This is a genomic window from Geobacter sp. DSM 9736 (assembly GCF_900187405.1).
GTDB lineage: Bacteria > Desulfobacterota > Desulfuromonadia > Geobacterales > Geobacteraceae > DSM-9736.
On record NZ_LT896716.1, the window covers coordinates 2,163,216 to 2,624,588 of the forward strand.

Annotated in this window: 419 protein-coding genes, 1 tRNA gene, 2 pseudogenes and 1 riboswitch (2 of these 423 running past the window's edge); of the genes and pseudogenes, 187 read left to right on the forward strand and 235 right to left on the reverse strand. The window is 57.7% G+C overall.

Annotated elements, in window-relative coordinates:
• Positions 1-91: the 5' portion of a YbaN family protein gene (locus CFB04_RS09810; RefSeq protein ID WP_088535101.1), read on the reverse strand. It extends 320 nt beyond the left edge of the window; 91 of the gene's 411 nt are visible here — the first part of the coding sequence; it begins with the start codon at positions 89-91; its stop codon lies beyond the left edge, outside the window.
• Positions 92-245: 154 nt separating this feature from the next.
• Positions 246-1,871 carry a fumarate hydratase gene (locus CFB04_RS09815; protein ID WP_088535102.1) on the reverse strand — a complete coding sequence of 542 codons (1,626 nt, stop codon included), beginning with the start codon at positions 1,869-1,871 and terminating at the stop codon, positions 246-248.
• Between the two features lie 252 nt (positions 1,872-2,123).
• On the opposite strand from CFB04_RS09815, the gene CFB04_RS09820 reads away from it, so the two are divergent.
• The 4 genes from CFB04_RS09820 (at position 2,124) to CFB04_RS09835 (ending at position 9,889) form a co-directional block, all read left to right on the forward strand.
• Positions 2,124-2,459, forward strand: a complete 336-nt coding sequence (locus tag CFB04_RS09820; RefSeq protein ID WP_172825475.1) for a DUF2845 domain-containing protein — start codon at positions 2,124-2,126, stop codon at positions 2,457-2,459.
• Between the two features lie 5 nt (positions 2,460-2,464).
• A complete protein-coding gene (locus CFB04_RS09825) occupies positions 2,465-6,934 on the forward strand; it encodes a DEAD/DEAH box helicase (RefSeq protein ID WP_088535103.1) in 4,470 nt (1,489 codons plus the stop codon).
• Between the two features lie 364 nt (positions 6,935-7,298).
• Positions 7,299-8,600, forward strand: a complete 1,302-nt coding sequence (locus tag CFB04_RS09830) for an OFA family MFS transporter (RefSeq protein WP_088535104.1) — start codon at positions 7,299-7,301, stop codon at positions 8,598-8,600.
• 143 nt (positions 8,601-8,743) lie between these two features.
• Entirely contained in the window at positions 8,744-9,889 is a 1,146-nt protein-coding gene (locus CFB04_RS09835) for a pilus assembly protein TadG-related protein (RefSeq protein ID WP_088535105.1), read from the forward strand.
• A 113-nt stretch (positions 9,890-10,002) separates the two neighbouring features.
• Here the strand turns inward: CFB04_RS09835 and CFB04_RS09840 are convergent, their stop codons facing one another.
• The 7 genes from CFB04_RS09840 to CFB04_RS09870 form a co-directional block, all read right to left on the reverse strand.
• Positions 10,003-10,194: a hypothetical protein gene (locus CFB04_RS09840; RefSeq protein ID WP_088535106.1), complete on the reverse strand. Its 192-nt coding sequence runs from the start codon at positions 10,192-10,194 to the stop codon at positions 10,003-10,005.
• Between the two features lie 439 nt (positions 10,195-10,633).
• The gene (locus CFB04_RS18235) at positions 10,634-11,053 is read right to left on the reverse strand and encodes a fibronectin type III domain-containing protein (RefSeq protein ID WP_088535107.1); all 420 of its coding nucleotides are present in this window, start codon (positions 11,051-11,053) and stop codon (positions 10,634-10,636) included.
• Positions 11,054-11,186: 133 nt separating this feature from the next.
• Entirely contained in the window at positions 11,187-11,510 is a 324-nt protein-coding gene (locus tag CFB04_RS09850) for a DUF4124 domain-containing protein (protein ID WP_157698770.1), read from the reverse strand.
• A 134-nt stretch (positions 11,511-11,644) separates the two neighbouring features.
• Complete coding sequence (locus CFB04_RS09855; protein WP_088535109.1) at positions 11,645-12,022, reverse strand: response regulator; 378 nt, start codon at positions 12,020-12,022, stop codon at positions 11,645-11,647.
• A 141-nt stretch (positions 12,023-12,163) separates the two neighbouring features.
• Positions 12,164-12,376 carry a hypothetical protein gene (locus tag CFB04_RS09860; protein WP_088535110.1) on the reverse strand — a complete coding sequence of 71 codons (213 nt, stop codon included), beginning with the start codon at positions 12,374-12,376 and terminating at the stop codon, positions 12,164-12,166.
• 106 nt (positions 12,377-12,482) lie between these two features.
• The gene (locus tag CFB04_RS09865) at positions 12,483-12,938 is read right to left on the reverse strand and encodes a redoxin domain-containing protein (protein ID WP_088535111.1); all 456 of its coding nucleotides are present in this window, start codon (positions 12,936-12,938) and stop codon (positions 12,483-12,485) included.
• Between the two features lie 57 nt (positions 12,939-12,995).
• Positions 12,996-13,820: a rhomboid family intramembrane serine protease gene (locus tag CFB04_RS09870; RefSeq protein ID WP_088535112.1), complete on the reverse strand. Its 825-nt coding sequence runs from the start codon at positions 13,818-13,820 to the stop codon at positions 12,996-12,998.
• 240 nt (positions 13,821-14,060) lie between these two features.
• On the opposite strand from CFB04_RS09870, the gene CFB04_RS09875 reads away from it, so the two are divergent.
• Positions 14,061-14,819 (forward strand): PilZ domain-containing protein, encoded by a 759-nt coding sequence (locus CFB04_RS09875; protein ID WP_088535113.1) that lies wholly within the window; start codon positions 14,061-14,063, stop codon positions 14,817-14,819.
• A 27-nt stretch (positions 14,820-14,846) separates the two neighbouring features.
• Here the strand turns inward: CFB04_RS09875 and CFB04_RS09880 are convergent, their stop codons facing one another.
• On the reverse strand, positions 14,847-16,418 hold the full coding sequence (locus CFB04_RS09880; RefSeq protein WP_088535114.1) for a class I adenylate-forming enzyme family protein: 1,572 nt from the start codon (positions 16,416-16,418) through the stop codon (positions 14,847-14,849).
• A 193-nt stretch (positions 16,419-16,611) separates the two neighbouring features.
• On the opposite strand from CFB04_RS09880, the gene CFB04_RS09885 reads away from it, so the two are divergent.
• Positions 16,612-17,481, forward strand: coding sequence for a DMT family transporter (locus tag CFB04_RS09885; protein WP_088535115.1), 870 nt, complete (start codon positions 16,612-16,614; stop codon positions 17,479-17,481).
• A gap of 34 nt (positions 17,482-17,515) precedes the next feature.
• Here the strand turns inward: CFB04_RS09885 and CFB04_RS09890 are convergent, their stop codons facing one another.
• The 4 genes from CFB04_RS09890 to CFB04_RS09905 form a co-directional block, all read right to left on the reverse strand.
• Positions 17,516-17,917: a response regulator gene (locus CFB04_RS09890; protein ID WP_088535116.1), complete on the reverse strand. Its 402-nt coding sequence runs from the start codon at positions 17,915-17,917 to the stop codon at positions 17,516-17,518.
• Positions 17,918-18,000: 83 nt separating this feature from the next.
• Positions 18,001-18,447, reverse strand: a complete 447-nt coding sequence (locus CFB04_RS09895; RefSeq protein ID WP_088535117.1) for a response regulator — start codon at positions 18,445-18,447, stop codon at positions 18,001-18,003.
• Positions 18,448-18,456: 9 nt separating this feature from the next.
• Entirely contained in the window at positions 18,457-18,903 is a 447-nt protein-coding gene (locus CFB04_RS09900; RefSeq protein WP_088535118.1) for a response regulator, read from the reverse strand.
• A 62-nt stretch (positions 18,904-18,965) separates the two neighbouring features.
• Positions 18,966-19,733 (reverse strand): ATP-binding protein, encoded by a 768-nt coding sequence (locus tag CFB04_RS09905; RefSeq protein WP_172825476.1) that lies wholly within the window; start codon positions 19,731-19,733, stop codon positions 18,966-18,968.
• Between the two features lie 110 nt (positions 19,734-19,843).
• Between CFB04_RS09905 and CFB04_RS09910 the strand changes: the two genes are divergently transcribed.
• Positions 19,844-20,212: a hypothetical protein gene (locus CFB04_RS09910; RefSeq protein WP_088535120.1), complete on the forward strand. Its 369-nt coding sequence runs from the start codon at positions 19,844-19,846 to the stop codon at positions 20,210-20,212.
• On the opposite strand, the gene CFB04_RS09915 is transcribed toward CFB04_RS09910, so the two are convergent.
• Positions 20,196-21,596: a response regulator gene (locus CFB04_RS09915; protein WP_088535121.1), complete on the reverse strand. Its 1,401-nt coding sequence runs from the start codon at positions 21,594-21,596 to the stop codon at positions 20,196-20,198. The genes CFB04_RS09910 and CFB04_RS09915 overlap by 17 nt on opposite strands.
• Before the next feature lie 157 nt (positions 21,597-21,753).
• Here CFB04_RS09915 and CFB04_RS09920 point away from each other — a divergent pair, with 157 nt between their 5' ends.
• Positions 21,754-22,170: an FKBP-type peptidyl-prolyl cis-trans isomerase gene (locus CFB04_RS09920; protein ID WP_088535122.1), complete on the forward strand. Its 417-nt coding sequence runs from the start codon at positions 21,754-21,756 to the stop codon at positions 22,168-22,170.
• Between the two features lie 104 nt (positions 22,171-22,274).
• Here CFB04_RS09920 and CFB04_RS09925 read toward each other — a convergent pair whose 3' ends face one another.
• From CFB04_RS09925 to CFB04_RS09945, 5 genes are all read right to left on the reverse strand, one after another.
• On the reverse strand, positions 22,275-23,483 hold the full coding sequence (locus CFB04_RS09925; protein ID WP_088535123.1) for a hypothetical protein: 1,209 nt from the start codon (positions 23,481-23,483) through the stop codon (positions 22,275-22,277).
• Positions 23,484-23,624: 141 nt separating this feature from the next.
• Complete coding sequence (locus CFB04_RS09930; RefSeq protein WP_088535124.1) at positions 23,625-24,071, reverse strand: ferritin family protein; 447 nt, start codon at positions 24,069-24,071, stop codon at positions 23,625-23,627.
• A gap of 37 nt (positions 24,072-24,108) precedes the next feature.
• Entirely contained in the window at positions 24,109-24,222 is a 114-nt protein-coding gene (locus CFB04_RS09935) for a rubredoxin-like domain-containing protein (protein ID WP_088535125.1), read from the reverse strand.
• A 120-nt stretch (positions 24,223-24,342) separates the two neighbouring features.
• Entirely contained in the window at positions 24,343-25,602 is a 1,260-nt protein-coding gene (locus CFB04_RS09940) for an Nramp family divalent metal transporter (RefSeq protein ID WP_088535126.1), read from the reverse strand.
• A gap of 119 nt (positions 25,603-25,721) precedes the next feature.
• Positions 25,722-27,521 (reverse strand): methyl-accepting chemotaxis protein, encoded by a 1,800-nt coding sequence (locus tag CFB04_RS09945; RefSeq protein ID WP_088535127.1) that lies wholly within the window; start codon positions 27,519-27,521, stop codon positions 25,722-25,724.
• A 229-nt stretch (positions 27,522-27,750) separates the two neighbouring features.
• On the opposite strand from CFB04_RS09945, the gene CFB04_RS09950 reads away from it, so the two are divergent.
• A complete protein-coding gene (locus tag CFB04_RS09950; RefSeq protein WP_088535128.1) occupies positions 27,751-28,242 on the forward strand; it encodes a zinc ribbon domain-containing protein in 492 nt (163 codons plus the stop codon).
• 77 nt (positions 28,243-28,319) lie between these two features.
• Here the strand turns inward: CFB04_RS09950 and CFB04_RS09955 are convergent, their stop codons facing one another.
• Complete coding sequence (locus CFB04_RS09955) at positions 28,320-28,934, reverse strand: carbonic anhydrase (RefSeq protein ID WP_088536771.1); 615 nt, start codon at positions 28,932-28,934, stop codon at positions 28,320-28,322.
• 206 nt (positions 28,935-29,140) lie between these two features.
• Between CFB04_RS09955 and CFB04_RS09960 the strand changes: the two genes are divergently transcribed.
• The 3 genes from CFB04_RS09960 to CFB04_RS09970 all read left to right on the forward strand — a co-directional run bounded on the left by CFB04_RS09960 (position 29,141) and on the right by CFB04_RS09970 (position 31,814).
• Positions 29,141-29,623, forward strand: a complete 483-nt coding sequence (locus CFB04_RS09960) for a chemotaxis protein CheX (RefSeq protein WP_088535129.1) — start codon at positions 29,141-29,143, stop codon at positions 29,621-29,623.
• Positions 29,624-29,794: 171 nt separating this feature from the next.
• Positions 29,795-31,330: a R3H domain-containing nucleic acid-binding protein gene (locus CFB04_RS09965; protein ID WP_088535130.1), complete on the forward strand. Its 1,536-nt coding sequence runs from the start codon at positions 29,795-29,797 to the stop codon at positions 31,328-31,330.
• Positions 31,331-31,367: 37 nt separating this feature from the next.
• Positions 31,368-31,814 carry an HIT family protein gene (locus CFB04_RS09970; protein ID WP_088535131.1) on the forward strand — a complete coding sequence of 149 codons (447 nt, stop codon included), beginning with the start codon at positions 31,368-31,370 and terminating at the stop codon, positions 31,812-31,814.
• A gap of 126 nt (positions 31,815-31,940) precedes the next feature.
• On the opposite strand, the gene CFB04_RS09975 is transcribed toward CFB04_RS09970, so the two are convergent.
• On the reverse strand, positions 31,941-32,219 hold the full coding sequence (locus tag CFB04_RS09975; protein ID WP_088535132.1) for a hypothetical protein: 279 nt from the start codon (positions 32,217-32,219) through the stop codon (positions 31,941-31,943).
• A 387-nt stretch (positions 32,220-32,606) separates the two neighbouring features.
• Entirely contained in the window at positions 32,607-33,992 is a 1,386-nt protein-coding gene (gene asnS, locus CFB04_RS09980) for an asparagine--tRNA ligase (RefSeq protein WP_088535133.1), read from the reverse strand.
• Positions 33,993-34,080: 88 nt separating this feature from the next.
• Here asnS and CFB04_RS09985 point away from each other — a divergent pair, with 88 nt between their 5' ends.
• Together CFB04_RS09985 and CFB04_RS09990 are read left to right on the forward strand one after the other, a co-directional pair.
• Positions 34,081-34,503, forward strand: coding sequence for a S41 family peptidase (locus CFB04_RS09985; protein ID WP_231934148.1), 423 nt, complete (start codon positions 34,081-34,083; stop codon positions 34,501-34,503).
• 8 nt (positions 34,504-34,511) lie between these two features.
• Positions 34,512-34,883, forward strand: coding sequence for a glutaredoxin domain-containing protein (locus CFB04_RS09990; protein WP_088535134.1), 372 nt, complete (start codon positions 34,512-34,514; stop codon positions 34,881-34,883).
• Between the two features lie 51 nt (positions 34,884-34,934).
• Here CFB04_RS09990 and CFB04_RS09995 read toward each other — a convergent pair whose 3' ends face one another.
• From CFB04_RS09995 to CFB04_RS10015, 5 genes are all read right to left on the reverse strand, one after another.
• Complete coding sequence (locus tag CFB04_RS09995) at positions 34,935-35,309, reverse strand: hypothetical protein (RefSeq protein ID WP_088535135.1); 375 nt, start codon at positions 35,307-35,309, stop codon at positions 34,935-34,937.
• Between the two features lie 288 nt (positions 35,310-35,597).
• Positions 35,598-35,978 (reverse strand): EamA family transporter, encoded by a 381-nt coding sequence (locus tag CFB04_RS10000; RefSeq protein WP_088535136.1) that lies wholly within the window; start codon positions 35,976-35,978, stop codon positions 35,598-35,600.
• Positions 35,971-36,837, reverse strand: a complete 867-nt coding sequence (gene hpnK, locus CFB04_RS10005) for a hopanoid biosynthesis-associated protein HpnK (RefSeq protein ID WP_088535137.1) — start codon at positions 36,835-36,837, stop codon at positions 35,971-35,973. Before hpnK ends, CFB04_RS10000 begins: the two co-directional genes overlap by 8 nt.
• Before the next feature lie 169 nt (positions 36,838-37,006).
• Positions 37,007-38,431 (reverse strand): hopanoid biosynthesis associated radical SAM protein HpnJ, encoded by a 1,425-nt coding sequence (gene hpnJ, locus CFB04_RS10010; RefSeq protein WP_088535138.1) that lies wholly within the window; start codon positions 38,429-38,431, stop codon positions 37,007-37,009.
• A gap of 118 nt (positions 38,432-38,549) precedes the next feature.
• Positions 38,550-38,807: a DUF3343 domain-containing protein gene (locus tag CFB04_RS10015; protein WP_088535139.1), complete on the reverse strand. Its 258-nt coding sequence runs from the start codon at positions 38,805-38,807 to the stop codon at positions 38,550-38,552.
• A gap of 110 nt (positions 38,808-38,917) precedes the next feature.
• Here CFB04_RS10015 and CFB04_RS10020 point away from each other — a divergent pair, with 110 nt between their 5' ends.
• Together CFB04_RS10020 and CFB04_RS10025 are read left to right on the forward strand one after the other, a co-directional pair.
• The gene (locus tag CFB04_RS10020) at positions 38,918-39,175 is read left to right on the forward strand and encodes a hypothetical protein (RefSeq protein ID WP_088536773.1); all 258 of its coding nucleotides are present in this window, start codon (positions 38,918-38,920) and stop codon (positions 39,173-39,175) included.
• Positions 39,176-39,188: 13 nt separating this feature from the next.
• Positions 39,189-39,653 carry a DUF721 domain-containing protein gene (locus CFB04_RS10025; RefSeq protein WP_231934149.1) on the forward strand — a complete coding sequence of 155 codons (465 nt, stop codon included), beginning with the start codon at positions 39,189-39,191 and terminating at the stop codon, positions 39,651-39,653.
• Here the strand turns inward: CFB04_RS10025 and CFB04_RS10030 are convergent.
• The 61 genes from CFB04_RS10030 to alr all read right to left on the reverse strand — a co-directional run bounded on the left by CFB04_RS10030 (position 39,613) and on the right by alr (position 113,159).
• Positions 39,613-40,377: a tRNA1(Val) (adenine(37)-N6)-methyltransferase gene (locus CFB04_RS10030; RefSeq protein ID WP_088535141.1), complete on the reverse strand. Its 765-nt coding sequence runs from the start codon at positions 40,375-40,377 to the stop codon at positions 39,613-39,615. The genes CFB04_RS10025 and CFB04_RS10030 overlap by 41 nt on opposite strands.
• A gap of 92 nt (positions 40,378-40,469) precedes the next feature.
• A complete protein-coding gene (locus CFB04_RS10035) occupies positions 40,470-42,104 on the reverse strand; it encodes a hypothetical protein (protein WP_088535142.1) in 1,635 nt (544 codons plus the stop codon).
• 63 nt (positions 42,105-42,167) lie between these two features.
• A complete protein-coding gene (locus CFB04_RS10040; protein WP_088535143.1) occupies positions 42,168-42,857 on the reverse strand; it encodes a bifunctional 2-polyprenyl-6-hydroxyphenol methylase/3-demethylubiquinol 3-O-methyltransferase UbiG in 690 nt (229 codons plus the stop codon).
• A gap of 85 nt (positions 42,858-42,942) precedes the next feature.
• Complete coding sequence (locus CFB04_RS10045) at positions 42,943-43,881, reverse strand: glycosyltransferase family 2 protein (protein WP_088535144.1); 939 nt, start codon at positions 43,879-43,881, stop codon at positions 42,943-42,945.
• 33 nt (positions 43,882-43,914) lie between these two features.
• Positions 43,915-46,335 carry a YfhO family protein gene (locus CFB04_RS10050; RefSeq protein ID WP_088535145.1) on the reverse strand — a complete coding sequence of 807 codons (2,421 nt, stop codon included), beginning with the start codon at positions 46,333-46,335 and terminating at the stop codon, positions 43,915-43,917.
• A gap of 61 nt (positions 46,336-46,396) precedes the next feature.
• On the reverse strand, positions 46,397-47,524 hold the full coding sequence (locus tag CFB04_RS10055; protein ID WP_088535146.1) for a glycosyltransferase family 1 protein: 1,128 nt from the start codon (positions 47,522-47,524) through the stop codon (positions 46,397-46,399).
• Positions 47,524-48,339 carry a glycosyltransferase family 2 protein gene (locus CFB04_RS10060; protein ID WP_157698771.1) on the reverse strand — a complete coding sequence of 272 codons (816 nt, stop codon included), beginning with the start codon at positions 48,337-48,339 and terminating at the stop codon, positions 47,524-47,526. Before CFB04_RS10060 ends, CFB04_RS10055 begins: the two co-directional genes overlap by 1 nt.
• Position 48,340: 1 nt before the next feature.
• Positions 48,341-49,489, reverse strand: a complete 1,149-nt coding sequence (locus CFB04_RS10065) for a glycosyltransferase family 1 protein (protein WP_088535148.1) — start codon at positions 49,487-49,489, stop codon at positions 48,341-48,343.
• Positions 49,486-50,484 (reverse strand): GDP-mannose 4,6-dehydratase, encoded by a 999-nt coding sequence (locus CFB04_RS10070; protein ID WP_088535149.1) that lies wholly within the window; start codon positions 50,482-50,484, stop codon positions 49,486-49,488. The genes CFB04_RS10065 and CFB04_RS10070 overlap by 4 nt, the downstream gene beginning before the upstream one ends.
• Positions 50,481-51,281 (reverse strand): class I SAM-dependent methyltransferase, encoded by an 801-nt coding sequence (locus tag CFB04_RS10075; RefSeq protein WP_088535150.1) that lies wholly within the window; start codon positions 51,279-51,281, stop codon positions 50,481-50,483. The genes CFB04_RS10070 and CFB04_RS10075 overlap by 4 nt, the downstream gene beginning before the upstream one ends.
• Positions 51,278-52,447 (reverse strand): glycosyltransferase, encoded by a 1,170-nt coding sequence (locus tag CFB04_RS10080; RefSeq protein ID WP_088535151.1) that lies wholly within the window; start codon positions 52,445-52,447, stop codon positions 51,278-51,280. Before CFB04_RS10080 ends, CFB04_RS10075 begins: the two co-directional genes overlap by 4 nt.
• 18 nt (positions 52,448-52,465) lie before the next feature.
• Positions 52,466-53,080, reverse strand: a complete 615-nt coding sequence (locus CFB04_RS10085) for a class I SAM-dependent methyltransferase (RefSeq protein WP_157698772.1) — start codon at positions 53,078-53,080, stop codon at positions 52,466-52,468.
• A 14-nt stretch (positions 53,081-53,094) separates the two neighbouring features.
• Complete coding sequence (locus CFB04_RS10090; RefSeq protein ID WP_088535153.1) at positions 53,095-53,940, reverse strand: glycosyltransferase family A protein; 846 nt, start codon at positions 53,938-53,940, stop codon at positions 53,095-53,097.
• Positions 53,941-53,980: 40 nt separating this feature from the next.
• On the reverse strand, positions 53,981-55,315 hold the full coding sequence (locus CFB04_RS10095) for a flippase (protein WP_088535154.1): 1,335 nt from the start codon (positions 55,313-55,315) through the stop codon (positions 53,981-53,983).
• Complete coding sequence (locus CFB04_RS10100; protein ID WP_088535155.1) at positions 55,312-55,917, reverse strand: winged helix-turn-helix transcriptional regulator; 606 nt, start codon at positions 55,915-55,917, stop codon at positions 55,312-55,314. Before CFB04_RS10100 ends, CFB04_RS10095 begins: the two co-directional genes overlap by 4 nt.
• A 123-nt stretch (positions 55,918-56,040) precedes the next feature.
• Positions 56,041-57,150: a DUF2304 family protein gene (locus CFB04_RS10105; RefSeq protein ID WP_088535156.1), complete on the reverse strand. Its 1,110-nt coding sequence runs from the start codon at positions 57,148-57,150 to the stop codon at positions 56,041-56,043.
• A gap of 119 nt (positions 57,151-57,269) precedes the next feature.
• Positions 57,270-58,052, reverse strand: coding sequence for a glycosyltransferase family 2 protein (locus CFB04_RS10110; protein WP_231934150.1), 783 nt, complete (start codon positions 58,050-58,052; stop codon positions 57,270-57,272).
• A 21-nt stretch (positions 58,053-58,073) separates the two neighbouring features.
• The gene (locus CFB04_RS10115) at positions 58,074-59,219 is read right to left on the reverse strand and encodes a glycosyltransferase family 2 protein (RefSeq protein WP_088535158.1); all 1,146 of its coding nucleotides are present in this window, start codon (positions 59,217-59,219) and stop codon (positions 58,074-58,076) included.
• The gene (locus tag CFB04_RS10120; protein ID WP_088535159.1) at positions 59,216-60,466 is read right to left on the reverse strand and encodes a glycosyltransferase family 4 protein; all 1,251 of its coding nucleotides are present in this window, start codon (positions 60,464-60,466) and stop codon (positions 59,216-59,218) included. Before CFB04_RS10120 ends, CFB04_RS10115 begins: the two co-directional genes overlap by 4 nt.
• Positions 60,441-61,646: a glycosyltransferase gene (locus CFB04_RS10125; RefSeq protein WP_088535160.1), complete on the reverse strand. Its 1,206-nt coding sequence runs from the start codon at positions 61,644-61,646 to the stop codon at positions 60,441-60,443. The genes CFB04_RS10120 and CFB04_RS10125 overlap by 26 nt, the downstream gene beginning before the upstream one ends.
• Positions 61,643-62,557, reverse strand: coding sequence for a glycosyltransferase (locus tag CFB04_RS10130; protein ID WP_088535161.1), 915 nt, complete (start codon positions 62,555-62,557; stop codon positions 61,643-61,645). Before CFB04_RS10130 ends, CFB04_RS10125 begins: the two co-directional genes overlap by 4 nt.
• Before the next feature lie 7 nt (positions 62,558-62,564).
• Complete coding sequence (locus tag CFB04_RS10135) at positions 62,565-63,983, reverse strand: glycoside hydrolase family 99-like domain-containing protein (protein ID WP_088535162.1); 1,419 nt, start codon at positions 63,981-63,983, stop codon at positions 62,565-62,567.
• Positions 63,984-63,994: 11 nt separating this feature from the next.
• A complete protein-coding gene (locus CFB04_RS10140; protein WP_088535163.1) occupies positions 63,995-65,527 on the reverse strand; it encodes a glycosyltransferase family 9 protein in 1,533 nt (510 codons plus the stop codon).
• Positions 65,524-66,663 carry a glycosyltransferase family 4 protein gene (locus CFB04_RS10145; protein ID WP_088535164.1) on the reverse strand — a complete coding sequence of 380 codons (1,140 nt, stop codon included), beginning with the start codon at positions 66,661-66,663 and terminating at the stop codon, positions 65,524-65,526. The genes CFB04_RS10140 and CFB04_RS10145 overlap by 4 nt, the downstream gene beginning before the upstream one ends.
• On the reverse strand, positions 66,653-67,789 hold the full coding sequence (locus CFB04_RS10150) for a glycoside hydrolase family 99-like domain-containing protein (protein WP_088535165.1): 1,137 nt from the start codon (positions 67,787-67,789) through the stop codon (positions 66,653-66,655). The genes CFB04_RS10145 and CFB04_RS10150 overlap by 11 nt, the downstream gene beginning before the upstream one ends.
• A gap of 10 nt (positions 67,790-67,799) precedes the next feature.
• Positions 67,800-68,711 (reverse strand): glycosyltransferase family 2 protein, encoded by a 912-nt coding sequence (locus CFB04_RS10155; RefSeq protein ID WP_157698773.1) that lies wholly within the window; start codon positions 68,709-68,711, stop codon positions 67,800-67,802.
• Between the two features lie 8 nt (positions 68,712-68,719).
• Entirely contained in the window at positions 68,720-69,523 is an 804-nt protein-coding gene (locus CFB04_RS10160; protein ID WP_231934151.1) for an ABC transporter permease, read from the reverse strand.
• A 177-nt stretch (positions 69,524-69,700) separates the two neighbouring features.
• Positions 69,701-71,503, reverse strand: coding sequence for an ABC transporter ATP-binding protein (locus CFB04_RS10165; protein WP_088535168.1), 1,803 nt, complete (start codon positions 71,501-71,503; stop codon positions 69,701-69,703).
• Positions 71,504-71,527: 24 nt separating this feature from the next.
• Positions 71,528-72,838: a glycosyltransferase family A protein gene (locus tag CFB04_RS10170; RefSeq protein WP_088535169.1), complete on the reverse strand. Its 1,311-nt coding sequence runs from the start codon at positions 72,836-72,838 to the stop codon at positions 71,528-71,530.
• A complete protein-coding gene (locus tag CFB04_RS10175; protein WP_157698774.1) occupies positions 72,835-73,698 on the reverse strand; it encodes a class I SAM-dependent methyltransferase in 864 nt (287 codons plus the stop codon). Before CFB04_RS10175 ends, CFB04_RS10170 begins: the two co-directional genes overlap by 4 nt.
• Positions 73,699-73,757: 59 nt before the next feature.
• The gene (locus tag CFB04_RS10180) at positions 73,758-75,830 is read right to left on the reverse strand and encodes a glycosyltransferase (protein ID WP_088535171.1); all 2,073 of its coding nucleotides are present in this window, start codon (positions 75,828-75,830) and stop codon (positions 73,758-73,760) included.
• 44 nt (positions 75,831-75,874) lie between these two features.
• The gene (locus tag CFB04_RS10185; protein WP_157698775.1) at positions 75,875-76,726 is read right to left on the reverse strand and encodes a glycosyltransferase family A protein; all 852 of its coding nucleotides are present in this window, start codon (positions 76,724-76,726) and stop codon (positions 75,875-75,877) included.
• Between the two features lie 221 nt (positions 76,727-76,947).
• The gene (locus CFB04_RS10190) at positions 76,948-77,331 is read right to left on the reverse strand and encodes an SxtJ family membrane protein (RefSeq protein WP_088535173.1); all 384 of its coding nucleotides are present in this window, start codon (positions 77,329-77,331) and stop codon (positions 76,948-76,950) included.
• A gap of 17 nt (positions 77,332-77,348) precedes the next feature.
• Entirely contained in the window at positions 77,349-77,498 is a 150-nt protein-coding gene (locus CFB04_RS18535; protein ID WP_231934152.1) for a DUF5989 family protein, read from the reverse strand.
• 25 nt (positions 77,499-77,523) lie between these two features.
• Positions 77,524-78,540, reverse strand: coding sequence for a hypothetical protein (locus tag CFB04_RS10195; RefSeq protein ID WP_088535174.1), 1,017 nt, complete (start codon positions 78,538-78,540; stop codon positions 77,524-77,526).
• Positions 78,541-78,674: 134 nt separating this feature from the next.
• Entirely contained in the window at positions 78,675-80,561 is a 1,887-nt protein-coding gene (locus CFB04_RS10200; RefSeq protein ID WP_088535175.1) for a carbamoyltransferase, read from the reverse strand.
• A gap of 174 nt (positions 80,562-80,735) precedes the next feature.
• Positions 80,736-81,479: a methyltransferase domain-containing protein gene (locus tag CFB04_RS10205; RefSeq protein WP_197692508.1), complete on the reverse strand. Its 744-nt coding sequence runs from the start codon at positions 81,477-81,479 to the stop codon at positions 80,736-80,738.
• Positions 81,480-81,530: 51 nt separating this feature from the next.
• Positions 81,531-82,886 (reverse strand): hypothetical protein, encoded by a 1,356-nt coding sequence (locus CFB04_RS10210; RefSeq protein WP_088535176.1) that lies wholly within the window; start codon positions 82,884-82,886, stop codon positions 81,531-81,533.
• Positions 82,876-84,162, reverse strand: coding sequence for an ABC transporter ATP-binding protein (locus tag CFB04_RS10215; RefSeq protein ID WP_088535177.1), 1,287 nt, complete (start codon positions 84,160-84,162; stop codon positions 82,876-82,878). Before CFB04_RS10215 ends, CFB04_RS10210 begins: the two co-directional genes overlap by 11 nt.
• Positions 84,163-84,266: 104 nt before the next feature.
• Positions 84,267-85,241, reverse strand: a complete 975-nt coding sequence (gene galE / locus CFB04_RS10220; protein WP_088535178.1) for a UDP-glucose 4-epimerase GalE — start codon at positions 85,239-85,241, stop codon at positions 84,267-84,269.
• A gap of 102 nt (positions 85,242-85,343) precedes the next feature.
• On the reverse strand, positions 85,344-86,081 hold the full coding sequence (locus tag CFB04_RS10225; RefSeq protein WP_088535179.1) for a hypothetical protein: 738 nt from the start codon (positions 86,079-86,081) through the stop codon (positions 85,344-85,346).
• 46 nt (positions 86,082-86,127) lie between these two features.
• Positions 86,128-87,900, reverse strand: a complete 1,773-nt coding sequence (locus CFB04_RS10230) for a YncE family protein (RefSeq protein ID WP_088535180.1) — start codon at positions 87,898-87,900, stop codon at positions 86,128-86,130.
• Between the two features lie 224 nt (positions 87,901-88,124).
• A complete protein-coding gene (locus CFB04_RS10235; RefSeq protein WP_088535181.1) occupies positions 88,125-89,768 on the reverse strand; it encodes a tetratricopeptide repeat protein in 1,644 nt (547 codons plus the stop codon).
• 105 nt (positions 89,769-89,873) lie between these two features.
• Complete coding sequence (locus tag CFB04_RS10240) at positions 89,874-91,067, reverse strand: glycosyltransferase family 4 protein (RefSeq protein ID WP_231934153.1); 1,194 nt, start codon at positions 91,065-91,067, stop codon at positions 89,874-89,876.
• Positions 91,057-92,004 carry a glycosyltransferase family 2 protein gene (locus CFB04_RS10245; RefSeq protein WP_088535182.1) on the reverse strand — a complete coding sequence of 316 codons (948 nt, stop codon included), beginning with the start codon at positions 92,002-92,004 and terminating at the stop codon, positions 91,057-91,059. Before CFB04_RS10245 ends, CFB04_RS10240 begins: the two co-directional genes overlap by 11 nt.
• Positions 92,005-92,049: 45 nt before the next feature.
• Positions 92,050-93,000, reverse strand: a complete 951-nt coding sequence (locus CFB04_RS10250) for a glycosyltransferase (protein WP_088535183.1) — start codon at positions 92,998-93,000, stop codon at positions 92,050-92,052.
• A 19-nt stretch (positions 93,001-93,019) separates the two neighbouring features.
• Positions 93,020-94,930: a tetratricopeptide repeat protein gene (locus CFB04_RS10255; protein ID WP_088535184.1), complete on the reverse strand. Its 1,911-nt coding sequence runs from the start codon at positions 94,928-94,930 to the stop codon at positions 93,020-93,022.
• A gap of 8 nt (positions 94,931-94,938) precedes the next feature.
• Positions 94,939-97,143, reverse strand: a complete 2,205-nt coding sequence (locus CFB04_RS10260; RefSeq protein WP_088535185.1) for a hypothetical protein — start codon at positions 97,141-97,143, stop codon at positions 94,939-94,941.
• Between the two features lie 394 nt (positions 97,144-97,537).
• Positions 97,538-98,206: a cytochrome c3 family protein gene (locus CFB04_RS10265; protein WP_088535186.1), complete on the reverse strand. Its 669-nt coding sequence runs from the start codon at positions 98,204-98,206 to the stop codon at positions 97,538-97,540.
• Positions 98,207-98,591: 385 nt separating this feature from the next.
• Positions 98,592-99,668: a 6-bladed beta-propeller gene (locus CFB04_RS10270; protein WP_088535187.1), complete on the reverse strand. Its 1,077-nt coding sequence runs from the start codon at positions 99,666-99,668 to the stop codon at positions 98,592-98,594.
• Positions 99,669-99,692: 24 nt separating this feature from the next.
• Positions 99,693-100,697 carry a cytochrome c3 family protein gene (locus tag CFB04_RS10275; RefSeq protein ID WP_231934154.1) on the reverse strand — a complete coding sequence of 335 codons (1,005 nt, stop codon included), beginning with the start codon at positions 100,695-100,697 and terminating at the stop codon, positions 99,693-99,695.
• A gap of 6 nt (positions 100,698-100,703) precedes the next feature.
• Positions 100,704-101,702 carry a cytochrome c3 family protein gene (locus CFB04_RS10280; protein WP_088535188.1) on the reverse strand — a complete coding sequence of 333 codons (999 nt, stop codon included), beginning with the start codon at positions 101,700-101,702 and terminating at the stop codon, positions 100,704-100,706.
• Between the two features lie 55 nt (positions 101,703-101,757).
• Positions 101,758-102,612: a c-type cytochrome biogenesis protein CcsB gene (gene ccsB, locus CFB04_RS10285; RefSeq protein ID WP_088535189.1), complete on the reverse strand. Its 855-nt coding sequence runs from the start codon at positions 102,610-102,612 to the stop codon at positions 101,758-101,760.
• A gap of 66 nt (positions 102,613-102,678) precedes the next feature.
• Positions 102,679-104,040, reverse strand: coding sequence for a cytochrome c biogenesis protein ResB (locus CFB04_RS10290; protein ID WP_088535190.1), 1,362 nt, complete (start codon positions 104,038-104,040; stop codon positions 102,679-102,681).
• Between the two features lie 188 nt (positions 104,041-104,228).
• Entirely contained in the window at positions 104,229-105,500 is a 1,272-nt protein-coding gene (gene purD, locus CFB04_RS10295) for a phosphoribosylamine--glycine ligase (RefSeq protein WP_088536777.1), read from the reverse strand.
• Positions 105,501-105,540: 40 nt separating this feature from the next.
• Positions 105,541-106,284 carry a glycosyltransferase family 2 protein gene (locus tag CFB04_RS10300; protein ID WP_088535191.1) on the reverse strand — a complete coding sequence of 248 codons (744 nt, stop codon included), beginning with the start codon at positions 106,282-106,284 and terminating at the stop codon, positions 105,541-105,543.
• A 28-nt stretch (positions 106,285-106,312) separates the two neighbouring features.
• A complete protein-coding gene (locus CFB04_RS10305; RefSeq protein ID WP_088535192.1) occupies positions 106,313-107,944 on the reverse strand; it encodes a tetratricopeptide repeat protein in 1,632 nt (543 codons plus the stop codon).
• A 26-nt stretch (positions 107,945-107,970) separates the two neighbouring features.
• Positions 107,971-109,536, reverse strand: a complete 1,566-nt coding sequence (gene purH / locus CFB04_RS10310; protein WP_088535193.1) for a bifunctional phosphoribosylaminoimidazolecarboxamide formyltransferase/IMP cyclohydrolase — start codon at positions 109,534-109,536, stop codon at positions 107,971-107,973.
• Between the two features lie 204 nt (positions 109,537-109,740).
• Positions 109,741-110,994: an ASKHA domain-containing protein gene (locus CFB04_RS10315; protein ID WP_231934155.1), complete on the reverse strand. Its 1,254-nt coding sequence runs from the start codon at positions 110,992-110,994 to the stop codon at positions 109,741-109,743.
• Entirely contained in the window at positions 110,976-112,013 is a 1,038-nt protein-coding gene (gene selD / locus CFB04_RS10320) for a selenide, water dikinase SelD (protein WP_088535194.1), read from the reverse strand. The genes CFB04_RS10315 and selD overlap by 19 nt, the downstream gene beginning before the upstream one ends.
• Positions 112,014-112,028: 15 nt before the next feature.
• Complete coding sequence (alr, locus tag CFB04_RS10325) at positions 112,029-113,159, reverse strand: alanine racemase (protein WP_088536779.1); 1,131 nt, start codon at positions 113,157-113,159, stop codon at positions 112,029-112,031.
• Positions 113,160-113,342: 183 nt separating this feature from the next.
• On the opposite strand from alr, the gene CFB04_RS10330 reads away from it, so the two are divergent.
• The 8 genes from CFB04_RS10330 (at position 113,343) to thiC (ending at position 122,170) form a co-directional block, all read left to right on the forward strand.
• Complete coding sequence (locus CFB04_RS10330; protein WP_088535195.1) at positions 113,343-114,887, forward strand: hypothetical protein; 1,545 nt, start codon at positions 113,343-113,345, stop codon at positions 114,885-114,887.
• A 9-nt stretch (positions 114,888-114,896) separates the two neighbouring features.
• Positions 114,897-115,838, forward strand: a complete 942-nt coding sequence (locus tag CFB04_RS10335) for a glycosyltransferase family 2 protein (RefSeq protein ID WP_088535196.1) — start codon at positions 114,897-114,899, stop codon at positions 115,836-115,838.
• Positions 115,838-116,566, forward strand: a complete 729-nt coding sequence (locus tag CFB04_RS10340) for a GNAT family N-acetyltransferase (protein WP_088535197.1) — start codon at positions 115,838-115,840, stop codon at positions 116,564-116,566. Before CFB04_RS10335 ends, CFB04_RS10340 begins: the two co-directional genes overlap by 1 nt.
• Complete coding sequence (locus CFB04_RS10345; RefSeq protein WP_088535198.1) at positions 116,563-116,745, forward strand: hypothetical protein; 183 nt, start codon at positions 116,563-116,565, stop codon at positions 116,743-116,745. Before CFB04_RS10340 ends, CFB04_RS10345 begins: the two co-directional genes overlap by 4 nt.
• Positions 116,742-117,923 (forward strand): hypothetical protein, encoded by a 1,182-nt coding sequence (locus CFB04_RS10350; protein ID WP_088535199.1) that lies wholly within the window; start codon positions 116,742-116,744, stop codon positions 117,921-117,923. The genes CFB04_RS10345 and CFB04_RS10350 overlap by 4 nt, the downstream gene beginning before the upstream one ends.
• A 23-nt stretch (positions 117,924-117,946) precedes the next feature.
• Entirely contained in the window at positions 117,947-119,077 is a 1,131-nt protein-coding gene (rffA, locus tag CFB04_RS10355; RefSeq protein ID WP_088535200.1) for a dTDP-4-amino-4,6-dideoxygalactose transaminase, read from the forward strand.
• A 122-nt stretch (positions 119,078-119,199) separates the two neighbouring features.
• A riboswitch (TPP riboswitch) is annotated at positions 119,200-119,303 on the forward strand.
• 66 nt (positions 119,304-119,369) lie between these two features.
• Positions 119,370-120,869 carry a bifunctional hydroxymethylpyrimidine kinase/phosphomethylpyrimidine kinase gene (gene thiD, locus CFB04_RS10360; RefSeq protein ID WP_088535201.1) on the forward strand — a complete coding sequence of 500 codons (1,500 nt, stop codon included), beginning with the start codon at positions 119,370-119,372 and terminating at the stop codon, positions 120,867-120,869.
• Positions 120,866-122,170, forward strand: a complete 1,305-nt coding sequence (gene thiC / locus CFB04_RS10365; protein ID WP_088535202.1) for a phosphomethylpyrimidine synthase ThiC — start codon at positions 120,866-120,868, stop codon at positions 122,168-122,170. Before thiD ends, thiC begins: the two co-directional genes overlap by 4 nt.
• A 214-nt stretch (positions 122,171-122,384) precedes the next feature.
• Here thiC and CFB04_RS10370 read toward each other — a convergent pair whose 3' ends face one another.
• Positions 122,385-123,452 carry a chemotaxis response regulator protein-glutamate methylesterase gene (locus CFB04_RS10370; RefSeq protein ID WP_088535203.1) on the reverse strand — a complete coding sequence of 356 codons (1,068 nt, stop codon included), beginning with the start codon at positions 123,450-123,452 and terminating at the stop codon, positions 122,385-122,387.
• Positions 123,453-123,948: 496 nt separating this feature from the next.
• Between CFB04_RS10370 and CFB04_RS10375 the strand changes: the two genes are divergently transcribed.
• The 5 genes from CFB04_RS10375 (at position 123,949) to secF (ending at position 130,580) form a co-directional block, all read left to right on the forward strand.
• A tRNA-Thr gene (locus tag CFB04_RS10375) sits at positions 123,949-124,024 on the forward strand.
• 1,105 nt (positions 124,025-125,129) lie between these two features.
• Positions 125,130-126,890, forward strand: a complete 1,761-nt coding sequence (locus CFB04_RS10380) for a cation:proton antiporter (RefSeq protein ID WP_088535204.1) — start codon at positions 125,130-125,132, stop codon at positions 126,888-126,890.
• Positions 126,891-126,919: 29 nt separating this feature from the next.
• A complete protein-coding gene (locus CFB04_RS10385) occupies positions 126,920-127,390 on the forward strand; it encodes a universal stress protein (protein ID WP_088535205.1) in 471 nt (156 codons plus the stop codon).
• A gap of 673 nt (positions 127,391-128,063) precedes the next feature.
• A complete protein-coding gene (secD, locus tag CFB04_RS10390; protein WP_088535206.1) occupies positions 128,064-129,662 on the forward strand; it encodes a protein translocase subunit SecD in 1,599 nt (532 codons plus the stop codon).
• Between the two features lie 9 nt (positions 129,663-129,671).
• Positions 129,672-130,580: a protein translocase subunit SecF gene (gene secF, locus CFB04_RS10395; protein WP_088535207.1), complete on the forward strand. Its 909-nt coding sequence runs from the start codon at positions 129,672-129,674 to the stop codon at positions 130,578-130,580.
• 93 nt (positions 130,581-130,673) lie between these two features.
• Here the strand turns inward: secF and CFB04_RS10400 are convergent, their stop codons facing one another.
• A complete protein-coding gene (locus CFB04_RS10400) occupies positions 130,674-130,979 on the reverse strand; it encodes a hypothetical protein (RefSeq protein WP_088535208.1) in 306 nt (101 codons plus the stop codon).
• A gap of 478 nt (positions 130,980-131,457) precedes the next feature.
• On the opposite strand from CFB04_RS10400, the gene CFB04_RS10405 reads away from it, so the two are divergent.
• Complete coding sequence (locus tag CFB04_RS10405; protein WP_088535209.1) at positions 131,458-131,988, forward strand: YkgJ family cysteine cluster protein; 531 nt, start codon at positions 131,458-131,460, stop codon at positions 131,986-131,988.
• 410 nt (positions 131,989-132,398) lie between these two features.
• On the opposite strand, the gene CFB04_RS10410 is transcribed toward CFB04_RS10405, so the two are convergent.
• Both CFB04_RS10410 and CFB04_RS17915 read right to left on the reverse strand, forming a co-directional pair.
• On the reverse strand, positions 132,399-132,608 hold the full coding sequence (locus CFB04_RS10410) for a GSU3473 family protein (protein ID WP_231934478.1): 210 nt from the start codon (positions 132,606-132,608) through the stop codon (positions 132,399-132,401).
• Positions 132,609-132,648: 40 nt separating this feature from the next.
• On the reverse strand, positions 132,649-132,825 hold the full coding sequence (locus tag CFB04_RS17915) for a hypothetical protein (RefSeq protein ID WP_157698776.1): 177 nt from the start codon (positions 132,823-132,825) through the stop codon (positions 132,649-132,651).
• 213 nt (positions 132,826-133,038) lie between these two features.
• Here CFB04_RS17915 and CFB04_RS10415 point away from each other — a divergent pair, with 213 nt between their 5' ends.
• Positions 133,039-133,857: an alpha/beta fold hydrolase gene (locus tag CFB04_RS10415; protein WP_088535210.1), complete on the forward strand. Its 819-nt coding sequence runs from the start codon at positions 133,039-133,041 to the stop codon at positions 133,855-133,857.
• On the opposite strand, the gene scpB is transcribed toward CFB04_RS10415, so the two are convergent.
• The 3 genes from scpB to CFB04_RS10430 all read right to left on the reverse strand — a co-directional run bounded on the left by scpB (position 133,854) and on the right by CFB04_RS10430 (position 136,404).
• Entirely contained in the window at positions 133,854-134,633 is a 780-nt protein-coding gene (gene scpB / locus CFB04_RS10420) for a methylmalonyl-CoA decarboxylase (protein ID WP_088535211.1), read from the reverse strand. The genes CFB04_RS10415 and scpB overlap by 4 nt on opposite strands.
• Positions 134,634-134,787: 154 nt before the next feature.
• Positions 134,788-135,522: a Smr/MutS family protein gene (locus CFB04_RS10425; RefSeq protein ID WP_088535212.1), complete on the reverse strand. Its 735-nt coding sequence runs from the start codon at positions 135,520-135,522 to the stop codon at positions 134,788-134,790.
• A 21-nt stretch (positions 135,523-135,543) separates the two neighbouring features.
• The gene (locus CFB04_RS10430; RefSeq protein WP_088535213.1) at positions 135,544-136,404 is read right to left on the reverse strand and encodes an OmpA family protein; all 861 of its coding nucleotides are present in this window, start codon (positions 136,402-136,404) and stop codon (positions 135,544-135,546) included.
• 168 nt (positions 136,405-136,572) lie between these two features.
• On the opposite strand from CFB04_RS10430, the gene fusA reads away from it, so the two are divergent.
• A complete protein-coding gene (gene fusA, locus CFB04_RS10435; protein WP_088535214.1) occupies positions 136,573-138,639 on the forward strand; it encodes an elongation factor G in 2,067 nt (688 codons plus the stop codon).
• 145 nt (positions 138,640-138,784) lie between these two features.
• On the opposite strand, the gene CFB04_RS10440 is transcribed toward fusA, so the two are convergent.
• From CFB04_RS10440 to CFB04_RS10450, 3 genes are all read right to left on the reverse strand, one after another.
• Entirely contained in the window at positions 138,785-140,755 is a 1,971-nt protein-coding gene (locus CFB04_RS10440) for a cation acetate symporter (RefSeq protein WP_088535215.1), read from the reverse strand.
• Between the two features lie 18 nt (positions 140,756-140,773).
• Positions 140,774-141,082: a DUF485 domain-containing protein gene (locus CFB04_RS10445; protein WP_088535216.1), complete on the reverse strand. Its 309-nt coding sequence runs from the start codon at positions 141,080-141,082 to the stop codon at positions 140,774-140,776.
• Positions 141,083-141,377: 295 nt separating this feature from the next.
• Positions 141,378-141,707: a hypothetical protein gene (locus CFB04_RS10450; RefSeq protein WP_088535217.1), complete on the reverse strand. Its 330-nt coding sequence runs from the start codon at positions 141,705-141,707 to the stop codon at positions 141,378-141,380.
• Between the two features lie 277 nt (positions 141,708-141,984).
• Here CFB04_RS10450 and CFB04_RS10455 point away from each other — a divergent pair, with 277 nt between their 5' ends.
• A complete protein-coding gene (locus tag CFB04_RS10455) occupies positions 141,985-142,707 on the forward strand; it encodes a sulfite exporter TauE/SafE family protein (protein ID WP_088535218.1) in 723 nt (240 codons plus the stop codon).
• Positions 142,708-143,003: 296 nt separating this feature from the next.
• Positions 143,004-144,722: pseudogene (locus CFB04_RS10460) on the forward strand (heavy metal translocating P-type ATPase); the annotation flags it as partial.
• A gap of 78 nt (positions 144,723-144,800) precedes the next feature.
• Here the strand turns inward: CFB04_RS10460 and CFB04_RS10465 are convergent.
• From CFB04_RS10465 to CFB04_RS10510, 10 genes are all read right to left on the reverse strand, one after another.
• On the reverse strand, positions 144,801-145,301 hold the full coding sequence (locus CFB04_RS10465) for a cytochrome C (protein WP_088535219.1): 501 nt from the start codon (positions 145,299-145,301) through the stop codon (positions 144,801-144,803).
• Complete coding sequence (locus tag CFB04_RS10470) at positions 145,298-145,603, reverse strand: hypothetical protein (RefSeq protein WP_088535220.1); 306 nt, start codon at positions 145,601-145,603, stop codon at positions 145,298-145,300. The genes CFB04_RS10465 and CFB04_RS10470 overlap by 4 nt, the downstream gene beginning before the upstream one ends.
• Positions 145,604-145,610: 7 nt before the next feature.
• Positions 145,611-145,895: a hypothetical protein gene (locus CFB04_RS10475; protein WP_088535221.1), complete on the reverse strand. Its 285-nt coding sequence runs from the start codon at positions 145,893-145,895 to the stop codon at positions 145,611-145,613.
• A gap of 69 nt (positions 145,896-145,964) precedes the next feature.
• Positions 145,965-146,198, reverse strand: a complete 234-nt coding sequence (gene ccoS, locus CFB04_RS10480) for a cbb3-type cytochrome oxidase assembly protein CcoS (protein ID WP_088535222.1) — start codon at positions 146,196-146,198, stop codon at positions 145,965-145,967.
• A gap of 1 nt (position 146,199) precedes the next feature.
• Positions 146,200-147,186, reverse strand: a complete 987-nt coding sequence (locus CFB04_RS10485; protein WP_088535223.1) for a cbb3-type cytochrome c oxidase subunit II — start codon at positions 147,184-147,186, stop codon at positions 146,200-146,202.
• A complete protein-coding gene (locus CFB04_RS10490; protein ID WP_088535224.1) occupies positions 147,183-148,565 on the reverse strand; it encodes a cbb3-type cytochrome c oxidase subunit I in 1,383 nt (460 codons plus the stop codon). Before CFB04_RS10490 ends, CFB04_RS10485 begins: the two co-directional genes overlap by 4 nt.
• 411 nt (positions 148,566-148,976) lie before the next feature.
• Positions 148,977-149,528, reverse strand: a complete 552-nt coding sequence (locus CFB04_RS10495) for a cytochrome c3 family protein (protein WP_088535225.1) — start codon at positions 149,526-149,528, stop codon at positions 148,977-148,979.
• Complete coding sequence (locus CFB04_RS10500) at positions 149,525-150,598, reverse strand: hypothetical protein (protein ID WP_088535226.1); 1,074 nt, start codon at positions 150,596-150,598, stop codon at positions 149,525-149,527. The genes CFB04_RS10495 and CFB04_RS10500 overlap by 4 nt, the downstream gene beginning before the upstream one ends.
• Positions 150,585-152,459, reverse strand: a complete 1,875-nt coding sequence (locus tag CFB04_RS10505) for a quinol:electron acceptor oxidoreductase subunit ActD (RefSeq protein WP_088535227.1) — start codon at positions 152,457-152,459, stop codon at positions 150,585-150,587. Before CFB04_RS10505 ends, CFB04_RS10500 begins: the two co-directional genes overlap by 14 nt.
• 290 nt (positions 152,460-152,749) lie before the next feature.
• The gene (locus CFB04_RS10510; RefSeq protein ID WP_088535228.1) at positions 152,750-155,677 is read right to left on the reverse strand and encodes a 4Fe-4S dicluster domain-containing protein; all 2,928 of its coding nucleotides are present in this window, start codon (positions 155,675-155,677) and stop codon (positions 152,750-152,752) included.
• A 151-nt stretch (positions 155,678-155,828) separates the two neighbouring features.
• Between CFB04_RS10510 and CFB04_RS10515 the strand changes: the two genes are divergently transcribed.
• From CFB04_RS10515 to CFB04_RS10535, 5 genes are all read left to right on the forward strand, one after another.
• On the forward strand, positions 155,829-157,622 hold the full coding sequence (locus CFB04_RS10515; protein ID WP_088535229.1) for a thiamine pyrophosphate-requiring protein: 1,794 nt from the start codon (positions 155,829-155,831) through the stop codon (positions 157,620-157,622).
• Between the two features lie 33 nt (positions 157,623-157,655).
• Entirely contained in the window at positions 157,656-158,102 is a 447-nt protein-coding gene (locus CFB04_RS10520) for a DUF2231 domain-containing protein (RefSeq protein ID WP_088535230.1), read from the forward strand.
• A 143-nt stretch (positions 158,103-158,245) separates the two neighbouring features.
• Positions 158,246-159,187, forward strand: a complete 942-nt coding sequence (locus tag CFB04_RS10525) for an NADP-dependent oxidoreductase (protein WP_088535231.1) — start codon at positions 158,246-158,248, stop codon at positions 159,185-159,187.
• A gap of 21 nt (positions 159,188-159,208) precedes the next feature.
• On the forward strand, positions 159,209-159,517 hold the full coding sequence (locus tag CFB04_RS10530; RefSeq protein WP_088535232.1) for a hypothetical protein: 309 nt from the start codon (positions 159,209-159,211) through the stop codon (positions 159,515-159,517).
• Positions 159,518-159,624: 107 nt separating this feature from the next.
• On the forward strand, positions 159,625-160,080 hold the full coding sequence (locus CFB04_RS10535) for a hypothetical protein (RefSeq protein WP_088535233.1): 456 nt from the start codon (positions 159,625-159,627) through the stop codon (positions 160,078-160,080).
• Between the two features lie 187 nt (positions 160,081-160,267).
• On the opposite strand, the gene CFB04_RS10545 is transcribed toward CFB04_RS10535, so the two are convergent.
• The 5 genes from CFB04_RS10545 to CFB04_RS10565 all read right to left on the reverse strand — a co-directional run bounded on the left by CFB04_RS10545 (position 160,268) and on the right by CFB04_RS10565 (position 167,348).
• Positions 160,268-161,983 carry a methyl-accepting chemotaxis protein gene (locus CFB04_RS10545; RefSeq protein ID WP_088535235.1) on the reverse strand — a complete coding sequence of 572 codons (1,716 nt, stop codon included), beginning with the start codon at positions 161,981-161,983 and terminating at the stop codon, positions 160,268-160,270.
• Between the two features lie 215 nt (positions 161,984-162,198).
• Positions 162,199-162,927: a tetratricopeptide repeat protein gene (locus CFB04_RS10550; RefSeq protein ID WP_088535236.1), complete on the reverse strand. Its 729-nt coding sequence runs from the start codon at positions 162,925-162,927 to the stop codon at positions 162,199-162,201.
• Positions 162,928-163,000: 73 nt separating this feature from the next.
• Positions 163,001-164,464 carry a lytic transglycosylase domain-containing protein gene (locus tag CFB04_RS10555; RefSeq protein ID WP_088535237.1) on the reverse strand — a complete coding sequence of 488 codons (1,464 nt, stop codon included), beginning with the start codon at positions 164,462-164,464 and terminating at the stop codon, positions 163,001-163,003.
• A gap of 116 nt (positions 164,465-164,580) precedes the next feature.
• The gene (hflX, locus tag CFB04_RS10560) at positions 164,581-166,155 is read right to left on the reverse strand and encodes a GTPase HflX (RefSeq protein ID WP_088535238.1); all 1,575 of its coding nucleotides are present in this window, start codon (positions 166,153-166,155) and stop codon (positions 164,581-164,583) included.
• Between the two features lie 422 nt (positions 166,156-166,577).
• The gene (locus tag CFB04_RS10565) at positions 166,578-167,348 is read right to left on the reverse strand and encodes an enoyl-ACP reductase (protein WP_088535239.1); all 771 of its coding nucleotides are present in this window, start codon (positions 167,346-167,348) and stop codon (positions 166,578-166,580) included.
• A gap of 155 nt (positions 167,349-167,503) precedes the next feature.
• Between CFB04_RS10565 and CFB04_RS10570 the strand changes: the two genes are divergently transcribed.
• Positions 167,504-169,111, forward strand: coding sequence for an HD domain-containing phosphohydrolase (locus CFB04_RS10570; protein ID WP_088535240.1), 1,608 nt, complete (start codon positions 167,504-167,506; stop codon positions 169,109-169,111).
• Positions 169,112-169,135: 24 nt separating this feature from the next.
• Here CFB04_RS10570 and CFB04_RS10575 read toward each other — a convergent pair whose 3' ends face one another.
• Positions 169,136-169,366, reverse strand: a complete 231-nt coding sequence (locus tag CFB04_RS10575; RefSeq protein WP_088535241.1) for a hypothetical protein — start codon at positions 169,364-169,366, stop codon at positions 169,136-169,138.
• Positions 169,367-169,376: 10 nt separating this feature from the next.
• A complete protein-coding gene (locus tag CFB04_RS10580) occupies positions 169,377-169,616 on the reverse strand; it encodes a TIGR03905 family TSCPD domain-containing protein (RefSeq protein WP_088536781.1) in 240 nt (79 codons plus the stop codon).
• Positions 169,617-169,760: 144 nt separating this feature from the next.
• Between CFB04_RS10580 and dusB the strand changes: the two genes are divergently transcribed.
• The 5 genes from dusB to CFB04_RS10605 all read left to right on the forward strand — a co-directional run bounded on the left by dusB (position 169,761) and on the right by CFB04_RS10605 (position 175,581).
• Complete coding sequence (gene dusB, locus CFB04_RS10585; protein ID WP_088535242.1) at positions 169,761-170,732, forward strand: tRNA dihydrouridine synthase DusB; 972 nt, start codon at positions 169,761-169,763, stop codon at positions 170,730-170,732.
• Positions 170,729-171,826 (forward strand): nitrogen regulation protein NR(II), encoded by a 1,098-nt coding sequence (locus CFB04_RS10590; RefSeq protein ID WP_088535243.1) that lies wholly within the window; start codon positions 170,729-170,731, stop codon positions 171,824-171,826. The genes dusB and CFB04_RS10590 overlap by 4 nt, the downstream gene beginning before the upstream one ends.
• Positions 171,827-171,921: 95 nt before the next feature.
• A complete protein-coding gene (locus tag CFB04_RS10595) occupies positions 171,922-173,364 on the forward strand; it encodes a sigma-54 dependent transcriptional regulator (protein ID WP_088535244.1) in 1,443 nt (480 codons plus the stop codon).
• Between the two features lie 67 nt (positions 173,365-173,431).
• On the forward strand, positions 173,432-173,995 hold the full coding sequence (locus CFB04_RS10600) for an isochorismatase family protein (RefSeq protein WP_088536782.1): 564 nt from the start codon (positions 173,432-173,434) through the stop codon (positions 173,993-173,995).
• A gap of 272 nt (positions 173,996-174,267) precedes the next feature.
• Positions 174,268-175,581 carry a hypothetical protein gene (locus tag CFB04_RS10605; RefSeq protein ID WP_088535245.1) on the forward strand — a complete coding sequence of 438 codons (1,314 nt, stop codon included), beginning with the start codon at positions 174,268-174,270 and terminating at the stop codon, positions 175,579-175,581.
• Here CFB04_RS10605 and CFB04_RS10610 read toward each other — a convergent pair.
• Positions 175,514-177,148: an ATP-binding protein gene (locus CFB04_RS10610; RefSeq protein WP_088535246.1), complete on the reverse strand. Its 1,635-nt coding sequence runs from the start codon at positions 177,146-177,148 to the stop codon at positions 175,514-175,516. The genes CFB04_RS10605 and CFB04_RS10610 overlap by 68 nt on opposite strands.
• Positions 177,149-177,322: 174 nt before the next feature.
• On the opposite strand from CFB04_RS10610, the gene CFB04_RS10615 reads away from it, so the two are divergent.
• Complete coding sequence (locus CFB04_RS10615) at positions 177,323-177,742, forward strand: fibronectin type III domain-containing protein (protein ID WP_088535247.1); 420 nt, start codon at positions 177,323-177,325, stop codon at positions 177,740-177,742.
• A gap of 85 nt (positions 177,743-177,827) precedes the next feature.
• Here the strand turns inward: CFB04_RS10615 and CFB04_RS10620 are convergent, their stop codons facing one another.
• The 3 genes from CFB04_RS10620 to recO form a co-directional block, all read right to left on the reverse strand.
• Positions 177,828-179,138 (reverse strand): hypothetical protein, encoded by a 1,311-nt coding sequence (locus CFB04_RS10620; protein WP_088535248.1) that lies wholly within the window; start codon positions 179,136-179,138, stop codon positions 177,828-177,830.
• A gap of 203 nt (positions 179,139-179,341) precedes the next feature.
• Entirely contained in the window at positions 179,342-180,688 is a 1,347-nt protein-coding gene (gene dnaB, locus CFB04_RS10625) for a replicative DNA helicase (RefSeq protein WP_088535249.1), read from the reverse strand.
• 86 nt (positions 180,689-180,774) lie between these two features.
• On the reverse strand, positions 180,775-181,503 hold the full coding sequence (recO, locus tag CFB04_RS10630; protein ID WP_088535250.1) for a DNA repair protein RecO: 729 nt from the start codon (positions 181,501-181,503) through the stop codon (positions 180,775-180,777).
• 239 nt (positions 181,504-181,742) lie between these two features.
• Here recO and CFB04_RS10635 point away from each other — a divergent pair, with 239 nt between their 5' ends.
• Positions 181,743-182,960 (forward strand): porin, encoded by a 1,218-nt coding sequence (locus tag CFB04_RS10635; protein ID WP_088535251.1) that lies wholly within the window; start codon positions 181,743-181,745, stop codon positions 182,958-182,960.
• 93 nt (positions 182,961-183,053) lie between these two features.
• Here CFB04_RS10635 and CFB04_RS10640 read toward each other — a convergent pair whose 3' ends face one another.
• Complete coding sequence (locus CFB04_RS10640) at positions 183,054-183,521, reverse strand: tetratricopeptide repeat protein (protein WP_088535252.1); 468 nt, start codon at positions 183,519-183,521, stop codon at positions 183,054-183,056.
• A 307-nt stretch (positions 183,522-183,828) separates the two neighbouring features.
• Between CFB04_RS10640 and CFB04_RS10645 the strand changes: the two genes are divergently transcribed.
• Positions 183,829-184,233 carry an alanine-zipper protein gene (locus CFB04_RS10645; RefSeq protein ID WP_088535253.1) on the forward strand — a complete coding sequence of 135 codons (405 nt, stop codon included), beginning with the start codon at positions 183,829-183,831 and terminating at the stop codon, positions 184,231-184,233.
• 91 nt (positions 184,234-184,324) lie between these two features.
• Here CFB04_RS10645 and CFB04_RS10650 read toward each other — a convergent pair whose 3' ends face one another.
• From CFB04_RS10650 to CFB04_RS10695, 10 genes are all read right to left on the reverse strand, one after another.
• Positions 184,325-185,200 (reverse strand): L,D-transpeptidase family protein, encoded by an 876-nt coding sequence (locus tag CFB04_RS10650; protein WP_088535254.1) that lies wholly within the window; start codon positions 185,198-185,200, stop codon positions 184,325-184,327.
• The gene (locus tag CFB04_RS10655) at positions 185,197-185,685 is read right to left on the reverse strand and encodes a dihydrofolate reductase (protein WP_088536783.1); all 489 of its coding nucleotides are present in this window, start codon (positions 185,683-185,685) and stop codon (positions 185,197-185,199) included. Before CFB04_RS10655 ends, CFB04_RS10650 begins: the two co-directional genes overlap by 4 nt.
• Before the next feature lie 40 nt (positions 185,686-185,725).
• Complete coding sequence (locus CFB04_RS10660; RefSeq protein ID WP_088535255.1) at positions 185,726-188,080, reverse strand: endonuclease MutS2; 2,355 nt, start codon at positions 188,078-188,080, stop codon at positions 185,726-185,728.
• Positions 188,081-188,101: 21 nt separating this feature from the next.
• On the reverse strand, positions 188,102-188,464 hold the full coding sequence (locus CFB04_RS10665) for a peptide chain release factor-like protein (RefSeq protein WP_172825478.1): 363 nt from the start codon (positions 188,462-188,464) through the stop codon (positions 188,102-188,104).
• Positions 188,465-188,536: 72 nt separating this feature from the next.
• The gene (locus tag CFB04_RS10670) at positions 188,537-189,529 is read right to left on the reverse strand and encodes a zinc-dependent alcohol dehydrogenase family protein (protein WP_088536785.1); all 993 of its coding nucleotides are present in this window, start codon (positions 189,527-189,529) and stop codon (positions 188,537-188,539) included.
• Between the two features lie 14 nt (positions 189,530-189,543).
• Positions 189,544-190,092 carry a 2'-5' RNA ligase family protein gene (locus tag CFB04_RS10675; RefSeq protein ID WP_088535256.1) on the reverse strand — a complete coding sequence of 183 codons (549 nt, stop codon included), beginning with the start codon at positions 190,090-190,092 and terminating at the stop codon, positions 189,544-189,546.
• A gap of 46 nt (positions 190,093-190,138) precedes the next feature.
• On the reverse strand, positions 190,139-191,035 hold the full coding sequence (locus CFB04_RS10680) for an ROK family protein (RefSeq protein ID WP_231934157.1): 897 nt from the start codon (positions 191,033-191,035) through the stop codon (positions 190,139-190,141).
• The gene (locus tag CFB04_RS10685; RefSeq protein WP_088535257.1) at positions 191,032-192,207 is read right to left on the reverse strand and encodes a sensor histidine kinase KdpD; all 1,176 of its coding nucleotides are present in this window, start codon (positions 192,205-192,207) and stop codon (positions 191,032-191,034) included. Before CFB04_RS10685 ends, CFB04_RS10680 begins: the two co-directional genes overlap by 4 nt.
• 179 nt (positions 192,208-192,386) lie before the next feature.
• Positions 192,387-193,673: a putative sensor domain DACNV-containing protein gene (locus tag CFB04_RS10690; protein ID WP_088535258.1), complete on the reverse strand. Its 1,287-nt coding sequence runs from the start codon at positions 193,671-193,673 to the stop codon at positions 192,387-192,389.
• 179 nt (positions 193,674-193,852) lie between these two features.
• Positions 193,853-195,313, reverse strand: coding sequence for a multiheme c-type cytochrome (locus CFB04_RS10695; protein ID WP_088535259.1), 1,461 nt, complete (start codon positions 195,311-195,313; stop codon positions 193,853-193,855).
• A gap of 197 nt (positions 195,314-195,510) precedes the next feature.
• Here CFB04_RS10695 and CFB04_RS10700 point away from each other — a divergent pair, with 197 nt between their 5' ends.
• From CFB04_RS10700 to CFB04_RS10710, 3 genes are all read left to right on the forward strand, one after another.
• Entirely contained in the window at positions 195,511-195,711 is a 201-nt protein-coding gene (locus tag CFB04_RS10700; RefSeq protein WP_088535260.1) for a cold-shock protein, read from the forward strand.
• A 269-nt stretch (positions 195,712-195,980) separates the two neighbouring features.
• Positions 195,981-199,343 carry a hypothetical protein gene (locus CFB04_RS10705; RefSeq protein ID WP_088535261.1) on the forward strand — a complete coding sequence of 1,121 codons (3,363 nt, stop codon included), beginning with the start codon at positions 195,981-195,983 and terminating at the stop codon, positions 199,341-199,343.
• A gap of 36 nt (positions 199,344-199,379) precedes the next feature.
• Positions 199,380-201,038, forward strand: coding sequence for a hypothetical protein (locus CFB04_RS10710; protein ID WP_088535262.1), 1,659 nt, complete (start codon positions 199,380-199,382; stop codon positions 201,036-201,038).
• A 20-nt stretch (positions 201,039-201,058) separates the two neighbouring features.
• On the opposite strand, the gene hgcB is transcribed toward CFB04_RS10710, so the two are convergent.
• From hgcB to CFB04_RS10730, 4 genes are all read right to left on the reverse strand, one after another.
• Positions 201,059-201,349, reverse strand: coding sequence for a mercury methylation ferredoxin HgcB (gene hgcB / locus CFB04_RS10715; RefSeq protein WP_088535263.1), 291 nt, complete (start codon positions 201,347-201,349; stop codon positions 201,059-201,061).
• Positions 201,350-201,539: 190 nt separating this feature from the next.
• On the reverse strand, positions 201,540-202,697 hold the full coding sequence (hgcA, locus tag CFB04_RS10720; protein WP_255396936.1) for a mercury methylation corrinoid protein HgcA: 1,158 nt from the start codon (positions 202,695-202,697) through the stop codon (positions 201,540-201,542).
• A 19-nt stretch (positions 202,698-202,716) separates the two neighbouring features.
• Entirely contained in the window at positions 202,717-203,172 is a 456-nt protein-coding gene (locus CFB04_RS10725) for a MarR family transcriptional regulator (RefSeq protein ID WP_088536788.1), read from the reverse strand.
• 135 nt (positions 203,173-203,307) lie between these two features.
• On the reverse strand, positions 203,308-203,919 hold the full coding sequence (locus CFB04_RS10730; RefSeq protein WP_088535264.1) for a GyrI-like domain-containing protein: 612 nt from the start codon (positions 203,917-203,919) through the stop codon (positions 203,308-203,310).
• Between the two features lie 402 nt (positions 203,920-204,321).
• Here CFB04_RS10730 and CFB04_RS10735 point away from each other — a divergent pair, with 402 nt between their 5' ends.
• From CFB04_RS10735 to CFB04_RS10750, 4 genes are all read left to right on the forward strand, one after another.
• Positions 204,322-206,157 carry an ATP-binding protein gene (locus tag CFB04_RS10735; RefSeq protein WP_088535265.1) on the forward strand — a complete coding sequence of 612 codons (1,836 nt, stop codon included), beginning with the start codon at positions 204,322-204,324 and terminating at the stop codon, positions 206,155-206,157.
• On the forward strand, positions 206,154-206,816 hold the full coding sequence (locus CFB04_RS10740; protein WP_157698777.1) for a hypothetical protein: 663 nt from the start codon (positions 206,154-206,156) through the stop codon (positions 206,814-206,816). Before CFB04_RS10735 ends, CFB04_RS10740 begins: the two co-directional genes overlap by 4 nt.
• A 77-nt stretch (positions 206,817-206,893) precedes the next feature.
• Positions 206,894-207,298: a thioesterase family protein gene (locus CFB04_RS10745; protein ID WP_088535267.1), complete on the forward strand. Its 405-nt coding sequence runs from the start codon at positions 206,894-206,896 to the stop codon at positions 207,296-207,298.
• Positions 207,299-207,343: 45 nt separating this feature from the next.
• A complete protein-coding gene (locus CFB04_RS10750) occupies positions 207,344-207,796 on the forward strand; it encodes a YhcH/YjgK/YiaL family protein (protein WP_088535268.1) in 453 nt (150 codons plus the stop codon).
• A 96-nt stretch (positions 207,797-207,892) separates the two neighbouring features.
• Here CFB04_RS10750 and CFB04_RS10755 read toward each other — a convergent pair whose 3' ends face one another.
• The 13 genes from CFB04_RS10755 to CFB04_RS10815 all read right to left on the reverse strand — a co-directional run bounded on the left by CFB04_RS10755 (position 207,893) and on the right by CFB04_RS10815 (position 218,313).
• On the reverse strand, positions 207,893-208,804 hold the full coding sequence (locus CFB04_RS10755) for an MBL fold metallo-hydrolase (RefSeq protein ID WP_088535269.1): 912 nt from the start codon (positions 208,802-208,804) through the stop codon (positions 207,893-207,895).
• 76 nt (positions 208,805-208,880) lie between these two features.
• Entirely contained in the window at positions 208,881-209,468 is a 588-nt protein-coding gene (locus CFB04_RS10760; RefSeq protein WP_088535270.1) for a cyclopropane-fatty-acyl-phospholipid synthase family protein, read from the reverse strand.
• Positions 209,469-209,470: 2 nt separating this feature from the next.
• On the reverse strand, positions 209,471-209,755 hold the full coding sequence (locus tag CFB04_RS10765; RefSeq protein WP_088535271.1) for a hypothetical protein: 285 nt from the start codon (positions 209,753-209,755) through the stop codon (positions 209,471-209,473).
• A gap of 96 nt (positions 209,756-209,851) precedes the next feature.
• Positions 209,852-210,706: a 4Fe-4S binding protein gene (locus tag CFB04_RS10770; RefSeq protein WP_088535272.1), complete on the reverse strand. Its 855-nt coding sequence runs from the start codon at positions 210,704-210,706 to the stop codon at positions 209,852-209,854.
• A 93-nt stretch (positions 210,707-210,799) separates the two neighbouring features.
• On the reverse strand, positions 210,800-211,117 hold the full coding sequence (locus tag CFB04_RS10775) for a n-acetylglutamate synthase (RefSeq protein ID WP_088536789.1): 318 nt from the start codon (positions 211,115-211,117) through the stop codon (positions 210,800-210,802).
• A gap of 115 nt (positions 211,118-211,232) precedes the next feature.
• Complete coding sequence (locus CFB04_RS10780; RefSeq protein ID WP_088535273.1) at positions 211,233-211,769, reverse strand: MerR family transcriptional regulator; 537 nt, start codon at positions 211,767-211,769, stop codon at positions 211,233-211,235.
• 62 nt (positions 211,770-211,831) lie between these two features.
• The gene (locus CFB04_RS10785) at positions 211,832-212,011 is read right to left on the reverse strand and encodes a hypothetical protein (protein WP_088535274.1); all 180 of its coding nucleotides are present in this window, start codon (positions 212,009-212,011) and stop codon (positions 211,832-211,834) included.
• A 116-nt stretch (positions 212,012-212,127) separates the two neighbouring features.
• The gene (locus tag CFB04_RS10790) at positions 212,128-212,391 is read right to left on the reverse strand and encodes an Ada metal-binding domain-containing protein (protein ID WP_088535275.1); all 264 of its coding nucleotides are present in this window, start codon (positions 212,389-212,391) and stop codon (positions 212,128-212,130) included.
• Between the two features lie 658 nt (positions 212,392-213,049).
• Positions 213,050-214,408 (reverse strand): radical SAM protein, encoded by a 1,359-nt coding sequence (locus tag CFB04_RS10795; protein ID WP_088535276.1) that lies wholly within the window; start codon positions 214,406-214,408, stop codon positions 213,050-213,052.
• Positions 214,405-215,868 carry an AarF/ABC1/UbiB kinase family protein gene (locus CFB04_RS10800; protein WP_088535277.1) on the reverse strand — a complete coding sequence of 488 codons (1,464 nt, stop codon included), beginning with the start codon at positions 215,866-215,868 and terminating at the stop codon, positions 214,405-214,407. Before CFB04_RS10800 ends, CFB04_RS10795 begins: the two co-directional genes overlap by 4 nt.
• Positions 215,858-216,481 carry a TetR/AcrR family transcriptional regulator gene (locus tag CFB04_RS10805; RefSeq protein ID WP_088535278.1) on the reverse strand — a complete coding sequence of 208 codons (624 nt, stop codon included), beginning with the start codon at positions 216,479-216,481 and terminating at the stop codon, positions 215,858-215,860. The genes CFB04_RS10800 and CFB04_RS10805 overlap by 11 nt, the downstream gene beginning before the upstream one ends.
• A gap of 254 nt (positions 216,482-216,735) precedes the next feature.
• Complete coding sequence (locus CFB04_RS10810; protein WP_088535279.1) at positions 216,736-217,335, reverse strand: carbonic anhydrase; 600 nt, start codon at positions 217,333-217,335, stop codon at positions 216,736-216,738.
• A gap of 291 nt (positions 217,336-217,626) precedes the next feature.
• Entirely contained in the window at positions 217,627-218,313 is a 687-nt protein-coding gene (locus CFB04_RS10815) for a haloacid dehalogenase type II (RefSeq protein ID WP_088535280.1), read from the reverse strand.
• A 144-nt stretch (positions 218,314-218,457) separates the two neighbouring features.
• Here CFB04_RS10815 and CFB04_RS10820 point away from each other — a divergent pair, with 144 nt between their 5' ends.
• A complete protein-coding gene (locus tag CFB04_RS10820; protein WP_088535281.1) occupies positions 218,458-219,087 on the forward strand; it encodes an O-methyltransferase in 630 nt (209 codons plus the stop codon).
• A 10-nt stretch (positions 219,088-219,097) separates the two neighbouring features.
• Here CFB04_RS10820 and CFB04_RS10825 read toward each other — a convergent pair whose 3' ends face one another.
• Positions 219,098-219,280: a MerR family transcriptional regulator gene (locus CFB04_RS10825; protein WP_088535282.1), complete on the reverse strand. Its 183-nt coding sequence runs from the start codon at positions 219,278-219,280 to the stop codon at positions 219,098-219,100.
• Positions 219,281-219,464: 184 nt separating this feature from the next.
• Here CFB04_RS10825 and CFB04_RS10830 point away from each other — a divergent pair, with 184 nt between their 5' ends.
• Entirely contained in the window at positions 219,465-219,956 is a 492-nt protein-coding gene (locus CFB04_RS10830; RefSeq protein WP_088535283.1) for a Slp family lipoprotein, read from the forward strand.
• A 43-nt stretch (positions 219,957-219,999) separates the two neighbouring features.
• Here CFB04_RS10830 and polA read toward each other — a convergent pair whose 3' ends face one another.
• A complete protein-coding gene (polA, locus tag CFB04_RS10835) occupies positions 220,000-222,672 on the reverse strand; it encodes a DNA polymerase I (RefSeq protein WP_088535284.1) in 2,673 nt (890 codons plus the stop codon).
• Positions 222,672-222,851 (reverse strand): DUF4177 domain-containing protein, encoded by a 180-nt coding sequence (locus CFB04_RS10840; protein WP_369833132.1) that lies wholly within the window; start codon positions 222,849-222,851, stop codon positions 222,672-222,674. Before CFB04_RS10840 ends, polA begins: the two co-directional genes overlap by 1 nt.
• A gap of 212 nt (positions 222,852-223,063) precedes the next feature.
• Here CFB04_RS10840 and CFB04_RS18090 point away from each other — a divergent pair, with 212 nt between their 5' ends.
• Positions 223,064-223,234, forward strand: coding sequence for a hypothetical protein (locus tag CFB04_RS18090; protein ID WP_088535285.1), 171 nt, complete (start codon positions 223,064-223,066; stop codon positions 223,232-223,234).
• 191 nt (positions 223,235-223,425) lie between these two features.
• The gene (locus CFB04_RS10850) at positions 223,426-223,869 is read left to right on the forward strand and encodes an Hsp20/alpha crystallin family protein (protein ID WP_088535286.1); all 444 of its coding nucleotides are present in this window, start codon (positions 223,426-223,428) and stop codon (positions 223,867-223,869) included.
• A 328-nt stretch (positions 223,870-224,197) separates the two neighbouring features.
• Here the strand turns inward: CFB04_RS10850 and larE are convergent, their stop codons facing one another.
• From larE to CFB04_RS10870, 4 genes are all read right to left on the reverse strand, one after another.
• Complete coding sequence (gene larE / locus CFB04_RS10855) at positions 224,198-225,001, reverse strand: ATP-dependent sacrificial sulfur transferase LarE (protein ID WP_088535287.1); 804 nt, start codon at positions 224,999-225,001, stop codon at positions 224,198-224,200.
• A gap of 70 nt (positions 225,002-225,071) precedes the next feature.
• Positions 225,072-225,995 (reverse strand): cysteine synthase A, encoded by a 924-nt coding sequence (gene cysK / locus CFB04_RS10860; RefSeq protein ID WP_088535288.1) that lies wholly within the window; start codon positions 225,993-225,995, stop codon positions 225,072-225,074.
• A gap of 78 nt (positions 225,996-226,073) precedes the next feature.
• Entirely contained in the window at positions 226,074-226,541 is a 468-nt protein-coding gene (locus tag CFB04_RS10865) for an Rrf2 family transcriptional regulator (RefSeq protein ID WP_088535289.1), read from the reverse strand.
• 117 nt (positions 226,542-226,658) lie between these two features.
• Complete coding sequence (locus CFB04_RS10870; protein WP_088535290.1) at positions 226,659-226,868, reverse strand: hypothetical protein; 210 nt, start codon at positions 226,866-226,868, stop codon at positions 226,659-226,661.
• A gap of 152 nt (positions 226,869-227,020) precedes the next feature.
• Between CFB04_RS10870 and dapF the strand changes: the two genes are divergently transcribed.
• The 4 genes from dapF to dtd are packed head-to-tail and all read left to right on the forward strand — an operon-like array spanning position 227,021 to position 229,744.
• On the forward strand, positions 227,021-227,857 hold the full coding sequence (gene dapF / locus CFB04_RS10875; RefSeq protein ID WP_088535291.1) for a diaminopimelate epimerase: 837 nt from the start codon (positions 227,021-227,023) through the stop codon (positions 227,855-227,857).
• A gap of 27 nt (positions 227,858-227,884) precedes the next feature.
• Positions 227,885-228,733 (forward strand): deoxyribonuclease IV, encoded by an 849-nt coding sequence (locus CFB04_RS10880; protein ID WP_088535292.1) that lies wholly within the window; start codon positions 227,885-227,887, stop codon positions 228,731-228,733.
• A gap of 37 nt (positions 228,734-228,770) precedes the next feature.
• Positions 228,771-229,289 (forward strand): O-acetyl-ADP-ribose deacetylase, encoded by a 519-nt coding sequence (locus CFB04_RS10885; RefSeq protein WP_088535293.1) that lies wholly within the window; start codon positions 228,771-228,773, stop codon positions 229,287-229,289.
• Positions 229,286-229,744: a D-aminoacyl-tRNA deacylase gene (gene dtd, locus CFB04_RS10890; RefSeq protein ID WP_088535294.1), complete on the forward strand. Its 459-nt coding sequence runs from the start codon at positions 229,286-229,288 to the stop codon at positions 229,742-229,744. The genes CFB04_RS10885 and dtd overlap by 4 nt, the downstream gene beginning before the upstream one ends.
• Positions 229,745-229,803: 59 nt before the next feature.
• On the opposite strand, the gene CFB04_RS10895 is transcribed toward dtd, so the two are convergent.
• Entirely contained in the window at positions 229,804-230,175 is a 372-nt protein-coding gene (locus CFB04_RS10895; protein WP_088535295.1) for a pyridoxamine 5'-phosphate oxidase family protein, read from the reverse strand.
• A gap of 91 nt (positions 230,176-230,266) precedes the next feature.
• On the opposite strand from CFB04_RS10895, the gene CFB04_RS10900 reads away from it, so the two are divergent.
• The 7 genes from CFB04_RS10900 (at position 230,267) to CFB04_RS10930 (ending at position 241,007) form a co-directional block, all read left to right on the forward strand.
• Positions 230,267-231,124, forward strand: a complete 858-nt coding sequence (locus CFB04_RS10900) for a TIGR02757 family protein (RefSeq protein ID WP_088535296.1) — start codon at positions 230,267-230,269, stop codon at positions 231,122-231,124.
• The gene (gene pabB / locus CFB04_RS10905; protein ID WP_088536791.1) at positions 231,121-232,896 is read left to right on the forward strand and encodes an aminodeoxychorismate synthase component I; all 1,776 of its coding nucleotides are present in this window, start codon (positions 231,121-231,123) and stop codon (positions 232,894-232,896) included. Before CFB04_RS10900 ends, pabB begins: the two co-directional genes overlap by 4 nt.
• 48 nt (positions 232,897-232,944) lie before the next feature.
• Positions 232,945-233,808 carry an NAD(P)-dependent oxidoreductase gene (locus tag CFB04_RS10910; protein ID WP_088535297.1) on the forward strand — a complete coding sequence of 288 codons (864 nt, stop codon included), beginning with the start codon at positions 232,945-232,947 and terminating at the stop codon, positions 233,806-233,808.
• 145 nt (positions 233,809-233,953) lie between these two features.
• A complete protein-coding gene (gene typA / locus CFB04_RS10915) occupies positions 233,954-235,756 on the forward strand; it encodes a translational GTPase TypA (RefSeq protein WP_088535298.1) in 1,803 nt (600 codons plus the stop codon).
• 675 nt (positions 235,757-236,431) lie between these two features.
• The gene (locus CFB04_RS10920; protein ID WP_088535299.1) at positions 236,432-239,596 is read left to right on the forward strand and encodes a hypothetical protein; all 3,165 of its coding nucleotides are present in this window, start codon (positions 236,432-236,434) and stop codon (positions 239,594-239,596) included.
• Between the two features lie 19 nt (positions 239,597-239,615).
• Positions 239,616-240,140, forward strand: a complete 525-nt coding sequence (locus CFB04_RS10925; protein ID WP_088535300.1) for a hypothetical protein — start codon at positions 239,616-239,618, stop codon at positions 240,138-240,140.
• A gap of 129 nt (positions 240,141-240,269) precedes the next feature.
• Positions 240,270-241,007 carry an outer membrane protein assembly factor BamD gene (locus CFB04_RS10930; protein WP_088535301.1) on the forward strand — a complete coding sequence of 246 codons (738 nt, stop codon included), beginning with the start codon at positions 240,270-240,272 and terminating at the stop codon, positions 241,005-241,007.
• Positions 241,008-241,025: 18 nt separating this feature from the next.
• Here CFB04_RS10930 and CFB04_RS10935 read toward each other — a convergent pair whose 3' ends face one another.
• Together CFB04_RS10935 and CFB04_RS10940 are read right to left on the reverse strand one after the other, a co-directional pair.
• Positions 241,026-242,633: a PAS domain S-box protein gene (locus CFB04_RS10935; protein ID WP_088535302.1), complete on the reverse strand. Its 1,608-nt coding sequence runs from the start codon at positions 242,631-242,633 to the stop codon at positions 241,026-241,028.
• Between the two features lie 141 nt (positions 242,634-242,774).
• Positions 242,775-244,376 (reverse strand): ammonia-forming cytochrome c nitrite reductase subunit c552, encoded by a 1,602-nt coding sequence (locus CFB04_RS10940; protein ID WP_088535303.1) that lies wholly within the window; start codon positions 244,374-244,376, stop codon positions 242,775-242,777.
• A gap of 225 nt (positions 244,377-244,601) precedes the next feature.
• Between CFB04_RS10940 and CFB04_RS10945 the strand changes: the two genes are divergently transcribed.
• The 4 genes from CFB04_RS10945 (at position 244,602) to CFB04_RS10960 (ending at position 247,358) form a co-directional block, all read left to right on the forward strand.
• Positions 244,602-245,261, forward strand: a complete 660-nt coding sequence (locus CFB04_RS10945; RefSeq protein WP_088535304.1) for a DUF922 domain-containing Zn-dependent protease — start codon at positions 244,602-244,604, stop codon at positions 245,259-245,261.
• A gap of 143 nt (positions 245,262-245,404) precedes the next feature.
• The gene (locus CFB04_RS10950) at positions 245,405-245,713 is read left to right on the forward strand and encodes a cytochrome c (protein WP_231934159.1); all 309 of its coding nucleotides are present in this window, start codon (positions 245,405-245,407) and stop codon (positions 245,711-245,713) included.
• 47 nt (positions 245,714-245,760) lie between these two features.
• The gene (locus tag CFB04_RS10955) at positions 245,761-247,134 is read left to right on the forward strand and encodes a sorbosone dehydrogenase family protein (RefSeq protein WP_231934160.1); all 1,374 of its coding nucleotides are present in this window, start codon (positions 245,761-245,763) and stop codon (positions 247,132-247,134) included.
• A gap of 20 nt (positions 247,135-247,154) precedes the next feature.
• The gene (locus CFB04_RS10960) at positions 247,155-247,358 is read left to right on the forward strand and encodes an alpha helical protein (RefSeq protein ID WP_088535306.1); all 204 of its coding nucleotides are present in this window, start codon (positions 247,155-247,157) and stop codon (positions 247,356-247,358) included.
• 74 nt (positions 247,359-247,432) lie between these two features.
• Here CFB04_RS10960 and CFB04_RS10965 read toward each other — a convergent pair whose 3' ends face one another.
• Both CFB04_RS10965 and lpxC read right to left on the reverse strand, forming a co-directional pair.
• A complete protein-coding gene (locus CFB04_RS10965) occupies positions 247,433-248,290 on the reverse strand; it encodes an SDR family oxidoreductase (RefSeq protein ID WP_088535307.1) in 858 nt (285 codons plus the stop codon).
• Between the two features lie 40 nt (positions 248,291-248,330).
• Positions 248,331-249,245, reverse strand: coding sequence for a UDP-3-O-acyl-N-acetylglucosamine deacetylase (gene lpxC / locus CFB04_RS10970; protein ID WP_088535308.1), 915 nt, complete (start codon positions 249,243-249,245; stop codon positions 248,331-248,333).
• A 170-nt stretch (positions 249,246-249,415) separates the two neighbouring features.
• On the opposite strand from lpxC, the gene CFB04_RS10975 reads away from it, so the two are divergent.
• The 3 genes from CFB04_RS10975 to CFB04_RS10985 are packed head-to-tail and all read left to right on the forward strand — an operon-like array spanning position 249,416 to position 251,068.
• A complete protein-coding gene (locus CFB04_RS10975) occupies positions 249,416-249,805 on the forward strand; it encodes a phage holin family protein (RefSeq protein WP_088536793.1) in 390 nt (129 codons plus the stop codon).
• Positions 249,784-250,347, forward strand: coding sequence for a DUF3618 domain-containing protein (locus CFB04_RS10980; RefSeq protein WP_088535309.1), 564 nt, complete (start codon positions 249,784-249,786; stop codon positions 250,345-250,347). Before CFB04_RS10975 ends, CFB04_RS10980 begins: the two co-directional genes overlap by 22 nt.
• 46 nt (positions 250,348-250,393) lie before the next feature.
• Entirely contained in the window at positions 250,394-251,068 is a 675-nt protein-coding gene (locus CFB04_RS10985) for a DUF4136 domain-containing protein (RefSeq protein WP_088535310.1), read from the forward strand.
• 22 nt (positions 251,069-251,090) lie between these two features.
• Here CFB04_RS10985 and CFB04_RS10990 read toward each other — a convergent pair whose 3' ends face one another.
• The 7 genes from CFB04_RS10990 to CFB04_RS11020 all read right to left on the reverse strand — a co-directional run bounded on the left by CFB04_RS10990 (position 251,091) and on the right by CFB04_RS11020 (position 258,185).
• Positions 251,091-251,711 (reverse strand): DNA-3-methyladenine glycosylase, encoded by a 621-nt coding sequence (locus tag CFB04_RS10990; protein ID WP_088535311.1) that lies wholly within the window; start codon positions 251,709-251,711, stop codon positions 251,091-251,093.
• Positions 251,712-251,813: 102 nt separating this feature from the next.
• Positions 251,814-252,605, reverse strand: a complete 792-nt coding sequence (locus CFB04_RS10995; RefSeq protein WP_088535312.1) for a carboxypeptidase-like regulatory domain-containing protein — start codon at positions 252,603-252,605, stop codon at positions 251,814-251,816.
• A gap of 91 nt (positions 252,606-252,696) precedes the next feature.
• Positions 252,697-254,676 carry a right-handed parallel beta-helix repeat-containing protein gene (locus CFB04_RS11000; RefSeq protein ID WP_157698778.1) on the reverse strand — a complete coding sequence of 660 codons (1,980 nt, stop codon included), beginning with the start codon at positions 254,674-254,676 and terminating at the stop codon, positions 252,697-252,699.
• Between the two features lie 66 nt (positions 254,677-254,742).
• Positions 254,743-255,552, reverse strand: a complete 810-nt coding sequence (locus tag CFB04_RS11005; protein WP_157698779.1) for an FRG domain-containing protein — start codon at positions 255,550-255,552, stop codon at positions 254,743-254,745.
• A gap of 16 nt (positions 255,553-255,568) precedes the next feature.
• On the reverse strand, positions 255,569-256,633 hold the full coding sequence (locus tag CFB04_RS11010; protein WP_088535315.1) for an NADH:flavin oxidoreductase/NADH oxidase: 1,065 nt from the start codon (positions 256,631-256,633) through the stop codon (positions 255,569-255,571).
• A gap of 18 nt (positions 256,634-256,651) precedes the next feature.
• Positions 256,652-257,434 (reverse strand): sugar phosphate isomerase/epimerase, encoded by a 783-nt coding sequence (locus CFB04_RS11015; RefSeq protein ID WP_088535316.1) that lies wholly within the window; start codon positions 257,432-257,434, stop codon positions 256,652-256,654.
• 1 nt (position 257,435) lies between these two features.
• A complete protein-coding gene (locus tag CFB04_RS11020) occupies positions 257,436-258,185 on the reverse strand; it encodes a nucleotidyltransferase (protein WP_088535317.1) in 750 nt (249 codons plus the stop codon).
• Positions 258,186-258,504: 319 nt separating this feature from the next.
• On the opposite strand from CFB04_RS11020, the gene CFB04_RS11025 reads away from it, so the two are divergent.
• The 19 genes from CFB04_RS11025 (at position 258,505) to CFB04_RS11115 (ending at position 294,425) form a co-directional block, all read left to right on the forward strand.
• On the forward strand, positions 258,505-260,307 hold the full coding sequence (locus CFB04_RS11025) for an autotransporter assembly complex family protein (protein WP_088535318.1): 1,803 nt from the start codon (positions 258,505-258,507) through the stop codon (positions 260,305-260,307).
• Positions 260,304-264,281 (forward strand): translocation/assembly module TamB domain-containing protein, encoded by a 3,978-nt coding sequence (locus tag CFB04_RS11030; protein ID WP_088535319.1) that lies wholly within the window; start codon positions 260,304-260,306, stop codon positions 264,279-264,281. Before CFB04_RS11025 ends, CFB04_RS11030 begins: the two co-directional genes overlap by 4 nt.
• Positions 264,282-264,372: 91 nt before the next feature.
• A complete protein-coding gene (locus tag CFB04_RS11035) occupies positions 264,373-265,995 on the forward strand; it encodes a DUF748 domain-containing protein (protein WP_088535320.1) in 1,623 nt (540 codons plus the stop codon).
• A gap of 647 nt (positions 265,996-266,642) precedes the next feature.
• Positions 266,643-267,266 carry a hypothetical protein gene (locus CFB04_RS11040; RefSeq protein ID WP_088535321.1) on the forward strand — a complete coding sequence of 208 codons (624 nt, stop codon included), beginning with the start codon at positions 266,643-266,645 and terminating at the stop codon, positions 267,264-267,266.
• 133 nt (positions 267,267-267,399) lie between these two features.
• Entirely contained in the window at positions 267,400-268,446 is a 1,047-nt protein-coding gene (locus CFB04_RS11045; RefSeq protein WP_088535322.1) for a sensor domain-containing diguanylate cyclase, read from the forward strand.
• 280 nt (positions 268,447-268,726) lie between these two features.
• A complete protein-coding gene (locus CFB04_RS11050; protein WP_088535323.1) occupies positions 268,727-270,277 on the forward strand; it encodes a PfaD family polyunsaturated fatty acid/polyketide biosynthesis protein in 1,551 nt (516 codons plus the stop codon).
• Entirely contained in the window at positions 270,264-277,028 is a 6,765-nt protein-coding gene (locus CFB04_RS11055) for a type I polyketide synthase (protein WP_255396937.1), read from the forward strand. The genes CFB04_RS11050 and CFB04_RS11055 overlap by 14 nt, the downstream gene beginning before the upstream one ends.
• A 2-nt stretch (positions 277,029-277,030) precedes the next feature.
• The gene (locus tag CFB04_RS11060; protein ID WP_231934161.1) at positions 277,031-283,819 is read left to right on the forward strand and encodes a beta-ketoacyl synthase N-terminal-like domain-containing protein; all 6,789 of its coding nucleotides are present in this window, start codon (positions 277,031-277,033) and stop codon (positions 283,817-283,819) included.
• 141 nt (positions 283,820-283,960) lie between these two features.
• A complete protein-coding gene (locus tag CFB04_RS11065) occupies positions 283,961-285,001 on the forward strand; it encodes a 3-oxoacyl-ACP synthase III (RefSeq protein WP_088535324.1) in 1,041 nt (346 codons plus the stop codon).
• Positions 284,995-285,876 carry an alpha/beta fold hydrolase gene (locus tag CFB04_RS11070; protein WP_088535325.1) on the forward strand — a complete coding sequence of 294 codons (882 nt, stop codon included), beginning with the start codon at positions 284,995-284,997 and terminating at the stop codon, positions 285,874-285,876. Before CFB04_RS11065 ends, CFB04_RS11070 begins: the two co-directional genes overlap by 7 nt.
• A gap of 169 nt (positions 285,877-286,045) precedes the next feature.
• Positions 286,046-288,529 carry an InlB B-repeat-containing protein gene (locus CFB04_RS11075; RefSeq protein ID WP_088535326.1) on the forward strand — a complete coding sequence of 828 codons (2,484 nt, stop codon included), beginning with the start codon at positions 286,046-286,048 and terminating at the stop codon, positions 288,527-288,529.
• Positions 288,530-288,680: 151 nt separating this feature from the next.
• Complete coding sequence (locus tag CFB04_RS11080) at positions 288,681-290,345, forward strand: fatty acid CoA ligase family protein (RefSeq protein WP_088535327.1); 1,665 nt, start codon at positions 288,681-288,683, stop codon at positions 290,343-290,345.
• A complete protein-coding gene (locus CFB04_RS11085; RefSeq protein WP_088535328.1) occupies positions 290,342-291,340 on the forward strand; it encodes an NAD-dependent epimerase/dehydratase family protein in 999 nt (332 codons plus the stop codon). Before CFB04_RS11080 ends, CFB04_RS11085 begins: the two co-directional genes overlap by 4 nt.
• A gap of 48 nt (positions 291,341-291,388) precedes the next feature.
• Positions 291,389-291,742, forward strand: coding sequence for a transcriptional regulator (locus CFB04_RS11090; RefSeq protein WP_088536796.1), 354 nt, complete (start codon positions 291,389-291,391; stop codon positions 291,740-291,742).
• On the forward strand, positions 291,732-292,493 hold the full coding sequence (locus tag CFB04_RS11095) for a DUF3108 domain-containing protein (RefSeq protein ID WP_088535329.1): 762 nt from the start codon (positions 291,732-291,734) through the stop codon (positions 292,491-292,493). Before CFB04_RS11090 ends, CFB04_RS11095 begins: the two co-directional genes overlap by 11 nt.
• Before the next feature lie 73 nt (positions 292,494-292,566).
• The gene (locus tag CFB04_RS11100) at positions 292,567-292,959 is read left to right on the forward strand and encodes a TraR/DksA C4-type zinc finger protein (protein ID WP_088535330.1); all 393 of its coding nucleotides are present in this window, start codon (positions 292,567-292,569) and stop codon (positions 292,957-292,959) included.
• 196 nt (positions 292,960-293,155) lie between these two features.
• Positions 293,156-293,380: a hypothetical protein gene (locus CFB04_RS11105; RefSeq protein ID WP_088535331.1), complete on the forward strand. Its 225-nt coding sequence runs from the start codon at positions 293,156-293,158 to the stop codon at positions 293,378-293,380.
• Between the two features lie 18 nt (positions 293,381-293,398).
• Positions 293,399-293,854, forward strand: a complete 456-nt coding sequence (locus CFB04_RS11110) for an iron-sulfur cluster-binding oxidoreductase (protein ID WP_088535332.1) — start codon at positions 293,399-293,401, stop codon at positions 293,852-293,854.
• 1 nt (position 293,855) lies between these two features.
• Positions 293,856-294,425 carry a hemerythrin domain-containing protein gene (locus CFB04_RS11115; RefSeq protein WP_088535333.1) on the forward strand — a complete coding sequence of 190 codons (570 nt, stop codon included), beginning with the start codon at positions 293,856-293,858 and terminating at the stop codon, positions 294,423-294,425.
• A 567-nt stretch (positions 294,426-294,992) separates the two neighbouring features.
• On the opposite strand, the gene CFB04_RS11125 is transcribed toward CFB04_RS11115, so the two are convergent.
• Together CFB04_RS11125 and CFB04_RS11130 are read right to left on the reverse strand one after the other, a co-directional pair.
• The gene (locus tag CFB04_RS11125; RefSeq protein ID WP_088535335.1) at positions 294,993-295,325 is read right to left on the reverse strand and encodes a cupin domain-containing protein; all 333 of its coding nucleotides are present in this window, start codon (positions 295,323-295,325) and stop codon (positions 294,993-294,995) included.
• 131 nt (positions 295,326-295,456) lie between these two features.
• Positions 295,457-295,711, reverse strand: coding sequence for a hypothetical protein (locus tag CFB04_RS11130; RefSeq protein ID WP_088535336.1), 255 nt, complete (start codon positions 295,709-295,711; stop codon positions 295,457-295,459).
• 168 nt (positions 295,712-295,879) lie between these two features.
• Between CFB04_RS11130 and CFB04_RS11135 the strand changes: the two genes are divergently transcribed.
• The 3 genes from CFB04_RS11135 (at position 295,880) to CFB04_RS11145 (ending at position 299,548) form a co-directional block, all read left to right on the forward strand.
• Positions 295,880-297,046, forward strand: a complete 1,167-nt coding sequence (locus CFB04_RS11135) for an aminotransferase (protein ID WP_088535337.1) — start codon at positions 295,880-295,882, stop codon at positions 297,044-297,046.
• Positions 297,047-297,053: 7 nt separating this feature from the next.
• A complete protein-coding gene (locus CFB04_RS11140) occupies positions 297,054-297,794 on the forward strand; it encodes a 4'-phosphopantetheinyl transferase superfamily protein (protein WP_088535338.1) in 741 nt (246 codons plus the stop codon).
• A 158-nt stretch (positions 297,795-297,952) separates the two neighbouring features.
• Positions 297,953-299,548, forward strand: a complete 1,596-nt coding sequence (locus CFB04_RS11145) for an acetyl-CoA hydrolase/transferase C-terminal domain-containing protein (RefSeq protein WP_088535339.1) — start codon at positions 297,953-297,955, stop codon at positions 299,546-299,548.
• Between the two features lie 75 nt (positions 299,549-299,623).
• Here CFB04_RS11145 and CFB04_RS11150 read toward each other — a convergent pair whose 3' ends face one another.
• Entirely contained in the window at positions 299,624-300,370 is a 747-nt protein-coding gene (locus CFB04_RS11150; protein WP_157698780.1) for a bifunctional 2-polyprenyl-6-hydroxyphenol methylase/3-demethylubiquinol 3-O-methyltransferase UbiG, read from the reverse strand.
• A gap of 155 nt (positions 300,371-300,525) precedes the next feature.
• Here CFB04_RS11150 and CFB04_RS11155 point away from each other — a divergent pair, with 155 nt between their 5' ends.
• Positions 300,526-300,960, forward strand: coding sequence for a bacteriohemerythrin (locus CFB04_RS11155; RefSeq protein ID WP_088535341.1), 435 nt, complete (start codon positions 300,526-300,528; stop codon positions 300,958-300,960).
• On the opposite strand, the gene msrB is transcribed toward CFB04_RS11155, so the two are convergent.
• On the reverse strand, positions 300,941-301,411 hold the full coding sequence (msrB, locus tag CFB04_RS11160; RefSeq protein WP_369833291.1) for a peptide-methionine (R)-S-oxide reductase MsrB: 471 nt from the start codon (positions 301,409-301,411) through the stop codon (positions 300,941-300,943). The genes CFB04_RS11155 and msrB overlap by 20 nt on opposite strands.
• A gap of 59 nt (positions 301,412-301,470) precedes the next feature.
• The gene (locus CFB04_RS11165) at positions 301,471-302,328 is read right to left on the reverse strand and encodes an MBL fold metallo-hydrolase (RefSeq protein WP_088535343.1); all 858 of its coding nucleotides are present in this window, start codon (positions 302,326-302,328) and stop codon (positions 301,471-301,473) included.
• Positions 302,329-302,508: 180 nt separating this feature from the next.
• Between CFB04_RS11165 and CFB04_RS11170 the strand changes: the two genes are divergently transcribed.
• Positions 302,509-302,751 (forward strand): hypothetical protein, encoded by a 243-nt coding sequence (locus tag CFB04_RS11170; protein WP_088535344.1) that lies wholly within the window; start codon positions 302,509-302,511, stop codon positions 302,749-302,751.
• 53 nt (positions 302,752-302,804) lie between these two features.
• Here CFB04_RS11170 and CFB04_RS11175 read toward each other — a convergent pair whose 3' ends face one another.
• The 7 genes from CFB04_RS11175 to CFB04_RS11205 all read right to left on the reverse strand — a co-directional run bounded on the left by CFB04_RS11175 (position 302,805) and on the right by CFB04_RS11205 (position 310,731).
• Positions 302,805-304,436, reverse strand: a complete 1,632-nt coding sequence (locus CFB04_RS11175) for a methyl-accepting chemotaxis protein (RefSeq protein ID WP_088535345.1) — start codon at positions 304,434-304,436, stop codon at positions 302,805-302,807.
• A gap of 176 nt (positions 304,437-304,612) precedes the next feature.
• A complete protein-coding gene (locus CFB04_RS11180; RefSeq protein WP_088535346.1) occupies positions 304,613-306,166 on the reverse strand; it encodes a 4Fe-4S binding protein in 1,554 nt (517 codons plus the stop codon).
• On the reverse strand, positions 306,167-307,048 hold the full coding sequence (locus CFB04_RS11185) for a DUF362 domain-containing protein (protein WP_088535347.1): 882 nt from the start codon (positions 307,046-307,048) through the stop codon (positions 306,167-306,169).
• 185 nt (positions 307,049-307,233) lie between these two features.
• Positions 307,234-307,938 carry an ABC transporter ATP-binding protein gene (locus CFB04_RS11190; protein WP_088535348.1) on the reverse strand — a complete coding sequence of 235 codons (705 nt, stop codon included), beginning with the start codon at positions 307,936-307,938 and terminating at the stop codon, positions 307,234-307,236.
• Positions 307,922-308,707: an ABC transporter ATP-binding protein gene (locus CFB04_RS11195; protein WP_088535349.1), complete on the reverse strand. Its 786-nt coding sequence runs from the start codon at positions 308,705-308,707 to the stop codon at positions 307,922-307,924. The genes CFB04_RS11190 and CFB04_RS11195 overlap by 17 nt, the downstream gene beginning before the upstream one ends.
• Entirely contained in the window at positions 308,694-309,833 is a 1,140-nt protein-coding gene (locus CFB04_RS11200; protein ID WP_088535350.1) for a branched-chain amino acid ABC transporter permease, read from the reverse strand. Before CFB04_RS11200 ends, CFB04_RS11195 begins: the two co-directional genes overlap by 14 nt.
• The gene (locus tag CFB04_RS11205) at positions 309,826-310,731 is read right to left on the reverse strand and encodes a branched-chain amino acid ABC transporter permease (protein WP_088535351.1); all 906 of its coding nucleotides are present in this window, start codon (positions 310,729-310,731) and stop codon (positions 309,826-309,828) included. The genes CFB04_RS11200 and CFB04_RS11205 overlap by 8 nt, the downstream gene beginning before the upstream one ends.
• 506 nt (positions 310,732-311,237) lie before the next feature.
• On the opposite strand from CFB04_RS11205, the gene CFB04_RS11210 reads away from it, so the two are divergent.
• From CFB04_RS11210 to corA, 10 genes are all read left to right on the forward strand, one after another.
• The gene (locus CFB04_RS11210) at positions 311,238-312,002 is read left to right on the forward strand and encodes a substrate-binding domain-containing protein (protein ID WP_088535352.1); all 765 of its coding nucleotides are present in this window, start codon (positions 311,238-311,240) and stop codon (positions 312,000-312,002) included.
• 232 nt (positions 312,003-312,234) lie between these two features.
• Positions 312,235-312,765, forward strand: a complete 531-nt coding sequence (locus CFB04_RS11215; protein ID WP_088535353.1) for a DUF3332 family protein — start codon at positions 312,235-312,237, stop codon at positions 312,763-312,765.
• Positions 312,766-312,769: 4 nt separating this feature from the next.
• Positions 312,770-313,231 carry an EVE domain-containing protein gene (locus tag CFB04_RS11220; protein WP_088535354.1) on the forward strand — a complete coding sequence of 154 codons (462 nt, stop codon included), beginning with the start codon at positions 312,770-312,772 and terminating at the stop codon, positions 313,229-313,231.
• Positions 313,232-313,233: 2 nt separating this feature from the next.
• A complete protein-coding gene (locus tag CFB04_RS11225) occupies positions 313,234-313,839 on the forward strand; it encodes a DNA-3-methyladenine glycosylase I (protein ID WP_088536797.1) in 606 nt (201 codons plus the stop codon).
• On the forward strand, positions 313,836-314,030 hold the full coding sequence (locus tag CFB04_RS11230; protein ID WP_088535355.1) for a hypothetical protein: 195 nt from the start codon (positions 313,836-313,838) through the stop codon (positions 314,028-314,030). The genes CFB04_RS11225 and CFB04_RS11230 overlap by 4 nt, the downstream gene beginning before the upstream one ends.
• A 248-nt stretch (positions 314,031-314,278) precedes the next feature.
• Positions 314,279-315,040 carry an ABC transporter substrate-binding protein gene (locus CFB04_RS11235; protein ID WP_231934162.1) on the forward strand — a complete coding sequence of 254 codons (762 nt, stop codon included), beginning with the start codon at positions 314,279-314,281 and terminating at the stop codon, positions 315,038-315,040.
• 13 nt (positions 315,041-315,053) lie between these two features.
• Complete coding sequence (locus CFB04_RS11240; RefSeq protein WP_088535356.1) at positions 315,054-317,291, forward strand: ATP-binding protein; 2,238 nt, start codon at positions 315,054-315,056, stop codon at positions 317,289-317,291.
• A 332-nt stretch (positions 317,292-317,623) separates the two neighbouring features.
• Positions 317,624-318,904 (forward strand): O-acetylhomoserine aminocarboxypropyltransferase/cysteine synthase family protein, encoded by a 1,281-nt coding sequence (locus CFB04_RS11245; RefSeq protein ID WP_088535357.1) that lies wholly within the window; start codon positions 317,624-317,626, stop codon positions 318,902-318,904.
• A 19-nt stretch (positions 318,905-318,923) separates the two neighbouring features.
• Complete coding sequence (locus CFB04_RS11250; RefSeq protein WP_088535358.1) at positions 318,924-320,483, forward strand: permease; 1,560 nt, start codon at positions 318,924-318,926, stop codon at positions 320,481-320,483.
• Positions 320,484-320,503: 20 nt separating this feature from the next.
• Positions 320,504-321,589 carry a magnesium/cobalt transporter CorA gene (gene corA, locus CFB04_RS11255; protein ID WP_088535359.1) on the forward strand — a complete coding sequence of 362 codons (1,086 nt, stop codon included), beginning with the start codon at positions 320,504-320,506 and terminating at the stop codon, positions 321,587-321,589.
• A gap of 110 nt (positions 321,590-321,699) precedes the next feature.
• Here corA and CFB04_RS11260 read toward each other — a convergent pair whose 3' ends face one another.
• Together CFB04_RS11260 and xerC are read right to left on the reverse strand one after the other, a co-directional pair.
• Positions 321,700-322,803, reverse strand: coding sequence for a branched-chain amino acid ABC transporter substrate-binding protein (locus CFB04_RS11260; protein ID WP_088535360.1), 1,104 nt, complete (start codon positions 322,801-322,803; stop codon positions 321,700-321,702).
• A 564-nt stretch (positions 322,804-323,367) separates the two neighbouring features.
• On the reverse strand, positions 323,368-324,243 hold the full coding sequence (xerC, locus tag CFB04_RS11265; RefSeq protein ID WP_088535361.1) for a tyrosine recombinase XerC: 876 nt from the start codon (positions 324,241-324,243) through the stop codon (positions 323,368-323,370).
• Between the two features lie 126 nt (positions 324,244-324,369).
• Between xerC and CFB04_RS11270 the strand changes: the two genes are divergently transcribed.
• The 4 genes from CFB04_RS11270 to CFB04_RS11285 all read left to right on the forward strand — a co-directional run bounded on the left by CFB04_RS11270 (position 324,370) and on the right by CFB04_RS11285 (position 329,246).
• Positions 324,370-325,521 (forward strand): DUF362 domain-containing protein, encoded by a 1,152-nt coding sequence (locus tag CFB04_RS11270; protein WP_088536799.1) that lies wholly within the window; start codon positions 324,370-324,372, stop codon positions 325,519-325,521.
• Positions 325,522-325,858: 337 nt separating this feature from the next.
• A complete protein-coding gene (locus CFB04_RS11275) occupies positions 325,859-327,115 on the forward strand; it encodes an efflux RND transporter periplasmic adaptor subunit (RefSeq protein ID WP_088535362.1) in 1,257 nt (418 codons plus the stop codon).
• Positions 327,116-327,288: 173 nt separating this feature from the next.
• The gene (locus CFB04_RS11280; RefSeq protein WP_088535363.1) at positions 327,289-328,020 is read left to right on the forward strand and encodes an ABC transporter ATP-binding protein; all 732 of its coding nucleotides are present in this window, start codon (positions 327,289-327,291) and stop codon (positions 328,018-328,020) included.
• Complete coding sequence (locus CFB04_RS11285; protein ID WP_088535364.1) at positions 328,017-329,246, forward strand: ABC transporter permease; 1,230 nt, start codon at positions 328,017-328,019, stop codon at positions 329,244-329,246. The genes CFB04_RS11280 and CFB04_RS11285 overlap by 4 nt, the downstream gene beginning before the upstream one ends.
• A 391-nt stretch (positions 329,247-329,637) precedes the next feature.
• On the opposite strand, the gene CFB04_RS11290 is transcribed toward CFB04_RS11285, so the two are convergent.
• From CFB04_RS11290 to CFB04_RS11310, 6 genes are all read right to left on the reverse strand, one after another.
• Complete coding sequence (locus CFB04_RS11290; RefSeq protein WP_088535365.1) at positions 329,638-330,825, reverse strand: phosphatidylserine/phosphatidylglycerophosphate/cardiolipin synthase family protein; 1,188 nt, start codon at positions 330,823-330,825, stop codon at positions 329,638-329,640.
• A 128-nt stretch (positions 330,826-330,953) separates the two neighbouring features.
• Positions 330,954-331,178 carry a NifU family protein gene (locus CFB04_RS11295; RefSeq protein ID WP_088535366.1) on the reverse strand — a complete coding sequence of 75 codons (225 nt, stop codon included), beginning with the start codon at positions 331,176-331,178 and terminating at the stop codon, positions 330,954-330,956.
• Positions 331,179-331,238: 60 nt separating this feature from the next.
• Positions 331,239-332,639 carry an aspartate ammonia-lyase gene (locus tag CFB04_RS11300; protein WP_088535367.1) on the reverse strand — a complete coding sequence of 467 codons (1,401 nt, stop codon included), beginning with the start codon at positions 332,637-332,639 and terminating at the stop codon, positions 331,239-331,241.
• A 280-nt stretch (positions 332,640-332,919) separates the two neighbouring features.
• Positions 332,920-333,375: a ferritin family protein gene (locus CFB04_RS18100; RefSeq protein ID WP_172825481.1), complete on the reverse strand. Its 456-nt coding sequence runs from the start codon at positions 333,373-333,375 to the stop codon at positions 332,920-332,922.
• Positions 333,372-334,010, reverse strand: coding sequence for an HAD family hydrolase (locus CFB04_RS18105; RefSeq protein ID WP_172825482.1), 639 nt, complete (start codon positions 334,008-334,010; stop codon positions 333,372-333,374). Before CFB04_RS18105 ends, CFB04_RS18100 begins: the two co-directional genes overlap by 4 nt.
• A gap of 51 nt (positions 334,011-334,061) precedes the next feature.
• Positions 334,062-335,243: a class I SAM-dependent methyltransferase gene (locus CFB04_RS11310; protein WP_172825483.1), complete on the reverse strand. Its 1,182-nt coding sequence runs from the start codon at positions 335,241-335,243 to the stop codon at positions 334,062-334,064.
• A 178-nt stretch (positions 335,244-335,421) separates the two neighbouring features.
• On the opposite strand from CFB04_RS11310, the gene CFB04_RS11315 reads away from it, so the two are divergent.
• From CFB04_RS11315 to CFB04_RS11325, 3 genes are all read left to right on the forward strand, one after another.
• On the forward strand, positions 335,422-336,183 hold the full coding sequence (locus tag CFB04_RS11315) for a substrate-binding domain-containing protein (RefSeq protein ID WP_088535369.1): 762 nt from the start codon (positions 335,422-335,424) through the stop codon (positions 336,181-336,183).
• 22 nt (positions 336,184-336,205) lie between these two features.
• A complete protein-coding gene (locus CFB04_RS11320; RefSeq protein ID WP_088535370.1) occupies positions 336,206-336,958 on the forward strand; it encodes a substrate-binding domain-containing protein in 753 nt (250 codons plus the stop codon).
• 69 nt (positions 336,959-337,027) lie between these two features.
• A complete protein-coding gene (locus CFB04_RS11325; protein WP_088535371.1) occupies positions 337,028-339,475 on the forward strand; it encodes a methyl-accepting chemotaxis protein in 2,448 nt (815 codons plus the stop codon).
• Between the two features lie 95 nt (positions 339,476-339,570).
• Here CFB04_RS11325 and CFB04_RS11330 read toward each other — a convergent pair whose 3' ends face one another.
• Complete coding sequence (locus CFB04_RS11330; RefSeq protein ID WP_088535372.1) at positions 339,571-340,578, reverse strand: YafY family protein; 1,008 nt, start codon at positions 340,576-340,578, stop codon at positions 339,571-339,573.
• Positions 340,579-340,765: 187 nt separating this feature from the next.
• Positions 340,766-341,215 (reverse strand): YbhB/YbcL family Raf kinase inhibitor-like protein, encoded by a 450-nt coding sequence (locus CFB04_RS11335; RefSeq protein WP_088535373.1) that lies wholly within the window; start codon positions 341,213-341,215, stop codon positions 340,766-340,768.
• A gap of 202 nt (positions 341,216-341,417) precedes the next feature.
• Between CFB04_RS11335 and CFB04_RS11340 the strand changes: the two genes are divergently transcribed.
• On the forward strand, positions 341,418-342,341 hold the full coding sequence (locus CFB04_RS11340) for a PLP-dependent cysteine synthase family protein (RefSeq protein ID WP_088535374.1): 924 nt from the start codon (positions 341,418-341,420) through the stop codon (positions 342,339-342,341).
• A 334-nt stretch (positions 342,342-342,675) separates the two neighbouring features.
• Here CFB04_RS11340 and ychF read toward each other — a convergent pair whose 3' ends face one another.
• Positions 342,676-343,770: a redox-regulated ATPase YchF gene (ychF, locus tag CFB04_RS11345; RefSeq protein ID WP_088535375.1), complete on the reverse strand. Its 1,095-nt coding sequence runs from the start codon at positions 343,768-343,770 to the stop codon at positions 342,676-342,678.
• 218 nt (positions 343,771-343,988) lie between these two features.
• On the opposite strand from ychF, the gene CFB04_RS11350 reads away from it, so the two are divergent.
• Positions 343,989-344,705, forward strand: a complete 717-nt coding sequence (locus CFB04_RS11350) for an SDR family NAD(P)-dependent oxidoreductase (RefSeq protein ID WP_088535376.1) — start codon at positions 343,989-343,991, stop codon at positions 344,703-344,705.
• A gap of 62 nt (positions 344,706-344,767) precedes the next feature.
• On the opposite strand, the gene CFB04_RS11355 is transcribed toward CFB04_RS11350, so the two are convergent.
• On the reverse strand, positions 344,768-345,004 hold the full coding sequence (locus CFB04_RS11355) for a hypothetical protein (protein ID WP_088535377.1): 237 nt from the start codon (positions 345,002-345,004) through the stop codon (positions 344,768-344,770).
• Between the two features lie 265 nt (positions 345,005-345,269).
• On the opposite strand from CFB04_RS11355, the gene CFB04_RS11360 reads away from it, so the two are divergent.
• Complete coding sequence (locus tag CFB04_RS11360) at positions 345,270-345,569, forward strand: PilZ domain-containing protein (protein WP_088535378.1); 300 nt, start codon at positions 345,270-345,272, stop codon at positions 345,567-345,569.
• A gap of 21 nt (positions 345,570-345,590) precedes the next feature.
• Here CFB04_RS11360 and CFB04_RS11365 read toward each other — a convergent pair whose 3' ends face one another.
• Positions 345,591-346,295, reverse strand: a complete 705-nt coding sequence (locus CFB04_RS11365) for a Crp/Fnr family transcriptional regulator (protein ID WP_088535379.1) — start codon at positions 346,293-346,295, stop codon at positions 345,591-345,593.
• Positions 346,296-346,431: 136 nt separating this feature from the next.
• Between CFB04_RS11365 and merA the strand changes: the two genes are divergently transcribed.
• Positions 346,432-347,838 (forward strand): mercury(II) reductase, encoded by a 1,407-nt coding sequence (gene merA, locus CFB04_RS11370; protein WP_088535380.1) that lies wholly within the window; start codon positions 346,432-346,434, stop codon positions 347,836-347,838.
• A 287-nt stretch (positions 347,839-348,125) separates the two neighbouring features.
• On the opposite strand, the gene CFB04_RS11375 is transcribed toward merA, so the two are convergent.
• The 8 genes from CFB04_RS11375 to def form a co-directional block, all read right to left on the reverse strand.
• Positions 348,126-350,162: an amylo-alpha-1,6-glucosidase gene (locus CFB04_RS11375; protein ID WP_088535381.1), complete on the reverse strand. Its 2,037-nt coding sequence runs from the start codon at positions 350,160-350,162 to the stop codon at positions 348,126-348,128.
• On the reverse strand, positions 350,155-352,047 hold the full coding sequence (treZ, locus tag CFB04_RS11380; protein ID WP_088535382.1) for a malto-oligosyltrehalose trehalohydrolase: 1,893 nt from the start codon (positions 352,045-352,047) through the stop codon (positions 350,155-350,157). The genes CFB04_RS11375 and treZ overlap by 8 nt, the downstream gene beginning before the upstream one ends.
• A 187-nt stretch (positions 352,048-352,234) precedes the next feature.
• Positions 352,235-353,134 (reverse strand): C40 family peptidase, encoded by a 900-nt coding sequence (locus tag CFB04_RS11385; protein ID WP_088535383.1) that lies wholly within the window; start codon positions 353,132-353,134, stop codon positions 352,235-352,237.
• A gap of 17 nt (positions 353,135-353,151) precedes the next feature.
• The gene (locus CFB04_RS11390; protein ID WP_088535384.1) at positions 353,152-353,484 is read right to left on the reverse strand and encodes a DUF3147 family protein; all 333 of its coding nucleotides are present in this window, start codon (positions 353,482-353,484) and stop codon (positions 353,152-353,154) included.
• 42 nt (positions 353,485-353,526) lie between these two features.
• Positions 353,527-353,628: a DUF1992 domain-containing protein gene (locus tag CFB04_RS18335; RefSeq protein ID WP_231934163.1), complete on the reverse strand. Its 102-nt coding sequence runs from the start codon at positions 353,626-353,628 to the stop codon at positions 353,527-353,529.
• Positions 353,628-354,341, reverse strand: coding sequence for a DUF116 domain-containing protein (locus CFB04_RS11395; RefSeq protein ID WP_088536800.1), 714 nt, complete (start codon positions 354,339-354,341; stop codon positions 353,628-353,630). The genes CFB04_RS18335 and CFB04_RS11395 overlap by 1 nt, the downstream gene beginning before the upstream one ends.
• A gap of 49 nt (positions 354,342-354,390) precedes the next feature.
• Positions 354,391-355,341, reverse strand: a complete 951-nt coding sequence (fmt, locus tag CFB04_RS11400; RefSeq protein WP_088535385.1) for a methionyl-tRNA formyltransferase — start codon at positions 355,339-355,341, stop codon at positions 354,391-354,393.
• Positions 355,341-355,853 carry a peptide deformylase gene (def, locus tag CFB04_RS11405; RefSeq protein WP_088535386.1) on the reverse strand — a complete coding sequence of 171 codons (513 nt, stop codon included), beginning with the start codon at positions 355,851-355,853 and terminating at the stop codon, positions 355,341-355,343. The genes fmt and def overlap by 1 nt, the downstream gene beginning before the upstream one ends.
• 204 nt (positions 355,854-356,057) lie before the next feature.
• On the opposite strand from def, the gene CFB04_RS11410 reads away from it, so the two are divergent.
• The 5 genes from CFB04_RS11410 to CFB04_RS11430 all read left to right on the forward strand — a co-directional run bounded on the left by CFB04_RS11410 (position 356,058) and on the right by CFB04_RS11430 (position 362,963).
• Positions 356,058-356,663, forward strand: a complete 606-nt coding sequence (locus tag CFB04_RS11410; RefSeq protein WP_088535387.1) for a TetR/AcrR family transcriptional regulator — start codon at positions 356,058-356,060, stop codon at positions 356,661-356,663.
• The gene (locus CFB04_RS11415; protein WP_088535388.1) at positions 356,660-357,805 is read left to right on the forward strand and encodes an efflux RND transporter periplasmic adaptor subunit; all 1,146 of its coding nucleotides are present in this window, start codon (positions 356,660-356,662) and stop codon (positions 357,803-357,805) included. The genes CFB04_RS11410 and CFB04_RS11415 overlap by 4 nt, the downstream gene beginning before the upstream one ends.
• Before the next feature lies 1 nt (position 357,806).
• Complete coding sequence (gene sugE, locus CFB04_RS11420) at positions 357,807-358,118, forward strand: quaternary ammonium compound efflux SMR transporter SugE (protein WP_088535389.1); 312 nt, start codon at positions 357,807-357,809, stop codon at positions 358,116-358,118.
• A gap of 299 nt (positions 358,119-358,417) precedes the next feature.
• Positions 358,418-361,561: an efflux RND transporter permease subunit gene (locus CFB04_RS11425; RefSeq protein WP_088535390.1), complete on the forward strand. Its 3,144-nt coding sequence runs from the start codon at positions 358,418-358,420 to the stop codon at positions 361,559-361,561.
• A complete protein-coding gene (locus CFB04_RS11430; RefSeq protein ID WP_231934164.1) occupies positions 361,554-362,963 on the forward strand; it encodes a TolC family protein in 1,410 nt (469 codons plus the stop codon). Before CFB04_RS11425 ends, CFB04_RS11430 begins: the two co-directional genes overlap by 8 nt.
• Positions 362,964-363,285: 322 nt before the next feature.
• Here the strand turns inward: CFB04_RS11430 and CFB04_RS11435 are convergent, their stop codons facing one another.
• Complete coding sequence (locus CFB04_RS11435; protein ID WP_088535391.1) at positions 363,286-365,268, reverse strand: monovalent cation:proton antiporter family protein; 1,983 nt, start codon at positions 365,266-365,268, stop codon at positions 363,286-363,288.
• A gap of 392 nt (positions 365,269-365,660) precedes the next feature.
• Entirely contained in the window at positions 365,661-367,151 is a 1,491-nt protein-coding gene (locus CFB04_RS11440; protein ID WP_088535392.1) for a potassium/proton antiporter, read from the reverse strand.
• Positions 367,152-367,234: 83 nt separating this feature from the next.
• Between CFB04_RS11440 and CFB04_RS11445 the strand changes: the two genes are divergently transcribed.
• On the forward strand, positions 367,235-368,389 hold the full coding sequence (locus tag CFB04_RS11445) for an alpha/beta hydrolase (RefSeq protein ID WP_231934165.1): 1,155 nt from the start codon (positions 367,235-367,237) through the stop codon (positions 368,387-368,389).
• A 15-nt stretch (positions 368,390-368,404) separates the two neighbouring features.
• Here CFB04_RS11445 and CFB04_RS11450 read toward each other — a convergent pair whose 3' ends face one another.
• The 3 genes from CFB04_RS11450 to CFB04_RS11460 are packed head-to-tail and all read right to left on the reverse strand — an operon-like array spanning position 368,405 to position 375,152.
• Positions 368,405-370,801: a glycoside hydrolase family 65 protein gene (locus tag CFB04_RS11450; protein WP_088535393.1), complete on the reverse strand. Its 2,397-nt coding sequence runs from the start codon at positions 370,799-370,801 to the stop codon at positions 368,405-368,407.
• Entirely contained in the window at positions 370,801-372,369 is a 1,569-nt protein-coding gene (gene otsB / locus CFB04_RS11455) for a trehalose-phosphatase (protein WP_088535394.1), read from the reverse strand. Before otsB ends, CFB04_RS11450 begins: the two co-directional genes overlap by 1 nt.
• 35 nt (positions 372,370-372,404) lie before the next feature.
• Positions 372,405-375,152 (reverse strand): HAD-IC family P-type ATPase, encoded by a 2,748-nt coding sequence (locus CFB04_RS11460; RefSeq protein ID WP_231934166.1) that lies wholly within the window; start codon positions 375,150-375,152, stop codon positions 372,405-372,407.
• 305 nt (positions 375,153-375,457) lie between these two features.
• On the opposite strand from CFB04_RS11460, the gene CFB04_RS11465 reads away from it, so the two are divergent.
• From CFB04_RS11465 to pal (CFB04_RS11480), 4 genes are all read left to right on the forward strand, one after another.
• A complete protein-coding gene (locus CFB04_RS11465) occupies positions 375,458-375,814 on the forward strand; it encodes a hypothetical protein (protein ID WP_088535396.1) in 357 nt (118 codons plus the stop codon).
• Between the two features lie 151 nt (positions 375,815-375,965).
• Positions 375,966-377,114, forward strand: a complete 1,149-nt coding sequence (locus CFB04_RS11470; protein ID WP_088535397.1) for a Na+/H+ antiporter NhaA — start codon at positions 375,966-375,968, stop codon at positions 377,112-377,114.
• A 65-nt stretch (positions 377,115-377,179) separates the two neighbouring features.
• Entirely contained in the window at positions 377,180-377,530 is a 351-nt protein-coding gene (locus CFB04_RS11475) for a hypothetical protein (protein ID WP_088535398.1), read from the forward strand.
• A 71-nt stretch (positions 377,531-377,601) separates the two neighbouring features.
• Complete coding sequence (pal, locus tag CFB04_RS11480; protein ID WP_231934167.1) at positions 377,602-378,174, forward strand: peptidoglycan-associated lipoprotein Pal; 573 nt, start codon at positions 377,602-377,604, stop codon at positions 378,172-378,174.
• A gap of 41 nt (positions 378,175-378,215) precedes the next feature.
• Here pal (CFB04_RS11480) and CFB04_RS11485 read toward each other — a convergent pair whose 3' ends face one another.
• Complete coding sequence (locus tag CFB04_RS11485; protein WP_172825485.1) at positions 378,216-379,466, reverse strand: DUF3365 domain-containing protein; 1,251 nt, start codon at positions 379,464-379,466, stop codon at positions 378,216-378,218.
• Positions 379,467-379,545: 79 nt separating this feature from the next.
• Here CFB04_RS11485 and CFB04_RS11490 point away from each other — a divergent pair, with 79 nt between their 5' ends.
• The 8 genes from CFB04_RS11490 to CFB04_RS11525 all read left to right on the forward strand — a co-directional run bounded on the left by CFB04_RS11490 (position 379,546) and on the right by CFB04_RS11525 (position 385,747).
• Positions 379,546-381,834 carry a putative monovalent cation/H+ antiporter subunit A gene (locus CFB04_RS11490; RefSeq protein WP_088535400.1) on the forward strand — a complete coding sequence of 763 codons (2,289 nt, stop codon included), beginning with the start codon at positions 379,546-379,548 and terminating at the stop codon, positions 381,832-381,834.
• A 1-nt stretch (position 381,835) separates the two neighbouring features.
• Positions 381,836-382,243 carry a Na+/H+ antiporter subunit B gene (locus CFB04_RS11495; protein ID WP_088535401.1) on the forward strand — a complete coding sequence of 136 codons (408 nt, stop codon included), beginning with the start codon at positions 381,836-381,838 and terminating at the stop codon, positions 382,241-382,243.
• Positions 382,243-382,590: a Na+/H+ antiporter subunit C gene (locus CFB04_RS11500; RefSeq protein ID WP_088535402.1), complete on the forward strand. Its 348-nt coding sequence runs from the start codon at positions 382,243-382,245 to the stop codon at positions 382,588-382,590. The genes CFB04_RS11495 and CFB04_RS11500 overlap by 1 nt, the downstream gene beginning before the upstream one ends.
• Positions 382,591-382,603: 13 nt before the next feature.
• On the forward strand, positions 382,604-384,109 hold the full coding sequence (locus tag CFB04_RS11505; protein WP_088535403.1) for a Na+/H+ antiporter subunit D: 1,506 nt from the start codon (positions 382,604-382,606) through the stop codon (positions 384,107-384,109).
• Positions 384,106-384,573, forward strand: coding sequence for a Na+/H+ antiporter subunit E (locus tag CFB04_RS11510; protein ID WP_088535404.1), 468 nt, complete (start codon positions 384,106-384,108; stop codon positions 384,571-384,573). The genes CFB04_RS11505 and CFB04_RS11510 overlap by 4 nt, the downstream gene beginning before the upstream one ends.
• Entirely contained in the window at positions 384,570-384,854 is a 285-nt protein-coding gene (locus tag CFB04_RS11515; protein WP_088535405.1) for a cation:proton antiporter, read from the forward strand. Before CFB04_RS11510 ends, CFB04_RS11515 begins: the two co-directional genes overlap by 4 nt.
• Positions 384,835-385,203, forward strand: coding sequence for a monovalent cation/H(+) antiporter subunit G (gene mnhG / locus CFB04_RS11520; protein ID WP_157698781.1), 369 nt, complete (start codon positions 384,835-384,837; stop codon positions 385,201-385,203). The genes CFB04_RS11515 and mnhG overlap by 20 nt, the downstream gene beginning before the upstream one ends.
• Before the next feature lie 109 nt (positions 385,204-385,312).
• A complete protein-coding gene (locus CFB04_RS11525) occupies positions 385,313-385,747 on the forward strand; it encodes a Spy/CpxP family protein refolding chaperone (protein WP_088535406.1) in 435 nt (144 codons plus the stop codon).
• 8 nt (positions 385,748-385,755) lie between these two features.
• Here CFB04_RS11525 and CFB04_RS11530 read toward each other — a convergent pair whose 3' ends face one another.
• From CFB04_RS11530 to CFB04_RS11550, 5 genes are all read right to left on the reverse strand, one after another.
• Entirely contained in the window at positions 385,756-387,027 is a 1,272-nt protein-coding gene (locus CFB04_RS11530) for a hypothetical protein (RefSeq protein WP_369833293.1), read from the reverse strand.
• A 56-nt stretch (positions 387,028-387,083) separates the two neighbouring features.
• Positions 387,084-388,091: an AI-2E family transporter gene (locus CFB04_RS11535; RefSeq protein ID WP_088535408.1), complete on the reverse strand. Its 1,008-nt coding sequence runs from the start codon at positions 388,089-388,091 to the stop codon at positions 387,084-387,086.
• Positions 388,092-388,421: 330 nt separating this feature from the next.
• On the reverse strand, positions 388,422-389,825 hold the full coding sequence (locus CFB04_RS11540) for a DUF2254 domain-containing protein (RefSeq protein WP_088535409.1): 1,404 nt from the start codon (positions 389,823-389,825) through the stop codon (positions 388,422-388,424).
• Positions 389,822-390,058 carry a hypothetical protein gene (locus CFB04_RS11545; protein WP_088535410.1) on the reverse strand — a complete coding sequence of 79 codons (237 nt, stop codon included), beginning with the start codon at positions 390,056-390,058 and terminating at the stop codon, positions 389,822-389,824. The genes CFB04_RS11540 and CFB04_RS11545 overlap by 4 nt, the downstream gene beginning before the upstream one ends.
• A 28-nt stretch (positions 390,059-390,086) precedes the next feature.
• Positions 390,087-390,773 carry a Spy/CpxP family protein refolding chaperone gene (locus CFB04_RS11550; protein WP_088535411.1) on the reverse strand — a complete coding sequence of 229 codons (687 nt, stop codon included), beginning with the start codon at positions 390,771-390,773 and terminating at the stop codon, positions 390,087-390,089.
• A gap of 205 nt (positions 390,774-390,978) precedes the next feature.
• Here CFB04_RS11550 and CFB04_RS11555 point away from each other — a divergent pair, with 205 nt between their 5' ends.
• Together CFB04_RS11555 and CFB04_RS11560 are read left to right on the forward strand one after the other, a co-directional pair.
• Entirely contained in the window at positions 390,979-391,407 is a 429-nt protein-coding gene (locus CFB04_RS11555; protein ID WP_088535412.1) for a DUF1622 domain-containing protein, read from the forward strand.
• 47 nt (positions 391,408-391,454) lie between these two features.
• Positions 391,455-391,883, forward strand: coding sequence for a four-helix bundle copper-binding protein (locus tag CFB04_RS11560; RefSeq protein ID WP_088535413.1), 429 nt, complete (start codon positions 391,455-391,457; stop codon positions 391,881-391,883).
• A gap of 63 nt (positions 391,884-391,946) precedes the next feature.
• Here CFB04_RS11560 and CFB04_RS11565 read toward each other — a convergent pair whose 3' ends face one another.
• On the reverse strand, positions 391,947-392,243 hold the full coding sequence (locus CFB04_RS11565; protein ID WP_157698782.1) for a hypothetical protein: 297 nt from the start codon (positions 392,241-392,243) through the stop codon (positions 391,947-391,949).
• A 344-nt stretch (positions 392,244-392,587) separates the two neighbouring features.
• Between CFB04_RS11565 and CFB04_RS11570 the strand changes: the two genes are divergently transcribed.
• The 9 genes from CFB04_RS11570 to CFB04_RS11615 all read left to right on the forward strand — a co-directional run bounded on the left by CFB04_RS11570 (position 392,588) and on the right by CFB04_RS11615 (position 402,827).
• Positions 392,588-393,349 carry a potassium channel family protein gene (locus CFB04_RS11570; protein WP_088535415.1) on the forward strand — a complete coding sequence of 254 codons (762 nt, stop codon included), beginning with the start codon at positions 392,588-392,590 and terminating at the stop codon, positions 393,347-393,349.
• Between the two features lie 312 nt (positions 393,350-393,661).
• Positions 393,662-394,201 carry a hypothetical protein gene (locus CFB04_RS11575; RefSeq protein ID WP_088535416.1) on the forward strand — a complete coding sequence of 180 codons (540 nt, stop codon included), beginning with the start codon at positions 393,662-393,664 and terminating at the stop codon, positions 394,199-394,201.
• A gap of 80 nt (positions 394,202-394,281) precedes the next feature.
• Positions 394,282-394,830, forward strand: coding sequence for a YeeE/YedE thiosulfate transporter family protein (locus CFB04_RS11580; RefSeq protein ID WP_088535417.1), 549 nt, complete (start codon positions 394,282-394,284; stop codon positions 394,828-394,830).
• On the forward strand, positions 394,820-395,377 hold the full coding sequence (locus CFB04_RS11585) for a YeeE/YedE thiosulfate transporter family protein (protein ID WP_088535418.1): 558 nt from the start codon (positions 394,820-394,822) through the stop codon (positions 395,375-395,377). The genes CFB04_RS11580 and CFB04_RS11585 overlap by 11 nt, the downstream gene beginning before the upstream one ends.
• Positions 395,378-395,548: 171 nt before the next feature.
• On the forward strand, positions 395,549-396,091 hold the full coding sequence (locus tag CFB04_RS11590; protein ID WP_088535419.1) for a DUF1440 domain-containing protein: 543 nt from the start codon (positions 395,549-395,551) through the stop codon (positions 396,089-396,091).
• 73 nt (positions 396,092-396,164) lie between these two features.
• On the forward strand, positions 396,165-397,169 hold the full coding sequence (locus tag CFB04_RS11595; RefSeq protein ID WP_088535420.1) for a sterol desaturase family protein: 1,005 nt from the start codon (positions 396,165-396,167) through the stop codon (positions 397,167-397,169).
• Between the two features lie 56 nt (positions 397,170-397,225).
• A complete protein-coding gene (locus tag CFB04_RS11600) occupies positions 397,226-399,658 on the forward strand; it encodes a heavy metal translocating P-type ATPase (RefSeq protein ID WP_255396939.1) in 2,433 nt (810 codons plus the stop codon).
• A gap of 560 nt (positions 399,659-400,218) precedes the next feature.
• On the forward strand, positions 400,219-400,800 hold the full coding sequence (gene pal, locus CFB04_RS11610; protein WP_088535423.1) for a peptidoglycan-associated lipoprotein Pal: 582 nt from the start codon (positions 400,219-400,221) through the stop codon (positions 400,798-400,800).
• A gap of 152 nt (positions 400,801-400,952) precedes the next feature.
• Complete coding sequence (locus CFB04_RS11615; protein WP_172825487.1) at positions 400,953-402,827, forward strand: tetratricopeptide repeat protein; 1,875 nt, start codon at positions 400,953-400,955, stop codon at positions 402,825-402,827.
• Between the two features lie 110 nt (positions 402,828-402,937).
• Here the strand turns inward: CFB04_RS11615 and CFB04_RS11620 are convergent, their stop codons facing one another.
• Positions 402,938-404,872 (reverse strand): sensor histidine kinase, encoded by a 1,935-nt coding sequence (locus CFB04_RS11620; RefSeq protein WP_197692510.1) that lies wholly within the window; start codon positions 404,870-404,872, stop codon positions 402,938-402,940.
• Between the two features lie 259 nt (positions 404,873-405,131).
• Between CFB04_RS11620 and CFB04_RS11625 the strand changes: the two genes are divergently transcribed.
• From CFB04_RS11625 to CFB04_RS11650, 6 genes are all read left to right on the forward strand, one after another.
• Positions 405,132-405,875 (forward strand): ComF family protein, encoded by a 744-nt coding sequence (locus tag CFB04_RS11625; protein WP_172825488.1) that lies wholly within the window; start codon positions 405,132-405,134, stop codon positions 405,873-405,875.
• A gap of 88 nt (positions 405,876-405,963) precedes the next feature.
• A complete protein-coding gene (locus tag CFB04_RS11630; RefSeq protein WP_088535426.1) occupies positions 405,964-406,236 on the forward strand; it encodes a cytochrome c3 family protein in 273 nt (90 codons plus the stop codon).
• Between the two features lie 168 nt (positions 406,237-406,404).
• Positions 406,405-406,872, forward strand: coding sequence for a hypothetical protein (locus CFB04_RS11635; RefSeq protein ID WP_088535427.1), 468 nt, complete (start codon positions 406,405-406,407; stop codon positions 406,870-406,872).
• A 73-nt stretch (positions 406,873-406,945) separates the two neighbouring features.
• Positions 406,946-407,299, forward strand: a complete 354-nt coding sequence (locus tag CFB04_RS11640) for a hypothetical protein (RefSeq protein ID WP_088535428.1) — start codon at positions 406,946-406,948, stop codon at positions 407,297-407,299.
• Positions 407,300-407,421: 122 nt separating this feature from the next.
• Positions 407,422-407,955: a 5-(carboxyamino)imidazole ribonucleotide mutase gene (gene purE / locus CFB04_RS11645; protein ID WP_088535429.1), complete on the forward strand. Its 534-nt coding sequence runs from the start codon at positions 407,422-407,424 to the stop codon at positions 407,953-407,955.
• A 24-nt stretch (positions 407,956-407,979) separates the two neighbouring features.
• On the forward strand, positions 407,980-408,609 hold the full coding sequence (locus CFB04_RS11650; RefSeq protein ID WP_088535430.1) for a carbonic anhydrase: 630 nt from the start codon (positions 407,980-407,982) through the stop codon (positions 408,607-408,609).
• Between the two features lie 103 nt (positions 408,610-408,712).
• On the opposite strand, the gene CFB04_RS11655 is transcribed toward CFB04_RS11650, so the two are convergent.
• From CFB04_RS11655 to CFB04_RS11670, 4 genes are all read right to left on the reverse strand, one after another.
• On the reverse strand, positions 408,713-411,214 hold the full coding sequence (locus tag CFB04_RS11655; protein WP_088535431.1) for a helicase C-terminal domain-containing protein: 2,502 nt from the start codon (positions 411,212-411,214) through the stop codon (positions 408,713-408,715).
• Positions 411,215-411,283: 69 nt separating this feature from the next.
• On the reverse strand, positions 411,284-411,565 hold the full coding sequence (locus tag CFB04_RS11660) for a cytochrome c3 family protein (RefSeq protein ID WP_088535432.1): 282 nt from the start codon (positions 411,563-411,565) through the stop codon (positions 411,284-411,286).
• A gap of 131 nt (positions 411,566-411,696) precedes the next feature.
• Positions 411,697-411,978 (reverse strand): cytochrome c7, encoded by a 282-nt coding sequence (locus CFB04_RS11665; RefSeq protein WP_088535433.1) that lies wholly within the window; start codon positions 411,976-411,978, stop codon positions 411,697-411,699.
• Positions 411,979-412,156: 178 nt separating this feature from the next.
• Positions 412,157-414,013 (reverse strand): phosphoenolpyruvate carboxykinase (GTP), encoded by a 1,857-nt coding sequence (locus CFB04_RS11670; RefSeq protein ID WP_088535434.1) that lies wholly within the window; start codon positions 414,011-414,013, stop codon positions 412,157-412,159.
• Positions 414,014-414,352: 339 nt separating this feature from the next.
• Between CFB04_RS11670 and rd the strand changes: the two genes are divergently transcribed.
• Positions 414,353-414,511: a rubredoxin gene (rd, locus tag CFB04_RS11675; protein ID WP_088535435.1), complete on the forward strand. Its 159-nt coding sequence runs from the start codon at positions 414,353-414,355 to the stop codon at positions 414,509-414,511.
• A gap of 52 nt (positions 414,512-414,563) precedes the next feature.
• On the opposite strand, the gene CFB04_RS18110 is transcribed toward rd, so the two are convergent.
• The gene (locus tag CFB04_RS18110; RefSeq protein WP_088535436.1) at positions 414,564-414,740 is read right to left on the reverse strand and encodes a hypothetical protein; all 177 of its coding nucleotides are present in this window, start codon (positions 414,738-414,740) and stop codon (positions 414,564-414,566) included.
• A 31-nt stretch (positions 414,741-414,771) separates the two neighbouring features.
• The gene (locus CFB04_RS11685; RefSeq protein ID WP_088535437.1) at positions 414,772-415,842 is read right to left on the reverse strand and encodes an alanine--glyoxylate aminotransferase family protein; all 1,071 of its coding nucleotides are present in this window, start codon (positions 415,840-415,842) and stop codon (positions 414,772-414,774) included.
• Positions 415,843-415,999: 157 nt separating this feature from the next.
• Here CFB04_RS11685 and rpsA point away from each other — a divergent pair, with 157 nt between their 5' ends.
• From rpsA to CFB04_RS11790, 21 genes are all read left to right on the forward strand, one after another.
• On the forward strand, positions 416,000-417,211 hold the full coding sequence (rpsA, locus tag CFB04_RS11690; RefSeq protein WP_088535438.1) for a 30S ribosomal protein S1: 1,212 nt from the start codon (positions 416,000-416,002) through the stop codon (positions 417,209-417,211).
• 1 nt (position 417,212) lies between these two features.
• A complete protein-coding gene (locus tag CFB04_RS11695; protein ID WP_088535439.1) occupies positions 417,213-418,424 on the forward strand; it encodes an HAF repeat-containing protein in 1,212 nt (403 codons plus the stop codon).
• A gap of 73 nt (positions 418,425-418,497) precedes the next feature.
• Positions 418,498-419,031, forward strand: a complete 534-nt coding sequence (locus CFB04_RS11700) for a surface-adhesin E family protein (RefSeq protein WP_088535440.1) — start codon at positions 418,498-418,500, stop codon at positions 419,029-419,031.
• Between the two features lie 85 nt (positions 419,032-419,116).
• The gene (locus CFB04_RS11705) at positions 419,117-419,587 is read left to right on the forward strand and encodes a peroxiredoxin (RefSeq protein WP_088535441.1); all 471 of its coding nucleotides are present in this window, start codon (positions 419,117-419,119) and stop codon (positions 419,585-419,587) included.
• A gap of 10 nt (positions 419,588-419,597) precedes the next feature.
• A complete protein-coding gene (locus CFB04_RS11710) occupies positions 419,598-420,044 on the forward strand; it encodes a thioredoxin domain-containing protein (RefSeq protein ID WP_088535442.1) in 447 nt (148 codons plus the stop codon).
• A gap of 17 nt (positions 420,045-420,061) precedes the next feature.
• Positions 420,062-420,478 (forward strand): NADH-quinone oxidoreductase subunit A, encoded by a 417-nt coding sequence (ndhC, locus tag CFB04_RS11715; RefSeq protein WP_088535443.1) that lies wholly within the window; start codon positions 420,062-420,064, stop codon positions 420,476-420,478.
• Between the two features lie 189 nt (positions 420,479-420,667).
• On the forward strand, positions 420,668-423,049 hold the full coding sequence (locus CFB04_RS11720) for an NADH-quinone oxidoreductase subunit B/C/D (RefSeq protein WP_088535444.1): 2,382 nt from the start codon (positions 420,668-420,670) through the stop codon (positions 423,047-423,049).
• A gap of 55 nt (positions 423,050-423,104) precedes the next feature.
• Positions 423,105-423,575, forward strand: coding sequence for an NADH-quinone oxidoreductase subunit NuoE (nuoE, locus tag CFB04_RS11725; protein WP_088535445.1), 471 nt, complete (start codon positions 423,105-423,107; stop codon positions 423,573-423,575).
• A gap of 177 nt (positions 423,576-423,752) precedes the next feature.
• Positions 423,753-424,082 carry a c-type cytochrome gene (locus CFB04_RS11730; RefSeq protein WP_088535446.1) on the forward strand — a complete coding sequence of 110 codons (330 nt, stop codon included), beginning with the start codon at positions 423,753-423,755 and terminating at the stop codon, positions 424,080-424,082.
• A 35-nt stretch (positions 424,083-424,117) separates the two neighbouring features.
• Positions 424,118-424,489, forward strand: coding sequence for a DUF488 domain-containing protein (locus CFB04_RS11735; protein WP_088535447.1), 372 nt, complete (start codon positions 424,118-424,120; stop codon positions 424,487-424,489).
• A gap of 122 nt (positions 424,490-424,611) precedes the next feature.
• Positions 424,612-425,877: an NADH-quinone oxidoreductase subunit NuoF gene (gene nuoF / locus CFB04_RS11740; RefSeq protein ID WP_088535448.1), complete on the forward strand. Its 1,266-nt coding sequence runs from the start codon at positions 424,612-424,614 to the stop codon at positions 425,875-425,877.
• A gap of 37 nt (positions 425,878-425,914) precedes the next feature.
• Positions 425,915-426,277: a GxxExxY protein gene (locus tag CFB04_RS11745; protein WP_088535449.1), complete on the forward strand. Its 363-nt coding sequence runs from the start codon at positions 425,915-425,917 to the stop codon at positions 426,275-426,277.
• Between the two features lie 32 nt (positions 426,278-426,309).
• Positions 426,310-428,214, forward strand: a complete 1,905-nt coding sequence (locus tag CFB04_RS11750; protein ID WP_088535450.1) for a molybdopterin-dependent oxidoreductase — start codon at positions 426,310-426,312, stop codon at positions 428,212-428,214.
• The gene (nuoH, locus tag CFB04_RS11755; protein WP_088535451.1) at positions 428,211-429,200 is read left to right on the forward strand and encodes an NADH-quinone oxidoreductase subunit NuoH; all 990 of its coding nucleotides are present in this window, start codon (positions 428,211-428,213) and stop codon (positions 429,198-429,200) included. Before CFB04_RS11750 ends, nuoH begins: the two co-directional genes overlap by 4 nt.
• Before the next feature lie 131 nt (positions 429,201-429,331).
• Positions 429,332-429,754: an ankyrin repeat domain-containing protein gene (locus tag CFB04_RS11760; protein WP_088536805.1), complete on the forward strand. Its 423-nt coding sequence runs from the start codon at positions 429,332-429,334 to the stop codon at positions 429,752-429,754.
• Positions 429,755-429,852: 98 nt separating this feature from the next.
• Positions 429,853-430,392 (forward strand): NADH-quinone oxidoreductase subunit NuoI, encoded by a 540-nt coding sequence (gene nuoI / locus CFB04_RS11765; protein ID WP_088535452.1) that lies wholly within the window; start codon positions 429,853-429,855, stop codon positions 430,390-430,392.
• 229 nt (positions 430,393-430,621) lie between these two features.
• Positions 430,622-431,164: an NADH-quinone oxidoreductase subunit J gene (locus CFB04_RS11770; protein WP_088535453.1), complete on the forward strand. Its 543-nt coding sequence runs from the start codon at positions 430,622-430,624 to the stop codon at positions 431,162-431,164.
• Positions 431,161-431,469 (forward strand): NADH-quinone oxidoreductase subunit NuoK, encoded by a 309-nt coding sequence (nuoK, locus tag CFB04_RS11775; RefSeq protein WP_088535454.1) that lies wholly within the window; start codon positions 431,161-431,163, stop codon positions 431,467-431,469. Before CFB04_RS11770 ends, nuoK begins: the two co-directional genes overlap by 4 nt.
• Positions 431,470-431,518: 49 nt before the next feature.
• Positions 431,519-433,396: an NADH-quinone oxidoreductase subunit L gene (gene nuoL, locus CFB04_RS11780; protein WP_088535455.1), complete on the forward strand. Its 1,878-nt coding sequence runs from the start codon at positions 431,519-431,521 to the stop codon at positions 433,394-433,396.
• Entirely contained in the window at positions 433,381-434,889 is a 1,509-nt protein-coding gene (locus CFB04_RS11785; protein ID WP_088535456.1) for a NuoM family protein, read from the forward strand. The genes nuoL and CFB04_RS11785 overlap by 16 nt, the downstream gene beginning before the upstream one ends.
• Complete coding sequence (locus tag CFB04_RS11790) at positions 434,886-436,280, forward strand: NADH-quinone oxidoreductase subunit N (RefSeq protein ID WP_088535457.1); 1,395 nt, start codon at positions 434,886-434,888, stop codon at positions 436,278-436,280. Before CFB04_RS11785 ends, CFB04_RS11790 begins: the two co-directional genes overlap by 4 nt.
• A gap of 75 nt (positions 436,281-436,355) precedes the next feature.
• Here the strand turns inward: CFB04_RS11790 and CFB04_RS11795 are convergent, their stop codons facing one another.
• From CFB04_RS11795 to CFB04_RS11805, 3 genes are all read right to left on the reverse strand, one after another.
• Positions 436,356-437,012, reverse strand: a complete 657-nt coding sequence (locus CFB04_RS11795) for an OmpA family protein (protein ID WP_088535458.1) — start codon at positions 437,010-437,012, stop codon at positions 436,356-436,358.
• Between the two features lie 153 nt (positions 437,013-437,165).
• Entirely contained in the window at positions 437,166-437,579 is a 414-nt protein-coding gene (locus tag CFB04_RS11800; protein ID WP_157698784.1) for an SPOR domain-containing protein, read from the reverse strand.
• Positions 437,580-437,700: 121 nt separating this feature from the next.
• Positions 437,701-439,347 carry a putative manganese-dependent inorganic diphosphatase gene (locus CFB04_RS11805; RefSeq protein WP_088535460.1) on the reverse strand — a complete coding sequence of 549 codons (1,647 nt, stop codon included), beginning with the start codon at positions 439,345-439,347 and terminating at the stop codon, positions 437,701-437,703.
• Between the two features lie 162 nt (positions 439,348-439,509).
• On the opposite strand from CFB04_RS11805, the gene CFB04_RS11810 reads away from it, so the two are divergent.
• Positions 439,510-439,707 (forward strand): type II toxin-antitoxin system VapB family antitoxin, encoded by a 198-nt coding sequence (locus CFB04_RS11810; RefSeq protein ID WP_088535461.1) that lies wholly within the window; start codon positions 439,510-439,512, stop codon positions 439,705-439,707.
• Positions 439,707-440,117, forward strand: a complete 411-nt coding sequence (locus CFB04_RS11815; RefSeq protein WP_088535462.1) for a PIN domain-containing protein — start codon at positions 439,707-439,709, stop codon at positions 440,115-440,117. Before CFB04_RS11810 ends, CFB04_RS11815 begins: the two co-directional genes overlap by 1 nt.
• On the opposite strand, the gene CFB04_RS11820 is transcribed toward CFB04_RS11815, so the two are convergent.
• Both CFB04_RS11820 and CFB04_RS11825 read right to left on the reverse strand, forming a co-directional pair.
• Positions 440,112-440,513, reverse strand: a complete 402-nt coding sequence (locus CFB04_RS11820) for a hypothetical protein (protein WP_157698785.1) — start codon at positions 440,511-440,513, stop codon at positions 440,112-440,114. The genes CFB04_RS11815 and CFB04_RS11820 overlap by 6 nt on opposite strands.
• A 99-nt stretch (positions 440,514-440,612) precedes the next feature.
• On the reverse strand, positions 440,613-441,590 hold the full coding sequence (locus CFB04_RS11825; RefSeq protein ID WP_088535464.1) for a transposase: 978 nt from the start codon (positions 441,588-441,590) through the stop codon (positions 440,613-440,615).
• Between the two features lie 76 nt (positions 441,591-441,666).
• Here CFB04_RS11825 and istB point away from each other — a divergent pair.
• Positions 441,667-442,257 (forward strand): annotated as a pseudogene (istB, locus tag CFB04_RS11830) (IS21-like element helper ATPase IstB); the annotation flags it as partial.
• A 341-nt stretch (positions 442,258-442,598) separates the two neighbouring features.
• Here the strand turns inward: istB and CFB04_RS11840 are convergent.
• The 8 genes from CFB04_RS11840 to CFB04_RS11875 all read right to left on the reverse strand — a co-directional run bounded on the left by CFB04_RS11840 (position 442,599) and on the right by CFB04_RS11875 (position 451,344).
• Positions 442,599-443,213 (reverse strand): hypothetical protein, encoded by a 615-nt coding sequence (locus tag CFB04_RS11840; RefSeq protein ID WP_088535466.1) that lies wholly within the window; start codon positions 443,211-443,213, stop codon positions 442,599-442,601.
• 88 nt (positions 443,214-443,301) lie between these two features.
• Positions 443,302-444,252, reverse strand: coding sequence for a hypothetical protein (locus CFB04_RS11845; protein ID WP_088535467.1), 951 nt, complete (start codon positions 444,250-444,252; stop codon positions 443,302-443,304).
• A gap of 195 nt (positions 444,253-444,447) precedes the next feature.
• The gene (locus CFB04_RS11850; protein WP_088535468.1) at positions 444,448-445,326 is read right to left on the reverse strand and encodes a hypothetical protein; all 879 of its coding nucleotides are present in this window, start codon (positions 445,324-445,326) and stop codon (positions 444,448-444,450) included.
• A gap of 212 nt (positions 445,327-445,538) precedes the next feature.
• The gene (locus CFB04_RS11855) at positions 445,539-447,686 is read right to left on the reverse strand and encodes a PAS domain S-box protein (protein WP_172825490.1); all 2,148 of its coding nucleotides are present in this window, start codon (positions 447,684-447,686) and stop codon (positions 445,539-445,541) included.
• 175 nt (positions 447,687-447,861) lie between these two features.
• Positions 447,862-448,683, reverse strand: coding sequence for a metal ABC transporter permease (locus tag CFB04_RS11860; RefSeq protein WP_088535470.1), 822 nt, complete (start codon positions 448,681-448,683; stop codon positions 447,862-447,864).
• A 518-nt stretch (positions 448,684-449,201) separates the two neighbouring features.
• The gene (locus CFB04_RS11865) at positions 449,202-449,954 is read right to left on the reverse strand and encodes a metal ABC transporter ATP-binding protein (RefSeq protein ID WP_088535471.1); all 753 of its coding nucleotides are present in this window, start codon (positions 449,952-449,954) and stop codon (positions 449,202-449,204) included.
• Positions 449,945-450,895 (reverse strand): metal ABC transporter solute-binding protein, Zn/Mn family, encoded by a 951-nt coding sequence (locus CFB04_RS11870; RefSeq protein WP_088535472.1) that lies wholly within the window; start codon positions 450,893-450,895, stop codon positions 449,945-449,947. Before CFB04_RS11870 ends, CFB04_RS11865 begins: the two co-directional genes overlap by 10 nt.
• Positions 450,892-451,344 (reverse strand): Fur family transcriptional regulator, encoded by a 453-nt coding sequence (locus CFB04_RS11875; protein ID WP_088535473.1) that lies wholly within the window; start codon positions 451,342-451,344, stop codon positions 450,892-450,894. The genes CFB04_RS11870 and CFB04_RS11875 overlap by 4 nt, the downstream gene beginning before the upstream one ends.
• Positions 451,345-451,499: 155 nt before the next feature.
• Between CFB04_RS11875 and CFB04_RS11880 the strand changes: the two genes are divergently transcribed.
• Together CFB04_RS11880 and CFB04_RS11885 are read left to right on the forward strand one after the other, a co-directional pair.
• Complete coding sequence (locus CFB04_RS11880) at positions 451,500-452,306, forward strand: AraC family transcriptional regulator (protein WP_088535474.1); 807 nt, start codon at positions 451,500-451,502, stop codon at positions 452,304-452,306.
• Between the two features lie 113 nt (positions 452,307-452,419).
• Entirely contained in the window at positions 452,420-452,632 is a 213-nt protein-coding gene (locus tag CFB04_RS11885; RefSeq protein WP_088535475.1) for a hypothetical protein, read from the forward strand.
• A gap of 603 nt (positions 452,633-453,235) precedes the next feature.
• Here CFB04_RS11885 and CFB04_RS11890 read toward each other — a convergent pair.
• From CFB04_RS11890 to CFB04_RS11900, 3 genes are all read right to left on the reverse strand, one after another.
• Positions 453,236-455,455 (reverse strand): aldehyde ferredoxin oxidoreductase C-terminal domain-containing protein, encoded by a 2,220-nt coding sequence (locus CFB04_RS11890; RefSeq protein ID WP_088535476.1) that lies wholly within the window; start codon positions 455,453-455,455, stop codon positions 453,236-453,238.
• 474 nt (positions 455,456-455,929) lie between these two features.
• Positions 455,930-456,661, reverse strand: a complete 732-nt coding sequence (locus tag CFB04_RS11895; RefSeq protein ID WP_157698787.1) for a YqjF family protein — start codon at positions 456,659-456,661, stop codon at positions 455,930-455,932.
• Positions 456,662-456,710: 49 nt separating this feature from the next.
• Positions 456,711-457,298, reverse strand: a complete 588-nt coding sequence (locus CFB04_RS11900) for a DsbA family protein (protein WP_088535478.1) — start codon at positions 457,296-457,298, stop codon at positions 456,711-456,713.
• 186 nt (positions 457,299-457,484) lie between these two features.
• Between CFB04_RS11900 and glpK the strand changes: the two genes are divergently transcribed.
• From glpK to CFB04_RS11915, 3 genes are all read left to right on the forward strand, one after another.
• Positions 457,485-458,972 carry a glycerol kinase GlpK gene (glpK, locus tag CFB04_RS11905; protein WP_088535479.1) on the forward strand — a complete coding sequence of 496 codons (1,488 nt, stop codon included), beginning with the start codon at positions 457,485-457,487 and terminating at the stop codon, positions 458,970-458,972.
• A 224-nt stretch (positions 458,973-459,196) separates the two neighbouring features.
• The gene (locus tag CFB04_RS11910; protein ID WP_088536806.1) at positions 459,197-460,753 is read left to right on the forward strand and encodes a glycerol-3-phosphate dehydrogenase/oxidase; all 1,557 of its coding nucleotides are present in this window, start codon (positions 459,197-459,199) and stop codon (positions 460,751-460,753) included.
• Between the two features lie 60 nt (positions 460,754-460,813).
• Positions 460,814-461,373, forward strand: the 5' portion of a protein-coding gene (locus CFB04_RS11915; RefSeq protein ID WP_172825491.1) for an EamA family transporter. 319 nt of this gene lie beyond the right edge of the window; 560 of the gene's 879 nt are visible here — the first part of the coding sequence; its start codon is at positions 460,814-460,816; its stop codon lies off the right edge, out of view.

The following is a 461,373-nucleotide window of genomic DNA, read 5'->3' on the forward strand; positions in this document are numbered from 1 at the left end:
CTCCTGCTGCAACGGAGCACCACCCCGCCACCATCAATACAATACGAAGGACGCCGCTCTTCACCTGCCGCGGATTCGTTGGTTCAGCCATCTCACTACCATTCTTGCGGAAGGCCACTTCCGCGCGCGAATGAACTTCAGACGACATATGATAGTAGCTATTGTGCCGGGAGTGTCAAGGCTGGAATATGAAAGCCCCGCCGGCTAATGCCGGCGGGGCTTTCCTGTCTGAGACGGATCAAGAGCTACAGCCCGAGCTGCTTGAAGAAATCGTTACCCTTGTCGTCAACCAGTATGAATGCCGGGAAGTTCTCCACCTCTATCTTCCACACCGCTTCCATCCCCAGTTCCGGGAAATCGATGCACTCGACCTTCTTGATGTTCTCCTCGGCAAGGACGGCTGCGGGGCCGCCGATGGAGCCGAGGTAGAAACCGCCGTACTTCTTGCACGCGTCGGTGACCTGCTGGCTGCGGTTCCCCTTGGCTATCATGATCATGCTCGCGCCCTTGGACTGGAGGAGATCGACGTAGCTGTCCATCCGGCCTGCGGTGGTGGGCCCGAAGGAGCCGGAAGCCTTCCCTGCCGGGGTCTTGGCCGGTCCGGCATAGTAGATCGGATGATTGAGGAGATACTCCGGAACCGGCTTCCCGGCGTCGATGATCTCCTTGAACTTGGCATGTGCGATGTCGCGACCGACCACGATGGTGCCATTGAGAAGAAGGGGGGTTGCGACAGGATATTTGCTGAGTTCTGCGAGGATATCCTTCATCGGCTTGTTAAGGTCGACCTTCACGCCGTGCTCATGCTTGCCGCGGAACTGCTCGGGGATGAAACGCCCGGGGTTGCGGTCGAGCTCCTCTACGAAAAGGCCCTCACGGGTTATCTTCGCCTTGACGTTTCGGTCGGCGGAGCAGGAAACAGCCATACCGACCGGGCAGGAAGCCCCGTGGCGCGGCAGACGGATGACCCGGATGTCGTGGGCGAAATATTTCCCGCCGAATTGTGCCCCGATTCCCAGCTTGTACGCTGCCTGGAGAAGTTTCTCCTCCAGCTCGACATCGCGGAAGGCCTGACCGTACTCGTTCCCCTTGGTGGGCAGCTCGTCGTAATATTTCGCGGAGGCAAGCTTGACGGCTTTCATGCAGGCGTCGGCCGACGTGCCGCCGACTACGACGGCAATGTGGTAAGGAGGACATGCGGCGGTGCCGAGATATTTCATCTTGTCCACGATGAACTTTTCGAGTTTTTCCGGGGTGAGAAGCGCCTTGGTTTCCTGGAAAAGCGAGGTCTTGTTTGCCGAGCCGCCCCCCTTGGCCATGAACAGGAACTTGTAGGCATCGCCGTCTACGGCCTGGATGTCGATCTGCGCAGGGAGGTTGGTGCCGGTATTGATCTCCTCGTACATGTCCAGGGCCACCGTCTGCGAGTAGCGGAGGTTCTCTTCGGTATAGGTCTTGTGGATACCTTTGGAGAGGAATTCCTCGTCCTTCCCGCCGGTCCAGACCTGCTGCCCTTTCTTTGCAATCACGGTTGCGGTGCCGGTGTCCTGGCAGACGGGAAGCTCGAACTTTGCGGAGATCTCGGCATTACGCAGGAATGCGAGTGCCACACCCTTGTCGTTCTGGGAGGCCTCCGGGTCGCGGAGTATCTTGGCGACGGATTCATTGTGCTCGGGGCGGAGCAGGAAGGAGACGTCCCGCATTGCCTCGTTGGCCAGGACGGCAAGCGCCTCGGGGCATACCCGCAGCACATCCTGACCCGCGAACTGCTCGACCGTCACGTACTGCTCCGATCCTTCGATCTTGCGGTACTTGGTGGAATCCTTGCCCAGGGGGAAGGGCTCCTGGTAGACAAACGGTTTCGTAGCCATTCTGCTGTTCTCCTTTCGTAGTGAATTGCATAAGAACGGCAGGGGACAAAGACGCCCCCTGCTGGGGCCAAACAAAATGTATACAGTATGCACAAATATATTGGAAAAGTCTCAATTTGTCGAGAGGGAACTTTCGGGCTTTTCCGGAGCGCGTCCGCAGGAATCGGAAGGGCAACGGCCAACGGGTTAGCTGTGGCCGTCGGCGCGGCTCTCTGATAACATGCATGTATCATCTTTCAGAAGGAGGGAGTTATGGTGAGGATACTTGCTGCCGTCACCTGTCTTTTTATCGCTGCTCCGGCACTTGCCACCGACATGGAAACGATGATCTGCAAGAACGGCATCGTCTCCAAGGGAGATCTCGCCATAGAGGTTGTGGCGAAGTGCGGCGAGCCGGCTCAGAAAGCACAGCGGGAAGAAAAGCGCGGCGGTCTGGTCCGTGACATCCACGGCAGGGAACGCACGGTCTTCAGTCTCGTCACGATAGATGACTGGACTTTCAATTTCGGTCCACATGAATTCATGCAGCGCCTGCTCTTCGAAAACGGCAGGGTCGTCGGAATCGAGAGTCTCGGCTACGGATTCTGACCCAAGTGCCACCGGACATCCTCAATAGATTCCACCCGCTCATCCGGCAGTGGTTCCTGGAGCGTTTCGGCTCCCCGACCGATGTACAGGTGCGCACATGGGCCGAGGCGGTCGAAGGGAGGCATCTGCTTGTTACGGCACCAACAGGGAGCGGGAAGACACTGGCCGCCTTTCTCTGGGCGATAAACCAGCTTGTCGCAGGTGTATGGCCAAGGGGGGAAACCAGGCTCCTATACATCTCGCCCCTCAAGGCTCTCAACAATGACGTACGCCGTAACCTCATCACCCCGCTCCAGCAGATCGAGGCTCTATTCCGCGCCGCAGAAATCCCCTTTCCCGGCATCAACGTTCTGACCAGAAGCGGCGACACTCCGGGAGGCGAAAGGCAGCGGATGCTGCGAAAGCCCCCGGAGATCCTCATCACCACCCCCGAAAGCCTGAATATCCTTCTCACGTCACGATCCGGCCGGCACGCCCTCACCGGTGTCGCCACCGTCATACTCGATGAAATTCATGCAGTGGCAGGGAGCAAACGGGGAACGCACCTCATAACCGGCATAGACCGGCTCGTACTCCTGAGCGGAGAATTCCAGCGTATCGCTCTTTCGGCTACGGTAAAGCCTCTGAAAACCATTGCCGAGTTCATCGGCGGATCGCGTAGAAACAGGAGCGGGTTCGTCGGGAAGCGCGAAGTTGTGACCATCCAGGCCGACCAGACAAAGGAGTTCCGGGTCGAAGTGAGAGCTCCCGAAGCTCCCACGGAAGGCAATGACGACGATTTCTGGCCGCGACTGGCGGCGGAATGCAGGAAGATCATCTCCCAGCACCGATCTACCCTCTTCTTCGCCAACAGCCGACGGACAACGGAGCGGCTCACGCGGCTCATAAACGAGAAGGAGGCACAGGAAGTCGCGTATCCACACCATGGGTCCCTGTCCAGAGAGATCCGCCTCGCAGTGGAAGACCGGCTCAAACGGGGGGAACTGAAGGCGATCGTGGCCACCAACTCTCTGGAACTGGGCATCGACATCGGACATCTCGACAGCGTAGTTCTCATAGAGTCCCCCCGCTCCATCTCCTCCGCTATCCAGCGGATCGGCCGCTCGGGACATGGCGTCGGCGAGGTGAGCCGGGGCATTCTCTTCCCTTCCCACGGGATGGACTATGTCGAAGCCGCAGTGATCGCCAGGGCCGTCACCGAAAGGGACCTTGAACCGGTGCGCCCCGTGGAATCCGCCCTCGACATCCTGGCCCAGATCATTCTCTCGATGGCACTGGGGGAAGAATGGGATCTGGATGAACTCTACGCCTTCCTCACGTTGAGCTGGCCCTACCGGAATCTGCCCCGCGACCGCTTCGACCTGGTGGTGGGAATGCTCGAAGGAAGGTACGCCGATTCCCGGATACCGGAACTGCGGCCGCGCGTCAGCGTCGACAGGGTCACCAACACCATCGGCACGAAAGAGAATGCCGCCCTTGCAATATATAGGGAAGGTGGAACCATACCCGACCGAGGCTATTTCGAACTCAGAATGAAGGAGACGGGAGCAAAAATAGGGGAACTGGATGAAGAATTCGTCTGGGAGCGCCGGGTCGGGGAGACCTTTGCGTTCGGAGCGCAGGTATGGCAGATCCGGGACATCACCCACAATGCGGTGGAGGTTTCTCCCGCCAGGAGGTCGCTTCAGATCATCCCTTTCTGGAGGGGAGAGGAACTTGACAGGGACTTTCACTTCTCGGAGAAGATCTCCCGGTTTCTGGAAGGATGGAACGATCGGACAGGAGAAGAATCCTTCGTCGGCACAATTTCAGATTCTTACCCGCTAGACGAGCCGGCGGCGGAAGCTCTCGCCTCATTTTTGCGCCGGCAGCGGGAAGCTACCGGCACCGACCTCCCACACAGGCACCACCTGCTGATCGAGCGGTGCGATGCACCCGTGGAGGGGAGCGATGACGAGCAGGTAATACTCCACACCCTCTGGGGAAACGGGATCAACAGGCCTTTCGCCTTCACTCTCGCCGCTGCGTGGGAAGCACGCCACGGCTCCCCCCTCCCCTGTTTCTACAACAATGACGGCATCGCACTTCTGGTTCCACGGGGCACCGACCTCCACCGCATCTTCTCCCTCATCACCGCGGCCGACCTGGACGACCTCCTGGCTCGCACGCTCGAAGGCACCGGCTACTTCGGCGCACGGTTCAGAGAAAACGCAGGGAGGGCGCTTCTTCTCTCCAGATCCGGATTCAACAGGCGGATGCCGTTGTGGCTCACCCGGCTCCGGTCGAAAAAGCTCCTCAGCGCTGCAGCCCATTACCGGGACTTCCCGATTCGGATAGAAACCTGGCGCTCGTGCCTCCATGACGATTTCGAACTGCCGGCCCTCAGGCGCCTGCTCTCCGAGATAGAGACGGGGGAGATCCGGCTAGGCGAGACTCGGACCAACGTACCCTCGCCATTTGCCGAAGGGCTGATCTGGCAGCAGACGAACAGGTACATGTACGAGGACGATACGCCCGAGAATCAACATACCGTTTCCGGGCGCAACTTCATCGAGGAACTGGCTCTTTCCCCCCACCTTCGACCCCGGATCCCGGCCAAGCTGATCGATCTTTTCGAGTCGAAGCGCCAGAGGCGCGCCGCCGGATATGCCCCCGATTCGGGACGGGAGCTGATCGACTGGGTAAAGGAACGGCTTCTTATCCCCATGGACGAATGGCATCTGCTTCTCGACGCGATGAGACGCGACTACGGTCACCCGCCGCAAGAGGTACTCGCCGGGATTGCGGAACGGGTGGTGAAGATCACCGTACCCCCCCTGCAACCACTTGCATGCGCGGTGGAAATGCTGCCGGAAGTGGCGCACGCACTGGGAAGGGAGCTTGAGGAGATAACCATTGCACCCCTCGCAGGAGGAGCGGAGCTGCGTGAAACGGTGCAGCAATCAGTAGAGTTCCTTTACGCCCGGTACCGTTCCCATTCCGGAGTCAGTGCTGACGGCGAAGATTCCCCTTCCTCCCGGCTACTCGGCCGGTGGCTGTCATTCTACGGACCTGTGGAAGTTGGGCTGGCATCCCGCACGCTTCCATTCAGACACAATCTTTTCGAAGAGGCGCTCAAGGCAATTGAGGAGACGGGACAGGTCATAATCGACAACATCTCCGAAGAGAGCGCTCTCCCCGAAATCTGCGATGCATCCAACCTGGAATCCCTCCTCCGCAGCCTGAGACGCGCACGGCAGCCCGCCTTCGAGGCACTGGATATCAGTTATCTGCCGCTGTTCCTCGCGACCTTCCAAGGCCTTACAAGACCCGGATCCTCCATTGAGGATGTCAGGGAAAGGCTTGAACAGCTCTTTGGCCTCCCCCTTGCCGCAGGCGCCTGGGAAGAAGAAATCCTTCCGGCGCGCGCTTCGTCCTACAGCACTTCCTGGCTCGACAGCCTGATGCACACGAGCGGACTTTCCTGGTTCGGGTGCGGCCTGAGGAGGCTTTCTTTCGCTTTCCCCGAAGATATCCCGCTCTTCATGGAAAGGGACCTCAGCTCCGAAAACACCTCACAGGCAGCTGCCCGGCTCATACCTGACCGGAAAGGACGCTACGGATTCCAGGCGCTACGGGCTCACTCAGGCCTTCCGGCCGATATCGTCTCGAAACAGCTGTGGAACCTAGCCTGGAATGGTATCCTCAGCAACGACTCCTTCGCCACGGTGCGAAAAGGTATAGTGAGAGGATTTGAAGAACAGGCGGGGCTGGCGCAGGCATCACAGAAGCGCACCACAAGCCGCTGGAAAACAGGCGAGGGCACCGCAGGCAGCTGGTTCCTGCTGGAAACGACAGGACCTCCCCCCGACGATCCCATCGCAGCGGAAGAACTCAACAAAGAACGGGTACGGGTGCTCATGGCGCGGTACGGAATCCTCTTCCGCGAGCTTCTGTCCCGTGAGCTCCCCCCCCTGCAATGGCAGAAGATATTCCGCACCCTCAGAATAATGGAACTCTCCGGTGAAATCCTCTCCGGCAGTTTCTTTACCGGAATTCCCGGGCTGCAGTTCATCTCTACCGAAGCGTTCGGCATTCTCCGCCGGGAACTCCCGGAAGATGCGGTTTACTGGCTGAATGCGACGGACCCCGCCTCACTGTGCGGAATCGGTCTCGAAGAAACTAAAGGCGTTCTTCCCCCCCGCGTTCCCGGAACGCATCTCGTTTATCACGGCACTCGTCTTGTTCTCGTCTCCCGACGTTTAGGAAAGGAGCTGCTTATCAAGGTCCCACACGATGATCCACGACTACGGGAGTACGTCTCTTATTTCAAGGTCCCGCTTTACCGGGAGTTCAATCCCCGCCCCCACATCCTCGTGGAAAGGATCAACGGCAGGCCCGCCCTGGAATCGCCGTACAGGGCTCTACTGGTGGAGGCTGGTTTCCAGGAATCCTACAAGGGTCTCGAACTGTGGAAGAGGTACGCTGGCAGCTGAGAGCCGGACTGCCGCCAGGCGGTTCTCCGGCAGCCTGTCCACCGAAAATTGCCCATTATCAATTATGCGAATGACGCAACCCTATTTGCATTTCTGCAAAAACTGAAACTCCTTCCATCTTTCATCGTGAAACAGCTTGAAATTCTGCGGTAATTACTCGTCTGATGCGCCTAGTTTCCCCTCAAACATTTTTGCATTACTACAAAATCTCAAGGTGGATAATAATTAGAGCCGGGAACACCCATGTCGCAAGTACTTGAAAACTAGGGATTTTATTTGTTATACAGAATTTTAGAACATTGGTACGCATGTTGCTGAACAGGGAGTCATACCACGCATTCACTACATACGGAGGTGAGACGACATGTCAGAAACAATTAAGAACAGGGGATGGCAGGTAGCCATGGCCGGCCTCGGCATCAACCTGGCGCTCGGGGTGCTCTACGCATGGAGCATATTCAAGGGGGCTATCAAGACCTCTATTGAACAGGGGGGGCCTGACGCATTTCAGTGGAGTCTCTCCTCCATTAACGACCCTTACGCTCTCAGCTGCCTTATGTTTGCCTTTGCGATGATCCTCGCAGGGAAATGCCAGGACAAGATAGGTCCGGCCCGCACCGCGCTGATAGGCGGACTTCTCGTGGGAGCCGGCTTCACGCTTATGTCCCTCTCCAACAGCTACGCAGCCTGGGTAACCGGCTTCGGCGTTCTGGCAGGCGCTGGTTTCGGCTTCGGTTACGCTGCTGCTACGCCGCCGGCCCTTAAATGGTTCTCTTCCTCCAAGACCGGGGTGATCGCCGGCACCGTCGTCGCCGGGTTCGGGCTTGCACCTGTCTATATAGCCCCTCTCTCCAGCTGGCTTCTCGGGGTTTACGGCATTCAGAAATCGATGCTTTTCCTCGGCATCGGCTTCACCGCTCTGGTGTGCGGCCTTTCGTTTCTCCTCGTGAACCCCCCCCAGGGATTCGTGCCGGCCGAGCCTGCAAAAAAAGATGACGCCCCCGCCAAGCCCAAGGCAGCCGTTTACAACGCAAACGTGAGCGAGATGATCCGCTCTCCGAAATTCTACATTCTCTGGCTGAATTTCTTCATCGGCGCCGGCGCCGGCCTCATGGTCATCGGCAGCGTCGCCGGACTGGCAAAGAAGAGCATGGGACCCATGGCTTTTGTTGCCGTTGCGATCATGGCAGTAGGTAACGCCGGCGGGCGCGTCGTCGCCGGCATACTCTCCGACAAGATCGGCCGCAAAGCGACTCTGACCATCATGCTTGCATTCCAGGCACTCCTCATGTTCGCCGCCATTCCTGTGGTCGGTTCCGGAAGTGCAGTAGCCCTCGTACTCCTCGCCACCTTCATCGGCTTCAACTACGGCTCCAACCTTGCCCTCTTCCCCTCCTTCGCGAAGGATTACTGGGGCTTCAAGAACTACGGCCTCAACTACGGCACCCTCTTCACTGCCTGGGGCGTCGGCGGATTCGTCATGGGCCGGGTTTCCGAAATGCTCAACGCCCAGCCAGGCGGCCTGAACAAGTCCTTTATTCTCGCCGGCACCCTGCTGGCAACCGGTACCGTTCTCACATTCTTCCTCCGTCAGCAGAAGCCGGTCGAAGTCAAGGCTCCGGTCGTCGTTGGCGAAGCTGTCCCGGTCATGGAAGAGAGCCGCTAGATCTATCCGCTCCACATGCCTTATTACAGGCAGAGCCAGCAGTAGAAAAATTAAGGGTCATGCTACCGCATGACCCTTAATTTATTTGAAAAACGGCCAATTCTACGTATAATCCCGGCAATTCATGAGGTGAAGGAGCCAGAATGGATACCACTTACATAAATACCCTCCTCGTTGTCTTTCTCGTAGTGGCAGCTCTGGCCATCGATGTGGGGTATCTGTACGTGAGCGAGGAAGATCTTCATAATGCCGCAGAGACAGCGGCGCTTACCGGCACCCAGGTAATCAAGCAGCGGATTCAGGAACAGATCCACGCCGATCCCTCGAAAATCAGGAATGTTACAAACGATACCGTTCAGACCTCGGCGAGGACAGCGGCTATAGACACCGTGTCGGGCAAGCACCGTGCAGTAGCTCTCATGGATATCGTCAACAACAACAGCAACCAGCTGACCACCTCAAACGATATCACCGTCGGCTTCTGGAATATCAGCACACACACCTACACCCCCGGCGCCTCGCCGGTCAACGCGATGCAGGTCCGGACCAGACGGACGGCCGAAAGCGATACCGTCGGCTTCGGCTCGGTTGGTGCCTTCATCGCCAGGATATCCGGAGTTGAGAAATTCCACTACACCCCCGAAGCGGTAGCCGCCTTCCCCCCGCGGGCAAATGCAAATTTTGCACTCTGCATGGAGGCATGTGAAAGCTCCTGTACGTATCCCAATGTCTGCTCGATACCGGAAAGGAAGATGGTTCGAGATCCGTCGGACCAGCGAAAGGAGCAGTCGGCCGGAAACCTTTATGCGTATACCTCGCTCCTCTATCCGCCAACCGGCTCGACCAACCTCTCCGACCTCATCTGCATGGAGCTCCCTCCCCAGGAGGTATGCGGAAAGCAGATCTTCACGTCCGGAAGCGCAGACAACGGCTGGCTCCGGGACATGGAGTCGATGATGTACAACCCGAACGCTGACAAGTCGAACAAGGAGATGGACGGCAACGGTGATGTCCGTGGCTGGTGGGTGATCGCACCTGTCACAAAATGTTCACAGGGGCGGCAGGAGGGGGCATTCGAAGGTCGGGCCGTCTCCGCGTATGCACTGGTCCGCATCAGCAAGATCTGTGCAAGCGGCGCTACGGGCTGCAAGCAGAATTATACGGCCTTCGACGGACCCGGTTCATGCGGAAACGACAACAGCCTCTATATTGACCGGATCTCCTGCATCAGTTGCAGCAGCGAGAAGCTGCTCCAGTTCCCCGGCCTGCATCCGGTTGTAGTGAAATAATCCCGCCCATTCCATCTACGGAACAAAAAAAGGGCAGCCGTTTCAGGCTGCCCGTCATCACATGAAGGAGCGTAAAAATTTCTCTGGGACTCGAATTCTCTTGTCCCGCCTGTTCAGCACCTCACCAGGTTTCCCTGCTCGGCAGGGAAGCGATCGGCCAACTCCTGGTACTTGAGGCATTCCTTATAGCGACAGCTACAGTACCTGATGATCAGATTCACGTCGTAAGGAGAGATATACCCGCATCCGACGTCGCAGTAGTCATCGCTCTTTCCGTAAAAGGGGCAGATCGTTTCGGCCGGCATCGGAGCCTCGTATGTTAAACCCGCAAGGGTTTTCAGACGTGCACGGGGAAAGAAGCCATTCCGCTATCAGGTCGTCACCGGATTGCCAGACTTCCGCCCATGCAACTAAAGGAGTAACTCAGGCTGTTATAGCAACACCCATACCACAATTCGCCTCCTCCGCCAGACACTGCAAATCGCCGTAATACTTACTGTTTTACAACGATGACCTAATTGTAGGCCGAAATCCATCGCATTGTTGCAAATGAACTGGAACCCGTACCGGCCGCACCGGCGATACTGCGGCATGTGACTGCACCAGATTACCGTTGAAATTTTAGCCAGTTACTGCTCCAGAAGAGATTATTCGCACACATGCAACCATACATTCTCGTTTTTGCATGCATGCAAATGTCCGTTGTGGCGGCAGCTCCAGACACTGTGAACAGTGGGGTAAGCTCTACCTGATGGTCTTGCTGACCTCGTTGGAATACCCGCTTTCGGTGCCTGAAGAGTCATAAGCGGAAACGGCAAAGTAGTATGTGCCCTGCGCCAGATCCCTTATTGAGCAGCTCGTCGAGTTTCCCACGTCGATGGTCTTGGCGTAGGCACCCGAAGAGGGTCCGTAACTTACTTTGTACCCGGCGACAGCTGAATTACCGCCGCTCGATGCATCCCATGCCAGATTGGCGACTCCCACCGTAACCGCCCCTCCACCATTGTTATCGGTCCCTGCAGAAGGATTCCCTTCCGGCGCCGGTGCCGGCCCGGGAGCCTGGGCCTCCGCCGAAGCAGACGCGCCTCCGCCTCCGCCCCCGCCACAGCCGGTCACGCCTCCTAAAAGGCTCATACAGAGAATTACTGCACTGAGATATCGCATTGTATCCCCCTTCCGAAAAGTCAGCCGGCTTAAAGCGCCGGCTCTGTTTCATGAGGGGAATACTACCTGTAACTGAAGATAATTAACGTGACGGGTGTCACTCCAGGTAACGAATTTAGGGGGGGCCCCGCAGTCACTCGTCCCGGGGTATACGGCGCGACCTTGTAGTTTCCGGCTTTGCCCGACTATCTCCCGGAACATTTGGGCTTGCAGAAGGTGGAGGCAGCGGCAATGGGATTGACGGAGAAGCCCCCTGCTGTCCCAAAGACGCCGGCTGGTCCTTTTTCTGCTCCCCCGGCATATTGGGAAGGACTTTGGCGGTGTTACGGTATTTTTGCGGTATGGTGTCGGGAAGATTTGTATAGTGGACCGTGCCGCCGGAGTCCTTCCATCGGTAAATTTCCGCCGAAGCCGTGCCGGCAATCAGGACCAGCAATGCGATTACGATTGGTTTCATTATCTCTCCACCGGCAAAAGCATAAACGGGTATGGTTAACAGCCCCCAGGCGGCCGACAGTACGGGGCGAGACGGAAGCGGACGATGAAACAAAAAGGGGAAGAGACACGGCCTCTTCCCCCTTTGGAACCGGTTCATAAACCGAGCAGTGTCTCCCGCACCTTGTCGACCATCAGCTGATGCCCGAAAGGCTTGCGAATGTAGCCTTCGGAGCCCGACGCTATGGAAAGGCGACGCAGTTCCTGGTCAGGCTTGGAGGACAGAAGAAGAATCGGGATCTTTTTCGTCTGCCCATTATCCTTGAGCATCCTGGCTTTCTTGTCCCCATCAAGCGTGGGAAGCATGACATCCATTACAATCAGGTCAGGCGGGTTGTTACTGAAAATGGTAGAATCGGCCTCCTTGGCACTCAAGGCGGTGACGACCTCGAAGCCCCCCCCTTCCAAGGCTTCCCGTGCCATGGCAAGAACGATTTCGCTATCGTCCACTACCAGGATTCTCTTTTTATCCATACCCCCTCCTGAGCAGAACGAAAATTTGAAACGATTGTTCTATATCATATTTCAAGAATGCCCTAACACCTTTTTTTCAGCTCTTGAGGGCTTAGAACATTTTTTGTAAGGCTGCAAAGTTTGCTATCCGGCCGGTCCCGATTAATGCGTCCCGACGGAAAAATCCACCTCGCGGCATTCTTCCCGTGTCCAGGAATCGAGTCCCCCATCATTCAAACGCACCTGCACCGTTCCCCCCTCATAGGTACACCCGAAAGAGTATCCAACTTCACCGCTCCTCAGGTTTCTAAGTGCTACCGACTCCTCACGCTGCTCAGTAATGTAACATATACGGTCATAGTCACGTTCTCTCATGCAGATCGCCTCCTTTCCTGAATTCATTATAGCAAGAAAAGGAGAGATTTGAAAATGACATTCAGAAAGCTTGCGGCGCATCCTACGCCGGCCAGTGGGACACCCCTCATTCAGGGCACTGGCGCTCAATGAAGGCGAGCCTCTGCAGAACACTGGAGGCATCGGGCGCCTGTTCCGGGCCATGTAGCGCTAGAAAGACTTCACGAAACCTGTCGGTGACATAGACCGAAATGTCGCCTGGGCAGAACCGGTTGACTATTTCTCCCCCTGTATCGGCGAGTACCGGGAATGGAATTCCCAGTTCAACCTTCAACTGTCCTGCCTCCGGCTTGCTTTTCAAAACCACGACGACAACCGCGGCCTCGGACTCCTCAAGCTCCCCGAGGTTGGCAGCAAGAGATGCAAGAAACGAGGCTGCGGCTGCGGGCTTTTTGACGAAGCAGAGGACGAGGTTGCGGTGCTGGCGAAACCCCGCAATATCGAGGGTATTCCCCATGTGGTCGGGAAGCGCGAAAGAGGGGAACATCTCCTGTTCTGCAGGTAGAGAAGGATCGTTTACCATAGCAGCACCTCCTCTTCCCAGTGTAGCAGAGGCTCGGGTGCTGGCAACGGGCTCGTATCAGCGGTCGAGCCGGAAAAGGAGCGATGTGACCGAGGCCCAACCGAGGACTGCAACGGTTGCGCAAAGACATACGATGGCAAGAAGTCGGTGGAGACTGGTTTCGGGGACACGCTCCCCATAGCCGAGAAGCTTTCCGAGTAGCATGCCTCCCAGTATGCCCCCTCCATGTGCCCAGTTATTGATGTTCGGGATCAGCAGACCGAACAGCACGAGCCCCACTACCCAGCCGGTGACTTCACGATATACTGCGGAGCCGTACGCCCCTCCACGGCTCCTGCCAAAGTAGAGGAGGGAGCCTATCAGACCGCAAAGGGCAGCAGACGCTCCGATGGTAAAGGGAATGCCTGCCAGCCAGGAAAGCAAGAAGCCGCTCACCCCCCCAAGGGTGTAGATGATGAACATCCGGCTGGGGCCGTATTCCTGGGTGACCCAGGGAGCGATCTGACGAAGTGCCGCAAGGTTGAAAAAGATGTGGAGCAGCCCTCCGTGCAGGTAGTTTGCCGACAGGAGGGTCCAGAAGCGGCCGAAACGTTCCAGGGGCACCGTTCCGGTGGCGCCGAGGAGCATGAGACTCGCCTGGTCGGGGGTGAACACGCCGAACGGACCGCCTCCGCGGCGGCTGCCCAACAGAAGCGAAAGCATGTAGAAGACAATATTGGCAGTCAATATGGCCCTAACGAGCCAGTCGCCATCGAGGGCACCCCGTTTCCAGGCGGAGCTGTACCACGCTGATGCACGGGATGCACCACACCAGGAACAGATTACCTCATCGCTGCCGATAAGACGCCGGCATCGGGGGCACAGCATGGCCCGCTGCTTCATGTTCCTTCCTCCTCTTGTGACCGCTGCCTGTCAAGTAAACCTGCCGAAATGCCGATACCTTCACTCATGCCGGGCAAGGGTTTACGTGAGGAACTATAGTCACGGCCCCTCCCTCTGTCAACCGTATAGCCCCGTAACCGTGAGATTATTTTACTGATTTTTATCTGGAAATCGTCCATCCGTATGCCATAATGCAGGGAACGGTTCCGTGCCGAGCTCTTCTCCAAAGAATAGAACCAGATGAGTTATTCGAAATACTTCAAGTCAGGACAGGAAATTCTGCTGCTCAGCCTGGCCGGGGACGAACCGGAAAGAACGGATGTCATAACATCCCACCTTGTCAGATGCGGCGACGACTTCTTCGACCTCGCACTTCCCTACAACATCTCCGACAGCAAAGAAATCCCTTTAGAACAGGGTGCTGCCTTCTGCCTTCTCTCAGATGCCCTCGGGCTGGGCATCCAGCTGACGTGCCATCTGCATGAGATTGTCGGCCGCTCCACCATCCGGGTAATGCCGCACAACGACATGGAGGTCTTCGGAAGGCGGAAATTTCTACGCTGCGACGTGCAGGTCGGCATCTATTGCAAAAGGGGGCCTGGAACCCTTCGCAGTTACCGCAGCCAGTGGAACTCGGCTATAAAGTCCCTCGCTGCAGGCACCGCCTTCCCCCCTGGCTTCTCTCCGGCGCGGATCAATGTCAACATCAGCGCAGGCGGTCTGGCCATACAACTTTCACCAGCCGCAACAGTTTCGGAGCTATGCCTGGTACTGATCGACCTGGGTGATGGAAAGCCACCGGTAATAGCTCTCGGTGAGGTTGTATGGACGGAGACGTCGGAACTGGGAAAACAGACGGCAGGGCTACGCTATATGGAAATCATGAAATCCGATCAGGAGCGGATCAACAACTTCGTCATCGAACAGCTCAAAAAACAGGGGCACGATGCCCAGTGGCAGAACTACCGGACGGAGCTTCTCGACAAGATGCGCTTCTGACACCTGCCGCTCCCCCTGCCGCAGTCTTCAGTAGTTTCCCGCCTGAAGCAGACAATCCTGCGCCAGTTCCATGCACCTGCGGGTATCAACCTTCCCATGATGATTCTTGGGGAGCGCCCCCACAAGTTTCACTGCAGTCGGCATCTTATGCTTCGGGAGCTTTCCGAGGCAGCAGCGCATTATGTCATTCTCGCAGCAGCCGGGCATCTTCGGTGCCGCAACGGCTACCAGCCGTTTTTCCAGCATTTCGTCCGTGACTCCCAGAACCGCCACCTCTAAAAGAAGGCCGGTCTCCATGAGAACGTCCTCCACCTCTTTCGGGTTTATGCGGTGCCCCCCGATCTTCAGCAGGTTGTCCTTTCGTCCCACAACATAGAAATAGCCCTCTTCATCACGATATCCCAGATCTCCGGTATGGTAGCCGTGCGTACTGAGAACCCTGGCTGTCGTATCCGGATCTTTCCAGTACCCCTTCATGATGTTGGGTCCGGCAGCCACGATCTCTCCCACTTCACCGACCCCCAACTCACGTCCGGCCGCATCCCTGACGGAAAGCGTCACTCCGGGGATGGGTTTTCCGATGGCGTCGAGCTTTGCGGTAAGGCGCTCAGGCTCAACATACGCCAGACGGGCAGCAGCCTCGGTTGCTCCATACATGACATACAGCTTCACCCTCTCCGGCAGAACCCTCAGCAGCTCCTCCTTCGTCTGCTTCGGCAAGTGCCCGCCGGCCTGGGTACAATAACGGAGAGAACTCAGGCGGTCACGGCAACCCGCAAGGGAGGAGCGGTGCAACAGATAGCTGTAGGTTGAAGGTACGCCTGCGAATCCTGTAACCTGCTCCGAAATCATCTGCTCGATCAGTTGCGCAGAAAAGGCGAACCGGTTATTGAGCACCACCGTGCCCCCAACCGAAAAATGGGTATTGAGCAGCGACTTCCCCATCACGTAGTAGAAGGGGAGCACGACCATCTGTACGTCCCGCTCGTCAAGCTCGAGGTATTGAACGATCGAACGGGTGTTGGCGACGATGTTCCGATGGGAGAGCATCACCCCCTTCGGCTCTCCGGTGGAGCCGGACGTGAAAATGATGCTACCGAGCGCCTCTTCACCCAGAGGTGTTTCCGGATTTCCTGCATCGCTTTCGGCAAACACATCTTCCCAGGCGATGAAGCAGCCCGAATGGTGAGGGACCCTGTTACCGGCTATCACCAGGGGAGGATCGGGGATAAAGCTTTCCAGCCCTGCCAGCAGCCGTTCCTGTTTTCCAGCAGCAATCACGCCCCTGGGCTCCAGGCTCTGCAGCATCCGGTGAAGCCCCTCTTTTGTGATTTCCGCACAAAGCGGCACCGCCACCCCACCCGCCTTGAGGGCCCCATAATACCCCACCACATACTCAAGCGAGTTATCGAGGAGAAGTATGACCCGGTCGCCGGGGGAGAGCCCGCCGTCAATGAGCCTCTTTGCGGTAGCGTTTGCCCATCCGTTTATCTGGCCGTAAGTGGCGCGCCTCTGGTCTTGAACGACCGCCACTTTATCCGGGCGCAATAGAGCGTTCGATTCAAGGAAGTGGTGTATCAACAGAGCCGGAGAGATCATGGTTCTCCTTATAATTATTAATATTTAATAGAAGAGTATAGCAGATCCCTTGGCCAATGAAACCGCCCTCTCTCTTTTACATGGAGGGGCCGGGGTCCCGTGTCGTCAGTTCAGGTTTGGGGTGAAACGAAGTTTTACAAAAAATCAAATTTTTTAGTTTCACTAAAATTGATGTTTTTCTATAATGCGCCCCATGTCTTCCTTAGCTTTCATGCTTGTAGTGTTTTCGGGGTTGATGCACGCCCTGTATAACCTGCTCATCAAGCGCAGCCAGAACAAGACCGTCTTCATCTGGTGGCTTTTCCTGGTATCCTCCGGGCTCCTGCTCGCCATTCTCCCCCTGCTTCCGGGCGTGCCGCGCTTCGAACCGCAAGCTCTAGTATTGGCGGGAGCCGGGGCGGCCTGCTTCGTGCTCTATCACCTCTGCACCGGCCACGCGTACCGCCGGGGCGATCTTTCTGTGACCTACCCCCTCACGCAGACTTCGATGCTCTACGTGCCGCTATGGGGTGTATGTTTCCTGGGGGAACGCCCCGCCCCGTTCGGAATAATCGGTATCATTCTGGTAGCCCTGGGCGCATACCTGACCCAGATGAGGAGGCTTCGCCGGGCTGAACTCCTGCGCCCGTTCCGCAACCTGGCAGACCATTCGATACTCGCGGCAATTCTCGCAGGATTTATCTATTCAGTGGGTGCAATCATCGACAAGAAAGGGGTCGAAAACTACTCCCCTCTCTCCTTTACATCACTACTCATCTTCACGATGCTGGGGTTCATGACGGCCAACCTGCTGCGTCCCTGCCACCGCCCCCAGATATTCGCGGAATGGCGGCAAAACCGCTGGTATATCCTGGCAGGAGGTCCGCTGATGGCGGGATCGTTTCTCACTTTCAGATACGGCCTCTCACTGGCTCCGCTGGCATATGCGGTACCGGTACGCCAAGTGAGCGTGATCGCCGGAGTACTCATAGGAGTTCTGTTCCTGGGGGAACCGTGCGGGCGTATCCGCCTTCTTGCAGCCGCGTTGATCGTAACGGGAGTATGCCTGATCCGTCTCGGCTAGCAGCGCGCTTCCAGGCGGGAAACCTGTGCCTGCTCTACCCTCCCTCTTCATTCCCATTGCAATCGTTATTGATGGCGCACTCTACCGCCCTCAGCAGAAGAGTCGGCTCTATCCTCCCCTTTACCAGCATCGTCCGTGCCCCCTCACGCGCTGTCTCTTCCGCCAGCCCTTCCTGTGAGGACCCGGACAGCACGACTACCGGCAGGTCAGGCTTGAATTCACGTATCCTGCGAAGGGTCTCGATGCCGTTGCTGTCGGGAAGACCGAGATCCATGAGTACCAGGTCGAACGGTTCATCGGCCAGCGCAGTCAGTGCGGTGGATACTCGTGCCACCCGCTGCACGGTCCAGTCGACCCCCAGCTCTTCCAATTGCTCCGAGAGCAGTTGGGCATCGCCGCTGTTATCCTCGATAAGCAGTATTCTGATCCCCGTCACCTACCCCTCCTTTTGCCCGAACGATCCCTCAGGATGGCTGCCAGGACAGCCGCAGCCTCAAGGCTCGCTCTCCCCCCGGTTGATCACCGCTTTCCGGGCAGCTTTACAATGGTGAACCAGAAATCCTCGATGGATTGAACGACATGAAGGAACTGTTCAAGGTCCACGGGCTTAGTGATGTAGCAGTTAGCGTACTGATCGTAGCTTCTGAGAACGTCCTCTTCCTCACGGGATGTCGTCAGCACAACCACCGGGATTTTCTTAAGCGCAGGGTCTGTCTTGATCTCCTGCAATACTTCTTTCCCATGCATCCTGGGCAGGTTCAGGTCGAGGAGTATCAGGTCCGGCAAATGTCTGTCAGAGTATTCCCCCTCTCCTCTCAGGTACCTGAGAGCCTGTAACCCGTCGTAGGCCACATGCAGCTCGTTTCGCAGTTTTCCCTCGTTCAATGCTTCGCGGACCAGTTCCACATCCCCCGGATTGTCCTCGACAAGCAGAATATCTATCATTGCGGGTCTGTCACTATGCATCGCACGCCCTCAATGCCTGTATGGCAGTTTTACCACGGCCAGCCAGAACTCTTCTATCGACTTCACCACACTCATGAACTGATCGAAATCGACCGGTTTTGTAACATAGCAATTTGCATGAAGGCTGTAGGATCTGAGAATGTCATCGTCGGACTTCGAGCTGGTCAGAACGATGACGGGAATGAACTGAAGGTCCGGGTCCGACTTCATTTCACGGAGGACATCAATCCCGCTCTTGCGTGGGAGATTGAGGTCCAGGAGTATAAGATCGGGGCGCTGAGACTGACTGAATTCCCCTTCCCGTCGCAGGTACTGCATTGCCAGGACGCCGTCCGCTGCGACGTGCAGCTCACTCCGCACGGTGCTGTCGGCAAGAGCTTCCCGCACCAGCTCGACGTCCCCCGGGTTGTCCTCTACGAGGAGGATATTCAGCTTTCCTCCCATTTCTCTTTTCATCTCCCCCCCTGAAGCAAAGTGGCGTCTGCCGCCCCTCTGCCCAACCCCGGCCCTGTCTGGGCTCACACCGGCTGATCCAGCTCCGGAGCCAGTGTGAAACAGAACGCCGCTCCCTTTCCTTCCTCCCCTTCGCCCGTCACAGTGCCGCCATGTCGCACCACGATCTTCTTCACCACGGCAAGCCCGATTCCCGTGCCCGGGAATTCCGATTCCAGGTGAAGGCGCTGAAACGGGTTGAACAGGCGGTGAGCCTGCCCGGGTGTGAACCCTGCACCATTGTCAATGACGCAGAACTGCCTTTGCTCACCGGTCGTTCTGGTGCCGAAGGTGATATGCGCAGAAGGCTTTCCTCCCGTGAACTTCCAGGCATTCCCCAGCAGATGATGAAGAAGGGCGCGGAGCAGCACCGGGTCCCCCGACACGACCAGCCCCGGTTCCACCGATACTTCAACCACACGTCCAGGTTCGGATTTCCTCAGATCCTCCAGAAGGGCATGCGCAAGGGCGGAAAGATCGACCCGCTCCCGTTGCATTTCCCGTGTCCCCGTACGGGAAAGTTCGAGGAGATCCGCGATCAGTTTCTCCATGCGCTGAATACCGGACCCGATACGTTCCAGGTACTCTATGGCCTGCCCCTCAAGCCGCTCACGGTACTTTCTTTCCAGAAGCTGCACGAACCCGTATACGGTACGAAGCGGCGCCCGAAGATCATGAGAGATGGCATATGTCAGGGCATCAAGCTCCCCCCGGGCCTCCGCAAGCCGCTCCGCCAGTTCCGCCACCCGTGCATCGGTTTCGGGCAATGTTCCTCTCGCTTCCGTTTCACTCATAATTCCCCCGCTTGCCGTTCTTGTCGCACCTGTTTTAGGCACTGCCTTCGAAGAACTTTGTTCCGGAGACGCTATACTTTCACTATGAAATGCCATCTCCGGAGGAGCTAATGAAATGGCACGCCCTGCTTCTCGTCCTGCCGATGCTCACAGCCGGATGTCAGCGCAACAGCCTCATGGAGACAAGAAAAAAGTATGATGAGGCCATTGAGACGGTAAAGGAATCGGAGAGCAACCTGCCGGGGGTCGACACCGCCACCGTGCTCGACGTTGTCTTCTCCTCCCTCGCCGCAGAGGGGCATGCCATCCTCCCGCAAGGGTGGACCTGCACCTACCGCGACAACCGCTACTTCATATGGTACAGCCTTAGGATCAACGACCGGCTCGTCAAGTTCCACTGGATCGTCGCAGGCAAAGACATAATTGTCCCGGCAAACGATCTGACACGTACCGTAACGAAGGTCAGCCGGCAATGGTAAAGTAGAACGTGGCCCCCCGTCCCGGCTCGCCTACGCCCCAGACGGTCCCTCCATGACGGCAGATGGCTGTCCTTACGATGGCGAGCCCGATCCCGTTACCGGGAAAGTCCCTTGCTTCCGGCAGCCTCTCGAACGCCGTGAAAAGTTGCTCCCCCTGCTTCACGCTGAATCCGATGCCGTTGTCCCTGACATAGAATACCCGTTTCTGATCCACTTGCATCACGTCGAACTCTATATGCGCCACCGGCATGTTTCTGGTAAATTTCCAGGAATTGTCCAGCAGGTTTTCGAGAGCAAGCCGCAGCAGTTTGCGGTCAGCCGAAACCTGCAGCCCATCCCGTATCATGATCTCGGAACGTCGTTCAGGGGATGCTTTCCGCAGTTCCTCCACGAGGGCTCGGGCCATCATGCTCAAATCCACCTGCTGACGGTTCACCTCCGATTTGGCCACCGTCGTTAACTTAACCAGGTCCTCCACGAGCGCCCCGAACTGCCGCAAATGCTGCTGCAACTCGTCGATCCGCTCCTCTGCCCAGGCGGGGAGCGCGGGATAGTCCTGCTTCAACACCTCGACAAGCATCTGGATACGGCGCATGGGGGCATACAGCTCGCTGCGCGGGATGATAATGTACTCCTGCAGGTCGCTCACCAGCTGGCGCAATCTTCTCATGGACGCGCAGAGCTGATCTATGAGCGTCACGGCTCCGCTATCTTCCAGATCATCCTTCCTGGCGGCCATCTCCTCGCAGATCGCGTCTATCTTCACTACCGGGTCGTAGATCTTCTCCGAGACCGAAAAAGGACACTGCACCGGCGCGAGCGGCACGACGGGGGCAGCAAGTCCGGCGTCTCCCTGCTGACGCATCCGCTTAAGCCTGAGCAGTTCCTCCTCGTCCCGGCGGTGCTCGGCCGCCTCCCGCTGGAGTTCCAGCGCCTTTTCGAGCAGCTTTTCCGAAAGCAGCACGTTGTGCTTGCGCAGGAACTCCTCCTCCGACTGTATGGGGCCGTCGTGGGCAAGGCTGCCCTTGTTCATTATCACGCTTAGTGCAGCAGCGATATCCACTGGATCGAGCGGCTTTACGATGTAGGCATCCGCCCCCAGCGACATCGCGAAGTCGCGATGCTCCTCCTTCTCGTAGGTGGAAGTATAGAACACAAAGATAAGATCCCGGAAGGGTGAGCCCCGAAGCGCACGCAGCAACTGGAAGCCGTCCATGTGGGGCATCATCACATCAGAAAGCACCACATCCGGCATCTCCTCCCGAAGCAGATTGAAAGCAGCCGCGCCATCGGGAGCTTCGACCGTCAGCCACCCCTTATCCTGGAAGATATGGCTGAGCAGCAGCCGGTAGTCGGCGTTGTCGTCGACGATCAGGATCTTCATGCTCGCTCCTCCGTCGCATCATTCGATAGGCAGGCCGGGCTTGCTCCGGATAAAATTTCCTAACCAATGATACCAGACTCTCCCGGCTTTGCAGGCACGGCCTTGACTGCGGGAGGGGATTGACTATGCTTCTATAAAACCGGACAGGAGGCCCGACATGCAGGCTGATGAAGGAAAAAGAGTGACCCTGACGTTCATCTGCAGGCTGGAGGACGGTACGATCTACGACTTTACGGAGCGTGATCTCCTCGAATTCGTGTTGGGGGAGGGGAATACCCTTCCGTCGCTGGAGATGGGGGTCATCGGGATGAAACAGGGAGAGCAGCGAACCATCAGAGTTCCGGTATCGGAGCTCGACGAATTCCCGTTCGAACCGGAAGAGGCTCCGGTAGAACCGGGATTTCCCGCAGGAGCCGCCGGAGCCGGATATGAGTTCGTCCCCGGAGAGGAAGGTGACGTACTCAACGAACCCCCTCCCCGGACGACCGGGGCAAGAAGCCTCCCCCCAGCAGGGGGATATGTTTATTTCGAAGTCGAGCTCGTCAAGGTCAGAGACGCGGAAACCGAGCTATGATCCTGTGGCCGGCCCCCTCTTTGCTTCATCCGGGTCGACCAGAAAACTGAAAATAAAAGGGCGGCCCTGGGATCGGGACCGCCCTTATGTTCGCTCGGGTACTGTTATTTTTTCTGCCGCAACTCCTTCACCGGGTGCTCTCCTGACAACTCCTGCCTGTAGTCCCGTTTGTTCTTGGAGATGTTCTGCTCGATAACCTGCTCGCTCGGTGCCCCCTGCGCGTTCAGCATCTGCTGGCACTGCTGGTAGCGTTTGTTCTCCGGGAGTTTCTCCGGCGGACCTATTTCCGTTTCGTATGCGTTCCAGTCGGTCTGGGTAGCAAGAATCTGCCGCACATAGTCGATCTGCGACCTGAACTGAAGCGGCTCCGGCAGGGTCTGCGGCACGCACTGCTCCGGCTCTATCCCCATTTTCCTCGCGATCTCCGCCACCGTCTGCAGGTGCGTGAGTTCCATGTTCAGGTGCAGCTCCCATATCTGCTTCACTTTCTGGTCCCGCTCCTGCTCCATGAACGACCAGTAGAGCCAGCACTCGTTGTACTCGTGAAGCAGGGCGTTCTCGATCCAGGGAGTATTTGGATCCAGGAGCGACTCGTACTGCGTGACATGCTGCTCTTCGATCATTCCTATCTCCTGGTACAGCCCCCTTCCGACCTGATCGTTGAAGGTGTTACCCAGGTTCATGTAGAAGTTCATCGTCTGCTGCTCCCCGGCCAGCAGCGTCAGTACATAGAGCTTTGTGAGCGGGGCCGCGGCTTTTCGCTCCATTGGCTTGCGGACGTCGTCGAACGGGTGGCGGTGCTCCTTGATCGTCGGACGGCCCGGGGTGATTTCGGTGAACTTGCCCACCAGGCGCTCCGCCTTAACCCCCTGGGTCATCTCAAGGAGGTTCGCATAACGGTACAGGTGGTCGAAGTCTTCGAGCAGGCCGAAATCGAATACCTGCTTCACGTAAGGGTCGGGAACGTTCGCTGCGAGGAAGGCGGTCAGGTCCACCGCAACCTGCTCATATCCGATGGTAGTCTCCAGCGGCGTCTCGTTCCCGGGCGACAGCCAGTTTATTGCCTTCTGCTGCTGCTGCTCGACCCTGCGGGTCTCGGCGAGAAGCTTCTTCAGCTCCTGATCTGCCAGGTTCCGCGCGAACTGATGAGAAAAGATGGCTCCCTCAACTTCGATGCCGTTCATCAAAATTATCCGTGCGCGAGTGTACGGATGGACTTCATCTTTATCGTACGGTTTGACGTTCAGCTCCGACCAGGGCCTGAGCTGCTTCTCGGCGGGGATTCCGCGCTCCTTGAACGGGTTGAAGCTCATGGTCTACCCCCTTCTTAAGTATTTCCTTAAGTATAGAGGCCTCTCCTGCCCAGTCAACAGCGCCGCCAGAGAGTCTGGCCAAGCCTAAATAAAAAAAAGGCCGGCAATTATGCCGGCCCTTGGTTGGCTGCGCTGATGCACCTACATCTCGGTCAGCACCCGTTCGTCATAAACTTCCTCCAGCTTCTTTTTGTGCCCCAGCTCAACTTGCGCGAACGACTCCAGGATCTTTCTGAGCTTCGGATCGTCGGTCATATCGGCAGCAGCAAGGTAAAGCCTGTAGGCGCTCTCCTCCGTCTTGATCCCGTAGCGGAGAATCTCGTCGTAGGTCATGTCCGGCTTCAGTGGAATCTCGGCCAGGTACTCGGCGAGCTTCATGTCGGGTTGTCGGGCCGACATTTTTCCCACAGCCTCCGCGACCTCCACCCTGCTGAAAACCTCCTTATGCCCCGCCTCCTCTGCAGCCATTTCCTCGAACATCTTGCGGGCAGCAATGCTGGTGCTTTTCTCCGCCGCGCTCTTGTAAAGACGGTAGGCAGCCTCTTCCCGCTGCACTGCAAACCTGATGATTTCTTCCAGAGTGGTCATCGTTCATCCTCCTGTGCGTTTTCCAGCAACATCGTTTTCAGGCATGGACCTCTTCGAAACTCTCCCGTCCCGCCCCGCACTCGGGGCAGCTCTCCGGCGGTTCATCCCCCTCGTGAATATAATCACACACTACACAGCGCCATTTTCTCATGCAGCCTCCTTTCAGAACATCGGTGCTCCAACCAATAGCGGATCCAACTTTAAAGCAAGACCTGGAACACTGTCAATGAAAAAGATCTTTTTTGTCCTCTACTACAAATACCACGCTACTTCATCCGCGAAGGGTCTCCAGCAGCAGCATCACGTTAAGTATTATGACTATTGCCGCAGTCACCCCAAGGCTCAAGACTGTCAGCGGCGGATTGGCGTGTTTTCCCATTACCCGTGAGGAAGAGGTCAGGTATATCTGAAGGAGGATGGTCCATGGCAGCTGGATGCTGAGAAACACCTGGGACAGAATCAGTCCACGGAATGGATTTTCAATGGTCCATATCAGCGCCGCACCAGCCGCAAGCGTGCCGGCGACCCCCAGGCGGGTGTGCGGGTCAGTGCTGCTGTATGGTTCGCCGTACATTCCCGCGACAATCGAACCGCCCGCCATGCCCGCCGTGATACTTGAAGCGATTCCCGCGAGAAGAAGAGCCACCGCGAAAACCAGGGCCGCAAATTCACCAAGGAGGGGACGCAGCATGCTTTCCGCCTGGGCGAGGTCCGTCACCTCGATTCCTCGAAGATAAAATGTAGCGGCCGCCATGATGATCATTGCGCTGTTGATCCCCCAACCGACGATCATGGAAAAAAGGGTGTCGAAGAATTCATAGCGGAGCCGGCTTACCACTACCTCCTCACCCTGGAGATGCCACTGCCGGCTCTGAATGATCTCGGAATGAAGGAACAGGTTGTGCGGCATTACTACGGCCCCCAGAACGCCCATCACCACCGGAAGCGCTCCTGGAGGAATGGAAGGGCTTACCCAGCCTGCCGCGGAGCTTCGCCAGTCGACAGAAACGAGAAGGAGTTCGAATACGAAGGAAAGGCCAATGAGCGAAACAAACCCGATGATGAGTCGTTCGATCCTGTTGTACGACTTGCTGAGGATCAGCCAGATGGCGAGAAGAAGCGAGGCGAAAGCACCAAGGCGGATCGGAAGCCCTGTCAGCATCTGAAGAGCTATGGCAGCGCCCAGAAGTTCTGCGAGCGCCGTGGCGACCGAGGCCAGCCAGCCGGAAAATAGCAGGGTGCGTGACACCGGGCGGGGAAGAAAGAGGGTGGCCGCCTCGGAGAGGCAATAACCCGTGACGATTCCGAGATGGGCGGCGTTGTGCTGCAGCAGGATGAGCATCAGCGTCCCGAGACTCACCATCCACAGGAGGGAATAGCCGAAACCGGAGCCTGCCGCCACGTTGGCAGCCCAGTTTCCGGGATCGATGAAGCCGACGGTGACGAGGAGTCCCGGGCCGATGTAGCGGAAGATATCGGAAGCGACCGCCCGGACATGCCGGGGGAGCCGGAAAAGCCGGCTGATCTGCATGCGGTTCACCTGAGGGGTACGAATACCTGCCCATTAAAGGTAGCAGGAGACGCGGATAATGCAACCGCCCCGGGAAATGTAACTGCCGGAATAAGAACCCGGTGCCCCCCCAGCCCCTGTCAGTCCTTGAGCAGAAGGTTCGGGTCCAGGCCGATGATAAAGGCCCCCCAGTGCCTGCCGTCGATCATGATCGGCAGGGAGAGGTCGTTGAGCAGTTCTCCAGTGTCCCGGAGATTGGTCTGGAGGAGATACGGTTCCGTGTTCTTCGCTCGCTTCACTTCCATGTCGTTGGCGTTGAACATGCGGCGGTTCCGGCTGAATTTGAGATCGGTCTCATAGTCTCCGGTAGGAGGGCGTGAGAAGCTGCTATGGTGGGTGGCAAGGTAACCGTTCACGTCCAGACCAAGTGCGTAGATTGCTCCCATATCGTCCCTGGCGCGGTCGTAGATCGCCTGCAGCTCCCGGTCGAACTGCTCGGCGTAGGCTGTCCTGTACTTCTGGGGATTCGTGTTGGGAACCGCCTGGTAATTTCGGTCGAATACGTTTATCCCCGTTTTTTGAAGGCCGGCAATTTTCTCCTGGACCGTATCCCTGTATGTCCTCGCCTTGCAGAGGATATCCTCGTAACCGCCGGTACCGGTCCGGAAAAGGGAGACAAGCCCCATCATCTCCTCGGTAACAGCCGACAGGCCTCGGGAGGCGCGGACAGATTCCTGCATCTGCCGCACCATTTCGCCGCTCAGCTGGTTTATCTCGGCTACCTCCGCATGGATTTCGCTGTTGGTGGAGGCAAGCTCGTCCATTGCGCAGTTGATGCGCGAAAGCTGCGCGCTCGTCCCCTCGAACTCCTCGACCATCTTCCGGAACTCCTCTGAAGTCCGCTGCACCACATCCCGGTTCTGTACAGTGTAGCTGTTGAGCACCTCAGTATCCCGTAGCGTCTCCTTCACTTTCAGGTTGATGCCGGTGATGTTCCGGGCGATATCGACCGCGGCGGCATTGGTACGCTGGGCGAGATTGCGGACCTCGTCGGCGACGATGGCGAATCCCCTTCCCGCTTCGCCTGCCCGGGCCGCCTCGATGGCGGCATTGAGGGCCAGCAGGTTCGTCTGGTCCGAGATGTCCTGAATCAGTTCGACTATTTCCTTGATGCTCTCCGAGCTCCTGTTCAACTCCTCCACGGTAATGTTGAAAGCAGACAGCTTCTCACTCGTCTGGCCGATCTTTTCCGCAACCTCCAGCAGATCGTTGTAAGATTCCCGGGCAGTCTCCAGGTTCGTGGCCGTAGAGGAGGAGATTTCCCGCACGCTCTCCGAGACGTTCCGGACGTTATCGGTAATCCGGCTGCTGTACTCGAAAATGACGTGAGCCTTCTCCCCCTGCTTCTCGCAGCTCGCCTGCGAGTCCATAAGCCGCTTGAGGACGAGGGCGGACTGTGATGCGGTATTGACACCGATCTTCCTCAGCCGGCCGATCACCTCCCGCAATTTCCCTAGGAAGTTGTTGTAGCTCTCGCCGAAGTCCCTGATCTCGTCATAGGTATTGATGGGCATGTCGCTGGAGAGGTCACCATGGTCCTTGCCGCTCTGCACGAAGCTTCTCTGCATCTCCCTGAAGGGCTTCACCAGAAGATAACGCAGGAATACAATGGCAACTACGGCAGCAACGACGGAAACCATCGTAAGGGAAGCCAGCTCGAAAAAGCCGCGGCTCAGCTCTTCACCTACCTTGGCGATGGGAGCTGCCCCCAGCTTTTCCCGTGAGAGAACGGATAGGACAGATGCTCTGACGCGCTGGTAGACGAGAAGGGAGAAGAGAAGCAGCACCACCGGCACCGCAATATTCCCCACCAGCTTTCTGGTGAGGGTGTTGAAAAACTTCCGTTCCAGCATCGAGTACATCGATTTGAACATTTCCATGGTATCTCCTCAGCAACCCACATCTACTTGCGCTGCAATCATTTTAGAACGGTCTGAAATCCAGGTGGATGATGAGCTGCATATCGGCGATAAGGATTAAAACTTAAACGGACGTTTTGAGCGCTACTCCCGCACGCCGTGCATTGCTGCAGACAACACCCGTGTGATAGAATTATGTTTGGAAAAATAATGAGCAGCCAAAGCTATTCGATATGAAGGAGGAGTTAGCATGCCGGTTTATGAATTCTATTGCAGCGACTGCCACACGATCTACAACTTCCTTTCCCGCCGCATCGCAGGTGACAGGCAGCCGGTATGTCCGCGGTGCGGCAAGGAGGAGCTGGAGCGGCAGGTTTCAAGGTTTGCGTTATCGCAGGGGCGGAAGGAAGAACCGGAAGAGGGGATGCCGGATGTGGACGAGTCGCGCCTGGAGAAGGCGATAATGTCGCTGGCGGGGGAACTGGATGGAATGGATGAGGGGAACCCGCGCCAGGTGGCGCGGTTCATGCGGCGGCTCTCCCATGCTGCCGGGGTGAACTTCGGAAGCGGCATAGAGGAAGTGATCGCCCGCCTGGAAGCCGGTGAAGATCCGCAGAAGATAGAGGATGAGATGGGAACACTGCTGGAAGAGGAAAATCCCTTCTCACGGGAAGGCATCAAAGGGCTGAGGCGAAGGTACACCCCTCCCGCCCACGATGACACCCTCTACCCTTTCGAGTGACCGGAGCGGTAAAAAGAAGACGGGCCGCATCAATGGGCTCACTGGAGCTCCAGATGCCGGTTCGCTCTGGGGTGAGCTTATCCGGTAATATCCGCAGCCCCTGACACTATTCGCTCTCCTGCATTATGTCCTGTGGAATCTTCCCCCTGAGCGTAACCGCGGACCAGTTCCATGAGGTAGCCGTTATCCGGGCAGAAGAGCAACCCGTGGATCGGCACGTCCTTAGGGATGAGCGGGCTGTTGCGTATCAGTGAAACCACCTGCTCCACATTTTTCTCCGGACACTGGAAGGCCCCAAGCCACTGGGGAAGACCAGGCTCCAGTGAATCGATCGCCTGCGGATCGATGCCCCGCTCTACCATCCGCGCCCGGAGGTCTTCGGCGTCCACGGTCCCCATACCGCAATCGCGGTGCCCGATCACGAAAACCTCCTCGACTCCCAGCAGGAATATTGCCGCAACCAGGCTTCTTATCACGCCCCCGTTGCTGTCGATGACCGTATTGCCTGCATTCTTGATTACCTTGGCCTCTCCCCGCCTGATCCCCATAGCCGGTTCGAGGAAATCGACGAGCCGGGTGTCCATGCAGGTGAATATCGCCAGTTGCTTCTGGGGAGACTTGGGAAGCGGCGGAAACGCACCCGGGTGTGTAAATTTTCTATTGGCAGAGAGAATGGAATCGAGCAATGTCACGAATGGACCCCCTACGCGGAATTCCGGAAAAATACCGGTGACAGCACCGTTTGTCAATACTGCCGGTCCCATCCCTGCGGAATAAAAGGGGCCCAGCGGCGGAACAAGACGGTCAGACGGCAATGTCTCCTGGTTTTTCTGCACCAGGTTAAAGTTGCCCCTACATCGGGGCGATAGGTTCTAAAAAACCTTTCAAGGGAGGAAGGATGTCCCAGATTTCTTTCGAAGAAATAATGTTCACCATCATGGCGGCAACCCAGGATACCTTCAAGACCTATCTCGGGCTGGAAATATACGCCGGCAAGGTAGAGAAGAAGGTCGATCCGGTCGATTCGGATATCGTCGGCATAGTCGGCGTGGCCGGTGACCGGGTGGGGTACATCATCCTCGGAGCGGCGGGGAAAGTGGCCTTCGACATAGCCAAGTCGCTCCTGATGATGGATGAGCCCGATGAAGAGGCGATCCGCGACGCCATAGGCGAGTTGACGAACAACATCGCGGGCGTGTTCAAGACGAGGTATCATGAAGAGTTCGGGAATGTCGCCCTTGGACTGCCGCTCATAGTTTCAGGGAAGATCCGCCCGATCCAGGAAGAAAGATCGAGCATGAACGTGCAGTGCAAAGGAGTCACCATCCCGTTTAAATCGCTGGACGGAGTGATTGCCCTGCGCGTCATGGTTTACATGTGACCGCCCTGCCATGACGGACCTCTTGAGGGGGCGGGACTTCCCGCCCCTTTTCCTTTTCCCCCCTTTCACCGCAGCTTTTCTTCCTCTCGCTGCCTGCATTAGCCACTACGCCTCAATTTGCAATACGACCTCGCTCTTTTACAATTTCAGAAAGGGAAAGGTGGGGGAGCCATGAAAGATTCCGCAAAGAAATCCATTGTTCAAGGGGACGACGTCCATCTGCTTCTTGCCGCGCTGCCGGCGGAAATCCAGACGGCCCTCCGAAAGCTTGCGGTGGAGCAGCTTGTGGAGGTCGTAATGGACCTGGGGCGTCCCCCCCTCGCCCGACTCGCCGAGGAAACGGTCAAGTTGGGAGACCAGCCCGTGGACAGCGACCAGCTGGCCCATGTGCTGGCACTCGTGGGGGAATTCAGCGACGACAACCGAGCGGGGATTGAGCGCACCCTCCACCGCATCTCGGGCATCCGAAACCGCAAGGGGCAGATCATCGGGCTCACTCTGCGTGTGGGACGCGCGGTTTTCGGTGGGATCGAGCTTCTGCGCGACCTGATCGAGACCGGACAAAGCATCCTCATCCTTGGCCGCCCAGGTGTCGGAAAAACCACGAAATTGCGGGAGATGGCTCGGGTGCTGGCAGATGACGTCCACAAACGCGTGATCGTCATCGACACGTCCAATGAAATCGCCGGCGACGGCGACATTCCTCACCCCGGAATAGGGAGCGCGCGGAGAATGCAGGTGCCCCGCCCCGACCGCCAGCACGCTGTGATGATCGAGGCTGTGGAGAATCACATGCCGGAAGTGATAATCGTGGATGAAATCGGCACGGAGGCCGAAGCCGCGGCAGCCCGCACCATCGCCGAGCGCGGAGTGCAGCTGATCGGAACCGCCCATGGGAATTCCCTGGAGAACCTGATAATCAACCCGACCCTCTCCGACCTGGTAGGAGGAGTGCAGACCGTCACCCTCAGCGACGAAGAAGCCCGCAGGCGCAGGACAACTAAGACCGTCAGCGAAAGGCGGTCTCCTCCTACCTTCGATATTGTCGTCGAAATGGAAGACCGGGACGAACTTATCATCCATCGTGACACGGGCGCAGCCGTCGATGCAATACTGCGGGGATTCGCTCCCCAGAGCCAGCGGCGGGAGCAGTCAGCCAACGGAGCCATTACCGTGGCGGAGCACAGGCGCGAGCCCTCCGGACCGCCCCCAGCGCAGCAGCTTGCCCGGCGGGAAGGCCCGCTCCGGATCTATCCCTATGCGCTGAGCCGGGATCTTCTTGAGAGGGTGATAAGGAGCCTGGGGATCGACGCCAGAACAGTAGGGACTCCGGAGCAGGCAGACCTAGTGCTGGCGCTGCGCTCCCGCAGCGAAGACTTCCGGCTGAAACGGGCCATGGAGGAAGGTGACGCGTCCCTTCACCTCCTCAAGCGAAATACCGCTAACGAGATGCGGCGGATGCTCCAGCAGGCCTTCAACATAATCGAAGGGATCGAGGACGATGAAGTCCAGGAGGTGGTTACGGAAACGGAAGCCGCCATCGACAGGGTACTGCACGAGCGAAAGGAAGTGGCTCTTACGCCACGCCGGCCTGCCCTGCGAAAGATGCAGCACCGGATCATAGCAGGCAGCCGACTCACGGCTCTCAGCTGCGGACGGGAGCCGGAACGCCACCTTGTCATCTACCCGCTGGAGGAACAGGCATGAAACTGACTAACTGCCTTCAGTCGACTCGGGAGGAGAGTTGCCGGAATCATCACCCTGCCAGTTCTGCCTGATCGCCCGAAAAGAAGTCGGTGCGTGGACCGTGTTCGAGGATGACCTGTGCATTGCATTCCTGGACCGCCGCCCCCTCTTTCCCGGGCATCTTCTGCTCATCCCGCGACTGCATGTAGTGACCCTTGTCGAACTCCCGAACCCCCTTGTAGCGCCCTTGTTTACTGCTGCACGAATGCTGGCTGCGGCAGTGGAGGATGCAACCGGCGCGGAAGGCATCTTCGTGGCAATCAACAACCGGGTAAGCCAGAGCGTCCCGCACCTGCACATCCACATAGTGCCGCGACGGCGCAAGGACGGCCTTCGCGGGTTCTTCTGGCCTCGCACAACATATGGCGAAGAAACGGAAGCTCTCGACATGCAGAAAAGGATACAGGCAGCAGTCGATCGCCTGAAAGAGGAGGATGTAGTTTGAAAATGCAGGTTGTTCAAAAGTAGTCGGATCGCCGCAACCGCAGTAAGTCGCTACGGTGGCACAGCACGCTACGCCCCACGCAGAGACTTTCAAATAGGCGCGCCATACCTGTTTTTCAACAACCGCCTAAATGTCCTCTGCCGGCTGGCTGGCGTTGCAATACTTGCAGACCGGGTCGCGCCACTTCAGCCACTCCGAGCAGGAACGGCACCTTTTGAATTTGCCGGGAACTTCTCGAAGCGGCTTGTTGTAGTAAATCACGAGGAGAAAGACCGGGAAGAGCGCACATAGGATGCACCAGCCGATAAAATTTCGCCCCCGGTTGTAGGCGAGCCATCCTCCGGCTGCGCCTGGGACGGACATCACCAACAAAAGAAGAAGCTCGGGTTGTACATAACCTTCCATCAGGTCCCCCTAAACGATGACTGCAGCAGCGTCAGATTGTAATGATCCCCAAGAGGAAAAGCAGGCGTTAATGGCGAAGTGCCCCCCCACGAGCAACGCCGCGAGCGCTCGAATATGGCGCTGCGCTATCCTATCGGGCAGCGTCAGATTCGAGATGATCACCAGACAGCGAGGAGGAGGGGCCGCAGGCGTACTGGAGGTACGCCGAGGTCACACCGCACGAGCAACACCGCGAGCGCTCGAATATGGTGCTGCGCTATCTATCGGGCAGCGTCAGATTCGAAATGATCACAAGACAGCGAGGAGGAGGGGCCGCAGGCGTACTGGAGGTACGCCGAGGTCACACCGCACGAGCAACGCCGTGAGCGCTTCGAATATGGCGCTGCGCTAAAACTCGGCATGTCGCGGGGTCCTTGGAAAGGGAATTACATCCCGTATATTCTCCATCCCCGTGAGGTACATGATAAGCCGCTCGAAACCGAGACCGAAGCCGGCATGGGGGCAACTGCCCCATCTGCGGGAGTCGGCATACCACCAGAGATCCTGTGGATCTATCCCCACTTCCGCCATCCGTCCCAGAAGAAGATCGAGCCTCTCCTCCCGCTGGCTGCCGCCGATAATCTCCCCGACTTTCGGCACGAGGAGGTCCATCGCCGCCACCGTCCGCCCGTCGTCGTTGAGCCGCATGTAGAACGCCTTGATACCCCGCGGGTAGTTCACAATGAATACCGGTCCACCCACCACCTGCTCCGTCAGATACCGCTCGTGCTCGGTCTGCAGGTCTAGCCCCCATTCCACCGGATACTCGAACCTCACCGGTGCCGCTTTCAGCCGGTCGATGGCTTCGGTATAGTCCATCACTGCGAAGGAAGCGTCGGCGACCTTCCGTATCCGCTCAATGAGCCCCTTGTCGATCTGCTCGTTGAAGAATTCCAGATCCGAACTACAATTTTCGAGCACGTGACGGCAGAGGTACCGGAGGAAATCCTCGGCGAGTTGCGCGTCAGCCATCAGGTCGGCGAAGGCCATCTCGGGCTCTATCATCCAGAATTCGGCAGCGTGACGTGGAGTGTTGGAGTTCTCGGCACGGAAGGTCGGCCCGAAGGTATAGATGTCGGAAAAGGCCAGGGCGAAGAGCTCTCCTTCAAGCTGTCCGCTGACCGTAAGACCGGTGGCCTGGCCGAAGAAATCGGCGGAGTAGTCGACACTCCCCTCCACCAAGGGGGGGGCCGTCATCGGCAGGGTCGTAACCCGGAACATCTCCCCCGCCCCTTCGCAGTCGTTGGCGGTGATGATGGGAGTGTGGACATAGAGGAAGCCGCGATCCGCGAAAAAACGGTGCACGGCATGGGAAAGCGAAGAACGCATCCTGAACACTGCCCCGAAGGTATTGGTGCGGGGACGCAGGTGGGCTATCGTACGAAGGAACTCGAAGCTGTGACGTTTCTTCTGCAGCGGGTAGCTCTCGTCGGCAGTCCCGACAACCTCCACGGAAGCTGCCCTGAGTTCCACCCGCTGCCCGGCGCCCGGTGATTCGACGACGACTCCCCCTATCGCGACAGCACTCCCCGTGCCCGCACCTGCAAGTGCAGACTCCCCTGAGGTTCCGGCATCCACCACAACCTGCAGGCTCGCCAGGCACGACCCGTCGTTGAGGGCGATGAAGGTGATTTCCTTCCCTGTCCGAATGGTCCGCACCCATCCCTTTACGAGAACCTCCACACCGGGTGCCGCTTCCGTCAGAACGTGACTTACGCTCACTCTTCGTTCCATGGCTTATCTCCGTGCTGAAATGCAGCTAATGTACTTCATTTTATCACACCGGGCAATCGATCTTGCCGAAGGGGCGGAGATTTGCTCAGTGAGTGGGCGTATGACCTTTCTTTTGACCTGCAGCACCCGCTGCGATATAGTTTGCGGTATGAAAACCCCACTCCGTCTTCTGGCATTCGCCGCAACGCTAGTGATTGCTGCATCATCTTATGCAAATACAAGCACCGATTTCGGCGGCATCGGGATCGACGGCGTACCACGCAAGGACGGACGTATCGAAGTGCGGCAGCTCGTTGCCGGCGGCCCCGCCCACAAAGCAGGCATCAGGATCGGTGATCTCATAACCCATGTGGACAGCAAGCCTACCCGAGGCAGCGACTTCCAGCAGATCGTAAATTTCAGGCTGCGCGGCCGGAGCGGCACGAAGGTATCGCTCACGGTTCAGCGGCTGGGCCGGGAGAAACCGCTTGCATTCACGCTGGTAAGACGTCAGCTGGTAGTCCGGAAATAGGAGGAAAAATGCGCCGAATCGCCACAGCTCTGCCCCTGCTCCTCAGTCTCATGATCATCGATCATGCTGCCGCGGAACCTCAGCAGACCCCCGTAACACCATCACAGAGCCGGAAGCAGAACTACCCGAAGATCGTTCTATACTCGGTATCCTGGTGCCCCCACTGCAAGGAAGCCAAGGAATACTTCACGAGTCGAAGCATTCCCTTCATCAACAAGGATGTAGAGGCCGACGAGACCTTCATGGAAGAGCTTTCGACCCGCTACAAGAGCCAGTCGGTTCCGGTGATCGTCATAGGTGACGACAAGGTGGTGCTGCGTGGTTTCAGTCCTGAGAGGTTCGAAAAGGCGGTAGAGGATTCGCGGAAAGACAAGAAATGAGTGAAAAAAAAGGAGCCGAAGCTCCTTTTTTCTGCTGATATTGCGGCATCTTCAGCCCATTTCCGACGATCGTTTCCCATCCTGCGCCACTGCCAGTGCAGCAGAAACTTTATGTGCGAAGAGGGATTCGATCAGAGCCAGGACCAGTGAGATCCCTGCGTAAACTTTTGTAATATGTGCCAAACGATGTGCCGCAGCATCCGGCGCTCCGCTATCCAGCAGCACGGCCATGGCGATGGCCGCAGCTGCGCACCAGAAATGGCGCTGCACCCAGAGGTTTTCCGCCGCCATCACCCTGCGCGCCTGCTCCAGATCGCCTTCCCGCATATGTGCCTGCCATGAAATCCAGTCCCCATACAGTCTCGGAACCGTAACACTTAGAAACAGGGCGATAATTACGAGCATCAGGGCGGACAACGATTCCATACCTTCCTCCTCGCTGCTGTCGGACTGACTTCTTCCGCCTCACAATGCAAGTGTTTCGCCTAGTTACACAATTCATTAAAATTATAATTTTTCAACTCCTCCCGCAGCTTTTAATTTTAATGAGTTATACTGACACTATGTACGCGTGCTAATCCCGGCTTATCCCTGTATGTATTCAGCACTTCGGGTAAACGGAAAATGGCACCGTCATTTAGCTGGTAGCGATCAGGAGGGAGCGCTCAGAAACAGGGGGTGAAGGACTCGGGGGAACAGGAACTTCCTTTAGGATCAGGCGCCGCTGCTCCTGGTGATCAATAAAACGCCGATGCAGACGAGGATGGTGCCGGCCCACCGCGTGGGAGAAACCACCTCGCCGAGGAAGTACTGGGATAGAAATGCAACGAGCACATAGTTGAGCGCCTGCATCGGCAGCGCCACTGACAGGTCCTCCCAGGAGAGGACCGCCAGCCACAGGAAAAAGAATATCGCCAGCATCATCGTTCCGATGATGAGCTTCGGGCTGGTCAACGCCTGAAAAGCCACCTGCAGGATTCCGCGCAGGTTCATGGCTGACAGGTCTCCAAGCTCCTTCATCCCCTTGGCGAGCAGCAGATCCCCAACGGTTCCCGCTGAGACAGCGAGGAGCATTATGATGAGCGTCTTAAGCATACGTTTTTTCCTCTCCTCGATAATTTCTCAGCCTGACTCCGAGTTCGGACATCTTCTGCTTCACCCGTGGACTCGTGAGCGCCGCCAGCTCCTCCTCATGCCGATAGTCAGGCATCCAGCGCGCAATTTCCGGGCAGGGGCGGGACCCGGGGTGAAAGTAAATTTCTGTGAGCCCCTCTCCCAGGCCATCAAGTGCTGCCAGAAGGTACTCTTCGGTCATTCCTCCCGAACTGAGGAGCCCCTTCACCTCGTCCGCATAGGAGATCCCGACCTGGTCGAGCCATGGGCGACTCCGTTGCGACAACTGGGAGAAGATGAAGGCGTCCGCGGCCTTTCCAAAAATACGCCCCCGGTCGATGGCAAGATTGGGCCGGAGCCGCTCGCGGGTGAGACGAAAACTGCGGATGCCGTACTCGGGCATGAGCTCCCGGAGGATATGGAAGACGGTTGGATGGAGGTGTATGTTCAGATGTCCGTCAATGTGGGAGAGGCGCAGACCGGTGGCTGCAAAAGCCTTCAACTGCCCCTCGATCTCCCGGCGAAGCTGCTTGCGGAGTTGTTTTATGAAGAAGAACCTCATCCCCGAAAGAACCGGATCGGTGCTGAAGCTGCCGTCATGGGCGGCAATGGTGGGGAATCCGGAATGAGATTCCACCGCCCGTCCCTGCACCAGGGTCAGGTGCAGACCGACCTGTAGCCCCGGGTTCTCTTGGGCAAGCTGAACGGCTTCGGCACACGCCGCGCCTCCCATCATGAGGGACGCGCTCGTCAGTATCCCTTCTCGCCACCCCTTGAGGACCGCATCGTTCACGCTGCTGCAGAGGCCGAAGTCGTCGGCATTTATGATGAGCTCTTTCATGCCTTTTACTGCGGTTGCTGAAAAGCAACCATCTCGCCGCCGTCCTCGAAAGCCCCGTGTGCGGCGTAGCGCTGCTACGCCTCCGTGGGGCTTTCTGCGAGTGCGACGATCTGACTGCTTTTGAGCAACCTGGGGTTGTCAGTGATCCGCTAAATCAGTGGGCCTAGCCTCAGCAGGCTCCTGCCTGCTTGCGCTTCCTCATATACTCCAGATACTGCCGCCCTTCTTTAAGGAGCTTCTTCCGCTCCTCGGCGTTCACGATCATCCTGCCGATGCTGCGCATTATGTACTTGGGGCGGAAGTAGAACTTGTTGTAGAAAAGCTCCACCGCGTCGAAGATTTCCTTGTTCGACAGGTGAGGGTATCCGATTACGCAGGTCTGGTGCCCGGTGTCGTCGAGGAAGGACTCGGAGGCTATCCACCCCTCCTTCTTGCACAGCTCGTAGAACTCGGTCCCAGGATAGGGAGAGGCAAGCGAAGCCTGTATCGAGTTGAGGTCCATGCATTTTGCAAACTCGATCGTCTCCTGTATCGTCTCACGGCTTTCCCCCGGAAGGCCCATGATGAACGCCCCGTGCACCGAAAGCCCTAGCTTTTTGCAGTTGCGGGTGAACTCTATCGCCTGCTGCTTGGTAACACCTTTTTTCACATTCTTCAGGATCTGATCATTCCCCGATTCGAAGCCCACCACCACGTGCCGCAGCCCCGCTTCCCGCATTACCTTGAGTGTATCGAAATCACAGTTGGCTCGGGCGTTGATGGTCCAGGAGATGCCCAGCGGCTTCAACCTGGCAGCCACCTCGCGGGCATGCCTTCGATCGGCGGTGAATGTGTCGTCGTCGAAGGAGATCTCACGGACGCCGGGAATGTTATTGACGATCCATTTCACCTCTTCAAAGACGTTCTCGGCAGAGCGGGTCCGCATGGTACGGCCGGAGAAGGTTTGCGGCCAAAGACAGTAGATGCACTTGGAGGGACAGCCGCGGCTCGAGTAGATGGATACATACGGGTGAAGGAAATGGGGGATGACGTATTCATTTATGGGAAGATCGCGTGCGTAAACCTGGCTAGCGAAAGGAAGCGCATCCAGATCGGCAATCGGGGCCCGGTCCGGCGTGTGCACCACCTTACCATCCCGCACGAAACTGATGCCGTCGACCCGCTCCCACTCGCGCCCCTCGCAGAGCTCCATGGTGGAGTAGTCGAACTCCCCGCGGCATACGATGTCCACCGCTCCCTTGGCGAAAAGAAGCGACTCCTCCGGAAGCACCGTTACGTGGGGGCCGGTGAGAACCGTCACCGTCCGGGGATTCTGCTCCTTAATCCGGCGGGCGGTCTCAACGTCTATGTGAAGCGTCGGCGTAGACGTGTACATGACGACCATGTCGTAATCCCGCGCAATCCGCAGACACTCGTCAAGATCGAAACGCTGCACCGGGGCGTCCACTACGCGGCTTCCCGGGATCATGCCGGCGGGAAAACAGAGCCAGGTTGGGTACCAGAAGGAGGTTACCTCCCGCGAAGCCTGATAGCGCGCGCCGGCTCCGCCGTCGAAATCCTCGAATGTCGGTGGGTTCAAAAACAATGGCTTCATCACCTACTCCTGTCCGTACTCATGAACGTCTGCCGAAAAACAAACGGCTACAATAGACGCTGCCCCTGTGGTTGTCAAGGTATAACAGGGTGACGTCACGGGGTCCATGGCCTTGAATCTACCCTGAAACCCTCACATACGCCTCCCCCTGCTTCACATACGTCTCCTCCGGCAGAAGATCGGCCTCCGCAAGCGCCCCCTCCACCGCTCCCCTTTCCGCCTCAGCGTATCTGATCGCAAGGCCGCAGTCTGAGGTAAGCGCCCGGGGCGCAGGTATGAGGAGCATTGGAAACCTCTTCTCCTTGAGGAGCTTCTCAGCCTTCATCACGCGATGGATCGAGTTGAATATCGCTACGTATTCCCCATCCTTTACCATTCATGCCTCCTGTTCCGGAAACCGCTGACGCTGCGGCCATAATTCTCACGCCGGAAGCGGCCTCACCATCTGCAATTGACAAAGCACCGGCAAATTCATACCATGCAGCAATGCACCCCGCCCTCTCCCTCCTGATACTTGTAGCCGTGGCCGTTGCCGTCAACCTGCCGCTCGGCTACCTGCGCCAGAACTACGAGAAGTTCACCTTCGGGTGGTACTTCTACGTTCACATCTCCATTCCCCTGATCATATACATGCGGATAAAGTCCGGCTTCGGCTGGAAGATCATTCCCCTCACCCTGGGCGGTGCGGTGGTCGGGCAGATCCTGGGGGGGATTATCCACAAAAGGCGCAACAGCAATGGGTAGGGAGCGGGAGCGGATGCGTCGTCCCAGCCCCGTCGGGGACCTGCTTGCAGCAGTCTTCCGTGGCACCCCCACCGAAAAGCGCCTTCAGGAAGGGGCAATCTGGCAGATCTGGGATACGGCGGTGGGGCCGCGGATCGCTGAACGGGCCAGGCCGGTGGCGATCCGCGACGGAATTCTCACGGTCACCGTATCAAGTGCTCCATGGATGCAGCAACTTACCTTCCTGAAGAAGGGGATCATCGACAAGCTTAACGGCATGCTGCGGCAGGAACTTGTTAGGGATATCAATCTGAAGGCGGGCCGCCTCGAACCGGCGGCGGATGCGCCGAAACCTCCTCAACCCACTGCACGGTCATTGAATGCAGCCGAGCGCAAACAGGTGGCCGACGATACGGCCGAGATAGCGGACGAGGAGCTTCGGGAAGCTTTCTCCCGTCTCATGACGCGCCATCTTCAGGACCGGATGAAGAAAAAGTAGTCTCACCTTCCCGGTACATCCGCTTCACCTCTTCGCTGTAATCGCCATCCGCCCCACGGACCACCAGCGGGGGTAGAACTTTCAGGTCCCCTTTCCGCCCCTTCGCCAGCTCCACAAGAAACATCCTCGCCTCCGCTTCGCTCGTTCCATGGACCATCCTCAACCGCAATGGCGCCAGCTTCAGCTCGCATGAGAGCTTGAACAGCTCGGCAAGGCGCACGGGGTGGGAGATCAGACAGATGCTCCCTCCGGGGCGAACCAGGAACTTTGCTGTTTCGAGGAAATCAGCCAGGGTGGCAGTCGATTCGTGCCGCGCCAGATCGCGCCCTGCCCGCGGGCTCACTTTCCCCGTCCCCAGCCTTCGGTAGGGAGGATTCGCAAGGACGAGATCGAAGGAAGAGACATCGAAGAGCTTCCGTAGCCGCAGGACATCCTCGTGAAGTATCCGCACCCGCCCATCGAGACCGTTCTCCCGGATATTCCGCAGCGCAAGCTCGGCCATGTACTCCTGATGATCGACCCCGGTCAGCTCCGCGGATGGCGCAAGACGCGCCATTACGAGAGGTATGATCCCGCATCCGGTACCCAGGTCCATCACACTCCCCCCGTCCGGCTTCGGCGCAAACTCGCAAAGAAGCAGCGGATCGAGGGAGAAACGGTATCCGTGCCGGGGCTGGGTTATCTGCAGCCCGTAAGTCTTAAGCGTATCAACCGTCTGTTCCATGCAAAGATCTCCGGCCCAGATGCTCGACTCATGGGAGCGTAGTTCCGCTCAAGGCGCAGGATGAGCCAGCGCCTCGGCCCTCATGAACGCCCTCAATCCCCCCCCGGCATGATCGTCATCAGACTGGTACATCCTCTGGAGTCGGGCCCGGCACCTGAAAACTCTACCTTGTAACATGCGTGGGAATCGTTTTTCCCAGGCGCAGAGAACGCCAGAGCATCCCTGCTCCCATTATTCTGGATATTGATCATATTCAGTATCATCTTAGCCCCGATTTCGGAGCGGGCATTCGTCATGTTCTGGGGGGACCTCATGTTCACGACAGCATGTATGGGATTCTTCACCTTGTTCGCCCGCAGAAATGTTGCGACAGAAGTTATAGGCTCGGTATCGACCACGACATTCGAACTCATGAGGAACAGGCTGGACTGCGGGTCACCATGGAGAGTTTGGGAGAGAGAAGACACAAAGGCTGTTATTGCTTGTGTATTCTGGGACCGGGCCTGCGCCGCTTCCCTCAGCTTCGGAATGTCGCTGCTGTAGACTAGAACAAAGCCCAGGACAGAAAGCGCCACCCGTGACCACTTCTCGGTGCCTATCCCCGGGAACACAGTGGCGATTGCTTTAAGTGAAAAATGGAAGGCGATGAGCAGGAAGAACGGATACACCAGCAAGCCGGGAAAGTTATACCTGCCGAAGTTTTCGCTCGGCCAGTCGCCATTGTAGAACAGGAACTGGGTTACGTACAACATCATCAACAGCGCTGACAGAGTGAAAAAATTCAGACCCTGCTTCAATAACGGCTTCAATGTCCCCTTGCGGGCGAGCAGCAGGTGAACCGACAACGAAAAAAGCACCGCAAGATAGAGAGCCAGGCAGATCAACACCTGATTATTGATGGCTCTTTCCACCCCGGAAGCCAGCAGTTCGATTCGCCCCCCAACACCGGTATCGTTGGCATAAATATCCTTCCCGGACCTGGTCATGGCCATTGTAACGGCAGTCGCTACAAACACTCCATATCCAGCCATAAGGGCTGAGGCTATGGAAGCGGTCGCCGAGAGCACATTCTTTTTCCACAGCAGGCCGGGCAAAATGAGGATCGGGACCATCAGGAACAGCATGTTCTCCTTGGCACCGAGAACTATGAACGAGCCGACAAGCATGATCAGCCAGTTCGAAAGTGCATTTACCCTTAAGCGATCACCCTCCCTCCAGGCTTCTCCCACTCTGGCAAAACCAAGAACATATAAGGCGCAACCGAACACGGCATACGTTTCGGCAGGGCCGAGGCGGGTCCATATGTCGGTCCAGAAGGGCAAACTGAAGATATATGCGGTAAAGAGCAGGGACGCCAGGAACCCCAGGTACCTGTCAAGCAGCCACCATACTATTGCCACTGAGAGGGCGAACAGGACTATCCTGCAGGCGTACCACAAGAAAGGGGAATCGCCCCAGAGAAAGGTCTCCATGATTCTCAGAAGCCAGTAGGATGGCCGGTACCTGGGAGATGTTCCGGGATTCGCCAACTCGGTTGCGGAAAGCAGTGCGGGAAGCCCGGTTATGCTGACATTTCCTGACGGACCGAGGAACCGTATTATCTCGTGGTCATCCAGAAAACCCCATTTTGCCTTGAGGTTGCTGCCCCAAAGGAAAAGGGAAAAAAGAGTCGAACCGGCCAGGATAAACCATGACTTAAACTTCGTTAACGCCTGCAGGGTTAGCACATCTACATCTCCTCGAACAGGAATTGGTGAGTCACAAATCCGCGACGACATCCGCCGTCTGTATCATTTTTTACTCGCCTTCAGGCATATGTTGAGCATGAGCGGTCCAAGGGACTGGCCGTAACGGTCGAACCATCGCAAAACAGGATTGAGCTGGGGAACAACGAACGGAAAAAGATGAATCCCTTTCATCGAAATCACGGAGCAGCCGGAAGCTTCTACCCATGCCTTCAACTGCGGCCACCCAACCCAGTTCTCATACCCTTCATACGGCCTCAGCTTGAGAACATTTGCGATAGCTATGGCAGGGTGCCATACCCTGTTAGGCACAGTTATAACCAAGGTGCCACCGCTCTTCACGACCCGGCTCAGTTCCATGACCGCTCTTTTCGGATCAGGGGTATGCTCAATGACCTCAGTCGAGATTACATAGTCGAAATGCCCGCTTTTGAAGGGAATGTCGAGCACGCTACCCACAACTTTATGCGAGTCGCATTTCGCGGCGACCTTCGAAAGAATATTTTCACCGACGTCCAATGAAACTACGGCTGCTCCCCTCACAGAGGCTTCCCTGCTGAACCAGCCTGTACCGCTCCCGCCGTCCAGCAGCAGCTTGCCCTGCAGATCCTCTGGAATGAGCTCCCTGAAAATCACGTCCAGCCGGCGATCCGTGTCGTACATGTTCATCACGGAGTCGAAGTCGTCCGCGAACCGGTCGTAAAAGAACATCTTGTCGTCTTTGTCTTTTAACATTTCAACCCTTTGAGACGATCACTATTCCTGTAAGAATTATCATCATTCCGAAGATTATTGTCGCGGACATGCTTTCCTTAAGGACTCATTCATCTTCACCATAGATATTGCGCACTATGTACATGGGCCTCGACTTGGATTCCGTATAGATCCTGTCAATATATTCACCGATGATACCGAGGCTCATAAGCTGGATTCCGCCGAGAAACAGTACGGATACGAGCACCGACGCCCAGCCCGCAATAGTATAGTCCGAAAATAGCTTCATAATTATGGCATAGGCGGCATAGGCAAAACTGAACAGGGAAACCACCATCCCCATTATGGTAGACAGCTGCAACGGAAACGCTGAAAAGGATGTTATTCCGTCTATAGCGAATCTCAACATTTTGAGAAATGTATATTTTGTCGAGCCTGCATTGCGCAGAGACGCCTCATACGTAACTCCGCACCTCCTGAACCCTATCCAGTTGACCAGTCCGCGCAAGAACTTCGTCTTCTCCGGTAGCGACAAGAGATGATAGGCAGCCTTTCTGTCGAGAAGCCTGAAGTCGGCGCTGTTGTAGGGAATGTCTATCTTTGCGAGCAGGTTGACCAGTCGGTAAAAGAGGCGGGCCGTGATTTTTTTGAGAAAGGGTGTCCCCGCGGGATCATTCCTTACCGTGTAGACAACCTCGAAGCCCTCCTTCCATTTCATGACGAGCTGGGCTATAACTTCCGGGGGATGCTGAAGGTCGGCATCCATCATTATAACCGCATCCCCCTTGGCAGTGTCCAAACCTGCACAGATTGCGGCTTGATGCCCGAAGTTCCTGGAAAGCTCCACTACTCTGACATTACGGTGTGCGTCCTGCAGGCCTTTAAGCACGTGCAGCGTCCTGTCGGTGCTTCCATCATCAACAAAAATTACCTCATACTCAAGGCCTATAGCCGACATAGTGGACATGATTCTGCTCAGCAGAATCCCGACATTACTCTCTTCATTATGACAGGGCACCACAATGGAAATGCGCTTTTCACTCATCTCGGTCACCGATCACGACAGGAACACACCAAATCATGCTGCAGCACGAAATCGCTTCCTCCACAGCTCCCATACGAGCATGCAGGCAAAGAGAAGGAAAGAGCTGAAGGTCAGGTATTTCCCGATCTTGTAAGGTTGCGGGTCGAACCGGAAAACGACTTGATGCTCTCCGGGAGGGAGGTAGACCCCTCGCAGAATATGATTCACCGGATAAATTTCCAGGTCCTTGCCGTCCGCGCTGGCCTTCCAGCCCCTGTAGTATTTTTCTCCCAGCACAAGAAGCGTGTTCTGCAGCGCCTTGACAGTGAGATCGATTCGGATGTCCTCATACCGTGTCACCTTGACCTCCCCGGGCGGGATGGCCTGAAGCGCTTCGGGAGAAGCCATCGGCAGGGGAGGAGGAGACTCGACGAGAGCCATCCTTCGGGGATCGAACTCGGGATGCTGCATAAGGCCTAGAGTCTGCCGGTCATCCCCCGGCAAAAGCACCGACGATACGAGCCACGCCTTAGGAAGGACCGCCCGGTTCTCCAGAACCACCTCGGAACCGTCGGGGGACCGGAAAACGGGTACGAACTTCTCCCCCATGTGCTGTTTTTCCTGTTCGTACTGCCTCCCCTCATACACAAGATACTTCACGTTGAGCATGTCGGGAATTGCAGAGGAAAAACTGAAGCTGTCGAGGATATCCTGCCACCTCTTCTGCTGCACCGGCATCGGGATGAACATTACCGGAATTTTCTTGCTGGAGAATGGCCCGGGGCCGCTGCTTACCGGAAGGACCCGGTACATATCCGACTGTTGTGACAAAAACTCTATGGCAGGGGTAGTGTAATTCTTCGTCTCCTTCGGAACGTCCACGAGGAACATGAACTTGTAATTCACCCTCCCTGTATCTGCAAGGTAAAGGGCAACAAGCACGAGAGGAGCAGCCACAGCGGGAATCCATCTTCTGGAGATGGCAAAAATCGCGGCTCCATATAGGGCTGCAACGGCAGCTGCGGCACCCGTCTCATAGATGATGTTGCCCCATCGCTGCATGACGAGGGCAGGGCCCTGCTCGTAACGGGTCGGCTGGGCAAGCATCTCTATGAACGATTCTATCCAACGCTCCCTTCCCGCCATACCTATGCCCATGACGCCAAGAAGAAGCAGGGGGAGGACCGTGACGCCGCACAGGTACTTTCTGAACGCGCCGGTTTTTCTCGCGTCGGGGTCGAGAATCAGGTCGATTCCGCGGGCTGACAGAACCGCAAGGCCGAACACCGGAAGGAACATGATCATCTTCGGCACCCTGAACCTGTTCACTCCGGGGAAATAATCGAAAAGGAAGTTGTAGATGAGGGAGTATTTCCCCATTGAGAAGATGATCCCTCCCGCCACCGCAGCCAGCGCCAGCCACGTGTAGCGGTCCCGGCGGAAGATTAGAGGCAGCGGCAACAGAAGCCAGGGCAGCAGACCCATGTAGTCCGTCGTCTGGGTGAAGTTCATCCTCCCCCAGTAGTAGGACCTGATCCCGGGTGGATTCTCCCCGGCTTCCTGACGCGAGAAGCCGAAGAAGCCGGGGATGACGAAGGATGCCAGTTCCTCCGGTGGAAGGGACCAGGACATGGCCTCCTCCCGGTCCAGCCCCCCCTTCCCCTGATTGGCGCCGCTCTCGGCGCCGCGATTGGTGGAGACGGACCAATTGGCAAGGGGCATCAGGTCAATGGCGACCGTAGAGAGGAAGAAAAACATGGTGACCAGATTTAGAAGAACGAGCTTCGCCACCCCCCTGGCCGAACGCTCCCTCCCGGCGACAATGATGCCGATTGACCGGCAGATGCCGTACACACCGATGCCGAGGCAGGTGTAGTAGGCGATCTGCCAGTGGCTGTACCAGAACTGAAACGCAAGCACGACGCCTGTCGTCATGAACAGGAGCGCCCGGCGTGACTGGAACCCCTTCTCGAAGAAGTAGAAGGCCCACGGGGCGACGCTGATGGTGGCGATCTTGAGGACGTGCCCCGCGTTTATCAGGGATGCATTCTCCGGTGCGATTGCGAAGATGAGGCCGCCGAGGAAGGAGCCCAGCGCCCCTACCCCGATAAGTCTGCAGCAGAGGTAGGTACCACATGCACCGAAAAAGAGGTGAAGAACGATAAACCACGCAACGCTCACCGGAGGCTGAAGAAAGTAATATATGAGGTTCGGCAGGAACAGGAACTGCCCTCCGGTTCCTCCCCCCTCAAGGGTATTGCCGCTGTTGTTGTAGATGTCCCAGTCGGCGGTGAAATCGAACCTGAAGAAGTCGACGAAGCTCCGCTTCGAGAGATCGAGCACCGCCCAGTAATACTCGTTTATGATGTCCGGCGCCCGGATTATCTTGTCAGTAAAGAGGATTTCGTGGAAGTAGACGACCAGGACCGCCAGCAGGATCGTCAAAGCCGCGAGATCTTTTTTCCGTTCCGTCATGAATGCTCCGTTAATCGCACAAAGGCGACATAAATAACTGCAGATTGTCGAAACCTGAACACTACTTACCCCGTAGCTTCGCATCCTCCGCCACCTGCCGGTACAGAGAGAGGGTCCGCTGTGCCGCAGCGTCCCATGAAAACAGACGCGCCCGCTCCACCCCCCGCTCCCGCATCCGGGATGCCGTGCCCGCGTCGGTCAGCACTCTGCGGATAGCCAACGCCACCCCTTCCACATCAGTCGGAGGCAGCGCGATTCCCGCATCCCCGACAACTTCCGGTAGGGAAGTAGTGTCGGAAGTGATCACCGGCACTCCGCACGCCATGGCTTCGAGAGGAGGAAGACCGAAGCCCTCGAAGAGGGAGATGTAGACGAAGACGTTCGCACCACGGTAAATGTGGGGCAGGTCCTCGTCGGGTATGAACCCGGTGAAGACAATCTCCTCCTCCAGGCCAAGTTCGGTGATTCTGGCAAAGAGACGATCGTAGAGCCACCCCTTGCGCCCGACGATAACGAGCTTTTCCCTGACCTCCCCTTCCTTCCGGAGGCGAGCGAATGCTTCGATGAGCGTATCCAGGTTCTTGCGCGGCTGGATCGTCCCCACGTAAAGGATATACTTATCGGGCAGGTGGTAACGTTGCCGCACTGCAGCGCCATCCTCCGCAGCACCACCGTCCATGGCGGGGTCGAAGCCGAGCATTACCGCCTCGATCTTCCCGGCCGGGACCCCGAAATCCTCCATGATCTCCCGACGGGCGTGTTCCGAGTCGGTGATGATGAAGTCGCTCCGCCTGGCTGCAATCGGGATCTGCAACCGCCAGTAAACCCGGGCGGCGAACTTCTCCGTCTCCGGATGTTTGAGAGGGATCAGGTCGTGGAGCGTCACCACCACCGGGCAGGGGGAGAAAAGCGGAATCGCGCTCTTTGGGCAGTGGAGAATGTCGACCCGATGGCGGCGACAAGCAAGGGGGAGCAGAACGTGCTCCCGGAAAAGACGCGATAGCGGTTTCTTTCCGGGCAGGACCTCCTCGATAGCACCACTGAAGCGGCCGAGGTGCGCCGGGTCGTTGTAGAATACGACGTACTCGTTCTCCCTATCGAGGCGCAGGAGCGCATCAAGAAGTCCGAGAACGTAGGTTCGCGGCCCCCCCTGGGTGGAAATCGTGGAAGCGTCGATGGCAATGCGCACTACTGCTCCTTATGGCTCCCCTGCTTCCGGACCTTGTTGAACCGGGGATGGAGACGTATGAGGGAGTGGATTCCGAGCTTTCTCAGCATGTTTTTGGTGCCGACCATGACAGCGCGGTACATGAACCAGAAAGCGGCCTGTGCCCTGGGATAGCCGTACCGCCTCGTTACCCGGTAAAACTCCCGCAGGACCTGCCAAGTCCGAGCGTCGCTTTCGCCGCCGTAGCGCATGGCGGCAAGAGGCAGCTCGACATAATAGAACCTGCAGCCTTCGATGTAAAGCCGCAGGATGAGGTCGTAGTCCATGGTGACCCGCAGATCCGTGTCGAAGAGGCCAGCGGTTTCGTATCCCCTGCGGGTCACGAAAGTGGCCGGATGGTTCACCGGCATCTCCCTCCATATGTTCGGGCCTACGGGCGTAGGCTTCAGGAGGAAGAGCGGTACGTCATTCTCCATCCTTATCATGTCCCCGTGGAAGACATCGCACTCCGGATGCGCCTCCCGAGCCAGGGCCACGGCCTTAAAGGCGCCCGGGCAGTAGGTGTCGTCGGAGTTGATGATCCCGATGATCTCGCCGCAGGCCATGCGGATCCCCTTGTTGAAGGCGTCCGAAATCCCATCGTCGGCTTCCGAGATCCAGCGAATCCGCCCATCCCGTGCGGCGTTTTCCGCAATGATACTGAGGGTGCCGTCCGTCGATCCCCCATCGACGATTATATACTCGAAAGAAGGGAAGTCCTGCCCGAGGACGCTGTCGATGGTCTCCTGCAGGTAGCGGCTGCTGTTCCAGGTCACTGTGATGATGGAGAACTTCATTTCACCCCACCGCCTCACGATAGACCTGGAGGGTCTTTTGTGCAGTTTCTTCCCACGTGAAGAGCTTCGCCCGCTGTAGCCCCAGGGCGGCCATATCCCGGCGCAGGCCGTCATCTGCCCAGACGCGGCCTACCTTCTCCGCAATGTCCTCCACCGAATAGGGATCGAACAGAACGCCCGCCTCCCCCGCCACTTCGGGGAGGGAGGTGGCACGGGCACAAACGACGGGACAGCCGCAAGCCATGGCTTCCACAAGAGGAATTCCGAACCCCTCGAAGAGTGAGGGGAAGACGAGCGCCCGGGCCAGGTTGTAAAGTAGGGGGAGGTCCACGGCGGGAACGTAGCCGAGGAGCTGAATCTCCCCGGCCAGACCCTGGCGATCGATCTCCCGCAGGACCTCTCCGTGGGACTGCATCGCAATTCCCGTCAGAAGGAGCCTTCCGTCGAAACCCTGCTCCTTCAGCAGGCGCAGTGCGGCAAGTAGCCTTCCGTGGTTCTTGTGAGGCCATGTGGCTGCCGGATAAAAGAGGAAGGGGCGATCCAGTCCATACCGCCGCCGCACCTCCTCCAGCGCCGGCTCATCCTCTATCACCCGATACACCGGTCCGTAGCCGGTATGGATGACGTGGATTTTCCCCTCCTCGATCCCGTACCGCTCCACGAGGCAGTCTTTGGTAAACGAGGCACTGACGATGATGCGTGTTGCTTCGCGGGCGGACGCAGGATATATTCTGCGCCGCTTGCGCAGTTCCACCTGATTGAAAAATTCGGGGAAAAACTCGTGCTGCATGTCCCAGAAGGTGAGAACGGAAGGGGTGCGGATGCCGGGAGGGGTTAACACGGTAAAGGGATGATGAATCACATCCAGATCAAGCGACTTCATCTCCCTAACAAGGATGTCCACGTTGACCGTGTTCCGCAAAAGCCCCCGCAGAAACCAGTTGAGAGAGGGTTTGCCGTAGTTGATCGCCCTGGTTCCCCACCTGTCGTTGTGGAGCGGGATCTCCCCGGCGACCCGCCGGTCGCACAGGATGGTGTAATCGTTCTCGCAATCGATCTGCTGGAGACGGTCGAGCAGGTTGCGGAGATATGTCTCCATCCCCCCCATCGCACCGGGAGCGAACGTAATTGCGCTAAGACCTATCTTCACCCGGCGGCTCCGGCAGACTTCTCGCGGTCGCGGTAGAGTGCGAGTTCGGCCTCCACCATTGTTTTGAGCAGCGTCTGGAAATCGATGGTGCGGGACCAACCGAGCCGCTGGATGATCCTTGACGGGTTGCCGCACAGGGGAACCTTCTCCGCCGGGCGAAAGAGCTTCGGATCCGTATGCACGTACTGGCGGTAGTCGAGCCCGAGAAAGGAGAAGACGTGGGAAACGAATTCCCGGACCGTGTGTGTCTTCCCGGTGGCAACAACGTAATCGTCGGGTGATTCCCCCTGAAGCATGAGCCACATGGCGTTCACGTAGTCGGGGGCATATCCCCAGTCGCGGGAGGCGTCGAGATTGCCGAGGGTTAGGGATTCCAGAAGCCCGAGCTTGATCTTTACCGCCGAGGAGACGATCTTCCTGGTGACGAATTCGTAGCCGCGGCGGGGGGACTCGTGGTTGTAGAGGATCCCGGAGCAGGCGAACATCCCGTACTGCTCACGGTAGTTCTTCACCAGGTGGTAACTGGCCACTTTTGATATCCCGTAGATGGAGCGGGGATTGAAGGGAGTGCTTTCATCCTGGGGCGCCGAGGAGACTGTGCCGAACATCTCGCTCGTCCCGGCAAAGTAGACGCGGCATTCAGGAGCAAACTCCTTGATGGCCGCAAGGAGATAGTGAGTGCTGTCAACGTTGTTGTTGATTATGGAAATCTCGTCCTCGAAGGAATAGCTTACGAAGCTGGAAGCTGCCAGGTGGTAGCACTCGTCCGGAACAAGATCCTTTATCACCTTTATCATGGAAAGGACGTTGTCCAGGGATGCCACATGGAGGTGGACCTTGTCCAGGATGTGGCGCAGGTTTTTCAGCTTGTGCTCGGTGTCCTCTATGGCGATCCGGCGCACGATGCCGTGGACTTCGTACCCCTTGGCGAGGAGGAGATCGGCGAGGTACGAACCGTCCTGCCCTGCAATGCCGGTAATAAGCGCTTTTTTCATAGGTTCGTTCCTTTCTGGGAATGCCCCGTAACCCGCAGGTAGTCGTCCGGCACCAGGCAGGTCCGGCGGAAGAAGGGTGCCAGGAAGATAGCCGACTTGTACGTGGTGGCGAGCCGGAAGAGAATCGGGGAGATCTTCCGCTCAGTCAGAAGGTGCCGCCGCTTTCCGTCTGAGTAGAGGCGCAGGCCAAGCCGGCGCGCCAGGGCAGTCAACGACTGTTTCGTATAGAACGACACATGCTGCCCGTGATCGAGGCCGTAGTACCACCAGTCGCCGGGAGCCGGCGGAGGGTCCGGGACCAGTTCGGTCGTAAAGAAGATCGAGCGGGAGAAACGGAGCATCTGTTCGACCTCCGCGACCGGGTCCACGAGGTGCTCAAACAGCTCCATGGCGGTCACCAGCTCGAAACCGCCGCTGTCTCCGTTGGCTTCAAAGCCTTCGGCGAACAGGTTCTCGCAGTGGCGGTCGTAGCGGTAGAAGTCGAAACCCCGGTCCCGCATCATCCGCACGAAGAGTCCGTACCCTCCCCCGTAGTCCACGAACCGGCCATCCCCCCGGAAGGAGGTACCGATAAGCGCCTGGATAATTGGAATGCGTCGCATGTTGCGCTGCACGAGCCCCACGTCAGCCTTGGTGATGGCCTGACTGTAGGCTTCATCGAGCCAGTAGGGTTTCTCGGTGCTGATGAACCCGCAGGCCCCGCAGCGATTGAAGGCGACGTTGTGCTTCCCGAGAATGGTGGCCCGGAAAATCTCCGCGACAGTCCCTCCGCCACAGATTGTACATCCTGCGCTCATGCCCCTGCCCCTCGTACCAGCGCCGCCAAGGCATCTTCCAGAGTGCGCGAGTAACCCTCGCGGGTAAATGATCCGGCCGCGAAGGCACCGGTCGCCTCCATCATCTCTCTCCTGTCGCCGTCGGAAAGCGCAGCCATCGAAAGCACCGCCTCCTCGATTTCCTCCACCGAACAGGTATCCAGTACACGTCCCACACCGGCCGGCAGCGTGATGCCGCAGTTCGCGCTGAGGATCGGGATCATGCCGTGCTGCATGCATGTGATGGCGGAGGTGGACATTCCCTCGCTGCAGGAAGGGCTGATAAAGAAACCGGTCCGGGCAGCGATCTGCCTGAACTTCTTTCCCGCAGGGTAGAGAAAGCCGTGGCTGCGGATATTCGGAAGCTCCGTCAGTTCCCTCCGGTACGAGCTGACGAAATCATCCTCTTTCAGGTACGGACCCACTACGTGGAGGGTAAGATCCCGATGCCGTGCGAAGACCTCCAGGACGAGATCCAGTCCCTTGTGCACGGCTCCCTGGCCGTTGAACCAGAGAAATTCCCGTCCATTGCCCCGCAGGTCCGGTGCGGAGAGAGAGGGCAGATAGGAGCCGGTGGCGCAGATGCACCGCATCTTTCTCCGGATATGCTCGGGGAAAGTTCCCGCAGTCGTCTCGTTCCCCACCAGCAGGATCAGGTCCGCACGCTCCAGGTTTGCGTTGAATGTCCGGATTTCTTCCTCGCCTATCTTTCGCCGGGGCTTAAGGGATGCCCCCCGCCGCCTCGCCACGGCGTCAAGCCGCTCCTGCTCGGCGCGATTTGAAAAAGAGGGATTGCTCCCGGTAACGTAGAATACAGCACTGCTTCGGGGCGCGGAATAGCGGGAAAGGTTCCCGTGAATGTCGAACACGATGTCGTAGACAGCCGGTGGAACGAAGGAAGCGTCGCGCCAGTTGAGCAGGTCAACCCGGTAACCGAGCCGGTTGAAGGTGGCCACCACCTCTGCGCTCTCCCAGACGTTGGAGTGCCCCTTGAAGAAAGCCGGGTCTCCCACCAGCGGCAGCGGCATGTAGCTGACGAGGGCCGAGCCCCGTGAAGGAGCGCACTTGTTCCGGTAAAGGCCCATGACCCGTCGGGGGCGGAACCGGTCCGCCATCACTTGCAGCTTGTAAATCATCTCTATGACCATAAAAGCCGTGTCTTCGCCTCAGCGGATGCTTAGCTTGAAAATGAACTGGACCGCCAGCAGGCCACACATGAGCGGCCCGCACAACCGCGGGAATCGGGAGATGTACCTGCGCTCCTCGATGACGAACCCGCAACGATCTATCATCTCCCGGGCGCTCGCATCGGTAAAGAAACGAAGGTGGGTCCGGTCCATGATCCCGGTGTCCCGGTACTCGAACCTCCCGAAGAGAAGCCGTAATCGGAGGCTGTAATTCGCTATGTTCGGCAAGGACAGTATCACCTTTCCCGAAGGAGCCAGCAGATCTCTCGACTGCGAAAGGAGACGGTATGGGTTTTTGAGATGTTCGAGAACATCCCCGAAGATGATCAGGTCGTACCGCTCCGGCCCGTGAGGGAGCGGCTCGTTGTCCAGGTCCATGCATCGGAACCAGTCAAGTCTGTCGGCTGCAAGCTTTCCTGCCTCCGGTGAAGCGTCCACTCCATGAACGACCGCTTTCGGATTTATTTTTCGGATGGCAGCCCCGAGGGCTCCGGCTCCGCAACCGATATCGAGGACCCGCTCCTCTCCCTCGTAAAGTTCGAGGATTTTGGGATTGGCATTCTCATATACCTTGAGTCCTTCAAAATCTTGCACGGCTCCATTCTCCATCAGCTGTTCCGCCTCGCATCCACACTGCTGTCGCTCCGCCAGAAGGAAAAGGGAACCTGCAGGCTCATCCCAACAGGGAAGAGCGCATTTATCCGCAGCTGAAAGTCACGGTCACTGAAGGGCACCAACCGCCTCCTCCTGTCAGGCTCATATCCACCAGCCGCCTGCCAGGCTGATTTCAGAAACGTGCTGCCGGAATGAGTCATGTTAAGGTCGTTGTAACGCCGATAAGAAAGAACCTCTTCCGGGTTCTTGACTATAAGTTCCATGCGGGCAGGATCCTGATATTCAGATATGAGCAGCCGGTCTCCAACGGCAGCGAAATCGGTAAAATGGATACTGTGCCCACCAATGAGAAAGACATCCTGATAACGGCCAAACAGCTTGAACATGACCTCCACAGCGTCGAGCATAAGATAGTCATCGTCATTAAGAATCATTATTACTTCGGATGAAGCCGCTTCTATTCCCAGATTGAGGGATTCGGCCTGTCCGCGGTTGTGCGGATTGCGTAGTATCGTGCACGCAATGCCGTTTGCTGCAAACGCTGGCGCCAACGCTGCGAGGATTTCCCCTGTAGCGTCGGGAGAATGGTCCTCGACAAATACAACCTCGTCCGGGGGCCGGGTCTGCTTCAGCAGGCTTTCCGCAGCCTGTTCCAGATACTGCGCATGCCCGTAACAGGGAACGACGACGGCAAGGGATTTGACATCACCCTTTCCCCGCTGCGGCAACCCTCGCCCCTGCATCGCATCGAGGTAGTTACGAATTTTCTTTTCCGGAATATCCGCACTGCGGATGAAGCTCCTGAGCAGGCGGTACAGAAAAAGCTTGAGCGAATACATTGAAAATACCTTGAGTTAATAGCTGCATCAGCAGCGCAGGTCATATCTCTCTCAGTGCCTTTAAGAAAAAGAGCCCCTTCACCTGAAGATAAAATATCTCTCTGGTCCGGGGGTGAATCAGGTTCAGAATCACTGAAGAGAAAGCCTGCGAAATCACCGTGGCTACCGCCGCACCCATGACGCCGTATGCCGGAATGAGGATTATGTTCAGGGCGACGTTGATAATGGCGCCGAAAGCCATCCTGAAAAGCGCAAGCCGCGTCAGGTTCTCCGCAAGATCCCACGGACTCTGGGCAACGCCGTAAAAGACAAAGAGAGAAGCCCAGATATGTACGGCCAGGACCGGTCCGGCGGCAGCATATTGCTCCCCGAACAGCGGAACCACGACCAATGAGGCGAGAAAGGTCATCGGCACCGCAATGGAGAAAGAAAGAGCAGCCATGAAGCTGAACAGGCGCTGCATCCGTCTATAGTAGAGGCTCTCATCCTTTTCCCTCGCACGAATCACTGAGGGGAAAATGGAGGAAACGATCGCCATCGGAATGAAATACCATACCTCGGACATTTTCGTGGCTGCGGAGTAAATGCCGACTGCCTGGTCCCCCGCCATCTTGCCGAGCATCACCAGGTCGATCTTCATGTACACAGCGATCGAGAGGCCGCTGAGGATCAGTGGCCAGCTGTCGGCCAGGAGTGATCTGCATCGGGCGCCCCTTACCAGCCATTCGCGGATTCTCCCTCCATTTCTCCGGTAGAAGAATACAAGCCCCGCCGCCGCCAGTACGAGCTCCAGAAGTGCGGCCCAAGCGAAAAAGATGAGGGGCGCGCCCCTGAGAATCAGGATTGCCTTCAGAAACGCCGCGATGATGAACGCCCCGTTTTTCGCCATAACGGTGTACTTCGACAACACCCGGGACTGGAACCAGAAATCTATCACATCGAGCGTCTGAAACAGCGTACCGATGGAGATGATCATCACCATCAGCCGGGGAAGCTCTTCCCCTTGCCGCAGCAGCGAAATGATTCCTGCCGCGGAAACGATCGTGACAAGGCTTCCCGCGAGCCGCAGGAAGATTGCGGAACCGAGTATTTCCCGCCTATCGTCCGGATGGCGGACCAGCTCGCGCACCACTATCCCGTCAAGCCCGAGGGTTGAAAATGCCGCAAAAAGGGCGACAAACGCGGTGGCGAAATTCAGAAGCCCAAATTGCGACGGCCCCAGGTAGCGCGCCACCCACACACTTACCAGCAGCCCTATCCCCATCCGGATGATACGGTCGGCAAAAAGCCAGCCGGTATTGGCAATTATCCCCTGCAGGGCCTGCCGACCCTCAAGCTTCCTGCGGATGAACTCCGGAAGCGGCCACCTGTTCATGCAGCCCCGATGGAGTGCAGTGCGTCATCGGACACCCCCAGATCCAGGAGCCGTTTTCTGAGCATCTCACCCTTCTTTACCGATGTAATGACGATCCGGTAGTGCCCGGCAAGAAGCCCTTTGGCGACAGTGACAACAGGCCGACCGAAGAAATTATCCCCGGCCCGTTCGTCATCCATCGCGAACAGAAGCTCTATCCCCGTCCCTTGCAGCGACAGATATGCTATCTCCGCCACCTCATCCACTCCGCAAAACACAATCTTTTCGACTCCTTTAGCCTGAAGCGAGCGGAAAAGCTTCACGTAGTCCTGCCGCGCAGTCGTGTAGAGGTTGGTGAAATAGCTCAGGTGCTGGTACGCCAGCCGGCTTTTCTCCGTCACCCCTTGTGGAGTGAGCAGGTAGCCGTAACGATTCTTAGGGAAATTCTTCACCCGGATGTAGCCCTTGGCGACAAGGTTTTTTATATAGGAATTGACGAGGCCGAGGGCGATACCGAGCCGCCGCGAAAGCTCCCGTTGGGAAAGGGGCTCCTCCTTGGCGATCTCCGCCAGAAGTAGGAACGAGCGGTAAGTATCCAGGATTTTTTCGTCGTTGCTGTTCATGCGGTGAACAATACAGCAAGATTGGGGGAGAGGCAAATGTTTTTCGGAGTTACCGGATGCGGGGGTAGGTGAAGCAGTCGGGACAAAACTTCACCCTGCACACTTCAAAAGGAAGCACCCTCTTCAAATCTGCCCCGGGCTGCCCGCGGAACGCAGGGGCCTGCGGAGAGAAGTCATGAAGATGGCAAGAATCACCTTCATCATGTAGTAGAGGCCGGTGATGCCGGCGATGGAGGAGTCGCCGCCGGTTCGCTCGCGCATTATGGTAGACGCCTCGGCTATGCGGAAGCCGTTCTTGCCTAGAAGTATAACGGCTTCAGGCTCCGGGTAGTCCACCGGGTAATATCGCGCAAGGAACTCTATGGTTTCGCGGTCGTAGGCACGAAAGCCTGACGTGTTGTCGGTTATGCGCTGGCCTATGAGCAGGGAGTTCAAGACCTGGAAGAGCCGAATGCCGATGCGGCGCACGAAGGTGGAGCGAAACCCCTCCCTCCCCCCGAGGAAGCGGGAACCGATAGCCATGCTGGCTCCCCCGTCGATGAGGAGGTCGAGGAGCTTGCGGATTTCCTCCGCCCGGTGCTGCCCATCACCGTCAAATTGAATTGCGATCTGATACGCATTTCGAAGTGCATACTTGAAGCCGGTCTGGACAGCGCCCCCGATCCCGAGGTTCGTCGGAAGATCCACAACGAGGGCCTCTCCGGTAGAGCGTGCAGCCTCCCCAGTGTTGTCCGCTGAACCGTCATTGATCACGAGGATGTCGAGGTCGGTGCTGATGCTTTTCAGATCATGAATCACCCGGACAATGTTCACTTCCTCGTTATATGCCGGGACTATTACAAGGATGTCGGCCTTTTTTTTCGAAGCCGCATACGGATCGCCCGCGAGCTCGGCCTGCAGACGTCCGAGCCCCAGTTCCTGGATCAGCTCCGCATTCTGCTCCGAAAGCCGGGTGATGACGACGGTGATGTGAATGAGGACCAGGAAGACGAAAGCCGTTATGATGAGCATGAGGATGCTCGGCTTATAGGCAATGCCGAAAAGGCCTCCAAGCCGGTCGATTGCGAAACGGTCGAGAGAAAGGTAGAGGAAGAAAAGGCTCATCATGAACCAGACGATGGAGTATTCTTCCTTCATGCGCCGATGCTTCACGAGCTCGAATATGAACGCGAAGATGCCGAGACTGAAGATGATGGCTACTACCTGGATTTTGTCTATGCCCGCAAAGGCCATACTCGCTCCGGAAGAAACTATCCGCAGGCTTCTGCCTGTGATCGATACATTAAGTCAATTCGGCAGAAAAACAAAAGGATTTATAAAGGAATGCGGTAAAGACAGAAACTCAGGTAGGGTTACGGCTTCATCCAGAGGTAGAGGAGCCGCGTCCGCCAGCTGAAGAGCAGGTGGATGAGGACTGCAAGCCTTCCCAGCATGCCCAATCCGACCGCATAATGCCGCGCTGTTGCATAGGCCGCCGCGAGCTGCTCCCCGGTTCGCCTGCTCCCCTTCGCCTCGCCGTGAACACGAAAGTCCGCCAGGTATTCCGTGAGTACCACAGGGTCGGCGACTCGGGCGAAACGGAACCAGAGGTCGTAGTCCATGTCCAGGTCCTTCGACAGATCGAGTTCTCCGGCGTGTTCCCACATTGAACGGTTCCAGAACACACCCATCTGCGGAATGAAGTCCTCGGTCAGGAGTTTAAGGTAAGAAAAATGGCGGCTGCGCCAGTTCTTGTAGCTGACGATCAGGCTCGACATCGCTCTTCCCCGCTCGTCGATCATCCCAGCCCGGCCATACAGCCACCGGGCTTCCTCATGGTCCAGCAGACGGAACACCCGCGCAAGCGCCCCGGGATGGAGCCGGTCGTCGGAATTGAGCCATCCGAGGACATTACCTCGGGCAAGCGACATACCCCGGTTTACCGCGTCGGATTGACCGCGGTCAGGCTCGAAATGAAGGCGCAGCCGCTCTCCGTATTGCTCCTGCAGTTCCAGCAGCAGCTCCCGGGAGCCGTCGGTGGAACCCGGATCCATCACGAGCAGTTCCACCTCGACATAGCGCTGGTCGAGCACCGAACGTACGGCTTCCTCCACAAAGGGGGCCTGGTTGTATGAGGGCATAACTATGGATATCACTCGGTTCCTTCTTCGGCTTAGTTAGGACTTCACGAGTCGGGTTCCAACAAGAAATGATGAACGCCTTCTCCACACAACACCGTGGCCGAAAGTAGCACGAAAATGCAGCTCGACCTCCGTGGGGTGTTCAAGAAGCCTGTTGTACGGTATGGATACGGTGGCGGCTCCGGCAGGCAGGTCACAAGAGAAAAGCCGTATGCGGTTGGAGTAACACGTCACTGCCTGCATCCCGGCCTCGCGAGGAGTCTCCAGATCGAGCTGTACAAGATCAGCATCCACCCCCAACGGGAACATGAGCTTTGCCCGCTTCCCCAGTGCCCCGTCATCATAAAGGCCCTGGTTATCGAACAGCAACCGCAAAGATTTTTTCGTCATCGAATCCGGCTGACAAAGGCTTTTCCCCTGTTTAAGAAAACGGAGAAACAGAGTAGTGCGCACATGGCCAAACGTAATTCTCGACATAGCAAGAAGATACTTCCTGTTGCCGAAACGGCTTAGAACTCGCTTGATCTCTCTCAGCCGTGCGATGCCACCGTTGCTGGTCTTGGTCTGGCGGTGAAGCCGCGCAGAGGCAAAGGGTTGTGGTATGTACCGGACGGGGAAGCGGCTTCCGAGCCTGATCCACAGGTCCCAGTCCATGCACCAGTTGTAGCTTTCGTCCAGGTAGCCAATTTCTTCCAGGGCACATTTTCGAAAAAAGGTCGTTGGCTGCAAGATGAATGACTCAATCCTCATCAGTTTCCAGAGGTCAAAGGGACGTGCATAGGGAAATCTTGAAAGGAATGTTCCCGCCTCGTCAATGAGATGACCGTCTCCATAAACGAGCATACAGTCCGGGTTCTCGCTGAAAGATGCAACGGCAGTTGATATAGCACCTGGGAGGAGAAGGTCGTCGGCATTGACCCAGCAGACGATTTCGCCACGGGCGAGACGGAAGCCCTTGTTGAGGGCCTCCGTCTGCCCGCGATCCGGCTTGGAAATCAGATGCAGCCGCCCTTCGTACCGTTCGAGGATTGCCAGTGTCTTATCGGTCGAAGCACCATCGACAACTATGTATTCGATACGAGGATAGTCCTGAGCAAGGATGCTTTTTATTGTCTCTTCAATGTACTTACCCTGGTTGAAGGAGGGAGTGATTACGGAAACGAGAGGAAGTTCTTGTGTCATTGGTTGTGAGTCTCAGTGTCTTTCTTAAACGATTGCTCGTAACTTTGACCATGCCCGGACAGGGACAAGATGCTGTCTAGGACTGGCTGGAAACTGTAATTCCAAGAAAAGCGCCGGCTCAGCTCCGGGACAGGACCTAAATACGCCGGCTGGTCCTCAAGTAGTTGAAGGAAACCTTCTATAATCTCGGCCCATTCTGTCTCATCCAAAGAAGGAATCAGCCTGCCGCAGGTGTCATCTACGAATTCAGAGGGCCCTCCACTTTTATGTGCGACTACGGGGGTTCCGCAGGCAATAGCCTCCAGCGGCGCCAGCCCGAAGGGTTCATCTACAGCGCCGTGAAGAAAAAGTCTGGAGCGGCGATACAATGCAGGGAGCATCTCATCAGAAACTCTTCCGTAAAAAATTACATTTTCGGTTATCCCCAGCTTCTCTGCCAGTTGCTCCAGCCGCCCCGCCTCATCCCCGTGCCCGACGATGTGATAGACCATATCAGGCCGCTGCTGAACAAGACGAGCGAAAACCCGCAGCAAAAAATCGACGTTCTTGAATCGCGACAGCGCCGCCACGGTAATAAGGGCATTTTCCCGCTTCGTATTATCAGAGAAATATTGAGAAGCGTCGATACCCGGATATGCAATGCCGGCTACGGCACGGTGATATGTATGCTCGACGCTTCGTGCCGTGAACCTGCTGTTGGCGATGATCGCATCAGAATACCGGCCCAGGCCGATGTCAATGCGGCGAAATATTGGGCGCAAGGATAGCGCCAGCAGCCGCTTCCACCAAGGCTTCAGGGCATCAATCCATTGCCGGGAGTGGATGAAGGCACTTGGCTCGTGACAGATCCAAATAAGTGGCACCTTGCAGCTCCGGCGATAGAGCCACCCCCACCAGTTGCTGGGGAATACCTGCGGAATGAGCAGGTCCGGTTTCCAGTCGTGTATGAGACGTTGGATCTTCTTCTGCCACAACAGGAACGCGCACCAATAGACAAGGCTCGAAGTAAGAGGGCCTTCAGCGGATATTATTTCGACTCCGGATGGTACGGAAATCGCTACCGGGTCCCACCGAAGTGTCACTATCCCCACCGTCGCTCCCCTGGAGATCAGATACTCGGCAAGCCGCAGCGTGTAGTTGAGTGCGCCCCCGGGGAAGACCATGTGGGGGAAGAGTATGAGAAGACGCCGGCCTCCCAGGGGCGTGTCAGGCCCTCCAAGCTCAGGCATCTCGTGCACCTTTGCCATCCACCGTCATGCTGTGCACGAGCCGAAGGACCTCCTCACGATTCATGTCGCTGTCCATGGTAACCAAACGAGGCGTGTAAGCGCCTCCCTGCAGATCCGACAGCGCGCGCAGAACGCATTGTCGAAGCGACTCCTCATCCCCCGCCTGAAAACGCCGGTCCGACGGCAAGTACTCATCGAACGGAGGAATATCCGAAGCCAGCACCATTTTCCCAAAAAGCAGGGCCTCCAAAAGAACCAGCGGCACCCCTTCCAAGTTGCTCGGCATCAGAATGATGTCTGTTGCGGAATAAACCACGGACGGGTTTTCCACCCAGTCTATAAGGACGACACTGCCGTCGGAAACGTGTGGAGCAGCAAGCTGCATCAGCTGCTCGCGGTCGGGTCCCTCACCGACCACAAGCAGCCGTAGGTCTTTACCAAGCAGGCCCGATAGTGCTCTAACCGCCACGTCCTGCCCCTTCCCCTTAAAGTGCAATCTGCCTAGCACTGTGATAATGACCCCCGATGGAGGAAGCCCAAGCTTTTCGCGCGCATCCGTCTTTGGATATTCTGTCAACTGGTCGCCATCTACAAGGTTTCTGAGGACAAAGAGCCTCGTACTGCAAAGGCACTGATCCTCGATCAAGGTCTTCCGATGGGCATCGGCAATAACGACGTGTCCCTGAGGGAGCTTGTAGAGAAGTTTGTTGCACAGGTCGCGCAGTCCGGCAAGAGGAAGATCGGGTATATCGCTGAAAGGGCCCACATACGGAAGGTAGCTCACGGCAGGAATGCCAGCAACTCTCGCAGCGACGAGCCCTTTTATCGAAAGCTCTACATTCCCTTGGACGATAATTGCGAAAGCGGGAGCAAGGCTTTTGAACAGGCGGACGAGAGCCACAAGCTGAGGCAGCTGCCAGAACATCTCCAGGGTTGGCATTCTGCCGGAGGCATACCTGGTCGGGACAAGCGAAAGCCGGTCGGGGTATTTTTCCTGGAGCAGCTTTAACTCCTGCGCCAGCCTTCTGTTCTTTTTGGCAAAGACGAAAACGGCGCTGTACCCGGTGAAGCGGAAAAGCTGTTCGAGCAGGCTCAGGGCCATTTTCTCGTGCCCGCCGAAGACGGTCACGTCGTCATAGAACAGTACCCTGCGTGCTCCAGCACCGTCCCTTGTAGACAGTGTTGCAGGTCCCGTCATAGAAGCGGTCCCCTCACCTTATACTCGCTTAGCATCAGCCTGTACCAGTCAGTATCATCGAGAATAAAATTCAAAGTATTATTGCTGTTATGAATCCGCAGAATCGTCAACACTTTCGAGACAGTGTGAAACCTGTACCCATAGTAAGCCGCCCGCAGCCACAACTCGTGATCCTCGCGGAACCTCATATGTGGCTTATACATGCCGATATCCCCGAAGACAACTTTCCGCATCATGACCGAGCCGTGACATATGCGGTTGTTCCGGAACAGGTCTTTTATGCTGAAGGGTCGGGGGAGAAAGACCTCTGCATCGTAGGCTTCAACACCCTGCCGTGGCACCTCTACCCTGGCCCGCCATCCTCCGTACACTATATCCGCCTGTGTTTCCTGAAGTGCCGATACCGATTCTGCAAGACGTCCCGGCTCTGCGATATCGTCACTATCCTGGAAGGCGACAAACTCACCTCTGGCCTCGCAAATCCCGACATTACGCCCACGTACCGCCGTCCCTGAGTTATCAGAAAAATGAAAGATGCGAACCTGCGGGTGACCTGCGTACTGTTCGACAACGTGCAGTGTCTCAGGGGGGGAGCCGTCGGTGATCAAAAGCAGCTCGAAATAACGGTAGGTTTGTGACAGCACCGAATCAACGGATTCCCGCAATTCAGAAACACGATCGTAAACCGGGATTATCACCGTAACGAGTCCCGGAGTTCCGTGAATCCCCGGGTCAGGCCGTAGCTGCTCTCTGTTTCCCCATGAAGAAAGCTCTTTCCGGATGAGGGGGCGTCTGGGGTCAAAGAGGAAATAGAGGGCTCGCTTGACGACGGCTCCCAATCCGCCATGACGGTACTGATCGATGCAGTCCCGGGTGAGTGTCCTGAGGCTTTGCGCAAGGCTCCTGGTCATTGAGTGATTATCTCTTCTCCAGGGAGCGATCTTTAACCTTGAGGTATGCAAGGTAAAGCTTTTCGATCACTTTTCTCGCCGGTGCCGTGAGCTTCCAGGTAAGCGAACCTTGCAGCTGCGCGATTAACTCATCCCGTTTCCTGACCTGATCATAAATTGAACCTTCAGCCTGAAGATCACCAATCCCCATATTAACCGACTGCACAAAATTCGCGAATGCCCGCAGGTGGAGTGTCGGTTGCTCTACTTGGCCCAAAAGATCAGGCATGGCAGCTTGCAGGTCCTTGTACCACTCCTCATAATCGAAACCAGGTTTTTTTGCTAGCGAACGCAGTTCCGCATACAGCTCTCCCTGCTGCAATGCAAGCTTGGTGGCTTCCAGATACTGAAGTCCGTACTTCTCATCCGGCTCTAAATGGCACCCCTCGCCCCACTCGTTCCAGGCATTGATAAAGACAAGTCGCTCATCCCCCTCATATCGCTCTATCGTGTGTCGCAGCGCCTGGGAAAGCCAATAAGCATATTTAACGGGTGAACTGTTGACGAAGACCGTAGACCTCGTTTTTCGTCTGGCAGTGTTGTCCCAGCATGGAAATACGCCGCGAAACAGCTTGTAGGGAGGAAGAGGCTTCGCCATCATGTTGTTCATGCAAGTCTCGTAATCGTAGACTGACAGATCATCCGGCAGAAGCACGTCCGGTCCGTCGGCTTCCCGTAGATTCCGGATAGGCTGGCCGCGGGATATCCAGTAAGGAGCAAATTCAACCGCTGCATCAAATCCGATTTCGGCGGGCTCGGGTTCGGGACGATCAATAAAATTCTCCACCCGGACAAGGTAAAGGTCCCCAATTCCTGCCCTGTAAGCAGCATCACGCCAGATTTCTGTTGCCGCCTTCGGATCCGGGAGCAGGCCGGTCCGGTAAATCAAGAGCAGAGGCTTTCCCTTGACCCGAATGTACCTAGGATCTCGAAATGCCGGGAAGAGTGCTTCTATAAATCTGAGGCAGTCCTGTTCGCTGTACTTTTGCGCAATCAGAACGTCGTGCTCGAACCCATCCCACCTCCGGGTCCAGTTCTCGTTGGCCCAGCAAAGACAAAATGGAAAATCCGGGTGCCCCGATCGCAACACCTCATCAAAAGGCCTCTCCAGGAGCCTTTTGCCGTTAAACCAATAGTGATAGTAGCAGAACCCGTAGACCCCGTACTGGCGCGCAAGTTCAGCCTGAGCTTCTCGTGCGGCAGGATCGGTGAGATCGTAGTAGTTAGCCTCCAATGGAGAATGAGGCTGGTAATGTCCCGAAAAACGAGGACGAGCAGCCCGAACATTTGTCCATTCGGTAAACCCTTCCCCCCACCACTTGTCATTCTCCGGAATGCGGTGGTATTGGGGGAGGTAAAATGCAATGCTGCGAATATTCGAGGTCATATATTAACGGTCTATGCACAGCACGAGCGCTTCTCTAGCACAGACATCATCTCCTGTAATGCATCAACAACTTTTTCGGGGGAAGCAAACGATTTACAGGTTTTCGTCTTGAAAAGTGGACACACATCAAACCCAAAACACCCCTCGCATCCAAGGTTGTTATTTAGATATTGATATTGATGTGATACTGGTGCATGGGAGTTGGAAGGCTTTGTACTGGAGAAAAGACATAGTGCCGGCACTCCAGCCACATAGGCTGCATAATGTACAGGAAAGGAATCCATACCGACCATGACATGTTGTTCAGATAGAACATACTTGTAACGGGCCAGGCTGGTGTATGGCTCCGTACGAACCTGTTCCCCATAGGTACTTCGCCCTGTCAGCACCGTTACTTGATAACCTTTATGCATTAAACGCTGAATCAACTCCTTTTGGTACTCATCAGGATACACCTTTAACGGCCATCCTCCCTCGAAATGGAGCAAAACGCGTTTAGGGGCATCTGGGCTCTTTGGCTCAAAATGGTTTGTTACCGGGCGGTTTGCGAGTAGCTCGCTATTATTGATTGGACTAGCTCCCAAAGCAAAAGCGAACTGGTCTATGAGATGAAAGTCGCAAATGCGATACTCTCTGGAAGGCCTTAAATAATGGAAGAAATGGCTTACAATGTCCTCTTCGGGTAATAAAGGCAGAACATCGAAGAAGTACTCGTCATCGGGCTTGTTTACGCCGTCCCTAAGCATTGGTGTAGCTGTAAATGAGATTACCTTCCGGTCAGGCGCCAACTCTTCGAAGATATCGCTGTAACAGCTATTTACTACAACGCCCTGCACCGGGCTTTCTGTGTAACCCATTGCTTTGGACAAAAACAGAACATCTCCTGCATGATGCGGCATAAAAACAGCATAAGGCACCTTATCAATTGCGTCATTCCCTTGTTTCCGTACTGTCAGAATAGCACGTTCTGTAATCCATCTGTAAATTTGATGTAGATGCTCTGTAATATTAAAGCCATTATTGCTGCACAGGTTGTTGAACGATAAAGAGGCAATAGTACCTACACTCACTTTAGAACCGCATGCCTTGAGAAATTCAGCATCAAGATGTGCATCCACGCAGGAAAGTAGAGACAACAAACGCGCGGAAGCCAGCGGCGATGCCTCAGGAATACAATAAGCAAGTGGAGTTTTATCTTTATCAGCAGCAATTATGATATTGTTCTTATAATCAAGGCCCAACACGAATTTCTTTACATTCATAATTGTATCGGTGTCAAACATGAAAATGGGGTTGAATAACAAAAGTGGAGCCGGCTCTTCAGCTATCGAAGAGGTCCGCGTATACAACTCTAAAAGGTAGCGGGAAGGAGTAGCAAAGGCTGAATGTGGTATATGTAAAAATGAAAGGTCTTTAGAAGATATGGTAAAACTTGTAACGTCAGCTAGTGATGTGACGTATTTACGCCGAAACAGGCTGAACAACCTGTTAAAGATGTTTGTCGACCTCGGTCCTGCATCGTTATTAAGGATGGAAACCTTCACCTATTTCTCCTGAGTACAGAACTAAGCTCAGCATACACCTGCTGTGAGGAAAAATTTTGACTGGCGTAAGAATAGGCTGCAGCTTCGTATGCCCGTCTCTTCTCAGGGTTACTGACTAAATCCACTACCGCCTCAGCAAATTTATTCCAGTCGTCCTCAATGCGACAGGGAGGCGCTTCCAGACCTTCAACGCTGTTTGATGTTGCCACCACGGCTTTGCCTTTGCATAGTGCTTCTACCGTCTTTATCTTTAGTCCCGTTCCATAAAAAGTAGGGTTTATGACAACGGCAGCCCGTGCATATTCCTCATCAAGGCTCTCTACCCATCCGTAAAGTTTTACTCGGTCATCGGCACAACTGAAGTTGTTGCCGATCTTTCCTATAACTCTGAGTTGTGCAGAGGGGCATAGGGCACGTATACGTGACCAGGCAAAACTGAAAAAGTGATGGAACCCATCGATGTTCGCATTGTTGTCCGATCCGACAAGGAGTATAGACCCGGACTCTACTTCTGAGCTTCTTCTTGTCTCCACGTCATAATCAATGCCCGCAGTTATAACTGTTCTTTCGGGGACCAGACGCGCAAACTCAGCGGCTTCATCCCGTTGAATGGCAATAACGATATCTGCAAGAAGCAGCAGTTCTCGCTCCAACTCCGGTTGGCAGTAATACGGATCTCCCGGGGCTCTCCGTGAATACATGTCGTGAGTGTCTATCAATTTCAAAAAATCGCCTGGAACCGCTGCAAGGCACGGAGCTGCAAAAATATATTCACTTATCACAGCCGCAGGCTTAACGTTATTGACAACTTTTGCGGTTGATTGCATCAGGGATGGTGGTGATAGACGATTTACTATCTGGTGTTTCCATACATTGGATTTTCCGCAAAATCTATCACTTAAAATATCAACAAAAGAACTAGAGGGAAGAGAGTGAACAGCGTCTACAACCTCATGAAGCTTCTGTCGAGCGGCGTATGGAATGTCGACAAGATTAAGAAGGAGTTCGACACGATATCCTTCGCCTCTCAACCACCTGATGAGATTGAACAACCGTCGCTCATTACCGGCTGTGGGGTTTGCGGGATTAATGTGCGAGATTATCAGAACTGTTTCTCGCGAAACATCAGCATCCATTTAAACAAACAACCTCTCTGCACACCTCAAGATACCTTCTGCCGAAACGGAGATCTGGTTCCAGGTAATTTCCCTCAGCCCATTCGTTCCAGGACTTTAGAAAGATCACCTTTTTGTCATAATCCCTACCCTCAAGTTGCCGAACGGCATCGCCCAGATGCCGCTTGAAAAGCTCCGGTGAGGAACCCTCCAGCACATATCCCTTTACGCCACACCTCGGCGTGTTATCCCAGTTTGGCACAACACAGGGAAATGAATCCAGGGCTTGCGGCAACTCCGGAAGAGCCTTACGGATGTATTGTTCATAAGGCATAGCATCTACCCGGGGGAAAAAATGCCGGGTGAGCTCTTTCACCGTTTTACCGGTAAAACGATGAAAAAGTTTGTCAGCAAAAGTCGGAGGGGAATTGAAATAGTAGTGGGTCGTTATCCCCGGGTTGTGGGGCACAAGAGCATCGAACCCCGCTTCCTTTGCCGGCCATTGCATCGAGTTGACGTTGGCGACGAAATAGATACCTTTCAAGCCGGCTTTGATTGCCAGCTTCTGCCAATGATCAATGAATCGCTTCGATTCGGGTAGTCGGTACGGCTTATAGATCAACAACAGCGGCCTTCCATCAACGGTGATGTACCTGGGGTCCGTGAATGCCGGAAGCAGAGCGTTGAAGTGGTCTTCCTCGTCGCGTGGCCCTGGATATGTCTGCTCCATCAGCACCCGGTCAGGGCAGCCGTGCCAGATTCCGGTCCAGCTGTCATTGGCCCATCCGAGACAGAAGGGAAAGTGCGGCTCGCCAGACTTCAGGACCTCGTCCAGAGGACGCTCCAAAAGCCGCTTTCCGTTAAACCAGTAATGCCAGTAGCAGAACCCCTCGATTCCGTAACCCCGGGCCATTTCTGCCTGTGCGATTCTTGCCTCCGGCAGGCGGAGGTCGTAAAAGCCGAGATCCGCGGGAACGTTCGGTTGGCAATGGCCCCTAAAGAGAGGTCTTGCATTAGCTACGTTGGTCCACTCTGTAAATCCCTTGCCCCACCATTCATCGTTTTCAGGAATTGGGTGGAACTGGGGGAGATAGAAAGCTATCAGTCGCGCATTCGCAGTTGCAGCATCAGCAGATCTGTCTATCATATCTCAGGGATTACCTTATCAGTTTCAGGAGCACGTCACAGCATAGCCGCAGCGGCTGAGTGATTTTCCAGCTGAGAGAGCCATGGATTGCAGTAATTTGCTTCCGGAGCTCCTCTCTTTCTTGTTCTCTGGATTTTATCGAGTGATACAGTTCATTCTGGAGATGAATTGTCTCTCTCCTTTTTACTAACAGCTCTGACAGAAATTCTACAAGACAAGCCCTGGCCTCAGATTCACCGCCGTTCCTATGCATAACGAAGATGCTGTCCGCGTAAGACTCTGCTGCCATAGCGGTAGTCTTCGCAGATGCATGGACACGACTCACGGAAAGGTTGTTCCGTATCGTGGTGAAAGAGTATTTTTTGGCAATTCGAAGCCAGAGATCAAAATCCATGGCAAGATGCAGTGCCTCGTCCAAAGGTCCGCAATCACGCCAGGCAGCTTGTGCGAAAAAGCAGGAGGGTTGCATTATATGCTTATGAATGGCTTGAAAAAGCGACTTGAGCGTAAGAGGGTAGGGCTCGAAAAGCATTGAGGTGCCGGTTTCTTCAAAATACATTTCCCCCGCGCCGACTATCGCCCCAGCATCGGGTTGTGCCGCAAAGGACTCTGCCACAGCATTGAGTGCTCCAGGAAGATACCAGTCATCTGAATTTAGCCAGCCGAAGATCTCCCCAGTGGCCCTTTCGAAGCCTTTGTTTAAGGCATGGCTCTGCCCTCTGTCCGGCTCGCTTACCCAATATGCAAGGTGCTTCTCGTATCTTCTGATGATATCTACACTGCCGTCGGTACTCCCGCCATCGATGATGATGTATTCAAGATTGGGATAACCCTGATCCAGAACGGAGAGGATTGTCTTCTCCAGGAATTTTCCCTGGTTGTACGAAGGCGTTACTATGGTAATTTTAGGTAAGCCTGTCACATGATCCTCTATAGCACATCGGCAAAGTGCGGCCGCAAGCGACGGAAGACCACCGCCCCGATCAGAAGAAAAAACATTGCTACAGACCAGAAATACAGCGTCTGAGCCCAGTGCTCCCAAAACCAGACTTTATTGATCAGACTGTCGCGATACCCTTCTATGATGTACACAACCGGGTTGAGTTTGAAGTATGGCTGAAGACCTGGCGGCAGCAGATTGATCGACCAGAAAATCGGGGTACCCCAGAAGAGGAACTGCAGTGCCATGGAAACCAGTTGGCCAATGTCGCGAAGAAAAATGATCACAGAAGAACAGAACCAGCCAAGACCCAGAAGGAGGACTATCGATGCACCCAGGTAATAAAGCACCTGCACGCTATGGATCGGGATCGGCAGTCCGTTCGCAAGGAACATCAGAAAGATCAGGAGTATGAAAAACAGATGGATTATCAGCGTGGAAATCAGCTTTACCAGAGGAAGTATCCCGATGCTGAATGCCATTTTCTTTACAAGGAAACTGTTTTCAAGGATGGAAACGGTAGCAGAGGAAAGCGCATCACTGAAGAAAAACCAGGGAATGATACCTGTCGCCAGCCAGAGCACATACGGAACGTTGTTTACCGGCTGGCTCTTGAACACGAAGCTGAACACAAACCAGAGAATGGCAATGTACACCGTTGGATGCACGAAAGCCCAAAGCATGCCCAGGTAGGACCCCAAGTACTTTTGCCTGAAATCACGCTTCGCCATCTCAACGATGATCTGGCGGCGCGAGACTAGCTCGGTTACAAAGGCTATGAACATTTTTAGCATAAGCACTGCCTACCAATACCTGCTCATGAAGCTTGTCCTGTCAATTCCATGCGCCGGCTTCCTCCCGGCAACATGCGAGCCTTACGGTACTCCTATGGCAACAGAAATACAATAGCCGATACTGTGGCAGCAACCATCGGCAACCAACCTACCTTTATGCATCAGCAGCGTAAGCAGCTAGGAATGCCCAGCCGCCAGTTGAAACCATCTTGATGATTTCGTCAGCTCTTCATAGGTCCCGTGGCTGACAATGCGACCATTCTGCAGCATGTAAATGATGTCGCAGCCTTTGACGGTGGTGAGACGATGAGCGATCATAATTACCGTTTTTTTCCCGGACACTTCACGCAGCGCGTCCATAACTGCCGCCTCTGTTACGCCATCCAGCGCGTTAGTAGCTTCATCCATTATCAACAGAGAAGGATTACGATAGAGCGCACGGGCAATGGCAATGCGCTGACGTTGGCCGCCACTCAGTCTTACGCCACGCTCCCCAATTATCGTTTCATATCCTTCGGGAAGTCTGTTTTCAATGAAGGAATGCAGATTGGCAACACGGGCTGCGCGGATAACTGCGGCCATATCGATGATAGAATCAGGAACCCCAAATGCGATATTCCTGGCAATGGAATCATCACTAAGAAAGATCTGCTGATGGACATAGCCTATATTGCGCCGCCAGTACGGGATCTGCTCATCCCTGATCCGGATGCCGTCAACCAGCACCTCTCCGGAAGTGGGGACAAGCAATCCGAGAATGATATCCACCAGGGTTGTCTTCCCCGAGCCCGTAGCGCCGACCAAACCCACAGAGGTGTTCTTCAGGATTGTCAGCGTTACGCCATCCAAGGTGGGCCCACTGGCACCTGTGTAACGGAACCCAACATTGTCTAGGCGGAGCTCGCGGTCAAAAGGTAACGGTAGGACGGCTTCATTTACAACACTAATATTTCCCTGCGATTCCTGAGGCTCCTTTACCAGATCCCCATGTAACAGTTCCAGACCGGCGGCGTTAAGGCGGATGGTGCCAATGCCAGAGAAGATCTGCTGGAGGGCCGGGAGAATCCGGTAACCTGCAAACGCGTAAACAGCCAGAAGCGGTATGATCTGGTCGGCAGATCCCCCGTTCCCAATCAAGTAGAAAACTATAAGCAAAATGCCGCCGAATGCCATCACTTCCAGCGCAAGCCGCGGAAGTAGCCCCACTGTTCCAGCCGCAATACAGTTTCTGGAATAGTGCTCGGCATGAACTGAAAATCTCTCGATGAAAAACCGCTCCCGCCCCAGCACCTTTATTTCCTTGACCCCGTTCAATGCCTCATTTGCAGCCTTGTGCTTGAGCGATACCGCGTGAACCTGCTCCTTCCCGATCCGGGACAACCTGTTGCGGGTAAATAAAAAAACCGCTCCATAACTTCCCCCGAGAGAAATAGCAATGGCAACCGCGACCAGAGGTTCAAAAAGCACCAGCAGGCTCATTATCAGCAAACTCATCAGCACACTGGAAACAACCTGAAGAGCGGCAGCAAAGCAGCTGATGACATTTCTTGCCTCGAACAGGATGTTTTTGCCCATATCAGAGGTATGACGGTTCAGAAAAAAGGAATATTCCTTCGACAGGTAATTTGCTAGAAGCCGCCGGCCCAGAACCTGATTGACGTTGTTTTCAAATATGATGCTCAACCTGACTATAAGAGCTTTCAGCAGACTGCTGACAACAAGCAACCCAAAGAGAGCAATACCAAGCGGCAAAACTAAATCCGAGGCACTTTGAAAACCAATAAAATCTAAAGCATCATGAACCAAATGAGGCATATCTGCCGGAGACGGGTTGGATATGGCTCTCATAAAAGGCATGATCGACGCAATGCCTAGGGTTTCAATAAATGACATAGCGAATATGACTGCAAACAGAAGAAACAAGTACTTTTTTTCTCCGTTTGGTATAAGGTCCCACATTACCTTTACTGCCTTAATCATACAATTGATCCTGACGGCACTGGGCTAACTTCTTTCATTATCTTTATGCGGATGGAACTTTTTAAGCAGTGCCAGTGATTTTCTAAAAGGTGCTGTAACTCGCCATGATAAAGAATCGTATATCTCCCCTATCAAACGGGAACTTTCTCGCAAAGATGCTTCAAGCAGTTGACCTTCCTGATACAACTCGTTGATTCTCCGTTCTGCACGGTGTAGCAAAGAGTAATGGTAGGTGTCGGTTCCGAAATAATATTGTTGATATTGTATATTGGTCGCTCTCTCCAAAATATAATTATGTATGTTGCCATACCCTTTTATCTCATCTACATTCGCCAGAAAAATATCGTTTCCCGGCACATCACAGGCAACATTAAGCTCTATTGGGAGCAGGTTCCTGCCAAAAGATTTTAAGTAGGAATGGCAGCTTTTAGAGGTAAAGACAAACTCTCCCGACAAGGATTCTCTGGTTTTGGTGCCGTGCAAGTCCACCGAGAATTTTATGTCGAATCTGTTGCCGCATAAATTATTCAGACACTCCGGCATCAGCTCGCAACAGGCATCATATTTTAGAAAGGAATCCTTGAAGGGTTTGAAATAATGATCAATGTTCGTCATCATTAGGGGGACCTGATAAACACGTGACCCCTGGTGGTGAGTGCCCCTGTCGCCAAAGTTGGTGGTATATGAATTGACTGGATAGACAAAGAACTTGTTAGTCTCGACCATATACTTCGCAAAGTATTTCTTCCATGAGCTTTCGGGCCATTTGGTGATGTTGACCGGCAGAGAGAGATCATCACTGTAATCCAGGTTGCAATGATCAATATACCAATCATCGAACTGCTGCCAGTGCTCTTTCAGCCATGCCTGTCCCCACGAACAGGGCAGCTGCATGAAAAAAACATGAGAATCATCGTCAAGGGGAACAAACGGGAGAAGGGAAGTCTCATTGAAACGGTATGAGTAGAGGGAAACTCCGCATATGACCTCAGTGTCTTTATATGAATCAAGAGCTGCTAAGGTATAGTGATAGAACCAGGGTGATACATAGAGATCATCCTCAAGAAGAACGATCCCATCGTAATCTTTTGTGATGCGTCCACATTTTAAGATATGTTGGCGGAGGCCGAGATTCTCAGCGTGCTCAATAACTTCTTTTTCTCCATGCTCCCACACAAAACTGGCCGCAGTTGATCTGACCTCATCACTACCCCCTCCATCGATACTTATGATCAGCTTGACGGGAAATGGATAATGCGCTTTTGCCAAGGATGATAGCAGTCGGCTAAGGGTATGCTCTCTGTTATATGCAGCTATGACTATAGGGATGTTCATGGTTGTATTAGTCTAGCTCTGATGTACATGTCTGTCTTGGACCAAAGCTTTTGATTCAGATAACTTCTAAATATTCCCGTAAATTTTGTATCCCGATGTGGAAGAACAGCTTTCATCAATTCTTTAACGAAAATACAGCGGCTTTGAAACCGCTGAGAATTTGGGTATGGATACTTATTGATGCTAATGATTTTGAACCCTAAGCGTACCAGAATGTCAGTCACGATCTTTTCTGAAGCAAAACTCAAGTGATCAGGCAGATAGAACGGCCTGTAGTGATGTTTTGCTTGCAGATCAGCGGTGTCACCTGTTTCAATGATGATCTCGCCGTCTTTGTTGAGGCATCTCTTCAGGCTTTCTATAAATTTCAGGGGGTTCGGGAGGTGAGAATATACATTAAGCAATGATATTACATCGTAGGTACCTGTATGCGTTTCTATATCGAAATAACTAACATCAAGCCCTCTTTTTCGTGCTGATTGTTGCTTCTGAACATTGGGTTCTGATCCGGTTACAATAATTGTACCCGTTGCGTAGTGTTGCAATGCGGTCATAAACTCGCCATGGCCACAACCAATATCGAGCCATTTCACATTATTGCGAAAGTCATATTGATATATATCTTTTAATACCTTCAGATAATTTGGAACTTTGCTGTCAGTAAACTGTCCCGTCACATCCAGCTCGACAAGTCCGGAATGTTTTCCTTGTTTATGCGCCTGGGAGATTTCAGTATCATCAGGACGTTCTTTGAGGTATAGAAGCCCACATTTTCCACACTTTACTAGGGAATGCCCATTTTCCTCAGCATAAAAAGAGCGGTTCTTCGAAAAACAGTTATAGCAAGTCGTTATTTGCATTGGGAACATGACCTTTAACAGGGCCTCTGGCAGTGGATATGATTATGTTGAGCATCACGTCAAGCCAGAAACCGTTTAATGAGGTTTTTTATTTTCAGCAGATTAGCATATAAAACAGTCAGCAAATTAATTGAGGTATCTTGGCTTGCATTGCCTGATGCGGCTCGGTTGTGATGAACAATAATAGATGTGAATATATTTTTCAGCTTCTCTGCTTCATTCAGAATGTTGAAGTTCTCTGACACAATATTGTGCCCGGCAGTCCCCATTTTCTCCCGCAACTCTGGAGATAAAGCAAGAGATTGCATTGCTTCAGCAAACCCTGCCGAATCCTTTTCTGCAACGAGAAACCCACTTTCGCCTTCAACAATTAATTCAGGTATACCAGCATGCCGCGTAGAGACAACAGGCAGGCCTGTTACACAAGCCTCCATAATTGAAACAGGCATTCCCTCCCTGTTACCGTCCTCTCCGGTCAGAGAATGCAAAACAAAGACATCAGCACGCTTCATTTCTTCCAGAACTACGCTACTGGAGACTGCTCCAACAAAAGTTACCTTGTCAGCTATCCCCAACTCATCAGCTAATGCCACGAGGCTCTGACGCAGAGGCCCCTCTCCTACAATCCTTAGGTGTACCTTGCAGCTCTCGGCTACTTGCTGGAATGCCCTCAGGAGATACTCATGTCCTTTCTTCTCGACTAACCGGCCGACCGATAGAAAAATCACGGTACCACTAGGTCGTCGCTCAATTTTGTTAAACCTGCTCAGGTCCATCCCATAGTGAATGATCTCAAGTTTATCCGCTATAGCGCCGTTTGTTAGCGCCATAAAGTGGGCTTTATTGTATTCAGAAACAGTTATAAATTTGGCAGCATGTTCAACAATGAGCTTTAGACGACGGTCAGGGTTAAATTCTCCAGCTACATCAACTTTAAAAATATCATAAGCATGAGCGGTACAACTGTAGGTAATACCAGTCAACTTCGAGACCAGCAATGCAACCAAAGCAGCTTCTGAGGCAAAGTGTGAATGAATATGTTGGATTGAATGAGTAATTACATATTCTGCTGCCAATGCAGCTTGTACTGCCAAGGCTGGGAGAATATCATACTTACTTACCAGCCGCAGCGCTGCAAAATACAAAGAATTTATCTCACTTTTTGAGTCTGCACTTTTGTCAGAGAGATTATATACTGGTTGTTTAAAATGTGCCATCAAGTCTTCATGACATTGTTGAGATGGGCCCAGTGAAACGGTATGAACATCAACTCCTACTTCCTGCAGTGCGAGAATCTCAGTGATAATAAAAGTTTCAGAGGGCACCGGTATGTGCAATAGAATGTAGCATATGCGCAGAGGCTTGCTGGCGGTGCCCTGAACCCCCGTAATCATCTGTCCCTCCATGAACTCATCTGGCTTCTCATCACTTTCAACAAGCTTTACGTAAAAAGGAAATAATTCCTGAGATACTTTTTCTCTTTCCTCGTCTGACATAGGTTTTCTTCTCGCCCAAAGCCCAATCATCTGCGCCAAACTTGCATTCCACCCACCTAGTGCTTTCAAGGAAATATTATAAAAACCAGAAGTTCTGAGATGCCTCTCAAGCGCAAATGGGGTGTACCTATATTCATCATTGGGCAGGTCGTGAAGTGGCCACAAAAATGGAACTGTGAAAAAAAGTTGTCCCCCAGGTTTCAAAACTCTGAATATTTCCCTCATTGTATTTTCAGGAATAGGTATATGTTCAAACAGTTCTGTTGCTATTGCACAGTCAACCGAACAGTCTTCAAGAGGCATTGTTCTCCCATCCCAGTAAAGGTCCGGTTTAGCATCTGCTTGATATCTTGGGTTCTCTATATCAAGCCCAATATAAACGTACTTATCAGGATGTTGAAGAACCAATTGCTTATAAGGCATTTTTCCACATCCAACGTCTAGGATCGTGCCTTGATATCTTCTTAAAAACTTACTTAATGCTTCAAGAATACTTGATCTTATGAGATAAAGATCCATGTTTTCTGCTGTGAAGGAGGGCAGGAGATAGGTTCCCATTTCTGCCAACTCGGACCTAGAATGGCAGTTTTCTTCTACGTCACCGGTTTTGCCAGGTGTAGATAAATGTATAGGCATGATTACTACCTTTGCTAATTAGTCATGGTTTGCCTAATAGATTGTTACCCTCGACGAAAGAAAACAAGCTTGTCCTTCACAATTTTCAGCTTTTTCAGAAAGGTATTCGCTTTATTTCTCGCAGAAAGTTCCAAGAGTCTGTCTTCATACATTTTTATTCTGGCGTCAAAGTAACCTAAGCCTTTAACCATGATTTCTTCATAGTTGGCCCTATAGAACTGTTCATGGTTTTTTATGATTTCTCTAAAAAGAACCAGTCTTTTCTCATTTGCCTTACCTAGCATAGAACCAGCTGTTTTCCTGTAATATATAAGCGGTTCTTTTAACGTAACCCATTTATATCCAAGTGCAGCTATAGTTACCCAGAAATCCCAATCTTCATAGCCACATGTTGTCATACGTTCACTATACCCCCCGCCCGCCTCCCAACACTCCTTCCGAAAAGGCGCAGCAGGATGCATTCCGTTTCGCATCCCCAACAAATAGGGATCATATTCTGAAGTTTCCCATACAAAATTCATATCACCAAAGAGCTGGACCCATGTCATTACAAACCCATACCGATGTTCATAGTCTTCATCAAGAATAGGTATTGTTTTTTGCAGAAATTCGGGGTGTAGTTTGTCGTCAGCATCTAAACAGACAATATATTCACCTGTAGAAAGTCTAATTCCACTATTTCTAGCACCTCCCAAACCTTTATTTTCCTGATTGAGAATAGTAGTCTTAGGCTTAACGTAGCTTGAAAGCAACTTATTGGTGAAATCGTCAGTAGATCCGTCGTTCACAACAATAATTTCAAAATCTTGAAAGCTTTGGCGAAGAACAGAATTAACTGCCTCATCGAGGTAATGGCCATGGTTATAACAGGGTATAATTATACTTACTTTAGGCATATGCTCCCTTAAAACAGTTAGGAATTTCAGCGTGTGCAGGGCTGCGCTGTTACTTGCGCGCAAGGGCAAGCTCTATCCTTATTTCCATTACTAGAAGCTGTGGTTGTATCGGCTGGCCAGGATGACAGTGGCGTCCTAGCGCTGCAGAGGTATTAAACAGTGCTTTTAAGTGCTTGCACAAATTTGATGACTAACAACAATGTATGCATTAGCAGTCGTAATTACCAGAGCTTCTCAAAGTCCTTAGAGATATAAGACTTATTCCTGGAAATAAGATAAGTGTCGATATAAGTGTTGTTTTTTAGTTGCAAGAGGTCCCGATGCACTAGTCGATAGGCAAAAGCAAGCGGAGTTAAGACTAGATAGAAAACAATGGTCAGCAAAACGGTATTATTAATAGCACCAATAGCATGAGCCGCTGCAAGCCAAAATCTACCAACCCATTCTGTCGCTCTTGTTGAAATGAGCCCTCCCCCCATCAATATCATAGGAAGAACAAGCAGCAAGGTATACCCTGTAATCAAATGTAAAATAAGAAAAAACAATGAAGCTGCAAGAAGTGCTTCAAGGCATTTACCATAGCTAAAAGGAGACTTTCTTGACATTATAAACCCCTTCTTTGTTAGAATATTGTATAAATAAAGGGGGCAATTGCTGACCCAGCGGAAAGCAGGATAAGTGCTCCTACCATCAGTAGGATAAGAATTATCGGCAGAAGCCACCATTTTTTTCGCTCTTTAAGAAAACCCCATAAGTCTTTAAAAATATCCATAGAACTTCCTCTCTCACAGCACGTTTTAGATTGCGTTAAGAATCTTAAGGCCATTTATTAGTTTAATAGCGTATTGTTGATTTGCTTTATAACTTGGGTGCCAGTCATGTGGTTGATTTGTATTTGCCTTGATAGACATGTCAACTGAGATGTCAATTACTGGAATTTCTTGTTGTTTGATCCTGTCGATCAAGTTCGCATTGATCCCCGTATTGCTAATTATGGCTACAACAAATTTTATGTTATTATCCTTACATATTTTATTGAATTCAGTAATAATACCCATGGTGGCTAGGCTACTTTTAAGGAAATACTTATCCTGAACAATATTTATACGGTCATCGATATAGTTTAAAAAACTAGATCTGGTCAACAATTCCAAACCCCAATATCCAATTCTTCCGTATTTAATTTCTGTTATCCCGCCATCTGTAGCTCTTACGAAAGGAATATTCCTTTCTCCTAGATATTTTCTTGACGATAGTGATTTTCTCCATGACCTAGCAAAGGTGTTTCTTGTGTCATGAAACGGCGCATACGCAAGAACAACTATTTTTGGAATTTCTTTTTTCTGGATTGCAAGCTTTAACTGGATCAGCGATTGTAATGTGCTATATCCAGTCACTCCAAAGTTTTGCACATCATAGTTGCTAAGGTGATTTTGTACAATCCAAGGATACGTTTCATCATCATTTAGTGAATATCCATATGTATAGCTACAACCGAAAATCCATAATTTATCTCTATTGGCAGGAACAGCGGCCTGATGCGTCCGAGTGGCCCTAAAGGAACTATGCAAATTTGTTGTCTCCACTGTGTACCCATCTGGGAATGTTACATGGAAACTCCCTGGTAAATGTGTGTAACCGAGGTATTCATGTTTTTTGAATAGCGTACCGCCGGGTGTTACATTTAATTTTCCATATGGAACATATGGTTTGATACCAAAACCACGGAATACAAGTTCTAGAAACAAGAAAATGGTGAGCACAGCTAGAGCAAGCAACACAATGTTATTTAATAATTTCCTAGACTCTATCATCTCTTCCTTCTACAGTATGTGTAAATGCCGCTTCACTATAAAGGATCGACTTACGGGGATCTCTTTCAAAACTGCTGTGGGATTGTTTAGAAGGCGATGAATAAACATGCGCATGAACTGAATGCCATCAAGTGTCAATCGAGGCCATATTGTTCTCGCCAGTCACCTTGCTCTTCCCAGACTGGTTGCCGCTCTTTTGCCATAAGAAAGTTCCCGAGCACCAGATAGTCCATTTCCGTACGCATGAAACAGATGTAGGCATCTTTGGGAGTACAGACAATGGGCTCACCGCGAACGTTAAAGCTTGTGTTTACAATAACTCCATACCCTGTTTTCTGCTTAAATCTTTTTATCAAGCTATGATACCGAGGGTTCGTTTCATGATGCACAGTCTGCACCCTAGCCGAGAAATCGAGATGCGTGATAGAAGGGATATCGGAACGTAGGAAATAGAGCTTTTCTTTCAGAGGTAGTTGATGATAACCATTTGGTAGGGTATTGCGTCTGTCCTCTCTCACATAATCAATAAGGAGCATGTACGGAGAGAAATCACCTCTCTCAAAGTACAGAGCAGCATCTTCTGCGAGTACTGACGGAGCAAACGGACGAAATCCTTCTCGATACTTGATTTTTAGATTCAGCTTTTTCTGCATCTGAGGGCTTCGGGCATCAGCAAGAATACTCCTATTGCCCAGCGCACGTGGCCCCCATTCCATTCGTCCTTGGAACCATCCGACCACGTTCCCTGAAGCAATCAGATCAGCAACCCGATCATAAAGCGCTTCATCATCAAGTTTTTCCGCAATCGCACCGAATGACCGAATTGTCATCCCAACATCGAGTTCATCATATTCGGGTCCCAAGTAAGCACCATTCATATGATCCATGCAGTTAGGGGGCGTTCTCTCTGCCTCAAAATAACCGTGATATGCAGCAAGCGCAGCGCCCAAAGCCCCCCCGGCGTCGCCTGCTGCAGGCTGTATCCAAAGGTCATCGATTATCCCGGCCCGCAGCAGCTTACCATTGGCTACACAATTTAGAGCTACCCCCCCGGCCATACAGAGGTTATTGCTACCAGTTAGCCTTGTTGCCTCCTTTGCCATTCGCAGAACAGCATCCTCTATAATTTGCTGGATTGCATATGCTAGGTCGCAGCACTCTTGCGTAAGCTCTGACTCCGGCTCGCGCCTGGGAAAACCAAAAAGCTTTTCCCATTTTTCGTCATTGACCATGCTAAGCCCGACGGCATAGTTGAAATAGTCCTGGTTCAGCCATACGGAACCATCTGCCTTCATGTCAATGATATTGCCATAGATTGCATCAATGTAGCGTCGTGTACGGTCAGAAGTTGGGTCGCCATAAGGGGCAAGCCCCATCAGTTTATATTCACCGGAATTTACCTTAAACCCTGTGAAGTAGGTAAATGCAGAATATAGAAGCCCGACCGAATGGGGAAAATGTTGTTCTTTAAGCATGGTAATTTCCCGGCCTTTACCGTGGGCAATTGTTGCTGTCGCCCATTCGCCTACACCATCAATTGTAACTATAGCGGCCTCCCGAAAGGGAGATGGATAAAATGCGCTCGCAGCGTGGGATAGATGGTGCTCGGAAAACAGAAGCTTGACATCCTTCACAACACCTGGCTCAATTTTGGCTAAACCATCGTAGATCATTTTTTTGATGAATAGCTTTTCTTTTGCCCAAACAGGCATGGCAGCCAGGAACTGTTTGAGGCCTCTGGGGGCAAAGGCGTAATAAGTCTCTAGAATCCTTTCGAATTTCAAAAGGGGCTTATCATAGAAAACTATAGCGTCAAAATCACTTAGGAAAACCCTACGCCCCTTTTCCTGGCTCAGGAAGTCAAGGCTGGCTTTAATGGATTGCAAAGGAAAAGACGAGTCCTGTTTCTTCCGAGTTAATCGCTCTTCGTGCACAGCATAAGCTATTCGACCATCTTCTATTACTGCAGCAGCCGAGTCATGATAATATGCCGAGATGCCTAAAATAAGTTTGTTTTTCATTGTTATATGATACTCCTATAACCAACAACGGTTAAAGCTTTGTTAGGCCTCTGCAGCAGTATAGTTAGCAATTCCAAAATCATACGATCCTATAATAATTTTATCAGTGGCATAGCACAACACTAAACTTCTTCTGATCTTTATGATCAGCATAACGAAACCCTACGCATAACCTTATACGTAGCACACCGGAACAATATCAATGTGCTTCTCTTTGTTACTGTGTGACGAATGCCACTTACGTCTATCTTCATAGATGAAGAGCTGGAATTTCTCTGGAAGACTATCAGATGTGAACTGGACGACTCTGGAAAAAAAATGTGCATACCGTTCGAAATAGTCGAGCCCCGGCGCTCGCATATGGTAATGCTCATCGGGATTTGGCTCTTGATACTCTACAGTTTCAGTAGAAATTACTGGAACTGGCAGTATAGCTAGCCCATTCGGTTTAAGGATTCTGCGTATCTCGCGGATAGCTTTTAAATCGTCGGGTACATGTTCCAACACATGAGAGGCAAACACAAAATCATACGAACCATCGGCAAACGGGAGGGCCTCAAGATCAACCTTATGATCCACACCATCCATGCACAAATCTGCCGTCTCATATCTATAAAAGATCTTAGCAAAGAAATTTTTAAGAACCCCTTCAGGAGCAAAATGCAACATTTGCATTTGTGAAACAGGCAAATCGGCCAAAACAGAGCGAACAACCAAGTATTGCAGCCTGTGTCGCTCTAATGATCCACAGCTTGGGCATCTGGCATGCTTACGAATACCAGTATCAGGCCCTATATCCTCAAAAGGCCCCTGGTAAGAACAAATAGGACACTCGAATCTATCTTTAGACATGTTATCAAGTTTAATTATATACGACCAAATTTTACCTTTTGCAGAATAAAAAAAACTGAACGACACGTTAGCCCTCTATAGCCATATCTTTGTGATTGTTTGCATGAGTTTAGTGATTTACTTCACACTAAGCACCTGTCGTAGCCTCGATGCAACTGAACTAAATATTGTGGGCTTACTAGCCTCCGCAATTTTAACACTATTGTATTCTTTATACCTGAACGATTCTGGCACGTACGCGGCAAGATCATAATCAAAAGAGATATGCTTTCCCGTACTTCTTCTGTCTACATTCCGGAAGAACATATCGAGTTTCTTCAACCAATCATCCCTTTGATCCATGAGTGATCCAAAGGACAGAGCCGAAGGATCACTCAAGAACTGCTCTAATGTCCTAGCCTCACCAAGACCTTCTCTCTTCTGGTTATAATAATCATTCTCCGATATCATGTAACACGGAGTTTTTAGCATGTTGCAAAAAACAGCGGTGTGATAGGAGGAAGAAAAAGCAACCCCTCTACCAAAACCGACTAAATCGCTATCTGCATCCTTACACATCGGATCGTGTAAAAGAGCAAGATGGGCAATATCAATAACCCTGTAATTATTGAAAGGGAAAGAATCCTCTAGGCTAACTATCGATGACAGACTGTCTTTAACTGAGGCGCGGTATTCGCTATATGCATTCAGAACAACTGGCTCATGCTGGGCAAAAGTCTCAGACAGGGTCTTTAGAACCTGTTTGAGCCTATCTAGTTCTTTTTTATTTTCCTCGGTACTATTACAGGTGTATTTAGATGTATTTAGATGAATAAAAATCGGTTGCTGAGGGCCGGCAGTTTGATCATGCGGCTTACGTAATCCCCAAGCGTCTATAATGTTTGATGCATCATCAAAAGAAAACTCGCACTTAAAGCCACATGAATTGATGATAGCTTGCGATTCGTAATCTCTTGCTCCTATAAGACAGGGTTTGCATTTTTGGAAATGACTTGCCAGTCTAGATTTAAGCGCAGCGTCTACCTGTTGACCACTAATAACATAGTTATCCACTTTAAAATTTTGAATTAAACCCTCTACAAGTTTAAGAAAGTACTCACCCCAATATCTATTAAGAAATCCTCCTCCATACAAGTGCATATTTTTTATTGGAAATGATTTCTCGACAAGGCACAGGTTCAGCATTTCCAAATTATTCATGGGATGGTCATGAACGAAGATAAACGCTGCTGCATTAAACCAGTTACGCAAGCGATGCTGAAAATAGTCGTCCGGTATTGAGTTAATATGGCATATAACAACCGGTGTCAGCTTCGTGACGCTTTCGTGAAACTTAATGGCCTCTTTGAGTTGAAGAATATCACCAAAATTATTGTAGCCCAAATATCCGCCGAACAAGATCACCTTAGGTACATCTGTTTGAAGAATATCAGCAGTGTGTTGGTCACCGTACATAAAAATTTTATTCGACATCTATATGCACCCCGAATTCCTGATAGAATTTGAACCATAGAGGCCTATCCATATCTGCGATTACTTTGAAAGCAGCTGCGGCATCATCCCTATACAGCAGAATGTTGTCGCCTCTGTCCCATCTGGATACACTATTCAAGCTTAATGCTATGGTGTAGGTTTGTCCGCCGCTCAGCAGCATCTTGCTCCGGAAAGACACCGTAGCTACTTGGCCATACTCGAGTGCAATCCCTTTGCGGAACTTGTTAAAGTTACTTTCACCAGTTAAATCAATTCCCAATCTGTCTTTTATCAAGATGCCGACACTTAAACTGGGAATGTAGATACCGGAAGAAAGTTGAACTTCTATTTCGAAATCCTCACCATGGCATAATTCATCGACTAATTCACCACTATTGTTAATCACATTCACATGATGAATATGGATACTCTCAGACGTAGTTATATTCTTCGAGGCTTTTTCAACAATAGCAGCATCTAATTTTTGCATGTTACAACTGCTATCTTTGTGTAAGTATTGACCTGATTTGAGACGGTTATTCTCGAGAAATATTTCGTGCTGGTATGCGTTGGACACTTTGACAGCTTCTTTTATAATTTTGATACAACCGCCTTCAAGCCAGATGGCAGTGTCACATAAGGCGCGAATCACGTCTGGAGTGTGGCTGACAAAGAGCAGTGTCAGTCCGGATTCCCGCATAGCTCGGATTCTTGCAATGCATCGCTGCTGAAACAGGGCGTCACCTACTGATAATGCTTCATCAATGATTAGTATGTCTGGATCAACATTGACTGCAACCGCGAACGCCAAGCGAACAAACATTCCACTGGAATAGGTTTTTACCGGCTGCAGTACAAATTCGGAAATATCGGCGAACGCCAGGATATCATCCAGCCGCTCGTCCATTTCCTCCCGGGTGTAGCCCATAAGCATGCCGTTGAAGTAGATGTTTTCGATGCCAGATAATTCAGGGTTGAAGCCAGCGCCGAGTTCCAGAAGAGCAGAGATCTTTCCGCCGACTGAAACCTTGCCGGATGTGGGGGTGAGCACCCCGGTGAGTATCTTGAGGAGCGTTGATTTGCCCGAACCATTCTTGCCAATTATGCCAATCGACTCTCCTTTTTTTACGTCGAAAGTGACATTTTTAAGGGCATAAAAATCATGATGATATTTGCGCCGGATTGGGTCAAGAGACTCCTTGAACCGTGCGACCGGTGAATCATACAGCTTGTAGATTTTTGTCAGGTTTTCAACCTGTATAATAGCGTCTTGCATTACGTCCTGTTAACAGATCTGCACGACAATGGCAGCCTTGGATGTTTTCTTTAGTGCGTCAATTCCCATCCCATCGATATGAGATGAGTGCTAAGGGTCAGGCATTACTTGGTGCTTGCTGTTTTATGCCATTGCCAGGCTGTATCGAGTATATCTTCGAGATCAGGATATTGCGGCGTCCAGCCCAAAACCGCCTTGGCCTTCTCGGCTGAACCGACTAGTATGGGCGGGTCACCTTCTCTTCTACCTGCTATTTCAACCTTTATCTTCTCTCCTGTTATCATGACGGCCTTTTCTATTACGGCATTAACTGAAAAACCATTCCCGTTGCCTAGGTTGAAGGCACCGCTTCTTCCCCCATTTCGCAAGTATTCTAGCGCTAATAGATGAGCATTTGCAAGATCAGTTACGTGTATATAATCCCTTATACAAGTGCCGTCAGGAGTGTCGTAATCAATGCCGAATATTGTCACACTACTGCATTTATTTAAAATGGTATTCAGCACCAATGGGATCAGGTGAGTCTCAGGGTTATGCTGTTCCCCAATATCCCCATCAGGGTCCGCCCCCGCAGCATTGAAATACCGCAGGGAAACATATTTCAATCCATAAGCACGACTATAATCGTCCAGTACATGCTCTACCATCAACTTGCTTCGTCCGTAGGGATTGATCGGTGCCTGTGGATGGGACTCATCAATGGGAATCTTTATGGGGATTCCGTATGTTGCGCATGTTGAGGAGAATACTAGGTGCTTGACATCGGCCTCTGCCATGACTTGCAGCAGATTCAGGGTATTTCTCAAATTGTTCAGGTAATACTTTTGAGGATCCAAAACTGATTCTCCGACATATGCATATGCAGCGAAATGCATTACCGCCTCAATATTGTACCTCTTAAAGACCAAGCGCAGACTGTCAATATCAGCCAAATCAGCAAGAGTAAAAGTACCCCATTTTACAAATTCTCTGTGCCCGTAAACCAGATTATCGAGAACTACTGTTTCATGGCCATGGGCAGAGAGGGCCTTGTTTACGTGAGAACCAATGTATCCAGCTCCACCTACAACAAGAATCATTGACCTGTCTCCTATAGTGCATATTCAATAACGGAAAAAAAAAGCGGCTCACCCGAAGGTGGCCGCTTTATCATATAATACTCCCTATGTACTTCGATACTATTAATAGGCAGCAAAGCTTGTTCTTTTCCAGGAGTTAGTTCCCGTGCAGAGATAAAGGAAGCCATTCGGTGCATCGAGAATCATATCACCCGTGGTGCAAGCCGCATTGTTAGCAGGTGCAGCAGGCTGATTCGAGAGGCGGATACGACCGTCGCCAGCTATCCTGAGACGCTCCAAACGCGAAACGCTCCCGTTGGCAGTAGTAGCAAACTCGATGTATGTGGGAAGTGATGTCGAGCTGATTGTACCTGCATCTACAAGGGCGTTTATTGCCGCAGTATGTCTCATTGCACCACCTGCCATGCCCCCGAATGTAAGGAAACCGAGTCTGTCACCATTCGCAACGTTGGAAGGCGAAGACTTTGTGCCTTTCGAGAACCTAAACAACATGCCAGAGCCAACTAAACTCCCTCCATTAGCTGCTGCATAGTTATCAGCGGTCAGAGATACAGCGCCGCTATTATCTAACTCTCTTTCCAAGAGAAATGGTGCAGAAGCTGTTTTGTAATTGACATGGAAGGCAGCAGTAGGAGTATCGATTCCTATGCCTAAAAAGTTACTAGTATTATTGAACTTAAATGAACCAGGCACCTGAAAATCACCGGTATCCTCGACTACGAACACATCATTTGCCGGTGTAAGATTATCCTTAACTACCAGTTTAGGCGCCGCCATTGCCTGTGAAGCCATCACCAGCGCCGACAGCGCTGCAGCTGTTACCAGAACTCGCTTGATCATTGTTTTGCCTCCTTTTTCTCTTTTGATATGTGGTCTTACTTAGCTCTTACAGAATGGTAAATGCCCCACTCCCACTGATTGTAATGCTTCCAGAGCTTACAGTGAACGTCCTGGGAGTTGTAGTTGAAAGAAAGGTCGTGCCGGAAGCAGCCGTCTGGAGTGTTACATTTACCGACCGGTTCGCATTGAATGACCCAGCAGGCTCATTGGCATAGCTGGCTGCGCAGGTGATCGTGCTTCCTGAAGCAGCAAGATTATACGCCGCCTGCAAAGAATTGACCGGCGCCTGTGGGATCTCCACGAACACCGCTTTGACATCGTACGTGCCCGCATCGGCATCATTGCCGTTCATTACAAACGAGCAAGTAGGCCCTGTAGTCCCGCACCCACTTGCAATACTGTACATCAAGCCCTGCCACTCAATGAAATAAACCTTAGAGGCATCATACTCCGCCCTGAGGGTGACGGTATCACCCATCCTGTAGGATGCACTGGCCGAAGTACAGCCTGCACCGCAGTCCAGCACAGGAGAAGCCGGCGTACTGACGTATACCCTGCTGTAGCTCCCCGCATTCCCATTGGCCTGCTTCGTTACATTCAGACTATAATGTGTCCTCTCGAATGTCGCTGCGATGGAGTTCGGACCTGAGACCGTAGGGAACGTATTGGTCTGAGGGAAGGGAGGCGCTAACGGCGTGGAGTTCACCGTCAGGGTCTTCACAGCGAAGTTCGGGTCCGGCGTTATGTTCAGAACCAGGTCCTGTCCCTTTGGCGCAAGGAGCACGCCCGTCGAAGGATTGGTGCTGATTGGGGTCTGGGGCGTGATCTTTCCGTCACTTCCCGCGCTAATGGTTATCGGGAAGAGTTCAGGACCGGCAAAATTACCGAGGCTCGACGGCTTTAAGCCGGTACTTGGAGTTGCCAGTTGTGCCTTCGTACCAGGGTCAATAATTGATGCATTATCTTCCAAATGTATCGCAGCAATTACTTTACTGCCATCCGGAGTGATAGCGATTCCCCTCGGGGAACTGAAAAGTGCAATTTTATCGGCCTCTACGCTGTTGTTGTTCGTATCGATAACCGCAATCCTATCTTCCCCCTGGTTCGAAACGTACACTTTCGGAACATCCAGAGTAGTTGCAACTCCGAAGGGCATACTTCCGACCGCAACCGTAGCCACGACCGTATTGTTGGCAGTGTCGATGACGCTTACGGAACCGCCAAAGCTATTGGCAACATACGCCCGGGTGCCGCGAACAGCAATACCTATGGGAGTAGACCCAACAGTGATGGGCGATCCCGTCACCTCCGTCAGGGTATTGTCGAAGACGGATACGGTATTACTGCCGCTGTTTGCGACATATACGCGTGAACCATCTGCATTTACGGCAACACCTTCGGGGTTGTTACCGGTAGCCACGGAACCGAGTTCAGCTCCGGTCAGGGCATCGAACACCGAGAGTGACCCGTTTTCAAAATTGGAGACGTAGAGCCGTGTTCCCGCGGGATCGACCGCCAAACCGCGGGGCTTGTAGGTGGTCGGAAAAGTGGTCACGCTGTCGTTCATCGTGTCGATCACCGTGATATTATTGCCGGCAGAATTCGAGACATAGACGCGGCTACCAAACCTGTTAACGGCGACGCCGTAAGGCTTTTCGGTCGCCGGCAGCGTTATATCCTTGATTTTGCTGTTTGTAGCAAGATCAAGAACTGAAACGCTGTGCCCATCTTGGTTTGCCACGTAGGCAAACGGTGATGCATCCGCCAGACTTGCGCATCCCAAAATGCACAGGGCTCCCAACATTAGCCGTAAGTACATACCTTCCTCCTCGAGCGTAACCTGAAATTACGGGGGTGTTATTGCAAATTCGAAACCAAACATCCTGGCCCGACATTAAAGTACTCCAAACTTCAATTCTTCAGCCTTGCATTCTGCGGCATATTTCCGCACCCTTCCCGTGCTACTGAGGCATCCCTCGATGAGGCATCATACTCCACAGGGGCAGAATTATTAGAAAGCCTCCTGCAGCGGCAACAGCCGAGTTATCCTCCTACCGCCGGAGCACCCAGCAGTTTTTCCAGCTCGCCAGCAAGGGGTGAATTGAGCGCCTTAAGCCTGTCGGATGCATCCCGGGCTCTCGTCTGGTCACCGAGCTGAATCAGGACAACCCCCATGTTATAAAGGGCGTTAGGGTATTCAGGGGTTAGCGACAGTGCCATCCTGTAGTAAAAGAGCGCTTCCCGCAGCCGCCCCTGCTGAACAAGGGCTGACCCCAGATTTTCATACGGTACATGGTGATCGGGTCGAACCTTTATGGCAGCCCGAAGCGTGTTTTCTGCCTCAGTCCACCGACCGCGATCTGCATATGCAGTAGCGAGGGTAAGATAGTTCCGCTGATTGGCGGGCGCCTTCTGCACGTTATCCCTTGCAAATGCTATGGTGTCGGACCATAGGGCATTACGCTGCCAGGTAAGTCCGGAATAGACGATAATGCCGGCAGTCACGGCAGCAACGAGAAGCCGCCGGGGAAGGTTTTTCAGCAGGTCAAGCACTATGACGGCAAAACCGAAGACCGCCATGTAGAGGCGGTGCTCGACGGCAGCATCAAGAGGAATGAATGTGGATTCGACCAGGAGGGAAAGGAAAAACCAGGCTATGCCGAAGGAGATGAGTGGCCGCCGGGCCCGGAGGTACCAGGCAAAAGCAGCAAGCGCAACGAGACCCAAAAAGGCAACTGCATTCTGAGGTGTCAGCACAGCCTGCGCCAGGGGATATCCGTAATCGAAAATCTGCCCGTACGGGAGAACGAGAAGCCGCATATAGAGCCATAGCACTGAAAATTCAGTCACCAGATAAAGCATCCGAAGGTTCTCCGGCGGCTTTACCAGCTTGACCCCATCCGATGAAGGTGCAACAGCCGAAGTTTCCTTGGCTTTTGCCCAGTACTCAGCCCTGGCGGCATGGTTGAAAAGGATTTTCTCATCGGTCCCCACCTGAAGGTAGGTGTTCCACACGGTCACTAGTATGAAGGGGAGCAGATAGAGAAGCTGCCGCCGCCACCCCTTCTTCGCGTCATTCAGGAAAAACCGCTCGATCAGCAGGAGAGCAAGGGGCAGCACTACCGCATTCTGTTTTGTCCAGAGAGCGACGACACAGGCTGCCAGAGAAACAAGATACCAGGATAGATGCTCTCCGGAAACGAAAGGCTTCCCTTTGCCCACGGCCTCTTTTGCCCGGATAAAGCCATACACCGAGAGGAACAGGAAGAGTCCGCACATGCTCGCCATGCGTTGAACGATGTAATTGACCGCCTGGGTCTGTATGGGATGGGCAAGAAATATCAGGGCCGTGGCAAGCGGCAAAAGGAAGGACCCGCGGAAGACGCGGCGCGCAATGAGGAATACCAGCCACGAGGCTGTTATATGAATTCCTATATTGACGACGTGGTAGCCGGCAACATCAAGTTCACCGAACCGGTAGTTGAGGGCAAAGGATAAAAAAGCAACACCTCTCGGCTTTATCACGTTCGAGAAGGCGAGGCCGAGATCACGGATAGTATGGTTATCGACGATGTTCTGCATGTCGTCGAAAATCCAGGGTATGTGGAGTGTCTTGAGGTAAAGGGCGCTTCCTGCCAGGGTAATCAGCAGGAGGCTCAGTAGATTCTGCCGGGTGATCGTGGACATCAAACCCTCTAACAGGCTGTTGAAGAATTCAGGATATTTCAAAAAAGTGAGAAACGCACCCGCAGAAAGTCCCAGGGACCTGCTTAACGGACTCTTCCCGCTGGGTCAGGCTCGCTCATTATTCAACATCCGGCGATAAATTTCCAGCAGAAGAATTCCGCGTGCGACCCAGGAGTGCTCACGCTCCGACTTCTCACGCACACATGTACCCAGTCTCGCCATGCGGTCTCCATCTCCGGCAAGTTCCCGAACCTGCCGGGCAAAGTCACCTGCGTCCCCATATTTCGCATAGACACCCGTATCACCCAGGATCTCCCGGTTAACCGGAGTGTCGAATGCCACGGTGGGAAGAGCGCAAGCCATGTAGTTGAACAGCTTGCCGTTCGCTTCCGTGCGCGAAATTTTCGGAGAGAGGGCGAGGTCGGCCGCCGAGAGGAAAAAAGGGACGTCCATGTAATCGACCCGGCCGGTAAAAGTGATGCAATCGGAGAGACCTGCCCTTTCCGCTTTTTCCCGGTATTCCTCCACCGGGAAGCCCATTATCAGATAGTGAAGCGGGCTGCCTGCCGAACGCGACAGGGAGATGGATTCCAGCAGCAGATCGACCCCCTGGTAACGGTTCAGAACACCGAGAAAGGCGGCGACGGGCCGATCAAGAGGAAGTTGCAGCTTCCGGCGTGCATCTAGACGCCGGGAAGGAAGCGGCCGAAAGGCATCCGTGTTCACCCCGTCGATGATCGCCTGCACCCGCCGCGGGTCCACCCCCCAGTTCTCCGTAAGATCCTTCTCCCCCTCTCCGGAACTTGTAACGATGAAGTCTGACCCCCTGTTCACCAGTCGTTCGACGGAGCCGAAGAGCCGGTACAGTATCCCCTCCTTTTCTATGAAGGAGTGATCCACCATTTCCGACGTCAGGCTCCCCTGGCAGTCGAACAGCAGCGGACAACGGAAGAGCTTTTTCAGAAGCAGGCCGATAAAGGCCCCCTCGTGGAGATGCGCATGGATTATGTGCGGACGGAACTCGCGAGCAGTCTTTACAGCCTTAGCAAGGAGAAGAAGGTCAAGGTAGGGCTTGTGCCACGAAGGCCCGGCAGCCAACTTCCGGTACCAGGGAATTGTGGGAATCCGGCAGGTAGGGATGCCGGGCATGTCCCGGCCGAGATGATAGGTAGCGATGCAAACCTGGTGGCCGAGGGCGATGAGAGTCCGCGCTTCTTCGTATATCCTCACATGACAGCCGCGGTCAGCGAAGTATGGAGTCGGCGCCAGCATGAGAATTCTCAGGCTGTTATCGTTCAAGGTTCACTGTTTCCCTGACTGTGTAGATCGGCTTCCCCTGCGCTTCATAGTATGTTCGGGCGTTCACCTCTCCAAGGAGGCCGAGAACGATAAACTGTACCCCCATGAAGAGGAGGAATGCAGTCAGGATCAGCAGGGGGTTGCGATTCATGCTGACCTGCTCGAAAAACTTCATGTAGAGCATGAGCGACCCGGTGAACGATCCTGCAAAAAGAGTATAAATCCCCATTTTGCCGAAAAGCTGGATAGGCTTGGTCGAGTAGGTAAGAAGAAATTTCACCGTCATCAGATCAAGGACCACCCGCATCGTCCTCGAGATGCCGTACTTGCTCTTGCCGTGACGCCTTGGATGGTGCCTGACCGGCAACTCCGTTACACGCGCCCCCACCTGGGACGCCAGGGCAGGAACAAACCGATGCATCTCCCCATACAGGTTTACACCCTCCAGGACCTCACGTCTGTATGCCTTCAGCGTGCATCCGTAGTCGTGCAGATGAACTCCGGTCATTCTGGATATCAGGGCGTTGGCGAGCAGAGATGGGAGCTTGCGGTTGATGAAGGTGTCGCGGCGGTCTTTACGCCAGCCCGAAACCACGTCATATCCCTCGTCAAGCTTCTTCAGAAGAAGAGGTATGTCCGCGGGATCGTTCTGCAGGTCGCCATCCATCGGCACGATCACTCTACCGGAGGCCGCGGCGAAGCCGGCGGCCATGGCTGCAGTCTGGCCGAAATTGCGCCGCAGCCGGATGATTCTGTACCTGGGATCCTTCCTCGCCTGCTCCTTCAGCCGGTCGAACGAACTGTCAATGGATCCGTCATCAGCGAAGATGACTTCATAGGAAAGACCGCTCTCCGTCAGCGCATCCCGGATTGTGTCGCACAGAAGCGGTATGTTCTCTTCCTCATTGAATATGGGAACTACAATAGTAAGATCCACGGATGCTCCGATCGGGCGAGTGTCTCTATTGGAATGCTGGCGTATTCAGGCATCTGTAATACGTGAAATGACCACTTGGCCGACTATCCCATTGGGCCTTCTGAAACGCGGGCTCAGGAGCCCCCATATCAGTCCTGTTCCGTAGGAAAGATGGAGTGCCGGGAAAACGGCCAGTAGGAGAGGCATGATCATGCCACGCTTTACACGCACTGCATCTGCCGCCGCAAAGCATACAACAGCAAATGCATAGCATGCAAGGGGTAGTGTATAGGCAGCATTTGCAACAACAGGGAGGGAAAGCATGTAGAGGAGGAACAGAGACGGAATTGCAGCGGAAACAGGGAGCTTGCCGCTTATGCGGGCCTGCTCGCCACGCCCCCTGCCATAAGTAAGCAATTGGCGGACGAACGCCCGGAATGTCGCGCGTTGGCTGCGGTAGACAGCAATATCGGGATCGTGAACAGAGCGAAACCCGGCCTTGAGGAGGCGATCCAGCAATTCGTTCTCCTCATTCGGGTAAAGGCGTTCATCAAAACCGTTAAACTGGAGGAATACCTCCCGGCGGATGGCAAGGTTACAGAGAATCAACTCCCGCTCCCCGGCAAACCTTGCTCTCCCATGCTTCCTGTACCTGTTACGCACGCCTCCCCCACCCAGAATGGAAGAGAACGCTGCACCGAAGGCCTGCTGCCAGGGCCCATCTTCGGGTGGGGTCAGAGAAGGCCCCCCCACGACGCCAACCTGCGGATCGGTGAAGTGATGTGAGATCCTCTCCAGGGAACCGGCGGCAATAATCGAATCGTCATCAAGAAAATAGAGAAAGCGTCCGCGCGCTTGAGCTGCGGCCATGTTGCGCTGCCTGCTGGGCTGGGTTCCCTCCGCGATCAGGAGCTCGACGCGTTCGGCAGGAAAGCTGGAGCGCTTCAGGGCTTCGAGGGCCTTGACTTCTCCACCAGGTTTAACAGGAATTATGATTGAAAACTCTATTTCTGACATTCGTGATTTTGTTGCCGGGCTATCTGGAACCACCGCCGGTCAGCCGCCGATAGTTGGCTTGCAGATCAGCATCATGCGGTTTTATCGAAAGTGCCTGCCGAAGATACGTGATTGCAAGGTCGGTTTTGCCGCGCCGGTACGCGAGAAAAGCCAGTTCATTAAGCGCTGCAGTATCCTGGTCGTCCTGCTTCAGGAGCGCCAAGTATGCCTGCTCAGACTCGAAAAGTCTACCAGTTGAAGCATAGAGCCCCCCCATTCCGTGAAGCGCGCGTTTTTCCCCGGGATCCAGAAATAGTGTCCGCCTGTAGGACCGGATCGCCTCCTCTGTTGCTCCCGTAGCTGCGAAAAAGGATGCCAGCATAAGGGATTGCTCGGGGCGCATCGGCTGCGGGAGAGCCTTGGCGAGGTGCGCCGGATCTACTGCAGGTGGAAGCTTCGGCTGATCTGCTCTCATCCAGAAGGACACTGCAAGATCAGCATATACTAGCCGCCACCTGTCGTCGTTACGCAGCCGCGGAAGCAGGTTGTTCGCCTCCTCGGAATCATGGAGAAGCAAAACACCGGTTAAAGCATGGCGACTGACGATCTGCTCCCACAACCTTTGATCCCCGGGCGCCGAGAATATCTGCTCCAGATGCTCTGAGTCGTATACTTCCCAGCGGCCGTCCGTCAAAGGACGAATCCCATGATACAGACAATATCCGCCCAGGTAATTCGAATTGTAAAGCTGCCCGCTAAACCCCGAAGCAGCCATGAAACGCGGAAAATCGGCAGAAAAGAGGATGGGTGAAGCTTGCAGGCCTGCTCGTATCGGGTAATTGAGCATCCTGTAGTACCGCCCGGAAAGGGGAAACCAGCAGCTGAACAGGATCAGGGCAGCCGCAGCCACCGCCACCGCTCGTGGCAAATGTCCCCGTAGATACCCTGAAAGGTGCTCGGCAATGAAAGGCCCCGCTGCAACCGCAAAAAGTGGGATGTTGCGGCGGCCGGTGCAGGCAGCCGCAGCAAGCCCTGCTATCAGCAGAAGGCGGGAAAGAGAGAAACGCCTCGCTCTCAGTGCTTCAAATGCAGCAACGGCGGCAAGAAGGAGCAGGATGAGAAAGAACCAGAAATCCGGTGCCGAACGGCTGATGTTGCCGAAGGTAGGGGTAAGTTCCGCAATCGTCTTGAAAAAGGTGGGGGCTGCAGGACCCGCCTCCGTTGCCAGCAGCAGCGCATAACGCCACCCGTCGACACCAAAGGGAGAAACAATGCTTGCTGCTGCCACTGCCAGAAAGAGTAATAGCGGCCACTTCAGGTCGGCCTCTCCACTCCTGATGGAGGAGATTGCTGCTCCTGCCAGGACACACCCCGCCATGAAAGGCCCGATAACGAACAGGCCATGGGAGTTTGTCCAGATAACCTGGAGAAAAGCGAATAGAAGGAGCTGCCAGCTGCTTCGGTAGCGCTCCTCCTGAAGGCGCAGGTAAAAGAGGACAACCATCAGAATAGTTATAAGGTCGGGACGAGGGGTAAACCGGTCGCTGCAGGCCAGTGCGACACAGAAGAGAAGCAGGGATGCATTATCAGCGGGTATCCACCGGCACATGGCGCGGTAGCAGAAAAACAGTATGACACCCCAGAGGGTGATCATCACGAGGTTAACCCCCACCATCCCTGCCAGCCGGTCCGCAGACGCCAAAAGAACCTGGAACAGCCAATGAGAATCATGATAGGGACGACCGAATCCCGCAGCACTGAAGCGGTCGGTTCCGGGAATTTCCCAGCGGGCGAGAATGTCGCGACCAATTCCGACCTGCCACCAGGTGTCGGCGTCGACCACCTCTCTTACCAGAAACGCAGCAACAGCCAAACTCACCACAAGGGGGAGCAGCCTGAAAAAAATAAACCGGGGAATTCCCGGTTGGGTATCTGAGGCGACAATCGGCATGTGTGGCTTCAGAACTGCTTCCTGAGGTTCGCGGCAAAGCGCTTCTCGGTCCGGTTATCGGTTTTCCCGTCCCGCTTCCCGTAGGTATATTCCATAGTGGCTTGCAGCTTGTCGAAATTGAAGGCTACGCCGCCACTGCCGAGAATTTCCTTCTTGTCATCCGGATCGAGGAGGGAATAGCGAATTGTGGCGGAAAGAATCACGTTGCGAGTGAGGAAATAATCGGTCCCCAGGGTTAGCCTCTTCTTCGAATCGAGCACCTCTGCAAACCCTGGAGTAATGTAGCGTCGCTTGCTCCAGCTCAGTTCTTCAACGATGTCGAAAAGCTTCCTGCCGTAGCCTGCTCCCGAAAAGATAGTGTGCCGGTACCTCTGGAACAGCTCAAGGTTCGTGGTGCTAGTCCCGTCCTCATCACTCTGGGCAAGCATGAGGCGCATCTCCGAAGACTTTGTCTTGTCGGGAGCGTACCTGGCATAGCCACTTGCACCAACGTCGGTCTTACCCTGATCTCCGACAAACCTTTTGCTCACCGACAGAGAGGAGCCTACTACAAAGGTGGGGAGCGTATAATCTACGGTATTGGTGACAGTCGCCGTTGTGTCCATCGGCAGATCCTGCTGCTTCAGGACGTCCCCTGTCACCACGAAGCCGACACGCAGTCGGGCCACAGGCACCCATGACGCCGAAAACTTGGTTGTGCTTCTGTAATGCCTGCTGAGGGTCTCCTGACCGGCTCCCCCTATAGTGGAGATGCCTCCTCCGGCGGTTATACTCGAAGAGGAGGTCGCTTCGGCAAGAGTCTCCCCGGTGCTCGCAGTGAACTGCTCTTCCAGCTCCAGCTTAAGGTTGTCGGTTGCCTTGTACAGCCCCCTGCCCACAAGGGTATGCCGCACGCTGTCAGAGGACGACTGCCCCTCCTGGTCGGACTTTGTAACTTCGATCCCGTACCTGCCGAATAGAGCATAGCGATCGGAGAACCTCCGGGTGCTGTTTGTTTCTACTCCGGCTCCGAGCTTCAGGCTTTCGGTGGCGGAATCCAGTACGCGCGCCACATGCACCGACGGGGTAAGGGTAAACATCTCGCGGCGAAACATGTTGACCCTGAGGGATGCAATCTGGTCGGATTGGGAGTCTTCGATGCCGGAAGCGAAGGTGGTCGTTGTAGAATCGGTTGACTGTAGACGCAGCTGCCAGTCTGTGTCCCTGTTCCAGGTCCCCTTGACGAAGAGCGGGAGATTCATCTGCTCGCTCCGGGAGTTCCGGTCCGTCTGCCGGTTGAAGTTGTTAAAGGTCGTCATTTCCCATCGATCTCGGGAGGCCATAGCGAACAGGTTCAGGTCGTATTCGGTGGAGGCATCCTCAAGCGAACCCTGAGGAATGCGCCGGGTGTGGGAAATGTCGGCAGACACCTTGATCCAGTTGGTAAGATCTACCCACTTCCGCCCTTCCTGATAACTGACGTTGCCAATGGTATACTTCTGCTCGTTGTAGGTAGAGGGGTTGACTTTATCCTTGAAATCCGTACGCCAGTAACTGAAGGCCGCATCACCTTTCATCAGCGACACAACCAGGAACGAAAGCCGCGAATCAACCGGGCTTGTAGCCTTCATATCCCGGTCGTAGCTGTCGGTATAATCTACCAGCAGCCTGGGCATATCCTTGTAAATGGGACGGCGGGTCTCCTCCTTCACCCCCAACCCGAGGACAAGCCCGTTACGAATGTGGGTGCCGTTGTATAGTGTGCCGGCGATACCGGGAGCGATGATGGCATCCGTCACCTGGGCCTGGTAGTCATCGAAAAAAGCAGTCCTGCTTAAATCGCGGCTGTACGCCTTCAGCGTAAGGGGAATCGTGGGAGGCCTCATCCTGATCTCCCCCTGGTACAGAAGGTGACCTGCGCCCCTGGAACTGTCGGTCTGCCCATCGGGAGAGCTGACCTTGGAACTGAAGGAAGCCCACTCATAGCCGAGGCTGTACCTGTACCTGCCGACGCGACCTCGCCCGATCAGTCCATTGTCGCTGTAGAGAAGCGAGTAGCGTTGCCGGAAGCTGTCTGCATCAACCTTCGCACCATTGACGTCAGCGGCATAGCTGGTGTAGCCGAGCTCGGCCTCAGCGTTAACAGCTGCATGGAGGGTAGCCGGCACGGCAGCGCACAAGGCCGCAGCCACGAAGACAATGTAGATCTTTATTTTGTTCGGGCTACCGATCATGTTCTTCCTTACCGCTTCCGGGTCAAGTGGAGCAAAGACGCCGCGCGGCTGCACATCAAGGGGACTGCAAGGATAGTACCCCTAAATCCGTGAAGGGATAAAAACCTGCCGACGCAGAATATGTAAGCCTTCAGAAGGATGTTTGGACGGAGCGACAAGAATCCCGTAACGCCGCGGCCATTTTAATTAGCCATATAGCAACAACATCTTGGCCATATAGCTGAAGCAGCGCAGGGCGCGACTTAAGAAGGTCGAACAGGTGCAGGAAAAAGAAAATAATTTGTAATCGCTAATCCTGTTTCCTGCAATTCTTTCAACGAGGAGCCCGCTGAGCGGAGACAAAAAAGGGGGGAGGAATCGCTTCCCCCCCCATGGTGCTTCGATTTACAGAAGATTACTTGTTGTGGCAAGCAAGGCAGAGAGCAGACTTGGTGTTCTCGATGCGGAGGAAGTTGCCGCTGGTGCCCGGATCGTGAACCCTGTGGCAGCTGGCGCACTCGAACATGCTGTTGTTGGAGCCGTAGAGGAACTCCTGTACCGCGGTTGCATCGGGAGCCTTGCCGGACTCGAAGCGAGCCTTGATCTGGGCGTCGGTGCGGAGACCGTTATCCTCGCTCTGAGCTTCGAAGAAGTTGAAGCCGATCGGGTGAGTGTTCCTCAGGTCGGTACCGAGATTGGTGTTCTGAAGCGGATCGATAGCTTCGATCGGTCCACGGAGGGTGTTGGATGCAGCCCTGTTTACTACGACGTTGCCGAGACCGGTCTGGCCGTCATGGCAGCTCATGCAGAAGAGGGAGATGCTGTTTGCATCAAGAGCGCTCTTCTTGGCGGAGCTGCTGAGGGTGGAGCTGTTGTAGAGCTTGAAGTTGGTGGCAGACGGATTGTTCCTGTTCCAGAGGGGAACGGCAATGGCCGCGTTGTGCGGGGTGTGGCAGTATACGCAGAGCTCGGACTTGGCGTCGCCGGTGGTGAGGTCGTGGTCGCTGCCTACGATGCTTTTTGCCATAGCTGCGTTAGCGGTAACGAGAAGGCCTGCTGCTGCAATCAATACGATCTTTTTCATTCTTTTGTCCCTTCCTTTTCATTTTAGTTGGATACGAACTGCCATAGCTGGTGCTTCTTCACTGATTCCGTTTCCCGAATAACACCCCCTTTTCCTGTCTATCTCTTAAGATACCGCTGCTGATGTAGTCGATATCGTGCTGGTGTTGTCACGTATAGAGCAATCCATGTGCCAAAGGGTCAAGCTTGGCAATATCCGAGTTATTTCGGATCCTTATGAGGATGTAATACAAACATAGGAAAATTGTGTCGGTGTTTTTTAGCGTTACGAGGTCGTGAAATGGCTTTTTTCAGATCTCTCAAATTGCACAGATATGGCAGTGGAAGAAAAAAAAGCCCTCCTTTGGGGAGGGCCTTGTAAAATCTTCACCAACTGCAGAGAAGGGTTATTTCGCCTCTGCGGTAACAGGGTGCTCCTGCAGGTAGCGCTCGGTGAGGTACTGGAACATCTGGAATCTGGAATTCATGGAGTCTACAATATAGATAGTGTCGTTCTGGTCGATATATATCCCTTGCGGCAGGAGAAATCCACCGGGAGTAACCGAAAGACCCGGCTGGAGTGAGAATGGGCCGCCGATGGAAAGCAACACTTCTCCCTGCTCGTTATAGATCCCCAGGTTATGGGACTTGCCGTCGGTGACGTAGATATGCCCCTCCGAGTCGACACTCACACCTTTGATGATATTGAACTCTCCGGGGCCGTCACCTCTTTTTCCAAAAGTGTTTATAAGCTTCAACTCATGGGTGAACCTCTGTATCCTCGCATTCATAGCATCACAAACCAGTATGTTACCCTGCCTGTCAACAGCGACCGAACTTGGATAGTTGAAGTCCCCTTCCTGAGTCCCCCGCTTTCCGACACCTCGGATGTAGTTCCCGTTGAGGTCGAACATCACTACCTTGTGCTCCCAGATGTCGGGCACTATCAGGACCTTCCGGGCCTTGTCGATTGCAAAGGAGCCTATGTTCTTGAGCCTGGCTGACAGGTCCATTGTTCGCGATATCTCGCCGTTCTGGCCGAACACCACTATCCGCCTTTCCTGGGCATCGCCTACATAGACATTCCCTTCACCGTCGAGAGCAATCCCGCTCGGCCTTTTCAACAGTTCGAGGCTCTCCACCCCACCAAGGATCTTTACTTGCTTTTTAGGAAGATCGAAGAAAACAACTCCATTTTTCTGGTCGACGACATATATCTTTCCCTGACCGTTGGAGGCAATATGGACCGGCTTGTCAAGACCAATGGACTCCCCTGATCCGAGAATCTTGGCAAACGGCCCCGGAGGCTCTACGTCATCCTGCCCGGTGTACGCCGCAAGCCACTCTATCCGGGGCGTATCGGGAAGCGGGGGCCAGAAATAGCGCTGCTTGTCGACTACCGGCGCCGTACTCGCACATCCCGTGATCTGAAGGAAAGCTGCCGCGATAGCTGCACGTTTCGCTAACATCACTAGTCTTTTCATCTCTTCTCCTTGCTGCTGTAGTTACTAGTAGTTGTGACAGAGCCGACAAAGGCCCATCTTCTCTTCCAGGTTACTTTGGTAATAGTAACGGACGTCTCCCGCATGGGGCTTGTGACAGGAAACGCAGGAAAACTCCTTCCCCTTCCTGAGTGGAGACGTATCCTCTTTTGCGCTCAGAGGATGACCAGTGCCTCGTGGTGTCCTGACTGCATGAAGCTCGGTAGCGATTTTCGCATGACAGGAAAGACAAAGGTCCTTGGCCGCCATTCGCAGTTGGGACGGGTACGCGCTTCCATGCGGATCATGGCAAACCTCACAAAGCCCGGCATCTATGGGGCCATGGAGATACTTTCGCTTCTTGAACTCCTCTGTCTTGTCGGAATGGCATTCCATGCACAGAGCGGCATCTCGTCGCGTCACGGCAAACTTCGGGTCACCCTCGATGGTATGGCAGTATGTGCAGGAATATGTTCCTGCAGGTCCATGAACGAACTTCACGTCCATCATTGATTTATGGCAGGTGAAACAGGGATGCTCTTTGCCTGGTGCGCTGTTGAGTTGTGCAGAGGTGGGCTTCATGTTATGGCAGGAAGCACACAGTTTTTCGTTCGCCGCCGTATGGAGGATATTCGGCCGATACTCCCCCGGGACCGCTTTAAGATCAAAGGATGGGTTGAAGAATATGTCGGTGGCTGCAGAATCGACTTTCTTTCCTGCATTGTAGCCGTCAATGACCACAGCGTTCTTGCCTTTGTCCCACAATGGCCGAACAATGAGAAAATCATCGAAAGCCTTTCTGTACTCAGGTGCTCCGACATTAAGGAGATCGCTTTCAACACCGTTTATTGTGATCTTTGCACCGGTAATCTCAGGGTTGTTGAACTTGACGATAAGGTAGTCCGCGCGTTTCACCCAGCTTTTTTCAGCCGGATAAATAAACGTTACGGCCGCGCCTGCCCATGCGGGAAGAAGCGACAGGAGTAGAAAAACAACCGGAATGCGGAATAGGAGTTTTTTAGAAGCGCTCACGATACTTTACCAGTAGGAAACCGGCGACGTTCGATCATATGCCTTAGGCTTATGACAGCCGACTACGCAGGTCCCGCCGACAGGGGTTGGGCTGAAGAACATCGGTATGCTCCAGGAGCCGAAACCTGGAACGCTTTCCTTGATGAGCTTATGCTGGGTAGCTGCGTGCGCATCATGGCATGCCTTGCAGGAACGCCCATGGTCCGCCTTGTTGACGTGAAGGTAGTGCAGATTTGTGGTTCCGTTACGGAAATCGGTGACATCCGTCGTAGGGTTCTCGACGAGTTCTCTGCTGTGGCAGAGGAAGCAAAGCGCGTAATTGGAAGCCTGATAGGAGAGGTAGAACTCATCGGAGAAGTCCGCATTGAGTATCTTCCTGTAAGAGGAGCCATGAATGCTGTGACAACCGACACAATCACCGTAACCTACGGGCTCATGCACGAAATTCCCCTTCGCAAGTTCCCGGTCGTGACATTCGAAACAGAGAAATGAACCGAACTTCTTTAACAGCTTCCGGTTTTCCGAGCTGTGCGGATCGTGGCAGAAAAGACAATTTCCACCCGCTACCGGCCCGTGTTGATACTTTTGCCTGAGCTTCCCCTCTTCATGGCACATGTGGCAGAGAGCTGCTCCCTTTTTCTTTAGCAGAAAGCTTGAGGGCGCCCGATGAGGAACATGGCAGGATGTGCATTCTCCCGCCGCAACGGGCGCATGGATGTATCTGGCTTTCTCCTCTTCGTGGCAGCGCAGACATAGCGCACCGGAATTCGATGAGGGCCGGGTCACAGCCTCTTTGTCGTGCGGATGCCGCAGACTCTCTTTAAGTTGGTGGCAAGATTTGCAGTCGTCGGAAGCCTCCGCCATATGCACAGTCCGCCCTGCTTTGTCGACCACCTTGTCGGCATGGCAGGTCAGGCAGGGATGTTCGCCGGCTGAACAGACAACGGAACAGGCCAGTGACATACCCAGCACCAGCACTTTCAGCAGCATGCGATGAAACCACATTCCTCATCCTTTGCCCTCCTTCTGCAGGAAAGCCTCTGGCGTAGGGCAGGCCGCGTTAGCTGCCGCCGCCATAGCTGTGCAGACCGGACAGGAGCAAGTTCACGCCGAGGTAGCAGAAAATAGTTGCGGCGAAGCCTATAATCGAAAGGATGGCGGCCCTTCTGCCAACCCACCCGCGAGTAATCCGCGCATGGAGAAATGCAGCGTAGATGAACCAGACAATAAGGGACCATGTTTCTTTCGGGTCCCAGCTCCAGTATGTTCCCCACGCATAGTTGGCCCAAGCGGCGCCCGTGACGATACCCAGCGTCAGGAGAGGGAAGCCGATCATGATCGCCTTGTAGTTCAGGTCGTCGAGCACTCTGATGGAGGGGAACATGGAGAGGATTCCTCCTGCCGCCACATCTCCCGAAGAAGATTCATGTTTTTCCTTGATAAGGTACATGAATGATATGCCGCAGGCCACCGCAAAGGCTGCGTATCCGAGAAAGCATGTGATGACGTGATAGAGCAGCCAGTTGCTCTGCAGTGCCGGAACAAGGGGCTCTATACCGCTATTCAGGCCCAGCTGGGCCCATGCCATGCCGAGGAGCGCAAAGGGGACTACAAAAGCGCCTATTACCCGGTATTTGTATTTCATCTCGATGAGGCCGTAGATAAGGATGATGGTCCAGGAGAAGAAGACCACGGACTCGTACAGGTTGGAAAGCGGCGCATGGCCGTGCCCCATGTCGTAAGACTCCTTCCACCGCAGGCCTATGGCGATGGTCTGGATCACGAACCCCAGGTAGGCGATGTAGCTCGCACCAGCTCCGACATTCTTGTTCCTCGTTGCGAGAAAGGCGAAGAAAGCCAGCATCGAGATCATATAGGAGAAGGTGGTGATGTTGAACAGCATGGAACTGGACATGTTGTATGTTTCCTCCGCGCTTTTACGTTAGGTACAATCTGCTGCGGCGATTCCGTCTACCGGTCATCACCCTTTCTTCAACTTGTCCACAAGGTTTTCGAAGGTGCCCTGGAAGGCAGCGGGATTTTTGCTGGCAGTTCCGCCGACCACCACGCGCCCCTGTGCAATCCTGATCCAGATACGCTTGTGAGACATGAAAAATGCCATCATTATCCCGATGACCATAAGAATGCAGCCGAGCCAGACTACCCAGACCCCCGGGTCCTTGGCGACCTGCAATCCGGTATAGAATTTCTCGTCCGACCCGGTGTAGTTAAAGATCAGGTCATCCCCCCGTTGGGCATCGAAGTCCGGGTAGTTGCGGAACACGATGAAGGACTGCGGAGCACCGCCTCCTGCCGGACGCACCTCTATCTTTACAGCCGGACCCGAAAATTCGGGAATGAAGCTCCGTACCTCTTGAGTCGACTCCACCACCTGAACGGTGCCGCCGCCGGGAAGAGCTACAGACTCCCCCTGACGTGCGATCAGCTTCACGGGAGCGCCACCTTTGCGGCTTTGAACAGTGAGGTGAAAGACCGCGCTGTCACCGGCAGGTCCGTAGCTGGACTGATAGAAAGTAATACCTTTGTAGGTGAGCGGGTGGTTTACGACAATCGGGATATTTTGATATCCCTGGACCGGCTGCCCATTCTCAAGAACCGTCAGTACGCTCTTGAATTCCTTTGGCGCCCCGGTGTCGTAGAAGGAAACGGAGAATTTTTCGCATTTGACTGCAAAACCAAGTTCAATCGGTTTTTCGGTCCGCGTATAAACCGTGGAAGTGCTTGTTCCCTCGACGATGTTCACGAAGGCCTTGTAACCGAAGAAGGACCCGATCAGTGCGCCGATGAAGATTATGATGATGCTGAGGTGAACAACGTAGACACCCAGCCGGGAGTATGGGCTTTTCTGGGCGAAAAGATGATACTCGCCATTATGCTCGGTAACCACCGGCGCGGCGAATTCCGCCTTGAGAAACTCCGTAAGCTTCTGGCGCTGCGAAGCCAGGTCTCCCGACAGTTTCATCTCGTGAGTGAGCGAAAGGGACTTCTCGACCCCCTCGTCCATGACGAGAGTGGGCTCCGAAATCATCTTCCATACCCGCGGGAGCCGCTTGATCGAACATGCCACCAGGTTCACAGTCAGCAGATAGAGCAGGAGAATGAACCACCAGGAGTGGTACATGTCGAAGAAGCCAAGCTTCTCGTACACCTGCAATTTGGTCTGGCTGATGGAGTGTAGATACTCGGGAGGAGGAGTCCCCTGAGGGATGACCGTGCCGATGATCGACGTTGCGGCAAGACCGATGAGCAGAAAGATGGAGAGCTTGAGTGAACAGAAGAAATCCCACAGCGCCTGCAGAAAACCACCTTTGTTAGTTGTCAAACGTCTTCTCCTGAATGGAATGGGTGTGCCGCCAATGCAATTCTTCGGGATTATATATGACTTGCCCGAAAAAAAGAAATCGAAATTTAGCGAGGCGTGAAGCACCGGCTACTTTTGCCTCTACCGCCATCAGCTTTTCCTGCGAACATTGCTGAACGTCGGCCACAGACACCAGGCCGGCTCCGAAACTACCGACCGATGGCTTTCCGGCCGATATCCCTGCGATAGTGGGCACCGTCCCACTCGATAGCGACAACCCCCTGATAGGCTTTGTCGATGGCATCCTTTACCGTAGCTCCCCGCGCAGTGACCCCAAGCACCCGGCCGCCGTTGGTAAAGTACCGTCCACCCTTCTCGGTGGTTCCAGCGTGGAAAACCACAAGATCATCCATTGCCCCACCCCCGTCGAGTCCCCGGATTTCGTCACCTTTCCGGTATTCTCCGGGATATCCTCCGGCAGCCATCACGACACATACCGACGCTTCATCGTGCCATTCGAGCCGGACGTTGGAAATATCGCCTTCTGCCACCGCCAGGAGTACGGGGACGATGTCCGACTTTAGGCGCATGAGAAGCGGCTGACACTCCGGGTCTCCGAACCGGGCGTTGAATTCAAGAGTTTTTACGGATTCTCCGTCGATCATCAGACCCGCGTAAAGCACACCACGATAGGGCCGGCCTTCGGCGGCCATTCCGTCCACCGTTCGGCGCATCACTTCTGCCATCGCCTTTTCATGTATTGCAGGCGTCACCACCGGGGCCGGGGAGTAGGCCCCCATCCCACCTGTGTTGGGCCCCTGATCACCGTCGAAAACAGCTTTGTGATCCTGGGCGCTTGCCAGGGGAATGATATTCTTGCCATCGGTGAAGGCCAGAAAGGACGCCTCCTCGCCGCGAAGGAATTCCTCGATGACAACTTTTGCTCCGGCATCCCCGAACGCCGAACCGGACAGCATATCGGTAACAGCCTGCACCGCCTCGTCCCGGTCCTGCGCAATCACTACTCCCTTGCCGGCAGCAAGGCCGTCCGCCTTGATGACGATGGGAGTTCCGATTCGGTCGATAAAGGCCACGGCCGGGTCGACCTCCGTAAAGACCTCGTAGGCCGCAGTGGGCACCTGATATTTCTTCATCAGCTCTTTAGCGAAGGCCTTGCTCGCCTCTATGAACGCAGCGTTGCGCCTTGCTCCGAAAATCTTGAGGCCGTACTCTTCGAAAAGGTCCACAACACCCAGGGAAAGCGGGAGTTCCGGCCCCACAACCGTCAGGTCGATCTTCTGCCGCCGGGCAAAGTCGAGGAGTCCGGGCAGGTCGTCCACCCGAATGTCGACGTTTTCCCCGAGCCGGGCAGTACCCGGATTTCCCGGGGCGCAATATACTTTTTCGACGAGGGGGGACTGCGCGATTTTCCAGACAAGAGCATGCTCGCGTCCCCCGCTGCCGATAACCAAGACGTTCATCTTCATGTGCTCCCTCCTGCCGTTACCACGGCATGATCTATCATTGATCCTGAAATATTGGAGACTTCATAATTCCCAAACGGTTCAAGCGAAACTGAAACGCCGTCCGAAGGACGCCGAGGCCGTATATGACGCTGCGCTTGAAATTGATGGAAGAGGCATCCTCGAAATACTTTGTCGGACAACTCACCTCGCCGATGCGGTAGCCGAACCAGACAACCTGGGCTAGCATCTGGTTGTCGAAGACGAAATCGTCGGAGTTCCTGTCCAGCGGGAGCTTTTCGAGAATCTCCCGCGAGAAGGCGCGGTACCCAGTATGATATTCCGACAGCTTGTGTCCGAGCAGCAGATTCTCGACCAGTGTAAGAAAGCGGTTCGCCACATACTTGTATAGGGGCATGCCCCCTTCCAGGGCGCCTACACCGAGAATCCTGGACGCGAGAACCACGTCGAATTCTCCGTATGCGATCATGGCCGCCATGGCCGTAATCAGGCGGGGGGTATACTGGTAATCCGGATGGAGCATGATGACGATGTCGGCACCCGCATCCAGGGCGGCCCGATAGCAGGTCTTCTGGTTTCCGCCGTAACCCTTGTTACGCTCGTGGACGATAGTGGCGATACCGAGCCGGCGGGATACCCGGCTCGTATCGTCCCGGCTCGCATCATCCACAAGCAGCACATGGTCGACCACCTCGAAGGGGATTTCGTTATACGTCATTTCGAGGGTTTTGGCGGCGTTATAAGCGGGAAGCACCACCACTACTTTTTTGTCATTCAGCATAAACCACCTTCTTCGTCACCGCCGGATTCTAGTCCGCCTGCCGCAACTCGCCTTCCATCATGTCCAGTCTCTTCAGATTGTCGAGAGCATTGGCATCTTCCGGGTTCACCTGTAACGCTGCAAGAAATGCCTGCCTCGCCTCTTTGAACAGACGCTGTTCGGCGTATACCGCACCCAGGTTTGTCAGTATCTGCCAGTTCCGAGGCTCCAGCCTGAGCGCAGCACGCAGATCACCGGCTGCACTGTTGAGATCCCCGAGCTGGATGTGAACCAGTGCCCTGCTGCTGAAGGCTTCGGTTAGCTCCGGATTGAGATGCAGTGCGCGATTGAATGCAACAAGCGATTCCGCGAGTTGTCCCTGCTCAAGCAGTTTCTGCGCCCTGAAGTACTCACCGAAATACCCCCCCGGCGCATCGCGGATGACAGCATCACGGAAAGCGGCCTGGTCCTTCCAGTTGCCGGTTCTGACAAATGTCGCGCCAGCCGCTAAAAGCAGAATTAAGGCCGCCGCCCATTGCAAATACCGTCTGTTCCGTTCACCCAGCTCACTCACTCCTGCAGTCACGGCAAAAGCAATGCCTGCCATAGGGAGGTAGAGGTAGCGGTCAGCCATCGGTGCCGGCTGAATGATGGCAATCAGGCCGGAAACCGGCAGCAGTACCAGCAGAAACCAGACAAGTCCAAAGGCAGCCCGGGGCCGGCGATGCCAGGCGAAGCCTACTGCTGCAACGGCAGCAGCGACCACCGCCATCGGAACAAGGACAGACATGCTGCCCGCAATTTTCTGAACCGGCAAGTCGTAAAAGACCCGCAGATCGAATGGCAACAGCACATTGGCCATGTACCGCGCAACAAGCCCGGCACTGGTATAAACCCGCCATGCCGGCGGCACCGCCCCTGAGGATAGTTCCGTCAGAAACGAAAATCTCAGGGCCATGTAGATACCCACTGGCAGAACGTAGAGCAACAGGGGCAGAAGTCGCCCTCCACGCTCCTTTAGGACGAAAAACGCATACAGGAAAACAAGCAGGGGAAGGGTGATCCCCATCTCCTTGGTCAGGAGGGCCGCAAAGCACAGAAGGAGCGAGCCCCCCAGCGCGATGGTACTCCGCTTCTCCGCATATGCGAGGTATGCCCGGAAAGCACCAAGCATGAACATGGCACAGATGATGTCGCCGCGTGCAGTGATCCAGGAAACAGCCTCGGCCTGGACAGGATGCACTCCGAAAAGAAGCGCCCCTAACGTTGCCGCCCCTGTGTTTTGCCAGAGCCGGCGGGCAATGAAGAAGACGATGAGGGTCGCGCCAAGGTGAAGCAGGACGTTCACAAGGTGGAACCCTGCAGGATTGACTCCCCACAGGCGATGATCCAGCGCCAGCGAAAGAGTCAGCAGCGGCCGGTAGTAAGGGGTCGCATTCCCCAACAGGGTGGCCCCTGCAGATCCGAAGGCAACCTTGAAGACATCATCGTTCCATAGAGAGGATCGCTCCTTCAGGAGTTCAATGTCGTCGTAGACGAAATCCATCCATATGGTACGTGAAAACACGAGAAGGCATCCGAGTATGATGACGAACAGGGCAAGCGGAACCCCCCGCGGCTCCGCTCGTACCGCCGAGGGGGCTGTCCGGCCATTCCCCCCTTCAATGCATCCCTCGATCATCGTGCTCGGTACCGGACTCAACGTTCTCAGTGCCGGAAATGGCGCATGCCGGTAAAGACCATCGCAATGCCGTGCTCGTCGGCGGCGGCAATCACCTCTTCATCGCGCATGCTCCCACCCGGCTGGATGACTGCGGTTATACCCACGGAAGCGGCATTATCCAGCCCATCCCTGAAGGGGAAAAAAGCATCCGAAGCCATTACGGCACCGGCGACGGAAAGCCCCGCATGCTCAGCCTTGATGGCGGCGATGCGCGCCGAATTCACCCGGCTCATCTGCCCGGCGCCGACACCGATGGTCATTCCGTCCTTTCCGTAGACAATAGCATTCGACTTCACGTACTTGGATACCCGCCACGTGAAAAGGAGGTCCTCCAGTTCCTTGTCGGTGGGCGCCCGCTTCGTCACCACCTTGAGCGTGTCGAAGATCGCCAGGTCCGCATCCTGAACGAGAAGCCCCCCATTCACCCGCTTCAGGTCAAGGCGTGCTCCCGGCTCGGCCGGCCACTCGCCGCACTCAAGTAGACGTACGTTCTTTTTTGCCGCGACTATTTCCTGGGCCGACGGCGTCACCTTCGGAGCGATGATGACCTCGACGAACTGCCGGTCGACTATTGCCCGCGCCGTCTCCTCGTCAAGCTCGCGATTGAAGGCGATTATGCCGCCGAAAGCCGACTCGGGATCGGTGCTGTAGGCACGATTGTAAGCCTCGGTAAGATTTGCGCCGAGGGCTACGCCGCAGGGATTCGCGTGCTTCACGATGACGCAGGCAGGGCCTTCCCCGAACTGCTTGATGCACTCTAGAGCAGCATCGGTATCGGCGATGTTGTTGTAAGAAAGCTCCTTTCCCTGCAGTTGGCGCGCCGTAGCCACCGAAGCCTCTGTGACATTCTTCTCAACGTAAAATGCCGCGCTCTGGTGAGGGTTCTCCCCGTAGCGCATCTCCTGAGCCTTCCTGTACTGGAACGTCAGCGTTTCCGGATAGAGGGTGGAACCCTGACCGACCCTGGCGCCCAGCCAGTTGGAAATGGCTCCGTCGTAGGCGGCTGTGTGCTGGTAGACCTTCACTGCCAGAGCAAAGTTGGTCTCTTTCGAAACCGAACCGCCGCTAGCTTTCATCTCATCGAGAACCTTCCGGTAGTCGGTGTGATCAACGATTACGGTTACGTCGGCGTTGTTCTTTGCGGCTGAACGGAGCATCGTCGGACCGCCTATGTCTATGTTCTCGATGGCGTCCTCCAGGGTGCAATCCGGCTTCGCCACCGTCGCTTCGAACGGATAGAGGTTAACCACAACCATGTCTATGGGTTCGATGCCGTGCGCCTTCATGGTCGAAATATGTTCGGGATTGCTCCGCATGCCAAGGAGCCCCCCATGCACCTTCGGATGCAGGGTCTTCACTCTCCCGTCGAGCATTTCTGGAAACCCCGTGAAGTCCGAAACATCCTTGACCGTCAAGCCCGCGTCCCGCAATAGCTTTGCAGTCCCGCCGGTGGAAAGTATTTCGACCCCGTATCCTGCGAGTTCCCGGGCGAAGTCGACCAGACCCGTTTTGTCGGAAACGCTGATAAGCGCTCGTGTGATTTTAGCCATGTCTCGTTGCTCCTTGTTGTTATTGAATTCGCGACCGCCGGTGGCGGCAAGTATGAAAAGTGTGGAAACAACTTCGGACGACCTTTTTACCGGAAGAGGCTGCTTCCGTCAATTCCCCTTTTAGACAGCTTGTACCTCATGGCTGCAGAAAGATGCTGCATCGCGGTTGAATACCCGGTCGCGGCGGAGGGGTTGATGCAGATGCTAAGGAAAGTCCATCCGGGAAAGAAATTGCCGCTCGAACATCGGGTTCCCGGAGAGGGGGACAACGCGACAGGCGGCGGCAAGCCTCTCCAGCCGGTCCACCCCGAAAGGGTCGCAAAGTACCCGCTCCACGCCCGCAAGTGCCCCATCATCAAAAAAACGGGCGCGGCCGGCCATGCCTCGGCTGAAAATGCCGATCTCCTCAAGATGCTCCGGGAGCAGGTGAGAACCGAAAGAGCCGGTGACGACAACCTCTCCGACATCCTCAAGGGATATCCCCCCTTTTTCAGCCAGGACCTCCATCCCTGCCCTGACCGCAGACTTTGCAAGCTGCACTTGGCGAATATCTTCCTGCGTAAGGTAAATCAACCGTTCGGCATCATGATGGAGAATGAAAGCCCGCTCCCCATCGACCTCCCTTACCCGGACAGCCAGGTTGGAGGATATTTCCGACGGAGAAAGGAGCCGCCCGGTTGCGTCGATCACCCCCCATCGCCGCAGGCCCGCTACAGCCTCGATCACCGCCGATCCGCATACACCCTCCGGAGGCCCACCGCCGATGGTCTCGACGGAGACGCGATCTGCCGAGACGACAGCGCGTGAAATGGCTCCTCGCACCGCCGCCATGCCGCATTTGATGTTCCCCCCCTCGAACGCAGGGCCGGCGGCAACAGATGTGGCTGATATGCAGCCTTCCGTCGATAGAGCTATTTCACCGTTTGTACCAAGATCGAGGTATAGCCTGGGACACGTATTATCGACCCCCGCAGCGACAATGAACGCCAGAAGGTCTCCCCCGACGAACCCCCCGGGTAGCGGGAAGGCGAGTGCCTCGGCAGCAAGATTCCACCCGATCTCCTTCGTGCCGAAGTTACGCACCCGGGAAAAAAGGGGCCGGTACGGGATGCGCGCGAGCGAGTCCACCGGAAGCCCGAGAAGGAGGTGCTCCATTGCAGGATTGCCTGCAAAGGCAACTTTGCCGACAGCTCCACCTGGAGGGGTTTTACGGAGAAGATCATTCGCCAGACGCTCAAGTTCCCCGTTCACGAGCAGGGACAGATGCGCCACCATTTCGGGTGCTGAGCAGGCAGCCTCCAGACGGGTGACGATGTCACTGCCGAAGGTCCGTTGCGGGTTGAGGGCGCCGGCCGAAGAGATCCGCTCCCCGCTGCGCAGGTCCACCAGGGACGCGGCAAGGGTCGTGGTACCGATATCGAAGGCAAGACCGAACACGTTCAGAGAATTTCCACGCACCCTGCTCCCGCCTTGACGACTTCTCCGACGAGAGCGGCACTGCAGCCGCGTTCGGGAGCACAGGCCAGAAAAAGCTCGGCTCCTTTCGGCGGAAGCGCGATGAGAAGCCCCCCTGAGGTCTGGGGATCGAAGAAGGGAAGAAGTCGGTCCGGGTCCACCAGCGTTCTGGTGGAGGCCAGGTAATAGTCGCGGTTGCGGTAGCAGCCTGCCGGAACAAGCCCACTATCCACCAACTCAGGGACCCCCGGAATTAGTGGTATGTCGTTGGCAACGAGCCTTACGCCGACTCCTGCCCCTCTGGCCATTTCACATGCATGACCGATGAGACCGAACCCGGTGACGTCCGTAGCAGCGGAGACTGAACACTCCAGCATCAGCTCTGCCGCCGCGGCATTGAGTGCGGCCATTTCTGCCACCGCCCGCTCCACCGCGAAAGCGGGAGCCATGTCGGCCTTTATTGCCGTGCTGATGATGCCGGTGCCGACAGGCTTGGTAAGGACTAGAAGGTCGCCGGGACGGGCTGTCGAATTGCGAACAATCCTTTCGGGATCGACAAGCCCGGTTACCGCAAGGCCGTACTTCAACTCGTCATCTTCCACCGTATGCCCGCCGACGAGACAGACCCCGGCCTCACGCAAGGTAGCGAGCCCACCGGCAAGGAGATCGGCCAGCACGTCGGCACCTAATCGGCAGGCCGGAAAAAAAGCAAGGTTGGTAGCCGTGACGGGACGCCCACCCATGGCATAGACATCGGACAGGGCGTTGGCCGCCGCAATCCTGCCGAACAGGAAAGGGTCATCCACCACAGGAGTGATGATGTCCGCCGTCTCGACCAGGGCAAGGTTGGCGGAGATCCGATACACTCCGGCATCGTCGGACGTCTCCGGCCCCACAAGTAGCGCCGGGTCAGTCTGCCCTAACAGTCCGCGCATGGCTTCTTCCAGGCCCGCCGGGCCCAGCTTGGCCGCTCAGCCGGCCGCCTTCACCATGCCGGTTAGCTTTACCTTCTGTTTTGTCACGGTTTCCTCTCCCGACTACAGCAGGTACACCCGCGGGACGCGTTTGCTTATGCCGCAGAATATTTCATAGGGGATAGTGCCGGCCCAACCCGCAAGCTCTTCAGCCCGAATGCAGCTTCCCTCCCGGTCGCAGCCGAGAAGCGTCACCTCATCCCCTACCGCCACGCCCGGGATTTCCGTCACATCCAGCATGATCCAGTCCATGCAGACCGTCCCCGTCACCCTCGCCCGCTCTCCTCTCACAAGCGCTTCCCCTTTGTTGGTCAGAGCGCGGCTGTACCCATCTGCATATCCGACGGGAACACTGGCGATGAGCCGCCGCTCCCGGGCCACATAGCGGCGCGCGTAGCTTATGCTGGCTCCCGGCTCGACCCATTTCAGCATCGCAACTTCACTCTTGAGGCGCATCACCGGCTTCAATTCCATCTTTCCGTGGAAATCTCCGGAAGGGAGGGCTCCGTAAAGGGTGATGCCGGGGCGCACCAGGTTGCAGAAAGGAAGTTCTTGTGCAAAGACCGCAGCGCTATTGGCTATATGAATGTAAGAAGGCGAGAACCCCTCTCTTCTTGCCGCTTCCACGACCTCTGCAAACGCGGCGACCTGGCGTCCGGTATAACCTGCCCCCGCTTCGTCGAGCTCGTCGGCTGAAGCGAAGTGGGACATCACGCCTTCCAGCTCGATATTGGAAAGCTTGCTCATCTCTCTGAAGAAACCGGCTGCCTCATTATGGCGGATACCAAGACGCCCCATCCCGGTGTCGATCTTGACATGTATCCTCGCCTTCCGGTAAAGCCTCGCCGCCGTGGCATCCAGCCGACGCGCCTGGTCAAGATCGAAGACGACGGTGGAAAGGTTGAATCCGACGCATTTCCTTTCCTGCCCCGGATATACCCCTCCCAGAATCAGGATGGGACGGTCTATCCCGCTTTTTCTCAACTGGATTCCTTCCGCCAGAAACGCAACGCCGAAAGCGGTTACGCCGAGCCCTTCAAGTTCCGTTGCTATGTCCATGAAGCCGTGGCCGTAAGCATCGGCCTTAACTACTGCGAGGATGCCGCATGAAGAAGGTACGGTACGTCTGATGACGGAGAAGTTGTAACGAAGTGAAGCAAGGTCGATTTCGGCAATGGTGGGTCTGCTGTCCATATGTGGAACACTCATATCCAGGAAGGAGTGGCTATCGGAGGTCACGCATTTCTATCATTTTCATCACGCTCCTGTAAAGGAAAAGGGGGGAGGAATCACCGAGCCAACTTTTACTTGCACGTTAAAAGTTTCTGGTTTACAAGAAAATTCCTGCGGACATGGCCGCGGAAGGGGGAAGGACCGATGGCGACCATCGAAAATATTCAGGGACGATGGTTTGCAGCATTCCTGCTGCTGGGAGTCTTTGCGGTCCTGTTCACCTTTCCCATTGGAGACGGAGACTTCTTCTGGCATGTAAAGACGGGGCAGTGGATATGGGAGAACAAGGCTCTTCCCTCCGCCGACCCGTTCTCCTACACGGTTAAGGACGTCAATCCGTTCCGCCCCGACTCCAACCGCATTCCATTCCTGCTAAAACAGTACTGGCTCGGCCAGCTGGCCCTCGCCGGGATCTGGAACATGGGTGGTGAAGCGGGCATGGTGGCTTTTCGCGCCGCCATCTACACCGGCATCCTCGCATTTCTCTTCTGGTGGGGATGCCGATTGAAGAGGGGAATCTGGCCGCTGATCATTCTCTTCCTGGCCGGCAACGTGCTTCGCAATTATCCCAACGAGCGGCCCCAGATTTTCGCCTTCGTCTTCATGCCTCTGATGCTCTGGCTGCTGGAGCGGCTGCGCACCGGCACGGAACACCGATTGAAGGTTGCGATCCTTCTCCCTGCCGTCATGCTGCTCTGGAGCAACTGCCACGGCTCGTTCATCCTGGGACAGGTGGTTCTGGTTCTGTACGCCGCCGGAATGCTGGGAGACACCGCCCTGGGAAAGGCCTCCTCCTTCGAGAAATTCCCCTTGGTGCCGCTACTCGCGGCGCTCATCGCTCCCCTTCTCAACCCCAACGGCCTCAGAGCCTTCACTGAATTCTTCAACCTCTCCACAGCCTACAAGAGCCAGGTCACGGAATACGTCTCCCCCCTTGCCCTTGCCTGGCGCAGCCATCTGTTCGATTACTGGTTCTGGGCTCTCCTGCTTCTAGCTCTCGGCACCGTGATTCTCAACGTCAGGCGCATGGCACTTCCGCACCTCCTCGTCATCATCGCTCTGCTGGGGATCTCAATGAGCGGTGTGAGGTACATTCCATTCTTCGTCCTCGCAGCACCACTCCTCATCCCCTACCTCCCGGACTGGCAGCCGCAGAGGAGGCTTGCACTGATCCCGCTAGCCGTAGCAGCAATCTGGGCCGCGACCGCCGACTACCGGAATGTCTTCAAGTTTCGAGCAGAGCGATCCTTTCCGGCCCAGGCGGTGAAATTTCTCGAAGAGGCGAAGCCTGCAGGAAGAATCTTCAACTACATCGCCTGGGGCGGCTATCTCATGTGCCATTCCGGCTATCCTGTCTTTGTGGACGGGCGTGCATTGGCCGAGGAGTTCGTAACCCTTCACGATCGTGTCCTCTTCGGAGTCGGTTGGCAGAAGGTCCTGGATGACTACAACATCAACCTGATGCTGCTGCCGGGCACGCAGCCCATCGACGGCAGTGCTTATCCTCTGCTCCTGCAGTTGCTGGACGCACCGGAATGGGCATTGATCCATGCAGACGACACGGCCCTCGCCTTCGCCCGACAGGTCCCTGAGAACAAGGCAATCATCGACAGGTACGCTGTCAGCAAGGGGCGCATCTCCCAGCACATAAAGGACCGCTGGGGATGGCAGTTCACTTACGACCTCTGAGGACAAATCATGGATCGCCCGACAATTTCCGTTGTCATTCCCGTTTATAACAGTGCCGAGATTCTCCCTGCCCTCATTGAGCAGCTCCTGCCCGTGCTGCATGAATTGGCCGCTGCATCGGAAGTGATACTCGTAAACGATGGAAGTCGCGACGGCAGCTGGAGCGTGATAGGTGACCTCGCCGCGCGGCACCCTGATGTTCGCGGCATCGAGATGATGAGGAATTACGGGCAGCACAACGCTCTCCTGTGCGGAATCCGCGCGGCACGTTTCAGCCTCATCGTCACCATGGACGACGATCTGCAACACCCTCCGGAAGAAATTCCGAAACTCCTGACCAAGCTCTCCGAAGGGTATGACGTTGTCTATGGAACTCCCATCAAGGAAGAACACGGCCTCTGGCGCGACCTGGCGTCACGGATGACGAAACTCGCCCTGCAGAACTCCATGGGCGCGGAAACTGCGCGAAAGATCAGCGCCTTCAGAGTCTTCAGGACGGATCTCAGAAATGCCTTCGCCGACTACCGCAGCCCATTTGCCTCAATCGATGTCCTGCTCACCTGGGGAACAACCCGTTTCACGGCACTGCCGGTGCGTCACGAGCCACGTCGGGCCGGGGTGTCCAACTACACCTTCATGAAGCTCCTGACCCACGCTTTCAACATGATGACAGGCTTCAGCGTTCTGCCTCTGCAGGTTGCGAGCTTCCTCGGTTTCGCCTGCGCGTGTTTCGGTCTATTGATCCTCGTGTACGTCATAGGCCGCTATGTAATTCAGGGAGGTAGTGTCCCGGGATTTCCGTTCCTCGCGTCGATCATCGCAATCTTTTCCGGTGCACAGCTTCTAGCCCTGGGAGTCATCGGGGAATACCTGGCCCGCATGCACTTCCGCATGATGGAGCGGCCGACCTATGCAGTACGATCGACAACCTCCCCGGAGGAAAAAGTCTGATGGAGAGCAAGCACCACATCGAGTTTCTGCCCTGGGACTCCGGCTTCTTCGGTCGTCGGATCGCGCGGCTCGAAGGCGGGCGTCTCACCGAAAAACTGGCAGATGAGGCACTCGCTGAATGCAGAAAGGACGGGATAGAGTGCCTGTATTTCCTTGCAGACGCCGACGATGACGAGACGGTCCTGGCAGCAGAGAAACAGGAATTCCATCAGACCGACATCCGTGTCACCCTGGAACAGCACCTGTCGCATCTCCCGCAGAAACTGCAGGAGAAGGTGGCAGTCCGTTCCGCGGTGGAAGCAGACATTAAACCGCTGGCAGCGATTGCACGCATCAATCACCGTGACACCCGCTTCTACTATGACAAGCGCTTCCCCACCGAGCGATGCGACGACCTCTACGGCACCTGGATTGAAAACAGCTGCCGCGGCTATGCCGACGCGGTGCTTACAGCCGGGGAGGAAGGCACCCCCGCCGGTTACATTACATGCCACCTTAGAGAGGGAAAGACCGGACAGATCGGGCTTCTGGGAGTGGGTGCCGCTTTCCAGGGAAAGGGCTACGGCCCGGCTCTCGTACGGGGAGCGCTTCAGTGGTTTGCCGCACAAGGGATGGAGCGGGTAACGGTAGTGACCCAGGGACGAAACTGCAATGCACAACGTCTTTATCAGAAATGCGGCTTCACGACGTCGTTGCTCCAGTTGTGGTACCACAGGTGGCTATTATGATACAGGAGCGCTGCCAACGAACACTCAGAGAGTCGCTACGTTTCTCCCTCCGCTACAGTCTCGCCGCCGCCAGTCCCGTCATAGCAACAATTATCCTCGTGAACGGCCCGCTGGGCGTTCTCTCCCTCAGTCTCGACTGCAAAGCAACCAAGTTCCGGGCAAGCATGGGTGACCAGTGAACACTGCAATCTCTCGAAGGGAACTGACGACAGGCGCCCTGCTGGTTGCAACTGCCGCCGCAATTTTGTTTGCTCCGGTCCTGTCGCGAATGGTGGGGCACGCCTACGACTACATCGTACACACCGAGCTTGCGGCCGTGATGCTGACGAAGCGGGAAGTGATCACGCCACACTTCCTTTTCCAGGCACTGGCACTGGCCGTACATCTGGTTTTTCCCGCACCGCTCGACTGGACCGCCTTCTTTGTGGTGCTGGCCTCCACCTCCGCAACTGCAGCGATCATCTTCATCTCTCTGCGACATGAGGGAGCCGCTCCCGTCATGGCGGGGGTGATCAGTGCCACTCTTCTCCTCTCGGCACCCGTAACGCTGCTGGCCCTTCTCGATGGACATCTGTATTTAGGCTACATCGCGACCAACGTCTTTCACAACCCGACAATCCTCCTGCTCAAACCACTCGCGCTCCTATCATTCATGTTCATGACTCGCGCTTTTGATGGGGTCGAAAGGGCTAGGCTTTCATCAATTCTCCTCTGTGCCGGCATCACGGTTGCCTGCGTCCTCTCCAAACCGAGCTTCACTATCTGCATATTGCCTGCTGCGGTCCTGATGATGGGGCTCAGCCGGCTCAATAACCGAACCTTCGATTCGCGACTCATCTGGTTCGGGATTCTACTCCCTGCGGCAGTCCTGCTGATTGCCCAGTACTGGTTTACGTATAGCCAGGATCAGATTTCGGGCGTGTATGAAGGAAAGAGCACCATTGTTCTCGCCCCGTTTGCAGTCATGTCCGTCTACTCCTCATGGCTCCTGCCTAAGTTCATCCTCTCCCTGCTGTTCCCCCTGGCGGTGCTGCTTCTTCATCTCAAAGAAGCAGTCAGCGACAGACGGCTGCTCCTGGCGTGGCTCGCTTTCGCTTTCGGCGGCGGATTCACATATCTGCTTGCGGAATCGGGCCCCAGGATGTATCAAGGTAACTTTGTCTGGAGCGGTCAAATAACCCTGTTCGTGCTGTTCATCTGCTCGGCTCTCTTTCTGCTTCGGCACTACGGAGGAAGTGCCCGTGAACAGGAAAGGCGCTGGCGTCTACTGGTATGTCAGGCGCTTCTGCTCCTTCATGCAGCCAGCGGCATCATTTTCTATATCTCCGAGTACATCCAGACCGAGCGCTTCTGGTAGCACAAAAACAGGAACGGATCATCATGAATATCCCATTCAACAAACCGTACATGGTCGGCAGCGAACTCGGATACATAGCCGCCGCCATTTCCGACGGCCACGTTTCCGGGGACGGCGGGTACACGAAAAAGTGTCACTCACTTCTTGCCGAGGAACTCTCCGCCCCACGGGTACTTCTAACCACATCCTGCACGCATGCGCTGGAAATGGCGGCACTGCTCCTCGACATCCAGCCGGGGGACGAAGTGATCGTGCCATCCTTCACCTTCGTGTCCACCGTCAACGCCTTCGTCCTGCGAGGGGCACGCCCGGTATTCTGCGACATCCGCCCCGACACACTCAACATGGACGAAGCCAGGCTGGAAACGCTGATCACCGGACGGACACGGGCCATCGTGCCGGTTCATTACGCCGGAGTCGGCTGCGAAATGGATTCAATCCTCGCCATCGCCGAAAGTAAAGGCATTGCTGTAGTTGAAGACAATGCGCATGGTCTTTTTGGCCGCTACCGTGGTAAGCCCCTTGGGACCTTCGGCTGCCTTGCTACCCAAAGCTTCCATGAAACCAAGAACTTCCACTGCGGAGAAGGGGGCGCCCTCATCATCAACGATGAACGGTTCATCGAGCGAGCCGAGATAATCCGGGAGAAGGGTACCGACAGGAGCAGGTTCTTTCGCGGACTCGTAGACAAGTACACCTGGGTCGATATCGGATCCAGCTATCTCCCCTCGGACATTCTCGCTGCATTCCTGTATGCGCAACTGGAGGTCCGGGAGCGGATTCAGGGGATGCGCCGAAAGATCTGGGAGCGCTACTCGACCTGCCTCGAAGACTGGGCTTGCGCCCTCGGAATTCGCCTCCCCGTCGTCCCGACGCACTGCGACCAGCCGTATCACATGTTCTATCTCCTCATGCCGTCTCTGGCCGTCCGGCAGGCTCTCATGGCGCATCTGAAGGCACGGGGCATCCTCGCCGTGTTCCATTACCTCCCCCTTCACATCTCGGAAATGGGCCGCAGATCGGGCAGCGCAGCAGGCGATTGCCCGGTAACAGAGGATATAAGCGACCGCCTCCTCCGCCTTCCCTTTTATACCGGCATGAGCGAGCAGGAGCAGGAGTATGTGATCCGCTGCATACTCGACTTCAAAGGCTGACGCCGGGTAAGGAGAGTACGCTTCTCCCCTTGAACAGTGGCCTGCTCCCCCGAGAAAAAGCATGGATAAGCCGCAGCAATAACCCTTGACTCGTTGCGGCTTTTGCTTTAGCTTTATCACGTTTCGCCAGCTGGGGGAGTTCATTCGAACTGAGATGAGCCGGGTGCTCAAACCCTTTGAACCTGATCCGGTTAATGCCGGCGTAGGGAAGCGGCGCCTCTTCCAATCATCAACGATTGCGAAGCCGCGGCTCCATGTCGCGGCTTTTTGTTTTTCAGCGACAGGAATGGTCATGAACAAGCAGTCCAAGGACTTCCTTCGTCTCGTCATCGACCATGACGAGAGCACGCCCCGAATCGAAGGTCTTTATCTAGTGACGGACGAAGGGGAGCGGCTTGTGGAGAGGGTGCGCTCTGCGCTTTCGGGAGGCGTGGCTGTACTCCAGTACCGCTGCAAGAAGAATAGCCCCGAGGAGAAAGTGGCGCTGGGAAGGGAGCTGCGAGCACTCTGCGTCGATGCCGGCATACCGTTCATCGTGAATGACGACCCGCACCTCGCCCTGGAGCTCGACGCGGACGGTGTGCACCTGGGACAGGAGGATACCTCCCCCTTCGCCGCACGGCAGATCCTCGGGCCCAAGAAGATCGTAGGCGTTTCGACGCATACCGTGCGGGAAGCCCGGCAGGCGGAGGCGGACGGCGCAGATTATATCGGCTTCGGAGCGATGTATCCGACGGGAAGCAAGACAGTCACCCATCTACCGGGGCCTGCGGCCCTCCGTGAAGTGAAGGGCTCAGTCGGCATACCGGTGGTAGCCATAGGCGGCATCAAGCGGGACAACGCTCTTTCCGTTATGGACGGGGGCGCCGATGCGGTGGCTGTCATATCTTCGGTGCTGGGCGACCCGAATCCGGCCGTGGCGGCAGCTGAACTGGCACTTCTTTTCAACCGGCGACTCCCCCCGCCCCGCGGAACAGTCCTCACCGTCGCCGGCAGCGATTCCGGTGGAGGCGCGGGAATCCAGGCGGACCTGAAAACGGTGACTCTTCTCGGCGCGTACGGAGCGTCGGCCATTACCGCTCTCACTGCACAAAACACGCGGGGAGTTACCGGCATCTGCCCTGTTCCTCCTTCGTTCGTGGAAGAGCAGATAACAGCGGTTCTAAGCGACATCCCGGTTGACGTCGTAAAGACGGGAATGCTCCATTCGGCAGACATAGCTGCGACGGTCGCCGAAGTGCTTGAGCGCTTCGGCAAACGCATCCTGGTCATCGATCCGGTAATGCTGGCGAAGGGGGGTGCGCGGCTCGTCGACCGGCCTGCGGTAACTGCGATCCGGGAGCATCTCTTCCCCCTGACCTATCTCCTCACCCCGAACATACCGGAAGCAGAGCAGCTGACGGGGGTTACTATCCATGACGAAGCAGGAATGGAGGAAGCGGCACGCGCCCTACATGCCCAAGGGGTCCGGAACGTGCTCCTCAAGGGAGGGCACCTTACGGAGGGTGCCGCGGTGGACCTGCTTTTCGACGGCACCGGCTTCATGCGCTTCCCTACCCGGCGCATCATGACCAAAAACACCCACGGTACCGGCTGTACACTGGCATCGGCCATCGCCGCATTCCTTGCCCGGGGAGAACCGCTTCCCGCCGCGGTAGGACGCGCAAAGGAATTCATTACCACAGCCATCCGGCTGGCCCATCCGCTAGGCAGGGGTCACGGACCGGTCAATCATTACCTGGCGGCACAAGAACAGCTTGAACACGAAAAGAAGCTTGAGGAGCAACCATGACCCAGCTCGACCAGGCCCGCAAGGGCATCATAACCGAAGAGATGAAGGAAGCCGCCAGAAACGAAGCGGTAACTCCGGAAATGATCCGGGACGGCATCCTAGACGGCACCCGCATCATCTGCTGCAACGTAACCCACAAGAACGGACGCCCTCTAGCGGTGGGCAAGGGGCTGCGGACCAAGGTCAACGCCAACATCGGAACCTCGGCCGACGACCTCGACATCAGCAAGGAGCTTGAGAAGGCCCGGGTGGCGGTGGCGTGCGGTGCCGACGCGATCATGGACCTTTCCACGGGTGGCCCTGTGGATGAGATCCGTCGGGCCATCATCGCCGAGACCAACGCCTGCATCGGCTCCGTTCCTCTCTACCAGGCCGCCCTCGATGCGGTGCGGACCAGGAAAAAGGCTATCGTGGACATGACAGTGGACGACATGTTCGCAGGGATCGTCAAGCATGCGGAGGACGGGGTCGATTTCATCACCGTCCACTGCGGTGTGACGCGAAGCACCGTAGAGCGCATGAGGAACGAAGGACGGGTGATGGACGTCGTTTCGCGCGGCGGCGCTTTCACCATTGAATGGATGAGTTACAACAACAAGGAGAACCCGCTTTATGAGCACTTCGACAAGCTTCTGGAGATAACGCGGGAATATGACATGGTGCTGTCACTGGGTGACGGTTTCCGCCCCGGCTGCCTGGCCGACGCAACCGACCGCGCACAGATCCACGAGCTGATCATTCTTGGAGAATTGACGCAGAGAGCACGCGAAGCAGGAGTGCAGGTGATGATCGAAGGGCCCGGACACATGCCCCTCAATCAGATCGAGGCAAACATCCTGCTCCAGAAGCGTCTCTGCCACGGAGCCCCTTTCTATGTGCTGGGGCCGCTCGTCACCGACATCGCCCCCGGCTACGACCATATTACCTGCGCCATCGGAGGCGCCATCGCCGCCGCGGCTGGTGCCGACTTCCTCTGTTACGTCACGCCCAGCGAGCATCTGCGCCTTCCAACCGTCGAGGACGTCAGGGAAGGTGTCATCGCCTCCCGGATTGCCGCTCATGCTGCGGACATTTCAAAAGGGATCCCGGGAGCCATGGCTCGCGACATCCAGATGGCCCGCTGCCGGAAGAAGCTTGACTGGGAGGGGCAGTTCTCCCTGGCCCTGGACCCGGAGAAGGCACGGAGGCTCCGTTCCGAATCGGGTGTCGCCGATCACGGCGCCTGTACCATGTGCGGCGAATTCTGCGCTTACAAAGTAATGGACGATGCTATGGGGAAGGAAGCGGCGGCTGCCGGTTAATATTTCTACGCGCATCCCGAAAACAAAAAAAGCGGTGACGATTTCAAGTTCGTCACCGCTTTTCTTTACAACTTTCCGGTTAGCCCTGGGCCAATTGCGGAAAACTCAGGTTGTTCAAAAGCAGAAGACCGTCCCACCGGGATAAAGCCACATGGAGACCTAAGGCGCTACGCCGCACGCTGCTGCTTTCGGGGATGGTGGCGAGATGGCTTTCCTAGACCTTATCAAGAACCTTTCGCGCGATATCGTCAAGTGGAAGCACCACATCGACCCCGCCATGCTTGATAGCTTCGTTCGGCATCCCGAACACCGCACATGTAGCTTCGTCCTGAGCTACGTTGAATGCTCCCGCCTCCTTCATCTCCCGCATTCCCACCGCGCCGTCGTCACCCATTCCGGTCATTATGACTCCGATTGCATTGGCTCCGGCGTAACGGGCAGCCGATTTGAAGAGCACGTCCACCGACGGACGGTGGCGCGAAACGAGAGGTCCCGTCCTCACTTCCGCAAAATATCCCCCCACGCCGCGCTTGAGCAGCATGTGCTGGTTCCCCGGAGCAATAAGGGCGAGCCCTGGCTCTACCCTGTCGCTATTTTCTGCCTCCTTGACGTGCACGGCACATAGTCCGTCGAGCCGTTCTGCGAATCCGCGGGTGAAGTTTTCCGGCATGTGCTGCACCACTAGAATTCCCGGTGCATCGGGCGGCATCTGCCGAAGGAATACTTTAAGCGCATCGGTCCCTCCGGTGGACGCACCGACGACTATTACCTTCTCCCCCGGAGTGCTGCAAACAGGTAACTCCGGCCTTGCCCTTACGATCGGAGGCGATGGACGCTCTACATCCACCTGGCGGTGCGGCGGAGTGCAGCCGATCACCCTCAGCTTTGCCCGTGCCGCCGCTTTCACCGTGTCGCAGATCATAATCCTGCTTTCTTCGAAAAAGGTTCGGACACTGACCTGGGGCTTTGCGATTATATCTACAGCGCCGTATTCCAGAGCAAGCACGCTGTTGGTCGCCCGGGAAACCTGGCTTGAACAGATGACGACGGGAATCGGCTTCAGGGTCATGATCATATGGAGAAAGGTGAGTCCATCCATATGGGGCATTTCGATGTCCAGGGTGATGACATCAGGAGTCTGCTCCTTGATGCGGTCCGCCGCAGTCATGGCATCCCCGGCTGTGGCCACCACTTGGATTTCGGGATCCGATGCAAGAATTTCGCTCAGTGCCTGGCGGACCGTCAGGGAATCATCTACGATCAGCACCTTCACTCTACTCATTCACGCTCTCTCCTTTTCCTGCTGCTGGAATACCTGATTCACACATCGGCACCAAATGAAGCGCCTTATGCGCGACAAGCCGGAACCTGGAATCGCTCCCGGAGATATGCATCAACTTTTTTGCAGGGCGTTGTGAATCATTCACGTATATGCTGATCGGTTCAGCGACGCACAACTTGAAGCTGTTTCTAATCTTTCAGGTATTTAGAAGGAAATATCAATGGAACGCCAGCGACCCTTTTCCATAAGAGGATTGACACATGGATTTTATTACGATAAATAAGAATGGCTTCAAGGCAGTTGCTTCGCCGTCTCTATTCGCAGGCAGTGCGCTGACATAGCTCAGTTGGTAGAGCATGATTCGTAATCAGCAGGCCGTGGCTGGTCACCAAAACAAACCTTGCATATACAGGGACTTAAGACAGAGGTCTGGAGCCCCGTATTTTCTTGTGTAAGATCTGAGTAAGAGAAACTTTTTTACCGAAGAATTTATTTTGCCGGTGTAACTCAGTTGGTAGAGTAGCTGATTCGTAATCAGCAAGTCGGCGGTTCGAGTCCGCCCATCGGCTCCAAAATCAAAGGGTTAGGCAGATTTGCCTAACCCTTTTCATCTTTTTGGGCATGGAAAGTTCATCGTTTGTACTATCAGGGTGTCGCAGTTTATTTGCGATGGTTGCCATCAATCACGTTGTAACGGTCAGGGGAAATCTGTGCGACAATGACCGGTTTGGTGACATCAATGGAGAAGCTTAAAACTCCGGCTCTTCGGATACAGGATAGGAGACAAGATCTCCCGGAATGCCTGCGGGGTAATCTATTAGAAAAGAAGTCCTCTGCCAACCGGAAGCCGCTGGTGATTTTAATCTAATATTCTTTATACAGCCGCTAGTTTGCAGGCAGAAAGTCCTTTTTCTTGCAAATCGCAACCTGTTTAGGTAAGTTGACGACATGATTTTGTTGAGAAAACTAAACGGCTCTAAAATTTGTTTTCCATTTATCCTGACGATACTGTTGCTGTTCGTCTTTAATGGAATTAATGTTTCTAGAGTTTCGAACCTTAACAATGGCAAAATCGGCACGTATATAGGTGTCAACACCACGTTGAATGTCTCTCAAGCAGGTGTTGCAAAGGTTGGTCATTTAGTTGATTCAATCTGCTGTTTTTTTGTTTTCACGAATAGATTCGTCTTTCAAATTACCTCTTTCTACCACGAATCCCTCACAGCAATCTCTACCTTAAATTCAGCCATCCCCCCCAGGGCTCCACCCGTTTAACATCCCCATTTGCTTAGAATTTGATTTACAGGCTTTTTTTCATCGTTGTGAGAGAACTGCTGCATTGTCATATCAGGTTTTCTGTTGGTTAAAGAAAAATATCCACGACTTGAGCATGGATTGTTTTTCTACAAAACTTGTGGCGCAGAGCTGCTTTTTCTGTCCTGTTCGTCGGTATACAAGACGCAGGTTCCCGCTGCTATTTTATAAGATGGTTGCAGGAAATGAGAGGTATGTCATGATGCCGATACGAAGGAAACAGGCCATATATACGGCACTCCCGAAGTATTTTAAAGGGGCAAACTGCCTGAACCGTGGCACCCTTCAATCTTCTGCAATAGCAGAATATCCTTTCCTTCAATTTTCGCAGGTGATTGAAGATATTTAATACAACGAGGTAATATGCACGATCTTGGTCTCATAATGACGATAACTTGTGGCTTTACGGCGGCGCTGATTTTTGGCTATTTGACCCATCGCCTCGGCATGTCACCAATTGTGGGTTATCTTTTGGCAGGTATTGCCATTGGAACGCACACTCCCGGCTTTGTCGCCGACCGGGCGCTTGCAGAGCAGTTTGCAGAAATCGGCGTAATCCTCCTCATGTTCGGCGTTGGTCTTCAGTTTCATATCAAGGAACTTTTGGAAGTGCGGCGCGTAGCTATCCCCGGAGCCGTGTGTCAGAGCGCCGTAGCTACCTTGTTGAGCTGCTTGGTGGCACGTTGGCTGGGATGGAGTTGGGCAGCAGGAATAGTCTTTGGTTTTGCCGTTTCGGTGGCCAGCACTGTAGTGCTCCTAAGAGTGCTGGTAGACAACAATGAACTACATACGCCCACCGGACACATAGCCGTGGGTTGGCTTGTTGTCGAAGATATTTTCACCGTTTTCCTGCTAGTGCTTCTTCCCATATTATTTGGACCAGAGATGGCAGAGACTACAAGTCTCCCCTCGGCCATGGGCCTCTCATTTACAAAGATAGCCATCCTTGTCGCATTGACCTTCTTCTTCGGTGGTCGCCTCATCCCCTGGCTCCTTGAGCACGTTGCAGCCACTCATTCTCGTGAGCTCTTCACCCTTACCGTCCTTGTTCTTGCCTTGGGAATTGCGGTGAGTTCTGCCAAAATATTTGGTGTTTCCATGGCATTGGGGGCATTTCTGGCGGGGATGGTAGTAAGGCAATCTGACTTCAGCTTCCGTGCGGCCTCCGAGGCGCTGCCGATGCGGGATGCCTTTGCTGTTCTCTTCTTTGTCTCTGTAGGAATGCTCTTTAATCCTGCGCACTTGTTGGAGGCGCCAGGGCTTGTGCTCGCTACACTTGTTATCATATTGCTGGGCAAACCACTGGCGGCGCTGGTAATCGTACTTGCCCTTGGGTATGCGCCGCGAGTTGCCCTCTCCGTTGCTGTGGCTCTGGCACAGATCGGAGAGTTCTCATTCATCATAGCCACCGCGGGCAGAGACCTTGGTGTTCTAAGCGAAAGCGGTGCCAACGCACTAGTCGCTGCCTCGATCATATCGATAAGTCTTAATCCTCTTTTGTATCGCGTTATCGGTCCGATTGAGAATCGGCTTAGGCACACCCGTCTATGGCAGATGCTAGAAAAACGGTCAAAGCCGCGTCTATCCAAAGGAGACGAAAATATGCCCGGCTATGCGTCTATTTCCCGTGACCGGGCGGTAATAGTAGGGTACGGACCCACGGGGAAAACGCTGGCGCGCCTGCTTGGCGAAAATGAAATCGAGCCGATTGTGATAGAGATGAATCTCCAAACTGTCCGCAACCTCCAGGCTGAAGGAATTGCGTCCATTTATGGGGATGCCTCGCTTCACGAAACCCTAAAGGCTGCCGGCGTAGAGACTGCTGTTGCACTTGTACTTACGTCCGCAGGGATGCAGGGGAGTGAGGAAGTCATCCGGATGGCGCGCAGCCTCAATCCAAGGCTTCGTATCATTGCCCGAGCGGCATATCTCCGAGACATCTCGATATTGCGTCGGGCCGGAGCCGACGCAATCTTTTCAGGTGAAGGGGAAGTTGCACTAAATATGACCGAACATATGCTGCGTAAGCTTGGTGCCACCGTTGAACAGATTGACCGTGAACGGGAACGGGTCAGACGTGAGCTTTCCGGCGAGCTTCTGGCCGTGAAGCCATTTGGAACGTAAAATACTTTAAGAAAGGAAAGGATATCGGAATGAGAATTCTTTTGGCAATTGATGGATCTCCATCTAGCGATGCCGCAGTTGATGAGGTTTGCCGACGGCCATGGCCCGAGGGGACAGAAGTTCTCCTTTTAACCGTGCGTTCACCTCTAGAGATTATGACATTACACAAATCTTCACCTCTTCCGATTGACAGCAAAGACATTTTCGAACATCCGGACTTGGAAGACATGAAATTCTTGGATATCGCCGCCACTGAACTTGAACAACGTGCGCCTGAATTGAGAGTTAAGACCATGCTTCTGGAAGGACGGCCAAAAGATGTCATCCTGGACGAAGCAGAGTTATGGGGTGCAGAACTAATCGTGCTTGGTGCGAACGGTTACGGTGCTATCAGAAGATTCATGCTCGGATCAGTTTCTTTTGCCGTCGCTCTCAATGCGCCCTGCTCAGTGGAGATAGTGCGCCGCCTGCCCGAGCACCGGATAAACATCGATAAATGAACCCGCCTCTTATGATTTAATCTTGCAACATGTGATCGACTTTCTATAACGCGCTGGGTAATGTTCATGATGAAGCGATTGCATAACCGCCAACACCTTATTCCTCTCGTCCTGACGGTAACGGTTCTTTTTGCCTGTCACGGGATCATCCTCCCAGGTGTCTCGTCTTTTCAAAAGGCAAAACAATGTGCCTCGGTAAGCGTAAAATGTCATGACTATGCCTCACACTCCAGTTTTGCGAAAACCGGTTTTGTAGCAGACATTATTAATTTTGATGACATCCTAAAAAGAACAACCTTTCAAATTATTTCGATTAATTTGGAATCCCGCACGGCAGTATCTGTCCTAGACTCTGCCATCACCCCCAGGGCTCCACCTGCTTTAACCTTCTCATAATTACATTACTTTCAGGTATCTTTGGCGTCACTGTTTTCAAAGGCGTTAAAGTTCCCCATCCATTGGATCTTCTGTCGGGAGTGAGGCTCAAGTTCGTGAATCAGGCATGAGCTTTCCCTTGATACGCCCGTGCTTAAACATGCTCGCGGCACAAGGGTAAGTCTGGTTTTGCTCGTCTCACAATTCAGTCCATGCTGCGCGTCTCTCATTCCACTGGCATTGAGAGGGCAACCGCTCCAGTTGAAGATCCCTCAGCACAATTTGAAGGAGCTTAACCATGAATAAGACTCTTGCATGGCGCGCAAGTCTAATATTGCTTTTCGCGCTCCTATCGTTTCTTTATCTAACGCCTACGCTTATTCCAACATTGCCTCAATGGTGGAAGGGCATCCTCCCCAAAGAAAAAATCAACCTTGGTCTCGATCTCCAGGGTGGCACCCACCTCGTAATGGAGGTGGATACGGAAAAAGCTATCGAAGGCGCTCTGGATCTTATAGCCACTGATCTCGGGGACTCGCTCGACGCTCAAAGACTTCGCTTTCTGAGCGTTGGCAGGGTCGGTGAAGGGTTTGTGCAAGTAAGGCTGTACGATCAGCAGACTGCCAACACCGTCAAGCAACAAATCAAGAAGAAATATCCGGAGATGGACGTTGTTGAACATACCGATTCAGAGGGTTTCGTAAATCTGCAACTGAGTATGGACAAAAAGGTGCTATTCGAACGTAAAGACAAGGCGGTAGCACAGGCGCTGGAAACCATTCGTAACCGGATTGACCAGTTCGGAGTTACGGAGCCGATCATCCAACGTGAAGGGAGCAATCATATTGTGGTTCAACTCCCCGGTGTTAAAGACCCTAAACGTGCCATTGAACTGATCGGTAAGACAGCTCGTCTTGAATTCAAGCTGGTAAACGAGAGCATTGATCCGAGCGCCACACCAGGGACAGCTCCTGAAGAGGACGAGATACTATTTGAGAAAAAAGTCGATCCTCGAACCGGTGCGGTGTCGGAGGTCCCTCTTGTTGTAAAAAAAAGAGCAATGATTACCGGAGACCTGCTGACCGATGCTCAGGTGAATTTCGATTCTCAATTTAACCAACCATATGTTGCCATTGAGTTCAATTCCACAGGCGCGAGACTTTTTGATCAGGTGACCGCCGCCAATGTAGGAAAGCGGTTCGCGATCGTGCTCGATAATACCATTTATTCAGCCCCTGTTATCAGGGAGAGGATTTCAGGAGGAAGTGCGCAAATCTCCGGAGCTTTTACTGAAAAAGAGGCAGGGGATCTGGCCATTGTATTGCGTGCCGGCTCTCTTCCCGCTCCGGTCAAGATCGTTCAGAACGTAACTGTTGGGCCTTCCATAGGTCAGGATTCGATTCACAAGGGACTGATTGCCGGTGCTGTTGGGGTGGTTTTGGTAGTGGTATTCATGGTGGTCTATTATAAATGGGCTGGAGTAGTTGCCAATATAGGCATGGTGTTGAACATCCTGTACCTGATGGGGATGCTTGCTGCCCTTGGAGCAACCCTGACTCTTCCCGGTATTGCAGCGATTGTTCTGCTGGTCGGGATGTCGGTAGATTCCAACGTTCTGATCTTTGAGAGGATCAGAGAGGAAACCAGGATGGGGCGAACACCACAAATGAGCCTTGATGCCGGGTATGACAAGGCTTTCCTGACAGTTATGGACTCACATGTAACGACCCTCATCACTGCTGCGGTGCTTTTTCAGTTTGGTACCGGTCCTGTCAAGGGCTTCGCAGTTTCCTTAAGCCTCGGGATCATAATCAACCTTTTTATATCGCTGGTGGCGACGAGAGTCATCTTTGACAGCTACCTTCGTAGTCATGATGTCAAGAAGCTCAGCATATAGGAGGTAATAATGCAACTCATCAAAAAAACCAATATCGACTTCATCGGCAAACGAAAGATCTCCTTTGTCATCTCAGGAATAATCGCAATAGTTGGGATAATTGGCATTATTCAGATTGCCAGGAATGCTGCAAATATGGGTATAGACTTTTCCGGTGGAACCGCGGTACAGCTAAGTTTTTCGAATCCCGTCTCAACGGAAAAGGCCCGCGATATTCTGGCTCAACACAATCTCAAAGAGGCCCATTTGCAAGAAATAAAGGAAGGGAACAAACTTCTGATAAAAGTGGGAAAGGCCAATCAATCTTCAGGAAACGTCGCCGATACAATCAAACGAATATTTGCAACCAATTTCCCCGACAATAGTTTCGTCGTCGAGAGTTCTACCGAAGTTGGCCCCTCAATTGGGGACAAGTTGAAGAAAGATACGCTTGTAGCCGTGGCGATATCCATGTTGGGCATCATTATTTACATCGCATGGCGTTTCGATTTCAAGTTCGGTATCGGAGCCACTATCGCTACTCTTCATGATGTCCTGGCCATGATTGCCGTCTTCTATTTAATGAACAAGGAGATCGACCTCCTGTTCGTCACTGCCGTCCTGACCATTGCCGGCTATTCCCTTACAGATACAGTCGTGGTTTTCGACAGGATCAGGGAAAACATGAACAAGAGCTTTGCCGGGTCGCTTCCGGATTTGTTCAATAAGAGCATCAATGAAGTCCTCTCAAGAACCGTAATAACCTCTGTGACCACCTTTCTGGCTGCGTTTTCTTTGTACCTGTTCGGAGGAGAGGTGATTAACAATTTTGCCTTTGCCTTGGTGGTTGGCGTTGTAGTGGCGACTTATTCTTCGATCTTCATTGCAAGTCCAATTGTTGTGGAAATGGAAAAAACGCCAGTACGGCATCAAGAATAAGGCAGATTTTTCAAAAAAAGGTAGGGGCAGTAAAAATCCACATGATTAGCCAGTCTAGTGCAGTTTAATCAAGGCAGAAAGGGATGTCGACAATCAGGTAATAAAGGGAGTGCTTGATAAGCGGTTGTACCAGATCGTCAGGCGTATAGCGGGAGCCAGTGGCGGCACGTTTATTACCACGGGCAAACCTTCTGCTCCCGGCTCCCGCTCGAACGTCTCAGCGGACTGAGCCCGGGTCTCTTCAAGCTTCTTTTCGAGCTTCGCCCAAGCCTTCTTTTTCCAGTCCTCTGAAGCCTTGGCAAGCTGCTCGTACTTGATGAACAAGACCTTGCCATCCTTGACCGAAACGAACCGCACTCTTTCAGCAATTCGCACATGCCCGGAGATCAAAAAGAACATATTTGCGGATCAGCGACACCAAGATTCAGTGCAAGGTATGACTTGTGATGGCGACAGCTTTTAAGTGAACGTTGCACCTGTTCCCCAACAAAGCACTTTCTCTTTGAACTGGATCTTCCACCAGCGGCGGCGGATATTTTGATGGAAGACATGTTCTCGGGTGAATACGATGGCCGTTAAAGTAGTCAGCCTCTCTGACTTTCGGTAACCATTGCACTAAATCAGTAGACGGGATACTCTTGCAACTATCGGAAAGGGAAAGGTCAGCTATGATAACTTAGACTGTCCGACTGACTGACATAGCCTTTAATAAAAGATGCCCCAATAACACCGGATACTTGTGGCATTTCCGCAATACGATTAGTAATCAGCAGATCAGCGGTTCGAGTCCGCTTATCGGCTCCAGCATATGAAGCCCCGGTTCCATGGAAACCGGGGCTTCAGCTTTTTCCGGAAACAGGCCCCGGAGGATATGTAAGTGAAGCATCTCGAAAACTACCGCGTCCTCATTGCTAAAATCGATGACTTCTGCAACCGCGTCACGGAAGACCTTGCTGAGCACATAGCCTGCCGCCCCGGCTGCGACGGGTGCTGCCGCCACCTTACCCTCTTCCCCGTGGAGGCGGCGGCTCTCATTTCGGCATTGGCCAAAGCACCACCTGAGCTCGCAGAACAGATCACAGAACGTGCCAGACAGGCAACTCCCGATGGAGATTGCCCTCTTCTCATCAATGGCAGGTGTGCCTTGTACGAGAGTCGCCCGGTGATCTGCCGCACACATGGACTGCCCCTCCTCATAAGAGAGGATGCAGCCTCTAGGCTTGACCACTGCCCACTCAACTTCAAGACGCTCGAATCCATTCCCGGCCATCTGATCCTCGATATCACGCCCCTCAATGCAATGCTTGTCTCGGTGAACGCTCTCTTCACGGCAGAGCGTCCCGCCACCTTCCCTGAACGGGAGCGCATCAGTATCTCGGAGGCGCTTCTGATCCGCCAGAGGGGGTAGCGGTCACCTCGCAGGCACCGAACGTGCTTTTCCCGGCAGAGCTTTTCAGGCCTTCCCTGCTTTGTGTACGCGTGATGTTGACCCAACCATGGGGAGAAGAGAATCCTAACAATTTCCCAGCTCCGATCAGGCCGTCCAGCTCGTCATGAATTACAGCGTCGTACATCTCATCAAGGTACTGGACAACAATCAGCATCGAACCTCCGATATTGATGGTGAATTTCCAGTATCGGCACCGCCGGCAAATACCTTAGGGATTTATTAATGTGCCTGATGCAATGTGGAGGGCGGGGAAGTTCGCCGCCAAGGCAAATGAACCGTAATGTTCATTCGCCTTAACGCGTAGTAGCCGGGGAAGCGAGGACGGCCACTCTAGGAAGTGGAACAGACGGAGGGCAAAGGGAAGGGTGTTATGCTTCGCCTGAATCACCGGTAACTACACTGAAGGGTTTTCGCCGTTCAGGGCCGTCGTAGACACCGCCACTGCCCCTGACACGGTCGCATCCTATGGTCACCCACTCATCAGAGCGGGCAAACTCGGCAATTTTACCGGTTGCAATCAGATAGTCTAGACAGTAATCTTCGACTATCCCATACTCATCATCCATATAACGGACCATCACAAGCATCATGCTCCTCCTGCGTGTTGCTTCATAATATTTACTTCTTCAATACGGTCTGCACATTCAGAGGGGGGAGAGGAATGAATTCTTCCATGACCACCTTCTCCCAATCGCACGAATTGTCATACCCGGCGATCCTTCCATCTTCAGTATCAAATGTGAAATCAGCGACGACGTCGTAGGTGAAATCGTCATAACACACAAGAATGCCCATGGTTTCCTCCTTGCAAAGGGTATCGGCATAGGATAAGAAAAGGTTTAGTCGGAAAATACCTGAGGAAGCGATCGGTCCTACGGGCGCGCCCACTATGTCAAAACTGGTCGGAAATTGCAGATTGGCTTAATTACCTCGAAGGCCTGCCTTTTCTAGTTCAGCACGGCAGAACTGGCGCCATTCAAAAGAATTGCTGTTAGGAAGGAGGGAAGGATGCGTGCATCGGTAAATGGCATAACGATGGAATTTGAAATGGGGGGAAGCGGAACACCGGTACTTCTTGTGCACGGGTTCCCTCTCAACAGACAGATGTGGCAGCCACAGATGAAAGCCCTCATAGCCGCGGGCTACCGCGTCATCTGCCCAGACTTGCGCGGCTTCGGCGGCAGCGAAGCTTCCGGAGGGGAAACCGGCATTTCTCAGTTCGCCGATGACCTGGTCGGGCTCCTGGACCACCTGCAAATCGAACGGGCAGTGATCGGAGGCATGTCGATGGGGGGGTATGTATTGCTCGACCTGCTTGAACGTCATCCTTCACGGTGCAGCGCTGCCTGCTTCATAGTCACAAGAAGCGGCGCAGACGACGACGCAGGAAAAGCACGAAGGCTCGCTCTCGCCCAGGAAGCAGACAAGTTCGGCCCTCAGGTTGTGGCCAACGCCTTTGCGGGGATACTGTTTGCACCCGGGGCCGAGGATAGGCACCCGGAGCTGACCGCTGAAGTATACTCCTGGATGGTCGCCACCAGCACTTCGGGACTGACGGGTGGCCTCCTCGCCATGCGTGAACGGAAAGACTATACGCCCCTTGTCCCAATGCTCCGCATTCCCTGTCTGGTTATCGGGGCTGAACAGGACCGGGCCATTCCTCCGGAGAACTCACGTCAACTGGCTTCAAAGATTCCGGACTGTACCAGCTGCATCATTCCCGAGGCGGGGCACCTTGCAAACCTGGAGCAGCCGGATGCGTTCAATGCCTGCCTGCTGGGATTCCTCGACAGACTGAATGGAAAATTTCCCGGCAATAGAAGTTAAACACCGGTGAAAACGGGGGACCGCTTCTCAAGGAAAGCCTGAATCCCTTCAGTGTAGTCGGTGCTGTCGTAGACCAGGCGGCGGAGCCCCTGGATGCGCTCGAAGGTAAGGGGATTGAGCGGATAGGCGCTCGACAGGAGCCTGATCTGCTCCTTGATGACCGAAATGCTCAGAGGACTGTGCCGTGAAATGTTACGCGCCATTTCATAAGTGAACTCCTCAAGCCCATCTACCGGGACAAGATGGTTCAGAATTCCCACCCGCTCGGCACGCTCCGCCGAAAGGGGCTTGGCAGTGAAGAACATTTCCTTCACGATATTGGCCCCCATGATATTCATGAAGTGGAGGATTCCCGAAGCGTTGTACGGAACCCCGATCTTCGCCGGAGTCATGCAGAAACTTGTGGTGGGGCACCCGATGAGAATATCGCAGCTGAGGGCAAGATCGCACGCTCCTCCCCATACGCTCCCCTCGATCATTGCAATTACCGGCATGGGAGTATTCTGCACCCCTCGCAGAACTGTAATTAGGGGATCGTTGTAAGCAAGCGGGTCTCGGCCAGGCAGCGGCAATTCCCGCACGTCGTGCCCCGCCGACCAGACCTTTGCTCCCGAATGGGCCCTCAGGACGAGAACCCGCGTCTTGCTCTTCTGGAACCATTCCATGGCATGCATTACCTCGTCGACCAGTGCTTTGCTCAGTACATTGCGCCGATGGGGGTCGTCCAGAACTATGGTGCCGATGTGGTCCTGGAGCTGGGAAATGATGAGCGACATTCGGATGCCTCCTTCCGACATTTAAAACAAACTCTAATTCACCAAATTTTAATATCGGTAGAAAGGCGGGAATAGTTAGGGCCATCTTCTGCACGAAACAATAAAAAAGGCAGCCGCTTTGGCTGCCTTAAAAACCTGATCATGTGCAAGAGAGTCAGCCGGTCTGGTTCCGGACACCCACCGGCAGCTTCTTGTCCTTGTCCCGGAGAAATACCACAAAGGCCCCCGAGCCACCCATCTGCCTGGGGGCAGGCGAGAATTCAGCGACCATGCCCCGACCTTTGTCCCGTAGCCATCCTGCCACCGCGCGCTGCAGCACCGGCTCTCCCGGCGAGTTGTTACCCTTGCCTGTTATCACGAGCACTGCCTGCTGCCGCCGGGTCCATGCTCCGGCAACGAAACTGGCAAGGCACTGCAGAGCCTCGTCACGCACCATCCCGTGGAGATCGAGTTCATAGTCAATCCTGATCTCTCCCCGTTTGAGCTGCCTGGTCCGGCTCGCTGAGAGCGGACGCAGGGTATCGTCGTCACTTTCCTCCCTCTCTTCCTCACGGAACCGGACGTCAAGCTGAAGGTTCGCCAGCGCATCCAGAAATACGTTCCGCTCCTCCTGAGTGATGGGGGATGGCGCAGAGGCGGGTTTAACCGCGGATACCTCCTTGAAGGGCATCTTCCCGGAAAAAGGGCGAACGCCTTCCATAGCACGCAGAAAAATGTCCCTTTCCCTCGCCGAATCCACTTTCTCCTGCTCAGGCTGGACCTGCCGCTCCTGCTTCACCTGAAGGGGGTCTGGCCCTTCTTCGGCAGGTTTATACCCTTTCAGTGAAGAGAACTGAGCCGCCTTGAAAGCAGCCGGTTGCGGCTCCTGTTTTTTCTTCTTTTTCGCCATTGGTTATCACATTTCCCTAAGCTAGTCCCGAGGTACCAGAATGATCTCTATCCGCCTGTTTTTAGCCCTCCCTGCATCGGAAGCGTTATCCGACACAGGCCTGTGCTCGGCATAGGCAACCGCCGCCAGATTGGCAGGATCGACTCCCTGGTCCTGCAGGTACCGCGTTACGTTGATTGCACGGGCAGCAGAAAGCTCCCAGTTGGTGGAAAACCTCCGCGCCAGCGCCCCCACTATCTGCACGTTGTCGGTATGCCCCTCGATCCTGATCGATTTATCACGCACCGTCTTCAGAATCTCGACCACCTTCTGAAGTACCGCCACCCCTTCCGGCTTTACCTCCGCTTTTCCCGAATCGAACAGAATGGCATCCACCATATTGACGGTCAGCTTTCCTTTCAGTTCAGAGATCGTCACCTGGCCTTGGGCTATCTCATTCTTCATTTTATCCAGCAGGTCCTCATAGGTTTTGCTAGTCTTCTGCACTTCCTCTTCCTTAGCTTTCTGGAGAGAAAGGACTTCTTTCGCGAGGCGTGCGTTCTCGTTCTCCAGATCGGCGATCTTCTGCCGAAGCTGGGTGATGGTAGTGGAAAGCGTGTCAGACTTCGCTTTCAGAACCTTTTCCAGCTCCCTGTTATCGACGGCCAGCTTCTCTTTATCTCGAAGCAGGTCAGCCCTCTCCCCTGACAGCTTCTCCACCTGCTCCCTGAGGGTGCTGTTATCCGCTGCCAGCTCACGATGCTTTTCCTGGAGTGCCGCCAGGTCCTTCATCAGGGCAGCGGTTTCGTCCACCTTTTTTAAGTAGGTGCTCTCCTTCACGAGGCACCCCCCGAGCGGCAGCGAAAAGGTCACCGCAAGCACGAGCAACAGTATTCTCTTCATCTTCAGCCTCCTCCCGCGGGTCTTGCAACTCCGGCCCCGCGTCACGTTTGGCATAGTAACAACCGACCGGAGCAAAGTCAACGCAGGGGCTTTATTATCAAGATCCCTTCCTTGTGCTGTCAGGTTGTTTCGGTATAATGAGACAGCCTGAACAGTTTCGAGGTGAACATGTCCGGAGCATCTCCCGAACAGATTCGCAACATCGGCATCATTTCCCATATCGACGCCGGCAAGACCACCGTTTCCGAGCGTATCCTCTTCTACAGCGGGGAAACGCACAAAATCGGCGAAGTGGACGAGGGGCTGGCGGTAATGGACTGGATGCCCCAGGAGCAGGAACGGGGCATCACCATCACGGCCACAAGCACCACCTGCCGATGGCGGGCATGGCAGATCAACCTCATAGACACACCCGGCCACATCGACTTCACCATCGAAGTCGAGCGGAGCATGCGGGTTCTGGACGGTGCTGTCGCCATCTTCAGTGCAGTTGAAGGTGTCCAGCCCCAAAGCGAATCGGTCTGGCGGCAAGCCGAGCGATACCGGGTGCCGCGTATCTGCTTCATAAACAAGATGGACCGGGTCGGCGCGGATTATTCTGGTGTGCTCGCTCAGATGAAGGAGCAGCTCGATGCGAAGCCTCTACTCATGCAGCTTCCGATAGGCACCGAGGGGAACTTCACGGGGGTTGTCGATCTGATTGCCCAGGAAGCCCTCTATTTTCCTGAAAATGAAAGAGGAAAAGAGGTAGAGCGGCGGCCGGTGCCCTCCGAGATGATAGACGAGGTCTGCCGTCAACGGGAGAAGCTTATGGAATCGCTGGCGGAGCAGGATGATGCTGTTTGCTCCCTGTTTCTCGCCGGAGACGCGATCCCCGCCGAAGCGGTTCATCAGGCAATACGCCGAGGGACCCTCGAATGCTCCATCTTTCCGGTATTCCTCGGTGCGGCTCTGCGCAACAAAGGGATTCAGCCCGTGCTCGACGCCGTAGGCCTTTTTCTCCCCTCGCCTCTCGACATACCGCCGGTAGCCGCACAAGAACCGGAGACAGGAGCGGAAGCGGCTGTAGGCTGCGGCACCTCCGGCCATTTCTGCGCCCTCGCCTTCAAGGTTCTCTCCGACGAAGGAAGAAAGCTCACCTACCTGCGCATCTACCAGGGGACGCTCCGCGTCAACGACACTCTCCTCAACGCATCCCGCGGTTGCCTGGAAAAAGTATCCCGGATCTTTCGCATGCACGCCCACAAGCGCGAACGCCTCGACGAAATCGGATGCGGCGAAATCGCTGCCGCTCTGGGCCTGAAGGAGACCCTCACCGGGGACACCCTCTGCCATCCCGATCAGCCTCTAATCCTGCCGGGAATCTCCGCCCCGGAACCTGTGGTCTCCCTCGCTGTGGAGCCGGTCGGGGCAGAGGACAGGGAGGCCCTTCCCGCTGCGCTCGAAAAGCTGCGCTGGGAGGATCCGACGTTTCGGGTCCGGGAGGACGAAGAGACCGGCCAGACAATACTTACGGGGATGGGGGAGTTGCACCTGGAAATAGTTGTGGACAGACTGGCCCGTGACTTCGGGGTAAAGGTGAAAACCGGATCGCCACGGGTGGTATACCGCGAAACGATCACGAAGGCCATCGACCACCGGGAAGTCTTCAGGCGCGAAGCGGAAGGAAAGATACAGGGAGGAGAGGTGCTTCTTCGGCTTACCCCCCTACCCCGCGGGTCGGGGCCGGCCATAGTTCTCTCTCCCTTGGAACACACCACGCTCCCCGCCGAACTGCGTGCAGCTCTAGACGACAGCCTGCGCCAGTCCTGCTCCGGCGGGCCTGCTACCGGCTATCCCCTCACAGATGTCGAAATTACGGTGCTGGAGGCGCCCCTCACTCCCGGAGTTACCACCGAACACGGAATTCGCGCTGCTGCACAGCGGGGCCTAATGATGGCGGTCCGCAGTGGAGCCCCGACCCTCCTAGAACCGGTCATTTCGCTGGAACTGCTGACGCCGGCCGAATTCGCAGGCAGAGTCCTTGGGTCGCTTCAGCAGAAGGGGGGACGGGTGGAAAATGTTGTCACCGGAGACTCGGTGCATACCATCCGAGCATTGGTCCCTCTTTCCGGCATGTTCGGCTACATGACCGAACTGCGCAGCGCCACCAAGGGACGAGGCACCTTCAGCATGGAATTCTCTCATTTCGATCAGGCATCCCCGGAAGTATTGCGGCGTTTCGGTCTTGGTTGAGCCGCTGGGCCCGGATAACCCTCTCCCTCCGCTCCCCGTCATATAGTTTTTCTACCCTACTCTCACATAAAAAAAGGGGGAAGCTGACGCTTCCCCCCCACTACATTGCAGTCGCCAATCAAGGCGTGATGAACCGAATCGGTTCCTAGTGATCGATGGCCTTGGCCATGCCGATGCCGGTGTTCTGGCGGACGTAGATCTCGTCGAACATCTCCTCCGAGCGGCGGCTCGGGAAGGCAAGTGCGGCGAAGATCGCAGCGAGGAACCCGATGGGGATCGAGATGATGCCCGGGTTCTTGAGGGTGATGAGCGGCTTGTCGAGACCAAGGATCGATTTTCCGTCCTTGTTCTTCTCGAAGTCGGTCTTCGCCTTGTCGTAAGCCTTGATCTCCTTCTCGGTCAGCACGGCACCCGGAGCGAGGGCTGCCATTTTCTTCTCGGTCGACTCGATAACCTTCTTGGCGTCGGCTGCGACTATCTTCGGGTAGGTCATGTTCGGGGAGACCATAACGAGCCCGATGGAAACCAGCGTTCCCACCAGAAGCCCGGCAATGGTACCGGCGGTGTTGAACTTCCTCCAGAAGAGGGAGAGCACTACGACCGGCAGGTTGCCGGAGGAGGCGACGGCGAATGCCAGTGCCACGAGATGGGCAACGTTCTGCTTCTCGGCGGCGATACCGATGATGATACCGCAGGTACCGACCACGAGGGAGGTGATGCGGGCAGCCATGACCTGCTCGTGCTGGTCGGCATGACCGTCTTTGATGACGTTTACGTAGATGTCGTGGCTGATCGCAGCGGAAGCAGCGAGAACGAGGCCCGAAACAACCGCCAGGATGGTTGCGAAGGCAACCGCACAGAGGAAGGCGAGTAGGAGGTCGCCGAGGAACGGAGAGATGTCGCCGCCGAGCTTCTGGGCGAGCATCATCGCCGCCATGTTGCCACCCTTGTCAACACCCATGATGCCCTGCGGGGTCAGGTGGATTGCAGCACCGAAACCGAGGAGGGTGGTGAGGATGTAGAAGGAGCCGATGATGAACATCGCCACGATGACGGACTTGCGTGCGGCCTGGGCGGTCGGAACCGTGAAGAAGCGCATGAGGATGTGAGGCATCCCTGCAGTACCAAGAACAAGGGCCATCCCGAGGGAGATCTGGTCGAGCGGGTTCTTGAGGAAGAGGCCCGGCTCAAGGAAGCGCTGCCCGTAGTCCAATCCTGCCTGAACCTCCGTATGCTTGAGGAGGGTCTTCTGCACGTGCTCGATGATCATCGGGTTAGTGGAGATGTCGGTGAAGAACTGGAGCGGGTTCATGCCGGACTTGATCCCTACGAGGATCGACAGGAGGCCTGCGCCGGTCATGAGAAGACCCGCCTTGATGATCTGGACCCAGGTGGTTGCGGTCATGCCGCCGAAGACGACGTAGCCGACCATCAGGATGCCGACGCCGACTACGGCGCCTTTGTAGGGAATCCCAAGAAGTAGCTGCATGAGCTTTCCGGCGCCGACCATCTGCGCGGTTAGGTAGAAGGTGGAGACGGCGACGACGGAGATGGCGGCAACTGCGCGAACCGGCTTCGGCTCCGTCCTGAAGGAGAGGATGTCCCCCAGGGTGTACTTGCCGGCGTTTCTGCACGGCTCCGCCACGATGAGGAGCACCGTGATGTACGCCACGAGCCACCCTACCGAGTACATGAACCCGTCATACCCGTAGAGCGAAATCATCCCGGAAATACCCAGGAAGGAGGCCGCGGACATGTAGTCGCCGGCGATGGCCCAGCCGTTCTGGGTACCGGTTATGCCGCCGCCTGCGGTGTAGAAGTCGGCAGCCGACTTGGTCTTCCTTGCAGACCATATGACGACGCCGAGGGTGGCGCCGATGATGATGAGGAAGATCGGGATGGTGACCTTGGGGTTGGCCTTAAGCTTTGCCGGCTCGGCAGGCTTGGCGGCAGGAGTCGCAGCCGGAGCGGCCTGGACGGCGGCCGGAGCAGCAGCGGCGGCAGCAGGAGCAGTGACGGCGGCAGCGCCGGGTGCGGAAGCCTTGGCCGGGTCCTCGGCGTGGGCAAATGTTCCCAGCGAGAGAGACAGTGTTATGGCGACGAGTAATTTCTTCATGGTAGCGTTACTCCTCCTTTAGGTGAGTTCCTCGACGAGCTCGCGGGTGAGCCTGTCGAAGTCCTTGTTGGCCACGTGGGCGTAGTACATCGCAAGTGCCCAGGAAACAAAGAACTGGGAAAGCGCGAAGAGGTAGCCGAAATTGATCGCTCCAAGAATCTTGATCTTGAACAATCCCGGCGTATACGCCGCTCCGATGGGAAGGAGGAAATAGTACACGGTGGAGAAAATCCACCAGCCGAACAGAAACACCGTCTTCTTGTGGTGCAGTTCGATGAACTTCGGGTGCTTGGCAATTTTTGCCCAGTCATACTGCTTTTCAGACATGTGAGTTACTCCTTTAGGTAAAGTTTCCACCAAAACGATTCATGCAGTTCTTCCTGTCACGTTAACATTCCAAGCTGCACTACGGGTAAAAGGTCACCTCCTTTTCTCATGGTTTTTTTGATAGATAGAGACAGCGCCGAGACCCGTTGTACCGGGGGCCGGACAGCAGCCCCTGCCGGCGCAATGATGTCCTCGGGGACTGCATGCGGTTCATCGGGTGCGCGAAGATCGAACCGTCCGGCCCTGAGGAGAAGCGGGCGCCGGATCGCAGAGGACGCATTATCTCTTGACTCTTTCAGCAGAAGGATTGTTCTCCGGGAGGAGATGCTCTGGCAGGAAAATGCGGGTTGCTGCCGGCAGTGACGGCGGAAACCGGGAACGCAGAAACCGCCTGTTCGAAAAACATGGGGGGTTCCGGCAGGAGCGAATCGACCGCAGCAACCTCGTCAGCGGGCTTTACGACTACGGCACTCAATCTCTCCTTGGAAGCAGGATGCACGACAGGAAGGGGGGAGCCCTTCAGCTCGCACCCATCCTGCCACGACAGGACCGGCAGTCCCACCCCCAAACCGGTGACGAAAAGAGCGACCGTTATGACAAGTGCATGATAAGCTTTCTGAATCACAGTTGTTTACCTAATACCTGAACGGTCATTTAATAATACAGTGTTCCGAAAATTCAACAAAACTGAACCCCACCAAACACCCGCGTCTTAACCGAATAAATTCAGGGATTTATACAACTACGAATAAATATAACAGCTTTATAAATCATTCGCAAGTTAAATATTTGAAAAAAAAATAAAACTTCTACACCCTTTATGGAGGCACAACCGGCTGCCACCCGCTTGCATCTTCCTCCCACTCGATTATTCTTATTAAAAATCAGCGGGAGGTCTACCCGTGACGAGTCTCTTCACCATCGGCTGCATAGGAGGGCTGTTCGCCTGCGGCCACTGCCTCGGCATGTGCGGAGGATTTGTCCTCCATCTTGCCAGGGAAGACAACGGCCGCAGGATGCTGATCGATCAAACCCTGTGGCAGGCCGGAAGAATCACCATGTACATGTTCCTTGGCGCGCTGGCCGGGTACATGGGATCATCATTCGAAAAGCTTCTACCTTCGTGGCTGCAAACGGGAATCGGCGTTACCACAGGGGCAGCCATGCTGCTGGCGGGTCTCTCCCTTCTGGGACTCCTGCCGCTGCGGGGGAAAAAATCTTCCGCGAATGGACTCGCAGGCCCTCTTCTCGCCCCTCTTTTCGCAACCCCCAACCCGGGAAGCGCGCTCCTCCTGGGATTTACCACCGGAGTTCTCCCCTGCCCCGTAGTGCTCGGATTTCTAGCCTACGCACTTAACTCCGGTTCCGTCGCAGACGGGATTGCTGTCATGGCCGGCCTCGGCATCGGCACACTCCTTCCGCTCCTCGCCCTCGGCACCGCCGGACGCCTTGCTGGGCTCCATTTCAGAAGGTGGGCCTCGGTGGCCAGTGGAGTAATCCTCGTTCTCCTCGGTACGGGCACAATGCTTCGCGGTACACCGCTCTACCACCAGCTCCTGGGCTGCTCGAACCAGGCTGCCGCCCCGACACCCGCCGCCAAACCGCACTGCTGTTCCGGAGAATAGTAATGGGGTTCACTAAAGGTGGTCTCCGCACCTGCTGCGCTCACTGCGGACTACCATTAGCCGCCAGTGGAGCCGTTGACAAACCGCTCTACTGTTGCCATGCCTGCCGGCTGGTGGCCGGCATCGTCGGCAGCGGCAATGATGGGGAGCGGGCGTGGCATACCCTGAGGCTGGGGATAGGTGCGCTCCTCGCAATGAATATCATGATGATTTCCCTTCTACTCTATACGGATTGGGTCGAAGCGGGAGCCGTCGATATCTTCAGGCACGTGCTCCTCGCCCTCTCCCTCCCCGCGATGGGCATCCTCCTGTACCCTTTCGTCAGCGGCGCATTCCAGGAACTACGGGAAGGACGGACAAGCCTCGACACCCTCGTCGCAGGAGGATCTCTTGCAGCCTTTGCCGTCAGCGCCGTCAACACCCTGTCCCGAACGGGCCATATCTACTTCGATACGGCAACGATGCTTCCCGTCCTGGTGACGGTAGGCAGACTGATCGAGTCGAGCGCAAGGACGAAGGCGGCGCACCTGCTGCAGGCTGTCGACCTCCTTCTCCCGGCGACGGCCCTCCTAGTGGATGGAGAGGGGACGCGGGAGGTCCCGGTGGGGGATCTCCGTCCGGGAGATATGGTCCGGATCAGGCCCGGAGAGCGGATAGCCGTGGACGGCCGGATAAGGGAAGGATGCACGGTCATAGAGGAGACGGCTTTCACCGGTGAGGCCGGCACGGCATTTCGTGGTTGCGGCGACCGCGTTCTCGCCGGCACGATCAACGGCCACGGCAGCCTTTTGGTCGTCGCCGAAGAGGTTGGAGCGGAAGTCCTTCTCCAACGGATAGTGGCCCTCACCGAGGCGGCTCTCCGCAATCCTGCCAGGATCGAACGCCTTGCGGAAAAGCTCGCACGCGGGTTCGTCCCACTGGTGCTCCTGATCAGCGTTGCCGCCGCTGCCTACTGGTCCATGAGCGGCGATCCGGTCCGGGGTGGGCTCAGCGCACTCGCCATACTCGTGGTAGCCTGTCCCTGCACTCTGGGGATAGCCACGCCCCTTGCAACCTCTCTGGCTATAGCCTGTGCCGCACGGGCCGGGGTCGCCGTGCGGGGAGGAGACGTGATGGAGCGGATCGGCGAAATCGGCGTCGTCTTCTTCGACAAGAGCGGTACCGTCACGGAAAGCGATTTCCATCTCCAACGCATAGAAATACTAGATCCGGAAACACCGGAGACGGAACTACTCGGAAAGCTTGCGGCGCTGGAGTCCGGAAGCGAACATGTTATCGCCGGGGCGATCGTGGCGGCCGCCCGATCGCGCGGGATACCAGTAGGGACTGCAAGCGGGATCGTCGTCACCCCCGGAAAGGGCATCAGCGGCACGGTGATATGGGAGGGGAAAGAATGTACGGTCAACGCGGAAACAGCGCGCAGCACAGAAGCGGATATGGCGGAAGAATGGGGATCGCTGACGGTTGTAACCGTCTCCTGGGGAGGAACGGCACGGGGGAGGTTGTCTCTTTCCGCTCCTCTTCGCGCAGACGCAGCAGCTTGCGTTTCAGCTCTGCATCAGCAGGGGATCGCAACCGTACTCCTCTCGGGAGACCGCTACGAAGCGGCAGCGGCCGTTGCGCAAAAGACGGGAATCGAAAAGGTGGAAGCACCGAGGACGCCCGAAGAGAAGCAGGCGGTGATCCGGAATGCCATGGGGGGGAGCGGTGTGGTCGCCATGGTGGGTGACGGCATAAACGACGCCCCTGCCCTGGCCCTGGCGCCTGTCGGCTTCGCCCTCGGCCCCATAGACCTGGCGCGGCACTCTGCCAATGTAGCGCTTCTCTCGGGCCGCCTCACCCTCATCCCCTGGGTTATCGGTCTCAGCAGGAGTTCGAGGAGAATCGTCCGGCAGAATTTCGCCTGGAGCTTCGGCTACAACGCCATTGCTATCTGCGCGGCGGCAGCGGGAATTCTCCACCCCCTCATTGCAGCCGGCGCCATGGTCGCCTCCAGTATTTCGGTCATATGCAATTCCCTGAGGATCAGTAACTACACTTCCGGGCGAGCGCTGCGTCCGGAAGCCCACCAGAGCAGGATGCCGAACGAAGGCTCACGGAGCTGCCGCGAGGGAGCGGACGTAGAGGACGATATGCCAGCGGTGCCTGGGAGACACTACCCGTTCGAGCACGGGACCGTGCCCCGCTCCGGTCAGCATCCGTCGCAGCAGCTGCCCGTCCCGATAACCGCGGACCCTGGCGGAACGGAGATCGGCGGGGACAGGTGAGTAGCTTTCACCTACCGGGCCGTTCCCCCTCCCCTCCTCACCATGACAGAATATGCAGTAGTAGCCGTAGTAGACCTTTCCCCTTTCAATATTGAGATCCGTCGCCTCCAGAGGGTTCGTCGCGAGCGCCGCCTGAGCGGAAGAGGGAATACCTTCCGGCACGTGAACGGCGACGGTCCCTTCCGGTGGAAGCGGAGCCACCGTTTGGTAGGCGCGTATGTGGGGCTGCTCTTTCATCCGAGGGCCCGTGTAGAGAACGTACCCGAAGAGTGATGCGAGGATGAGCGCAGGAACGGCGACGGCGACGACGATTATCGCTTTCCTCATCGCGCCCCTCCCCTTTCACGCAACTGTTCGTTGCGTGGCTTCGGCGGCAGCCCCTTTTTCGCTTCCGGAAGCCTTTGCAGCTGCCGTTGCGGAGCCCGGCTCTCCCACGGCTGCTCCGTGGAATAGATGGATTCGGCCGGAGTGTCGGGAAGCTGCCCCACATCCCAGTAGCGCGGCCCTTCCGGCACGATCCGGTAAACGAACCATCCGAAAGCGGCAATCGCGATGCTGAACAGGGTGATTATCACCCACTCCCACGGGGAAGGGATCTCCCGGTCTTCGTCGTACTTTCTCATCGCCATCCTCGCCTCACCAGTTGGGAACGGTCGTTGCGGCCAAGTAGAGGTGGGTTATGGTATAGAGGGTCGTGCCGATTATCACCAGCACCAGAACCCACGGCATGAAAGTCAGCACCCACCTGAAGAAGCTCCCCGGCCCCCTGATCTCTATCCTGGGTTCCCGGACGCTCTCATGCCGCCGGGGCCGCCACATGGCCCAGTAGGTAAGCCACAGCATGATCGTCAGGATTATTCCCGCCAGCAGCGAGACGACGATCCACTGGTTCTGCTGGACATAGAGGCTGAAATACATCATGTCGCCAAACCTCCATTGATTCTGCAACTCCGCCACAGAGACCCAGAGACGCGGAGGGAAGACTGCAAGTCAGACTTCCTGCCTCGCAACCTGCCTGTTTTCCCTGTGCCCCTGTGTCTCACTGGCAGATTGGAGAAGGTCTCGGTTTTCGTCATCCAGCGGCAGATAGCGCGCCCGCTCCTGGTCGCTGAACTGCCTCGTCCTGACTCCCCACAGAAAGATGAGTCCGATGCAGACGATCATCAAAGCGGTGAAGCCGATCCAGATGAAGAGGAACGCGCTGCTGTGAGTGATCTCCGCCATCTTACTCACCTCTATTCGCCGGCGTTTCGTGGGTATTCTCCCAGGTGTTCTCGTAAGAAGCATCGATTCCCCGGGGCTCGATGCCTGCGTCGGTATAACCCAAAAAATAGACCGCCAGATAGTTGGAGACGTCCCAGATCTTTTCCGATTCAAGGTGCTTCTTGAAGTACGGCATGGCCGTACCCGTGATTCCGTTCATGACCTGGTAATAGAAGAGGCCGCCGATGTACTTCCCGTCCACCAGGTGGCGGCGAAGCGTGGTGAAGTTGAGCGGCGGCGGGTAGACATGTTTCGCTGCCAGCCCCATGCCGTCACCGATGGGACCGTGGCAGTTGATGCAGAAATCCTGGTAGATCCGCTTCCCGCGTGCCAGGGCCACCTCCGTCGCCGGATAGGGATTGGGCATCCGTCGCCACACGTCCGGCACCTGGGCATGCAGCCATTCGACGTTGCGGTCGGGTCCTGACTCGTAGGCAGCTATGGCCGGGGCCTTCCACCTGTTCTGCCGGGCGACCCTCTCGTCCGCCATCTTCCCGCCAAGCGCCTGCATGAAGGAGGTCAGCTGGCGGATCTCCTCATCCCCCAGAAATTCCCACGACGGCATGAGAGATATCGGACTCGTATGTCGCGGGTTCTTGAAATGGGCTATGTGCCAGTCATCGGGATGCTCCCCACCTTCCTGGGAGAGGTCCGGCCCCGTCCTCTCGGTGCCGAGAATTATCGGCTCCATTCCTACATAGTCCCCCGCGGCCGCTATCCGCTCGGCGCCGATGTCCCAGTCATTGATCCGGATGTAGAGGGAGTGGCAGTAGCCGCAGCCATTGCGGTTGTAGAGCCGGTGGCCGGCAGCCTCGGCCGGGGTCCATTCCCGCCATATTTCGGAAGGGGTCTCTTTCATCGTCATTGATGGAATTCCGACAATGATGAAGGAGGAAGCCCAGAAAACCATGAGTGCCCCGATGATGAGGAGGGCCGGCGACATCTTCATAGCGGCTCCTCCGCCTGTCTCAGTTCGTCAGCATCGACGGCCCCGGACCGGAACATGCTCATCATTATGTTCAGTAGCCCGACCAGCGCCCCGGTGAGGATGAATATGCCGAGAGCGGCCCGTGACACCATGTAGGGGCGCAGTTGCGGCAGTGTGCGGTAGACCGTCTCACCACTGTTCCAGGCATTCCCCTGGTTCACGCCGGCTGCGGTCAGGACGAGAAAGAAGCCGACGAGCCCGAAGGTGATGAGCCCGAACTGGAGGTTTACCAGCTTCGTGGACCAGAGCTTCCTCCCCGTGATCTGGGGGAGGATGTGCCAGGCTGCCCCCAGCGCAATGTAGCCGGCGAACCCCAACATGGCGATGTGGGAATGGCCGACAGTCCAGTTGTTGAAATGGGTGACCCTCTGCAGGTAGGGAAGCGACTGCACCGGCCCCTGAATGCAAGTTATCAGGTACCAGACGATTCCCGCCATCACAAGCCTTCCCCCAGGATCGTGCCAGACCTGGGCCCCCCGCTGCCTCGCAGTGAGCCACAGGTTCATCACGACGATTCCGACCGGAATCACCATCGCCACGGAATCTACGATGGAAACCGCCTTCAGCCAGTTCGGTATCGGGGACTGGAGTATGTGGTGCCCCCCGATGTGGGTGTACATCGCCACCAGCAGCCAGAACCCGAGAAGCGAGAGGGTGTGGGAATTGAGCGGCGTTTTCGTGACGCGGGGAATTATGTAATAGGCAGCGCCGGTGGCAAGCGGCGTGATGAAGAGTCCCGGGAGGTTGTGCCCCCAGTACCAGAGGAAGATGGAATCGATGAGGCCCGGCATCGCCCCGGTTTCCGGATGCCACATCACGTTGCCGATGGGGTAGTTGCCGGCGGTCCAGAGAAAGGTAGCCATGAAATACCAGACCGAGACGTAGAGCTGCTGCTCCGTGCGGTTGACGATGGTCATCACCATGTTCACGATGAGCAGCGTCACCGCTAGCATGAGGAGGACATCCGCCCACCAGACATACTCACTGTACTCCCGCCCCTGCGTATATCCGAAGGAGAAGCAGATCGGGCCGCTCAGGATGACGGTGTTCCAGAGGAAAAAGCTCCCCCATGCAAGGGGCTCGGACCAGAGCTTTGTCCGGAGAAGCCTTGGAACGTAATAGAGGCCGCAGCCGATGAGGGTAGTACCCACGAAGCCGTAAAGCATCGTTTGCACGTGGATCGGCCGCTCCCGGCCGAACACGAGCCATGGGATGTTGGTAAAAAACTCCGGCGACACCAGGTGAATGGCCGACACCATCCCATAGAGAGCGCCCACCACGAACCATACGGCGCCCGCTACCATGAAGGCGAGGGCTGTGGAGTTGGGTTTGTTGAACATGCCTTTTCCTTTAGGTTCCTAGCTGCGTTTGCCACGGAGACACAGAGACACAGAGGACGTATTTGGCCATAGGCCTTGTCCGTACAGGATCCCTCACCAGCGAATTACACAGAACAACGATTCCTCCGTGTCTCTGTGCCTCTGTGGCAGGGCCGGCCCTTCGAGGTTGTTCAAAAACAGTCAGATCGTCGCACCGCAAAAGCCCACGAAGCAGAGCTACGCAGACTAGCTGAGACTAGCGGCGTCAGATTCGCGAAGATTCCGTCGTCGGCTACGACCGATGGCCCGCAGGCGTAGCAGCGCTACGTCGAGGAGCCTGAGGAGAAGCCGGCGGCGGAAGGGCGCGAATATGACGTCGCCTCAGAAGAGGACGGCGGCGAGATGGCTGTTTTTCAACAACCCCCCAGATCCTCACCGGTGGCAGGTGAAGCAGTCATGGGTCGCATGACTGTCCCGGTGACACTGGATGCAGAAACCCATCTGAAACTCATGCGCCGCCACCACCCGGTCCATCATGGCCACGTTGCCGTGGCACCTGCCGCAGTCGATACCCCGCTGCACGTGAACCGAGTGGTTGAAGTAAACGAATTCAGGCACCCAGTTCACCCGTTCCCAGACAATCGGCTTACCCTGATCGTAGTGGCGCCGCAGATCCTGAATGTACGGAAAAGTCCGGATGATCCGGTCGTGGCAGAGGATACAGGTCTGCAGGGGAGGTATCCCTGCCCGGGCCGAGTCCGTCACCTGGGTATGGCACATCAGGCAGCTGATCTTCTTGACGTGCACGTGCACCCGGTGGCTGAAGGGAATCGGCTGGCGCGGCCCGAGACCGTGCGGATAGAGCCGGTCAAAGAGGATGAGGACGATGAGCGCCAGAAGCAGGAGTACGGCCACCACTGCTATGGCCGGCCTATTCTCGAACTTTTTGGCAAGTTCCTGCTCGTTGTCCACGCGCTCCGTCACGGTTTCTCCTCACCCACGGCGGTCCGCGGCACGTACCGCTCGAACAGCTCCATTCCAAGCCCGAGGAACCCCGCGAAAGCCGCCGCTGTGGCCAATTCCTCCGCTCCAAGCATCAGTTCCTTTTCGAAGGTGGGCACCACAAGCCACCACCGCTCCACCCACATCCCGGCAAGAATCAGGAAAGAAACGCCGCCGAGCCACCAGCGGCTGCGCTTCGCCCGCTCCATCAACAGGAGGACGAGAGGCCCCAAGTAGACAACGGCAAGCAGCGCCATGCTCACCGACTTCCAGGGCTGGAAGTTCATGCGCGGCGCCACGAAGCGGACCTCGTGAGGAAGGGCTTCGTACCAGATGGGGAGCAGGTGGGCATACATGAAGTACGTCGTCATGAGACTGAAAGCGACCACCAGCCGCCCTAGGTCGTGCAGGTGTCCCGGCTGCGCCTCCGGCCGCCACACTGCCATGAACGTCCAGCAGGTGATGGCAATGTAGAGGCCGGAGATGAAGAAGTAGCCCCCCGCGAGGGTACTGAACCAGTGAGGATCCAGCGCCATCACCAAATCCATGCCGAGGAGGGAGAAGACCAGCGCATACAGGGCGATCAGTATTCCCCCTGCCACCATGCCGTTCCCTTTTCTTCTCGCGGTATAATGCACCGCCGCCCCCCAGAACAGGAGCAGAGCCAGCCCGTCCCTGGCGAAGATGAACGAGTTGTCGAGCCAGATCCCCTGGTGGAACCTGGAGATGTACCAGGGAGACCAGTGCGGGCTTCCTATCCAGAGGACGAGAAGGGCCAGGAGCGACGGGACGGAAAATCCGATCCCCGCGGCCGCCAACCGCTCGATCCCTGTATGCCACGACCCGTTGCAGGCCCTGACGATGGCAGGCCATACCGCCAGTCCGCCGGCAAGGGAGGTAAAGAAGATGAAGTTTACCAGCAGGGCACGCCACGCCCGGGGGCTATCATCCCCCACCGCAAACTTCAGCCAGATGAGCCAGCCGCCGACGGCGAGCAGTGCCCAGAGGAGGGTTCGTAGGGAGACACCGTGATAACGGTTACCGGTGGACATGCATCTCCTCCGGCGAAGCCGCAGCAAGCAGCTGTTGCAGTCGTTCCGTCTCCCCCCCCTTGCATGAGACGAGAAGCCCGAACATGTCGCGGCTGAAGCGCGTGTCGTAGTACGGCTCGGTCTTCATGCGGAAGAGCCGGGTGTGGAAGAGCAGGCCGAGGAAGTTCCCCAGGCTTCCCAGAAGGATGGTTCCCTCGAAGCCGACGACACAGTAGGGGATTATGGATACAGCGGGTTTGCCGCCGACGATGAGTGAATTGACGAGACCCGTGCCGATAGCGAGCCAGAATCCTCCCACCAGGCCGCACAATGCCCCGCCGAGGGTCCAGAACCGTACCGGGCTTTTCGGCAGCGTCATCACCTTCTCGGCCTCATCCACCTTGACGGGCGAGAAGGTCTCCATGGTGCCGAAACCGCCGTCGCACGCAGCCTTCAGCGCCTGCACCATCCGCCCGGCATTGGAAAACAGGGCGAGGACCGCCGGCTGTCCCGGCTCGATCTTAGTCTTCACGCAGCAGGCGCATGGGGCGGTGGGTTCGATTTCCTCGTCGGCTATCCTCATCTTCAGATCGCTGAGGGGCACCGTGGGAAGGAGCTTGCTGAACCCGAAGAACCAGAAGAAAAAGAAGGCGAAGGAGCCGGTGGTTATGACGACTTCGACCCATGTCGGAAAGTAGGTCCCCCAGTTGTGGGGGAGGAAATCGTGGGCAAGAGAGGTGACCACGAGGAAAACCCGCTCAAGCCACATCCCGATGTTGATGATGAGTGAGATCACGAAGAGAGCCACCATATTGGTCCGCACCCGCTTGAAGACGAACAGGAGCGGGATCAGCACATTAAAGGGGATCAGCAGCCAGAAGATCAGGGCCGCATCCCCCGTCATCCGCCATTTGTAGAGCTGCCACTCGAATACGTCCCCCGAGTACCACGCGATGAAGACCTCCATGGCATAGGCATAACCTACTATCGAGGCCGTAAGTATGATGGTTTTTGCGATAGCCTCGAAATGCAGCGGGGTTATCAGCCGCTCCAGTTTCAGCAGCTTTCGCATCGGAATAAGGAGCGTCAGCACCATTGCAAGGCCGGAATGGATCGCGCCGGCGACGAAGTAGGGAGGAAAGATGGTGCTGTGCCACCCCGGCAGGTTGCTAATGGCGAAGTCCCACGAAACTACGGAGTGGACGGAGATCACCAGCGGTGTCGCCAGGGCTGCAAAGAAAAGGTACGAACGGCCGTAGTGGTGCCACTGCCTCCCTGTACCAGACCAGCCGAGAGCCATTAATCGATAGAGCCGGCTGCGGAAGGCGTCGCGGCCGAGTTCCGCCTCGTACCGGTCCCGGGCCGCCGCCATGTCGGGAATCAGGCCGACAAACCAGAAGATTAGGCTTACGGTGAAATAGGTGGTCACGGCACAGACATCCCAGATGAGGGGGCTCATGAAAGTAGGCCAGATCTGCCGCTGCGACGGGTACGGTATTATGTAGTAGAAGACCCAGGTGCGGCCGAGATGGATTATCGGAAATAGTCCCGCCGTCATCACGGCAAATATCGTCATCGCCTCGGACGAGCGGGAGACCGCATCGCGCCAGTTGGCGCGCAACAGGTAGAGAATGGCGGAGATGAGGGTGCCGGAGTGTGCGATTCCGACCCAGAAAACAAAGTTTCCTATATAAGTGGCCCAGCCCACAGGATTGTTCAGGCCGGTAACCCCCATCCCCATCCGCATCTGGTACAGCCAGGCGAGGGCAGCAAGGCCTATGACGGCGGCAAGTGCACTGATGGCCAACAGGTAAGGCAGATGGGGCTTTCGCATGGCCACGAGGACGTCATCATTGATCTGGCCGTAGTTCAGTTCAGGCACGGCTCCTCCGACAGATAATGCCTAACTTTCCGGTCCAATGTTTAACAGGATGGACAGGATAGGCAGGAGAACTTCAAAAAACCTAGCCGCTGCAAATGTCGCGAGTTCAAATCGGTCTCTAAAGCATTCAGGAAGCTGCTTAAAACCCCAGGGATGTTCAAAAATAGCCGGATCGTCGCACCCGCAGAAAGTCCCATGGAGGCGTAGTACCCTCTAGGGCATAAACAGCGCTACGCCGCACACGGCGGCATTCGAGGAGGGCGGCGAGATGGCTGTTTTTCAACAGCCCCCTATGCACTAACATCCACATCGTTCTCCACACGCCGCAGGTAAACCACCGCCGGCTTCGTGTTAAGTTCCTTGAGTACCTGATAGCGCCGCGGGTCCGTGCGGATCAGCCTGGACACCTGCGATTGCGGATCAAGCAGATCTCCGAAGGTGAAGACCTTTGTCGGGCATGTCTGTGCACAGGCCGGAACGACCTCGCCGTCTCGGACGTCACGGTTTTCCACCATCGCCCGGTACTCCGCCTGCCGGATACGCTGAACGCAGAAAGTGCACTTCTCCATGACCCCCCGCGACCGTACCGTCACTTCGGGGTTGAGCTGCATGTCGAGGGGCTTCTCCCACTTCGTGTCGAGCCAGTTGAAACGCCGGACCTTGTACGGACAGTTGTTGGAGCAGTAGCGGGTGCCGATGCAGCGGTTGTATACCTGCGCATTGAGCCCTTCCTCATTGTGCACCGACGCGTACACCGGGCACACCGGTTCACACGGTGCGGTATCGCAGTGCTGGCAGAGCATCGGAAGCCAGGCAAGCCGCAGCCCTGGTCCCGGTTCTTTCCGGTAGGGAACTACCCGAAGCCATGCCATCTCCAGTTGCCGCGCCACCTGCTTCTTTCCCATCACCGGAATATTGTTTTCGGCATAGCAGGCAACCGTGCAGGCCCCGCAGCCGATACATCGGTGGAGATCGATAACCATCGCCCACCGGTGCCGGAGATACTCCCGCTTGGGGTAGAAATCCCGTTCCTTTCTGTACCCCTCCGGGAGAGGAAGAAAGAGCTCCTCACCCTCCCCCGGCTTCATCATGCGCAGAAGAGACTGGGAAACCCATTGTACGATACGACGCCCGTGCTGCTCTCGGGTAGGTACGGTATAGGTCGGATCGTTTTCCCGCCGCTCTCCAGTCCGGCGTATGCGGCAGGAGGGGAATATCCGCCCCGACTCCGGCGCCCCGAGCAGCAGAAATGCGTTGGCGCCGGTCTTGCGGGCATTCCGCCCCATTGCCTGATGTCCCTGTCCGAACGCAATCGCCGCAACATTTTCAGCGACCTCGTCGGTAATCCGTACCGGCGCCCTCAGCGTGCCTGCCGCAGTTGTCAGCTCTGCCACCTCTCCGTTTGCAAGTTTCAGGGCAGATGCCCTCCTGGGATGGATATCGATCCAGTTCCCCCAGGCAATGGAGGTAACCGGATCAGGAGTTTCCTGAATCCATCCGCGGTTGGCGGTCCTTCCGTCGTAGAGCATGACCGAGGCCCATGGCCAAAGCTCTACGGTCTCCGGGTCCGTTGACTGACGAGGGACTCCCGTAAGCATACCGGCGGCACCGGCATTGAACCTCACCTCTGCTGCAGGGACAGATTCCTGCCAGTATCCACCGCCACGCAATGCATCAGTCCAGAATCCGTCTCTGGAGCGGCCGGGGGCAGCCGCCCGCCGCACCTCATCCCACCGCGCCGCGAGCCATCCACGAAATCCCGACTCCTGGCTGAAGCCGGGGCGGGACAGGGGACGCCCCGCCCGCCGGGCAAGAGAAAGAAATATGTCACCCGCCGACATGCTGTCGGTGATTCGCGCCATCCCCGGCTGCAGAAGGCCGTTAACCCCGGGGTAAGGCGCGTATTCGCCCCACGCCTCCAGTGGGGAGTCTATGGGGAGCACCCAATCCGCGGCTTCGGCGGTTTCATCAGGCATCGTGCCGAGGAAGACTACGAGCCCCGCACGGCGTATCAGATCCAGTGTGCCGGGACGGGTATAAACAGGGTTGGTGTCGTGGATGAAGAGGATGTCGCTGGGGCCGAGAGTGCCGAAAAAACGCTGCAGCTCTTCCTCCGTAGCGGCATTCGAAAGCGCATGAGGACGCGAGAAATCCACGGTTTCGCCGATACGGCCGGCGGCGTAGTTGAGAAGGGCGCAGGCGACCGCCGTCTCCAGAGCCTGCGGAGCGGAACTTCCCACCGGGCCGGCGAGGGCCACACTTCCTTCCGCCTCCACGAACAGACGGGCAAATTGTGTAACGGTCTCACCGGAAACACCGGGAATAGCGCCAGTGTCCTGAAGCACCCGGTCGATTGCCGGACGAACAGCCGACAGGTCCCGCCGCGACCAGCCTCGGTCGATGATTACCTTGAGCATCGCCACCGCCACCGCGCGCTCGTACCCCGGTGGCACCTGCAGGAAATCGTCGGCATTGGCAGCAGTCATCGAAAAGCGTGGGCCGACGTACGCCATCCTGCTTGCCCTGCCCTGCGTCTGGGCACCACGGAACTCCCCGAATCGTGAAGCATATGCCACGGGTGAAATCCAGCTCTCGAGGAAATCGGCGGCAAAGCTGATGACGAACCGGCACCGGTCGATCCGGTAGTCGGGGACCAGCGGCAAGCCGAAGAGAGCGCCGTGAGCCTTTTTCAGCGTTTCGTAGTGAAACGGCTCGTACAGAAGGAACCTTTTGGAGCCGAATGTCGCCGTGAATCGGCGCATGACCTCCGAGAGCGAACCGGTCTGCAGGCTGGAAAGCACGGCAACACTGCGCCCGGGCAAACTTCCAGCTATCTCCCTTAGCGCCTCCTCCCAGCTCCGCTCCCTCTTCCTCCCGCCCCTTGGGCGGTGCCAGACGCCTTTGATCCTGTCGGGATCGTAGAGACCCTGGACCGACGACTGCCCCCTGGGGCAGAGGGCCCCGGCGTTCACCGGGTGAGCAGGATTCCCCTCCGCCTTTGTCACCCTTCCGTCGCGGTGCCACAGCATCATGCCGCACCCTGCGGGACACTCGCGGCAGGTTGTGGCGAAATGGCTCCATTCTCCGGGGCGGGTCTGTTCAGGTGGATTGACGTAGGGGACGAGCTTGTTGACGAGCTTGCGTCCGGGCTCGGCGGCAAGAGCCGCTCCGGCTCCGCCGGAAAGCCACATGAAGGTGCGTCTCGTCATTTTCGGCATCGCTGCTCCTGCAAGGTGTCTGTCATTCAAACCTTTAATAAGTTTCGTCCATTTCTTAATCTTGTCAAGGCTCCCAGCCGTGACCTTTCCGGACAACCTGCTAGACTTTAGAAAGAATCGTGCAGACTGCCGCCGTCGAGAGGAGAGAATCATGGCAACTACGACCAGCGACTTTCTCGTCCATCGCCTTCACGAATGGGGGATTCGCCGGGTGTACGGCTATCCGGGTGATGGAATAAACGGCGTCATGGGAGCCTTGAACCGCTCAAGGGAGCGGATCGAGTTCATTCAGACCAGGCACGAGGAGGATGCGGCACTGATGGCTTGTGCCCATGCCAAATTCACTGGAGAGGTGGGAATTTGCATCGCGACATCGGGCCCCGGCGCCATACACCTGCTGAACGGCCTTTACGACGCTAAGCTGGACCACCAGCCGGTGGTGGCGATCGTCGGTCAGCAGGCAACCTCCGCCCTGGGGTCCGATTACCAGCAGGAGGTCGACCTAATCTCCCTCTTCAAAGACGTGGCGGGGCACTATGTCCACATGGCGAGCACCCCCTCCCAGATCCGCCACCTGGTAGATCGCGCCATACGCATCGCGCTCGCCGAACGCACCGTGACCTGCATCATTCTCCCCAACGACATTCAGGAGATGGATGCAGTCGCCTTCCCGGAAAGGAAGCACGGGACGACCTTCACGGGCACCGGCTTCAGCCATCCTGAAGTAGTGCCGGCACGAGAAGACCTGCGTCGGGCAGCCGAGGTTCTCAACGCCGGAAACAGAGTGGCTGTTCTCGTAGGGGCAGGGGCAAGCGGCGCGGCCTATGAAGTCATGGAGGTTGCCGAACGGCTCGGAGCCGGTGTCGCCAAGGCACTGCTGGGCAAAACCGTCCTTCCCGATGAACTCCCCTATGTCACCGGCTCCATCGGCCTCCTCGGCACAAAGCCGAGCTGGGACATGATGATGAACTGCGACACCCTCTTCATGATCGGCAGCGGCTTTCCGTATGCGGAGTTTCTGCCCAGGGAAGGCCAGGCTCGCGGAGTCCAGATCGACATCAGCGCAAGGATGCTCGGGCTGCGATACCCCATGGAGGTGAACCTGCAGGGGGACAGCGCCCTCACGCTGCGGGCGCTCATCCCGCTCCTGGAGAAGAAGACCGATGGCAGATGGAGGGAGCAGATCGAGGAGGGTGTGAAAGAGTGGTGGGACGTTATGCATGCAAGGGCGATGCTTGATGCAAACCCTGTCAACCCGCAGCGGCTTTTCTGGGAGCTCTCACCCAAACTCCCCAACAACTGCATCCTCACCTGCGACTCCGGTTCCGCCGCCAACTGGTATGCCCGTGATATCAGGGTACGCCACGGCATGATGGCATCCCTTTCCGGCAATCTCGCCACCATGTGTCCGGCGGTCCCCTACGCGCTGGCCGCCAAGATGAATCACCCGAAGCGGCCTGTGATCGCCATGGTCGGCGACGGAGCCATGCAGATGCTCGGCATCAACGGACTCATCACAGTATCCAAGTACTGGAAGAGGTGGGGAGACCCGCGCCTTATCTTCCTGGTCCTCGACAACCTCGACCTCAACCAGGTGACCTGGGAGCAGCGGGTGATGAACGCGGACCCGAAGTTCTCGGCCAGCCAGGACCTTCCACCCTTTCCCTACGCCAAATATGCCGAAATGATAGGCCTGCGCGGCATCGAGGTCCGCAGCCCGGAGCAGATCAGCAGGGCGTGGGACATGGCCCTCAACTGCGACCGCCCCGCAGTGATAGACGCGCACTGCGACCCCGACGTCCCCCCCCTGCCCCCGCATATCACTTTAGAGCAGGCAAAAGGATACATGTTCTCCATCTTCAAGGGGGACCCGAACCTCGGCGGAATGGTTAAGCAGTCAGCCAGGCAGATGATGGCGACATGGCTGTCGCGGAATGAGAAATAACCGGCACCGCCACTATGGACAGCGGAGGTACCAATGATCAGCATGGCCAGTATCGCGAAACACCCGGTCCATCCTATGCTCATCCCGCTCCCCATCGGGCTCTGGATATTTTCCCTCGTGTGCGACATCATAATGCTCTCTACCGGGAACCCCCTCTGGAGCATTCTCTCCCTCTACACCATGGCGGGGGGGATCATCGGCGCCCTGTTCGCCGCACTGCCGGGATTGGTGGACTTGTTCACCCTGAACCCCTCATTCGTGAAACGGCTGGGCATCTGGCACATGGGCGTCAACCTCATCATTGTCCTTCTCTATGTGATCAACTTTCTGTGGCGCCGAGAAATCCTCACCGAAAGCGCCGGGCCTTTCATACTCTCCCTCATATCCGTCATGCTGCTCGGAATTTCGGGGTGGCTCGGGGGTGAGCTTGTGTACGTGCACGGAGTGGCGGTGGAACCGGTAGGAAGGCAGCGCCTCTGAGCGGCGGAATCTCCTCACCTCCAGCCCGTGGCACCTGCCCCGGAACCGGAGGCCGGCCATAATTTGTTTACCCCACTGTTGTAACCCGGCGGCCAATTGTTAGAATGTTTACATTTAATTGCGAATGAAATGCAGGAGGTTCCATGAAGGCGATGGTGATCGACCGGTACGGAGGGGCCGACGAGCTGCGCCTCCGTGACGTGCCTGTTCCGGAGATGGGGGAAACGGACGTGCTGATCGAGGTTCGTGCCGCTTCAGTGAACCCCGTGGACTGGAAGATCCGGGAAGGCTACCTCAAGGAAATGATACCGCACCGATTCCCGCTCATTCTCGGATGGGATGCCGCCGGAGTGGTCGCCGCCGCAGGTCCGCGTGCGGGCCGGTTTACCGTTGGAGACCATGTCTTCGCCTGCACGGATATCCGCCGCAACGGCTGCTACGCAGAGTATGTTTCCGTCGACGAAAACCTCGTCTCGATGAAGCCGCACAACCTTAGTTTCGAGGAGGCGGCATCGGTGCCGCTGGCAGGCCAGACTGCGTGGCAGGCCCTTATGGAGCATGCCGCAGTCGCAGAAGGCCAGCGGGTGCTCATCCATGCCGGGTCGGGGGGCGTCGGCAGCCTGGCGATCCAGATTGCGAAAAGTCGCGGCGCATACGTAGTCGCAACCTGCAGCACCCTCCACCTGAGCTTTGTACGTGAGCTCGGCGCCGATCAGGTAATCGATTACACCAGATCCGATTTCACGGAAACCTTGAGCGATTTCGACGTAGTCCTCGATTCGGTAGGAGGAGAGACCCACCGCAAAAGCTTTCAGGTACTCAAACCGAAGGGGGTGCTCGTCTCTATCGTGGAGCATCCCGATGATGAACTGGCCCAGAAGACAGGGGTAAGGGCCGAATACATGTTCATGCAGCCGGAGGGAAAGCGGCTGGCAAGGTTAGGTCAGATGTTGTCGGACCGGGTGATTCGTCCCATGGTGACCAAGACCTACCCCCTCAACGAAGTTAGGAAGGCGCATGAGCTCAGCTCATCCCGGCATGCGGAGGGAAAGCTCGTTTTGCAGATAAGGAATCATGTGACCTGACGGAGAAAGGAGGAGAGCCTGGTGGTATATGTCGACCTTTTATTTTCCATCGCAATCGCATTCGGGCTCACCGTCGTACAGGGTGCCGTTTTCCTAAACCTGGGGCTTCGTTTCCCCGCAGTTTCCCTTTTCGCCATACTGGTCGGTGGCACATGGGGAGGGGGGCAGCTCATGGTGCCGATGGGACCGCCACTCTGGGGAGTAACATGGCTATCGCTTTTCGTTGCCGGCTTCCTCTGCGCCGTTGTGAGCGGTGCAATCCTTCTCCTGCCGCACGCTGGAAGCGTACGCAGCATGAACAGGACCGGACGCCATCACAGGGCCGCCTGACCCGGCAGGACTCGGGAACAGGAACCATTCGCACCTGGCGGATCGCCAGAAACATACGAACTCAACCCCCACCCCCTCTGTTCAGGGGGATGAAACCAGGAGGGAACATGTACGTAAATACGCTTCGTACTACAGTCCATTCTCAGATGGATACCATGCGCCGGCTCCTCCTAGATTCCATCGATCATCCTCAGAAATACCAGAAGAAGGTTCAGGACGCCCGGGTTGTTGAATTCATGACCGACGGCGTCATCAGGGAGGTGAGAAAGGATGGATCGACCATTCGTGAGGGGATATCTGTGGCGGAACGCAAGAACGAGTTCCTACTTACCAACGAGCTCCTGGAACACCCGCTCTACTCCGGGAGGATACTCACCCGCATCGTCCCCACTTCGGTGCAGAATCCGATGAGTCCCATCTCTCTCGAAGTTACCCTGGAACTGGAGCGGAAAGATTTCAAGGTGGAGGGGATGCTGCCGGGGGAGGAAGCGATCGTGAAGGAGGTGGAGGAGGAACTGGAAGTCTTCAGGAAGAAGGCCGAGGAGATGGAAGTGCATGCCTGACAGGTCACCGCCGCCAAAGGGAGAAAAGTGTCCCGCGGGAATCTGCACGCCGGAGGCCGGAAACGGGTGCCCCCACTGCGGCGGCCGGGAGGAAAAGGTCTACTGGTGTGACGTCTGCAGGGAGTTCTTTGAAACCAAGCGATGCCCACAATGCGGGCTGAAACTGAAACGGGCGGGGTGAGGAGTCTTAACCCGGTGCGTCTAATTCTGGCACCTCCCCCTTCGCCAGCCTGAAACCAGCCATTTCCTTTTGCAGCAGATCGATCTGGCGCGCAAGGCCGGAGACGGCCCCGTTCATGACACGGGTCACATCCTGGCTGGTCTCCGTCGTTCCCCGGAAATCCTCAACCGCCTTCACGATCCGCTGGCTGCTCTCCATCTGCTGCTCGCACGCCTGTCCGATATTGCCGATCATCATGGTTATGTCTTCGGTGGCGTGGACGATGGAAGTGCCGGCGGCACTCTGTTCCTGGGTGGACCGCCGGACCTGGCTCGTGAGCTCTTTCATCCTCTCGGCGGCACTCATGATCAGCTCCCCCCCGCGCTCCTGTTCACGTGTCGAACGAGCGATCTGCTTTACCATCTCCGCAACCCGCTCCATGGCCAGGTGCATCTCCTGACTCCCCTTCGTCTGCTCGACAGTGGTTGCCGCAATTTCGGTGACCTGCGTGGTTGCCTGCACCACCCCGCTCACGATCTTGGCAAGCGCTTCCCCCGACCGCTGGGAAAGCTTCTCACCTTCGGCAATCCGTTTCTCCGACTGTGCAATGGCCTCGACCGCCCGCTGGGTCTCCTCCTGCACCCCCTTGATTATCCCGGTGATCTCACGGGTCGAGTTGGTTGTACGCTTGGCGAGCCCCTTGATCTCGTCGGCCACCACCGCGAAACCCTTGCCGTGCTCTCCAGCCTGGGCTGCAATGATGGAGGCGTTGAGGGCGAGGAGATTGGTCTGCTCGGCCAGCTCATCGATGACGAGGAGTATCTTCCCGATGTTTGAGACGCGTCCCGAAAGGTTGTCGATGGCGTCGAAAGTGATGCGTGAGGAACGGCCGATCTCGCTCATACCGAAGATGGTCTCCATCACCGTCTCCTGTCCGCTCTCCGCATCGGTACGCACTGTCTGGGTGATGTCGGCCGCAGCCATGGCGTTCTTGCCTACCTGCATTATGGAGGCGTCCATCTGGGCCACCCTGGCGGCCGTGGAGGTCGCTTCCTCCATAAGGCTGTTGACGTTGCGGCCGATCTCCTTTTCCGCTTCCGCCATCTCGATGATCGAGGCGCTCACTTCCTCCACAGCGGCAGAGAGTGTCTCGACGTGAACGATCACCTCCTCGATGCTCGCCGACATCTGCAGGATTGAGGACGCATTCTCCCCGGCGGAGCGCGAAAGTCCGTCCACCGCCTGAGCCACCTCGTTCACCGACTGGTTGATCTCCTGCACCGCTGTGAAAGTCTGTTGAACCCCTTCCGATTGAAGTTGTGAGGCGTTGACTCCCCGGCGGGAAACCTCGCGAATGTTTCCCGCGATCTGGCGCAACTCTCCGATGGAGCCGTTCACCCGGGCCGCCATTCCCAGGAGGCGCTCCATCATCGTGTTGAAGTTGTCGTTGAGCATCCCCAGCTCATCATGGGAGGTTGATAAGACCTTAACCGTCAGATCCCCCTCAGCCCCCCTGTCCATGGCGGCTGCCAGCTCCTTGACCCGGTGTACGAGCCGACGCCTGGTGTGGAGCCAGAGTACCAGCCCGATCGCACAGATGTCTATTACCAGCGCCGCCAGGACCGCGGGCGGGACGTCGGGTCCGGACATCAGTGATAGTCCGGTGCCGAACAGGGCGCTTACGAGGCCGACGAGAAGGGAAGAACGGATGATTGTGGAGCCGAGCCGCAGGTTTCTAGCCATACATACCTCTGACGTTGAGGTCATCGTTGGTCGGGTATCCCGGTCTGTTCTGCAGGAAAGGGGATTTTCTTGTTATCGGATTGCACCTGTGAAAGTGAAGGAAAAGCTGCACGTGCCGGCGAAGGTTCAGAACTGCAGGATGAGTATTTTGCAGGGGGGCAGCCGGATGGTCCGGGCGGCTCCCCCCGCGGCAGGAGGTACAGTGGAAGGAATGCCTATCTGCGGATGATCCGCCTTTTCATTCCACCCATGGCTGCTGCCTGCTGTTTCATGACGGCGCTCGGCTTTTCAAGATGGAACTGGAGCCACATCTCCCCGTAGTTCTTCATCTTCATCCGTTTGCCTTCGCGAAGGGCTTCCAGATTGTGCTGGAGCCGCTCTTCCCCCGGCATCTTCTTGAGCCCCTTTTCGAGGACATCCTTCGCCTTCCCGATATCGCCGATTTCGACGAGGCAGTAAGCATAGAGGTTCCATAGGAGGGATTCTTTGGGCGAACCCTGGAGGGCCTTTTCGAATGTTTCCTTCATCTTCTCCGGCTTGCTGCGCTTCATGTAGGTTATGGCGAGCATCCCCATGGCGGGCCAGTTCTTAAAGAAGGCCTTTTCCAGATAGGGAAAGGCTGCGGCGAAATCCCGCTTCATGTAATAGATCATACCTATCTGGGCGTTCAGCTGGCCGGTTACGTAAATCTGCCACTTCCCGTACTTGAACGCTTTCTGAAGCTCCCGTATTCCCTTCTCGACCCGCTGGCCCTGGAGATCCTTGGTAACCGTTTCCATCACCTCGGTAATCTTCTTCATGACGATACGGGATATGAGGTAGAACACCCCCACGAATACCAGCATGGCAATGAAGAGCGACATGAGCCAGTGGAGATCGAGGGCGAACTTGAGGGGTATGAACACCGCGACGGCTGCGGCGAGGGAAATGAGCAGGTTGTACATCGATGGTCCTTTCGTTGGATTGATGCTTTGAAAAGTATAATACAAGAGAGCCGAAGGTCAGGCTCGAAACGGATTAACCGTCCACTGCGGCGAGGGTGCCCTTTTTCTCCATGTACTTGGCCACGATAAGCCGTTTTCCGGGACGCAGGGCGACCCGTTGTTTCAGGTTGTTCCACGACGTGAGGAGCTTGGTTGAGACGTTGAACTTCTTTGCGAGAGCGGAGAGAGTGTCACCCTTCTTAACCGTGTAGTACTTGTTGAACTCCTTTGGCGCCGCCTTCCGTGATGCCACAACTTGCCGTTTATCTGATGGTTCGTCCGTGGCCGGCACAGGAACAAGAAGCACCTTTCCCCGAAGTTTTTTGGTGCTTTTGAGGTGGTTGAGCTCCGTGAGGGCCTCGGCTGTGGTGCCGTAACGCCGGGCCACCGCAGCCAGTGTGTCCTTCTTCTTCATCCGGTACCGGGCGTAGACAATCTTCTCGGTGAACCGCTTATCCTCGGGCACCTTAGCATATTCCGTCTCGAAAAGAGCCTTTTTACCCTTCGGAATCTTTAGCTGGTAGTCCTGGTAATCGGGAGGCGTGCACCAGCGGCGCAGCTCCGGGTTAAGGTCACGCAAGGTCTGGTAGGGAATTTCGATGAGCCGCGCAACCAGTTCCAGATCGGTACGTGACGGAATGGCAACCGTATCGAACTCGATGGGTGGGAGATAGGCTACATCTGCAAATCCGTACTTGGCCGGCTCCTTGGCGATGATCGCAGCAGCCAGGAGCTTCGGCACGTAGTCCTTTGTCTCCGGCTTCAGGTACGATCCCTTGGTCAGCTGCCAGAAGTCCCGGCTGTCGTACATGTTGATGGCGCGCATGATCTTGTTCTCGCCGGCGTTATAGCCGGCCGCCGCCAGGTACCAGTCCTTGTTGAAGAGATCGTATAGCTCTTTCAGGTAGAGGGCGGCCGCCACCGTCGACTTCAGAGGGTCGCGGCGCTCGTCGATCCAGGAGTCGATCCGGAGGGAATAGCGTTTCCCGGTGCCGGACATGAACTGCCACGGCCCAACGGCACTCGCCACCGAGTATGCATGGGGAGAGAAGCCGCTCTCTATCATTGCAAGATAGACAAGATCCTCCGGAAGCCCCTCCCTGCGCAGCACTTCCCGCATCATGGGAATGTAGCGCTCGGATCGGGAAAGCCACCGGGCGAAGGTGTTCCTGGCCTTCGTCTGGAAGTAATTGACGAAGTAATCAACCTTGCTGTTGAGGGTGAGGGGAATGTCGGATTCGGGGAGGACGTCTTCAGGCAGAAGCAGCTCGAAGTCCCCGTCATCCTGGCTTTCATCGACAACGAAGAAATCGGATGCAGCCAGGTCGAGTCCTTCGATAAGCAGAGCCTCCCTCGCCGATGCGATCTGGGTCCGCCCCGCCTCTTCCACGGCTGCGGGAAGGGAGGGAGATGGCTCCTGCGGCAGTGAGGGCTCCTCTGCGAAAGCCGCTGCGGCCCAAAACAGCCCTGCTATAGAGAGCAGCTTATGCTTTATCATTATTCCGCCGTCTGCATTAGGATAGATTTGGAGGGAAGTTCCGTCCCGATTGGGGACGGGCCAGTATAGAAAACTACAGCCGCCTTGTCAATTATCACGGGACCTGGAGCAGCGTCTCATTTGCCCGCCGCGTCCCAGAGACGGTTCTCCATCTCGACCAGGAGCGGCTCGAGGCTGCTCTTGTCCCGGGCGGACACGAAGATCGCCCCTAGACGGCGGGCCAGGTGACGTGCCTTCATGGAAGCCAGCGGATCCTGCTGCTTCATGTCCGGGAGCAGGTCACTCTTGTTGAACACGAGGAGCCGCGGCGTGTCGGCGAGACCGAGATCTGCGAGTATCTGCTCCACCTGACCGATCTGCTCTTCGAATCGGGGGTTGGAGCAGTCCACCAGATGAATGAGAAGGTCTGCGTCCTGCAACTCCTCCAGCGTCGCCTTGAATGCGCCCATGAGCGAAGCAGGAAGCGACCTGATGAAACCTACCGTGTCGGTGATTATGACTTCCCTCTCGCGCGGAAACCGCAGCCGACGGGTGGCGGTGTCGAGGGTGGCGAAAAGGAGGTTTTCCGTAAAGACTTCACTTTTGGTAAGGGTGTTGAGGAGCGTGGACTTCCCGGCATTCGTATAGCCTACGATGGAAACAATGGGGAGCCCCGCCTTGACCCGTCTCTGGCGCCGCTGATAACGCCCGCCCGACAGCTCGTCCAGCTCCCGTTCGAGTTTGGCTATCCGGTCCCGGATGCGCCTGCGGTCCATCTCCAGCTTGGTTTCGCCGGGGCCGCGCCCGCCGATTCCACCCATGAGCCGCGACATCTGGACACCCCGCCCGGTAAGGCGCGGCAGCAGGTATTTCAGCTGTGCCAGTTCCACCTGCACCTTTCCGTCCAGGCTTTTGGCCCGCCTGGCAAAGATGTCGAGGATCAGTTGGCTCCTGTCGATAACTTTCAACTCCGTCATTTCGGAGATCGACCGGATCTGGGTAGGGGAAAGCTCCTGGTCGAAGACGAGGAGCGATGCCCCCAGCTGAAGCGCCCGTATCACCACTTCCCGCATTTTCCCCTCACCCATAAGGTACCGGGGACTGAACTGGCGCGGATGCTGGATTATGGTCGAAAGAACCTCCACCCCTGCAGTGCGGGCAAGCTCCTTCAGCTCCTCTATTGAATCTTCGGCTTCAGCACGTGACTTCTGGGTGACGGAGATAAGAATGCCCCGCTCCTCGGAAGTCTTGACCTCCGCGGTTCCGCGGGCTGCTTTCTCAAGAGACTGCTCCAGGGTGGCGACGAATTCCGCAAAGTCGAGGTGGAAACGGCCGACCGGCTGTGGCGGATCCGTGCGGTACGGTGTTTTTCCCGCTCCCGCAGGAACAAGTTGGCCGATCTGCACTGATGGCTCGGGGGTATCGAGGAGCAGGGCAGCAATGAGGTCGAGGCGCAGGAGGGAAAGGTCGGTCAGGTCATCGTCATTAAGCGGCTCCCCCTTGAGGTGAGTGTGGACGAGCCGCAAGCCACGCAGCATACGCTTCCCGAGCGGGTAGTCGAAGAGTTCGGGAATGAGAAGGGCTTTTTCGTCCCCAACCAGGACGTATTCCAGTTCACCGAACCTGTTGAGTAACACTCCCACCTGGCGCCTGATCTCACGCGATAGAGCGGCCATCTCCCGCACTAGATCCAAGGTGAAGGCTTCGGCCATAGGCACACGGCGCCTGTAGAGCTTCTCCAGCGCCCGGAGCTGGCTCGGTTTCAGACCGGTAAGGTTGCCGTGCAGCTGTTTTATGGATACCTCACTTCGCCGGTCGCTGAAAAACGGTATCTCGCCGCCGTCCTCGAAAGCCTCCTTGTACGGCGTAGCGCTGCTACGCCTCCGCGGGGCTTTCTACGGTGCGACGATCTAACCGTTTTTGAGCAACCTGTTTTGAATGAATCTTCAAAGTCGTGTTAGCAACCCGAGAACCCTTGCAAGCGGCACCAGATTCGCGATGATTCCGTTGAAGGCGACGACCGATGGCCCGCAGGCGTAGTACCCTCTGGGGCATAAACAGCGCTACGTCGAGGAGCCTGAGGAGGAGCCGGCGGCGGAAGCGCGCGAATATGGCGTCGCCTAGAGAAAGTGTATCACAGACCGATGACGTTGTACCCGCTATCAACAAAGTGTATTTCGCCGGTTACGCCGCGGGCGAGGGAGCTGCAAAGGTAGACGGCCGACCCCGCGACCTCTTCCTGGGTGATGTTGCGACGAAGAGGGGCCTTTTCCTCCACGTGTCCAGCGATCTGATTGAAACCGCCGACCCCCGCGGCAGCCAGCGTCTTTATCGGCCCGGCTGAGATGGCGTTGACCCGGATCCCCTCAGGCCCCACCGCTTCGGCCAGGTACCGCACGCTCATTTCAAGGGCCGCTTTGGCAACCCCCATCACATTGTAGTTAGGGAACACTTTCTGGCCCCCGTAGTAGCTCATGGTGAGAACGCTCGCCTCGCGCCCCTTCATCAGGGGTGCCGCTCCCCTCGTAAGGCCGATGAGTGAGTACGCACTGATGTCCAGCGCGGTGGCGAATCCCTCTCTCGTCGTGTTGAGAAACGATCCTTTCAGCTCCTCCTTGTTGGCGAAGGCAACGGAATGGACGAGAATGTCGAGCCCCCCCCAGGCGCTGCCGACCTGATCGAAAGCAGTCTTTATATCCTCATCGCTGCGAACGTCGCACGGCAGCACGAGCTTCGCTCCCACGCTCTCCGCAAGCGGCATTACCCTTTTGGCCACCGTCTCGTTGGCATACGTCAGAATCAGCTCCGCACCTTCCCGTCGAAATGCCTCGGCAATGGCCCAGGCGATACTCTTATCGTTGGCGACACCGAAAATGACCGCTTTCTTACCCTTCAGCAAGCCCATCAAAAATCCTCCTTGTTCCTTTCTTACGGCAGCCGTCCATTGCTGCTCCTCGCCGTCGGCAACCAGAGCCGTCCCGGGCGGCGGGGATTCGTGATACTAATAAAAAAAGGCACGATTCGCAAGAAATATGGCTTTTTTTGTGATAAAGAAAGGGCATGGAACCTTTCAGCCCGAAAATCAAGGGAGCAGCACACCTGGCAAGCCTGGCCGATGTGGACGAGGTGGTGAAGAACCTTACCCGGCTTCTGCACAAATCGGTAAGAAGCGGCTGGGTGGCCGCATATCTGCTGGATCGCGAACGAAGAGCCTTCGGGACATGCCTGAAGTGCGAGCTGCCGGAACGGTATGCCCCGCTGCTCGACACAATGCCTCTCCCTCTCGACAAGGTCCGGCGCCTCTTCCGGAAAAACCGGCACCTGTTCCTGGACGATCAGTCGGTCCGTAATCTCCTTCCCGAAACCTTCGACAAGATGTTGCAGAGACTGCGACTGCTGCTCGTACCCATGATGGTGAGGAACCAGGTAATGGGGGTACTTCTCATAGCCCGCAGCCGCCGGCTCCCCTCCTTCAGCGCCGACGAACTCGGGTTCGTACGTGATATGGTTTCGCACGCCGCGCTTGTCGTCAGCCACATGAGGCTGTTCGACGAATCCCTCGATATGGCCGTTGAGATGGCCAAGGGTATCGACATCATCCTGACCATCGACGAGATCAACAAAGCCATATCCTCGTCGCTGAGCCGCGACAAGATCATCGAGACAGCCATGCAAAGCATAGAGCGGATCGTCAGGTGCGAAGTGGCGGCGCTATTCCAAGAGGACAGGAAGGGACTCCACGTGATCTCCTCTCATGCCTACGGCCCGGAGATACCTCCGGAACTCATGGCAGGGGCGCGACCGGGCAATGGGAGCTCCGCCGTCTGCACTGCCTTCCGCAGCGGCAAGAGCCACTACATTCCCTCCACCAGCCAAACCAGGCACATGGGGATTCTTGACAGAGCCCTGTCGCAAGCGGGGATGCAGTCGCTTCTGGCAATCCCGCTCATCGGCCGGGGAGAGTCGAAAGGAGTACTGCTCCTGGCGCACCGAAAGAGCGAGCAGTTCGGCGGAGAAGCCACATTCGCCATCGAAAAGGTCGCTGCGCAGATGGCGGTGGCACTGGAAAACGCGAAACTCTACGAAGACATGCGGAGCCTCTTCATCAGCACGATTTCCAGCCTTACTAATGTCATAGACGCAAAATCGCCATGGACCAAGGGGCACTCGGAGCGGGTCATGCACATCGCCAGCTCCATCGCGAAGGAAATGGGGCTTCCGGAAGCGGTGGTCGAGCGGGTCAGACTGGGGGGTCTGCTTCACGATATCGGCAAAATAGGCATAATGGAAGCCTTGCTGGAAAAGCCGGAGGTCCTGTCGGAAGACGAGTTCCCCCCGCTTCGCCTCCACCCTGAAAAGGGAGTTGCGATCCTAGCGCCCATCGAGCAGCTCCAGGACGTTCTCTCCGCGATCCTCTACCACCATGAGCGGTACGACGGGACCGGCTACCCGAAAGGGCTCAAGGGAGAGGACATCCCTCTGGAGGCCCGCATAGTGACCGTTGCGGACTCCTTCGACGCGATGGTCGAGGACCGTCCGTACCACAAGGCGCTGACGGTCCAGGAAGCTCTGGAAGAATTAGGAAAAAACGCTGGCACGCAGTTCGACCCGGTGGTGGTCGAGCGTTTCACCACCTACGTCAGGCGGAAGCTCACCGGCGCATCGTGAACCGGGACCGGTGAATGAAGATGATCAGTGTAAAGTGTCGTGATCAGAGGAATCCACCACCGAACCCGAAGGCGGAAGTCTATCGTTGTTCCGCTCCAGGAGGGCCAGGCGGCGGTCGATCTCCTCGACGATGAGATGGGTCCTGTCGAGCTTTATCTTCATCCCGATGATCACGAACGGCAGAACCAGCCAAACCATGGCCAGCAGAAACCCGAGGATGCCCATCATAACCATCAAACCGCTGAAAAGTTCCATGAACGCTCCCCTACTCCGCTGCCTGCAGCGCCCTCGCCAGCTGATCCGGGCATGAGGTATCCCCCTGGCACGCGATGCCCTTCAGCCGCCGCACCGCCTCCGACACCTGCATACCCTGCACCAGCGCGGCCACTGCCCTTGTATTGCCCGGGCAGCCGTCAACGAATTCCGTGCTGAGGATTACACCGTCGATGATCTCTATTTCAATGCGCCGGGCGCACGACCCTTCCGTAACGTAGCTGATTCGCATTTTTTCTCCCCCCAGAACTTCCGGTGTATATCCCCGTGCAGGAAAAGTCAACGTCATCTTTACCGCAATTCCGGGCAAAATAGGCTTTCGCTTTTAGGGAAGGGTGTGCTAGTATGCCTAAAAAATAGGCAGACCCGACTTACCATGACATCAAAACTTCGTATAGGCGCGCTTACGCTCGCCAACAATCTGATACTCGCGCCGATGGCAGGAATAACCAATCTGCCGGCGCGCCTCCTGGCCCGCCGGTACGGGGCTTCCCTCTGCTTCACCGAAATGGTCAGTGTGAACGGCCTGGTGCGGGAAGGACGAAAAACCTTCGACCTTTTGCGCAGTTCCCCCGACGATCGCCCCCTCGGTGTTCAACTCTTCGGCGACGAGCCCGGCATTCTTGCCGAAGCAGCCCGCCTGGTAGAGGGGTACGCCGACCTTGTCGACATCAATATGGGATGCCCCGTGAAAAAGGTTGTCGGCACCGGAGCCGGTAGCGCACTGCTGCGCGAGCCCAAAAAGGTTGCAGACATTCTCAGGGCTGTCCGCAGAGCTACTAAGCTCCCACTGACCATCAAGATCCGCACCGGGTGGCAGGCTGGCCAGCATACCTTCCACGAGATCGGGCGGATCGCTGCCGAAGAGGGGTGCGACGCGCTTACCCTCCACCCCCGGACGAGGGCGCAGATGTTCGAAGGCCACGCGGATTGGGAGCTGATACGGGAACTCAAGGACGCCATTTCCATTCCGATCATCGGCAGCGGTGACATCTTTTCGCCTCACGATGTAGTTGCGATGCTTGAGCGTACCGGTTGCGACGGCGTCATGATCGCCCGCGGGGGGCTCGGCAATCCTTGGATTTTCAAACAGGCCCAGGCACTGCTTGAGGGCAGGGAGGCACATCCGCCCGACGCTCGTGAACGGCTTGCGGTGGCGCAGCTCCACCTCGACCTCTTCACGGAGCTGGCTGGAGAGCCGGTGGCGGTACGGGAAATGCGAAAACACCTGGCATGGTACGTGAAAGGTCTGCCCGGGGCTGCCCCCTTCCGGGCAGCGGCGAATACTATCCAGACGAAGGATGAAATGCTGGCTGCAATGAACAGCTTCTTCGGTCGCGCCTCGTGACAGAGAAAACAGGTACACTGCTGCAGGATTATTATGCGAACGTCATCGACAGCGTAGGCGACGGGGTCGTAGTCCTTGATCGGGACGGACTGGTGACGCTCATCAATCCTGCAGCAGAGGAACTTCTCGGTGTCTCCGGACGGCAGGGACGTGGTGTCCACTTCTCGCTTCTTTTTCGAGGAGAGGAACTGCTGCTGGAAATGGTGGCCAAAACCGCCGCTACGAGGATGATCATCTCCGACCACGAGAACATCATCCTAAAGCGCGGCTCCCAACCCAAGCCTGTGAGCGCAACCACATCACCGCTCCTGCTCGCCAGCGGCGAAACCATCGGGACCATCGTCGTGCTGCGCGACCTGACTAACGTGCGTGAGCTGGAGGAAGCGGTAAGGCAGGCAGACAGGCTCTCCACCATAGGGACCCTGGCAGCGGGCCTTGCGCACGAGATCAAGAATCCCCTCGGGGGGATAAAGGGCGCCGCCCAGCTTCTCGAACAGGAGCTTCCAGAAGGAAGCGAGCTGCGGGAATACACTGACGTCGTCATTCGGGAAGTGCAGCGGGTGAACCGGATCGTCGAGGAGCTCCTCGAGCTGGCCGCGCCGCGGAAGCTGCAGTTTTCTCCGGTCAACCTGCACCGGATCATAGGCGACATAATCATCCTCCAGAAGCGGTCCGCTGCAGACCGGAACGTGCGTTTCCAGCAGCAGTTCGATCCCAGCATTCCTGCGATACTCGCAGACGAGCCGCTCCTTATCCAGCTCTTCCTCAACCTCATTAAAAATGCGGTGGAAGCAGTCGGAGATAGTGGGCTGATCAGGGTTACGACCCGCGTCTGGTCCGACTACAGCATGACGCATAAGGGAGAGGGGCGCTCGCGCATGCTGGCCGTGGAAATCCATGACGACGGACCAGGCATTCAGAAGGAACAGATGGAGCAGCTTTTCACTCCCTTCTTCACGACCAAGACCAAAGGGACAGGCCTCGGCCTCCCCATCTGCCACAAGATAGTCTCCGAGCATCGGGGCATGATCAAAGCAGAGTCCGAACCTGGACGCGGGACCACCTTCACGGTCATGCTTCCGCTCATGCAATGAAAAACAGGTAAAGGTACAGGTAAAGGTAAAGAAAAAGCTTTTCGATTCTTCTCTCTACCTTTACCTCCACATCTACCTGAGTCTAGAGGTTTCCCATGTCACTGAACAGAATACTTGTCGCCGATGACGAAGAAAGCATGCGCTGGGTCCTTTCGAAGGCTCTTCGGAAAAAAGGGTTCACCGTAGATCTGGCGAGGGACGGCAATGAGGCGCTGCGCCTCATTCAGGCAGGCCCATACGATATGGCCATCCTTGACATAAAAATGCCGGGACTGTCTGGGCTGGACCTCCTCGACCGGGTCAAGGAGCTGAAGCAGGACCTGCTGGTCGTCATCATGACAGCCGAAGCCAGCATGAAAAACGCTGTCGAGGCAATGAAGCGGGGCGCCTACGATTATCTGACAAAGCCCTTCGACCTTGACGTCATCGATGCCATCATCGAAAAGGTTCTCCGCGCGCGGGAGATGACGCGGCAGGTAAGCCTGCTCAAGGAGGAGCTGAAGGACCGGTACCAGCTTGAAAAAACGATCATCGGAAACTCCCATGCCATGAGGGACGTCTACAAGACCATCGGCAAGGTCGCACCGAGCGACGTAACCGTTCTCATCCAGGGGGAATCGGGAACGGGAAAAGAGCTGATCGCACGGGCCATACACTTCAACTCCAGACGGCTCGGCAAGCCGTTCATCGCCCTGAACTGCGCAGCAATACCGAAGGAGCTCCTCGAAAGCGAGCTGTTCGGTTTCGAAAAGGGGGCTTTTACCGGGGCTGTGGAGCGCAAGCTCGGCAAGTTCGAGCAGGCCAACGGCGGGACTATATTCCTTGACGAAATCGGGGACATGCCTGTCGACCTGCAGGCAAAGATTCTCAGGGTGCTTCAGGAAAAAGAGGTTACGCGCACCGGAGGAAGCCAGAACATTGCGGTCGATGTGCGCATTGTGGCTGCCACCAACCAGGATCTTGAGGATAAGGTTCGGCAAAAGGCATTCCGCGAAGACCTCTTCTACCGGCTCAATGTGGTGCCTATCCAGCTTGTCCCCCTTCGGGAGCGGAAGGAGGACATACCGCTACTCGTTGATTATTTTCTTGAAAAGATCTGTTCCGAGCTTGAGGTTCCTATTCGCCGGTGCTCCGCCGACGCCCAGAAACTACTTTCCGCCTGGAGCTGGCCCGGCAACGTACGGGAGCTGGAAAACACATTGAAACGCGCAGTAATACTTTCGTCCGACCAGCTACTCACCTCCGCCGACTTCCCTGGGCAGGTCAACCAGAAGGGCAGTGAGCGCCACCTGAGCGAAGAGCTCTCCCTGGAAGGAATAGTCGACATCAAGCTACGTAACAGCTTCGCCAACATGGACAAGATGGAGCGTGGAGATGTCTACACCATGGTACTGGAACAGGTGGAACGCCCTCTGATCAGGTTCGTTCTGGAGAAGACCCGGGGAAACCAGGTGCGCGCCGCGGACATACTGGGTATCAACCGCAACACTCTCCGCAAAAAGATCAACGATCTCGGAGTCGAGATAAAAAAGGATTGAGCAGCAAGACATGGGGTTGAACAACCTCCCGTGTATCCTCGATCCGATTCTAATGGAGGTATTCCGTATGGGAGTAATGGACAAGTTTTTTCTTGAGCGGGACAAAGCGGTGCTGGTGGTGATCGATGTCCAGGAAAAGCTGTGCAGGGCCATGGACGAGAAAGTCCTCGAAAAGCTGACGGCCAACGTCTCAGTACTGATGGAGGCTGCAACTGAGCTGGCAATCCCCATTGTGGCAACCGAGCAATACGTAAAGGGACTGGGTGAAACCCTCCTCCCGTTGCGGGAGAAGCTATGCTCTCCCGCACTGGAGAAGATGACGTTCAGCTGCTGCGGCGACAGCCTCTTCCTCGACCGGCTCAACGAACTGAAGCGCCCGCAGATCATTATCGCCGGCATGGAAACCCACGTGTGCGTTCTTCAGACCGTACTGGAACTTCTGGCGAAAGGGTACGTCGTCCACCTTGTCAAGGATGCAGTAATGAGCAGAAAAAAAGATAACTGGCAGGTAGGGATAGATGCCGCCGCTGCAGCAGGAGCGGTCGTTACTTCCACGGAAGCAGCCCTCTTTCAGTTGCTTCGAACCGCGGGAACAGAGGAATTCAGGAAGCTGTCGAAACTGGTACGCTGATGACAAAAAAGGGCGCCACGGATCTCGTGGCGCCAAATAACGGATGAAGGAGGTCCACCCGCAAAAGTACTGACCAGCCTTAATATCCTTTAATTATTATTCACTATATCCCAACTCCTACCTGTGTCAACTGATTCCCTAAAAATAATCCAGCGATTGCCGATACTACCTTTAAGCGAGTCTTCTTCCCAAAATCCTGCTTGATATTTCCTAGATTAATTGAGATTATATTCTACACTGCACAGCTTGATTTTCTTTAATGGAAGGTCCGTATGCACCGTTCAACCACTACGCAGTCGGTCCCCGCGAATCCAGTAGCATCAGCAACAGAGGGGGGGGTCAAGCTTTGCTTCCCATCATTCAATCCTCGCCGGTGGAAGAAGGTTGCTGTCTTCGGGGCGATTGCAGTCGCGGTCAGCGTCCTCCTATTAAGCACCGTACGCATCAATTTGAAGGGACACTTTGACGGCCTTTTTCTTCTTCGAGGAGAGAATGGATGGCTGTACGAAATATCTGACGATCTGTATGCCGGGGACGGAGAAAGGCTGATCCACGGTTTCGATTTCGAAGATCCCCAATACCGCCTCTCGCTTATGCTTCACGGGGAACCGAAGCGCCCATCCCTCTATTACGAGTGGGATACGGAAACGGGGGCAGGATACATCAGGAATTTTCTTCCTGACGGAGGAGTACTTTTCACCTCGTTCGCACGCTACAAGGATGATGACAAAAAAGAAGTCAATGGCCTCTTCGTCGGAGGCACCCTTCCCGCCAACGTCATCAGCAACGACAACGTCTTCATGAATGAAAGCGGCATGGCCTACAATGACGGCTCCAGGTGGTACCATATCTGGTGCAACGTCAACGAAGGCATCATTTCCCCCTTCACGAGGAAAACCAGCACCCCCTCTTCATGGGAATTCCTCGGAAGCAAGATCATCGATGCCGACAGTCACACACTCGCCCTATCGAGCGCTCATCGCACGGAGATTGATGGTGTTCCTCTGCGGGTCGACAGGTATGCATACTTTCATGCAGGCGACCCGTATTTCATCCTCACCGTGAAGGTCACCAACATCGGCACAAGCCTCGCGCACTACTATTATGTCTATGGAGATGAACCGTGGACCGGCAACTACGGGACTTCAAGAGGTAACGTGGGGTGGGTGGAAGACCGACTGGTCGAGCACGAAACTAATATCGACAGCAGAAAATACTCGTATGCCGGCATGTTTGATTATGGCAACAGCGCCATCGGAGAAGGACGCAATTTCACCGGCGCCGCCAACTTCATCGAATGGCTGGGGAATGACAAGCCGGATGTCTACTTCGCCAACGACGGCAACGGGGTTTCGGGAGCGAAAGAACCTCTCCCGCTCAGCAGCAACACCCGGTTCATAGGCCTTCAGTGGGGCCCGAAACAGCTGGCTCCCGGCAGATCAGCTTCGTATCAGATGGCAATAGGAATGGCAGGGCACGATCCCAGGACGGGACTTCCCGTTAAACCGGTTATCCGGCTCAAGCCAGAGGAGCTCTACCATCACTCGCAGGGGCTCCCCCTTCTGAGAAAGAAAGATTTGGGATAGTAAAGAATATGGTGGCACCCTGGTCGATAGCGCCCTCGGCCCAGACTTCCCCACCATGACGCTGTATGATTCGTTCCACCGAAGCGAGGCCGATGCCGAAGCCGCGGAACTCATGAGCTCCATGAAGCCGCTGGAACGGCACGAATAGAAGGGAGGCGGCTTCCGGTTCGAAACCGGCACCATTATCCCGTACATAGCAAAAACGCCTTCCCTCAGCCTCGCCTGCGCCGAACTCTATGACCGCACGGTCCTTTCCTGCGGTAAACTTCCAGGCATTCCCCATCAGGTTCTCCAGCACGGCGCGCAGCAGGCCGGGGTCACCTTCCCCCCGGACGTCTTCCTGTATGCGGAACTCCACCTCTCTCTCCATGTCGTTCATTCTAAGGCTCCCCGCAATGCTGCGGGCGATGAGGCTGAGGTCGGCCAGTTCCCGCTTCAGTTCGCATTTTCCGAGACGTGAAAAGTCCAGCATCTGGGAAATGAACTGATTCATTCGCGTGCAGGTCTTGAATATCTCCCCGATGTAGTCCCTGCACTCCGTGTCGATCCGACTGGAGCAAGGCCCCAGCAGCAACTGGCAATAGCCGCTTATGCCGGTAAGAGGAGAACGGAGATCGTGGGACACGGTGTAGTTGAACGCTTCCAGTTCCTGGTTCGCCTGCTCAAGCTGAAAAGCACGGTCAGCCAAGTGAGTGTTCAGTGCCTCGATCTCCCCCTCGAGTTCCTTCAGATGGGAGACATCGTTGAGGATCACGACCGTCCCCTGGTATTTTCCGCTTACATCAAGCATCCGCTGCATCAGGATGATACATTGCGCTTTCCTGCCTGCAGCCGTTATCTCCTTTTCAAAACCTGTCGTAATATCCGCCGCTACGGCAAACGCAGCAATTTCCGCCGCCAGCGAAGGTGGTGGGGAAGGCCTTGCTTCTTCACCGTAGTAATGTAGCTCCGAAGCGTCCTGGCCGTAGAAAAGGCGGGCGGCCGCACGGTTCAGGTTGACGACCTTCCCTTCACCATCAACGAACAGCACCGGGTTTGGAAGACTCTCGAAAATCGTCAGGAACTTGTTCTTTTCGTTTGTGATGCGCAGGTTGGCCTGCTGCAAATCACGGATCTGCTCGACCTGATCAACACGCATCCATTCCGCAGAAAATCCGACTTCGATCCGGTCGAAGAAGTTGTCCAGGCGCTCCCGGAAGTCCTGCGTATCGGCAAGGGAGAAACCGCCCTTCATGAGAAGATCGATGTACCCCTTGCGGTAGTGCTTCATTAGACCGAGGAACAGGGGAAGGGATACACCGCGTTTCCGGTGCTTTCCCGCTTCCTTCACTCCGAACAGCGCCACGGGATCGGAGACATAATCGACATCCGCCGTGATGGGCCTGAGACATTCTTCAGACTCGAGAGCCTCGATAATGGGAGCCGAAAGTCCGGCAATGGACGCGCGCCACGCTTCCACCAGCGTGGACGTATAGGCAGTATAGCCATGCAGCTTTGCATACCCCAGCACACGCTGCATAAGCCACTGCTCGTTCGTCGTAATCAGATTTCGTAACGCTTCCATCATCCCCCCCGGCCGGATGCCGCACTAGAAAGAGCAGGAACTGAGTCAAGAAAGATATGCACGTTGCGGCTTTCACTGTCAATACAAAACGGTTTTTGCGAGCTGTTGCAGAGTCGGGATTGCTGATTATAATATGTTAATTGATTGGTGGGCATTCGAGCACTGTCGGAGGAACACATGAAGACAAAAATATTGCTTGCTGCCGCAACCATCACTGCCACCCTGGCTGGTGTACCGGCGATCGCAGCACCACCCGCTCCGCCAGGGGAGGTCCGTGTGAGAGAGCTTTATGGTGGGGTCGTCGTGAGCTGGCTGAAGTCGCCAGACGATCCCCTCAACGTCTCGGGCTACGAGGTCGTCCGATCAGTGTTCACAAACGGCCCGTACCAGCCGGTCTGCGTCACACTCAAGGGTGCTGTCAGTTGCTGTGACAGGAAGATCAAACCTGACCAGACATATTACTACAGAGTTCGCGCCCTGGGGATCGGAGGGGATGCCGCTTCCGAGATGACCCGCCACGCGTCCATAGAGGTCCCTGCACCTGCGCCACCGCCGGTATATGAGCCCAACCCTCCACGACCGGCGCTGTCGCAATAGTATCCTGCAGCGGTCTCGACGGCAGTTACACAAAAAGGGCGCCCGTAACGGCGCCCTTTTTGTGTAACTGCTAAAAAAGAAAGAACTATCGAGTCAAGAGCCGCTTCGCTATGACATCATGACTTACCCAGTAGACAGGTTCGGAAGAGCTCCACATGGTGTCGAGCATCAGCCAGCCCACCCCGGTGAAAACCGCCCGCGACAGTGCCGCGCAGACAATCTCTTTAGGGTTCCGGCTCATTTCCATGAGCCGCGCCGAGCTGTTGAGCATCAGCTCCATCTGCTCCCGCGTATTGTGGTGCGGCCAGGTGGCGTACTCACGAAACGGCGCGTGAAGGGGCGAAGAGAGGTACGCGTTGGCTTCGGCGAGCAGGGTCTCCAGCGAAACATCGTCGCGAAGGAGCTGTCGACATTCCTCTTTTATCGATTCCGCCACAGGACCTCCACCCTCCCGGTCGAGGGCTGCGAGGAGCGGATAGAGCGACAGCTCGACCCCGAGAAACAGGGCGCTTGAATTCGTCTGGATCTCGGGGGAATTGAATACCGCAGCGGTTATACCCTCTGCGCACGCAGCCGCGGCATGCTGTTCCAGGAGGATCTTCGCCCAGCCGGTGAGGTAGGGTGTATAAGACTGCCATATATAGTCGCCGTCGACGAGAACCTCGCAGCCATGGTAGCCGTAGGCTGCGTAAGCGACTCTTCCTCCGGCGCCGGAGACGCGCTGCCGCACGCCTTCCGTCTCCTTAACGAGATGCCGGAAGGTCTCGGCAGTTACCTCGGCAAAGTTATCGCGGCATAACACGCCCAGGTCGGATTGCCAGAATGCTTCGGAGGAGATGAAACGATCCCCCTGCCCCTTGAAGACACGGTTCAGGAGCGGCATGTAAACCCGTGCCCTCGGAACGCCTCCCGCCATGGCATGAACAAACAGGACGTTTGCCCCTGGCGGAATCATTGCGTCGAGCTCGCGTGCGAAGCGGCCCATATTGGCTGTGAAGCGTTCAACCCCCTTCTGCCGGGATTCCGCTAGAAGCGCTCCATCGAGGCGGAAGGAATCCCAGTCGTCGGGCTTCACTCCTTTAAGGCGATCAGCCGGCGTAAGGCCGTCAGCTGCCTGCTCCAGATCGAAACCCGCCTCAAGAGCGACGTTCACGATTTTAGCCCCAAGAAGTGACTCTGCCGCTGCCAGTTCTTCCGGGTTCAATGGTCGCAGACTGCCGTCGGAGTCGCGCCGGCCGACGCTTGAACCGATGATGGTCATCCCCCTGTTCCGGGCCTCTTCGACGATGCCGTTGGCATACCCGCGCCCGAACAGCTCCCCCACGAGGACTAGCACGTCCCCTTTCCCGTATCCAGCCCTTTCCGGCAGCTGCCGCAGCGGATTGTATGGCGTCATATCCATCTCCTTTACAAGCTCAATTAAACAGGCATTAGAAGAACAAAAACTCCTGCGGTATCACAGATTGTTCAAAAGCAGTCAGATCGTCGCACCCGCAGAAAGCACCGCGGAGACGTAGTACCCTCTGGGGCATAAACAGCGATACGCCGCACACGGGTCTTTCGAGGAGAGTGGCGAGATGACTGGCTTTCGGCAATCTGTTATGCATCCCGATGGCTCGCGTTCTCGAACCGGGTAAATTCCCCGCGGAATACGAGATCGACTTTACCGATGGGACCGTTACGCTGCTTACCGATGATGATCTCGGCCTTGCCCTTGAGATCTTCGCTCTCCTTGTCATAGACCTCGCCACGGTAGACGAACATGATTACGTCGGCATCCTGTTCGATGGCTCCAGATTCACGGAGGTCGCTCATCATCGGTCGTTTGTCGGTTCGGCTCTCAAGACCCCGGTTAAGCTGGGAGAGGGCGACAACCGGAACATTGAGCTCCTTGGCCAGCGCCTTGAGCGACCGGGATATCTCAGATATCTCCTGCTGTCGCGACTCAGGGTTGGTTCCTCCCCGCATCAACTGGAGGTAGTCTACGACGATCATTCCGATATCGTGTTCGGCCTTCATTCTGCGGCATTTGGCGCGCATTTCGAGAACCGTGATCGCAGGGGTGTCGTCGATATATATCTTCGACTCATGGAGCTTTCCAGCGCCCTTCATAAGCCGTCCCCAATCGGCGTCCGCAAAATGGCCCGTGCGCAGACGCCCTGCATCCACCCTGGCTTCTGAGCAAAGAAGCCTCGTGACCAGCTGCTCCTTCCCCATCTCAAGAGAGAATACAGCCACCGGCGTAGCAGGCTCCGCATGTATTGCCGCATGCTGGGCGATGTTGAGTGCAAAAGCCGTCTTTCCCATGGAAGGGCGCCCGGCGATGATGATGAGATCCCCCGGCTGAAACCCTGCCGTCATCTCATCGAGATCGATGAATCCGGTAGGCACTCCGGTGACGTGCTCCTTCCTCTCGTAGAGGAGTTCGATATTGCGGATGGTGTCTTTCAGAATCGAACTGACGGGATAAAAAGCCGGTTTCAGCTTGTTTTCCGATATCTCGAAGATCACCTTCTGGGCCGAATCGAGGAGTTCCTCGACCGCTATCTGTTCATCGAAGCCCTGGGTGACGATTTCAGTCGCGGCGGTGATAAGCTTGCGGGTTATCGCCTTCTCCCGCACGATACGGCAATAGTAGGCAATATTGGCGGCAGTGGGAACGTAATCAACGAGAGTGACTAGATAGGCTCCTCCCCCCACCTCTTCCAGCTCGCCTTTGCTTCTCAGGATGTTATTGAGAGTGATGAGGTCGCACGGCTCGTTCCGCTCCGAGAGTTCGATCATGGAGCGGAAGATTTTCCGGTGGTTCTCCCGGTACATATCGTCAGGAACAATAATTTCCAGGGCGCGGTTGATTGCTTCATTATCGAGGAGGACCCCCCCCAGAATGGACATCTCGGCTTCGATGCTTTGCGGAGGGAGCTTTCTCATATCTACTGCGGGCATTATTCACCTTTACTTACAAACACTTAACCGCCTGAAGGGGCGAAGGGAGGGTACTATAACGCGGGAGGTGCGCAGCGGTCAACAGTTTACTCTCCCAACTCGCGGAGAAACGCGAGGGAACGAAGTGGCCTGCCGAGATGAGCTGCAATAGCCGCATCCAGAAGCCTGCCTGCTTCTTCGAGGGATGAAGGGCTGAATGCTACAACACCGAATCTGCCTGTCCGTAATGCTCGGCCAAGGAGGGTGAGCGTCTCGGAGGAAAGCAGTCTTCCGCCGGTACTGCACCGGCCACAGAGAATCGCTCCATTCCCCCCCAACCTGGCAGCGGAAGCCACCAGATCCGTTCCGCATCCGGAGCAGTTGTCGAGTGCCGGCCGGTATCCAAGGATGTTGAGGAGGTTGATCTCGAAGAAGCGCCTGTCGGTGCCGTCAGCCTCTGCTATTTCGAGACGCTCCAGGTAAGCGATCAACAGACGGTAGAGACGGGGATTCGGAAGCCCCTCTGGCAACAGGGCATCGACCAGTTCGCATGCGTAACCGGCACAGCCGATCTTAGGCAGGTCATCCCTGATTTGGGGGTAAACCGTCAGCGCATCCGCCTCCCGCACGGAACTGAGACCCTCCCGCAGGACCAGCTGAACATTGATCCTGGCAAAGAGCTCCAGAGTTCCTCCGAAACGGCGGGCGCTTCTCTTCGCTCCGCGGGCAATGCCCCGGATTTTTCCATGTTCCCGGCAGAACAGGGTGACGAGCTTATCGCTTTCCCGATAATCGGAGAGGCGCAAGACAACGGCTTCGCTGGTTACGACTTCCATGCCCCTCACCCTATCACCCACGCGTTCACGAGTCAAATGCAGACAAAATGACAGAAAAATAATTTAAAACCTGTTGACCTCCAGAACGCTACGGTGATATTGAAATCTAAATTCATCGCAGCGGGGGCACTGTTTGACCCCCGCATTTTTATCTGAGTTTACTGAAAATGGTATTCATCTCCAATTTATTGCATTTCAGCCTGACCAGTGCAGGCGCAACAACACCACAGGAGGGAAAGATGAAACGCGTTGCAACAATGTTCGCGATGGCTACGATGCTGTCCATCCCGGCAGTCGAAGGCCGTGCAGCAACAGTGGAGGAACTGGAAAGAAAAGTGCTCGACCTTAGCAGGGAAGTGGACCAGCTGAAAGGAGAAGGCGATGCACCTGCCGTAAAGACCGGCAGTGGAAACTTCAGAAGGATTCTCGACAGGACCTCGATCGGAGGATACGGGGAGCTGGACTTCATATCACGAAGCAATAACGGCAACGGCAAAGGCGCCAGCGTCTTCGACCCGCACCGGATAGTGCTTTACGTCAATTCCGACCTCTCAGACTGGGTGAACTTTTACACCGAGCTCGAATGGGAGCACGGAGGCGACGGCAAGAACGGGAAGATCCCCGTGGAGCAGGCGTTTCTCAACTTCAAGCTCGACCCCTCCTTCAATGTGAGGGCTGGGGTACTCCTCGCTCCGCTGGGGGCAGTAAATCTCTACCATGAGCCAAATAACTTCAACTCGACCGAGCGGCCGGACCTGGACCGGATACTTATTCCGAGCACCTGGCGCGAGATGGGGGCCGGTATTTACGGCGCACTCGGCGAAAGGGTGAATTATGAACTCTACGTTCTCAACGGGCTGGATGGCTCTAAATTCTCAGCCGAGAGCGGGATCCGCGGCGGAAGGCAGGACCTGGACGCCGACATGAACAGGGGCAAGGCGGTGGCGGGGCGCCTTGAAGTCCGCCCCATCACCAACCTCTATACCAACTTCTCCTTCTATACCGGCAACTCCGCCAAAGTCGGAACGGCCTATACGACCATAGGAGCTTTCGACGGCAAATACCGCATGGGCGATCTTGAAGTGGCGGGCGAGTACGTTCATGTCTATCAGGATGATCCCGGTTCACTCGGGATGGATCCGGCCAAGGGAGCTATCGGCAACACCATGTCGGGCTATTGGTTGGAAGGCGCATACCACGTCATGCCCTCGGCCCTGAAGAAAGGGAAGCTTGCGGAAGCCGACGCAATCGCATTTGCCCGATACTCCGAGATCGACACCCAGCAGGGAATTTCCGACAGGAGCTACAACCGCTCGTATACAACCGTGGGCCTCTCCTTCAAGCCGATCCCGACCGTAGCAGTAAAAGCAGATTATCAATGGTACGATGACGGGCGCCCCTATGGGAAAACCCTCGATAACGACAAGTTCCAGATAACTCTCGGGTTCGTCTTCTGACGCTAGAACAGCAATTCGCCTTAACCTACAACCCAATTAAAGAAAAATGCCCGGATTTCCGGGCATTTTTTGTAGAATCTTCTGGAAGTTTTCTCAGCTCTCGGTGGAGCCGGCATTCGGGCTCAAGCCAAGGCAGGCGAGGAGTTTGCCCAGGAGTTTGTTCACAGGATGTTCTCTTGCGAGCCATCGGATCACAGGCTTCCTGCGCGTTCCGAGGATTTCCAGCTCCTGCAGTATCTCCGGATTCCTGTCCAGCCTAGCTCCAGTACGGAAAGCATCGATAGCCTCCTCCCTTTGCCCGGCAGCAACGAAAATCCTCCCCAGATTCAGGTAGTGAAGGGAGTTTGCCGGCTCGGCGCGAAGTGCCTCCTGCGCCAGCGTGAGTGCTCCATCGAAATCACCCCGTGACTTGGCGAGCGCTACGGCGAGATAGGAGCAATAGGCCGGCTTGCGTTCTTCATTCACTGCATTCTCAAGGCAGACCCGTGCCAGATAGGTATGGTCGTGATACAGTGCATCCCTTCCCTTATTAAAAAATTCCACTGCCGCTTTCGATGACATGAGTGCCTGTCCTTTGGGGCGGAGAACCTTTAGCAATCTCCGGAGCGAGTAACTGTTGGTTCCTATGCACGCGGAATAGCCAAGACAGCCGCCATTCCACTTAGGGAAACTCAGATTTAGAAGCAGGCCCCTCTTCCGTGGGGCACTCGCAGCTCGCAACCTCCCGCTCCCGCTTCTACTGCAAAACCGATACCTTCCTAATACGCACTCCTCACCACGGCCGCGCTTCACAGTATGTGCACCCCCATGTTGCATTTTGGAAAATTGGATGTATAAAAAATAATTAACAAAACAGAAGGAGGCGTCAATGCGACGTTCAGCCATGGTGGGTCTTCTTTGTCTGGTAGGATTGTGGTCTGCCGGCTGCTCAACCAAGAGTTACGTGCTGGAGCAGGTCGATCCGCTCTCGGAACGGCTTGGGAAGATTGAATCGCGGGTTACCGGAATAGAAACGAGGCTGGGTGACATCCAGAAGCAGAACGAGACGGGGCAGGAGGCAGTCAGAAAGGACCTTGGCGACATCAGGAACCAGCTGCAACAGTCGTCAGGAGCCCAGAGCGCCGCCAGTCGTGCAGAAACGGCAGCCACAAGGGCCGAAGCGGCTTCAGGCAAAGCGGAAGCGGCTGCTACCCGTGCCGAGAATGCCGCGACCCGGGCCGACAGCTCTGCACAGAAATCCTCGAAAGCATTTGAACTCGGGCAACGAAAGTAGCTTCCTCCCGATAAAGCGACGACGTCGCTGAGGGTTAGTTGCGAAGCACTTTCGATTTCGCCTCAGTTGATTCATGCCGGGCCGGAGGGGGTTATTCGGTAACGTCCACGGGAACACCCCGTTTTTCCGCCAGCGCCCGGAACAGTTTCTCCAGGCTCACCTTTTCGGTCAATTCCTTTTTCGCCAGCAGATGAACAAGGTGATTGAGGTAATCTTCCTCTGCCGGGTCATCGTGAACCTCCACGAAGACCCGGCCCTTCAGCTCCCCCACTTTCACCGGCTGGCGGACGATTATCACTCCGTCCTCGATGCGCACTTTGTCATACAAACGGGGTATATCCTCAGGGTAAAGCCGCAGGCACCCGTGGCTGGCCCTTCTTCCGACCCCCCACGGTCTGTTGGTGCCGTGAATAAGTATCGACATCCGGGACAGGCGCAGTGCATGAGTACCGAGAGGGTTTTCGGGACCGGGGGGAACGACTTCAGGCAACTCCGGCTGCTCCTCACGTATCGATGGAGGAACCCGCCAGCTTGGCGCTTCCTTCTTCTCCTTCACACGATAAAAACCTAGAGGCGTGTCGTTCCCCTCGCTGCCGATTCCTACGGGGAAGGTCACAACCCGGCGCTTCCCAGCGGAATCGAAGAAGAAATAGTAGAGCCTGAGTTCCGAAACGTTGATCAGAAGGTCCACCGTAGGCTCAGCATCGGGAACGACCCAGGAGGTGGGAATGACAAGCATGGTGCCTGGGACCGGAACGAAGGGATCGATCCCCGGATTCGCGTCCGCAAGCTCGTTGAAACCCAGTCCGAAGATGCGTGCTATCTCCACCAGCGAATCACCCGGCTTCACCAGGTAGGTGCCGCTGTCTCCGATAACCTTTGCTGCGGAGTCAAACGTCCGCCCGCTTACCGGCGCAACAAGCAGTGCCATCTCCAGCGCCAGAAACAGGAGCAAAACGCCCTTCACCTCGCCTGTCTCCGTTCGTATGTGATATACGAGTGACGCGGCGGCCCCTCGTGCTCCACCCGCTCCGCCTCGACGAAGTCGGAGGGGATCACTGGAAAGGACACATCACCATCGTACTTCCGGTGGACAACGGTAAGGTAGATACGGTCCGCCACCGCAAGGAAAGCCTCGTACACTTCCCTTCCTCCTCCGACGAACACCTCTTCCGCATCACCAGCCAGCTGCAGCGCCTCATCGACGTTGTGCGCCAGAAGGCACCCCTGCACCCGGCGCGACTGCTGCCGGGAGAGCACTATCATCCTACGCCCCGGCAGGGGACGGCCTATCGATTCGAATGTGCGCCGGCCGACGATGAGGGGGTGCCCCATGGTGAGCGACTTGAATCGAGCCAGATCGGCCGGCAGATGCCAGGGAATCCCTCCCCTGCACCCGATCACCCCATTTTCCGATACTGCGGCAATGATGGAAATGACAGGAGCATTCATGCGGCGCATCCTAACCTTGACGAGACTGCGGCGACTCTCCTCATCTCAGCGTCACCACTGTCACTCCGCTCCCACCTTCCGCCTGCTCGCCGGAGCGCAGCTCCCGCACGAGGGGATGAGAGTCCAGATACTCCCTGACAGCTCTCATCAGAGCTCCTGTGCCGACTCCGTGAATGACAGTGACCTCGCTCATCCCCGCAAGGGACGCGTGGTTCAGGAAGGGCTCTATCCGGGATATGGCGTCGTCCACCCGCAAACCGACGAGGTTGAGCCGTGACTCTGCCTCAGGCTCCTCTACCTGTTGTTTCCCCCTGCGCGGGGCCGGGCGAGCAGCCTTCCCCCTGCGCGGCGCCACTCCTGCCATGGGCACATCGATCTCCAGCGCTCCCGCTTTTACCCGAACCCGCTCATGACGCTGATCTACCGCCAGCACCTGTGCATCATACCCGAGGGACGTAACGAAGACGGTGTCACCTACTCCGATCTCGCCGGCGGGTAGAGCCTCCTCAGGATGTATGGCCCGCAGCTGCCCGTTAATCCTGCGCTCCCGCTCGTCCAGCACCTTCAAAGCCTCGCGCCGCTTTTCCCGTTTTACCTCGTCGAGCACCCCGCGTGCTTCGCGCCGTGCATCCTGCACGACCTGCCGGGCCTCTTGCAGAGCCTTCTCCAGGGCATTCCGCCGTTCCTGTTCCGCCGCCGCCCGCCGATCCGCCGCCCGCCGCGCCTCTTCGGCGAGCTGCCGCCTGATCTTCTCGGCATCCTCCAGGGCTTCGTGCTGAAGACGCCGTTGCTCCTGCAGCTCAGCCAGCAGTTCGTGGAACTCCGTATCCATTCGTCCCAACATTCCTGTGGCAAATTCGATGATCCGTTCGGGGAGACCATACCTGCGTGCGATTTCTATGGCGTGGGATTGACCGGGGAGTCCTGTCCGCAGACGGTAGAGAGGGGTGAGCCGCTCTCTGTCGAAGTCCATGGAGGCGTTGACCATACCCGTAGATTTGTGAACGAAGCCGACAATCTCCGTCAGGTGCGTCGTGGCAATCACGAGAGACCCCTGATCCCGAAGATCATTGAGAATGGCGCAGGCAAGGGCGGCACCCTGAAGGGGTTCGGTGCCGGTGCCGAGTTCGTCCAGGAGCACGAGAGTGCGCCTTCCTGCCCTCCGGAGAAAACGGCTGATGGTGGAAATGTGCCCGGAAAAAGTGGAAAGGCTGCTGTCGATGGACTGCTCGTCGCCAATATCCACGAGGAGATCGTCCACCAGGGGAAAGGTCGAGGTGGAAGCGGCACTCACCGGAATGCCGGACAGCGCCATGAGAAGCAGAAGCCCCGTTGTTTTAAGGGCGATGGTCTTGCCGCCGGCATTGGGGCCAGTTATCACCATAGTTGTCGACTCATCCCGCTCCGTTCCCAGCGTCAAATCGAGAGGGACCACTTCCTCCCCCTTCTCTTTCCTCAGGAGGAGCAGAAGGGGGTGGCGAGCCTGCACGAGACGGATTGCGGCTGCTTCTCCGATTGAGGGTATTTCGGCGCCGAGCCGTTCGGCAAAAACGGAAATGGCATACAGGCAGTCGAGCTTGACGAGGGCTTCGAACTCCCGCTCGATACCGTCGGCCTCTTCCCTGATCCAGCGGGAGATCTCGCGCACAATGCGGATCTCCTCGACCTTGACCTCGGCGATCAGGTTTTCCAGCTCGTTGGCAAGGCTGATTATCTCTATCGGCTCCATGAACGCTGTTTCGCCGGAGCCGGAAACGTCATGGACCACCCCCTGCACCATCCCCTTGGAGTCCATGCGGACCGGGATGACCCACCGGCCGTTGCGCTGCGTGATGAAGTCGTCCTGAAGAAATATCGCCACCTGCTTCTCCCGGACGATCTCCTCGAGCCTCTTTCTGATACGCGCGGTAAGGTTCCGTTTCCGGGTGCGAAGCTCGAAGAGGAGCTTCGAAGCGGTGTCGAGAATGTGCCCTTCACGATCGATGGAATGCGACAGGGTTTCCAGTATTTCGGGAAACCCGGTGACGAATCCCCCCACTTCCTGGAGCAGGGGTATGTCGGTCCTGTAGGCGAACTGCCTCGACAGCACGGTAAGAACTTCCAGGACCGGGATCAATACCACCAGGTCCCGCGGGTCGAGCACCGCCCCTTCCGGCCTCACGTGGGCCAGAAGGGGAGCGATGTCCTCAAAAGCGGCGATCCGGAGCGGAACGCCGATTTGATGAAGCCTGCGGATCTCCTCCACCTGCCCGAATCGCTCCTCAATCTGCGCTCTGGCAGGAAGCGGAGCAATCTCACGGATAACCCGGGCCGATGGCTCACTGTGGGTAAACGCCGCAATGGTCTGGAGGATGCGGTTGAATTCAAGTGCGCGCAAGGCGTCGTTGTCTATCATCTTAGGAAACCCTTCTCTGATTCAGCTCTGCTTGCCGTACTTAAGCGCGGTCTTCCGCTTTCGCCGCGCCTTCTGCTTCCTGATCCGCTCCTGCTCGAAATCGGTGGCGGTCTTTCCACCATCGAGGGCAGCCAGCCGCTCCAGAAGCTCGCGTCTCGCCAGGAATCGGTTGACCGACTGGCTCCGGTCCTTCATGCACTTCACTTCCAGCCCGGTTGGTTTGTGGCGGAGATGGACGCAGGTAGAGGTCTTGTTGACATGCTGGCCGCCGGCGCCGGAAGAACGGATGAAGCTCTCCTCTATCTCCTCCTCGCGCAGGCCGAGCTCAGCCATCTTTTCCTTCAGCCAACGGTTCTTTTCTTCACTCACTGCAAAGGTAGGCACGACAGCAACTCCACCGAAGAAAAAATTACATTTATGAGACTATCACAAGACGGGAGAAAGCGAAAGGCAGGCTCAGGATTCGGCGACGACGATGACCGCCGCTCCGCAGAGCCGGCCGCTGCGCAGGTCTTCGAGGGCGTTATTGGCTGCTTCGAGGGGGTAGGGGGTAACTTCGGTCCTCACCGGCACCTGGGGTGCGAGCCGCAGGAACTCTTCCCCGTCCCGGCGGGTCAGGTTCGCAACGGACCTGACCGTACGCTCCCCCCAGAGAAGACTGTAGGGAAAAGAAGGGATGTCGCTCATGTGGATGCCGCCACAGACGACGGTACCGCCGGGGGCGACCGCGCGGAGGGCTGCCGGGACCAATTCCCCGGCCGGTGCAAAGATAATGGCCGCGTCCAGCATTTCAGGAGGAAGCGCATCGGCGTCGCCGGCCCATTCCGCGCCCATCTCCAGTGCGAACCGCCGCGCCTCCAGATCTCCCGGGCGGGAGAAGGCGAATATCCGGCGCCCCTGGAAACGTGCTACCTGCGCGACGATGTGGGCGGCGGCACCGAATCCGTAGAGTCCAATTACCCCGGCATCTCCAGCCATGCATAGGGAACGGTAGCCGATAAGGCCGGCACAGAGGAGGGGCGCAGCCTGCAGGTCGGGATATCCTTCGGGAATCGGAAAACAGAAGCGGTGGTCGGCAACGGCATAGTCGGCGAAGCCGCCGTCGAACTGGTAACCCGTGAAGCGGGCCCGCTCGCAGAGGTTCTCCCGGCCGCTCCGGCAGTAGGAACATTCACTGCAAGTGGAGCCGAGCCACGGCACACCGACCCTCATTCCCGGACCGAATGCTCCCGCATTGCTTCCGACTGCAGCAATCCGTCCCACGATCTGGTGGCCCGGAACCAGAGGAAGCTTTGGCTCGGTGAGTTCACCATCGACGATATGGAGGTCGGTCCTGCACAGACCGCATGCATGAACCCGGATGAGGATCTCCCCCTCCCGCGGCTGCGGAACCGGCAGCTCCATCAGGCGAAGAGGCTCACCCGCCCGTTCAAGAACCATTGCCCGCATAACCGTACCGGCCGTCACAGCTCCCCCCCCTTCCCCAGCACCACTTCATGTATTGTTCGCCAGTCGCCGGTATCGCGCCAACCTTCCCGGATGTTCCCCGGCGTCGCCACCTTTATGCGGTCGAACAGAAGTTCTTCCCGGTCCAGCCGCACCTGCCGCGCCAGTTCCCGCTTCTCCTCCAGCGGCATATCACGGTAGAGGAGGCTCAGGTGTGGAAACAGCCGATAGCCTGAATCGTTGCCCATACGCGATTTGATTCCGTCATGAATCTTTCGCAGCGTCACGCTCTCGTCTAACTCGATGAAGAGGGTCTTGAAATATTCTTCCATCGCCCCCACCCGCCGGCAATGCAGCGAAAACGGGTCCACCCCCCGTACCGCCTCAGTCACCGCCCGCTTCAACTCCTCTGGGTCCGTGAGTAGGACCGAGTAGACGGTGACATGGGGCTCGAAGGGAGTCATGCCGAAGCGCGCGCACCACGCCCGTACCAGTGCCTCCGTGTAGGCCAGGTCATCCCCTGCAGGGGCAAGGAAAACGGAATATTTACGTTCGTCTGTCTGCATATCAGTAAACTGTGTCGTTATTCCGGGTACACCTGATTGCTAATCGTCATTCTCCGATCCATGCGGCTCCGAGGACGCCGGCGGAATCGCCGAGACTGTTTTTTAGGATGGGGGTGCGGAGATCGCCATGAAATACATATTTGCGGACCCGATCCACTCCCTCGGTGTATAATTCATCGATATTGGAAAGGCCACCGCCGAGAACAACGGCATCGGGATCGAGCACTGAGATGAGTCCGCCGAGAGAGCGCCCGAAATCGTCAAGGAACCGGTCGAAAATGGCGACGCAACGCGGCTCGCGGCTACGCCACCCCTCGGTTATCAACTCCATCGAGAGCTCCTCGCCATAAGCCGCCCGAAAGGCCGCTTCAACTCCGGACCCGCTGATCTTAGTTTCCACGCACCCACGATTTCCGCAATAACAGGAAGCACCGGCAGGGTCCACCGAGAAATGCCCCCATTCCCCCGCGATCCGGTGAGGCCCCGGCCTCACCTGCCCTTCAATGAAGAGCCCGCCGCCGCAACCGGTCCCCATGATCACGCCGAACACCAGGTCGTACCCCCGGCCGCTACCCAGCACTGCTTCGGCGAGAACGAAGCAGTTGGCGTCGTTATCGATGGCTACACGACGGCCGATACGCGCCTCGATGTCCCGTTGGAGGGGCTGGCCGATCAGACAGGTCGAGTTGGCGTTCTGGACGAGACCGGTCCTGCCGTTGATGGACCCGGGAATGCCGATGCCGATGGTGAAGGAAGCTCCGGAGGGAATTCCGTCTCGGACCGTTTCAAAAAGGTGCACGATCGAATCGAGCATCGCTCCGTAGCCACTGCGTGAGGGGGAAGCAACGCGGCGGCGCGTGATCTCGCCCCCCTCCGGCGCAAGAAGGACCGCTTCGATCTTGCTCCCGCCGACGTCGATCCCGACCCTGTAAGGCTCCATCATAGGTCGGCTGCTGCCAGAGCTATCTTGGGGAGGGTAAAGGTGAAGGTGGTACCGGCAGGCTCGTTGCTTTCAAACTCTATCTTCCCGTTAAGGTAGCGTTCTCCGAAGAGTTTCACGCTGTATGTGCCGATGCCGCGCCCGGTCTGCTCCTTGGTGCTGAAGGAGCGCTGAAAAAGCTGCAGCTGCACCTCCCTCGGCATCTCGCCGGGATTGTGGATCGTGAAGCCTACGTGCTCCTCCAGGTCCTTCCCGGAAATGGTCACTGTGCCCCCGCGGGGTGTTGCCTCCAGGGCGTTCTTAAGCAGGTTGCCGAGGATCCTGCGCAGTATGGCGGAGTCGCTGATTATCTTGCAGTCCGGCACCTCCCCGAGAAGGAGGCTGCGTCCTTCGGCAATGTCATGATGCGCATAGAGCGCATGCAGATCCCGCAGCAGGTCGGGAACAATCACGAGCCCGAGCACCGGCTTGAATTCCCCACGCTCGGCGGCGAGCAGCTTACGCTGGTGGTTGATCTCGTCGATAAGCGTTTCGGTTAGAGTTATCATCCACTGCTTGTACTCCGCCTCCCGGTCCACATCCATTTCGGCATGCTCGGCGAGCATTGATGCTATCCCGTGGATTCCCCCGGCGGTATTTATGACGTCGTGAAAAAAGACGCGCTCCAGCACGGAGCGGCGCTTCTCGGCGCTTATATCCTTCAGGACGCAGATCGTCAACGGCACCCCATCGACTACTGTCGGGGTTGCAATGACTTTCAGGTCGAGAGAGACGGGTCTCTCCCGGTTGAGGGTCAGGCGACATTCGAAGGCGGTTCTGCTGCAGCTCTTCTGGCTTTCCAGAATGCTCGCTACGGCTCCGCAGGTTGAACAGTGATCGCCGGTGCCGCATCCTGCGGGTCCTTCGCTGGCGAAAACGCATCCGGCGGCCTCTCCGGGGCGCTTGCCGATGATCTGTTCTATATCTTCAAGATTGAATGCGCGCAGGACGAGACTGTTGGCTGCAACGATCTGGCGCTCCTTGTTCAGGACAAGGACGTAATCGGGAAACGCTTCCAGCGTGGCGACGAAGGCAGGAGAGAGGAGCACCTTTTCACGCGCCTCCCGAACAAGGCGTAAAGGTGTGCGGTCGGGTGGGGCGAATCTGGTCTGCGATGCGGCGTCAGCATATTTCATGGGTGCTCCTCTGCCCAGGATAAAGGGGGCCAACTGCCAGGATCGTGATGTTCCCATATCGGTTCATGCTGGAGACAGGAGGTGTGAGGATTGCCATAATACCATCTTCACGATGCGGGTACCAGCTTCAAGTGCGGGGAAGAGCGTCCATGAGGTAGAAACGACGAGCGAGAGAGGCTTCAGAACCCCGCTACTCCCGCGGTGATCTGGTCCCAGTATGTCACCTTATCCTGGTGCCAGGTTACGAGACGGGCACTGCCGTCATGGGAAAGGACTATTACGATGGCGTCATGGAGGTCGTGGCACAGCCGGTAGGCGGCCCGATGACGGGTACCGACCCGCTCGCTCCCCTCCATCATCGTGTGGGAACCCTCCACGTCCATCGCACGCGCCACCGCCTCCACCTTGTCTATATCCCCCGAGATCACTGCGCCGAAGCCCAGGAGTTCCTGCCGCTTCGATATCACCACGGCGCCGTCTATTGAAGCGAAACCGGCAATGAGGTGAGCGACGTCGAATAGAGCCTCGTCAAGGAGTGCCAGCTTTTCGCTCCGGCAAAGGATGTAATGCTCCCACCCCACCACCCGGTCAGGCTCCGATGCGCTGCCTGCCGCCTCGGCAAAGGCATTCATGATGTTAACGATCAGGGTCCTCAGCCGTTGCCTCGGCTCTTCCTCGACGAACTGGTACTTGATGGACATGAACTGGTTGTCGCAGCAGAGTGCTGCGGCCTGCTCCTCGGGAAGGTAGACCAGGGTGCCTCCATGATGGGAATTCCGGATACTGCCGATGATACGCTTCACGACCTGCTGCACCAGCTTCCTTACAAAATCGGGAGCCAGTACGGCCCAGGGGGAGGAAGCCTGGGCACGGGCCTTCTGGTGCAGGGCGTACAGCTCGCTGCGGACCTCGTCGAAACTCGCCCGCAGCCAGGGTGCATTGAAAACATCCCGGGAGGCGCGGGTAATCTTGCCGCCGTTGAGGGAAGCGACGATCTCCGAGCCGCGGCAGACGGCGATGCGGCCGGGTCCGGCTACATACACCACAAGCGCCGGCGGAAGTGGAGCCGCAGTTCTTCGCCCACCGAACACCGACTGCATCCATCGGGGACCGGAGTGGACGATACCCCACATCTGCAGCCCCAGGATGGGATCGAACCTCACACCGATGAGGGATCGGTAGAAATCCACGGCCGGGGAAAGACGCTGAAGTTCGTACTCGTTGAAGGGCCTCGGCTGCGTGAAAATAAGCCGGTGCAGCCCGTCGGGTGTCCCCTCTTCGGCGGGGAAAAGGGAAGGTTCGCGGAGGATCAGCCGGAAATCAACCGTGCGTTCCTCCTCCCGGAGCAGGCTCGCCTGATAGCAGATCGACAAGAGACGCTGCAGCGTGCGCTGGTCCGGAAGCTCTTCCGGGATTTCACCCGTTTCCTCGTCCACGGATGGCCACTTGGCGAGTACGAACCTCATCAGCTCTCTCGGATATGAATGGCTTTCGCGTGATGGCACTGTTAGATCCCTCTTTTTTCCATTATACCGGAAGTACGGAACGCGGCAGAGGACGGAAGGGGATATGAAAAAAAGGCGTGTGACCGTTGCCGATCATCACGCCTTTCCACTCCGCTCTTCACGGCACTCCTTTTGCGGCATCAGATGGAGGACGAGACGGCCGCCTTCTTCACCACCATATCCACCACCGGCAGCGGCGGTACCTTTTCAAGCCCGTATATTTCCTTGAGGTCGATGTCCTTGGGAACCGCACCGAGCAATGCCTCGGCGACCTGCTGGTCCGCCTGGCGGTAACGGAGCTTGACCTCCAGGTTCACCTGGGCCACCCCCGGAGGAACGCTGAGGCCATAGAAGACATCCTTGTACCCGCGGGGGGGTATTGTGTCGTGACGGGAGAATGCGGTGACAACCCAGGGATCGACGGCGAAGTGGAAGTCATTCCCCATACCGTCGGAGTTGAACATGCGGACGTTCTCCGGCAACTTCCCGGACGGGTCCACTGTGCCGCTTTCGAACAGCACTGCCCCCTTCTCGTCCCGTGCCGTCACCTCCAGCCACATCTGCCTCACGTTGGTAAGAGATGTGGGGAGATTGTGGCCCGCCCTTATGTTCTTCACCCGCACCCTGACTTCTGCCAGCTTCCCCTCCCGGTACACCGGTGACACCTCCAGGTCGGCCGCGCTCTTCAACCGCGTCACCGCCATTTCGTATTTTTTCATGATATCGGCAGCCAGTTCCGGGTTGCCCGCTTTCTTCACTGCACCCGCCGCCAGATACTGGAGCAGATAATTGGCTCCGCTGAAGTAATGGCGGTACTCTTTGCGCCCCGGCTTCTTGAACTCATCCGCAGAGCGGAGGAAAGTTTCGACATCCACCATGTGGCAGTCCTGGCAGAGTATTTCCTTCTGAGCGTAGGGACCGTGCTTCCATTCCAGGTAAGTGGCCTCCAGCGGGAAATGCGCATCATAGTGGTAGACCTGGTGGCAGGATGCACAGAGGTCGGCCCTCAAGTGCAGGCTCGATTCCTCGCATGAATGGAAGCCCCCGCCGCACCCGTCCTTCGGCTTGAAGGGTCCACGCTTCACCAGGGTCGTCCCCTTCGTTCCCTGAACCCCCGGAGTCAGGATCATCGAACCGTTCTCCGGTTCGTGGGAAGGGGTCTGCCAGTGTGTCGTTCCGCTGATGGAATGGCATATGTCGCATGAAACCCCGGCCTTGGCCATATCGCTCAGTCCTGCAAGTCCCGGCCCTTTGATCTCGCCGGTGACCATCCCGGCAGGAGAATGACACCCCTCGCACTGCCTCGCAATATCATGCCCGACCGCCTTAACCGCCTTGTTGAGTTCCCCCTGGTAGATGGGGTCATGGAAGGCCAGACTGTGCACGGAGCCGGTCCACTCCTGATGCTGGAGAGGGTGACAGTTGGCACACGTATCGGGTGGAGTGAAGGGAGCATTCGACTTGTTCCACTTTATAAGTGACGGGTAGTATGGGTAGAACTCCCGGTCGACATCGAATACACCCGAGGCGGATCGGGCCGATCCCGACGCACAGCAGACGATCAGAGTTACAGCAGCAAGAATTGCATTGATGCGCTTCATGTTACTCCTCCCTTTAATTAGATAGCTTAAGTAAAACAACCATTTTCAGCTTGTCAACCTGCAAAAAAGCAAGAAGCGAAGGCCTTTAGTTAAAGAAATATAATTTTTTACCGCTATCGCCTTGACAGGGCAGGCGGAGAAGGTACCATTTCTGAAAAATTACCAACGGGAAACCAGCGACCAGGAGGAGAAAAAAGATGGTAAACGGCGTAGTGAAGTGGTTCAACGACAGCAAGGGGTTCGGGTTTATTCAGCAGGAAAATGGAGAAGATGTCTTCGTGCATTTTTCTGCCATCCAGAGTGATGGTTTCAAGACCCTCACCGAAGGGGAGAAGGTCAAGTTCGACGTCCAGAAAGGGCCGAAGGGCCTCCAGGCCGCAAACGTCTCCCGCGCGTAGCAATTCCTCGAAAATCCCAACTGAAAGGCCCCGGCACCCCCGGGGCTTTTCGCGTTTCCAGCCTATCCCCTTCACGCACAGGCAGCTCCCTCTACTGTTCATGTTTCACCTGAGCGACTGATATTTCCTGATAAAAAAACCTCTTACTCCGGTCAAGTTCGGCTCGTTCGCTCCGATTATTACGCCATGAGCTGCTCCGCCACCGATCATTACATGCCGGGCGGGGCCTGCTTTCGCAACAATGCCCACCACAGTCGGAGACCAATGCCATGAACCGTCTTTCAGGACACGTTTTCTACAAGCGCCTCTCATCCCTCAGCATCTCTGCCTTCCTTGTCATCGCGCTCTTTGCCTGCGTCTTCGGCAGCCCTCCCGCAGCGCTTGCGCAATCGGACTGGCCATTTCTCGACGAGCTGCGCCCTTCTGAAAACGAGGTGATGGAGTCGGTCGCCGAAGGGGTGAAGTCGCCCCTCGGCGCAGTCGTCCAGGAATACATCAAGGAAAATTACGGAAACCTGCAGGGGCATGGAGTACCCGTTGCCAGCGTGGTGGCAGTCTGGGCCGCCAAGGGACCCGAGGCCGCCGGGACGGAGCTGGTGGATCAGATCGTATCCTACGTAATCGGGCTGGGACAGGATGCTCTCGTCGGAGAAGCGGGAACAGCGGTTTCACTCACCGGGGCGCTCATCAACTTCACCATCGACTCGATGATCGTGAAGCCGTTCGTCGGGGCGACCTCGAAGACGGAATACATGAACTACCTCAACTACATGCTCAAGAACCCGTCTGCTCCCTACTCGGAGCCGGTGGAAAAATCCCGGAACGACTTCCATTTCCTTACCGAAAAGTTCCTGGACGACGATCATGGGGACATCGACAACCGCACCCGCCAAAAGTTCGGCCTCCCCGCAGACAAACCCATCGGGTACACCCGTTTCTTTTCCAACGACCCCCTTCAACTCGAGATAGACAGGTTCGTCCGCGCTGAGATGTCGAAACAGCTCTACTTCGACTACAAGGATTACCGGGCAGCCATCGAAAAGCAGCTGGCAACCTTCAAGAACAGCATCCCGGGCGAAAAACTCGCCAAGATGAAGCGGGAAATCGACGAGGCGAAACGGATGCTCAAAGAGGGGGAAAAGAACCTGGAGGATATCGAGGCGCAGCTCAAGAAGTTGCGGGAGACCCTCAAACAGGGCCCGGTCCTCATGCCGGAAACACCGGCAGTCCGGGTTAAAAGCGCGCTGGAGCTGGATGCGTGGGAGCGCAACGCAAAGGAGCAGCAGAGAGTGGAGGCGGCTAAGAAGGCTTTCGATTCGGCCCGCTCCGGTCTCGCTGAGGAATCAGGCAGGCTGCGCCAGTTCCCCTACATCTCCCCGAAACAGCTGGTCGAATTTCTTGATGCAGCACAGAAGCAGGTCCGGGAGGGGGAGAAGGCGGCGTTCGAAGCCACACACCAGGAAGAGCACTGGGTGAATACCAACTGCGGCAAGACCTACCTTCTGTACGTGAAAGTCGACGGCAGCGACTGGAAGCTTGTCGAAAGGGTGTTCGACCCGATGAAGGCGACCGAATGGGAGATGGGGAGCACCAAGGGCGTCCAAAGGCGTGCCGAGGTGCGCACCGATTCGTGCCTCGCCTCCAAAACCGTCAGTGACGAAAAACGGTTCGCGTTGATGATGAACGAGCTTATGGCGAACTATCGGCAGAGGGTCGAGGGAGCGATTTCGGCGCGGCACGACAAATGGGAGAAGAAGATCGGGGCGGAGCGGAAGAAGCTTTCCGGCTGGCTTGCAGGAAAGAGCGGAGGAAACCGCTTCGTTACCATCGACGAGCACCTCAATGTCCAGGCAACCGACCATGTGCGGATGAAGGCTGAGCAGGGGCCTCTCATCCACGAGATAAATTCAGCACTCTTGGATGCCGTATATGACGCACCGGACGAGCAGCGGGCAGTGGCGGAACTGGAGAAGGTCATACAGGATGGCCTGGCAAGGCTTGAGACAGCAGAGCCTCGTACCGTGGCGGAGATGCTGAATCGGATCGCAAGGGAGGCTACGGAAAAACAGCTGGCCCTACGCGGATCGCTGGAGGAGCTGAACGAAGCGCCGGTACAGCTTAAGCAGGCCGCGCTGCTTCTGAAGACCCTGAAGACGCTGGAAGGAGAAGGAAACGAGGAAGCCCCCCTGACAATACGCCTCGAACGCGCGATGCCCGGCATGCAGGAGCCTGCCGCGCTGTATGAGCCGAGCAGGGCGTATGAGGAACAGTGGATGCGGGTTCTCTCTGCAGCCGAGTTCCCCGTCTTCGCTCCCGAGACGCTAACGCAAGGGGACCCTGCCGGCATTCCCGGTGCCACTGCTCCAGCAGGGAACTCCGGGACCTTCTTCACCACCACCCAGTCCGGAACAAGGCTGGGCTACCGGAAAACAGTCCGTCCGGAAGTCGGCGAGCTCCTGAGAAAGGAGCAGGAACTCTCCGTGAAGCGGCTGAAGGAAATCTCCGACGACCTTTCCACACTCACCAGGCTCGTGGCCGCCCAGCGTGTCCTTACAGCCCTTGCCCCCCACTATTCATATCTCGCCGGAAAGACGCAGGTCGTAGCGGAGCAGGTTTCCCGCGGAGACTATGCTCCCTTTGGAGGAATGCTGTCGGGCCCCGGCGTCGAAGCAGCCGTCTGGCAGGTTGCCCAGGACCTGCGGCAAGCCTACGAAACCGGCGACCTGCGGGGGTTCATGCGCAATGTGGACGACGGATTCTCCTCCTCACAGTCCAGAATATCCAACGGCATGCGGCTGGAGGATTCACTGAGGGAAGACTTCTTCAACCTGCGGAACATCCAGTTCGTTCTCTGGACCAAGAACGGCTTCAGCCGGCACGAAAAGGGTGACAGGCTTTACGCCGTGCTCTCGGTCCGCTGGACACGCCGCGCCTATCTGGGAAACACGCTGAACGAATGGCTCCTGGAGCGGCGGGAGACCGATCTTTCTTTTATCCGCGAAAAAGGGGGCACCGCCTTCCGGCTCGTGGGCATAGACGGGGACGACATTTTCGGCATCTCCAGCCCGGTAACCGGAACAGCCGTCCTGGAAGAGGGAAAATTCATCCGGGACGACGGGACTGTAACGCCGCTTACGCCGTCTACTCGTGTGACAGTGGAAGGGGGAGTAACGACAGGCTCCACTCCGCCGGCCACCCCCCCGACAAGCCCCCCTGTAAGCGGCCCTGTAACAACCCCGCCTCCGGCGACGACTCCCCCGCCGGCCACCCCGGAACCGGTTATCGGGATCGTCAGCGGAACGGCCACCCTCGACCGCAACACCATAATGGGATGGGACTTTTCCGCCGGCCAGCTGGTTGCTTCGCCAACCGGCAACGGGGACATGTTCTACTCCGGCGGCAGTCCCGGGACTTTCAGCAACGGGGGGAGCACCTTCCTGGGCCTCGGCCCCTGCGAGCTCGACAGCTCCGCAGTACCGACAGCCGGCTATCTGCCCTCCATGACCATAGTGAACGGGATCTGTTATGCCGTGAAGGTGCACGAAGGTAATTACGCCAAGATCAAGGTCACCGGCTTCACGCCCGGAGGCCCAAGCGTAACCTTCGACTACATCTACCCCACGGAACAATAGGAGCTGACAGGGCTACAGCCTGTAAGGGATCAGACTATGAACGGACTTACACTCGTTGCGCTTCTTGCAGCCTTTGCAGCACTCGATATCGCCCCGGCTCATGCCGAAGAGCCGCCCAAGCTGACTGTGAGCGATCAGGTGAACTTCAGCCTGGACCAGACGTTCTACACCCAGAGCGTCTCCGGAAACCGGGACATGTCTTCTCTCGACACCGGCGGCCAGTATCTCTCTCTCATCGATTTCTCGGGTCGAAAATACCTGAGCGATGGGGCCCTCCTGGAGCTTTCCTCCAATATTCGGGGAGCAAGCGACCCGCAGATCTCTCCCCGGCACAGGGATGAGCCGGAGATACTGCGGATAGTAGGGCGATACGTGAAACCGCACGTCCTCGATGTCAGCATCGGGGACATCTACCCCCGCTACAACTCGTACGCCCTGATCCGTTCACTTGAAGGGGGAACGGCCACCCTCTGGTTCCTCGACAGGCCGAACCATGGTGGGCTGTTGAATACCGTATCCGCCAACGCAACGCTGGCAAGAGTTCATCGCCACGAGGACAGCTCCCGCTTTAACCGCTACGCCGGTGCACTTCGTGCCGAGGCGGGCGCACACGGCAAATGGAACCTTGCTGCAAGCGCCGTTCATACATGGGATGACAGGGGGAGCAACGGAAACCTGCAACTCGCGGCCATCGACAACTGGGTGGGCAGCCTCCATCATATCGTAAACGACGTATCGGTCGGCAGGTTCAGGTACATGACGCTGGAAAACGAGCTTGCGTGGTCGTGGCACGAGGAAGGCTCACGCTCCTCGGCCGAAACGGGAAAAACCGACTACGCATGGAAGAGCAACATCGCCGGACGTTTCATGGCTGCCCGGTGGGGGCTATCTTACGAGCAGGTCGGCCCCGATTTCGTAAGCAGCGTCGGCGCTGCCCCTGCGGACCAGGCCTTGTTCAATGCCTCCACCCGGGTCCCCGTTACGCGCTGGCTCAACACCAACGCCACGTACAGTCACTACCACAACAACCTTGATGGGCGGCTTTCGGCAACGACGAGGACTCAGTCGCCAGCCATTACCTTGGATTTCCATTCGCTCCCGGTGAAGTTCCTCCCCATCCCGGAGTGGCACAACCTGAGCTTCTTGGTAGGCTTCAATGCAAGGGACACCGAGACATCGGACGAGGCCACTGACTGGCAGCGCTACATATGGAGCCTGGGGGGAAACTATCGACTTAGAAATATGAACATGGGGCTTACGCAGGCCTTCACCATCCACGATGATGATACCGCAGCCAACGCCGATTATCGTGAATCAGCAACCACGGCACTTCTGGGGGTGAGAGATATCCCGGTAGCGGCATGGCTCAGGTCCTCGGTAAATCTTACCGCGAGCTATACAGGGCAGACATTCGGGGGGAAGACGGATGACTACTGGGTTTACGGCTTAGGGCTGTCCGGAGCCGTATGGAAGCGGAATACATTCATCATCGCCTACAATCTCCGGGACATCAACAAGACTACCGTCGACAGCGCCAACTACACCGCCAACCTCTTCAGGAGCGAGTGGACATACCAGCTGCTGAAAGGAACCACCGGGTCTCTGCGCTACACGCTGCGGGACAACCAGTACTCCCAGGTCGTCCGCAATTACAGGGAAGATCTTCTTGAACTCAATTTCAGGATGATCTTTTAGGAGGTTGTCCTAATAGCGGTTCAGGAACAGCAGCCTCCGCCAGGAATACGCAGTTTCCGTTCCTGCAGCCACTCATTGATGAGTCCGGACGCGCAGCCGACCCCGGCATCGACGGTGATGGCATTGACGGGGCAGTTACGGGCACAGGCGCCGCATTCCATGCAGGCGTCCCTGTCCGCGACAGCCGCTTTCTTTTCGGAAAGCCGGAAAACCTGGTGGGGGCAGACCTCGATGCAGCGTCCGCAGCCGATGCACAACGGTTCCCGCAGTTCCAGGGTGGTTGCGTCTTTCAGGTAGCGATACCCTTTCACGTCCTTCTCCTTTCTGAATCCGTGAGCCATGGGTGCTCGCTGGAGCGGATATGCCGGGGACAGCCGCCGGAACGGAGTTCCCCTCCGCCTGCGGCGTAAACCGTCGCTGAGAACCTTCGCACCTTCAAGACCGCAAAGGCAGAGGCACGCGGCGGAAGTGAGTTCCCATCGCTCGCAGATTCAAGCCATTTCATGACAAAAACTTCGCCGCCACGATCATGATGCCTGCCGCCGCAATTGCCAGCCCCATCACGGGCAAAGCTGCCCGCATTTCCCTTTTGACCCCGGTCCGGGAGGTATAGGGGGTGCATCCGGTAAAGTTGAGGGTATAGAAGGCGCTGACTGCCGGCAACGCAACGAAAGCCGCGATGGTCGACAGCACGCTCCATTCCGCTCCCCCGCCGATGAGATACCACGCTGCGCTCCAGCCCACTCCCACCACCGCCCCCTTGACGGAGAAGCTTCTTCCCGGCAGCCACGGCAGGAGTATCGGCCCCGCCGCAACGCCTGCCAGCATCGCACCGAAGTAGGCTGCGGCCGACTTCGCCCCGGCCACAACGCCACCCAAAAGGGTCCCCAGGAGAAACAGGCAGAGCATGATGAGGAGCGTCGGTTTCAGGGCAAGAACCACTTCCACCGGCACCAGGACCGCCCGTTCCCGCAAGGAGAAGGTCATCTCCCGCATTTCAGGAGTGGTAGCCATTCCGTTGTCGAGAAACGATGGAAGATCGGCTGCCCGTATCGTGGCGTACTGGACGGAGAATCCCGTTTGGCGCGCAACCTCGTGAGCCGCCACCCCCGGCGCCCCAAGGATCGGAAGCAACAGCCGCCGATGGGCCACAACCCGGGCAAGCCCCGCCGCCTTGATCCGCCTCACCAGCTCTTCGGTGCCGAAGGATCCCTTCCCCGCCGCGCACCAGACATTGATCCCGTAAGTCTCGAGGACGAGAAGCCAGATATTCCGCCCAGCCAGTGCGGAACGGACAATGTCATAGCTCATCTTGTAGTTTGCAGTCACCACCACCGGGTCTTCGGCAGAGGGTTTACCGAGCGCATAGAGGCCGGGGGGGACCATGTAACTCATCCGGCCGATCCCCCAGCGAGCCTTGCAGGCCCCGAGACGGTCGGCAAAGCCGAGCTCGGTGGAGACACGCGGCACGCGTCCTGCCGGCGTTTCGAGCCACTCATGGAACCCCGGCACTTTTTCCGTTATCACTCCGCCGCCGGCGGAGACGGGGGGGCCTCAGCAGGGAGGCTTGTCGGGAGCGCCCGATGTGGCGCCGCCGCACGAGGCGAGAGCAGCCTTGGCATCGGCTGACTTGACCGTCTTTATTTCCTTGATCTTCATGACCTGCCTCCCCCGCCAGTTACTTGCAACATGCAACGTTATCCTCACATGCGGCCCGCGCCAGTGCACCGTTCAGAAGCTCCAGCGACCTCGCCACGGTCTCGCGCTCGAAAACCGTCATCGAGGCGAATATCTTCTCGATCCTCTCGAGCATGTAGCGGTCGATGCGAGCCATGACCTCTTCTCCCGCAGTCGTCAGCCGCAACAGGCTTACTCGCCTGTCATCCGGCGAAATTTGCCTCTCTACGAGCCCCTTCGCCTCGATGCTTTTGGCCTGACGGCTGAACGTGGTTATATCCATTCCCAGCTCCTCGGCCACCTGCTGCATGGAGGGGTTACCGGCCCTCCTGATCTCGAACAGGATATGGCCCTGGACAAGGGAGACCTGCTCTCCGCAGCACTCTTCACAGCAGGAGGCGTTCAACAGCCCGAACCTGCGGACGAACAGCTGCAACTCCTCACGAACCGAACGTATGGTTTCCATGAAAAGAGGGTACTTGATTTACTTGAGCATTGCAAGCAAATGATGGAACGCATGGGACGAGCAGACAGCTCAATGCGCTGAAGGGGAGGAAACTGGTGGATGGAGCGAGTTCGGCCAATCAAGAAATCACGCCATCGGCTGCCTGACGACCGTCTTCCACTTTTCCGGCGCCGCTCGCCGGATATCGCTCAGATAAATCTCGTGGTGCTTGCCCGTCCTGCGGCTGCCGTTTTCTTCTATGAACGCGTGAACCTTTTCGATGGTTGGCCCTTCTTCCGAGAAAGGCCCGATGTGCATTATCTGTGCGGCCTTTCCTTCCCTGAAGGGCTCGAATCTAACCAGCGACAGCGAAACAAGCTTCTTTTTCCTCTCCACCTCTTTCGTTGCTTCTTGAACCGTTGCCGGAGCTATTAAATCCGGCTGCATGATCATCAAGGTCCATTTCCAGGCATCCTTGTTTCCCGTGGTGAACGCGGACATGTCATCGGACCACCAGAGCCCTTGAAGCGGCATCACGCCGTAATCGATACTCTTCGGTCCTTTCTTGATCATGAACTTAAGCGTGTATGAAAGGGAAAAAAGCGCTTCGATTGCATCGCTGAATGCTTTCGAGGTGTTGGGATCACCCTCGCCGTCGACCATGAGGAAGTTCATCTGCGGAACATCAACAATCTCGACTTTTTGTGCAGAGGGTGAATAGAGGTGCTTAAGCTGCTTCTTGTAGTCTATCTTTTCCATTGTCCTCTCCTACTAGATGCAGTTCCTGATCGACCGGTACTTTCCAGGCAGGGATGGTGGAAACGCTCACCGGGATTTTTTCACTGGTCCTGAACGAGGCTCGAAGAGTCTAATTACCACACATTAGATATTTTTTCCAATTGATAGGGCTTAACCTGCGTGATATTCTGCCGCACTGGCTGAACAGGGGAAGCAGAGTCCGGAGGGTCATTGATATGCGGGGAAACAGGGGAAGTGCTATGTATCTTGCACCTCGAACTTGGAATTCCAGATATTACCGATACAAGGAACTTCATAGAAGCCTTATATTGGGCATAGATAACTTATATAGGTAATTGATATCTCATATAGGGAAACCTGCTAATAGCGAGTTGAAACCATAATATTGAACATGGAGGCATCATGGACCAAGTACTAATTCTTTCTGAACGCATCCAACTGGCAACTAGGATAGGAGAAAGTCATTACCGTGAATTTAAGAGTGCATACCAAGGGCCACCAACTGGAAAAATAAAACGGCCGACAAAAGATATTTGTGCCGACATTGCAAAGACACTCGTAGCCTTTGCAAATGCAGACGGTGGCGAACTTTTTGTTGGGATTGAAGACGATGGCACCATTACCGGTTTACCACATAGCGTCGACGAAATAGACCAATTAAAGAACTCATACGTAACGCATGTGCATGGCCATACTCCACTACCAAAACCACATGTAAGTTTGGTGCAACTAGAAGATCAACGAGTCCTGTACTTTTCGATCGGCAAGGGAAATGAATTTGCTTATCTAACCTCAGATGGCAAATGTCTTAAACGTCTTGACCTTGAGTCAGTTCCAGTCGGATCTGAGAGAATTAGAGCTGAAAGACTTGAGCTTGAATCAAGAACTTGGGATCGTGCTGTCGATCCTAGCGCATCTCTAGATGACCTTGATTTCGACCTTCTACAGCAAGTATCAAATCAAATTGCCTATGGGGTTACTCCGGAAAAATGCTTGCAGCATTTGGGGATCGCTGAGTTCGCCCCGACTGGCATGAAATTAAAGGTAGCTGCATTACTGCTTTTTGCAAAAGACGTTAGAAAATTTCACCCTGGCTGCTTCGTAAGAATATTCACCGTTAGTGGTAAAGAAAGGCGCTCCGGGGAGGCATTTAACGTTATCAAGGATGACATTGTAGCTGACAATGTGATTAAGCTTGTTGAAACAGCATGGGAGCGTCTGAGCTACGCTCTAACCATGCACACATCGCTTACTGATCATGCTAAATTCAAGCAAAGTTATCTTTATCCACAAATTGCATGCCGCGAAGCACTTATTAATGCCATAGTGCATCGAAATTATGCAATCCAAGGTCGAGGAATTGAAATAAGCATATTCAATGACCGCTTAGAAATTGCGAGTCCAGGCCGCATCCTTTCCACCATATCTTTGGATGATATCCGAAAGCTAAAAGGGGCGCATGAATCTCGAAATCCATTAATTGCTAGGGTGCTTCGGGAAGTTGGATATGTGCGAGAAATGGGGGAAGGGATTCGACGCATTTTCGATGTCATGAGGAGCAATGCTCTCGCCGAACCTGACATCCAAAGTGGCGATGACAATTTCACCGTGACCCTTTACCATCGCTCGCTTTACGATCCGAAGGTTAAGCTTTGGCTGTCGCTCTTCGAGAGTTTTAAACTTTCCGAGAGCCAAACCGCGGTCCTTGCGCTGGGATATGAAGATCAAGAGTTTTCGACTCAAGATATCATTGATCGCTTAGGCATCTTAGATACTGATCAAGTTAGAGAAATCCTCACCCCGCTTCGGCAACTTGGCCTTGTGACCCGCACAAAGACACACGCACAGGCATTCAACATATCAAAGTCTAAAAAGCTAGCTAAGCGTTCAGTTCCTATTTACAAAGTCGTTGCAAATCCGGGAATTCGAGGTCGAGTAGACCACGTAACTGTTATTGAGGATGAAGAGACAATGGCAGGCACCAAAGAAATCAATTTGTTTGTGGGTGGTCTCGATTACTCAACAACGAAAGAAAATATTGTGGCAGCACTTGACGAACACTGCGGCGTCCTCAATGTTGATATACCGACTGGAGGGCTTCCATCAGGAAGTAACAACAAGGGGTATGCTTTTGTCACGGTAGAAATTCCAGATGGAGAGATCACAGATGAATTCATAAATCGTATTGATGGCCTAAGGATAGGCAAACGGAAAGTGAACGTGCGTCTAAGGAAATGACGGTTCCAACAAGGCTTACGACCTGTCCTAAAAACCGGCAGGTCAAAGCCTCAGCCGTTGTACCCGGAAAAAGAATGAACAAAGCAATCCATCCTACATCAGACGAAGTCGAATTCCTGAATCTGTCGTTCAACAGGTTCATGGACCTATTCGAAGAAATAATCTCAGATGAATTTTGGAGCAAGCCTGACTACATTCGGTTTTCAAAAGCTAAAGACCTATTCGCGGTCTACGCTGAGGTACTGAAATATCCTCCGATGCAATGGGTAATCGACGCCAACAAGCGCCCCAATTTTTCTGAAGTAGGAAGTGATCTTTTCAGATTCATCAGACACGTCCTAATGCACCTCCCGTTTTTCGAAAAATGGGAAGATGTCTGGATTAAACAATCTTTGGTAAACCTTTACTCAAATCGCCCACAATTCATCCACAAGTTCCTGGCAGAAAACGAAGGAAATGACGCCTTCAAATATCGGTTTTGGGAAGAGAAGCATAAGAGGATGACTTACATCTCAGTTTCCTTCCCCAAGGATTACACCAAGGGAGAAAAAATCTACCTTAGAGACATGGTGCCAGAAAAAGATGGCGTCAAGTTCTCCGCGATATTCATGTGGGACATTATGAAGGTGCAGGTAGAAGAGATTTCAGACAGCCAATAAATCGAGGGCACAACCAGCGCCAAGACCGGCCAAAGAAGCGGCTGGTCAGGCTTATGACGTTGGAGGATAGAACAACTATGGAGCACATCCCTTTTTCTCTCGAAATGTCCGTCCGCGATTACGAATGCGACATGCAGGGAGTCGTGAACAACGCCGTGTACCAGAACTACCTGGAGCACGCGCGGCATGAGTACCTGAAGTCCATCGGCATCGACTTCGCCGCGCTGGCGGCGCAGGGGATAAACCTGGTGGTGACGCGGGTGGAGATAGATTACCGGTTTTCCCTCACCAGCGGCGACCGGTTTACGGTGGAAGTCCGGCCGGAGCGGATTTCAAAGGTTCGGATGGGATTCCGTCAGGCAATTCGCCGCATCCCGGACGGGCGGGAGGTGATCAGCGCACTCGTCACGGGGACGGCGCTGAACCCGAAGGGACGGCCGCAGCTGCCTAAGGAGCTGGACGAGGTGCTGGGGAAGCTGTGAGATCGTCCTTAAACGGACCAAGAAAACATCAGCAAAGGAACAGACATGATCTTAGACATCCTTGAGAACGCCGCACGCTACTCCACCATCAACCCGCTGTTTGCTAAAGCATTCGACTTTCTCAGGAACTCGGACCTGAAGGAACTGCCGGTGGGGAAGTACGAGATAGAGGGGAACCGGGTATTTGCGATGGTCGCCCGGGACATGGGTCGCAAAAAGGAAGATGCCTTGCTCGAAACCCACGAGAAGTACATCGACATCCAGTTCATCCTGGAAGGTACGGATACGATGGGCTGGAAGCCGAAGTCGTCATGCAAGCAGCCGACACAAGGATACGATGAAGAGAAGGATATCCAGTTCTTTGCCGACGAAGCGGATGCGTGGGTGGCAACTCGAAGCGGAGCGTTCGCAATCTTCTTTCCGGAAGATGCACACATGCCCTTGATCTCTCCGGAGCAGATCCACAAAATAGTCGTCAAGGTGGCCGCCGTACCATAAGCGCCAGTCCGTCAGCTGGCCTGCACCCTGCGGCATCCGCGCAGTTCATCTGCCGCCCCTTCAGTAATGGCCATGCGACAGTCACCGGATGATCGGTCATTCCCCCCCGAGTTGCTGCTTCCGCAGATACCGGCTCTTCAGGTTGAAGCCTATCATCCAGTCAGCCTGGGATCGCTTCGGGAGGATCTGCTTTAGGCTCGCGGCAATCGCCTCCGCGTCCCCTGAGCCGCCTGCAGTGAGTTCCCGCGCCTTGGCATCGAACAGCGCAAGGTACTCCTTCATGTCACGCACGTCATTCTTCGTAGATAGCGGGCCGTGACCGGGGATGATCTTTTCCACTTCCATTTCCAGAATCGCATCCAGAGCCTTGTTCCAACCTGTAAAGTCCCCGTCGGCCAGGAAAGGGTGAAAATCGGTGAAGAGAATATCGCCGCTGAACAGGAGCTTCTTTGCCGGCAGGTAGACTATTGCGCTCCCCTCGGTGTGGGACGGAGCGGTGCGGATGAGTTCCACCGTCTCTCCTCCCAGATCGACCAAAAGCCGGTCGCTGAAGGCAAGCGTAGGGAGAACGATCTGGGTCCCCGCCATATCCTCCGGCTTCAGCCCGAAAGCCGCAGCATTATTCAATGTCGCTTCCCCGACCTTTTGCAGGAGCACGCGGTCGGCGGAGTGGGATATGACGGTAGCCCCAATCTTGGAGAAGACGCAGTTGCCGAACGCGTGATCGAGGTGGGTGTGGGTATTGACGACATATTTGATCGGCTTGTCCGAAACCTTCCTGATGTCGGCCAGGAACCGCTGCGCTTCCTTTGCGGAGATGAGGGTATCGACGACTAGGATGCCGTCACGACCTATGACAATCCCGGCGTTGGCGGCGAAGCTGGTCGCTGGAGAAGCGTCCTTCACCCCGACGTAGGAATAGACGTTGTCGGCGATCTTCGTCAGCTCGGCGAATGCCGGCGTTGCGAGAAGCAGGATGTGGATCAAAACTACGGCTATTCTTTTCATGACCTTCCCTCCAGTACATTTGTTCAATAGCATCCGAAGATCCAGCTTCCGGCAGAACTCAGCCACGAACTTCGCTCTATGGCTTTCGCGCCAGCACCTGTACAACCGCGCCTCTGCCCGTATGCAGCGTCCCCTCAACGACTTCCCGTTCCAGTTCAGTCCCATGCTCGAACTGCAATTCAGCGAGCTCTTCTTTCAGATCAGCCAGGGTCATCATCATATCTTCGGTTGGCGGCCCGCCCGTGCGGAGCTTCAGTTGCGCAGGGGTATATCCTTCAAGGACGAACACACCGCCGGAACGTAGTCCCTTCACGACCTTCCGGTGAAGCTCCCTTCGCAGGTGCTGCGGCAGGTGGCAGAAAATGGAGACTACCGCATCCCACTGCCCTTCCCCCGGATCGAATGCGGCCAAATCGGCACAGACCGTCTCTATCTTCACGCCATGTTCCACGGCCAGCCTCTCCGCCTTGGCAAGCCCCACCGGTGAGGAGTCCACAGCGAGAACACTGCATCCACGCCTTGCGAGATACACGGCGTTTCTCCCCTCCCCTTCTGCAAGGCACAGGACACGCCCCTGAGGTATCGAGTCCCTTACCTCGACGAGGAACGCATTAGGCTCGGTTCCGTATACATACTCCGCCGTAGCGTACCGCTGATCCCACATATTCACTTACCCCTGCACCAACGGCGTCTTCGGCATTTCGGGCAGCAGAGGTACTTGACGTTGACTCCGCCGTTAGGACCCGTGAAATTCTGCCACATGTTGATCTCGAACTCCTCGCCGCACTCGTCGCAGACCCACCGGTAGTTGACGGTGTTCCAGTGGACCATCAGGATGACACCGAGGGCGGTAACCAGAAGCCCGACAGGAAGCAGGCTGTATGCGGCGATCAGCACGAACCCGCAGACCAGAACCGAGAAGCCGAGGATGAAATAGATCGGTTGTTTCATTTGTCGCGCTCCTGTTCTCGCAGCAATTAATGCAACACCCGTAGATTAGCGTCGATTAAAATACAGCGCAGGAAGGAGTGCGTCAAGGTGAAACCTCTACCACACGTTGGCCGCCACCGGCGAATCGGCGCGGTCCAGGAGCCGGATCGCTTTGGCATTGCATGCCGAACGGCAGATTCCGCAGCCGTAGCAGAAAGTTTGATCGACAATGACCTTTTTGTCGGAAGCGCTGTAGCTTAGCGCCCCGAACTGACAAAGGCGCATGCACTGCCGGCAGCCGTTGCAGGCTTCCGGATCGATCGCCGCTATGTACTCGGCGCGGAACATCACCGGTACATCATGGGTCACCGTGGAGCGCATGGCGAAGCAGTCGGTCCGGTCGCAGTTGCAGATACCGCCGATGAAGGGAGTCTGGAAAGTCCAGACGGTGTGGCAGAGGCCTTCGAGCTCATGGGCCCGGAGTGCGGCCAGAGCCTCCTCTTTAGTGAGCATTTCGAAGCGGGCATCGTCGACTCCACCGGTAAACTTCTCCTCCAGCGCCTGGAATATTTCCTTGAGTTTCCCGCCATTGGGGCCGAGGCTCACACCGTAGCAGTAACGTTTCTCCTTGCCCAGCGTGGATTCACGGCAGACGCAGGAGACGCGGACGATGGAGTTGGTAAATTCGAATATCCTTTCGATGTCTTCCAGGGGAACAACCTGCCCGAAGTGCATCTTCTTCATCTTATTGGTTATGATACGACTGAAGAGGGTTCTGATAAGCCACGGCATCTTCTTCAACCTGCCAAACCCGTCGTTCGCCTTCCGGAATTCCCGCTCCCGGGCCTGCGGATCGGCAAACATCTCAAGGAATTTGAGCCGGCGAAGATCGCTCAGCAGGTCCTCCGAGTAGTTCTTCGCCTGCAGGTACCATTTTTCACCTTCGCCATGCTTAAGGCAGAATTGACACATGTCTTCCCCTCTCCCGTGCTGAGTATGCATCTGTTATTCGACGAGCGTTGTCAGCTTAAACCCTGATGCCCATGGTATGAAGAACCTCCAGGTTCAGCCGCCGTCCCGGCAGGTCCATCGCCACTTCTCATGCAGGCGGAGACGGCCGTCGGGCAACCGCTCCGGCGTGGAACGGCAAATTCCGGTCATGAGCTCGTCATGCTCGTTAAGGTGCTGATACCGCATGTCGAGAGAACCGTCACAACCGACTTTTGCAACAAGGGTCCCAAACCGGACCTGTCCGCCGCGGTAGGTAGCCCAGACCAAATCTCCCTCCTGCCGGTAGTGAAAAACCGTCTCGTCACCTACTTCGCCGTTGTTAGAATTCAAGATGGATCTGAAATATCGGTTGTCATAATTAATCATAGTCATCTGTTCCACATGCGGATGCGCCGGCAGCGCCGGCAGCATCGACAACTCCCTCTTTGTCCCTGCCGTGCACCCTGATCCCTGGCGCACAGCTTCATAGATGTGTAGAAATAGCCGATCAACATTCTTCCCCATGATCGGCAGACCATTTACGTATCAGGAGCGTCTCTTTCTCAGAAATCCCAAGGGAAAGCAGAAACTGATGGTGGGCTTCGGGAGCGCGCCTCTCGAACTCGGAGTGAAGCTGCTTCATGGCATTATCGTCCATTCCGGCAGCACGCAGCATCTCCACGAACATCACTTTGTCCACAGTCGATGCCGGCCCTCCCTTACGCTTCAGCTTCAGCATCCCCGCCAGCAGCCGCTGCTTGGTTTGCAAGGCCCGTATCTCCTCTCCCACCTCGTGCAGGCGACGCCGGAGAACCATGGCAGTATCATCACTCGCCGAAGCTAGAATCGACCTGATATCCTCGATCCCCAGCCCCGCCTCACGGAAAGTGCAAATTGCGGAGAGTCTCTCGCGATCGGAGGGGGAGTAAAGACGGTAGCTCGCGTCGGTCCGGGCTGACGGGTTGAGAAGCCCGATGCGGTCATAGTAGAGAAGCGTGCTGCGGGAAAGCCCGAACTCGTGTGCGATTTGGGAAATCTTGTACATTTTCATTCCTCGATGAAGGAAGTGCCCCCGGTGTTTTCTGCCGGGGGCGCACCTAGTCATGCCTACTTGGAGCGGATCTCCGCGATCCTCTCGTCCGGAAGCCCGAGCCACTCCAGAAAGCTCTGATGCCCGGCGGGATTCTCACTCTCGAACAGGTTGTGCCACTTCTGCATCGCCGCGTCATCCAGCCCTATCGCCCTAAAACGGGCAACCCACTCCTCAACCGTCACTGTCCCTTTCATAGCCTTTCTCCTTGTTTGAAGTTTGTCATGGCCGTGACAGAGACAACGCTACACTGTGAACCGATAGACGGGTCAAGGGTAAAAAATGCAGGGTACCGGGCGCCTCGGGCGGGTCGTCAGTTTCCCTTCTTCTCCTTACTGTCAGGGAGAGCCGGACGCCTCTCCGGCATCGGCGGCTTGCACGTCTCGCACGGCACATAGCCCGCCTTCCCCGCCTCCACCGATGCCCTGAATGTAACCAGGTTCTCCTTGGCGATCCGCTTGGTCCATCGGCACTCCTTGAAGTGGTACTTGTTGGAGCCTGTGGAACCGTAGAACTCGGCAAGAGCCACAGCCGGAAGCAAGAGCAGAAGGATGAGGGGTAGCAGCAGTTTCTTCATGATTCCTCCTTTAATCGGGGCGAGACGCCACCATTGATAACACTATCCGTTTCCGTACGCATGTAACCGTCAACGCCACGTTGAATCCCTCACCTACCAGACGAGACTCACCCCCAGCCTCGCAAAGGGTCCGTCATCGATAGCAACGTCGCCCTGGAGCCGTCATAGAAAGCGAACTTCCTGTCTAAGCGTAACCGTCGGCAGGATTTTACCCTTTCCACTGCTTTCGGCTACTCGGCTTTTATAGGCAGACATCAGTTTCCTTGGCCCCTTCGTTGGCTGATGTGTCGGCAGGATATGCGTTGGCAACCACGAGAACAAGATTGAGCAAGAGAAGCATGGTGTTGATAAAATTATTTTGTCATGTATTTACTAATTTGCCTGTCTTTATTAGCACACCACATAAAAAATCAACAATTATTTTTTTATTAGCTAGGTTTGGTATGTTGAATATATTGATTTTTAAATTAGCAACATAAGCAATACGTTCAAGAAAATGAAATTTTTTTCTAAATGCATTAAACTAGATACATAATTAAATGGTTTAACTGCTCTGACATATAGAATCTTTTAGCCCAACATCTGTTTCAGAGCGCCCCTGATTCTATCCAGCGAATCAGCCGAATCGCTCCCTTTCCTTCACCGCTCTCGTCTCCTTTCAGTAATCGAGATGCGCCCTGCGGGTCTTTTCGAGGAAGCGGCCAAAAAGCTTGATCCGGGTCAGCATGCCGCGGAGTCCGAACCGGAAGAGCGTCATCAGCGTCCGGTGGAACGGTACCGCCTTTACCCACAGGTTCGCGAACTCGGCGTAGAACTCCGGAAGGGGCAGTGTAGTGGGAAGAAGGGCATGGACCATGTCGTAAAGTTCCGGTTTGCGGGAGAGAAGCTCATCTTCCCGCGCCGCATGCAGCTCGGTCCCCGGGAGCGGGGTCATTACGGTGAAGGTCGCGTATTTGTGCTTCAACCTTCGCACATGAGCGAGCATCCCCCGGAAATCTTCGTGGGTATATGCAGGGTCGACCATGTAGGACGCATACATCATGACTCCCAAGTCATCGAGAATCTTCACAGCTCTCTCCTGCTGAGCTGTCGTCGTTTCTTTGTTCATCGCCCGAAGCCGTGCATCGGAAAAATCCTCCATCCCCACGAAAACCTGCGACAACCCGATTTGCGCCCACTTCGCGAACAGCTGAGGATTCTGTACAATGGTGTCGACCCGGCCATAGAGAAAGTACCTCTTCCTGATACCTGCCTCCCGGATCAGGTCTGCCAGCCTCTCCATCCGCTTCACGTCGCACATCGACTCGTCATCGCAGAAAAAAACGTTCGGCTCCGCGACCGATTTCAGCTCTTCCACTACGGATACCGGGTCGCGGCGCAAATACTTCCCGCCGGTAATCCCCCAGAGTGCGCAGAAGTTGCAGCGTGCGGTACACCCGAGAGAGGTACGGACGGAGGCAAGCGGCTTGAACCATTCACTGAAATAGTTCATCCGGTATCGGGTAGTAAGGGAGCGGTCCGGGAAAGGGAGCTCGTTGAGATCGGTATAAGGACGAGGCTCTGTGAAAAGCATACCCTCCGGCGAGGGTATGGCGATGCCGCGAATACACTGCATGCGGCTCTTCGTCTCTAACGCCCCGACTATTTCCCGGAGAGTGAAAACCCCTTCGCCGATTACTACTATGTCGATGGCGCTTGCGTTGAAGTCTGCAGGGGCTACTGTCGCATGATGGCCTCCAACGACGATAAGCGTCTCTGGACCCGATTCCTTCAGTCGCGCAGCAATGGATTTGATGATGTTGACATGACTGGTGAAGCCGGTGAGCCCGACAACGCCGGGACGAAACCTTCTGAACGCGCCTTCCAGGTCCGGCTCCAGCCGGGCATCAACGATCTCCACCTCATGTCCATCCGTCTTGAGACCTGCGGCCAAGTACTCGAGAGCGAGCGGTTCGAACAGGAATATCCGGTCTGAAAAGGGGTCATGACTTGGTGGCTGGATTAGCAAAACCTTCATGATTCCTCCGATGGATTGACTGCCGCAATCTGTATCGCAGATTCCTGTTCATAGATCTTTCTGAAATCGCAGCGTCCCTTCAGCCGGTAGACGATAGCTCTCGCTCCAAGAATGAAGCGGGTGCTCCAGATATGGACCGGCATCCCCCGGGTGCAGCGTTTGCGGGTGACATCCATCAGCGCCTCCATTCCGCGGCGGAAAAAGTCTCTGTCCCCGAAATCGAATAGTCCCTCCGTCAGCCACGGTTCCATCTGCCACCGTATCGCACGCCCCACCACTTCCAGGCGCTCCGCCCCCATCTGTTCAGCAGTATCGTAGAGAGAAGCCTTGACGACAAGCCGCTCCATTTCCGGTTCATCCCGCTTCAGTACTGCATTCTCGACTTCGTGCTGAAGGGACCATTCCTCGTCCGTGATGGCACGGGTGCAGCCGAAATCGATAATCCCCAGTCGCCCTCCCTCCATGAAGATGAAATTGCCCGGATTGGGGTCGGCCAGAAGCCAGTGCGACCGGTACAAAAGGCGCATCGTGGCCGCCGTCAGCAAATGTGTGTAGCGGTCCCTCAAGCTCTGGTCGGGTTTGGAGGCGAGGAAATCGTTGAGGTGAAGGCCGGGAAGGTATTCGGTGGTGAGTACACGCCCGGTGGAGTAATCCTTATACACCCGGGGTATAACGACCCCGTCGTCGGGGGAGAACAAGTCGCGGGCCTGTGCAATGAAACGGGCCTCCTGCACATAATCCGTCTCCATGAGGAGCATCTGTTCGATGTCTGCCAGCTTATCGAGCAGGTTCGACCAGTCTTCGCTCACCCGTATCGGTTGAAGGAGCATGCGGAGGTTGAGCATATCGGTCGTGATGGTCCGGGCAATACCCGGGTACTGGATCTTTACTGCGACCTCCTCGCCGCTCTTGAGCCGTGCGCGATGCACCTGCCCCAGAGAGGCAGCAGCAAAGGCTTGCCGATCAAAGGAGGAGTATACTTCCTCCGGTTCGCGGCCGAACTCGTCCAGAAAAACCTCGCGCACCATGGCGAAGTGCATGGGGGGAGCCTGGAAGTGCAGAAACGACAACGTCTCTGCAAACTCCTCCGGCAATACCTCGGGCAGGTTCGCGAGCATCTGGCCGACCTTCATGACTGCTCCGCGAAGGTACCCCATAGTGCCGACCAGCTGCAGAGCCGCCGCCAGATGCACCTCGTTCCGCAGCCTCTGTTTCTCGCCGGCACTGGCGAAACGGCTGCGCAGCCAGTAAGCCAGGTATCCGAGAGTGATCCGGGCGTGGAGAGTACCGAGGCTCCAGATGCGGGGAAAGGAACTGACCGGCACCTTTTTGTTCGAGACGGAGCTAACAAGCTCCGCCAGCCTCACACCCGTAGGATCTGCTATCCGGTCCTTAGGCAGAATGTCGAGCAGCATCCGCATCTCGTGGCGATCCTTTGCCGAAGGGCTCTCACACTGCATGTTCGCCTCCTCCTGTTTCCCCCCCGCCGGAAATCACCCGCACGAAAAGACGGAGAGAATAGTCGATGACACTTCGGCTCTCTTCCTGGTTCGGAGATTCATCGCTCGTCCAAAATGCGAGAATGCCCAGATATAATGACCAGTAGATGGTCATTGCGACGTGGTCCGGTGCTTCGGTGAACCCGTGCCGGCCTATAATCTCCTGCACAGTTTCCAGATGCCTCTGCCGCGCCGTCTCACCCTCGGGACAGACCGCCTTCCGGGGGAATGGACTAAGAGAGCGCTCCAGAACCGGGCCGAGAAAGGGACGCAACGGGCGAAGCCGCCGAAGGCCCGAAGCTACGAACAGAAAAAGCTCCTCCGTCAGGTCCTCCTCACCGGTACGACGTTGCCGGAAATCCTCTGCCCCCTGGCTCAAGGCGTCGGCAACCATCGTCATCCCGAGTGTTTCCTTGCTCGGGAAGTAATTGAACATTGTCCCGGCGGCCAGTCCCGCAGCAACCGCGATGTCCCGGGTGGTGGTATCGCTAAAGCCTTTGCCCAAGAAAAGCTCAGCCGCCTTCTCCAGGATGCGGGCGCGGCTTTCTTTTTTCGCTTCTTCGCTTATGCGCATGAATATCCTCTTATTATGACCATGCTCACAATAGCAGCATGAAGATTCTCTTGCAATACAAAATGAGCGTGCTCACAAAAAAATGTCAGCCGCCACTCCTCGTTGCTGGTCATTCAAATCGGCAATCCGGGTAATTGGGAAAAAACAGAGGAATCTGCAGGGAGGGCGCACCCAGGGCCTTAGCATGCCCTGTTGCGGCTGGGTTCATCAGTTCAGCGAGGAGCGGGGGTACAGAAGGGGCCTGGCTCCCCGCCTCAACGGTTCTTGTGCGATTTCATCACCCTGATCTGGCCGGTCGACATGTCGTAGACCCAGCCATGGACGTTCAGGATCTTTTCGTTCATCGCTTTCTTGACGAAGGGGTATTCCTGAAGATGCTCCAACTGCAGCCGAACGTTCTCCTCGACAATAAGCTTCATTCGCTGCTCCTGAGGAACCTCTATCTGCAGGGCGTGAATCTTTTCGTCCACCCGCTCCTTCGCTTTATAGGCATTGATGAGCCAGACCGGGATATACTTGTCGTCGCCGTGCGGAGCATCCAGGGCGTGAATGCCGCCGCAGCCGTAATGGCCGCAGATGACGATATCGGGGATATTGAGGTGGTTTATGGAGAATTCGAGGACGGCGCTCAGATTCCAGTCATTGGTAGCAACGATGTTCGCGACGTTGCGATGGACGAATATCTCCCCCGCCTTTGTCCCGGTTATGGTATTCACCGGCACCCGGGAGTCGGAACAGCCGATCCAGAGGACCGTCGGCCGCTGATCCTTCGCCAAAGCCTCAAAATACTCCCGGTCCTTCTCGAATGTTTCCGCGACAAACCGTTTGTTTCCATCGAGCAGAGAAGTGATCATTGTTGCCCCCCTCCCGTACCTAACGTCGGTGAAATAGCTATCGGCATTATAGAACACTGTTAAAGCTATTTCCATCTTTTAGAGGGCTCAGGGGAGCTCAAGAAGAGCGGGACCGCAGGAGAGCGGCGAGAGAGTGGCTGTTATTCAGCAACCTGCAGGCGAAATACTCAGGTTGTTCAAAAACAGCCAGGTCGTCGCACCCGCAGGAAGCCCCGAGGAGGTGTAGCAGCGCTACTCCGCACGAAGGGGCTTGCGAGGAGGGGGGCGAGATGGCTGTTTTTCAACAGCCTGCTAGACGCGCAGCACCTCCACAAGCTCTCTCATATCCCCCACCGTCATGTCCGGGAGATAGCCGATGTTGTCCCACTCCGACCCGGTCCTGTTGACCCAGCAGGTGCGGAAGCCATAGGCTTTGGCTCCGCTTATATCGAATGACTGGCAGGAGACGAACAGGGTGTGTGATGGGATAATTCCGAGCTTTTCTTCTGCGAGAAGATAAACCTTGGGACTCGGCTTGTAGGCGCGTGCAGAATGGGCGCTGATTACGGCGTCGAAAGCGTGTGAAAGCCCGTTTCGCTCCACCACCGTTTCCAGCATTTTCGGGGTACCGTTTGAGAGAATGGCCAGCTGAAAGGAAGAAAGGTCGTGTAGAGCCTGCCCCACATCGGGAAAATGCTCTAGCTTCAGGTAGGAATCCATCAACTCGATGCGGTCGTTGTCGTCGAGAGTAAGATCTAGAGCCTTGACTGCGAAGCGCAATGCCCGGTCGGTGACCTGCCAGAAGTCTTCGTAACGGTCCATGAGAGACAGAAGCCATGAATAGTGCAGCTGCTTTCGCCGCCACATGAGGAAAAGCTCGACCCCCGCAGCGGAGAAAATTTCCCCGCAGAGTTCGACTACAGAGGAAAGATCGAAGAGGGTCCCGTAGGAATCGAAGACCACGGCCCGGATTTCTGTTCGGTTCGGCGACAGTGGCATCCACACCTCCTTCTGAAGGGGGAAAACCTGCCGGCGCACGGCTGCAGACGCCGGACATAGCAAGACGGTCTGTTGCTAGACTGCCTTTGTGGTATAGTTTACACAATATCCGCTCTATACCAACCGACAGAGAGAGGGGGAACCATGATCACGATCACCGACCCGCGCATCGAGGAGTACCTGATGGGGCTGGTGCCCGAGAACGATCCGCATCTCCTCGACATGGAAAAAAGAGCCCGGGAAATGCAGTTCCCAATCGTAGATCGTCTCGTCGGAAGACTGCTCTACATGCTGACCAGGATCAGACAGCCGAAACTCGTAGTGGAGCTCGGTTCCGGATTCGGATATTCGGCCTATTGGTTTGCCAGGGCCATAAGCATCAGCGGCAAGGTCGTCCTCATCGACAGTGCCGAGCAGAATGTCTCCTACGCACGACGGCTTTTCGAAGAGACGGGACTGACCGGCCGCACTGAGCTGCGGCATGGAGATGCCCTCCGGATAGGACCGGAATACGAAGAGATCGACATCCTGTTCATCGACATCGACAAGTACCAGTACCCGCATGCCATCGAGGCGATGCTGCCGCGACTTGCCCCCGGCTCGCTGGTAATTGCAGACAATGCCCTCTGGCACGGGCGCGTAGTCGAGCCTGATGGGGACAAGGAGAGCGAGGGGATCCGCCGCTTCAACGACTTCATGTTCAGCCGCACCGATTTCTTCACAACGCTGCTCCCCCTCAGGGATGGCGTCCTGCTCGCCTACCGGCTGAACTGAGACGGGACCGTCACGGGCCTGCAATCTCTCCTGCCTGCAGCTCCAGGTCATCGCCATTCACCCGCAATGGCTCCCCCTTCACCTGCTCGGTCCTTACGAGCCCTTCTTCGACCCATAGAAGGATGTCATGCTCGGACATCCCGAATTTGTCCACCGCCTCCGAAACCGTGTACCAAGTCTTCACGAGTGACATGCGCGTTAGCCTCCTGTATCAGCATCTCCTGACCTTAATTATACCGGCAGATTCAGCTTTGTCCTCTACGGTGAAAAAGGATATGGCAAGGGAGGCTTAACAGGGAGTCACGCGAAGAACAGCCGCCTTGACTTGCGCTTGTTACGTGCGAACATGTTCAGTAACGTGACGAAGGGGGTGGAACATGAGGCTCTTTCTCATCATGCTGGCCCTGCTGGCAGCCGGCTGTGCTCACCGCGGCATCAGCAAGGAGTCCGTTCAGCTATCCGACAGAACCGTCACCTTCCCGGCGCTGCGGGAGAACCCAAGCGGGTTCGTCGGAAAGTACGTCTACCTGGGAGGCGCCATCGCATCGGTCCGCAACAACCCAGACGGAGGGGAGATGGAAGTTGTGGAACTCCCACTGTCCCGATCGGGAAGGCCTAAGGAAGGGGTACAGTCGGAAGGACGCTTCCTTGCCCGCACCGACAAGTTTCTCGACCCGATCATCTACAAGCGCGGAATGGCGGTATCCCTCGTGGGGGAGGTTACAGGGGAGAAAACTGCGAAACTGGAGGAAGTATCCTACCGGTACCCGGTTGTCATGGTGAGGGAGATGCATCTGTGGAGTCCCGACGAAGGAGGTTCGCAGACCCCGCAGTTCCATTTCGGACTGGGAATATTCAAAGGGTTCTGATCCCTGACCCGCCCCGAGGTTTTACCGAGAACTCAGGTTCCAGCTAGTGCGCTTCGCTCCAGTTTTTCCCGAAGCTGACATCCACCTTTAGCGGCACGCGCAACGCTACCGCATGCTCCATTTCCTGCCGCACAAGCCGCTCCATAAGCATCCGTTCCTCTTCCGGCACCTCGAAGACCAGTTCGTCGTGCACCTGCATGATGAGCCGGCTCCTGACGCCATCGCGGGCCATCCGCGCATGTACCCTGACCATCGCCTGCTTGATCACGTCCGCCGCAGAACCCTGGATCGGGTAATTGACGGCGTTTCGCTGGGCGAACGCCCTGATATTGCCGTTGGAACTCCTGATGTCGGGGATCGGCAGCCGCCTCCCCAGCAGAGTCGTGACGTACCCCAGTTCCTCGGCGCTCCTGACGCACCCGTCCAGAAATGCACGTGCCCCGGCATGGCGTGAAAAGTAGTTGTCTATGAATTCCTTCGCCACCTTGGGGGTAACCCCGATTTCCCTGGCAAGACCGAAAGCCCCTTGGCCGTAAATGATTCCGAAGTTGATCGCCTTCGCCTGACGGCGCATCTCGGGCGTGACCATCTCCGGAAAGAGATCGAACGCCTCGCTGGCGGTACGGGTATGAATATCCTCGTCACGGGCAAATGAGTCACAGAAGACACGGTCTTCAGAAAGATGGGCCAGCACCCGCAACTCGATCTGCGAGTAATCGGCGGAAAGGAGCAGATGCCCGGAAGGGGCGGAGAAAGCCCGCCTGACCTTACGCCCCTCCTCCGTACGGATCGGAATGTTCTGCAGGTTCGGGTCGGATGAAGAGAGCCGTCCCGTGTTGGTCACCGTCTGATTATAGGTGGTATGGATTCTTCCGGTTTCGGGGTCGGCCTGCCTCCCCAATGCATCTGCATAGGTAGATTTAAGTTTCGCTACACTTCTGTATTCGAGAATCAGGCGCGCGATTTCCTGCTCTTCCGCGAGTTTTGTAAGGACATCGATATCGGTGGACCACCCGGTCTTCATCTTCGTCTTCTTCCCGGAAGGCAGCTTCAGCCTCTCGAAAAGCACCTCCCCGAGCTGCTTGGGAGAGCAGATATTGAATTCAATCCCGGCCAGCCCGAATATCCTCTTCTCAAGAAACGCGAGCTGCTCTCCGAATCCACGGGAAAGCTCATCGAGAAGAGGCAGATCGAGCTGTACACCGGCAGCCTCCATTTCGGAAAGAATAGGCACGAGGGGCATCTCCAGTTCCGAGAAGAGCTTGTTCATGCCGCTTTCCGCGAGGCGAGGGGCGAACTCTCGGTACAGCAGCAGTGTCGCATCGGCGACCTCGCATGCGTAGCGAGCCCCCCTCTCCACGTCCACCATCGAGAAGCAGACCTGGTCCCGCCCCTTTCCGGTCACCTCCTCGAATGTGTCGATCCGGTGGTCCAGGAGTTCAACCGAGAGTGACTGCAGGCTGTGATTCGAGCGGACCGGGTTAATAAGATAGGAGGCGACCATGGTGTCGAAGCAGTCTCCCTCAAAAGAGAGGCCGGCCCGCTCCAGCACCTGCCCCTGGTATTTGAGATCATGGCCGATCTTGCGCTTCGCCTGATCCGCAAAATGAGGGCGCAGGCCCGCCAACACCCGCTCGCGCGGCAGCTGCTGCGGAGAGCCCGGATACGTATGGCAAACCGGAACGTACCATGCTGCATGCTCCCCCAGACCGAGCGAGATACCTACGATCTCTGCGGCGAAGGGATTGGGACTGGTCGTCTCGATATCCACGGAGAATTCCGCCACCCGCTGAAGCTCCGCGAGCAGTGCGGCAAAACCGGCTTCATCCAGAACAGTCCGGTATTCTTCCGCGGAAAATGTGGCTTCGGTGGTGAGTTCCCTCATCAGAGTCGTAAAGCCATACTGCTTAAAGAGCTGGCCCAGCCGCCGGTTATCCGGAGGAGTTACGGCGTAGCTGTCGTAGCTGCAGGAGATGGGTACGCTGCAGTCCACAGTGGCCAGACGACGTGAAAGCCGTGCCTGCTCCGCGTATTCACGCAGCTTCTCGCCGACCTTCCCCTTGACCTCATGAGCCCTTGCCAGCAGCTCATCCAGAGAACCGAACTCCTGGATGAGCTTTGTCGCCGTCTTTTCGCCGATGCCCGGCACTCCCGGGATGTTGTCGGACGTGTCCCCCGCCAGTCCGAGAATGTCTATTACAAGTTCAGGCCCCACTCCGAACCGTTCCACAACCTCCCGGATCCCCGACACCTTATCTTTCATTGTATCCAGGAGCGTGACGCGGTCGGTGACGATCTGCATGAGGTCCTTGTCCCCTGTCACCACTACGATATCCATCCCCGCCCCCGCACATTCACGGGCAATGGTGGCTATTATGTCGTCCGCCTCATACCCTTCCAGTTCCAGCACCGGAATGTTGAATGCCCTGACTATCTCCTTGATAGGATCGATCTGGGGCACCAGGTCGTCAGGCATCTTGGAACGGTTCGCCTTGTACTCGGGATAGATCTCCTGTCGGAAGGTGCGGCGGCCTGCGTCGAAAACCACGGCGACGTGATCCGGCTTGCGGTCCTTCATCACCTTGAGGAGCATCTGGGTAAACCCGTAAACTGCATTGGTGGGAAATCCCTGGGGTGATGACAGGTGGCGGATGGCGAAATACGCCCTGTAGATATATGAGGAACCATCCACGAGAAACAGAGTCCGCTTGGTCATTACTCTCTCTCCCTCGTGAAGATGACGAACGCCATGCTCGGCCGCTTGCTGGCTTCCCGCATGGCGAACTGCATGCCGTCAAAGGTCCACCCATTCCCCACCCATTCGTTGAGCACCTCTTCGAGGGTGTCTTCGGTTACGCTGCCGACTTCGACCACCTTGTACTGTAACACCGGCATCTCCCATCAACCTTCTGATTTCAATTAGTTTTTCCCGCGCATCTTACCCCATGCGCCCCCACTCAGCAAGGGAGAAATACACATGCCGCCGGCTGGTATTTAGCGTTTGCACAACCTGACAATTCTGGTATTTTATGAGGAAAGAAGGGGGGTGAAAAGAAGGCTGTTATTGACCGATCGTAGCTGACCCTAACCAAGAAGGAGAGGTACGGATGATCAAAGAAGCGGAAAAAATCCAACAGTTGGCCGATGCAGCAGAAGTCCTTCTCGAAACCGATTACGCAAAGAAAGATCTAAAGGAGCGTCGGGGAATAGCCAAGAATTCGCTATACGACGGCTCCAAGAAACTTAAACACAGCGCGCCTAAAGGGAAGCGCATCTAGCAGGCCCCGAGGCGCGGGTTATATAGGGACACAATCGAATAGCAGGAAACAGTTCAAGGGGGGAGCGGACATGGCGGACGCCGAAGTCGCTCCCCCCTTGACTTTATGAAAAATGACATTATCTTTCCACTACCCGGGGGCATTCGGCAGCCTGGGCAGGTATATTGAGATGAGATGATCAAGGAGGAACCATGGCTATCGTGAAATACAATCCATTTCAGGAACTGAGGTCGATGCAGGAACAGATGAACCGGCTACTGGACCTTGCCTGGAACAGGGAAAGCGGCGAAGAGCTCCGGGAAGGGATGTGGCACCCTCCCGTCGATATCTATGAAAATGAGACTACGATAGTCATAAAGGCGGAACTGCCGGGAATAGAGCAGAAGGACATCGAGGTGAAGATCGAAGAGAATACCCTGGTGCTTCGAGGAGAGCGCAGGCACGATGCAGCCCTGCAGAAGGAGAACTACCACCGTATCGAGCGCTCCTACGGCACCTTCCAGCGAAGCTTCGCCCTCCCCCAGAGTATCGACCAGGAAAGGGTCAATGCAACCTGCGACAATGGCGTGCTGACCATCACTCTGCCGAAGAAGGCGGGGGGGAGCCCGAAACAAATCACAGTAGAAGTGAAGTAAAAGGGTTGCTGAAAAACAGTCATATCGCCGCCGTCCTCAAAAGCCTCCTTGTGCGGCGTAGCGTTGCTACGCCTCCGCGGGGCTTCCTGCGGGTGCGACGATCTGGCTGTTTTTGAGCAACCTATACCTGCTATAACGTAAACAAGCGGCCCGCCGGCAAATCCAAAAGCATCCGTAACAGAATCCCTATCAACTCTGCGGCGTTCAGATTTCCGTCAGATCGGTCCACCCGGAGGGCGCCTCCGCGGAAGCGTAGCAGCGCTACGCTGCACAAGGGGGCGACCGAGGACGGGGCCGAGATGGCGGGAATATGGACGCCGCCGCTTCTTCAGGCCTCGTTCATGCTCCCCGTCCGATACCCCTGCAGATCCAGCGCCACATACACGAAGCCGGCATCCTTGAAGAATTCGAGAAGCCTTCTGCGGAACTCTGGATCGAGGAGACGCGGCATCTCATCTTGCGCCAGTTCGATACGGGCAGTGTCGCCATGAAAGCGGACCCGGTACACGGCGAATCCCTCCTCACGCAGAAAATCCTCGCACCGCCCTACCATGTGGAGGCGCTCGGCGGTGATTTCGGTTCCATACGGGAAACGGCTGGCAAGGCAGGCGAAGGGCTGCTTGTTCCACGTCGGAAGCCCCAGCTCCCGGCTCAGGATACGGATATCCTGCTTCGTCAGCCCCGCCTCCAGCAATGGGCTCCTCACCGCCAGCTCTGCCGCTGCAGTCCTTCCCGGCCTGTAGTCTCCCAAGTCGTCAACATTGCTCCCGTCGGCGATGACTGTAAAACCGGCCTCAGCAGCTTTGTCGGCACAGATCTGAAAGAGCTCCTTCTTGCAGTGGTAACAGCGGTCCTTGGGATTGCCGGAAAAACCGGGAATCTCCAGCTCGTTCGACTCCACGACGATCTGCCTTACCCCCATTGATTGCGCAAGCTCGACTGCCCCCCGGAATTCGGCTTCCGGATAGGTCGGAGACGTCGCGGTAACGGCGCAGACACGCTCCCCCAGAACGTCCCTGGCCACCCTCAGAAGGAAGGTCGAGTCGACCCCTCCCGAAAACGCTACCACCAGCGAATCAAATTCCGAAAGTATCCGTAGCAGCGTTTCGTATTTTTCCCGCACCGGCTCCATATTCATTCCTCCACATACGAAAATCGCCCCTTACGGAGCGATTTTCAGTTTACCACTTAATGTTACCATTTCAGTCGAATACCCCGGCCGACAGATATCTCTCCCCCGTGTCCGGCAGCATGACCACCACGTTCTTCCCCTTCCCGAGCTTTTTCGCAAGCTGCAGGGAAGCGACGAAAGCCGCCCCCGAAGATATGCCCACCAACAGCCCCACCTTCATGGAAAGAAGCTTGGTGCCCGCAAAGGCTGCGTCGTTGCTGACGCGAATCACTTCGTCGTAAACTTTCGTGTCGAGAACCTCGGGAACAAAGCCGGCGCCGATACCCTGTATCTTATGGGGGCCCGGGTCTCCTCCTGAAAGTACCGGCGAATCGGCCGGCTCCACAGCCGCGATCCGTATTGCCGGATTATGCTGCCGCAACACCTGCCCGACGCCGGTGATCGTCCCCCCCGTACCGACACCCGCCACGAAACCGTCGATGCTCAATCCTTCCATAGCGGATATGATTTCGGGGCCTGTCGTCTCCCGGTGCACTTCAGGATTGGCGGGGTTGCTGAACTGTTGTGGAATGTGGTAACCATGAGCCTGCGCAAGCTCCTCGGCCTTCTGGACCGCCCCCCGCATCCCCTGCACCGCAGGAGTCACCACCAGCTCCGCTCCGAAAGCCATGAGAAGCCGGCGACGTTCAGCCGTCATCATGTCCGGCATTGTCAGTATGAGCCGATACCCCCTGCACGCGCATACCATGGCGAGGCCAATGCCGGTATTACCGCTGGTCGGCTCGACTACCGTATCGCCCGGCTTGAGCTTTCCCGCTTTCTCGGCTGCCTCGATCATGGCAAGACAGATACGCGCCTTGACGCTACCCCCTGGATTGAGTGCCTCGACCTTAGCGTAAAGGGCCGCCCCGTGGGCTTCTTCCAGGGAATCGAGGCGGACGAGCGGCGTGTCGCCGATCCGGTCCAGAATGCATGAAGTGGCCGCAGCAGGCATAGTATTACCTCTGCCGTTTAAGGTGCCGGCACCGTAGCCGGTATCACAGAACAAAGACCTTCTTTCACTACAACCGGATCAGATGTAGTACACGAAACGGTGATCCTGCTCTCGCTTCACCCCGAGGGCCTGCCCCTTCTCGCACAGATCTTTCAGGGTAATGCCCGAAAAAAGCTCGTTCAGCTTTGCACTTGCTTCCTGCCAGACAGTCTGGGTGACGCATGCGCCATCGAAGAGGCACTCCGTCTTTTTTTTCTTCGTGCCGGGAGTGCAATCGACGAGAAGCATGTCCCCTTCGGTCGCCTGAATGATGTCCTTGATGGTTATCTCCTCGGGCTTCCTCGCAAGGATATACCCCCCCTGGGGGCCGCGCTTGCTCTTGAGAATGCCTTTGCGCTTCAGGCTCTGGAATATCTGCTCCAGATAGCGGGGCGATATCTTCTGCCGCCGGGATATGTCCTGGATCTGGGTCGGGTGATGGGCGGAGTTGTATGCTATGTCGAAGAGCGCCCGCACACCATAACGGCTCTTGGTAGAAAGTCTCATGGTTCACCTCGCATTATGAAGATTGAAAATCGTATAATGGTGGCAAACCTGTGTCAAGAATTTTAAGAAAAAGGCCAGGAGTTTCTACTAGAACGTTGTGTGGAAATCACCGGAGCGTCACCAGTGTTTTTCTGGCACTTCCGTGCGCCCGACGTGCACTATAGTAGCATCAATGATCTGAAACACATCACCGAACTCGTTTACCCACCGGTCACCCTCTTCCAGAGGAATCGGCACTTCCCGCTTCCCCAGGAACATCTCTTCTTCACCTATATACGCGTACCATTCAAGGTCGCCCGTCATCCATATCTTGGTCTTCAGCTCCATGATCACCTCCGCCTTTCATGCAGGTTCCGCATCTTACGCAAAACCGGTAATACGGTCAAGAACTCCGGGTTTTTAGTTGTTGAGGTTCGGCTTTTCTGTTATTAATGCTACACTTTTTACCTGAAATTACAGCACTGAAGGAGAGCTCGAAGATGAAATTCACGAAGATGCATGGTGCCGGCAACGACTACGTCTACGTCAACTGTTTTGCAGAACAGGTACCGGACCCGTGCAACACCGCGATAAAGGTATCCAACCGCAACTTCGGCATAGGATCGGACGGCCTGATCCTGATCATGCCCTCCGACAAAGCCGATGTACGGATGCGGATGTTCAACTCGGACGGCTCCGAATCGGAAATGTGCGGCAACGGTATTCGCTGCGTTGCTAAGTATGCTTACGATCACGGCATCGTTTCGAAGAAGGAGATCACCGCCGAGACCGGAGCCGGAATCCTCACGCTCCAGCTCTTCACCGACGCCAGAAACAAGGTCGAGAGAGTCCGTGTCAACATGGGGAAGCCGCGACTGACCAGGGCGGAGATACCGATGACGGGCGATGGTGAAAACCGGGTCGTCAACGAGCCCCTCAACATCCTCCATACGACGTTCCATATTACCTGCGTTTCCATGGGGAATCCCCATTGCGTGATATTTGTCGACGACGTGGAGAAATTCCAGGTGGAGAAATACGGGCCACTTATCGAGAACCACGAGATGTTCCCGCGCCGGACCAACGTTGAATTCGTGCAGATTATCTCCCGCACGGAGGTCCGCCAGCGGACCTGGGAGCGGGGTGCGGGAGAAACCCTCGCCTGCGGCACCGGCGCCAGCGCGGTATGCGTGGCCGGCTCATTGAACGGCCTGACCGAGAAAAAGATACTCAACCACCTCTCGGGTGGGGATCTTGAGCTCGAATGGTCCGCCGATGGCTATCTCTACATGACCGGGCCAGCGGTTGAAGTCTTCTCGGGGGAAATCGAAATCTAGCTCTGAATCACGACCAAAGAGGATGTAATGGATCATCTCGGCGCTCACATGTCGATAGCAGGAGGGATATACAACGCGCCGGAGCGCGGCACCGCCGTCGGCTGCGGAGTCATCCAGATCTTCACCCAGAACACCAGCAGGTGGCAGGGCAAGGCTGTAAGCGATGCCGACGCGGCGCTGTTCAGGGAAAAGTGGCGGCAATCTGGGCTTCTCGACGTCGCGAGCCATGACATCTACCTCATCAATCTCGCATCCCCGCCGGGAGAACTGCGGGACAAAAGCCTGTCCGCTTTCATGGAGGAAATGCGGCGCTGCGCGCGGCTAGGCATCGGAAAGATCATCATGCACCCCGGAGCGCACCAGGGTGACGGAGAGGCTGCCGGCATACGCAGAATCTGCGAAGCGTTCGACCTACTCATCGAATCGGTTCCCGAATATGCAGGGGCGATCCTACTGGAAACCACCGCCGGGCAAGGGTCGAGCATCGGCCATACATTCGAGCAGCTGCAGAGCATCATTTCCGGCTCCGCCTACCCGGACCGCTTCGGCGTATGCGTAGATACCTGCCACATCTTTGCCGCCGGCTACGACATCGGCACAGAAGACGGTTATCACCGCACCTTCGAGGAATTCGACCGTATCATCGGCCTGTCACGTCTCCAGGCATTCCACCTGAACGATACGAAGAAAGGGCTCAGCTCCCGTGTGGACCGGCACGAGCACATCGGGAAAGGGGCACTCGGCCTCACACCGTTTCGCCTCCTCATGAACGATCAACGCTTCGCGACGGTGCCCAAGTTTCTCGAAACACCCAAGGGGGATAACGACGAGATGGACGTCATCAACCTGAAGACTCTGCGGGACCTGATCAGATAACAGGGAGACCTGCTTCGTTCGCTGGAGGTGCTTTTCCATGAAGGAAAAGATCGAGATCATCCAGGGGGATATCACAACCCTCGCCGTTGACGCAATTGTCAATGCCGCCAACAACTCGCTTCTCGGCGGAGGAGGAGTGGATGGCGCAATACACCGGGGGGCGGGACCCGGGTTGCTGGCGGAATGCCGCACCCTCGACGGATGCGCCACCGGCGACGCGAAACTCACCCGGGGGTACAGGCTCCCCTCCCGGTACGTCATACATACCGTCGGGCCGGTGTGGCACGGCGGGACCCGGGGGGAGCCGGAATTGCTGCGCAGCGCCTACCGCCGCTCGTTCGAAGTCGCCCACCAGAGCGCCATCTCCTCGATAGCCTTTCCGGCAATCAGCGCCGGAGTCTACGCCTACCCGCTGGACCAGGCATGCCTCATCGCAATGGAAGAAGCGAAGTCAGCCATCGATAAATACCAGGAACTGAAGAGGGTGGTATTCGTGGCGTTCAGCCCTGACGTTTTTCGTGCCTACGAAGACGCATTCCGGAGCGTTTTTCCGTGAAGGCCGTCATCCAGAGGGTCCTCCGGTCCTCCGTGGAAGTCGAGGGGAAGACGGTCGGGGAAATCAGGGAGGGAATACTCGTACTCCTCGGAGTTGAGAAGGGTGACGGGACGGCTGATGCGGAGTGGATGGCGGAGAAGATCGTCAACCTCAGAATTTTCGAAGACCAGGCTGGGAAAATGAACCTTTCGGCCCTGGACGTGGGGGCTGGAATCCTCGCCGTCTCCCAGTTCACCCTGGCCGGAAACTGCAGCAAGGGAAGGCGCCCCTCCTTCGATTCCGCCGCTCCACCGGAAGAAGCGAACCGGCTCTACGAATACTTCGTCACAAGGATCGAGGAGACCGGGCTTCCGGTGGCGACAGGAATATTCCAGGCCGACATGAAGGTAAGCCTGATCAACGACGGGCCCGTCACATTCATTCTGGAAAGCCCCAAAAAATCAGGTCAAGGTTGAGTTTGAGGTTCAGGAAACCCGTTTGGGACTTTAACCTCAACCTTAACCTTGACCTGCTTCTATACCAGCGGCCGCACCTCGATGACCCTGAAATACCCCACATGCTTCACCGCCGCCCCCGCAGTCGGGTCGACTATGCGGGCCGTATTCTCCTTTATTTCCTTCAGCAGTTCTCCATCATGACGTATTTCCTTCAGCTCAAGACTGAGCCTCCAGCCGCTGTAGCCGTTCCCCGGCGCTAGGTAGAGATATGATGCGCGGGGATTGGCGCTGAGATTGGCGTAGCTGCGGCTGTCGGTCATCCCCCATGCGAGAGTATCGTCGTCGACAAGGTGAGGACGAGCGTAGATCGCGGTATTGACCGAACCGTCCCCATCCGCGGTGGCTATCACACCTTTACCACCCTCAGGAAAAAGTTCCGCAAGCTTCATGAGACGACCCCCTTTTCACGTTGAGTGCAGGCGCTCCCTATGCTAATCTACCACACCCCTCGTCGTTGTCCATGAAGCAAGGAACGTCATCGTGCAGCTGAAAGCCCTTCTCGACACCCTCTACGCCGACCGGTCACAGAGGCACCTGGCAAACGACCCTCTTTCTTTCTGCCATCGGTACGCCTCTCAGGAAGACAGGGAAATAGCCGGCCTCGTCTCCGCCAGCTTTGCCTACGGCAACGTCAAGATCATTCTCCGAAATCTGGATACCGTCTTCGGCCGCATGGGAGCTTCTCCCCGCAGGTACGTGGAGACGTTCGAGCCGGAGGACGGACTGAAACGATTCGAGGGGTTCAAGCACCGCTTCAACGACGGACGCGACCTGTGCGCCCTGCTCTACGCTGCCCGCACCATGATAGAGGAAGCCGACACGATCGGTGAATATTTCCTCGGATTTCACGATCCGGAAGCAAAGGACATCACCCCCGCCCTCATCAGGTTTACCGAAGCAGTGCTCGGCTTCAACTATCAGCCGGTTTTCGGCTCACATACCATTCCGGCCGACTCGGCCTTTCCTTTCCTCTTCCCTTCTCCCGCCTCCGGAAGTGCCTGCAAGCGGCTCTGCATGCTGCTTCGCTGGATGGTGCGCCCGGAGGACGGCATAGATCTGGGAATCTGGAAGGGTGTTTCGCCTGCACAGCTCGTCATTCCTGTGGATGCTCACATAAGCCGCATAGCACGGCTCCTCGGCCTGACCGGCAGGAAACAGGCCGACTGGAAAATGGCCCAGGAAATCACAGCGGCCCTTCGCGCTCTCGACCCGGAAGACCCGGTAAAATACGACTTCCCCCTCTGCCACCTCGGTATATCCGAAGGGTGCGATGGTACCAGGAGCAGCACCTGCATCACCTGCCCCGTCTCTGGGGAATGCAGAGTGAACCGCATATGATATTCGAGCCGCGGATCGCACTCGAATCCTTCAGCGACAACCGGTATCCGAAATCTTTCGGCTTTGCCGGCTTCAGGGATGTGGTGGCAGCTCTGAAGCCGGATGAGGTCCTGCCCGCCCTCGAACGTGTGGAGCATGCCGTAGCTTCCGGCCTGCATGCCGTCGGTTTCCTGTCTTACGAGGCGGGAGCAGCCCTGGGGCAGGTGCTGACCACCCACGAGCCGGCAGGCTTCCCCCTCCTGTGGTTTGCCCTCTACGAGCGCCGCTACGCTACTACGAGAACCGAACTCCCCGACTCCCCGGCCGACGACTACCGCACAAGCGCCTGGACACCTTCACTCACGGAGGAAGAATACTGCCGTGCCGTCGAGACGATCAGGAGATATATCGCCGAGGGAGACTGCTATCAGGTAAATTTCACGCTCCGGCACAGGTTCCGGTTCGAAGGAAACCCATTTTCGCTCTACCGGGACATGTGCCGTGCGCAGCGAGCCTCCTTCTGCGCTTATATCGATGCAGGCCCATTCCAGATACTCTCCGCATCACCGGAGCTCTTCTTCGATCTTCGCCAGGGGGCTCTGACCGCGTGCCCCATGAAAGGCACAGCGCCGCGAGGCCGGTGGCATGCAGAGGACGAGCAGATACGGAACGACCTGAAAAACAGCGGCAAGGAGCGGGCCGAAAACCTGATGATCGTGGACCTGCTGCGTAACGATATGGGACGGATTTCGACAGCGGGTTCAGTAAGGGTGCCCGCTCTCTTTCAGATCGAAACACTGGACACTCTTCACCAGATGACTTCCACCATCACTTCCCGTATCACGCCGCAGACGGGGCTGGTTCAGATCTTCCGGGCGCTCTTCCCCTGCGGGTCCGTAACCGGGGCACCCAAACGCAGGGTCATGGAGATCATTCGGGAGCTGGAGCCGGATATCCGTGGGATATACACCGGCTGCATCGGATACCTTTCACCGAATGGAGACGCTCTTTTTAGCGTTGCCATCCGCACCGCCGTCATCGACGCCACATCCGGGACGGGGGAATTGGGGACCGGAAGCGGCATAACGTGGGAATCCTCCGCGGCGTCCGAATATGAAGAATCCATACTTAAGTGCCGCTTCGCCCGTGCTCCCCGTCCCGAGTTCCAGCTCATAGAGACGCTCCTGTATGAGGAAAATGCAGGTTTTTTCCTGCTGGAGCGCCACATGGCAAGGCTTTATCGCTCAGCCTCCTACTTCGGATTCACCCTTCGACTCGGCAACGTGCTCGACACGCTCAACCTGCGCGCTCGCCCGCTGCGGGGCAGAAACCGGGTCCGCCTGCTTCTTTCACGCAACGGAACCTTCTCCATAACCATCGAACCCCTGGCCCGGGGAGAGGAGAACACCCTCCCCCTGATAGCTCTCGCCGCAAAGCCGGTCGATTCACATGACCCGTTCCTCTACCATAAAACGACCCACCGACCCCGATATACCGAAGAGATGGCCCGTCATTCCGGCTGCACCGATGTCGTCTTCATCAACGAACGTGGCGAGTTAACGGAAGCCACATCAAGCAACGTGGTGGTGAAGCTTCACGGAAAGCTCGTCACACCGCCCCTGCAGGCGGGACTCCTGCCCGGCACCTTCAGGGAGGAACTGCTCGCGTCGCAAGCAATCAGGGAAAAGCCGGTAGCAGTGGAGGAACTTCGCGCCGCCGAGGACATCTTCCTCATCAACTCCGTTCGCAAATGGCGCAGGGTCAGCCTGTCTCAGCATGGCATGGTAGAATAACAGAACTGAACACGGATCCGGCTGCGCCGGACCCGAAAAGGAGGCTTCATGCAGAAATTCGGGTTTATCGGCCTCGGAATCATGGGGCAGGCCATGGCCGCAAATCTCCTGAAGGCAGGCTTCTCCGTTACGGTATGGAACCGTTCTTTGGAGAAAGCTGCACCTTTGGCGGCAAGCGGAGCCGTCCTTGCCGAAACCCCTCAAGCCGTGGTGGAGTCCTGTCCCATCACTTTCGCCATGCTTGCCGATCCGGCCGCAGCCGAAACAGTCTGTTTCGGGAAATACGGTGTACTGGACGGAATGGGCGAGGGGCGGGGTTACGTGGACATGTCGACGGTGGATCCCTCCACTGCCCGTAGAATAGCCGCGGCCGTCAAAGCCAGAGGAGGGCGCTATCTTGAAGCCCCGGTCTCCGGAAGCAAAAAACCGGCTGAGGAGGGAACTCTTGTCATTCTCGCCGCAGGAGACCGCTCCCTCTTTACAGAAGCAGAGCCCGCATTTCGGGTGATGGGAAAAAAAGCGCTGCACCTTGGCGAGGTAGGCAATGGCGCGGCCATGAAACTGGTCGTCAACATGATCATGGGCGGCATGATGGGGATTTTCTGCGAAGGTCTCGCCCTGGGAGAGAAAGCAGGGCTTGCGCATCGCGACATTCTCGATGTCCTTGGAGCGGGAGCCGTTGCGAATCCGATGTTCGCCCTGAAAGGGGAACTGATCGGCAAAGGCGAGTTCAGCCCGGCCTTCCCGCTGAAGCATATGCAGAAGGACCTGCGGCTCGCAATAGCTCTTGGAGACTCGCTCGATCAACCTCTCCACAATGCGGCGTCGGCAAACGAATCATTCAAGAAAGCCAAACTCGCAGGATTAGGTGATGCGGATTTCTCAGCAGTGTACCAAACTATTTCCTCGTAATAGTGGACGGGTCGCGGCAGCACGCACAGGAGACAGAATTGACTTGAAATAAGGAATGGGTTTCTGTCATTATGTGACGTTTTTCAAGACGGGCTGCTGCCCGTCTTTTATTTTTGTTTCAACACAGAAACAACGGGAGCCGAACATGCAGGAACGAATTCGCAACATCGCCATCATCGCCCACGTCGATCATGGCAAGACCACTCTTGTGGACGCCATGCTCAAGCACGCGGGGGTCTTTCGTGAAAACGAGGTCATCACCGAGCGGGTCATGGACAGCAATGACCTGGAGAAGGAGCGAGGCATCACCATCCTCGCAAAAAACCTTTCGGTACACCACGGGCGCTACAAGATAAATATCGTCGACACCCCCGGCCATGCCGATTTCGGTGGGGAAGTGGAGCGGGTTCTGAAGATGGTGGACTCGGTGCTGCTGCTGGTGGATGCCCTGGACGGTCCGATGCCCCAGACCCGCTTCGTCCTGAAGAAGTCGCTGGACCTGGGGCTCAAGCCCATCGTCGTCATCAACAAGATCGACCGGCCCGGCGCGCGCCCGGACGAGGTCGTGAACATGGTCTTCGACCTGTTCGTGGAGCTCAATGCAACAGATGAGCAGCTGGACTTCCCCATCGTCTACACCTCCGCCAAACTGGGTTTCGCCAAGCTCGATCTGAAGAGCGAATCCACCAGCATGGAGCCTCTCTTCGCAGTGGTGGAGAGCAATGTCCACCCCCCGGCGGGAGACCCTGCCGCACCCCTCCAGATGCTGGTTACCCACATCGACTACAACGACTACATCGGCCGTATCGCCACCGGCAAGATTTTCAACGGCAAGGTCACGGCAGGCGAGCACATAGCGCTGGTCAGGAAAGACGGGACAGTCGTGAAGGGACGCATCTCCAAGCTCCTGGGTTACGAGGGTCTAAAACAGGTTGAGGTGCCGGAGGCTTGCACCGGCGACATCGTCACCATCGCCGGCTTCGACGAAGTCGGCATCGGAGAGACCTTCGCTTCGGCTGAAAACCCCATAGGACTACCCTATGTCTCCATAGACGAGCCCACCATCTCCATGAACTTCATGGTGAACACCTCCCCCTTCGCCGGACGAGAGGGGAAATGGGTAACCTCACGGAACATCCGTGACCGGCTCACCAAGGAGCTGCGTACCAACGTCAGCCTCCGGGTTGAGGAAACGGGAAATTCCGATACCTTCAAGGTCTCGGGGCGCGGCGAACTGCACCTTTCCATCCTCATAGAGAACATGCGGCGGGAAGGCTTCGAGATGGCCGTCTCCAAGCCCGAAGTCATCATGCGGGACATAGACGGAAAGAAGATGGAGCCGATGGAGTACCTGGTGGTGGACGTCCCCGCGGAGTTCCAGGGAGCGATCATCGAGAAGATGGGCCCACGCAAGGGGGAGATGACGGCCATGCAGCCGATGGGCGACACGATCCGGCTGGAGTTCATAATTCCGGCCCGGGGGCTCATAGGCCTCAGGGGGGAACTCCTCACCGAGACACGCGGCACCGCCGTCATGACCCACGTCTTCCACGACTACGCACCCTACAGAGGTGACATCCCTGGACGGAAAAACGGAGTGCTCATCGTGATGGATGCGGGGGAAACCACGGCATACTCCCTGGACGCCCTCCAGCCGCGGGGAATCCTCTTCGTGGCGCCGGGAACCGAAGTCTACGGCGGGATGATCATCGGCCAGCACGCCAAGGACAACGACCTGGATGTCAACCCCTGCAAGGGTAAGAAGCTCACCAACGTCCGCGCGTCCGGCTCAGACGATGCGATAAAGCTTACGCCGCCGCGAATTCTGACACTCGAACAGGCACTGGAGTTTATCGACGACGATGAGCTTGTCGAAGTAACACCCCAGTCGATACGCCTGAGGAAAAAGGAGCTGGATCCCACCAAGCGGAAACGCTCCAGCAAGTAATGTGCAACCACAGCCGGGGAGTCCCTCTCCCCGGCGCTACACCTCCCCTACCCCAGCAATTTTCATTTCTTTATTTTTTCTCTCAAGATTTTCTCGCAACTGCCGTTATGACAGTATAATAATTTAGTACTGACAGTAATGGATGATTTCTGGCATAACCAGCCCCCTTTCCTACCCGACAACAACAGAACAATGGGAGAAAAGCAATGAAAATATTTTTGTTTATGGCATTTTTGGCGTTATGTGGATGTGCTACTGGCAATCAGCAAAAAGCTCACGTAGAGCAAGTGACATGGGCTCCCTGTGAAGTTGTAGTTACAAAATATAATGACATTAGCAAAAATAATGGCCAAACTGTTACAACGCAATGGATGTGTGAGAACAGAAGTTACTGAATTATTCCTGCAAATCAACCATAGTAGCAGTCATTAAGCACCACGATGCCTGAGATCAAAGGCCGACTCCTGCCATTCTGTGCTCGTGCTGTGTTTGCACCTAGGGTGCTTGGCGCAACATGTGCCTCATTTCTGGTTATATCACCACTCTTACTAAAACCCTCCAACTTCCCGTAGTTCAACATTTGCGCACTTTCTGCTCAAGATTCGCCAACATCTGCCGTTACGCTAAATAATTCCTGTTATCGGATTATTCGAAGATTCGGAAAAGGTGAGGGCTATGAGGAAAAGTGTTCGGCTCGGAGGAGTGCTCCTCCTGATTCAATCGTTGCTGATCTCGACGGCAGTTGCCGCCCCCGGCGCTCTGGACACAACGTTCAACTCGACAGGGAAAAGCATCTACCGTGGCGAAGCGGAGGTCACCGATTACGGAGCCGGTGTTGCGCTGCAAGCTGACGGCAAGATGGTCGTCGTCGGATACGCTCACAACGGTGCCGACCACGACATCCTTGTCACGAGATACAACAGCGATGGCACTCTGGACGACACCTTCGGCAATGAAGGGGCGACGACCTACGATGGCGGCGATGAGGATTATGCCTATGCTGTGGCGTTCCAGGCGGACGGCAAAATTGTCCTGACAGGGACCAGCAACATAGCGGGTGACGATCGTGTCATCGTCCTTAGATATACCGACGCTGGAGCGCTCGATACGACTTTTGGAACAGAAGGATCGGCAACATATGGGGAAGCGCTCTGGTCGATGCACGGCAAGGCGTTGGCCATACAACCGGACGGGAAAATACTGATCGCCGGTGACGCCGGTGACCCCTGGGGCTCAAACAATTTTGACGTCCTTCTTCTCCGCTACAACACCGATGGAACGCTCGACGAGGGTTTTGCCATGAGCGGCGCCGCCATATACGACAGCTTCAGCAGCTTTGATTATGGGACTGCCGTTTCCTTGCTGCCGGACGGGAAAATAGTTGTTGCCGGGCACAAGATGGGTGCGACGTACGATATTTTCGTCGTCAGGTTCGACACGGCCGGGGCATTCGAGACTTCCTTCGTACCCTATGATGGTGGGCCGTTAGTGGATGATTACTCGGCAGCCATGGTTGTCGATGCTGCTGGGAAGGTCGTCGTAGCAGGCTATTCCCATGGTCCTGGGGTAGTAGATTTCGTTATTCTGAGGTATGACACCGACGGAACCCTCGACGGCGGGTTCGGCGCCGGTGGCGCCAGGGTGTACGACAGCGGTGGAGCCGACTATGCCAGTGCTGTCCGGATACAGGGGGACGGGAAGATTGTAGTCTCAGGTTCGTCGAACAACGGTACCAATGACGACTTGGTAATAGCGAGATTCAATGCCATCGGTGCGCCGGACCCCGGGTTTGGAAGCGCCGGGATAATGACCTACAACAGCGGCAACAACGACTACATTTTCGGTCTCGCATTGCAGAGTGACGGAAAGATCGTTGGCGCAGGTTCCATTCAGAACGGCGCCGCCTCCAACCAGCTCGTCATCCGATGCACCACTGGCGGAGTCCGAGACAATGCTTTCGACTCAGACGGCATAGCAGTTTACGATGCGGCAGTTCCTACAATAGACTCCGCTTACGCAGTGACTACTCAACCGGACGGGAAGACTGTTGTTGCGGGAGAACGAATGGGCGACGTGCTTATCCTCCGCTACACCACGGAGGGAGTTCTCGATCCGGAGTTCGGAACCGATGGGATAGTGACCTACGACGGTGGCGGAACAGATAAAGTGTTAGGCATCGCAATTCAGCAGGATGGCAAGATTGTAGTCGCAGGACAGAAAGGCCTCTGGCCAGATCACGATCTTCTGCTCATGCGATATAACCCCGACGGCACCCCCGATGCGGGTTTCGGCACCGCTGGTGTTACAAGTTACGATTCAGGCAGGGATGACACCGGTTACGCCGTGACAGTGCAGCCAGACGGGAAAATAATCGTTGCCGGCTCAGCCACCAACTTTATGGGAACTATAACGCTGCTCATGCGCTACAACAGTGACGGCACTCCCGACGGAACCTTCGGAACCGGCGGAGTTGCCCCCTTCGACGATCCAGACATCGACCTTGGAAATGACTACGCAGGCTATGCCCTCTCGCTCCTCCCCGGCGGCAAGATCCTCGTCACCGGTTCCTCATCCGCAAAAGTGCTGCTCCTCCAGGTTCTCGGCGACGGCTCCCTCGATCCCTCCTTCGGCACGGATGGAATCGTAACTATCGACAGGGGGGAAAGCGATTTCGCCATGGCTGCAGCCGTCCAGACTGACGGGAAGATCGTAGTAACTGGATATACATACAATACCATTACAAACCAGAACGACCTGCTCGCCATGCGCTTTATGCCGGACGGGGGGCTCGATGCCACCTTTGGCACAGGAGGAATATTCACATCCGACAGCAGCCGGGGTGATTGGGGCAACGGAATGGCCTTTCAGCCGGACGGAAAAATCTTTCTCACAGGGTACAAAGACAATGAGGGTGAAATCGATCTGCTTCTCCTCCGGCTCGACACTGACGGCTCGCTCGATGAGACCTTCGGCGCAAGCGGATTAGCGACTTACGATATCGGTGGCGACGACTACGGCAATGCGCTACACGTCCAGAACGACGGCAGAATCATAGTCGCCGGCACCTCCTCGGGGGCTACGGACGATATTGCAGTTCTCCGCCTTATCGGCGGCCCCTACACTTTGTCGGTCACAAAATCAGCAGGAACAGGCACCGTAACGAGCGGAGATGGTGGAATCTCCTGCGGCAGCGACTGCTCTGAACCGTATGAGCTCATAGGCGAGGTGACACTGACTGCCGCGGCGGCGGCGGGGTTTTCCTTCTCCTCCTGGAGCGGCTGCGACACCACGAGCGGCAATACCTGCACAGTGGCAACATCGAGGCAGCGGCAGGTATCGGTAGCGTTCGAAGATATTGCCGCCCCGGAACTGACCGTCTCTTCGCCAACACTGGGAGTCAGCAGCGGCGACATCACCATTGCGGGAACCGTGAGCGATAATGCCGGAGCAGACGGTATCACAGTCACTGTTACGATAAATGGCCAGACATATACTCCGTCAGTATCAGAGGGAGGAGCATTCGCCCAGACTGTGACTCTCCCTGTTCAGAAGGCCTATCCGTTCACGGTAAATGCAACCGACCAGGCCGCCAACACTACCACAGTGCAACGGAACGTCACCTATGCGGTGATTCCCGATCTTGACGGAAACTCTACGGTCAGCGTGAGCGACGCAATTCGGGCTCTTCGCTACTCCCTCGGCCTCGCGACTCCAGGACCGGACGAGATTGGCAGCTTCGATTTTGCCCCCCTGGTGAACGGAGTACCGCAGCCGGACGGCATCATCATCGTTGAAGATGTTTTTCTGATTCTAAGGCAGGTCGTGGGTTTAGGCTGGTAACGACAATTCAGGAGCTACTATGATGAAATCCGTTTGTTTTCGTGTGTTCATACTGACATTGGCAGCACTCTCCGCAGGATGCGGAGGCGGAGGAGATGCAGCACCGCCGCAGCAGAGGACAGCGGTTATCACGTTTCGCGCCGTAAGCAGCGCCACCCTCATCAACACCGTATCCATTGCTGCGGTTCTTCCACCCGGAGTTTCGGTGGCAACGGACGCGGAAAACCCGACTCTCATCTCCGCGCAATCGCTCGCCATCGGAAGCGGGGCCGCCGCAGGGGCCGATTACATTTTAGGCAGGTACTCATCCGCAGGAAGAAAAGTAACGATCGAGTTTCCACACGTGAACGGTTTTGGCGGCGGCGAATTCGCCCGCCTCACCTGCTCTGTCACACCTGGAACAACACTTACAGAAGCCGATTTCACCTCTCTCAATACGCCTTTCCCCTCATCAAGACTGAGCAACTACGACTCCAACATCAGCGAGTTCGTGGATGTAACATCTTCCAAGAATCCCCAGATGACGATAACCTTCGGCTACTGATCTGCCGCCCACGCCCCCTTAATGAACCAGCGGCTGCCCCCGCAGCCGCTTTTCACATCCTATTTTGAAATTGACAACATTCCCCTTTTCTCCTAGTTTGAGGTGAAAAAATCACCTCCGGGGAAAACCATGCCCACTCCGAAATTTGCAGTATTTTCTCTACTTCTCATTCTTGCCGGCTGCGCCTCCGCGCCCCCGGTCAACAAAACCGCTGACACTTATTTCAAGGAAGGGGAAGAGGCGTATGCGTCGAAGCGATACGAAGACGCCATCGACCACTGGAAAAAGGTAAAGGAGAGTTACGTATCGCCGGAACTCACCACTCGCGCAGAGCTGAATATAGCCGATGCCCACTTCGAGAACGGCAACTACATCGAGGCTGCCGCAGCCTATGAAGATTTCCGCAAACTCCACCCAAACCACGAGAAGGCACCGTACGCCCTCTACCGCCTCGGTCTCTGCTATTACCAGCAGATCAGCGGCTCAGACACGGACCAGACCCCCGTAACCAACGCAGCCACCACCTTCGAATCCTTCCTTCGCCAGTATCCGGCATCGGAATACGCGCAGGAGGTGAAGGAAAAGCTGAAATCCTGCCAGGCGAAGCAGTTTCAGTATGAAGTATACGTTGCCCGGTTCTATCTGAGGACCGACAAATACGAAGCAGCAATCCAGCGTATCCAGGACGCCTTCGCCCGCTTCCCTGAAACGGAATACGGAGATGAGGCCCTGTATTATCTGGGTCAGGCCTACCTGCTCAGCGGGGAAAAAGTAAAGGGGAGAGAAGCTTTCACGCGGCTCACTAACGAGTTCGCCACAAGCAGTTACGTGGAGAAGGCAAAGAAATTCATGGAGAAATATTACTGAAAAACGTCATCAGGTGAGCTACACCTTCAGCAGGGAAAGCCGGCTCTGCCTCGTAAGCTTATCTTCATACATCCGCTCGTCGGCCAGACGAAGGGCTTCAAGCAAACCACCGCTCTCTCTCGCGGTAGCCGTCCCCAGAGAGAGGCTCAGGTTGATGCCCCCAAGGACCGGAGAGCTGGTCCGAAGCACATCCCTCACCCGTTGCACCGCTTTGGCGACGGCCGCCTCATCCGCCTCCGGCAGGAGCACCACAAATTCATCCCCTCCGATGCGCGCCACCATGTCCTCCGCCCTGAATACCGAGGAAAGAACCGTTGCCGCCTGCTGTAAGAGCCGGTCCCCTGCTGCGTGGCCACCGGTGTCGTTTGTCATTTTGAGCCCATCCACATCCGCCATGACGACACTGATCGGAAAGAGCCGGCTCCGCTGCAGCCGGGTAATCTCCTCTTCGAAGTACGCACGGTTGTAAAAGCCGGTAAGGGGGTCGTGGGTGCTCATGTACCTGAGCTTCTCTTCCGTCTCCTTTCGCTCGCTGATGTCCCTAACGACACTGATCACGCCGCCGCCATCGATCACCGTCAAGGAGACCTCCTGGGGGAAGGTGCTTCCGTCGGACCTCCGGCCCATGGCCTCGCCCCGCCACTTCCCCTTCTTCCGAAGGATCCGCATGATCTCCCGCTCTATCCGCGCACTCTCCTCCGGCTCGTATAGCATGCTCCAGTGCTTTCCGATCAGCTCCGGCGGCTCCTCGTACCCATGGATGCCGGCATGCGCCTGGTTGGCGTAGACGATGTTTCCGGCTTCATCGACAATTACCATCCCGTCGATGGAACTTTCCATTGCTGCCAACTGCTTGCGCAGGGTCTCCTCGACCTGCTTGCGCTGGGAGATGTCCTCACAGGTGGAGATGATCGCCACCGGCTCCCCATCGGCGTCGGTTACGACGTTCGACACGAGGTAGACAGGAAAAAGGCTGCCGTCCCTTCTGACATTGACGCTTTCCCTGCTGAGGCTTTTGCGCCGTTTCAGCTGGGCGGCAGTCATCGGCTTCCAGGTGTGCGGAGGAGCCAGTCTTCGTACATCGGTCCCCAGCAGCTCCGGCACCGAATAGCCGTGCATCGCCGCTTCCGAAGGGTTCGTATAGGTTATGACGCCTTCGATGTCCGTTATGGTGACACCGATGGGCATGGTCTCTATGGCCTTCTTGAGCGAACGCAGCTCCGCCGTCGCGCGAGCGCGATCAAGCCTGTTGCGGTGCTCACTCAGCTCCCTCGTTATTGCGGGGGCCAGACGCGCCAGGTGCCCCTTCACGAAATAGTCGTGTGCTCCGGCCTTCATCGCCTTGACGGCGGCATCCTCTCCGACTTTTCCTGAAACGATGATGAAGGGTAGATCGATCCCCTTCTTCCGCATCAGCTCCAATGCCGCGAGGCCGGTGAACCGCGGAAGGATGTAATCCGCAATCACCAGATCCCAGGACTCCCGCTCCAGAGCGGAAGCCATCGCCTCAGCAGATTCGACCCGCTCGCATACGGCCGCAAATCCTCCCTTGCGCAGCTCCCGCAACAGCAGTTCTGCGTCGTCAGGCGAATCTTCAACAAGCAGTACACGAAGTGGAGCGCTCACCAGAAACCTCCAATGCCGAAACCAAAGTCTTAATAGCTAAGGTATTAATTATAGATTGTCAATGATTTTTTGTGACTGGGCCGTATGCGCAAAAAGCAGCCGAACCTCGTGGGTCCGGCTGCTTACTCTGTCACTCAGCCTCTATTTCTTTCCGCGCTCGTCCAGCGCCTTGTTAAGCACCGCCACCGCCTCTTTGGAGGCGGTAATGGACGCCGCCAGACTCTCCCTTGCAAGGTCGGGATTGTGGAACCCGTCGCTGTTCTCCGCGGTCCACCACTCCCACAGCACATGCGCTTCTTCATGCTTTTCCCTCGCCTGGGCAAGCACCGCCTCGTCCACCCCGAACCGTTTCGCTACGGCGTATGTATCTATCAGCTGTCCCAGCCAGTACTCAGCCTTGCGCATCTTACCGCGGATGTAGTTCTGGATCGCATCCATCTGGTAAGCCTTCTGCTCCTCCGTGAGCTGCGGATGGCATCGCATGCACGCCTCCTTGACGTTGCCGTGCGGCCTTACCATCATGTGTGAGCGGTATTTCTTCCCCCTCTCGTTCTTCACCACCGGCATATGGCAGTCGGCGCACGTCACCCCTGCCCGTTCGTGGACACTGCCCATATAGCTCTCGACCTCCGGGTGCTGGAGCTTTACAAGCCGTGCGCCGGTGACTGCGTGGCGGAAGTCGTAGAAGTTGAGCTTCTTGTAGTGCGCCAGAATGTCCTGAACCTGCACCAGCGGGAAGTGGTTGGTGCGCCGGTCTTCAAAGCCCACCGGCTTTCCGCTGTCGAATTCGAACCCCTTGCCGCAGGCGTACTCCACGTGACACTGTGCACACATCATGGTTGCGTTGGCCTTCTCCATGATGCCGATCTTGCGGAACCCGTCGCGAAAAGAAATCACTTTAAGGTCGGTTTTGCCGTCCTTTCCGGCAAACATCTTCGCCCCCTGGTCAATCCGGTTGATAAGCTCGTCCCTCACGATCCGCGGCTGCGCCCCATGAGGGTCATGACAGTGGATGCACCCCATGACGTTGCTGGTATCCTTCGCGACCGCTATCACATCCGAGGTCCTGTCCCACTTGGCTCGCGGGTCCTTGTCTCCCATGAACTTCCACTTGAGGATGTGGTCGGTGCTCTTGCACTGGATACACGTGGGGTTTCCCGCCTTTCCGGTCTCCCCCATCTTGAACTCCGCCCCCCGGTCCTTGAGGATGTCCCATGTCTTGCCGGTGGCATCCACGCTATACCAGCCGTTCTTGTAGGTGAAGCGCCCGCCTGCGAACCTATCGACCACGAACTGATCCGTCACCATGAAGAGGTGGCTTCGCGGCTCGTTGTGCTCGATTGTAAACCCGTAGGGAGCCAGGAGCTTGTCCATCATGGGTGACCGCCCGCTCGGTATCCCCTTTTCCTTGTGCGCCGCTCCTTCGTAATTCACCTTTTCGAAGCTGGCAAGCTGGTCCTGATGGCATTTTCCGCACACCGCATGCTCAAGTAGCGTGACTGGTCTGTTGTCGCTGTTCTCCAGATGTTCGTCAAGTTTCTGGTGGCACAGGCTGCATTCGAGCTTTGCATGCTTGGAGCCCTCCTTGAGTCCCCTGACCTCCTCATGGCATCCGTAGCATGTTTCCCGGTTGTCAGATTTCCCCCCCGCCGGCGGCTCCCCCTTTGCCGACAGGACCGGCAACGAAAGCATCAATACAACCCCTCCCGCCACAGCCATCGAACCACAGATTCTCTTTATCATCCCCATCTCCTTTCCTCTGCTGAATCGCTATCCTGGTACGCCATCAGGAAGTATACCAGCTAATAATGAATTCGCAGGATGAGTGATCTCCATTGGGAAATCCGGGAGGTTAAAGGATCATCATTCACGCTGTGCGCCAGCTCACTTACACATTTCGGCTCCTGACGTATCGTCAGCGCATGGATTTCAGAAACCACGAATAGATCCTGCAATAAGGAGCCAAAAATGATACGTTTTCTTGTCGCCGCCATTGCCCTAACCTCACTCCTTTCCACATCACCGGCATCCGCCGATCAGAACCCCGCGGAGCGGCCGGTTACTCTCGCAAAACTTAGCGACCCCGACCCCGGCCAACCGATCAGAAAGTTCGATGCGCGCACCGAGCTCAGGGAAAAGTACGAGTTTTACGATATCACGGGATCAAGCGCCAAGGAACTGAGGCGACAGATGACCCTTAACGGGATTCCGTGGGACGACGGCCAGACCTATGACGCCCTGGCCACCTGGGAGATCAAATACCGGTACAACACCGCCACCGACAACGGCGCCTGTTATGTCACCTCCGCCAAAACGGACGTGGGAGTAGTCTACAGATTTCCACGCTGGAAGGATGCTTCCGGTGCCGACAGCCAGCTCACCAGCCGCTGGAACACCTACATGGAACACCTGAGGACTCACGAATTCGGGCACAAGGACCTGGCTGTGGCCACAGCGCAGGAGATAAGCGAGGGGTTGTCATCCCTCGGCTCTTTCAGAAACTGCTCCGATCTGGAAAAGGCAGTCAAGTCGATGGCCCAGGCAAAGCTCGTACGACTGAAGGAAACCCAGCGGGAGTATGATGCGACAACGCGTCACGGTGAAACCCAGGGAGCCTTCTTTCCCTGATCACCGATGAGTCACGGGCGGAGACAGTTCTGCGTGAGCCGCTCCGCCCGCCCCCCCCGCCGTCATTGACATCCCTCCCTTTTCCCGTAAACTTCCAGTGTCATTAGCCCATTTTAGTTAATAACAAATCAAGGGAGGTGTCCGTGCAGCCAACGGAGAGAATGCTGCTGGCCGGCACTCTGTGCCTGTCCATTGTTGCTGCCGCCCCACCCGGCAAGGCTTCCGGGAATGAAGGAGGCAGCGGGCGTGTTACCTCGACGGCTTCAGCCGACGGAGCAGCGCTTTACCAGGCCAACTGCGCCGCTTGCCACGGCTCACTTGCAAGCTCCAGAAAAAGGGGAAGGACTGCACCCCAGATACAGAATGCCATCAACAAAAATATAGGTGGGATGGGGTATCTCTCAACCCTGAGTTCGGAGCAGATTCAGGCCATCGCCACCGCCCTGAAGTAGCCATCGGGAAGGACCGCCATTCACAGACTATTCTAGGGGGGTGACCCGTGAAGAGAGCACGTGCGCACAGAGCGATCCACAGATTCTCCCTGCTGCCGGCATTCGGACTCGTGGCAGCTCTCATGTTCTTCGCCTCCTGCAGCAGCGGCGGGGGCGGAACAGCTGTGTCCGCATCGTCCGCCGGCACATCTTCTACCGATACGCCGACACCCTCCGGAACACCGGCAGCTCCTGGCTCCTCCACCGATACGCCCTCAACGCCTTCCGGAGAGCCTCCCTCTCCAGACACATCATCGCCGGATACGCCGGCTACGCCTCCCGGGACAACCGCCCCCCCCGACACCTCGACACCTCCTGCCCCACCCGTCACCAACGTCGTTACCCTCACCAGGGTAGCATCCGGCCTCGACCAGCCCCTTCAGATCACTCACGCCGGCGACGGAAGCGGCAGGCTCTTCATTACAGAAAAGAGGGGAACCGTGCGAATCATCAGGAACGGGCTCGTCCTGCAACAGCCCTTCCTGGACATAAGATCTCAGGTACGTTCTTCCGGCAATGAGCAGGGGCTGCTCGGCATCGCGTTCCCCCCCGACTTCGCGACCGACGGGCACTTCTACGTCAACTACACCGGAACAGCCGGAATCGGCGACTCCGTCATTGCACGCATACCCTTAGGCGCGACCCCCGATCAGGCTGACCCGGCTGGTACGACAAACGTACTAACCGTACCCCAGCCCTTTGAAAATCATAACGGAGGACAGATGGCGTTCGGTCCCGACGGATTCCTATACATCGGCCTGGGGGACGGCGGGGGCGCGGGGGACACGCTCAACAATGCGCAGAACCGGACGCAGCTGCTCGGCAAGATCCTTCGGATCGACGTGGGGGCAGCATCCCCCACCTACGCTGTTCCCGCCGGCAATCCCTTCGGCAACGAAATCTGGAGCTACGGCCTGCGCAACCCATGGCGGTTCTCCTTCGACCGCGACACCGGAGACCTCTACATCGCCGACGTGGGGCAGGACCAGTTCGAGGAAATAAACTTCCAGCCCGCAGGAAGCGGCGGGGGGCAAAACTACGGCTGGCGGCTGATGGAAGGAGCTCACTGCTTCGATACCCCCACCTGCGACCGCACCGGCCTCGTACTCCCGGTACACGAGTACGCCCATGATGCCGGATGCTCGGTTACCGGGGGGTATGTCTATCGTGGTCCGGTGCAGGGAAGCCTTCAGGGCACGTACATCTATGGTGATTTCTGCAGCGGCAGGATCTGGGGCCTTCGCCGAATCGGCGATACCTGGGAAAACCGGCTGCTGTTCGAAGCGAACCTGCGAATATCCAGTTTTGGGGAAGACGAAGAGGGAAACCTTTATGTAGCTGATTTCTCAACCGGCGACATTTATCGCTTCGACATCCAGTAAAAGGGAAGGAGGTTGGCCCCATGCCGGCAAGAGCAGGCGAACGAGCCCATGAAACCGGGGATTTCAGGTGCGACAAGTGCGGGATGAAGGTACATGTGGCTAAGAACCGCGAGATACCCTCCTGCATCAGGTGCGGCAACGATGCATACAGCGAGCGTATGAACGAACCGAGCCACCTGAAATCCTCAAGGAGCACAGGAAGAAGGCCCGGGGACCGACCGTAGGGGGAACTACATGCTGTGAGACGTAAGATGTCGGCCTTAGGTAAAGCTGACGTCTCACGTCTCACATATCGGTGCTACCCGTTAACAATTGTCCCTCCGTTTGGGTGCAGCACTTGCCCTGTCATGTAAGAGCCCCCCTCGGTGGCAAGGAACACGTAGCTGTGAGCTATCTCCACCGGCTGCCCCGCTCTTTGAAGCGGCACGTCGGCTCCGAATTTCTCAACCTTTTCCTCCGGAAATGAAGCGGGTATGAGGGGAGTCCACACGGGTCCCGGAGCTACAGCATTCACCAGGATTCCCCTCTGCGCCACCGAAAGGGCCAGCGACCGGGTAAAAGCGACTATGGCACCTTTGGTCGTGGAGTAGTCGAGAAGCATCGGGCTTCCCTTGTATGCCGTGACCGAAGTCGTATTGATAATCCTCGCCCCCTCCTTCATGTGCGGAAGCGCTGCCTTGGTTAGATAGAAATAGGCGAATATGTTGGTGCGAAACGTGCGCTCCCACTGCTCGGAAGATATGTCTTCGAGCCTTTCAGCGTAATGCTGTTCGGCTGCATTGTTGACCAGTATATCCAGCTTGCCGAACGCCTCCATGGAGTTACGGACGAGCTTGGAGCAGAAGGACTCGTCTCCCACGTCCCCCCTGAAGGCAAAACAGCGCACTCCCGCGCTTTCCACCACGTCTCGCGTCTCCAGAGCATCCCGCTCCTCGGCGAGATAGGCAAAAGCCACATCCGCACCTTCCCTGGCAAAGGCTATAGCTACGGCACGCCCGATACCGCTGTCCCCTCCCGTGATAAGGGCGCATTTTCCCCGTAGCCGACCGAACCCCCTGTACTCATCCTCGCCGCTCTGAGGCCGCGGCGTCATCTCCGCCTCCACCCCCGGCTGTTCCTGGCGCTGCGGAGGAAAAGTCTTACGATCGTCAGCCATGGCTCTTCTCCTTTCAGGTATGTGGTGACTGCAGAGCTTACTATTTGAATATAGCAGCCGCTCCGAGTCCCGATCCGGGATCCGGCAAACTCTCTCCCTCGGGCTGTTCCGTGAACATCCGGCAGTCAGTCCGCGCCAGCATCTGCCGTACGAGCCGGCAGTTCAGGTGGTGGCCGCTGCGATAAGCCCGTATGTGCCCCATCACCCGGCAACCTGCCAGAAAAAGGTCTCCCGCCAGATCCAGCATCTTGTGGCGCACCGGTTCGTCACCGTAGCGCATCTTCATACCACCCACCACCCCCTCATCACCGAAAACAAGTGCGTTTTCAAGAGAGCCCCCGGCAAGAAGTCCTTGGGAGCGAAGCGCCTCGACCTCGGCAAGAAACCCGAAGGTCCGTGCAGGAACATATTCGGTGAAAAAATTCTCCCGGCGTGAATCGTAGCAACGGAAGAGCGTGGTGACGGCGGGATGGCGGAATCTCATGGTGTACGATATCCGGAGAAACGGAGCGGGGTGTATCGATATCCTGGCTCTTTCGGCGGCAACGAGCAAGGGGCGCGTGACGACGAGGTATTTCCTGGGCGCCGAAAGCAGGACGGTTCCGGCGCGGAGGATGCCGAGAACGTACGGTAGGGAGCTTCCGTCCATCACCGGCAGTTCCGGTCCGTCCACCTCAGCCGTCACATTATCGAGGCCAGTGGCATAAAGAGCCGCCATCAGATGCTCAATGCAGGAAACGGCACATCCACCGGCGGCAACGGTCGTGGAGAATCGGGTATTCACGACGTAATCCGCGGTCGCGGGAATGGAAACGAAGGGGGAAAGATCGACGCGGCGAAAAAAAATGCCGCTCTCGGGCGGAGCGGGTTTCAGAACAAGCCTCGTCTTACACCCGGAATGCAGGCCATGTCCCTCGAAGCGCACCGTAGTCCGCAGAGTCCGTTGAGAAGGCATAATGTTTCAACTCTACCACCCGTCACACCTATTACAATCAATGATCTCCGGCCCGCGGCGTCTTGACATCACCCGCGGCGGCTCTAAAATTAAAGCATATTCAAGGCATGGAGCCGTCGTCCGGGCTTTCCGGCGACAGCAACGAAATCGCAGCTAACAAGGAGGCTGCCATGCAACAGCCAAAAGACAACCGTCCACTCGGTGAACTGTTTGTGGAACTGTCCCAGGAACTCCGTACCCTGTTTCAGCAGGAAATGGAGCTGTTTCGGACCGAAATCTCGCAGAAAATGACGCAGATGATTAAGGATGTCGCAGCAGTAGCTATCGGCGGCGTTTTGCTTTACACGGGGTTTCTCGTATTGATAGCGGCCATCGTTCTGGGGGTGGCTGAATTCATGCCTCCGTGGGTGGCCGCTCTGCTGGTAGCCATCGTATTCCTGGCCATAGGTGTCGCCTTCGTACAGAAAGGGCGTAAGGACCTGGCACGGATGAAGATGGTGCCTGAAAAATCCACCGACACACTCAAGGAGACGGCGCGATGGGCGAAAACATTGAAATGACGGGAACTCAGATCAATCAGACGGACCGCATCCAGGCAGACATCAGACACACCGAGGCTCAGATCAGCCAGACGGTCCACACTCTTGAGGAGCGGCTCTCCCCGTCGAACCTCAAGAGGCAGGCCGTGCAGAAGGCGCGGCACTCCCTGCTGGTGGGCGCAGCGAGGGTAATGGAATTCGTCGAACGCAAACCCGTTCCCACAGCCCTTGCGGGTGCCGGCATCATTCTCCTGATGGTATTGAAGAGTCGCAGGCACGCACGCGCCGAATCCAGAGGGACCGGAAAAGAAATAGCCGGAGCGGCCGCAAAGGGTTTCCTCTCCGGCATGGCGAAAAACACCCGGAAAAAATCTGTCCGCCCCGGCACAACCATCGTGTGGCGGAGCCTTGCCAGCGCGCTGGGGGCTACCTTGAGCACCCTCTGGTACCGCCGCAAACATGAACGCCCCGTCACCGAGACAGGGATTGTTTCCGATCTCCCCCGAGCTGGTGCGTACCCGGTGGGAACTCCGTTTCTCGAGCATATTCCGGCATCGAAGTAGCGTGGACAATCCCGTCCACAGCTCCAGGAATCGGCGGAGGAACCCAATGAAAAGGTTCGCTGCAAAGATGGCGTGGGTGGTGTTGGCAAGCCTTCTCCTCACCTCCTGCGCCACCATATCCCTCGTCGACTCCTGGCGCACCCCCACTCCCTATGGAAAACGCTACGGAAGAGTCCTGGTGACGAGCCTCGTTCCAGAAGCCGAGACTCGCCGGGTCTATGACGAGATCGTCGCAGCGGAGCTTCAGCGCCGTGGGGTCGAAGCAGTCCCCGCACATAACTTCTTTCCGGGGAAAGCACGTCCCAACCGGCAATCGCTGCAGAAGGCAGTGAAACAATCCCAGGCAGACGCACTCCTCATGATCCAGATGGTCCGGGTCGAACAGCAGACAGATGTCATGCCCGGATACATGAGCATCTTCCCCGACCCCTGGTACGACCGCTTCACCCCCCGGTGGGGATACGGACCGTACCACGGCTACAACTACGGCTCCTACTACAGCCCCAATTACGGCAGTTACGGGTTCTCCACATACTACGAGCCTCCTTCCATCGTCCATTACGAAGTGGCGACCATGCAGGCGAACCTGTTCGATGCCGCAAGCGGATATCTGGTCTGGGCGGGGACTATGGAGACCATGGAGCCGGGGCGGGTTGTAAAGATAGCCAAAGATATGGGAAAAATCATCAGCGAGTCGCTGACCCGGGAGGGACTGATGTGACTGCCGCGCCAGAGTGGCTCCCTCAGCGCCTCGACAGACAGGGACTTCCTTTGAGACAGTAGCGCCACGGATGAAGTGCAGCCTCCCCGGCGTAATCTATACCGATTCGCGGAGTCGTGACCACCTCGACGGGAGCCGCCACTCCCGCATCTCTCACGAAGAGAGTGGGGCCGGTGAGGTCTTCGCCATAAAGGGTGCCGTCTATGGCAAGGGCGCGACACAACTTTCCCGGTCCGTTGGTGAGGGTACACGAGCGACGTCCCGTTGCGTGACGGCGGGAAGTCATCAGATCGACCCCAACCACGGGCTCCAGCGCCCGGACCAGGACGCATTCCGGCACTCCCTCCTCGCGTGTCGTCAGGTTCAGGCACCAGTACATACCGTAGATGAGATACACATAAGCGACGCCCCCCTTTTCGAACATGATGGAGGTGCGGCGGCTCAACCTGCCGCCGAAGGCATGTGAAGCCCGGTCGGTAACTCCAAGGTAGGCCTCCGTCTCCACGATTATCCCCGATGCCGTCCCCTCAGGGGTGACGCGGACAAGCTCCTTCCCGAGCAGGTCACGTGCAACCTCCATGGTATCGCGGAGATAGAACTCGCGGGGAAGTTTATCAGTCACATCTGTTTTTCCTTCGGCCATAGCAGGTTCCTCGGCTCGATCCCGTACCCAAAGATGCAGATCAAATAAAAGAAAAGGCACCGGTCGCAAGACGGTGCCTTAGATTACGAACAAAGGAGAAAACTACTCCTTGTTGGGTCCGCGCCCCGGAAACTTCAGGCCCTTCAGTGTTACCCCCCGGACCACCTCTCCCGTCTTGAGGGATACCTTCTGCATAGGTCCCTCTTTGTTACCGTCCAGGACCGATCCGCCGCGTGGAGGGCCCCCGCCATAACTGTCCCTGACCTTGAGGAAGTACGTGCCACCCTCGTGCACCCGGAGCAGGAACTTCCCATCTTTGTCGCTGCGGTCGGAAACGAAGAGAGGCTTCCCGATAACAGTCGGCGTGACGAAGGCGAAAATGAACACTCCTTCCACAGGCTTTCCGGAGGGGTCCTGAACCGTTCCCTCCACTGCCGTCACCCCCTGCTTGACCGGCAACGCCCGAAATGGAAGCGCACCGGCCATTACGCCGAGATCCAGCTTCTCTCCCTTCGACAGACGGTATTTTTTCGGGATCTTTTTATCGTCGAGTCCGATGAGGAAGTGGTCACCCTCCTGCGGTGGCCCTATCTGCGTGCTGCCATGCCGCTTGATGGCTCCGACGCAGTATTCACCAGCCGGCAGATCCAGCGAAAAACGCCCCTCCTTGTCTAGCCGCTCGACGAAATCTGGCACACGCCAGTACCGCTCATGGGAAGGTGCCGGCCCGTTGGCAAGATTGTAGATGTAGACCATTCCTTCGGACATGGGAGTGGTGGTGCTGATCATCATCTTCCCGGAGAGTGTTCCGGTAGCGGCTTCCCCGGCCGCAAGAGTGAGTCCCGCCGTCAGCATGACGGCAACCGCTAGTACCGCTGAAGAGATCCTTTTCATGCCTCCTCCTTCTGCCTATTGGCCTGAGTCCCATCGAGCCGAACATGCTTCAGGACGTTACGGGAACCACTGACAACCGCCCCGGACGCAGCTACTTTCTCCTCGCCCCTGCTCCGGCAACCGGCGCATCAAGAAAAGGCTCAAAAAAGACCCGGCTCAGTTCTTCATCCTTGGTCCCGTCGTATATACCCGCTGCCACCTTATCCCGCTCAGGCGAGCCCCACCAGTTCTCCGGAACCTCTACATCACGGTCCTGCCCTTCCCCCAGCGAGAAATTGTAGGTACGGTTGCCGTAAATGTTGTTCCGCTGGAATCGTGGGGGCTGCGTCCCCTTGTTGAGCCGTTCGAAATCCACGGCGTTCACGTGCTGGCGCACGAAGAGGACCCCCAGGTCGTTGCGGGTAATTTCGTTATCCGTTATCCGAACCTCACCTTCCAGGCGCATGAAACGTATGCCGATGCGATTGTCGGTAAACGTGCAGTGTTCCACCTGCAAGTTGGCCGTGTTGTAGTGCACGCCGCGGTTGTTGTTGCGGAAAACCGTATCGGCAATCCTGACCTGGGCGTAGTGGATCATGACGCCGGCAAAGGCATACTCGAAACGGCAGTGTTCGATGACATTTTCCGGGTCCGCCGCCAGAAACTGAAGGTACGACCAGTCGTTCACCTTCGGCTTCCTCTCGGCCGAAGTAAAGACTATAGGGCGGTCCTTTGTCCCGCGGGCGACGATCCGCCCCTCCACCATGATCTCGCCGTCACCGATCTCGTTATGGTCCCGGTCGATCCGCTTGAACCGCACCGTCGTGCCCGGAAGGACCGTGAGGGTGGCGCCCCGCTGCACCGAAACTACCCCCTCCACCCGGATCTCCCCCTGCCATACCGTATCGTGCTCGATGACGCTGTCACGGACGACCACCGGCTTACCACCACGAGTCCCTACAATCTTTGCCGGCTTCCGCACGGAAGGCTCCGGCCTGGGTTCTCCGGACATAACCTTGCCCACGGTGATGGAAATATTTTCCACCATGCTACCCTTCCGGTAGGTAACCGCGTGACGGGCGTTCCCCTGATAGAGACCATAGGTCTCACCACTGTGGGGACCGTCACCGAGCACATCCCGGGCCACTAGCCCGTAATCGCCGTCCTGGTCTATCGGAATGAAGAACGTTCCCGCGGCGTCCGTCATAGCAGAGTACTCGGTGCCGTGGTACACGTGGTACATCTGAAACACCGGCGCCGCCAGTCGGTACGCAAGCACCATCATCCCCGAAACCGGTTTTCCCGACCGGTCCAGGACCCTGCCCCGGATGCCGGTGCCGGAAGCAGCCTGCTCCGCCACTGTCTTCAGCTCATTATCCTTCACCTGCGGAGTAGTGACAAACAGGTCGCGGTCGTTCTTCGGGTAGCATGAAAGCTCGATCCGGGCGGTTTCACCCTCCCTTACTTCGACAGGATTGTGCGGGTAGTAGCAGTAGAGATCCCCCTTCTGCAAAGGACGGTTGCTCTTTCCCCCCGCCATCTTCTTGCCGATCACGACATATCGTCCGGAGGATACAGGAATGCGAAACCTGCCATCCCCCCCAGCCGAGACCGTCTTAACCCCCAGCCCCTTGAAAGTCCTGCTCCCGGGAGGATAGAGCGCCACATATCCGTCCTGCACCGGTTCACCCTTGAAGAGCAGCCGTCCCTCTATGCCGGTTTCGCCCGGAACGTATGCCGGCGCGGGAGGGATCGGCACTGCCTGAAGGGCGACCCAGACACTCTCCTTCTCCAGATGCAGAGGGCTGTTGCCGTGGTAGGCATGGTACTCGCGTCCATCATGCAGGCCACGGGCTACGATGAAGTAGTCTCCGGGAGGAGCCTTCAGCGCGTAAACTCCTTTTGCATCGGCAGGCGAGGATGTAGCTACCGGTTTCCCCTCAACAATGTCCTGGTACCCGGTATAAAGCATCACACGCGCCCCCGGAAGTGGACCATGCTCCGTAAAAACCCTCCCTTCAACCGTCAGATCCATTCCGGCAAAGACAGTGAACGGGCAGAACATCATGAGGATGAATAGTAGTCTGATCATGCCCGCTTTGTACCATCTCGCCATAAATTAATCAATATGAATGAACCTGAACGAACCGGCACCTCCTCAGTACTTCCACTTGAGCATCGTCTCCTGATCCTCATCCTCCTGATACAGGTACATGCTCCTGATGCGCTCCGCTATGCCGCCGACGTCCGGAAAGAGGGAACCGGCATGGATGCCGCAGCGGTAGAGGTCGTGGCGGATAGGTGCGAACCTGCCGGCCGGAATAATCACCTTTATCAGCTTGTGATTCTGCTGCCGGTTACGGTCGAGGGGTATGAAGCGGTTTTCCGCCTGCACGAACTCGTGAACCGTGAATGCAGCCTCCTGGGAACGCACACGACCGACGATGTGCCTCGGCAGATAGACCTTGGTCTCCGTCCCCGAAAAAGGGGACTCGCCGGTACCCGTGCTTCGAATGACATCGGCATCGGCGGGAAGGAATATCCAGACGACACCGTGCTCCTGCCCCGATCCGGGACGGCGGACGGCAAACCAGAGGGCACCCAGGGCGTTAGTAGACCAGTCGAGAAGCCTCGTCGGAAGTCCATGATGCTGAGCCACCGCAAGCCATTCCCATTCCGACGACGGCTCAGGGCGCACGAAGCTGACCGCCTCGTGCCGGAACGCATTGAACATCGCCTGCTCGTTCTCCAGTATCGGCCGCACATGCATCCTGGTGGCGATCCGCGGCACAAGCTCCCAGTCCCGGGACTGCCCGCGAAAAATGGCGAACTCCTGGCACAGGTTCAGTTCCAGCAGCTCGACATAATCGCGGAGCGAGTCGATACCGAAAACCGGGTACATCGTTTCGCTCTCAACCTTAAGGACTGACATTATTTCTCCCAGCCTCGCCTCATTCTTCGCAGGCATCTTTCTGCCGCTCCTCCTACTGCTTTGCCCTCTGGTACTGCTCAGGCCACGGGATGTCCACGCCGAGACTGCGGGCGGCATGAAAGGGCCAGTACGGATCGCGGAGCATCTGCCTTCCTAGAAATACGGCATCCGCAAGACCGGTGGCAACGATATGCTCTGCCTGCGCCGGATCAGTGATGAATCCGACGGCCGCAGTGGCGATTTCCACATCACGCCGAATGGCGGCCGCAAAGGGGACCTGAAATCCCGGACCGGCAGGGATCGTTTCATCGGGCACCACACCACCGGAAGAACAGTCGATCAAATCGACCCCCACTTGACGCAGGCACCGGGCCAGTTCGACCGACTGGGAGAGATCCCACCCACCCGGCATCCAGTCCACCGCCGAAATACGGACGAAAAGTGGAAGATCGGGCGGCCACTCTTCCCGCACGGCGCGGGCGATCCGGAGGGGATACCGCATCCGGTTCTCCAGGCTACCTCCATACCCGTCGGTCCGCCGATTTGAAAGGGGGGAGAGAAACTCGTGGAGCAGGTACCCGTGAGCCATGTGAACCTCAACGGTCTGGAACCCGGCTTTCAATGCCCTGCGGGCGGCTGCGCGGAACTCCTCCTCGACGACATCGAGATCCTCTTCCGTCAGCGGGTGGGGAGGCGGATGTCCGGGTGCGAACGGCTCGACGGTGGGAGCTACCGGTGTCCACCCCCGCTCGCCGGCACCCAGAGGGCGGCTACCGTTCCAGGGGGCGTCTGTCGAGGCCTTGCGTCCGGCATGGGCAAGCTGTATACCGGCAACGGCCCCCTGGCTCCGGAGAAAACCAGCAATGGGGGAGAAAGCCTCAACATGCTCCTCCAGCCAGATGCCGCTGTCATCCGGGCTTATGCGCCCCTCCTCGCTGACGGCTGTGGCCTCCACCATAACCAGACCGGCGCCTCCCGCCGCACGACTACCCAGGTGGACCAGGTGCCAGTCGGTGGGAAATCCCTCGCGGCTCGAATACTGGCACATGGGAGAGACGAAGATGCGGTTGCGGCAGGTAATGCTCCGCAGCGTGATCGGAGAGAAAAGGACGCTCATAACGGTTGATCCCCGTGACTAGGGGGGCGTCTCCGCCCAGATCCGCCTCAGCTTCTCGGCGCTGTACTGGACGAAGAAACGATCGGGAGTGAAGACCTCCAGGGTGATCGGGCCGTCGTAACCCGCTCTTTTGAGGGCCGCCACGCACGCCGGCAGGTCGATTGTGCCGGCACCCAGCGGCAGATGCATGTCGTGGCTCCCCCCCCGGTTATCGTGGAGGTGCACGTGGCGAAGGCGGGAACCATACACCGCCAGGAGCTCCTCGGCCGTGTTCTCCTCAACAAGAAGATTCGTATGCCCGAGGTCGAGGTGCAGACCGAGCTCGGGATGGTTGTCGAGGAGTTCTCCAAGCTGTTCGACGTTATTGTATTCCCCAGGGAGATTCTCCACCATGAGGGAGACACCGGTACGCTCCGCCACCTCCTGCAGTTCCATCAGGCTTCTGAGGTTCTGTCTCACGAGAAATTCGCGGTCATGCATCGGCGCCCTGGTGTCAGGGTGAATGTTCATCGAGTCGGCTCCGAGTTCTGCAAAACATTCGAGGCATCGCGACAGCTCGGTTACGGCAGCCTTCCTGATCTCCTCGAACGGGTGACCAAGGGGCAGGTAATAGGCGGTATGACCCACTATGCCGAGCCGGTGGCGGTCGAGTGCCCGGCGAACCGCCTGCCGGTCGATCTGCCAGTAGCCGGCCGCAGGGGGCTCAAGGGTCAGGTCGATGAAATCGAGTCCCATTTCGGCCATCCACTCGATTTCCCCCACCACATCCTGCTGGGGATGATTCATCGATCCTACCTGCACCTCATCCTCCGTTGCCCGGGAACCAATCGTGCCCCTTGAAGAGGGCGGTCCGCTCCCGGTTCACAAGAAGTTCCTGCGCCTCGGCCCCCGCACATATCCCCATCCGCTTCCAAACCGAAGCGGGAATCCTGGCTCCAACGGCCGGGCAGAGCCAGCGGAAGAGAGTTGTCACTGCAGCAAGAACGGGCGAATCGTGCTGCAGGCGATCGAGCAGATGATCCCAGTCCATTGTGGGCCCCTGAGCGTAGAGCAGCCCGAGGATGTCAGGCCAATCGCAACGATCTCTCCGCATGATGTAGAGCTTTGACCAGAGCAGTTCTTCAGGAGGGATAAGGCGAAACGGCACACCTCTGATTTTCACCTCCCACCCGCGTCCGGTCCACGTCTCATCCACGGCGGTACGGTTGTTTAGCATCCGCCAGAGAAGGTCTATGATGTATCCCTCCCGGGCTCCGCGATAGCTCCAGGTAGGGTCGTAGGGGACGGCCTTGTACTCCTCGAAACCCTCCTCAGCCATGATTGCTTTCATCATCACTTCGTCACGGGGCAGGATAAAGAAATCCATGTCCTTCGTATTACGCAGGTTTCCGGAATAGGCGGAGAAGGCAAGCCCCCCTCCCATGGCGAACCCGAGCCCCTGTCGCCGCGCCTTGGTGATCACTCCGGAGCAGACAGCCCACTGCTCATCCGTTATAAGCTCGTTAAGTATCGCTTCCCCCTGCACGCGATCTATCAGCGGCTCTTTTTCCATTTCGGTCTCCGGACACAAAGAAGCCGCTGGACCGACACGGCAATCAGCGGCTTGCGATAGGTTTGAGCCTGTTTCTTCGGCAACCCGGCCATCCCGTCACTGACGGGCCCTGGGCTTTGTGCCCTTAGAAAGCGACTCTCCATAGGAAAACCCCTTTCTAAAGTTACCGTTCTCGGAAACAGGCTGACTCAAGTATATCTCTGATCAACACCCTGTAAAGGAGCGGGATGATCTTTTTCATTTCACCCGGAAGGAAACGCGTGAGCCGGACCGAGCTCATTATGAATGCGTCTTGGGCAATTCATGATAAACTGCATTCATGATAACACCCAGGGCATTATTGCCGGGCCTGAGGCGCTTCTGCCTGAACATGCCCGTTCTCCAGCTGATGACGCTTCTCATAACATGCTGCGCCTCCCAGGCAATGGCGGCGGAGAGCCTGGAGCTTGTAGTCGAGGGGGTCGAAGGAGAACTCAGCGCCAACGTCCAGCAGGCGCTGACGCTCCCTCGTGATATAGTTCGTGAAGGCAGAGTTGACCGACTGTGGCTCGAACGGCTGCGGCGGCAGGCGGAGGAAAAGGCGCGACGCGCCATAGAGCCGTTCGGCTACTACAAGGGAAAGGCGAAAGCAATCGTGGAGGAACCGGATTCGGGAGAATTCGTTCTGCACGTTTCGGTTGAGCCGGGGCCTCCGGTGCGGCTGTCGAGGGTTCACATGGCGGTGCAAGGCGCCGGAGCCGGGGAGGAAACTCTGAAAGACCTGGTGGAGGAGTTCCCGCTCAGACAGGGGGATGTCCTGCTTCAGCAGGAGTACGAGCGGACGAAAGCCGCCCTCCAGGCACGGGCTCAGGAACTCGGCTATCTGGATGCCGACTTCGTTCAGCATCGGATAGGAATCAACCGTGCGGAAGAGAAAGCCGAGATCGATCTGGTCATGGAAACCGGTCCACGCTACTACTTCGGTTCCGCCGCGATCCAGGGGGCGGAGCAATACCCTGGAGATTTCCTTCGGCGGTACCTGGCATTCCGGGAAGGAGAGGTATTCTCGTATGGCAAGCTCGGAGAGACGCAGGTCAACTACACCAACGCCGACCGCTTCCGGCAGGTGGTCGTAACGCCGGAACGGGAAAAGGCATCGCCCGACCACCGGATACCGGTGCTGGTCCAGCTGGAAGCCGCCCCCCGCCATACCCTCCATCCCGGGATCGGCTACGGTACCGACACCGGGGCCAGGTTCTCGATCCGCTACCGCGACCGCAATCTCTGGAACATGGCACATGAGTTCAACTCGAACCTTTTCATATCCGAACGCCTCCAGGGTCTGCATTCCGAATATGTAGTACCGAGCCCCCGTGACATCAACACTTCCACCTCACTTCAGCTGACGCTCCAGCAGGAGGATGTGGCGGCCTACATCAGCCGGTTTGTGGCGGTGGAGCTCGGGCGAAACCACAGTTTCGGCTCGGGCCGCCGGGGCACCGCCTACGTCCGGGTACAGCAGGAAAGCTTCATCATAGGAAGCGAGCGCTCCGATTCGCGGCTGGTCCTGCCCGGATACCGCTTCACGGAGGACAGGTACGACAGCCTCCTGCGCCCTCGCAAGGGGTACCGGTACGGATTCGATCTGAGGGGAACACATCAGTACCTTGGTTCCGATACGGGCCTCCTGCAGCTTGTTACCGACGCAAGCACCTTCCTCCCCCTCCCCTGGCGCTTCTCTCTCTTCCTGAGAGGCAGGGGGGCATTTACCGCACAGAACGACCCGCTGGCGGAGCTGCCGGCATCCCTGCGCTTCTTCGCCGGCGGCGACACCAGTGTCCGGGGCTACTCCTACCGCGCCCTTGGACCAAGGAACGCAGCGGGCGAAGTGACCGGCGGACGGCACCTGCTTACCGGGACGGCAGAGCTCTTCCGGGACCTGTTCGACAACTGGGCCGTTTCCGCTTTCTACGATGCCGGAAATGCCTTCAACGCCTTCGCAAACGTCGCCGTCGCCCAGGGTGCCGGGATCGGTATCCATTATTACAGTCCGATAGGCGCGCTGAACCTCTCCCTGGCTCGCCAGCTCGCGGAACCTGAGCCGGCGCTCCGCATTCATTTTACCCTTGGATTCGAGCTTTGAGAAAGATCGCCATCGCCATAGCTGCCGGGCTCCTGCTGACGATGATCCTTCTGGCAGGAATCGTTGTATGGCTCGGAGGAAGCAGCAGCGGCACGCAAACGATATTCCGGATTATCTCGCGCTATTCGCCGGTGAAGGTAAGCACGAAGGAGGTCGAGGGAAAGCTGCTCGGGCCGCTCCATCTGGCCGGTCTTCGTATCGAGCTACCACACACAAGGCTGGAGGCGGCCCGACTGCATCTCGACTGGTACCCTCACGCCCTGCTTAACGGTCGGGTGCTCGTGAAGGAGCTGGTCCTGGAGGGAGTCCACGTTCACGACCTGTCCCCCCCTTCCGGAAAACCTCCGGCTATCGGATGGCCGCGAGTCTCCGGCATTCTACTTCGAACAGAGGTTCGGGTTGAGCAACTGCGGGTCACGGACCTTATCTACCGTAGCCGTGACGCGAAGCCCATTCGCCTGACCTCGCTCACAGGTTCCGCCGCGTGGAACGACGGTACGCTCAGCCTCTACGGCCTCCAGGCATCGGCTCCTGAGGGGAGTGTTTCGGGAAATGTCGCGGCGGGTTTCCGTTTCCCCTCTCTCCGCGCCGATCTCGCCATACTTCCCGCCGTTAAGACAGCGATTGAGACCATTTCCGTAAGACTGCGACTGATACCCGGAAAGTCCCCCGAGTTCATTGGCGGCCGGATCTCCATCAACGGCAAAGGAGCGAAAACCGGGCCGTTTGCAGTAAAAGGAGAACTGGCACTGACCAGGACGGAAATACGCCTGCGCCGGATCATCGCCCAACGCACCGGCAAGTCGGGAAAGGTCACCGGCACAGCTACCGTAACCCTCCGCAAGGAAGGCCCGCATTACACCGCCCACCTGCAGACGGAGAAACTGGATCTGTTCTCCGAAACCGGCCGGCACACCGACCTTTCCGGAAGGCTCACATTCAGCGGCACCCCCTCGGCATACGTGGGAAGCGTCGCCCTTCAGAACCGTGGAGAGGCCTGGCGCCTCGCTGCTCTATCCTCACCCTTCAGGGGGAATGACCGCGGAATCACTCTCGCTCCGCTATCGGGAACGTTCCTCAGCGGCACTATAAGTGGCAGCCTCAGCATCGGATGGCATGAAGAGATAAGACTTCGAAGCTCGGTTAAAGCGATGAATTTAAATCCTTCCATTGTGGACCGGCGCTGGCAGGGAGAGGTCAGCTTCGAGGCGGATGCTGCAATATCAAGCGTCTCGGGAAAAGAAATGAGCGGCGAAGTGACAGGAACATTCCTTCCTAGCACCCTCCATGGCCGCCCCCTGACCGGGAAACTCGATGCCCGATTCTCAGGGAAAAGGGTCACCATAAGAGAACTTTTCGTCAAAGGAGAAGGTTTCTCCGCCACTGCTTCAGGTGATCTCACGAAGCGTCTTTCCTTCATCGCTGATGCGGACGACCTGAGGCTGGTCGCACCGGGAGTGGCAGGTCAGGCGTCGGCGCAGGGCTGGGTCCGGTGGAGCGGCACGCTGCCGGCAGGGGAGATAGTGGTCCAAGGGGAAAACCTCTCCGCCGGCGGAGCCGGCATTGCCCAGGCACGCTTGGTAGCCAGGGCAGGCACTGACCGATCCGATTCCGCAACCGGCCGCCTTTGGCTCCAGGGGGTCGACTGGCAGCACATTTCTGCAGACGCGGCGACGCTTGACTTTGACGGATCGATTGCCGCACACACCGTCTCGATCGAAATGACGGCACCGCAAGCGTCTCTTTGGATGAGTGTCCGGGGGGGATACCACAATGAAGCCTGGCAAGGTGAGATAACCGCCTTATCCGGCAAGGACCCGCTGGGAGCGTGGAAGATGCTGGGGCCGGCTCCTCTCGATATCTCCAGGGAGCGGCTAGCACTTTCCTCGCTGAATGTTGTCAGTGCCGGCGGCGAAAGAGTTACGGCTTCGGCAGGGTTCAGCCGTAAGCCCCTTGGCGGCAGCCTCCGGGCGGAGTGGAACTCGATTCTTCTTGACCGCGCCAACCCATGGTTGGAGGGAGTGCAACTCCATGGCGATTCTTCGGGAGAGGTGGACCTGCGTCTAACCTCCCGCCGGCTTGTTACCGGAACGGGGCAGGCGCTCCTTGCCGGAACGGTAGCCGCCGACGGGAAAGCGGTCCAGGTAAGGAACGCTTTTGTTCGCCTCGACCTGGAGGAAGAGGGGATGAGCGGCCTCGCCGAACTCGATCTGGGGACCAACGGACACGGTTCGGCCCGCTTCGCCTCGCACCTCCCACCCCGTCTCGGCATCCCGCAGGAGGGGAAGGGAGACGTCCAGTGGGACATAGACATGGCACTGCTTCAACCATGGCTGCCGGAAAACTTCGACATGACCGGCCGCCTGGCCGGGCGGGTCACTACTACCCTTCATCCCGGCAGCCGGTTCGAGATGATAGGCAAAACCACGCTTTCTTCCGGCTCGGTTCAGGTGGCCGCCTCCGGCGGCAGGCTCGCCACGAGGATACGTACGCTAGACGCCGCCTGGGGATGGAAAGGCAGCGAGCTCGAAGGGGGCTTCACGGCGAGCCTTTCGCAATGGGGGGAAACCAGGGGGCAGGTGCGCCTTCCCATCCCTGCCCGGTTCCCACTGGAAATCGACCGCACTCGTTCCCTGCTGGGGTATATCACGGGCGAGGTCCGGGAGCTCGGAGTCATCACCGCCCTCTTTCCTGGTATAGTTCAGGAAGGCCACGGCACACTTGGTTACGATCTGAGGGCGGAAGGATCGTGGAACGCTCCGAAGCTTCTGGGGACCGCACAGCTAAAGGGGGGAAGCGCCTACATACCCTCGGCGGGAATCCGGGTTTCCGGTACCGAGGTTTATGCACGATTCGATCGCGAGCGGGTGGTGGTCGAGAAATTCAGGGCCGCGTCGGGCCCGGGCTTTCTCGAAGGGGCCGGAGAGATCAGGCTCGGAAAGGGTCAGGTCGCGGATTACCGCTTCACGTTGAGCGGCGAGCGTTTTCAGGCGGTGAACCTGCCCGGAATGAGCGGCACCGTCACCCCTCGCCTCGAAATATCGGGAACCCCGGCCCGGGCTGCCGTAACGGGAAACGTGCTGATCCCGGACCTGCGGATCACCGGTGAAACCACCGGATCACCGGTGGAACCGAGCAGCGACGTGGTGATACTGGATGCACCCCCGAATGAGCAGTCGGGCCGCACTTCCGTCGCCCTGCGTGTGGGGATCCGGCTTGGCGATCGCGTCATCGTGAAGGCCAAGGGGATCGACGCCCGGCTGGAAGGGGGGCTAGACCTGACGGGAGAGGACCTTGAGCGTATTTCAAGTCGAGGAGAGATAAAGGTCGTAGAGGGCCGCTACAAAGCGTACGGGCTTGATCTGGAAATAGTCCGCGGAAGGATCTTCTATGCCGGAGGTCCCCTTGCCCAGCCGACCCTTGACATACTCGCGCTCCGCACGCTCGAAGATGTGAAAGCCGGCGTTACAGTAGCAGGATCCGTTGCGGCCCCCGTGGTCAAGCTGTATTCGGAACCCGCCATGCCCGATGTGGATATCCTCGCCTACATGGTACTCGGACATCCTCTCGGCCAGAGCAGCGGCGAACAAGCAGGCCTCGTCTCCCGTGCAGCCGCCGCCCTCCTGTCCGCCGGGCAATCGGTGGCCCTGCAGGACCAGGTGAAAAGCCGCCTCGGATTGAGCACGATCGAGATTCAGACCGGGGAACAGCAGAAGGGATACATGGGGGGGTACCGGCGCGTTGCCGTGGCTCCTCCCGGTAGCGCGCCGGCAGAGGCCGGCGCAATCTCAGACACCACCGTCCTCCTGGGGAAATACCTTACGCCGCGGCTTTACGTCAGCTATGGCCGCTCGCTATTCACCGGCACCAACATTTTCAGGCTGCGGTACGACATCAGCCGCAAGTGGCAGATCGAGACGCAGGCTGGTGCGGAAAGTGGCGCCGACCTGTTTTACAAGATCGATTTCGATTGATCCCCTTCATCCCGCGCAGATGCGCCTCCTGTTGACAATCTGGCATAAATACCTACACTAATTACAATTACTTAATTCGGAGAGGGGCCCGATGACTGACAACAAGGCTCTACCTGGGTTGCAGCGGTTCGTGTCGAAACTTCCGAAGGCACTTCTGGTCGTACTCGGCATCCTCCTCCTGCTCATCGTGCTCCTCATCATCGCCTCTTTTTTCATAGACGAGCCACTCCGCCGGTATACGGAGCGGGAAGCAAACAGGCAGCTTAAAGGCTACACAGTGCGAATCCCGCACCTCTCGCTCCACCCCCTCAGCCTCTCCGTGACCCTCAAGAACCTGTCGATCACGCAGGAAAAGCACCCCGACCCGCCGGTCGCCCGGTTCGACCGCATTCATTCCGGCATCTACTGGCGCGGACTTCTCTCGGGGCGGCTTGTAGCGGAAATGAAGGTGGCGCATCCGGTCATAAACGTGAACCTGGCGCAGTTGAAGGAAGAAGCGAAACACCCGGAGCCGGTGCGGAAAAAGCGATGGCAGCAGGCGGTGCAGGCGCTGTATCCGTTAAAAGTCAACGTCTTCTCTATTTCAGATGGGGATATTACCTATGTCGACGAGAAAGCGATCAAGAAACCGCTCCACTTCACCAAGCTGAACCTACGTGTCAGGAACATCCGGAACCGCGCCTCCGCCAAAAATGTTTTCCCTTCACCATTCCACATGGACATGGTGATTTTCGGTACCGGCAAGGTCGCTGTGGACGGAGCTGCCAACTTCCTGGCGGAGCCGAATCCTACCGGGCAGGCGACATTCGAGGTGACAAACGTACCGCTCGACTACCTGAAGCCGATCCTCGCCCGCTCCAAAGTGGACATAGAAGGGGGAATCCTCTCAACCAGCGGGAGAGTGGTGTACGCCCCCAAAGAGAAGATAGCCGAGGTAAAGTATCTGACTGTCGAGAAGCTGAAGGCTGATTACATTCAGGAAGGCGTAACGGCCGTCACGAAAAAGAAGGGAAAAGCCGAGGCGGTGCAGGAAGCAAAAAAAATACAGGAGAAGCCCGGGCTGCTTCTCCGGCTCGATCGCCTGCAGATCAAGGACTGTGAATTCGGCTTCATCAACAGGCAAGCATCTCCGACGTACCGGGCCTTTATGTCCAATACCGATTTGCTGCTGACGAACCTCTCGAACAAATTCAGCCAGGGTCCGGCGAAGTTGAACCTCAGCGGCAAATTCATGGGGAGCGGTGCAACGAAGGTAACGGCAACCTTCCGACCCGAAGAAAAGGGACCTGACTTCGACCTGAACCTCTCGATCTACGGCACGGACATGAAGACCATGAACAACCTGCTAAGGGCCTACGGCAATTTCGATGTGGTGGCTGGGAAATTCTCCTTCTACTCCGAAATCACAGTCAACGGCACCAGAGTGAAGGGGTATGTGAAACCGTTATTCCGGGACATGAATGTCTATGACCGCCGCCAGGACAAGGAAAAGGGGCTGTTCCGCAAACTCTACGAGGGACTGGTAGGAGGGGTAGCCGGACTGCTTGAGAACCGTCCGCGAGAATCGGTAGCCACCAAAACGGACATATCGGGGACACTGGACCAACCACGGGTCGGAACGTGGCAGACGATCGTGAACCTGCTCAGGAATGCATTTTTACGAGCCATTTTACCTGGTTTCGAGGAAGAGGTCAGGCGGGGGGGCGGCAAGTAAAAAAAATCGGTTTAATGATTAATAATCGCCAACTTGAGCTGTTGACACCCCCCCAAGCCAGAGCTACAATAAACTCAAACGCCGCTCTTTCACAAATTGCTTCTGGGGTATGCGTAGTATCAGTTGAAGAACCTGTCGACTATGCATCCTGAAAAGTTCCCATGGGTAAATAACGTGGTGCGCAGTCTCGTATGGGAGAAGGCCTGAAACGTTTTCCCGGGGGCATGCTTCACAAAAAGGGCAGTAGCTCTCACGAGAATACGATATCCCGGAGCAAATTGGCGCTTCTAGAGGCAAAGCTTGATCGCTTACTGTCTCATTCGTCAGGCGCGTGATCACCGCTTGAAAAAGGGATGTCCTACCGGCCTCCAGCGCATGCATTTCACATCGATGCATGTTCCGCGTCGGACAGGCATAAACCGACGAATCAGATTAAAGAGCCTCTGTGTAGCGCCAACCTTCCTCGAAGCCCCGAAGACTACTTCGGGGCTTCCGTATTTTCTGCGGAACACACCCCGCTGCAGTTGAAAAATGTCTCAATTTTTCACCCCAGATGTCGAAAAGCTACTATGAAGTAGCGGTCATGGTACACTGTCTTCCGGACCGAAGGACCGAGCGCCGTATGGTAGCGGCACAAGGCGGGCCCCATGAAAAGCATCTACACTAAGAACGACTACCAGATTCTCGTCGACGTGGAAAAACGTCGCGCCTGCATCGTCAAGGGGAGCAACCACGTGCACGTTTCCCTTGAAGAGCTGACTCCCCTCTCCTCCCTTGCCGCAAAGCATCTCCGCATGATGGGGTGCGACCCCAAGAAATACCTGAATATCGGCCATACCAACCAGGTAATCCTACGTGACGCAGCCCCTGCATGGGAAGAGGCTGTAGCCGCATCGTTGCAGGTCGATAAAAAAAACAATACATGCATGATCCCGATGTTCCTGCAGAATCTGACAGGTCTGCTGGAACTCAGGGAAGCTGAAGATACATACGCCGCGTGTCAGAAATCGGCCAGCCTCATGCTCGAATACCAGCAGCGCGGCCTTCCGCCGGCCCAGCTCATGGATCTCAGGCGCAAGTATCCCCGAGCTGCCGCATATGTCCTCGCCGAAGCCTACGCGTTTTCGCCCGACGACCGTGTGGCCCAGAAAGCCCGGCGTGCGATGCATATCCTGCTGACCAACGGCGACATACGGGAAGCGCTCGACATGCTTCCACAAACCCCCCCCGATGCTTTCGGCTCCGACCAGCTCAGGAGCACCGCCGTCTGATGCGAATCTTCCGGCCATTCCTGCCTCAGGCCGGCGCCACAAAGCACTTGACGAAGCAGCCTTTTCCCTATAAATTCCCACCAGCTTCTCCCATACCCCCTGCCCCCTCCATTCAACCAGACAGAGCCTAGATATGGCCCAAGCTCAGCGAAATCTCGAAGCCCACATCCAGGAACTGAACGACATCATCGGGGTAGCCCGCACCGTCGTTTCCACGCTCGATCTCGACAAGGTTCTCGATGCCGTTCTGCACAACGCGATGCAGTTCATGAACATGCCTGCAGGCATGCTGGAGGTCTACAACGAGACTACGGGTGAGATGATTCCCCATGTTCACTCCGGCCTCTCCCCCGAATTCGTTGCCAACGACAGGTGGCGCATCTCCGCCCGCACCGATCTTGTTACGAAGCGTGCGATGCACGACGGGCGCATTCATCATATCGCCGCTATCGCACCGGGAACCGACGGAGCCGACGCCCTTCTGAAGGAAAACATACGTTCACTGGTGTGCGTCCCGCTTCTGCTTCAGGGAAGGCCCCTCGGTGTCCTTTACCTTTATGACTTCCAGCCGCGCGAGCTCGAACAGCGGCAACTGGATCTTCTCGGAATTTTCGCTTCTTTCGCAGTCATGTCCATCGACAACGCGAGCCTCCACACCCGGACCAAGCGCATGGCAATCACCGACGCGCTCACCGGGATCTACAACAATCGCTACTTCAAGCAGGTCTTCCCTTATGAGCTCTCCCGTGCACGCCGCTACGGGAAGCCCCTATCACTGATCATGATGGACATCGACCATTTCAAACAACTCAACGACACCTATGGGCATCCAAAAGGGGATCAGGTGCTGGCGACCCTAGGAAAGGTGCTTTCGGGTTCGCTGAGAGCCGCCGACTTCTCTTTCCGTTACGGCGGCGAGGAATTCGCCGTGCTCCTCCCTGAGACCCGCATTGAGGGTGCATTTCTCGTGGCCGAAAGCCTGCGGGAAAAAATCCGGAAATCAGTCTCTCCCGTACTGGGAGAGGCGGTAGACCAACAGGTCACCGTCAGCCTGGGTGTCGCCTGCTACCCCAACGATGCCAACACGCCGGAGCTTCTCCTCAAACATGCGGACAGCTGCCTCTATAAGGCGAAGAAGCAGGGGCGCAATCGCGTGTACTGGGAAAGTTGCCTCACATGATATCCCACCTCGAAGCACACCTCGTGCTCCCCGCGCGCAACCTCTTTTCTTGCGTTTTTCCGCATTTTCAGGTAAATACATGAGGGTTTTTTCAGGGCATGCCCTGCCCGAGTGACACATCCCACCGTTACGTCAGACAGCCCTCCATAGATCGCATCGTTCCGCCGTCACGTTCCGTACAGGGAAACGAGGTAAGGAATACGCTGAGCGCCCCTTAGCAGGTGGATGCAAAAAGGGCATGTCCGGCACGCGGAGTGGTGCCGTCTGACGATTTACAGAGGTGACATTGTTGCATGAAGTCCTTCGCCACATCCTGCGCCCCGTAACGGTTCCGGTCCGGGAGGGGGTAAGCCTCTCCGAGCAGCGTTTCGGCGGGAACGAACCGACACCTGGCGGCGCCATTGCGCCCCGCTGCCGGCTGGAGGATCTGGGTAACCCCGAATTCCGCGCCGACCATGGCATCCGCTACCCATACCTGGGCGGATCGATGGCAAAAGGGATCAGCTCTGTCGCAATGGTTGAAGAACTTGGCCGTGCGGGAATGCTGGGCTTCTTCGGTGCCGCCGGACTCCCCCTCGAAGAAGTCGAAGCCGCAGTGGCACATCTCGGGGAACTGGGGATACCCCACGGGTTCAACCTGATCCATTCCCCGCATGAGCCTGACCTTGAGGCGGCCCTTGCAGACCTCTATCTGCGGCGCGGCGTCACCCTTATCGAGGCTTCCGCATTCCTCAACCTCACGCTTCCGCTGGTACGCTATCGGGTGCACGGGATACGCCGTGAAGCAGACGGAAGGATCATAACCCCGCACCGCATAATAGCCAAAGTCTCGCGGGAGGAACTGGCGGCGAAATTTTTCGCGCCTCCCCCCGAAAACTTCCTCCGTGAGCTCGTGGCAGCAGGGGACATCACCTCCGAACAGGCCGAATTGGCTGCCCGCATTCCCATGGCGCAGGATATAACGGCCGAGGCGGATTCCGGAGGCCACACCGACAACAGGCCGGCCATTGCCCTCTTCCCCACTATCTGCGGCGTAAGGGATCGGCAGCAGGAAGTCCACGGCTTTACTCAGCGCCTGCGGGTAGGTCTTGCTGGAGGAATCGCAACACCCCTGTCGGCGGCTGCGGCCTTCTCCATGGGCGCAGACTGGATCATGACCGGCTCGATCAACCAGGCATGTGTGGAGTCGGGGACTTCCGGCGAAGTCCGGGCCATGCTCGCCGAGACGCGGCAGGCGGATATCGCCATGGCCCCGGCTGCCGACATGTTCGAGATGGGAGTGAACGTGCAGGTGCTCAAACGCGGGACCATGTTCTCCATGCGTGCCGCCCGGCTTTATGAGCTCTACCGGCTTCACCCGGACATGGAGTCAATTCCTGCAGCCGAGCGGGAGAAGCTGGAAAAGACCATGTTTCGTGGTACGCTGGATGAAATATGGCGGGAGACGAGGAGCTATTTTCTACGGCGTGATCCCCGGCAGGTGGAACGGGCGGACCGGGACCCGAAACACCGGATGGCGCTCGTCTTCAGGTGGTATCTCGGGCAGGCGACCCACTGGGCCAACAGAGGGGAAAGTTCCCGGAAAATCGATTATCAGGTATGGTGCGGACCCGCCATGGGCGCTTTCAACGAGTGGGCCACCGGATCGTTCCTGGAACAGGTTGAAAACCGTCGGGTCGTGACGGTCGCCCTGAATATCCTCTTCGGGGCAGCCGTACAGATGCGGATCGCCGCCCTCCGCTGTCAGGGTACCCCCCTGCCGCCTGAGGCGACGCGGATCGTGCCGCTCCCCCTGGATAAGATAAAGGAGTATCTCAGTGAAAAAGGATGATGCAGTGAACCAGCCTCTCGCCATCATCGGTATCGGCTGCATGTTCCCCGGCGGGGAGAACGGTGACGGTTACTGGTCTGCCATAAAAAACGGTATCGATGCCATTACCGACATTCCCCCGACCCATTGGAGGACTGCAGACTATCATTCCAACGATCCGAAATCCCCAGACCGTACCTACGGCACCCGCGGTGGCTTCATCACGCCGGTCGACTTCAATCCCCTGGAGTACGGGCTTCCCCCAAATGTACTGGAGGCTACCGACAGCTCGCAGATACTCGGTATGGTGGCCGCGGGCGAAGCACTCAGGGATGCGGGATACGGACCGGAGCGGGAGTGGAACCGGGAGCGGGTGAGCGTCATCCTCGGCGTCACCGGCACTCTCGAACTCGTCATACCTCTCGGCGCCCGCCTTGGGCATCCCATATGGCGTAAGGCTCTTGCTGAAGCGGGAGTCGATCACACCACCGCTGAAGACGTGATCGAGCGTATCGGCGAATCGTACGTCGGGTGGCAGGAGAACTCCTTCCCGGGGCTCCTCGGGAACGTGGTTGCAGGAAGGATCAGCAAGCAGTTCGACCTTGGAGGTACAAACTGCGTTGTCGACGCAGCCTGCGCCAGCTCCCTGAGCGCCCTTCACCTGGCGGGACTGGAACTTGCCGCCGGGCGCGCAGACATGGTCGTCACCGGGGGGGTGGACACCTTCAACGACATTTTCATGTACATGTGCTTCAGCAAAACGCCCGCCCTCTCCCCCACCGGAAATGCACGCCCCTTCGATGCAGCAGGGGACGGTACGATTCTCGGCGAAGGCCTTGGCATGGTCGTCCTCAAGCGGCTTTCCGACGCTGAAAGGGACGGCGACCGGATTTACGCTGTAATCCGCGGCATCGGCTCATCCAGCGACGGCAAGGGGGAAGCGATCTATGCCCCCAGCGCTGCAGGACAGCAGAAGGCACTCAGGGCCGCATACGAGCAGGCTGGGATAGCCCCCGACACCATCGGGCTCGTCGAAGCCCACGGCACTGGAACCAAGGTAGGGGATGCCGTCGAGGTGAAGGCGCTACGCGAAGTTTACGGTGAAGCGGAGAAGCCATGGTGCGCCCTCGGGTCGGTCAAGTCGCAGATCGGGCATACAAAGGCCGCCGCCGGCGCAGCAGGCCTGATCAAGGCGGCAATGGCGCTGCACCACAAGGTGCTTCCCCCTACCATAAAGGTTTCCGAGCCCCTGGTGGAGGTAACATCGGGGGCGACTCCGTTCTACCTCAATACGGAAAAGAGGCCGTGGGCCGGAAACAGGACCCATCCACGCCGTGCCGCGGTCAGTGCCTTCGGCTTCGGCGGCAGCAACTTCCACTGCGTCCTCGAAGAATATCTGCCGGAAAAGCAGGCACCGGACTGGGAAGGAAATGTCCAGCTATTGGCCTTTTCCGCCTCAGACAAGAAGGGGATTGTTGACCGCCTGGCCGCAATTCCGGAAAACTCGTCATGGGCTGAGATCCGCACACTGGCCGCAGCCTCGCGCAGTTCCTTCAACGCTGGGGATTGCTGCCGCCTGCTGCTGGTTGCGGAAAAGGATCGAAACAATGTCCAGACCCTCATCCGGTCTGCGCTTACACTGCTCCAGACCGACCCTCGTCCGTCATGGAACACCCCTGACGGGACATGCTTCCAGAGCGGTTCGGCACCGGCAGGGAACCTCGCCCTGCTCTTCCCGGGGCAGGGTTCCCAGTACACCGGGATGCTCCGCGACCTAGCCTGCAGCTTCCCCGAGATGATCGAATCGCTTACTGCAGCAGACGAGGCGTTCCTGACCGGACGTCGTGAACGACTGACCGATCTGATCTATCCCCCCGCGGCCTACTCCTCCGAGGCAAAAGCCGCCGCCGAAGAGGCGCTGCGGGACACCGGAGCAGCTCAGCCGGGAATAGGTGCCGTCAGTATGGGAGCATACCGGGTTCTGACGGATTTCGGTGTAAAAGCCGAAGCCGTTGCGGGCCACAGCTATGGCGAACTCACGGCTCTCTGTGCGGCCGGTCGCCTGAACCAACGGGAGTTCCATCTCCTTTCCGGCCTCCGGGGCCGCCTCATGGGGGAAGGAACAGGGGAGAGGGGAGCAATGCTTGCCGTTGCCGCACCTCTTGCGGTTATCGAAGAAGTTATCGCGGCGGAAGGGCTTGATCTAGTTCTGGCGAACCGTAACGCCCCGGACCAGGGAGTACTCTCCGGCACGAGCAGTGAGATCGACAGAGCTTCCTCGGCGCTGGCGTCACGAGGTATTCCCTGCAAAGCCCTCCCCGTCTCCGCCGCGTTTCACAGCCGGCTCGTGGCCGCGGCACGGGAACCGTTCTTCGCCGCAATGGAAGAGGTACAGTTTCCTGAAGGCACCGTCCCTGTCTATGCCAACAGCACCGGCACCCCCTATCCCGCGGAGCCTGCCGCCGCACGGGAGCTCCTGGCAGGACAGCTTGCAAAGCCGGTGGAGTTCGTGGCGCAGATAGAAGCAATGTACGCCGCCGGCATTCGCACCTTTCTGGAGGTCGGTCCCGGAGCACGGCTGTCGGGGCTCGTGAAAAAAATCCTCGGCGAGCGTGAACACCTGGCTCTGTCACTGGACTCGTCCGGCGGAAAGCGCTCCGGCGTTGCCGATCTCGCCCGGGTTCTCGCCCAGCTGGCAGCCGGCGGCCATGAGCTTCGACTTGCCGCATGGGACGGCGACTTCGCCTCCAGGCCTGCCCCGACGGCAATAAAACCGGCCATGACGGTGCCCATCTGCGGGGCCAACTATCGCAAGCCACGGCAGCCGAAGCCTGCAGTCCGGGCAGCCACGGTGCCGCTACCCCCGAGGAGGGAAAAGCAGTCGGCTCCCCAGGCTCCAGCAATCATGCCCCCCTCCGCGCCATCCCCTTCTCCTGCTGCAGGAGAAGGATCAGCCGCGCTTCGTGCGAGTAACGAGGCGCTGGCAGCGCTGCAGAGGCTCCACGAGCAGACGGCACAGCTGCACCGCCAGTTCCTGGAAGGACAGGAGGCAGCCGGACGTACGATCCAGGCACTTCTCCAGCAGCAGCATCTGCCTGCGGGAGGCACCCCCCCTGCAGCCGTTTCAGCGGCACCCCCTCAGGTTACGGCTGCTCCGGCACCCACGCCGGCTCCATCCGTTTCCGCGCCAACTGTCACTGCACCGAAAGAAACAGGGGATTCAACGAGAACCGAGCAGGTGCTTCTCGCAGTGATCAGCGAACGGACCGGCTACCCGGTGGAAATGCTCGAACTGGACATGACCCTCGATGCCGATCTGGGGATCGATTCGATCAAGCGCGTGGAGATCCTTTCCGCCCTCCAGGAACGCCTCCCCGATGCTCCTGCAGTAAAACCGGAACATTTGGGAACCCTCCACACCCTGCGGGAAATCGTGGCGCACCTGGGGAGTTCGGGGGCCGCTTCAGCGGCTACCCCCGCCCCTTCTGCCTCCTCGAAACGGGAAACCAATACGGAACGGGTCCTCCTCGCCGTAATCAGCGAGCGTACAGGCTATCCGGAGGAGATGCTCGAACTGGACATGACCCTGGATGCCGACCTGGGCATCGACTCGATCAAGCGGGTGGAAATCCTCTCCGCCCTCCAGGAGCGCCTCCCGGATGCTCCGGCGGTGAAGCCGGAACACCTGGGGACCCTTCATACCCTGCGGGAGATCGTGGCGCACCTTGAGAGCGGCATGCCAGCCACACCGGCATCGACCCCTTCGCATAGGCCGGCCGTCTCCGCCCCCGTGCCAGCGTCAGCCGTGAAAAAGGCCGAAGAGGTCCTTCTTCAGGTGATCAGCGAACGGACCGGGTACCCGGTGGAGATGCTCGAACCGGACATGACCCTCGACGCCGATCTGGGAATCGATTCGATCAAACGTGTGGAGATCCTTTCGGCCCTCCAGGAGCGGCTCCCTGAAGCCCCGGCGGTCAAGCCGGAACACCTCGGGACGCTCCACACTCTGCGGGAAATCGTTGCATACCTGGAAAGCGGGACCAGCTCCTCAACTGATAAAACCGTCCATGCACCGCGTCCTGCCGTTGCGCCCAGACCTGCGGCAGAAGGAAATATCGAAGAGGCTCTCCTCCAGGTGATCAGCGACCGGACCGGCTACCCTGTGGAGATGCTCGAACTGGACATGGCCCTCGACGCGGATCTGGGCATCGACTCCATCAAAAGGGTGGAGATCCTCTCGGCTCTCCAGGAAAGACTTCCGGAAGCACCGGCAGTGAAGCCGGAACATCTCGGCACGCTTCATACCCTTCGTGAAATAGTCGCCCACCTGAAAGGAGTGCCCGCAGCCCCGGCGAATCCTGCAGCGGCACCCTCTCAAGCCACAGCGGAGCCGGACCCCGCTGCAGCCCTTGAGAGAAGCGTACTCTCCATCGTCCCTCTCGACCTCTCCGTCAGCCGGACTAAAATTTCCGTGGTCGAGGGAGCGGAGGTCTGGCTGACAGATGATGGATCGATCCTCGGGTCGAGGATTGCAACGCGGCTGGAAGCCCTGGGATACCGACCGAGGCTCGTAAGCCCGTCGTCACTCCCGGTAAGGGACGTGACGGCTCCCATCGGCGCTCTCCTAGTCCTCGCACCGGAGGCCGAAACCTCCGCCGACCGCTTCATCAGACAGGCTTTCGCCCTGCTGCAGGCCGCGGGGCCTGGGCTTAAGCATTCGGGAAGGGCAGGCGGCGCAAGCTTTGTAACCGTATCCCGTCTCGATGGCCGTTTCGGACTGGGGGCTGAAAGCGCACTGGGCGATCCCGCATCCGGCGGTCTGGCGGGTCTGGCAAAGACCGCTCACCGGGAGTGGCCCGAAGTTCACTGCAAAGCCCTCGACCTCGATCCCGGCTTTACCGACGCCGACCTTGCCGCCTCAGCGATAGTGGAGGAAATGTTCCTTTCCGGCCCCCGGGAGGTCGGGATTACCGCCGCCGGCAGGTTCGTTCCCGAACTGGTTGCAGCGCCCCTTCCTGAATCATCGTCCCTCTCCTTCAGCGGCACCGTCGTGATAAGCGGCGGCGGACGGGGAGTGACAGCCGAAATCGCCGTTGCCCTCGCCGCCAAAGGCTCGCCGGGACTGCTACTGCTCGGACGCTCTCCCGAGCCAGCACCGGAGCCCGATTGGCTTGCGCCCCTCCATGACGAAGCATCTATAAAACAGGGGATTTTACAACATGCCGGAATGCTCCCTCCTAAACAGCTGGAGGAGCGGTACCGCAATCTCATGGCGAACCGTGAACTCACCCGGACGCTGCAACTCATAGCCGATGCGGGTTCCCCCGTGCTCTACCGTTCCGTAGATATCCGTGACAAGGCAGCGGTTAGGGAGGCCGTCGCAGAAGCACGCCTGAAACTGGGGCCGATAACCGGGGTCATCCATGGCGCGGGAGTCCTCGCCGACCGCCGCATCGAGGATAAGACCGACGAGCAGTTCGCTCTCGTCTACGGGACGAAGGTGGATGGGGTACAGGCGCTTCTTTCGGCAGTCGCGGAGGATGACCTGAAGTTCATCGCCCTCTTCTCCTCCTCCACCGGAAGGTTCGGCAGGACGGGTCAATGCGACTACGCCGTCGCAAACGAAGTCCTCAACAAAGTTGCCCAGCAGCAGGCACGCCTTCGTCCCGGCTGCCGCGTCGTCTCCGTCAACTGGGGACCGTGGGACGGCGGGATGGTCACCCCTTCCCTCAAGAAAATGTTCGCCGCGGAAGGGGTCGGAGTCATAGGCCTTGCCTCCGGCGCCGAGCATCTTCTGGCGGAAATCTCCGAGCCGCCGGGAGCACCCGTGGAATCGGTAGTTATCGGCGCTGCCGAAGCGGCAGCCTCCGGGCCGCTCGATGCCGCTCCGACTCCCCTGACCCCTGCGGTGGAGTTGGAACTCTCCATAGAGCGCTACCCTTTCCTCACGTCCCACGTGATGAACGGAAAAGCGGTACTCCCCATGGCGATGATCGCCGAATGGCTTGCCCACGGCGCGCTCCACAACAATCCGGGCTTCCGCATGCACGGGTTCAACGACCTGCGCATACTGAAAGGGGTCGTCTTCGAACGGGACAAGCCGGCCACCGTCCGTATTCTGACCGGAAAGGCCCGCAAACGGGATGCCTTTCATACCGTGCCCGTCGAGCTCGTCAGTGGCCTCACGGGTTCGGAGACGCTCCATGCACGGGGGGAGATACTGCTTGCCACGAAGCTGCCCGAAGGAATACGAGCCATAACGGAGCTGCCGACCCGTCCCTACCCGCACCAGGACGGTGAGTACTACCGGGAGGGCATCCTCTTCCACGGCCCGGAACTGCAGGGAATTTCGCAGGTGGATGCCTGCTCCCCGGAAGGAATCGTGGCTACTGTAAAAGCGGCCCCGGCTCCCTCGACATGGATCCGCGAGCCGCTGCGCAACAGCTGGCTCACCGACCCGCTTGTCCTCGACTGCGCGTTCCAGCTGATGATCCTCTGGAGCTTCGAGCGCTCCGGCAAGGGGTCGCTTCCCTGCTTCGCCGGGCGTTATCGCCAATACCAGGAAGTCTTCCCCCGCGACGGTGTGCAGATCGTCGTACACGTTACGCGGGAGAACGAGCAGAGCGCCACTGCGGATATGGAATTCTTCGACCGGCACAGCGGAAAGCTCGTGGCACGCCTCGAAGGCTATGAATGCGTCATCGACGCCTCCCTCAACAACGCTTTCCGCCGAAACCAGCTGCAGCAAAGCATGGAATTGGGGGCTGCCTGAGCATGATGCCTGCCGGTTCCACCGCAGGGAACGCAGGGGGAGAGGTGCGCGAAGCCATAGCCGTCGTCGGCATCGGCGCCGTCTTCCCGGGGTCCCCCGATCTCGACCGTTTCTGGAATATCATCGCCCGCGCCACCAGCACCGCGCGCATCGTTCCCCAGGGACGCTGGGCAGTGCCTCCCGGCGAAGTATTCGATCCTTCCGTAGGCAGGCTCGACCGGGTCTACTCCCGCACCGGCTGCTTCATAGAAGGGCTTCCTCCCTTCGACGGGTCTGATCTTGGCCTGGAAGCCGGGCTGCTGGGTCGCCTCGACCCCCTCTTCCATCTCCTGCTCCACGCAGGCCACCGGGCCTGGGGCGATGCCGTCACAGCCCCTCTCGACCGTAGCAGGGTCGGCATCATCATCGGCAATCTCGCGCTGCCCAGCGAATACGCCTCCGCTCTCTCCAGGGAAATTCTTGGGGGAGCCCTTGCGGAGAAGGTGATCGGGACCGCCTCTGCTGCCGGCTCAGTTCACCTCCTGAACAGGCATGTAACCGGATTTCCCGCCGCGCTGCTCGCTACCTCCCTCGGGCTCGGCGGGGGCAGCTACACTCTCGATGCCGCATGCGCATCCTCCCTCTATGCCATCAAACTCGCCATGGACGAGCTTCTGAGCGGCCGCGCAGACGCCATGCTCACCGGCGGGCTCTCGCGCCCCGACCCCCTTTACACCCAGATGGGTTTCTCGCAACTGCGGGCACTCTCCCCCACTGGAACCTGCTCACCCTTCGATGCTCGCGGCGACGGGCTCGTAGTGGGAGAAGGAGCGGGGATTTTTGTCCTAAAGCGTCTTTCCGACGCGCTGTCCGCAGGCGACCGCATATATGGAGTGATCCGCGGCATCGGGCTCTCCAACGACGTGGGGGGGAGCCTCCTTGCCCCTAATTCGGAAGGACAGCTCCGCGCCATGGAAGCCGCCTACCAGCAGGCAGGATGGAATCCCAACGACGTGGACCATGTTGAATGCCATGCCACCGGCACTCCGGTCGGAGACGCAGTGGAGTTCGCCAGCCTCCGTGCTCTCTGGGGGAAGGACGGTTGGAGAGGGAACGAGTGCGTTATAGGATCGGTGAAATCGAATATCGGTCATCTCCTCACCGCCGCCGGCGCAGCGGCTCTGATCAAGACCCTGCTGGCCATGCACCACGAAATCCTCCCCCCTACTGCCAACTTCACGACCCCAGCTCCGGGAATAGATCTCGACGATGGGCCGTTTCGTATCCTGACAGCCGCCGAGCGGTGGGAGCGTCGCCATCCGGACACCTCCAGGCGTGCGGCCGTAAGCGCCTTCGGATTCGGCGGCATCAACGCGCACCTGCTTATCGAGGAGTGGCGTGATCCGTCGCATTTCGTCCCCGCTCCCGCCTCACTCAGGCCAGGCACACAGGGGGCAGCCGCTCTCCCCGTTGCAGTGGTCGGCATCGATGCACGTTTCGGTCCCTGGCAGTCGCTTCAAAAGTTCCAGCACCGCGTCCTCGGCGGCGGAGACGATTCTCCTGCCCCTCCACGTCGCTGGTGGGGTGTGGATGAGAGCGGGTGGTACCGCGCCCTGAATACCGGCCGGCGGATCACAGGTTACTGGGTGGACGAAGTCGCCATCCCTGCCGGGAAATTCCGCATCCCCCCAAAAGAGATGGAGGAGATGCTCCCGCAGCAGGCGCTCATGCTCCTGTCGGCCGAAGCGGCTCTTGCCGACGCAGGTTCCGCCGGAGACAATGAGCGAACCGGCGCATTCATCGGGCTAAGCCTCGACCCGAATACCACCAACTTCACCCTGCGGTGGACCATGTCCGACAAGGCGCGGGAGTGGGCACAGCACCTGGGACTCGATCTTTCAGAAGACGAATTGGCCGACTGGACGGAGAAGCTGCGCAACGCGGCAGGGCCGCCTCTCACCGCCAACCGGACAATGGGAGCGCTCGCAAGCATAGCTGCAAGCAGGATCGCCCGCGAATTCCGCCTCGGCGGTCCGGCATTCACCATCTCCGCAGGTGAGCATTCCGGCATACGTGCCCTCGAAGCCGCCGTACATGCGTTGCAGCAGGGTGAAGTGGACCGGGCGCTGGCCGGTGCCGTCGATTTCACCGGGGATGTCCGGGCGGCCCTGGCTGGTCAGGCTTCCATCACGGGACGCGAGACGGATGAAAGTATCGCAGGCGAAGGAGCAGTATCGCTTGTTCTCAAACGGCTGGAGGACGCGGAACGGGATGGCGATCGCATCTATGCGGTCATAAAAGGTTTGGGGTCGGCCACTGCCTGCGATTCCGCTTTTGACCGCGCCTGCCACGATGCGGACATCACTCCCGGTTCGGTCGGGTATGTGGAAGTTGGGGGAACACTCCCCGATACCGTGGCAGCGTCTCTCTCGGCAGGCTCCGTCTGCACGTTCGGCGACCTGAAGGAACGTATCGGCGACAGCGGTGCGGCTGCCGGCTTGGCATCGGTAGCACGTGCGTTGCTCTGCCTCTACCGGAAGATGCTTCCCGCTGCCGCATCTGCCGGACCGAAAGCCCCCCAGGCACCCGCACGCCTCTCCACTACGCCCAGCTACTGGCTGCATAACCGTGCCTGCGGCCCACGCCGCGCCGCAGTATGCTCTCCCGGAACGGAAGGGAGCTGGCGGCACATCATATTAGAAGAGCTGGAGTCCTCGTCCGAGAGCCTCCACGAGCGCACGCTTCCTTGGGGCTTCCCAGCGGAAGCGATTTTTGCCGTCACCGCAAATTCGCCGGGGGAACTGGCCGCAACGGCGAAGCGGCTGAGGAGCATGGCTGCCGTCGGCGAAGATCTAACGGGGCTTGGCCGGCAGTGGTTAAAAACACATCCGAATGAGGCTTCCCACCCGCTTGCCCTTGCGCTGGTGGCCCGAAGCCGCGGGGAGCTGATCGAACAGCTGGATTATGCACTGCATTCCCTGGAACATGAGCCGCAACGGCGCCTGGGGGATAACGGACGTTCACCAGCCGTCCGTGACCGGGTCTTTTATTCCCCTCTTCCCCTCGGACCTCGGGGAACCGTCGCGTTCGTCTTCCCCGGTTCGGGAAACCACTATCCCGGCATGGGTAAGGAGTTATTCTGCCGGTGGCCCTCCGTCCTTCGAGCTCAGGAGGAGAGCAACCTGTTCCTCCGCGACCAGTTCCAGCCCGACCTCTTCTGGAATGGGCGGGATCCTGACGAGATACACCGGGACCATAATGCCTTGATTTTCGGCCAGGTCGCCCTCGGCACCGCCGTAAGCGACATCGTGAGGCAGTTCGGCGTGAACCCCGGAGCCGTCGTCAGCTACAGCCTCGGCGAATCGGCCGGGCTCTTTTCCCTCGGAGCCTGGAAGGACAGAGACCTGATGCTGCAGCGGATGCTCGATTCGACCCTCTTCACCCATGACCTGGCGGGTGAGTGCCGCGCGGCGCGCGAGGTATGGGGGCTTTCTCCGGATGCTCCCCTCGAATGGGTGGTGGGGGTGGTTGACCGCCCGGCGGTAGAGGTGCGGCAGGCGCTGGCTTCCATCGGACAAGCCTACCTGCTCATCGTCAACACCCCCTCGGAGTGTGTGGTGGGAGGAAACCGGCCCGCGGTGGAAACGCTCGTCCAGCGTCTCGAATGCCGCTTCTATCCCATCTCCGGAGTTACTACAGTCCATTGCGAGGTGGCCCGGCCGGTGGCACAGGCTTACCATGACCTGCACCTGTTTGAGACATCTCCACCCCAGGGCGTTACCTTCTACAGTGGTGCATGGGGACGCGCCTACGACGTTACCCGCGAGAGCGCTGCCGAATCGATTCTTGCGCAGGCGCTACACGGGATAGATTTTCCCAAGACAGTGGAAGCGGCATACGGCGACGGCGCTCGTGTCTTCCTGGAAATGGGCCCCGGAGCGTCGTGCAGCCGGATGATCAGCGCCATCCTCGCGGACCGTCCCCACGTTGCCCGATCCGCCTGTTTTGCAGGCCAGGACCCGGTTTCCACCGTGCTGCGCATGCTTGCCCAGCTTGTGGCGGAGCGTGTCCCGGTGAACCTGGAAAAGTTGTACGGTGCTGGGGATACAGCCGAAACAGCCCCGGAACAGCCGCAGATAACGCTGCGGCCCGGTGGAGAGCCTTTCCGCGCGGCGGTCCCCTCCCCGCAACGGATAACCTTACCCGCTCCGGCCGAGCAGGTACCTGCCGCTTCCCCTTGTCCCGCCCCGGCTGCAGAGAGGGCGTCGCTTGCCGTACGTATCGTCGAACTGCAGGACGCTACAAGGCAGGCTCATGAGGCATACCTCCGTTTTTCCGCCCGGATCACCGAAGCCATCGCCCAGGCCCTCAGCCACCAGATGGGGATGGTGGAGACTCTTCCTGCAGAGTACGTGGCGGACATTCCGGCAGCTCCCGATTACCACGCGCCGCCCCCCTCTTCCGCACCGCCCCCGGTAGCCTTCGACCGGAACATGTGCATGGAGTTTGCGGTGGGATCGGTTGCGGCCATGCTGGGCCCCGAGTTCGCCGAGGCGGATACGTTCCCCACCCGCGTGCGCCTCCCTGATGAACCGCTTATGCTCGTGGACCGCATCATGCTGATCGATGCCGTGCCCCGATCCATGGGGAGCGGAAGGGTCGTTACCGAGCACGATATCCTTCCCGGCGCATGGTATCTCGACGGCGGCCGCATACCCACCTGCATTGCAGTGGAAGCTGGGCAGGCGGACCTTTTCCTCTCCGGATACCTCGGAATCGACTTCATCACACGTGGAAAGGCGGTGTACCGGCTCCTGGACGCCGTCGTCACCTTCCACCGCGAGCTTCCCCGCCCCGGCGAGACAATCAGCTACGACATCCGCATCGAGAGTTTCTTCCGCCAGGACAGCACGTACCTCTTCCGCTTCAACTTCGAGGGAACCGTGAACGGGGAACCGCTTCTCACCATGCGGGACGGCTGCGCCGGCTTCTTCACAGAAGCGGAACTGGCCGCCGGCAAGGGTATCGTCCACACCAAGCTCGACCTGCTCCCCCGCCCCGGGATACGGCCTGATGACTGGCGGCAGCCCGTGCCGATGGGAGTGGAATCGTACGACGCATCGCAGCTGGAAGCCCTCCGGCGGGGAGACCTTGCTGGGTGCTTCGGAGCTCTCTTCGCCGGTCTCCCGCTGCACGCGCCACTGACCATCCCCGGTGGACGCATGAAGCTCGTCGACCGGGTAGTGCACCTGGATCCGACCGGGGGCAGGTTCGGCCTCGGTCTTGTCCGCGCTGAAGCAGACATCGACCCGGCAGCATGGTTCCTGACCTGCCATTTCGTGGACGACCAGGTAATGCCGGGTACGCTCATGTACGAGTGCTGCCTCCACACGCTGCGGATTTACCTGCTGCGGATGGGGTGGATCGGCGAGGCCGCCGAAACGGCATGCGAACCGGTCCCGGGAGTGGCAAGTCAGCTGAAGTGCCGGGGGCAGGTGACCGCCGCGACACGCACCGTCACCTATGAAATTTCGCTCCGGGAGATCGGGTACCGCCCGGAACCCTACGTGATCGTGGACGCACTCATGTACGCCGACGGAAAAGCGATCGTAGAAATCACGAACATGTCCGCCAGGCTTTCGGGCCTTTCGAGGGAGAAGGTTGAAGCTCTGTGGCAGCGCAATCCGCAGACGGCTATCCCCTCCAGACCCCTTTTCGATTACGACCGCATTCTCGCCTTTGCCACGGGAAATCCCTCGGAAGCCTTCGGGGAACCGTACCGGGTTTTCGACGAGAAACGGGTGATTGCGCGCCTTCCCGGCCCCCCCTTCCAGTTCCTCGACCGTATTGTCGAGCTTGACGCGGAGCCGTGGGTCATGAAAGCAGGGGGCGTGGCGGTGGCGGAGTACGACGTGCCGGCGGACGCCTGGTACTTCCGGGAGAACCGCCAGCCGCTAATGCCGTTCAGCGTGCTCCTGGAGATCGCCCTTCAGCCGTGCGGCTGGCTCGCAGCCTATATCGGCTCGGCACTGACGAGCGACACCGACCTCCACTTCCGCAACCTCGGTGGAACCGCCGTTCAGCTCCTGCCGGTGACCGCAGAGACAGGCACGCTCAGGACGACTGCGAAGATAACCAAAGTTGCCGCAAGCGGCGGAATGATCATCCAGAACTATGAATTCAGCGTCGAATCCTCCATCGGCACCGTCTATCGGGGGGATACGGTTTTCGGCTTCTTTTCCGCCGATGCTCTGGCCCGGCAGGTGGGGATCACCAATGCGAACCCCTGGCGCCCCTCCGCCGAAGAAGAGGCCGGATGGAGAACTTTGCACTTCCCGACGGCGGCACCCTATCCGGACACTATGCTCCGCATGATCGGAAAGATCGACTGCCTCCTCCCCCAGGGGGGGCCCCACCGCCTCGGTTACGTCCGCGGCAGCAAGCATGTGGACCCGGAAGAGTGGTTCTTCAAGGCCCACTTCTACCAGGACCCGGTCTGCCCGGGCTCCCTCGGGCTCGAATCATTCCTGCAGCTACTCAAGCTCCTCGCCCTTGAGAAGTGGAACGGAGGTCCTGCGAGCGTCCTGCAAACGGTGGAGCTCGGCAGGAAGCATGCCTGGACCTACAGGGGGCAGATCATTCCGGCCAACAGGGAAGTTGTCGTTGAAGCCGTGGTAACGTCGGTTGACGACGAAACCCGTACATTGACCGCGGACGGCTTCCTTTCGGTGGACGGAAAGGTCATTTACGAGATGAAGGACTTCACTCTCAAACTGGAAAATGCTTTAAAAGGTGACATAACTCCGCAATAGTACAGGTTGCTCAAAAACGGCCAGATCGTCGCACCCGCAGCAAGCCATGAGGAGGCGTAGTAGCGCTACGCCGCACGAGGCGGCTTGCGAGGAGGGAGGCGAGATGGCTGTTTTTCAGCAATCTGCTGAAGGTTGACAGGCATGAAATACTCTAAGGTTCACATCGACAGCATCGGCTACCAGCTCGCCCCCGTGGTGATAACCTCCACGGATCTGGAAAACCGCCTTGATCCGCTCTACCGGACACTACGTTTCGTCCCGGGCCAGCTTGAAGCGCTTACCGGCATCCGGGAACGGCGCTGGTGGGAACCTAATTTCCCCCTCTCGGAAGGGGCCGTAATGGCAGGACGCAGCGCCCTCGCCGAAAGCGGCGTGCCGGTCGGGGAGATCGGAGCCCTGGTGTACGCCGGAGTCTGCCGCGAGCAGTTCGAGCCGGCAACAGCCTGCCGTGTCGCCGCCGGCCTAGGTATCTCCGGGGCCTGCGCCATCTATGACCTGAGCAACGCCTGCCTCGGTGTCCTGAACGGGATGCTGGAGATCGCCAACAGGATCGAACTGGGGCAGATCCGTGCGGGGCTCGTCGTCTCCTGCGAGAGCGCCCGCGAGATCAATGACATCATCATCGCCCGTCTTCTGGCCGAGCCCGACATGCAACTCTTTGCCACATCACTCGCCACCCTGACCGGCGGCTCCGGCGCGGTGGCCGTGCTGCTGACGGACGGCTCCTTCGGGAATCGCGGACGCAGGCTCGCAGGAGGCGTAACGATAGCGGCCCCGGAACACCATGCGCTCTGTCGGTGGGGGGTCGAATCCGAAGGAGGATTCTCGTTCCGCCAGTACATGAGTACCGATGCCGTGGAGGTCATGAAACATGGGGTCGCCCTGGGGGCACGGACCTGGCGGGCCTTTCTGCAAGAACTGGGATGGCGCACCGAGGAAGTTGCCCGCACGGTCTGCCATCAGGTCGGCTCCGCGCACCAGGCCGAGATCCTGAAGACGGTAGGCCTTTCTGCCGAGAACGATTTCGTCACCTATCCCTTCCTCGGCAACATGGGAACTGTGTCGTTGCCGCTGAGCGCGGCGTTGGCCGCCGAACGGGAATTCATCGAGCCGGGTCACCGGGTGGCCCTTCTCGGCATCGGCAGCGGACTCAACTGCCTCATGCTCGGAGTCGAATGGTGACGGATCTCTACCCCTTTTCAGGAAACTATCTCGACCTCGACGGGATTCGCTACCACTATCTGGACGAGGGGAGCGGGGAGCCTGTGGTGATGCTCCACGGCAATCCCACCTGGTCCTTCTATTACCGCAACCTCGTCCTCGCCCTCCGTGGCGGTTACCGCACCATCGTCCCCGACCACATAGGTTGCGGGCTTTCGGACAAGCCGGGAGACGATCTTTACGATTACACGCTCGAACGGCGGGTGGACGACCTGGAACGACTTCTTGACCGGCTCGGCATCACGAGCGGCATAACCCTCGTCCTCCACGACTGGGGAGGAATGATCGGGATGACGTACGCCACCCGTCATCCGGAACGGATCAAGCGGCTCGTAATACTGAACACGGCGGCATTCCACCTCCCCGCAGAGAAGCCGTTCCCATTGGCACTCCGGATCTGCAGGGACACGAGGCTCGGCACCTTTCTGGTCCGCGGCTTTAACGCCTTCAGCCTCGCAGCCTCCTTCGTCGGGTGCAAGAAGAATCCGATGCCCCGGGAGTTGAGAAGAGAGTACCGGCGCCCTTACGACTCCTGGAAGAACCGGATCGCCACGCTGCGTTTCGTGCAGGACATACCCCTCACCCCGAAGGACCGGGGTCACAGCCTTATCACCGAAGTCGCCGAAGGACTGGAGCAGTTCACCCGGCTTCCCATGATCATCTGCTGGGGGGAGCTGGACTTCGTCTTCGACCGTCATTTCCTCGCCGAGTGGGTGCGCCGTTTCCCGAAAGCGGAGTTGCACCGCTTCCCCGAGCATGGGCACTACATCCTGGAAGATGCCGGTGATGAGGTGATCCCGCTGATTTCCGCCTTTCTTAGAAGTACATCCGGATAACCGAGATTGCCCCCGACACACCCCGCCTTGCCCGGACATGGTTAATAATATTCCCCTAAAAAAGTCAAAGTCGCTCGTTTTTTTGAATGCAGCTGATATACTTTTTTAAAATCTGTTAATTATGATGCTTCCTTGCATACATTTATGATGTTTGGGATGGGGGGCTGCGATGAAGGTATTTGGCTGGAGGCTTTTATTCCTGACAGTCTTTCTTCTTTCAACGTACAATCTGCATGCAGTCGCAGCCGATTACTCCATAAAGATCGACAGTGGTGCTCACAACAGGTATGGTCTCCACTACCCCGCAACCTACAAATTTAAGATACCCAGCGCGGTCCGTGGGCTGATAGCGGAATACAGGTATTCCCTCGATGACCAATGGAACAGGCTGCCTCAAAGAAGTAAAGGCGACATGTTCAACGGCATCGACGCCGTTCGTTTCGATTACGAGAACGGCTTTGCATACGCAAGTGTAAGGTTCAGCAGTAGGTCCGACGTAATCTACCTGCGCATCCTCGATGGAAACGGCCTTCCCGTAAATTACACCTTCGACTCGATCCCTCTTTTCTATGACGACCGGAGAGCAGCCGTAACCATTACGCTCGACGATTACGCAGACTGGACTCACGGGGACTTCGCGACAGCTCTCCAGTACCTCGAAGGTTACGGATTGCATTTCACTCTAGGGGTGATGTCGGGGCAGGTTTACTCATGGAGGCAGTTGCAAGATCTTGTAGACAGGCACGGGGCGTACCTCGAAGTAGCTTCCCACAGCAGCCACCATCCCCGGAATGCAGGAGGGTACGCCGCCAACGGGTATGAAGCGGAAGTAATCGGAAGCAGAGATGAAATCCGAAACGGATTATCATTTAACGGACACCCATACATTCCGCTGTACATCGAACCATACGGCTATTCCGATTCAACTCTCGAATCGTACGTCTCCTCGGGGGGTTATCTCGTTTCAAGGGGGGTCTTCAGCGGAACGGCTTTTTCTGCTTGGAATCCCGAGGAAGGACGCTACGACAGAGCTCCCCTTACCTATCATGATTATGGCAGGGCTAACGACGCACAGTTCGTGCTGGAAGCCAACGCTCATTTTGATCAAGCCGTGTCCCAAGGGGGCATTTACCACCTGATGGACCACCCCTGGCAGGGGATGTGGCAGGCAGGAACGCCGTTTCTGCAGCATCTCGACTACATCCACGGCAGAAGTGACATCTGGTACGTTCCTTTCGGTCGCCTGTATCAGTACCACTTTCTTCAGGAGAGGCGCGGGGGTCTCACCATATCACCTGCCGACACGAATGAAGACCCCTCCGGGCACAGCCATTTCACAATAAATACCGACAGTATCGGTAACGGAAGCATCACCTGCACACCAGGTACAACGGTCGATCCCGGTACGGCAGCGTCATGTTGGGTAGCGGCGGATTATGGGCACCACATCACCGACGTTACCGTCGACGGCACTTCCCAGCCTGTCGCCAGCCGGAGCACCTTCAGCTACTCCTTCGACCCCGTCATGCGCAATCATGGCATTTCCGCCAGCTTCTCCCCCAACAGCTACAGCATAACCTTCGTCTCTGGAGGCAACGGATCGGTTACCGGAGCCGCATCACAGCTGATCGGGCACGGCGCTTCAACTACAGCCGTCACGGCCGTGCCTGCAGAAGGATTCCGGTTCGTCAACTGGACTGCTCCCGATGGCTTCATAAGCACGGACAATCCGCTCGTCCTTACCAATGTCGCCGCTCGGCGGACCGTTACAGCCAATTTCGATGCGAGCTCTTATTTCGTGGAATTCTTGAGCAGCGGTAACGGTACTGTTTCGGGCAACACCGGACAGACAGTGACCCGTGGGGGAGCGACGACGGCAGTTACCGCCATTCCCGCACAGGGATATCACTTCGAGGCCTGGACCTCGGCAGACGGGTTGGTGGAGAAGTCGAATCCACTGGTACTCTCCTTCGTCACAGGTAATCGGACCCTGACAGCCCTCTTCGCTCCCGACACCCATACCGTAACGACTGAAAGCCGGGGCGGCGGCAGAATAGAGCCGACCGGACCCGTGACGATTCGACATGATTCCTCGACCAGCTTTACCGTAACCCCAGCCGACAGTTTCCGGATCGCCTCCGTAACAGGCTGCGGCGGTTCCTTGTCGGGCAACACCTATACAACCGGGCCCATAACATCCGACTGCTCGGTCTCAGCCACGTTCGCTGAAATTACCCACACGCTCACAGGAACGGTCGAAGCGGGAAAAGGCACCATCGCTTGCGCCACTCCGGTAACCTCCGGCCAAAGCTCATCGTGCACCGTCACACCTGCACCCGGATTCATGCTGGTGCGACTCACCGACAACGGTATGGACAGAACGAGCGAGGTTCAGGACAACATCTATCTGCTCCCGTCCGTTACCTCCGCTCATGCCATAGCAGCAGAATTCGCAGGAGACGCTTACACCTTGGCGGACGCGGTAACGGCACAGCAGCAGATTCTTGGAAGGCGCAAGGTTGCCGAAAAGGAGCTGTTGCGGCTCGATGTCGCGCCACTCGGCCCGGACGGGGCACCACGGCCTGACGGCACAGTCGATGTGGCTGACGTCGTGATCATGTTGAGGAGGCTGGTGGGAATCATTACCTGGTAGCACGTGTCACTCATGCCGGCGGAGTTACTCTGACACTTGAGCATTCCGTCACGCCCCGATGCGGCTGTGCGGGGAACGGGCGAACAGGCGTGCCACCCCGACAATGTTTCTGTAGCGGCGGGAACGGATTCCGTGGTATGAAGAAGCTCCCATGTCCGAACCAGCCTTCGTCAACATAGCCTCCCATCTCCCCGACATGGCCCGCCGCCATCCCCATAACCTTGCCGTGATCTTCCCCCACGGGAGGGACGACCACGGGCGGGTGAGCTATACCCACTTCACCTTCAGCCAGCTCCATCGGGAAAGCGACCGGATCGCCCGGGGGCTCGAAACCATCGGTATCGGGCGAGGCATCCGCACCGCCCTCATGGTTACCCCCAGCCTGGAATTCTTCGCTCTCACCTTCGCACTCTTCAAGACAGGAGCCGTTCCGGTGCTTATCGATCCGGGAATAGGCGTCGGGAATGTCAAAAGCTGCCTCGCCGAGGCATCCCCTGAAGCCTTCATCGGCATTCCCAAGGCGCACGCGGCCAGAATCCTGTTCGGATGGGGGAAGCACTCGATCCGCATCAGACTGACCGTGGGGAAGAAATACTGCTGGGGAGGAACCACCCTCGACAGTATCCGCGAGGATGCCGGAGAGGAAGGCTATGAGATGGCCCCCACGGGCAGTGGCGAGACTGCGGCCATTCTTTTCACCAGCGGCAGCACCGGCACCCCAAAGGGGGCGGTTTACAGCCACGGCAACTTCGCAGCACAGGTCGAGATGCTCCGCACCCTCTACCGGATCCAGCCGGGAGAGATCGACCTCCCCACCTTCCCCCTCTTTGCCCTCTTCGCCCCGGCGCTCGGCATGACATCAGTGATTCCGGACATGGATTTCACAAAGCCTGCCGATGTGGACCCGCGCAAGATCATCGAAGCCATCGGGAATTTCGGCGTCACCTCCATGTTCGGTTCTCCCGCGCTGATAAACAGGGTCGGGCGGTACGGGGAAGAGCACCGGATAAAGCTGCCATCACTGAAGAGGGTAATTTCCGCGGGGGCGCCGGTTCCCGCCAGGGTGCTGGAGCGCTTCTCGGCCATGCTCTCCGCGGAGGCCGAGATCTTCACCCCTTACGGCGCCACTGAAGCCTTGCCGGTCTGCTCCATAGGCAGCCATGAAATCATCGGAGAGACCCGGCGCATAACCGACTCGGGAGGGGGGATCTGCGTCGGCCTTCCCGTCCCGGGGATCAGGCTGGAAGTGATCCGTATTTCGGACGAACCCATTCCGGTATGGGACGACTCCCTGCGGGTGCCGAGAGGAACCGTCGGCGAACTTGCAGTACAGGGACCCCAGGTAACCGCCTCCTACCTCAACCGCCCCGACGCCACGGCGATGGCTAAAATCGCCGACCCGGATACCGGAGGTTTCTTCCACCGGATGGGAGATGTGGGGGGGATCGACGAAAACGGCCGTGTCTGGTTTTGCGGAAGAAAGTCGCACCGGGTCGTGACTCCTGCCGAAACCATGTTCACCATTTCGTGCGAAGGTGTGTTCAATGCCCATCCCCGGGTATTCCGCACGGCGCTTGTGGGGGTGGGTGAACCAAAAATGCAGCAGCCCGTGCTCTGCGTTGAACTGGAAAAGGAGGTGCGCGAGGCGGATCATGAACTCATCAGAGAAGAATTGCTGAACATCGCCCGCTCCCACCTCCATACCGCCACTATCGAAACGATACTCTTCCATCCGGCATTCCCGGTGGACATACGCCATAACGCCAAGATCTTCAGGGAGCGCCTTTCTCTGTGGGCTGCGGAGCAATTGAGATGAGGGCTCTCGTTACAGGGGGGGGCGGGTTCCTCGGAAAATCGTTGGTTTGCCTTCTCCTGGAGCGGGGGTGGCAGGTCAGGAGTTTTTCCCGTAATGCGTACGAATCGCTCCGGGCGCTCGGCGTGGAGCAGGCGACGGGAGATCTTGCAGACGCCTCTGCGGTGGAGCGTGCCGCCGAAGGGTGCGATCTCGTATTTCATGTCGCGGCGAAGGCGGGAGTCTGGGGAGCCTATGAGGAATATTACGCCGCAAACGTGACCGGCACCGAGAATGTCCTTGCCGCCTGCCGTCGCCACGGCATCCGGCGTCTTGTCCATACCAGTTCGCCCAGCATAGTTTTCGACGGGACCGACATGGAAGGGGTTGACGAGCGGGTCCCCTACCCTCGGCATTACGAAGCGGCATATCCGGAAACGAAAGCGATGGCCGAGCGGCTGGTGCTGGGCGCCAACTCGGCGGAGCTGGCAACGGTAGCCCTGCGCCCGCACCTGATATGGGGACCCGAGGACAACCATATCGTCCCACGGATACTGGCTCGCGGCCGAGCCGGAAAACTCCGCCGGATCGGCACACGTCCGTGCCTCGTGGACTCGGTCTACATCGACAATGCAGCTGCTGCGCACGTGCAGGCCGCAGAACGCCTGGCGCCAGGTTCCGCAGTTGCAGGAAAAGCCTACTTCATCACCAATGGCGAACCCATCCCGCTCTGGGATCTGGTAAACAAGATCCTGGCGGCCGACAACCTTCCCCCCGTAACCCGTACCATTCCTCCCGCAGCGGCCTACGCTGCAGGCTTCCTGATCGAAAACGTTTTCCGTCTGCTGCGACTGCCGGGTGAGCCCCCAATGACGCGTTTTGTAGCGCGTGAACTCTCCACCGCCCACTGGTTCGACATCTCGGCAGCCCGCCACGACTTCGGATATCATCCCGCCGTCACCATAGAAGAAGGTATCCGCCGTCTCGCTGCCTGGCTCGCCGGGACCGGAGCCCGTTGAACAGCAACCCGCCCCTTTTCAGGTATACTAATGATAAAGGGGGTTGTCATGAAAGCGAAACGCCCTTTCGTTCCTCCCGAGCGCCGGGAAACCGTGCGGCACAGGCTTGTCGACCTGCTCTCGGATGGGAGTGCCGACGCGCGGGAGCTCTCCGCAGCCGCTGGAATTCCGGAACGGGAAGTTTACGATCACCTGGAGCAGATACGCCATAATCGCCATGAATACACGCTTGTGGTCACCCCGGCGGCCTGCCGGGGTTGCGGCTTCGTTTTCGGGAAGAGGGAGCGGGTCACGAAGCCGGGGAAGTGTCCTGTCTGTCGGGGCGAACATATCATCCCCCCGAAATTCGCAATCGAGCCGACACCTCACCATCGACCGAGGAAGGATCATCATGAAGGCTGAGCACAAGAACCGGTCCCGAATAATCGCCCTCGCCTGGGCTGCTCTCTGCTACATCACATGTTTCCCTCTAACCGCAGAGAGCCAGACGGTCCCGGAAAAACTGGTGTACAAACTATCGTGGTCCGGCGTGAACGTCGGCACCGCGACCCAGGAGATAACCGAAAGCAGTGATGTCCGTCGCATCGTCTCGACCGCCCGCTCCAACGACTGGCTCTCCTCCTTTTTCCCGGTGGAGGACCTGATCGAAAGCGTCCTGATGAAAAATGGAGCGCCCTTTCCGGGGTTAACGAAGCAGTACAGGATGAAGATGCGGGAAGGCAAGCGCACCCGAGACCGGGAGATAATCTTCGACCAGGAAAAGAACATCGCACACTTCATCGATCATGTTTCGGGCGAGAAGGCACAGGTGCCAATCACCTCCAACACGTTCGACACCTATGCCAGCTTCTATTACATACGCCACCTCCCATTAGAGGTGGGCAAATCCGTGAATGTCACCGTTCTTTACGGGAAGGAGACGGGCAATGTCGAAGTAAAGGTGGTCAAGAAGGAAAAGCTGAAAACCATCTTCGGGAAGATAGACACCATCGTCATCAGGCCCCTCGTGAAGCCCAAAGGCGTCTTCGAGGGGAAAGGGTCGGTTCAGATCTGGCTGACCGACGACGCGCGGCGGATACCGGTCAAGGCGCAGACAAAAGTGACGGTCGGAAGCGTGACCGCCACGCTCACCGATGTCAAGCTCGCTCCGTGACCCCCTGTTTGCAGTGCTGCAGGTGTGCGGTAAACTGAAATGCATGAGCAAGCTTCCACAACGGGAGGAACCCATGCCTGAACTCGATGCAGACCGCCAAGCCCGCCTGAAGGAAATGCTGATGGAGCAGAAGCGCCGCATGTGGAACGAACTGAGGGAGGACATCTTCAGGAATACCGCCGAGCCGCTCAATGCCCAGTTCGAGATTCCCCAGGACCCGGGGGAGCAGAGCATGCTCGACTTTCTGGAAGACCTGCAGCTTTCGGTAGTGGACATCCGCAGACAGCAGCTCACGCAGCTTGACGAGGCGGTATCGAAACTCGAAAGGGGCACCTACGGCATCTGCGAAGAGTGCGGCGAGGAAATCAACGAAGAGCGTCTGAAGATCATGCCCTTCGCCAACAGATGCAGGGAATGCCAGGAAGAAAAGGAAGGCGTGGCATACCCCCCCGAATCCAGGATCTGACAATACTCCGGGCGGAGGCGTGGGCTTTGGCCCCTCAGCCGCCCGTTGCTCCCGCAAAACCAACCACCCTGTTTTGCCATCATATCTGTTCTATTATCCAACCTGAAAAATCGATGATTCTTTGACCCAGGTCATCCCCGCCCCTTATGTTCCGGAGTATGCTCCTCATAACGAACAGGAACGAGGAGCGACAGCCATGAAATTCGAAAACAATATCGGAGAAGAAGCCATTCAGGACGTTCTGGCACGCTACCCCGCAATCGGGGAAATCCTGGCCCGCTACGGCATAGGCTGTGTCACCTGCAAGGTGGGGATATGCCTGCTGAAGGATGTAGTTTCGATCCACGGGCTGTCACAGGAAGATGAAGAACAGGTTGAAGCGGAGATAAGCGCGGCGCTGCAGGCGACGGCACACCGATAAGAAAGAGAGGAGATAACCATGAGTAATCTAGGATGCGGCTGCCCCGGCAGCATGGCGAGAGTCATCGAAAGGGAAGAAAAAGAGACGGGAACCCCGGCGAATGCGCCTTCGCAGCTCAGGCAGTGGCCGGTTCAGCTTCACCTCGTGCCGCCGTCGGCACCATATTTCCAGAACGCGGAGATACTGATCTCGGCCGACTGTGTGGCATTCGCGCTGGGGAGCTTCCACCAGGATCTGCTCCGGGGCAAGGCCCTTGCAATTGCCTGCCCCAAGCTGGACGAAACTGATGCGTATGTAGAAAAAATGGCTCTTATCTTCCGGACGAACGAGGTGAAGAGCATCACCGTCGCGATCATGGAGGTACCGTGCTGCCGCGGTCTAGACATCATGGTACGCAAGGCGCTGGATCTTTCAGGAAAAGAAATTCCACTTGAAACTGTGATCGTGGGGGTAAACGGGGAAAGGAGGAACTGACATGCAGAACATTACGGAAGCTCTGGTAGCCGAACACCGGCTGATCCTGAGGATGCTCGATCTGATTGCGCGCAACGCTCCTCTGACATCGGAAGGAAGATACCGGAATTATCGGTTCTACCTGGATGCGGTTGACTTCATCAGGAACTACGCCGACCGCTATCACCATGCCAAGGAAGAGGACGTACTCTTCGAAGCGCTTGTTGAAAACGGCATGCCCCGACACAACAGCCCCGTAGCCGCGATGCTACTGGAGCACGATCATGGCCGGGCGCTTGTACGGGAACTGGAAACCGCAGCCGCCGATGCTCTCGCAGGAAGAAACGACAGGGATGCCGAGATCGCCCGTCTCGCCCTTGAGTACCGGGAATTGCTCCTGGAGCATATCGCAAAGGAAGATGATATTCTGTATCCTCTTGCTGAACGTCTGATCTCCGGACATCTAAGGGAGAAGGTGACTTCCGGCTACGCCCGTGCGGAAGCCGGAATGCCCGACGACCTTACCGAACGCTATACAGGAATCGTCACCGGATACGAACGGGAAGCAGCGACACCGGCAGCAGCAGCCTGACCATCGCCCCATCGGGCCGGCAGCAGTCATTTTTAATGCTGCCGGCCCTGCTCCGATGTTCCCACCGTCTTGAAAAATCAGCTAAAAAATTTATTGCGCTCGACATCGAATTAGGCTAGCTTAATCGCCCGCCCCTCTCTGAAAGGGGTGAGGCAAACATCGCCACGACTACCGAGAACCATCTTAAGACTGGTGCGGAATAACATGGCCCTCCCTTGCCGGTAAACAGCGCAGGAAAGGGACTCCGCAACCCCGCACTTTTCATTCAGTATCCGGTGGATCAACAACCACGGTAGGCCCGCCGACAGCAGCGGGAATCGGGAGGGGAATGGTCATGGTTATTCTGGTGCGGTGTCAAGACGATTCAATTGCTCCGGCCCTGCAATCACATCTCGATGAATTGGCGTGTAGCGGCCTCATTACTGCCTATCTCACGGGAGGCAGGTGGGTAGCCGTGGAGCAGAGGGGGGCAGAACCGGAGTCATCTCCCCTGCCCAAGCGGCTCTCCACACGTCCTCCGGCGATCGCCGCCGGGTTCTGACGACAAACCGGGGGCGAGCGCTCCCGCTACGCCCTGATCATCACAAGCAACATCTTGAAACGCTTCCTGGCGCGCACGGCGTGAGGCTGGTTGGCCGGCATGATTACCATCTGCCCAGCCTTCAGGACGTGCTCGTCCCCCGAGATCACCACCTCCGCCTCTCCGTCGACTATCTGAACGAATGCGTCGAAAGGTGCGGTATGCTCGCTCAGCCCCTGCCCCTCATCGAACGCGAAAACGGTGATGGTGCCGATTTTCTTGTCGATCAGCGTACGGCTTACGACCGATCCCTCCTGATATGCGATCATTTCGGACGTGGTAAACACCTGACCCGTTGCAGCACCCTTGCTGTCTCCCATAACTTTTCTCCTTCCTTTCTCATTACGGCGAAGCCGTTGTCAAAACTCTAATAGATCGGGAGCGAAAATCAATTGACGGACATCAAGGAAAAGCTGCTTCAATGAAAATTTTGCGAAGGGGTCGAGAGGAATCAGGCAGGGATGTCCCGGCGGGAAGCACGGGCTCTCAGACCTGCCCGCATGAGGAGCTGCGCGGCAAATCTGTCGGTTATAAGCGTGTACTCGCGGTAGCTCAGATACCGGATGTGGCTGCACTGGCCGCACTCCACCGGTTTAGTGGTCTTCATGTCCCGTTCCGGCACTGAGATCTCCTCTCCGCAGCCGAGGCAGTCGAGGAGGAAGAACGGTTCTTCCCTATCGGCGATGTTTTTAAATTCGAGCTTCATAAAGCTTTACCCGCACTAAATATTTTTAGCCACAATAACACAGCTTTCGTAATTTTCAACCGTTTTTTCAGCACTTCCGCCGAAACTTCGTACGACAATTTCTCCTTGCGCGGGAGCGCAAAGAGTTGTATCTACGTGCGGTGCAGCTAATGCATTTGGAGCTCCACCATGAGGTATACCGTTTCCGAAACCATCCGATCCGTTCACCCTCCTCCTATTTCCGAGGTAAAACGGTGGATTGCGGGAACCAGGCATACAGATCTCATCGATCTCTGCCAGGCCGTCCCCGACTACCCTCCCGCCCCTGCGCTGACCGACCATCTCGGCTCGATCCTCAACGATCCGCAAACCTCCCGCTACTCGCCCGACGAGGGGCTTCCGGAGGTGCGGGAAGCCGTCTGCGCACGTTATGAACGGAGATACGGCGCCAGGATATCTCCCGATCAGATCTGCCTCACCATCGGTGCCAGCCAGGCCTTCTGGCTCGCCGTGGTCACGCTCTGCCGCGCTGGAGACCGGATCATAGTCCAGTCACCCTGCTACTTCGATCACCCCATGGCTCTCGACATGCTCGGCATCGGCAGCACGTTCGCCCCTTTTTCGGAGGATCGTGGCGGCATACCTTCACCCGAAACCATAGAACGCCTGATTTCCCCCCGCACCAGGGCAATCCTCATCGTCACTCCAAGCAACCCCACCGGAGTCGTAATACCTCCGACGGTCATCCATGACCTGCTGGAAGTAGCGAAGCGGCACCGGATAGCGCTGATCCTTGATGAAACATACAGCGACTTCATCCCCGGAGGCGCGCGGCCGCATGATATCTTCACGGATGAAGCGTGGAGCGACAACTTCATCCACATAATGTCTTTCGGAAAAACCTACGCTCTAACCGGTTACCGCGCCGGCATGCTTGCCGCCTCCGCCGAATTCGTGCAGCACGCCCTCAAGGCCCAGGACTCGATGGCTGTATGCCAGCCGCGGGTTACCCAGCATGCGGTGCAATTCGGGGTAAACCACCTGGAAGAGTGGGTTGGGGAAAAGCGCCTGATGATGGAGCGCCGCCACGACCGGTTCCGGTCCGAATTCAGCACTCCCGGCAACCCTTTCAGCCTCGTCGCCAGCGGAACATTTTTCGCCTGGGTAAGACACCCGTATGCCGGAAAAACCGGTCGGGAGGTGGCAAAACGCCTCGTGGAAGAAAGTGGAGTGCTGACGCTTCCGGGGGAAGTGTTCGGGCCGGGGCTCGAACCGTACCTGCGACTTGCATTCGGCAATATCGGCGAAGAAGCCATCCCCGAAGCCGTTGCGCGCTTCCGCTCATTCCCCGCCTGAGCGTCCGATGTACGTGCCGGCAACCAATCTCTCCCCCTCGGAAGTGCATATCTGGCAATTCATGCTCGACCTTCCCGCAGATTTGCGCAGCAATCTGCGCCTCCTGCTGGACGACGAGGAACTGAAACGGGCGGACAGGCTGCTGGATCGTGAAGCAGCCGGGAGGTTCATCAACTGTCGAGGACTGCTCCGCCAAGTCCTGTCGGCATATTGCGGCACCCCCCCCGGAGACATCCGCCTCTCCTATGGCCCTTTCGGCAAACCCTGTCTCGAAGCTGATTCCCCGCTTCGATTCAACCTCAGCCACTCACGAAACCTGGCGGTACTTGCGGTAGCCATGGGTACCGAGGTAGGAATCGACATCGAAGCAGTCGATCCCGCCCTCCCCTACGGAAACATCTCAAGAACCTTCTTCTCTCGGGACGAATGTGCATATATAGAGGGGCTGCCCGACGCGCATCGCCTTGCCGCGTTCTACGAATGCTGGACATGCAAGGAGGCTTACCAGAAAGGATGCGGTGCCGGCTTTTCTCTCCCCTCAGACTGCTTCACGATAGTATTTCCTCCGGGCCGGGACCCTGAAATGGCGAGCCACCGAATTCAGCCTGACGAAACCCGCCGCTGGACTTTTCACAAATTACCCCTGCGGCACGGCTTTTCGGGCGCACTGGCCATTGAAGGAAAAGCTCAGCAAATACGCATGCTTACATCAGAGGGAAAGTATTTCACGGAAGTGGAATGGCCATAATGACAAAAAATTAATTTTTTGCTTTTTAGCTTGACTAGACCCTGGCCGTACAGTAGAATCCGGTTCTACTTTGGTGTCAACAGTTTCAAATGTATACTGTGTACTGAATCAAGATCGGCAGATCTTGTCGTTAACATCAACACCAACAGGAGGAAACAATGTCTGAGTACGGCACACTGCAAGATCGCGTCCGCTGTAAGTCGCTGATGAACAAGGTCATGAAGCCCGAGGACACCGTCCAGTTCTTCAAACCGGGTATGAACCTCGGCTGGTCGGGCTTTACCCCCGCCGGTTACCCCAAAGTGGTACCCATCGCGCTTGCAGACCACGTGGAGAAGAACGGCCTGCAGGGCAAGATGAAGTTCAACCTCTTCATCGGCGCCTCGGTTGGTGCGGAAACCGAAGACCGCTGGGCCACCCTCGACATGATCGACCGCCGCTGGCCGTACCAGACCGGCAAGAATATCGCCGCCGGCATCAACGAGGGGCGCATCCGGATGGGTGACAAACACCTCTCCCTCTTCGCCCAGGACCTCGGCTACGGCTTCTACACCAAGGATTCCCCCACAGGCAAGCTCGACCTCGCAATCATTGAAGTCTCCGCAATCACCGAAGACGGCGGCCTTGTTCCGACCTCCTCCTGCGGCGTCATACCTGAAATCCTCATGATCTGCGACAAGATCATCGTTGAGGTCAACACCGGACAGCCTTCGTTTGAAGGCATCCACGACCTGATCACCCCGCAAACCCCGCCGAACCGGCAAGTTTTTAACATCACCAAGGCCGATTCCAGGATAGGCCAGACCTTTATTCCATGCGATCCAAACAAGATCATCGCTGTGGTCGAGTCCAAGCTGCGCGACCAGGGCCGCGCGTTCGCCGAGCAGGACGACACGTCTGAAGCTATTGCCAATCATGTCATCGACTTCTTCACTGCTGAAGTGAAAGCCGGGCGTCTGCCGAAGAACCTGCTGCCGATCCAGTCGGGCGTCGGCTCCATCGCAAATGCCGTCATCGGCGGCCTTGCCAAGGGTCCTTTTAAAAACCTGACTGTTTTCACCGAGGTGCTCCAGGATACCATGCTCGATCTGTTCGATTCGGGCAAGCTTGACGCGGCCTCCTCCTGTTCCTTGTCCCTCTCCGCAAATCCCGGGTTCCCGCGTTTCTTCGAGAACATGGACAAGTACTTCGACAAGATCGTATTGCGCCCACTCTCCATCTCCAACGCACCTGAACCGATCCGTCGCCTCGGGTGCATTGCCATGAACACCCCGGTCGAGATCGATATCTATGCACATGCCAACTCGACTCTTGTTGGCGGTACCCGGATGATCAACGGCCTTGGCGGTTCCGGTGACTTCCTCCGCAACGGCTATCTCAAGATGATGCACACCCCGTCGTCACGTCCTTCCAAGACCGACCCGACCGGCATCTCCTGCGTCGTGCCGCACTGCTCGCACATCGACCACACCGAGCACGATCTTGACTGCGTAATCACCGAGCAGGGACTCGCCGACCTCCGCGGCCTGGCGCCGAAGGACCGCGCTCGCCGCATCATCGAGAAGTGTGCACATCCCGACTACAAGGCGCAGTTGACCGAGTACCTCGATATCGCCGAGAAAGACTGCCTCAAGCGCAAGGTTGGGCACGAGCCGCAACTGTGGGACCGCGCGTTCAAAATGCATCTCAACCTGGAGCGTAACGGCACGATGAAGCTCAAGAACTGGGATGTCAAGATCGACCTCTGCGAGTAGTCTTCGACGAAAGCCGAAATCAAAAAAGCCGCCGGGAATTCCGGCGGCTTTTTTCATGCCTCGAATCGGTACGTCTCAGAAGTCGGTCTCTCCGCCAGGCTTTGAACAGATAATAGTAACCATTCCGCCATTGCTTCCGCACTCCTCGATATCAAAACCGACCTCCGTAAACAGCCCCAGCAGCGGATCGAGCGGCAGGCGCAACTTGGGGTAGCAGCTCTTGAGAAGATCCCAGCCGCCTCCCCTCCGCTGGTAGACCAGATCATGGACCATGACATGCTGCTCCCCGTATTCGAGAAAGCAGGTGAAAATCGTATCCGGGTCGCTTTTCACCGGAATGAACCTGTCGACTCCGTCCAGCTCGAATGAAAGATCGCGATACGTAATCACGAAGAGACCCCGGGGAGCCAGGATGCGAAAAACTTCCTCGACAAGGTTCACCACCTGCCCTGCCGATGTCAGATGCGGCAGGGTGTCACCCATGCATACACAAAGCTCCACCGGCTCATTCAGATTACTTACGGTCTCTAACATGTCACCCAGGATCGTCGTAACCGGCAAATCCCCCCGCCGGCATTCAAGCTCCCGGAGCAGGGTCGAAGATGTATCCACCGACAACACGCTGAACCCGAGGCGCCCCAAAGCCAGCGACTGGAACCCTGAGCCTGCTCCCAGATCGATGGCCTTACCCGATCTGCGCGCCACGATACCGCGCCCGGCAAAAAAGGCCTCGTTTCCCGCAACCTTTTCTTCATAGTCTCCGAAAAGCCAGGAATAGTAATCGGCAAGCAGGTTGTCGTAGTGCTCCTGCACCGTCGCCATAATGCCCCCTTGTCCCCAATGATGGTTTCCCTCTCGATCCGGCACGATACACGCCGGACAAATGCTAGTCAAGGCTACGGCCATCATTGTCTCAGGTAAATCGAAGACGCAGCCGAAGAGGTTATCCAGGGTAATTATCGTAAAAGGAGATGGAAATGCTTGTCGAATGGCGGGAAGAGCTCGCGACGGGGAATCCGACCATAGATTCCCAGCACAAGGAACTGTTCAGAAGACTGGAAGGGCTGTCCAAGGCATGTCAGGAGGGGAAGGGGCGGCAGGAGCTGCATGGCCTCCTTCAGTTCCTGCGAGAGTATGTTGTACGGCATTTTGCAGACGAGGAACGGCTGCAGCTTGAGTACGGATACCCCGACTACCGCCACCACAAGGCGCAGCACGACGGTTTTGTGGCCGAGATAGCCGCACTCGACTCTCAGCTGGCCTCGGAGGGTACTACTCTCCCGCTCATGGTGCTCACAAACAGCGTCGTCTTCAACTGGCTCGGCAACCACATCATCAGAATGGACTCCAAACTAGCGGATTTCGTTCGCAAGTCAGAGACCGCGGATGAGGTCACTCCTTCACGAAACTGAGGGCGGCTGAATTCATGCAGTAGCGCAGGCCTCCAGGGGGCGGACCGTCTTCGAAGACATGCCCGAGATGGGAGTCACAGCGAGCGCAGAGGACTTCCGTTCGTCGAGTGAACCATGAGCGGTCCTCGGCGGTCCGTATGTTCTCGGGAGCAACGGGAGCAGTGAAACTGGGCCACCCTGTCCCCGATTCGTACTTCGTTTCGGAGCGGAAAAGATCCAGGCCGCAACAGACACAGCGGTAGATCCCCCTGTCATGCTTATCCCAGTAGGCGTTCGCGAAGGGCCTTTCCGTTCCCTTGCGCCGCGTCACCTCGAACTGCTCAGGCGACAGTGCGCTTCGCCACTCCTCGTCGCTTTTCCGTACCTTCTCCATAGATACATATCCTTTCCGGGCAACCGAATAGAACTGGAGGATCGCGGCCGCCCCGGCGCACTCGCAGAATAAAGTCATGACCAGAGCCGCCACGGCTCCGCGCATTGCGCGCCTCATACATCTCCCTCCTTCAGTCATCAGGTCTCTCTACTCCCCGGCATCGTGAAAATATAGGTATCCCCATGGTTCAGGTAATGAACCCTGTCCTCCAGCCCAGCCTCCCGCACCGCTTTCTGGAAATCCTCCAGCGATGACTTGAACACCGTGTAGTCGTTGTAGTGGATCGGAATGGCGGTACGGGGGCGGATTAACCGGATTGCCTCAATTCCCTGCCGGGCATCCATCGTCACCAGGACCCCCAGGACCTTCGTCCCTCCAAGGTGCAGGAGGGCCAGGTTGATGTTGGGGTAACGCTTCGGCACCTGGGAGAGTTCGTCATGCATGAGAGTATCGCCCGAAATGTAAAGCCTGAAGATGTCATCCCCCTTCCCCCATTCGAGCAGGCTCCCCATCACCGAAGGCAGCAGGGCGTTGACGACACCCGGGCCGTGCCTTCCGGGCATGGCGGTGATTCGGAGATGGGCCTCCCCCTTCACCACCGTGACCGATTCCCATGTATCCAGTCCCTCGACGGCATCAAACCCCTTCCGTCCGAGAGCTTTCGCGGCATGGACAGTGGTTACGATAGGGAGAGCCTTGCTGAGCTTTGCTTCAGCAACACGGTCCCAATGATCTCCGTGCAGATGGGAGAGAAGGCAGAGATCGAGATGCGGCAGGTCCTCGATTTCCAGCGCGGGATTAGTGCGCCTCCTGGAGGTGAGGCCGTATCCGAGATGCGCATGGTCCCCGGAGTGAAGAAAGTTCGGGTCGGTCAGGATGGTGAACCCGCCGCAGGTGATGACTGTAGTCGCCGTGCCGACGAAAAGAATGGAGCCGCTGTATTTCGATGAAATTTGGCCGTCTCCGGGTAGGGTGATGGTGCGCGCTACTGCCATAAGCTTCCTCCTTCTCCCGCCGGACGGGCAAAGGCTGGATTCATTTCAGTAACTGTAACAAAGCCGGGGAAAGCGTCAATGTCGAGAGGAAAGTGATGAGAACAAAAATTTCTTAAAGCGGCTTAACATATCGGACTGCGCTGCTATACTTGTAGGACATTAGTCCCAAGGAGACAGAAGATGAAGATACCGGCGTTTGCGTTTACCTGCACCAACTGCCACGGAGAAACCGTGATCGACTTCCATCATATCAATTTCACCCGCACCTACACATGCGGCGAGTGCAACAGGCAGTTCAAGATCTCCAAGAAGCAGGGGCTGAGCATCAGCGCCCAGCTGGAAAACTACCTTGGTTCTCTCCCGCACGAGGAACTGGTATTCGTGAAGAAACAGACTGGAGGGAGCAGGGTGACTAGACACTGAGGCCCTCCAGGGAGGGCCTCGGACATGGGTAGTGGTGCAGTGGGCAGCAGGCTTCAGGCGAGCTTGAAACGTCTCACCATTGTCTGCAGCTCACCGGCACATCGGGCAAGTTCGCCTGCCGCGCCCGATGACTGCTGCGCGCCCGTAGCGGACTGCTGAACGACCTCGTTGATCTGGTGGATATTGCTGGTTATCTCGTGAGTAGTGGCGGTCTGCTGCTCTGCCGCCGTGGCGATCTGGCTCACCTGCGTGCTGACCTCCTCGATCTTCTGGAGGATTTCCCGCAGCGCCTGCCCCGACTTTGCCGCGTCCTCGCTCCCTCGGGCAACTTCCCTTACCCCCTCGTCAATAGCGGTTACCGCCAGCTTCGTCTCCTGCTGAATCGACTTGATCATTTCCCCGATTTCCCGGGTCGCCTTGGTCGTCCGCTCGGCAAGAGCCCGCACCTCGTCTGCAACAACGGCGAAGCCGCGTCCCTGCTCGCCTGCACGTGCAGCCTCTATGGCGGCATTGAGAGCCAGCAGGTTCGTCTGGTCGGCAATATCCTCGATAGTCCCGATGATCGCTCCTATCTGCTCGGAGCGCGCCCCCAGGCTCTCCACCGTTCCGGCTGCGCCCTTTACCTGTCCGGCTATACGCTCCATACCGTCGATAGCGGCACGAATGACCGTGGAACCGGTGTTTGCCGATTCTTCGGCCTGACGCGAACTTGCCGCCGCCCGGGTACAGTTCTCCGCGATCTCTCCGGCAGTGGCTGCCATCTCTTCACTTGCCGTAGCGACCGTCCCCGCCTGCGCAACGACCTCTTCGGCACCCACCGCCAGCTGCGTAGAAGTCCCCTGCAACTGGTTTGCAGAAGAAGCGACCTGCTGCGATGTCTCGATCACATTGCTTATGAGGGACCGGAGGCTCTGCACCATCGATGCGAAGGCGCCGGTCAGCTCCCCCACCTCGTCACGGCTTCGCTGCTCCACAACGATGCTGAGATCCCCCCCCGCAATCGCAGAAGCTTTTTGGGACAGATCACGGATCGGAGCGCTGATCAGGCGGGCAATCACGAAAGCCAGCACCAGTCCTGCTGCAACGACCCCGCAGAGGACGCCAAGAATCCAGAGGCGCGATGAGGTGCTGAGCTGGAGGGCGGAATCCGCTTGTTCCTGGGTGTGCCTGAACTGAAGCTCTTCATTCTTCTCGATAGCCTTGATGGCGGCGTTGAACTGCTTGCTGGACTCGCCGCGTATCAGTGCCGCCGCCTCCTCGGTCTCATTCTTCAACGCAAGTTCGGCTATTTTGGGAGCTTCGGCAAGGTACTTTGCCCAAGCCGACTTGAATTCTTCATGGACCCGCTTTTCCTCACCATCGACCAGCGATTTATCGAGAGCCGCCAGCTCCTTTTTCATCGACTCTGCCGCTTCGGCGTTACGCTTTATGTATTTCTGCTTCCCTTCTTCGTCCTGTGACAGGGTCAGCAGAAGTTCACCACGCCGGTAGCTGCCGACCAGGGAGTTCACCTTGGAGAGCCCCTGCACCACCGGCAGTTTCTCCTTGTCAATGTCCTTGGTTATGGCGCTGATGGCGCCAATCCGGCTGATGGCGAACATGCCCAGGAAGATCGTGAGGCAGAGGACGGCAAGAAACGATAGAACCAGCTTGGCGTTGATACTGAGATTTCTGAAAAATTGCATATGCCCCCCGATTGCGTAAACTTTTTTTACAGCATGTGGAAAAAATGTTTACGCTCTTTATCGGAGTGCCGGATGGTGAAGTTGAGAAGAGAGATTAAAAAGGAGATGGAACCGCCACTGTCGCAGGAAAAAAAATTGTTACCTTCATAATGCCCTGCCTATACTGGCAGTAGGGGCTAGCTGTACGGATCGGCCACATCCTTAGGGGCTTCGGCGGGATGCTCCTCGATGGGCGTTCTGTCCTTGACAGAGAAAACTTCGATGGCGGACTTCCCCTCAAGAGGGCAGACGTTCTCGCAAATGCCGCAGCCGTTGCAGATCTCCTCCACTACGTAAGGCATCTTCACCGTTACCGTTTTGCCGCTGAAGTCGGTCAGCGTAACCACCTCGGAGCGGATCGCCTTCTGCGGAATCGGGCAGTGCTCTTCGCATACGATGCAGTCGATGCGGTGGGCAAAGGGGATGCAGTGGTTCTTGTCGAGAACAGCCTTGCCGATGACTTCCCGCCGCTTCTGGCCGGGGGGGAGATCCGGGATGGCACCGGTGGGACATACCTGTCCGCAAAGGGTGCAATTGTACTCGCAGTAGCCGAGCCTGGGGATCAGTACCGGCGTGTACAGACCCTCTATGCCCGCCTGGAACATGCCGGGGTAGAGGGCGCTCCGCAGACAGACCTTCATGCACTCGCCGCAGCGGACGCACTTCTTGAGAAACTCCTCCTCGTCGCGCACCCCCGGAGGGCGAAGCATGCGGGCCTGGGCGGTGGGCTCCCGGAAACGGAAGAGCCGCGCCAGGAAAAACCCGGAAAGGAGCCCGCCGATGAGGACGCGGCGCTCCATGAGAGGGCCCTGGTCCGGAGCTCCCCAGCGGAACCGGAACCTGGCCCGGGAGGAGGGGCACTTCGCCTCGCACTCCATGCATAGGATGCACTCCTCCTTCTGTAGCAGCTCGCGGTCGAAGGAGGTGGGGCAAAGCGTGGCGCACTCCCGGCAGTCGGAACAGAGCTTTGGCGGAGTCCGCAGAAGGGGGGAGAACCTGGCCGGGATGCCGAGGAGCGTGCCGAGAGGACAGAGGCGGCGGCACCAGGCCCGCGTCTCGTAGCGCTCCAGGAACAGCACGAACCCGAAGAGGAGAGCCGAGGCGAAGGAAAGCGGGTAGAGGGTTTCCCTGAAGGGAAGAACGTAGCTCTTTATGATGTTATAACCGGGCGCGACCAGATCCCGGTGCTCCCCAACGACTCCGTAAATCCCACGCCACCCTTCCCGTACCGACTCCCCCAGGATTGGATGGAAAAAGAAGGTGAGCGCGCGCAGCAGGATCGCAATGGGGTCGAGAAGTCCGGCAAGATTCAGGTTGAAGAGGGAAGCCGCCAGGAGCGGCAGGAGCAGCCAGTACTTCGTCTGCCCCTGAAGGAACCTGAGAGCCCCCCGCTTCCGGATCTTCTTGGTAATCAGGTCGAGAATGGTGCCGAGTGGGCAGATCCACCCGCAGAAGAACCGTCCCAGCAGAAACGCCGCGAAAAAGACCAGGAGCCCCGGCAGAAGGAGCTCCAGGTAGCTTTTCGTTGCGAGCATGGTGGTGACGGCGGTAAGGGGGTTCGCCCGGAAAAAGCTGTTCGCCGCCGCCGAGATCCTGTCGCTCCCCCGATACTCGGTCATCAGGAAGAGCACGATAAACAGCACGAGGAACAGCAGCTGGCTGACGCGGGCCGGGGTAAATCTTCGCTTCATCTAGACCTTCACGATCTTCATCCGCTGGATGTTCATCTCCCCGAGGCCACGCTTGTAAGCGGCAACGGTCACCGGAATATCCGCGGGCTTCATTCCGAAGAGGGTGGTGGCATAGGCATCCGCCGCCACGATATCGGTGGAGGCGATGATCTTGTTGAGCACCTTTACGTCAGCGAGATCGCCCCCCTGGGGACCGTGCGCGGTGAGGATGCGGGTCGCATCGACGATCACCAGATGGCTCTTCACAGCGGCGTTGACGTCGGCAAGGGCGCCCTCCAGCTTTTTGTGGATGCTCCCCCGGTTACCCCCCATGATCCCCATGATGTTCTTGAGGCCGATGGTGAGCTTGCTGAGACCATGATGCTTCGCCACCGGGACGTTGATGAATACGTCAGCCGAAAGGGCTTCGTCGTAAAGCTCCCACTTCTTGAGGGTGTTTCCGTTCAGAAAGACCTTCCGGAACCGCTCGTCTTCGATATGCTTCACCTCGACGTTCTTCATCCCCTTCAGGGCCGGCTCAATGCCGCTGTTCACGTAACAGCGCCGCTCGTCGTTACAGGTCCGGTCGAATACCTTCACCTTCTTGGCGCCTGCCTTCAGGCACTCCTCCACCACCGCCCGGACGACTACCGGGTTAGTATTGGCTCCGTACTCGGATGCCCGGTCCCATCCCATGTTCGGCTTCACGACCACCGTCATGCCCGGCTTCACGAATCTCGCCATGCCTCCAAGCGCATCGATGGCCTTTCGGGTGATCGCAGCATGGTCCCTCCCCTCGGCCACCGCAACCACAGGCCCCTGGGCGGCGAACAGATCCCTCAGCATCCCTTCCAGGATGAGCGACGACAGCCCCATTACCTTGATGAAGCTTCTCCGGTCCATACAAAATCCTCCCTGCATCAGGCGTGAGTTCGGCCCCACTGCCTCATTATCGACAGCATTAACAGGGGATAATCATAATATCGATTCGAGGAATGTCAATATCCTTGCAGGGTGGGTCGGCATAAGGAGGAGCTGCAGCTGAAGGGGGTACTGTGGAAAATGTCGTTAACGGAGCCGGTCCATCTCTATCCGCCCAGATAGGCCTTCACGACCCTCTCATCTGACCGAAGGGCCGCCGACTCCCCTTGCAGAATCACCCTCCCCGTCTCCAGCACATATCCCCTGTCGGAAATTTCCAGGGCGGCGCAGGCGTTCTGCTCCACGAGGAGGATGGTGAGCGAGGCGCTCTTCTTCAGGTCGAGCACCGTCTCGAATATCTTCTCCACCATGAGGGGCGCAAGCCCAAGGGAAGGCTCGTCGAGCATGAGTAGGCGCGGCTTGCACATGAGCGCCCGGGCGATCGCCAGCATCTGCTGCTCCCCCCCCGAAAGGGTCCCCCCCGCCTGACCTATCCGCTCCCTCATCCGGGGGAAGAGGTCGAGGACATACTCCAGGCGCTCCGCCATCTCGTGCTTCGAGAGAAGGTATCCCCCCATCATCAGGTTCTCCCGCACCGAAAGGTCGTAGAAAATCCGCCGCCCCTCCGGGCAGTGGGAAATGCCGCGCCCGACGATCTCGTGAGGCGGCACGCCGTCAATCCGCGCCTGCTCCAGCTCGATGTTTCCGGATGAAACGGCGTGCATTCCGGATATGGCCTTGAGGGTCGAGCTCTTCCCCGCGCCGTTGGCGCCGATGAGGGTGACGATCTCCCCGGCGGCCACCTCCATGCTGACCCCCCTGAGGGCCTGCACGTGGCCGTATGATAGGTGCACGTCAGTGAGTCGGAGCATGTTTCCCTCCGCCGAGGTACGCCCTGATAACCTCCGGGTTGCTCCTGATCTCCTGGGGCTTCCCTTCGGCAATCAGCTCCCCGTGGTCGATAACACAGATCCGGTCCGAGATTCCCATAACCATCCGCATGTCGTGCTCGATCATGACGACGGTGATACCCCTGTGGCCGATCTTGCGGACCAGCTCCATGACGAAACCGGTCTCAGTCGGGTTCATCCCCGCCACCGGCTCGTCCAGGAGCAGCACCCGCGGCTCGACGGCCAGAGCCCTGGCGATCTCCAGCATTTTACGTTCGCCGTAGGTGAGGTTGCGGGCAAGGTGATCGCGGCGGCGCTCCAGGCCGACGAATTCCAGAAGCTCCCGGGCCTTCCGCGCCTGGTGCTTCTCGTCGTTGCGGAACGCGGCAGTGCGGGCGATGGCCGCCAGCATCCCGCTCTTCATGTGGATCTCGCGTCCGATGAGCACATTTTCGAGAAGGGTCATTTCGGCAAAGGGCTTCAGGTTCTGGAAGGAGCGGGCAAGCCCCATCCGCGCCACCTCGAAGGGCTTGCGGCCGGTGATCTCCCGCCCCTCGTAGAAGACTTTCCCGCCGGTCGGCGTAAAGGTGCCTGTGACGGCATTGAAAAAAGTCGTCTTCCCCGCGCCGTTGGGCCCGATGATGGAGAGGATCTCCCCCTCCACGACCTTCACCGAGACGCCGCCCAGGGCGCGCACGCCGCCGAACTGCACGGAGAGGCCTTCGGTAACGAGTATCTCAGGCGATGCCATCTTCGCGATCCTCGATTTCTTCGGTGATGAGCCTGCTGCCGAGAAGCCCGTGGGGGCGGAACACCATGAACGCGATCATCACGGCGCCGAATATGAGCATGCGGTAGAGAGCGAACTCCCGCAAAAACTCCGGCAGGACGATGAGGAGAAACGCCCCCGTGATGGAGCCCACCACGTTTCCGATACCTCCGAGCACCACCATGCAGAGCACCATCACCGATTCGTAGAAGGTAAAGGAATCGGGGGAGATGAACCCCTGCTTCACCGCGAAGAGCGACCCGGCGATGCCGCCGAAGAAAGCGGAAAGGGAGAAGGAGAGGAGGTGCTTCTGGAAGACGTTGATCCCCAGCGCCGCCGCCGCCATCTCGTTTTCCCGTATCGCCACCCAGGTCCGGCCGTAGCGCGAGTCGGCCAGCCGCGAGACCATCAGGGCTATGATGACCAGGAAGACGAGGGCGAAATAGTAGAAATCGAGAGGGTCGTCCATCTGCCACAAGAAGAGAGACGGCCGCTTGATGCCGAGGACGCCGTTGGGCCCCCCGGTGAACTCGGTCATGTTGGTGAGGAAGATGCGGACTATCTCTCCGAAGCCCAGTGTCACCACCGCCAGATAATCCCCTTTGAGGCGAAGCGCCGGAATGCCGAGGAGGACCCCGCAGAGCATGGCGATCAGGCCGGACAGGGGAAGCGCCAGCCAGAAGCTCGTCACCGCGAATTTCGCTGTGAGAAGCGCCGTCGTATAGGCCCCTACGGCATAGAAGCCGATGAAGCCGAGGACGAGGATACCGGTAAGGCCGACGGTGATGTTGAGGGCCGTGGCAAGGATCGCGTAAAGGAGAGCGCTCGTCAGCACGTCGAGCATGTAGGTCGAGGAACCGAGCGGCACGATGATGGCTGCCGCCAGCACGAGCCCCACCGCAAGCCGCTGCCGGCGCACGACGCTGCGCACCGCCTTCTCCCTGAACCGGATGATCTTCGTGTTTCTCTCGGCGAAGCCGGCGAACCACCGCAAGCCCCACACCGCCAGCAGAACGACCGGCAGGAGCACGATCCGCTTTTGCAGGAAGGGAAGGAAGATGAGAAGCATCCCCAGGTAGAAGAAGAGGTCGTTGCGCAGGTTACGCACGCTCGCTGGCCCCCTTCCCCAACAGCCCCGACGGGCGGAACACGAGGACCGCGATCAGGATGAAGAACGCATAGACATCCTTGTACTCCACGGAGAAGTACCCTGCCCCGAGCGCTTCGATGATGCCGAGGAGAAAGCCCCCCACCATGGCGCCGGGGACGCTGCCGATCCCGCCGAGGACCGCGGCGGTGAACGCCTTGATCCCGCCGAGGTACCCGATGGAGAAATTGATGGTCCCGTAGTAGAGGCCTATCATAACCCCCGCGCAGGCGGCCAGGAACGACCCTGCCATGAAGGTGACCGAGATGACCGTATCCACGTTTATCCCCAGTAGCGACGCCATATAGGGATCTGTGGAGGTGGCCTTTATGGCGATGCCGAGGCGGGTGCGATTGATGAACCAGTAGAGGAGGAGCATGAGGAGGACCGACGACAGGATGATGGCTACCTGAAGCCCGGTAAAGGATACGCCGCCTGCGGTGATTGTCTTCATCCCCATGGTCTGGGGGAATATCTTGTCCTTGGCCCCCATGGTGATCATCACGAAGTTCTGGAGGAAGATCGAGGCACCCAGCGCGCTGATGAGGGGCGCAAGCTTAGGTGCATTCCTGAGGGGGCGGTAGCAGATCCGCTCAAGGTAGTAGCCGTAAAGTGCGCAGAGAACCGCCGCGGATACAAGGACCGAAACGAGGACGATCAGCATGTTCCCCTGCACGGCAGGGGGCATTGCGGGAAGAAGCGATATGAGGATGAAGCCGAGGTACGCCCCCACCATGTAGATCTCGCCGTGGGCGAAGTTGATGAGCTTGAGGACCCCGTAGACGAGGGTATAGCCGAGAGCGATGAGGGCGTAGCTTCCGCCTATGGTGACGCCGTTCAGGAGATGCTGAAGGAACATGAAAAGCCTTATGTTGAGCTAGCGCGAGGCGGTCGATCGTTATAGGGAAGAACAGCCTGCGAGAGGGATAAGGTAGCAAAAAGAGGAGGGGATGGGAAGGTGTAAAAACCGTGTTTGGCTTCGTGCGGAATGATGCCGGATCAGCTCGTGAATCGACCTCTCCTTATTATTAAAAATCATATTTATACTCGTTAAGTGAACGGGTATATTCATGCCGCGGGACCGTATTAAGAGGAGCAATGGCAATGGGTCCAGAACCATTGTAAACGGTGAATTGAACCAGCTCGGGTATGAGGCGTACGATATGCGTTTCAGCACGCCAGGATGGAATGATACGACGGTACCGCCATTCAGTTATATTTATAATTAAATTAAAGCTAGAAACTACCGGACCCGATACCTCTCCAGAAAGCGGGAGCCGTACCGGAAAAAAAGGACGGCTTTGCCTGCAGGTAGCCGACCAGCCCACCGCGCGTGAAACCCATCCCAACAGGAGGTAGTACATAATGCTGATCCGTATTGCAACAACCGCCGCAACAATCATTGCCCTTACCGTGTCTCTGGCCGCTGCCGAGTCAATCAACCTCGTGGGGGGCTCCACCTCCGTGATCACAGTAATCAACCCGGTCAAAGCGGCTTTCGAAAAATCGACGGGCATAGAGCTCAAGGCGACGGCAGTCGGATCGAAGGTAGCGCTGCAGAAGCTGGATGCGGGTGAAGCCGATGCCGCTACCGCCGCTCACTCATTCGATGAACTGATGGAGGTCGTCAAGAAGGACAAGGTTGAACTGAAAAATCCTGTGGACAAGCTGAAAGTCTCTCATCTCGCTCCCGCGACATCATACAGCATCATCGTCAATCGGTCGAATCCGGTGAACGCCCTAACCAAGGAACAGCTGGCCGGAATCTTCTCCGGCACAATCACCAACTGGAAAGAGGTTGGCGGCAACGACGCGCCGATAATCTGCGTCCTCGGCAACATGAATCCCGGCAGCAACGACCTTTTCAGCAAGACCTACCTGGACGGGAAGAAGATCACCGTCGAGACCCTCGACGTCTCGACCGTCAACGATCTGCGGCAGAATGTGTCCAGCAATCCGGAAGCTATCGCATTCATCGTGGCATCCATGGTAGATGGCACCGTCAAAGCCGTTGAGGCCCCTGTAATGAAGTCCAAGCCGATAATTCTGCTCACTGTCGGCAGCCCTGCTCCGAAGGTGCAGAAGCTGATCGACTTCATCAAGACGGATGGCTCGAAGTACATCAAATAGTGACGGCTTTCATACTGATTGGACGAGGCCGGCACCCCCGGCCTTTTCCTTTTTCTCTGCCCTACAGGTCGGCCGCCCTACCCGCCGTTGCCTGGCCATTCTTCCACCATAGGAAAAAAGATGGCGAATCAGATAGGGACGTGCGACAGTTGCGAGCATCCACGGTGATGTGCGGCAGGAACCTGTTATAATGAGGTCAGGATGAATAGGATTTAGATCTCAGGAGGAAACCATGAAAAGATTTTTCGCTCTTTCACTCTGCCTCGCAGCCGCTTGCTCTACGCTTCCCGGATGCTACGGAAAAATGGCCCTGACGCGGAAGGTTTACCAATTGAACGGCGAAGTCAAGGACAGGTACCTCAGGAGCGCCGTGACCTGGGCTTTCATCATCGTGCCGGTCTATGGGGTGTCGGCTCTGGTGGACTTCGTCCTGTTCAACACCATCGAATTCTGGAGCGGTGACAATCCCGTAGCCGCGGGCGAGAAGAACATCCACTACAGCAAGGATGGGGAAAACTTCGACATCCTCGTCACGAGAAGAGGAAATGATGTACGGTACACCATTGACAGGAACAGGGACGGACTGCATCTGGATACACTCGTTATCGACTGGAATACCGTGACACAGACCTCGCATGCTGCTCTGAACGGATTCGGCAAGACGGTGGAACTCACCGCACAACCGGATGCAGGGGGCGTGAAAGTCTCGCAACGTCAGGAACCGGGAATGGAGACACTGCTGTACGCTGCGCTGGGGAAATAGAGACATGGCCTACTGGCTCTTCAAAACCGAACCTTCCACCTTCTCGCTTGAAGACCTGAAGAATCGACCCGGCATGACGGAACACTGGGACGGAGTCCGCAACTACCAGGCCCGCAACTTCCTGCGGGACCGGATAAAGGCAGGCGACGGCGTGCTCATCTACCACAGCAGCATTCCCGAGCCAGCGGTGGCGGGTATCGCGGAGGTCGTCCGTGAGGGATACCCAGACTTCACCGCCCTCGATCCGGAGAGCAAATACTTCGACCCGAAATCCTCGCCCGAGAAGCCGATCTGGTACATGGTCGATGTTCGCTATGTGGAAACATTGCAGCGTGCCGTCACGCTGGAGAGAATCAAAGGGAACCCGCTCCTGGCAGAGATGCCGCTCGTGAAACGCAGCCGGCTGTCGATCCAGCCGGTGACGCCGGAAGAATGGCAGATAATCCTTTCGATGGGGAGAGCATGAAGATGGACACCACGGCACTTACCCGCTGCGCCTGGGCCGGCAGCGACCCCCTCTACCTGGCCTACCACGACACCGAGTGGGGAGTGCCGGTGCACGACGACCGGCTCCTGTTCGAATTCCTCATACTGGAGGGTGCCCAGGCAGGGCTGTCATGGATCACCATCCTCCGCAAGAGAGCGGCCTACCGCAGTGCCTTCGCCGGGTTCGATCCGGAGGCTGTGGCACGGTTCGACACGGACAGGGTAGCGGCTCTGCTGACAGATCCCGGCATTGTCCGCAACCGCCTGAAGATCGAATCCGCAATCACCAACGCCCGTGCATTCCTGAAAGTCAGGGAGGAGTTCGGCACCTTCGACGCCTACCTGTGGCGCTTCGTGGAGGGGCGACCGATACGCAACGCATGGAAGAGCACCTCGGAAATCCCCGCCACCACCCCCGTCTCCGACGCTCTGAGCCGCGACCTGAAGCAGCGCGGATTCCGCTTTGTGGGCAGCACCATCTGCTACGCCCACATGCAGGCTGTGGGGATGGTCAACGACCATACCGTGGACTGCTTCCGCTGGCGCGAGTTGGGAGAGAATGAGCCATTGGGAGGGGAAACGAAATGAATGGGAAGAACCTGCGCCTGCTTGGCCGGGAGGAGCTGCCCAGCCGTCAAGCGAGCATCCAGGAGATGGTCGCCGAGCTGCAGGAAGAGCTTCGACGGGGGTCGGCGGTATATACCGCTGACGAGCTCCGGCTGCTGGAGAGAAAGCTGGCTGAGTACGAAGAGCTGTTGCGGAGCCTGCTGGCGCCGTAACCTGCTCCCGCCGGGCTGTTCGTCGGAATGAACCCTGCTCATCCGCCATGAAGTTCCCCCCCCCTCCATGAGGGACCTGCCGATCGGCGACATTCTTCGTGACACGCCGTGGGCACTCGCACTCGAAACAGCTTGACTTAAATATTGCTATACATTAATTTTCCGCACATGCTGGAAACAACTCCAGCCGGCTACGGAAAATAAGCGACAACAGTGCAGCGGCAAGGCTTACCATTATTGAAGAGAGCATGGATTCACCTGATGTCGGAACCATTGGGGGAGTGATGCAAAGCGACAACCGGCACGGATTCATAACCTTTTGCATTCTCGCCCTCCTGCTGTTTTCCTCCCGAAGCGCCCTGCCTGACACTTATGTTCTCAACACCGACAATACCTATCCCCGATCCACCCCCGACGGAAAAGGTTTTCAGGATCTCATCATCAAGGAGATGTTCAGGCGCATCGGACACAAAGCGAAAATCGTGCATGTACCGTCCGAGCGCGCTCTGGCAAATGCAAACGAAGGAATAGATGACGGCGATTTCGTCAGGATCGCGGGCCTGGACAAGAAGTACCCCAACCTCGTAATGGTCCCGGAAAAGGTGTCGGAATTCGAATTTGCCGCCTTCTCCAGAAATCCCTCCATAAGAATATCAGGCTGGGAGAGCCTCAAACCGTACAATGTCGGCATCATCACCGGGTGGAAGATCCTGGAGACAAATGTAAGCGGCACCCGATCCCTGACAAAGGTGAAGGACGACAAGGCGCTGTTCGACCTGCTGGTGAACGACAGGGCAGACATAGTTGTATTCGACAGGCTGCAGGGTGCAGCCTTCATCAAAAGGGAGCGCCTGGCAGGCATCAAGCCGCTGGAGCCGCTGCTGGCCAGACGGGACATGTATCTGTATCTGAACAGGCGGCACGCCGACCTCGTGCCGCGACTGGCGGCAGCATTGAGAGAAATGAAGCAGGACGGCACATGGCAGCGGATCATGAGCGCTGCGTTCTAAATCGTGGAGCACCATGAATGATGTGACGGTAAGACCGGCGGCAAGCATCGCCCGACAGCTCTTCAAAGCCGTGCTCGGCGTCAGCACCGTTCTGACGCTTCTCTTCACAGGCGTTCAGGCCACCTACGACTATCGCGCAAGCCTCAGGTCGATCAATGATCGTTTCGAGCAGATAAAAAGAACGAATTCTCCAGGCATATCGACCGCGCTGTGGGGATTCGACCGGCAAACGCTGGTCTCGCAAGCCGAAGGCATACTCCACTTCCCGCATATAAAATACGTCGAGATCCGTGGCAACGGTGCCGTTATCGCAGCGGCCGGCCAAAGGGTCAGCGGAGAATCCCTGACGAAGGAATTCGCGTTGTCCTACGAGTACAACGGGCGCCCCCTCTCAGTGGGAGTCCTGCACCTTGAAGCGGACACCTCGGAAATAATCCGGGATATCGTCAGGAACATTGCCGGGAAATTTCCCTTTCAGTTCCTCTCCATCGCGCTTACCTCGATTTTCCTCCTACTGATGTTCAACCGTCTGGTGACAAGGCATATAGTCACAGCCGCCACCCACTTTCGCACTTTCGATGTAGATGGCGGAGCCTCCTCCCTGGTCCTCCAGAAAAAGGATCGGGGCGATGAGCTCGACGTCCTGGCTGAGGCCTTCAACACGCTGCAGGAACGGCTCGCCACCTCCTATCTCCACCTCCGAGAGAGCGAGCAGAGGTTCAAGCTCGCCACTGCTTCCGGAAAGCTGGGCGTATGGGACTGGGATGTCAGGAACGATGCGATGGTATGGGATGAGCGGATGCTGGAGCTGTACGATATCTCACCCGGCCGATTCTCCGGTGTAGTCGGCGACTGGGTGAACAGCCTGCACCCCGACGACAAGGAGCGGATGCTCGCGGAGTGCCGGGCGGCATTGAACGGAGAAGGTGAATTCGACACCGCTTTCCGGGTCTGCCGCCCCGACGGAACGGTGCGCCACATTAAGGCGAACGGTGTGGTGATAAGGGAATCAGATGGCCAGGCCAAGCGAATGATCGGCATAAACGCCGATATTACTGACCAGGTACGTGCCCAGGAAGAAAGACAAACCTTCGAGACACAACTTCAGCAGGCGCAAAAGATGGAATCCGTCGGAAGGCTTGCGGGCGGGGTCGCCCACGACTTCAACAACATGCTCAGCGTTATCCTCGGACGGGCCGAACTGGGGCTCCGGCACCTCCCCGAGGATCATCCCGCACATGCGCAACTTGCAGAAATTTGCAAAACGGCACAGCGTTCGGCCGAACTCACGCGGCAGTTGCTGGCCTTTGCACGAAAGCAGGCCGTATCGCCGAAAGTGCTGGACCTGAACGAGACCATTTCGATAATGCTCAAGATGCTGCAACGCCTCATAGGAGAAGACATCCATCTCTCATGGAACCCGGCGCCCCAGCTCTGGCAGGTGAGGATCGACCCGTCCCAGATCGACCAGATCCTCGCCAACCTCTGCGTCAACGCCAGGGACGCCATAGAAAACTCAGGCCGGATCACCATCGAAACCGAAAACTGCCGCATAGACTCCGACTGCTGCGTGACTAACGCGGAAGCCACTCCCGGCGACTATGTCCGGCTGACCGTCAGCGACAACGGAATCGGCATGGACCCGGAGACCCGGGCCCATGCCTTTGAACCTTTTTTCACGACAAAGGCTCTCGGAAAAGGTACCGGCCTTGGGCTTGCCACCGTCTACGGTGCCGTGAGGCAGAACAACGGCTTCATAACCGTTGTCAGCGAACCGGGAAGAGGCACCACCTTTTCCGTTTACCTCCCGCGCCATGAAGGATCCATGAAGCAGCCGGCGGAAAGGAGTCCTGCCCCGGTGCCGTGCGGACGGGAGACCATACTGCTGGTGGAAGACGAGCCCGCTATCCTTGAAGTGTCCGCTAAACTCCTCCAGGAGCAGGGATATGCCGTCATTCAGGCCGGCACCCCGGAGGAGGCCATACAACTCGCCACCGATCAGATGGATAAAATCGACCTGCTCATGACGGACGTGATAATGCCGGAGATGAACGGCCGTGATCTTGCCAACCGCCTGCTGACGACCCATCCCGGAATGAAGCGGTTGTTCATGTCCGGATACACCGCAGATGTCATTGCCCACCACGGAGTACTGGATGAAGGCGTGCACTTCATAGAGAAACCATTCACCTTGAGCGCTCTGGCTGCAAAAGTGCGTGAAGTGCTTGACGCCGAAACGGAACCGGGTTAAATCGGCTCTGCCCGCTCATCCCTCCGTACGGCTCGTTGCCCGTGCGGCAACCACCTCCCGCCCCCCCACCTCAAAACGATCGCCTACCACGCGAACGATTCGGCAGCCCAAGACAATCCCCTTTCCCCACAGGCCGGGATGAAGGGGCTTTTCCAGAAGCAGGCGAAGGGGGGACTCTTCGGGGAACCGTATGAGGAAAATACAATTTACACCCAATGAAAGAATGCGTATATTTCCCCGACTATCCCTGTTGCCAAGGGAAGTCTGCGCCCGGTGCAGGGCTGACCGGTTCGCACTGCCGCTGAAAAAATAAAAAGGATAAAGGAGAAGATATGAATCCGAACTGGAAAATAGACACAGTCGCCGTGCAGGGTGGTTACGAGCCGCAGTCGGGGGAACCGCGGATCCTCCCCATCATTCAGAGCACCACCTTCAAGTACGACAGCGCCGAACATGTCACCAGGCTGTTCGATCTGGAAGAAGCGGGGTTCTTCTATACACGGCTGGCGAACCCTACAACTGACGGGTTCGAGAAAAAAATCGCCCAGATGGAAGGCGGGGTGGGCGCCATGGCGACGTCGTCGGGCCAGGCCGCTACGACCCTCGCCATCATGAACATCTGCCAGGCCGGGCAGCACATCGTCACCGCCAGCACACTCTACGGCGGCACCTACAACCTCTTCGCAGTCACCCTGCCGAAAATGGGGATCGAAGTGACCTTCGTCGATCCCGAGCTCCCGGCGGAAGAGATCAAGAAGGCATTCCGCCCCAACACCCGCTGCCTCTTCGCCGAGACCATCGGCAACCCCGGCCTCAATGTTCTCGACTTCGAGAAGTTCGCCAGGATCGCCAACGAGATGCAGGCCCCGCTCATCATAGACAACACCTTCGGCACCCCGTATCTCTGCCGCCCCTTCGAGCACGGCGCCCATATCGTCATCCACTCCGCCACAAAATATATCGACGGCCACGCCACCAGCGTCGGCGGCGTCATCGTTGACGGCGGCACCTTCGACTGGAGCTGCGGCCGGTTTCCGGAGCTCACCGAGCCAGACGTCAGTTATCACGGGCTTGAGTACGTGAAGGCTTTCGGACCGCTGGCCTACATCGTAAAAGCCCGGGTCCAGCTCATGCGGGATCTTGGAACCCCTCCGGGACCCTTCAACTCCTTCCTCTTCAACCTGGGGCTGGAAACCCTGCACCTGCGCATGCAGCGCCACAGTGACAACGCACTGGCGGTAGCGAAATTCCTGGAGACCCACCCGCTGGTAAGCTGGGTCTGCTATCCGGGCCTCAAGAGCCACCCCACCCATGACCGGGCGCTGAAATACCTCCCCAAGGGGTGCAGCGGCGTGCTCACCTTCGGCATCAAAGGGGGGGCTGAGGCGGGGCGAAAATTCATGGAAGCGACCAAGCTGATCGCTCTGGTGGTGCATGTGGGGGACGCTCGAAGCTGCGTCCTGCACCCTGCCAGCACCACGCACCGTCAGCTTTCCGAGGAGCAGCAGACATCCAGCGGCGTGAAACCCGACCTGATCCGCCTGTCCATCGGCATCGAAGATGCCGGCGATATCGTCGCGGACATAGACCAGGCGCTGCGCGCAAGCCAGTAGCTTGCATGAGGTTGAAGCCATGAAACCAGGCTGGTTCGTTCGGGGAGACATCGACGGCTTCTTCGGGCTGTTCGTCGACAACCTGCTGCAGCTGATGCTCATCGCCGTCCTCTGCACCAACGTCTGCGGAATGCCCCCCGACCTCGTATACGGGAAGATCATGCCGGGGGCGGCGCTCTCCATACTCGTCGGCAACCTCTTCTACGCCTGGCAGGCGCGCAGGCTCGCCATAGCGACGGGGCGGATGGATGTCACCGCACTACCCTACGGCATCAACACCGTCAGCCTCATAGCCTTCGTTTTCCTCATCATCGCCCCCATCTACTTCGAGACCAGGAATCCGAACCTTGCCTGGCAGGCGGGGCTCTTTGCCTGCCTCGCCGGGGCGGTTCTCGAATTGATCGGCGCCTTCGTCGGGGACTGGCTCCGCAAACATACCCCCCGGGCGGCGCTCCTATCGTGCCTGGCGGGAATCGCCATCACCTTCATCTCGATGGGGTTCGTCTTCCAGATCTTCGCCATGCCGGCAATCGCCCTCGTCCCCGCCCTCTTCGTCATATTCATCTACGGAGGGCAGGTCAAGCTCCCCCTCGGTGTACCGGGAGGATTCGTCGCGGTGGCCCTGGGGGTGGCGATGGGGTGGATCCTCCGGTGGGCCGGATACCCCTTCTTCAACCCTTCGCCGGAACCGTACCAGTTCGCCCTTCATCTCCCGCAGACCTCCTTCGCCGAGATGCTCGCCTTTCTCACCAACGGCCAGGGATGGAAGTACTTCTCCGTCATATTCCCTATGGCACTCTTCAATGTGATAGGGTCGCTCCAGAACCTGGAGAGCGCCGAGGCTGCCGGCGACCGATTCGACACGAGGTCATCGCTTCTAGTCAATGGCTTCGGCTCCATCGTCGCCGCTTGCCTGGGAAACCCCTTCCCCACCACTATCTACATCGGGCACCCAGGGTGGAAAGCGATGGGGGCCAGGTGGGGATACTCGATCCTGAATGGCGCCGTTATCACGATCCTCTGCCTCATCGGCGGGGTGACCCTAGTCCTCAAGGTGGTGCCGCTGGAGGCGATGATCGGCATCCTCCTCTGGATCGGGATGATCATCACCGCCCAGGCGTTCCAGGAAGTGCCCAAGAGGCACAGCGCCGCGGTGGCGCTGGGGCTCATGCCGGCGCTAGCTGCATGGGCGCTTCTCCTGGTCGAGACGGCGCTGCGCAAGGCCGGCGCGAGCCTCTACGATATTGCGCCCAAGTTCGGCGGCGACCTCTACATCTACGGCATCATTTCGATCAGTCAGGGGTTCATGCTCACCTGCATGATTCTTTCGGCTATAATGGTACACGTGGTGGAACGGGAGTTTCTGAGGGGGGCGCTCTGGACGACTGCCGCCGCCATCCTCTCCTTCTTCGGCATCATCCACGCCTACGTCCTCACCCCCGCCGGGGTGCAGAACAGCTTCGGCATCGGGAAGGCGAACGGATTTGCGGCTGCCTACCTCATCGCAGCCCTAATCCTTGTCCTCCTCCACTACTACAACCGGGGGAGGGAATCGGAGCGGACCGGAATCGTCGCCTGATGGGCGGAAGGGGTAACGATATGACCGAAACAGGAACGGCCGACGAGAGAGAGGCAGTGGTAAGAAGCCGGTCCGCCAAATCCGGTCTCCCTCCCGGGACGCTCGTCCACATCGGGGAAAAGAGCGACAGGGAGATCAGGATCAGCGTCCTGGATTACGGGGAAGGAAGGCTCGAGGAGAGGGAGATCACCTCCCTCAAGGATAGCTTCTACTACATGGACACCGACACGGTGACATGGATCGACGTCGAGGGGCTCCACGAAATCGAGATCATCCAGAAGCTCGGCGAACAGGGGGTCCATCCGCTCGTTCTCGAGGATATAGTCAACACGGCTCAGCGGCCGAAGATCGAGGATTACGGGGAGTATCTCTACATAGTCCTCAGGATGCTCCATCCCACCGACAGCGGCTTCAGAAGCGAGCAGGTGAGCCTCGTCACGGGTCGGAACTTCGTCATCTCCTTCCAGGAAGGAATAACGGGCGATGCCTTCCGCAAGGTAAAGGAGCGGATCAGGGGGAACAAAGGGCGGATCAGGAGCATGGGTGCCGACTACCTGGCCTATTCCCTCATCGACCTCGTCGTAGACGACTACTTTACGGTGCTCGAAGGGATGGGAGAACGGATCGAGGATCTCGAAGAGCGGGTACTGACGGAAGCAACAACTGCAACGACGCGGGTCCTTCAGCAGCTGAAGCGCGAGCTGATTGCGGTGCGAAGGAGCGTGTGGCCCCTTCGCGAGCTGCTGGCGGCATTGGGGAGGCGGGAATCTTCTCTGATTTCCGACCAGGTTGCTGTCTACCTGCGTGACGTCTACGACCATGTGGTCGAGCTCATCGATACGGTGGAAGCCGACAGGGAGATGCTGGCCGGAATCCACGACATCTACCTCTCGACCCTCTCCAACCGGATGAACGAGATCATCAAGTTCCTCACCATCATCGGGACCATCTTCATCCCCCTCACCTTCATCGCAGGCGTATATGGAATGAACTTCGAACACATGCCGGAGCTGCACTGGCGGTACGGATACTTCGGCGTCCTCATCCTGATGCTCCTCGTGGCCCTCTCCCTCCTCGGGTTCTTCAAGCACAAGAAGTGGCTCTGAACGCAACTGTCCCGACTCCTGCCCTCCCATAAGACTCTGGAAGTATGCGGAAAAAGAAAAGGGATCGGCCCAAAGCCGATCCCTTTCAGTGTCACAAGCAGCAAGAAGAGTTACTTAACCTGCTGCCACTTCCCCTCTTCCACCTTCCACACAACATACGGCGACTCCTTAACGTCACCCTTGGCGTCGAACTGGATGTGGCCGAGAGCACCGTTGTAGTCGATCCCTCTGATGGCATCGGCAAGCTTCTTCCCATCCACCGCGCCAACCTTCTGGAGCGCCTGCAGGATGATGTTAGTGGCATCATAGGCGTAGACGGAGTAGACGCCCGGCTCGCCGAAGCGGTTCCGGTAGTTCTCGTTGAACCCTTTCGCCGAGGGGACTTCTTTCGTATCCGGGCCGAAGGTCGCATATGTACCTTCGGTGGCGGGTCCACCGATTTTCACGAGTTCCCCGCTCATGATGCCGTCGCCGCCGATGAACGGTGCGGTGCCGCCTACCGCCTTGAATTGCTTGATGAGCAACCCGCCTTCCACATAGATGCCGCCGAAGAAGACGAGATCCGGGTTGGCCGCCTTGATCCTGGTCACGACGGGGGAGTAATCCTTCTCTCCGACGCCGATTCCATCATAGGCAACCACCTGCGCCTTGTCGCCCAGACCTTTCCTGAACTCGTCGGCAAGTCCCTGTCCGTATGTCGTCTTATCGTGGAGGATCGCCACCTTTTTCGCCTTGAGCACGTCCGTCGCATAGACAGCCGAGACCTTCCCCTGCTGGTCATCGCGCCCGCAGATCCGGAACAAGCTGGCGAATCCCTGCTCGGTCAGCTGCGGGTTGGTGGAGCCGTGGGATATCTGGGGGACGCCTGCCTTGTGATACACGGCCGACGCGGGGATGGAGCAGTTGCTGTTGAAATGGCCGACCACAGCGGCGACCCCTTCGTTCACGAGTTTGTTGGCTGCCGAGACCGCCTGCTTCGGGTCGCGCTGATCGTCTCCCTCCACCATCACGATCTTCTTGCCGAGGACGCCCCCTTTCGCATTCCACTCGTCGATGGCGAGCTTCATGCCGTTCACCTGGTCCTGGCCGAACACCGCCATATCTCCCGTCAGCGGACCTGCCGCGCCGATCCTGATGACATCCGCTTCCTTCTCCTTCTTCGTGCAGGCAACCGTCGCCAGACACAGGCACATCAGCACGACAAGCTTTTTCATGTCCCCTCCCGATGGGCAGAAATTTTCAGAGAATTTACACCAATGTTGTAAAAAATCAAGATATTCAAACAGTGCGATAAATAGGTTACGCAATGAGCGGAGCGGTCGGGAGGACTCTGGCTGGGCCGAGCAGATGGACTTTTGGCGAAGCCGCTTGAACCAGCGACGGCACAGCAAAAAGCTCCAAATGCAAGGCGCCGACGCCCCCCCAAATGAGGCGTAGCAGCGCTACGCCGCAATGCAGGGGGTAAGGAGGCAACGCAGCAGATGGACTTTTGGCGAAGCCGTACCGAACCAGCGACGGCACAGCAAAAAGCTCCATATGCAAGGCGCCGACGCCCCCCAAATGAGGCGTAGCAGCGCTAAGCCGCAGTGCAGGGGGTAAGGAGGCAACGCAGCAGATGGACTTTTGGCGAAGCCGTCTTACTTGAACCAGCGACGGCACAGCAAAAAGCTCCGTACGCAAGGCGCCGACGCCCCCCAAATGAGGCGTAGCAGCGCTAAGCCGCAGTGCAGGGGGTAAGGAGGCAACGCAGCAGATGGACTTTTGGCGAAGCCGTCTTACTACTTGCGGGGGTGGGCCTTGTCGTACACCTCCATAAGCCTGTCAATGGAGACGTGCGTGTACTTCTGCGTGGTGGAAAGGGAGGCATGCCCCAGGAGTTCCTGGATTGCCCGCAGGTCCGCTCCCGCCTCCAGCATGTGGGTGGCGAACGTATGCCGCAGCGTATGGGGCGAAACCTTCTTCATGGTGGCGAGCCGGAGGATGTGCTTGTCGATGCTCCGGGCGACGCTGCGCCGGGTAAGGCGCCCCCCTTTCAGGTTAACGATGAGAGGAGCGTCGCCGGGAGGGTTCCCCCGTTCAGCAAGGTATGCCGCGAGGGCAGCTCGTGCGTGGCGGCCCACCGGCACGATCCGCTCCTTGTTCCCCTTGCCGAGGACCCGCCCGATTCCACTGTCGATGTCGATGCTCTCCACATTCATCCCGGTTAGTTCGGAGACACGTATACCGCAGGAGTAGAGGAGCTCGAACATCGCCCGGTCCCGCAGAGTGGCCGGATCTGAGCCCCGGGGAGCCTCCACCAGCGCCGTCACTTCGTCTATGGAGAGGTGAAAGGGCACCTTCTTCTCCTTTTTCGGCGTGGAAACCAGCTCCGCCGGGTTTCGCGCCACAACCCCCTCCCGAAGGAGAAATTTGAAGAACGCCCTTATTGCCGCGATCTTCCTGCCGATGGAGCTCTTCCGGTGGTCCTTGTGCAGGAGAGCCATGAACCTCCGGATAAGGAGATGATCCACCTCCCCCGGAGAAATACTTCCCCTTTCACGGCTCACGAAGTCGAGGAATTGCAGGAGATCGACACGGTAGGCGGCGGTCGTGTGAGGAGACACGTTACGGACAATGGCGAGGTGGCGGCAGAACCGCTCTATCTCTTCTTTCATCGCTGCTCCCGCTCTGCATTTCAATGGGCGGATTCTAGAGGCAACAGCGCGCCGAGTCAAGGGTGACTCCCTGCGGCTGAAAAGCAGGCTTTGACATCGGCCTGCCCTGCTTCTATAGTTGTCGCCATGAGCAAGGTCGTTCTTGAAAGGGTCGCCGAATACGACCCGAATCTTGTCGCACAAGGGGTGGAGCGGGTACTGGCGCCGCTGGGGGGAATCGAGAAGTTCGTGCTCCCCGGCGAGCGGGTGCTGCTAAAGCCGAACCTTCTGGCCGCAAAATCTCCCGAAGCTGCTGTCACAACCCACCCAGAGGTGGTCCGCGCGGTAGTGAAGCTGGTGCAGCGGGCTGGGGGGATCCCCATTATCGGCGACTCCCCCGGCTATGGGTCATATTCCCGTATAACCGAGAAAACGGGACTTTCGGCGGTAGCCCGAGAGACCGGCGCCCAGCTGGTAGAATTTTCCGACTCGGTCGAGGTCCAGGGGAGCGGCACCTTCCGCCGGTTCGAAATCGCCCGCCCCTACCTGGAGGCTGACCGCATCATCAACCTGCCGAAACTGAAGACTCACGAGATGATGACAATTACCTGCGCGGTCAAGAACCTTTTCGGTGCGGTTGTCGGGGCGCGAAAGGCCGCCTGGCACCTCAAGGCGGGATCGGACCGGGAACTCTTTGCGAGGATGCTGGTAGAACTGAGCCTGCTGAGGGTTCCTGACCTGACGATCGTGGATGCGGTTATCGGCATGGAAGGAAACGGTCCGGGCAGCGGGGATCCCAGACACGTAGGCGTTCTGCTGGCTGGGACCGACCCGGTGGCGGTGGATGTCGTTGCCGCGGAGCTTGCCGGGATTCCCCGAAAGCTCCTCTACGTCGAACGGGCCGCAAGGGAGCTCGGCCTCCCCGGCAGCGACCGGTCGAACATCGAACTTGCGGGGTCTCCTCTGGAGGAACTGCGCGGAGCTCCCTTCAGGCTTCCCCACATTTCAGACGTCCAGTTCGGCCTCCCCCGGTTTCTCAAGAACCGCCTCCGCCACTACTTCACCTCCCGCCCCTGCGCCACTGAAAGGTGCCGGATGTGCGGCATATGCATCGAGGCATGTCCTCCACGAGCGATCTCCATCGAGGAGGGAAAGCTGAAATTCGACTACCAGCGATGCATCCACTGCTTCTGCTGCCGTGAGCTCTGCCCCGACGCCGCCCTGGCCGTCAAACAGGGACTGGTGCTGCGGCTGGCGGCGAAAATCGCCTTAATTAAAACTAATTTCAACCGCGGTTGACTTTTATCCGGGCTGACACTACTATTTAACTATCCTCCAGTGAATGAGCGAGGGAAGGGAATCTACAGCGAAAGGAGACCTGAGAGCTTATGTGGACCACAATCTATATGCTTCGCCCGGTAACCCGCTGCAAAGAAGGTTGCCCTAGATGGCCCGCCGCCTGATCGTGGCGGGCGCCCGAAAGAGAGCCCCCTGCAAAGGGGGCTTTTTAGTATCCCTGTATCCCCATGCTCCGTTTAACCGGAAGAACTGCAATTACTCCTTGACAAAGAACCCACCTTGGCGAAGAATCGTCACCTGAACAGTCGTTCAGCTAAACTTCTCAGTCAGGATCCCCATGAAAAAGTACATCATTCCGGGCCTGCTTCTTGCGGCCGGCATTGCCCTCACCGCCTATTTCACCATCGACAGGAAGCCCGAGGTCACCTACAGGACCGCAAAGATCGAGCGTGGCGACGTCGTCTCCGCCGTGGCCGCCACCGGAAGTCTCGCAGCAGTCGTGACGGTCCAGGTGGGAACGCAGGTCTCCGGCACAATCCAGAAACTCTTCGTCGATTTCAATTCGCCGGTAAAGAAGGGGCAGGTGATCGCCCAGATAGATCCCTCCCTCTTTTCGGCGCAGGTGGAACAGAGCAGGGGAAACCACCTGAGCGCGCAGGCGAACCTCCAGAAGGCGAAGGCAGACCTAAATGACGCAAAACGCAGCCTGGAACGCAACCGTCAGCTTCTGAAAGAAGGGATCGTCTCCCAGGGGGACTTCGATACCGCCGAAAACCGCTACGCCATGGCGGCTGCCGCCGCTAAAGCCGCAGAAGCTAGCGTGGCACAGACCCGCGGCTCCCTCACCCAGGCCGAAACCAACCTCCGTTACTCGACCATCCGCTCCCCCGTAAACGGGACCGTCGTCTCCCGCAACATAGACATCGGGCAGACGGTGGCGGCATCGTTCCAGACACCTACCCTCTTCACCATCGCGCAGGATCTCACGAAGATGCAGATCGACACCAGTGTGGACGAGGCCGATATAAGCAAGGTAAAGGTGGGGCAGACGGTTTCCTTCACCGTTGACGCCTACCCGGAGGTCCGCTTCGCGGGCACCGTGCGCCAGGTTAGAAATGCCCCCATAGTAGCCCAGAATGTAGTTACTTACGTGGTGGTCATAGATGTCGATAACCGGGAGATGAAGCTCAAGCCGGGAATGACGGCCAACGTAAGCATCGAGACATCGCGCAGGGACAATGTGCTCAAGCTGCCGGCGGCAGCCCTCCGGTTCAAGCCGAAGACGAAGGATGACAAGGTGATGAAGTCGGGGGGGGAAGCGAAAGGTCGCCCGGGCGGAGCACCCGCCGAAAAAGGGAAACACAGGACAGCCCCGGACGAGCAGCAGGTATGGGTCCTGGATGCGGAGCAGAAGCCACGGCCGGTAAAGGTACGTACCGGCATATCCGGAGACGGTAACGTGGAGTTGATGGAAGGGAGCCTCAAGGAAGGAGATGCGGTGATCGTCGAACAGATAAGCCCGCAGAAGAAGCCGTCGGGCGGCATGGGCGGCGGCATGGGTGGCGGACGTTCCCCCATGGGAATGAGAATGTAGAGGTTGAGGTCCAGCTAAACAAAGCGTTTTGAATATTCAGGGTTGTTCAAAAACAGCCAGATCGTCGCACCCGCAGAAAGCCCCACGGAGGCATAGCAGGGCTATGCCGCACACGGCGGCTTTCGAGGACGGCGGCGAGATGGCTGTTTTTCAACAACCCCCAGAAAGATAAGATGGACGAAGTGGTTCGTGTAAATAACGTCACCAAGGTCTACACCATGGGGGACCAGCGGGTCGAGGCGCTCAAGGGGGTATCCTTCAGCGTGCGCCGTGGAGACTTCGTCGCCATAATGGGAGCGTCAGGGAGCGGAAAATCGACCTGCATGAACATGCTCGGCTGTCTCGACGTGCCCACGGGAGGGGAATACCTGCTGGACGGGGTGGACGTAGGGAAGCTTTCCTCCAACGAACTTGCCGAGATCAGGAACAGGAAGCTCGGATTCGTCTTTCAGGGTTTCAATCTCCTCCCCAGAACCACCGCTCGGGAAAACGTCGAGCTCCCGCTGGTCTATGCACGCGTCCCTGCGGCTGCCAGACATGAAAAAGCACTGGCAGCTCTTGAGCGTGTAGGGCTTGCCGGCAGATCGGGCCACTTCTCCAACCAGCTCTCGGGGGGGCAGCAGCAGCGGGTGGCGATCGCCAGGGCTCTTGTGAATGACCCTTCCATCCTTCTTGCCGATGAACCAACGGGAAACCTGGATTCGAGGACATCCGTCGAAATTATGGGAATCTTCCAGGAGTTGAACCGCCAGGGAATCACCATCATCATGGTCACCCATGAACCGGACATCGCTGCATTCACCGGCCGTCACCTGATATTCCGCGACGGGCACATCCTCTCCGACACAGTCAATCCAGCCCCCAGGGATGCAAAATCGGCACTCGCCGAGGAGGCTCGTGCATGACGACCCTCTGGCAAAGCCTCCTTATCGCAATGCGGGCGCTCCGCGTCAACAAGATGCGGTCGCTTCTCACCATGCTAGGAATCATCATCGGCATCGCCGCCGTCATAGCCATGGTCGCCATCGGCTCCGGCGCAAGCAAGATGATTTCGGATCAGATCGCCAGCATCGGAAGCAACCTCCTCCTCGTCATCCCCGGCTCCACTACCAGCGGCGGCCTGCGCTCCGGCTTCGGCGGCACCCCGACCCTCACCTACGATGATGCCCGTGCCATCAAGGAGGAGTGCCCCTCGGTGGGAGAGGTGGCTCCCACAGTCCGCAGTTCGGCGCAGATCGTCTACGGCAACATGAACTGGTCGACCATCGTGATGGGAGTGACGCCGGAGATTCTGACGATCCGTGAATGGCCCCTGGTAAGCGGGCGAAACCTTACCTACTCGGACGTGGAGGGAGCCACCAAGAACTGCCTCATCGGGCAGACCGTTGCTGACAACCTGTTCGGCAGCGTCGACCCCCTCGGGAAAGTGATAAGGATCAAAAAAATACCCTTCACAGTTGTCGGCGTACTCGACCGCAAGGGGCAATCCCCCCAGGGGACCGACCAGGACGATACCATCTTCATCCCGCTTCGCACCGCCCAGCGAAAGGTTTTCGGCAGCCAGTTCCCCAACACGGTCAACGCCATGATGGTACAGGCGAAGAGCGCAGACGTACTGAAAAAGGCCGAAGAGGAGGTGATCGCACTCCTCGACCAGCGGCACCGGATCGGGCCGTCCAAGGAGCGTGATTTCACCATACGCAATCTCTCCGAAATCCTGGCAGTCTCCGAGCAGTCCTCCAGGGTCATGTCGATCCTTCTTGGGGCCGTCGCCTCCATTTCCCTCGTCGTAGGAGGAATCGGCATCATGAACATCATGCTAGTGTCGGTGACGGAACGGACCAGGGAGATCGGCATCAGAATGGCGATCGGCGCAAAGCAGCGTGACATCCTGCTCCAGTTCCTCACCGAAGCGGTGCTGCTGACGACCTGCGGGGGGATTCTAGGAATGGGGCTCGGGGTGGCGGGAGCCATGGCGGTGGGAAGATTCATGGGATGGCCGACGCTAATCTCCACTCAGGCCATTGTGATAGCCTTTCTCTTCTCCGCCGCAGTCGGCATATTCTTCGGCTTCTACCCTGCCCGGAAAGCAGCACGGCTGAACCCGATAGAAGCGTTGCGGTATGAGTGAAAAGGTAAGAAGTTAGACGTGAGAAGTTAGAAGTAAATTTGCTTCACGCTCTGCGGCATGTCTTTTAGCCGCCTGTTCAGTTGGGGAGCTCGCAGACAGGCCGCTAACAGCAGACACAGTCCACTTTCTTAACCGCCGCCGCAGGTTGTTCAAAAACAGTCAGATCGTCGCACCCGCAGAAAACTCTCGCGGAGGCGTAGCAGCGCTACGCCGCACAAGGGAGCTTTCGAGGACGGCGGCGAGATGGCTGTTTTTCAACAACCTTATCAGCGGCGCCAGATTCGCGATGATTCCGTCGTCGGCGACGATCGACGGCCCGCAGGCGTAGCAGCGCCACGTCGAGGAGCCGGAGGAGGAACCGGCGGCGGAAGGGCGCGAATATGGCGTCGCGTCACAAAAACCAGCTTGCCGGGGCGCTCAGCCGCTCCATCAACCGCACCAACACGCCCCGCTGCTCATGTTCCACCAGATCGATCCGGTGTGAGCGGCGGATGTCCTCCTCTATGGCCCTCTCCACCTGCATCCCGAATTCATGGCTGTCCACCACCACGTTGAGTTCATAATTCCGATGGAAGCTGCGCAGGTCAAGATTTGCCGACCCTATTACGGTCCAGCAACCGTCTATGACCATGACCTTGGCGTGCAGAATGGTGCCCTGCCGCTCGTAGACCTCCACCCCCGCGCGTAGAAGCGGCCCATAGTAGCTGCGGCTCACGAGCCTTACAAGAGGAACGTCGCTTTTTTCCGGTAGCACCAGCTGGACGCGGACTCCCCGCCGCGCAGCGCGCAGCAGCGAGCGGAGGAAACGGGGCCCCGGCACGAAATAGGGGGTGAGCACCTTCACCGTCTCGGAAGCGCCCGCAACGGCCATCATGAAGGCGCTCCGGATGAAGGAGCGGTTGTGGTGGGGACTTCCAGTCACGACCATCAGAGAGGCGTCACCCGCCTCCCGGTCGGCAAGCGCTGTTTCCTCAGGGATGAACGTATCTCCCCTCTCCTCGACCCATGTCTCAAGGAAGAGCTGCTGCAGGAACGAGACCGCGGGCCCTTCTATCCTGACACCCAGGTCGCGCCACTGCTCGCCGGTTTCCTCACCTGCTGCATATTCATCGCCGATGTTGATCCCGCCGAGAAAAGCAACGGCGCCATCCACCAGCACCATTTTACGATGGTCCCGCCGGTCGAACCACGCAAGACCCCCGCGAAAGGGGGGAGGGTTGAAGGGGATGCAGCGTACACCTCCTTTTTCGAGGTGCCTGAAATAGTAACCGGGAGTATCGAAGCAGCCGACATAGTCGTATAGAAGCCGGACGGAGACACCCCGGGCCGCCGCCGCCAGAAGGGCCTGAGCGAAGGCAGCGCCGGTACGGTCGCTCCGTATGATATAGAACTCGATGAGAATTTGGTGGCGGGCCTGGGCGAAGGATTCGATCATCGCCCGAAAGAGTTCGCCGCCGGTATCGAAGAGCCTGACCCGGTTCTGAGGAGAGCAGGCAGCCTCGGTGTTCCTCCTGAACCAGCGGAAGAACCGTGGCGTGCGAAATATGCGGAATTGCCGCTTGCGCCGCAGCCGGGACATTACACTCCTCCCAGTGGGTGATTCGACAAACGGAGCTACTGCGCGATGCGCCCCGGATACGGAAAGGGGCGCGTAACACGGAATTGCGCGCCCCTTAGTCCCGATATAAAAGCTAGGGGGATAAGGCTCTATTGAACCTGTACGACTTCCTTCACTCCCGGAACCTTGTCCTTGAGAGTCTTCTCGATCCCCATCTTGAGGGTCATCGTGGACATGGGGCAGTGGCCGCATGCGCCTACAAGCTTCACCTTGACCACTCCGTCCGGCGAAACGTCAACGAGCTCAACGTCCCCACCGTCGTTCTGCAGGGCAGGACGAATCAGCTCCAGAACTTTCTTTACGTCTTCAACCATCGTGTCTTCCTCCTTAGTTTTTCGTACTTCCATTGTACCAGAGAGCTTCCTGGAAAAGAATTACTTCTGCCCCGGCACTCCCGGGGTCGTCAGCGGATACGGGTCGAGTATGCGCGCCAGCATCTGCGGGGTGAGAAGCTCCCGCGCAACGATGATATCCCTGACGCTCCGGCCCGTCTTGACCGACTCCTTCGCCACTTCGGCAGCAGCCTCGTATCCGAGGTAGGGCGCAAGCACCGTCACCAGCCCCACAGACTCCTCGAAATAGCGCAGACACCGGGTCTGGCTGGCGGTTATTCCCGAGATGCACGCCTCGCTGAACTTGCGCACACCGTTCGTCAGGATCTCCAACGAGAACAACAGGTTGTATGCAATTACAGGCATCATAACGTTCAGTTCCAGTTGCCCCGCCTGGACGGCCAGCGCCACCACCGTGTCCGCCCCCATCACCTGAAATCCGACCATGTTCATCATCTCTGCGATGGAGGGATTCACTTTACCGGGCATGATGGAGGACCCGGGCTGGACCGCCGGCAGGGATATCTCGCCCAGGCCGGTGCGGGGGCCGGATGCGAGCAGGCGCAGGTCGTTGGAGATTCGCACGAGGTTGGCCGAGAGCCCCTTCAGCGCGGAGCTGAGGGCAAGGAACGGCTCCATGTTCTGGGTGCGCTCGACCAGATTGCCGCCGCGCCTCACTGGAAAACCGGTTTCCGCTTCGATGCCGGCCACAACCAGGTCGATGTATTGGTCTTCGGCATTGAGACCCGTACCCACTGCGGTTGCGCCGATTCCCAGCTCGCACAGTTCTGGAAGCGTCCGTTCAATGGCCTCCATATTCTTCCGGATGGCGGTGGCGTATGCCTCGAATTCCTGACCTAGCCGTATCGGGACGGCGTCCTGAAGATGAGTGCGCCCCGATTTGATGATACCGTCGAACTCGCGACCTTTTTCGCTCAGTTCGTTCTGCAGCCCCTCCAGCACCGGACGCAATCCCTCCACCAGGCGCAGAGACGCTATCCTCATGGCGGTCGGAAAGACGTCGTTGGTGGACTGAGCCATATTGACGTGATCGTTGGGGTGAACCTTCTGCCGATTCCCCCTGTCGCAGCCGAGCAGTTCACCCGCCCTCGCCGCCAGCACCTCGTTCACGTTCATGTTGTGAGAGGTACCGGCTCCCGCCTGGAAGGGGTCCACGACGAACTGGTCAGCCAACCCGCCGGCAATCGCCTCGTCGGCGGCCCGCACTATAGCCTCCCCCAATTCCTGCGGCAGACGCCCCGTAGCCATGTTCGCGCCGGCTGCGCATTTCTTGATGACGAGGGTGCTCCACACGAGCGCAGGATGCGGCTTCAGCCCCGAGATAGGGAAATTCGCAAGAGCCCGCGCGGTCTGCGCGCCGTAATACGCGTCCGCCGGAACCTCGACCTCCCCCAAGGTATCTTTCTCGATGCGTGTGGACATGCCGAATCCTCTAATGCGGTTGTTGAAAAACAACCATCTCGCCGCCGTCCTCGAAAGCCGCCGTGTGCGGCGTAGCGCAGCTACGCCTTGTGGCTTTCTGCGGGTGCGACGATCTGTCTGTTTTTGAACAACCTGGGTTTCAACAACAGGCTACAAGCGACGTCAGATTCGCGATGATTCCGTCGTCGGCGACGACAGACGGCCCGCAGGCGTAGCAGCGCTACGTCGAGGAGCCTAAGGAGGAGCCGGCGGCGGAAGGGAGCGAATATGGCGTCGCCCCCTAGTTTCCCGTCAAGGCTGTGTACTTTTCCTCGATCACCCGCAGATGCTCCTTCTCCTCGTCCCGGAGCCTCTCCAGCATCGCCTTGCCGTCGGGGTCGCTGGTCCGCGCTGCAAGCGACTCGAAGAAGTCGATCCCCTTCCGCTCTATGTCCATCGCCACCTTGAGCGCCTCAAGGTCGTCGGTGCCGAAACCGACATGGTCCGCCCCTTCGGCATCCAGCGTGATGGTGGAGCCGCCGTAGAAAACCCAGCGCCCCCCCTCATGGAGGGAGGAATAGAGTTCGTTCAGACGCAGGTAGTGCTCCTCCTCAGTCTTGGCGAGCCACCGGAACATGCGCTTTCCCGCCGGGTGGAACGTCTTCTGCTCGGCCTCGACATAGAAGTCGAATGTCTCCTTCTCCAGCTCCAGCGCCCGCATGATGGCATCGAGGGTTTCCTTCCTGCTCTCCGTCATAAACTCTCCTCGTGTAGTAATTTGCAAAGTGGAAACAGCTCCTCGACGCTCTTGACAAGACAGACGGCGCACCCAAGGTCTGCGGGGAGGCGCAGATCCACGTCGTAGCGGTCCCCCACGAACAGACACTCTTCGGGTTTCCTTCCGATCTCGCGAAGAATAAACTCCAGCGTCTCCCGGTCCGGCTTAGGCTTCCAGGTTTCCTCGATGGTGAAGACGCGCTGGAACAGGCCGCTCACTCCGATGGTCTTCATGATCCGCTCGGCAAGGCGCCGGTTGTTGTTGGTGTAGACGAAGAGTTCGAATCCGCCGGCCAGCAGCCGTATCAGCTCCACCACCCGCTCGTCCGTCCGGATGAAGCGTTCCGGCTCCAGTTCGGAGGCAAACTTGTGATGCAGATCCCGCAGGTCCCCTCCAAGCTCCACGCAGGCCTGGCTCAGGGTTGCGGCAGAGCCGCTCCGCTCGGTGAGGGCTTTCCTTGTGCGGGCAACCAGCGTTTCGGCTTCGGAAACGCTTATCCCCTTGAGGTCGGCAAGATAGCCGCACGCGGTTTCCGTTATCGCGCGTCCAAGATCGGCGCTGACGTAGAGGGTACCGTCAAGATCGAAAATGAGGCTTCTGATATGATTGTTCACAATTCTTCCGTCGCCGTTCATTAAGCAAGTCTACCACCCGAAGTCAGGCTGTCAAAACCCGCTTCCCCAATCGCGCATGCACAGAAGCCGCGGCTCCGCCACCCCCTTCGCCTGCACTAGCACCTTGAACGTGTCCCCCATGCCGCCGTCCGGAAGGATGAGCTTCTTGAGGGCGAGCCTGTTCTTGAGCCGCTCCTCCTCCGATCCGGCACGCTCTTCCAGCGCCATGATCTCCTCCATCATCCCGGCCCCCATGAGGAACCGGTACTGCTCCCCGTACCAGACGGTCCGCAGCCCCGCCCGCTCACCCCCGCGGGAAAGGGCCGTAAAATCGACATGGGTGGTTATGTCCTGCTCACCGAGACGGGCATACGGGTCCTCCTCGGTTGTATGACGGTAATAGCAGAGGAGGGTGCCGTTTTTCCTTGCAGGGGCATACAGTTCGTCAGCCAGGTATCCGTAGTCGATGGTCAGAACGAAACCTCTTTCAAGGGCAGCGGCGGCAGCCTCGATCCAGCGGAGCGCGGCCAGGTTTACTTCGGCTCGCTGCCCTTCATGCAGAACGACCCCATCCTCCTGCAGGTACTGCTCGATCTCGGGGGTTGAAGGAGCATCGGCGATTTCCATGAGATCGCCGTTCACCGCCGTGACGTAGACTTCCTGGAGCCCGGCGCGGGTCATCTCGACCACATGGGTGGGGAAGGAATCGATCAGCTCGTTGGAAAGGATGCAGCCTGTAATCCTGAGGCTTCCGGCGGAGAGTTCCTCCGGAGTGCTCCACGCCGGCTTGTCGGGGTGAGCGGCAAGGATTTCCTGCTGCGCCGACCGGAGCGATGGTTCCTTCTCGATCAGACGGTAGGTAAGCGCGTCGTAGCAGCGCGGGTTCAGCTCACGGATCGCGTCGAGGATATCCCGGGCGAGGCGGCCTCCCCCTGCTCCGACCTCCACAACGGAGAAGCCGGAGGGCTCTCCCAGGTTCTCCCACATCCGGCAAAGCTCCCGGCTTATGAGCCTGCCGAACACCGCATGGACGTTGCTGCTCGTATAGAAGTCCCCTTCGGCCCCGACCTTTCGCCCGGGAGAGGTATAGTACCCGAGCCCCGGCTCGTAGAGGCACGCAGCCATGAATTCCGCAAAGGTGATCTTACCCCGTGTCCCTATTCTGTCGACAAGGACCTCATGCAGCCTGCTTTTCCCTTTCTGCTCCACCACAACCTCCTGAAAGTCGATCATTTATAGTGCATGGGCCTGCGTTTGTCAACCGGGCCCGCCCACCTGGAAGAGAAGGGGGGATCGGCGGATGTAAAGTATTTTTACCGAGTTGTAAACCATTTTTACACAAAGAACTAAAGTACAAGTTTCTAACGCCGAAGCGCCATCTATAGTCTGTACTCACCAGAAGGAGGTTTACATGAAAAAGCTTTATGTCGTACTGGCGGCTCTCTGCAGTCTGGTTCTGACTTCCGGCACCTCCCGGGGAGAGGAGCTAGTAATAGGAGCAGGCGCAGCTCCCACCGAAAACGTGCTCAAGCCGGTGAAGGATCCATTCGAAAAGGCAACCGGCATCAGGCTGACCATAATCTCGTCGGGACCGAAAAACGCCCTGCTGGAAATGGATAAGGGGTCGGTGGAGGCAGCGGCTGCCGGGCTTTCGTTCCAGGACTGGATGAAGCTGATGGAAAAGGAAGGGGCCCCGGTCAAGGACCCCGCGGCCCTGCAGCAGACGGTGATCGGCCGCGACCGGATCGTGGTGATCGTCAACAAGGAGAACCCGGTCACTAAACTCTCCAGGGAACAGCTCCAGGGGATCTTCAGCGGCCGGACGGAGAACTGGAAGGACGTGGGGGGGAGCGATACCCCGGTTCTGATCGTGTGGGGGAAGCTGATCCCGGGAACGAACAGCATGTTCTCGGCAAGGGTGCTGGACGGCACGCCGGTGACGACCGATCTCGTGGAAGCCACCACCGCCGAAGATGTCCGGCAGAACATAGCCGCGAATCCGTCGGCCATCGGAATCGGCCCCGTCGCCATCCTCGACGGCAGCATCAAAGCCGTGGAAGCGCCGGAAGTAACCCGGGACATCGTGCTGGTCACGAAAGGGAAGCCTTCCGCGAAAGTACAGAAACTGCTGACCTTCATCAAGGGTGAAGGACAAAAATACATCAAGCAGTAATTTCATCAACAGGAGGTATGTCATGCGCAAAGCAGCACTGGTACTCGCACTTCTTTCACTTACGGTGGCGGGAGCCGCGGGAGCGGAAGAAATCAAGGTCGGCGGAGGGGGCGCTTCCATCGCCACCGCCTTCGTCCCAGTCAAGCCCCATTTCGAGAAGGCTACCGGAATGAATCTCATCAATCTCCAGAGCACGCCGAAGAACGGGCTCATCGACCTGGTCCAGGGCAAGCTGGATGCCGCAGTCTCCGCCGTCGCCCTCGAAGGTATGATCGCCGGCGCCGAGAAGGATGGCGTGAAGGTCGATCCCGCTTCCCTCCAGGTTACCCCTGTGGCGAAGAACAAGACCGTGGCCTTTGTCCACAAGGACAACACGGTGAAGAAGCTCAGCAAGGCGCAGCTGAAGGGGATCTTCACCGGCAAGATCGCCAACTGGAAGGAAGTCGGCGGCCCGGACAAGGACATCATCGTGGTCTGGGGCAAGAACAGCCCGGGGCAGAATGCCCAGTTCGTGAAGGGTATTCTTGACGGCGAGCCGGTGACCAAGGAACACCTGGAAGCGACCGACTACGCCAGCATCAAGCAGACCGTCGCTTCCAACCCGGAGGGCATCGGCATCGATCCCCTCTCCTTCGCAGACGACACCTTCAAGCCGGTGGAGATGGACGTGGAGCTGACAAGCCCCATCATCCTCATCACCAAGGGGAAACCCTCGGCCAAGGTCCAGAAGCTCATCGACTTCGTCAAGGGTGAAGGACAGAAATACATCAAGTAATTGTACCAAGGGGCGCTGCCTTGAGACCCGGCAGCGCCCCGCTGCAATCATTTTCGTGGAGGCCTCTGTATGACCATCAAGGGAAAGTTGACGCTCAACGTCGTTATCGTCATGGTAATCATCGCAGCAGTAGCGGCGACGAGCATCATCGGCATGGGCTTCGTGAAGAGCAAGCTCCATTACCTCACCCAGCGCAGCACTCCCTTCCAGATCAGGACCATCGAGTTCCAGAGGGCCATTCAGGGGGTAACGGGAGACCTGACCAAGGTCGGGGCCTCCAAGAACGCACAGGAATTCAAAACTTTCCGGGCAGAGGCGGAGAAGTCTCTTGCGGAGGTCCTGGAGACCCAGAAGACACTGGAGACCATCAGCGGCACCACGCGGAGCACCCACGAGGAGCTTACAGCCATAGCCAACGAACTTTTCTCGATCACCGAAGGGCGGCTCAAGGCGGAAGACGATGCGGTGACGGCAAACAGGACCATCAGCCAGAAGCTTGGCGAAACAGGGAGCAGACTTCGGGAGCTGGACGGCAAGATAAAGGGGCTGCAGTCTTCCACATCGAACTCTTACGTCAAGTCGGTCGACAAGACGAGGGACGTCACTTCGAGAGTCAGGAGCCTGGAGCTGCTGCGCCTCACCCTCAAGGATTTCCAGCTGGGCTTTTTCGAGGTCCAGAAGGCCCAGAGCAAGAAAGGGGTGCTGATCGCCCAGGGGAAGATCAACGCCGCAGTGAACAAGGCTAACCAGAACGAGTTCCTGAAAACTTCCGAGGCAGTGGCCGGCGATATCAGGTTCCTCGCTACCAAGGCCGCCGAGCTGATAAAGCTCCAGTCGTCGGTCGTGGGCCAGGCGGGTGCGGATACCGGGTCAAGGGACGCCCTGGTTACTGAACTCAACGAGAAGCTGAACTCGGTTATCCTCGTCGTGGAGCAGGAGGTGACCATCGCCGGAGAACGGATGGGTGTAGAGACCGGGAACCAGAGCGGCCTCTTCAGCAACTCCAACGCGGCGACCGGCGTCCTTGTGGGCAACTCCGAGCTTGTGGCGCTGGGCCTGACGGTAGAAGGCCTAGCCACCAGACTTTTCACGGTGCGCTCATCCAAGGAGGTGGATGCCGTCGAAGCTGAACTCCGCAAGACCCTCGGACGCGTGGGCACGGTGGCCGGAAACCTGGAGAACTCGCTCAGGAAGTTGAATGCGAAGGGTGAACTCAGGATTCTTCAGAACTCCGTAGCCGCCCTGAACTCGATCCGCGACATCCTGATGGTTAAGGACGGGGTCATCGGAAAAATTCGGCACCAGCTGCTCATGAACGAAAAAGCCCTGGCGGCCACCGGCAAGCTGCGGGAGATCGTGCTGAAACAGGCGGAAGAGGGGAAACAGACGGTATCCACCGCCCAGGGGGACCAGGAGAAGGCGATAAGCACAGTCAACAAGATGGTCCGCTTCAGCATTCTCCTGATAGCCGCCATCAGCATCGGAGCGGTTCTGTTCGGCGTAGGATTCGGAACATGGGTGTACCGTTCGATCTCCACCCCCCTGCACGCCCTCCAGAAAATTTCGGAAGATGTCGCAGGCGGGAACCTGGGAGTGAACATCACTGCCTCGTCGAAAGATGAAATCAGTGCGGTTCAACGTTCGATGGCGACGATGATAGACAATCTCCGCAACATGGTGGGCAAGATCAAGGAAGCCACCAACAGCCTGGCCAGCAGCGCCGAAGAGCTGTCGGCAACGGCCGTCACCGTCGAGCAGGGGACAGAAGAGCAGTCGGCAAGAATGGAGCAGTCGTCGGCGGCAATGACCGAGATGGCCCAGACCACCACCGAAGTCGCGCAGAACTCACTCGACACCTCCACCGCTGCGGTGAAAATGAGCGAGATCGCGAGCCACGGGAAGGATGCCATGCACTCGACGGTGGCGGAGCTGAACAAGTTCGCCGAAACGGTGAAGGAAGCCGCCGACAAGGTGGAGTCTCTGGGGCAGCAGTCGGAGCAGATCAGCGAAGTCGTATCCCTCATCAAGGACATCGCCGACCAGACAAACCTTCTTGCCCTCAATGCAGCCATCGAAGCGGCGCGAGCAGGTGAGCAGGGAAGAGGCTTCGCCGTCGTAGCGGACGAGGTCAGGGCACTCGCCGAAAAGACGGCCGCCGCCACCGACGAGATATCCCGGACCGTCAGCAGCATGCAGGGGAGCGTATCGGAGTCGGTCGAATTCATGAAGGACGAGCGCGAATCGGTGGGAAAGGTGCTGGATCATGTGAACAACACCCTGCAGTCCATCGACGAGATCGTCAACTACGTCAGCCGCGTCACCGACATGGTGCAACGTATCGCCGTGGCAGCGGAGCAGCAGTCATCCTCCACCGACGACATATCCAACAACATGGAGAGCATCGCCAATATCGCACGGGAGCTGAGACACTCCTGCGGCGACATAAAGGGCTCCTCCGAGAACCTCTCCAAGCTGGCCGTAGAGCTGAACGGCATGGTCGCATGGTTCAGGGTCTGAACGCACTACTCGCCGTGACTTTCTGAAAGCAGGGACTAACAGGGCATTCATGACCTAAAGAACGCGGCACCCCGGAAAGGGTGTCGCGTTTTTTATTACCTCCCGGGCACCCCGCCGTACATCTCCGCCATCGCGGCAATCATCCGGCGCAGCTCCTCCCGCAGGTCAGCCGGCTCCAGCACCTCCACATGCCGGCCATGTGAGAGGATCCAGGAGAGAATTTCCATCCTCCCCCCCGCCTCAAAGGTGAGAGTCGCGCTTCCATCCCCCTCTTCCGCCACCTGCTGGCTCGGATGCCAGAGCCGCTCCCGTGCCAGGTGCGCAAGGAGCGGCGAAAACCGGAGCCGCACCCGCATGGGAACCTCATCCACGATGCCGAACGCATGCCTCAGCTGCTCCTCGGGAAGGTAGCCCTCCGGCATCTCGAACCGCTCCCGCTGCATTTCAACGGAGCCGATCCTCTCGATGGCGAAGGTTCGCAGCGCCTTCCGGTTGTGTGCGTAACCGAGCAGGTAAAGCCCCCCCTTGAAAAAGAGGAGCGTGTAAGGATCTACCTCATAGGAGGCCGGACTCCCCTTCCCTTTGGCGCCGTAGGTCATCGTCACGCGGTACTGGTATATAAGGGCTTCCCGCAGAAGCTTCAGCTGGTCGAACACTTTGCGGTAATCACGCCCACCCTGGTGCAGAGGAACCGTAACGCGGCCGATCCTTTCCAGGTGAGCGGCGTACCGTGGGGGCAACACCGAGTTGATCTTGCGGAATATGGCGTCTATATCCTGCTCGAAGGGGCTCCCCTTGAGGAAGTCGAGCTGGGAGCGGAGAAAGTGGAGCGTCATCAGCTCCTCCACGGTAAAACTGATGGGGGGGACGTCCTTGAACCTGGTAAGAAAACGGTAGCTCCGCTCGCCATTCTCCCAGTCCGCAACGAGCGGGTACCCCGCCTCCTGGATCGCCGCCAGGTCACGGTAGACGGTCCGGCGATCGACCCCGCTCTCCTCCGCCAGCTCCCTGACGGTAATGCCGTGCCTCGCCTCGATAAGCCTTATTACATCGTGCATCCTTGCAGCCTGCGAGTACTTCCTGGCCGGCCTTCCCCGTTCCATAATGGCTCCTCCCGCGGCTTCCCGCCGCGAGAAGAGATCATACCCGATGGCGCTGTTCAGGAAAAGGGGGTTTAAAGGCAGGTTTAGGTTTAGGTTTAGGTTTAGGTTTAGGTTTAGGTTTAGGTTTAGGTTCAGCTTTTACTCAACCTTTACCTCAACCTCAACCTGATTTTAGCTGCTCCGCCCGTCACGCCCTTCCGTACAGGCCTACCAGCTCTGCGGTCGCTACCACATGACCTTCCATTGCCTCTTCCAGCTGCTCCCGGGAGGCGTTTCCCGCCAGCTCCGGGACCGTATCGAGCGCATACAGCTTGAAGAAGTAGTGGTGCGTCCCGGAAGGGGGACAGGGGCCGCCGTAGCTGTTGCGGTGCCAGGTGTTCTTACCCGCATACGACTCCCGCGGCACGGTGTTTTCGGCAATCTCGGGCGTCCGCGGATTGATGTTCCAGACTATCCAGTGCGTCCAGGTCCCCTTCGGAGCGTCCGGGTCATCCACTATGAGCGCCAGGGACCTGGTCCCTAGAGGCACGTCATGAATATGCAACGGCGGGTTGATGTTATCGCCGTCACAGGTGTATCTTGGCGGAATTTTTTCGTTCGGCTGAAACGCCGGACTGGTCAGCGTCATGCTTGCCATAGGTGCTTCGCCTCCTTTCGGGCCGGTGCGTGATGGGGGGCACCGAAGAGGCGCCCTTTGAGAAAAGGATATCCCCACGCAGAGCATACGCAACAGTTGAAGGGGAATTCGCCGTTGTATTTGCCGGGCTCTTTTAGTATCATCCAACCTTGTTTCAGCGGGCGCACAACGGCCGCTCACTTCCTCCAACGAGGCACCCGTAATGGGAAAACGTCCCTTCTCCCTCGCCCGAAGCATCGGCAACACCCCCCTCGTCGAACTCAACACCATCAATCCGAACCCGCGGGTCAGGATTCTTGCCAAACTCGAGGGTAACAACCCCGGAGGGTCGGTGAAAGACCGTCCGGCGCTCTACATGCTCACCAGAGCTGAAGAGAGCGGCGATCTCACCCGCGAAAAGGTAATTCTGGAACCGACTTCCGGCAACACCGGCATCGCCCTCGCGATGCTAGGTGCCTCCCGCGGCTACTGGGTGAAGCTCGTCATGCCCGCCTGCGTCAGCATGGAGCGACGAAGCGTCCTGGAAGCCTTCGGCGCAGAACTGGTTCTCTCCCCTTCCGAGGAGGCTACTGACGGGGCGATCCGCCTCGCCCACCGTATCCTCCAGGAAAATCCGGATAAATATTACATGCCCAACCAGTACGCAAATCCGAACAATGTCCTTGCCCACTACGAGACGACCGGACCGGAAATCATGCGTCAGACCGGAGGAGACATCGACGTCTTCGTGGCGGGGATGGGGACGAGCGGAACGCTCATGGGGACGAGCCGCTTCTTCAAGGAGAAGAAGCCGGGGGTGAAGATAGTAGGGATAGAACCCCGCCTCGGTCACAAGGTGCAGGGATTGAAGAACATGCAGGAGGCGATAGTTCCGGAGATCTACCGGGAGGAATCGCTGGACGAGAAGCTCACGGTGGAGGACGAAATAGCATTTTCGACCGCGCGGGAACTGGCGATCCGGGAAGGCCTTTTTGTCGGCATGTCCAGCGGCGCCGCCGTAGCCGGCGCTCTCCAGATAGCGAAGGAAATGTCGAGCGGCACCATAGTCGTCATTCTTCCCGACAGGGGGGACCGGTATCTGAGCACGACGTTGTTTCGCTCAGTCTGCGCCTGCTGCCCGCCTTGAGAGGCGACGCCATATTCGCGCCCTTCCGCCGCCGGTTCCTCCTCCTGCTCCTCGACGTAGCGCTGCTACGCCTGCGGGCCATCGGTCGTCGCCGACGACGGAATCATCGCGAATCTGGCGTCCCCAAGCACGTCGAAGTGCGGTAAAATAAAAAGCCTCGGGCGTTCCCGGGGCTTTTTTTATTGTTTTCATTGGCTGGGCACTGCTAAAGGTCGCTCAAAAACAGTCAGATCGTCGCACCCGCAGAAAGTCCCGCGGAGGCGTAGCTGCGCTACGCCGCACAAGGCGGCTTTCGAGGAGGGCGGCTAGATGGCTGGTTTTCAGCGACCTCCTTCTACACGTTGAAACGGAAGTGCATGACGTCCCCATCCTGCACCACATACTCCTTCCCTTCGAGCCGCATGAGCCCCTTCTCTTTGGCACCTGACTCGCCGCCTGCGGCTATGTAGTCGTTATACGCGATCACTTCGGCGCGGATGAACCCCTTTTCGAAATCGGAGTGGATCACCCCCGCGGCCTGAGGCGCCTTGGTCCCGGCGGGAATGGTCCAGGCGCGGACCTCCTTTTTCCCGGCGGTAAAGTAGGTGATGAGCCCCAGCAGGTCGTAGCCGCTCCGGATCAGCCGGTCGAGTCCCGATTCGGAAAGCCCCATTTCGGCCAGAAAACTCTCCTTCTCCTCCTCATCCAGCTCCGCTATCTCCGCCTCCACCTTCCCGCAGATGACTACGACCTTGGCACCTTCCCGCTCGGCAAGCTCCCGAACGCGCCCGACCGCAGGATGGTTTCCCGCCAGGTCCTCCTCGCTCACATTGGCCACGTAGAGGACCGGCTTGTCGGTCAGCAGGTGCAGATCGCGCAGCATGAGCTTTTCTTCGTCGGTTTCCGCAGTCCCGCGCGCACCCTTCCCCTCTTCCAGCGACCGCTTCACCAGCTGGAAAAAATCCGCCTCCTCCTTCATTTTCTTGTCGCCACTCTTTGCGAGCTTCTCGACCCGCTGGAGCCGCTTTTCGACCGTGTCCAGATCGGCAAGGGCCAGCTCGGTCTGGATTATCTCGATATCGCGAACCGGGTCGATACTTCCGTCGACATGGACGATGTTCTCGTCCTCGAAGCAGCGAACCACGTGAATGATCGCGTCCACGGAACGGATGTGGCCGAGGAACTGGTTCCCGAGCCCCTCCCCCTTGCTCGCACCCTTCACGAGCCCCGCAATGTCGAGGATCTCGATGGTCGTAGGAAGTATCCGCTCCGGATTCACCAGCTCCGCCAGCTTCTGCATCCGGGGGTCGGGCACCTGGACGATCCCGACGTTGGGGTCGATGGTGCAGAAGGGATAATTGGCAGACTCCGCCCCAGCCGAAGTCAGAGCATTGAAGATGGTGGATTTTCCCACATTGGGAAGGCCGACAATACCGCAGTTGAAACCCATTTTTCGTATCCTTTTGGACAAAATGAAAGGGCGAGAAACCTCGCCCTGAGACTATGCTTTCGGAGCACTTCCTTCCGGAAAGGGAAGGCTACATTAAATGAGGTCGGGATGTCAATAGATGGGTATTGGTGTCTAGATGTTAAAGTCGAGAGCGCGGCCTTGACAGCTAATTAAATAAAATTAAACTTCATTTACTGTCACCCTAAGGAGAACCTTCGATGAAAAATTCGATAATCGTCGGCGCATCCTCCGGCATCGGCCGGGAATTGGCGCATGCTCTCGCGGCGAAGGGACATACGGTGGGACTGGCTTCACGGCGGACAGATGCACTGGAGGCGCTGCAGAAGGAAATCCCGCGTAAGACGTACGTCAGACAGATCGACCTCGCCGAGCCGGAAAAAGCGATGGATAGTCTGAGGGAGCTCATAACGGAGATGGGGGGAATGGAACTTGTGGTGATCAGCTCGGGAATCAGCTTCCACAACCCCGATCTTATGTGGGAGAGCGAGTTAGATACGATAAACGTTAATGTCGTCGGATTCACCGCGATGGCCACCGCCGCATTCCGCTACTTCTGCGAAAAGGGGGGAGGGCACATCGTGGGGATATCTTCCTTCCGGGCCCTGCGGGGCGGATGGAGCTCGCCGGCTTACAACGCATCGAAGGCGTATGTCTCCAATTATCTCGAAGGGCTGCGGATCAAGGCGAAAAAGCTGGGGAAAGACATCAGAATATCCGATATACGCCCGGGGCTAGTGGCTACGCCGATGATCGGGAAGAAGGAGGGGATGCTTGTCGCTTCGGCGAAAAAAGCGGCCGATCAGATCGCCGAGGCTATCGAAAAAAAGGAACCGGTGGCGTACGTTACCAAGCGCTACCGGCTCATCGCAGCACTGATGCGGAACATGCCCGACTCTGTCTACAGCAGATTGTAAAGCCCTGAATAAAAAAGCCGCACCCATCAGGGATGCGGCTTTTTCCGACAAGGGAAAAGAGGTTACTTCTGCTCAGCCGGAGCTGCTGCCGGAGCTTCTTCCTTCTTCTCTTCTGCTTTCTTTGCCTTCTTGGCTTTCTTTGCTTTCTTGGCTTTCTTAGCCGGAGCTTTTTCTTCCTTGGCAACCGGCGGGTGGCCCGGAGGCATTGCACCCTGCGGTGCGGGCTCGGCAGCGAAAACGACGCCGGCGAAAGCAACAGCTACCAGTGCAGCAACTACGGAGGAGAAAACTTTTTTCATGTAGCACCTCGACATAGAATTTGATACAGCTCTGGACATTCAGCATGAAGTATGCCATGCCTCCGGCAGCCGTCAAGCCCCCGAATCTGCGGTGTTTGCCGAACCGTCCGCTCCGGCCGGGCGCGTCCCCTTCTCCAAATGAGCCATCCCATGCCTCATTTGCGGCATCGGCGTTCCGGGGAGCCCCCGTCACCCCTCATTTAACTCTTGCACCGGACCGGCAGATGGATTATGAATGGAGAACGCTGCAGCGAAGGAGGCTACGATGAACAGTCGCAAATTCGAACGTACCGAGTGCCAGACCGAAGCCGTCATCAATTACAAGGGAACCACATTCAAGGGTGAAGTGGACAACCTCAGCCTGAAGGGCCTCTTTGTAAAGACGGAACAGAAAATCCCGGTGAACGAACAGGCCGAAGTGACCATTTACTTTCATGGCCTAAGCTCAGATCTTTCCTTCAGCCTTCAGGGAACGGTGGTACGAAACGCTGAGGACGGAATCGGCTTCAATTTTCAGAAGATCGATATAGACTCCCTGGCACTCCTCAACAAGACCGGCGCCTGACAGCGCACAGCATCGTTGCCGTCATCTGCCCTCCTGCTGCGGACCGCCCCCCGACAACATCTTGAGACGGGCCATGTCGAGGACTATGACATGGCTCCCCTCCATTTCCAGCACTCCCTCCTCTTTCAGCTTACGGAACGCGCGCGACAGCGTCTCGCTTACGGTCCCGAGGCGGGAAGCGAGCTCCCCCTTCTTCATATCGAGATCGAAATAGGTCTTCCCCTGATACGTCGTCGATTTTCGCCCCGCCAGTTCCACCAGGTAAGAGGCAAGCCGGTTCGGAACCTCAGCGAAGGAGAGCTCCTCGATCTGCCGTGCAAACCGGCGAAGCAGGAGCGACAGCGACACGATCAGATTGAGGGAGAACTTCGGGTTGCGTTCGAGAAGCCCCATGAAGGGTTCCCGTGGAAAAAGAAGCGCCTCGCTCCGCTCCGTGGCCCGCGCCTCGGCCGGATATCTTCCATCCCCGAAAAACGCCGCTTCTGCAAAAGTTTCGGCTGGATGCACGAAATGAAGCACCTTCTCTTTCCCGTCGGGAGAGATCTTGCAGAGCTTGATGCTCCCGGAAGCAAGAAGGTAGAACCCGGTGGCGGGCTCCCCCTCCGAGAAAAGGGTCTCACCGCGGGCCACGGTGCGACGGGTCGCGATTGCGGAAAGCTCCTCCAGATGCTCGTCCTCCAGCCCTGCGAAGAGCATCGATTTTTTCAGTATAGTCAGATTGTCCATCTTCCCCTCCAGTGGCGACGATTATACGAAGGTGCAGTGAGGAACTCAAGTGCCCCCTCTTCTTTTTCATGAAAGTTGCTGGTGCCTGCCTTGCCTTGCGGTAAACTCATCTATCAGGTACTGCTAAGGAGGCTGCATGACCGCAAAGCCCGACCTTGTCATTCTCGGCTCCGGATCTACGGCGTTCGCCGCCGCACTGAGGGCACAATCCCTGGGAGCGAAGGTGCTCATGATCGAGAAGGGCGAGCTGGGGGGTACCTGCGTAAACTGGGGGTGCATTCCGAGCAAGACCCTCATCCGGGATGCCCTTTTCCCGGCCGAAGCAAAGAGGGGTGCCTCTCGCGGCGTGCGGGTGCGGGAAGAACCGGTAGATTTCACCGAAATGATGCGGCAGAAAGATGAAGTGGTCCGGCACCTGCGGCAGGTCAGGTATCTCGATATCATCCGAAAGGTGCCGGGACTCGAAGTGCTGAAGGGAACCGCGCGATTCCTCTCCCCACGCACCGTCGGAGCCGGCTCGCAGGTAATCGAGTGCGACCGCTTTCTCATTGCTACGGGAGGGTATCCCCGTATCGTGAAACTGCCGGGGCTGAGCGATGTGGATTACCTTACGAGCCGCAGCGCTCTCATGCTCAAATCCTTCCCGGAATCGCTCCTCATCGTAGGAGGCGGGGTAATCGCGCTGGAACTGGGCCAGATGTTTCTGCGCCTCGGAACGAAGGTCACGGTCCTGGAGCATGGAAAGCGGCTCCTTCCGCAGGTCGACGCGGACGTGGCACAGGAGGTCCATCGGTCGCTTGTAGCCGAAGGGATGGAGATCCACGTCGGCGCAGCGGTCTGCTCCCTCGCACGGGAAGGAGCAGTAGTGAGTGCAAGCGTCCAGCTCATGGAGGGGGAGCGGCAGCTGAGGGCGCAACGCCTGCTTCTGGCGACCGGCACCGCTCCGGCCACCGACAATATCGGCCTCGACCTGGCGGGAGTTGAAGTTGACGGACGCGGGTTCGTCAGGGTGGACGGGCAGATGCGAACCACCGCTCCCGGGATATGGGCGGCCGGCGATGTAACCGGCGGCTTGATGATCGCCACGGCAGGAGCGCGGGAAGGGATCGTGGCGGTGGACAACATGTTCGATCCCGGGTGCGGCTGCTCGCTCGATTACCAGTCGGTGCCGATGGCGATCTTTACCGATCCTGAAATCGGAATGGTGGGGCACAGTGAGGAGTCGGCCAGGGAGGCAGGAATCGAATTCTCGGCCGCCACGCTTCGTGCCGACCAGATACCGAAAGCCCACGTAACCGGCAACACTGCCGGATTGATAAAGATGCTTGCCGATCCGGTGACGATGCGGCTACTCGGCGTCCACCTGGCCTGCGACCGGGGAGCCGACATCATTAACGAAGCGGCACTCGCCATCCGCGCACGGCTGACCGTCGATGATCTTGCATCCACGCTTCATGTCTACCCGAGCATGGCCGAGGGTCTGCGGCTCTGCGCCCAGAGCTTCAGGAGAGATGTCAGCCGCCTCTCCTGCTGCGCCGAGTGACAGGCAGCAGAGAAACTACTGCGGGGGCAATCTGCTACGTTGCCACTCGCTACGGAAGCTCAACGTAGCGCTGCTACGCCTCGCCCCCTCGCTCGTTTGCGCCTTGCATATTGCCCTCCTCGCTACGTTTCTCAGCAGCCTGTCCGTATTGCTCAAGAACTCAAACAAACCCTCCTTCGCCAATCGTGTGGCTGGGGCCGCATCGGAAAGACTGCTTCGGGATTCGCACCGAAAATCAATGCAACTGGATGAAGCATTTGCGGACGCAGCTCCCTCATTTCGCGGATTCACCCCTCCGTCTTCAGCCAGCACCTGAGCAGCTCCGCCACGCTCCACGCCTGGGCTACGCATCCGCGCGGAGAGTATGGGTCCTGGGCGTCATGGACCTCGTTGATGCTTCCTATGCACTTCTCGTTCAGCTCCGATGTCAACGGTTCAAGGAACCGCCGCGCCCCCTTCCTGTCCTCCGGAAAAACCCGCAGCCATGCGTCGACGAAAGGACCGATCAGCCACGGCCACACCGTTCCCTGATGGTAAGCCGCATCCCGGGAGCGGAGGTCACCGAAGTAGTTCGCCTTGTAATCGGGATGGCCTGGAGCCAGTGACCGCAACCCCACCGGCGTCAGAAGCCGTTCACGCACCAGAGTGAGTATGGTTTTCCATCGTGACGGATCGAGTACCGGATAACGAAGGGATATGGAGAATACCTGGTTCGGCCTGCAGGCCGGATCATCACCCTCTTCCCCGTCGACCACGTCGTAAAGGTGCCCCCCATCCTCGTACCAGAAGCGTTCGTTGAATGAGCGGTAGACAACCCCTGCCCTGGCCGCCAGATGGCTGGCCCGCTGCTCGTCCCCCTCCTCGCTGCACCACCGCTCCATCAGGCGCAGAGCATTGTACCAGAGCGCATTTATCTCCACCGCCTTTCCACGACGTGGCGTAACCACCCAGTCCCCCACCTTCGCGTCCATCCAGGTGAGCTGATACCCTTCCGCCCCCTGTCGCAGGAGCCCGTCAGCGGGGTCGATGCCGATGTTGAAGCGGGTACCCTCGATGTGCCGCTCCACGATCTCGATCAGGCGCGGCATGATCAGGGCAAGTGTAGTGCGATCCCCAGTGGCCTCCACATACCTGTCCACGGCGTGGAAGAACCAGAGGGTAGCGTCGGCAGTGTGGTAAAGCCCCTCGTTCTTCCCCTCGGGGAACATGTTCGGGATGAGGCCGTCGCGGACATAGTGAGCGAATGTCCGCAGAATCCAGCCCGCCTCATTGTGCCTTCCCGTAGAGAGGGTAAGCCCCTCAAGGGAGATCATGGTGTCGCGCCCCCAGTCTGTAAACCAGTGATACCCTGCTATGACTGTGCGGATTTCGTCCCCCATCGCGTGTGCGCGGACGCTGTCCTCAAGGCGTCCGGCGGGGGTGATGATAAACTGGTCGGCCGCCATAACCAGCTCTGCCGCCACTCCAGACCGCGCCCTCGGATCGGCCGCTGCCAGAAGCAGTCGGCGCCGCTCCCGTTCCGACTTCATCGCCCGGTCCGGATCGATGGCGTTTATCGTCTCCCACTTTTCCGTAGACCCGATAAGAGTCGCATCCTGTCCTTCCGAAAGGTCCATGGCGAAATAGCCTGGGCTCCAGAGGTTGCCGTTCGACTCGTATCCACGGTTGTACTCGATGCGGTAGAAGATGTCGGGGATATGCTTCTCCTCAAGGGTGAAGGTGCCGCGCTCACCATGGAGGACGAAACGGAGAGCGGGCATCCGCCTTCCCGCCGAGACCTGGTACCGGTTCTCCACCGCGGACAGGATGTACGGTTCCCCCCGTTCCTCATTAACCGGTGCTTCGTGGGGACGAAAATGCAGGGCCGGCTGGAGCTTGAGCCGTACGCCCCCACCCTGGAGCAGCCGGTAGGTGATGTGGACTGTGTTCTGCAGATGAACTAGCAGAATGCGTTTTTCGAGAACGGTACCGTTGATTTCGTACCGCCAGACGGGGAGCCCCTCTTCCAGGGTGAAGGAAACAAGGTGATCCGCACCCTGAAGGTCGACGGTCCCGTCCCCCCGCTCCTCCCCCCCCAGGATGACCTTCGTTCCGTCTTCGAACCGGAGAAGCTCCGTAAGTTTGTTGAACACGAGAACGCGCCCCAGGGGCGCCGGATATGCGGCGATAAGCATGCCGTGGTAGCGGCGGGTAAGGGCGCCGCCGACGGTGCCGGCAGCGTAACCGCCGAGCCCGTTGGTTACGAGCCACTCCCGCTTGAGGAGCAGCTCGTTTCGGGTCGGGTTCCTGCCCGTCCACGGCATGGTGCGTACAATGTCATGCATGGTCGTCTCCTGTGGCCACCGGAGCCAGCACGACGGCGCTGTGCCCCGGCATCAGCCAGAAGTTGTCGGTTTCCAGCCGGGGAGTCCCCTCCCCGTCATAGCGCGGATTCTCACTTGACCAGATAGTGTCCCACATCTTTAATTCGGGAGGGGCGAGGAGCGGCTCCGGAGCCGGGTGCAGGCGCAGGTCGCGCCCGAGGTTGACCAGAAGGAGCCTTTCGCCGCTGTCGGCGAAAAACCGGATCAGAAAAGTGTGCGCCCCGAGTACGGCACCTTCTATCCTGGCGGCTGCCGCAGGCCTGAATACAGGATCGTCCCGGCGCAACCGGATCAGGTCGCGGTGCAGGAGGTAGACGGTATTGTGCTCCCCCCGCTCCCCCGGCTTAAGTCGGGACCTTTCGAATGTAGCGGGGGCAGCCGGATCGTCCAGACTGTCGGAAACCTCTGCTGATGCGATATTCGCGAACTGGCTCAGAAACTCGACCCGTCCCGCCCGGACGCCCCGGACGATATCCGGATCGAGATCGGCAAAGTAGAGGAATGGTGAAGAGGCAGCGAACTCCTGCCCCTGAAAGATCATCGGCGTCGAGGGGGCAAGAAGCAGGAGGGCCGTCATAGCGCGCAGACTTCCGGGAGACGTTAGCTCGTGAAGCCGCTTTCCCCGGGCTGAATTGGCAATCTGGTCATGGTTCTGGATAAAGCTGACGAAGCTAGCGGGGTTGATTCCGAAGGTAGGAGTGCCCCGCCGTTTCCCCTGCCAGAAATAGCGTTGCCCCTGGTAGAGGTACCCCCACTTCACCGCAGAGACGAGTTCCTGCGGATTGCCGAGGTATTCGCTGTAGTAGGCGTCATTGTGCCCACTCAGGGCAACGTACGCACTGTGATGGAAATCGTCGTTCCACACCAGGTCGAGACCGCACCCTCCCTCCTCCTCGGAGCGTACCAGCATTACCTGCTGCGGCTCATTCTCGGCTACCAGAAGGATGGACCGTTCACCCGCGGCCAGGCGTGCACGCTCGGCCATGCAGGCGATGACATGGCGGGGGGACTTGTCGAAGATGGTCTGGGTGGCATCCAGACGCAAGCCGTCCAGGTGGAACTCGCCGATCCAGTAGCCCGCATTGGTGATGAAAAACTCCCGGACCGGACCCGAGCCCTCTCCGTCGAAATTAACCGGCTCCCCCCACTCTGTCTTGTAGCGGTCGGTAAAATAGGAAGCCGAGTACTGCTTGAGATAATTCCCCTCGGGACCGAGGTGGTTGTAGACCACATCGAGAATGACCCCCAGACCGAGGGTGTGGGCGTGGTCCACAAACTGCCGGAAATCATCAGGCTCGCCATAGAGGTGGCTTGGAGCGAAGAGGTCGACTCCGTCATACCCCCAGCCGAACCGGCCCGGAAATTCAGCCACCGGCATCACCTCCAGAACCGTTACGCCGAGATCACGCAGCGCGGGAAGCTCCTCCATGGCGCTTCTCCACGTTCCACCAGGGGTGAATGTCCCTATGTGCATCTCGTAGATGACTGCGTCCTGCCGCATCACCCCCCGCCATCCATCATCCGCCCAGGAGAAGGCTGGATCTACGACACGGGAAGGTCCGTGGGGTCCTTCGGGCTGAAAACGTGAGGCAGGATCGGGGTAAGGTCCTTCCCTGTCGAGCCGGTAGCGGTACAGCGTTCCCGCAGCGGCTTCAGGACACCATGCGCTGAAGTAGCCATCACCTTCTGAAGCCAGAGAAATCCTTCTGACGTCCCCCCGCGCACCGGGGCCCCCTTCAAGAACAACCTCCACTTCGCGGCGCAGCGGTGCCCAAACCCTGAAGTGGACTCCTCCCCGCATCAGTTCTGCTCCCACCGGCAACCTTCGCTCTTCCTTGTGCTCCATTCCTTCGGGTCCCCAGCGGCGTAATATAAAACACTTTTAATAATAACATACGCTGGCCGTATTGAAATGGGCAGCACCACGCCGGACCAAACCCTTCCCCGCAATCATTCTCCTGATGGAATAAAAAAACGGCGGGGAGAAACCTCCGCCGCCGTCCATAATACTTACTTCTTCCCGTGTTCCGCCGTCACTGCCCTTCGTGCCAGCGCCGTATTACGAATCCCTTCGTCCCCTTCCCTCCGCCGGTCGGCCACGCATCGAGGGCTTCCCGTTTGGGCCGAAGCCCCTCCAGAACGTTTCGGAGCGGTCGCACCCGCACACCACCCCCCTCCCCTGAACAGTCGAGGTAGCTTTCGATCACACGGTTACGGTCGAGGATGATGAGGACATGTCCGTCCCATACGATGAGATCGAGAGGTTTGACCGCCCGCATGATCTCCTCGTCGCTGCGTCCCGCGATGGGGACGCCGCTTCCGAAGTGCAGAAGCGCACTCGTATTGCGGGGAGTATACCCATCGGTCGCTTCATAGAGAAGGCCTGAACAGTCAACGCCTCTAAGTTCCCACCTGGCGGTCGTTTCCGGGGCTGTCGGCTTTTTCGGGGAATACAGCTCCCTAAGCTCCGGAATTCCGGACCGTATATTCCCGCCCCAGACGTAGATGCTTCCCTGCGCCTGCAGGAGCCGGTCGATCACCTCCCGGCGAGGCGGCAGGTTGCGTTGCCGTTGCTGCGGCTTTTCGGAAGTGAGGTTCACGAGACGCCCATCGATGAAATACCCGGTTCTGGAGGGGTATGGGTAGTCTTCGGTAGTGACCCGGTATACCGGCACAGGAGCATCTGCAACCGAGCCTTCGATCCGGAAAACCGTCCCGGGGAGAGCTACGAACTCAAGCTGACGGATCTGGCCGCAACGGTCAGTTTCCAGCGTGGCGCCGTCACTTCCGCCGAAGATACGCGGGAAATCCGGTATATTGAACATCGGTGTCGGCAACCGGGCAACAGCGTAGGAGGCAGGGGCGCCTGCCGCGTGGCGGGGAGGAAGCGCAGAAGCCGCAAGGGCGAGAATGGCTACTATGAAAAAACGCATAAAACCTCCTGCAGCTGCTACCTGAGCAGCCACTGATGTAGCGACGCCGCAGCCAGCCATACTGCAGCGCCGGTACCGATGGCGACTCCCAGGGGCATCGACCTGCGAAAGCAGAAAAGTACAACGGCGAAGAACAGTATGGTCGGGATGATCCCCCAGAGGACTCCACGGGTGTAGTCGGTCAGGAGGCGCCCGTCTCCCGGGTTATCCGAAGCCAGCCACACAAGGACGATGAGGGAAGTAAGGGGCATGGTGGCGATGAGTCCGCCGAGGGTAGGAAATTTCCTGCCGATCTGGGTGCAGACGATGATGATCATATTGGTGATGAGGAGCTTCACGAGAAACGGCATGACGTTATCCGTACCGGAAGGCGAGGCGCGGACTCCGGGTCCTTAAGAACCTGTTGAAAAAGTCAGGTTGTTCAGGCCGGCGAAGGCTCCGGCCGCCATGGCCTCCTGAATCTTCCGCTCCGCAATGGTCGCCAGGATGTCCATCAGGCAAGAACCGTCCTTAGCGCTTCGTCGATCTTGGCCACATCGACCTTTGTGTTGATGCAGGGGCCGAAGGGGCGGTTGTTGAGGATGCCGATCACCGGAAGGGGGTAACAGTCCTTGATCCCCGAGGTGAGATCCCGTTCGCAGGCAACGGCCACTACGAGCTTCGGCCGCTTCTCGATAATGACCTTGCGGGCGAGCGTGCCCCCGGTCGCGACGCTGATGTCGATGTTGTACCTCTGCGCCAGTTCGGCGAGCCCCTTGATGTCGCACCGGCCGCACCGCACGCATTTATTGATGTCTCCGGTGACCTTTATTTCGCAGTCGAAGAGCTGCAGGCAGTGGGGAAGGAGGATAAGGACCCGGTCGGGGCGCACCTGAAGGCGCTGGGAGGCGACGAGGCTGTTGTTCATCGCAATGAAGGACTGGCGGATGGTGTCCTTGGAAATGCCGATCAGCTTCCCCATCAACTCGATCACCGGCAGGAGAAACTTTATGACCACTCCACGCATGAACCTGGTGAAGAGGATATCCTTGCTTAGCGCGGTGGTAAGGACGAGGAGCAGTGTTCCGAAGAGAGCGATGCTTGAGAGTACGGCAAAGATAAGTCCTGCGATCCGCGGAAGCTCCGGGTGTATGTTCGCAAGCCCTTTGGTCGGAATCCACCAGAGGAGATAGATCGCGCCGACGATCAGCAGGCATGTCACACCCATGAGGGCGACGAAAAGGCGCTTGCGGGGCGGTACGTTCGGTTGCGCCTGATCAGACACTCGGTGCGTCCTTGCCTAGGATCGCTCCGGCCGCCACCCGGTACCCGGCCAGGAATTCCTGCGCCGGCAGACGCTTCTTCCCCTCCAGTTGCAGCTCGTCAATGATGACGCTGCCGCCGCCGCACGCGACCTCAAGCCCGTTCCTGCCGGCGGCCAGAACTGTTCCTGGAACTCCGCTTCCTTCACCGGTCCTGACCCGGTAGATTTTGAGCATCTTCCCGTCCAGCTCGCTGTAAGCGCCCGGCCAGGGATTCATCCCCCTCACCTGGTTCTTTATGGCCGCAGGCTCGCGGCTCCAGTCGATGAGGCCGTGTTCCTTCTTGAGGAGCGGCGCGTAATTGGTCAGTGAATCGTCCTGCTTTTCAGGGATGAGCTTTCCGGCAACGAGAAGATCGAGTGTCTCCGCCAGGGCAGCGGCCCCGATACGTGACAGCCTGTCGTGGAGAGCCTGGGCATCCTCGTCCGGATCGATGGGAGTCGTCTTCTTGAGGAGCATGTCGCCGGTATCGAGCCCCACATCCATGAGCATGGTGGTGACCCCTGTTTCCGTCTCGCCGTTGATGATGCACCAGTTGAGGGGAGCCGCCCCGCGGTATCGCGGGAGAAGCGAGGCATGGACATTGATGCAGCCGTGCCGCGGTATGTCGAGAAGCGCCTTGGGCAGGATCTGGCCGAATGCGACGACCACGATCAGGTCAGGAGCCAGCTCCCGGATCTGCTCGATGTTTTCCGGAGTCCGCACCTTTAGGGGCTGCAGGACCGGTATCCCGTGCTGCTGCGCAAGCACCTTCACGGGTGGCGGCATCATCTGCTGGCCGCGACCTTTAGGCCGGTCGGGCTGAGTGACGACAGCCACAACCTGCTCCCCCCGCTCCATAAGCCGCTGGAGAGTGGGACAGGCAAACTCGGGTGTACCCATGAAGACAATGCGCAGACCGGTCATCAATCTCTCTCCTGTTCCTCGGCGAGCCGCCGGTATTTTTTCCTGAACATCTCACGCTTGAGGGGGGAGATATGATCGACGAAGAGAATGCCGTCGAGATGATCGATCTCGTGCTGGAAGGCAATGGCAAGAAGGCCTTCAGCACGGTACGTCACCTCTTCCCCCTGAAGATTGAGGGCTTTCACTACGACACGGGCATGGCGGTGGACATTCGCTGAGTACTTGGGGATGGAAAGGCATCCCTCCTCTTCGTACGATTCCCCGTCGGCATGGATGATCACCGGGTTGATGGCGACGATCAGCTCCGGCTGGTCTTCCTTTGTGGATACATCGATGACGACTATGCGCTGATGCACGCCTATCTGAGGCGCCGCCAGACCGACACCGGGTGCGGCATACATCGTCTCCGCCATATCCTTCACCAGCTCGGCGGTTTTCTCGGTGATGACGGTAACGGGGAGCGCCTTCTTTTTCAACTCGGGATTTGGGTACGTAAGTATGTTTCTGACCATGAGATTCCTCTATCGACAATCGTTGTACTATATATAACCTGCCGTTCAAAATGCAATTCTTAGTTGCAGCACGATAGTATACCATCCCTGGGCGAAAAGTTCTCCCTACCATTCAAGGTCGCCTGCGGAGAATTTCGAGTTGACTTTCCTCGATCCCGGGCTTATATACCTACCGGTAAGTACAGCAGCCGAAACAGGGGAAGCATGCCTGAGACTACAGCAAACACCTATCCGGCCCGGGAGCGGCTCCTCGCAGCCTCCCTCGACCTTTTCACCGCGAAGGGGTACGCCGGCACCTCGGTAAGAGAGATCGTCGCAGCAGCGGGAGTGACAAAGCCGGTACTCTACTACTACTTCGGCAGCAAGGAGGGCATCTACCTTGAGCTGATGCAGGACACCTACAGTATCTTCCTGCAGATCGTCTCCGAGCTCTCGGCTGCTCCCGGAAGTGCCCGCGAGCGGATCATCCGCTTCGCCACCGGCATTTTCGACGCCTTCGTGGAAAGGATCCAGGTGGTCCGGCTCATCTACTCCATATTCTACGGCCCACCCCAGGGCACTCCGCCCTTTCCCCATGAGAAGTACTACGACACGATGCTTGAAACAGTAGCAGGTTTTATACGGAAAGGAGTCGAAGCAGGCGAGCTTAAAACCGTCAGCATCCACTCCGCCACATGGGCAGTCATATCCTGCATGAATACGGTTATGGAAGAACAGCTCTGCCAGACGCCGCCGAGAATCGACCGGCAGGGGCTGATTGACGTGCTTGGGCTGATCCTGGACGGGCTCTCCGATGGAGGACGAAGATGAAAAAACTGGTTTTGGTGATATTCATTGCCACTGCTGCCGCGGCCGCATCAGGCTGCTCGAAGGGGGAGGCCCGCCCGGACCAGGTCCGGAAGCCCTCGATTGCCGTGGAAGTAGCGGCGGCGCACCCGGCAGAAGTAGTCGAAGGCATCGATGTAACCGGAAGCCTGGAGCCGAAATTCTGGGCCGACGTGAAGACACAGATTCCGGGACTGGTGAAACAGGTTTACGTTCACGAATGGGTGCGTGTCAGCAAGGGGACGATGCTGGCGCGGATCGATGTGGCGGAGACAGAGGCCCTGGTAAAGCGGGCCGAAGCCTCGGTCGAATCGGCACGGGCGGGACTGGCTCAGGCCAGGGTCACCGCGACCAGAGCTGACCGCGAGTTTGCTCGTGCCGTTAAGCTTAAGGACGCGGGGCTCGCTACCCAGCAGAGTGTCGACGATGCACGGACAGAAGCAGAAGCCGCTGCCGCCCGGATCGACGCATCAAAAGCACAGATACGCGTGGCGGAAGAAGAGGTGCGGCAAGCACGGGCCCGGCAGGCAAAAGGATTGGTGGTGGCGCCTATCGATGGCGTGGTGGCCCTTCGCGACGTCAACGTCGGCGACCTCGCCAGCGACGCCGCCGCTTCGAAACCGATTTTCCGCATAATCGACAACCGGGTCCTCAATCTCACGGTAACGGTCCCCTCAGCCGAATCCGCCCGGGTGAAGATCGGGCAGCCGCTGGAATTCACCGTGGATGCCCTCCCAGGCAAGACCTTCACCGGAAAGGTGATGTTCATCAATCCGGAACTGAACGCTGCCGACCGCTCACTCAAGGTGGTGGCGGAGGTGCGGAACGTCGACGAGCTGCTCAAGGCGGGAGTATTCGCCAAGGGGCGAATCATAACGGGGCGTCGCGGCAACGCCCTCCAGGTTCCGCGCAGCGCGATGGCGGGGTGGGACAGCGTATCGGGGAAAGGTCGGCTCTTCGTAGTTTCGGGAGAGACCGCTCGGGCGCGGGGGGTCGAAACGGGGACGGTCAGCGGGGATCTCGTCGAAGTGGTGAAAGGGCTCCAGGCAGGAGAGCGGTTCGTCGTCCGCGGCGGCTTCAACCTGAAGGATGGCGACCGGATCACCATAGCCTCCCGGGGAAACTGACATGGCCTGGGTTCACCTTGTCATCGCAGGCATCTTCGAGATCGGCTGGGCTTTCGCCCTCAAGTTCAGTGAGGGATTCAGCCGTCTCTGGCCCTCCGTTGCCACCGTCGCCTGCATGGGCCTAAGCATGGTCTTCGTCTCCCAGGCGCTTAAGACGATCCCGATAGGCACCACCTACGCCGTCTGGACCGGAATCGGGGCCGCGGGTACAGCCCTTGTCGGGATGCTCGTCTTCGGCGAGCCGGCTACTGCCGCACGGCTACTCAGCATCGGGCTCATCATCGCCGGGATAGCCGGACTCAAGCTGTTTTGAAACGGGTAAGCGAAGCAGATACAAAACAGCACGAACCAAGGTTGCTCAAAAACAGTCAGATCGTCGCACCCGCACAAAGCCCCGAGGCATAAACAGCGCTACGCCGCACGAGAGGGGTTTCGAGGACGGCGGCGAGATGGCTGTTTTTCAATGACCAAAACAGGTTGCTCAAAAACAGCCAGATCGTCGCACCCGCAGAAAGCCCACGCGGAGGCGTAGCATCGCTACGCCGCACAAGGGCGGCTTTCAAGGACGGCGGCGAGATGGCTGTTTTTCAGCAACCTCCAGGAGAGTAAAGGATGATCCTTTCGGACCTGTCCATAAAACGCCCCATCTTCGCAGCAGTGCTGATGCTGAGCCTGGTGACTCTCGGCCTCTTCTCTTACCGCCGGCTCTCAGTGGAGATGTACCCCAACGTGGAGATCCCCGTAATTTCCGTCACGACGAAGTATCCGGGAGCAAGCCCGGAGACGGTGGAACGGGAAGTATCCAAGCGGATCGAGGAGGCGGTGAACCAGGTGGCCGGGGTGAAGCACGTGATGTCCTTCTCCCGCGAAAGCGTCTCCACCATCGTGGTCGAGTTCCGACTGGAGGAGAAGCTGAACGACGTAGCCCAGGAATCCCGGGCGAAGATATCGTCGATCCGCGGCCAGCTCCCCACTGGAGTCGAGGAACCGATAATACAGAAGCTCGACTTCAACGCGATGCCGGTGGCTTCTCTGGCGGTGCAATCCGATTCTGTATCGCCGCGGGAGCTTACCATCCTGGTGGACAAGCGGGTGAAGAAGCGGTTCGAAAGCATCGCCGGCGTGGGAAAGGTCGAGATGGTCGGCGGCCGAAAACGGGAGATCAGTGTCGATCTTGATCCGGCACGGCTGGATGCGCTGGGACTCGGGGTAAACGACGTCGTGAGCGGCCTCAGGAGCGAGAACACCAACACGCCGCTTGGCCGCCTCACCCGCGGCACCGCTGAATACCCGCTACGGATCGAGGGAAAACCCGATCGGGCCGAAGGATACCAGGCCATGGTCATAGCGGAGCGGGGGGGACGGCCCGTAACACTGGGCGAAGTTGCTACGGTGGCCGACGGGACGGAGGAGCTGCGCAAGCTCGCCCTGGTCAACGGAGTTCCCGCAATCGGAATCGACATATACAAGCAGTCCGGCGCAAACCAGGTACAGGTGGTGGACAGCGTCAAAAAGGTGATGGAGAAGGTGCAGAAAGATCTGCCTTCCGGCGTATCCCTAACCCTCGTCCGCGACGGATCCATCATGACCCGCCACTCGCTGGCCGACGTACAGGAAACGCTCCTCATCGGCGGGATACTCACGATCATAATCGTCTTCTGCTTCATCAACTCCTGGCGCTCCACCGTCATCACCGGAGTTACCCTCCCCATCTCGGTCATCTCCTCCTTCATAGTCATGAACGCCATGGGAATGACTCTCAACGTCATGACCCTCATGGCGCTGTCGCTTGCCATCGGGCTTCTCATCGACGACGCCATCGTCGTGCGTGAAAACATAGTCCGTCACCTGGAGATGGGGAAGAGCCACATGGAGGCATCCAGGTTCGGTACCAACGAGATCGGCCTGGCGGTCTTCGCCACGACCATGTCGATCATCGCAGTTTTCGTCCCGGTTGCATATATGCGGGGCATCGTCGGTCGCTTCTTCTTTCCCTTCGGCGTCACCGTTTCCTTCGCCGTCCTCGTGTCGCTTTTCGTCTCCTTCACCCTCGACCCGATGCTGTCGTCACGGTGGCACGACCCCTCGATCCATAGCCACGGTAGACGGAAGGGCCTGGCACGGCTCCTAGAAACCTTCAACGACTGGTTCGACTACACCGCCGACAAGTACCGCCGTGTCATCGCCTGGGCCCTGGATCATCGGAAGACGGTCATGGGGTCGGCGCTCGCTGCGTTCATCGCCGGAATCATGATCTTCGGCACCCTGGAGTCATCCTTCATGGCGCCGGAGGATTCAGCCGAGTTCCAGGTCAGCTTCCAGACCGCTCCCGATGCAAGCATCGCCGAAACCGAAAACAGACTCAACGCGATACTGGCCTCCATGAAGGCCGTTCCGGAGATACACCACACATACGCGACCATCGGCGCGGGAGACAGCGGGACCGTGCGGGACGGACTCCTTTACGTGAAGCTTGTGGAAAAAGGGGAACGCCAGCGAAAGCAGGAAGCCATTCAGCGTGAGGTGAGATCGAGGCTCCAGTCGATTCCGGGGATCACCTCCTCCATCGAGATCGTCGGGAACATCGGCGGTGCGCAGAAACCTCTGAACGCGAACCTGAAAGGTGAAGACCTGGCGGTCCTCAAGCAGCTGGCCGCACGCCTCAAGGAGGAGCTCTACAAAGTGCCGGGCATCGTAGACATCTCTGCTACCCTTGAGCATGACATACCGGAGTACCGGATGCGGATCGACCGGGAGAAGGCGCTTTCAGCGGGAGTATCCACCAACGACGTCGTCAGCTCCCTCAGCCGGCTCGTAGGCGGCGAGGCCGTCACCACCTATGAAGACGAAGATGGGGACGCCGTGGACGTGCGCGTGCGCCTTCCCGAGTCGCTGCGGCACACGCCCGCCCAGGTCGGCAGCCTCAAAGTTTCGGTCCCCGACGGCAATGGCGGAGTGAAGCTCGTTCCCCTCTCAAGCATCACCAGTTTTCAGGTTGCGGCGACACCCACCGAAATAAACCGCCGTGACCTGGCCCGACAGGTCACCGTCAGCGCCAATCTGGACAATCTCCCTATCGGAACCGCCGTCAAGCACGTGGAAGCAGCGGTGAAGCGGATCGAGATGCCCCCCGGCTATTCCGTCAACTTTTCCGGCGAAGCCGAGGACATGGCCGAATCGTTCGCCTTCATGGCGGAGTCCCTCATCCTGGCGGTCCTCTTCGTTTACCTGATCCTGGCCGCTCAGTTCGAGTCCTTCTTCGAGCCGCTCGCCATCATGCTGTCGCTCCCCCTTTCCATCGTCGGAATGGCAGGCATGCTCAAACTAACGGGGGACACCATCAACATCATGTCCCTGATAGGGCTCATAATGCTCATGGGACTCGTGACGAAGAACGCCATCCTCCTGGTGGACTACGCCAAGGTTCTCCAGCGTCGGGACGGGAAGCCGCGCCGGGAAGCGGTGATCGAGGCAGGGCGCACGAGGCTTCGTCCTATAGTCATGACGACCCTTGCCATGATCTTCGGCATGCTCCCGCTCTTTTTCGCCATCGGAAGCGGCGCCGAAGGGCGGGCGCCGATGGCGAGGGCCGTCATTGGCGGACTCCTCACATCCTCCCTGCTGACTCTCCTCGTCGTGCCGGTGATGTACACCCTCATGGACGACCTGGCGGGCTGGCTTAAGCGTAAGTGGAAGCGGCAGGCGAAGCTCGAAGTCCACGAAGACACAGAGCCTCGGAGGGTGAGCAATGCATAGGTCGAGCGGAATAGGATCGGGCGCCATCCATACCGCCCTGGTCATTGTGCGGAAGATGAGATGCCGGTTTCGGCAGATTACATTCTTTGCAGGTTCCCTCTCCGTGTCTCTGTGTCTCTGTGGCGGATTTCGGACTATGCAGGAAGCGCATGCCGCCGAAACCCGGGTCCTCACTCTGGATCAGGCGCTGGAGATAGCCGACAGCCGCAACCGGGACGTGTTGAAGGCGAGGGAATTCTACAACAGCGTTGAAGGGAAGTACGTCGAGGAGCGTTCCGCGGCTCTCCCGCAACTCTCCATCAACGGGCAGGTCTCCAGGCTGCAGGATGACAGCCAGAGCGCCCTGGCCGGCGGTCTTTTCCCATCCACTCAGAACTTCCGGGCAATCGAACTGGGCATCTCACAGCCGCTCTTCACCTGGGGAAAAGTCGGAGCGGCAATACGTGCCGCCAGGGAGGGCTACAGGGTAGCCGACGAACGGCTGAGGATCTCGCGGCAGGAGACGCGAAGAAACGTGATGACAGCCTTTTACGACGCCCTTCTGGCAAAGGAGCAGTTCGCCATAGCACGGCAGAACCTGGAGCAGAAGGAGCGCCACATGGAAGAAGCGAAACGGCGACATGCCGCCGGCGTCGCCACCGATTACGACGTCCTCGCGGCTTCGGTCTCCGTGGAAAACGCCCGCCCGGACCTGATCCGGACCGGCAACCTCATGCGGGCAACCCGCGATCGGCTACGGTATCTTCTTGCGCTGGAAGAGGATGTGGAGGTTAACGGCAACCTTGAAACCACCGTAGCTGATACCGGCACCTATGAAGAGATCCTCGGAACCGCCCGAAGGAGGAGGCCGGAACTGGAAGAACTCCGCAGGCGGCGGGACATTGCATCCGAACTCGTTACCATCGCCAATGCCGAGGACAAGCCGCGCCTGGACGCCAAGGGGGGAATTGGCTGGCGGCAGCTGGAAACCGGACCCTTCGACGCCGATGGCAAAGCCTGGAGTGCGGGAATATTTCTGTCGTTTCCCCTCTTCGACGGTTTGAAGACAAGGGGGCGGGTGGCTCAGGCGCAGAGCGACAGGCGCGCGCTGGAGATAGACGAAGCGAAACTGGCAGATTCGATTTCACTGGAAATACGGGATGCCATTCATGCCGTGCGCGAATCGGGGGAGATCGTTAAAGCCCTTGGAGGGACTGTGTCACAGGCTGAGCGACTTCTGAAGATGGCGGAGCAGGGTTTCGAACTGGGAGTTAAAATACGGCTGGAGGTGGAGGATGCAGAATTCAACCTCCTCCAGGCCCGGGGGAACCTCGCCCGCGCCCGCCGCGACTACCTTGTGGCGCAAGCGAACCTGGATCGCGCAGCCGGAATCCTGGGGGAAGGCTCTGCGTCAAAAGAATGAAAAAAGATGCGTATTTTTTGTGCAGATTGCGCAAGTCATAACTGAAGCAACGTATTTTCCGGCAATCAACAGAGATATGAAAAGGTTATCCACAGGTTGTGTGGAAAAAGGCGCCTGAAGAATTTTATCACGATGTTTTTCGTGAAAAATCGGCTAGATAGAGAACCCGGTATACAGCATGCGAGTTGATAAGTGGTGCATATCTCTTTATTTTCCTACCCGGGATAATCTTACGCAGACCCCCCCTTCAGTCATGCGATAAGGATTTTCCGCCAGCCCTCTCCCACTCTCCGCACCGCCTAAAATTCCCGCAGCCTCCCCGTCAGGTGCCCGGCTGAAAAAGCTTCCTTGCGGTAGCAAGCTGCTCCGGCGTTCCCAGCAGGAGCACCAGGTCCTCCGCGGCCAGCTCCCACACCGGGTCCGGGTTCGGAACAACCTCATCCTTCCGCTTTATCATGAGAACTGTCGCCCCCGACCGGCTCCTGATGGTTCCTTCCCGCAGGCTTTCCCCTTCAAGAGGAGCACCCTTCTGTACGCGGTAGGTGCCTATCTCCGCCCCCGAAAGGTAGCCGCTGATCCCCACTGCGTGACTGTGCCGCCGGCTCATGGTCCGCAGCATGTCGTAGCCATCCCGCCGCACGTCGGCGATCCGCTGCTCGATCTCGTCCTGGGGCACCATGAAATTCCTCAGCACGCGAGACAGAATCTCCACGGAAGTCTCGAACTCCTCCGGTATAACCTCGTTAACCCCCAGCTTGTAGAGGGGTTCGACCTCCATCAGGTACCTGGTGCGAACAATGATGTGCACTGCCGGGTTAAGCTGCCTCGCGAGGGCGGAGACCCTCCTGCTTGCTGCGGCATCGGAGATCGCCACCAGCAGGATACGCGCTTTGTCCAGGTGGGCATGCTCGAGAACTTCGGGCTTAGAGGCGTCTCCGAACAGAATCCGCTCCCCCTTTTTCTTCTCTGCGGTAATCGTAAAGGGGTTAGTCTCGATCACCATGTAGGGGATCTTCAGGTGCTTGAGGGAACGGGCCACATTCTTACCGTTGACGCCGTAGCCTACGATAATAACGTGCCCCGACAGGTCGTGCCGTTTCGACTCCCCAACAAGGTGACCCCGCCCTCTGCTCCACGAATGAGGTACGAAATTCACCAGCCACGCTGCCGCACCAGGGGCGATTCTTCTGAATAATGGAGTCAGTCCCATGGTCGCGATGGAGGCGGCGAGAAATATCTGGTACGCCTCCTGGGTGAGGAGGCCGTGCCGAAGCCCGCTTTGTGAAAGAACGAAGGAGAACTCACCTATCTGGGCAAGGGAAAGGGCAGCGATGACGGCGATCCGCATCGGCACCCCCAGGGCCATGACGGCTCCGGCGCCGATCAGGCTCTTGACCAGGAGTATTCCCATCACCACCCCGGCTATCAGGAAAGGGTATTTCATGAGAATCGCCGGGTCGAGAAGCATCCCGACGGATATGAAAAAGAGGCTCATGAACGCCTCCCGGAACGGCACGAGGTCGCTCAGGGCCTGCTGGCTGTACTCGGATTCGGAAATGGCGAGCCCGGCTATGAAGGCTCCAAGGGCCAGCGAGAGCCCTGCCTTCGCCGTGAGGAGAGCTGTCCCGAACCCGATGAAAATGATGGTGAGGATGAAGAGCTCGCGGCTCCTCGTCTTAACCACCTGCTTGAAAAGCCACGGGACGAAGAAACGCGCACCGTAATGAGCCGCCACGATGACGGCTGCGGCCTTTACGCCGATAAGGAGAAATCCGCGCAGCCCGTCCCCTTCACCCCCAAGGAGCGGCGTGAGGAGCATGAGCGGCACGATGCAGAGGTCCTGGAAGATGAGGATTCCGAGCGCAATCCTCCCTTGGGGGGTGTCGACTTCTCCGGAGTCGATGAGGAGTTTGAGGAGGATCGCAGTACTGGAAAGGGCGGTGAGGAATCCGAAAAAGACCGCCTGGTTAACCGGAAGCCCGAAAACGGTTCCGCATACGGCCACCGCGCCTATGGTGAGTAGGACCTGAAGCCCTCCCCCCCACAGCACGAGCTGCCGTATCCGCATCAGCTCCTTGAGTGAAAACTCGATGCCGATGGTGAATAGCAGCAGCACCACGCCTATCTCGGCCATCTGCTCGACCTGGTGGGTATTCCTGATGAAGCCGAGGGAATAGGGGCCGGCAAGCATCCCAGTGAAGAGGAAGCCGATTATGGAGGGGAAAAGGAGCTTTCGGAACAGGACGACCGTAACGAGAGCCAGTCCGAAGAGAATTTCAAGGTCCTGCAGTGCGCTGTAATCCATATGTACCCGTTTTAAGATTTAGATACGACGTGGCTGCACAAAACGTGCAGTCCGGGAATTGATAGCAAGTGCCGGTTTCATTGTCAATGATGACCTGGTTGCTCAGCAGCCTCAAACACTGAGGATCGGAGCATGGAGGAGTGCAGAAAGTCCCAAAAGCTAAAAGTGAAAAACAATAATATGACTTTGATCTGTATTCGGGTGCCCTCGCTTGTTCCTTAAGTTCCACTAAGTTATATCGAAATTGTTTTTGCCTTTTGAGAGATGAAAGAGAGGGAAAATACCTGCCAAGAGAGGAGGAAAGCTGCCGTAGAAACGGAGCGGAGAAGGTCATCTGCAGAAAGAGGCTGTCGCTGGGACAGAGCATCTATGTCCCGCTTACTCCAATGTATTCAGCGATCGAGCAGGCTCCCGTCGCCGGAACGTTCAGCTCCCCCCTCCAGCAGGGAGCGCACCAGTGGAGCTGTCTCAGCAGCCGCGAGGAGAAAGACCCGGTCGTTTTCCTCCAGCACCGTGCCGCCGCCTGGAATCAGGTACTCCCAGTCCCTCCTGATATAGACGATCAAGGCCCCGGTGGGGAGGCGAAGGTCCACGATCTGCCTTCCGGTCGCAGGCGAATTCCCGCCGATCACCACCTCCAGCATCTCCCCCGTCATGTCGTCGGGCACAACCCCGTGCAGGTGGGACCGGGGGGGATGCCGCTCCTCGAGCCCTAGCAGACGCGCCAGGGCCGGGATGGTGGTCCCCTGTAGTAGAGCCGAGGTAAGCACGATGAAGAATACGATATTGAAGAAGGTTTCCGCCTGCCCCACCCCGGCCAGCAGCGGAAAGGTCGCCAGGATGATCGGCACCGCTCCCCGCAGACCCACCCATGAGACCATGGCCTTCTCCCGCATTGTGAGCCGCGAGAAGAGCAACCCTCCGAACACGCTCAGAGGGCGTGCCGCCACCATGAGGAACGCCGCGCAGAGAAGCCCCTCCGGGATCACGGGAAGCAGATGCGACGGGAACACCTGGAGCCCCAGGATGAGGAACATGACGATCTGCATGAGCCACGCAAGCCCGTCGTGGAAGCGCATGAGGCTTCGCTTCTGCACGAGCCTGCTGTTGCCGATGACGATTCCCGCAACGTACACCGAGAGGAAACCGTTCCCCTGGAGAAGCGTGGAGCTTCCGTAGGTGAAAGGTATCAGCGCCAGAGTGAGCACCGAATAGAGCCCTTCGTGCTCCAGCCGCAGGCGGTTGATAAGGTGGACGGCACCCCTTCCCACGGCATACCCGTAAAATGCGCCGAACCCCATCTGCCAGGCAACTGTAGGCACGAGAATCCCCATGCGCGACTGTCCCTCTACGACAAGGGTGGTGATGGCGATGGTGAGAAGCACAGCCATCGGGTCGTTGCTCCCCGATTCCAGTTCGAGGAGCGATTTCATATCATCCTTCAGGCGTATGTTGCGGGAGCGGAGCACGGCGAACACCGCGGCGGCATCGGTGGAGGAGACTATGGACCCTAGGAGCAACCCTTCCAGCCACCCGAATCCGAGAACCGCATGGGCGAACCACCCCATCAGGAGCGCGGTGAGGCAGACGCCGAGGGTCGAGAGGGCGATCCCCGCCCGGAGAACAGGGCGGACGCTGCGCCAGTCGGTGTCCATACCCCCGGAAAAGAGTATTGCAGCAAGGGCGATTACCCCCGCCGACTGGACGAGCCGCGGGTCGTCGAAATGGATTCCCCCTGGCCCCTCCGAACCGGCAAGCATGCCGACGGCAAGAAAGAGGAGGAGCGCCGGTATGCCGAGCCGGCTCGAGACCTTGCTCGCCAGGATGCTCAGGAGCAGGAGGACCGAGCCCCCGAAGAGCAGGTATTCAAGAGGGACGTTCATGTAATTCCTTCGGTTCGTCTCGCCATGACGTTTCCCGGCGAGCTGCTACACTTTGAATGATACGGTACTGCGGACAAGGCGCAATGAAACATTGGGGCACTAAAAACGGATCTGCAGCGTTTTTGCGACTGCTCAGCCAGCACCTCGCGCTCTTTATCGCATGCCTGCTGCTGTGCGGCTGCCATGTAACGCGTGGTTATGAAGCCGCGCTCCTGCTGGCGGACATCGCCTCCGGCCGCCAACCGAGCCGTCTGAAAAAGGTCACTCCCGACCCGTCACAGCATGAGATAGCCTACACAGCCTTGGGAGAGAAGGGACGGGGCGACCTCTACCTCCCCGGCGAAACTCCACTGGCCGGGATACTCCTTCTTCCCGGCGCCGCCGAAAACGGAAAGGATGATCCGCGCCTGCGCGCCTTCGCCACGAGCCTCGCCCGGGCAAGGTTCACCGTCCTCGTACCGGATCTGGAGGGCTTCCGTTCCCTGCGGGTCGGAAGCCGCGACATCGGGGAGACCGCCGCCGCCTTCGCCTGGTTCGTATCGCGGCCTGATCTTGTCCCGGGGGGACGAGGAGGGATCTGCTCCTTCAGCTACGCCTCCGGCCCAGCAATCCTCGCTGCCCTGGACAAGCGTATCAGCGGCCGGGTCCGCTTCATGATGATAATCGGTGGATACTACGACCTTGCAGACGTCCTTGTTTTTTTCACAACCGGATACTACCGGGAGAACGGGGCACTCCGGCACAGGGAGCCGAACCGGTACGGCACCTGGGCCTTCGTGGCGAGCAACCTGGAACGCATCGGCAATCCCTCCGACCGTCGACTCCTGCGCATCGCAGCGCAGCGGAAGATGGAAGACCTCGACGCCCCGGTGGAGGATCTTGCCGAAGATCTCGGCCCCGAGGGGAGAAGCCTCTACCGGTTCATCGACAACCGCGATCCGGCGCGGGCGACTCTTCTGATGGAAAAACTTCCCGGGCCGATCCGCAAGGAGATCGAGCTTCTAAACATCGCAAATCGCGACCTCACCGCTTTGAAATCACGGATGATTCTGATCCACGGATATGACGACGACATCATCCCCTTCACCGAGAGCATTGCTCTAGCGCGGGCGCTTCCTCCCGACAGGAGGACGCTATGCCTGGTACGGGGGCTGATGCACGTTGACCTTGAACCGAGGCTCGCCGACACGTACAGGCTCTGGCGGGCAATCTCGGCGCTGCTGCGGGAAAGGGGCTGAAATCGGCGAATCGGGTCACCGGTTTTCGAGGCGGAAGGAGACCGATTTCCCCGGCTCCAGGGTGTGCTCCTCGTCGGCGAACCTTATCCTGACCGGCTTCGGTTCCCCTTCCCCCGATGAAATCATCAGGCTGTCCCGCGTGGTCACGACGTCGAACCAGGTACCGCGGTGCTTGATGCGCATGGAGATGCTGTCTATCGAGTCCGGAATGCACGGATTGAACTGGAGCACCCCCTTTATGAACCGCAGCCCCAGGGAGCAACGCTGGATCATGTCGACGCTGCCCGCCATCGCCCCCAGGTGTATCCCCTCATGGGTCGTCCCACCCTGAATGTCGCAGATGTCGCTCTCCAGTGCGCGCCGGAAGACCTGCCAGGCGCGATGCCGGTCGGATCTCGCCATCACCCAGGAATGAACCACGTTGCTCAGGGTGGAGCCATGGGAGCTGCGGGCTGCGTAGTATTCAACGTTCCTGTGGATCATCCTCGGCTCGAACCGGTATCCCATGGCGGTGAACAGCTCGTCCAGTTCCTCGGCAGAGAAGAGGTAGAAGAGCATGATGACGTCAGCCTGCTTCGATACCCGGTAGCGGTTCGGAGTATCCCCCTCCGCTTCGAGGATCCGGTCGAGGCGCTGGATGTCGCCGTATTTTGCGCGATATCCCTCCCAGTCGAATTCGGCCAGGGTCTCGTACTCCTCGAACTGGCTGATGATATCGCCGTCATGAAATGGAACCCGCATGGTGCGTATGACATCCTGCCACCGCTCCGTTTCAGCCGAATCGAGACCGATGCTTTCCCTGAGGTCGCGCGACCTCCCTGGTGAAAGCAGGTCGAGGGCTTTCAGCGCCGTGCGCAGCACCCACACAGCCATGACGTTCGTGTAGGCGTTGTTGTTCAGCCCCGGCTTCTCCGCCCCCGGATAACGGTCGTGGTACTCGTCGGGGCCCATAACGCCCAGGATCTCGTGGCGCCCCGACCGCTCGCTCCAGGTCGCCAGGGAGGCGTAAAGCCGGGCGATTTCAAGGATCATCTCGATCCCGTAGGTCGCCATGAACTCCTTGTCGCCGGTAGTGTCGTAGTAGTGCCAGACGTTGTAAGCGATAGCCGCGTTCACGTGGCGCTGGAGGTGGCTGTTATCGGGAAGCCAGCGCCCCGACTTCGGGTTGAGGTGGACGTGCTGGGTCTCTTCGCGCCCGGTGCTGCCGCTCTGCCAGGGAAAAAGGGCTCCCGAAAGGCCCGCCTGCCGCGCAGCGACCCGCGCCGCCGGAAGCCTCCGGTACCGGTAGAGAAGAAGGGAGCGGGTAAGCACCGGTATCCTGAAGTTGAGATAGGGAAAGATGAAGAGCTCGTCCCAGAAGATGTGCCCCCTGTAAGCTTCCCCGTGCCATCCCCGTGCCGGAACGCCGGTGTCCAGATCGATGGAGTTACGGGAGACGGTCTGTAGCAGGTGAAAGATGTGAAGCCGGAGGATCATCTGTGTGCAGCCGTTGGCGGAAATGTTGATGTCGCACCTGTCCCAGAGGTGGTCCCACTCGGTGACGTGGCTGCGCAGCAGGTCGTCGAATCCGCCGCTCCGCTGCGACAACTCGATGGCGTCGAGCAGGGGTTCCGAAATTGCGAAGTCGCGGGAGCTGAAAAGGGTCACCAGCTTCTCGAAACGCAGAGGCGTGTTCTGAACGGCGTCGAGGACCATTTCTGTAAGGATGTATCCCGGCTGCTCCACCACCCGCCGCTCCCCCTCCACGATGGTTCCCGCAGTGAGGATGGTACGGGCGGCCTGCGCTATGCGGAGGCCGGACTGGGTGGTCTCAACAAGCAGATAGATCCCGTCTTCACCGAAGACCCCCTGTTTCAGTGTTTCCAGGTGCTTGGAGTTGAGCTGACGGTACCGCTCGACACCGGAATTGACTATCGTGCCGTCCAGCCCGGAATGAACCGTTATACGGCCAGACCAGTTCTCCGGGGTTATGGTGATCTCCTGGGCTGCCTGATGCATCGACCCCATGTGGACGAAACGGCGGAATGCAACGGTGGTCTCCCGCTTCTGCCTGTCCCTGTAGCGCACCATCCGGGAAAGCACACCCTGCTTCATGTCCAGTTCCTGACGGTACGCCACGATCTCCGCCGACATGAGGTTGAACCAGTCCCCCCCCTCGGGCTTGAATCTGAAGATGAGCCAGTTGGGAAGATTCACGAGGTCTTCGTTTTCCACCACCCGCCCCGCCACCTCCGTCTTCAGCCTGTTGTACCCCCCGGCCAGGTATGTGCCCGGATAATGGACATTGCTTGCCCAGGCCTCCGGGGCCGCCCCGCGGGTCGCGAAATACCCGTTGCCGAGAGTGCATAGAGCTTCCCGCAGCCCTTCCTCCGCAGGATCATAGCTGTCATAGACAAGTATCCAGGGGTCCATTAGAGTCCTCCCGCGCAGAAGCCGGCCAGGCTCTCCAGAAACTTCCGCACCTCGCCGGTGTCCTTCAGCCGGTATGAAGCGGACGTTTCGGCAGGAGCATCCTGCACGGCGATGCCGATCCCCCGCCCTTCCAGTTCGCCGAAAGCATCCTCGTCGGTGACGTCATCCCCGATGTACAGTGGTATCACGTCGGGACGGTCCAGGTGGAGCGCACGGAGCAGGGCCAGGAGGGCCTTCCCCTTGTGCCAGTCCACGGCGGGACGCAGCTCGAATATCTTCTTCCCTCCGGTCTTGCGGAGCCGGGGGTTCAGCGCGACGAGGGCATCCACCGCACGCTCCACCTGCACCGCCTGTTCAGCCGCTACCCGCCGGTAATGAACGGCCACGGCGAACTTTTTCCTCTCAATCAGTATCCCGGGGATCCGGGCGAGGTCGGCGGTCAGCTTTCGGCCGGCTTCTTCCAGGTCGGGAAGGAAATCGACCCCTACCCTGTTTTCCAGGTGGAGCCCCTCCGGACCTCCCATGTCGAATCCGTGACTCCCGGCGTAGAATATCGAGTCCAGGGCGACGAGACGCCGTACGTCCGGAAGGTCCCTTCCGCTGATGACGGCAACTGTGCAACGGCGTGCAAGATCCGTCACCACACTGCGCGTCTCGTCGGACATCAGGGCACGGTCGGGAGTCTCGGCGATGGGGACAAGAGTGCCGTCGTAGTCGAGGAAGATGGCGAGGCGCCTTCCCCGGCACCGCTCCCTTATCTCGTCCAGGGAGGCGAGGGCCGACGGGCGCAGCGCAGCAGCTCCCTCCTCCACCGCCACCTCTGCCAGATCCCCCACGACCAGGTCCGCCCCGTGGTAGCGAAGCGCCTCCCGGTTCCCCCCCCGGTCCACCCCGATGACGAAGCCGAAGCCTCCCGCCCTCCCCGCCTCCACCCCTGAAACCGCGTCCTCCACCACCAGGGCCCGCGAAGGCGCAACCCCCAGCCGCCGGGCGGCTTCAAGGAAGATATCGGGGGCGGGTTTACCCGCGATCCCCAGACGGGCAGACTCAACCCCGTCCACCCGCACGTCGAAGAGGTCCAAAAGCTGAACCTTCTCAAGGATTATCTCGCAGTTACGGCTGGAGGAGATGATCGAGGTTTTCATCCCGAGGCGCTTGAGAAGGTGCACGAACTGTACGGTGGAGCGGTAGACGGTGACCCCCTGCTCCCGGAGGAGCCGGAGGAACAGGTCGTTCTTGAGGCGGCCGAGGCCGTGGACGGTTACGGCCTCGGGAGGGTCCTCGGGCGTACCTTCGGGGAGCAGGATTCCGCGGGAGGCGAGAAAGCTCCTGATGCCGTCGAAACGGGGCTTGCCATCGATGTATATCCGGTATTCAGCCATCTCGAAGGGGCGGAAGGGATCGCCGGTACGAGGGGCACGGAGGGCGAGGAAGCGATCGAACATCTCCTTCCATGCCCGGGCATGGACCGACGCCGTGTCGGTCACCACCCCGTCCAGGTCGAAGATGGCCCCGTCGAAATCGGATGGGCGGATGACCGGCCCGCGCCTCACGGAATCACTGCACATGAATGCCTCCTCGTCCGCGTTTGACGGCCGCAAGCTCAACCCGCGGCTGCCTGCCGTTTCCTCCTGATCCACTTGTCCACCTCCACCAGCACCACCACCGATGCCGAGATCGCCACGATCCGCACCCACTCCACACCCCCGAGAGGAACCGTACGGAAAACCCACTGGAGGGGCGGCGCGTAGATGACGGCCAACTGCGCGACGAAGGCAGCGATCATGCTGTAGAAGAGGAAAGGATTGCTGAACGGACTGATGTGGAAGATGGATCCCAGCTCCGAGCGGCTGTTCCATGCCTGGAAAAACTGGAAGAAGACCATGGTGGTCACCGCCACGGTCCGTGCATGCTCCAGGCTCTGGCCCCCCCGAAGCGTCACCACGAAGTTGCAGACCACTCCCGCCGCGATGAGCAGGCCCACGAGAATGGTCCTCTCCATGAGAAGTCGGGACATGATCCCCTCCTGAGGGGGGCGGGGGGGCCGGTCGATGATCCCTTTCTCCTCCGGCTCGAAGGCGAGGGCCACGTCCTGGAGGCCGTTGGTCACCAGGTTGATCCAGAGGAGCTGGGCGGGGACGTAGGGGATCGGCATCCCGAGCACCATGGTGCCGATGATGGAGAGGATGGCGGCGACCCCGGTGGGGATGAGGAAGAAGGTCACCTTGCGGAGGTTGTCGAAGACGATCCTCCCCTCCTTCACCGCGCTGAAGATGCTGGCGAAGTTGTCATCGGCCAGCACCATGTCGGAGGCCTCCTTGGCCACGTCGGTGCCGGTTATACCCATGGCGATGCCGATGTGGGCGGATTTGAGGGCCGGAGCGTCGTTGACGCCGTCGCCGGTCATGGCCACCACCTCACCGTGCCTGACGAGCTGCTGGGTTATCCGCAGCTTGTGCTGGGGAGATACACGGGCATAGACCGACACCTCCCGTACCCGCTCGAAGAGCTCCTCGTCGCTCATCGCCTCCAGCTCCCGCCCCGTGATGACGGGAGCGCCGGGGCCGATGATGCCGAGCTCGCGCCCGATGGCCTCGGCCGTAACGGCGTGATCCCCGGTGATCATGACCACCCGAACCCCAGCCCTGTGACATCCGGCGATGGCGTCGATGACTTCGGTGCGGGGAGGATCGATCATCCCCTGCAGCCCTGAGAATAGAAGCCCACCCTCTTCCACGTCGCGGTGGGTCAGTTCATTCGTACCATCCGCCACCTTCTTCCAGGCGAAGGCCAGTACCCGCATCCCCTGGGCAGCGAGTTCCGTTGCCGCAGCGAGCATCTCCTTTCTCCGTGATCCCTCGGCAGCGCACATCTCCACGACCCGCTCGGGGGCTCCCTTGACAAAAAGATACGCCCCCTCCCCGTGCCGGTGGAGGGTCGCCATGTACCCCCGCTCCGATTCGAAGGGAACGATAGCCAGCTGCTCGTACCGCTCCTTTTCCTCCTCGACGGCGAGTCCCCCCTTGACGGCGGAGACGATGAGGGCACCTTCTGTCGGGTCGCCGCTCACCCTGAACCGCCCCTCCTCCTCGTAGACGTCGGACTCGTTGCAGAGCAGGCCGATCCGCAAAAGGCGCAAGAGGGCCTCGTTCTCCGGGAGTGCGGTCTTCTTCCCTCCGAGGAGGATCTCCCCCGCGGGTGCGTAGCCTATTCCCGTCACCTCGTAGAGCCGTTCCCCGTCGTGGAGGCGGGTGACGGTCATCTCGTTTCGGGTGAGGGTGCCGGTCTTGTCGGAGCAGATCACCGTGGTGCTGCCGAGGGTCTCCACCGCGGGGAGCTTCCGGATGATGGCGTTCGTCCGCGCCATCCGCGCCACCCCCACCGCCATCGCAATGGTGACGACGATGGGCAGCCCCTCGGGGATCGTTGCCACGGCCGCGGCCACCGCCGTCATGAACATCTCCTTTACGCTCTCTCCCATAAGGAGGCCGACCGCAAAGAGCGCCCCCGATGCCCCCATCACCAGGAGCCCGATCATCCGGGCGAAGCGGTCGATCTTCTCCTGGATAGGGGCCTTCACCAGGCCGATATCCCTGACCTCGCCTGCGATGGTGCCGAGGATTGTCGATGCGCCGGTCGCCGTAACGACCCCCCTGGCCCGGCCGTTCACCACGGCGGTCCCCATGAACGCCATGTTCGTCTGGTCGGCGGGGATGAGATTTTCGCCGGCAACCGGAGCGGCTCCCTTCTCCACGGGGAGGGATTCCCCGGTGAGCATCGCCTCGTCGATCCGCAGCTCGTTCACGTGGAGAAGCCGCAGATCCGCCGGGACCCGCGCACCGGAAGCGAGCAGCACCAGGTCCCCCGGCACGAGCTCGGCGCTGGAGAGCTCCTTCTCCCTCCCATCCCGTATCACCCGCGCCTTGGGCACCACGAGCTTCTTGAGGGACTGGACGCTCTCCTCCGCCTTGTACTCCTGGAGGTACCCGATGACGGCGTTGAGGAGCACCACCGCGATGATGACCCCGGCGTCGATGTACTCCCCCAGGAGGATGGTCACCACCGCGGCCACCAGAAGAATGAAGATGAGGGGGCTCGTGAACTGGTGGAGGAGGATCGCGAGGCGGCTGATCTTCTCTTCTTCGGCAAGTTTGTTGGGGCCGTAACGGGCAAGCCGTTCTCGAGCCTCCTGCCCGCTGAGCCCCCCGTCTGGAGTGCTTAGCTTCTCCAGGACATCCCGGGCTTCCATCTCGTACCAGAGCACCTTTGCGCCTCCGCAACCACGTAATGTACACCCCCCATGGGGAGGTGTGGGCATCATATAAAGCAGGTGCCGGTCTTCGACCCGCATGCAGTCCGCTCACCTTCAATCTAGCAGCTCAGGCCGGGGAGTCAACCGAAGGGGGTGGGCGCCTGATGTATTCGCTCTCTCAGGAAGATGACCCCTGACTTTGTACCCTTGAAGGAAGTCTCCCCTGGCCTTCCGCCACATTGAATCTGCCAGGGGTTGTGCATCTCATGGAACATGAAGACCCAGGGATGGCTTGAACCAACCCTGCAATGATCGCGATATTCCGCCGGATAATGACCTTGACAGGAGCGGTCCGATTCATTTAACCTCCAAACGGTTGTTATCCCTTCCGAGACAAGACCGCCATGGATTTCCCTTCCATCTTTCATAGATTTCTGGCCTCCGTCATGATCATGGTGATTTTCACCCTCACCGTGCAGAGCTTCGGCATCGCGTCTCCTTCTCCGGGAACGGTTACCGTTGCGGCTTCTACGGCGGATGCGGGTTTCACATGGCAGGCTGACGATACGGAGCATGACCACGACTGTCCCGCCACGGAATCTTCAACTAACTACAGTCCCTTCTGTTTTGAAACCTATCTGCTTCCCCAGTACTACCCCGACATCGCCCTGCTAACGGGTTTTGAGCCGTCCTCGGTTTTTCCGGAAGTCTACCGGGAACGTCTCCTTCCCCCTCACAACCGAATCGCTGACCAAGGTTGATCCTGAAGGGGAGCACCCACTCCTTTTCTACGTCAGTATTTCCGTCTCAGATAGACCAAAAAGGTCTTGATGACACCATGCGATTCCCGGCGCAGTCGCGGCTGTCGCCGAAAACATACCATTCAGGAATGCGCTGTTACAGGAGCACGTTGTGAGAGAAAAGATAAACCTTCTGCGGGAATTTTCCGTTCCGCTGCTTGCAGGTGTTATGGTCGCCCTGGTATGGGCAAACGTTTCGCCGCAAGGCTACCACCACTTTGTCGAGAGCCCGTTTCTCGGAAACCTGAGTTTTCATTTCGTTACCAACGAGCTGTTCATGGTCCTGTTCTTCGGCATGGCAGCAGTCGAGATAACACAGAGCTGCCTCCCGGGAGGTGACCTGAACCCTCCCCGGAAGGCGATAAACCCGCTGCTGGCCACATTAGGGGGTGTTGTCGGTCCGGTTGCGGTATACCTGGCTCTGAACGTTCTAATCGGCTCGCCTCTCCTTACAAGGGGATGGGGGATTCCTACGGCCACCGATATCGCCCTCGCGTGGCTCGCGGCAAGGATAGTGTTCGGCGCCCGCCATCCTGCCGTCTCGTTCCTGCTGCTTCTTGCCATAGCAGACGACGCCATCGGCCTTGCCATAATTGCGGTTTTCTATCCCGATCCGGCTGTTCCGATGGCTCCCGCCTGGCTCCTCCTTCCGTTGCTGGGGATGGGGGCGGCTCTGCTCCTGCGGACCCTCAAGATCCAGAGCTACTGGCCCTATATCCTCATCGGGGGCACGCTCTGCTGGACCGGGCTCTTCAAGGCGCACCTACATCCTGCCCTGGCCCTGGTTTTTGTCGTACCCTTCATCCCGCACCCCCCTCGTGAACGCATGGGCATCTTCGAGACCGATCCGCACGACCGCTCTCCGCTGGCAAGTTTCGAGCACGACTGGAAGATAGTGGTTGACTTCGGCCTCTTCATGTTCGGGCTTGCAAACGCCGGCGTGGAGTTTTCGGAAATAGGGACGGTGACTTGGCTGGTCCTGATCGCACTACTCCTCGGCAAAACCGCCGGCATCTTCATCATGGGATGGCTGGGTGCCCGGCTAGGGTTCCCGCTCCCCGGGAACGTCGGCTACAAGGAACTCGCCCTCACAGGATTGATTGCGGGGATAGGCCTCACCGTCGCCCTGTTCGTGGCAGGAGAAGCTTTTACGGAACCGGGCGTCCAGGGAGCGGCTAAAATGGGAGCGTTGCTGAGCGGAGCGGCCGCGATCGCGGCTATCCTGTTCGGCAAACTATTTCGTGTCAGGAAGATCGAATGAGGCGTGATACCTGCTGCAATGCCTGCTTCTCCTCCTCTGCAGACATGATTATCGAGGTGTCTTGAATGCGGGCATATCCTTATATAGTCAGGGTGTCGGCATGCGCGATGCTGTTCGTCACCCTCGCATTCGCCACAAGCGGGCTCACGGTGCGGGAGCAGCTCCTGGAGCCGTTCCACGAGCGGGTGACGGACGGCAAAGGTACAGTTGCGGCTGACGACGCCGGCCAGGGGGTCAGCGCGGACCAGAAGCCCAGGTTCTATTTCTTCGACTCCCCCTCCTTCTGGGGAATTCCGGGCTCCCTGCTGAGATATCTCCCCCTTGTTTCCTTCCTTCACATAGCGATACCATTCAAGGCGCTCACGGATGTCTTCAGGGACATCTTCATCCCCCCGGAACGGCCCTCTCTTTCCTGATCCCGGACCCGCAGAGGCCGATGATTCCGGCCGCTGCCGACTCAACATCTTGCACAAGAGAGGAATAGAACGTGACAAAAATAGCATCCTACTGGATTTTCGTTACCGCCTGCACGCTTGCACTATCCGCAGGCTGCGCAAAAAAGGAAATGATAAGAGCAGACGAGCAGGCATCGGCAACAGCCCCGTCCGCGAAGGGGCAGCCTGACCCGTCTGCCCTCCCCCCGACGGCCGTTGCCGAAGAAGGCATCAGCCCCGGAACTGTCGGCGAAACCCCTCTCGCGGAGCGTGACGACCTGCGGGCGGAGCAGCTCCGCACACTTGAAGCGGTCTACTTCAGCTTCGATTCTTTCACCCTCACCAAAGAAGCCCGGGACATCCTTTACCGGAATGCCGGGTGGCTCGAAAAGAACCCCCAGGTGAACGTGCAGCTGGAGGGGCATACGGACGAGCGGGGCTCAGGGGAATACAACCTGGCTCTCGGTGAGAAAAGGGCCCTGTCGGCACAAAAATACCTCAGGACCCTCGGCATCGCGGAAGATCGCCTCTCCGTCATAAGTTACGGTGAGGAGAAACCCGCGGCAAGCGGCCACGACGAGACCGCCTGGAGCAGGAACAGGCGCGTGGAGTTCGTTATCAAGTAGAGACATTGGGGGGAGCGGTTTTGCCCGCTCCCCCGCCTTCGTCATTTCTCCCACAGTATCGCGGCATAGATGCCGTTGGAGCAGTCCACAGCCGAGATCACCATTTCCACGGCAACATTCCCCCCTCCTGAAATGGCCACCAGCGCCTGCATCCTCACCCCCTGCATCGGCTCCATGCCTCGACAGCGGGGGAGCCGGGAACGAATCTCCCCGGTGACGAGAGAAAAGAAATCCCTCCCCAGCAGTTCCCCCTTCTCCAGCCCGAACAGACGTTCAGCCCTCGTATTGAAAAGGATGATGTTGCCTCCTTCTATGAAGGTGACTATGGCAGCATCGGACATCTCGACTATGGCGCGGTACCTGCGCTCGGAGTTTCGGTACTGGTCCGTCCTCATCTGAAGTTCGTGCATCATCTCGTTGTAGGCCGCGACGAGGGCACGGATATCCGGGTCCGCCCCCGGAGGGGTGACCGGCGTGAATGTTCCGGTCTTTGCCATGCCTGTAACCGTCTCGGCCAGCTCTGCAACCGGATCGATGATCTTGCGGCGCATGAGCTTGCCGATCAGATACACGACGAGAAGAAAGATGACCCCCTTGACGAAGAGGCCGCCGTACATGCTCCACCCTTCCGGGTAGAATTCATCCATCGGAATGGTAACCGCGACGGCCCCGATGAGATCCCCTGAAGAGTGACCGTAGATGCGATGGCCCCGGGGGAAGAGGGAACGGACGGACGGTGGAGCATCATCACGTGCACCGTGGCAGGAAAGACATTTTTCGCTGACGGTCAGAGCCTGCACGTACAGGAATTCCTTCCTCCCCTCCCCCTTCAGAAGACGAGACGCTTCACGACGGCTTGAGCTCTGCACGAGCGGCTTCAAAGCCGTTTCAACATCCGTGGGGCGGAAGTGTTCACTGGCGGGAAGAAAGGACACGACCCTGATCAGGAACCTCTCCGGTGCAGTTACCCGGTTCACCACAGCCTCAAGATCAGTGGATCGATGGGTGGCCGGCACACCCGGCCGCATTACGGGTGCTACCCCAACCGCCTCTCCCATGAGCTCTGCCACCTCACCCGCCACCAGCCGCGCCTCGTTCAGCACAAGCCTGTCGATAAGGGTCCGGTTTCGTTGATAGGTGAAGAGGCTCGAAACCAGGAGCAGGCATAACATGAGGATCAGCATGAAAATGGTGAACCGTGTACCCATCCTGAAAGTAGAAGGGCGCATCACTCCTCCCCGTCCGCCTTTTCCATCCAGTTTAACCGATGGGGACTTTGTGACAATACGCAAGGTGCGCTCCGTTGCCATATGCCTCGCATCATTTATAATGAAGTGCAGGCGCATCAAGAACTGATTCGGAGATGATGGAGTGCTGGCAAGCGTTCTTTCAGGTTATATCGGTGCCCTGGCGGCGCCGTGGCTCAACCGGCGCGCTCCCAGGCATGCCGGCCGACTCTGCGCGGCGCTCCCCCTTGCACTCTTCCTATACTTCGCCGGGCGGCTCCTGCCGGGGGGCGAAACGGCAGAGGCGTGGGAATGGGCACCTTCCCTGGGCGTCAACCTCTCTTTCCAGCTTGACGGGCTGAGCATCCTTTTCGCACTTCTTATCACCGGGATGGGTTCGGTCGTTCTCTTCTACTCTTCCGACTACCTGGAAGATCACCGCTACCTTGGAAGACTTTACGGCTACCTCCTGGCATTCATGGCTTCGATGCTCGGTCTCGTCCTTTCGGCGAACCTCGTTCTCATCTATCTCTTCTGGGAGCTGACGAGCATCTTCTCCTACCTGCTGATAGGGTTCGAAAATCGGCAGGAAGCCGCCCGGAAGTCCGCTCTGCAGGCCCTTCTTGTCACCGGCGCCGGTGGACTTTCGCTTCTCGCAGGCATCCTCCTTCTCGGCCACATGGGGGGGAGTCTCGAAATTTCCCACCTGATGGAGAGGAGTGCGGATCTACGCGACCACCCCCTCTACCTGCCGGCACTGCTGCTGATACTTGCCGGGGCCTTTACGAAATCGGCACAGGTACCCTTCCACTTCTGGCTTCCCTCTGCCATGGCGGCTCCGACGCCGGTGAGCGCATACCTCCACTCGGCCACGATGGTGAAGGCCGGGCTCTACCTGCTGGCACGGCTCATGCCGATTCTGGGGGGAAGCGAAGCATGGCATTATGCCATCACGACGGCCGGGGTCGCGACGATGCTCACAGGCGCCATCATGGCTTTCCCTCAGGAAGACCTGAAACGGTTGCTGGCCTACTCGACGGTGAGCGCCCTTGGAACGCTGATGCTCCTGATCGGAATAGGGACGACGACCGCCGTAGAGGCCTTCGTCGTCTACCTCCTGGTCCACGTGCTTTACAAGGGTGCGCTCTTCCTCGTAGCCGGGGCGGTGGATCATTCCACCGGGACACGGACACTGCACCAGCTCGGGGGCCTGTGGAAGGTCATGCCCGCTGTGACCGTCGCCGCCGCACTTGCGGCTCTGTCCATGGCAGGCCTCCCCCCCATGTTGGGATTCATCGGAAAGGAGCTCCTGTACGAGGCTAAGCTGCAGGCACCACGGGCCGCGTTCTTCATCACCGGAGCGGGGGTCCTGGCCAACACTTTCATGGTGGCCGTCGCCTTCATGGTGGGATTCCGCCCCTTCTTCGGCGACGCTGCAGACCTCCCCCGGAAGCCCCACGGGGCGTCGTGGCGTCTCTGGCTCGGGCCTCTTATCCTCGCGCTCCTGGGAACCGGGATAGGACTTTTCCCCGACGCAGCCGCTCAAGTTCTTGTCGCCCCTGCCGTCAGCGCCATAAGGGCGGAGCCGAGCGAAGTCCACCTGAAGCTGTGGCATGGCGTCAACCAGGTGCTCCTGCTCGGAATTGCGACCGTCGCGGGAGGCGTCCTGCTATATGGAGCGAGGGGAATCCTTCTCCAGCGAGCGGCGGGGAGACCGGAGTGGAATATATGGGGACCTGCCAGGTTCTACCAGATACTCCTCGACGGCATGCTCGGCCTCGCCGGAATACAGACGAGGCTTCTGCAGAGCGGATACCTGCGCCGCTACCTCATGGCGGCAGTCGGCACTGCGATTCTCCTGCTTGCCTTCGCGCTCCTGCGGCAGGGGGAGCCGTTGCAAACGGGATGGACTGCGGGAGTGCGGATGTACGAACTGCTGACTGCGGGGGTCGTCATGGCCGGCGCACTCACCGCAGCGGTAACCACTTCGCGGCTGGCCGCCGTAGCCGCCCTCGGAGCAGTCGGTTATGGCGTGGCACTGATCTACCTTCTCTTTGGAGCTCCGGACCTGGCGATGACGCAGTTCTGCATCGAGACGCTCACGGTGATTCTCTTCGTTCTGGTCCTCTACCGGCTCCCCCGGTTTTCCCTGCTGTCTTCAGCGAGTGTGAGACTGCGCGATGCGCTGGTGGCGCTGGCCTGCGGCGTGATGATGACCCTTCTCACTCTCACGGCGCTTTCCCGGCCGCTGCAGTCAAGGGTAAGCGGCTTCTATGCCGAAAACAGCCTGCCCGAGGCTCACGGCCGCAATGTCGTCAACGTCATTATCGTCGATTTCCGCGCTCTCGACACCCTGGGGGAGATAACGGTTTTCGCCGTCGCAGCCATAGGCATTTACGGCCTCATCAAATTCGGCAGCAGGGAGCGCGGGTAACATGCAGTCGCTCATTCTTTCCACTACATCGCGACTCCTCCTGCCGCTCCTTGTCCTCTTCTCACTGTTTCTGCTCCTCCGGGGGCACAATGAGCCGGGGGGCGGATTCTCCGGGGGGCTCGTAGCCGCGGCGGCCTTCGCCCTCGACGCGCTGGCCCACGGCGTGCGAAGCGCACGGCGAACGCTCGGCATCGATCCGCTCTTTCTCGTCTCCTGGGGGCTTCTGGTTGCCCTTACCGCCGGCGTGCTTCCACTGGCCTCCGGACTGCCGTTTCTGACCGGGCTCTGGATAGAGACCGGCATTCCCGGCATCGGCGCCGTCGGCACGCCCCTTCTCTTCGATTTCGGCGTCTATCTTGTGGTAACCGGAATGGTGCTGCTGGTGGTCTTTTCGCTCATGGAGGAATAATGGAAACGGTCCTGGCCCTGCTCATAGGGGGGCTTTATGCGACAGGCTTCTACATGATGATGCGCCGGAGCTTCGTCAAGCTCGTCTTCGCCCTGTCGCTTCTCGGCAACGCTGCGAACCTCCTCATCTTCGTAATGGGACGGCTGGTGCGGGGGCGCCCGCCTCATGTCCCCATAGATGCGGCTCAGCCTCCCCCCCCCTTTGCCGATCCGCTTCCGCAGGCGCTCATCCTTACCGCCATCGTGATAAGTTTCGGCCTGCAGGCCTTCGCACTCGTGCTCGTCAGGCGGGCCTATCAGACCGTCGGCACCGACGACATAGACGAACTGACTACAACCGACACATGACAGGGAGCCCCGGGTGAAACAGCTAGTAATCTTGCCGCTGCTGATACCGCTTGCGACCGCCCTGCTCCAGCTGTTCGCCTGGAGAAAGAGGCGCATTCAGCGGGTATTGGGCATCTGCGGAACGGGAGCCCTCCTGGCCGCCGGCATCCTTCTCCTGACGGCGGTCCGGCGGGAAGGTATCCTCAGCCTGCAGGCAGGAGGATGGCCCGCGCCTTACGGCATCACCCTGGCTGCGGATCTTCTCAGCGCCATCATGGTAGTTACCGCCGGGCTGAGCGGCCTCGCCGTTACCATCTATTCCCTCGCAAGCACCGACATCGAGCATGAGACCCTCGGGCACCACCCGCTCGTGCAGGTGCTCCTGCTGGGGGTCTGCGGCTCTTTTCTGACGGGAGATCTCTTTAATCTCTATGTCTGGTTCGAGGTGATGCTGATCGCCTCTTTCGCCCTCCTGGCCCTCGGCAGCCATCGGGGACAGATGGAAGGAGCTGTCAAGTACGTCGCTCTCAATTTCACGGCGTCGGCTTTCTTTCTCGCCGGCATTGCGATTCTGTATGGCGTGACGGGGACCCTGAACCTGGCGGACCTTGCTCTTCTTTCACGTGTACAGTCTCCCGGCGGACCGATGGCGGCTACCGCCACCCTCTTCCTGGTTGCCTTCGGCATAAAAGCGGCGGTTTTCCCGCTCTTCTTCTGGCTCCCCGCCTCCTATCACACGCCCCCGGTGGCCGTTTCCACCCTCTTCTCCGCAATGCTGACAAAAGCCGGAGTCTACATGCTGATCCGGGTATTCACGCTCCTCTTCGTCCACGACCGTGAGTATATCCAGAACCTCATACTTATCGCGGCCGGACTCACCATGGTGACCGGAGTTCTCGGAGCGGTGGCCCAGCACGAGTTCCGGCGGCTGCTCTCGTTCCACATAGTGAGCCAGATCGGATACCTCCTCATGGGGCTCGGTCTCTTCAGTGCTGCAGCCCTGGCGGGGGCAATTTTCTTCATGGTCCACGTGATCGTGGCCAAGGCCGCCCTCTTCCTCGTAAGCGGCATAGTGCTGCGGGTCGCCGGGCATCATGACCTGAAAAAACTCGGAGGCCTCTATGAATCAAACCCTGCACTTTCCGCGCATTTTCTGATCCCCGCGCTCTCCCTCGCAGGCATACCTCCTCTTTCCGGTTTCTGGGGCAAGCTGGCTCTGGTGCGCGCGGGGATCGAGGGTGGACAATACCTGATCGTCACCACGGCCCTCGCGGTCAGCCTCCTCACCCTTTTTTCGATGACCAAGATATGGCAGGAAGCTTTCTGGAAGGAACGTCCGGCAGAGGCTGCTCCTTCCCGCCGGCACACGTTGCCTTCCGAAGCACGGCTGCTGCTCATGGGTCCGACGGCGGCTCTGGCCCTCTTCACAGTAGTGCTGGGAGCGGCTGCGGGACCGGCACTGCTCCTTGCGGATGAAGCTGCAGCACAGCTAATGAATCCGGACGGATACATCAATGCCGTATTGGGCAAATCGCCATGAGAACCTTTCTCTTCCACATTCTGCTCATGCTGGCCTGGATAGCCCTTACGGGAAATTTCACCGCTACGAACATGGCCGCGGGCCTCCTGCTCGGCATCCTGGTAATCTGGGTCGTTCAGAAAGAGCGGGAGGGATACGTGACGCGGCTCGGACATGTGGCAGGCTTTCTCCTCTTTTTCCTCCGGGAGCTGACTGTGGCGAATCTGCGGGTGGCTCACGACGTGCTCACCCCCCGCCACCGGATGCGGCCGGGCATCCTTGCCATCCCGCTCGATCTGGAGTCCGAGGCGGAAATTACCTTCCTTGCCACCCTCATCACACTGACACCCGGCACCCTGTGCCTCGATGTAACTGAGGATCGCCGCACACTCTATCTACATGCCATGTACATAGATGACCCGGAGAAAGTAAGGCGGACCGTCAAGGAAGGGTACGAACGGCGGGTGCGGGAGGTGTTCCGGTGACTCTTGATCAGTTCATCATCAACTTCATCCTCCCTGTTCTCGCGCTGGGGATCATCCTCGCCTTCGCCCGGCTGGCCCGGGGGCCCGACCTTCCCGACCGCGTCATCTCCCTCGATCTCATGGCGAGCCTCATCATCTGCCTCGCCGCCGCATATTCGATAGCCGCGGACGAGCCCGCTTTCCTGGACGCGGCCATAGTCCTCTCGCTTGTCGTGTTCGTCGGCACCGTGGCATTCGCCTATTACCTCAGGAGGAGACGCAATGCGGATACTGACCGTTGAAATGCTCCTGGTTGCCGGAAGCTTCTTCGCTTTCGTGGCTGCGCTGGGACTGCTCCGCTTCCCCGACCTCTTCATGCGGCTCTCGGCGACGGCAAAAGCGGGTACGGTCGGAACGGGTTTCATTCTCGGAGCTGCCGCTGTTCATTTCGACGATCCTGCCGTCACCGGGAAAATTGCGGCAATTATCGCTTTCACCGTACTCACCGCTCCGGTTGCCGCGCACATGATAGGCCGAGCCGCCTACTACAGTAAAATCCCCCTGTGGGAGGGCACCATTTGCGATGAACTCGGAGAAGGAGCGAAAAAGAGCGCCGACAAAAGGGGAGAAACATCCGGAGAAGGAGAATAGGCAGGCAGAACCTGAGGATGTCCCTCAGCGGATGGTATAATTGATAGTGAGCATTAATGGAATGGAATCCAGGTATGCGGTGCTGTAAAAATCCGGAAAGGAGGAAATCATGAAAAAGACTATGGTGATGCTTTTCCTGGTAGCACTGATGTTGCCGGTGGTCCTGATGTCGGGATGCGGGGCGAAGACGCCCGACGAGAAGGCCGATGCGATCGTTTCCGAGCTTAACGACAGCCTCCAGCTGACCGACGTGCAGCGACGGAACCTCGACAGCATCATGAACGAGATCCTCAACAAGCGGACCCAGATAGACCGGCAACTGGCGGACCAGATCCAGTACGGGTTCACTTCCCAGCTTCGCAAGGACAAGTTCGACCCTGCGGAATTCGAAGAGTTCATGCTCAAATACAACGAGCAGTCCAACGAGATGGTTCGGTTCATCGGCCAGAAGCTGTCCGAATTTCACGCCATGCTGAGTCCGCCGCAGCGAAACCGGCTCGTGGAGGAAATCGCCAAGAACAGGGAGCGGTGGCTCATGCAGTGACGGGAGGATCATCGGGAGGATGGCACCCCCATTTCCGGGTGCCATCTTTCCATGTGCCTCGCATGGGTTTCGAGATAGGCACCCTGCTTGAAGAACCGGTCGTAGAACCCGGTATCCAGGTGCTGGGCCTGCAGGCATGTGATGAGGAAGATCGACGGCACGGTGCCCGGGAATTTCCCGAAGGTGTCGAAAACGTACTGCGCCTGCAGAGCTATGCATTCACGGAATTCTTCGCTATGCACCTGCGCTGCGGATCGAACCTTTGCCGATTCCTTCCACGGCCCCGGCGTCTCGGGATGAAAGGGACCGCCGGGTCCGAATTTCCGGAGGCATACCGCCTCCACCGCGTTCCGCATGTCGGGAACGTGGGGCGGACAGAACCCTTCCATCACCCCTTCCAGCCCTGTCGGATTAGGGTAGGGCCAGCGCTCGTCGATGTCGAAGCGGAAACCGAGGCCGGGAACGGCCGGATCGCCACTGGCGCCAAGGAGGCTCCAGGGATCCACCCCGTTGAACATCCACCCCCCCAGCCCCATCGCCTGGAGCATGAGGGCTCCCGCATAGCAGCTTGTGGACAGCTCTGCCGAAAGTTCGGCCATCGACCACTGCTCCACGAAGGTGAGAGGCCATGTATTGGAGACTTCGACTAAGCGGGAGAGTCGCTCTATGCCGGGGACTGGACGTCTGTGGACGTCATCGTAGAGGACGAGGCCGTTCTGCAGCATGTAGCAGAGGTTGAGGAGGACGTGCTGGGCAAGGTCTCCCACAGGAATGACGAGAAGAGTTCCCGGACGGTTGACAACCCAGGTGTTATGAGGCTCCACGTAGGGGACCTCCGGCGGCAGGCCCAGCCGTCCATCCTGGATTTTCCTGATCCGCCTCCCGACGCCTTCCAGGAGTTCCTCGATCTCGAGCTCCCCCTTTTCGTCCCTTTCCGATACAGCCGGCGAATCCCGCATATTCAGGACATAAACTCCCTCGTCGTCCGTGAAAAAAGTCATGCTCGTGTGGAACCCTGCGGCTGAAGGGAACGTCCGCCCTCCGGCGGCCCCGGCATAGTTGGACAGGTGCGGGGCGTAGCGCTGCGCGCGGAAGATCATGTGGTGCCAACTGGTGCTCCCGCCGCACGCCGTCACGACTAGGAGCCTTTCCAGCTCGCTGAGGGGAAGGGGCGGGTGTTCAGATCTATGGGCAAAGATGCCGTCCGGGATTTCGGCCCCCCTAAAAAAACGGCGGGAGCGCCGGCCTGCAAGGGCATCGAGAAGCGCAAAGGCCTGCATGTCGTGGAATCCTGGGGGCAGCTTCAGCTTTTTCAACGGCTCTCTCCTTTTCCAGCTCAACCGGCGCCTTCGGAATCCCCCAAAACATCTTCCACATACAGCATCCTCACTGCCACCATGGCGGCCGCCGCAAGAGGGGTCGCAAGAACAACGCCGATTCCACCCACCAGCACCCCGAGTGTAATCTGCGCGAACAGCATCATTGCCGCCGGCATTTCCACCGCCTGCTGCTGAACGAGCGGGGTGAGCAGGTTGCTTTCCACAGCCTGCACGGCCAGATAGAGAAGAACGACGTAGAGCGCCTGCTGCGGACTCTGGGTAAACGCGAGCAGCACCGCGGGCACCGCCGAGAGGATTGGGCCGAGGTAGGGAACGAAGGCAAAAACTGCCGCCAGCAGGGCGAGCGCCAGGGCAAGGGGCATCCCGAGCAGCCACAGTCCCAACCAGGTCAACACCCCCACCATAGTCATCGACAGGAACGTGCCCACCAGCCACCACCTAAGTGTGTGACTTATCCGCTCCAGCACCTGACGGACCCTGTGCCGCCGGGGCACCGGAAAAAGCCGGACCAGGCCGTTTACGTAGGGGTCGGGCTGGAACGCGAGGTAAAGGCCGAGAAAACAGATTATGACCAGGTTAGCGACCCATCCGAAGGCGGTGGAGAGGGCGCCGGTCATCCGGCCGAGGACGTTTATCCGGCGGGAGGTCCAGTTGATGGATTCCACCTGATCGACAACCTTTTCGCCCCATGGTTGGATCAGCAGGTGCTGCTTCACCTGTGCTGCCTTCTCCGGCAGTGCTACCGACAGTTCCGTCAGTTGCGCTATCACCGGAGCAGCTACTAGCTTACCTCCCCCCCAAAGAACCAAAGCCAGAAAGAGGATGAAGAGTGCAACGGACCAGCCGCCGGACAGCGGTGAACGGGCGGCGACCCAGGAAGCAGGTGCCCTCAGCAGCACCGCCACCAGTATCCCGGCAAAGACGAGCAGAAGCATGTCTATCGTGTACCAGAGAAACGCCAGCAGCACGCCCACGCCTACTGCGATGCCCACCGCAATCAGCACACGCGCGACATACTCTGCCCGGTCTGTTTCGGATTTAACGGAAATGCCTGACTGGTCTTGCGCAGGAATCGGAGAAATAAGACACCTCCGTCAAATCAGGGTGATCAACCTTGGACGCTTCGCCGTCTGGACATGAACTTCTCTTTTTAAGAAAAGCTTATAGGAGCAGCAATTAATGTCAAAAGGCTCACCGCACCCAAGGTTCGGCAGCCTTTGGTCGAGTAGCCGCTGTAATCCAAAATTCCGGGTTCAGGAAAAAGCACCTCGCCCAGCTCAATGAAGTCGCCGGTATTCATTTTCCTCGAAGAAGTATACCGGTATCGCAACAACTCAGCCGCGCGGTTCTCCCTGTGTGGAACCAGGAGGAAGCAATTTTCCGGAAATACGCGATGGATTGTCTGCATCGGCTATCAGAGAGGCTCGTGCCAGAATATAAGCCTTTCGGATGCCCCACCTAGCATCTTTTTCCTCTAAACCTGCACGGCTTACCTCCAGTACGCGTTCCGCATGGCGGAGCAGGGCCTGCCGGTCCTCCTCCCGCCTCACGTGTGGGGCGATGTCTGTGATGACATCCAGCATGCGGCTCAGGACTGCCGCGCTGGACCTGCCGTAATGCCTGATCTGGTTCAATGCGGTGTCGGCGAGTTCCGAAAAGGTTTCCGTCTCGGCTATGATTCGCAAGCGCCCCTCATCGTCGCGCCGGAACGGCGATGGTATCGAGCGCCCAGCCATCCGGCGCAAACCCTGCCCCAGATAATCGATGCAGATAATGGCGGTAAACGGGTCGTTGATGCCTGGGGAAAGGGAGCGTACGGCAATTTCGACGATCTGGCTGATCACGAATCCCACGTCCTGGGTCGCCGTACGCTGATTATCGAGGACAAAGGCGTCGTTGACAGCGTCATGAACCTCCTGAATCTCCGAATTCTTCGGCCAGACACGAGCAATCACATCGTCTTCCCCCACAAAATCTCCAGGCCGCTTGAACAGGCGGACAACAACGTCATTCTCCTTCGCGACCTTCATGAGGAGGTCATTGTCCAGAGCCTTCACGTAACCAAACACGGGTGATCTTATTTCTTCGCAAGCCGCCTTGAGATCTTCCGCAACCTTCCATTGGGCCGGCTCATCCGGCTCCTCCCGGCCGAGCCGGTCCGGAAAGAGCCGGTCGATTGCCTCTACCAGGTCCCGGCCTACGACTGAGATGATGTTCGAGGCCTGGATCAGGGCTGAGACGTGGTGGATGAAGTATATGAGGACGCCGAGACTGAACATCGCCAGCAGGACCCCCATGGAGACGGAAACATGAGGTACGAACGTCTCTCTGTCGATCCCCCTGATCATGCGGAGTGTGAGCAGGCAGAAGATGAAGGTGGAGATAAAGGTTCCCAGGACGATCTGATTTCCCTTGTCCCGCATGAAATTGCGGAGCAGAAAAGGACCGAACTGCTGTGAGGCGAGCGTGAGAGCAACGATGGTGATGGAAAAGGTGACGCCGGCAATCGTGATCATGGATGCCGAGACGACGGCCAGGACCTCCCGGGCGCCATCGGGGCCACCCCTGTAGATCCAGCCGAGCCTGCGGGTAGCATCCTCGCCCAGTTGGACGTCCACAGTGTAGGAGGCGACCCAAAGTGCGACAGAAGCAACCGACATTATTGTTGGAACGAACCAGTAGCTCGTGCGGAGCGTGTCCCAGGAAGCTCTGATTTTCACCAGTCTCGGAAAAGTCATGACCTCGAATCCGCCGAAGCCGTCGTATCGCCTTGTGGATTCTGCTTTCGCAATGAAGCGTCATCACGTGCGTCCAGTGCGCCGGCCCCACGCGGCGGCCGTATCCACCAGCGCGCACGCATCATGACGCTGGAAGGGGCCAGGTCCTTAACGAGAACATCAGGGGCAGGGTCCTTCAGCACTCCTTCCGTCCCGTGCATCGCATCGAGCCTCAGGCCCTTGGCCCTCTCCACATCATCTCCATAGCCTATACCGATCTCGCTACTGCTTCTTGACCCAACGGGCAAATATTCCCGGCTTATTCTCGAGCTGCCCGAATATCCCTTCGTCCAGATCAACTTTGAGTTGCTTCTGAATCTCATCAATTTTGAAATTCTGGAAAACACCTCGCACCTTCACCTTCTGCCCCTTCTGCGGATTCTTCACTACGGCGGGCCCTGCACCCACGACGACGATTTCCGCCACTCCCTCCGGAGCCTCTGAAAGAATGAATGCATTCTTTGTGAGGACTCGCTTCACATAACCATCGGCTACTACCGACTTGCCGTAGTAGGTCACCGGTTCCGCCACAACTACGGTAACGACGATGGGAACGTCCACGTCAGCTTTTTCCTGCATTTTCTTACGTTTCTCGATCATCTTCTGATACTTCTCCTTCTGCTGCGGGTTAAGGACCTCCATTACCTTCTGCTGGTTTTCCTCAAGTATCCGGGTCTCCTTTTCCCGTGCCTCCCGGTACACCTCTCTGATCCTGTCTGCCTGCTCGTTCAGGACAGGGCGTACCTTTTCCTTCTGTTCCTTTGTCAGGTTCAGCTTCCTGCTGAAATCTTCAAAGCTTTCCTTCGGGTTGTATTCTCCTTTCTTCCCCTCCCTCGCAAACGACGGTGAAACGCTGCAGACGCAAAATGCCGCCAGCAGAAGGATCAGGTGTGAACAGATACGCTTCATATAGGTCTCCTTTCGCACGTTTTCGAGTAAGCAGCTCACCTGAAATAGTAGCTGGTAGAAAAGGGAAGTCAAAAACGGGTTGCCGTTGCTGGCTTCATCGCCACCTGCAAGCGCTCGCTCCTGCTTGCACTTGCCCATCCATGCATTAGGCTTATCTAAAGAGGCAGAATCAGCTACAGGAACCGTAAGCCGGGGAGGCCGCCGCATGCCTTTCAATGAAATGCTGATAACAGGCTCTGCCTGGGTTCTGGAGGTATGCGGGATTGTTGCCATCGCAGTGGGGGCGCTCTTCTCCTCCGTGCGAAGCCTGCTGATGTACCTGAAGAAGGGAACCTCGGCCGATGTCTATGCACGCTACCGCAGGCAGCTCAGCAAGGCGATCCTGCTGGGGCTCGAATTCCTTGTGGCAGCGGACATCATAAGGACGGTGGCGATAGAGCCGACCTTCCGCAGCGTAGGCGTCCTGGCGGGGATAGTACTGATTCGGACCTTCCTCAGCTTCACCCTGGAGGTGGAAATCAGCGGCCGATGGCCCTGGTCGCATGGCAATGGGGAGAGACCCGACATCCGGGAAACGAGCAGCCGCAAGACAGGTGAGCGCAATGAAAAAGTTGAGCCGGAGGTAGCGGCCTGAAGTCCGGGAGGGAAACAAACCCATGATGAACAGCGAAAGGAGATGAGATGCGAACCCAGGAAATGCTTCAGACACACCCGCGAAAACCGGTGGCCCAGGATATGTTCAACGACCTTGCAGCCTGCATCACGGCATGCGTCGAGTGCGCCGACGTCTGTACTTCCTGCGCCGATGCCTGCCTCGGTGAACAGAACGTTCAGATGCTCACCCGCTGCATCCGGCTCAACCTCGACTGTGCGGACATCTGCCAGACGACGGCACGCCTTCTCACCCGGCAGACGGAACCGGAGCCGCAACTTCTGCGGATTCAGCTGGAGGCGTGCGCTATCTCCTGCCGCATGTGCGCCGAGGAGTGTGAAAAGCACGCCGAGATGCACAAGCACTGCCGCATCTGCGCCACAGCCTGCCGCAGCTGCGAACAGATGTGCCGCCAGATGATCAAAAGCCTGCCCGCCGGGGCGGGGCTGTCCCACTGAAAATGAATTGCCGGGAGCCGTGTTCTCGGACGGCTCCCGGCAGCTCTTCCCCATCCTCAACGTCTAGAACCAAGGCCATGTCAGCGAGTGCTGAAAAGCAACGGTGGCCCGGAAATCGGGAGACTCGTCACCAAACCCGGCGCCGGCGCCGACTGCGATCACGGTGAGCGGCGTGAGCTGCCGACGGAATCCCAACTCCACCACGTTCGATTCCTTATCCTTCTCACGCTCGTTTTCACGGATGATGTCGATGACCATCATCGTATCCGGGTCGACGCGTCCGCTGAACCCGAAAATCGCCTTGTACATGTCGGCGCGTTCCAGCTCCTCTGCACGGCCACTGTTGTGGGTCCACGCCACGTTCAGATGCATCCGGTGGAGCCATGACGTCTTTACGAAGGGCATCTTCGAGGTGACGAGTTTGAGTGTAGTGTCAACTCCGCTGCTGTAGCGGCCCGAGGGAAAATCCGCATTGGCGGAGAGGGCAACGGCGTCATTACCACATGAACCTCCTTTCCAGCGAAGTGGGCCTGTTCATGACCCTAGCAGACAACGGTATGGATGAGAAAACCGGTACATCCCGGAGGTGAGGGGCGAGCTTTGCTATAATCTTATCAAAAATTAATTCAACGGCCGCAACGCTGTCGCAACTCGATCCTCAGGACAAGCGGGGTGACTGAAGCAAATCCTGCCGGCCACACGACATGAACAACAGAGAAAACGGGACAGATCAACGGGAGAAGTCGGCCCTTCTCGATCAGCTTAGCAATCTGCTGGAAGGACCGGTCACAGCTCTCGGCTTCATGTGGCTGATGCTCATGGTGATCGAGCTGGTGTTCGGCCTCACCTACGGCCTGGAGATCCTGGTCTACGCCATCTGGGGGGTCTTCCTCATCGACTTCCTGCTGCGCCTCTACCTGGCTCCACGGAAGGCACTTTTTCTCCGGCAGAATGTCATCACCGCGGTTTCATTGATCGTTCCCGCCCTCCGGCTCCTGAGAATATTCCGTTTCGCCATTCTGCTGCGCCTTATCAGGAGTACCCGCGGGTTGCGGCTGCTGAAGGTCGTCGGCACCTTCAATCGTACCCTTCTCGGCATCAGAAGGCGCCTCGCCCACCGCGGCATCGGATATGTGCTCGTGATGAGCCTGGCGGTGGCCCTTTTGGGAGCGGCGGCAATGTATGCGTTCGAGCGGGAAGGTCCTGCGCGGAAGGGCTTTGCCGATTACGGTGATGCGTTGTGGTGGGCGGCGATGGTGATGACGACGATGGGTTCTGAGTTCTGGCCCCGCACGGCGGAGGGGCGCCTGATATGCCTTTTCCTCGCGCTCTATGCTTTTGCCGTCTTCGGCTACACGACAGCCACGATCGCCTCATTCATCCTCGGACCGCGGAGCGATAACAAATCAGGTGACAAGCGACCCTACAAACGGATAAGGAGCCGAAGCAGGAGAACTAAAGCGTAAGGTTGATGAGGCTTAGAAGCCATCGGCAAGTAAGCCGCGCGGTTCGGTCCCTCCGGTGAACGTTTCCGGAGACCGACCAAATACTAAAGCGAGTCGCAGCCCTTCGTGCGGCCGGTCGAGAACCCTCGCTTACCGTCCCGCTGGCTCAAACATGCTGTTACCGTGCAGACGCTCAAGCTTCTTCCCACTATTCCCAATAGTGGTGGAACCACAAGGATCCAAACCAGCCGGATTGAAAGCGACCGGGGGGGGTGTAGACTTTGTAACTGAGACCGGAAAAGACGGCTCGTCCGGGAAAGAAAGGAGAAGCGCATGAAACGAATATCAGGAATGCTCATAACGGGAGCTATGCTCATCACATGCGCCGGCGCAGGTGCAGCCTTCGGCCAGCCAGGGGGCAAGGGGATGGGGAGGCAGGGGGGAATGAAGGACGGTATGATGCAGCAGATGTTGAACGAGCCTCATCCGAAGCTGGCCATGGCCTACAAGAGAAACCTGGTGAATTTCGCCGGCACCCTCAAAGCCCACATCGCCAAGACCGGAAAGGTGGACAGGCAGTTCGCGGAATCTGCGGTGGAGGAGATGAAACGTAGCCTCGGCCAGATGAAGACCCATCACGACGAGCACATGAAGACGATGTCTGACCAGATGAAACAGCAGATGGGCGAGAAGATGAAGATGATGGACGATCGTATCGCAACGCTCCAGCAGCATCTGGACACACTCGAAAAAGAAGTGAAGGCCGAGGCGCCGGACCCGAAAAAGGTGACGGCAGAGGTCGATCAGATCCTCAAGCAGTGCGACATGATGAAGATGGATAAAAAGTCCCAGAGGAAGAGCCGGACGAGGTAAACAGGAAGCGCTTTCGGAAGCCCCCGTTTCCCGGGGGCGCTCCGAGGGCCCCCCGGAACATGTGACGGAAGGAGGTTGCGGTGAATGTTTTACGCCTGAAGTCATGGTCCCCTTATCTGGTAGGCGCTGCGATAGGCGTTCTGAGCTGGTTCGCCTTTGCCAGTGCCGACAGGCAGATCGGCATCACCACTGCTTTCGAATACAGTGCTGCCCTTGTCCAAAAAGCCGCCGCACCGCAGATTGCCGAGCAGAACACCTATTATGCAGAGAAAGCGAATGAGAACAAATCACCGAAGATCGACTGGGAATGGATGCTGGTCGTCGGCGTATTCATAGGCGCCTTCGTGAGCTCAAAGCTCTCGGGGGATCGCCCGGGGGAAAAGGTACCACAGCTCTGGCGCTGGAGATTCGGTGCAAATCCCGCTGCACGTTATACCGGAGCATTCGCGGGGGGACTCATCATGATGTTCGGCGCACGGGTTGCGCAGGGATGCACCAGCGGCCATGCCATAAGCGGCTTCCTTCAACTGGCGCTGTCCAGCTGGATCTTCGCGCCGGTGATGTTTACGGCGGCGGTTGCAACGGCCTTCCTGCTGTACGGAAGGGAGGGGCGGAATCATGTTGGATGATCCTGCAAAACTTTTACTCGGACTTCTCACCGGGATTGTCTTCGGGTTCCTCCTGCAAAAGGGACAGGTCGCCAAGTTCCATGTGATACTCGGCCAGCTGCTGCTGAAGGATTGGACGGTTGTAAAAATCATGGGGACGGCGGTTGCCGTCGGCACGATCGGTGTGAACATCCTTGTCGCGACGGGACTGGCATCGCTACACATCCAGACTGCTTCCGTCGGGCGGGTCGTGGGAGGCGGGATTCTTTTCGGAATAGGAATGGCGATTTTCGGGCTCTGTCCCGGCACGAGCGTAGCGGCAAGCGGTGAAGGGCACAGGGACGCCATGGTGGGGGTGCTCGGGATGCTCTGCGGCGCAGCGCTGTACGTGGCTCTGTTTCCGTGGCTCCAGCCCCTTTTCAAGGCGCTGCCCGACTACGGCAAGGTCACGCTGCCGCAGGCCACCGGAACAACCACCTCGCTCTGGGCAGGAGGGGTCGCTCTGATTTTCGCCACGGGGCTTATCCTGCTCCGGGTCCGGGGCTCGCAGCTACATCCGAAACGGTAACTGTGCCTCATGGATCGTGGGTGGACCATAGTGTCCGTCTGCTTTTGCCCGAAGGGGTGCCGGGCCATCTCCGAAAACCTCCCCTGCGGCTGCCATCCCCGCATCGAGTGCCGCTTCTCAAGTTCGTGCTACACTTTCAGGAGAAGCGGCAAATCAGAAAGGAGACGCCTCATGGACACTGCAACATCGCGAGTAGACGGAAAGATGCTCATCACCGCTGCGGCTGCCGGTCTCCTTGCATCCGCCATCACAGGCCTGGCCGACAGGCTACTGGATCGCCTGGTGAGCGAAGAGCAGAAAAAACGTGACCGGCAGGTAAGAAAAGGAACGGCTCACGCCGTCGCAGGGCCATATTTTGCCGAGAAAATAGCGGGACACGAACTTACTGAAACGGGACAGAAACGGGCACGCGCAGCTTTCAGCATTACCTATTCCCTCGTCTGGGGGACGATCTACACACTTCTCAGAAAAAAATACCCGCAGCTTGCAAGGGGAGCCGGCCTTCCCTTCGCCCTTCCCTTCTTCTTTGCCTGCGACGGATTACTGGCGCCCCTGCTGGGGGTTTCGCCGAGCCTGAAGAAGGTGCCGTGGCAGCCGAAGGCGAAGGAGATGGTTAACCACCTCGCCTGGACGGCGGCGGCCGAGATGGTGCTTCGGGGGACGGGAAGAGGGACTCAGCGCACATGGCCTGCAGGTCAGCCGGGAAGGGCATAGAAAGGGTGAGCAGCGGGGAGACAGGGATGGCCAGAAGCGCAACCTGTGTCCAATACCTGCAAAGGGGGCTGTAATGGCACGATCACGAGAAATAATGTACCGGGAACTTCCCTCATGGCTCAATGCAGTCCTGGTCTTCGGGACCCTTGCAACGGTGGTGTTCTTCGAAATGAAGCGCCCGCTGCGCAAGTCGAGGCAAAGCAAGGCTTCCCGCGACACCAGGAATGTTTTCATGTCGCTCACGACGGCAGCGACCATAGCACTCACGGAAAAACCGGTTACCGCCCCACTCTCCCGGATGGTGGAGCGGCACGGCATCGGCCTGCTGAAGCTCCGCCGGCTGCCGGTGTGGGCCGACCTGCTCCTTTCCGTGGTACTCCTCGATTACACGCTCTACATCTGGCACTACCTTACCCACAAGGTGCCCTTTCTCTGGCGCTTCCACCTCGCCCACCACGTGGACCTGGATCTGGACGCCTCGACGGCGCTTCGGTTCCACGCGGGAGAGATGCTCCTTTCCGTGCCGTGGCGCACAGCTCAGGTGGCAGTTATCGGCGTTTCGCCCCTCGGTCTGGCGCTGTGGCAGACGCTGACCCTAATGGAGATCATGTTCCACCATTCCAACACCCGGCTGCCCTTCGACGTTGAGCGCCGATTGTGCAGGGTGATCGTAACCCCTCGGATGCACGGGATTCATCACTCCATCGTCCAGGATGAAACGGATTCAAACTGGTCCACCATTTTCAGCTGGCCCGACTATCTCCACCGCACCATCCGGCTGAACGTCCCCCAGGACAGGATCACCATCGGAGTGGCGGCTTATCAGAACCCTGAAGAACTCACTACCGGGAAGATCCTCAAGCTGCCGTTCGTCGTGGACCGGCCCAGCTGGCACATGGTGGACGACGGCAAGCCGCAGCGCGAGCCGTTACCGGGCCCGGTGACCTCACTGGCAGAAGAAACCGGACCGAAGGTGCCCGCAGCTCCTTCGGAAGAGGATATCACAGGGCTGCCGTTGCACGAATTCTGGCAGGGGCTCAGAAGGAGGTGGAGCGCTTCCATCACCGGAAGAGCGTGACGTAAAGACGCTTCGCCTCGGGTAGCTGACTGCCGGGAGCTGTGCACGGAATGCTCATGGATCAGGACAAGACAATCGCCCCCTCGGGGATGGACACGGCAAAGGACCCGGTCTGCGGAATGGACGTCTCACCTGCCTCGGCAGCCGGCTCCGCGGAATATTCAGGGCACACCTGGTACTTTTGCAGCGCCCGTTGTGTCGAGAAGTTCCGTGTCTCCCCCGAAACGTACCTGAAAAAAGAAGCGCACAAGGACTCAATCTCTTCGGATACCGAATACACCTGCCCGATGCATCCCGACGTCCGGCAAACCGGCCCCGGCTCCTGCCCGAAGTGCGGCATGGCCCTCGAACCCACGACTCCAGCGCCTTCGCCCGGCGTCGAGTATACCTGCCCCATGCACCCCGAGATCATCCGCTCCGAGCCGGGCTCCTGCCCCATCTGTGGAATGGCGCTGGAGCCGCGGACGGTCACGGCGGGGGAAGAGCCGAACCCGGAGCTTTCGGACATGAGCCGCCGTTTCCGGATCGGCCTCCTGTTCGCCTTGCCGGTCTTCCTCATTGCCATGGGGGAGATGATGTTCGCCCGCTCACTCCACCCCGCTCTCTACGGGCGCCCTGCCGCTCTTGCGCAGCTCGTCCTGGCAACTCCGGTGGTGCTCTGGGGTGGGTGGCCTTTCTTAAGGCGCGGCTGGCAGTCCATCGTCAACAGAAGCCTCAACATGTTCACCCTCATTGCCATCGGCACCGGCACCGCCTACGTCTACAGCGTCGTCGCCACCCTCTTCCCCGGGATTTTCCCCGCCTCGTTTCGCGGCCACGGCGGCCAGATCGCCGTCTATTTCGAAGCGGCGGCAGTCATCACCGTGCTCGTGCTCCTGGGCCAAGTCCTGGAGCTGCGGGCGCGCAGCCGAACCGGCAGCGCAATCAGAGCGCTGCTTCAGCTTGCGCCGGCGACGGCCCGAAGGCTTTCGGAAACCGGTGAAGAGGAGGTTCCCCTCGAACAGGTGCTGCCGGGGGACCGGCTGCGGGTACGCCCGGGAGAGAAGGTGCCTGTGGACGGTGTTGTGCGCGAAGGGCTGAGCTCGGTGGATGAATCGATGATAACCGGCGAACCCATTCCGGTGGAGAAGCCACCGGGAAGCCGGGTCACCGGAGGGACGGTAAACGGCACCGGGAGCTTCATCATGGAAGCGGAGCGGGTTGGGAGCGATACCCTGCTCTCCCGGATCGTGCGGATGGTGGGGGAAGCACAGCGGAGCCGGGCGCCGATCCAGCGCCTGGCGGACCTCGTCTCCTCATGGTTCGTGCCGGCAGTGATTGCAAGCGCAATCATCACCTTCATCGTCTGGAGCCTCGTCGGTCCCGAGCCATCCATGGCCTATGCACTCGTGAACGCGGTGGCGGTGCTCATCATCGCATGCCCGTGCGCCTTGGGGCTCGCCACCCCCATGTCCATCATGGTCGGAACGGGGCGCGGAGCGATAGCGGGGGTTCTGATAAGGAATGCGGAGGCGCTGGAAGTGCTCGAAAAGGTGGATACTCTGGTGGTGGACAAGACCGGCACCCTCACCGAGGGGAAACCCCGCCTCGTCACCGTGTCTACCGAACCCGAATTCGATGAACAGGAGGTTCTTCGCCTGGCGGGCAGTCTCGAACGGGGGAGTGAGCACCCCCTTGCAGCGGCCATAGTAAAAGGCGCCGAAGAGAGAGGCATGGCACTGGCCGAGGCACGGGAATTCGAGACGCTTCCCGGCAAGGGGGTTATCGGGAGGGTCGAGGGGCGCTCCATACTTCTCGGGAACCGCCAGCTTTTCGCTGAAAAGGGAATCCCTCCGGGTTCTCTCCCGGAGCGGGCTGAGGCCCTTCGCCGGGAAGGACAGACAGTAATGCTCGTGGCGATGGACGGCAGCCCCGCCGGCATCATAGGCGTTGCCGACCCGGTAAAGCAAACGACGGGAGAGGCAATCCGCCTTCTCCACGATGAGGGGGTGAGGATCGTCATGCTTACCGGCGACAGCCGCGCCACCGCAGAGGCAGTGGCACGGAAGCTCGGCATCGACGAGGTTGTGGCGGAGGTGCTCCCCCACGAGAAGAGTGACGCGGTATCCCGCCTCCAGGAATCGGGGGGCACAGTCGCGATGGCGGGGGACGGGATCAACGACGCACCGGCTCTCGCCCGCGCGCACGTGGGGATCGCCATGGGAACGGGCGCCGACGTCGCCATGGAGAGCGCAGGAATTACCCTCGTAAAGGGGGATCTGCGCGGCATCGCCCGAGCCCGCCGCTTGAGCCGGGCCACCATGAGGAACATCAGGCAGAACCTCTTTTTCGCCTTCATCTACAACGTGCTCGGCGTGCCCATTGCTGCGGGTGTCCTCTACCCGGCATTCGGGCTGCTGCTCAGCCCCATGATCGCCAGCGCGGCCATGACGTTCAGTTCGGTGTCGGTGATAGCGAACGCGCTGCGGCTTCGCAAGGTCGATCTGTAAGGTGAACCCGAAAGACGCAGGTTGTCACAGACGGGCAGGTGCTTCATTGAATTTCTAAGGAATTTGGTGTAAAGTCCCTCCCGATGAACGGCACGCGGCGAACCCCATGGAGCAAAAGACACGCGGGAAAGGTGGCTCTGGCAGTCTCCTTTTTCCTGGTATTCCTCGGGATGCGGGTCCCGGATATCACCAGGCCCCACTCGCCCAAGCCCCGCCCACGTGCCGTCATAGAAAGCCCTGTCAAAGCCGGTCAGCCGGCAGGACAGAAGGCAAGCGCAACCTCCGTCTTTGAGGCCTGCCAGCCCCCCACGGCTCCCGGCCTCCCCCCGCTGTTCAGGACTTCATTCCTCTGCAAGCTAGAGAGCTTCAGCTCGATCCTCGTACAACAGCACGTTGCCCGCGCTCCTCCCTTAATCCCCGCGTAATCCCCCAAAACCGATGATGCCTGCCCGGTTTGCGCCTCGCGGCGCGACCCCGGGGACACCTGCATCTTGCGTGTCCTGCAAGGCACACATGCATCCAACCAGCTATATATGAATAACTATCAAAGGGGAGAAGCTATGAATAGGATATTCAGCAAATATTTTACTGTTGTCGCGCTTGGAGTACTTGTCGCCGGCGGCTGTGCCAGGAAGGACCTGGTGAAAAAGGAGGAACTCACTGCACCCGCAGCAACGGTACTAAATGCGGAAGCACCTGCCGGCACCGACTCCAGTGATCAAGCCGCCATCGAAGAGCAAGCGGTCAAGGAGACTCCTGTGGGTGGCAGACCGGCAGATAACGCAGGCAAGTCCCTGGCTCAGGAGCTCGCCCTGGAAAACATCTTCTTCGACTTCGATTCGTACCTTCTGTCGCCTGCCGCCCGTGATGCACTCACTCGGAATGCCCGCGAGATAAAAGGCAAGTCCGGCGTTAAATTCCGAATCGAAGGGCACTGCGACGAACGGGGCTCGGACGAGTACAATCTGGCCCTCGGTGAAAAGAGGGGAAAGGCCGCACTGGAATATCTGGTAACGTTGGGAGTTCCGGCGGAAAGGCTGTCGGTAATCAGCTACGGTAAAGAGAAACCTGCCGTCCCGGGGAGTGATGAAGCTTCGTGGGCGAAAAACCGGCGGGACGAATTCGTGGTAACGGCACAATAGCTGTTCAGGATAGTGCCGTAAGTTCCCTGTTGGACTTCTACGGTGGACATCGATGCCGGTGCTGCCGCAACAGGAACCGTTTCTGCTGCAGGATGAAACCTTTCCCTGCAACAATGCATGGAAAGGTCTCTATTCTGCGACCTGGAGATCATATGAAAAATATGCAAAAATTATTGCTACTTATGCTTTTCGCCTCCATATCCTGCGGTTTCACCTGGGGGTTCGGAGAAGAGAATAAATGTGACAAAGCCAAGGATATCGTAAGAAATCTATCCGGCAATGAGGACGAGCGGAGGAATCAGGAGGAAAAAGCACTGGAACTTTGCCCTGACGGGGCGGCAGCCAATTTCGTAGAGGCTCTGCGCCGTGAGGAAGCGGGAGAAACGGAACAGGCCGTCGCCCGGTACCGCAAGGCGTTGGCCCTAGATGATACGCTCTCGGTTGCTCACGGCAACCTGGGGCTTCTGCTGGCGCAAAGAGGGGATGTTTCCGAGGCGTCGGTCGAGCTTACCAGAGGGCTGATGGGAAAGGCGGACCCGCAATACCACAAGGCGCTGGCAGAGATTCTCCTTGGACAGAAGGCGTATCACCTGGCTGCCTTCCATTATTCCGAAGCAGCCCGGGCTTTCCCTGGAGACAGCCCGGTCATGATCGGCCTGGCCGAAGCAATGTTCGGCGCGGAGCGGTTAGAGGACGCAGAAAGGGAACTCTCCCGTATCCTGGCTGTGGAGCCGGACAACCAACGCGCACGCCTCCTGCGGGCAAGGGTGTACCTCTCCCTCGACCGGCCGGATGAAGCCCTGGCGGAGCTTGAGAACGCCTCTGTCAGGAACCCGGAAGACAGGAACATTCACCGGTTCATGGCCGACATCCTCAAAGACAGGGGAGATTATGAGAATGCCATGAAAGAATACCGGCTTGCCGGAGCTGCCGACACAATCGACCCAGCCGAATACATCCGCACGGGTGACGAACGCTACTCGGAAGGCGACTTCGAGAAGGCAGCCGACGCCTTCGAGGCTGCCCTGAGCGTTAAGCCCGAGCAGCCCGACGTTCTTCAGAAACTCGGGGATGCCTTCATGGCGGCCGGCCGTGACGATGAAGCCATTGCCGCATACCGTAAGGCCGTCTCCCTGAAGGGTGCCGACGGCGATCTTTTCTACAACCTTGGAGTTCTTAACGAGCGCAAGGGTCTCCTCGATGAGTCGGCAACCCAGTACCGGCAGGCTTTGAAGCTCTCCCCGGCCAACGGTGACGCCCGCAGGAGGCTCGCTGAGATATATTTTCTGCGGGGGGACTTCGAGGAAGCGGCGGAGCAGTACAAGGAACTCATCAAAGTCAGGAACGACAATCCCGTACTCCATTTGAAACTGGGAAAGGTTTACGAGAAGGGGAAGAAGTACCCGGAGGCGCTGGCGGAGTATCAGGAAGCAGTACGGCTCGCCCCTGACAATCTTGAGGCCCGCAGAGAACTGGCATCTCTTTTCACTAGAAGGGGCCTGGTGGACGGAGCAGAAGCCCAGTACCGGGAGGTGCTTCGCCTTAAAAAGGAAGACTCGGATGCACGCTCCGCGCTCATTGCAATTGCCGTAAAAAAGAAACGATACGAGGATCTCTTCGTCCTGCTCAAGGAGGGTTCCGAGCTTTACCCTCAGGATCCCGGAGCCCACTACAAGTTGGGAATCATCTACGAATTCAGGAAGGATTTCGAAGCGGCCATTGCCGAATATGAAAAAACCGTCGGACTGAAGAGCGACCATGCGAAGGGACTGAACGCCCTTGGGCGGCTCTATCTGAAAAAAGGGCAGATCAAAGAAGCCAGAGAGGCTCTCGAAGCCGCCAAAAAAGCGGACCCGAACCTCGACGAGCCGCCGCTGCTCCTCAGCCGGATAAAGAATGACCTGTCGCCCGAACCGGCCCAGTATAAGAAAAAAGCCGGCAAAAAGCAGAAGAAGATCGTCAAAAAGAAGACGAAACAAAAAAATGTGAAGCACACGCCCAAGCAGAAGAAGACGAAACGGCGGTAAGCTCAGTTACTTCAGCACCATCATCTTGTCCCGGAACTCCGGTGCAGCCGAATCAGCGCCTCTTCGGCTGCACCGGAAAAACGGGCATTGCCCGACAGCAACTCCATAGCTCAAATTTCAATCCTGAACTCGGCTCCGTTGCCTACGTTACGGGCAGTGAGACTCCCGTTCATGTTCTTCTCGATGATCACCTTCGACATGTAGAGCCCTATGCCGGTCCCGCTCCCCTCCTTCTTGGTTGTAAAGTAGGGCTGGAATATCATGGGCAGTATTTCTTCCGGTATCCCCCCTCCGTTATCCCTGATGGCAACTACAGACCTGTTGTTCTCGCTGGATATCACGATCTGCACCTGCGGGTCGCGGACATCACGCTCCAGGAAGATGTCGCGAGCGTTGTTCAGAATATTGAGCAAGACCTGGATGAATTCATTCGGATATCCGATTACCCTGAATTCCCCTTCCGCCTTCAGGTCTACTGAAATTCCACAACTGGAAAAAGAGGGAGATATGAAGTTGAGGCTCCATCCAACCAGCTCATTCACCACAAAAGTTTTTTTCTCTTTGTCGTATCTGAGAAAATTGCGGAAATCATCGATCGTCCGCGACATGAATCCGATATTTTCAAGGGTTCTCTCGATGGTGGACTTCACATCATCTTTCGATGCCTGATCCAGTTCGTACTTCACTCCCAAAGTTTGAACCAGAAGCGCAATATTGTTGAGCGGCTGTTTCCATTGATGGCCGATGTAGGTAATCATCTCTCCCATCGCTGCCTGCCTGCTCTGCTGAATCAGGGCCTGGTCCTTTTGGCGAATTTCCGCGACTGCTTCGGCAATTCTGCCCTCAAGGGTGCAATTCAATTCTTCCAGCTGGTGCTGCTTCTCTGCAAGGGCCGCCTCGGCCGATTCCCGCCGACGCATGTCCTCGGCAAGGGAAGCAGCCATAAAATCAAAGGCGGCGGCAAACTCTCCCAGTTCTCCCCCCTTCACGAACTCAGGAACCCTGACCTCCAGATCCCCGGCGGCAATCCGTTGCGACGTTGCCTCCAGTGCGGAAATACGATCGATTATCGAAAATTTGGCTATGAGCAGCACTACCAGAAGCGCCGCAAGTATGAAGGGGACAAGAACGCTCAGCTTCAAAAGGAGAGCCTTGTTTGCTTTCTGTACGACCGCATCTACGGGGATTCCGCTGACGATATAGACATATGGATCTGTTTCACCGGCGAGGAAAAGCTTTCGGTGGCTTATGAAAAACTCTGTTGCACCGTCGAGGCCTGAACCGGTGAACTGACTCTTGTCGGGGTCCGACTTTATGTGCCTGAACAACGTCAGGTCCAGAGGTTTCCCGACATAAGCTGCAGGTGCGATGCCCCTGCTTATAATGGTTCCCCTATGATCTGTAATCGCATACATGGAGCCTGGTGGGAGGCCTGAGCGCTTGAGAAGATCCCTGAAAAAGTCCAGATCGAAATTCAGGGAGATGATACCCTCGAGTTCCCCTATCCGGTCCTCCATGGGATAGCCGAAGTTAATGGTCGGTTTCCTGAAAGTTCTGCCGATCCCGAATTCGCCTGATGAAAATCTTCTCGTCGCCGAAGCGTTTTTGAAGTACCTCCTGTCCGCAACCGAAACAGGGGATCTCCTCGGCGCTGCAGAGGCCCACAATCTTCCGGTCCGGTCGGAAACCGCGAGATTTACATACTGAGGATTCAACCCCCGGATTTTCCGGAGAATAAGTTCGGTTCTCTCCTGGTCCTGATTTCTTATTTCGGATGATTGAGCCAGCGCGCTGGCCAGTTGCTGTGCACCGGCAACGAGATTCTCCATCTCCGATGCGATATCCACGGCAAGGCGCTCTGAATCCGCCTGGGCTTGGGCGATGGATTCCCGCCTTTCTGAAAATACATCATTGATGGCTATTCCAACCGCGGGCAGAGCCAGAATCCCTGCCAGGATCAGAAGGTTCCTTCTTATGCATGCAGTGAACAGTCTGAACATGCCACCCCTCGCCATCATGTCGAAGATGCCGGACATCATCGTCATTACCATAACTTAAGCTACAAATGCATCCATTAAATTAAAGCGACTTATACATTTTATTATTATTAAAATCCGGCCATGCCGATCCCCGTTCTGGCGGGCTGGATAGAGCCGGCACCGGCGCTCTGAATTTACTCTCATTGAAGATGCCTTCAAAAAGCCTTGACATCCCCCAGGTCGTAAAGTAGTTTTCGTGGCTCCTGAATTAAATTATATCAATCATAAACACCACCTCTCCTCCGGAATTTGGGCTGTCAACGCAATGTCACTGTTCAGGGAACCTCTGAAGATTTTTTGCCGGGCGGCTCTCGACATCATATTTCCACCTCGCTGCCATTTCTGCGGCTCCTGGATGTCGAACGGAAACGATCTCCACCTCTGCGATGAATGCCTCCGGGAGATGCGCTCCATTTCCTCCCCCCTCTGCACGGCATGCGGCATCCCCTTCAGGACGGAAGGCGGGATCAACCACCTCTGCTCGGTTTGCAGCACAAGACACCCTCCCCTCACGATGCGCGGAGCTCTGCTGTATGAGGGGAAAGCTCGGGAGCTGATCCACCGCTTCAAGTACCAGCACAAGGTTCAGATTTGTCGTCCACTGGGTCTCTTTACGGCAGAGCTGCTAGGTAATTTCGTATCTGCGGCTTCACCATCCCTGATCATCCCCGTCCCACTCCACCCGCGGAAACTACGGGAACGTGGATTCAACCAGTCTCTGCTCCTCGGTCAGGTGCTCGCACGGCAGTGGCGTGTCCCCCTCTGCCGGCGAAGCCTGCGCCGCACCCGATTCACCCTTCCGCAGACCGAACTCTCCGCGGAAGAGCGGGCGGCCAACGTGAGGGGAGCGTTCGCCGTATGGGATGACGCAGCAATCAGGGGAAAACGTATCCTTCTGGTCGACGACGTCTGCACCACCGGAAGCACCATAAGGGAATGCGCAAAGGTTCTTCTCCGCTCCGGCTCAGAAGAGGTATTTGCAGTCACGGTCGCCCGCGCACCCTTGTGAACAGCGGTTATACGCATCAAAGGGCTTGACATCGCAGTGCAAACTCGGTAAATTGTACGGGCTTTCAAACTATAATGAGGAGGAGAACATGAAGAAACTTGTTACTGCTGCCATGTTGATCGCATTTGCCGCGTCTTCCGCGCTGGCCGCCGATGAAATCGTCACAATGAAGGCAAAGAACGGTGACGTGAAGTTCAACCACACCAAGCACAAATCTTCCGGCGACTGCAAGGTATGCCACGGCGATAAAGCTCCCGGCAAGCTCGACCTGGACAAGGACACCGCCCACAAGGTCTGCAAAGGGTGCCACGAGACAAAGAAGGCCGGCCCCACCAAGTGCGGCGAGTGCCACAAGAAGTAATTCTTCCATTTATCATGTGATAAGGCCCCTTTCGGGGCCTTTTTTTATGCTTCCAACAGCAATGCGCTGTCCGGCAACAGCCTTCATCCTTGTAAAACAAGGTTATGTTTGCTATGGTAATGCTCCGGTCCGGACCTACTCAAGCATCAGAACAGGGGAATCAACATTATGGCGACAGGGTACGACTTCAGGAAGCTGCGCAGACTGATCATGATCCACACAGTGGTGCAGATCTTTTTCTTCGTACTGCTCATCTTCATGGCCGTAAACTTCCAGGAGACTTTTCGGGCCAAGGGGATGCCCCAGGTCTTTCTCAACAGCATAATCGCCACGGTGCTGATCCAACTGGCCATCTTCTACCCTATCAAAAAGGCAGCCGGGCGCGAGGTAGAGCGGGAAATAACCGCCAGCGCGGCGGGGCTCACGCCAGAGCAGCTCAAGGAGCTGCGTAAAAAGCGGGTTTTCAGCGACTTCATCAAGACCTCCATCTTCATCTTCTTCTTCACGTTCATCGCCAAGGCCCCACCTGCCACCTTCGTCCTCAGCACCACGTTCTTCACCTTCGCAGTGACGGCCCTCACCTATTTCCAGTGCTTCAATTTCGCGGCGCGACGCGCCATCAGGGAACGAAGCTGACCGGGGACGAAGGCGGACTTAATCCTCCTATTGACAAAAAGGTGCTGGTTATCTATCGTCTCGGCAGGTAAAGATGATGAAAGTTTGCCGTTCAGGATACGCGCTCAGGTTGGTAGCGCTGCTGATGCTCTTCATGGTGCTGAAGGTATATGCCGTAACGCCTGCACCCGAAGGGGAAAAGAACGGTCCGCTCCTGAAGGGGACCGGCTCTACGGTCTGCTGCACCCTCGAACAGGCCGCCCCGGCCCCCCATGAAGAGCACAAGCCTCCCAAGCACTCGTACACGGATTACGATTCGCTGCTGGCCTCGTCCGGTGCGGCTCCCGTCTACGCGCCCCCTCTCCTCCCGCTCCCTCATTCCGTCCATTCCGCAGCCGCACTCGATACCTATCGAACTATTTTCGTCCCTCCACAGAATCACGCCTGATTTGCAGCCGCCCTTACTGTATGCTTTAAATATCGCGCCGGCCCTTGGACCGGCAGCAGGTTTTTCCTCGAAATCTTTATTCCGGCACGGCCCGGAACAGCTACTATCTGAAAGGATAATCTATGTCTCACGTACCCGAAACCGCCATACCGTCAACCCCTCTTGTCGGCATACTCACCGGCAGCCCCAATGATCTGCCGACCGTCGTCAAGGTCCGCGACACGCTGACCGAGCTCGGCATCCCAAGCGAAATCATCGTGGCATCGGCCCACCGTACCCCTGACAAGGTGCTCGCCTACCTAGAGCGTGCGCACCGTGAGGGGGTTCAGGTGTTGATAGGCTGCGCCGGGGTGGCGGCACATCTCGCCGGGGTCATAGCAGGACATACGCGACTCCCGGTGATCGGCCTGCCTCTCGGAAACGGCCCCCTTACGGGACTCGACAGCCTTCTCTCGACTGTTCAGATGCCGCCGGGGGTACCTGTAGCCACCGTCGCCATAGACGGCTCCCGCAACGCCGCAATGCTTGCAGCCAGAATTCTGGCCCTGAAGTACCCGGAGATCGACAAGGCTCTGGAGCTTGCAGCCCAGCGGGAGCGGGCACGTTACGACCAGACCGCCGACGAAGCTCTGCGGGCACTGACGAAGGGCAACTGACAGGAGAATCGAGGGAGAATCGAGATGAAGGACATCCAGCGCTTCATTGCGGGGTTCCGCAAGTTTCAGGAGAATTATTTCGGGAAGGAATCGGAGCTGTTCGAGCCTCTCAAGGCGGGCCAGAGCCCGAAGACGATGATCATCGCCTGCTCCGATTCCCGCGTAGACCCCGCCATACTCACCAACTGCTCCCCCGGTGACATCTTTACGGTCCGCAATGTCGCCAATCTGGTCCCACCGTGCGAGGAAAACGGGGGGCAGCACGGCGTGAGCGCAGCGCTTGAGTTTGCGGTCTGCCACCTGGGGGTCGAGCACATCATCGTGCTGGGCCACTCCCAGTGCGGCGGGATCAATGCCCTGATGGCCGGCACATGTGGATGCAAGGGAGGGGGATTCATCTCACGATGGATGACCATCGCTAACGCAGCCCGTGAACGTGTTCTTGCGGAGCTGCCCGATAAGGACAGCAAGCTCCAGCAACGGGCAGCGGAGCAGGCGGCGATCCTTCTATCCCTTGAGAACCTCCGGACCTTTCCCTGGATCTCGGAGCGCATCGCTGCCGGAACGCTTTCGCTCCACGGGTGGTACTTCGACATATCGGCGGGGGAACTGCTGGAATATCAGCCGGAGCTGGGAAGGTTCGAACCGCACTGAGGTATACGATTCAGTTTATTTTTAGCAGGTAAAGGGCACGGCAGAAGAGGGTGAGACCTTCTTCTGCCGTGCCCTGTCGCACATTCCCTCCGTGCTCTCCACTTCAGGCAAAGAATCGCTCCATCTCCCCATAGAGCTCCTCCGAACTCCCCTTCATCATCACCGCTTCCGGCAGCGCCCTGAGAAAAAATCTGCCGTAGCTCTTGGTAAGCACTCTGCTGTCGAGGATAAGGACGGCGCCGCGGTCGTCGCGGCTTCTTATGAGGCGCCCGAAACCCTGCTTGAACTTGATCACCGCCTGCGGGACCGTATATTCCATGAAGGGGTCTCCACCCGTGGCGGCGATATGCTCCGCACGTGCAGCGAGAATCGGTTCCGTGGGAACCTTGAAAGGCAGCCTGGTTATCACCACAAGCTGGAGGGCTTTTCCCTGGACATCGACCCCCTCCCAGAACGAGTCAGTTCCGAACAGCGCGGCTCCCGGCTCTTTCTTGAAGCGCGAGAGGAGCAGATGGCGGTTTATCTCCCCCTGGCGAAGGGGCGTAATGCCGAGGGTCTGCAGGCGGGGGGCAAGGCGGTTGAATGTCCGTCCGAGGAGGTCGTAGGAGGTGAAGAGTACGAAGGCGCGCCCACGGGAAATCGTGAGAGCACGCAGCAGCTGATCCTGCAGCGCGGCGGCGAATCCGGGGGCGGTGGGCTCGGGAATGTCTGCGGGAATACCGACGAAGGCCTGACGTTCGTAATCGAAGGGTGAAGCAAGTAGCAGCTCCGTTACACGGGACTTCTCCAGGAGGGACACCCCCGTACGTTTCTGAAGATAGTCGAAGCGCTCCCCCACCGCGAGGGTTGCCGAGGTTATCACTACAGTCTTGAACTTGTCGAAGATCACAGACTTGATCGATTCGGCGACCTCCAGGGGGGAGGCGCATAGCCTAAGAAGCATCCCCCTGCTTCCCTTGCGCAACTCGAACCAGCGGCAGAATCCCTCATCCCTTCCCACAAAGAAAAGAAGCTGCTCAATGCTGCCTTCTAGCCTCCCCTTGATCCCCTTTAGGTCCACCAACGGCCCCGCCATCCGGTCAAGTACCGGGTCGGGGAGCATCCTGCAAGCCTTCAGGAATCTGCCCAGTACCGAGGTATAGTCGGAAAGGGTTTCGGCCAGCGCGCGGACCTCCTCTGCGGCCTCGCGCCAGAAGTCGCTCCCGTACACCTCGGGGACGAGGCGAAGCTTCTGTTCCCGTGCCGAATCCTCTCCTTTCAGGTAAGCAATGAGGGCGACACCGATAGCATCCATCGCGCGGCCCACCGTGTCGGAAAGGGCGAGGCGCTTGGGCACCAGGGCCGTTTCGAGGATGCCGGCTATCTCCATGTAGGTGTCGTCCATGCTCTCCGGAACCTCCCTGGAAAGCAGTGCTGAAAGCTGAGGAAGCAGGCCGCGCTGCGGCTTTCGGGGATGCTGCAGCCGCCCGAGGACCTTCAGCAATCCCTGTCGCGAGACCTGTCCCGAAAGGTGGCTCGTCGCCACGTCCTCCAGGTGGTGCCCCTCGTCGAATATGAGCCGCTCGAAAGGAGGAAGGATGGCCGATGCGGAGTAGCCTGTCTCCTGGCGCACCGCCACGTCGGCCATTAGGAGGGCGTGGTTCACCACGAGCAGGTCGGCACTGGCGCCCTCCCTGCGTGCCGTATAGAAAAAGCAGCGGGAATAGTGGGAGCATTTCACCCTGCCGCACTGATCCGCCTCGCAGCAGACCTCCTCCCATGTCTCGTCGCGCGGGATGAATGAAAGGTCGCTGCGGCAGCCGCTGGCAGTGGAGCGGCTCCATTCCACGATGGCGTCAAGTTCCGGGGCTCCCTCATCCTTGAAGAGAGTGGGGTCTTCTCCTGCTGCGCCGAGCTTTCGCAGGCAGAGATAATTGTTGCGCCCCTTGACCAGCACCGCCCTGAACTCGATCCCCCCCTGCTTGCGCAGAAAGGGAAGGTCCTTCTTCGTCAGCTGCTCCTGGAGATTGATGGTGTTGGTGGAAACTACGACCCGTTCCTTGTTCCGGACGGCCCAGAGAAGGGCGGGGAGGAGGTATGCGAGAGATTTGCCGGTGCCGGTGCCGGCTTCGATCACCGCCACCCGCTCCTCGTTGAAGGCCTCGGCGACGGCGAACGCCATCCTTGTCTGCTCCTCCCGGTGTTCGTACCCGGCCAGACCTGCAGAAAGGATCCCGCCGGGGGTATACCAGCGCTCGATTTCAGGATAGGAGAGACGTTCCGTGCTGGGACGCGCAAAGGGGGAAACAACCTGATAGCATCGCTCGACACGGTTGTCGACGATGTAGAACCCGACTCCCTGGTTTCCCAGAATGGAAGCGATTTCCACATCTGCCTGGGAGGGGGTGAGCTGGCCGGAGGGGTGGTTGTGAATGACCACGTCGCCGAAGGATGTGGCGATCATGATGGCTGCAACGGCATCGCGGTTTCCCCGGGCAAGGGGCTCGACCTCGATGACGATGCGTGCCTCGTCGGTACGTCCGAGGAAGAAGACCTCGTTGCCGTCCGCCTCGGCAATCGATTGCTGCATCTGCAGCACGGCGGCAGGAGAAAAGTAGCGGTTCATCGCTCCTGAAGATACTACCTTCGCCGCCGTGCCGCAATGCTTTTCAGGGGGAGAAACGGCGCTCCCGCATTAGTTTTGCTTGTGGCATCCGCTGCATGTGGTCGGTCCGGACTTGGTGTCCTTATGGCAGTCGGTGCACAGCTTGTGAGCCGTTTCCTTATTGAAACCTTCGATCTTCCCTCCGGCTTCGGATGTATGACACGGCTTGCAACTGTCGAGTGCTTTCTGATGCTTTTCGTGGGAGAAAGGCACATCGCCTGCCTTTTTACCGGGAAGCATGATCGTTTCCTGCGCCGAAGCCGTTCCGGTCATGAACAGTGCACATGCCATGAGTGTGATGATTGTTTTCATTGCGGTCCCCCCCTTTGTTCATGAAAATAGTAGCTACAATACTACCCCCTAATCATGCTTTTGCAAGGGCCCAACGAAAAAGGGGGCGGAGAAAAATCTCCAGCCCCCTTCCATCTCTGTCGGCCTACCTGCTACTTCTTGTGACATTCGCCACACTTGGTGGGGCCGGCCTTCTTCTGCTCATGGCATCCCTTGCACAGCTTGTGCGCAGCATCCTTGTCGAAGTTTTCGATCTTCCCCGGCCCCTTCTCATGGCAGGTTTTGCAATCTTTAACGTATTCCTGGTGCTTCTTGTGGCCAAACTTCACGTCACCATTCTTGGCCTTGAGGACCATTTCATCCGCCGCACCCGCCGCAAAGGCGAGCCCTGCACAGTACAGTGTCATTGCTGCTGCTGCGATAATTTTCTTCATGGTAATGCTCCTTTCTTCATTTGAAAAATTCTACATCTATAGTAGCGGCATAATTTTGTTTTGCAACTGGGGGAGGAACTGAACAATGGAAATTCGGGATCGGGACGTTCGCCTTGAATGAAAAAGGGCGGCGTGCACCCGGCACGCCGCCCCTTTTGCTTTACGCTATGTTTCTCCGTCAGTCGTTGTATCCTTCCACTGCGGTCGGATCCATCTGCTCCCAGTGCTCGGGCGAACGCCAGAGGCTGGAGAGTATCAGTTCACGGATGTGGAGGAACTCCTTGGGGAGGCGGTCGTATATCTTTACGAACAGCTCCTCGTGGGAAATGATTTCATCCTTCCAGCCGTCCCTGTCGACCGACATCAGTTCGTAGAACTGCTCCCGCGACACGGTATTATCGAGGCCGGTCCAGTCGATATCCTCGTACTTCGGCATCCAGCCCAGCGGGCTCTCTACCGCAGCGCCACGGCCGTGAACGCGATCGACGATCCACTTGAGGATCCGCATGTTCTCACCGAAGCCCGGCCAGAGGAACTTCCCGTTTGCATCCTTGCGGAACCAGTTCACGCTGAAGATGCGCGGGGGGACCGGAGTAGTCCGCCCGATCTGGAGCCAGTGGGCGAAGTAATCGGCCATGTGATAGCCGCAGAAGGGAAGCATGGCGAACGGGTCGCGACGGACGTTTCCGATGGAGCCCACGGCGGCTGCAGTGGTTTCCGATCCCATGGTTGCGGCTAGATAGACGCCGAAGGGCCAGTTGAGGGACTGGTAGACGAGAGGAATGACGTTACTGCGACGGCCGCCGAAAATGAAGGCGCTGATGGGCACCCCTTTCGGGTTCTCCCAGTCCGGGTCGATGGAGGGGCACTGGCTGGCCGGCGAAGTGAACCGGGCATTCGGATGTGCGGCGGGGCGGCCACAGTCGGGAGTCCATTCTTTCCCCTGCCAGTCGATCAGCTTGGCGGGGGGCTCTTCCGTCATCCCCTCCCACCAGACATCCCCATCGGGAGTGAGCGCTACGTTGGTGAAGATGGTGTTGGCGGCACAGGAGGCCATGGCGTTGGGGTTGGTGTGCGCCGATGTTCCGGGAGCCACGCCGAAGTACCCGTACTCGGGGTTGATGGCGTAGAGCTGCCCGTCGGAGCCGGGCTTGATCCAGGCGATGTCGTCGCCGATGGTGGTAACTTTCCAGCCATTGTCCTGGAAAGACTTGGGGGGGATCAGCATCGCGAAGTTCGTCTTGCCGCAGGCGCTGGGGAAAGCCGCTGCTACATAGGTCTTCTGCTTGTCCGGTGATTCCACACCGAGTATCAGCATGTGCTCGGCGAGCCACCCTTCATCCTTGGCAATCTTCGAGGCGATGCGCAGAGCCAGGCATTTCTTCCCGAGAAGCGCATTGCCGCCGTAGCCGGAGCCGAAAGACCAGATGGATCTCTCCTCCGGGAAATGAACGATATATTTCTCCTTGTTGCAGGGCCAGGGGACATCCTGCTGCCCCGGAGCCAGAGGAGCGCCGACGGAGTGGAGGCATGGAACGAATTCACCATCGCCCAGGACATCGATGACGGCTTTTCCCATCCGGGTCATGATGCGCATGTTGACGGCTACGTAGGGGGAGTCCGATATCTCGACGCCTATCTTGGCAATGGGAGAACCAAGAGGGCCCATGCTGAAGGGAATAACGTACATGGTCCTGCCGCGCATGCACCCCTTGAAGAGCTTCGTCAGAGTCTCCTTCATTTCCTTCGGGTGCATCCAGTTATTGGTGGGACCGGCATCCTGCTTGGAGATGCTGCAGATGAAGGTGCGGTCCTCGACCCGCGCCACATCGATCGGATCGGACCAGGCGAGATAGCTGTTGGGACGCTTCTGCTCGTTCAACTTCCGGAAGGTACCGCTCTTGACCAGCTTGTCGCAGAGCTGGTCGTACTCCTGCTGCGAGCCGTCACACCAGTAGACATCCTCCGGTTCGCACAGCGCCCTGACTTCCTCCACCCACTTTTTCAGTTGTTGGTTTTTAACTTCGTAACTCATGCCTCGTGCCCCTTCCCCCTTGATTGGAATGTGTATGCACTTCAAACAGCCACTCCCACTAGGGGGAGCGAGTCTTGAAACCATCGAGTAAAACAGCATCTCACCAGTGGCGGGTCCACCGACAAAATCCCTGTTACATCCGGAGGATAGGCAGCAGTGACGTGGCACCCGCTTTTTAACCGCGTTAAAATATCACAAGCCTGAATAAAACTAAAGTGAAATCACATGAGTCAAGTGTATACAATTTTGTGAAGAGCGGTATACTTAGCAAGGTTCGCGTGGAGGGACAGCTACATTAACGCGCTCACATTAGTTCAATAGTACACAAGGAGGAGAAAAATGCAACGATGGGTATGCACAATTTGTCAGTATGTTTATGATCCTGCCGCAGGAGACCCGGACAACGGTGTGGCGCCGGGAACGGCCTTCGAAGACGTGCCGCAGGAGTGGGTGTGCCCGGTATGCGGGGCGGGAAAAGACGTGTTCGAGCAGGAATGACGGGCAGCAGCACTGCCCGCAGCCTGAGGTGACGGGGTTACTCCGGAATCGGTTACTTCTTGGTGGCCTGCTTGATTACGTCAACGGAAGTTTCGCCGGCAACGACCTTGATGCGCCAGACCAGGCCGCATTCGCCACACTCCTTTACCGGCGACTCCTCGGCGGTGAACCCTGCGGAATGAATGTCGATCTCGACTGACTTGCGGCTCCCGCAATTGGGACATTTCATGCTGCTCCTCCTTTTGTTGGTTGAGGCGTGGTTACAGTGTTGCCAGCGTGCGCTCGACTACGGCGAGGAACTCCTGCAGGTCAAGTACCTGCATGTCGCCCATGTGGGCGATCCGGAAGGTCTTGCCCTTGATCTTTCCATATCCGTCGTCGAAGGCGAATCCCTGCTCCCCCAGCTTCTTCTTCAAAGCCGCCAGATCGGCATTCTTCGCATTGGACGCACAGGTGAGCGTCAGCGAGCAGTACCGCTCCTCGGGGAAGAGGGGGAAGCCGTGCTCGCGCACCCACCCACGGACAAGATCTGCCATGTCACGGTGCCTCTTCCACCGGGCTTCGAGCCCCTCGGCAAAAATGCGGTCCAGCTGGCGGTCGAGGGCGTAGATCTGCGAAATGCACGGTGTTGACGGAGTATTGTCCTTCTCGTCGTTGGCCGCAAATTCGAGAAAATCGAAATAATACCCTCGGGCAGGTACCGTTTTTGCACGCTCCAGAGCCTTCTCCCCCGCCGTGAAAACGGCAAGTCCCGGAGGAAGGGCGAAGGCCTTCTGGACCCCGAAGATGCAGCAGTCGATCCCGAGCTGGCCCAGAGGGATGTCGAGGGCGCTCATGGAAGAGACGGTGTCGATGATCGACACCACCTCGGGATACCTGCGAAGAACTTCCGCGATCTCGGGGAGGGGCGACATGACGCCGGTGGACGTCTCGTTATGGATAAGGGTGATGGCATCGTAACGGCCGCCGGCCAGCGTCTTCTCCACCAGTTCGGGCGTTATGGGCTTACCCCAGTCGACCTTTATGGCATCCGCCTCTTTCCCGCAGCGTAGCGTAACGTCATGCCACTTGTCGGAGAAGGCTCCATTGCAGAAATTGGCGCACCGTTTCCCGATGAGGTTGCGAACCGCCCCCTCCATCACGCCGAATGCACTCGACGTGGAGAGGAACACACGGTCCGTCGTCGAGAGCAGCCTGCGCAGCTTCTCCTTGATCCCTTTGTGGAGAAGGGCATATTCCGGCATCCGGTGCCCCACCATCGGCGTCGCCATGGCTTCCAGAATTTCAGGCGCTACCTCGATCGGTCCGGGAATAAACAGCTTCTTGTGCATGTACAAAGCACCTCATGGAGAATATAACACCATTTTTCTGGCAAGCTAACAAATGTGAATACGGCTTGTCAAGAATTGTGCGGCCTGGGACGGTTGACAACCCCGGTGAGTCGCCTGTATTCTTTCGGCAAAAACAAAGACCAAGGAAAAAACTACAATGAAAGACGACAAAAGCAACGCCCCCGAAGGGATGGAAGAGGAAAGCTTTGCCGACCTTTTCGAGCGAAGTTACCGGCAGACCGGCCGCATCGAGCCGGGACAAAAGGTTGAGGTGCGGGTACTGAAGATATCCGGTGACTGGGTGTTTCTCGATACCGGGCGCAAGGGGGAAGGTGTCCTCGACAGGAGGGAGCTGTGCGACCCGGAAGGAAATCTTACAGTAAAGGAAGGCGACACGGTCACTGCCTACTTCCTCGGCATCCAGAACAACGAACTTCGCTTCACCACACGGATCGGCGGGGGCGCAGCCGGGCTTGCACAGCTGGAGGAGGCGTACCGTGCCGGGATACCGGTGGAAGGATTCGTGGAGAAAGAAGTGAAAGGGGGATTCGAAGTAAAGCTGGCGGGCACGATCCGGTCATTCTGCCCCTATTCGCAGATGGACATACGCCGGGTGGACGCTCCATCGGACCTCATAGGACGGCACTTCCCCTTCCGCGTCACCGATTATGGGGAAAGGGGGCGCAACATTGTCGTGTCGCGGCGGGCACTCCTGGAGGAAGAACAGCGCAGGCAGAAAGAGGCGCTCCGGGAGACGCTGAAGGAAGGGATGACGGTTCGCGGAACGGTAAGTTCCCTCCAGAAATTCGGAGCGTTCGTTTCGCTGGGGGGAGTCGAGGGGCTCATTCCCATGGCGGAACTAGGGTGGGGACGGGTTAACGATGTGCGTGACGTGCTGTCTGCAGGCCAGGAAGTCGACGTGGTGGTCAAACAGATCGACTGGGCCAACGACCGCATAACCCTTAGCCTCAAGGAAACCCTCGCCGACCCGTGGATAGAGGTGGCGGCCCGCTTCCCGGAAGGGAGCTATCATACCGGACGCATCTCGCGCCTGGCTCCTTTCGGCGCTTTTGTAACCATCGGCGAAGGCATCGACGGTCTCATCCATATCTCGAAACTCGGCGGCGGAAAACGAATCAACCACCCACGTGAAATTGTGAAGGAGGGGGATTCCGTCGAAGTGAAGGTTGATGCGGTAGACCGGGAGCAGAAGCGGCTCTCGCTGTCGCTGGCGGCGGCAAGCAGGGAAGAGGAAGAGGAGGCCATGACGCTGGACCGCTTTAAGCGTCAGGCATCTGAAGCTCCCAAAACCATGGGGACGCTCGGAGATCTGCTCAAGGCGAAGATGGGAAAAGACAAAAAGAGCTGACATGAACAGTAGATGGCCGGTCCAACTGTTGACGGTGCTGGTTCTAACGGCTTCGCAGGCGTCCGCCCGCAGCCCCGAAGCCAGGACTACGTCCCTCGGCACGCTCGGAGGAGCCGGAAGCACCGCGGTTGCCATCAACGACAAGGGCACCGTCGCCGGCTTCAGCGATACCGCGACGCCCAACATCGAACACGCCTTCATCTGGAAAAACGGGAGGATGACGGATCTGGGGGCACTCGGCAAGCATGAAAGCAGCCGGGCCAAGGCCATCAACAACAACGACGAGATCGTCGGAGACAGCTTCGTAAAGGGAGCGATCCATGCCTTCCTCTGGAAAAAGGGAAAAATGATCGACCTGGGCACCCTCGGCGGCAAGAACTCCTTCGCAATCGGCATCAATGACCGGGGAGAGGTCATCGGAAACAGCGAGACCTCCAAAGGGAAGTCTCACGCGTTCCTCTGGAAAGAGGGGAAAATGATCGACCTGGGCACCCTGGGAGGCGCGTCCAGCACGGCGGTAGCCATAAACGAACAGGGGGAGGTCGCCGGATATTCACAGATCAAAGGTTCCGGGAAAGCGACCCACGCGTTTATCTGGCGCCGAAACCGGATGACCGACCTGGGCGCCCTCTCCCGCAAGTGGCCGACCTACGCTTCGGACCTCAACGACAAAGGAGAGGTGATCGGTGACGGCTACGTGTCAGGCAGCAGGATCGATGGCTACATCCTCAAAAACGGTCGCCTCGCCGACCTCGGAAAACCCGCTTCCGAATCCACCTCACCCCACAGCACCCGGACCCTGAAGATCAACAACCGGGGACAGATCATCGGCGGCCTCACCTATCCCGACGGCACCTCGTGGGGGTTTTTCCGGGAAAATGGCACCATGACCAGAATCAAGGGGGTTGGAAAGGCGAGCGGAAGCACCCTCTACGACATCAACGGCAAGGGGTGGACCGTCGGATCCAGCAGCATTCGTGATGAAGACTCGACCAGGCTGGACAGGGCCTTCCTCTGGTGCAACGGCAACACTATTTCACTTGGAGCCGAACGGGGCGAACTGACCCAGGCCCTATCGATCAATGAAGCAGGACAGGTGGTCGGGTGGAGGAAAGAGGGAAAACGTTCGGACAATCTGTGGCAGCGACCTTCAAAAGCGGTTCTGTGGAAACTTCCCGAAGGGGCATGCGAACAGGAGACTGTCAGGCGGTGAAGGAAGACGGGCCGACGCGGGGCCACTGCAGGGGAAGACGCGCGGCGAGCAAATAGAACAGGGAGCGTAGAGCATGAAATCCGAACGGGTGAGGATGATACTGGCAAGCCTGGCAATGCTGGTCTGGCCGGCGATAATGTGCGGGGCCGCCCATGGCCGGGAAGAGCGATGGTCCAAGCTCACCGAAGATGCCGAGCTTGTCTTCCACATCGACGAGAAGTCGATCCAGAACACCAGATCCGGCACCACCATCTTCTGGGTCAAGCTCACCGGCAGGAAAAATGATTTTCTCAGGAACGAATACAAGCTCCCGGAACTGGACTATATCCTTTTCAACTACGAGATAGACTGCAACAAGGGGATCTACAAGCCCCGCGGCATCTACTACTATGCGCGGTCCGGAAAACAGCTGGACAAACAGGTACCTCTCTCCACAGACATGACAGATGCAGAGCCTGTCCCCCCCGAGTCGGTGATGGAGCTCGCACAGAATTATGTCTGCGCCGAGGAACTGTCCCTTCCCGAAGCACAATCCCCCTCCTCTCCCGAACTGGAAGGAGGCGCACCGGGCCTCTCCCCCGAGACCGCACCGGCTCAGATCCGGTAGAGGATCTTCCCCCGCTGCTCCTTGCAGCCGGGCGGTTCTCTGCTACAGTAAATGAACTGCCATAACAGCTGGTCCAGGAGGTCCCATGTCTCTGGAAGGTACGAAAGCTCCCGGCTTCACACTCGAAGGGAGCGACGGAAAACGGCACAGCCTTTCTGATTACGCCGGGAAGACTGTGGTCCTATACTTCTATCCCAAGGACAATACCCCCGGATGCACGAAAGAAGCATGCGCCTTCCGCGACCTCGCTCCGCGACTTGCCGCGATGGATGTGGTTCTCCTCGGCATCAGCAGGGACAGCCTTGCCTCTCACGACAGGTTCATCCGCGAGTTCAACCTCCCCTTCACGCTCCTCTCCGATCCCGAAAGCAACGTAATGCAGGCCTATGGCGCCTATGGGGAGAAGATATCGTACGGCAAGAAGAGCATCGGCACCATCAGATCGACGGTAGTCATCGGATCCGACGGCACCATCGTCAGACATTGGCCGAAGGTGGCCAAAGCGGAGGAGCATCCGGCCGAAGTAGTCGAATACCTCCAGACCATCCTCTCATGACGGAGTAGCAATGGAGAGGGAAAGCTACATAATTCATTGCCCTTCCTGCGGCACCGCCAACAGGGTCCCCGGCACGAGCGAGGGGAAAGCGGGGAAGTGCGGCAACTGCCACAATGCGCTTCCCCCGCTCCACAGCAGACCGGTCCCCCTCACGGACCGGAGCTTCGACCAGTTCCTCAAGGGGTATCGGGGCCTCGTGCTCGCGGAGTTCTGGGCCGGCTGGTGACCGCACTGCCGGCATTTTGCACCGGTGGTGCAACAGATAGCGCAGGAACTTGCCGGGAAAGCGGCGGTGGTGCAGGTTAATACCGAAGAAGCACCCGGCGTCTCGGGTCGGTACGGCATACGGAGTATACCCGCCATGCTGCTTATGCGGGGTGACCAGGTGGTCGATCGCAAAGGCGGGGCCCTTCCGAAGGAAACGGTGCTGGCCTGGGTTAAGAGCCACCTGCATTAGAACTCTCTGGAGATACCATGGAAAGAGCCGACCTGCTCGCACTCGTCATATATACCGGGATCGGCACGGGGCTCATCGGCTTCCTGCTACTTGCCGCCTGGTGGCTCGGGAGCGGCGCCCGATCCCCCGAGAAGGAAGCAGCTTACGAATCGGGGATGATCCCCACCGGGAACGCGCGGCTCGCCTACCCCGTCCCATTCTACCTTGTCGCCATCTTCTTCATCGTCTTCGACGTCGAGGCGGTCTTCATCTTTACGTGGGCGGTCGCGTGGGACGAACTTGGGCTCCCGGGAATGGTGCATATAACCATCTTCATCGTCGTCCTGCTCCTGGGGCTAGTCTGGCTCTGGATCAAGGGGGGGCTCGACTGGGGACCGACGATCTCGAACAGGCGGAATTCCGAAAAAAGACCTCGACAGGGATATTCAGAATGATCGGGATAAAAAAGGGAAAAAACTCCAGATTTTCTTCCGTTCACCCCGTAGTCGCAGGTTGTTCAAAAATAGGCAGATCGTCGCACCCGCAGAAAGCCCCACGGAGGCGTAGCAGCGCTACGTCGCACACGGCGGCTTTCGAGGAGGGCGGCGAGATGGCTGTTTTTCAACAACCTCTCGGGAGATCACGTGACAGACGCTCCTGAACACGCACGCGACAACATCCTTCTCACCCGGCTCGACGACCTTATCAACTGGGGACGCGCCAACTCCCTCTGGCCGATGTTTTTCGGCCTCTCCTGCTGTTTCGTGGAGATGATGACCTCCTTCACCTCACGCTACGACATCTCCCGATTCGGCGCCGAGGTTTTGCGCGGAACGCCTCGTGAAGCGGACCTTATGGTAATTGCCGGGACCGTCTTCAAGAAGATGGCCCCCTCGATCCTGCGGCTCTACGAGCAGATGGCAGAGCCCAAATGGGTGATCTCCATGGGGAGCTGTGCCAACTCCGGCGGAATGTTCGATGTCTACAGCGTAGTGCAGGGGGTAGACCAGATCCTTCCGGTGGATGTCTACGTACCCGGCTGCCCGCCGCGCCCCGAAGCGTTTCTCCAGGGGCTAATCCTTCTCCAGGAAAAGATCAGGACCAGCGAACGCCCGGCAAGGCCGGTCCTCCACATGAAGGGAGGAACTCAGGGAACCACCTCCCCGGTTCTTGTGGACGGCGTGACCAAATCGCGGGATACACGGGGGCCGGGACTCGAAGGGGCCGCCACTCGCGGCACCGAGATGCAGCACCCGCAGTTCCGTTTCTCCCGTTCGGACATCATGTGGCGCCCGCCTGCACCGCGCAATCCGTTCCCGGAGTTCGGGCTGGAAGGTGAACTGGAAGCCCGCTTCGGCAATGAGGTCCGATACGACCCTTCCGCCACCGACATGCCCACCTGGCGCGTGCCGCCGCATCTGGTACCCGACGTGCTCCGTCACCTGAAGGAGAGACCTCGTGCCCCTTTCCGGCGCCTGGAAGACATGACGGCAGTCGACGAGTCGTGTCGGCGCGAGAAAAGCGACTACAAGGACTTCACCGCCTACTACCACCTCCTTAACTTCGAGACCCCCGGCTACATACGGATCAAGACGGAGCTGGAAGGGCGCTACCCGGAACTGCCGACTGTCACCGGCGTCTTCCCCTCCGCCGGTTGGTACGAGCGGGAAGTCTACGACATGTTCGGCATACGCTTCCCGGGTCACCCGAACCTGCGGCGCATCCTGATGCCCGGGGACTGGGAGGGGCACCCGCTCCGCAAGGAGCATCCCTTCCGCGCCAACGAAATGCCGCCGTACACACTTGAAGATGCCCGCAGCCACAAGCCGCTGCCCGCCCAGGACTTTTTTGACCGGGTTGACGAGGAGAACCTAATACTCAACCTGGGCCCGCAGCACCCGGGCACTCACGGAGTTCTCAGGGTGGTCCTCAAGCTCGAAGGGGAAGAGATCGCCGATGTGGACACGGAGATAGGCTACCACCACCGCGCCAAGGAGAAGATGGGAGAGCGCCAGAACTGGCACCAGTACATCCCCTACACGGACAGGGTCGATTACCTCGCCGGCGTCATCAACAATCTGGCCTACGTAAATTCGGTCGAGAAGCTCTGCGGCATCTCCATCCCCGATCGCGCAATCTACATCCGCGTGATGCTCACCGAGCTCTTCAGGATCGCCAACCATCTGGTATGGCTTGGGACTTTCGCCGCAGATGTAGGAGCCATGACCCCGGTATTCTACACATTCACCGACCGTGAAAAGATCTACGACATAGTGGAAATGATCACCGGCGGCCGGATGCATCCCGCCTGGTTCCGGATCGGCGGCGTGGCAGACGATCTGCCGGAAGGATGGGAAGCGCCGGTGGCGGAGTTTCTCCGGTGGTTCCCCCCCCGGCTCAGAGAATACGAGGGGCTCCTGAACGACAATCCCATCTTCACCGCGCGCCTCAAGGGGGTCGGTACCATCAGCCGCGAAGACGCCATCGAGTGGGGTATTTCGGGACCAAACCTCAGGGCTTGCGGGATGGAGTGGGACCTTCGCAAGAAGATGCCCTACTGCGGCTATGACCGCTTCGACTTCGACATCGCAGTCGCGGAAGGGGGGGACTGCTACGCCCGGTATCTCGTGCGGATCGAGGAGATGAAGCAGTCGCTCCGCATCGTCGAACAGGCCTACCGTGGAATGCCGGGTGGACGCTGGATATCGGAGCAGTACCGCTACACACTGCCCCAGAAGCGGGACACACTTGAGGATATCGAATCCCTGATCCATCACTTCATAAACACTACAAGAGGGATGGCTCCGCCAAAGGGAGAGTGTTACGCGCCGATCGAAGGGGCAAAAGGGGAGTATGGCTACTTCGTAGTTTCCGACGGGATCAACATCCCGTACCGGGTAAGGATCAGGACCCCCGGATTCGCCCACATGCAGGCGCTGCCCCTCATGACCAGAGGATGGCTCGTGGCGGACCTGCTGGCGGTGCTCGGCTCCATCGACTTTGTTCTGGCCGAGGTGGACAGGTAGGGGAAAGCAGGTAAAGGTAAAGGTTGAGGTAAGAACCTGAACCCCGGTGAGTGAAATGATTCCGAAAGAACTGGAAAAAGAGCTGCAGACACGAGTTGCTTCAGCCATTACACCGCGGGAAGCGGCGGTGGACGTCATGAAGGAACTTCAGCGCTACTACGGCTGGCTTACCGACGAGGCGGTCGTCGAGGCCGCGCAGCTGCTCGGGCTCTCCCCCCTCCAGGTGGAAGAGCTGGCGACCTTCTACGAAATGATCTACCGGAAGCCGGTCGGGAAGAAGGTGATTCATGCCTGTGATTCCATCTCCTGCTGGTCCATGGGTGGGGAAACTCTACTCGCTCACCTTGCGGCTGCGCTGGGGGTAAGGGAGGGAGGAACCACCGGCGACGGCGCCTTCACGCTCCTCCCTTGCGCCTGCCTCGGAATGTGCGGCGACGCTCCCGCCCTGATGATAGGCGAGCGCCTCTACGGCAGGGTAACGCCGGAAGAAGCTGTCCATGTCCTGGAGCGGGAACGGACCGGATAAATCCGAAAAAGCACCACAGAGCCACAGAGGACACGGAGAAGTCAAAAGATCGCCGATGAACCGTAAAGTAAGGCGTATCACTGCTTGATTATTCGTCCAACGAGTTTTGGCTTTCTCTTTCTCTGTGCTCTCTGTGCCTCTGTGGTGACATGGTTTTAATTCCTTAGGAGGAATCGTATGAAAAAGCCCTTGTTTACTCCCTTCTGCATCCTTGCCGGCTTTGCCCTTTCCGGCGCACCGGCCCTGGCGGCCCCGGACAGCAAAAACGACGGCAAGGCACTGTTCGAGCAGCACTGCCAGGCATGCCATGCCGGTGGCGGCAACACGATGAACCCGGCAAAGACACTGAAGAAGAAAGAGCTGCAGGCCAACGGCATCAAGACCCGGGATGACATCATCAAGGTTGTCCGCAATCCGGGTCCGGGAATGACTCCCTTCGATCAGAACACGCTGAGCGATCAGCAAGCCGGAGCTATTGCGGACTACGTCCTGAAGTCGTTCAAGTAGCCTGACATCCGGCTGTTTCTTGGTAATCTTGACCTATGATCGAGATCAAGCGGATTTATGACCCACCGTCACCGTCCGACGGCCTGCGGATCCTTGTCGACCGTCTCTGGCCCCGCGGCGTCAGGAAGGATGAGGCGCTGGTGGACGAATGGCTGAAGGAACTGGCTCCTTCGGACGAACTGCGGAAGTGGTTCGGCCACGATCCTGCAAAGTGGGAGGAGTTCCGCGGCAGGTATCGAAGAGAGCTGGCGGCTCACAGGGAAATCCTCGATCGGTTGAAGCGGGACGCGGAACGGGAAAAGGTGACCCTCCTCTTTGCGGCGAAGGATGCGGAGCACAATAATGCGGTGGTCCTGAAGGAGTTTTTGAGCTTGCCACAGAGGCACGGAGACGCAGAGGAAACCTGAAAAAAGGGGAAAAGGCTTTTCACGAGCAGAGAGGTGACTCAGCGGATCGGATTACAGAATCAAGAAGCCTGAAGTAGACATTCTCCGCGTCTCTGTGCCTCCGTGGCAAGCATCAATTGTACATGGAACTCGTCCTCTTCAAACATAACCGCCCCGGCCGTGCAGTCACCTTCGAAGAATATCGCGCGGAAGGGGGCTACGCGGCGCTGCAGCGGGCACTTAAAGAGCTTGCACCCGCCGACGTGCAGCAGATCGTCATCGACTCGGGGCTGCGCGGACGGGGGGGCGCCGGGTTTCCCACCGGGAAGAAGTGGTCCTTCGTTCCCCGGGACCTGCCGGGTCCCCGCTGGCTGATCTGCAACTGCGATGAGATGGAGCCGGGGACCTACAAGGACCGGGTGCTGCTGGAGCGCAATGCCCACTCCCTGGTGGAGGGGATGCTGCTGGCCTCGTATGCGCTGGGAGTAAGGCACGCATTCATCTTCATCCGCCGCGGCTACGAGGCGGCGGCGGAAAATCTGAGAGCCGCAGTCAGAGACGCCTCAGCGGCCGGCCTGATGGGCGAGAACATCGCCGGCAGCGGATTCTCCTGCGGGATCGACATCCATGTTTCCGCAGGCCGCTACATCTGCGGCGAGGAGACGGCCCTTATGAACGCGCTTGAGGGACGGCGGCCCAATCCGCGGGCAAAACCCCCGTTCCCCGCCATCAAAGGGCTCTGGGGCGGCCCGACGGTGGTCAACAACGTGGAGACGCTGGCAAATATCCCGTACATCGTCGCCAACGGCCCCGATTGGTTCAGGGGGCTTGCGAAGGTGCCAGAGGCTGCTGGAATGAAGCTTTTCTGCATCAGCGGCCACGTGCGAAACCCCGTCTGTGTGGAGCTTCCGCTGGGAGTGACGCTGGGGGAGATCATCGACGGCCCGTGCGGAGGCATGGCGCCGGGGAAGACGTTCAAAGCATGCATACCGGGGGGAGCCTCGACGCCATACCTGACGCCGGAGCATTTCGGTCTCCCCCTTGATTTCGACGCCGTGGCAAAAGCGGGTTCGCGACTCGGAACCGGGGGCATCGTAGTATTCGACGAAGGTACCTGCATGGTGGGAGCGACCCTCAACCTGATCCGCTTCTTCGCCCGGGAGTCGTGCGGCTGGTGCACGCCGTGCCGCGAAGGTCTCCCTTTCGTGCGGGAGATACTTACGCGACTGGAAGCAGGAGGAGGGGAAGAGGAGGACCTGGATATCCTGCGGGAGCACGTGAAGTACCTTAACTACTCCTTCTGCGCCCTCGCCCCCGGAGCAATGGGGCCGGTGGAGGGGCTTCTGCGGCTCTTCGAAGACGAGGTGCGGGAGCATATCAGAAAGAGACGTTGCCCTTACCGAAACTAATTCAGCCACAGAGACGCAGAGACACGGAGTCTAGGCAATCAACGCACTTACAGAAAGAATCATTGGTTGCGCCATCGAGGTCCACAAGAACCTGGGGCCGGGGCTGCTTGAGTCCGTATATGAGAAAGCGCTATGTTACGAACTGAGCGCCGGAGGGCTACGGTTCGAAAATCAGGTGGCGATTCCTGTTGTTTACAAGGGAAACGTTTTGGGGGAACACCGGCTTGATCTCCTTGTAGAAGACCTGGTCATCGTCGAGTTGAAGGCTGTGGATCGTTTCGATCCCGTATTCAAGGCGCAACTCCTCAGCTATCTGCGGCTGGCTCAAAAGCAACTCGGCCTTTTGATCAACTTCAACAACCCTGTTCTCAAAGATGGGATAACCAGAGTCATTCTCTGAGTCTCTGTGTCTCTGTTGCGAGATGAGGCCTCATGCCCAAGCTGATAATCGACAACATACCGGTCGAAGTCCCCCCCGGGACCAACGTACTGGAAGCCGCACGGGCTGTTGGGATCGTCATCCCTCACTTCTGCTACCACGAGGCTCTGGGCAGCGTCGGCGCCTGCCGGCTGTGCGCCATGAAATTTGTGGAAGGCCCGGTGAAGGGGGTGCAGATGTCGTGCATGATCCCCGCACAGGACGGCATGGTGGTTTCCACCACCGACGGAGAGGCGGCACGGCTCCGGCAGCTCGTGATCGAGTGGCTGATGATCAACCATCCCCATGACTGCCCGGTATGCGACGAGGGGGGGGAATGCCTCCTCCAGGACTACACGGTTGCGGGAGGGCACGGCATCCGCCGCTTCCAGGGGAAGAAGCGCACTTTCCTCAACCAGTACCTGGGGCCGTACATTCACCACGAGATGAACCGGTGCATCGAGTGCTACCGCTGCTCCCGCTTCTATCAGGAGTATGCCGGCGGCACCGACCTGGGCGCCATGGGGAGCGCGGGCCGGGTCTACTTCGGCCGGTTCACGGAAGGAGAGCTGGAATCCCCCTTCTCCGGGAATCTCCTGGATATCTGCCCCACCGGTGTCTATACCGACAGGACCGCCCGCTACCGTGCCCGTTACTGGGACTACCAGATGGCACCCTCCATCTGCCCCTGGTGCTCGCTCGGATGCAACACTCTCCCGGCGGCGCGTTACCGGGAGCTGCTGAAGACGGCTGCGCGCCGCAACGATGCGGTGAACGGCTGGTTCATCTGCGACCGGGGGCGCTTCACCAAGGATCCCGTCAACGATCCCGCACGCCCGCGCACCCCGCTGATCGACGGAAATGAGGCCCAGTGGGAAGAAGCTCTGGATACGCTTGCGTCGCGCCTCCAGGATTTTATAAGAGTCAACGGAGCCGGTAGCCTTGCAGTCGTCGGCTCTTCCCGCCTGTCGCTGGAAGGGGCCCTGCTTCTCCAGCGGCTCTCTGCAGCCCTCGGCGCCGGGTTCCTCTGTTTTTTCTCCGACGATGGAGAAGCCCGGCGCGCCGCTGCGGCCGTCGAGCATCTTCATCGGGATAACGCGGCGTCCCTTGCCGAAGTCCGTACCGCGGACATGATCGTCCTGGACAACTGCGACCCGCTCAGGGAGGCCCCCGTGCTGCTCCTGGCCGTGCGGCAGGCATGGCGGAAGGGTGCCCGGATTTTTTCCGTCGGCGCCACCCCGGCAGGAGAACTCGCCCGGACCGTGTCCATTGAAATAACCGATGCACGGGAACTGGATGCCGTTCCCTTGGCGGAAGCAGAACGGGGGGTCATTATAACGGGGAGGCCTCACCCCGATCTTCGCCGGGCCGGACTCAAACTCTTCTTCATCCTGGAGGACCCCAACTCCTTCGGTGCAGCCCTTCTCGCCCGGGAGCATCGTGGAGTCGATCTCTCGCAAGCTCTCGACACGGGACGGGTCAAGGGGGTAATCGCCATCGAGGCGGATCTGCCTAAGGTTCCCACAGAAGTGGCAATCCTTGCCGCTGCGGACTGGCTTGCCACTGAGGACGTGGCCCGGGCCGGGGTTTTCCTCCCGACCGCCGCATGGGTGGAGATGGACGGCACCTGGATCAACAATGAGGGACGCGCCCAGCGTTTCCAGCGGAGTTTCAGCCCAGGGAGGCCCGTCAAGCAGGAGCCGACGGTGCACCCGCCGCACACCCCGAGACATCTTCCTCCCGGAAGCGATCCGAAACCCGCCTGGGAGGTTGCAGCCGCCCTGCTGCAGCGGCTCTCGGGAGAACGGGTTACGGAACCGCTCTCTGGAAGATGGGAGGTGCTGCGCGGCCTCGATCCGAATACGGAAGGGTTCAGAATGCTCGATCCTCTCCCGGGCTCCGAAAAAGGTGCCACATGACCCCGGCTGTCCTGGACATGCTTCTGCTCCTGGCGAAGATAGGGCTCGTCTACTTCGTGATCCTCACTTTCGCCGCCTACCTCGTGCTGGCCGAGCGGCGGGTTCTCGCGTGGATACAGGACCGCAAAGGGCCGAACCGCGTAGGTCCTTTCGGGCTGCTGCAGCCCCTGGCGGACCTGATCAAAATGCTTACGAAAGAGGATTTCCGCCCCGCCGGCGCCGACCGCTGGCTCTTTCTTCTGGCGCCCGCGATGGCGGCGATCCCCGCCCTCATGATCTTCGGCGTCATCCCCTTCGGAGCTCCCGTCGACATCTTCGGCCGCACGGTTCCACTCGTGGTTGCCGACCTGAACGTGGGGCTCCTCTTCTTCCTGGCCCTCTCATCCATCGCCGTCTACAGTGTGGCGCTGGGGGGCTGGGCCTCCAACTCCAAGTACGCCCTGCTCGGCGGGATCAGGGGCCTTGCGCAGCTCATATCATACGAACTCTCCATGGGGCTGTCGGTGGTCCCGGTGGTGATGCTCGCCCGCTCCTTCAGTCTCACCGAAATAGTGGATGCCCAGAGCACCGTGCCCTTCATAGTGTACCAGCCGGTGGCCTTCGTCATCTTCCTCATCAGCATCGCGGCGGAGTGCAGGCGGATCCCTTTTGACCTTCCAGAGGCTGAATCGGAGCTGGTTGCCGGGTTTCACGCCGAATATTCGGGTATGCGCTTCGGCCTCTTCTTCGTCGGCGAATACGTGAACGTAATCGCCCTCGGTGCTCTGGCCACCACCTTCTTTCTCGGGGGGTGGCACGGACCGCTTCTCCCCCCCCCGGTCTGGTTCTTCATCAAGGTGTCGCTCTTCGCCTTTTTCTTCATCTGGATGCGCGGGACCCTGCCCCGGCTGCGCTACGACCAGCTGATGCACCTGGGGTGGAAAGTGTTGACTCCTTTAGCCTTGCTTAATATACTAGCGACCGGCTGGTGGCTATTGCTCCGCTGACCCACTTTCGGCCGCCGGCTCGTTCGGCAACAACGGACTTCGTGGTTTCCAACTGCAGCAATGACAGGGAAAGGAGAGGGCCGATGGAGACGTTACTCAGGGCAGGAAGCGCGACCGAAAAGGGGGAATGGATGATGCAAAATGTCAACGGACGGGACAGGCACGGGCACACTCCTCTCATTAACGCCGCAAAAGCGGGGGACATGGAAACAGTCTCCGATTTACTGCGGCGGGGCGCCGACCTGGACGCGCGCAGCGACAAGGGAAAGACCGCCCTCCACTATGCGGCTGCCAATGGTCATGTCGAGGTGGTCCGGCTGCTCGTACAGAGCGGCGCCACCGTCGATGCCCGCGACAGGGAAGGGCACACCCCTCTCATGTTCGCGGCAATCTACGGCTGCAACCACACCGTCCAGGCCCTCATCAACAGCGGCGCCGATACTCGCGCCAGAACCCTCGCCGGCAACACCGCCATGGTCTACGCCGAAAACAACGGCCGGCCTCTTGCCCTGGCCCTCCTGAAGAAAGCACAGCGTACGGAGGGGACCGCCTGAAGAACAAGCCCACTGCCGGGGGGCCGCCTTCGGCCCCTCAGCTTTCCGCATGAATCGGTCAGCCGGCCCCGTACGTCATACCAGAGAGGTCACCCATCATGCTCAAAGCCCCCCTGATACGTGACACCAAAGCCATTCTGACCGGCTTCGCCACTACCTTGAAGCACCTCCTGCAGCGCCCGGTGACAATCCAGTACCCGGAGCAGAAGCGGACTCCCCCCCCCAGATACCGCGCACGGATCGTCCTTACCAGGGACCCGGACGGCGAGGAGCGGTGCGTTGCGTGCTACCTCTGCTCGGCCGCATGTCCGGTGGACTGCATCTCCATCCAGGCCACTGAATCCCCGGAAGGGCGGCGGTACCCGGAGTGGTTCCGTATTAACTTCGCCCGCTGCATCTACTGCGGCCTCTGCGCCGATGCATGTCCGACCCTGGCGATCCAGATGACCCCCGACTACGAGTTCTGCAAGCGGAACATCATGGAGATGATCTATGAGAAGGAAGACCTCCTCATCGACAACGGGGGCAAGGACGGGAGCTACAACTATTACCGCCATGCAGGGATGGGGGTCGTCCAGCCCCGGGGGAGCAGCCCGGGGGAGGAGCCGCCAGTGGACCCACGGGACCTGATGCCCTAAGAGGCTGTTGAAAAGCGGGTTGTTCAAAAATAGTCAGATCTTCTAGCACCCGCAGAACGCCCCACGGAGGCGTAGTACCCTATGGGGCATAAACAGCGCTACGCCGCACAAGGCGGCTTTCGAGGAGGGCGGCGAGATGGCTGTTTTTAGCTTCGCTGAAACTTCGTTTTCAACAACCTCTCTAGCCCTCCCGGCGCGGCCGGATTCTCTGTGATAAAATGAACTGATAATGGAGCAGACCCTCTTCTACATACTGGCTGCCGTCACCGTCGCTGCAACCCTGTTTGCCATCACCGAACGGCACACGGTGCATGCCATCGTCTATCTCGTCACATCCTTCTTCGCACTCGCCGTGATCTTTTTCCTTCTCGGCGCGCCCGTCGTGGCCGCGTTCGAGGTGATCATCTATGCAGGAGCAATCATGGTGCTGTTTCTGTTCGTCATCATGATGCTCGACCTGGGCCATCCCGAGAAGGTACGTACCCCGGGAATACTGGAGTGGGTGCCGGCTGCTATTCTCGGGACGGTCACCCTGGGCTCCCTGGTGGCCCTCGTCGCAGGCCGTTCGTCGCTGCCAGGCACCGGAACCGGTTACATCACCATCCGCGACTTCAGCGTAACCCTCTTCAGAAATTACGGCATCGCCGTAGAGATAATCTCGCTGCAGCTTCTCTTCGCCCTTGTAGGGGCGCTCTACCTCGGCAGGCGCAACGGATCGCGTTCCGAAAATCGTTCCCCGGGAACAGGCAGGACCGGAGAGGGGACCGAATGATCGTGCCCCTTCTCCACGTGCTTCTGCTGGCGGGCATCCTCTTTGTCCTGGGCCTCGTCTGCACCCTGGTCTGGCGCTCCAACGTGATCATGATGCTCATCGGGATCGAGATCATGCTCAACGCCGCGATGCTCGCCTTCATCGGCGGAGCCAACCGGTGGGGAGCGGCCGACGGCCAGGTCTTCGCCCTCATGATCGTGGCGATGACCTCCGCCGAGGTTTCCCTAGCCCTGGCGCTGGTTGTCTACCTGCACAGGCGGAAGAAGACGGTGAACACCGACGAGTTCAGTTCGATGAAGGGATGAAAAGGCTGCAATAGGTCTTATACGACCTATAGGACCTATGGGACCTATAATGAACCTCTACCTTACCCTCATACTCCTCTTCCCCCTCCTGGGGGCGGTGCTCAACATGGTGATCGGCCGGAAGCTGCCGCGCCTGGTGAGCGAAACGATGGCTTGTGCCGTCGTATGGGGAGCTTTTGCCTGCACCGCCCTTGCATTCGCAATGTACCGGGCACCGGTGCGGGTCGAACTGGCTTCGTGGCTCCAGGATTTCGATTTTTCAGCCCCCATCGCACTCTATCTCGACCCGCTCTCCCTGGTGATGACCCTCATGATCACCTTCGTCTGCGGCCTCATACACGTCTACGCGGTCGGGTACATGCGGGGGGAGGAGAGCCATGCCCGCTTCTTCGCGCTCCTCAACCTCTTCGTCTTCGCCATGCTCGTGCTGGTGCTGGCTGACAACCTGCCGCTCCTGTACCTCGGGTGGGAGGGGGTCGGCTTCTGCTCCTACGCCCTCATCGGGTTCTGGTACCGGGACGCCGGGAACGCCGATGCCGGCCGAAAGGCATTCATCACCACACGGATCGGCGATACCGCCCTCGGGATCGGCATCGTCTGGTGTTTCCAGCTCTTCCGGACCCAGTCCATCAGTGAGATCAACCAGATGGGGTTCCTTCTCCCCGTGGGGGTGATCACTGCGCTGGGATTCCTCTTCCTGCTGGGAGCTGCCGGGAAATCAGCCCAAGTCCCTCTGATGGTGTGGCTTCCCGACGCCATGGCAGGACCTACGCCCGTCTCCGCCCTGATCCACGCCGCCACCATGGTGACTGCAGGTGTCTATCTCATGGCGCGGATGTTTCCCCTCTTCAGCGTATCGGCACCGGTGATGGCGGCCGTCGCGGTAACTGGAGCCGTAACCGCGCTTTACGGGGCGACCTGCGCCCTGGCCCAGCGTGACCTTAAACGGGTGCTGGCCTACTCCACCATCAGCCAGATCGGCTACATGATGCTCGGCGTCGGCGCGGGAGCCATTACCGCCGCCACCTTCCATCTGCTCGTCCACGCATTCTTCAAGGCGCTTCTCTTCCTCTGCGCAGGAGTCGTCATAACGGCGCTCCACCATGAGCAGGACATCTTCAGGATGGGGGGGCTGCGCAGGAAGATGCCCTACACCTTCTGGACCTTCTTCATCGGCGCGGCATGCCTGGCCGGCTTGCCCCCCACCGGCGGGTTCTTCAGCAAGGACGCCATCCTCGCCGCTGTCTGGGCCAAAGGTGGTCTGCTCTACGGCACGCTTTTCATCCTGGGCATCGTGACGGCGCTCCTCACCTCCATCTATACATTCAGACTCGTCTATCTTGTGTTTGCCGGAGAAGGGGTTAAGGAAGCGGAGCATGTCCCCCGGGTGATGCAGACGATGCTCCTTCCCCTGGCGATTCTCGGTTTTTTCGGAGGGTTTCTCCACCTTCCCGACTACCTGCTCGAAGGTGGGGGCTGGCTCGGGGGATTCTTCTCCACCGCCCTGCCCAGAGGTATACCAGTTCCTCACGACACCGAGCTTATCGTGGAAGGAATCGCCGGTACCGTAGCGCTGGCTGGGGTCATTGCGGTGCACCTCCGCTATGGGGGGCTGCGCAGGCAGACCCGCATCGAAGCGGCGGCGACCGGGCCCGCAGGCGCTGCCGGCTTCTTCCTGAACGGCTGGTACGTCGACGGCCTCTACCGGATTCTCTTCATCAGGCCATTCGAGTGGATGGCAGGCTTTCTGTGGCGGCGGGTTGACGAAGGCGTAATCGACGATTCGCTGGACGCGATGGCCGCATCGGTGGGTAAGGCCGGGAGAAGTCTCGCCGGCTGGACAAGCGGCAGGGTGTCGGTCTACCTGGCCAGTTTCGCCGCAGGAGCCGCTGTTCTCCTGGGATGGCTGGCATGGGGGAAGTTCTGATGGAGCAGATCCTCCTCACCCTTCTCGTCTTTCTCCCCCTGGCGGGATGTGTCGCCCTGATCCCCTTCTGGAAGCGCGACGGAGTAGCGCGGGGTGTCGCCTTCACCTTCGCCCTGGCGGAACTCCTTCTCGCCGCCGGCGCATGGCGCCCCGCACCGGCGCCCGTCACCGGCGGAGCTCCCCTCCCCGGGTTCTTCCACTGGCAGGACCTCCCCTGGATCGAGCGCTTCGGCATCCGCTACCTCCTCGGGATGGACGGCATCAGCTACCTCCTCGTGCTCCTCACCGCGTTCCTGACGGTAGTGGCGATGCTCGTTTCGTGGCGAAGCGTGCGGGAGCGGGTTCCCCTTTTCTTCTGCACACTGCTCCTGATGGAAACGGGGATTATAGGGGTCTTTCTCGCCCTCGACCTTTTTCTCTTCTACCTCTTCTGGGAGGTCATGCTCGTCCCCATGTTCCTCCTCATCGGGATCTGGGGGCACGGGCGGCGAATCTATTCCGCGGTGAAGTTCTTCCTCTACACCCTGGCTGGCTCGCTCCTCATGCTGCTGGCCATCATCGCCATCTACTTCATCCACGGCAACCAGACGGGAACCTTCAGCTTCGCGCTCCCGGCTCTCCTGGGAACAAACGTACCTGAAAACCTCTCTCTCTGGCTTTTTGCGGCGTTTCTCCTGGCCTTCGCCATCAAGGTGCCGGTTTTCCCGCTCCACACATGGCTTCCCGACGCCCATACCGACGCACCGACGGCGGGCAGCGTGATCCTCGCCGGGCTGCTGCTGAAGACGGGAGCCTACGGGATCATCCGTTTCGCGATCCCCCTCTTCCCGCAGGCGGCGGCGGAGTTCCGCCCCCTGCTCTACGCAGTGGCGGTAATCGGCATCATATACGGCTCCTGGATAGCCTATGCCCAGACCGACATGAAGCGGCTCGTCGCCTACTCCAGCGTAGGACACATGGGATTCGTCGCTCTGGGTATCGCGTCCTGGTCACCGGTCGCCATGTCGGGAACCGTCCTCCAGATGGTCAACCACGGCATCACCACCGGCGCTCTCTTCGCCCTCGTCGGGATGCTGGACGAGCGCGCGCACAGCCGGGAGATCGCCGACTTCGGCGGACTGTGGGGAAAGATCCCCATCTTCAGCTTCTTCTTCCTATTCTTCTCGATGGCTTCGGCGGGGCTCCCCGGCCTCAACAACTTTGCGGGGGAATTTCTCATCCTGGCCGGCTCTTTCCGGGTATTCCCCCTTCCGGCGGTTTTCGCGCTGGTGGGGATCATCCTGCCCCTCGTGTACACCGTGCGACTCGTCCAGGAACTGCTCTTCGGTCCCGGCGGGGAGACTGCGGCCAGTGAACTCACCCTCCGTGAAGGCTCGGTGCTGGCGGCTCTTGCCATGATCGCGATCTATCTGGGCACCCACCCGGCGCCGGTCCTCGCCATGCTTCAGGTACCGGTGGAAGCGCTGGTGGGGCCGCCGGGAGGATCGCCATGACACTCGCCGACCTTTTGGCAGCCATGCCGCTCCTCATCCTGGCAGTAGCTGCGCTCCTGGTCCTGCTGGCAGGGGCGGTGAAGCCGGGCCGATCGGGTACAACCATCGGCATAGCAGCCCTGACGGCAGCAGGCATCTGGGCCATCGCCGCTCCCGCCCCTCCCGGAGCGGCCACCATCGGCATCGGCGACACCCCGTTTTTCCGTTTCTTTACCCTCTTCTTCGCTCTCACGGCGGCGGCTACCCTTCTCCTTTCCCTGGACCACAACGAGCGCCGGGAAATAAGGGGGGAGGAGTATCCCGCCACGATCCTTTTCGCGGCGTTCGGCATGGTGGCGCTAGCGGGAGCGACAAACCTGCTGATCTTCTTCCTGGGCCTCGAAGCGCTTACCTTCGCCTTCTACATCCTTGTGGCCATCGACCGGAACAGCCCCGGATCGGCGGAGGCCGGACTGAAGTACCTCATTCTGGGCGCGGTGGCCGCGGCATTCATCGCTTTCGGCCTCGCTCTCATCTATGCCGGAGCCGGCACTCTCTCCATCGCTCCGGCGATGCAGGCGGCCTTCGGCGGCGTCACACCTCTCGCTGTCGCAGGATGGGGGTTTGTTCTGATCGGGATCGCATTCAAGGTCTCCCTCGTCCCGGCGCACCTATGGACCCCTGACGTCTATGAAGGAGCCCCCGCGCCGGTCGTGGCCTTTCTCTCCACAGGCTCCAAGGGGGCCTCTTTCGCCGCTCTCCTTCTGCTCCTCTTCGGGCGGGACCCCGGCTATCTCCGCGAGCCGCTCTGGGTGCTCTCCCTCCTTTCGATGGTGGTGGGAAACCTGGCCGCGCTTCTCCAGACCAATATCAAGCGGATGCTCGCCTACTCCTCCATCGCGCAGATGGGGTACGTCGCCCTGGCGCTCCTTTCGGGAAAAGGGGGTGGATACGAGTCTGTCGTTTTCTACATTGTGGCGTATGCGGCCATGAATATCGCCGCCTTCGGAGTGGTTGCCGTTCTGGATAGGGAAAGGATCGAGGAATATCGGGGGATTGGGTACACACGCCCTCTGGCAGGGGGAGTGCTGGCGCTGGCAATGCTGGGGCTGGCGGGAATCCCGCCGACGGCCGGATTCACCGGCAAATTCTTCATATTCGCTGCGGCCATCCGCAGCGGCGAGGCGCTCCTCGCGGTCATCGGGATACTCACCGCAGCGGTTTCTGCATTTTATTACCTGCGTGTGGTGGTGAATCTCTACATGCGGCAGCCGGAACAACCGGAAAGTGCCGGTCGCCATTCCATCCCGGAATTCGTGGCCCTTGCCGGCTCCTCAGCCGTCACGGTTGCTCTCGGCGTCTACCCCGACCCGCTGCTTCAGGCAATCGGCAGGATTCTCGTACTGCCGTAGTGAATAAAGAAAAGGCGGAGAAGCGGGCCCTCCCGCCCGATTCTCCGCCTGCATATCATCTCGATAGCAAACCTGCTACTTCTTCTCGACAGGCTTTATGGTGATATCCACCCTCCTGTTCTTGGCCCTTCCCCCGTCGGTCTTGTTGTCCCCCACGGGCTTCAGCTCACCGTATCCCGCAGTAGAAACCCTTGAGGAATCCACTCCCTGACCGACGAGAATCTGCTTCACCGATGCCGCCCTCCGCTCCGAGAGCCGTTGATTCACATCCGCAGTTCCGGTGCTGTCGGTATGGCCGGCAACGTAGATCATCGTCTGGGGATACTGGTTCACGACCTTGGCGAACTTTCGCAGCTCGTCCGCAGCCGAACCGCGAACCGTCGCCGAATTCACGTCGAACAGCAGGTCCCCCTTGAAATTCACCCCGAGGTCGTTCTGGTCGCGGCTGATGCTGACGCCGTCGGCGCCCCCCAGTTCGCGGCGCATGGCTTCCTCCTGCTTATCCATGTAATCGCCTATGAGCGCGCCGCTGATGCCCCCCACCACCGCTCCGGCTCCCGCCCCGATCAGGGTCGATTCCGTATCGCGGCCGATGACCTGGCCGAGGAGAGCGCCGGTGGCAGCTCCGGCTCCGGTCCCCAGGAGGGAACCTTTCTTCGTGTTGGACAAGGGCTGGGAACACCCGGCGAGAGCCGTCGCAACAAGCGCGGCCCCTATCATGACTTTCTTCATCCTCTACAACCTCCTTGCTTGGAACTGCTTCGATTCTAGTAAAAGGAGGGCGGGTTTGCCAAGCACGGAATGCTGAGGATGCGCTAAGGGTATGGAAGGGAGTGAACAGACAGCTTGAGACCGGGGACATCTGCCTCGCTGGACCTTCGCCCTTTAATTCTCAGGCGGCAGCAGAATGATGGACAGCGGATCGTTAATGCGAAGATCTCGGCTAATCGGCAGGCGATGTTCGCGAGCTTCGTCCAGCGATTCGAAGCTGCCCGCGGAAACGAAGAATGAGTGCTGCCCGTCCTTGTCGACGACCGGGATGATCGACGAGAGAAGTCCCAACGCCGTGACCTGGAGGTGGAGGTTGTTCGCTCCCTCCACAACGGCGAACTCGCCAACCAGGATTGCGTATTTCCCATTTTCCGGGAGCGGCGTCGGCAGCAGGAGCTGCTCCAGCGCAACCCATTCATACTGCCTCTGCGTACCCGGCAGATTCGCCGATCCATCCCCGTCACCGCAGGCGGTCATTGTTGCTGTAACAATAAAGGCAGCTACAGCATATCGAAAAGCTCGCTTCATCGTCATAACCGAAAATTGTTGTAAGAATTGCGATCTGTCATGTCGGCATAGCCCGGAGAATGGGAACCGAAACTCAAGCCCTCTCTCGATCAGACGCCCGTCCCCTTATTGCCTGGCACGCTCACAATGCGCCCAGCACCTTCAGTAGGTGCGGCACCATCTGCTTCTTGCGGGACATGACGCCTTTAAGCTCGTAAAGCTGCGGCTCCACCTGCGGGTACCCCATGACATGGGCCAGTTCGTTCTTTCCCTCGACGAGGAACAGGGTGCTTTCCGTGTAGATGTCCGTCACCATCAGCCCCGCCAGGTGCAGGCGGTGCTCCCGCCTGATCCGCTTGAGCGCCTCGCGCAGGACATCCTTGAGATCATGGAACTCGTCAAAACCGACCACCTCCACCTGCCCGACGCCGAAAAGGGTATCGGCGGCGCTGAAGTGCTTGAAGTCGGCTCGGATCGCTTCTTCCGGAGTCCCGTAGGCGGAAAAGCCGCTGCACGACGAGAAGATGTCCCGGCCGAATTCCGCATGATCCAGGCCCGCCCGCGTCTCCAGCCATGCAGTCATCTCCCGGTCCCGGGCTGTCGTCGTCGGTGATTTGAGGATCACCGTGTCCGAGAGAATCCCTGCCAGGAGCAGTGCAGCGATTCGCTGTTCCGGCTCCACGCCCCGTTCGCGGTACAAAGAGGCCACCACGGTGCACGTACTGCCGACCGGCGCGACCATGAAGGTGATCGGCTGATTGGTGGGGGGATTACCCAGCTTGTGGTGGTCGATCACTTCCAGTATCTCCACCGCATCGGCCCCCGGCACCGCCTGGGCAAGTTCGTTGTGATCCACCAGGATCAGGGAGTAGGGGACAGGGGAGAGGAGCGAAGATTTCGTGGCCACACCGGCGATGCTGCCGTCCTCTTCCACCACGATCACGGCGGGCTCACCCGAATGGAGCAGCTTGAGCCGAAGGTGCTCCACCGGCTCCGAGACGCCGATCTTCTCGAAATGAGGCTCGACGAAGCATGACAGCGGCATGGAGAGTCGCGCCAGCCACGTTGCTGTCGCGGTGTCATGGGGGGTGGAAATGACGGTGACTCCGGCCTGCCCGGCCCGCTCCAGGAGGTTGGAGCTGACCGCCATCCCCCCGGTGACCACCAGCAGTCGCACGTTCTTTTCGATGGCGGCAAGGTGGATGGAGGGACGGTCGCCAGTCATGATCAGCAGCGAAGCAGGGTCGTAGCCGTCGATCCGGCTCGTGAACAACTCCTCCCTCATGGCGCCGATGAACAGATGGAGATGCTCCACTTCGTCAGAGGGATCGCCGGCAAGAAAGCTTCCGTCCAGGCAGGCGGCAAGCGAGCGGAGAGAGGTGTCCACGCCACGTCTGCGATCGGTGCCTGCAACCAGGTATTTTTCCGACAGCTTCAGCAGCGAGACGACCCCCAGAGGCACATCTTCGTCATCCGTCACCGCCAGCACCCTTATGGAGTGGCGGTGAAAGAGCTCCAGCGCGTCCTTGAGCGGCATATCGGCTTTGGCGGTAACAGGCCTGCGGTTGATGATGTCCCGCACCTTGGGGTGGACGTCCGCCAGGTAGAGGGGAGCTTCGATGCCAAGGCGTTCGAGGATATAGCGGGTCTGAGGATTGGGTGTCCCGGCCATGGCCGCGGAAACCCCATCCTGCCCCAGCTGTTTCTTGAGTTCAGCATAGGCAATCGCCGACGCAATGGAATCGGTATCCGGGTTTTTGTGCCCGATCACGTAGATCTGTTTTGTCATAAATGTTCTCGCAATGGCAGGATTAGGGTAGCTTCCTATATGTAGGCAGCCTTTTCAAAGGTTCGCGGCAGTTGACCCGTTCGGACAGCCCTTCCGCCCAATCGCATCCCTGCTTGACTTTACACACTCCAAGGTGTAAACGTTTGTGTAACGGAGGTGCCCATGGCAACTAATCTAGCTATCGATGATAAGCTGCTCGAAGAAGCCCGCATTGTCGGCAAACATGCTACAAAAAAGGCGGTGGTTAACGAAGCACTTGCGGAATATATCCAGCGCCGCAAGCAAGCCGAAATCATTAAGCTGTTTCATTCGGTAGAGTATGATCAGAACTACGACTATAAGAAGCAGCGGCAAAAGTAATGAAAGTCCTTGTCGACACATCCATATGGTCATTGGCACTGCGGCGAAATCTGCCTTCTGATGGCCAGGAGGTGTCTGAACTAACCGAGTTAATCAGGGAGTCCCGGGTTCAGATGATCGGACCAATACGTCAGGAACTCCTCTCGGGCGTAAAGAGCCACTCTCAGTTTCAGAAACTACGCAATCATCTGCGGCCATTTCCTGATCTCGAAGTTACAACCCGCGATTTTGAGTACGCGGCTGAGTTCTTCAACCTCTGTCGCAGCAAGGGAATCCAGGGATCAAATACCGACTTCCTCATTTGTGCCATAGCGGCGCATCACAAGATGCCCATTTTTACCACCGATGGGGATTTCACCCTATTTCAGGCTCACCTGCCAATTTTGCTCCATAACCCTCGCTCCTTATAATTTTCTCCGCCAACGGTTCGGCAGTTGACCCGCCAGCCCAGTCTTTTCAGGGCGGGCGGTGTCTAACTGACTGGTTGTGCGTTTATACTCAGTTTCATCTTCCGCTTTTGGCGTTTTAAGAAATTTATGCTCTTCATCAATCTGAGGACGGAACCTCTCAATGGCAGATATGTCAACTTGAAACATTCGGCCCATTAGAGAAAGAGAGTCAAAAAGTATCGTACACGCAGAGATCAACGTTATCTCCAAGTCTTTTGATGTTGGTCCCCAGTCAATTATGTCTATGCCTTCGGCATTCTGCTGCAGGTACCTCACAACAGCACCTAGCCCAGGGTGAGCTTCTGAACTAAACAGCCTGTAAAAACTGTAGGTTTGCGAATGGAGGTTTTCAATCACGATTCTGTCATTCTTCGATATATTCTTCTTTTTCAGTTCCGAGAGTAAAGGGGACGCTCTTATCGCGGAGTAAAGGGGACGCTCTTATCTATTTTTGCATCAGGCCTTGATACAGCTCATCAGCTCTGGTTTTTGGTGGATTGCCTGCTCGCCGCGACGCACTGCAAGAGTTACTCCGGTAGGGCCAAGATGGAGGAGCCTTCCGACCTCCATTCCCTTATACCCTAACTCACGCACCGCTAGATAACACACCACTCCCCGTGCCTCGGATAAGCTCTTCGTTTTCGATGGCCATCGCAAATCCCTCTCGTCAAGACCGACTTTCGTCGCTACCCTGCGCACCAGTTCCGGCAAAGGAGTCTTTATCGATCGCAGCCTATGATCTGATATCTGCTCCTGCACGTGCTCCACGAACCTCCCTCCACCTAGAATTCGAGTGTCAAAGGGTTCAATTTCATCTTCGTTCTCAAAATCAGGCTGACTGCGCCGCAATCCTCCACCGACGAACTTGTCCTGCCGACCAAGAGGTATACCATCCATAACGAACTGGCGGTAGCCGTCCCGTGCGCATTTGCTGGATTTGTCGAAACGATCCAAAACCGCTTTTGTGTCCTGGAAGAATTTCCGATTTCCTAGCACTACCGCGTGCCCCGTCCAGGGATACTCGGCAAGATCATCCACAGAAGGGACAGCGCCAGCGCGGAGTGGATTGAGATGAATGTACCGAACAAGTTCGAGGAAGTAAGGTTCTTCTTCGCAAATGATGGATTTGTACCGGTTCTGGAATAGGTGGCCGGAGCGGGAGTATTTGCGGTTATAGACGACAGCGTAACCAGTGAGCAACCTCCTCATCAGGACAGAAAGAGGTTCACTCGTCGGCATGAGAAGGAGGTGGACGTGGTTCCGCATGAGTGACCATGCGTAGCATTGAGTCGACGTCTCTCTAAGCAACGCACCCAGCCGATCAATAAATCGCGCTCGATCTTCGTCGTCCCGGAAGATATCGCAACGCTCTATACCACGAATTATAACGTGGTGAAGGAGATGGGGTATGTCGAGTCGAGGTGCACGGGGCATGAGGCGTTATTAACTTAGGCAGCAGAATAAGTCAAGCTGGAAAAATAGATAAGAGCGTCCCCCGCCCCCCCCCGCCCCCCCCATCAAGACCTTGGAAGATTATGACTTCGAGTTTGCCTCTGGAGCACCGAAACAGCGCATCATCGATCTAGCAGCAATGGCTTTCCTGGAGCGCAAGGAGAACGTGATCCTGCTGGAGCCGAGTGGCACCGGAAAGACTCATCTCGCAATCGCTTTGGGTTATCGAGCAACGCAGTGTGGCGTAAAGGTCCGCTTCATTTCTGCCGCTGACCTGATGCTCCAACTGGAAAGCGCACAGCGTCAGGGCCGATACAAAGAGGTGCTGCGCCGCAGTGTCCTAGGGCCGAGGCTACTGATCATCGACGAGATAGGATACCTCCCTTTCAGCGACACGCAGGCGAACCTCTTCTTCCAGGTAATCGCAAAGCGGTACGAGGAAGGCTCTGTCATCCTTACCTCGAACCTCAGCTTCGGCGAGTGGGAGCAAGCTTTCGGTGGCAACACAGCACTGACATCGGCGATGCTCGACCGGCTACTTCACCACGCCCATGTCATCCAGATCAGAGGCGACAGCTATCGCCTTAAAGAAAAGCGGCGGGCGGGGATTCTTGGCCAGCAAATAACTGCTGCGCAGATCGACGATTGAACGGAAGGTGGGTCAATTTTCAATTACCGATCTTTGGGTAAAGTGGGTCAATTTTCGACTGCCGTTGACAACAACCCGCGATTTTGAGTACGCGGCTGAGTTCTTCAACCTCTGTCGCAGCAAGGGAATCCAGGGATCAAATACCGACTTCCTCATTTGCGCCATAGCGGCGCATCACAAGATGCCCATTTTTACCACCGATGGGGATTTCACCCTATTTCAGGCTCACCTGCCAATTTTGCTCCATAGCCCTCGCTCCTGATAATTTTCTCTGCCAACGGCTTTAGGGTCTGCTGAGGAGCGTCAGCGGAAACAGCAGCACCCGAGTGTTAAGTGCTCAATTACATTGTCCCTGGAAAATACCAAACCTTTTCTGTTGACTCCTCGAAGGATATGGGGCCAAAAATTATTTTCTCTTCCGGCGTTGTCAATACAATCTCAGGTATTACAAAATTCAGATTGTTTTTGTTTTGAAGTGAGCCAATTGAATACTCTAGAATGTATCTATTTTCAGTAACACCAATATGGTCTGGTCGTTTAACTTGAGGAACAACAACATGACCAGAAATCTCCTCCATGTAATTGTCATTTAAATGTGGGCCGTGATGCCAACAAATTATCTTACTTGGAGAGAGGCGATTGACGGGGTTCAGGGTTTCTATGAAGATAGCATTCAAGGTGCAATTAACAGATTTTTCGTAAGGATCGATACTCAAATGGATTTTGACTGAATTACTCCTATCAGCAAATGCATGTAAAGTGAGCTTAATTGCGTCTTTTTCGATAATTACTTCGTCTTTTGGTGCGGGAGAGTAACCGATAAGGCTTGATGTCATTTGAACAATAGAATACTGGGATGTAGCGGCAACGTTTGGTTTAATAAATGACTTTTGTACTGGGTAAGCACACCCCGAACAAACTAGCATTGAGATTATTGTTAGAACTTTGAATCTCATTATTCCTTCTCCATTTAACGGGGGTGAGCACAGCAGCGGAGCGAAGCGGAGACTGCTGCTGCACTTGGTTGTACACTCTCACTTCGCCCTACTTTGGCGGCTCAGTATCAACTGAAGCATTGGAAGCCTCGGACTGATGTTCGGCTAAGTATTTTTCGACGAGCTTATTTTTAGTCTTTTCAAGGGTCTCGTCGCAATTACCATGAAATTGCTTACACATTGAAAAGTTAAACCTAACGCCTGTCAGCTTTTTGTATTCGGAAGTTTTTTCTTTGATAATGTCATCGCATCGTATTATGTTGATCTTCAGATCTTCTATTCTACTTAAATTGACAACTCCATATTTAGCCGAGTATTGTTTTTCCTTTTTAATTGCTTCTTCATTCTCTTTCTTGTCCACCATAGCCTGACAAACCTCACAACTTAGCTCCGGCTTTAAATATTCAGGGTTCTGTTCCGCCCAATCATTGGCCTCTCTGTATGCCTTTTCTGCTTTTTGTTGTCTCAGTCTCTCCAACTCAGCAAGCCTTTCAAGCTTCTCTTTTTTAAGCTTGTTTTCTATCTCAAGCTTTTGTCTCTCTTCTTTTTCTCTTTGCACCTCAGCCCTGTATATCTCTGTAGCCTCAGATAATTTTTGATTTGCAGTGGATATTTTGTCATTGAACGCCACAATGAAGTCTTTGGACAAGAATTTCTTGCCGTTTTGAATAATTCTTTTATTACCTTTTATGATTTTATTAATTTTAGATAATTCGTTTTTTGCTTCCACATAAATTTCTTTATCTCTTGTTGTCAGATATTTTTCACATAACGTATCGAACTTTGCCATACTTTGCAAAACACCTATGGCCATGAAGTCAAGTATAGGATTAAGCTCATCGGAGGTGATTTCGTGCGCCTTGTACAATGTTCTTAGTTCATTTTTTGCTGCCTCAATTTCGCCTTTTATCATAAGGCTTTCGTAGTCGCCTTTAGCTACCGCGACTGATGCTGAATACAAAAGCCAGAGCCCAAGCATCAAAAATGTACAGACTTTCATCTAGTTGCCCCCTCTCTTGCCGTTCTTCTTAATATTTTGATTTGTTGGTACAACTCGTAATTGAGCAGTTATAGCCAGGCTTATAGATATAGAAACTTGTTTCTACATTTATAAACAAGTTTCTATATCTATAAACCTTAAATGTTTATATTAATATAAACCTCAGTCCGCCTCTACCGCCCCCGACTCCCGGCCCTAACACCGTCGAAGCTGCCACTCCACCTCACTCACCCGAAACAACCCCAGCTCCGCCCCGCCCTTCCACTGCGGCAGCCGCTCCTTTGGCCCCTCAATCCTTACCAGCCCCCGATCCGCCAGAGCATTGATCTTCCCCCACAGCGTGATGTCCCCCCAGTACTGCGGCGGCTCATCATGCGCGGAAACGTACTTAAATATCTCAGCAGGAGCCTCACAACCTGAGCGCACCGCCTCCAGCGCCAGCCGTTGAAGAAGGCCCAGCCCTGTAGCCGAATCCGGCTGCTCCTTCATCCACCTGCTCACCGCAGCGGGAACCCACGGCAACGGAGCATCCGCGCAGGCTGCAAACTCGGCAAACGCATCCTGGTCCTGCAACGCGAAGGCCCGATCAACGCGCTGGGCGAACTCAAACTGGTCCAAGGTCACCGGCTCGCACCGGTTATAGAGGGATGCGAACTGGTCGGGAGAGAGCTGCCCGAGGCCGTGGAACGGGTCGATGCCGGGGAAGGCATCGACGCAGATGAGGGATGCATCGGCATTCCCCAGGTGCTTCAGGCACGCCAGAATGTGGCAGAGCATCGACTGGTCGAAGAGGCACGCGTCGAACCAGAGAATGATGTCATGCGCCGCTGCTTCCCGCAGCCTGGAATACTGCGCTCTCAGCGTCTCCAGCGCATGCTCCCGGCTCAGCCCCCCGGCGGTGAAGTCTGCGAGAAACCGCGCCCGCGCCGACAGTGTCCCGTCATCCGGCCATCCCGGATTTCTCGGCCCCTCGTACAGGATGTCGTGCCAGATGAACACTTCTCCGGGCAGGCCGCTTTTTGAGAGGCTTCCTCCCGCGATGTCCCCGCTCGTTATGTGAAGAGGTGTAGTCATTCATCCTCCTTACAGCGCGTACACAGGATGCCGGAAAGGGTTCATACATACGCCCTCTGCGTGCACAGGCATCTCATTACGAATGGGGTCTTATAGCACGTAAGAACATTAAAAGAAACTGGAGGAAGAGGCGCGACGGGGATAGGCAGAAGTGAGGGATGTACGGGAGAACTAAAGAGTCGTCGGATGCAGTAGCGGCGAGTGATCGTGTGCTAATCGGAGCTGTTCAGCAGCTTCCGGATCATTTCCATGTCCTTGTCCAGGTCCAGGGGTTTCACGAAATACGCGTCCATGCCGGCTGCGAGGGCTTTTTCCTCATCCTCGGGGAATCCGCCCGCGGTCATGGCAATAATCGGGATATGCTCACCGGTCTGCAGCTCTTTCTCCCGTATCAGACGGGTCGCCGTCAGGCCGTCCATTCGCGGCATCTGTATGTCCATCATGATCAGGTCGTACTCCCCCTTCTCCCACAGTTCCACCGCCTCCGCTCCGGTCTGCGCCAGGTCCATCCCAATACCGCGAAGTTCCAGGAGCTGCCGCAGGAGAATGGCCGCTATTCTGTCGTCTTCGGCCACCAGGAACCGGAGGGGTTTTTCGCCCTCAGACGCCGGCTCGCCGGTTGACTCCACCGCCGGTGAAGTGGTGGCAGGAGCTTCCTTGGCGGCTTCCGAGGCCTCGTCGGTTTCGATACGGAACTCGGCTCCTTCCGCAATGTTGCGGACAGTCAGCTTCCCGCTCATGTTCCGTTCAATGATGGTTTTAGACATAAACAGCCCCAGCCCCGTGCCCTTGTCGGGCCCTTTCGTCGTGAAGTACGGGTCGAACACCCGGCTGATGATCTCCGCCGGAATTCCCCCCGCATTATCGGAAACGGTAATGACGGCTTTGGAGCCTTCCTTGAAGACCTTGATAGTGACAGCCCTTTGAGTGCTCCCTCTCCTGGCTTCGAGAGCATCCCGTGCATTCTGGAGAATGTTGAGAAGCACCTGGGAATATTCGTTTGGGTACCCGATGCTGACCGGATCGTCGGCAACCTCGACTTTGACTTCGATCCTCAGGTTACCCAAGCTCTGCTCCAGCAGAGACAGCGTGCGGGCAAGCACCTCCGCGACCCTGAACCGGACCCTCTCCTTGTCGGGCCTGAAGAAATTCCTGAAATCATCGATGGTGCGGGACAGGTGGTGGATGGTATCGAGGGCTTTTCGGGCCGAGGCGTCGAAATGCCCTTTACTGAACTGCCCCATATCCGATCGCAGCTGCAGGTCCTGGATTATCAGGGCGAGGACGTTCAGCGGCTGGCGCCACTGGTGCGCGATATTGCCGATCATCTCACCCATTGCGGCCTGACGCCCCTGATGAACGAGCATCCGCTCCTTTTCCTGGAGGGCTTCCATGGCCTCCAGCCGCGCGGCCATCTCGTCCCCGAGATGCCCCAGGGCGTCTGTGAGCTCCACCGTCCGTTCCGCGACCTTCTGCTCCAGCTCTTCCTTCGCTCTCCGGAGTTCGTTTTCCACCTGCCTGCGTTCGGTGATGTCCCGGAAGATCACGAAAGAAAAAGGCATCTCTCCCCCTACCACCACCGACATGGCATCGACCGGAAACCGGGTGCCGTCCTTCCGCCTGACGGTGAACTCGGTCCTGAGCTTCCCGGTGCGGGATCTCTCCTCCAGCGCAGCGACGACGGAGGGGTCGTTCTCGTCGATGATACCCCGTCCACCGGCACGGCACAGCTCCTCTACGGACATCCCGAACATGGCGCATGCCGCCGGATTGGCGGCGAGGATGGATCCATCGTCAACTGTAAGCAGTACGCCGTCCAACGAATTCTCGAAAAGGGACCGGAAACGCTGCTCGCTTTTGCGTAGCGCCTCTTCCGCCTCTTTCTGGTTGCTGATGTCGGTCAACGTCACGATGCAGCCGAGTGTGCCGCCATGCGACGCCGTCAAAGGGGCCACATTGAGGAGGAAGTGGCGGACCTTACCCTCCTTCTCCGGCAGTTGCACCTCCACATTCTTCCGGCTCGACTCATGGCACGATTGTAGCGACAGCTTCTCTCCGGTGGCGGTCTCCAGCAGCGGAAAGCTTTCTTCGAAGGACCTGCCGTAAACAGCTCCGGCAGATAGCTGCTGAGCCATCCTGCTGGCCCGGACGATGCCGAAGCGTTCATCGCATACGATGATCGCTTCCCCCGCCTGGTCCAGAATGGACCGCGCAAGCTCCTCAGCGGCAGCAGATTGCGAAATTTCCGCAGCACCCTCGCGCCTGGAGACCTGCAAGCGTGCCTCCGCCGCCTCCAGCCGGCTACGGAGCTCATCCAGTTCCGCAAGCAGCTCCTCTTCTCGCCTGCTATCGTCACTCATACGCGCCACCATTTGAAAGGATCGGGGAGCGGGAAACATCCCGGAATGGATACAGCTATTCGGATACAGAGAGAGTAACAAGCCCTCGACAAATTTCCAGTGAAGCCCCGGCCGGGCAAGCCCTCATGGCGGCAAGGAAACGCCGGATGCAATGACATCTGCCAAGAGCGCCTCCCTACGTCCTGCGGAATTTCTTGATGATGAAGGCCAGTGCGAACAGGAGCAGGCTGACCATCACGATGGTGCCGCCGGAGGGGAGGTTCAACGCAAAGGATGCGAAAATGCCGAGGACGACTGAGCAGACCGCAGCAGCGGCGGCAGTGAGGATGGTAGTGGTGAAGCCGCGTGCGACCTGAAGCGCGGTGACAGCAGGAAGTATGAGGAGGGCGGAGATCAGCATGATCCCCACAACCTTCATGGCCAGCACGACGGTAAGGGCCGTCATCAGGACCAGAACGGCATTGATTCTGTCGGCCCTTATGCCGCTGCTTCGGGCCAGCTCCTCGTCGAAGGTGATGGCGAAGAGGTCGTTGAAGAAGAGGGCGACGGTAACGATGACGACGGTGAAAAGTACTGCGGCGATCACCATCTCGGTTTCGCTGATGGAGAGGATGTTGCCGAACAGGTAGCTGAAGAGATCGACGTTGAATCCGCCTGCCACGCTCGCCAGGAGCACGCCCAGGGCGATGCCGAGGGAGGAGACGATGCCGATGGCGGCGTCGCCGAAGACGCGGGCCTTTTCGCTGAGTTTGAGGATTCCGAGGGAGGAGAGGAGCACGAGGGGAATGGCGGCCACCGTAACATACCCCGGGGATATGCGCAGCAGGAGCGCCAGCGCCACACTGCCGAAGGTGACATGGGCGAGGCCGTCCCCGATCAGCGAGAACCGGCGAAGAACGAGGAAGACCCCGAGAATCGCGCAGAGAACAGCGATCAGCACCCCCGTAACAAGAGCGCGCTGCATGAACCCGTAGCTGAGTATTTCGTTTATATCCATGACAAAACTTTCTGCGCCTCTGCTCGTAGCAGCTTTTTGAAAAGCAGCCAAAAATGAGGTTGTTCAAAAACAGCCAGATCGTCGCACCCGCAGAAAGCCCCGCGGATAATCAACCAGGCCCCGCTGCACGCAAGAGTGTTTGGCGGGTCAGATTCGCGATGATTCCGTCGCCGGCGACGACCGATGGCCCGCAGGCGTAGCAGCGCTACGTCGAGGAGCCTGAGGAGGAGCCGGCAGCGGAAGGGCGCAAACGTCGCCTGCGGCGCCAGATTCGCGATAATTCCGTCGTCGGCGACGACCGACGGCCCGCAGGCGTAGCAGCGCTACGTCGAGGAGCCTGAGGAGGAGCCGGCAGCAGAAGGGCGCAAACGTCGCCTGCGGCGCCAGATTCGCGATGATTCCGTCGTCGGCGACGACCGACGGCCCGCAGGCGTAGCAGCGCTACGTCGAGGAGCCTGAGGAGGAGCCGGCGGCGGAAGGGCGCGAATGTGGCGCCGCCCCTGAAACAACCGCTAGCCTTAATGCCGGTGGCAGATCATATGCTGCGCATACTCCCCAAAAAACGCCGTCATCTCTTCGGACCGGCAGAACTCGTCGAAGGAGCCGTCGAAGATCACCCGCTTGTCGATGTAGAGGAACCTGTTGGCGTAACTGCCGATGCTCCAGGTATCGTGGGTGACCAGCACCACGGTGGTGTTGTGGTCCCGGTTTATGTGCTTGAGGAGCTGGAAGAAATTCTCCCTGGTCTCGGGGTCAAGAGCAGTTGTCGGCTCGTCGAGGATGAGGAGGTCCGGCTCGCTCACAAGCGCTCGCCCCAGGAGCACCCGTTGCTGCTGCCCCCCGGAGAGATCCCCGAAGAGCCTCCTCTTGATATGGCCTATACCCATGTGGGCCAGGGTACGGTCGATGGCGGCGACGTCTTCCCGCGCTCTGCGTTTCGGAAACCGTTTGGAGGCGAGAAGGCCGAGGCTCACGATCTCCTCCACCGTCGCCGGAAAGTTCTGGTTCATGGAATGAAGGCGCTGGGGAAGGTAGCCTACCCGTCGCCATTCACGGAACTCGGAAAGCTCTGTGCCGAAAAGCTCGACGCTCCCCTGCTGAAGCGACGAGAGCCCGAGGAGGGTCCGCACGAGGGTGCTCTTTCCGGAGCCGTTGGGGCCGACGATGCCGAGGTAATCCCCCGCACGTACGCTGAAGGAGACATCCCTCAGCACCTGAAGCGTGTTGTAGCTGAAGGAAAGGTTTTTCACTGCCAGCAGATCTACCTGCATTGCAGCCCCTTCGCCAGGCTCTCCAGGTTCTGCTCCATAAGGGAGAGATAGGTGACCCCACGGTCCATCTCGTCCCTGCTCACGTTGTGGATGCCGTGGACCTTCACCAGCTCCGCCCCTGTCTCCCGCGAGATTGTCTCCGCCATGGCGGGAGATATGAGCTCCTCGTAGAATATCGCGCGCAGGTTGTGCTCCCTGATCCGGTTCACCAGTTCCATCACCTTCTTCGGTGAAGGTTCGGCATTGGCGGAAATGGCGTAGGCGGAGAAATAGGTGAGGCCGTACCGTTTTGCCAGGTAGCCAAACGCAAAGTGTCCGCCATGCATGAACATTCGGGTGCTGCAGTTCGAGAGCCGGGAACGGAATCTCTCGTCGAGCGCCGCAAGCTTTGCCTTGTAGGCGGCGGCGTTACGGAGATAGACCTCCCTGTTCGCCGGGTCCTGGCGGGCAAAGCCGTCAGCTATGTTGTCCACCATCTTGCGGGCGTTGTCCACATCGAGCCAGATGTGCGGGTCCATCCCCTCACCGTGGCCGTGCCCCGCGTGCCCTTCCCCGGGCTCCGCGTCCCCCGCCGGCAGAAGGCTCGCCCCCGCCCCCGCCTCGACCACCAGGAGCCGTTTGTTGGAGATGCCGGCGAGGAGCTTGGCGCCCCAAGGCTCCATGTATTTGTTTGTGTACAGAAAGAGGTCCGCCCGATTCATCCGGAGGATGTCCTCCGGCCGGGGCTCGAAGCTGTGAGCTTCCATTCCCGGCGGAAGCAGGAGCCGCACCTCGACCTTATCCCCCCCCACCTGGCGGGCGAAATCATAGATGGGGAACAGGGTTGCCACCACCTGGAGCTCCCCCCCCCGTGCCTTCTCCTCACCCCTGCTGCACGCGGAAAGAAGAGCTATCGCAACCACCAGCATAAGATATAGCGCGTTCAGTCCCCCTCGCCTCATATACCCTCCCCGCTTCGTGCAGCGGCCGCGTCCACGGCGCAATCCCGGCACAGGCCGTTCACCTGCACGATATGGGAAAGCACACGTCCCCCAATCTCCTCGCTCACCTGCCGCTCTATCTCATCCATGCCGCAGAAGTCCACGTCCTCCACCCTTCGGCACGAAAGGCAGATAAAGTGGTGGTGGTGCTCCTGCCGGGGGCAGAAGTAATAGTAGAGCTGGCGGTTCGGGTGGATAACTTTGCTTATCACTCCCCCGCCTGCCAGTTCCTCCAGATTACGGTACACCGTAGGCAGACCGATCCGGCTGAACTCCCCTTTGAGCTTGTGCCAGATATCTTCGGGACTGACGTAGACTGTCTCCTGTGCCAGCAGGTCGAGGATGGCGAGCCGTTTGGGCGTGCTCTTCAGGCGAAGGTCCTTGAGCGCGCGATTGTGCAAGGTTTTCATGGCATCCCACAAATGAAAATGATTTCTCTTTAAAATAGCGTTAAAACGCTCGATGTCAAGAACGATCCACTCAAGCACGGCTATTAAAGTGACGCCGGCCGCTTCTCAAGCACGGAACCTGTGTTAGAATTGCCCAAGGTTTCATTGGAGGGCATATGGCGCAGAAACCGCTGATTGTCATCGCCGATGAAGATGAAGAAAGCTTCTACCGCGCACTTCCCCTCTGGGAGGAACGGGTGGAGTTTCACCCGCTCTCCCGTCCCTTCTCTTTCCTGCACCTCCCCGACCCGGACCTGATGCTGATCGACTGCGGCGACAACACGGCCAAGGGCCTGGACCTGCTCACACAGAGCAAACGCGAACGAACCGACGTGCCCGTAATCCTGATAGCGGAACCTGCTGAAGGAGGAGGAGATGAAACCGCAGTCGCGGCGTATCGACTGGGAGCGCGTCATTTTTTAGAGAAGCCGGTGGGGCTTTTCCGGCTGAAGGAGACTGTCGAAGAGCTGCTGCGCATCAAGCGCTCAAGCCGGGAGAGGCGCGAGCCCACCGCCGCAGGATATGGAGCTGCACATCAAAACCCGGACATGCAGCCGGACATACCCCCGAGCCTGCTGCGGGCAATACAGCTCATGGAGAAGAAGCTGGCAGAACCACTAAACATCGACATGCTGGCGGATGCGGCCGGAATGAGCAGGTACCATTTCTGCCGGGTCTTCAAGAAAAGCATCGGGGTTACCCCAATGACGCTCGTCTCCCGCCTGCGAATCGAGCGTGCGAAGGAACTGCTTCGCCGGGGAAAACCGGTTTCACTCATCTGCATGGAGGTGGGTTATAATGACTTGAGCCACTTCATCAGGCAGTTCAAGCGCTCCGTCAAGTGCACCCCCGGAGCGTACCGTGCCCGGACGGCAGGCTACGGGTACCGCGCCGGGACCAGTGACAGAACCCTTCATACGTAACGCAGCATTATTTGCATACTATCCAGCAACACGCGCCGAGTTTCCATCCCCTCTTCCTGCTACACTAAACCGTCAGTGAAGTTGAACGACATACCATTCATGGAGGTTCCCGCATGAACCACAATAGCCGGAAGAACGTGCTCGAACTGACTGCGTGGGAAATCGAAGAACAACCGCTGCCTCTGCCGAAAGCTTCAGCCTGGGTGATGGCAGGAGGAGAGGTGTGTGGAGAAACTTCACGGTTCAAACGAAAGCATGCGAATCCTGATGTGGTGGTGTTAGATCCGGTGAGGTCGGTGCAGCGCTTTCCGCAGTGCGAGGTATGAGGGAGGGGAGGAATACGTTCTTACTTTGCCGGTATGCAGAGATTCATTAGTCAAGAAGGGGGCGTCGCCCCCCGGCCCCCACTTCATTTCTTTTGCTTGCCCAAAAGAAATGAAGCAAAGAAAAGGGCACCCTGCGACCTGGCCGCTTACGCGGTTCCCTCGCTGCGAGCACCGACGGCCGCGACGATCAGATTCGCTTCGCTCAGGAGATCGTCGAAAACCCGCCGCCGATGTTCTCACTCGGCCATGCCGAAGGGGAAAACTGATTCAAAAACTAAAGCAGCCTTTAGGCCGCGTTCCGCGGCCTCCCCATTACATTCCGCCGAGTGAGGAAGCCGGGCGGGAAGGGGGAGGCTGCCCAGGAGCGTAGCGACTTTGCAGAATCCCCCGCCCGGCTGACGAGGGAGGGCATCCCGAAGGGACGGAATGTTCCGGGGCGGATCTTTCTTTGCGTACTTTCTTTGGAGCCTAGCCAAAGAAAGTACGTGGGGTACGGGGCAAAGCCCCGGTTCTGTCGAAGGATCTGAAGCTGTAAAACCAAAAAACAAAGGCAAAAGAGAAATCTCTTTTGCCTCTGCCAGCAACGTTTAAATCACAAGGAGATCAGCACGCTGTAGAACAACACCCCGCCCCACAGGAAGCCTTGGAACCCGCACGCAGCAGCTCCATCAGCCTCCCCTTCGTCTCCTCCGTCAGAAAATCCCACAAACCGAGTTCCTGCAGGGTCTCGATGCGCGGAATCCCCTCCTCATTCCACCCGCGTTCCTCATAGTAGACCTGGATGAGCTTGCGGAGCTCATTCTTCCGGTGCTCCATCAGGAGGCGACGCTTTTCGGAAGTAAGCATTCCCGAGACATCCCTGCCGAGGGCTTCTGCCAGCTCGGTGTCGTTGTACCCCCGCTCCGTTTCATAGAGGGAATCCTCCGTCGGGCCGATGGCCCGGTCGGGAATCCAGTCGTGGCTTCGTGTCGCGGAACCGTAGCGCATGACGTTCATCACCCGCTGGAGGTTGATGTCCCGGTCGGTGCGGGCGAAGATCTCCTCCCACGTGAGGTCGGTGCCGAGCATTCCGTTGTAGAAGTCGGCATAGATCTCCTGGGAGGCTGGATTGATATGTATGTCGGTGCCGGTGCGGGTGGCCGAGTCGGGGTTGAAGACATCGACCCACGGAAGCTTGCAGAGCCCCAGGTTGTCGTTGCCGAGTCGCACGCGGGGATAGGTCATGAGGGCGCGGGCCTTCTCCTGGAAAGAGGGGAAGGCGCCGAGCAGGTCTGCCTTGATGAGCCACGCAGCGGCATGGTGAGCGCCGATGTCGCTGGCTGCGGCGTAAGAGCCCTGCATCGAGAGGGAACGATGGGTCCGGTAGAGGGAGAAGGGAAGCCCTTTCGTCTGCATGGCAAAGATTTCCAGCTCGGGGGTCACGTCGCTACCGGTACGCAACCGGCAGCGCCCGGCGATCCAGCCGACCAGCGGCTGCATTCCGCCCCCCGCTATCCTGGCAAGCTCGGTCTCACCGTGGGCAAGCTGGTGGAGGAAGGTCAGCGCCGCCTCCTCGTCCCCCCACACTAGCTCAAGCCCCTCCGCATCCTCCTTCACCAGGTAGCCCCGCTGAAAGCACTCCATGAGGAAAGACATGATCACGCAGGTGGAGATGGTGTCGATGCCATAGTTGTCGCAGTGCCAGTTTGCTTCCATCACGAACTCGGCGCTCCAGATGCCGAGGTTGGAGCCGAAGCCGGCGGCGGTCTCGTACTCCGGGCCGTCCACCCATACCTTCTGCCCCTTGTGGGCTCCGGAAACGAGGGTCACCCACCCCCCCTTGGTGCACTGGAGGTTGCAGCCGGGAAAGCAGCCGTCCATTCCCCGGTGCTCGAATAGGTGCTCGGCGTAGTACTTGCCGCAGATCTGCACGGCACGCGGGTCGGAGCCCCCCTGGTAGTTGTTGACGGGAAGCGACTGATACTCCTCCTTGCTCATGAAGGTGATGAGCCCGGCGCTCCCCTTCCGGTACATCTTGAGGGACTGGGGGTCAACCTCCTTAACCACCTTGTGGAGCCGCGCTCCCGAGCCCTTCACCTTTTCCCAGTCGGCCGCGCCGTAGGGATTGTCGCCGTGGGGGTAGTCAGCGAGGACGACGATGGCGCCGATCCGCTTGTCCCGCATGACGCTGCCGATGCCGGTCCTCCCCGCCTGCTTCGTGCGGAAGAGCCCCTTCCCGCCGTTTACCGGCTTCGTCACATCGAAGTAGTGGCTGTTGATACAGCCGTATGTGGTGTTGGCGGCCCCAACGCCGGTGGTCATGAAGGCAATATGGCGTTTGTCGCACCCTTCGGAGACGAACCTGCCCGCGATATCCCGCTCGAGGTCGAAGGCCTCGTCATCGGCAGGAGCGTCGGTGATGTACACGTTACCCTTCAGTCCGTCGATGACGATCATCACGTCCCTGTCGGCTTTTCCCGTGACCTGGAGGGCGTCGAAACCGGCATATTTCAGGAAGGCGCCGAAGTACCCGCCGAAATTGGAGACGCCGGGGATGCCGGTGAGGGGGGAGAGGGAAACGGCCATCGCTTTTGCAGTCCCGGGAAATTGCGGGATTCCGCCAAGGGGGCCGTTGGCGAGAATGAGGGGGTTACCCGAGTCGCGGGGGGAAGTCTCAGGGGTGATCGCCCGATGGAGGAGGTAGAGGCCAAGGCCGCGGCCGCCGATGAAGTAGTCCCGCACCTGGGGGTCCAGCATTTCCGCTCTCATTTCGCCGCTGCCGACGTCGATGGCAAGTATCCTGTTGGCATAGCCGCGCGTAAGCGGCGTCTTCTCATAGTTCATGTTACCCTGTTCCTTCCTGCATCCGGCGGCTCCGCCGCCCGTGCGCTCGCACTAGAAGGTTGTTGAAAAACAGTCATCTCGCCGCCGTCCTCGAAAGCTCCCTTGTGCGGCGTAGCGCTACTACGCCTCCGTGGGGCTTTCTGCGGGTGCGACGATCTGGCTATTTTTGAACAACCTGGGTTTTTCAACACGCTAAAAACGGCCGTAAAATCCGGCGACGCACCATATCACACGGATGCAAGAAGGGTCAAGGAGCACTTGGGGGAAACGAACGCGCTCCATTCTGGCTGCTAAGGCGGGGGCCACGTGCTTCGCGTCTGTATTAGCGGTGCGCAAGATTCGCGGTGATTTCATCGTCGGTGACGAACGATGGTCCGCAGGCGTAGTACCCTCTGGGGCATAAACAGCGCTACGTCGAGGAGCAGGAGGAGGAGCCGGCGGCGGAAGGGCGCGAATATGGCGTCGCGAACAGGACTAGACCTCCTCCATGGGCCACACCCGTACATTTTCCATCCGTGAAGCATAATGCGCCATAGGCATGCCCGCCGGCGCCGGAAGGCTCTGCGCCTGCACGATGGTTGACTGGAACCTGGTGATGTGAGCGCGATGCACGTCCCACGGGTGGTGAAATATCTTTCCCCGGTAAAGCTTTCCCCCATCCGCGGCGTAGTGGTAGTAACGTTCGAGAAGGAAAAATTCGGTGGTTCCCGCAATCGGCTGCCCGATGTGGTCGGTGGGGTGCCACACCACTGAGACATCCGCCCCGGACGGGTCGCGGCGATGCGATTCGAAGCGGAGGCGGCGGCCGTCGCGGGACTGGTGGCAGGTTGCCTTGTAGTAGGGAAGATGAAAGAACTTCCTCAGGCCGGAAACTGCCAGTGCGCTGTCGGAATCGGTGGAGAAAAACCAGATGCCGGGCACGCCGTCAAGATGAACGTACGTCCGCAGGTTTGCCTGATGAAAATCGCTCAACCAGGGAAGCGGAACGCCCAGGACCGGAGAAACGTTCAGCACCGTCAGAAGGACGAGTCCGACCCACGCCTCACCCTCATGGAGGTCGAGCGCAAGGGGGCCCGGCAGAAGCTTGGCCAGTTCCCGCGGCGGAACTTTCCAGTGCAGGAAGAGGACGTTTTCCCAGCTCTGGGTAGCGAGAGGCAACCGCTTCCCGGGCCGGCGGACCGAGAGCCGGTCTGATGCATGTGGCAAGAGCTCGTTCATGGTTTGAATGGTATACCACCCCCTCTGCGCAGGCCTGTTACCCCTTGACCAGGTCGATCAATGCGCCGGTCGGCTGCAGACCCGTCGCAAGCCGCTTCCGATCCACCAGGAAGGCTGGGACGACGTTGATCCCGTTGCGCTCGGCGAGCCAGTGGTCTGCCATCACGCCGTCGGTCATCTCCCCCGAAACGAGCACCTGACGGAGGCGCTGCCCGTCCATGCCCAGTTTCTCGGCAAGGGCTACCAGAACATCCGGCTGCCCGATGTCTTCTCCGCGCTCGAAAAATGCCCGGAAGATCTCCCGGTGATACTCGGGAAAACGTCCGACTGCCTTGGCATGGAGGGCCGCCTGATGGGCCACCCGGGACCGGGGCTGCACAGGGGGAAGGTGCATGGTGACGCCGAGCTTCTCGGCCATCGGATAGACCATTTCCTCCCAGATCCGGACCAGATAGGAATCGTTGGGGTCCAGGGTGGGCACCGTGTGCGGCCGAAGTTCGAAGGCGCGCCATTCTATGCGCAACTGCGGTTCGGCGCGCTGGAGCTCTTCGAGGGCCGGCTCGGCCAGCCAGCAGAAGGGGCAGACGTAATCGGAGAAAACTTCAAGTGTTTGCGATCCGTTCATGACATCCTCCTTTATGAAGATAAGTATAGCGGCAACCGTGACTAATTCCAGACGGGCAGCCCCAGGGAATCCGGAACCTTGGCCCTCTATTATGAAGATCTTCTTTTGCTCCCCGGAACGACATCCGCTATACTCCCTCTGTCCCGGCCGCCGGTACCTCAGCCGCCATTTCAGGAGGAACGATCCATGCCCTTCATTCTCGCCCTCGATCAGGGAACCACTAGCTCCCGCGCCATCGTTTTCGATGAGACCGGCAGCATAAAATCACTGGCGCAGAAGGAATTCCGCCAGATTTTTCCTCAGCCCGGATGGGTGGAGCATGACGGGAACGAGATATGGTCCACGCAGGCGGGAGTGGCCATGGAGGCCATCACGAGCGCTGGCCTCACCGCTACGGACATAGCGGCCATAGGCATCACCAATCAGCGGGAAACGACCCTCGTATGGGAGCGAAGTAGCGGCCGCCCCCTCCATAACGCGATAGTCTGGCAGGACCGGAGGACCGCCGAGATGTGCGGGAAGCTCAGAGCGGAGGGACTGGAGCCTCTCTTCCGGGAGAAGACGGGACTGATACTCGACCCGTACTTCTCCGGAACGAAGCTCGCCTGGCTTCTCGACCGGGACCCGGAGCTGCGCAGGCGGGGGGAAAAGGGAGAACTGGCCTTCGGGACTATCGATTCCTGGCTCCTCTGGAACCTCACCGGAGGAGCCCTCCATGCCACCGACGTCACCAACGCCTCCCGGACGCTTCTGTGCGACATTCACCGCGGGGAATGGGACGACGGGCTTCTCGAAATCTTCAGAATACCGCGGGAGATGCTTCCCGAAATTCGCTCGTCCAGCGAAATCTACGGTGAAACGGCCGGCCGCCTTCTGGCAGGTAAAATTCCAATTGCGGGTATCGCAGGGGACCAGCAGGCGGCGCTCTTCGGCCAGGCCTGCACAGCACCCGGAATGGTTAAGAATACCTACGGCACAGGCTGCTTCATGCTCATGAATACGGGGGAGACGCCGGTGCGGTCGAGAAGCAACCTCCTGACGACCGTCGCCTGGCGGATCGGCGGCCGGACCTCCTACGCCCTGGAAGGGAGCGTTTTCATTGCAGGGGCAGTGGTGCAGTGGCTCAGAGACGGTCTGGGCATCATCAAGGCCTCGTCAGAGGTCGAAGCGCTCGCCGCCTCGGTTCCCGACAGCGGCGGGGTAGTGGTCGTCCCCGCATTCTCCGGGCTCGGCGCGCCTCACTGGGATCCCTATGCGCGGGGCACCATTGTCGGACTTACCCGTGGGAGCACGGCTGCACATATTGCCAGGGCCGCCCTGGAAAGCATAGCATTCCAGACAGCCGACATTCTCGAAGCCATGGAGAAGGACTCGGGTATCCGCCTGGCGGAGCTTCGCGTGGATGGAGGAGCAACCGAAAACCGGCTGCTCATGCAATTTCAGGCCGATCTCCTCGGAGTTCCCACCGTACGTCCGGCGACGGCGGAGATAACCGCTCTGGGGGCCGCTCGCCTGGCCGGTCTGGCAACCGGTGTTTGGGAAAATGAGTCTGAGGTTGCCGCATCATGGGTGGCAGACCGGCGGTTTACCCCGGCAATGGAGCAGGAGCAGTCGGCCTTGCTGCGGAACCGCTGGGATCGGGCGCTACAGAGGGCAAAGGGGTGGGAAACGTAGATGCAACGAGGATTTACCATTGCAATACGCGGCAATTTGGTTTATGAAAAGCTGTTTCCGTCAGATCCAGTAGCAGATTACTGAAAACTGGGGTTGTTCAAAACAGACAGATCGTCGCACGCCGAAGCAAGCCATACGGAGGATAGCAAGGCTATGCCGTACATGGCGGCTTTAGAGGAGTGCGGCGAGATGGGTGTTTTTCAATGACCTCCGAACGAGGATGTATGACGCGGGAAGACTTCCTCCACTACCTGGAAGAACCGGCAGAAACGTGGGATGTGATCGTCATAGGAGGAGGAGCCACGGGACTCGGTACCGCGGTCGAATCGGCCGGGCGGGAATACCGGACGCTTCTCCTGGAACAGGCTGACTTCGCAAAGGGTACCTCAGGCCGCAGCACCAAGCTCATCCACGGAGGGGTACGATATCTGCGGCAGGGGAACATCGCCCTGGTGCTTGAAGCCCTGCGGGAACGGGGGCTTCTGTTCCGCAACGCTCCGCACCTGGTGCGAAACCTGTCTTTCGTGGTACCGCTCTATGATTGGTGGGAAGGCCCTTTTTACGGAATCGGGCTCAAGCTCTACGACATGCTCGCCGGAAAGCTTGGCCTCGGGCCATCCATGCGTCTCACCAGAGAGGAGACGATCCGCCTTCTCCCGACCGTAGAGCCTTCCGGCCTGCGGGGAGGGGTCATATACCATGACGGCCAGTTCGACGACGTACGTCTCGCCGTAAACCTCGCCCAGACCCTGGCGGACCTGGGGGGGGTTCCTCTCAACTACATGGAGGTCACGGGGCTACTCAAGAACAACGGGCTGGTGGAAGGAGTCACCGCTCGGGACCGGGAAACGGGACGCGACTACGAGATCCGGGGCCGAGTAGTCGTCAACGCCACCGGCGTCTTCACCGACACCATCCGCCGCCTCGACGATCCTTCCGCCGAAAACCTCGTCACCGCAAGCCAGGGGGTGCATCTGGTGCTGGACCGCTCCTTTCTCCCCGGCGACAGCGCCATAATGGTCCCGCATACGGAGGACGGAAGGGTCCTCTTTGCCGTACCCTGGCACGACCGCGTACTGATCGGGACCACCGACACCCGGGTGGAGGAGATCTGCGAAGAGCCGCGTCCCCTCCCGGAAGAGGTGGATTTTCTCCTCAAGCATGCTGCCCGCTATCTCACCAAACATCCCACCGCATCCGACGTTCTCTGCGTCTTCGCGGGGCTACGGCCCCTCGTGCGGCAAGAAGGGGAGATGGAGACAGCCTCCCTTTCCCGCGACCACACTCTCTGCATCACCGACTCGGGACTTGTCACCATCACAGGCGGCAAGTGGACCACCTACCGCAAGATGGGGGAAGATGCCGTTGACGCAGCAGCAGCCGTCGCCGGTCTCGAAGATTGCCGCTCCATGACACGCCACCTGCGCATCCACGGCTGGCAGGAAACCTCCTCCGGAGGCGGTCTCTGGTGCGACTACGGCGCCGATGCCGAAGGACTCGCCAGGCTTGCTGCGGAAAACCCGGCGTGGGGGGAATCGCTCCATCCGAGGCTTCCCTACCGGGCGTGCGAGGTGATCTGGGGGGTCCGCACCGAGTGGGCCCGGTCAGTTGAGGACATTCTGGCCCGTAGGACCCGGGCACTCTACCTCGATGCACGGGCCAGCATGGAAGCAGCTCCGTTGGTGGCAAGCCTCATGGCGAAGGAGCTGGGGCGCGACGAGGAATGGGAACACCGGCAAGTGGAGGCCTATTGCCGCCTCGCTGCGGGCTACGTGCTGTGATCCGCCTGCCCAGGCGTCAGCTCCGGGCCATCGGTTACCCCGCGTCACGTCCCTTGTCCGATGATTGATCTGTGGCTTCCGCTCACACTGGTGAGCGCCGTAACCCTTGCCGCCAGCGACGCCCTCACCAAAAAGGCCCTTTCCCGCCACAACGAGTACCTGGTCATGTGGCTGCGGGTTGCCCTCAGCCTTCCGTTCCTTCTGGCGGTGCTTCCGCTGGAATCGTCCCCCTCACCCGCCCCCGGCTTTTACCGGGCGTTCCTCACGTCGCTCTTTCTCGAAATCGGTGCGACGTTTCTCTACATGAAGGCTCTCAAACTCTCTCCACTGAGCCTTACCCTCCCCTTTCTCTCCTTCACCCCCGTCTTCCTGCTGGTAATCCCCTTTCTGCTTCTGGGAGAAAGCATCGGGGCCGGGGGGGCTGCGGGAATCATCCTTATCGCCGCCGGAAGTTACGTTCTCAACCTGGGGGAAAGCAGGGGGGGGTGGCTCGCTCCGCTGCGGGCGATCGGCAAAGAGCGAGGCGCACTTGCCATGCTGGTGGTCTCCTTCATCTACAGCTTTACCTCCACCCTTGGGAAGGAAGCCGTGGTCGCCTCTTCACCCCTCTTCTTCGCCGC

What these genes read in the sequence shown, in the direction of transcription:
- CFB04_RS10170 (WP_088535169.1), bottom strand. Translation starts at nt 72,838, where the DNA reads ATGAACATCCCTATAGTCATAGCTGCATATAACAGAGAGCATACCCTT.
- CFB04_RS10250 (WP_088535183.1), bottom strand. Translation starts at nt 93,000, where the DNA reads ATGTCAGAAATAGAGTTTTCAATCATAATTCCTGTTAAACCTGGTGGA.
- CFB04_RS10130 (WP_088535161.1), bottom strand. Translation starts at nt 62,557, where the DNA reads ATGACCAGGAGCCTTGCGCAAAGCCTCAGGACACTCACCCGGGACTGC.
- CFB04_RS18110 (WP_088535436.1), bottom strand. Translation starts at nt 414,740, where the DNA reads ATGAAATGTCCCAATTGCGGGAGCCGCAAGTCAGTCGAGATCGACATT.
- CFB04_RS11360 (WP_088535378.1), top strand. Translation starts at nt 345,270, where the DNA reads ATGAACAGTCGCAAATTCGAACGTACCGAGTGCCAGACCGAAGCCGTC.
- CFB04_RS11625 (WP_172825488.1), top strand. Translation starts at nt 405,132, where the DNA reads ATGTCACTGTTCAGGGAACCTCTGAAGATTTTTTGCCGGGCGGCTCTC.
- CFB04_RS11105 (WP_088535331.1), top strand. Translation starts at nt 293,156, where the DNA reads ATGAAATTCGAAAACAATATCGGAGAAGAAGCCATTCAGGACGTTCTG.
- CFB04_RS11575 (WP_088535416.1), top strand. Translation starts at nt 393,662, where the DNA reads ATGAAACGAATATCAGGAATGCTCATAACGGGAGCTATGCTCATCACA.
- CFB04_RS10615 (WP_088535247.1), top strand. Translation starts at nt 177,323, where the DNA reads ATGAAGACAAAAATATTGCTTGCTGCCGCAACCATCACTGCCACCCTG.
- CFB04_RS10475 (WP_088535221.1), bottom strand. Translation starts at nt 145,895, where the DNA reads ATGATGTATTTCAGCCTCTATGTCCAGCAGAACCAGTGGATCGTCGTC.
- CFB04_RS11425 (WP_088535390.1), top strand. Translation starts at nt 358,418, where the DNA reads ATGATCCTTTCGGACCTGTCCATAAAACGCCCCATCTTCGCAGCAGTG.
- CFB04_RS11315 (WP_088535369.1), top strand. Translation starts at nt 335,422, where the DNA reads ATGAAAAAGCTTTATGTCGTACTGGCGGCTCTCTGCAGTCTGGTTCTG.
- CFB04_RS09935 (WP_088535125.1), bottom strand. Translation starts at nt 24,222, where the DNA reads ATGAGAAAATGGCGCTGTGTAGTGTGTGATTATATTCACGAGGGGGAT.
- CFB04_RS11180 (WP_088535346.1), bottom strand. Translation starts at nt 306,166, where the DNA reads ATGAAGCGAAGATTTACCCCGGCCCGCGTCAGCCAGCTGCTGTTCCTC.
- CFB04_RS09905 (WP_172825476.1), bottom strand. Translation starts at nt 19,733, where the DNA reads ATGAGTGAAACGGAAGCGAGAGGAACATTGCCCGAAACCGATGCACGG.
- xerC (WP_088535361.1), bottom strand. Translation starts at nt 324,243, where the DNA reads ATGAAAGAAGAGATAGAGCGGTTCTGCCGCCACCTCGCCATTGTCCGT.
- CFB04_RS10525 (WP_088535231.1), top strand. Translation starts at nt 158,246, where the DNA reads ATGAAGGCGATGGTGATCGACCGGTACGGAGGGGCCGACGAGCTGCGC.
- CFB04_RS10960 (WP_088535306.1), top strand. Translation starts at nt 247,155, where the DNA reads ATGCCGGCAAGAGCAGGCGAACGAGCCCATGAAACCGGGGATTTCAGG.
- CFB04_RS10400 (WP_088535208.1), bottom strand. Translation starts at nt 130,979, where the DNA reads ATGTTCTTTTTGATCTCCGGGCATGTGCGAATTGCTGAAAGAGTGCGG.
- hpnJ (WP_088535138.1), bottom strand. Translation starts at nt 38,431, where the DNA reads ATGAAGCCATTGTTTTTGAACCCACCGACATTCGAGGATTTCGACGGC.
- secF (WP_088535207.1), top strand. Translation starts at nt 129,672, where the DNA reads ATGCAACTCATCAAAAAAACCAATATCGACTTCATCGGCAAACGAAAG.
- CFB04_RS10335 (WP_088535196.1), top strand. Translation starts at nt 114,897, where the DNA reads ATGGATCGCCCGACAATTTCCGTTGTCATTCCCGTTTATAACAGTGCC.
- CFB04_RS10045 (WP_088535144.1), bottom strand. Translation starts at nt 43,881, where the DNA reads ATGAGTGAAAAGCGCATTTCCATTGTGGTGCCCTGTCATAATGAAGAG.
- rd (WP_088535435.1), top strand. Translation starts at nt 414,353, where the DNA reads ATGCAACGATGGGTATGCACAATTTGTCAGTATGTTTATGATCCTGCC.
- CFB04_RS10555 (WP_088535237.1), bottom strand. Translation starts at nt 164,464, where the DNA reads ATGATAAAGCATAAGCTGCTCTCTATAGCAGGGCTGTTTTGGGCCGCA.
- CFB04_RS10865 (WP_088535289.1), bottom strand. Translation starts at nt 226,541, where the DNA reads ATGAGACTTTCTACCAAGAGCCGTTATGGTGTGCGGGCGCTCTTCGAC.
- CFB04_RS11660 (WP_088535432.1), bottom strand. Translation starts at nt 411,565, where the DNA reads ATGAAAACAATCATCACACTCATGGCATGTGCACTGTTCATGACCGGA.
- cysK (WP_088535288.1), bottom strand. Translation starts at nt 225,995, where the DNA reads ATGCCTGCTGCGGCCACTTCATGCATTCTGGACCGGATCGGCGACACG.
- mnhG (WP_157698781.1), top strand. Translation starts at nt 384,835, where the DNA reads ATGCGGATACTGACCGTTGAAATGCTCCTGGTTGCCGGAAGCTTCTTC.
- CFB04_RS10595 (WP_088535244.1), top strand. Translation starts at nt 171,922, where the DNA reads ATGTCACTGAACAGAATACTTGTCGCCGATGACGAAGAAAGCATGCGC.
- CFB04_RS10340 (WP_088535197.1), top strand. Translation starts at nt 115,838, where the DNA reads ATGGAGAGCAAGCACCACATCGAGTTTCTGCCCTGGGACTCCGGCTTC.
- CFB04_RS10980 (WP_088535309.1), top strand. Translation starts at nt 249,784, where the DNA reads ATGGGCGAAAACATTGAAATGACGGGAACTCAGATCAATCAGACGGAC.
- CFB04_RS11430 (WP_231934164.1), top strand. Translation starts at nt 361,554, where the DNA reads ATGCATAGGTCGAGCGGAATAGGATCGGGCGCCATCCATACCGCCCTG.
- CFB04_RS10610 (WP_088535246.1), bottom strand. Translation starts at nt 177,148, where the DNA reads ATGATGGAAGCGTTACGAAATCTGATTACGACGAACGAGCAGTGGCTT.
- CFB04_RS11560 (WP_088535413.1), top strand. Translation starts at nt 391,455, where the DNA reads ATGCGAACCCAGGAAATGCTTCAGACACACCCGCGAAAACCGGTGGCC.
- CFB04_RS11445 (WP_231934165.1), top strand. Translation starts at nt 367,235, where the DNA reads ATGAAACATTGGGGCACTAAAAACGGATCTGCAGCGTTTTTGCGACTG.
- CFB04_RS10895 (WP_088535295.1), bottom strand. Translation starts at nt 230,175, where the DNA reads ATGAAGCTTGCGGAACTTTTTCCTGAGGGTGGTAAAGGTGTGATAGCC.
- CFB04_RS09895 (WP_088535117.1), bottom strand. Translation starts at nt 18,447, where the DNA reads ATGCATAGTGACAGACCCGCAATGATAGATATTCTGCTTGTCGAGGAC.
- CFB04_RS11335 (WP_088535373.1), bottom strand. Translation starts at nt 341,215, where the DNA reads ATGGCAAGCATGACGCTGACCAGTCCGGCGTTTCAGCCGAACGAAAAA.
- purE (WP_088535429.1), top strand. Translation starts at nt 407,422, where the DNA reads ATGTCTCACGTACCCGAAACCGCCATACCGTCAACCCCTCTTGTCGGC.
- CFB04_RS10025 (WP_231934149.1), top strand. Translation starts at nt 39,189, where the DNA reads ATGCGTCGTCCCAGCCCCGTCGGGGACCTGCTTGCAGCAGTCTTCCGT.
- CFB04_RS10810 (WP_088535279.1), bottom strand. Translation starts at nt 217,335, where the DNA reads ATGATCACTTCTCTGCTCGATGGAAACAAACGGTTTGTCGCGGAAACA.
- secD (WP_088535206.1), top strand. Translation starts at nt 128,064, where the DNA reads ATGAATAAGACTCTTGCATGGCGCGCAAGTCTAATATTGCTTTTCGCG.
- CFB04_RS11640 (WP_088535428.1), top strand. Translation starts at nt 406,946, where the DNA reads ATGATGAAAGTTTGCCGTTCAGGATACGCGCTCAGGTTGGTAGCGCTG.
- CFB04_RS10370 (WP_088535203.1), bottom strand. Translation starts at nt 123,452, where the DNA reads ATGAGTAGAGTGAAGGTGCTGATCGTAGATGATTCCCTGACGGTCCGC.
- CFB04_RS11790 (WP_088535457.1), top strand. Translation starts at nt 434,886, where the DNA reads ATGACACTCGCCGACCTTTTGGCAGCCATGCCGCTCCTCATCCTGGCA.
- nuoK (WP_088535454.1), top strand. Translation starts at nt 431,161, where the DNA reads ATGATCGTGCCCCTTCTCCACGTGCTTCTGCTGGCGGGCATCCTCTTT.
- CFB04_RS18235 (WP_088535107.1), bottom strand. Translation starts at nt 11,053, where the DNA reads ATGCGATATCTCAGTGCAGTAATTCTCTGTATGAGCCTTTTAGGAGGC.
- CFB04_RS18535 (WP_231934152.1), bottom strand. Translation starts at nt 77,498, where the DNA reads ATGGATATTTTTAAAGACTTATGGGGTTTTCTTAAAGAGCGAAAAAAA.
- CFB04_RS11630 (WP_088535426.1), top strand. Translation starts at nt 405,964, where the DNA reads ATGAAGAAACTTGTTACTGCTGCCATGTTGATCGCATTTGCCGCGTCT.
- CFB04_RS10730 (WP_088535264.1), bottom strand. Translation starts at nt 203,919, where the DNA reads ATGGAAAAGATAGACTACAAGAAGCAGCTTAAGCACCTCTATTCACCC.
- CFB04_RS10300 (WP_088535191.1), bottom strand. Translation starts at nt 106,284, where the DNA reads ATGCTGAATGACAAAAAAGTAGTGGTGGTGCTTCCCGCTTATAACGCC.
- CFB04_RS11320 (WP_088535370.1), top strand. Translation starts at nt 336,206, where the DNA reads ATGCGCAAAGCAGCACTGGTACTCGCACTTCTTTCACTTACGGTGGCG.
- CFB04_RS10210 (WP_088535176.1), bottom strand. Translation starts at nt 82,886, where the DNA reads ATGTCGAATAAAATTTTTATGTACGGTGACCAACACACTGCTGATATT.
- CFB04_RS10635 (WP_088535251.1), top strand. Translation starts at nt 181,743, where the DNA reads ATGAAACGCGTTGCAACAATGTTCGCGATGGCTACGATGCTGTCCATC.
- CFB04_RS10225 (WP_088535179.1), bottom strand. Translation starts at nt 86,081, where the DNA reads ATGATCAAGCGAGTTCTGGTAACAGCTGCAGCGCTGTCGGCGCTGGTG.
- CFB04_RS11865 (WP_088535471.1), bottom strand. Translation starts at nt 449,954, where the DNA reads ATGCAGGTAGATCTGCTGGCAGTGAAAAACCTTTCCTTCAGCTACAAC.
- recO (WP_088535250.1), bottom strand. Translation starts at nt 181,503, where the DNA reads ATGGAAGTCGTAACCAGCGAAGCCGTTGTCTTGCGCCTCTCCGATTAT.
- nuoI (WP_088535452.1), top strand. Translation starts at nt 429,853, where the DNA reads ATGCTCAAAGCCCCCCTGATACGTGACACCAAAGCCATTCTGACCGGC.
- CFB04_RS11065 (WP_088535324.1), top strand. Translation starts at nt 283,961, where the DNA reads ATGAAATACTCTAAGGTTCACATCGACAGCATCGGCTACCAGCTCGCC.
- CFB04_RS10070 (WP_088535149.1), bottom strand. Translation starts at nt 50,484, where the DNA reads ATGAAAAAAGCGCTTATTACCGGCATTGCAGGGCAGGACGGTTCGTAC.
- CFB04_RS10050 (WP_088535145.1), bottom strand. Translation starts at nt 46,335, where the DNA reads ATGACGGAACGGAAAAAAGATCTCGCGGCTTTGACGATCCTGCTGGCG.
- CFB04_RS11730 (WP_088535446.1), top strand. Translation starts at nt 423,753, where the DNA reads ATGAAAAAGCCCTTGTTTACTCCCTTCTGCATCCTTGCCGGCTTTGCC.
- CFB04_RS11510 (WP_088535404.1), top strand. Translation starts at nt 384,106, where the DNA reads ATGAGAACCTTTCTCTTCCACATTCTGCTCATGCTGGCCTGGATAGCC.
- CFB04_RS10440 (WP_088535215.1), bottom strand. Translation starts at nt 140,755, where the DNA reads ATGAAGAAATTACTCGTCGCCATAACACTGTCTCTCTCGCTGGGAACA.
- CFB04_RS11150 (WP_157698780.1), bottom strand. Translation starts at nt 300,370, where the DNA reads ATGGCGACGGTGCAGGAGCACTACGACAACCTGCTTGCCGATTACTAT.
- CFB04_RS11600 (WP_255396939.1), top strand. Translation starts at nt 397,226, where the DNA reads ATGGATCAGGACAAGACAATCGCCCCCTCGGGGATGGACACGGCAAAG.
- CFB04_RS11825 (WP_088535464.1), bottom strand. Translation starts at nt 441,590, where the DNA reads ATGCCCCGTGCACCTCGACTCGACATACCCCATCTCCTTCACCACGTT.
- CFB04_RS10925 (WP_088535300.1), top strand. Translation starts at nt 239,616, where the DNA reads ATGATGAAATCCGTTTGTTTTCGTGTGTTCATACTGACATTGGCAGCA.
- CFB04_RS18335 (WP_231934163.1), bottom strand. Translation starts at nt 353,628, where the DNA reads ATGGACATCCTGGCGACCATTGCGGAGCGGAAGATTCAGGAGGCCATG.
- CFB04_RS10685 (WP_088535257.1), bottom strand. Translation starts at nt 192,207, where the DNA reads ATGAAATATGCTGACGCCGCATCGCAGACCAGATTCGCCCCACCCGAC.
- CFB04_RS09840 (WP_088535106.1), bottom strand. Translation starts at nt 10,194, where the DNA reads ATGCCGGCCGAAACGATCTGCCCCTTTTACGGAAAGAGCGATGACTAC.
- CFB04_RS11390 (WP_088535384.1), bottom strand. Translation starts at nt 353,484, where the DNA reads ATGCCGTTTCTCGTGAAGCTCCTCATCACCAATATGATCATCATCGTC.
- CFB04_RS10490 (WP_088535224.1), bottom strand. Translation starts at nt 148,565, where the DNA reads ATGTTCAACAAACCCAACTCCACAGCCCTCGCCTTCATGGTAGCGGGC.
- CFB04_RS11075 (WP_088535326.1), top strand. Translation starts at nt 286,046, where the DNA reads ATGAAGGTATTTGGCTGGAGGCTTTTATTCCTGACAGTCTTTCTTCTT.
- CFB04_RS09820 (WP_172825475.1), top strand. Translation starts at nt 2,124, where the DNA reads ATGGTGAGGATACTTGCTGCCGTCACCTGTCTTTTTATCGCTGCTCCG.
- CFB04_RS10345 (WP_088535198.1), top strand. Translation starts at nt 116,563, where the DNA reads ATGATACAGGAGCGCTGCCAACGAACACTCAGAGAGTCGCTACGTTTC.
- CFB04_RS10305 (WP_088535192.1), bottom strand. Translation starts at nt 107,944, where the DNA reads ATGATCGAGGGATGCATTGAAGGGGGGAATGGCCGGACAGCCCCCTCG.
- CFB04_RS11115 (WP_088535333.1), top strand. Translation starts at nt 293,856, where the DNA reads ATGCAGAACATTACGGAAGCTCTGGTAGCCGAACACCGGCTGATCCTG.
- CFB04_RS10570 (WP_088535240.1), top strand. Translation starts at nt 167,504, where the DNA reads ATGGAACCTTTCAGCCCGAAAATCAAGGGAGCAGCACACCTGGCAAGC.
- CFB04_RS10425 (WP_088535212.1), bottom strand. Translation starts at nt 135,522, where the DNA reads ATGGCGAAAAAGAAGAAAAAACAGGAGCCGCAACCGGCTGCTTTCAAG.
- CFB04_RS11475 (WP_088535398.1), top strand. Translation starts at nt 377,180, where the DNA reads ATGCGGGCATATCCTTATATAGTCAGGGTGTCGGCATGCGCGATGCTG.
- CFB04_RS10235 (WP_088535181.1), bottom strand. Translation starts at nt 89,768, where the DNA reads ATGTCCACGATCACCCGGCAGAATCTACTGAGCCTCCTGCTGATTACC.
- CFB04_RS11340 (WP_088535374.1), top strand. Translation starts at nt 341,418, where the DNA reads ATGGGAAAACGTCCCTTCTCCCTCGCCCGAAGCATCGGCAACACCCCC.
- CFB04_RS11785 (WP_088535456.1), top strand. Translation starts at nt 433,381, where the DNA reads ATGGGGGAAGTTCTGATGGAGCAGATCCTCCTCACCCTTCTCGTCTTT.
- CFB04_RS10095 (WP_088535154.1), bottom strand. Translation starts at nt 55,315, where the DNA reads ATGAACAGGTGGCCGCTTCCGGAGTTCATCCGCAGGAAGCTTGAGGGT.
- polA (WP_088535284.1), bottom strand. Translation starts at nt 222,672, where the DNA reads ATGACCAAGCGGACTCTGTTTCTCGTGGATGGTTCCTCATATATCTAC.
- thiC (WP_088535202.1), top strand. Translation starts at nt 120,866, where the DNA reads ATGACCCAGCTCGACCAGGCCCGCAAGGGCATCATAACCGAAGAGATG.
- CFB04_RS09885 (WP_088535115.1), top strand. Translation starts at nt 16,612, where the DNA reads ATGTCTTCCTTAGCTTTCATGCTTGTAGTGTTTTCGGGGTTGATGCAC.
- CFB04_RS11595 (WP_088535420.1), top strand. Translation starts at nt 396,165, where the DNA reads ATGGCACGATCACGAGAAATAATGTACCGGGAACTTCCCTCATGGCTC.
- CFB04_RS09900 (WP_088535118.1), bottom strand. Translation starts at nt 18,903, where the DNA reads ATGAAAAGAGAAATGGGAGGAAAGCTGAATATCCTCCTCGTAGAGGAC.
- CFB04_RS11885 (WP_088535475.1), top strand. Translation starts at nt 452,420, where the DNA reads ATGAACCACAATAGCCGGAAGAACGTGCTCGAACTGACTGCGTGGGAA.
- otsB (WP_088535394.1), bottom strand. Translation starts at nt 372,369, where the DNA reads ATGTGCAGTGATTCCGTGAGGCGCGGGCCGGTCATCCGCCCATCCGAT.
- CFB04_RS11260 (WP_088535360.1), bottom strand. Translation starts at nt 322,803, where the DNA reads ATGAAAAAGCTTGTCGTGCTGATGTGCCTGTGTCTGGCGACGGTTGCC.
- CFB04_RS11415 (WP_088535388.1), top strand. Translation starts at nt 356,660, where the DNA reads ATGAAAAAACTGGTTTTGGTGATATTCATTGCCACTGCTGCCGCGGCC.
- CFB04_RS11805 (WP_088535460.1), bottom strand. Translation starts at nt 439,347, where the DNA reads ATGACAAAACAGATCTACGTGATCGGGCACAAAAACCCGGATACCGAT.
- CFB04_RS09835 (WP_088535105.1), top strand. Translation starts at nt 8,744, where the DNA reads ATGGATACCACTTACATAAATACCCTCCTCGTTGTCTTTCTCGTAGTG.
- msrB (WP_369833291.1), bottom strand. Translation starts at nt 301,411, where the DNA reads ATGACTTTATTCTGCGAGTGCGCCGGGGCGGCCGCGATCCTCCAGTTC.
- CFB04_RS09875 (WP_088535113.1), top strand. Translation starts at nt 14,061, where the DNA reads ATGAGTTATTCGAAATACTTCAAGTCAGGACAGGAAATTCTGCTGCTC.
- CFB04_RS11555 (WP_088535412.1), top strand. Translation starts at nt 390,979, where the DNA reads ATGCCTTTCAATGAAATGCTGATAACAGGCTCTGCCTGGGTTCTGGAG.
- CFB04_RS11290 (WP_088535365.1), bottom strand. Translation starts at nt 330,825, where the DNA reads ATGTCCCGGCTGCGGCGCAAGCGGCAATTCCGCATATTTCGCACGCCA.
- pal (WP_088535423.1), top strand. Translation starts at nt 400,219, where the DNA reads ATGAATAGGATATTCAGCAAATATTTTACTGTTGTCGCGCTTGGAGTA.
- CFB04_RS10410 (WP_231934478.1), bottom strand. Translation starts at nt 132,608, where the DNA reads ATGGTCCGTTATATGGATGATGAGTATGGGATAGTCGAAGATTACTGT.
- ychF (WP_088535375.1), bottom strand. Translation starts at nt 343,770, where the DNA reads ATGGGTTTCAACTGCGGTATTGTCGGCCTTCCCAATGTGGGAAAATCC.
- CFB04_RS11125 (WP_088535335.1), bottom strand. Translation starts at nt 295,325, where the DNA reads ATGGGAGACAGCAAGGGTGCTGCAACGGGTCAGGTGTTTACCACGTCC.
- CFB04_RS11250 (WP_088535358.1), top strand. Translation starts at nt 318,924, where the DNA reads ATGAAACCAGGCTGGTTCGTTCGGGGAGACATCGACGGCTTCTTCGGG.
- CFB04_RS11110 (WP_088535332.1), top strand. Translation starts at nt 293,399, where the DNA reads ATGAGTAATCTAGGATGCGGCTGCCCCGGCAGCATGGCGAGAGTCATC.
- CFB04_RS10785 (WP_088535274.1), bottom strand. Translation starts at nt 212,011, where the DNA reads ATGAAAGGGACAGTGACGGTTGAGGAGTGGGTTGCCCGTTTTAGGGCG.
- CFB04_RS11845 (WP_088535467.1), bottom strand. Translation starts at nt 444,252, where the DNA reads ATGAAAGTCTGTACATTTTTGATGCTTGGGCTCTGGCTTTTGTATTCA.
- CFB04_RS11100 (WP_088535330.1), top strand. Translation starts at nt 292,567, where the DNA reads ATGCCTGAACTCGATGCAGACCGCCAAGCCCGCCTGAAGGAAATGCTG.
- CFB04_RS11705 (WP_088535441.1), top strand. Translation starts at nt 419,117, where the DNA reads ATGTCTCTGGAAGGTACGAAAGCTCCCGGCTTCACACTCGAAGGGAGC.
- CFB04_RS10755 (WP_088535269.1), bottom strand. Translation starts at nt 208,804, where the DNA reads ATGAAAAGAATAGCCGTAGTTTTGATCCACATCCTGCTTCTCGCAACG.
- scpB (WP_088535211.1), bottom strand. Translation starts at nt 134,633, where the DNA reads ATGTCGCTCATCATTTCCCAGCTCCAGGACCACATCGGCACCATAGTT.
- CFB04_RS10995 (WP_088535312.1), bottom strand. Translation starts at nt 252,605, where the DNA reads ATGAAAAGGATCTCTTCAGCGGTACTAGCGGTTGCCGTCATGCTGACG.
- CFB04_RS11910 (WP_088536806.1), top strand. Translation starts at nt 459,197, where the DNA reads ATGACGCGGGAAGACTTCCTCCACTACCTGGAAGAACCGGCAGAAACG.
- CFB04_RS11175 (WP_088535345.1), bottom strand. Translation starts at nt 304,436, where the DNA reads ATGCAATTTTTCAGAAATCTCAGTATCAACGCCAAGCTGGTTCTATCG.
- CFB04_RS10645 (WP_088535253.1), top strand. Translation starts at nt 183,829, where the DNA reads ATGCGACGTTCAGCCATGGTGGGTCTTCTTTGTCTGGTAGGATTGTGG.
- CFB04_RS11355 (WP_088535377.1), bottom strand. Translation starts at nt 345,004, where the DNA reads ATGAAAAAAGTTTTCTCCTCCGTAGTTGCTGCACTGGTAGCTGTTGCT.
- hpnK (WP_088535137.1), bottom strand. Translation starts at nt 36,837, where the DNA reads ATGAAAGAGCTCATCATAAATGCCGACGACTTCGGCCTCTGCAGCAGC.
- CFB04_RS10090 (WP_088535153.1), bottom strand. Translation starts at nt 53,940, where the DNA reads ATGTATTCGCTCAAGCTTTTTCTGTACCGCCTGCTCAGGAGCTTCATC.
- CFB04_RS11900 (WP_088535478.1), bottom strand. Translation starts at nt 457,298, where the DNA reads ATGAACGGATCGCAAACACTTGAAGTTTTCTCCGATTACGTCTGCCCC.
- CFB04_RS11280 (WP_088535363.1), top strand. Translation starts at nt 327,289, where the DNA reads ATGGACGAAGTGGTTCGTGTAAATAACGTCACCAAGGTCTACACCATG.
- CFB04_RS11145 (WP_088535339.1), top strand. Translation starts at nt 297,953, where the DNA reads ATGTCTGAGTACGGCACACTGCAAGATCGCGTCCGCTGTAAGTCGCTG.
- CFB04_RS11085 (WP_088535328.1), top strand. Translation starts at nt 290,342, where the DNA reads ATGAGGGCTCTCGTTACAGGGGGGGGCGGGTTCCTCGGAAAATCGTTG.
- CFB04_RS11365 (WP_088535379.1), bottom strand. Translation starts at nt 346,295, where the DNA reads ATGGACAATCTGACTATACTGAAAAAATCGATGCTCTTCGCAGGGCTG.
- CFB04_RS11310 (WP_172825483.1), bottom strand. Translation starts at nt 335,243, where the DNA reads ATGATCGACTTTCAGGAGGTTGTGGTGGAGCAGAAAGGGAAAAGCAGG.
- thiD (WP_088535201.1), top strand. Translation starts at nt 119,370, where the DNA reads ATGAACAAGCAGTCCAAGGACTTCCTTCGTCTCGTCATCGACCATGAC.
- CFB04_RS10920 (WP_088535299.1), top strand. Translation starts at nt 236,432, where the DNA reads ATGAGGAAAAGTGTTCGGCTCGGAGGAGTGCTCCTCCTGATTCAATCG.
- CFB04_RS11025 (WP_088535318.1), top strand. Translation starts at nt 258,505, where the DNA reads ATGATAACACCCAGGGCATTATTGCCGGGCCTGAGGCGCTTCTGCCTG.
- CFB04_RS10265 (WP_088535186.1), bottom strand. Translation starts at nt 98,206, where the DNA reads ATGAAAAAGATCGTATTGATTGCAGCAGCAGGCCTTCTCGTTACCGCT.
- purD (WP_088536777.1), bottom strand. Translation starts at nt 105,500, where the DNA reads ATGAACGTCTTGGTTATCGGCAGCGGGGGACGCGAGCATGCTCTTGTC.
- CFB04_RS10745 (WP_088535267.1), top strand. Translation starts at nt 206,894, where the DNA reads ATGGAGCACATCCCTTTTTCTCTCGAAATGTCCGTCCGCGATTACGAA.
- CFB04_RS11135 (WP_088535337.1), top strand. Translation starts at nt 295,880, where the DNA reads ATGAGGTATACCGTTTCCGAAACCATCCGATCCGTTCACCCTCCTCCT.
- CFB04_RS11095 (WP_088535329.1), top strand. Translation starts at nt 291,732, where the DNA reads ATGAAGGCTGAGCACAAGAACCGGTCCCGAATAATCGCCCTCGCCTGG.
- CFB04_RS11890 (WP_088535476.1), bottom strand. Translation starts at nt 455,455, where the DNA reads ATGAACTATGAGAAGACGCCGCTTACGCGCGGCTATGCCAACAGGATA.
- CFB04_RS10535 (WP_088535233.1), top strand. Translation starts at nt 159,625, where the DNA reads ATGTACGTAAATACGCTTCGTACTACAGTCCATTCTCAGATGGATACC.
- CFB04_RS10125 (WP_088535160.1), bottom strand. Translation starts at nt 61,646, where the DNA reads ATGACGGGACCTGCAACACTGTCTACAAGGGACGGTGCTGGAGCACGC.
- CFB04_RS11815 (WP_088535462.1), top strand. Translation starts at nt 439,707, where the DNA reads ATGAAAGTCCTTGTCGACACATCCATATGGTCATTGGCACTGCGGCGA.
- CFB04_RS10255 (WP_088535184.1), bottom strand. Translation starts at nt 94,930, where the DNA reads ATGCCGATTGTCGCCTCAGATACCCAACCGGGAATTCCCCGGTTTATT.
- CFB04_RS11035 (WP_088535320.1), top strand. Translation starts at nt 264,373, where the DNA reads ATGACTGACAACAAGGCTCTACCTGGGTTGCAGCGGTTCGTGTCGAAA.
- CFB04_RS10185 (WP_157698775.1), bottom strand. Translation starts at nt 76,726, where the DNA reads ATGCCTAAAGTAAGTATAATTATACCCTGTTATAACCATGGCCATTAC.
- CFB04_RS10445 (WP_088535216.1), bottom strand. Translation starts at nt 141,082, where the DNA reads ATGTCTGAAAAGCAGTATGACTGGGCAAAAATTGCCAAGCACCCGAAG.
- CFB04_RS11275 (WP_088535362.1), top strand. Translation starts at nt 325,859, where the DNA reads ATGAAAAAGTACATCATTCCGGGCCTGCTTCTTGCGGCCGGCATTGCC.
- CFB04_RS11410 (WP_088535387.1), top strand. Translation starts at nt 356,058, where the DNA reads ATGCCTGAGACTACAGCAAACACCTATCCGGCCCGGGAGCGGCTCCTC.
- CFB04_RS10775 (WP_088536789.1), bottom strand. Translation starts at nt 211,117, where the DNA reads ATGACTATGATTAATTATGACAACCGATATTTCAGATCCATCTTGAAT.
- CFB04_RS11750 (WP_088535450.1), top strand. Translation starts at nt 426,310, where the DNA reads ATGCCCAAGCTGATAATCGACAACATACCGGTCGAAGTCCCCCCCGGG.
- pabB (WP_088536791.1), top strand. Translation starts at nt 231,121, where the DNA reads ATGATATTCGAGCCGCGGATCGCACTCGAATCCTTCAGCGACAACCGG.
- CFB04_RS10695 (WP_088535259.1), bottom strand. Translation starts at nt 195,313, where the DNA reads ATGAAGCGCATCAATGCAATTCTTGCTGCTGTAACTCTGATCGTCTGC.
- CFB04_RS10965 (WP_088535307.1), bottom strand. Translation starts at nt 248,290, where the DNA reads ATGGCTGACGATCGTAAGACTTTTCCTCCGCAGCGCCAGGAACAGCCG.
- CFB04_RS11570 (WP_088535415.1), top strand. Translation starts at nt 392,588, where the DNA reads ATGAACAACAGAGAAAACGGGACAGATCAACGGGAGAAGTCGGCCCTT.
- CFB04_RS11810 (WP_088535461.1), top strand. Translation starts at nt 439,510, where the DNA reads ATGGCAACTAATCTAGCTATCGATGATAAGCTGCTCGAAGAAGCCCGC.
- CFB04_RS17915 (WP_157698776.1), bottom strand. Translation starts at nt 132,825, where the DNA reads ATGGGCATTCTTGTGTGTTATGACGATTTCACCTACGACGTCGTCGCT.
- CFB04_RS10750 (WP_088535268.1), top strand. Translation starts at nt 207,344, where the DNA reads ATGATCTTAGACATCCTTGAGAACGCCGCACGCTACTCCACCATCAAC.
- CFB04_RS11395 (WP_088536800.1), bottom strand. Translation starts at nt 354,341, where the DNA reads ATGGGTGTGACATGCCTGCTGATCGTCGGCGCGATCTATCTCCTCTGG.
- CFB04_RS10580 (WP_088536781.1), bottom strand. Translation starts at nt 169,616, where the DNA reads ATGCGAATCAGCTACGTTACGGAAGGGTCGTGCGCCCGGCGCATTGAA.
- CFB04_RS11090 (WP_088536796.1), top strand. Translation starts at nt 291,389, where the DNA reads ATGAAAGCGAAACGCCCTTTCGTTCCTCCCGAGCGCCGGGAAACCGTG.
- CFB04_RS10000 (WP_088535136.1), bottom strand. Translation starts at nt 35,978, where the DNA reads ATGCTTAAGACGCTCATCATAATGCTCCTCGCTGTCTCAGCGGGAACC.
- CFB04_RS11040 (WP_088535321.1), top strand. Translation starts at nt 266,643, where the DNA reads ATGAAAAGCATCTACACTAAGAACGACTACCAGATTCTCGTCGACGTG.
- CFB04_RS10260 (WP_088535185.1), bottom strand. Translation starts at nt 97,143, where the DNA reads ATGATCGGTAGCCCGAACAAAATAAAGATCTACATTGTCTTCGTGGCT.
- CFB04_RS09815 (WP_088535102.1), bottom strand. Translation starts at nt 1,871, where the DNA reads ATGGCTACGAAACCGTTTGTCTACCAGGAGCCCTTCCCCCTGGGCAAG.
- CFB04_RS18100 (WP_172825481.1), bottom strand. Translation starts at nt 333,375, where the DNA reads ATGACGGAGAGCAGGAAGGAAACCCTCGATGCCATCATGCGGGCGCTG.
- CFB04_RS11495 (WP_088535401.1), top strand. Translation starts at nt 381,836, where the DNA reads ATGCAGTCGCTCATTCTTTCCACTACATCGCGACTCCTCCTGCCGCTC.
- CFB04_RS10850 (WP_088535286.1), top strand. Translation starts at nt 223,426, where the DNA reads ATGGCTATCGTGAAATACAATCCATTTCAGGAACTGAGGTCGATGCAG.
- rpsA (WP_088535438.1), top strand. Translation starts at nt 416,000, where the DNA reads ATGAAAGACGACAAAAGCAACGCCCCCGAAGGGATGGAAGAGGAAAGC.
- CFB04_RS10100 (WP_088535155.1), bottom strand. Translation starts at nt 55,917, where the DNA reads ATGAACAGCAACGACGAAAAAATCCTGGATACTTACCGCTCGTTCCTA.
- CFB04_RS11295 (WP_088535366.1), bottom strand. Translation starts at nt 331,178, where the DNA reads ATGGTTGAAGACGTAAAGAAAGTTCTGGAGCTGATTCGTCCTGCCCTG.
- CFB04_RS11240 (WP_088535356.1), top strand. Translation starts at nt 315,054, where the DNA reads ATGAATGATGTGACGGTAAGACCGGCGGCAAGCATCGCCCGACAGCTC.
- CFB04_RS11585 (WP_088535418.1), top strand. Translation starts at nt 394,820, where the DNA reads ATGTTGGATGATCCTGCAAAACTTTTACTCGGACTTCTCACCGGGATT.
- CFB04_RS11650 (WP_088535430.1), top strand. Translation starts at nt 407,980, where the DNA reads ATGAAGGACATCCAGCGCTTCATTGCGGGGTTCCGCAAGTTTCAGGAG.
- ndhC (WP_088535443.1), top strand. Translation starts at nt 420,062, where the DNA reads ATGGAAAGAGCCGACCTGCTCGCACTCGTCATATATACCGGGATCGGC.
- CFB04_RS11045 (WP_088535322.1), top strand. Translation starts at nt 267,400, where the DNA reads ATGGCCCAAGCTCAGCGAAATCTCGAAGCCCACATCCAGGAACTGAAC.
- CFB04_RS10690 (WP_088535258.1), bottom strand. Translation starts at nt 193,673, where the DNA reads ATGAGGTTCGTACTCGCCAAGTGGCCATCCGTGGACGAGGAAACGGGT.
- typA (WP_088535298.1), top strand. Translation starts at nt 233,954, where the DNA reads ATGCAGGAACGAATTCGCAACATCGCCATCATCGCCCACGTCGATCAT.
- CFB04_RS11020 (WP_088535317.1), bottom strand. Translation starts at nt 258,185, where the DNA reads ATGGAAAAAGAGCCGCTGATAGATCGCGTGCAGGGGGAAGCGATACTT.
- CFB04_RS10575 (WP_088535241.1), bottom strand. Translation starts at nt 169,366, where the DNA reads ATGGAACTTTTCAGCGGTTTGATGGTTATGATGGGCATCCTCGGGTTT.
- CFB04_RS11185 (WP_088535347.1), bottom strand. Translation starts at nt 307,048, where the DNA reads ATGGACCGGAGAAGCTTCATCAAGGTAATGGGGCTGTCGTCGCTCATC.
- CFB04_RS10670 (WP_088536785.1), bottom strand. Translation starts at nt 189,529, where the DNA reads ATGCGGGCAATGGTTCTTGAACGGGCGGGTGAGCCTCTTCGCCTGATG.
- CFB04_RS11435 (WP_088535391.1), bottom strand. Translation starts at nt 365,268, where the DNA reads ATGGATTACAGCGCACTGCAGGACCTTGAAATTCTCTTCGGACTGGCT.
- CFB04_RS10820 (WP_088535281.1), top strand. Translation starts at nt 218,458, where the DNA reads ATGATCACGATCACCGACCCGCGCATCGAGGAGTACCTGATGGGGCTG.
- CFB04_RS10160 (WP_231934151.1), bottom strand. Translation starts at nt 69,523, where the DNA reads ATGCTAAAAATGTTCATAGCCTTTGTAACCGAGCTAGTCTCGCGCCGC.
- CFB04_RS10600 (WP_088536782.1), top strand. Translation starts at nt 173,432, where the DNA reads ATGGGAGTAATGGACAAGTTTTTTCTTGAGCGGGACAAAGCGGTGCTG.
- CFB04_RS10430 (WP_088535213.1), bottom strand. Translation starts at nt 136,404, where the DNA reads ATGAAGAGAATACTGTTGCTCGTGCTTGCGGTGACCTTTTCGCTGCCG.
- def (WP_088535386.1), bottom strand. Translation starts at nt 355,853, where the DNA reads ATGGTCAGAAACATACTTACGTACCCAAATCCCGAGTTGAAAAAGAAG.
- CFB04_RS10020 (WP_088536773.1), top strand. Translation starts at nt 38,918, where the DNA reads ATGCACCCCGCCCTCTCCCTCCTGATACTTGTAGCCGTGGCCGTTGCC.
- CFB04_RS11440 (WP_088535392.1), bottom strand. Translation starts at nt 367,151, where the DNA reads ATGAACGTCCCTCTTGAATACCTGCTCTTCGGGGGCTCGGTCCTCCTG.
- CFB04_RS10135 (WP_088535162.1), bottom strand. Translation starts at nt 63,983, where the DNA reads ATGACCTCGAATATTCGCAGCATTGCATTTTACCTCCCCCAATACCAC.
- CFB04_RS10660 (WP_088535255.1), bottom strand. Translation starts at nt 188,080, where the DNA reads ATGATAGACAACGACGCCTTGCGCGCACTTGAATTCAACCGCATCCTC.
- CFB04_RS11195 (WP_088535349.1), bottom strand. Translation starts at nt 308,707, where the DNA reads ATGGCATCGCCTGAGATACTCGTTACCGAAGGCCTCTCCGTGCAGTTC.
- CFB04_RS10640 (WP_088535252.1), bottom strand. Translation starts at nt 183,521, where the DNA reads ATGTCATCGAAAGCGGCAGTGGAATTTTTTAATAAGGGAAGGGATGCA.
- CFB04_RS11285 (WP_088535364.1), top strand. Translation starts at nt 328,017, where the DNA reads ATGACGACCCTCTGGCAAAGCCTCCTTATCGCAATGCGGGCGCTCCGC.
- CFB04_RS11850 (WP_088535468.1), bottom strand. Translation starts at nt 445,326, where the DNA reads ATGACTACACCTCTTCACATAACGAGCGGGGACATCGCGGGAGGAAGC.
- fmt (WP_088535385.1), bottom strand. Translation starts at nt 355,341, where the DNA reads ATGACCGGTCTGCGCATTGTCTTCATGGGTACACCCGAGTTTGCCTGT.
- CFB04_RS11460 (WP_231934166.1), bottom strand. Translation starts at nt 375,152, where the DNA reads ATGCGGGTCGAAGACCGGCACCTGCTTTATATGATGCCCACACCTCCC.
- CFB04_RS10280 (WP_088535188.1), bottom strand. Translation starts at nt 101,702, where the DNA reads ATGTGGTTTCATCGCATGCTGCTGAAAGTGCTGGTGCTGGGTATGTCA.
- CFB04_RS11155 (WP_088535341.1), top strand. Translation starts at nt 300,526, where the DNA reads ATGCTTGTCGAATGGCGGGAAGAGCTCGCGACGGGGAATCCGACCATA.
- CFB04_RS09920 (WP_088535122.1), top strand. Translation starts at nt 21,754, where the DNA reads ATGCAGGCTGATGAAGGAAAAAGAGTGACCCTGACGTTCATCTGCAGG.
- CFB04_RS09850 (WP_157698770.1), bottom strand. Translation starts at nt 11,510, where the DNA reads ATGAAACCAATCGTAATCGCATTGCTGGTCCTGATTGCCGGCACGGCT.
- ccsB (WP_088535189.1), bottom strand. Translation starts at nt 102,612, where the DNA reads ATGTCCAGTTCCATGCTGTTCAACATCACCACCTTCTCCTATATGATC.
- CFB04_RS10765 (WP_088535271.1), bottom strand. Translation starts at nt 209,755, where the DNA reads ATGAAACAACCGATCTATTTCATCCTCGGCTTCTCGGTTCTGGTCTGC.
- CFB04_RS11665 (WP_088535433.1), bottom strand. Translation starts at nt 411,978, where the DNA reads ATGAAGAAAATTATCGCAGCAGCAGCAATGACACTGTACTGTGCAGGG.
- CFB04_RS09865 (WP_088535111.1), bottom strand. Translation starts at nt 12,938, where the DNA reads ATGGTAAACGATCCTTCTCTACCTGCAGAACAGGAGATGTTCCCCTCT.
- CFB04_RS10815 (WP_088535280.1), bottom strand. Translation starts at nt 218,313, where the DNA reads ATGCCACTGTCGCCGAACCGAACAGAAATCCGGGCCGTGGTCTTCGAT.
- CFB04_RS10710 (WP_088535262.1), top strand. Translation starts at nt 199,380, where the DNA reads ATGAACGGACTTACACTCGTTGCGCTTCTTGCAGCCTTTGCAGCACTC.
- CFB04_RS09950 (WP_088535128.1), top strand. Translation starts at nt 27,751, where the DNA reads ATGCCGGTTTATGAATTCTATTGCAGCGACTGCCACACGATCTACAAC.
- CFB04_RS10520 (WP_088535230.1), top strand. Translation starts at nt 157,656, where the DNA reads ATGATCAGCATGGCCAGTATCGCGAAACACCCGGTCCATCCTATGCTC.
- CFB04_RS10605 (WP_088535245.1), top strand. Translation starts at nt 174,268, where the DNA reads ATGCACCGTTCAACCACTACGCAGTCGGTCCCCGCGAATCCAGTAGCA.
- CFB04_RS11080 (WP_088535327.1), top strand. Translation starts at nt 288,681, where the DNA reads ATGTCCGAACCAGCCTTCGTCAACATAGCCTCCCATCTCCCCGACATG.
- CFB04_RS10800 (WP_088535277.1), bottom strand. Translation starts at nt 215,868, where the DNA reads ATGCAGTGTGAGAGCCCTTCGGCAAAGGATCGCCACGAGATGCGGATG.
- CFB04_RS11245 (WP_088535357.1), top strand. Translation starts at nt 317,624, where the DNA reads ATGAATCCGAACTGGAAAATAGACACAGTCGCCGTGCAGGGTGGTTAC.
- CFB04_RS09965 (WP_088535130.1), top strand. Translation starts at nt 29,795, where the DNA reads ATGAAAGATTCCGCAAAGAAATCCATTGTTCAAGGGGACGACGTCCAT.
- CFB04_RS11525 (WP_088535406.1), top strand. Translation starts at nt 385,313, where the DNA reads ATGAAAAAGACTATGGTGATGCTTTTCCTGGTAGCACTGATGTTGCCG.
- CFB04_RS11500 (WP_088535402.1), top strand. Translation starts at nt 382,243, where the DNA reads ATGGAAACGGTCCTGGCCCTGCTCATAGGGGGGCTTTATGCGACAGGC.
- CFB04_RS10945 (WP_088535304.1), top strand. Translation starts at nt 244,602, where the DNA reads ATGATACGTTTTCTTGTCGCCGCCATTGCCCTAACCTCACTCCTTTCC.
- CFB04_RS18090 (WP_088535285.1), top strand. Translation starts at nt 223,064, where the DNA reads ATGATCAAAGAAGCGGAAAAAATCCAACAGTTGGCCGATGCAGCAGAA.
- CFB04_RS10485 (WP_088535223.1), bottom strand. Translation starts at nt 147,186, where the DNA reads ATGAAGATGTCGCCGGCCCTCCTCATCATCGGGGCACTCATGGTTTTC.
- CFB04_RS11870 (WP_088535472.1), bottom strand. Translation starts at nt 450,895, where the DNA reads ATGAGGCGAGGGGGACTGAACGCGCTATATCTTATGCTGGTGGTTGCG.
- CFB04_RS11070 (WP_088535325.1), top strand. Translation starts at nt 284,995, where the DNA reads ATGGTGACGGATCTCTACCCCTTTTCAGGAAACTATCTCGACCTCGAC.
- CFB04_RS09945 (WP_088535127.1), bottom strand. Translation starts at nt 27,521, where the DNA reads ATGGAAATGTTCAAATCGATGTACTCGATGCTGGAACGGAAGTTTTTC.
- CFB04_RS11855 (WP_172825490.1), bottom strand. Translation starts at nt 447,686, where the DNA reads ATGAGTGACGATAGCAGGCGAGAAGAGGAGCTGCTTGCGGAACTGGAT.
- CFB04_RS10795 (WP_088535276.1), bottom strand. Translation starts at nt 214,408, where the DNA reads ATGAAGGTTTTGCTAATCCAGCCACCAAGTCATGACCCCTTTTCAGAC.
- CFB04_RS11540 (WP_088535409.1), bottom strand. Translation starts at nt 389,825, where the DNA reads ATGACTTTTCCGAGACTGGTGAAAATCAGAGCTTCCTGGGACACGCTC.
- CFB04_RS10910 (WP_088535297.1), top strand. Translation starts at nt 232,945, where the DNA reads ATGCAGAAATTCGGGTTTATCGGCCTCGGAATCATGGGGCAGGCCATG.
- CFB04_RS10080 (WP_088535151.1), bottom strand. Translation starts at nt 52,447, where the DNA reads ATGGTCATAGAGATGATTTACAAGCTGCAAGTGATGGCGGACCGGTTC.
- CFB04_RS09910 (WP_088535120.1), top strand. Translation starts at nt 19,844, where the DNA reads ATGAAATGGCACGCCCTGCTTCTCGTCCTGCCGATGCTCACAGCCGGA.
- CFB04_RS10550 (WP_088535236.1), bottom strand. Translation starts at nt 162,927, where the DNA reads ATGTACAACCTGCTCATTTCCCTCGCCGCAGCCGTCGCGGTGTTCATA.
- CFB04_RS10175 (WP_157698774.1), bottom strand. Translation starts at nt 73,698, where the DNA reads ATGCAAATAACGACTTGCTATAACTGTTTTTCGAAGAACCGCTCTTTT.
- CFB04_RS10870 (WP_088535290.1), bottom strand. Translation starts at nt 226,868, where the DNA reads ATGGAGCTGAAGACCAAGATATGGATGACGGGCGACCTTGAATGGTAC.
- CFB04_RS11840 (WP_088535466.1), bottom strand. Translation starts at nt 443,213, where the DNA reads ATGAGATTCAAAGTTCTAACAATAATCTCAATGCTAGTTTGTTCGGGG.
- CFB04_RS10620 (WP_088535248.1), bottom strand. Translation starts at nt 179,138, where the DNA reads ATGACGCCATACAATCCGCTGCGGCAGCTGCCGGAAAGGGCTGGATAC.
- CFB04_RS11695 (WP_088535439.1), top strand. Translation starts at nt 417,213, where the DNA reads ATGAACAGTAGATGGCCGGTCCAACTGTTGACGGTGCTGGTTCTAACG.
- CFB04_RS10060 (WP_157698771.1), bottom strand. Translation starts at nt 48,339, where the DNA reads ATGAAGTTCTCCATCATCACAGTGACCTGGAACAGCAGCCGCTACCTG.
- CFB04_RS11760 (WP_088536805.1), top strand. Translation starts at nt 429,332, where the DNA reads ATGATGCAAAATGTCAACGGACGGGACAGGCACGGGCACACTCCTCTC.
- CFB04_RS11170 (WP_088535344.1), top strand. Translation starts at nt 302,509, where the DNA reads ATGAAGATACCGGCGTTTGCGTTTACCTGCACCAACTGCCACGGAGAA.
- CFB04_RS09880 (WP_088535114.1), bottom strand. Translation starts at nt 16,418, where the DNA reads ATGATCTCTCCGGCTCTGTTGATACACCACTTCCTTGAATCGAACGCT.
- CFB04_RS10015 (WP_088535139.1), bottom strand. Translation starts at nt 38,807, where the DNA reads ATGGTAAAGGATGGGGAATACGTAGCGATATTCAACTCGATCCATCGC.
- galE (WP_088535178.1), bottom strand. Translation starts at nt 85,241, where the DNA reads ATGATTCTTGTTGTAGGTGGAGCTGGATACATTGGTTCTCACGTAAAC.
- CFB04_RS11465 (WP_088535396.1), top strand. Translation starts at nt 375,458, where the DNA reads ATGGATTTCCCTTCCATCTTTCATAGATTTCTGGCCTCCGTCATGATC.
- CFB04_RS09870 (WP_088535112.1), bottom strand. Translation starts at nt 13,820, where the DNA reads ATGAAGCAGCGGGCCATGCTGTGCCCCCGATGCCGGCGTCTTATCGGC.
- CFB04_RS11270 (WP_088536799.1), top strand. Translation starts at nt 324,370, where the DNA reads ATGAGCAAGGTCGTTCTTGAAAGGGTCGCCGAATACGACCCGAATCTT.
- CFB04_RS10830 (WP_088535283.1), top strand. Translation starts at nt 219,465, where the DNA reads ATGAGGCTCTTTCTCATCATGCTGGCCCTGCTGGCAGCCGGCTGTGCT.
- CFB04_RS11225 (WP_088536797.1), top strand. Translation starts at nt 313,234, where the DNA reads ATGGACACCACGGCACTTACCCGCTGCGCCTGGGCCGGCAGCGACCCC.
- CFB04_RS09995 (WP_088535135.1), bottom strand. Translation starts at nt 35,309, where the DNA reads ATGGAATCGTTGTCCGCCCTGATGCTCGTAATTATCGCCCTGTTTCTA.
- CFB04_RS10975 (WP_088536793.1), top strand. Translation starts at nt 249,416, where the DNA reads ATGCAACAGCCAAAAGACAACCGTCCACTCGGTGAACTGTTTGTGGAA.
- CFB04_RS10115 (WP_088535158.1), bottom strand. Translation starts at nt 59,219, where the DNA reads ATGACACAAGAACTTCCTCTCGTTTCCGTAATCACTCCCTCCTTCAAC.
- CFB04_RS10165 (WP_088535168.1), bottom strand. Translation starts at nt 71,503, where the DNA reads ATGATTAAGGCAGTAAAGGTAATGTGGGACCTTATACCAAACGGAGAA.
- CFB04_RS10515 (WP_088535229.1), top strand. Translation starts at nt 155,829, where the DNA reads ATGGCAACTACGACCAGCGACTTTCTCGTCCATCGCCTTCACGAATGG.
- sugE (WP_088535389.1), top strand. Translation starts at nt 357,807, where the DNA reads ATGGCCTGGGTTCACCTTGTCATCGCAGGCATCTTCGAGATCGGCTGG.
- CFB04_RS10465 (WP_088535219.1), bottom strand. Translation starts at nt 145,301, where the DNA reads ATGAGGAAAGCGATAATCGTCGTCGCCGTCGCCGTTCCTGCGCTCATC.
- CFB04_RS10885 (WP_088535293.1), top strand. Translation starts at nt 228,771, where the DNA reads ATGAAGGAAAAGATCGAGATCATCCAGGGGGATATCACAACCCTCGCC.
- CFB04_RS10215 (WP_088535177.1), bottom strand. Translation starts at nt 84,162, where the DNA reads ATGCAAGACGCTATTATACAGGTTGAAAACCTGACAAAAATCTACAAG.
- nuoL (WP_088535455.1), top strand. Translation starts at nt 431,519, where the DNA reads ATGAACCTCTACCTTACCCTCATACTCCTCTTCCCCCTCCTGGGGGCG.
- CFB04_RS10230 (WP_088535180.1), bottom strand. Translation starts at nt 87,900, where the DNA reads ATGTACTTACGGCTAATGTTGGGAGCCCTGTGCATTTTGGGATGCGCA.
- CFB04_RS11130 (WP_088535336.1), bottom strand. Translation starts at nt 295,711, where the DNA reads ATGAAGCTCGAATTTAAAAACATCGCCGATAGGGAAGAACCGTTCTTC.
- CFB04_RS11735 (WP_088535447.1), top strand. Translation starts at nt 424,118, where the DNA reads ATGATCGAGATCAAGCGGATTTATGACCCACCGTCACCGTCCGACGGC.
- CFB04_RS10825 (WP_088535282.1), bottom strand. Translation starts at nt 219,280, where the DNA reads ATGTCACTCGTGAAGACTTGGTACACGGTTTCGGAGGCGGTGGACAAA.
- CFB04_RS10700 (WP_088535260.1), top strand. Translation starts at nt 195,511, where the DNA reads ATGGTAAACGGCGTAGTGAAGTGGTTCAACGACAGCAAGGGGTTCGGG.
- CFB04_RS10990 (WP_088535311.1), bottom strand. Translation starts at nt 251,711, where the DNA reads ATGGCCGAAGGAAAAACAGATGTGACTGATAAACTTCCCCGCGAGTTC.
- CFB04_RS11700 (WP_088535440.1), top strand. Translation starts at nt 418,498, where the DNA reads ATGAAATCCGAACGGGTGAGGATGATACTGGCAAGCCTGGCAATGCTG.
- CFB04_RS09915 (WP_088535121.1), bottom strand. Translation starts at nt 21,596, where the DNA reads ATGAAGATCCTGATCGTCGACGACAACGCCGACTACCGGCTGCTGCTC.
- CFB04_RS10200 (WP_088535175.1), bottom strand. Translation starts at nt 80,561, where the DNA reads ATGAAAAACAAACTTATTTTAGGCATCTCGGCATATTATCATGACTCG.
- CFB04_RS11010 (WP_088535315.1), bottom strand. Translation starts at nt 256,633, where the DNA reads ATGAGCGTCCTTTTCTCTCCGATCACGCTGCGGAGCATTACCTGCCGC.
- CFB04_RS10880 (WP_088535292.1), top strand. Translation starts at nt 227,885, where the DNA reads ATGGATCATCTCGGCGCTCACATGTCGATAGCAGGAGGGATATACAAC.
- CFB04_RS11205 (WP_088535351.1), bottom strand. Translation starts at nt 310,731, where the DNA reads ATGTTCCTTCAGCATCTCCTGAACGGCGTCACCATAGGCGGAAGCTAC.
- CFB04_RS10675 (WP_088535256.1), bottom strand. Translation starts at nt 190,092, where the DNA reads ATGCAGACAGACGAACGTAAATATTCCGTTTTCCTTGCCCCTGCAGGG.
- dapF (WP_088535291.1), top strand. Translation starts at nt 227,021, where the DNA reads ATGAAATTCACGAAGATGCATGGTGCCGGCAACGACTACGTCTACGTC.
- CFB04_RS10385 (WP_088535205.1), top strand. Translation starts at nt 126,920, where the DNA reads ATGAGAATTCTTTTGGCAATTGATGGATCTCCATCTAGCGATGCCGCA.
- CFB04_RS11530 (WP_369833293.1), bottom strand. Translation starts at nt 387,027, where the DNA reads ATGCAGGCCTTTGCGCTTCTCGATGCCCTTGCAGGCCGGCGCTCCCGC.
- CFB04_RS10740 (WP_157698777.1), top strand. Translation starts at nt 206,154, where the DNA reads ATGACGGTTCCAACAAGGCTTACGACCTGTCCTAAAAACCGGCAGGTC.
- CFB04_RS11300 (WP_088535367.1), bottom strand. Translation starts at nt 332,639, where the DNA reads ATGTCCACACGCATCGAGAAAGATACCTTGGGGGAGGTCGAGGTTCCG.
- CFB04_RS10415 (WP_088535210.1), top strand. Translation starts at nt 133,039, where the DNA reads ATGCGTGCATCGGTAAATGGCATAACGATGGAATTTGAAATGGGGGGA.
- CFB04_RS10705 (WP_088535261.1), top strand. Translation starts at nt 195,981, where the DNA reads ATGAACCGTCTTTCAGGACACGTTTTCTACAAGCGCCTCTCATCCCTC.
- CFB04_RS11375 (WP_088535381.1), bottom strand. Translation starts at nt 350,162, where the DNA reads ATGCATGACATTGTACGCACCATGCCGTGGACGGGCAGGAACCCGACC.
- CFB04_RS10500 (WP_088535226.1), bottom strand. Translation starts at nt 150,598, where the DNA reads ATGTCCACCGGTAACCGTTATCACGGTGTCTCCCTACGAACCCTCCTC.
- CFB04_RS11615 (WP_172825487.1), top strand. Translation starts at nt 400,953, where the DNA reads ATGAAAAATATGCAAAAATTATTGCTACTTATGCTTTTCGCCTCCATA.
- CFB04_RS11230 (WP_088535355.1), top strand. Translation starts at nt 313,836, where the DNA reads ATGAATGGGAAGAACCTGCGCCTGCTTGGCCGGGAGGAGCTGCCCAGC.
- merA (WP_088535380.1), top strand. Translation starts at nt 346,432, where the DNA reads ATGACCGCAAAGCCCGACCTTGTCATTCTCGGCTCCGGATCTACGGCG.
- CFB04_RS10380 (WP_088535204.1), top strand. Translation starts at nt 125,130, where the DNA reads ATGCACGATCTTGGTCTCATAATGACGATAACTTGTGGCTTTACGGCG.
- CFB04_RS11220 (WP_088535354.1), top strand. Translation starts at nt 312,770, where the DNA reads ATGGCCTACTGGCTCTTCAAAACCGAACCTTCCACCTTCTCGCTTGAA.
- larE (WP_088535287.1), bottom strand. Translation starts at nt 225,001, where the DNA reads ATGGAGCCGGTGCGGGAAAAATACGAAACGCTGCTACGGATACTTTCG.
- CFB04_RS10145 (WP_088535164.1), bottom strand. Translation starts at nt 66,663, where the DNA reads ATGGATGCTGATGTTTCGCGAGAAACAGTTCTGATAATCTCGCACATT.
- CFB04_RS10180 (WP_088535171.1), bottom strand. Translation starts at nt 75,830, where the DNA reads ATGCCTATACATTTATCTACACCTGGCAAAACCGGTGACGTAGAAGAA.
- CFB04_RS11330 (WP_088535372.1), bottom strand. Translation starts at nt 340,578, where the DNA reads ATGGAACGGGGAAGGCCGGCCAGGAAGTACTCGCAGGCTGCAAGGATG.
- CFB04_RS10030 (WP_088535141.1), bottom strand. Translation starts at nt 40,377, where the DNA reads ATGGAACAGACGGTTGATACGCTTAAGACTTACGGGCTGCAGATAACC.
- CFB04_RS11875 (WP_088535473.1), bottom strand. Translation starts at nt 451,344, where the DNA reads ATGAAAACCTTGCACAATCGCGCGCTCAAGGACCTTCGCCTGAAGAGC.
- CFB04_RS10150 (WP_088535165.1), bottom strand. Translation starts at nt 67,789, where the DNA reads ATGATAGACAGATCTGCTGATGCTGCAACTGCGAATGCGCGACTGATA.
- CFB04_RS11210 (WP_088535352.1), top strand. Translation starts at nt 311,238, where the DNA reads ATGCTGATCCGTATTGCAACAACCGCCGCAACAATCATTGCCCTTACC.
- CFB04_RS10930 (WP_088535301.1), top strand. Translation starts at nt 240,270, where the DNA reads ATGCCCACTCCGAAATTTGCAGTATTTTCTCTACTTCTCATTCTTGCC.
- CFB04_RS09830 (WP_088535104.1), top strand. Translation starts at nt 7,299, where the DNA reads ATGTCAGAAACAATTAAGAACAGGGGATGGCAGGTAGCCATGGCCGGC.
- CFB04_RS10985 (WP_088535310.1), top strand. Translation starts at nt 250,394, where the DNA reads ATGAAAAGGTTCGCTGCAAAGATGGCGTGGGTGGTGTTGGCAAGCCTT.
- CFB04_RS11550 (WP_088535411.1), bottom strand. Translation starts at nt 390,773, where the DNA reads ATGAAGCGTATCTGTTCACACCTGATCCTTCTGCTGGCGGCATTTTGC.
- corA (WP_088535359.1), top strand. Translation starts at nt 320,504, where the DNA reads ATGACCGAAACAGGAACGGCCGACGAGAGAGAGGCAGTGGTAAGAAGC.
- CFB04_RS09940 (WP_088535126.1), bottom strand. Translation starts at nt 25,602, where the DNA reads ATGCAGATCAGCCGGCTTTTCCGGCTCCCCCGGCATGTCCGGGCGGTC.
- hflX (WP_088535238.1), bottom strand. Translation starts at nt 166,155, where the DNA reads ATGGCCGAAGCCTTCACCTTGGATCTAGTGCGGGAGATGGCCGCTCTA.
- CFB04_RS11140 (WP_088535338.1), top strand. Translation starts at nt 297,054, where the DNA reads ATGTACGTGCCGGCAACCAATCTCTCCCCCTCGGAAGTGCATATCTGG.
- CFB04_RS11060 (WP_231934161.1), top strand. Translation starts at nt 277,031, where the DNA reads ATGATGCCTGCCGGTTCCACCGCAGGGAACGCAGGGGGAGAGGTGCGC.
- CFB04_RS10790 (WP_088535275.1), bottom strand. Translation starts at nt 212,391, where the DNA reads ATGAAGAAACTGCTGCTACCCCTCATCCTTCTGCTCTTGCTTCCGGCT.
- CFB04_RS11215 (WP_088535353.1), top strand. Translation starts at nt 312,235, where the DNA reads ATGAAAAGATTTTTCGCTCTTTCACTCTGCCTCGCAGCCGCTTGCTCT.
- CFB04_RS10770 (WP_088535272.1), bottom strand. Translation starts at nt 210,706, where the DNA reads ATGTGTCAATTCTGCCTTAAGCATGGCGAAGGTGAAAAATGGTACCTG.
- CFB04_RS11795 (WP_088535458.1), bottom strand. Translation starts at nt 437,012, where the DNA reads ATGAAGAAAGTCATGATAGGGGCCGCGCTTGTTGCGACGGCTCTCGCC.
- ccoS (WP_088535222.1), bottom strand. Translation starts at nt 146,198, where the DNA reads ATGGCGGAGATCACTCACAGCAGCGCGTTCCTCTTCATCTGGATCGGC.
- CFB04_RS10940 (WP_088535303.1), bottom strand. Translation starts at nt 244,376, where the DNA reads ATGATAAAGAGAATCTGTGGTTCGATGGCTGTGGCGGGAGGGGTTGTA.
- CFB04_RS09990 (WP_088535134.1), top strand. Translation starts at nt 34,512, where the DNA reads ATGCGCCGAATCGCCACAGCTCTGCCCCTGCTCCTCAGTCTCATGATC.
- CFB04_RS10190 (WP_088535173.1), bottom strand. Translation starts at nt 77,331, where the DNA reads ATGTCAAGAAAGTCTCCTTTTAGCTATGGTAAATGCCTTGAAGCACTT.
- CFB04_RS11635 (WP_088535427.1), top strand. Translation starts at nt 406,405, where the DNA reads ATGGCGACAGGGTACGACTTCAGGAAGCTGCGCAGACTGATCATGATC.
- CFB04_RS11165 (WP_088535343.1), bottom strand. Translation starts at nt 302,328, where the DNA reads ATGGCAGTAGCGCGCACCATCACCCTACCCGGAGACGGCCAAATTTCA.
- CFB04_RS11880 (WP_088535474.1), top strand. Translation starts at nt 451,500, where the DNA reads ATGGCGCAGAAACCGCTGATTGTCATCGCCGATGAAGATGAAGAAAGC.
- CFB04_RS10780 (WP_088535273.1), bottom strand. Translation starts at nt 211,769, where the DNA reads ATGTACAAGATTTCCCAAATCGCACACGAGTTCGGGCTTTCCCGCAGC.
- CFB04_RS10680 (WP_231934157.1), bottom strand. Translation starts at nt 191,035, where the DNA reads ATGATGGAGCCTTACAGGGTCGGGATCGACGTCGGCGGGAGCAAGATC.
- CFB04_RS10545 (WP_088535235.1), bottom strand. Translation starts at nt 161,983, where the DNA reads ATGGCTAGAAACCTGCGGCTCGGCTCCACAATCATCCGTTCTTCCCTT.
- CFB04_RS10075 (WP_088535150.1), bottom strand. Translation starts at nt 51,281, where the DNA reads ATGAGCGCAGGATGTACAATCTGTGGCGGAGGGACTGTCGCGGAGATT.
- CFB04_RS11770 (WP_088535453.1), top strand. Translation starts at nt 430,622, where the DNA reads ATGGAGCAGACCCTCTTCTACATACTGGCTGCCGTCACCGTCGCTGCA.
- CFB04_RS11350 (WP_088535376.1), top strand. Translation starts at nt 343,989, where the DNA reads ATGAAAAATTCGATAATCGTCGGCGCATCCTCCGGCATCGGCCGGGAA.
- CFB04_RS10470 (WP_088535220.1), bottom strand. Translation starts at nt 145,603, where the DNA reads ATGGCGATGAGAAAGTACGACGAAGACCGGGAGATCCCTTCCCCGTGG.
- rffA (WP_088535200.1), top strand. Translation starts at nt 117,947, where the DNA reads ATGAATATCCCATTCAACAAACCGTACATGGTCGGCAGCGAACTCGGA.
- CFB04_RS10120 (WP_088535159.1), bottom strand. Translation starts at nt 60,466, where the DNA reads ATGGCAAAGGTGCACGAGATGCCTGAGCTTGGAGGGCCTGACACGCCC.
- CFB04_RS10565 (WP_088535239.1), bottom strand. Translation starts at nt 167,348, where the DNA reads ATGGGCTTGCTGAAGGGTAAGAAAGCGGTCATTTTCGGTGTCGCCAAC.
- fusA (WP_088535214.1), top strand. Translation starts at nt 136,573, where the DNA reads ATGTCCGGAGCATCTCCCGAACAGATTCGCAACATCGGCATCATTTCC.
- CFB04_RS11685 (WP_088535437.1), bottom strand. Translation starts at nt 415,842, where the DNA reads ATGCACAAGAAGCTGTTTATTCCCGGACCGATCGAGGTAGCGCCTGAA.
- CFB04_RS10330 (WP_088535195.1), top strand. Translation starts at nt 113,343, where the DNA reads ATGGCGACCATCGAAAATATTCAGGGACGATGGTTTGCAGCATTCCTG.
- CFB04_RS11000 (WP_157698778.1), bottom strand. Translation starts at nt 254,676, where the DNA reads ATGATCAGACTACTATTCATCCTCATGATGTTCTGCCCGTTCACTGTC.
- glpK (WP_088535479.1), top strand. Translation starts at nt 457,485, where the DNA reads ATGCCCTTCATTCTCGCCCTCGATCAGGGAACCACTAGCTCCCGCGCC.
- CFB04_RS11450 (WP_088535393.1), bottom strand. Translation starts at nt 370,801, where the DNA reads ATGGACCCCTGGATACTTGTCTATGACAGCTATGATCCTGCGGAGGAA.
- CFB04_RS11655 (WP_088535431.1), bottom strand. Translation starts at nt 411,214, where the DNA reads ATGAACCGCTACTTTTCTCCTGCCGCCGTGCTGCAGATGCAGCAATCG.
- dusB (WP_088535242.1), top strand. Translation starts at nt 169,761, where the DNA reads ATGACATCAAAACTTCGTATAGGCGCGCTTACGCTCGCCAACAATCTG.
- asnS (WP_088535133.1), bottom strand. Translation starts at nt 33,992, where the DNA reads ATGGAACGAAGAGTGAGCGTAAGTCACGTTCTGACGGAAGCGGCACCC.
- lpxC (WP_088535308.1), bottom strand. Translation starts at nt 249,245, where the DNA reads ATGCCTTCTCAACGGACTCTGCGGACTACGGTGCGCTTCGAGGGACAT.
- CFB04_RS11800 (WP_157698784.1), bottom strand. Translation starts at nt 437,579, where the DNA reads ATGAAGCGAGCTTTTCGATATGCTGTAGCTGCCTTTATTGTTACAGCA.
- CFB04_RS10195 (WP_088535174.1), bottom strand. Translation starts at nt 78,540, where the DNA reads ATGATAGAGTCTAGGAAATTATTAAATAACATTGTGTTGCTTGCTCTA.
- CFB04_RS11860 (WP_088535470.1), bottom strand. Translation starts at nt 448,683, where the DNA reads ATGGATATAAACGAAATACTCAGCTACGGGTTCATGCAGCGCGCTCTT.
- CFB04_RS11005 (WP_157698779.1), bottom strand. Translation starts at nt 255,552, where the DNA reads ATGCCTGCGAAGAATGAGGCGAGGCTGGGAGAAATAATGTCAGTCCTT.
- CFB04_RS09975 (WP_088535132.1), bottom strand. Translation starts at nt 32,219, where the DNA reads ATGGAAGGTTATGTACAACCCGAGCTTCTTCTTTTGTTGGTGATGTCC.
- CFB04_RS09960 (WP_088535129.1), top strand. Translation starts at nt 29,141, where the DNA reads ATGTCCCAGATTTCTTTCGAAGAAATAATGTTCACCATCATGGCGGCA.
- CFB04_RS10735 (WP_088535265.1), top strand. Translation starts at nt 204,322, where the DNA reads ATGGACCAAGTACTAATTCTTTCTGAACGCATCCAACTGGCAACTAGG.
- nuoE (WP_088535445.1), top strand. Translation starts at nt 423,105, where the DNA reads ATGATTCCGAAAGAACTGGAAAAAGAGCTGCAGACACGAGTTGCTTCA.
- CFB04_RS10655 (WP_088536783.1), bottom strand. Translation starts at nt 185,685, where the DNA reads ATGAATGCTCCTGTCATTTCCATCATTGCCGCAGTATCGGAAAATGGG.
- CFB04_RS11670 (WP_088535434.1), bottom strand. Translation starts at nt 414,013, where the DNA reads ATGAGTTACGAAGTTAAAAACCAACAACTGAAAAAGTGGGTGGAGGAA.
- CFB04_RS11385 (WP_088535383.1), bottom strand. Translation starts at nt 353,134, where the DNA reads ATGCGTTTTTTCATAGTAGCCATTCTCGCCCTTGCGGCTTCTGCGCTT.
- CFB04_RS10105 (WP_088535156.1), bottom strand. Translation starts at nt 57,150, where the DNA reads ATGGCCTTTGCGGGCATAGACAAAATCCAGGTAGTAGCCATCATCTTC.
- CFB04_RS11325 (WP_088535371.1), top strand. Translation starts at nt 337,028, where the DNA reads ATGACCATCAAGGGAAAGTTGACGCTCAACGTCGTTATCGTCATGGTA.
- CFB04_RS11590 (WP_088535419.1), top strand. Translation starts at nt 395,549, where the DNA reads ATGGACACTGCAACATCGCGAGTAGACGGAAAGATGCTCATCACCGCT.
- CFB04_RS09855 (WP_088535109.1), bottom strand. Translation starts at nt 12,022, where the DNA reads ATGGATAAAAAGAGAATCCTGGTAGTGGACGATAGCGAAATCGTTCTT.
- CFB04_RS09860 (WP_088535110.1), bottom strand. Translation starts at nt 12,376, where the DNA reads ATGAGAGAACGTGACTATGACCGTATATGTTACATTACTGAGCAGCGT.
- CFB04_RS10510 (WP_088535228.1), bottom strand. Translation starts at nt 155,677, where the DNA reads ATGCCGAAAATGACGAGACGCACCTTCATGTGGCTTTCCGGCGGAGCC.
- nuoH (WP_088535451.1), top strand. Translation starts at nt 428,211, where the DNA reads ATGACCCCGGCTGTCCTGGACATGCTTCTGCTCCTGGCGAAGATAGGG.
- CFB04_RS11620 (WP_197692510.1), bottom strand. Translation starts at nt 404,872, where the DNA reads ATGACGATGATGTCCGGCATCTTCGACATGATGGCGAGGGGTGGCATG.
- dnaB (WP_088535249.1), bottom strand. Translation starts at nt 180,688, where the DNA reads ATGCCCGCAGTAGATATGAGAAAGCTCCCTCCGCAAAGCATCGAAGCC.
- CFB04_RS10840 (WP_369833132.1), bottom strand. Translation starts at nt 222,851, where the DNA reads ATGCCGGTGTTACAGTACAAGGTGGTCGAAGTCGGCAGCGTAACCGAA.
- CFB04_RS10270 (WP_088535187.1), bottom strand. Translation starts at nt 99,668, where the DNA reads ATGAAAAGACTAGTGATGTTAGCGAAACGTGCAGCTATCGCGGCAGCT.
- CFB04_RS11235 (WP_231934162.1), top strand. Translation starts at nt 314,279, where the DNA reads ATGGATTCACCTGATGTCGGAACCATTGGGGGAGTGATGCAAAGCGAC.
- CFB04_RS10805 (WP_088535278.1), bottom strand. Translation starts at nt 216,481, where the DNA reads ATGCGCATAAGCGAAGAAGCGAAAAAAGAAAGCCGCGCCCGCATCCTG.
- CFB04_RS11190 (WP_088535348.1), bottom strand. Translation starts at nt 307,938, where the DNA reads ATGCTCCGACTCACTGACGTGCACCTATCATACGGCCACGTGCAGGCC.
- alr (WP_088536779.1), bottom strand. Translation starts at nt 113,159, where the DNA reads ATGGACAGCAGACCCACCATTGCCGAAATCGACCTTGCTTCACTTCGT.
- treZ (WP_088535382.1), bottom strand. Translation starts at nt 352,047, where the DNA reads ATGGAGCACAAGGAAGAGCGAAGGTTGCCGGTGGGAGCAGAACTGATG.
- CFB04_RS10040 (WP_088535143.1), bottom strand. Translation starts at nt 42,857, where the DNA reads ATGTTAAAAGACAAAGACGACAAGATGTTCTTTTACGACCGGTTCGCG.
- CFB04_RS09930 (WP_088535124.1), bottom strand. Translation starts at nt 24,071, where the DNA reads ATGACCACTCTGGAAGAAATCATCAGGTTTGCAGTGCAGCGGGAAGAG.
- purH (WP_088535193.1), bottom strand. Translation starts at nt 109,536, where the DNA reads ATGGCTAAAATCACACGAGCGCTTATCAGCGTTTCCGACAAAACGGGT.
- CFB04_RS10760 (WP_088535270.1), bottom strand. Translation starts at nt 209,468, where the DNA reads ATGTGGGATCAGCGGTACGCTACGGCGGAGTATGTATACGGAACCGAG.
- CFB04_RS09925 (WP_088535123.1), bottom strand. Translation starts at nt 23,483, where the DNA reads ATGAGCTTCAACCCGTTCAAGGAGCGCGGAATCCCCGCCGAGAAGCAG.
- nuoF (WP_088535448.1), top strand. Translation starts at nt 424,612, where the DNA reads ATGGAACTCGTCCTCTTCAAACATAACCGCCCCGGCCGTGCAGTCACC.